General features: G+C 66.3%; 436 protein-coding genes, 8 tRNA genes, 1 other RNA gene, 1 pseudogene and 3 riboswitches (2 of these 449 running past the window's edge). Of the genes and pseudogenes, 179 read left to right on the plus strand and 267 right to left on the minus strand.

The genetic code is table 11. The features are described 5' to 3' along the window. The 5 genes from gap to VIK36_RS10900 form a co-directional block, all read left to right on the plus strand. Positions 1-802, plus strand: partial view of a type I glyceraldehyde-3-phosphate dehydrogenase gene (gene gap, locus VIK36_RS10880; protein WP_159632061.1) — the 3' portion only. 209 nt of this gene lie to the left of the window's left edge; the window shows 802 of its 1,011 coding nt (coding positions 210-1,011); the start codon falls outside the window, past its left edge; its stop codon occupies positions 800-802. A gap of 10 nt (positions 803-812) precedes the next feature. Further along, a complete protein-coding gene (locus VIK36_RS10885; protein ID WP_324641905.1) occupies positions 813-2,039 on the plus strand; it encodes a phosphoglycerate kinase in 1,227 nt (408 codons plus the stop codon). A 134-nt stretch (positions 2,040-2,173) separates the two neighbouring features. Next, on the plus strand, positions 2,174-2,989 hold the full coding sequence (gene tpiA, locus VIK36_RS10890) for a triose-phosphate isomerase (protein ID WP_159632059.1): 816 nt from the start codon (positions 2,174-2,176) through the stop codon (positions 2,987-2,989). 48 nt (positions 2,990-3,037) lie between these two features. Then, positions 3,038-3,295, plus strand: coding sequence for a preprotein translocase subunit SecG (gene secG / locus VIK36_RS10895; protein ID WP_159632058.1), 258 nt, complete (start codon positions 3,038-3,040; stop codon positions 3,293-3,295). A gap of 138 nt (positions 3,296-3,433) precedes the next feature. After that, positions 3,434-3,829 (plus strand): RNA polymerase-binding protein RbpA, encoded by a 396-nt coding sequence (locus VIK36_RS10900; RefSeq protein ID WP_255172167.1) that lies wholly within the window; start codon positions 3,434-3,436, stop codon positions 3,827-3,829. Here the strand turns inward: VIK36_RS10900 and pgl are convergent. From pgl to tkt, 6 genes are read right to left on the minus strand one after another with little or no spacing between them, the layout of a single operon-like run. Continuing rightward, the gene (pgl, locus tag VIK36_RS10905; RefSeq protein ID WP_324641906.1) at positions 3,782-4,600 is read right to left on the minus strand and encodes a 6-phosphogluconolactonase; all 819 of its coding nucleotides are present in this window, start codon (positions 4,598-4,600) and stop codon (positions 3,782-3,784) included. The genes VIK36_RS10900 and pgl overlap by 48 nt on opposite strands. Beyond that, entirely contained in the window at positions 4,590-5,531 is a 942-nt protein-coding gene (locus VIK36_RS10910) for a glucose-6-phosphate dehydrogenase assembly protein OpcA (protein WP_324641907.1), read from the minus strand. Before VIK36_RS10910 ends, pgl begins: the two co-directional genes overlap by 11 nt. After that, on the minus strand, positions 5,528-7,087 hold the full coding sequence (gene zwf / locus VIK36_RS10915; protein ID WP_324641908.1) for a glucose-6-phosphate dehydrogenase: 1,560 nt from the start codon (positions 7,085-7,087) through the stop codon (positions 5,528-5,530). Before zwf ends, VIK36_RS10910 begins: the two co-directional genes overlap by 4 nt. Before the next feature lie 15 nt (positions 7,088-7,102). Continuing rightward, positions 7,103-8,734, minus strand: a complete 1,632-nt coding sequence (locus tag VIK36_RS10920; RefSeq protein ID WP_324641909.1) for a glucose-6-phosphate isomerase — start codon at positions 8,732-8,734, stop codon at positions 7,103-7,105. A gap of 5 nt (positions 8,735-8,739) precedes the next feature. Next, positions 8,740-9,855, minus strand: coding sequence for a transaldolase (tal, locus tag VIK36_RS10925; protein ID WP_255172170.1), 1,116 nt, complete (start codon positions 9,853-9,855; stop codon positions 8,740-8,742). A 26-nt stretch (positions 9,856-9,881) separates the two neighbouring features. Continuing rightward, the gene (gene tkt, locus VIK36_RS10930; RefSeq protein ID WP_324641910.1) at positions 9,882-11,999 is read right to left on the minus strand and encodes a transketolase; all 2,118 of its coding nucleotides are present in this window, start codon (positions 11,997-11,999) and stop codon (positions 9,882-9,884) included. On the opposite strand from tkt, the gene VIK36_RS10935 reads away from it, so the two are divergent. The 3 genes from VIK36_RS10935 (at position 12,000) to VIK36_RS10945 (ending at position 15,920) form a co-directional block, all read left to right on the plus strand. Then, positions 12,000-12,194 carry a hypothetical protein gene (locus VIK36_RS10935; RefSeq protein ID WP_255172171.1) on the plus strand — a complete coding sequence of 65 codons (195 nt, stop codon included), beginning with the start codon at positions 12,000-12,002 and terminating at the stop codon, positions 12,192-12,194. 323 nt (positions 12,195-12,517) lie between these two features. Next, positions 12,518-13,477, plus strand: coding sequence for a heme o synthase (locus VIK36_RS10940; RefSeq protein WP_324641911.1), 960 nt, complete (start codon positions 12,518-12,520; stop codon positions 13,475-13,477). A gap of 172 nt (positions 13,478-13,649) precedes the next feature. Further along, the gene (locus VIK36_RS10945; protein ID WP_324641912.1) at positions 13,650-15,920 is read left to right on the plus strand and encodes a bifunctional SulP family inorganic anion transporter/carbonic anhydrase; all 2,271 of its coding nucleotides are present in this window, start codon (positions 13,650-13,652) and stop codon (positions 15,918-15,920) included. Between the two features lie 71 nt (positions 15,921-15,991). Here VIK36_RS10945 and VIK36_RS10950 read toward each other — a convergent pair whose 3' ends face one another. Genes VIK36_RS10950 through VIK36_RS10960 form a run of 3 tightly spaced genes read right to left on the minus strand, consistent with a single transcriptional unit; the run spans position 15,992 to position 18,676 of the window. Continuing rightward, positions 15,992-16,936, minus strand: coding sequence for a COX15/CtaA family protein (locus VIK36_RS10950; protein WP_324641913.1), 945 nt, complete (start codon positions 16,934-16,936; stop codon positions 15,992-15,994). A gap of 7 nt (positions 16,937-16,943) precedes the next feature. Continuing rightward, positions 16,944-17,711, minus strand: coding sequence for an ABC transporter permease (locus tag VIK36_RS10955; RefSeq protein WP_324641914.1), 768 nt, complete (start codon positions 17,709-17,711; stop codon positions 16,944-16,946). Beyond that, entirely contained in the window at positions 17,708-18,676 is a 969-nt protein-coding gene (locus VIK36_RS10960) for an ABC transporter ATP-binding protein (RefSeq protein WP_324641915.1), read from the minus strand. The genes VIK36_RS10955 and VIK36_RS10960 overlap by 4 nt, the downstream gene beginning before the upstream one ends. Positions 18,677-18,819: 143 nt before the next feature. Here VIK36_RS10960 and VIK36_RS10965 point away from each other — a divergent pair, with 143 nt between their 5' ends. From VIK36_RS10965 to VIK36_RS10990, 6 genes are read left to right on the plus strand one after another with little or no spacing between them, the layout of a single operon-like run. Beyond that, a complete protein-coding gene (locus VIK36_RS10965) occupies positions 18,820-19,626 on the plus strand; it encodes a helix-turn-helix transcriptional regulator (protein WP_324641916.1) in 807 nt (268 codons plus the stop codon). Next, on the plus strand, positions 19,626-21,089 hold the full coding sequence (sufB, locus tag VIK36_RS10970; RefSeq protein ID WP_255172179.1) for a Fe-S cluster assembly protein SufB: 1,464 nt from the start codon (positions 19,626-19,628) through the stop codon (positions 21,087-21,089). Before VIK36_RS10965 ends, sufB begins: the two co-directional genes overlap by 1 nt. Then, on the plus strand, positions 21,089-22,330 hold the full coding sequence (gene sufD, locus VIK36_RS10975; protein ID WP_255172180.1) for a Fe-S cluster assembly protein SufD: 1,242 nt from the start codon (positions 21,089-21,091) through the stop codon (positions 22,328-22,330). The genes sufB and sufD overlap by 1 nt, the downstream gene beginning before the upstream one ends. A gap of 16 nt (positions 22,331-22,346) precedes the next feature. Next, the gene (locus tag VIK36_RS10980; protein WP_307427140.1) at positions 22,347-22,700 is read left to right on the plus strand and encodes a non-heme iron oxygenase ferredoxin subunit; all 354 of its coding nucleotides are present in this window, start codon (positions 22,347-22,349) and stop codon (positions 22,698-22,700) included. A 42-nt stretch (positions 22,701-22,742) separates the two neighbouring features. Further along, positions 22,743-23,537, plus strand: a complete 795-nt coding sequence (sufC, locus tag VIK36_RS10985) for a Fe-S cluster assembly ATPase SufC (protein ID WP_324641918.1) — start codon at positions 22,743-22,745, stop codon at positions 23,535-23,537. Between the two features lie 12 nt (positions 23,538-23,549). Further along, positions 23,550-23,882, plus strand: coding sequence for a metal-sulfur cluster assembly factor (locus tag VIK36_RS10990; RefSeq protein ID WP_110543073.1), 333 nt, complete (start codon positions 23,550-23,552; stop codon positions 23,880-23,882). 141 nt (positions 23,883-24,023) lie between these two features. Here VIK36_RS10990 and VIK36_RS10995 read toward each other — a convergent pair whose 3' ends face one another. After that, on the minus strand, positions 24,024-24,905 hold the full coding sequence (locus VIK36_RS10995) for a neutral zinc metallopeptidase (protein ID WP_324641919.1): 882 nt from the start codon (positions 24,903-24,905) through the stop codon (positions 24,024-24,026). 57 nt (positions 24,906-24,962) lie between these two features. On the opposite strand from VIK36_RS10995, the gene VIK36_RS11000 reads away from it, so the two are divergent. After that, positions 24,963-26,369, plus strand: coding sequence for a class I adenylate-forming enzyme family protein (locus VIK36_RS11000; protein WP_324641920.1), 1,407 nt, complete (start codon positions 24,963-24,965; stop codon positions 26,367-26,369). Continuing rightward, complete coding sequence (locus VIK36_RS11005) at positions 26,332-27,537, plus strand: thiolase family protein (RefSeq protein WP_324641921.1); 1,206 nt, start codon at positions 26,332-26,334, stop codon at positions 27,535-27,537. The genes VIK36_RS11000 and VIK36_RS11005 overlap by 38 nt, the downstream gene beginning before the upstream one ends. Positions 27,538-27,559: 22 nt before the next feature. Here VIK36_RS11005 and VIK36_RS11010 read toward each other — a convergent pair whose 3' ends face one another. From VIK36_RS11010 to VIK36_RS11025, 4 genes are all read right to left on the minus strand, one after another. Further along, positions 27,560-28,183, minus strand: coding sequence for an energy-coupling factor transporter transmembrane protein EcfT (locus VIK36_RS11010; protein WP_324641922.1), 624 nt, complete (start codon positions 28,181-28,183; stop codon positions 27,560-27,562). Next, positions 28,180-28,911, minus strand: a complete 732-nt coding sequence (locus tag VIK36_RS11015) for an ABC transporter ATP-binding protein (protein ID WP_324641923.1) — start codon at positions 28,909-28,911, stop codon at positions 28,180-28,182. The genes VIK36_RS11010 and VIK36_RS11015 overlap by 4 nt, the downstream gene beginning before the upstream one ends. Before the next feature lie 9 nt (positions 28,912-28,920). Continuing rightward, positions 28,921-29,565 (minus strand): biotin transporter BioY, encoded by a 645-nt coding sequence (locus VIK36_RS11020; protein WP_324641925.1) that lies wholly within the window; start codon positions 29,563-29,565, stop codon positions 28,921-28,923. 138 nt (positions 29,566-29,703) lie between these two features. Beyond that, a complete protein-coding gene (locus VIK36_RS11025; RefSeq protein ID WP_324641926.1) occupies positions 29,704-29,871 on the minus strand; it encodes a hypothetical protein in 168 nt (55 codons plus the stop codon). A gap of 274 nt (positions 29,872-30,145) precedes the next feature. Here VIK36_RS11025 and VIK36_RS11030 point away from each other — a divergent pair, with 274 nt between their 5' ends. The 4 genes and pseudogenes from VIK36_RS11030 to VIK36_RS22110 form a co-directional block, all read left to right on the plus strand. After that, positions 30,146-31,144, plus strand: coding sequence for a YncE family protein (locus VIK36_RS11030; RefSeq protein WP_324641927.1), 999 nt, complete (start codon positions 30,146-30,148; stop codon positions 31,142-31,144). 37 nt (positions 31,145-31,181) lie between these two features. Then, a complete protein-coding gene (locus VIK36_RS11035; protein WP_324641928.1) occupies positions 31,182-31,691 on the plus strand; it encodes an AAA family ATPase in 510 nt (169 codons plus the stop codon). Between the two features lie 78 nt (positions 31,692-31,769). Continuing rightward, positions 31,770-32,333 carry a dihydrofolate reductase family protein gene (locus VIK36_RS11040; RefSeq protein WP_324641929.1) on the plus strand — a complete coding sequence of 188 codons (564 nt, stop codon included), beginning with the start codon at positions 31,770-31,772 and terminating at the stop codon, positions 32,331-32,333. Positions 32,334-32,507: 174 nt separating this feature from the next. Then, positions 32,508-32,756 (plus strand): annotated as a pseudogene (locus VIK36_RS22110) (GNAT family N-acetyltransferase); the annotation flags it as partial. A gap of 24 nt (positions 32,757-32,780) precedes the next feature. Here VIK36_RS22110 and VIK36_RS11045 read toward each other — a convergent pair. Next, positions 32,781-33,005, minus strand: coding sequence for a three-helix bundle dimerization domain-containing protein (locus VIK36_RS11045; protein WP_324641930.1), 225 nt, complete (start codon positions 33,003-33,005; stop codon positions 32,781-32,783). A gap of 126 nt (positions 33,006-33,131) precedes the next feature. Here VIK36_RS11045 and VIK36_RS11050 point away from each other — a divergent pair, with 126 nt between their 5' ends. Next, complete coding sequence (locus tag VIK36_RS11050) at positions 33,132-33,569, plus strand: VOC family protein (RefSeq protein WP_324641931.1); 438 nt, start codon at positions 33,132-33,134, stop codon at positions 33,567-33,569. A 96-nt stretch (positions 33,570-33,665) separates the two neighbouring features. After that, positions 33,666-34,679: a DUF808 domain-containing protein gene (locus tag VIK36_RS11055; RefSeq protein ID WP_324641932.1), complete on the plus strand. Its 1,014-nt coding sequence runs from the start codon at positions 33,666-33,668 to the stop codon at positions 34,677-34,679. Positions 34,680-34,703: 24 nt separating this feature from the next. Here the strand turns inward: VIK36_RS11055 and VIK36_RS11060 are convergent, their stop codons facing one another. Further along, positions 34,704-35,768 carry a spore photoproduct lyase family protein gene (locus tag VIK36_RS11060; RefSeq protein ID WP_324641933.1) on the minus strand — a complete coding sequence of 355 codons (1,065 nt, stop codon included), beginning with the start codon at positions 35,766-35,768 and terminating at the stop codon, positions 34,704-34,706. A gap of 211 nt (positions 35,769-35,979) precedes the next feature. On the opposite strand from VIK36_RS11060, the gene VIK36_RS11065 reads away from it, so the two are divergent. Further along, on the plus strand, positions 35,980-37,578 hold the full coding sequence (locus VIK36_RS11065) for an ABC-F family ATP-binding cassette domain-containing protein (protein ID WP_159632029.1): 1,599 nt from the start codon (positions 35,980-35,982) through the stop codon (positions 37,576-37,578). Here the strand turns inward: VIK36_RS11065 and VIK36_RS11070 are convergent. From VIK36_RS11070 to VIK36_RS11085, 4 genes are read right to left on the minus strand one after another with little or no spacing between them, the layout of a single operon-like run. Then, on the minus strand, positions 37,575-38,051 hold the full coding sequence (locus VIK36_RS11070) for a YbaK/EbsC family protein (RefSeq protein WP_324641935.1): 477 nt from the start codon (positions 38,049-38,051) through the stop codon (positions 37,575-37,577). The genes VIK36_RS11065 and VIK36_RS11070 overlap by 4 nt on opposite strands. Before the next feature lie 3 nt (positions 38,052-38,054). Beyond that, the gene (locus VIK36_RS11075) at positions 38,055-38,933 is read right to left on the minus strand and encodes an SURF1 family protein (protein WP_324641936.1); all 879 of its coding nucleotides are present in this window, start codon (positions 38,931-38,933) and stop codon (positions 38,055-38,057) included. Beyond that, complete coding sequence (locus tag VIK36_RS11080; RefSeq protein WP_255172200.1) at positions 38,934-39,197, minus strand: hypothetical protein; 264 nt, start codon at positions 39,195-39,197, stop codon at positions 38,934-38,936. After that, positions 39,194-39,625 carry a DUF3099 domain-containing protein gene (locus VIK36_RS11085; protein WP_324641937.1) on the minus strand — a complete coding sequence of 144 codons (432 nt, stop codon included), beginning with the start codon at positions 39,623-39,625 and terminating at the stop codon, positions 39,194-39,196. Before VIK36_RS11085 ends, VIK36_RS11080 begins: the two co-directional genes overlap by 4 nt. Before the next feature lie 151 nt (positions 39,626-39,776). Here VIK36_RS11085 and VIK36_RS11090 point away from each other — a divergent pair, with 151 nt between their 5' ends. Continuing rightward, a complete protein-coding gene (locus tag VIK36_RS11090) occupies positions 39,777-40,502 on the plus strand; it encodes a beta-ketoacyl-ACP reductase (RefSeq protein WP_324641938.1) in 726 nt (241 codons plus the stop codon). Positions 40,503-40,642: 140 nt separating this feature from the next. After that, positions 40,643-41,407: an SDR family oxidoreductase gene (locus VIK36_RS11095; RefSeq protein ID WP_159632025.1), complete on the plus strand. Its 765-nt coding sequence runs from the start codon at positions 40,643-40,645 to the stop codon at positions 41,405-41,407. A 78-nt stretch (positions 41,408-41,485) separates the two neighbouring features. On the opposite strand, the gene serB is transcribed toward VIK36_RS11095, so the two are convergent. Continuing rightward, positions 41,486-42,379: a phosphoserine phosphatase SerB gene (gene serB, locus VIK36_RS11100; RefSeq protein WP_324641939.1), complete on the minus strand. Its 894-nt coding sequence runs from the start codon at positions 42,377-42,379 to the stop codon at positions 41,486-41,488. A 125-nt stretch (positions 42,380-42,504) separates the two neighbouring features. Here serB and VIK36_RS11105 point away from each other — a divergent pair, with 125 nt between their 5' ends. The 5 genes from VIK36_RS11105 (at position 42,505) to VIK36_RS11125 (ending at position 46,541) form a co-directional block, all read left to right on the plus strand. Then, the gene (locus VIK36_RS11105; protein ID WP_255172204.1) at positions 42,505-43,290 is read left to right on the plus strand and encodes an ABC transporter ATP-binding protein; all 786 of its coding nucleotides are present in this window, start codon (positions 42,505-42,507) and stop codon (positions 43,288-43,290) included. Positions 43,291-43,310: 20 nt separating this feature from the next. Further along, the gene (locus VIK36_RS11110; RefSeq protein WP_255172205.1) at positions 43,311-44,096 is read left to right on the plus strand and encodes a sulfite exporter TauE/SafE family protein; all 786 of its coding nucleotides are present in this window, start codon (positions 43,311-43,313) and stop codon (positions 44,094-44,096) included. A 7-nt stretch (positions 44,097-44,103) separates the two neighbouring features. After that, the gene (locus VIK36_RS11115) at positions 44,104-44,913 is read left to right on the plus strand and encodes a TrmH family RNA methyltransferase (RefSeq protein WP_255172206.1); all 810 of its coding nucleotides are present in this window, start codon (positions 44,104-44,106) and stop codon (positions 44,911-44,913) included. Between the two features lie 175 nt (positions 44,914-45,088). Beyond that, the gene (locus VIK36_RS11120) at positions 45,089-45,346 is read left to right on the plus strand and encodes a type B 50S ribosomal protein L31 (RefSeq protein WP_018761303.1); all 258 of its coding nucleotides are present in this window, start codon (positions 45,089-45,091) and stop codon (positions 45,344-45,346) included. 88 nt (positions 45,347-45,434) lie between these two features. Next, the gene (locus tag VIK36_RS11125) at positions 45,435-46,541 is read left to right on the plus strand and encodes a lipoate--protein ligase family protein (RefSeq protein ID WP_420716208.1); all 1,107 of its coding nucleotides are present in this window, start codon (positions 45,435-45,437) and stop codon (positions 46,539-46,541) included. 129 nt (positions 46,542-46,670) lie between these two features. On the opposite strand, the gene pepN (VIK36_RS11130) is transcribed toward VIK36_RS11125, so the two are convergent. Further along, positions 46,671-49,340, minus strand: a complete 2,670-nt coding sequence (gene pepN, locus VIK36_RS11130) for an aminopeptidase N (RefSeq protein ID WP_324641942.1) — start codon at positions 49,338-49,340, stop codon at positions 46,671-46,673. A gap of 33 nt (positions 49,341-49,373) precedes the next feature. After that, entirely contained in the window at positions 49,374-50,432 is a 1,059-nt protein-coding gene (locus tag VIK36_RS11135) for a YeiH family protein (RefSeq protein WP_324641943.1), read from the minus strand. 113 nt (positions 50,433-50,545) lie between these two features. Here VIK36_RS11135 and VIK36_RS11140 point away from each other — a divergent pair, with 113 nt between their 5' ends. From VIK36_RS11140 to VIK36_RS11150, 3 genes are all read left to right on the plus strand, one after another. Beyond that, positions 50,546-52,102, plus strand: coding sequence for a circularly permuted type 2 ATP-grasp protein (locus tag VIK36_RS11140; protein WP_255172209.1), 1,557 nt, complete (start codon positions 50,546-50,548; stop codon positions 52,100-52,102). A 75-nt stretch (positions 52,103-52,177) separates the two neighbouring features. After that, positions 52,178-53,104: an alpha-E domain-containing protein gene (locus VIK36_RS11145; protein ID WP_141160461.1), complete on the plus strand. Its 927-nt coding sequence runs from the start codon at positions 52,178-52,180 to the stop codon at positions 53,102-53,104. Continuing rightward, the gene (locus VIK36_RS11150) at positions 53,101-53,952 is read left to right on the plus strand and encodes a transglutaminase family protein (protein ID WP_324641945.1); all 852 of its coding nucleotides are present in this window, start codon (positions 53,101-53,103) and stop codon (positions 53,950-53,952) included. The genes VIK36_RS11145 and VIK36_RS11150 overlap by 4 nt, the downstream gene beginning before the upstream one ends. A gap of 46 nt (positions 53,953-53,998) precedes the next feature. On the opposite strand, the gene VIK36_RS11155 is transcribed toward VIK36_RS11150, so the two are convergent. The 3 genes from VIK36_RS11155 to glgC all read right to left on the minus strand — a co-directional run bounded on the left by VIK36_RS11155 (position 53,999) and on the right by glgC (position 57,434). Beyond that, entirely contained in the window at positions 53,999-54,466 is a 468-nt protein-coding gene (locus tag VIK36_RS11155; RefSeq protein WP_255172211.1) for a pyridoxamine 5'-phosphate oxidase family protein, read from the minus strand. Between the two features lie 18 nt (positions 54,467-54,484). Next, positions 54,485-55,936 carry an SDR family NAD(P)-dependent oxidoreductase gene (locus tag VIK36_RS11160; RefSeq protein ID WP_324641946.1) on the minus strand — a complete coding sequence of 484 codons (1,452 nt, stop codon included), beginning with the start codon at positions 55,934-55,936 and terminating at the stop codon, positions 54,485-54,487. An 88-nt stretch (positions 55,937-56,024) separates the two neighbouring features. Further along, entirely contained in the window at positions 56,025-57,434 is a 1,410-nt protein-coding gene (glgC, locus tag VIK36_RS11165; protein WP_324641947.1) for a glucose-1-phosphate adenylyltransferase, read from the minus strand. A gap of 102 nt (positions 57,435-57,536) precedes the next feature. On the opposite strand from glgC, the gene glgA reads away from it, so the two are divergent. After that, positions 57,537-58,742: a glycogen synthase gene (glgA, locus tag VIK36_RS11170; RefSeq protein WP_324641948.1), complete on the plus strand. Its 1,206-nt coding sequence runs from the start codon at positions 57,537-57,539 to the stop codon at positions 58,740-58,742. An 89-nt stretch (positions 58,743-58,831) separates the two neighbouring features. On the opposite strand, the gene VIK36_RS11175 is transcribed toward glgA, so the two are convergent. Continuing rightward, a complete protein-coding gene (locus tag VIK36_RS11175) occupies positions 58,832-60,943 on the minus strand; it encodes an acyl-CoA dehydrogenase (protein ID WP_324641949.1) in 2,112 nt (703 codons plus the stop codon). A 1-nt stretch (position 60,944) separates the two neighbouring features. Next, the gene (locus tag VIK36_RS11180; protein WP_324641950.1) at positions 60,945-61,673 is read right to left on the minus strand and encodes a TetR/AcrR family transcriptional regulator; all 729 of its coding nucleotides are present in this window, start codon (positions 61,671-61,673) and stop codon (positions 60,945-60,947) included. Positions 61,674-61,734: 61 nt separating this feature from the next. Between VIK36_RS11180 and VIK36_RS11185 the strand changes: the two genes are divergently transcribed. The 3 genes from VIK36_RS11185 to VIK36_RS11195 are packed head-to-tail and all read left to right on the plus strand — an operon-like array spanning position 61,735 to position 65,345. Next, on the plus strand, positions 61,735-63,087 hold the full coding sequence (locus tag VIK36_RS11185; protein ID WP_324641952.1) for an acetyl-CoA C-acetyltransferase: 1,353 nt from the start codon (positions 61,735-61,737) through the stop codon (positions 63,085-63,087). A 9-nt stretch (positions 63,088-63,096) separates the two neighbouring features. Next, positions 63,097-64,437, plus strand: a complete 1,341-nt coding sequence (locus VIK36_RS11190; protein WP_255172217.1) for a 3-oxoacyl-ACP reductase — start codon at positions 63,097-63,099, stop codon at positions 64,435-64,437. Continuing rightward, a complete protein-coding gene (locus VIK36_RS11195; protein WP_324641953.1) occupies positions 64,434-65,345 on the plus strand; it encodes a MaoC family dehydratase in 912 nt (303 codons plus the stop codon). Before VIK36_RS11190 ends, VIK36_RS11195 begins: the two co-directional genes overlap by 4 nt. On the opposite strand, the gene VIK36_RS11200 is transcribed toward VIK36_RS11195, so the two are convergent. From VIK36_RS11200 to VIK36_RS11220, 5 genes are all read right to left on the minus strand, one after another. Continuing rightward, on the minus strand, positions 65,346-66,446 hold the full coding sequence (locus tag VIK36_RS11200) for an FUSC family protein (RefSeq protein WP_324641954.1): 1,101 nt from the start codon (positions 66,444-66,446) through the stop codon (positions 65,346-65,348). Between the two features lie 93 nt (positions 66,447-66,539). Then, on the minus strand, positions 66,540-67,649 hold the full coding sequence (locus tag VIK36_RS11205; protein WP_324641955.1) for a serine hydrolase domain-containing protein: 1,110 nt from the start codon (positions 67,647-67,649) through the stop codon (positions 66,540-66,542). 44 nt (positions 67,650-67,693) lie between these two features. Then, complete coding sequence (locus VIK36_RS11210) at positions 67,694-68,782, minus strand: glutathione S-transferase family protein (protein WP_324641956.1); 1,089 nt, start codon at positions 68,780-68,782, stop codon at positions 67,694-67,696. A 38-nt stretch (positions 68,783-68,820) separates the two neighbouring features. Next, positions 68,821-69,552: a M50 family metallopeptidase gene (locus tag VIK36_RS11215; RefSeq protein ID WP_324641958.1), complete on the minus strand. Its 732-nt coding sequence runs from the start codon at positions 69,550-69,552 to the stop codon at positions 68,821-68,823. A gap of 203 nt (positions 69,553-69,755) precedes the next feature. Beyond that, positions 69,756-70,058 (minus strand): DUF4193 domain-containing protein, encoded by a 303-nt coding sequence (locus tag VIK36_RS11220; protein WP_018761323.1) that lies wholly within the window; start codon positions 70,056-70,058, stop codon positions 69,756-69,758. A gap of 205 nt (positions 70,059-70,263) precedes the next feature. Between VIK36_RS11220 and VIK36_RS11225 the strand changes: the two genes are divergently transcribed. The 4 genes from VIK36_RS11225 (at position 70,264) to VIK36_RS11240 (ending at position 73,036) form a co-directional block, all read left to right on the plus strand. Beyond that, on the plus strand, positions 70,264-71,406 hold the full coding sequence (locus VIK36_RS11225; protein ID WP_324641960.1) for a glycosyltransferase family 9 protein: 1,143 nt from the start codon (positions 70,264-70,266) through the stop codon (positions 71,404-71,406). After that, a complete protein-coding gene (locus VIK36_RS11230; RefSeq protein WP_324641962.1) occupies positions 71,403-72,374 on the plus strand; it encodes a glycosyltransferase family 9 protein in 972 nt (323 codons plus the stop codon). The genes VIK36_RS11225 and VIK36_RS11230 overlap by 4 nt, the downstream gene beginning before the upstream one ends. Positions 72,375-72,449: 75 nt before the next feature. Next, positions 72,450-72,680 carry a hypothetical protein gene (locus VIK36_RS11235; RefSeq protein WP_324641963.1) on the plus strand — a complete coding sequence of 77 codons (231 nt, stop codon included), beginning with the start codon at positions 72,450-72,452 and terminating at the stop codon, positions 72,678-72,680. 164 nt (positions 72,681-72,844) lie between these two features. After that, the gene (locus VIK36_RS11240; RefSeq protein ID WP_142133845.1) at positions 72,845-73,036 is read left to right on the plus strand and encodes a three-helix bundle dimerization domain-containing protein; all 192 of its coding nucleotides are present in this window, start codon (positions 72,845-72,847) and stop codon (positions 73,034-73,036) included. Positions 73,037-73,050: 14 nt separating this feature from the next. On the opposite strand, the gene VIK36_RS11245 is transcribed toward VIK36_RS11240, so the two are convergent. From VIK36_RS11245 to VIK36_RS11255, 3 genes are all read right to left on the minus strand, one after another. Continuing rightward, complete coding sequence (locus VIK36_RS11245) at positions 73,051-74,076, minus strand: NADPH:quinone reductase (protein ID WP_324641964.1); 1,026 nt, start codon at positions 74,074-74,076, stop codon at positions 73,051-73,053. 87 nt (positions 74,077-74,163) lie between these two features. Further along, positions 74,164-74,655 (minus strand): DM13 domain-containing protein, encoded by a 492-nt coding sequence (locus VIK36_RS11250; RefSeq protein ID WP_324641965.1) that lies wholly within the window; start codon positions 74,653-74,655, stop codon positions 74,164-74,166. 29 nt (positions 74,656-74,684) lie between these two features. Then, positions 74,685-76,292 (minus strand): phospholipase D family protein, encoded by a 1,608-nt coding sequence (locus tag VIK36_RS11255; RefSeq protein WP_324641966.1) that lies wholly within the window; start codon positions 76,290-76,292, stop codon positions 74,685-74,687. A 182-nt stretch (positions 76,293-76,474) separates the two neighbouring features. Between VIK36_RS11255 and VIK36_RS11260 the strand changes: the two genes are divergently transcribed. Continuing rightward, positions 76,475-76,936 (plus strand): GatB/YqeY domain-containing protein, encoded by a 462-nt coding sequence (locus tag VIK36_RS11260; protein WP_324641967.1) that lies wholly within the window; start codon positions 76,475-76,477, stop codon positions 76,934-76,936. A gap of 207 nt (positions 76,937-77,143) precedes the next feature. Continuing rightward, a complete protein-coding gene (locus tag VIK36_RS11265) occupies positions 77,144-77,488 on the plus strand; it encodes a hypothetical protein (protein ID WP_324641968.1) in 345 nt (114 codons plus the stop codon). Positions 77,489-77,519: 31 nt separating this feature from the next. Here VIK36_RS11265 and VIK36_RS11270 read toward each other — a convergent pair whose 3' ends face one another. The 6 genes from VIK36_RS11270 to VIK36_RS11295 form a co-directional block, all read right to left on the minus strand. Beyond that, positions 77,520-79,862 (minus strand): hypothetical protein, encoded by a 2,343-nt coding sequence (locus tag VIK36_RS11270; protein ID WP_324641969.1) that lies wholly within the window; start codon positions 79,860-79,862, stop codon positions 77,520-77,522. A 313-nt stretch (positions 79,863-80,175) separates the two neighbouring features. Then, positions 80,176-80,373 (minus strand): hypothetical protein, encoded by a 198-nt coding sequence (locus tag VIK36_RS11275; RefSeq protein ID WP_324641970.1) that lies wholly within the window; start codon positions 80,371-80,373, stop codon positions 80,176-80,178. After that, positions 80,373-80,585, minus strand: a complete 213-nt coding sequence (locus VIK36_RS11280; protein WP_324641971.1) for a hypothetical protein — start codon at positions 80,583-80,585, stop codon at positions 80,373-80,375. The genes VIK36_RS11275 and VIK36_RS11280 overlap by 1 nt, the downstream gene beginning before the upstream one ends. Before the next feature lie 10 nt (positions 80,586-80,595). Next, the gene (locus VIK36_RS11285) at positions 80,596-81,066 is read right to left on the minus strand and encodes a hypothetical protein (protein ID WP_324641972.1); all 471 of its coding nucleotides are present in this window, start codon (positions 81,064-81,066) and stop codon (positions 80,596-80,598) included. A gap of 2 nt (positions 81,067-81,068) precedes the next feature. Further along, positions 81,069-81,629: a hypothetical protein gene (locus tag VIK36_RS11290; RefSeq protein ID WP_324641973.1), complete on the minus strand. Its 561-nt coding sequence runs from the start codon at positions 81,627-81,629 to the stop codon at positions 81,069-81,071. Positions 81,630-81,920: 291 nt separating this feature from the next. After that, positions 81,921-82,003: transfer RNA gene (locus tag VIK36_RS11295), tRNA-Leu, on the minus strand. A 170-nt stretch (positions 82,004-82,173) separates the two neighbouring features. On the opposite strand from VIK36_RS11295, the gene VIK36_RS11300 reads away from it, so the two are divergent. Together VIK36_RS11300 and VIK36_RS11305 are read left to right on the plus strand one after the other, a co-directional pair. Next, on the plus strand, positions 82,174-83,478 hold the full coding sequence (locus VIK36_RS11300; RefSeq protein WP_324641974.1) for a M20/M25/M40 family metallo-hydrolase: 1,305 nt from the start codon (positions 82,174-82,176) through the stop codon (positions 83,476-83,478). A gap of 12 nt (positions 83,479-83,490) precedes the next feature. Continuing rightward, positions 83,491-84,651: an acyl-CoA dehydrogenase family protein gene (locus VIK36_RS11305; RefSeq protein WP_324641975.1), complete on the plus strand. Its 1,161-nt coding sequence runs from the start codon at positions 83,491-83,493 to the stop codon at positions 84,649-84,651. A 23-nt stretch (positions 84,652-84,674) separates the two neighbouring features. Here the strand turns inward: VIK36_RS11305 and VIK36_RS11310 are convergent, their stop codons facing one another. After that, positions 84,675-84,908, minus strand: a complete 234-nt coding sequence (locus VIK36_RS11310; RefSeq protein WP_018771130.1) for a DUF5703 family protein — start codon at positions 84,906-84,908, stop codon at positions 84,675-84,677. A gap of 40 nt (positions 84,909-84,948) precedes the next feature. Between VIK36_RS11310 and VIK36_RS11315 the strand changes: the two genes are divergently transcribed. Next, positions 84,949-85,215 (plus strand): hypothetical protein, encoded by a 267-nt coding sequence (locus VIK36_RS11315; protein WP_141160435.1) that lies wholly within the window; start codon positions 84,949-84,951, stop codon positions 85,213-85,215. A 48-nt stretch (positions 85,216-85,263) separates the two neighbouring features. On the opposite strand, the gene VIK36_RS11320 is transcribed toward VIK36_RS11315, so the two are convergent. Further along, on the minus strand, positions 85,264-86,199 hold the full coding sequence (locus VIK36_RS11320) for an aldo/keto reductase (RefSeq protein WP_324641977.1): 936 nt from the start codon (positions 86,197-86,199) through the stop codon (positions 85,264-85,266). A 51-nt stretch (positions 86,200-86,250) separates the two neighbouring features. Here VIK36_RS11320 and VIK36_RS11325 point away from each other — a divergent pair, with 51 nt between their 5' ends. Both VIK36_RS11325 and mshC read left to right on the plus strand, forming a co-directional pair. Then, entirely contained in the window at positions 86,251-87,084 is an 834-nt protein-coding gene (locus VIK36_RS11325) for an undecaprenyl-diphosphate phosphatase (RefSeq protein WP_324641978.1), read from the plus strand. A 15-nt stretch (positions 87,085-87,099) separates the two neighbouring features. Next, positions 87,100-88,377 (plus strand): cysteine--1-D-myo-inosityl 2-amino-2-deoxy-alpha-D-glucopyranoside ligase, encoded by a 1,278-nt coding sequence (mshC, locus tag VIK36_RS11330; protein WP_324641979.1) that lies wholly within the window; start codon positions 87,100-87,102, stop codon positions 88,375-88,377. Between the two features lie 90 nt (positions 88,378-88,467). Here mshC and VIK36_RS11335 read toward each other — a convergent pair whose 3' ends face one another. Next, entirely contained in the window at positions 88,468-89,373 is a 906-nt protein-coding gene (locus VIK36_RS11335; protein WP_159631987.1) for a PAC2 family protein, read from the minus strand. Between the two features lie 151 nt (positions 89,374-89,524). Here VIK36_RS11335 and VIK36_RS11340 point away from each other — a divergent pair, with 151 nt between their 5' ends. The 18 genes from VIK36_RS11340 (at position 89,525) to VIK36_RS11425 (ending at position 110,060) form a co-directional block, all read left to right on the plus strand. Beyond that, positions 89,525-90,253 carry an HAD family hydrolase gene (locus VIK36_RS11340; RefSeq protein ID WP_255172241.1) on the plus strand — a complete coding sequence of 243 codons (729 nt, stop codon included), beginning with the start codon at positions 89,525-89,527 and terminating at the stop codon, positions 90,251-90,253. Then, positions 90,246-91,436 carry a site-2 protease family protein gene (locus VIK36_RS11345; protein ID WP_324641980.1) on the plus strand — a complete coding sequence of 397 codons (1,191 nt, stop codon included), beginning with the start codon at positions 90,246-90,248 and terminating at the stop codon, positions 91,434-91,436. The genes VIK36_RS11340 and VIK36_RS11345 overlap by 8 nt, the downstream gene beginning before the upstream one ends. Positions 91,437-91,532: 96 nt before the next feature. Beyond that, positions 91,533-92,597, plus strand: coding sequence for a tRNA (adenine-N1)-methyltransferase (locus tag VIK36_RS11350; protein WP_159631984.1), 1,065 nt, complete (start codon positions 91,533-91,535; stop codon positions 92,595-92,597). Positions 92,598-92,679: 82 nt separating this feature from the next. Then, positions 92,680-94,431, plus strand: coding sequence for a proteasome ATPase (gene arc, locus VIK36_RS11355; RefSeq protein WP_324641982.1), 1,752 nt, complete (start codon positions 92,680-92,682; stop codon positions 94,429-94,431). 50 nt (positions 94,432-94,481) lie between these two features. Beyond that, a complete protein-coding gene (gene dop, locus VIK36_RS11360; RefSeq protein WP_324645265.1) occupies positions 94,482-96,101 on the plus strand; it encodes a depupylase/deamidase Dop in 1,620 nt (539 codons plus the stop codon). Between the two features lie 84 nt (positions 96,102-96,185). Then, complete coding sequence (locus VIK36_RS11365) at positions 96,186-96,389, plus strand: ubiquitin-like protein Pup (RefSeq protein ID WP_015937113.1); 204 nt, start codon at positions 96,186-96,188, stop codon at positions 96,387-96,389. Between the two features lie 79 nt (positions 96,390-96,468). Further along, entirely contained in the window at positions 96,469-97,290 is an 822-nt protein-coding gene (gene prcB / locus VIK36_RS11370; protein WP_324641983.1) for a proteasome subunit beta, read from the plus strand. Between the two features lies 1 nt (position 97,291). Further along, positions 97,292-98,002, plus strand: coding sequence for a proteasome subunit alpha (gene prcA / locus VIK36_RS11375; protein ID WP_324641985.1), 711 nt, complete (start codon positions 97,292-97,294; stop codon positions 98,000-98,002). Positions 98,003-98,011: 9 nt separating this feature from the next. After that, on the plus strand, positions 98,012-99,376 hold the full coding sequence (gene pafA, locus VIK36_RS11380) for a Pup--protein ligase (protein WP_324641986.1): 1,365 nt from the start codon (positions 98,012-98,014) through the stop codon (positions 99,374-99,376). A 115-nt stretch (positions 99,377-99,491) separates the two neighbouring features. Continuing rightward, entirely contained in the window at positions 99,492-100,460 is a 969-nt protein-coding gene (locus VIK36_RS11385; protein WP_324641987.1) for an FKBP-type peptidyl-prolyl cis-trans isomerase, read from the plus strand. Positions 100,461-100,524: 64 nt separating this feature from the next. Continuing rightward, the gene (locus VIK36_RS11390) at positions 100,525-100,920 is read left to right on the plus strand and encodes an FKBP-type peptidyl-prolyl cis-trans isomerase (protein ID WP_159631980.1); all 396 of its coding nucleotides are present in this window, start codon (positions 100,525-100,527) and stop codon (positions 100,918-100,920) included. Between the two features lie 149 nt (positions 100,921-101,069). Then, positions 101,070-103,055, plus strand: coding sequence for a helix-turn-helix transcriptional regulator (locus VIK36_RS11395; protein ID WP_324641988.1), 1,986 nt, complete (start codon positions 101,070-101,072; stop codon positions 103,053-103,055). A 10-nt stretch (positions 103,056-103,065) separates the two neighbouring features. After that, positions 103,066-103,410, plus strand: coding sequence for a hypothetical protein (locus VIK36_RS11400; RefSeq protein ID WP_255172248.1), 345 nt, complete (start codon positions 103,066-103,068; stop codon positions 103,408-103,410). A 32-nt stretch (positions 103,411-103,442) separates the two neighbouring features. Further along, positions 103,443-103,715 (plus strand): Sec-independent protein translocase subunit TatA, encoded by a 273-nt coding sequence (tatA, locus tag VIK36_RS11405; RefSeq protein WP_255172249.1) that lies wholly within the window; start codon positions 103,443-103,445, stop codon positions 103,713-103,715. Between the two features lie 48 nt (positions 103,716-103,763). After that, the gene (tatC, locus tag VIK36_RS11410) at positions 103,764-104,558 is read left to right on the plus strand and encodes a twin-arginine translocase subunit TatC (RefSeq protein ID WP_224026104.1); all 795 of its coding nucleotides are present in this window, start codon (positions 103,764-103,766) and stop codon (positions 104,556-104,558) included. Between the two features lie 20 nt (positions 104,559-104,578). After that, positions 104,579-107,500: a DEAD/DEAH box helicase gene (locus VIK36_RS11415; protein ID WP_324641989.1), complete on the plus strand. Its 2,922-nt coding sequence runs from the start codon at positions 104,579-104,581 to the stop codon at positions 107,498-107,500. Between the two features lie 59 nt (positions 107,501-107,559). After that, on the plus strand, positions 107,560-109,221 hold the full coding sequence (locus tag VIK36_RS11420; protein WP_324641990.1) for an amidohydrolase: 1,662 nt from the start codon (positions 107,560-107,562) through the stop codon (positions 109,219-109,221). 95 nt (positions 109,222-109,316) lie between these two features. After that, the gene (locus tag VIK36_RS11425) at positions 109,317-110,060 is read left to right on the plus strand and encodes a polyprenol monophosphomannose synthase (protein WP_159631973.1); all 744 of its coding nucleotides are present in this window, start codon (positions 109,317-109,319) and stop codon (positions 110,058-110,060) included. A 98-nt stretch (positions 110,061-110,158) separates the two neighbouring features. On the opposite strand, the gene VIK36_RS11430 is transcribed toward VIK36_RS11425, so the two are convergent. The 5 genes from VIK36_RS11430 to VIK36_RS11450 all read right to left on the minus strand — a co-directional run bounded on the left by VIK36_RS11430 (position 110,159) and on the right by VIK36_RS11450 (position 113,953). Continuing rightward, entirely contained in the window at positions 110,159-110,506 is a 348-nt protein-coding gene (locus tag VIK36_RS11430; RefSeq protein ID WP_026266052.1) for an RNA polymerase-binding protein RbpA, read from the minus strand. A gap of 242 nt (positions 110,507-110,748) precedes the next feature. Then, the gene (locus VIK36_RS11435; protein WP_307490708.1) at positions 110,749-111,696 is read right to left on the minus strand and encodes an SPFH domain-containing protein; all 948 of its coding nucleotides are present in this window, start codon (positions 111,694-111,696) and stop codon (positions 110,749-110,751) included. Positions 111,697-111,718: 22 nt separating this feature from the next. Then, positions 111,719-112,192 carry an NfeD family protein gene (locus VIK36_RS11440; RefSeq protein WP_141160411.1) on the minus strand — a complete coding sequence of 158 codons (474 nt, stop codon included), beginning with the start codon at positions 112,190-112,192 and terminating at the stop codon, positions 111,719-111,721. Positions 112,193-112,321: 129 nt separating this feature from the next. Then, on the minus strand, positions 112,322-113,203 hold the full coding sequence (locus tag VIK36_RS11445) for a putative RNA methyltransferase (RefSeq protein WP_324641992.1): 882 nt from the start codon (positions 113,201-113,203) through the stop codon (positions 112,322-112,324). A gap of 69 nt (positions 113,204-113,272) precedes the next feature. Continuing rightward, positions 113,273-113,953, minus strand: a complete 681-nt coding sequence (locus VIK36_RS11450) for a peptide deformylase (RefSeq protein WP_324641994.1) — start codon at positions 113,951-113,953, stop codon at positions 113,273-113,275. Between the two features lie 53 nt (positions 113,954-114,006). Between VIK36_RS11450 and VIK36_RS11455 the strand changes: the two genes are divergently transcribed. Next, positions 114,007-114,420: a nuclear transport factor 2 family protein gene (locus tag VIK36_RS11455; protein ID WP_324641995.1), complete on the plus strand. Its 414-nt coding sequence runs from the start codon at positions 114,007-114,009 to the stop codon at positions 114,418-114,420. Positions 114,421-114,447: 27 nt separating this feature from the next. Here the strand turns inward: VIK36_RS11455 and VIK36_RS11460 are convergent, their stop codons facing one another. Genes VIK36_RS11460 through VIK36_RS11470 form a run of 3 tightly spaced genes read right to left on the minus strand, consistent with a single transcriptional unit; the run spans position 114,448 to position 117,553 of the window. Then, positions 114,448-115,599 carry an NAD(P)/FAD-dependent oxidoreductase gene (locus VIK36_RS11460; protein ID WP_324641996.1) on the minus strand — a complete coding sequence of 384 codons (1,152 nt, stop codon included), beginning with the start codon at positions 115,597-115,599 and terminating at the stop codon, positions 114,448-114,450. 1 nt (position 115,600) lies between these two features. Continuing rightward, entirely contained in the window at positions 115,601-116,296 is a 696-nt protein-coding gene (locus tag VIK36_RS11465) for a class I SAM-dependent methyltransferase (RefSeq protein WP_324641997.1), read from the minus strand. Positions 116,297-116,311: 15 nt separating this feature from the next. Continuing rightward, positions 116,312-117,553, minus strand: coding sequence for a type III polyketide synthase (locus VIK36_RS11470; RefSeq protein WP_324641998.1), 1,242 nt, complete (start codon positions 117,551-117,553; stop codon positions 116,312-116,314). Positions 117,554-117,967: 414 nt separating this feature from the next. Between VIK36_RS11470 and VIK36_RS11475 the strand changes: the two genes are divergently transcribed. From VIK36_RS11475 to VIK36_RS11495, 5 genes are all read left to right on the plus strand, one after another. Next, the gene (locus VIK36_RS11475) at positions 117,968-119,101 is read left to right on the plus strand and encodes a tyrosine-type recombinase/integrase (protein WP_242703055.1); all 1,134 of its coding nucleotides are present in this window, start codon (positions 117,968-117,970) and stop codon (positions 119,099-119,101) included. Further along, positions 119,098-119,430 carry a helix-turn-helix domain-containing protein gene (locus tag VIK36_RS11480; protein ID WP_071416681.1) on the plus strand — a complete coding sequence of 111 codons (333 nt, stop codon included), beginning with the start codon at positions 119,098-119,100 and terminating at the stop codon, positions 119,428-119,430. Before VIK36_RS11475 ends, VIK36_RS11480 begins: the two co-directional genes overlap by 4 nt. A 178-nt stretch (positions 119,431-119,608) precedes the next feature. Then, on the plus strand, positions 119,609-120,949 hold the full coding sequence (locus VIK36_RS11485; protein WP_242703054.1) for a recombinase XerD: 1,341 nt from the start codon (positions 119,609-119,611) through the stop codon (positions 120,947-120,949). 55 nt (positions 120,950-121,004) lie between these two features. After that, on the plus strand, positions 121,005-121,619 hold the full coding sequence (locus VIK36_RS11490) for a hypothetical protein (RefSeq protein WP_071416679.1): 615 nt from the start codon (positions 121,005-121,007) through the stop codon (positions 121,617-121,619). Further along, positions 121,612-122,100, plus strand: a complete 489-nt coding sequence (locus VIK36_RS11495; RefSeq protein WP_071416678.1) for an NUDIX hydrolase — start codon at positions 121,612-121,614, stop codon at positions 122,098-122,100. Before VIK36_RS11490 ends, VIK36_RS11495 begins: the two co-directional genes overlap by 8 nt. 5 nt (positions 122,101-122,105) lie before the next feature. Here VIK36_RS11495 and VIK36_RS11500 read toward each other — a convergent pair whose 3' ends face one another. Continuing rightward, complete coding sequence (locus VIK36_RS11500) at positions 122,106-122,651, minus strand: GrpB family protein (RefSeq protein ID WP_071416677.1); 546 nt, start codon at positions 122,649-122,651, stop codon at positions 122,106-122,108. A 746-nt stretch (positions 122,652-123,397) separates the two neighbouring features. On the opposite strand from VIK36_RS11500, the gene VIK36_RS11505 reads away from it, so the two are divergent. The 3 genes from VIK36_RS11505 to VIK36_RS11515 all read left to right on the plus strand — a co-directional run bounded on the left by VIK36_RS11505 (position 123,398) and on the right by VIK36_RS11515 (position 124,513). Then, on the plus strand, positions 123,398-123,625 hold the full coding sequence (locus VIK36_RS11505; RefSeq protein ID WP_324642001.1) for a hypothetical protein: 228 nt from the start codon (positions 123,398-123,400) through the stop codon (positions 123,623-123,625). A 74-nt stretch (positions 123,626-123,699) separates the two neighbouring features. Beyond that, positions 123,700-124,110, plus strand: coding sequence for a DUF3054 domain-containing protein (locus VIK36_RS11510; protein WP_324642002.1), 411 nt, complete (start codon positions 123,700-123,702; stop codon positions 124,108-124,110). A gap of 121 nt (positions 124,111-124,231) precedes the next feature. After that, entirely contained in the window at positions 124,232-124,513 is a 282-nt protein-coding gene (locus VIK36_RS11515) for an Lrp/AsnC family transcriptional regulator (protein WP_141160402.1), read from the plus strand. A 16-nt stretch (positions 124,514-124,529) separates the two neighbouring features. Here the strand turns inward: VIK36_RS11515 and trpD are convergent, their stop codons facing one another. Continuing rightward, complete coding sequence (trpD, locus tag VIK36_RS11520) at positions 124,530-125,585, minus strand: anthranilate phosphoribosyltransferase (protein ID WP_324642003.1); 1,056 nt, start codon at positions 125,583-125,585, stop codon at positions 124,530-124,532. A gap of 112 nt (positions 125,586-125,697) precedes the next feature. On the opposite strand from trpD, the gene VIK36_RS11525 reads away from it, so the two are divergent. The 4 genes from VIK36_RS11525 (at position 125,698) to VIK36_RS11540 (ending at position 130,064) form a co-directional block, all read left to right on the plus strand. Beyond that, positions 125,698-126,372 (plus strand): cytochrome c oxidase subunit 3, encoded by a 675-nt coding sequence (locus VIK36_RS11525; RefSeq protein ID WP_217509392.1) that lies wholly within the window; start codon positions 125,698-125,700, stop codon positions 126,370-126,372. Between the two features lie 86 nt (positions 126,373-126,458). After that, complete coding sequence (locus tag VIK36_RS11530; protein ID WP_324642004.1) at positions 126,459-127,247, plus strand: cytochrome c; 789 nt, start codon at positions 126,459-126,461, stop codon at positions 127,245-127,247. Positions 127,248-127,345: 98 nt separating this feature from the next. Continuing rightward, positions 127,346-128,416, plus strand: coding sequence for a ubiquinol-cytochrome c reductase iron-sulfur subunit (locus VIK36_RS11535; RefSeq protein ID WP_255172266.1), 1,071 nt, complete (start codon positions 127,346-127,348; stop codon positions 128,414-128,416). Continuing rightward, positions 128,394-130,064: a ubiquinol-cytochrome c reductase cytochrome b subunit gene (locus VIK36_RS11540; RefSeq protein WP_324642005.1), complete on the plus strand. Its 1,671-nt coding sequence runs from the start codon at positions 128,394-128,396 to the stop codon at positions 130,062-130,064. The genes VIK36_RS11535 and VIK36_RS11540 overlap by 23 nt, the downstream gene beginning before the upstream one ends. A 109-nt stretch (positions 130,065-130,173) precedes the next feature. Here the strand turns inward: VIK36_RS11540 and VIK36_RS11545 are convergent, their stop codons facing one another. Next, positions 130,174-130,944 carry a GntR family transcriptional regulator gene (locus tag VIK36_RS11545; protein ID WP_159631961.1) on the minus strand — a complete coding sequence of 257 codons (771 nt, stop codon included), beginning with the start codon at positions 130,942-130,944 and terminating at the stop codon, positions 130,174-130,176. A gap of 157 nt (positions 130,945-131,101) precedes the next feature. Here VIK36_RS11545 and VIK36_RS11550 point away from each other — a divergent pair, with 157 nt between their 5' ends. Further along, on the plus strand, positions 131,102-131,395 hold the full coding sequence (locus VIK36_RS11550) for an HPr family phosphocarrier protein (RefSeq protein WP_324642007.1): 294 nt from the start codon (positions 131,102-131,104) through the stop codon (positions 131,393-131,395). A gap of 76 nt (positions 131,396-131,471) precedes the next feature. Here VIK36_RS11550 and VIK36_RS11555 read toward each other — a convergent pair whose 3' ends face one another. The 5 genes from VIK36_RS11555 to VIK36_RS11575 form a co-directional block, all read right to left on the minus strand. Beyond that, positions 131,472-131,873, minus strand: coding sequence for a cytochrome c oxidase subunit 4 (locus VIK36_RS11555; RefSeq protein WP_324642008.1), 402 nt, complete (start codon positions 131,871-131,873; stop codon positions 131,472-131,474). Beyond that, positions 131,870-133,597 (minus strand): cytochrome c oxidase subunit I, encoded by a 1,728-nt coding sequence (gene ctaD / locus VIK36_RS11560; RefSeq protein ID WP_255172270.1) that lies wholly within the window; start codon positions 133,595-133,597, stop codon positions 131,870-131,872. The genes VIK36_RS11555 and ctaD overlap by 4 nt, the downstream gene beginning before the upstream one ends. A gap of 10 nt (positions 133,598-133,607) precedes the next feature. Next, the gene (coxB, locus tag VIK36_RS11565; RefSeq protein WP_324642009.1) at positions 133,608-134,480 is read right to left on the minus strand and encodes a cytochrome c oxidase subunit II; all 873 of its coding nucleotides are present in this window, start codon (positions 134,478-134,480) and stop codon (positions 133,608-133,610) included. Positions 134,481-134,666: 186 nt separating this feature from the next. Continuing rightward, positions 134,667-135,053: an iron-sulfur cluster assembly accessory protein gene (locus tag VIK36_RS11570; protein WP_324642010.1), complete on the minus strand. Its 387-nt coding sequence runs from the start codon at positions 135,051-135,053 to the stop codon at positions 134,667-134,669. Positions 135,054-135,236: 183 nt separating this feature from the next. Next, positions 135,237-136,691, minus strand: coding sequence for a dipeptidase (locus tag VIK36_RS11575; protein ID WP_324642011.1), 1,455 nt, complete (start codon positions 136,689-136,691; stop codon positions 135,237-135,239). Between the two features lie 92 nt (positions 136,692-136,783). Between VIK36_RS11575 and VIK36_RS11580 the strand changes: the two genes are divergently transcribed. Then, positions 136,784-137,386 carry a DUF3043 domain-containing protein gene (locus VIK36_RS11580; protein ID WP_159631954.1) on the plus strand — a complete coding sequence of 201 codons (603 nt, stop codon included), beginning with the start codon at positions 136,784-136,786 and terminating at the stop codon, positions 137,384-137,386. Positions 137,387-137,485: 99 nt separating this feature from the next. Here the strand turns inward: VIK36_RS11580 and VIK36_RS11585 are convergent, their stop codons facing one another. Then, entirely contained in the window at positions 137,486-138,556 is a 1,071-nt protein-coding gene (locus VIK36_RS11585) for a quinone-dependent dihydroorotate dehydrogenase (protein WP_324642012.1), read from the minus strand. Positions 138,557-138,650: 94 nt separating this feature from the next. Between VIK36_RS11585 and VIK36_RS11590 the strand changes: the two genes are divergently transcribed. Beyond that, entirely contained in the window at positions 138,651-139,616 is a 966-nt protein-coding gene (locus tag VIK36_RS11590) for an alpha/beta hydrolase (RefSeq protein WP_255172275.1), read from the plus strand. On the opposite strand, the gene VIK36_RS11595 is transcribed toward VIK36_RS11590, so the two are convergent. The 3 genes from VIK36_RS11595 to leuA all read right to left on the minus strand — a co-directional run bounded on the left by VIK36_RS11595 (position 139,613) and on the right by leuA (position 143,032). Continuing rightward, entirely contained in the window at positions 139,613-140,452 is an 840-nt protein-coding gene (locus VIK36_RS11595; protein WP_324642015.1) for an isoprenyl transferase, read from the minus strand. The genes VIK36_RS11590 and VIK36_RS11595 overlap by 4 nt on opposite strands. A 2-nt stretch (positions 140,453-140,454) precedes the next feature. Beyond that, entirely contained in the window at positions 140,455-141,207 is a 753-nt protein-coding gene (gene recO / locus VIK36_RS11600; RefSeq protein WP_324642016.1) for a DNA repair protein RecO, read from the minus strand. An 85-nt stretch (positions 141,208-141,292) separates the two neighbouring features. Beyond that, complete coding sequence (leuA, locus tag VIK36_RS11605) at positions 141,293-143,032, minus strand: 2-isopropylmalate synthase (RefSeq protein WP_324642017.1); 1,740 nt, start codon at positions 143,030-143,032, stop codon at positions 141,293-141,295. Positions 143,033-143,285: 253 nt separating this feature from the next. Here leuA and VIK36_RS11610 point away from each other — a divergent pair, with 253 nt between their 5' ends. Then, a complete protein-coding gene (locus VIK36_RS11610; protein WP_324642019.1) occupies positions 143,286-145,238 on the plus strand; it encodes a M13 family metallopeptidase in 1,953 nt (650 codons plus the stop codon). A gap of 82 nt (positions 145,239-145,320) precedes the next feature. On the opposite strand, the gene VIK36_RS11615 is transcribed toward VIK36_RS11610, so the two are convergent. The 5 genes from VIK36_RS11615 to VIK36_RS11635 all read right to left on the minus strand — a co-directional run bounded on the left by VIK36_RS11615 (position 145,321) and on the right by VIK36_RS11635 (position 150,834). Further along, positions 145,321-146,784, minus strand: a complete 1,464-nt coding sequence (locus tag VIK36_RS11615) for an LCP family protein (RefSeq protein WP_324642020.1) — start codon at positions 146,782-146,784, stop codon at positions 145,321-145,323. A gap of 220 nt (positions 146,785-147,004) precedes the next feature. Further along, on the minus strand, positions 147,005-147,964 hold the full coding sequence (gene era, locus VIK36_RS11620) for a GTPase Era (RefSeq protein ID WP_159631946.1): 960 nt from the start codon (positions 147,962-147,964) through the stop codon (positions 147,005-147,007). Next, positions 147,948-149,279, minus strand: a complete 1,332-nt coding sequence (locus tag VIK36_RS11625) for a hemolysin family protein (protein WP_255172281.1) — start codon at positions 149,277-149,279, stop codon at positions 147,948-147,950. Before VIK36_RS11625 ends, era begins: the two co-directional genes overlap by 17 nt. Further along, complete coding sequence (gene ybeY / locus VIK36_RS11630; RefSeq protein ID WP_159631944.1) at positions 149,276-149,749, minus strand: rRNA maturation RNase YbeY; 474 nt, start codon at positions 149,747-149,749, stop codon at positions 149,276-149,278. The genes VIK36_RS11625 and ybeY overlap by 4 nt, the downstream gene beginning before the upstream one ends. Then, on the minus strand, positions 149,746-150,834 hold the full coding sequence (locus VIK36_RS11635) for a PhoH family protein (RefSeq protein WP_324645266.1): 1,089 nt from the start codon (positions 150,832-150,834) through the stop codon (positions 149,746-149,748). The genes ybeY and VIK36_RS11635 overlap by 4 nt, the downstream gene beginning before the upstream one ends. A gap of 454 nt (positions 150,835-151,288) precedes the next feature. Between VIK36_RS11635 and VIK36_RS11640 the strand changes: the two genes are divergently transcribed. Continuing rightward, the gene (locus VIK36_RS11640; RefSeq protein ID WP_324645267.1) at positions 151,289-152,206 is read left to right on the plus strand and encodes a GerMN domain-containing protein; all 918 of its coding nucleotides are present in this window, start codon (positions 151,289-151,291) and stop codon (positions 152,204-152,206) included. On the opposite strand, the gene VIK36_RS11645 is transcribed toward VIK36_RS11640, so the two are convergent. The 3 genes from VIK36_RS11645 to hrcA form a co-directional block, all read right to left on the minus strand. Then, the gene (locus VIK36_RS11645; RefSeq protein WP_324642021.1) at positions 152,199-152,972 is read right to left on the minus strand and encodes a 16S rRNA (uracil(1498)-N(3))-methyltransferase; all 774 of its coding nucleotides are present in this window, start codon (positions 152,970-152,972) and stop codon (positions 152,199-152,201) included. The genes VIK36_RS11640 and VIK36_RS11645 overlap by 8 nt on opposite strands. 2 nt (positions 152,973-152,974) lie before the next feature. Then, a complete protein-coding gene (dnaJ, locus tag VIK36_RS11650; protein WP_324642023.1) occupies positions 152,975-154,102 on the minus strand; it encodes a molecular chaperone DnaJ in 1,128 nt (375 codons plus the stop codon). A gap of 88 nt (positions 154,103-154,190) precedes the next feature. Then, entirely contained in the window at positions 154,191-155,204 is a 1,014-nt protein-coding gene (hrcA, locus tag VIK36_RS11655; RefSeq protein WP_324642024.1) for a heat-inducible transcriptional repressor HrcA, read from the minus strand. A gap of 171 nt (positions 155,205-155,375) precedes the next feature. On the opposite strand from hrcA, the gene VIK36_RS11660 reads away from it, so the two are divergent. Continuing rightward, on the plus strand, positions 155,376-156,227 hold the full coding sequence (locus VIK36_RS11660) for a DUF3097 domain-containing protein (protein ID WP_324642025.1): 852 nt from the start codon (positions 155,376-155,378) through the stop codon (positions 156,225-156,227). Positions 156,228-156,346: 119 nt separating this feature from the next. Beyond that, complete coding sequence (locus tag VIK36_RS11665; RefSeq protein ID WP_141941485.1) at positions 156,347-156,757, plus strand: DUF4870 domain-containing protein; 411 nt, start codon at positions 156,347-156,349, stop codon at positions 156,755-156,757. A 60-nt stretch (positions 156,758-156,817) separates the two neighbouring features. On the opposite strand, the gene hemW is transcribed toward VIK36_RS11665, so the two are convergent. Both hemW and lepA read right to left on the minus strand, forming a co-directional pair. Continuing rightward, positions 156,818-158,047 carry a radical SAM family heme chaperone HemW gene (hemW, locus tag VIK36_RS11670; RefSeq protein ID WP_324642026.1) on the minus strand — a complete coding sequence of 410 codons (1,230 nt, stop codon included), beginning with the start codon at positions 158,045-158,047 and terminating at the stop codon, positions 156,818-156,820. A gap of 25 nt (positions 158,048-158,072) precedes the next feature. Then, complete coding sequence (gene lepA / locus VIK36_RS11675) at positions 158,073-159,929, minus strand: translation elongation factor 4 (protein WP_043454334.1); 1,857 nt, start codon at positions 159,927-159,929, stop codon at positions 158,073-158,075. 173 nt (positions 159,930-160,102) lie between these two features. Between lepA and VIK36_RS11680 the strand changes: the two genes are divergently transcribed. Both VIK36_RS11680 and rpsT read left to right on the plus strand, forming a co-directional pair. Continuing rightward, positions 160,103-160,651, plus strand: coding sequence for a type II toxin-antitoxin system PemK/MazF family toxin (locus tag VIK36_RS11680; RefSeq protein ID WP_324642027.1), 549 nt, complete (start codon positions 160,103-160,105; stop codon positions 160,649-160,651). A 169-nt stretch (positions 160,652-160,820) separates the two neighbouring features. Beyond that, on the plus strand, positions 160,821-161,081 hold the full coding sequence (gene rpsT, locus VIK36_RS11685) for a 30S ribosomal protein S20 (protein ID WP_018761400.1): 261 nt from the start codon (positions 160,821-160,823) through the stop codon (positions 161,079-161,081). Between the two features lie 165 nt (positions 161,082-161,246). Here the strand turns inward: rpsT and holA are convergent, their stop codons facing one another. The 5 genes from holA to VIK36_RS11710 form a co-directional block, all read right to left on the minus strand. Beyond that, positions 161,247-162,263 (minus strand): DNA polymerase III subunit delta, encoded by a 1,017-nt coding sequence (gene holA / locus VIK36_RS11690; protein ID WP_324642028.1) that lies wholly within the window; start codon positions 162,261-162,263, stop codon positions 161,247-161,249. Further along, entirely contained in the window at positions 162,197-163,438 is a 1,242-nt protein-coding gene (locus VIK36_RS11695; protein WP_324642029.1) for a ComEC/Rec2 family competence protein, read from the minus strand. The genes holA and VIK36_RS11695 overlap by 67 nt, the downstream gene beginning before the upstream one ends. A 963-nt stretch (positions 163,439-164,401) precedes the next feature. Beyond that, a complete protein-coding gene (locus tag VIK36_RS11700) occupies positions 164,402-165,301 on the minus strand; it encodes a helix-hairpin-helix domain-containing protein (RefSeq protein ID WP_324642030.1) in 900 nt (299 codons plus the stop codon). 612 nt (positions 165,302-165,913) lie between these two features. Then, positions 165,914-166,225, minus strand: a complete 312-nt coding sequence (locus tag VIK36_RS11705; RefSeq protein WP_324642032.1) for a hypothetical protein — start codon at positions 166,223-166,225, stop codon at positions 165,914-165,916. A gap of 9 nt (positions 166,226-166,234) precedes the next feature. Next, entirely contained in the window at positions 166,235-166,837 is a 603-nt protein-coding gene (locus tag VIK36_RS11710; protein ID WP_324642034.1) for a hypothetical protein, read from the minus strand. Positions 166,838-167,123: 286 nt separating this feature from the next. Between VIK36_RS11710 and VIK36_RS11715 the strand changes: the two genes are divergently transcribed. Beyond that, entirely contained in the window at positions 167,124-167,258 is a 135-nt protein-coding gene (locus tag VIK36_RS11715; protein ID WP_324642036.1) for a hypothetical protein, read from the plus strand. Positions 167,259-167,478: 220 nt separating this feature from the next. On the opposite strand, the gene VIK36_RS11720 is transcribed toward VIK36_RS11715, so the two are convergent. The 4 genes from VIK36_RS11720 to leuS all read right to left on the minus strand — a co-directional run bounded on the left by VIK36_RS11720 (position 167,479) and on the right by leuS (position 173,179). Further along, positions 167,479-168,096: a hypothetical protein gene (locus VIK36_RS11720; RefSeq protein ID WP_324642037.1), complete on the minus strand. Its 618-nt coding sequence runs from the start codon at positions 168,094-168,096 to the stop codon at positions 167,479-167,481. A gap of 273 nt (positions 168,097-168,369) precedes the next feature. Next, positions 168,370-169,398, minus strand: a complete 1,029-nt coding sequence (locus VIK36_RS11725) for a hypothetical protein (protein ID WP_324642039.1) — start codon at positions 169,396-169,398, stop codon at positions 168,370-168,372. Positions 169,399-169,573: 175 nt separating this feature from the next. Continuing rightward, positions 169,574-170,569: a DegV family protein gene (locus VIK36_RS11730; RefSeq protein WP_255172297.1), complete on the minus strand. Its 996-nt coding sequence runs from the start codon at positions 170,567-170,569 to the stop codon at positions 169,574-169,576. An 87-nt stretch (positions 170,570-170,656) separates the two neighbouring features. After that, positions 170,657-173,179, minus strand: a complete 2,523-nt coding sequence (gene leuS, locus VIK36_RS11735; RefSeq protein WP_255172298.1) for a leucine--tRNA ligase — start codon at positions 173,177-173,179, stop codon at positions 170,657-170,659. Positions 173,180-173,467: 288 nt separating this feature from the next. Here leuS and VIK36_RS11740 point away from each other — a divergent pair, with 288 nt between their 5' ends. Then, positions 173,468-174,985, plus strand: coding sequence for an FAD-dependent oxidoreductase (locus VIK36_RS11740; protein ID WP_324642040.1), 1,518 nt, complete (start codon positions 173,468-173,470; stop codon positions 174,983-174,985). A 117-nt stretch (positions 174,986-175,102) separates the two neighbouring features. Here the strand turns inward: VIK36_RS11740 and glpK are convergent, their stop codons facing one another. The 3 genes from glpK to VIK36_RS11755 form a co-directional block, all read right to left on the minus strand. Further along, the gene (gene glpK, locus VIK36_RS11745) at positions 175,103-176,617 is read right to left on the minus strand and encodes a glycerol kinase GlpK (RefSeq protein WP_255172300.1); all 1,515 of its coding nucleotides are present in this window, start codon (positions 176,615-176,617) and stop codon (positions 175,103-175,105) included. 42 nt (positions 176,618-176,659) lie between these two features. Beyond that, a complete protein-coding gene (locus VIK36_RS11750) occupies positions 176,660-177,409 on the minus strand; it encodes an MIP/aquaporin family protein (RefSeq protein WP_159631930.1) in 750 nt (249 codons plus the stop codon). Positions 177,410-177,500: 91 nt separating this feature from the next. Beyond that, positions 177,501-179,324, minus strand: a complete 1,824-nt coding sequence (locus VIK36_RS11755) for a glycerol-3-phosphate dehydrogenase/oxidase (RefSeq protein ID WP_324642042.1) — start codon at positions 179,322-179,324, stop codon at positions 177,501-177,503. 125 nt (positions 179,325-179,449) lie between these two features. On the opposite strand from VIK36_RS11755, the gene VIK36_RS11760 reads away from it, so the two are divergent. Genes VIK36_RS11760 through VIK36_RS11775 form a run of 4 tightly spaced genes read left to right on the plus strand, consistent with a single transcriptional unit; the run spans position 179,450 to position 183,319 of the window. After that, positions 179,450-180,415, plus strand: a complete 966-nt coding sequence (locus tag VIK36_RS11760; protein ID WP_324645268.1) for a sugar-binding transcriptional regulator — start codon at positions 179,450-179,452, stop codon at positions 180,413-180,415. A 19-nt stretch (positions 180,416-180,434) separates the two neighbouring features. After that, positions 180,435-181,304 carry an aldo/keto reductase gene (locus VIK36_RS11765; RefSeq protein ID WP_224026142.1) on the plus strand — a complete coding sequence of 290 codons (870 nt, stop codon included), beginning with the start codon at positions 180,435-180,437 and terminating at the stop codon, positions 181,302-181,304. Between the two features lie 9 nt (positions 181,305-181,313). Continuing rightward, entirely contained in the window at positions 181,314-182,243 is a 930-nt protein-coding gene (locus VIK36_RS11770) for an alpha/beta hydrolase (RefSeq protein WP_324642043.1), read from the plus strand. After that, on the plus strand, positions 182,240-183,319 hold the full coding sequence (locus VIK36_RS11775) for a glycosyltransferase family 1 protein (protein ID WP_324642044.1): 1,080 nt from the start codon (positions 182,240-182,242) through the stop codon (positions 183,317-183,319). Before VIK36_RS11770 ends, VIK36_RS11775 begins: the two co-directional genes overlap by 4 nt. Here the strand turns inward: VIK36_RS11775 and VIK36_RS11780 are convergent. From VIK36_RS11780 to pyrR, 13 genes are all read right to left on the minus strand, one after another. After that, positions 183,316-185,400, minus strand: a complete 2,085-nt coding sequence (locus VIK36_RS11780; RefSeq protein WP_324642045.1) for a primosomal protein N' — start codon at positions 185,398-185,400, stop codon at positions 183,316-183,318. The two genes, VIK36_RS11775 and VIK36_RS11780, sit on opposite strands and share 4 nt — an antisense overlap. 124 nt (positions 185,401-185,524) lie before the next feature. After that, positions 185,525-186,760 carry a methionine adenosyltransferase gene (gene metK / locus VIK36_RS11785; RefSeq protein ID WP_255172307.1) on the minus strand — a complete coding sequence of 412 codons (1,236 nt, stop codon included), beginning with the start codon at positions 186,758-186,760 and terminating at the stop codon, positions 185,525-185,527. Positions 186,761-186,836: 76 nt separating this feature from the next. Then, positions 186,837-188,075 (minus strand): bifunctional phosphopantothenoylcysteine decarboxylase/phosphopantothenate--cysteine ligase CoaBC, encoded by a 1,239-nt coding sequence (coaBC, locus tag VIK36_RS11790; protein WP_324642046.1) that lies wholly within the window; start codon positions 188,073-188,075, stop codon positions 186,837-186,839. 38 nt (positions 188,076-188,113) lie between these two features. Then, positions 188,114-188,374 (minus strand): DNA-directed RNA polymerase subunit omega, encoded by a 261-nt coding sequence (gene rpoZ / locus VIK36_RS11795; protein ID WP_003800778.1) that lies wholly within the window; start codon positions 188,372-188,374, stop codon positions 188,114-188,116. 15 nt (positions 188,375-188,389) lie between these two features. Further along, positions 188,390-188,983 (minus strand): guanylate kinase, encoded by a 594-nt coding sequence (gene gmk, locus VIK36_RS11800; RefSeq protein ID WP_255172309.1) that lies wholly within the window; start codon positions 188,981-188,983, stop codon positions 188,390-188,392. Between the two features lie 44 nt (positions 188,984-189,027). Further along, positions 189,028-189,345, minus strand: a complete 318-nt coding sequence (gene mihF, locus VIK36_RS11805) for an integration host factor, actinobacterial type (RefSeq protein WP_201302514.1) — start codon at positions 189,343-189,345, stop codon at positions 189,028-189,030. A gap of 110 nt (positions 189,346-189,455) precedes the next feature. Beyond that, positions 189,456-190,316, minus strand: coding sequence for an orotidine-5'-phosphate decarboxylase (gene pyrF, locus VIK36_RS11810; RefSeq protein WP_324642047.1), 861 nt, complete (start codon positions 190,314-190,316; stop codon positions 189,456-189,458). Continuing rightward, positions 190,309-193,623 carry a carbamoyl-phosphate synthase large subunit gene (carB, locus tag VIK36_RS11815; protein WP_324642048.1) on the minus strand — a complete coding sequence of 1,105 codons (3,315 nt, stop codon included), beginning with the start codon at positions 193,621-193,623 and terminating at the stop codon, positions 190,309-190,311. The genes pyrF and carB overlap by 8 nt, the downstream gene beginning before the upstream one ends. Then, complete coding sequence (carA, locus tag VIK36_RS11820; RefSeq protein WP_420716209.1) at positions 193,623-194,924, minus strand: glutamine-hydrolyzing carbamoyl-phosphate synthase small subunit; 1,302 nt, start codon at positions 194,922-194,924, stop codon at positions 193,623-193,625. Before carA ends, carB begins: the two co-directional genes overlap by 1 nt. Then, positions 194,905-195,423, minus strand: a complete 519-nt coding sequence (locus tag VIK36_RS11825; RefSeq protein ID WP_324642052.1) for a hypothetical protein — start codon at positions 195,421-195,423, stop codon at positions 194,905-194,907. Before VIK36_RS11825 ends, carA begins: the two co-directional genes overlap by 20 nt. Continuing rightward, positions 195,423-196,763 (minus strand): dihydroorotase, encoded by a 1,341-nt coding sequence (locus VIK36_RS11830; RefSeq protein WP_324642053.1) that lies wholly within the window; start codon positions 196,761-196,763, stop codon positions 195,423-195,425. The genes VIK36_RS11825 and VIK36_RS11830 overlap by 1 nt, the downstream gene beginning before the upstream one ends. Further along, a complete protein-coding gene (locus tag VIK36_RS11835) occupies positions 196,763-197,788 on the minus strand; it encodes an aspartate carbamoyltransferase catalytic subunit (protein WP_324642054.1) in 1,026 nt (341 codons plus the stop codon). Before VIK36_RS11835 ends, VIK36_RS11830 begins: the two co-directional genes overlap by 1 nt. Further along, complete coding sequence (pyrR, locus tag VIK36_RS11840; RefSeq protein WP_141160350.1) at positions 197,785-198,372, minus strand: bifunctional pyr operon transcriptional regulator/uracil phosphoribosyltransferase PyrR; 588 nt, start codon at positions 198,370-198,372, stop codon at positions 197,785-197,787. The genes VIK36_RS11835 and pyrR overlap by 4 nt, the downstream gene beginning before the upstream one ends. Positions 198,373-198,550: 178 nt before the next feature. Here pyrR and VIK36_RS11845 point away from each other — a divergent pair, with 178 nt between their 5' ends. Beyond that, on the plus strand, positions 198,551-199,828 hold the full coding sequence (locus VIK36_RS11845; protein ID WP_324642056.1) for a PrsW family intramembrane metalloprotease: 1,278 nt from the start codon (positions 198,551-198,553) through the stop codon (positions 199,826-199,828). A gap of 70 nt (positions 199,829-199,898) precedes the next feature. On the opposite strand, the gene nusB is transcribed toward VIK36_RS11845, so the two are convergent. The 14 genes from nusB to VIK36_RS11915 form a co-directional block, all read right to left on the minus strand. Beyond that, entirely contained in the window at positions 199,899-200,309 is a 411-nt protein-coding gene (gene nusB / locus VIK36_RS11850; RefSeq protein WP_141160348.1) for a transcription antitermination factor NusB, read from the minus strand. Then, a complete protein-coding gene (gene efp / locus VIK36_RS11855; protein ID WP_141160347.1) occupies positions 200,309-200,872 on the minus strand; it encodes an elongation factor P in 564 nt (187 codons plus the stop codon). The genes nusB and efp overlap by 1 nt, the downstream gene beginning before the upstream one ends. Before the next feature lie 172 nt (positions 200,873-201,044). Then, positions 201,045-201,563, minus strand: coding sequence for a tetratricopeptide repeat protein (locus VIK36_RS11860; protein ID WP_324642057.1), 519 nt, complete (start codon positions 201,561-201,563; stop codon positions 201,045-201,047). Then, on the minus strand, positions 201,563-202,654 hold the full coding sequence (gene aroB, locus VIK36_RS11865; RefSeq protein WP_324642058.1) for a 3-dehydroquinate synthase: 1,092 nt from the start codon (positions 202,652-202,654) through the stop codon (positions 201,563-201,565). Before aroB ends, VIK36_RS11860 begins: the two co-directional genes overlap by 1 nt. After that, on the minus strand, positions 202,651-203,220 hold the full coding sequence (locus tag VIK36_RS11870; RefSeq protein ID WP_324642060.1) for a shikimate kinase: 570 nt from the start codon (positions 203,218-203,220) through the stop codon (positions 202,651-202,653). The genes aroB and VIK36_RS11870 overlap by 4 nt, the downstream gene beginning before the upstream one ends. Then, positions 203,220-204,419, minus strand: coding sequence for a chorismate synthase (gene aroC / locus VIK36_RS11875; protein ID WP_324645269.1), 1,200 nt, complete (start codon positions 204,417-204,419; stop codon positions 203,220-203,222). The genes VIK36_RS11870 and aroC overlap by 1 nt, the downstream gene beginning before the upstream one ends. Positions 204,420-204,442: 23 nt before the next feature. Continuing rightward, entirely contained in the window at positions 204,443-205,303 is an 861-nt protein-coding gene (locus VIK36_RS11880) for a shikimate dehydrogenase (RefSeq protein WP_324645270.1), read from the minus strand. Then, on the minus strand, positions 205,300-207,036 hold the full coding sequence (mltG, locus tag VIK36_RS11885) for an endolytic transglycosylase MltG (RefSeq protein WP_324642062.1): 1,737 nt from the start codon (positions 207,034-207,036) through the stop codon (positions 205,300-205,302). The genes VIK36_RS11880 and mltG overlap by 4 nt, the downstream gene beginning before the upstream one ends. Continuing rightward, a complete protein-coding gene (gene ruvX, locus VIK36_RS11890; RefSeq protein WP_255172320.1) occupies positions 207,033-207,632 on the minus strand; it encodes a Holliday junction resolvase RuvX in 600 nt (199 codons plus the stop codon). Before ruvX ends, mltG begins: the two co-directional genes overlap by 4 nt. A gap of 7 nt (positions 207,633-207,639) precedes the next feature. Beyond that, positions 207,640-210,318: an alanine--tRNA ligase gene (gene alaS, locus VIK36_RS11895; RefSeq protein WP_324642064.1), complete on the minus strand. Its 2,679-nt coding sequence runs from the start codon at positions 210,316-210,318 to the stop codon at positions 207,640-207,642. A gap of 126 nt (positions 210,319-210,444) precedes the next feature. Then, on the minus strand, positions 210,445-210,675 hold the full coding sequence (locus tag VIK36_RS11900; protein ID WP_224026156.1) for a DUF6167 family protein: 231 nt from the start codon (positions 210,673-210,675) through the stop codon (positions 210,445-210,447). Positions 210,676-210,692: 17 nt separating this feature from the next. Further along, on the minus strand, positions 210,693-211,067 hold the full coding sequence (locus VIK36_RS11905) for a DUF948 domain-containing protein (protein ID WP_141160339.1): 375 nt from the start codon (positions 211,065-211,067) through the stop codon (positions 210,693-210,695). A gap of 145 nt (positions 211,068-211,212) precedes the next feature. Next, positions 211,213-211,839 (minus strand): 30S ribosomal protein S4, encoded by a 627-nt coding sequence (gene rpsD, locus VIK36_RS11910; RefSeq protein WP_009357431.1) that lies wholly within the window; start codon positions 211,837-211,839, stop codon positions 211,213-211,215. A 169-nt stretch (positions 211,840-212,008) separates the two neighbouring features. Then, positions 212,009-213,478 carry a replication-associated recombination protein A gene (locus tag VIK36_RS11915; protein ID WP_324642066.1) on the minus strand — a complete coding sequence of 490 codons (1,470 nt, stop codon included), beginning with the start codon at positions 213,476-213,478 and terminating at the stop codon, positions 212,009-212,011. 63 nt (positions 213,479-213,541) lie between these two features. On the opposite strand from VIK36_RS11915, the gene VIK36_RS11920 reads away from it, so the two are divergent. Next, entirely contained in the window at positions 213,542-214,210 is a 669-nt protein-coding gene (locus tag VIK36_RS11920; protein ID WP_324642067.1) for an acVLRF1 family peptidyl-tRNA hydrolase, read from the plus strand. Positions 214,211-214,227: 17 nt separating this feature from the next. Here the strand turns inward: VIK36_RS11920 and VIK36_RS11925 are convergent, their stop codons facing one another. Together VIK36_RS11925 and aspS are read right to left on the minus strand one after the other, a co-directional pair. Continuing rightward, positions 214,228-214,992 (minus strand): GNAT family N-acetyltransferase, encoded by a 765-nt coding sequence (locus tag VIK36_RS11925; protein ID WP_324645271.1) that lies wholly within the window; start codon positions 214,990-214,992, stop codon positions 214,228-214,230. 138 nt (positions 214,993-215,130) lie between these two features. Continuing rightward, the gene (gene aspS, locus VIK36_RS11930) at positions 215,131-216,927 is read right to left on the minus strand and encodes an aspartate--tRNA ligase (RefSeq protein WP_324642068.1); all 1,797 of its coding nucleotides are present in this window, start codon (positions 216,925-216,927) and stop codon (positions 215,131-215,133) included. Positions 216,928-217,025: 98 nt separating this feature from the next. Between aspS and VIK36_RS11935 the strand changes: the two genes are divergently transcribed. Further along, positions 217,026-218,279, plus strand: coding sequence for an APC family permease (locus VIK36_RS11935; protein ID WP_324642070.1), 1,254 nt, complete (start codon positions 217,026-217,028; stop codon positions 218,277-218,279). Between the two features lie 9 nt (positions 218,280-218,288). Here the strand turns inward: VIK36_RS11935 and hisS are convergent, their stop codons facing one another. Further along, positions 218,289-219,659, minus strand: a complete 1,371-nt coding sequence (gene hisS / locus VIK36_RS11940) for a histidine--tRNA ligase (RefSeq protein WP_324642071.1) — start codon at positions 219,657-219,659, stop codon at positions 218,289-218,291. Positions 219,660-219,887: 228 nt separating this feature from the next. On the opposite strand from hisS, the gene VIK36_RS11945 reads away from it, so the two are divergent. Both VIK36_RS11945 and VIK36_RS11950 read left to right on the plus strand, forming a co-directional pair. Beyond that, positions 219,888-220,706 (plus strand): peptidylprolyl isomerase, encoded by an 819-nt coding sequence (locus VIK36_RS11945; protein ID WP_324642073.1) that lies wholly within the window; start codon positions 219,888-219,890, stop codon positions 220,704-220,706. 66 nt (positions 220,707-220,772) lie between these two features. Next, the gene (locus VIK36_RS11950) at positions 220,773-222,395 is read left to right on the plus strand and encodes a DUF349 domain-containing protein (protein WP_324642074.1); all 1,623 of its coding nucleotides are present in this window, start codon (positions 220,773-220,775) and stop codon (positions 222,393-222,395) included. A 772-nt stretch (positions 222,396-223,167) separates the two neighbouring features. Here the strand turns inward: VIK36_RS11950 and VIK36_RS11955 are convergent. From VIK36_RS11955 to pdxT, 9 genes are all read right to left on the minus strand, one after another. After that, positions 223,168-225,558, minus strand: a complete 2,391-nt coding sequence (locus tag VIK36_RS11955; protein WP_324642075.1) for a bifunctional (p)ppGpp synthetase/guanosine-3',5'-bis(diphosphate) 3'-pyrophosphohydrolase — start codon at positions 225,556-225,558, stop codon at positions 223,168-223,170. Positions 225,559-225,707: 149 nt separating this feature from the next. After that, positions 225,708-226,724 carry a protein translocase subunit SecF gene (gene secF, locus VIK36_RS11960; RefSeq protein ID WP_324642076.1) on the minus strand — a complete coding sequence of 339 codons (1,017 nt, stop codon included), beginning with the start codon at positions 226,722-226,724 and terminating at the stop codon, positions 225,708-225,710. Next, positions 226,724-228,481, minus strand: a complete 1,758-nt coding sequence (gene secD, locus VIK36_RS11965) for a protein translocase subunit SecD (RefSeq protein WP_324642077.1) — start codon at positions 228,479-228,481, stop codon at positions 226,724-226,726. Before secD ends, secF begins: the two co-directional genes overlap by 1 nt. A 100-nt stretch (positions 228,482-228,581) precedes the next feature. After that, on the minus strand, positions 228,582-228,989 hold the full coding sequence (yajC, locus tag VIK36_RS11970; protein WP_324642079.1) for a preprotein translocase subunit YajC: 408 nt from the start codon (positions 228,987-228,989) through the stop codon (positions 228,582-228,584). Between the two features lie 210 nt (positions 228,990-229,199). Further along, positions 229,200-230,285, minus strand: coding sequence for a Holliday junction branch migration DNA helicase RuvB (gene ruvB, locus VIK36_RS11975; protein ID WP_324642080.1), 1,086 nt, complete (start codon positions 230,283-230,285; stop codon positions 229,200-229,202). Next, positions 230,278-230,922, minus strand: a complete 645-nt coding sequence (gene ruvA, locus VIK36_RS11980) for a Holliday junction branch migration protein RuvA (RefSeq protein ID WP_324642081.1) — start codon at positions 230,920-230,922, stop codon at positions 230,278-230,280. Before ruvA ends, ruvB begins: the two co-directional genes overlap by 8 nt. A 90-nt stretch (positions 230,923-231,012) precedes the next feature. Beyond that, positions 231,013-231,591: a crossover junction endodeoxyribonuclease RuvC gene (ruvC, locus tag VIK36_RS11985; protein ID WP_255172336.1), complete on the minus strand. Its 579-nt coding sequence runs from the start codon at positions 231,589-231,591 to the stop codon at positions 231,013-231,015. Between the two features lie 68 nt (positions 231,592-231,659). After that, a complete protein-coding gene (locus VIK36_RS11990; protein WP_324642082.1) occupies positions 231,660-232,415 on the minus strand; it encodes a YebC/PmpR family DNA-binding transcriptional regulator in 756 nt (251 codons plus the stop codon). A gap of 3 nt (positions 232,416-232,418) precedes the next feature. Then, positions 232,419-233,129: a pyridoxal 5'-phosphate synthase glutaminase subunit PdxT gene (pdxT, locus tag VIK36_RS11995; RefSeq protein WP_324642083.1), complete on the minus strand. Its 711-nt coding sequence runs from the start codon at positions 233,127-233,129 to the stop codon at positions 232,419-232,421. Positions 233,130-233,219: 90 nt separating this feature from the next. On the opposite strand from pdxT, the gene VIK36_RS12000 reads away from it, so the two are divergent. Together VIK36_RS12000 and VIK36_RS12005 are read left to right on the plus strand one after the other, a co-directional pair. Next, positions 233,220-234,512, plus strand: coding sequence for a MurT ligase domain-containing protein (locus VIK36_RS12000; RefSeq protein WP_324642084.1), 1,293 nt, complete (start codon positions 233,220-233,222; stop codon positions 234,510-234,512). Beyond that, positions 234,509-235,264, plus strand: coding sequence for a type 1 glutamine amidotransferase (locus VIK36_RS12005; RefSeq protein ID WP_255172339.1), 756 nt, complete (start codon positions 234,509-234,511; stop codon positions 235,262-235,264). The genes VIK36_RS12000 and VIK36_RS12005 overlap by 4 nt, the downstream gene beginning before the upstream one ends. A gap of 16 nt (positions 235,265-235,280) precedes the next feature. On the opposite strand, the gene VIK36_RS12010 is transcribed toward VIK36_RS12005, so the two are convergent. Then, a complete protein-coding gene (locus VIK36_RS12010) occupies positions 235,281-236,654 on the minus strand; it encodes a hypothetical protein (RefSeq protein ID WP_324642085.1) in 1,374 nt (457 codons plus the stop codon). Positions 236,655-236,820: 166 nt separating this feature from the next. Between VIK36_RS12010 and VIK36_RS12015 the strand changes: the two genes are divergently transcribed. Next, on the plus strand, positions 236,821-238,854 hold the full coding sequence (locus tag VIK36_RS12015) for a M3 family metallopeptidase (protein ID WP_324642086.1): 2,034 nt from the start codon (positions 236,821-236,823) through the stop codon (positions 238,852-238,854). 255 nt (positions 238,855-239,109) lie between these two features. Here the strand turns inward: VIK36_RS12015 and pdxS are convergent, their stop codons facing one another. From pdxS to VIK36_RS12045, 6 genes are all read right to left on the minus strand, one after another. Further along, a complete protein-coding gene (pdxS, locus tag VIK36_RS12020) occupies positions 239,110-240,036 on the minus strand; it encodes a pyridoxal 5'-phosphate synthase lyase subunit PdxS (protein ID WP_303693350.1) in 927 nt (308 codons plus the stop codon). Positions 240,037-240,173: 137 nt separating this feature from the next. Next, positions 240,174-240,797, minus strand: a complete 624-nt coding sequence (pgsA, locus tag VIK36_RS12025) for a phosphatidylinositol phosphate synthase (protein ID WP_255172342.1) — start codon at positions 240,795-240,797, stop codon at positions 240,174-240,176. Further along, on the minus strand, positions 240,787-241,374 hold the full coding sequence (locus VIK36_RS12030) for an HIT family protein (RefSeq protein ID WP_159631881.1): 588 nt from the start codon (positions 241,372-241,374) through the stop codon (positions 240,787-240,789). Before VIK36_RS12030 ends, pgsA begins: the two co-directional genes overlap by 11 nt. Before the next feature lie 18 nt (positions 241,375-241,392). Continuing rightward, positions 241,393-243,402 (minus strand): threonine--tRNA ligase, encoded by a 2,010-nt coding sequence (gene thrS / locus VIK36_RS12035; RefSeq protein ID WP_255172343.1) that lies wholly within the window; start codon positions 243,400-243,402, stop codon positions 241,393-241,395. A 128-nt stretch (positions 243,403-243,530) separates the two neighbouring features. Continuing rightward, positions 243,531-247,046, minus strand: coding sequence for a DNA polymerase III subunit alpha (locus VIK36_RS12040; protein ID WP_324642088.1), 3,516 nt, complete (start codon positions 247,044-247,046; stop codon positions 243,531-243,533). Positions 247,047-247,056: 10 nt separating this feature from the next. Continuing rightward, positions 247,057-247,407 (minus strand): DUF6504 family protein, encoded by a 351-nt coding sequence (locus tag VIK36_RS12045; protein ID WP_255175594.1) that lies wholly within the window; start codon positions 247,405-247,407, stop codon positions 247,057-247,059. Positions 247,408-247,538: 131 nt separating this feature from the next. Between VIK36_RS12045 and VIK36_RS12050 the strand changes: the two genes are divergently transcribed. Beyond that, on the plus strand, positions 247,539-247,928 hold the full coding sequence (locus VIK36_RS12050; RefSeq protein ID WP_255172345.1) for a hypothetical protein: 390 nt from the start codon (positions 247,539-247,541) through the stop codon (positions 247,926-247,928). Between the two features lie 6 nt (positions 247,929-247,934). On the opposite strand, the gene VIK36_RS12055 is transcribed toward VIK36_RS12050, so the two are convergent. After that, the gene (locus VIK36_RS12055; protein WP_159631877.1) at positions 247,935-248,258 is read right to left on the minus strand and encodes a chorismate mutase; all 324 of its coding nucleotides are present in this window, start codon (positions 248,256-248,258) and stop codon (positions 247,935-247,937) included. 16 nt (positions 248,259-248,274) lie between these two features. Here VIK36_RS12055 and VIK36_RS12060 point away from each other — a divergent pair, with 16 nt between their 5' ends. Next, a complete protein-coding gene (locus VIK36_RS12060) occupies positions 248,275-248,697 on the plus strand; it encodes a VOC family protein (RefSeq protein ID WP_324642089.1) in 423 nt (140 codons plus the stop codon). A 25-nt stretch (positions 248,698-248,722) separates the two neighbouring features. Here the strand turns inward: VIK36_RS12060 and VIK36_RS12065 are convergent, their stop codons facing one another. After that, positions 248,723-249,484 (minus strand): SOS response-associated peptidase, encoded by a 762-nt coding sequence (locus VIK36_RS12065; protein WP_324642090.1) that lies wholly within the window; start codon positions 249,482-249,484, stop codon positions 248,723-248,725. A 132-nt stretch (positions 249,485-249,616) separates the two neighbouring features. Between VIK36_RS12065 and VIK36_RS12070 the strand changes: the two genes are divergently transcribed. Continuing rightward, the gene (locus VIK36_RS12070) at positions 249,617-249,874 is read left to right on the plus strand and encodes a mycoredoxin (RefSeq protein WP_141941622.1); all 258 of its coding nucleotides are present in this window, start codon (positions 249,617-249,619) and stop codon (positions 249,872-249,874) included. A 28-nt stretch (positions 249,875-249,902) separates the two neighbouring features. Here VIK36_RS12070 and VIK36_RS12075 read toward each other — a convergent pair whose 3' ends face one another. From VIK36_RS12075 to VIK36_RS12090, 4 genes are all read right to left on the minus strand, one after another. Then, a complete protein-coding gene (locus tag VIK36_RS12075) occupies positions 249,903-250,652 on the minus strand; it encodes a lipoate--protein ligase family protein (RefSeq protein WP_324642091.1) in 750 nt (249 codons plus the stop codon). A 122-nt stretch (positions 250,653-250,774) separates the two neighbouring features. Next, positions 250,775-252,484, minus strand: coding sequence for an ABC1 kinase family protein (locus VIK36_RS12080; protein ID WP_324642092.1), 1,710 nt, complete (start codon positions 252,482-252,484; stop codon positions 250,775-250,777). 5 nt (positions 252,485-252,489) lie between these two features. Then, complete coding sequence (locus VIK36_RS12085; protein ID WP_255175595.1) at positions 252,490-253,029, minus strand: PadR family transcriptional regulator; 540 nt, start codon at positions 253,027-253,029, stop codon at positions 252,490-252,492. Positions 253,030-253,148: 119 nt separating this feature from the next. After that, a complete protein-coding gene (locus VIK36_RS12090) occupies positions 253,149-253,952 on the minus strand; it encodes a thioesterase family protein (protein ID WP_324642093.1) in 804 nt (267 codons plus the stop codon). Between the two features lie 161 nt (positions 253,953-254,113). Between VIK36_RS12090 and VIK36_RS12095 the strand changes: the two genes are divergently transcribed. Continuing rightward, complete coding sequence (locus tag VIK36_RS12095; RefSeq protein WP_255172349.1) at positions 254,114-254,791, plus strand: endonuclease/exonuclease/phosphatase family protein; 678 nt, start codon at positions 254,114-254,116, stop codon at positions 254,789-254,791. A gap of 33 nt (positions 254,792-254,824) precedes the next feature. Here the strand turns inward: VIK36_RS12095 and VIK36_RS12100 are convergent, their stop codons facing one another. Both VIK36_RS12100 and VIK36_RS12105 read right to left on the minus strand, forming a co-directional pair. After that, positions 254,825-255,340, minus strand: a complete 516-nt coding sequence (locus tag VIK36_RS12100; RefSeq protein ID WP_159631870.1) for an NUDIX domain-containing protein — start codon at positions 255,338-255,340, stop codon at positions 254,825-254,827. Between the two features lie 48 nt (positions 255,341-255,388). Then, the gene (locus VIK36_RS12105) at positions 255,389-255,580 is read right to left on the minus strand and encodes a DUF1918 domain-containing protein (RefSeq protein ID WP_255172350.1); all 192 of its coding nucleotides are present in this window, start codon (positions 255,578-255,580) and stop codon (positions 255,389-255,391) included. 74 nt (positions 255,581-255,654) lie between these two features. Between VIK36_RS12105 and VIK36_RS12110 the strand changes: the two genes are divergently transcribed. Both VIK36_RS12110 and VIK36_RS12115 read left to right on the plus strand, forming a co-directional pair. Continuing rightward, a complete protein-coding gene (locus VIK36_RS12110) occupies positions 255,655-256,161 on the plus strand; it encodes a metallophosphoesterase family protein (protein WP_255172351.1) in 507 nt (168 codons plus the stop codon). A 154-nt stretch (positions 256,162-256,315) separates the two neighbouring features. After that, on the plus strand, positions 256,316-257,209 hold the full coding sequence (locus VIK36_RS12115) for a glucose 1-dehydrogenase (RefSeq protein ID WP_255172352.1): 894 nt from the start codon (positions 256,316-256,318) through the stop codon (positions 257,207-257,209). 54 nt (positions 257,210-257,263) lie between these two features. Here the strand turns inward: VIK36_RS12115 and VIK36_RS12120 are convergent, their stop codons facing one another. From VIK36_RS12120 to VIK36_RS12135, 4 genes are read right to left on the minus strand one after another with little or no spacing between them, the layout of a single operon-like run. After that, complete coding sequence (locus VIK36_RS12120) at positions 257,264-257,710, minus strand: DUF1810 domain-containing protein (protein WP_324642094.1); 447 nt, start codon at positions 257,708-257,710, stop codon at positions 257,264-257,266. Positions 257,711-257,730: 20 nt separating this feature from the next. Next, positions 257,731-258,261: a DNA alkylation repair protein gene (locus tag VIK36_RS12125; protein ID WP_255175596.1), complete on the minus strand. Its 531-nt coding sequence runs from the start codon at positions 258,259-258,261 to the stop codon at positions 257,731-257,733. Continuing rightward, the gene (locus VIK36_RS12130) at positions 258,258-258,617 is read right to left on the minus strand and encodes a TraR/DksA family transcriptional regulator (RefSeq protein WP_324642095.1); all 360 of its coding nucleotides are present in this window, start codon (positions 258,615-258,617) and stop codon (positions 258,258-258,260) included. The genes VIK36_RS12125 and VIK36_RS12130 overlap by 4 nt, the downstream gene beginning before the upstream one ends. Before the next feature lie 21 nt (positions 258,618-258,638). Beyond that, positions 258,639-259,454 carry a hypothetical protein gene (locus VIK36_RS12135; RefSeq protein ID WP_255172355.1) on the minus strand — a complete coding sequence of 272 codons (816 nt, stop codon included), beginning with the start codon at positions 259,452-259,454 and terminating at the stop codon, positions 258,639-258,641. 252 nt (positions 259,455-259,706) lie between these two features. Further along, positions 259,707-259,877, plus strand: a riboswitch (cyclic di-AMP (ydaO/yuaA leader). Positions 259,878-259,880: 3 nt separating this feature from the next. Here VIK36_RS12135 and VIK36_RS12140 point away from each other — a divergent pair. Next, complete coding sequence (locus tag VIK36_RS12140; RefSeq protein ID WP_255172356.1) at positions 259,881-260,726, plus strand: C40 family peptidase; 846 nt, start codon at positions 259,881-259,883, stop codon at positions 260,724-260,726. 107 nt (positions 260,727-260,833) lie between these two features. Here the strand turns inward: VIK36_RS12140 and VIK36_RS12145 are convergent, their stop codons facing one another. Genes VIK36_RS12145 through VIK36_RS12160 form a run of 4 tightly spaced genes read right to left on the minus strand, consistent with a single transcriptional unit; the run spans position 260,834 to position 264,228 of the window. Beyond that, on the minus strand, positions 260,834-262,297 hold the full coding sequence (locus VIK36_RS12145) for a protein adenylyltransferase SelO (protein ID WP_324642096.1): 1,464 nt from the start codon (positions 262,295-262,297) through the stop codon (positions 260,834-260,836). After that, positions 262,281-263,228, minus strand: coding sequence for a ribonuclease Z (locus VIK36_RS12150; protein ID WP_324642097.1), 948 nt, complete (start codon positions 263,226-263,228; stop codon positions 262,281-262,283). Before VIK36_RS12150 ends, VIK36_RS12145 begins: the two co-directional genes overlap by 17 nt. Next, complete coding sequence (locus VIK36_RS12155; protein WP_255172359.1) at positions 263,221-263,745, minus strand: mycothiol transferase; 525 nt, start codon at positions 263,743-263,745, stop codon at positions 263,221-263,223. The genes VIK36_RS12150 and VIK36_RS12155 overlap by 8 nt, the downstream gene beginning before the upstream one ends. Before the next feature lie 51 nt (positions 263,746-263,796). Next, entirely contained in the window at positions 263,797-264,228 is a 432-nt protein-coding gene (locus tag VIK36_RS12160; RefSeq protein ID WP_255172360.1) for a hypothetical protein, read from the minus strand. A 220-nt stretch (positions 264,229-264,448) separates the two neighbouring features. Here VIK36_RS12160 and VIK36_RS12165 point away from each other — a divergent pair, with 220 nt between their 5' ends. From VIK36_RS12165 to VIK36_RS12205, 9 genes are all read left to right on the plus strand, one after another. Next, complete coding sequence (locus tag VIK36_RS12165) at positions 264,449-265,594, plus strand: AI-2E family transporter (RefSeq protein WP_255172361.1); 1,146 nt, start codon at positions 264,449-264,451, stop codon at positions 265,592-265,594. Between the two features lie 109 nt (positions 265,595-265,703). Next, on the plus strand, positions 265,704-266,570 hold the full coding sequence (locus VIK36_RS12170; protein WP_255172362.1) for a universal stress protein: 867 nt from the start codon (positions 265,704-265,706) through the stop codon (positions 266,568-266,570). 63 nt (positions 266,571-266,633) lie between these two features. Continuing rightward, on the plus strand, positions 266,634-268,259 hold the full coding sequence (locus tag VIK36_RS12175; RefSeq protein WP_324642098.1) for a DUF4389 domain-containing protein: 1,626 nt from the start codon (positions 266,634-266,636) through the stop codon (positions 268,257-268,259). A 75-nt stretch (positions 268,260-268,334) separates the two neighbouring features. Beyond that, positions 268,335-268,802 (plus strand): universal stress protein, encoded by a 468-nt coding sequence (locus tag VIK36_RS12180; RefSeq protein ID WP_324642099.1) that lies wholly within the window; start codon positions 268,335-268,337, stop codon positions 268,800-268,802. Between the two features lie 43 nt (positions 268,803-268,845). Further along, positions 268,846-269,832 carry a polysaccharide deacetylase family protein gene (locus VIK36_RS12185; protein WP_324642100.1) on the plus strand — a complete coding sequence of 329 codons (987 nt, stop codon included), beginning with the start codon at positions 268,846-268,848 and terminating at the stop codon, positions 269,830-269,832. A 50-nt stretch (positions 269,833-269,882) separates the two neighbouring features. Continuing rightward, entirely contained in the window at positions 269,883-272,693 is a 2,811-nt protein-coding gene (locus VIK36_RS12190) for an HAD-IC family P-type ATPase (protein ID WP_324642101.1), read from the plus strand. A 141-nt stretch (positions 272,694-272,834) separates the two neighbouring features. After that, positions 272,835-273,092, plus strand: a complete 258-nt coding sequence (locus VIK36_RS12195; protein WP_255172366.1) for an SHOCT domain-containing protein — start codon at positions 272,835-272,837, stop codon at positions 273,090-273,092. A gap of 40 nt (positions 273,093-273,132) precedes the next feature. Then, positions 273,133-273,450 (plus strand): DUF3040 domain-containing protein, encoded by a 318-nt coding sequence (locus VIK36_RS12200; RefSeq protein WP_255172367.1) that lies wholly within the window; start codon positions 273,133-273,135, stop codon positions 273,448-273,450. Beyond that, positions 273,447-273,977 (plus strand): hemerythrin domain-containing protein, encoded by a 531-nt coding sequence (locus VIK36_RS12205; RefSeq protein WP_255172368.1) that lies wholly within the window; start codon positions 273,447-273,449, stop codon positions 273,975-273,977. The genes VIK36_RS12200 and VIK36_RS12205 overlap by 4 nt, the downstream gene beginning before the upstream one ends. 92 nt (positions 273,978-274,069) lie before the next feature. Here the strand turns inward: VIK36_RS12205 and VIK36_RS12210 are convergent, their stop codons facing one another. Further along, a complete protein-coding gene (locus VIK36_RS12210) occupies positions 274,070-274,570 on the minus strand; it encodes a universal stress protein (RefSeq protein WP_324642103.1) in 501 nt (166 codons plus the stop codon). 248 nt (positions 274,571-274,818) lie between these two features. Here VIK36_RS12210 and VIK36_RS12215 point away from each other — a divergent pair, with 248 nt between their 5' ends. Further along, a complete protein-coding gene (locus tag VIK36_RS12215) occupies positions 274,819-275,493 on the plus strand; it encodes a response regulator (protein WP_307490489.1) in 675 nt (224 codons plus the stop codon). Between the two features lie 18 nt (positions 275,494-275,511). Here VIK36_RS12215 and VIK36_RS12220 read toward each other — a convergent pair whose 3' ends face one another. Next, positions 275,512-277,194 carry a GAF domain-containing sensor histidine kinase gene (locus VIK36_RS12220; RefSeq protein ID WP_324642104.1) on the minus strand — a complete coding sequence of 561 codons (1,683 nt, stop codon included), beginning with the start codon at positions 277,192-277,194 and terminating at the stop codon, positions 275,512-275,514. 240 nt (positions 277,195-277,434) lie between these two features. Here VIK36_RS12220 and VIK36_RS12225 point away from each other — a divergent pair, with 240 nt between their 5' ends. The 4 genes from VIK36_RS12225 (at position 277,435) to VIK36_RS12240 (ending at position 281,786) form a co-directional block, all read left to right on the plus strand. Beyond that, complete coding sequence (locus VIK36_RS12225; RefSeq protein ID WP_324642105.1) at positions 277,435-277,893, plus strand: pyridoxamine 5'-phosphate oxidase family protein; 459 nt, start codon at positions 277,435-277,437, stop codon at positions 277,891-277,893. 52 nt (positions 277,894-277,945) lie between these two features. Further along, a complete protein-coding gene (locus tag VIK36_RS12230; protein WP_255172373.1) occupies positions 277,946-278,806 on the plus strand; it encodes a universal stress protein in 861 nt (286 codons plus the stop codon). A 24-nt stretch (positions 278,807-278,830) separates the two neighbouring features. Beyond that, complete coding sequence (locus VIK36_RS12235; protein WP_324642106.1) at positions 278,831-281,278, plus strand: HAD-IC family P-type ATPase; 2,448 nt, start codon at positions 278,831-278,833, stop codon at positions 281,276-281,278. A gap of 85 nt (positions 281,279-281,363) precedes the next feature. Beyond that, on the plus strand, positions 281,364-281,786 hold the full coding sequence (locus tag VIK36_RS12240) for an Hsp20/alpha crystallin family protein (protein ID WP_255172375.1): 423 nt from the start codon (positions 281,364-281,366) through the stop codon (positions 281,784-281,786). Positions 281,787-281,837: 51 nt separating this feature from the next. Here VIK36_RS12240 and ppsA read toward each other — a convergent pair whose 3' ends face one another. The 4 genes from ppsA to VIK36_RS12260 all read right to left on the minus strand — a co-directional run bounded on the left by ppsA (position 281,838) and on the right by VIK36_RS12260 (position 289,373). Beyond that, the gene (ppsA, locus tag VIK36_RS12245) at positions 281,838-284,255 is read right to left on the minus strand and encodes a phosphoenolpyruvate synthase (RefSeq protein ID WP_255172376.1); all 2,418 of its coding nucleotides are present in this window, start codon (positions 284,253-284,255) and stop codon (positions 281,838-281,840) included. Between the two features lie 47 nt (positions 284,256-284,302). Then, the gene (locus VIK36_RS12250) at positions 284,303-286,858 is read right to left on the minus strand and encodes a cation-transporting P-type ATPase (protein WP_324642108.1); all 2,556 of its coding nucleotides are present in this window, start codon (positions 286,856-286,858) and stop codon (positions 284,303-284,305) included. Next, positions 286,855-287,316 (minus strand): universal stress protein, encoded by a 462-nt coding sequence (locus VIK36_RS12255; protein WP_255172378.1) that lies wholly within the window; start codon positions 287,314-287,316, stop codon positions 286,855-286,857. The genes VIK36_RS12250 and VIK36_RS12255 overlap by 4 nt, the downstream gene beginning before the upstream one ends. A 77-nt stretch (positions 287,317-287,393) precedes the next feature. Next, the gene (locus VIK36_RS12260; RefSeq protein ID WP_324642109.1) at positions 287,394-289,373 is read right to left on the minus strand and encodes a heavy metal translocating P-type ATPase; all 1,980 of its coding nucleotides are present in this window, start codon (positions 289,371-289,373) and stop codon (positions 287,394-287,396) included. Positions 289,374-289,561: 188 nt separating this feature from the next. On the opposite strand from VIK36_RS12260, the gene VIK36_RS12265 reads away from it, so the two are divergent. Both VIK36_RS12265 and VIK36_RS12270 read left to right on the plus strand, forming a co-directional pair. Then, positions 289,562-289,930, plus strand: coding sequence for a DUF5655 domain-containing protein (locus tag VIK36_RS12265; protein WP_255172380.1), 369 nt, complete (start codon positions 289,562-289,564; stop codon positions 289,928-289,930). Between the two features lie 68 nt (positions 289,931-289,998). Beyond that, positions 289,999-290,469 carry a GyrI-like domain-containing protein gene (locus VIK36_RS12270; RefSeq protein ID WP_324642110.1) on the plus strand — a complete coding sequence of 157 codons (471 nt, stop codon included), beginning with the start codon at positions 289,999-290,001 and terminating at the stop codon, positions 290,467-290,469. Between the two features lie 76 nt (positions 290,470-290,545). Here VIK36_RS12270 and VIK36_RS12275 read toward each other — a convergent pair whose 3' ends face one another. Next, a complete protein-coding gene (locus VIK36_RS12275) occupies positions 290,546-290,899 on the minus strand; it encodes a hypothetical protein (RefSeq protein ID WP_255172381.1) in 354 nt (117 codons plus the stop codon). Positions 290,900-291,076: 177 nt separating this feature from the next. Between VIK36_RS12275 and VIK36_RS12280 the strand changes: the two genes are divergently transcribed. Both VIK36_RS12280 and VIK36_RS12285 read left to right on the plus strand, forming a co-directional pair. Further along, the gene (locus VIK36_RS12280) at positions 291,077-291,826 is read left to right on the plus strand and encodes a DUF4386 family protein (protein WP_324642111.1); all 750 of its coding nucleotides are present in this window, start codon (positions 291,077-291,079) and stop codon (positions 291,824-291,826) included. Between the two features lie 329 nt (positions 291,827-292,155). Further along, on the plus strand, positions 292,156-292,293 hold the full coding sequence (locus VIK36_RS12285) for a hypothetical protein (protein ID WP_324645352.1): 138 nt from the start codon (positions 292,156-292,158) through the stop codon (positions 292,291-292,293). A 118-nt stretch (positions 292,294-292,411) separates the two neighbouring features. On the opposite strand, the gene VIK36_RS12290 is transcribed toward VIK36_RS12285, so the two are convergent. Continuing rightward, positions 292,412-292,651 carry a hypothetical protein gene (locus tag VIK36_RS12290; RefSeq protein WP_324642112.1) on the minus strand — a complete coding sequence of 80 codons (240 nt, stop codon included), beginning with the start codon at positions 292,649-292,651 and terminating at the stop codon, positions 292,412-292,414. A 16-nt stretch (positions 292,652-292,667) separates the two neighbouring features. Beyond that, a complete protein-coding gene (locus VIK36_RS12295) occupies positions 292,668-293,891 on the minus strand; it encodes a DUF5129 domain-containing protein (protein ID WP_324642113.1) in 1,224 nt (407 codons plus the stop codon). Positions 293,892-293,994: 103 nt separating this feature from the next. Here VIK36_RS12295 and VIK36_RS12300 point away from each other — a divergent pair, with 103 nt between their 5' ends. From VIK36_RS12300 to VIK36_RS12325, 6 genes are read left to right on the plus strand one after another with little or no spacing between them, the layout of a single operon-like run. Continuing rightward, on the plus strand, positions 293,995-294,843 hold the full coding sequence (locus VIK36_RS12300; protein ID WP_324642114.1) for a universal stress protein: 849 nt from the start codon (positions 293,995-293,997) through the stop codon (positions 294,841-294,843). A gap of 59 nt (positions 294,844-294,902) precedes the next feature. Then, positions 294,903-295,433, plus strand: a complete 531-nt coding sequence (locus tag VIK36_RS12305) for a hypothetical protein (RefSeq protein ID WP_324642115.1) — start codon at positions 294,903-294,905, stop codon at positions 295,431-295,433. Further along, a complete protein-coding gene (locus VIK36_RS12310; RefSeq protein ID WP_159631839.1) occupies positions 295,430-295,624 on the plus strand; it encodes a hypothetical protein in 195 nt (64 codons plus the stop codon). The genes VIK36_RS12305 and VIK36_RS12310 overlap by 4 nt, the downstream gene beginning before the upstream one ends. 51 nt (positions 295,625-295,675) lie before the next feature. After that, positions 295,676-296,545: a restriction endonuclease gene (locus VIK36_RS12315; protein WP_324642116.1), complete on the plus strand. Its 870-nt coding sequence runs from the start codon at positions 295,676-295,678 to the stop codon at positions 296,543-296,545. A 30-nt stretch (positions 296,546-296,575) separates the two neighbouring features. After that, on the plus strand, positions 296,576-297,667 hold the full coding sequence (locus tag VIK36_RS12320; RefSeq protein ID WP_324642117.1) for an alpha/beta hydrolase: 1,092 nt from the start codon (positions 296,576-296,578) through the stop codon (positions 297,665-297,667). 59 nt (positions 297,668-297,726) lie between these two features. Next, the gene (locus VIK36_RS12325; protein WP_324642118.1) at positions 297,727-298,674 is read left to right on the plus strand and encodes an alpha/beta fold hydrolase; all 948 of its coding nucleotides are present in this window, start codon (positions 297,727-297,729) and stop codon (positions 298,672-298,674) included. Positions 298,675-298,691: 17 nt separating this feature from the next. Here VIK36_RS12325 and VIK36_RS12330 read toward each other — a convergent pair whose 3' ends face one another. Beyond that, a complete protein-coding gene (locus VIK36_RS12330; protein WP_324642119.1) occupies positions 298,692-299,432 on the minus strand; it encodes a glycosyltransferase family 2 protein in 741 nt (246 codons plus the stop codon). A gap of 14 nt (positions 299,433-299,446) precedes the next feature. Beyond that, positions 299,447-300,055: a hypothetical protein gene (locus VIK36_RS12335; protein WP_324642120.1), complete on the minus strand. Its 609-nt coding sequence runs from the start codon at positions 300,053-300,055 to the stop codon at positions 299,447-299,449. Positions 300,056-300,244: 189 nt separating this feature from the next. On the opposite strand from VIK36_RS12335, the gene VIK36_RS12340 reads away from it, so the two are divergent. From VIK36_RS12340 to VIK36_RS12350, 3 genes are read left to right on the plus strand one after another with little or no spacing between them, the layout of a single operon-like run. After that, positions 300,245-300,763, plus strand: a complete 519-nt coding sequence (locus VIK36_RS12340) for a DUF2087 domain-containing protein (RefSeq protein WP_324642121.1) — start codon at positions 300,245-300,247, stop codon at positions 300,761-300,763. 42 nt (positions 300,764-300,805) lie between these two features. Beyond that, on the plus strand, positions 300,806-301,291 hold the full coding sequence (locus tag VIK36_RS12345) for a hypothetical protein (protein WP_324642122.1): 486 nt from the start codon (positions 300,806-300,808) through the stop codon (positions 301,289-301,291). 56 nt (positions 301,292-301,347) lie between these two features. Then, the gene (locus VIK36_RS12350) at positions 301,348-301,902 is read left to right on the plus strand and encodes a DUF3090 domain-containing protein (protein ID WP_324642123.1); all 555 of its coding nucleotides are present in this window, start codon (positions 301,348-301,350) and stop codon (positions 301,900-301,902) included. A gap of 24 nt (positions 301,903-301,926) precedes the next feature. On the opposite strand, the gene VIK36_RS12355 is transcribed toward VIK36_RS12350, so the two are convergent. From VIK36_RS12355 to VIK36_RS12365, 3 genes are all read right to left on the minus strand, one after another. Next, positions 301,927-302,472 (minus strand): hypothetical protein, encoded by a 546-nt coding sequence (locus VIK36_RS12355; protein ID WP_324642125.1) that lies wholly within the window; start codon positions 302,470-302,472, stop codon positions 301,927-301,929. A 46-nt stretch (positions 302,473-302,518) separates the two neighbouring features. Then, entirely contained in the window at positions 302,519-303,256 is a 738-nt protein-coding gene (locus VIK36_RS12360) for a PspA/IM30 family protein (RefSeq protein WP_324642126.1), read from the minus strand. Positions 303,257-303,558: 302 nt separating this feature from the next. Then, positions 303,559-303,957 (minus strand): STAS/SEC14 domain-containing protein, encoded by a 399-nt coding sequence (locus VIK36_RS12365; protein ID WP_255172396.1) that lies wholly within the window; start codon positions 303,955-303,957, stop codon positions 303,559-303,561. Positions 303,958-304,175: 218 nt separating this feature from the next. Between VIK36_RS12365 and VIK36_RS12370 the strand changes: the two genes are divergently transcribed. Then, the gene (locus tag VIK36_RS12370) at positions 304,176-305,705 is read left to right on the plus strand and encodes an HNH endonuclease signature motif containing protein (RefSeq protein ID WP_324642127.1); all 1,530 of its coding nucleotides are present in this window, start codon (positions 304,176-304,178) and stop codon (positions 305,703-305,705) included. Positions 305,706-305,837: 132 nt separating this feature from the next. Here VIK36_RS12370 and nrdF read toward each other — a convergent pair whose 3' ends face one another. The 8 genes from nrdF to VIK36_RS12410 all read right to left on the minus strand — a co-directional run bounded on the left by nrdF (position 305,838) and on the right by VIK36_RS12410 (position 314,287). Beyond that, a complete protein-coding gene (gene nrdF / locus VIK36_RS12375) occupies positions 305,838-306,812 on the minus strand; it encodes a class 1b ribonucleoside-diphosphate reductase subunit beta (RefSeq protein ID WP_255172411.1) in 975 nt (324 codons plus the stop codon). An 89-nt stretch (positions 306,813-306,901) separates the two neighbouring features. Next, entirely contained in the window at positions 306,902-309,022 is a 2,121-nt protein-coding gene (gene nrdE / locus VIK36_RS12380) for a class 1b ribonucleoside-diphosphate reductase subunit alpha (RefSeq protein ID WP_255175597.1), read from the minus strand. A 20-nt stretch (positions 309,023-309,042) separates the two neighbouring features. Further along, complete coding sequence (gene nrdI / locus VIK36_RS12385; RefSeq protein ID WP_324645272.1) at positions 309,043-309,513, minus strand: class Ib ribonucleoside-diphosphate reductase assembly flavoprotein NrdI; 471 nt, start codon at positions 309,511-309,513, stop codon at positions 309,043-309,045. Between the two features lie 104 nt (positions 309,514-309,617). Further along, positions 309,618-309,863, minus strand: coding sequence for a glutaredoxin-like protein NrdH (gene nrdH / locus VIK36_RS12390; protein ID WP_013601222.1), 246 nt, complete (start codon positions 309,861-309,863; stop codon positions 309,618-309,620). A 366-nt stretch (positions 309,864-310,229) separates the two neighbouring features. Continuing rightward, positions 310,230-310,751, minus strand: a complete 522-nt coding sequence (locus tag VIK36_RS12395) for a TspO/MBR family protein (protein WP_324642131.1) — start codon at positions 310,749-310,751, stop codon at positions 310,230-310,232. A 37-nt stretch (positions 310,752-310,788) separates the two neighbouring features. Beyond that, positions 310,789-312,165, minus strand: a complete 1,377-nt coding sequence (locus VIK36_RS12400) for a class I SAM-dependent methyltransferase (RefSeq protein ID WP_255172413.1) — start codon at positions 312,163-312,165, stop codon at positions 310,789-310,791. After that, positions 312,162-312,893, minus strand: coding sequence for a DUF1365 domain-containing protein (locus VIK36_RS12405; RefSeq protein WP_255172414.1), 732 nt, complete (start codon positions 312,891-312,893; stop codon positions 312,162-312,164). The genes VIK36_RS12400 and VIK36_RS12405 overlap by 4 nt, the downstream gene beginning before the upstream one ends. After that, a complete protein-coding gene (locus tag VIK36_RS12410) occupies positions 312,890-314,287 on the minus strand; it encodes an NAD(P)/FAD-dependent oxidoreductase (RefSeq protein WP_255172415.1) in 1,398 nt (465 codons plus the stop codon). The genes VIK36_RS12405 and VIK36_RS12410 overlap by 4 nt, the downstream gene beginning before the upstream one ends. A gap of 96 nt (positions 314,288-314,383) precedes the next feature. Here VIK36_RS12410 and VIK36_RS12415 point away from each other — a divergent pair, with 96 nt between their 5' ends. From VIK36_RS12415 to VIK36_RS12425, 3 genes are read left to right on the plus strand one after another with little or no spacing between them, the layout of a single operon-like run. Beyond that, positions 314,384-315,301: a LysR family transcriptional regulator gene (locus VIK36_RS12415; protein ID WP_188573030.1), complete on the plus strand. Its 918-nt coding sequence runs from the start codon at positions 314,384-314,386 to the stop codon at positions 315,299-315,301. Between the two features lie 45 nt (positions 315,302-315,346). After that, positions 315,347-315,853, plus strand: coding sequence for a DUF2004 domain-containing protein (locus VIK36_RS12420; protein ID WP_255172416.1), 507 nt, complete (start codon positions 315,347-315,349; stop codon positions 315,851-315,853). A 45-nt stretch (positions 315,854-315,898) separates the two neighbouring features. Next, positions 315,899-316,615, plus strand: a complete 717-nt coding sequence (locus tag VIK36_RS12425) for a DUF4386 family protein (RefSeq protein ID WP_255172417.1) — start codon at positions 315,899-315,901, stop codon at positions 316,613-316,615. Between the two features lie 22 nt (positions 316,616-316,637). Here the strand turns inward: VIK36_RS12425 and metE are convergent, their stop codons facing one another. The 7 genes from metE to VIK36_RS12460 form a co-directional block, all read right to left on the minus strand. Next, complete coding sequence (gene metE / locus VIK36_RS12430) at positions 316,638-318,968, minus strand: 5-methyltetrahydropteroyltriglutamate--homocysteine S-methyltransferase (RefSeq protein ID WP_324642132.1); 2,331 nt, start codon at positions 318,966-318,968, stop codon at positions 316,638-316,640. 80 nt (positions 318,969-319,048) lie between these two features. Continuing rightward, positions 319,049-320,014: a methylenetetrahydrofolate reductase gene (locus VIK36_RS12435; protein WP_255172419.1), complete on the minus strand. Its 966-nt coding sequence runs from the start codon at positions 320,012-320,014 to the stop codon at positions 319,049-319,051. A gap of 325 nt (positions 320,015-320,339) precedes the next feature. Continuing rightward, positions 320,340-321,056, minus strand: a complete 717-nt coding sequence (locus VIK36_RS12440; RefSeq protein ID WP_324642133.1) for a hypothetical protein — start codon at positions 321,054-321,056, stop codon at positions 320,340-320,342. Next, positions 321,053-323,038 (minus strand): VWA domain-containing protein, encoded by a 1,986-nt coding sequence (locus VIK36_RS12445; RefSeq protein ID WP_324642134.1) that lies wholly within the window; start codon positions 323,036-323,038, stop codon positions 321,053-321,055. Before VIK36_RS12445 ends, VIK36_RS12440 begins: the two co-directional genes overlap by 4 nt. Beyond that, the gene (locus VIK36_RS12450) at positions 323,029-323,505 is read right to left on the minus strand and encodes a hypothetical protein (protein WP_255172423.1); all 477 of its coding nucleotides are present in this window, start codon (positions 323,503-323,505) and stop codon (positions 323,029-323,031) included. The genes VIK36_RS12445 and VIK36_RS12450 overlap by 10 nt, the downstream gene beginning before the upstream one ends. Further along, positions 323,495-324,397, minus strand: a complete 903-nt coding sequence (locus VIK36_RS12455; RefSeq protein ID WP_255172424.1) for a DUF58 domain-containing protein — start codon at positions 324,395-324,397, stop codon at positions 323,495-323,497. Before VIK36_RS12455 ends, VIK36_RS12450 begins: the two co-directional genes overlap by 11 nt. Positions 324,398-324,403: 6 nt before the next feature. Beyond that, complete coding sequence (locus VIK36_RS12460; protein WP_255172425.1) at positions 324,404-325,411, minus strand: AAA family ATPase; 1,008 nt, start codon at positions 325,409-325,411, stop codon at positions 324,404-324,406. A gap of 139 nt (positions 325,412-325,550) precedes the next feature. On the opposite strand from VIK36_RS12460, the gene VIK36_RS12465 reads away from it, so the two are divergent. Further along, positions 325,551-325,748 carry a hypothetical protein gene (locus VIK36_RS12465; RefSeq protein ID WP_251046755.1) on the plus strand — a complete coding sequence of 66 codons (198 nt, stop codon included), beginning with the start codon at positions 325,551-325,553 and terminating at the stop codon, positions 325,746-325,748. Here VIK36_RS12465 and VIK36_RS12470 read toward each other — a convergent pair. From VIK36_RS12470 to VIK36_RS12495, 6 genes are all read right to left on the minus strand, one after another. Next, positions 325,745-326,575, minus strand: coding sequence for a carbohydrate ABC transporter permease (locus VIK36_RS12470; protein WP_255172427.1), 831 nt, complete (start codon positions 326,573-326,575; stop codon positions 325,745-325,747). The two genes, VIK36_RS12465 and VIK36_RS12470, sit on opposite strands and share 4 nt — an antisense overlap. Next, positions 326,572-327,453, minus strand: a complete 882-nt coding sequence (locus VIK36_RS12475) for a carbohydrate ABC transporter permease (RefSeq protein WP_255172428.1) — start codon at positions 327,451-327,453, stop codon at positions 326,572-326,574. The genes VIK36_RS12470 and VIK36_RS12475 overlap by 4 nt, the downstream gene beginning before the upstream one ends. A 2-nt stretch (positions 327,454-327,455) precedes the next feature. Next, positions 327,456-328,808, minus strand: a complete 1,353-nt coding sequence (locus VIK36_RS12480; RefSeq protein WP_324642135.1) for an extracellular solute-binding protein — start codon at positions 328,806-328,808, stop codon at positions 327,456-327,458. Between the two features lie 7 nt (positions 328,809-328,815). Beyond that, positions 328,816-330,015, minus strand: coding sequence for an ROK family transcriptional regulator (locus VIK36_RS12485; RefSeq protein WP_255172430.1), 1,200 nt, complete (start codon positions 330,013-330,015; stop codon positions 328,816-328,818). Between the two features lie 181 nt (positions 330,016-330,196). Continuing rightward, the gene (locus VIK36_RS12490; RefSeq protein WP_255172431.1) at positions 330,197-331,369 is read right to left on the minus strand and encodes a class I SAM-dependent methyltransferase; all 1,173 of its coding nucleotides are present in this window, start codon (positions 331,367-331,369) and stop codon (positions 330,197-330,199) included. 50 nt (positions 331,370-331,419) lie between these two features. Then, complete coding sequence (locus VIK36_RS12495) at positions 331,420-332,502, minus strand: FAD-dependent oxidoreductase (protein ID WP_255172432.1); 1,083 nt, start codon at positions 332,500-332,502, stop codon at positions 331,420-331,422. A 46-nt stretch (positions 332,503-332,548) separates the two neighbouring features. Here VIK36_RS12495 and VIK36_RS12500 point away from each other — a divergent pair, with 46 nt between their 5' ends. Continuing rightward, positions 332,549-333,934: a class I SAM-dependent methyltransferase gene (locus VIK36_RS12500; protein ID WP_324642136.1), complete on the plus strand. Its 1,386-nt coding sequence runs from the start codon at positions 332,549-332,551 to the stop codon at positions 333,932-333,934. 93 nt (positions 333,935-334,027) lie between these two features. Here the strand turns inward: VIK36_RS12500 and mctP are convergent, their stop codons facing one another. The 15 genes from mctP to VIK36_RS12575 form a co-directional block, all read right to left on the minus strand. Continuing rightward, positions 334,028-335,704, minus strand: coding sequence for a monocarboxylate uptake permease MctP (mctP, locus tag VIK36_RS12505; protein WP_324642137.1), 1,677 nt, complete (start codon positions 335,702-335,704; stop codon positions 334,028-334,030). Next, a complete protein-coding gene (locus tag VIK36_RS12510) occupies positions 335,701-336,072 on the minus strand; it encodes a DUF3311 domain-containing protein (protein ID WP_324642138.1) in 372 nt (123 codons plus the stop codon). Before VIK36_RS12510 ends, mctP begins: the two co-directional genes overlap by 4 nt. A gap of 195 nt (positions 336,073-336,267) precedes the next feature. Further along, positions 336,268-336,340: transfer RNA gene (locus VIK36_RS12515), tRNA-Ala, on the minus strand. 240 nt (positions 336,341-336,580) lie between these two features. Beyond that, a tRNA-Ala gene (locus VIK36_RS12520) sits at positions 336,581-336,653 on the minus strand. Positions 336,654-336,767: 114 nt separating this feature from the next. Continuing rightward, complete coding sequence (rsfS, locus tag VIK36_RS12525; RefSeq protein WP_224026297.1) at positions 336,768-337,169, minus strand: ribosome silencing factor; 402 nt, start codon at positions 337,167-337,169, stop codon at positions 336,768-336,770. A gap of 41 nt (positions 337,170-337,210) precedes the next feature. Continuing rightward, a complete protein-coding gene (locus VIK36_RS12530) occupies positions 337,211-338,467 on the minus strand; it encodes a hypothetical protein (RefSeq protein WP_324642139.1) in 1,257 nt (418 codons plus the stop codon). A gap of 7 nt (positions 338,468-338,474) precedes the next feature. Further along, positions 338,475-339,143 (minus strand): nicotinate-nucleotide adenylyltransferase, encoded by a 669-nt coding sequence (gene nadD / locus VIK36_RS12535; protein ID WP_370871783.1) that lies wholly within the window; start codon positions 339,141-339,143, stop codon positions 338,475-338,477. Position 339,144: 1 nt separating this feature from the next. Further along, complete coding sequence (locus VIK36_RS12540; RefSeq protein ID WP_159631808.1) at positions 339,145-339,384, minus strand: hypothetical protein; 240 nt, start codon at positions 339,382-339,384, stop codon at positions 339,145-339,147. A 78-nt stretch (positions 339,385-339,462) separates the two neighbouring features. Beyond that, positions 339,463-340,845: a glutamate-5-semialdehyde dehydrogenase gene (locus VIK36_RS12545; RefSeq protein WP_324642142.1), complete on the minus strand. Its 1,383-nt coding sequence runs from the start codon at positions 340,843-340,845 to the stop codon at positions 339,463-339,465. Between the two features lie 26 nt (positions 340,846-340,871). Continuing rightward, positions 340,872-342,008 (minus strand): glutamate 5-kinase, encoded by a 1,137-nt coding sequence (gene proB / locus VIK36_RS12550; protein WP_275180246.1) that lies wholly within the window; start codon positions 342,006-342,008, stop codon positions 340,872-340,874. Between the two features lie 4 nt (positions 342,009-342,012). After that, positions 342,013-343,602: a GTPase ObgE gene (gene obgE / locus VIK36_RS12555; RefSeq protein WP_324642145.1), complete on the minus strand. Its 1,590-nt coding sequence runs from the start codon at positions 343,600-343,602 to the stop codon at positions 342,013-342,015. Positions 343,603-343,719: 117 nt separating this feature from the next. Further along, entirely contained in the window at positions 343,720-343,983 is a 264-nt protein-coding gene (rpmA, locus tag VIK36_RS12560; protein WP_009372867.1) for a 50S ribosomal protein L27, read from the minus strand. Positions 343,984-344,044: 61 nt separating this feature from the next. Then, on the minus strand, positions 344,045-344,353 hold the full coding sequence (gene rplU / locus VIK36_RS12565; protein ID WP_003803420.1) for a 50S ribosomal protein L21: 309 nt from the start codon (positions 344,351-344,353) through the stop codon (positions 344,045-344,047). Between the two features lie 263 nt (positions 344,354-344,616). Continuing rightward, complete coding sequence (thiD, locus tag VIK36_RS12570; protein ID WP_324645273.1) at positions 344,617-346,137, minus strand: bifunctional hydroxymethylpyrimidine kinase/phosphomethylpyrimidine kinase; 1,521 nt, start codon at positions 346,135-346,137, stop codon at positions 344,617-344,619. A gap of 7 nt (positions 346,138-346,144) precedes the next feature. Further along, a riboswitch (TPP riboswitch) is annotated at positions 346,145-346,242 on the minus strand. Between the two features lie 183 nt (positions 346,243-346,425). Next, complete coding sequence (locus VIK36_RS12575; protein WP_324642154.1) at positions 346,426-349,839, minus strand: Rne/Rng family ribonuclease; 3,414 nt, start codon at positions 349,837-349,839, stop codon at positions 346,426-346,428. A 438-nt stretch (positions 349,840-350,277) separates the two neighbouring features. On the opposite strand from VIK36_RS12575, the gene VIK36_RS12580 reads away from it, so the two are divergent. Next, a complete protein-coding gene (locus VIK36_RS12580; RefSeq protein ID WP_324642157.1) occupies positions 350,278-350,946 on the plus strand; it encodes a vitamin K epoxide reductase family protein in 669 nt (222 codons plus the stop codon). A 98-nt stretch (positions 350,947-351,044) separates the two neighbouring features. Here the strand turns inward: VIK36_RS12580 and ndk are convergent, their stop codons facing one another. The 4 genes from ndk to ileS are packed head-to-tail and all read right to left on the minus strand — an operon-like array spanning position 351,045 to position 356,659. Beyond that, positions 351,045-351,461, minus strand: a complete 417-nt coding sequence (ndk, locus tag VIK36_RS12585; RefSeq protein WP_159631802.1) for a nucleoside-diphosphate kinase — start codon at positions 351,459-351,461, stop codon at positions 351,045-351,047. A 51-nt stretch (positions 351,462-351,512) separates the two neighbouring features. Beyond that, positions 351,513-351,977 (minus strand): DUF4233 domain-containing protein, encoded by a 465-nt coding sequence (locus tag VIK36_RS12590; RefSeq protein WP_255172441.1) that lies wholly within the window; start codon positions 351,975-351,977, stop codon positions 351,513-351,515. A 2-nt stretch (positions 351,978-351,979) separates the two neighbouring features. Then, complete coding sequence (locus tag VIK36_RS12595) at positions 351,980-353,338, minus strand: bifunctional folylpolyglutamate synthase/dihydrofolate synthase (protein ID WP_255172442.1); 1,359 nt, start codon at positions 353,336-353,338, stop codon at positions 351,980-351,982. 3 nt (positions 353,339-353,341) lie between these two features. Beyond that, positions 353,342-356,659, minus strand: a complete 3,318-nt coding sequence (gene ileS / locus VIK36_RS12600; RefSeq protein ID WP_324642160.1) for an isoleucine--tRNA ligase — start codon at positions 356,657-356,659, stop codon at positions 353,342-353,344. 414 nt (positions 356,660-357,073) lie between these two features. Between ileS and VIK36_RS12605 the strand changes: the two genes are divergently transcribed. Continuing rightward, the gene (locus VIK36_RS12605) at positions 357,074-358,081 is read left to right on the plus strand and encodes an endonuclease/exonuclease/phosphatase family protein (RefSeq protein ID WP_324642161.1); all 1,008 of its coding nucleotides are present in this window, start codon (positions 357,074-357,076) and stop codon (positions 358,079-358,081) included. Here the strand turns inward: VIK36_RS12605 and VIK36_RS12610 are convergent. Together VIK36_RS12610 and VIK36_RS12615 are read right to left on the minus strand one after the other, a co-directional pair. Beyond that, entirely contained in the window at positions 358,078-358,836 is a 759-nt protein-coding gene (locus tag VIK36_RS12610) for an SDR family oxidoreductase (protein ID WP_255172445.1), read from the minus strand. The genes VIK36_RS12605 and VIK36_RS12610 overlap by 4 nt on opposite strands. A gap of 18 nt (positions 358,837-358,854) precedes the next feature. After that, positions 358,855-359,226, minus strand: a complete 372-nt coding sequence (locus VIK36_RS12615; RefSeq protein ID WP_324642163.1) for a DUF488 domain-containing protein — start codon at positions 359,224-359,226, stop codon at positions 358,855-358,857. Between the two features lie 81 nt (positions 359,227-359,307). Here VIK36_RS12615 and valS point away from each other — a divergent pair, with 81 nt between their 5' ends. Then, positions 359,308-361,929, plus strand: coding sequence for a valine--tRNA ligase (valS, locus tag VIK36_RS12620; protein ID WP_324642164.1), 2,622 nt, complete (start codon positions 359,308-359,310; stop codon positions 361,927-361,929). A 369-nt stretch (positions 361,930-362,298) separates the two neighbouring features. On the opposite strand, the gene VIK36_RS12625 is transcribed toward valS, so the two are convergent. The 6 genes from VIK36_RS12625 to VIK36_RS12650 form a co-directional block, all read right to left on the minus strand. Further along, entirely contained in the window at positions 362,299-362,913 is a 615-nt protein-coding gene (locus tag VIK36_RS12625) for a DsbA family protein (RefSeq protein WP_324642165.1), read from the minus strand. 14 nt (positions 362,914-362,927) lie between these two features. Further along, positions 362,928-364,208 carry an ATP-dependent Clp protease ATP-binding subunit ClpX gene (gene clpX / locus VIK36_RS12630; RefSeq protein ID WP_255172449.1) on the minus strand — a complete coding sequence of 427 codons (1,281 nt, stop codon included), beginning with the start codon at positions 364,206-364,208 and terminating at the stop codon, positions 362,928-362,930. A gap of 175 nt (positions 364,209-364,383) precedes the next feature. Beyond that, entirely contained in the window at positions 364,384-365,043 is a 660-nt protein-coding gene (locus VIK36_RS12635) for an ATP-dependent Clp protease proteolytic subunit (protein WP_138606612.1), read from the minus strand. Positions 365,044-365,081: 38 nt separating this feature from the next. Then, complete coding sequence (locus VIK36_RS12640) at positions 365,082-365,705, minus strand: ATP-dependent Clp protease proteolytic subunit (protein ID WP_303695379.1); 624 nt, start codon at positions 365,703-365,705, stop codon at positions 365,082-365,084. 234 nt (positions 365,706-365,939) lie between these two features. After that, on the minus strand, positions 365,940-367,334 hold the full coding sequence (gene tig, locus VIK36_RS12645) for a trigger factor (protein ID WP_324642166.1): 1,395 nt from the start codon (positions 367,332-367,334) through the stop codon (positions 365,940-365,942). Between the two features lie 81 nt (positions 367,335-367,415). Then, positions 367,416-367,490 (minus strand) — tRNA-Pro (locus VIK36_RS12650). Positions 367,491-367,622: 132 nt separating this feature from the next. On the opposite strand from VIK36_RS12650, the gene VIK36_RS12655 reads away from it, so the two are divergent. Next, positions 367,623-367,696, plus strand: a tRNA-Gly gene (locus tag VIK36_RS12655). 64 nt (positions 367,697-367,760) lie between these two features. Here VIK36_RS12655 and VIK36_RS12660 read toward each other — a convergent pair. From VIK36_RS12660 to VIK36_RS12670, 3 genes are all read right to left on the minus strand, one after another. Then, positions 367,761-368,720, minus strand: a complete 960-nt coding sequence (locus tag VIK36_RS12660; protein ID WP_324642167.1) for an Fpg/Nei family DNA glycosylase — start codon at positions 368,718-368,720, stop codon at positions 367,761-367,763. Further along, positions 368,720-369,214: a ribose-5-phosphate isomerase gene (locus VIK36_RS12665; protein WP_159631792.1), complete on the minus strand. Its 495-nt coding sequence runs from the start codon at positions 369,212-369,214 to the stop codon at positions 368,720-368,722. Before VIK36_RS12665 ends, VIK36_RS12660 begins: the two co-directional genes overlap by 1 nt. A 70-nt stretch (positions 369,215-369,284) precedes the next feature. Beyond that, entirely contained in the window at positions 369,285-370,319 is a 1,035-nt protein-coding gene (locus tag VIK36_RS12670; protein ID WP_324642168.1) for a hypothetical protein, read from the minus strand. 171 nt (positions 370,320-370,490) lie between these two features. Here VIK36_RS12670 and pepN (VIK36_RS12675) point away from each other — a divergent pair, with 171 nt between their 5' ends. Then, complete coding sequence (gene pepN / locus VIK36_RS12675; RefSeq protein ID WP_324642169.1) at positions 370,491-373,064, plus strand: aminopeptidase N; 2,574 nt, start codon at positions 370,491-370,493, stop codon at positions 373,062-373,064. Further along, positions 373,061-373,534, plus strand: coding sequence for an OsmC family protein (locus VIK36_RS12680; protein WP_255172455.1), 474 nt, complete (start codon positions 373,061-373,063; stop codon positions 373,532-373,534). The genes pepN (VIK36_RS12675) and VIK36_RS12680 overlap by 4 nt, the downstream gene beginning before the upstream one ends. On the opposite strand, the gene VIK36_RS12685 is transcribed toward VIK36_RS12680, so the two are convergent. Continuing rightward, positions 373,531-374,529, minus strand: coding sequence for an NAD-dependent epimerase/dehydratase family protein (locus VIK36_RS12685; RefSeq protein ID WP_324642170.1), 999 nt, complete (start codon positions 374,527-374,529; stop codon positions 373,531-373,533). The genes VIK36_RS12680 and VIK36_RS12685 overlap by 4 nt on opposite strands. A gap of 66 nt (positions 374,530-374,595) precedes the next feature. Here VIK36_RS12685 and VIK36_RS12690 point away from each other — a divergent pair, with 66 nt between their 5' ends. Continuing rightward, on the plus strand, positions 374,596-375,279 hold the full coding sequence (locus VIK36_RS12690; RefSeq protein WP_255172456.1) for a mechanosensitive ion channel family protein: 684 nt from the start codon (positions 374,596-374,598) through the stop codon (positions 375,277-375,279). Position 375,280: 1 nt separating this feature from the next. Further along, positions 375,281-375,739: a globin gene (locus VIK36_RS12695; RefSeq protein WP_324642171.1), complete on the plus strand. Its 459-nt coding sequence runs from the start codon at positions 375,281-375,283 to the stop codon at positions 375,737-375,739. Between the two features lie 32 nt (positions 375,740-375,771). Here the strand turns inward: VIK36_RS12695 and VIK36_RS12700 are convergent, their stop codons facing one another. Continuing rightward, entirely contained in the window at positions 375,772-376,431 is a 660-nt protein-coding gene (locus VIK36_RS12700; protein WP_324642172.1) for a hypothetical protein, read from the minus strand. A 64-nt stretch (positions 376,432-376,495) separates the two neighbouring features. On the opposite strand from VIK36_RS12700, the gene VIK36_RS12705 reads away from it, so the two are divergent. Next, complete coding sequence (locus VIK36_RS12705; protein ID WP_324642173.1) at positions 376,496-377,416, plus strand: acyl-CoA thioesterase II; 921 nt, start codon at positions 376,496-376,498, stop codon at positions 377,414-377,416. Between the two features lie 127 nt (positions 377,417-377,543). Here the strand turns inward: VIK36_RS12705 and ettA are convergent, their stop codons facing one another. From ettA to VIK36_RS12720, 3 genes are all read right to left on the minus strand, one after another. Beyond that, positions 377,544-379,226 carry an energy-dependent translational throttle protein EttA gene (gene ettA, locus VIK36_RS12710; RefSeq protein WP_159631783.1) on the minus strand — a complete coding sequence of 561 codons (1,683 nt, stop codon included), beginning with the start codon at positions 379,224-379,226 and terminating at the stop codon, positions 377,544-377,546. A 61-nt stretch (positions 379,227-379,287) separates the two neighbouring features. After that, positions 379,288-379,866 (minus strand): DUF6993 domain-containing protein, encoded by a 579-nt coding sequence (locus tag VIK36_RS12715; protein ID WP_324642175.1) that lies wholly within the window; start codon positions 379,864-379,866, stop codon positions 379,288-379,290. Between the two features lie 187 nt (positions 379,867-380,053). Continuing rightward, complete coding sequence (locus VIK36_RS12720) at positions 380,054-380,605, minus strand: single-stranded DNA-binding protein (RefSeq protein WP_255172464.1); 552 nt, start codon at positions 380,603-380,605, stop codon at positions 380,054-380,056. Positions 380,606-380,812: 207 nt separating this feature from the next. Between VIK36_RS12720 and VIK36_RS12725 the strand changes: the two genes are divergently transcribed. Continuing rightward, positions 380,813-380,885, plus strand: a tRNA-Arg gene (locus tag VIK36_RS12725). A gap of 51 nt (positions 380,886-380,936) precedes the next feature. Here VIK36_RS12725 and VIK36_RS12730 read toward each other — a convergent pair. Continuing rightward, the gene (locus tag VIK36_RS12730; RefSeq protein ID WP_324642177.1) at positions 380,937-382,163 is read right to left on the minus strand and encodes an ROK family protein; all 1,227 of its coding nucleotides are present in this window, start codon (positions 382,161-382,163) and stop codon (positions 380,937-380,939) included. A 149-nt stretch (positions 382,164-382,312) separates the two neighbouring features. On the opposite strand from VIK36_RS12730, the gene xylA reads away from it, so the two are divergent. Then, complete coding sequence (gene xylA / locus VIK36_RS12735) at positions 382,313-383,500, plus strand: xylose isomerase (protein WP_324642178.1); 1,188 nt, start codon at positions 382,313-382,315, stop codon at positions 383,498-383,500. Positions 383,501-383,503: 3 nt separating this feature from the next. Then, entirely contained in the window at positions 383,504-384,922 is a 1,419-nt protein-coding gene (gene xylB / locus VIK36_RS12740; RefSeq protein WP_324642179.1) for a xylulokinase, read from the plus strand. Between the two features lie 130 nt (positions 384,923-385,052). Here the strand turns inward: xylB and VIK36_RS12745 are convergent, their stop codons facing one another. From VIK36_RS12745 to VIK36_RS12755, 3 genes are read right to left on the minus strand one after another with little or no spacing between them, the layout of a single operon-like run. After that, positions 385,053-385,910, minus strand: a complete 858-nt coding sequence (locus VIK36_RS12745; protein ID WP_324642180.1) for a sugar phosphate isomerase/epimerase family protein — start codon at positions 385,908-385,910, stop codon at positions 385,053-385,055. Next, positions 385,907-387,121 (minus strand): dihydrodipicolinate synthase family protein, encoded by a 1,215-nt coding sequence (locus VIK36_RS12750; protein WP_324642181.1) that lies wholly within the window; start codon positions 387,119-387,121, stop codon positions 385,907-385,909. Before VIK36_RS12750 ends, VIK36_RS12745 begins: the two co-directional genes overlap by 4 nt. Next, positions 387,121-388,290: a Gfo/Idh/MocA family protein gene (locus VIK36_RS12755; protein ID WP_224026370.1), complete on the minus strand. Its 1,170-nt coding sequence runs from the start codon at positions 388,288-388,290 to the stop codon at positions 387,121-387,123. Before VIK36_RS12755 ends, VIK36_RS12750 begins: the two co-directional genes overlap by 1 nt. Before the next feature lie 167 nt (positions 388,291-388,457). Here VIK36_RS12755 and VIK36_RS12760 point away from each other — a divergent pair, with 167 nt between their 5' ends. Both VIK36_RS12760 and VIK36_RS12765 read left to right on the plus strand, forming a co-directional pair. Next, positions 388,458-389,582, plus strand: coding sequence for a LacI family DNA-binding transcriptional regulator (locus VIK36_RS12760; RefSeq protein WP_255172470.1), 1,125 nt, complete (start codon positions 388,458-388,460; stop codon positions 389,580-389,582). Further along, positions 389,582-390,349, plus strand: coding sequence for an alpha/beta hydrolase (locus VIK36_RS12765; RefSeq protein WP_324642182.1), 768 nt, complete (start codon positions 389,582-389,584; stop codon positions 390,347-390,349). The genes VIK36_RS12760 and VIK36_RS12765 overlap by 1 nt, the downstream gene beginning before the upstream one ends. Positions 390,350-390,376: 27 nt before the next feature. Here VIK36_RS12765 and VIK36_RS12770 read toward each other — a convergent pair whose 3' ends face one another. Beyond that, positions 390,377-391,279, minus strand: coding sequence for an aldose 1-epimerase family protein (locus tag VIK36_RS12770; RefSeq protein ID WP_324642183.1), 903 nt, complete (start codon positions 391,277-391,279; stop codon positions 390,377-390,379). Positions 391,280-391,358: 79 nt separating this feature from the next. Between VIK36_RS12770 and VIK36_RS12775 the strand changes: the two genes are divergently transcribed. Then, positions 391,359-392,066 carry a DNA alkylation repair protein gene (locus VIK36_RS12775; protein ID WP_324642184.1) on the plus strand — a complete coding sequence of 236 codons (708 nt, stop codon included), beginning with the start codon at positions 391,359-391,361 and terminating at the stop codon, positions 392,064-392,066. A gap of 6 nt (positions 392,067-392,072) precedes the next feature. On the opposite strand, the gene mptB is transcribed toward VIK36_RS12775, so the two are convergent. Continuing rightward, the gene (gene mptB, locus VIK36_RS12780; RefSeq protein WP_324642185.1) at positions 392,073-393,629 is read right to left on the minus strand and encodes a polyprenol phosphomannose-dependent alpha 1,6 mannosyltransferase MptB; all 1,557 of its coding nucleotides are present in this window, start codon (positions 393,627-393,629) and stop codon (positions 392,073-392,075) included. Between the two features lie 156 nt (positions 393,630-393,785). Between mptB and orn the strand changes: the two genes are divergently transcribed. The 3 genes from orn to def all read left to right on the plus strand — a co-directional run bounded on the left by orn (position 393,786) and on the right by def (position 395,319). Continuing rightward, entirely contained in the window at positions 393,786-394,415 is a 630-nt protein-coding gene (orn, locus tag VIK36_RS12785) for an oligoribonuclease (RefSeq protein WP_324642186.1), read from the plus strand. Between the two features lie 129 nt (positions 394,416-394,544). After that, positions 394,545-394,617, plus strand: a tRNA-His gene (locus VIK36_RS12790). Between the two features lie 129 nt (positions 394,618-394,746). Beyond that, a complete protein-coding gene (gene def, locus VIK36_RS12795) occupies positions 394,747-395,319 on the plus strand; it encodes a peptide deformylase (RefSeq protein WP_324642187.1) in 573 nt (190 codons plus the stop codon). 47 nt (positions 395,320-395,366) lie between these two features. On the opposite strand, the gene VIK36_RS12800 is transcribed toward def, so the two are convergent. From VIK36_RS12800 to rnpB, 5 genes are all read right to left on the minus strand, one after another. Beyond that, complete coding sequence (locus VIK36_RS12800) at positions 395,367-396,164, minus strand: HNH endonuclease family protein (RefSeq protein ID WP_324642189.1); 798 nt, start codon at positions 396,162-396,164, stop codon at positions 395,367-395,369. Between the two features lie 124 nt (positions 396,165-396,288). Next, the gene (locus VIK36_RS12805; RefSeq protein WP_255172476.1) at positions 396,289-396,498 is read right to left on the minus strand and encodes a hypothetical protein; all 210 of its coding nucleotides are present in this window, start codon (positions 396,496-396,498) and stop codon (positions 396,289-396,291) included. A gap of 75 nt (positions 396,499-396,573) precedes the next feature. Then, the gene (locus VIK36_RS12810; RefSeq protein ID WP_324642190.1) at positions 396,574-398,052 is read right to left on the minus strand and encodes a glyceraldehyde-3-phosphate dehydrogenase; all 1,479 of its coding nucleotides are present in this window, start codon (positions 398,050-398,052) and stop codon (positions 396,574-396,576) included. Between the two features lie 271 nt (positions 398,053-398,323). Next, on the minus strand, positions 398,324-398,857 hold the full coding sequence (locus VIK36_RS12815; protein ID WP_255172478.1) for a TspO/MBR family protein: 534 nt from the start codon (positions 398,855-398,857) through the stop codon (positions 398,324-398,326). 44 nt (positions 398,858-398,901) lie between these two features. Next, positions 398,902-399,289, minus strand: an RNA gene (gene rnpB, locus VIK36_RS12820) — RNase P RNA component class A. 58 nt (positions 399,290-399,347) lie between these two features. Between rnpB and VIK36_RS12825 the strand changes: the two genes are divergently transcribed. Then, positions 399,348-400,112 carry a peroxide stress protein YaaA gene (locus tag VIK36_RS12825; RefSeq protein WP_324642191.1) on the plus strand — a complete coding sequence of 255 codons (765 nt, stop codon included), beginning with the start codon at positions 399,348-399,350 and terminating at the stop codon, positions 400,110-400,112. Positions 400,113-400,139: 27 nt separating this feature from the next. Here VIK36_RS12825 and VIK36_RS12830 read toward each other — a convergent pair whose 3' ends face one another. After that, positions 400,140-400,877, minus strand: coding sequence for a zinc ribbon domain-containing protein (locus tag VIK36_RS12830; RefSeq protein ID WP_324642192.1), 738 nt, complete (start codon positions 400,875-400,877; stop codon positions 400,140-400,142). A 61-nt stretch (positions 400,878-400,938) separates the two neighbouring features. Beyond that, a complete protein-coding gene (locus VIK36_RS12835) occupies positions 400,939-401,862 on the minus strand; it encodes a Nif3-like dinuclear metal center hexameric protein (RefSeq protein ID WP_324642193.1) in 924 nt (307 codons plus the stop codon). Between the two features lie 100 nt (positions 401,863-401,962). On the opposite strand from VIK36_RS12835, the gene msrA reads away from it, so the two are divergent. The 3 genes from msrA (at position 401,963) to epsC (ending at position 404,112) form a co-directional block, all read left to right on the plus strand. Beyond that, positions 401,963-402,487 (plus strand): peptide-methionine (S)-S-oxide reductase MsrA, encoded by a 525-nt coding sequence (gene msrA, locus VIK36_RS12840; RefSeq protein WP_255172482.1) that lies wholly within the window; start codon positions 401,963-401,965, stop codon positions 402,485-402,487. 65 nt (positions 402,488-402,552) lie between these two features. Then, the gene (gene cysK, locus VIK36_RS12845; RefSeq protein WP_159631762.1) at positions 402,553-403,488 is read left to right on the plus strand and encodes a cysteine synthase A; all 936 of its coding nucleotides are present in this window, start codon (positions 402,553-402,555) and stop codon (positions 403,486-403,488) included. 39 nt (positions 403,489-403,527) lie between these two features. Continuing rightward, entirely contained in the window at positions 403,528-404,112 is a 585-nt protein-coding gene (epsC, locus tag VIK36_RS12850; RefSeq protein WP_159631761.1) for a serine O-acetyltransferase EpsC, read from the plus strand. A gap of 81 nt (positions 404,113-404,193) precedes the next feature. On the opposite strand, the gene gndA is transcribed toward epsC, so the two are convergent. Further along, positions 404,194-405,630, minus strand: coding sequence for an NADP-dependent phosphogluconate dehydrogenase (gndA, locus tag VIK36_RS12855; RefSeq protein WP_324642194.1), 1,437 nt, complete (start codon positions 405,628-405,630; stop codon positions 404,194-404,196). A 232-nt stretch (positions 405,631-405,862) separates the two neighbouring features. Here gndA and VIK36_RS12860 point away from each other — a divergent pair, with 232 nt between their 5' ends. Then, on the plus strand, positions 405,863-406,588 hold the full coding sequence (locus VIK36_RS12860; RefSeq protein ID WP_324642195.1) for a FadR/GntR family transcriptional regulator: 726 nt from the start codon (positions 405,863-405,865) through the stop codon (positions 406,586-406,588). Between the two features lie 163 nt (positions 406,589-406,751). Here VIK36_RS12860 and VIK36_RS12865 read toward each other — a convergent pair whose 3' ends face one another. The 5 genes from VIK36_RS12865 to VIK36_RS12885 form a co-directional block, all read right to left on the minus strand. Beyond that, positions 406,752-407,042, minus strand: coding sequence for a hypothetical protein (locus VIK36_RS12865; protein ID WP_324642196.1), 291 nt, complete (start codon positions 407,040-407,042; stop codon positions 406,752-406,754). A 100-nt stretch (positions 407,043-407,142) separates the two neighbouring features. Then, positions 407,143-407,218: transfer RNA gene (locus tag VIK36_RS12870), tRNA-Val, on the minus strand. A gap of 97 nt (positions 407,219-407,315) precedes the next feature. Continuing rightward, positions 407,316-408,236, minus strand: coding sequence for an NAD-dependent protein deacetylase (locus VIK36_RS12875; protein ID WP_324642197.1), 921 nt, complete (start codon positions 408,234-408,236; stop codon positions 407,316-407,318). A 6-nt stretch (positions 408,237-408,242) separates the two neighbouring features. Continuing rightward, entirely contained in the window at positions 408,243-408,737 is a 495-nt protein-coding gene (locus VIK36_RS12880; protein WP_324642198.1) for a peroxiredoxin, read from the minus strand. Further along, positions 408,734-409,153 carry a DUF3052 domain-containing protein gene (locus VIK36_RS12885; protein WP_141160169.1) on the minus strand — a complete coding sequence of 140 codons (420 nt, stop codon included), beginning with the start codon at positions 409,151-409,153 and terminating at the stop codon, positions 408,734-408,736. Before VIK36_RS12885 ends, VIK36_RS12880 begins: the two co-directional genes overlap by 4 nt. 426 nt (positions 409,154-409,579) lie before the next feature. Here VIK36_RS12885 and aceE point away from each other — a divergent pair, with 426 nt between their 5' ends. The 6 genes from aceE to fabF all read left to right on the plus strand — a co-directional run bounded on the left by aceE (position 409,580) and on the right by fabF (position 417,562). Continuing rightward, a complete protein-coding gene (gene aceE, locus VIK36_RS12890; RefSeq protein WP_324642199.1) occupies positions 409,580-412,321 on the plus strand; it encodes a pyruvate dehydrogenase (acetyl-transferring), homodimeric type in 2,742 nt (913 codons plus the stop codon). Positions 412,322-412,509: 188 nt separating this feature from the next. Beyond that, positions 412,510-413,754, plus strand: a complete 1,245-nt coding sequence (locus tag VIK36_RS12895) for a PucR family transcriptional regulator (RefSeq protein ID WP_255172488.1) — start codon at positions 412,510-412,512, stop codon at positions 413,752-413,754. An 88-nt stretch (positions 413,755-413,842) separates the two neighbouring features. After that, on the plus strand, positions 413,843-414,772 hold the full coding sequence (locus VIK36_RS12900; RefSeq protein ID WP_324642200.1) for an ACP S-malonyltransferase: 930 nt from the start codon (positions 413,843-413,845) through the stop codon (positions 414,770-414,772). Continuing rightward, the gene (locus VIK36_RS12905; RefSeq protein WP_324642201.1) at positions 414,769-415,830 is read left to right on the plus strand and encodes a beta-ketoacyl-ACP synthase III; all 1,062 of its coding nucleotides are present in this window, start codon (positions 414,769-414,771) and stop codon (positions 415,828-415,830) included. Before VIK36_RS12900 ends, VIK36_RS12905 begins: the two co-directional genes overlap by 4 nt. Positions 415,831-415,907: 77 nt before the next feature. Then, on the plus strand, positions 415,908-416,153 hold the full coding sequence (locus tag VIK36_RS12910) for an acyl carrier protein (RefSeq protein WP_009359314.1): 246 nt from the start codon (positions 415,908-415,910) through the stop codon (positions 416,151-416,153). A gap of 173 nt (positions 416,154-416,326) precedes the next feature. Beyond that, complete coding sequence (gene fabF, locus VIK36_RS12915) at positions 416,327-417,562, plus strand: beta-ketoacyl-ACP synthase II (RefSeq protein ID WP_324642204.1); 1,236 nt, start codon at positions 416,327-416,329, stop codon at positions 417,560-417,562. A 118-nt stretch (positions 417,563-417,680) separates the two neighbouring features. Here the strand turns inward: fabF and VIK36_RS12920 are convergent, their stop codons facing one another. From VIK36_RS12920 to VIK36_RS13000, 17 genes are all read right to left on the minus strand, one after another. Next, a complete protein-coding gene (locus VIK36_RS12920) occupies positions 417,681-418,184 on the minus strand; it encodes a DUF3145 domain-containing protein (protein ID WP_255172492.1) in 504 nt (167 codons plus the stop codon). Positions 418,185-418,424: 240 nt separating this feature from the next. Then, positions 418,425-419,351, minus strand: coding sequence for a tyrosine recombinase XerC (locus VIK36_RS12925; RefSeq protein WP_255172493.1), 927 nt, complete (start codon positions 419,349-419,351; stop codon positions 418,425-418,427). 46 nt (positions 419,352-419,397) lie between these two features. Beyond that, positions 419,398-420,576: a DNA-processing protein DprA gene (gene dprA / locus VIK36_RS12930; protein WP_324645274.1), complete on the minus strand. Its 1,179-nt coding sequence runs from the start codon at positions 420,574-420,576 to the stop codon at positions 419,398-419,400. Positions 420,577-420,650: 74 nt separating this feature from the next. Further along, positions 420,651-422,195: a YifB family Mg chelatase-like AAA ATPase gene (locus tag VIK36_RS12935; RefSeq protein ID WP_324645275.1), complete on the minus strand. Its 1,545-nt coding sequence runs from the start codon at positions 422,193-422,195 to the stop codon at positions 420,651-420,653. Next, complete coding sequence (locus tag VIK36_RS12940; RefSeq protein WP_324642205.1) at positions 422,195-422,551, minus strand: YraN family protein; 357 nt, start codon at positions 422,549-422,551, stop codon at positions 422,195-422,197. The genes VIK36_RS12935 and VIK36_RS12940 overlap by 1 nt, the downstream gene beginning before the upstream one ends. 108 nt (positions 422,552-422,659) lie before the next feature. Beyond that, a complete protein-coding gene (locus tag VIK36_RS12945) occupies positions 422,660-422,986 on the minus strand; it encodes a DUF2469 domain-containing protein (protein ID WP_056335405.1) in 327 nt (108 codons plus the stop codon). A gap of 49 nt (positions 422,987-423,035) precedes the next feature. After that, complete coding sequence (locus tag VIK36_RS12950) at positions 423,036-423,821, minus strand: ribonuclease HII (RefSeq protein WP_255172495.1); 786 nt, start codon at positions 423,819-423,821, stop codon at positions 423,036-423,038. A gap of 2 nt (positions 423,822-423,823) precedes the next feature. Next, positions 423,824-424,651 carry a signal peptidase I gene (gene lepB / locus VIK36_RS12955; protein ID WP_255172496.1) on the minus strand — a complete coding sequence of 276 codons (828 nt, stop codon included), beginning with the start codon at positions 424,649-424,651 and terminating at the stop codon, positions 423,824-423,826. Further along, a complete protein-coding gene (gene lepB / locus VIK36_RS12960) occupies positions 424,652-425,329 on the minus strand; it encodes a signal peptidase I (protein ID WP_255172497.1) in 678 nt (225 codons plus the stop codon). It lies immediately after the preceding gene. 84 nt (positions 425,330-425,413) lie between these two features. After that, positions 425,414-425,773, minus strand: a complete 360-nt coding sequence (gene rplS, locus VIK36_RS12965; RefSeq protein WP_255172498.1) for a 50S ribosomal protein L19 — start codon at positions 425,771-425,773, stop codon at positions 425,414-425,416. 233 nt (positions 425,774-426,006) lie between these two features. After that, a complete protein-coding gene (gene trmD / locus VIK36_RS12970) occupies positions 426,007-426,819 on the minus strand; it encodes a tRNA (guanosine(37)-N1)-methyltransferase TrmD (protein ID WP_324642206.1) in 813 nt (270 codons plus the stop codon). Continuing rightward, a complete protein-coding gene (rimM, locus tag VIK36_RS12975) occupies positions 426,820-427,365 on the minus strand; it encodes a ribosome maturation factor RimM (RefSeq protein ID WP_324642208.1) in 546 nt (181 codons plus the stop codon). A gap of 115 nt (positions 427,366-427,480) precedes the next feature. Further along, entirely contained in the window at positions 427,481-427,723 is a 243-nt protein-coding gene (locus VIK36_RS12980) for an RNA-binding protein (RefSeq protein ID WP_013601399.1), read from the minus strand. 1 nt (position 427,724) lies between these two features. Continuing rightward, the gene (gene rpsP / locus VIK36_RS12985; protein ID WP_255172500.1) at positions 427,725-428,147 is read right to left on the minus strand and encodes a 30S ribosomal protein S16; all 423 of its coding nucleotides are present in this window, start codon (positions 428,145-428,147) and stop codon (positions 427,725-427,727) included. Between the two features lie 246 nt (positions 428,148-428,393). Further along, positions 428,394-428,846, minus strand: coding sequence for a hypothetical protein (locus VIK36_RS12990; RefSeq protein WP_324642210.1), 453 nt, complete (start codon positions 428,844-428,846; stop codon positions 428,394-428,396). 141 nt (positions 428,847-428,987) lie between these two features. Continuing rightward, a complete protein-coding gene (locus VIK36_RS12995) occupies positions 428,988-429,863 on the minus strand; it encodes a VOC family protein (RefSeq protein ID WP_324642211.1) in 876 nt (291 codons plus the stop codon). Positions 429,864-429,961: 98 nt separating this feature from the next. After that, a complete protein-coding gene (locus VIK36_RS13000) occupies positions 429,962-431,044 on the minus strand; it encodes an amidohydrolase family protein (protein ID WP_324642212.1) in 1,083 nt (360 codons plus the stop codon). A gap of 77 nt (positions 431,045-431,121) precedes the next feature. Beyond that, positions 431,122-431,229, plus strand: a riboswitch (TPP riboswitch). Between VIK36_RS13000 and thiC the strand changes: the two genes are divergently transcribed. Next, positions 431,225-433,051 carry a phosphomethylpyrimidine synthase ThiC gene (thiC, locus tag VIK36_RS13005; RefSeq protein WP_420716210.1) on the plus strand — a complete coding sequence of 609 codons (1,827 nt, stop codon included), beginning with the start codon at positions 431,225-431,227 and terminating at the stop codon, positions 433,049-433,051. It overlaps the preceding riboswitch by 5 nt. On the opposite strand, the gene VIK36_RS13010 is transcribed toward thiC, so the two are convergent. Both VIK36_RS13010 and ffh read right to left on the minus strand, forming a co-directional pair. After that, a complete protein-coding gene (locus VIK36_RS13010; protein WP_324642213.1) occupies positions 433,048-433,782 on the minus strand; it encodes an alpha/beta hydrolase in 735 nt (244 codons plus the stop codon). The two genes, thiC and VIK36_RS13010, sit on opposite strands and share 4 nt — an antisense overlap. A gap of 103 nt (positions 433,783-433,885) precedes the next feature. Further along, on the minus strand, positions 433,886-435,469 hold the full coding sequence (gene ffh / locus VIK36_RS13015) for a signal recognition particle protein (RefSeq protein WP_255172502.1): 1,584 nt from the start codon (positions 435,467-435,469) through the stop codon (positions 433,886-433,888). Between the two features lie 84 nt (positions 435,470-435,553). Here ffh and VIK36_RS13020 point away from each other — a divergent pair, with 84 nt between their 5' ends. Beyond that, the gene (locus VIK36_RS13020) at positions 435,554-436,957 is read left to right on the plus strand and encodes a glucose-6-phosphate dehydrogenase (protein ID WP_324642214.1); all 1,404 of its coding nucleotides are present in this window, start codon (positions 435,554-435,556) and stop codon (positions 436,955-436,957) included. Between the two features lie 97 nt (positions 436,958-437,054). On the opposite strand, the gene VIK36_RS13025 is transcribed toward VIK36_RS13020, so the two are convergent. Both VIK36_RS13025 and VIK36_RS13030 read right to left on the minus strand, forming a co-directional pair. Further along, positions 437,055-437,393, minus strand: coding sequence for a P-II family nitrogen regulator (locus VIK36_RS13025; protein WP_159631736.1), 339 nt, complete (start codon positions 437,391-437,393; stop codon positions 437,055-437,057). Next, positions 437,390-438,742: an ammonium transporter gene (locus tag VIK36_RS13030; RefSeq protein ID WP_324642215.1), complete on the minus strand. Its 1,353-nt coding sequence runs from the start codon at positions 438,740-438,742 to the stop codon at positions 437,390-437,392. Before VIK36_RS13030 ends, VIK36_RS13025 begins: the two co-directional genes overlap by 4 nt. A gap of 226 nt (positions 438,743-438,968) precedes the next feature. Here VIK36_RS13030 and VIK36_RS13035 point away from each other — a divergent pair, with 226 nt between their 5' ends. Beyond that, positions 438,969-440,210 carry an MFS transporter gene (locus VIK36_RS13035; protein WP_255172505.1) on the plus strand — a complete coding sequence of 414 codons (1,242 nt, stop codon included), beginning with the start codon at positions 438,969-438,971 and terminating at the stop codon, positions 440,208-440,210. Positions 440,211-440,297: 87 nt separating this feature from the next. Here the strand turns inward: VIK36_RS13035 and ftsY are convergent, their stop codons facing one another. Further along, positions 440,298-441,503, minus strand: coding sequence for a signal recognition particle-docking protein FtsY (ftsY, locus tag VIK36_RS13040; protein ID WP_324642216.1), 1,206 nt, complete (start codon positions 441,501-441,503; stop codon positions 440,298-440,300). 62 nt (positions 441,504-441,565) lie between these two features. Beyond that, entirely contained in the window at positions 441,566-445,153 is a 3,588-nt protein-coding gene (smc, locus tag VIK36_RS13045) for a chromosome segregation protein SMC (RefSeq protein ID WP_324642217.1), read from the minus strand. A gap of 229 nt (positions 445,154-445,382) precedes the next feature. Here smc and VIK36_RS13050 point away from each other — a divergent pair, with 229 nt between their 5' ends. Genes VIK36_RS13050 through VIK36_RS13060 form a run of 3 tightly spaced genes read left to right on the plus strand, consistent with a single transcriptional unit; the run spans position 445,383 to position 450,069 of the window. Continuing rightward, entirely contained in the window at positions 445,383-446,405 is a 1,023-nt protein-coding gene (locus VIK36_RS13050) for a 3-oxoacyl-ACP synthase III (protein ID WP_324642218.1), read from the plus strand. Then, positions 446,399-449,101 carry an alpha/beta fold hydrolase gene (locus VIK36_RS13055; protein ID WP_324642219.1) on the plus strand — a complete coding sequence of 901 codons (2,703 nt, stop codon included), beginning with the start codon at positions 446,399-446,401 and terminating at the stop codon, positions 449,099-449,101. The genes VIK36_RS13050 and VIK36_RS13055 overlap by 7 nt, the downstream gene beginning before the upstream one ends. Beyond that, the gene (locus VIK36_RS13060; protein ID WP_324642220.1) at positions 449,098-450,069 is read left to right on the plus strand and encodes an NAD-dependent epimerase/dehydratase family protein; all 972 of its coding nucleotides are present in this window, start codon (positions 449,098-449,100) and stop codon (positions 450,067-450,069) included. Before VIK36_RS13055 ends, VIK36_RS13060 begins: the two co-directional genes overlap by 4 nt. 48 nt (positions 450,070-450,117) lie before the next feature. On the opposite strand, the gene mutM is transcribed toward VIK36_RS13060, so the two are convergent. The 5 genes from mutM to coaD form a co-directional block, all read right to left on the minus strand. After that, a complete protein-coding gene (mutM, locus tag VIK36_RS13065; RefSeq protein ID WP_324642221.1) occupies positions 450,118-451,083 on the minus strand; it encodes a bifunctional DNA-formamidopyrimidine glycosylase/DNA-(apurinic or apyrimidinic site) lyase in 966 nt (321 codons plus the stop codon). 6 nt (positions 451,084-451,089) lie between these two features. Next, entirely contained in the window at positions 451,090-451,818 is a 729-nt protein-coding gene (gene rnc / locus VIK36_RS13070) for a ribonuclease III (RefSeq protein ID WP_324642222.1), read from the minus strand. A gap of 21 nt (positions 451,819-451,839) precedes the next feature. After that, positions 451,840-452,043: a 50S ribosomal protein L32 gene (gene rpmF, locus VIK36_RS13075; protein WP_009356569.1), complete on the minus strand. Its 204-nt coding sequence runs from the start codon at positions 452,041-452,043 to the stop codon at positions 451,840-451,842. A 36-nt stretch (positions 452,044-452,079) separates the two neighbouring features. Then, positions 452,080-452,604, minus strand: a complete 525-nt coding sequence (locus VIK36_RS13080) for a YceD family protein (protein ID WP_324645277.1) — start codon at positions 452,602-452,604, stop codon at positions 452,080-452,082. A gap of 122 nt (positions 452,605-452,726) precedes the next feature. Beyond that, positions 452,727-453,227: a pantetheine-phosphate adenylyltransferase gene (gene coaD / locus VIK36_RS13085; RefSeq protein WP_255172512.1), complete on the minus strand. Its 501-nt coding sequence runs from the start codon at positions 453,225-453,227 to the stop codon at positions 452,727-452,729. A gap of 43 nt (positions 453,228-453,270) precedes the next feature. Between coaD and VIK36_RS13090 the strand changes: the two genes are divergently transcribed. Then, the gene (locus tag VIK36_RS13090) at positions 453,271-454,500 is read left to right on the plus strand and encodes an aminotransferase class I/II-fold pyridoxal phosphate-dependent enzyme (RefSeq protein ID WP_324642223.1); all 1,230 of its coding nucleotides are present in this window, start codon (positions 453,271-453,273) and stop codon (positions 454,498-454,500) included. Next, positions 454,500-455,288 (plus strand): fused MFS/spermidine synthase, encoded by a 789-nt coding sequence (locus VIK36_RS13095; protein WP_324642224.1) that lies wholly within the window; start codon positions 454,500-454,502, stop codon positions 455,286-455,288. The genes VIK36_RS13090 and VIK36_RS13095 overlap by 1 nt, the downstream gene beginning before the upstream one ends. Here the strand turns inward: VIK36_RS13095 and rsmD are convergent. After that, positions 455,285-455,498: the 3' end of a 16S rRNA (guanine(966)-N(2))-methyltransferase RsmD gene (rsmD, locus tag VIK36_RS13100; RefSeq protein ID WP_324642226.1), read on the minus strand. It continues 431 nt past the right edge of the window; 214 of the gene's 645 nt are visible here — the last part of the coding sequence; the start codon falls outside the window, past its right edge — the gene reads right to left on this strand; its stop codon occupies positions 455,285-455,287. The genes VIK36_RS13095 and rsmD overlap by 4 nt on opposite strands.

Consider the following 455,498-nt stretch of genomic DNA (forward strand, 5'->3'; position numbering starts at 1 on the left):
CAACGTGGTCAAGGTCCTGGCCGAGCGCGATCCCGCCAACCTCCCCTGGGGTGAGCTGGGCGTTGACATCGTGATCGAATCCACCGGGTTCTTCACCAAGGCTGCCGACGCCAGGAAGCACATCGATGCCGGCGCCAAGAAGGTCCTGATCTCCGCTCCGGCTTCGGACGAGGACATCACCATCGTCATGGGTGTAAACCACAACCTCTACGACAACGCCAAGCACAACATCATTTCCAACGCGTCCTGCACCACCAACTGCCTCGGCCCGCTGGCAAAGGTCGTCAACGACGAGTTCGGCATCGAGCGCGGGCTCATGACCACCGTGCACGCCTACACCGCCGACCAGAACCTCCAGGACGGCCCGCACAAGGACCTGCGCCGTGCACGTGCCGCAGCCATCAACATGGTTCCCACCTCCACCGGTGCCGCCAAGGCCATTGGCCTGGTCCTGCCTGAGCTCAAGGGCAAGCTGGACGGCTACGCCATCCGCGTTCCCGTGCCCACCGGCTCCGCCACCGACCTCACCGTGACCGTCTCCCGCGAAACTACCGTCGAGGAAGTCAACGCAGCCCTCAAGCGTGCTTCCGAGTCCGACGAGCTGCAGGGCTTCCTGACCTACACGGAAGAGCCGATCGTGTCCTCCGACATCGTTGGTGACCCCGCGTCGTCGATCTTCGACGCCGGCCTGACCAAGGTCATTGGCAACCAGGTCAAGGTTGTTTCCTGGTATGACAACGAATGGGGCTACTCCAACCGCCTCGTCGACCTCACGGAGCTTGTAGCAGCCAAGCTGGGCTAGGGTTAGACACATGACATCACACACCCTCAACGAACTGATCGCTGAAGGTGTCCGCGGGCGGTACATTCTGGTTCGAAGTGACCTGAATGTGCCGCTCGACGGCTCTACAGTCACTGACGACGGCCGCATCAAGGCCTCACTCCCAGTGCTGGCAAAGCTCACGGACGCCGGTGCCCGCGTGCTGGTAACAGCCCACCTCGGACGCCCCAAGGGCGCCCCGGAGGACAAGTACTCCCTTCGCCCCGCAGTGGACCGCCTCGCCGAGCTGGCGGGCTTCAAGGTAACCCTGGCGGCCGATACTGTCGGCGACGCCGCCAAGGCTGCCGCCGCATCCCTGCAGGACGGTGAAGCACTCGTTCTGGAGAACGTCCGCTTCGACGCCCGGGAGACCAGCAAGGACGACGCCGAACGCGGCTCCTTCGCCGACGAGCTGGTGGCACTCACCGGCAGCAACGGCGCCTACGTGGATGATGCCTTCGGTGCCGTCCACCGCAAGCACGCCAGCGTCTACGACGTCGCCACCCGGCTGCCGTCGTACCAGGGCGACCTGGTGCACACCGAGGTTGAGGTCCTGCGGAAGCTGACCGCCGACACCCAGCGCCCCTACGTGGTGGTTCTGGGCGGATCCAAGGTCTCGGACAAGCTCGCGGTAATCAACAACCTGATCGGCAAGGCTGACACCATCCTGGTGGGCGGCGGCATGCTCTTCACCTTCCTGGCGGCACAGGGCCACAAGGTTGCCTCAAGCCTCCTTGAAGAGGACCAGATCCCGGTGGTCCAGGACTACCTGAAGCGCGCCGCGGACGCCGGCACTGAGTTCGTGGTTCCCACGGACGTAGTGGTGGCAGAGAAGTTCGCTGCCGACGCTGCGCACGAAACGGTTGCAGCCGACGCGATTGAGGGCAGCAGCTTTGGTGCCCAGGGCATCGGCCTGGACATTGGTCCTGATACCGCCGCCGCCTTCGCTGAGCGGATCAAGGGAGCCCGTACGGTCTTCTGGAACGGCCCAATGGGCGTCTTCGAATTCGAAGCCTTCTCTGCAGGCACCCGCGCCATCGCGCAGGCCCTGACCGGCACCGATGGGTTCACAGTGGTGGGCGGCGGAGATTCGGCCGCGGCAGTACGCACCCTGGGATTCAGCGATGACCAGTTCGGCCACATTTCCACCGGCGGCGGCGCCAGCCTGGAGTACCTCGAAGGCAAGGAACTCCCCGGCCTCAGCGTCCTGGACCGCTAGAACCGGACCGGTAAAGAGGGACGGCAGAATCACCGCTGCTGTCCGCCAGTAACGGACTTCGCAGTCCTCCGGCCGGCAGGTTGCCCATGGCAGCCTGCCGGCCGATTACATATCAAGAACTTTTTGGAGATTACGTGACTACGTCAACGAACGGCGCTTTCGACCGCAAGCCCTTCATCGCGGGCAACTGGAAAATGAACATGGACCACGTGCAGGGCATCACCCTCCTGCAGAAACTCGCCTGGACGCTGTCCGACGCAAAGCATGACTACAGCCGCGTCGAGGTTGCCGTCTTCCCGCCGTTCACCGACCTCCGCGGGGTCCAGACCTTGGTGCAGGGCGACGACCTGCAGGTCGCGTATGGTGGCCAGGACCTGTCGCAGTTCGACTCAGGCGCCTACACCGGCGACATCTCCGGGCAGTTCCTGAACAAGCTCGGCTGCAAGTACGTGCTGGTGGGCCACAGCGAACGCCGGACCATCCACAACGAGTCCGACGACGTCCTCAACGCCAAGGTCAAGGCAGCGTTCAAGCACGGCGTCACCCCCGTCCTTTGCGTGGGGGAAGGACTGGAAATCCGCCAGGCCGGGACCCACGTCGAGCACACGCTCCAGCAGCTCCGTGCCGGAGTGGCGGGCCTGACCCACGAGCAGGCAGCCGAACTGGTGGTTGCGTATGAGCCCGTCTGGGCCATCGGCACCGGTGAAGTGGCCGGACCGGAGGACGCACAGGAAATGTGTGCCGCCATCCGTGCAGAACTCGAGAGCCTTTTCGGCGCCGACGTGGCAGCCAAGACCCGGCTGCTGTACGGCGGCTCAGTCAAGGCCAACAACGCTGCCGCCATCCTGCAGGAGCGCGATGTGGATGGCGTCCTGGTGGGTGGCGCCAGCCTTGACCCGGCTGAGTTTGCTAATATTGTCAGGTTCGAGAGCCACCTGGTCACGGACTAGTCCGTAGCCAGCGCATACTCCCGCAATTCCAACTTCCGAAAGGCCGTCGTGGACGTTCTTCATGTCATTCTGCAGATCCTCCTGGGTATCACCAGCCTCCTGCTGACGCTGCTGATCCTCCTGCACAAAGGACGCGGCGGCGGACTGTCAGATATGTTCGGCGGCGGCATGAGCTCAGGCCTCAGCTCCTCGGGCGTGGCAGAACGCAACCTCAACCGCTTCACCATCATCCTGGGCGTCACCTGGGGCGTGGTGATCATCGGGCTTGGTCTGATCATGCGCTTCAGCGGCGCCGGCGACTCCTAAAGGGTCCGCTGGATAGGGTCCTGCGGCACTCCCGCCGCCCGGCCCGGGCATCTAAACTGTGGCTGTCGGTTTACCCGGCAGCCACAGTTTTTGTTTAAGCTGCAGGGCTCCGGTGTCCGCGTCGAGGCAGGAGTTTCCATGGTCCATCCAGCATCAGGCTTTCGAGGCACCCGTGCCGGGGTTGTCGCAGGCTCCGGATCGAGCCTGCAGTCCAACGACTCGTCCTCCCGGCCCCTCCCGCGCATCCGGGTGTCCTACTGGTGCGCGAGGGGCCACGAGACCCAGCCGGTGTTCCTGAAAATGCCTGACGACCAGATTCCGCAGACGTGGGACTGCCGGCGGTGCGGCGCGACCGCTTCCCGGGACGGCCAGGCGGCGGCGCCGGATGACCCATTCGACGACGGCTACAAGAGCCACCTGGAATACGTTAAAGAACGGCGCTCCGGCCAGGACGCCGAAGACGTCCTGGCCGGAGCGCTGGAAAAGCTACGCGCCCGCGGCGTCCTTCCGGACCAGCTGCTCGGGGACGCGTGACGCTGCGTTCTCGTCGATAAGCCACAGGGTCCGGGACGTTCCCCGCGGGCCGGACGCAGGAACCTGCACCGGGTTGGCCCCGGCCAAAGCGAGTCCCACGGCTCCAGCCTTGTCCTCGCCGGCCACAACCATCCAAACCTCCGCCGCCGTGTTGATGGCAGGCAGGGTCAGGGAGATCCGCAGCGGGGGCGGCTTGGGGGAGTTCCGCACACCAACCACTGTGCGCTCTTTCTCGCGGACTCCGGCCTGCTCCGGGAACAGCGAAGCAATGTGGGCGTCAGGACCCACACCCAGCAGCACCACGTCCAGGCGGGGGAGCGCGGACGGTTCATCGGGCCTGTCGTCGGACATGTCCGCCGCGTGCTCGGCCGCCGCGGCATCCCGCAACTGGCGGGCGTAGTCCTCAGCCGCTTCCTCGGGGGTATCGAACTCATCGGAAGAACCCGGCGAGTGGACGCGCTCCGGGTCCACTGAAATGTGGGACAGCAGCGCGTCGAATGCCTGCTTGGTGTTCCGTTCCGGATCTGCGGAAGCGAGGAAGCGTTCGTCACCCCACCAGAAGTTGACCTTGGACCAGTCGACGGCGGGCGCCGCCGGGGAGTCCGCCACAGCCTTCAGCGTGCCGATTCCCACGGTTCCCCCGGTGAGCACCACCGTGGCTTCGCCGTACTTGTCCTGGACATCAACGAGCTTGGTGATCAGGCGTGCCGCTATGGCGGCCATGAGGACGGACGAATCAGGATGGATGCTTACTCGTGGGTCAACGCTCACTGGGTCGGACGCTCCTTAGATTGGTACGTGGCAGTCCAATAGTAATCACTTCGCCAAATACTTCGTCGGGGTCCAGACGGCGCAGTTCTTCGGCGAGGCAGTCACGGAGGCTGCGGCGCGGGAGGGAGATCCGCTGGGAGGGCTGGCCCGGCTGGGTAAGTTCGGCGATGGAAAGTCCCGGCCGGAAGAGCTGGACGTCGCCGCCGGGGCGGGTCAGCCGCACACGTCGGATGCCGGTCCCGGCGGGGTCCGCGACGATGGTGACGGGGGCGTCCAGCGTCAGGGTGAGCCAGGCTGCCAGCAGGATGGTGGAGGGTGAGTCCGAGGCCCCTTCAACCGCTACCGCGGTCACGGGCGAGGAGTCCACCTCGTCCAGGGCGGCTGCAAGCTGGATGCGCCAGTTGGTCAGGCGCGTCCAGGCGAGGTCGGTATCACCGGCTTTGTAGGTCCGGTGGATCCGTTCCAGTGCGGCCTGCGGATCGGGTTCGTTCGCGGAGTCGGTGATCCTGCGGTGGGCGATCGCACCGATGGACGTTTCGCAGGCGTTCTCGGGGGCGCCGTGCGGCCACCAGGCCACGATCGGCGCGTCCGGGAGCAACAGCGCCGCGACCAGGGACTCACTTTCGTGGGCGAGCTGGCCGTAGCCGCGCAGCACGATGACTTCGGAGGCACCGGCGTCCCCGCCGACCCGGATCTGGGCGTCGAGCCGGTCCTCGTTGTCCTTCCCGGCATCGGCGAGCACGATGATCCGGCAGGGGTGTTCCCGGCTGGCGTCGTTGGCGGCCTCGATCGCTTCTTCCTCAAGCCCTGACTTGGTCACGACCACGAGGGTCAGGACGCGGCCCAGAGCGATCACGCCGCCCTGCTCGCGCAGGGACATGAGTTTCTTGGACACCTTTGAGGTGGTGGTGTCGGGCAGGTTTACGATCATGGCCTTCTCCAGGTTCGTCCGTCGCGGGCCAGCAACTCATCAGCAGAGGCCGGGCCCCAGGAGCCGGGTGCGTAGGGTTCGGGCTGCTCATCCAGGGACGCCCAGTAGTCCTCGAACGGGTCAAGGATCTTCCAGGAGAGCTCCACTTCCTCATGACGGGGGAACAGCGGCGGCTCACCCAGCAGCACGTCCAGAATCAGCCGCTCGTAGGCTTCCGGGGAAGACTCGGTGAATGAGTGCCCGTAGCCGAAGTCCATGGTCACATCCCGCACTTCCATCTGCGTGCCGGGGACCTTGGACCCGAACCGGATGGTCACACCCTCGTCCGGCTGGACACGGATGACCACAGCGTTCTGCCCGAAATCGTCCTCACCATGGTCGCGGAACAGCAGGTTCGGGGCGCGTTTGAACACCACCGCGATCTCCGTCACCCGCCGGCCCAGGCGCTTGCCCGCGCGCAGGTAGAACGGCACCCCGGACCAGCGGCGGGTGTGGATGTCCACCCGGACCGCGGCATAGGTTTCCGTGGTGGAATCGGCGGGAATGCCTTCTTCCTCCAGGTAGCCCAGGACCTGCTCGCCGCCCTGCCATCCGCCGGTGAACTGCCCCCGCGCCGAATGCGTCGACAAATCCTCCGGGAGCTTGACCGCTGCCAGGACCTTTTCCTTCTCCGCCCGCAGGTCATCGGCGTTGAACGAGATGGGTTCCTCCATCGCGGTGAGCGCCAGCAGCTGCAGCAGGTGGTTCTGGATCACGTCGCGGGCCGCGCCCACGCCGTCGTAATACCCCGCCCGGCCACCGGTGCCGATGTCCTCGGCCATGGTGATCTGGACATGGTCCACATAGTTGGCGTTCCACAGCGGCTCGAACAACTGGTTCGCGAAGCGCAGCGCCAGGATGTTCTGCACCGTTTCCTTGCCCAGGTAATGGTCAATCCGGAACACCGCGTCCGGCGGGAACACCGACTCCACAATGTCATTGAGCTGCCGCGCCGATTCCAGGTCATGGCCGAACGGCTTCTCGATCACCACCCGCCGCCACTTATCGCCATCGGCCTGCGCCAGGCCATGCTTGGAGAGTTGCCGGCAGACCTGCTCGAACGCCTTCGGCGGGATCGACAGGTAGAACGCGTGGTTGCCCCGGGTGCCCCGGACATCGTCGAGTTCCTTGATCGTCTCGCCCAGACGCTCAAACGCAGCGTCGTCGTCGAACTCGCCCTGCACGAACCTGATGCCCTCGGAGAGCTGGTTCCACACCGCCTCATCAAACGGCGTGCGGGCATGCGCCTGCACCGAGGCCTTCACCTCGGCGGCGAAATCCTCCTTGTCCCACTCCCGGCGGGCGAAGCCCACCAACGCGAAACTCGGCGGCAGCAACCCACGGTTGGCCAGGTCATACACCGCCGGCATCAGCTTCTTCCGGGCAAGATCGCCCGTCACCCCAAAAAGGACCAACGACGACGGACCGGCGATCCGGTTCAAACGGCGGTCACGCGGATCACGCAACGGATTACGCCCGCGGCCCGCGCCCTTCCTGCCGTATTCAGTTTCTGGCATGGTTACTTTTGCGCCTTAGCTTTCGGTTGCGGATGCGCGGGTGGACAGTGCAGCGACGACGTCCTGCAGCTGGGCCACGCCGGCGGCACGGTCGGTGAGGTGGAGGCGCAGCACGGGACGGCCATGCTCACCCAGGACCTGGGCGTCGCCTGCAGCCTGGGCAGCGATGAGCTCACCAAAGGTGAACGGCCGGTCCGGAATGCCCAGGTCCTCCGCCGGGGCGGCAGTGACCTGGAGGAACACGCCGATGGCAGGGCCACCCTTGTGGAACTGTCCGGTGGAGTGCAGGAAGCGCGGGCCCCAGCCGAACGTCACCGGACGGCCGGTGGCAGCAGCCAGTTCATCACGGATACCTTCGAGCCCGGCGAAAGCCAACCGGTCGAAGTACGCCTGGACGCTCAGGTAACTGTCGGAGGACAAGGTGCCCAGCAGGGCCTTGACGGCACCCTCTGCGGTAGCGGCCTCGCCAAGCCAGTCGCCGCCGCGCACCTCGATGGCGCCGTCAACGAATGCGGCCGGCGTAGGCTCCGGCTGGGCGTCCAGCAGTCCGCGTGCCGCTACCTTGGCGGCCTCGACGTCGGGCTGGTCGAAGGGGTTGATCCCCAGCAGGCGGCCGGCAACGGCGGTGGCGAACTCCCACACCATCATTTGGGTGGCAAGGCCGCCGGCGATGGCCACCTGGTTGTCGCCGAGTTCGATGTCGGCATCAGCGGCCACAAGCCGCACCACCAGCACGTCAGCCGCGCCGGAAGTGACTTCCGGGGACTGCGGGCCTGCGACGACCGGCAGGATGCCCGTGCCCAGCTTGCCGGTGGATTCGGCGATGAGCTGTTCAGCCCAGTCAGCAAATCCAACAATGCCGGACCCGTCCTCGGCGATGACAATCTTGTTCCGCAGCGGGTTGGTCCCGCCCAGCGCAGTACCCAGGGCGAGCCCGATGTTTTCCGGTGCATCGTCGTTGAGGATTTCGGCAGCTTCTTCTGCCTCGTCCAGGAACGCCTGGATGTCCACCCCGGCCAGGCCGGAGGGTACAAGGCCGAACGCGGTCAGCGCCGAGTAGCGGCCGCCGACGTTGGGATCGGCATTGAAGACTGCGCGGTAGCCGGCTTCGCGTGAGGCCTTGTCCAGGGGTGAGCCGGGGTCGGTCACGATGATGATCCGGCTCTTGGCGTCCACGCCTGCCTCGGTGAAGGCCTGCTCGAAGATCCGCCGCTGGGAATCCGTTTCCAGGGTGGAACCGGACTTGGACGAGACCACGATGGCGGTGGCGGCCAGCCGGTCTGCGAGGGCAGCACGGACCTGGTCCGGGTCCGTGCTGTCCAGCACTGTCAGCTCGACGCCGGCCGTGCCGGCGATGACCTCGGGGGCCAGCGATGATCCGCCCATGCCGCAGAGGACGATCCTGCTGACGCCTTCGGCGCGCAGGGCGTCACGGAGTTCCAGGATGTCCTTGACCAGGGGCTGTGAGACGGTGGCGGCCTCCACCCAGCCCAGGCGGATTGCGGACTCGGATTCGGCGTCCGGACCCCACAATGTGTGGTCCTTGGCGAAGATCCGGGTGGCGATCCGGTCCTCGACGAGGGCGGGGAGGTGCTGTTCAAGCGCCTCCTGGGCAGCGCCGGTGGCGTCGTAGCTGAGAGTGCTCATAGGTGTTAGGAAGCCTTTCGTGCAGAGGCGAGGGCGCCTTCGACGTCGGCCAGCAGTTCCTTCCAGCTGGCCACGAACTTGTCCAGGCCTTCGGTTTCAAGGAGCGCGACGACCTCGTTGTAGGAGATACCGAGCTTCTCCAGGGCGTCGAGGGTTGCGTTCGCCTCATCATAGGTGCCGGTGACGGTGTCGCCGGTGACCACGCCGTGGTCGAAGGTGGCGTCCAGCGTCTTCTCCGGCATGGTATTCACGACCCCGGGGGCCACGAGTTCGGTGACGTACAGGGTGTCCGGGTACGCCGGGTCCTTCACACCGGTGGAGGCCCACAGGGGGCGCTGGGGGAGTGCACCGGCGTCGGCCAGCAGGGCCCAGCGCTCGGTGGAGAAGAGTTCCTCGTAGACCTGGTAGGCCAGGCGGGCGTTGGCCAGGCCGGCCTTGCCCTTGAGGGCCTTGGCCTCGTCGGTGCCGATCTTGTCGAGGCGCTTGTCGATCTCGGTGTCCACGCGGGAAACGAAGAAGGACGCAACGGAGTGGATCTTCGAAAGGTCGTGGCCGTTTTCCTTGGCCCGCTCCAGGCCGGACTGGAAGGCGTTGATGACGGCGCGGTAGCGCTCCAGGGAGAAGATCAGGGTCACGTTGACGCTGATGCCCTCGGCCAGGGTTGCCGTGATGGCTTCGAGGCCTTCGAGCGTGGCCGGGATCTTGATGTGGACGTTGTCCTTGTTGACGCGCTGGTAGAGGTGCTTGGCCTCGGCGATGGTTCCTGCGGTGTCCCAGGCAAGGCGCGGGTCGACTTCGATGGAGACGCGGCCGTCGACGCCCCTCGTGGCGGCAGCGACCGGGGCGAACAGGTCGCAGGCATCGGCAACGTCGGTGGTGGTGATCTCAAAGATCGTGTCCTCCACGCTGGCGCCCTCCGCTGCCTTGCCGGCGATGATGTGGTCGTAGTCGGTACCGGAGGTGATGGCGGCGTGGAAGATGGACGGGTTGGTGGTCACACCAACCACGTTCTTCTCTTCGATGAGCTTGCGGAGGGTGCCGGTTTCCAGGCGTCCGCGGGAAAGGTCGTCGAGCCAGATGGAGACGCCGGCATCGGAAAGCTGCTGGGTGGGAGTAGTCATTGTTATATCTCCTAAAAGATGAGGTTTCAGGCCTGCAGGCTGGATAGGGAGTCCTTGGCGGCGGCGGCGACAGCTTCTGCCGTGATGCCGAACTCCTGGAAGAGGCGCTTGTAGTCAGCGGAAGCGCCGTAGTGTTCAAGGCTGACGGAGCGGCCGGCGTCGCCGACGAATTCGCGCCAGCCCAGGGCCAGTCCGGCCTCGACCGAGACACGTGCCTTGACGGCTGCGGGCAGCACGGATTCGCGGTAGGCAGCGTCCTGCTTCTTGAACCACTCAACGCAGGGCATGGACACCACGCGGGCGGCGATGCCGTCGGCCTGGAGGGCTTCGCGGGCCTGGACGGCCAGCTGGACCTCGGAGCCGGTGGCGATCAGGATCACGTCAGCCGGAACCGTGGCGCCGTCCTTCGAAGCCTCGGCCAGGACGTAGCCGCCCTTTGCCACGCCTGCCGTGGACGCGAAAGTATCGCCGTCGGCGTCGCCCGTGCCGCGTTCCCAGGTGGGAATGTTCTGGCGGGTCAGGACGATGCCTGCCGGGTTGGCGTGGTTCTCCAGCATCGTCTTCCAGGCTGCTGCCACCTCGTTCGCGTCACCGGGGCGGACGACGTCCAGGCCCACGATGGCGCGCAGCGAAGCGAGCTGTTCCACGGGCTGGTGGGTGGGGCCGTCCTCACCCAGGCCGATGGAGTCGTGCGTCCAGACGTACAGCGACGGGACACCCATGAGGGCGCCGAGGCGGATGGCGGGGCGCTGGTAGTCGCTGAAGATCAGGAAGGTTCCGGAGAAGGCACGGGTGTTGCCCGCAAGGCTGATGCCGTTCACGATCGACGCTGCAGCGTGCTCGCGGATGCCGAAGTGCAGGACCCGGCCGTACGGGTTGCCGGACCAGGCGCCGGTCTGCTTGGAGGCAGGCACGAAGGACGGGGAACCTTCAATGGTGGTGTTGTTGGACTCAGCAAGGTCGGCGGAGCCACCCCACAGTTCGGGGAGGACCGGGCCCAGGGCGTTCAGGACCTTGCCGGATGCCGCGCGGGTGGAGACGTCCTTGCCAGCCGGGAAGACGGGAAGGGCTGCGTCGAGGCCTTCGGGAAGCTCCTGTGCCTCGATGCGCTCGAGGAGTGCGGCGCCTTCCGGGTTGGCTTCGCGCCAGGCATTGAAGGATTCTTCCCAGGCCTTGTGTTCTGCCGCGCCGCGTTCCACCACTGCGCGTGCGTGGTCCAGGACTTCCTGGTCCACCTCGAAGGACTTGGCCGGGTCGAAGCCCAGCACCTCCTTCAGTGCGGCCACCTCTTCGGCGCCGAGGGCCGAGCCGTGGATCTTTCCGGTGTTCTGCTTCTTGGGGGCGGGGTAGCCGATGATGGTGCGCAGCGAGATGATGGAGGGCTTGGACGTTTCGGCCTTGGCGGCGAGCAGGGCGCTGTAGAGCTCCTGGACGTCTTCCTTGTATTCGCCGGTCCGGGTCCAGTCCACGCGCTGGGTGTGCCAGCCGTAGGCCTCGTAACGCTTCAGGACATCCTCGGTGAAGGCAATGTCGGTGTCGTCTTCGATGGAGATGTGGTTCTCGTCGTAGATCACCACGAGGTTGCCCAGTTCCTGGTGTCCGGCCAGCGAGGACGCCTCGGCGGTGACACCTTCCTGGAGGTCGCCGTCTGAGGCGATGACCCAGATGGTGTGGTCAAAGGGCGACTCGCCGGCGGGAGCATCGGCGTCGAACAGGCCACGCTGGCGGCGCTGGGAGTAGGCGAAGCCCACCGAGGACGCCAGGCCCTGGCCCAGCGGGCCGGTGGTGATTTCCACGCCGGCGGTGTGCTTGTACTCGGGGTGCCCCGGGGTCAGTGAACCCCAGGTGCGCAGGGCCTCCAGGTCCTTGAGTTCCAGCCCGTAGCCGGAAAGGAAAAGCTGGATGTAAAGCGTCAGGGACGTGTGGCCCGGGGAAAGAACGAACCGGTCCCGGCCGAGCCACTGCGGATCGCGCGGGTCATGGCGCATCAGCTTCTGGAAGAGAAGGTATGCGGCCGGGGCCAGGCTCATGGCAGTTCCGGGGTGGCCGTTGCCCACCTTCTCCACGGCATCCGCGGCCAGGACGCGGATGGTGTCCACGGCGCGCTGGTCCAAGCTGGTCCATGACAGTTCTTGCTCTTCCAAATGTGGCACGAAAACCGGGCCCCTCTCTGTGCTGATGGCGGCGGTACACCGGATCCGGCCAAGGGCGCGCTGTTCGGCGCCCGCTGCGGTGTGTACCAGCCGTTCACCATCGAAACGTTGATCCTTGCATTCAGTCACGAACAGCAAGCGGGAATGCGTTTTCCACCGCTTTCTTGCTGCGTGCTGATCTGGTGACAGCTTAGCTCTTATCCATACTGCGGGCGGCGCAAATCTCACGTTTTGGACGCAATTTCCCCTTTTGTGAATCACCTTTTCGGAGGGTTGAGTTAATCTGCTCGAATGGGCCCGCGACCAATCAATTGCGCATATTGGAGGGCGGGGGCAGGGCCGGCGGCGCGGTATGATAATCGGAGGCCAACTCCGGGCGCATCCCTAACGCCGCCCGGGGTGTCCCGGCTGTTGCACGCACGTGAAGTGTTTCCTTCCTTAAGTGTCGTGCCCGGGTCCGGGCCGCACGACCGGAGCTGCCTGCCAGCCTCAACTGCCACACAGAACGGGTGACTGCCACCGTGAGCACAACAGATACGCCGCTGAACGCATCCCGGGCCTCCGGCATCGGGTTTGCCCGTAAGGCCAAGGCGTATCTCGCCCTCACCAAGCCGCGCGTGATCGAGCTGCTCCTGGTGAGCACTCTGCCCACCATGATCTACGCCGAGCGGGGCTTTCCGTCCATCGGACTGATCCTTGCCACGCTGGTGGGCGGCGCCTTTGCTGCCGGCAGCGCCGGAGCCTTCAACTGCTACATCGACCGGGACATCGACAAGCTGATGCACCGGACGGAAAACCGGCCGTTGGTCACAGGGGAAGTCACCCCGAGGGAAGCCCTCGTCTTTTCCTGGCTGCTGGGAGCGGCTGCCATCGTGATCCTATGGTTCGGCGCCAATCCGCTCTCTGCCTGGCTGGGCCTGGGCGCCATCTTCTTCTACGTGGTCATCTACACGATGATCCTCAAGCGCCGCACTGCGCAGAACATTGTTTGGGGCGGCGCCGCCGGCTGCTTCCCGGTGTTGATCGCGTGGGCTGCCGTGACCAACTCCGTGGAGTGGCCCGCCATCATCCTGTTCCTGGTGATCTTCCTGTGGACGCCGCCGCACTACTGGCCCCTGTCCATGCGCTACGGCGAGGACTACCGAAATGCCAATGTCCCCATGCTTGGGGCCATTGCCGGGGCCAAGGTCGTCTCTGTCCAGGTGGTGCTGTACGCCTGGGCCATGGTGGCCTCCTCCTTGCTCATGATCCCGGCCGGCGGGGCAGGCTGGGTGTATACAGCGACGGCGGTCGTCGCAGGCGCCTGGTTCCTCTACGAATCGCACGCGCTCTACTCGCGCGCCCACCGCGAGGATATTTCCGACAAGCGCGCCATGAAGGTGTTCCACGGTTCCATCAGCTACCTGACGCTGCTGTTCATCGCCCTCGCGGTGGACCCCTTCGTTGGAAGTGCTGTCATGCCGGGCTAGGCACTTCGATTTGGCCCACGGCGGCTCCTGCTTCAGGCGGGAGCCGCCGTTGTTCTTTAACCCAACGGCAGACGGATATGACAGATTTGTCATATCCGTCACTTTAACTGTCATTGCCACTGACGGGATGCTTACGGTAGAGCGGACCCCTCCCGCGACCAAAGGAATCCCCATGGAAGCCCATCCCTCTGCCGTCCCCGCCCCCAGCCACAGCCCGCCCGGAGGAGGCGGCGGAGGCCGCCGCCGCTTCCTGTCCCGCCCTCCGTTCTTCGCCCACCTTGGCGCCGACGTGCCGGCATCGCTGGTGGTGTTCCTGGTGGCACTCCCGCTCTCGCTCGGGATTGCAGCGGCCTCCGGGGCGCCGATCATGGCGGGACTTATCGCCGCCACCATTGGGGGGATCGTGGCTGGAAGCCTCGGCGGCTCACCCCTCCAGGTGAGTGGACCGGCGGCCGGACTGACCGTCGTCGTGGCCGGCCTCGTCCAGGAATTCGGCTGGCAGGTGACCTGCGCCATCACCGCGGCCGCCGGCGTCGTCCAGCTTTTGTTGGGCTTCAGCCGGGTGGGCAGGGCCGCCCTGGCGGTGTCGCCGGTAGTGGTCAAGGCCATGCTCGCCGGCATCGGCGTCACCATCATCCTGCAGCAACTGCACGTGATTCTCGGCTCCCGGCCCGCCGGATCCGCCCTGGAGAACCTCGCCGGACTACCGGCGGCCATTACCAACCTCGAACTGCACGCGGCACTGCTGGGGCTGGCCGTCGTGGCGATCCTGCTGTGCTGGAAGTTCCTGCCCGCCGCTGTCCGGCGGATTCCCGGGCCCTTGGCCGCCGTCGCGGCAGGAACCGCTCTGGCCGTGGCTTTTGCGCCCGGCGTTGAACGCATCTCCCTGGACGGGTCCATCTTCGACGCCATCGCCCTGCCGGAGCTCCCTGAAGGAAACTGGCGCGCCTTCGCGTTCGCCGTCATGACCATGGCGCTGATCGCCAGTATCGAGTCCCTCCTGTCCGCGGTGGCCGTGGACAAGATGCAAACCGGTCCGCGGACAAACCTCAACCGGGAGCTTATTGGGCAGGGCACGGCCAACATCCTCTCCGGGTCGCTGGGCGGCCTGCCGGTGACGGGTGTGATCGTGCGCAGCGCCACCAACGTGGAAGCGGGCGCGGCCACGCGCACGTCCGCGGTGCTGCATGGGGTGTGGATCCTCGCGTTCTCGGCCCTCTTCGCCGGCCTGATCCAGCTGATTCCGTTGGCTGTCCTGGCCGGCCTGCTGGTGGTGATCGGTGCCCGCCTGATCAAAGTGGCGGACATCCGCACCAGCCTGCGGACCGGGGATCTTCCGATCTATGCGGTAACCCTGGTCTGCGTGGTATTCCTGAACCTGCTCGAGGGCGTCATGATCGGCCTTGCCCTCGCCGCCGCCAACGTCCTCTGGCGTGTCCTGCGGGCACAGATCCAGTCCCACCCGCCGGCCGCCCCGTCGTCGCCCTGGCGCGTGACCATCGCCGGTTCCTGCAGCTTCTTCGCACTGCCAAAGCTCAACCCCGTCCTCCAGGCTGTACCGGCCGGCAAGAACGTGGTGGTGGAGCTGAACGCGGACTACGTCGACCACTCTTTCCGTGAAGCCCTGCTTGCCTGGCAGCTGCAGCACCAGGCCACCGGCGGAGCCGTGCGCCTTGAGGAGCACGGCAACACCGTCTTCCAGGATGCCGGTCACCAGGCACCCAGGCGCGAGGAAGCCACCGAACTGCCGCTCCCGCCGCGGAAGGAACCCCTGCTGGTGGGGGTCAACAAGTACCACCGCCGGTTTGCCCACCAGGTCCGTCCGCTGGTCCATGACCTGACGGAAGGCCAGAACCCTGACAGCCTGTTCGTGGCTTGCGTCGATTCCCGCGTCAACCCGAACCTGATCACCAGCAGCGGCCCCGGCGACCTGCTCACGCTGCGGAACATCGGCAACGTGGTGTGCAGCCACGGGCGGGACGCCTCGATTGATTCGGCCCTGTCCTTTGCCGTCAACAGCCTGCGGGTGCAGTCCCTGGTCATCTGCGGGCACTCCAACTGCGGCGCCATGAAGGCGCTCCTTTCGGAAGCCGACGGCGGAGACAACAGTTCCCTGGGCCCGGCGTTCAACCAGTGGCTGGACCATGCCCGCCCCAGCTATGCGGCACTGCTGGCAGGGCACCCGGTGGGCAGGCAGGCCGCCGCAGCGGGCTACGGGACCGTTGACCAGCTCTCGATGGTCAACGTGGCCGTGCAGCTGGCAAAGCTGCAGGACCATCCAGTGGCAGGCCCCGCACTGGCCGTTGGGACGGTCCAGGCCACGGGACTTTTCTATGACATTGCCACGGCCCGGGTCCTCCAGGTCTCCGCCGACCGCATCAAGAACCTGGACCCTGACTTCGACGCCGACCGCCAGGGCAACGTCGCCGCAGCCGGCCGCTAGCCAGCGGCCTTAAAAGCAGGCGCCCCGGTCCTGAAGCGGACCGGGGCGCCAGGCGCCAGCTGCGCTGGGGGCTATTTCACCTTGCTGGACCGCGCGATGTCCCAGGCATTGGTCGAGGCTGCCATGAGCAGCGCCGCGCCGAGCATGTGCGCTGCCACCAGCAACGCCGGGATGCCGTTGTAGTACTGCGTGAACCCGATGATGGCCTGCAGCACGGTGACGCCCAGGAGCATCAGGACAGCCGTCCGGAAGGGGCCTGTAATGCGGCGGCGGATGACCAGCACCAAGGCCACCACGGTGCCGGCGCTGACCAGGTATGCCGGGACTGCGTGGATGTGGGAGAACAGGTCCCAGTCGAGGTCGTTGCGGGGAGCGTCGGCGTCACCTGCGTGGGGACCTGCACCCGTAACCACCACGCCGAGCATGACGGCAACGGCAGAGAAAAGGGCGACGGCGGCCGTTACCGGGCGCAGCACGGCAGGGAGTTCCGCGGGGCGGCCTGCGGGGAAGCGGCCGGTCCGGCCGAAGGCGCGGTTCACCAGCAGGGTGGAGAACACCACGAGGGCCATCGACACCAGGAAGTGCAGGCCCACCACCCACGGGTTCAGGTTGGTGAGCACGGTGATGCCGCCGATGACGGCCTGTGCGGGGATGCTGGCGAGCAGTCCGAGGGCCAGCAGGAAGAGGTCCTTGCGTTCCTTCCTCAGGTTCCACAAGTAGACCAGCATGAGCGCGGCCACGGCGGCCAGCGCGAAGGTCAGGAGCCGGTTGCCGAACTCGATGAAGCCGTGGATGCCCATTTCCGGGGTATTCACCAGGGAATCCGACGTGCAGCGGGGCCAGGTGGGGCAGCCAAGGCCTGAGGCCGTGAGGCGGACAGCGCCGCCCGTGACCACCAGAAGCGTCTGGCCGATCAGGGATGCGACGGCGAGGCGGCGGATGCGGACGTCCACCGTGCGGGGCAGCCGCGACGCCAGGCGGCCGGCAAGCTGGGGAAGGCGTGAAGCCGTGGTCACGATTATCTCAATTCCACTTGAACCAACGGATGGCTGCGGCACCGGCAATGACTGTCCAGAGCAGCAGGATAAGGGCGGCGCCGCCGTTCACGGCCCCGCCCAGGAAAGCGGCGCGCATCGATTCACCGAGGGCACCGGAAGGCAGGAAATGGACTACGGCCTGCGCCGCGGCGGGCAGCCGTTCGGCCGGGATGACGATCCCGCCCATGGCTCCGAGGAGGATCCACAGCAGGTTGGTGATCGCCAGCGTCGCTTCCGGCCGGACGGTTCCGGCCACCAGCAGCCCCAGCGCGGTGAAAGCCGCTGCGCCCAGTGCCAGCAGTGCCAGCCCGGGGAGCCAGCCGGCCGCCATCGGCTGCCACCCCAGCGCCAGGGCAACAAGGCCCACCACCACCACCTGGAGGCACAGGACGGCCAGGACCGAGAGAACCTTGCCGGCGATCAGGCCGCCGCGCCCCAGGGGGGTCGTGGACAGGAACCGGAGTACACCGTAGCGGCGGTCGAAGCCGGTGGCGATGCCCTGGCCGGTGAAAGCCGTGGACATGGCGCACAGGGCCAGGATCCCCGGAACGGCCACGTTGATGCGGCTGGAGCCCATTCCGTCCAGGAAAGGCGTCACCGTCAGGCCAACCAGTGCCAGCAGCGGCAGCACCACGGCCAGGATCAGCTGTTCGCCGTTCCGCAGCATTGTCAGTGCCTCGTATTTGCCCTGCAGGAGGACGCGGCGCAGCAGGGACGCGGGCTGCTGCGTCTCCCGGATCGCTGCGGTACTCATCGGATGTCCTTTCCCGAGATATCCAAAAAGACGTCTTCAAGGCTACGCGCCTGGAGGCTCATCGACGCCGGCATGATGTCCTTTGTTTCCCACCACTGGGCAAGCGCGGAGAGGTGCCGGGGTGTGAGGGCGCCGGTGACGGCGTAGCTCCCGGCGCGGGTTTCGGAGACGTCGACGCCGTCGGGCAGCACGGCAGCCAGGTCCAGCCCGGCGGGTGCTTCGAACACCAGGGTCCGGACGTGCTCGCCGGCGTGGTCCGCCACCGGGCTGCGCTGCAGCAGCTCATGGACGGTTCCTTCGGCGACGTTGCGGCCGCCGTCAATGATGTACACATAGTCCGCAAGGCGCTGGGCGTCGTCCATGAGGTGCGTGGTCAGGATGATTCCCATGCCGCCGTCGCGCAGTTCGGCAATCAAGTCGAACACCAGCTGGCGGGACTGCGGGTCCAGGCCGGCGCTGGGCTCGTCCAGGAACAGGACTTCGGGCCTGCCGATCAGGGCTGCCGCGAGTGCCAGGCGCTGCTTCTGGCCGCCGGACAGCCGGCGGACGCTGGTGCGGCTGAAAGTATCGATGCCGAGCCGGCCCACCAGGTCCTCCAACGGCCAGGGGCGGGCGTAGAGCCCGCCGATATGCCGCAGCAGCGGCAGTGGCCTGGCCGACGGCGGGAGCCCGCCGTCCTGCAGCATCACACCGACGCGGGAGCGCAGGTCGGCGCCTGCCGTGGCGGGGTCCTGGCCCAGCAGCGAGATGCTGCCGCCGCTGCGCTTCTGGAGGCCCTGGGCGCACTCAAGGGTTGTCGTCTTTCCGGCGCCGTTCGCGCCCAGCAGGGCGGTGACCTGCCCGCGCTCCGCCGTGAGGGAGACGCCGCTGACAACCCTGAGCATCTTTCCGTCCAGGCTGGAAAGGGGGCCTACGTCCTTGATGAGCCCATGGATGGACAGGACGGGAGACTGGGGGGATCGCACCACAGTATTCTACGGGATGTAGTATATGGAGCCTTCCGTCAGGAAGGTCCCCTATCCTTGGAGTTTTGCGCGCAGCGGCCAAGGTCAGCCTGCCCTTACTGGAGCCCGCGACTAAATTACGACATGATTGTGTTGTGTATTCCATGACCAACGCTACCGCTGTGCCTGTGGCCGGGCCGGGTCCCGCCCCGTCCGGTCCTGTGGCGGACGCCGACGAGCGCACCCGGGACCGGGTCCTTGCTGCCGTCCTGGAACACGGGCCCGTCAGTGCGGCCGAGCTGGGGGACATGCTGGGGTTCACCCCGGCCGCTGTCCGGCGCCACCTCGACCACCTCTCCCGGGCCGGCATCATCGAGGTCAAGCGGGTTGCCAAGCCGGGAGCAGGCGCCGGCCGGCCCGCACGCCGCTACGTCCTCAGCTCCCAGGGCCAGTCCAGCCTGGGCAATGACTACCTTGACATTGCAGCCCTTGCGCTCCAGCAGCTGCAGAAGGTGGCCGGCCCTGACGCCGTACGGGCGTTCGCCGAGGAGCGGTTCGCGGACATGGAACGGCGCTACGCGCCCGAAATGGAAAAAGCCGGGCCGGACATCAGGGACCGCGCCACCGCCCTGTCGGCCGCCCTGAGCCGCGACAACTTTGTGGCGTCGGCCGCCTCCATCGAGGCCAAGGCACCCCTGCCCGCGGCGCTTTCCAGCGTGCAGCTCTGCCAGGGCCACTGCCCCATCCAGCAGCTCGCCGCCCGCTTCCCGGTATTCTGCGACGTTGAAACGGAAGTCTTCTCAAGGCTGGTGGGAGTGGACGTACGCCGGCTTTCCACCCTGGCCCGTGGTGGCCACGTCTGCACCACCCACATTCCCACAGGCAGGCTGTCTGCCGGGCCGGCCAAAGTGCCGGCGGCAGCCCCCGCCCGCCTGGACGAAGTAACCAACCATCAGCAAGAAAGGCCGTGATGACGGACCAACTATCAGAGAAAGCAGTAGCCGAAAACACTGTGATCTCGGAGATTCTGGAGAAGAATCCCGAGCTCCACGGCATCGGCAACTACGAGTACGGCTGGGCCGACAAGAATGACGTCGGCGCCAATGCACGGCGTGGTCTCGATGAAGAGGTTGTCCGGGACATCTCGTCCAAGAAGAGCGAGCCGGAATGGATGCTCGACCTCCGCCTCAAGGGCCTGAAGTACTTCGACCGCAAGCCCATGCCCACCTGGGGTGCAGACCTCTCCGGCATCGACTTCGACAACATCAAGTACTTTGTCCGCTCCACCGAGAAGCAGGCTGCCACCTGGGAAGACCTCCCGGAGGACATCCGCAACACGTACGAGAAGCTGGGCATTCCGGAAGCCGAGCGCAGCCGCCTGGTTTCCGGCGTTGCCGCCCAGTACGAGTCCGAGGTGGTGTACCACCAGATCCGTGAGGACCTCGAGGCCCAGGGCGTCATCTTCCTGGACACCGACACCGCTTTGAAGGAACACCCGGAGATCTTCCAGGAGTACTTCGGCACCGTGATCCCGGTGGGCGACAACAAGTTCGCCTCGCTGAACACCGCAGTGTGGTCCGGCGGCTCCTTCGTGTACGTGCCCAAGGGCGTCCACGTGGACATCCCGCTGCAGGCGTACTTCCGCATCAACACCGAGAACATGGGCCAGTTCGAGCGGACGCTGATCATCGCCGACGAGGACTCCTACGTCCACTACATCGAAGGCTGCACCGCGCCGATCTACACCTCGGACTCGCTGCACTCCGCCGTGGTGGAGATCATCGTGAAGAAGGGCGCCCGCGTCCGATACACCACCATCCAGAACTGGTCCAACAACGTGTACAACCTGGTGACCAAGCGCGCGGTCTGCGAAGCCGGCGCCACCATGGAATGGGTGGACGGCAACATCGGTTCCAAGGTGACCATGAAGTATCCGGCCGTGTATCTGGTGGGCGAGCACGCCAAGGGCGAGACCCTGTCCATCGCGTTCGCCGGCGAGGGCCAGCACCAGGACACCGGTTCCAAGATGGTGCATATTGCCCCGAACACCAAGAGCTCCATCATCTCCAAGTCGGTGGCCCGCGGCGGCGGCCGTGCCGCCTACCGCGGCCTGGTGCAGGTCCGCGAAGGCGCCAAGCACTCCGCCAATACCGTGCGCTGCGACGCGCTCCTGGTGGACACCATTTCCCGCTCGGACACCTACCCGTACATCGACATCCGTGAGGACGATGTGCAGCTGGGGCACGAGGCCACCGTTTCCCGCGTCAGCGAGGAACAGCTGTTTTACCTCATGTCCCGCGGCATGCCCGAGGACGAGGCCATGGCCATGATCGTGCGCGGCTTCATTGAGCCGATCGCCCGCGAACTGCCCATGGAATACGCCCTTGAGCTGAACCGCCTCATCGAACTCCAGATGGAAGGATCCGTCGGTTAATGACTGCCGAAGCAACTACCGAAAAGGCGCGCATCGGCGCACCGTCGATCTCCGGTTTCACCGAGGAAGGCGAGCACCTGGTCGCCTCCAAGGTTGACCGCCACCACAGCCACGGCACCCAGGTCATGGCCTCCCGCGCCGAGCGGCTCACCAGCCATGACGTGGCCGACTTCGCACTGCCCAACGGCCGGGAAGAGGAATGGCGCTTCACCCCGGTGCGTGAACTGGCCAACCTCCTGTCCGACTCCCCGTCGGAGGAGGGCGCACTCGGCGTTTCCATCGAGGCGCCCGCCGCCGTGGCGCAGCGGAGCCTCCGCGCCGGTGAGGCCCCCCGTGGTGCCACCCTGGTCCCGGCCGACCGTGCCGCCGTCGTGGCTTCCGCCAACACGGAGGAAGCCCAGCTGATCTCCATCCCAGCCAACGCAGAGCTGGACGCACCCGTGCGCCTTGTCCTCACCGGCAACGGGGCGGGCCGCCGCACCAATTCCCACGTCGTGATCGAAGCCGGGCCCAACAGCCGCGGCGTCGTGATCATCGAGCATGACGGCACCGCCGACCACAACGGCAACGTTGAGGTCCTGGTCCGCGAAGGTGCCCACCTCACGGTGGTTTCCGTGCAGCTGTGGGGAGATGACGCCAAGCACCTGGCACAGCATGACGCCGAGGTCGCCAAGGACGCCGTGTACAAGCACATCGCCGTAACCCTCGGTGGCAAGATTGTCCGCCTGAACTCCAACGTCCGGTTCGCCGGGGAAGGGGCCGAGGCCGAACTCCTGGGCCTCTACTTCGCCGACGCCGGACAGCACCTGGAACACCGCTCCTTCGTGGACCACAACGTGGGCAACTGCAAGTCCAACGTCCTGTACAAGGGCGCACTTCAGGGCAAGGGCGCACACACCGTCTGGGTCGGCGACGTCCTGATCCAGAAGCAGGCCGAAGGCACCGACTCCTACGAGAAGAACCAGAACCTGGTCCTCACTGACGGCTGCCGCGCGGACTCCGTGCCCAACCTCGAAATCGAGACCGGCCTGATCGAGGGTGCCGGCCACGCCAGCGCCACCGGCCGGTTCGATGACGAGCACCTGTTCTACCTGATGGCCCGCGGCATCCCCGAGGATGTTGCCCGCCGGCTGGTGGTCCGCGGCTTCCTGAACGAGATCATCCAGCAGATCAAGGTCCCGGCCCTCGAAGAGCGCCTGACCGAGGCTGTGGAACGCGAACTCGCAGCAACCGAGAACTAAAGGCAGGCAGGAACGTATGAGCGGCACACCCAAGGGCGAGCTGGTTTGCAGCGCCAATGACATCCAGGTCAAGCAGGCGCTGCGGATCCTGATCGACGGCTACCCCGTAGCCGTCGTCCGGGATTCAATGGGGGAGATCCACGCCATCGGAGACACCTGCTCGCACGCGGACATTTCCCTGTCCGAAGGCGACGTGGAAGGCTGCGCCATCGAGTGCTGGGGCCACGGCTCCCAGTTCGACCTTCGGAGCGGCCAACCACTGCAGCTTCCCGCCTACGATCCTGTTCCGGTGTTCGCCGTCGAACTCGACGGCGACGACGTCTACGTGGACGTCACCAACGTTTTGAACGGCGCAGCAGTAAACAACTGAGCGCCTGCAGCACCAGACTTACGAGCAAAGAGAAAGAAGAGCATGTCAACTCTTGAGATCAAGGACCTGCACGTCAGCATTGACACGGAGCAGGGCACCAAGGAGATCCTGAAGGGCGTCAGCCTGACCATCAGGACCGGCGAGACGCACGCCATCATGGGCCCCAACGGCTCCGGCAAGTCCACGCTGGCGTCCACCATCGCCGGACATCCCCGCTACACCGTCACCAGCGGGACCATCACCTTGGACGGCGAAGATGTCCTGGCGATGAGCGTTGACGAGCGCGCCCGGGCCGGCCTCTTCCTGGCCATGCAGTACCCGGTAGAAGTCCCCGGCGTCACCATGACCAACTTCCTGCGCACCGCCAAGACCGCCATCGACGGCGAAGCACCCAAGCTGCGTACCTGGACCAAGGACGTCAAGGACGCCATGGAGAAGCTGCGCATCGACGCCGACTTCGCCCAGCGCAACGTCAACGAAGGCTTCTCCGGCGGCGAGAAGAAGCGCGTGGAGATCCTCCAGCTGGAGCTCTTCAAGCCCAAGTTCGCCGTGCTCGACGAGACCGACTCCGGCCTTGACGTCGACGCGCTGAAGATTGTCTCCGAGGGCGTTAACCGCGCACACTCCGAGGGCAACATGGGCACGCTGCTCATCACCCACTACACGCGTATCCTGCGCTACATCAAGCCTGAATTCGTCCACGTGTTCGTGGATGGCCAGGTTGTCGAGGAGGGCGGCCCCGAGCTGGCCGACCGTCTCGAGGAAGAAGGCTACGACCGTTACGCAAAGGGCGCCGGCGCAGCTACCATCGCGGCCGAGGCCGCAGTACAGGCCTAGTTAGGACTTGTCATGACCGAAATCAAGCCGGGCCGTACGGCCCTGGAGGACGTCGAAGAGGCGCTCAAGGACGTCATCGATCCTGAGCTTGGCGTTAACGTGGTGGACCTCGGGCTGCTGTACGGCCTGAAGTACTCCGATGAGGACGGCGCGCTCCTGATCGACATGACCCTCACCACCGCCGCCTGCCCGCTCACCGACGTGCTCGAGGAGCAGGTGGGCCAGGCCCTGGACGGCGTCGTGGACGACTGGCGCCTGAACTGGGTATGGATGCCGCCATGGGGTCCCGAGCGGATCACTGATGACGGCAAGGACCAGATGCGGGCCCTCGGCTTCAACATCTGACAAACCCGAAGTACGACGACGGCCGGTCACCTTCTCAGCGAAGGTGACCGGCCGTCGTCGTCGGTTCGTCGATTGCTCCGTAACCGCCGTTTTGGGGTGCCAAAAGGGCCGTTACGGAGCAATCGATGGGGGTGAACCGGGTTAGAGGGTTGCGGCGCTGAACGTGTCGCACTGGTTGATGTCGCCGGACTGGTAGCCCCGCGAGAACCAGCGCTGGCGTTCCTCGCTGGAGCCGTGCGTCCAGCCTTCGGGGGAGACACGGCCCGTGGCGGCCTTCTGGATGCGGTCGTCACCCACCGACGCGGCGGCGGACAATGCGTCGTTCACATCCTGCGGGGTGAGGGGCTCCAGGTACGGCTGCCCTGTGGCCGGGTTCGGCGTGGTGGACGCGTACTTGGCCCACAGCCCTGCGTAGCAGTCAGCCTGCAGTTCGGTCCGCACGGAACCGGATTCCGGACCCTGCGGATCCTGCTGCGCCCGCTTCAGGTCACCGAGCAGGTTCTGGACGTGGTGGCCGAACTCGTGTGCCACCACGTACTCCTGCGCCAGGGGGCCGCCGGAGGACCCAAAGCGGTCCACGAGTTCCTGGAAGAACCCGGGATCGAAGTACGCCGTGGTGTCCGTTGGGCAGTAGAACGGGCCCACCTCTGAGGTCGCGGCACCGCATGCGGTGTTGGTGCCGCCGCTGAAGATGACCGCCTCCGGCCGGGGGTACTGCACGTTGTACTGCTTCAGGTAGCCGGGCCAGAAGGCGTTGAGGCTGTTCACGGTGCCCGTGATCCGGCAGTCCAGCCGGGCATCGGCGTCTGCGCCCGTGTTGCAGGCCGGCGCCGTACCCTGCGACTGCCCGGCGTTGCCACCGTCGGTCAAGCCACCAAGCATGTTGGGGTTGATGCCCAGCAAAAGCGCAACGAGCAGGACCAGGCCGCCGCCGATGCCGCCGCCGACTTTCACCCCGGTGCCCATGCCCCGGCGGTCCTGGACCTGGGAGGGATCCAGCTGAACGTTGTCATTGAAACTCATAACGTCACATTACCCGCGGGCCGGGCGCTCAATCCTCCCGGCCGGTAAAGTTGGTCCGTGCCTTTCCTCGACAAGCTCCAGCGCTGGGCCGGGCAGCGGCCGCACGACACCGCCGTCGTGATCGCCGGACGCCGCCTGGACTGGGAGCAGCTGCGGGACGCCGCCGCTGAACTGGTGGCCGGGACCAAGTCCGTCACCGCGCTGTGTGAGGCCAATTCCGTGGATTTTGCGGTGGAATTCGCAGCCGCCGTTGCGGGCGGCCGGCAATGCGCCGTCCTGGATCCCGCGTGGTCCGCCCCGCTGCAGGAAGACATCGTCCGGCGGGTGGAAGCATGCGCCGATCCGGCCCCCGTGTCCCCGGATGACCAGCTGGCCGACGGGCCGCCGGACTCCAGCTTCCTGATCGGCCTCACCTCCGGAACCACGGCTGTACCCAAGGCGTTCACCCGCTCCCGGGCGTCCTGGCAGCAATCCTTCGACGCCTCGATCGAGTTCTTCGGGCTTCGGCAGGATGACGTGACCCTGGCACCCGGTCCGCTGGCAGCCAGCCTGAACCTCTACGCCCTGGCTGAGTGCCTGTACGCCGGTTCGGAGTTCCAGACCCTGGAGACGTTCGACGTCGGCGACGTCCACGCGGCCATCACCCACGACCGTGTCACCCGCCTGGTCCTGGTGCCCACCATGCTGCGGATGCTCAGCGAACGCGGAATGACCGGATGCGTCGATGCCTCCGGCGTGCGGACCATCATCTGCGCCGGTTCCAAACTTGATGCCCGCACCCTCGAGGCGGCCAGGCGCTGGGCCCCCAATGCCACCATCTACGAGTACTACGGCGCCTCCGAACTGAGCTTCGTGTCCGGCCTGGGCCTGGCACCCGGCCAGGCTGCCGCCGCAGGCGGCACCGGAATCGGCCGGCCGTTTCCGGGGGTCGACGTCCGGATCCTGGATGACGACGGCGCACCGGTCCCCGACGGCGGCTACGGCAACATCTGCGTCCGCAGCGGCATGGTGAGCAACGGTTACCTGTGGGGCGATGACGGCGAAGCGCTGCGGTCGTTCGGCGACTGGTACACGGTGGGGGACCAGGGCTACCTGGCGGACGGCGGGCTGCACATCCTTGGCCGGCGTGCCGACATGATCCTCACGGCGGGGAGGAACGTCTACCCGCATGAGGTGGAACTGGCGCTGGCGGCCGTTCCCGGAGTTGCGGCAGCAGTCGCCGCGGGGATGGCCGATGATTTGCGCGGCCAGCGCGTGGTGGCAGGCGTGGTGCCTTCCCACGGCGGAATCAGTGCCACCCAGCTGCGGGCCGGCCTGGAGGACATCCTGTCGCGGCACAAGCGGCCCTTGCAGTACTACCTGCTCCAGGAGCTTCCCACCACGGACCGGGGAAAGGTCAGTCGGAACCTCCTGCTGGAGTGGATCAATGCCCGCGACCCCAGGGTGCGTGCCCTTGGTGCCTGACCTCCTGCCGCCCGAACGCCAGCCGGTCATCATCGACGCGCGGCGGACCCCTGTGTGCCCCGTCAACGGCGCCCTGCGGAGCCTGCGCGCCCACGAACTCCTGGCTCCGGTCCTCCGGAAGCTGGTGACCGCAGTGGCGCTCGACCCCGGGTCCGTCACTGACGTCGTTACCGGCAACGCCGTGGGCGGCGGCGGGAACGTGGCCAGGCTGGCCCTGCTGGCGGCCGGACTTCCGGTCTCGGTGCCGGGTATCACCGTGGACCGGCAGTGCGGGTCAGGACTGGATGCGATCGTGCTCGCGTCGCGGCTGGTCGGGGCCGGCGGCAACCCGGTGTACCTGGCAGGGGGAGTGGAGAGCACCAGTACCGCGCCCCTGCGGGCGCACAGGAAGGACGACGACACCCCGGAGTTTTACCGCCGCGCCCAGTTCGTGCCGGACAGCTTCGGGGACCCGGACATGGGCGTGGCCGCGGAAACGGTGGCCAAAGAGTACGGTGTTGCCCGCGAACGCCAGGATGATTTCGCGCTGGCCAGCCACCGGAAAGCCCTCGCTGCCATCCGGGACGGACGCTTCACCGACGAACTCGTGCCGCTGGAGACCCCGGCCGGGGCCGTCTCTTCGGACGGCGGCCCGCGGGCCGGCCTGACCCCGGCTGTCATGGCACGGTTCCCGGCCGCCTTTGTGCCGGGAGGAACTGTCACCGCCGGGAACTCCTGCTTTGACGCGGACGCCGCCTCCGCCGTCGTCGTAACGTCCCTTGCCCGGGCCCGCCAACTGGGGGTGCGTGATGGCTTGCTGGTGCGCGGCACGGGTACCGCCGGGGTGGCTCCGCAGGTGCTGGGGATGGGCGCTGTTCCGGCTGCCAGTGGTGTGATGGATGCTGCAGGCGTGAAAGCTGACGAGCTGGACCTGGTGGAATTCAACGAGGCGTTCGCTTCGCAGACACTCGCGTGCCTCGACGAGTTGGGCATCGACCCCGGCCGTGCAAACCTCGACGGCGGGGCGCTGGCGCTGGGGCACGCCTACGGTGCGTCGGGTGCCGTGCTGGTCACCCGGCTGCTGGCCCAGGCGCGGCGGGCGGACACCGAGGGTGCCCTGGGGCTGGCGATGATCAGCATGGCCGGTGGCATGGGCACGGCGGCGCTCCTGGAGTACCGGCGGCTGTAACGCCGCCTGGCGTCCCAGCCCGTCAGTCTTCCGCTTCGCCCAGGCCGCGGGCGGCCAGTGCCTCACCTGTTTGGCGGGCGTAGGCCACGGACGTGATGAAGACCGGCAGGACCAGCGCGCGGGGGTTGCGCTCAAGTCCCCGGGCCTTGGCGGAATCGCGCACGTCCGCGAAGGTTCCGGCGATGAAGGGGATGCTGCGGAGCATGATGCCGATGGTCAGCGCGAAGCGTTCGGGATCGGCGCCGAACCTTTTGAAAGGGCGCGCCAGGTGGACCACACCGTCCAGGAGCCGCTGGATCGGCGTGGTGGCGGTGAGCAGGGATGCTGCCACGACGCAGACCAGGATGTTCAGCACGATCCGGCCCGCTGTAGGGCCGCCAAGCTGCCACCACTGGAAAAGTCCAATGACCAGGAGCACGGGGGCCAGCGGGCGGACGGCGTGCCACAGCCGCTTCGCCCCCGCGCCTGTGGCGAGGAACAGGCCGCAGAGGACGGCCAGGATCACCCCGGAAATGCGCCAGTCCACGATGAGGAAGGAAAGCAGGCCACAGCCCATGACCAGGAGGAACTTCAGTGCCAGCGGGGCCCGGTGTACCAGTGAGGTGCCGGGCACGTAGTTGGCCAGGAGGAAGCCGTGGCCCCTCATGTGGAATCCCGCCTTGTGGCCTCGAGCCCCTGCAGGCACCATGAGCGGTAGGCCGCCACGGCGTCCGCCGGGGCGCCGTCGAAGGCCACGCGGCCCTGGTCGATGACCAGGACACGGTCCATGTCCAGTGCCAGGTCAAGGTCGTGGGTGGACATGATGATCTGCTGGTCCAGATCCGCCAGGGTCCTGCGGAGCAGCTCGCGGTTGCGCAGGTCCAGGAGGGTGGAGGGCTCGTCCAGCACCAGCACCCGGGGGTTCACGGCAAGCACAGCGGCGAGCGCCATCAGCTGCCGTTCACCGCCGGACAGCTCGTAGATGCTTTGGTCCGCCAGGTGCAGCAGGCCCAGGCGTTCGAGGGCTTTGTCTGCCAACTGCCGCCGCTCCGAACCGTTTTTTGTTGAACGGCGGAGGGACAGTTCCACGTCTTCCCGGCCGGTGGGCATCACCAGCTGGGACAGGGGATCGGTGAAGACGAAGCCCACGTTGCGCCTGACCTTCCGGACGGCACCCACGGTGTCGTCGCCGTCGACCGTGACGGTGCCGCTGGTGGGCTGGATGAGTCCGTTGATGAGGCGCAGCAGCGTGGATTTGCCGGATCCGTTGGCGCCGATGACGCCCACCCGTGCTTCGTCCAGCCTGAGGCTGACCGCGTCCAGTAGGACCTTGGGCTGGGGGGAGTTTTCGCTGTCGACGGCGACACCCACCTGGTCGAACGTTACTTCCGGCATGCGTTGTCCCTAGGCGCTTTGGGCGGGCTGATTGCGGCGGCGCACGCGGCGGACCAGGACGTCGGGGAAGGCCCGGTGGAGTGCGACGGCGACGGCGGCGGCGAGGAGGTTCTTAATGATGTCTCCGGGGTAGAAGACCAAGTCGCTGAGGAAGGCCTGCTCCAGGGTGGCCTTGGAGTTGAGGGCAATTCCCAGGACGCCCAGCGTGTGCACAAAGACAACGCTCGTGACCGTGGCGGCCAGGAAGAACCACAGGGCGCGGGCCTTCGTGGTCCGCCGGATGACCACAGTGGCCAACCAGCCCACCACGGCGGCGGCGATGGGGAAGGCGATGATGTAGCCGGCCGAGGGCCCGGCAAGAATGGCCAGGCCGCTGCGGCCCTGGCTGAAGATGGGCAGGCCGGCCAGGCCCAGGAGGGTGTAAAGTCCGACGGCGGCGAATCCGCGGGCGGGGCCCAGCACCAGGCCGGTGAGCATCACGGCCAGGGTCTGGAAGGTGATGGGGACGCCGAAGCCGTTCAGGGCCAGCCCGGGCACCAGGGCTGCGCCGGCAACGAGGGCGGCGAAGACGGCGATCAGTCCCAGGTCGGTGCCGTTCCAGCGGCGGCGCTCCGTCCGTTTGCCGGTTTCTGGGGTGGTCTCGGTGTTGCTCATGGTGGTCCTGTCGGGGTTGTACAAGCGGAATCTAATGTACAGCCGACGCTACCGGGGCGGAACGGGGACCATTTTGTAGGGGTCCTACTAAGGGAGGGTGTGGGTGCTTTCGGGTGGGCACAAGCGGGCCACGCAGCGCTATCCGTCCGCTGTCACGGAGCGGAGCACGGCCTCGAAGCCTGGACTGACGTGGACGGTGAGCGTGCCGTCGTCGCGCACGTGGGTAAGTTGCCCGTCACCCGTGCCGTTCCACCAGTAGACGTGCGGGCTTCGCGGTGGCGGCAGACAGGCCGGCACTATGCTCATCTGAGGATTTCAATATCGGTTTGGGGGCAGGTATATGCGGTTTACCGCGGGCGTGGCAGCGGGTGTCGCTGGGATCATCTTGTTGACTGGTGGTGTCCCTGCAGTAGCCTCGGGGGACCTGATTTACGTTGGTCGAGAGCCTCTCAGCGTCGTCATCGACGCCGAGGGGACCGCGTATATCGGCAATTACTCCCCCGGTGGAGGGGTCAGCGTTCTTCCTGCGGGGGCGGGTCAACCAGCCACGACCCTGATACCCGGTTTCAGCCCTGCCGGCATGGCCTTGTCTGGAGACGGGACCTTGTTTGTCGAAGGGTGGGATTACACCCAGCAGCAGGAAAGGCTCGCCGTGATCCCGAAGGGCTCCTCTGAGGTTGCCCGTACCATTCCCCTCAGTCGAGGTGCCCACCTTATAGCCGCGTCCCCGGACGGCACTGTCTTTGTTCCCAACCCTAACCTGGGCACAGTCTCGGTCATCCCTCCCGGAGCAGGCGCACCAGCTTACGCGATCACCGTCGGAGGTAATCCCAGGGAAGTGGCCGTGGCCAAGGACGGCACCGCCTATGTGACCAACCAGAACGACGGAACGGTCTCGGTCATCCCTCAAGGTGCCGGCAGGGTTTCACGCACCATTGATGTCAGCCCGAACCCCGGTCAAACCGGTAACCCGCACGGGATCGCGGTCGGCCCGGACGGCGCCGTCTATGTCACCAACATCACCACTAACGACGTCGCCGTTATCAAGCCCGGAGACTCGGCCGTCGCTTACCGCGTGGCGGTGCCAGGCGGCCCCAAGGAAGTCGCCGTGGGCATCGACAGTACGGTCTATGTCCTTTACGAGGCCAACGGCCTCTCCGTCATCAAACCCGGCGGAACCAACGTTTCACTCGGCCTGCCCACAGGTAAAAATCCCGGACACCTCGCCATCGCTCCCAACGGGTCTGTCATCGTAACCAACACCGCCGATGCATCTGTAACTGTCTTCCCGGCCCAGGACCTACGCGTATCCGGGCCGCCTGTGACCAAAGCACAAGCGGAACAGCCTGAGGTCAAAGAAGCAGGACCCACGGCCCAGGCCACGTCCGGGAATGACGGGACCGATATCGGGTTCGACGTTCCCTTATTCTTCGGCGTATTGGCCGTAGCCATGCTGCTGGGTGCCGCCGCACTGGTCCTTGCAGCCGGACGGCGCCACCGTTCACAAACTGCCGGGGAAGAAGCACCGGTAGAGGATCTCGAGGACATGCATGCGTTCCCGGATCAGAGGCAGCGTTGACAGGTTATGTTCCTGCGCTGACTGGGAGGATCGGGTCATGGATTCAATTTTCGTCAATGGAACCGTCGGTGCAGGAAAGTCCACCCTTGCTGATGCGCTAAGCGCGGCTGAACGGGGACGTCACGCTGTCATCGATCTGGACGCAATTCGAAGGCTGGTCCCCGCGCCCGAAACGGACCGGTTCAACCATGAACTCGCACTGCTCAATCTCCAGAACCTCACGAGCAACTATCGGGCTGCGGGAGCAACGCGGTTCATTCTCGCAAGGGTCATCGAGTCAGAAGCTGAAATACCCCGCTACGTCGCAGCCCTGGGTTCCGTTCGAATGTTCGTCTGCCGTCTCGTGGCTCGTCCAGAGGTGCTGGAGTCGCGCTTGCGCTTCCGCCATCGGGACGATCCGGAAGGCCTCGCCTGGCACCTGGACCGCGTCAACGGATTGTCAAAAATCCTTGAAGCTGCAGAGACCGATGATCTGGTACTGGACTCCTCCGACATTCCTGCCGTAGAGCTGGCGGTGGCTGTTCGGCGGGCTGCCGGCTGGGACTGATCCCGGGAGCGCCGGCCCCACCGAACACGAACTCTGCTGGTCTGTACAGAGGCTGCCGGCGCACGGGAGACTGGCGCCATGCGGAAACTGACCTTCGCCATGAATGTGAGCGTGGACGGCTACATCGCAGCGCCCGGCGACGACCTCGGCTGGAGCGTACCGAGCGATGAGCTGTTCCAATGGTGGTCCGACCGGGTCGCAGCGACGGGCCTGGCGCTGTACGGCCGCAAACTCTGGGAGACCATGAGCTCGCACTGGCCGACCGCCGACCAGCAGCCTGGCGCCACACCGGCGCAGATCGAGTTCGCCCACCGCTGGCGGGACATGCCAAAGGTGGTGTTCTCCTCGACGATCAGCACCGTCGACTGGAATGCACGCCTGGTCACCGGCGATCCGGTCGCCGAAATCATCCGCCTCAAGGCCGGCGAGGGCGGTCCCATGGACATCGTCGGTGCCACACTCGCCGCGGCGGCCATGCGCGCCGGGCTGATCGACGAGTACGTGACCGTCACGCATCCGGTCCTGCTGGGAGGCGGCACACCGTTCTTCACGGCCCTGGAAGGCAGGATGAACCTGGGCCTGGTGGAGACCCGGACATTTCCCGGTGGCGTGGTCCTGACCAGATACCAGGCCAGGCGCTGAGTTCCCCGCGTCTCATCCAGCAAGGGCCGCGACCGGTTGAGCTCCCGGCTAGGCTCGGTGCGTGGAGATACGCGAGGCGACGCTAACTGATCTGCCGGCTGTGAATGCGATTTGTGATGCGAGCGGCCGCATGGCGAGCCTGATGCCGACGTCCCCGCGGGGCACTTCCTCGGCGGGATTGAGGTCGCCCCGGATTTCCGGCGGCGGGGAATTGGCTCCGCTCTCACTCGGGCACGGATGGATTGGATCTGGGCCCGCGCCACCAGCGTTTTCTACTTTGCGAACGAGCACAATACCGCGTCAATCGCGATGCACGAGGCTTTGGGCTTCCGGCCGGTTGGCCGCTTCCCGTCGATTCACGGGGTGACCGCGGACCACGGCCGGTCCGGGTTAATCCTCTTTGCAGCCTCACGCCGGGGATAGAGGCCGGACGTCCCGGAGACACCTTTACAGCAGTCCGCCTTCCAGACGCTTGGTGGCAGCACGTTCCACAAGGATGGGTACCAAGCTCCGCACGGGGCCGGCGTTGAAGACCGAGTATTCCTCGCAGACGGCGTCTTCGACCTCCGTCCGGGAACGTCCGGGAAACTTGCCCGCAAGCGTGTTGATGACGGATACCAGTGCTTGTTGTTCCTCACCCCGCTCCATGCCCACCTCTTCGTCGAAGTCCAACTTGCCTAGACTGTCTAGTATTTAGGGTGTCAAGCAAAAAGTCCAACAGCAAGGCCCGCACCACACCAACTTCCGGTGGGGGGCAGGCCTCGACCCGGACAATGCGGGCTTGGTAGCGTGTGGCCCATGCCCATCAAACTCGAGAATGTAGGCATCGCGGTCCGCGATTTGGAAGAGGCCGTCGCCTTCTTTACCGACCTGGGGCTCACTGTCCTGGGCTGGCAGACTGTGAGCGGGGAATGGGCCGATACAGCCGTCGGGCTCGACGGCAATCACGCCCGGATTGCCATGCTCCAAACGCCGGATGGCAACGGCCGCCTCGAGCTCTTTGAATACATCCACCCCGACGCGATCGAGACTGAGCCCACCCTGCCCAACGAGATCGGCATGCACCGCGTTGCCTTCTCGGTTGACGACATTGGCCAGGCTCTCGAGATCGCCGCACGGCACGGCTGCCATCCCCTGCGTGGCGTCGCAACGTACGAAAACGCCTACAAGCTCAGCTACGTGCGGGGCCCCAGCGGCATCATTGTGATGTTCGCGGAGGACCTGACGAAGGGCTGAGCCTGCAGGCGGCCTGCAATATACTCCGAATATGCCCATCACGCACCCAGCCCCCAATGCTCAACGCCCTGATCACAAGATTCGCGGGGGCCAGCTGTGAGCGGCGGCCTCGTAGCCTTGCTGGATGACGTCGCAGCCCTGGCGCGCATCGCGGCAGCATCAGTGGACGACGTCGCAGCCGGTGCAGCCAAGGCAGGGGCCAAAGCTGCCGGCGTCGTCATCGACGACGCCGCGGTCACACCGCAGTACGTCTCAGGTGCGGACCCGTCACGCGAACTGCCGATGATCAAGAAGATCTTCTGGGGCTCCATCCGGAACAAGCTCCTGATCATCCTGCCCGCCTTGCTGCTCATCAGCGCCTTCATCCCCTGGATCATCCCGTTCATCCTCATGCTCGGCGGCACCTACCTCTGCTACGAGGGCGCCGAGAAGGTCTGGCACAAGCTCCGCGGCGGCCACCACGAGGAGGAAGAAGCGCCGGCGGTGGAACGCGGGCACGACGCCGAGGCCAAGGTCGTCAAAGGCGCCATCACCACCGACTTCATCCTGTCCTGCGAGATCATGGTCATCTCCATGAACGAGGTGGCGACAGAATCCATCTGGGTCCGTGCGTTCATCCTGGTCCTGGTGGCATTCGCCATCACGGTGCTCGTGTACGGCGCCGTCGCGCTCATCGTCAAGATGGACGACATCGGTGTGCACTTGGCTGCCAAGGACTCTCCCCGCTCCAAGCGGTTCGGGAGGTTGCTGGTCAGGGGAATGCCCGCCGTGCTGGCCACCATCACCTTCGTCGGAACGATCGCCATGCTGTGGGTTGGCGGCCACATCATGCTGCAGGGCGCGCATGACCTCGGCTGGCACGCACCCTACGACCTGGTCCACGCGCTTGAGCACCCGGTGGCCGGGGTCGCGGTTGTCGGCGGTCTTTTGGCCTGGCTTGTCAACACCCTGTGCTCAACGGTCGTCGGGCTCGCCTGGGGCCTCATCGTCATGGCGGTGGTGGGCCCGCTTCTGAAAGTGCTGCCGTTCGGCAAAGCCAAGGGCGGCCACAATGAGGCGGCCGCGCCTGCCAGGAACGGCGGACACCGGCCCGCCGAGCACAAAGACTGACAGGTGCCGCATCCGCCGCGCGTTTCAGAACGCGTAGCGGATGCGGCAGTACGGCGCGATGTCCTGAATGAGCGCGGTCAGCTGCCGCACATAGCCTGCCTTGGCCCGTGACCGGTAGCGGACGTTGTTGAAACCGTTGGACGAGGTTTTCGACTCCTGGAGGTCGGGACGCCACAGGACGTTCTCAGCCTGCGGATGCCAGCCCAGGTTGACCTCGTGCAGCTGCTCGTTGTGGGTCAGGAAAATGACCTCCGCCGCGAGCTGGGCCTTGGCTGCCTCCGTCAACGTCGCATCGAGTTGGCGGAGCAGCGCCTCCCAGTCGGCCAGCCAAGTGTCGGTGATGATGACGGGGGAGAAGTTCACATGCACTTCGTAGCCGGCGTCGACAAACTCGTTGATCGCTGCCATCCGTTCCGCCACGGGCGACGTCCGGACGTCAATGGACTTGGCCAGGTCCGCCGGCATCAGGGAGAAGCGGATCCGGGTGTGCCCGCCATGGTCCCACCCCAGCATCTCCGGATTGATGAACTTGGTGGCGAAGGACAGCTTGGCGTTGGGCAGTTCGCGGAAAAGCCCCACAAGCTCCTCGACGTTGGGGCTGATCAGCGCATCCACCGAACAGTCGCTGTTTTCGCCGATGTCGTAGACCCACAGCTCCGGGTCGCACTGGTTGGGCTCCAGCTTGAGCCCCTGGCGGGTGGCGTGCCGCTCCAGCGTCGCAGCGATCTGGTTGATGTTGGCGAACACCGTAACTGGATTGCTGTAGCCCTTGTGCCGGGGAACGTAGCAGTAGGCGCACGCCATGGCGCAGCCGTTCGCCGTGGAAGGTGCAATGAAGTCCGCCGATCGGCCATTGGGTTTGACGGTCAGCGACTTTTTGATCCCCAGGACCAGCGCCTCCGTCTTGATCCGTGACCAGCGCGGCACGTTGGTTTCGTCACCGTGCAGGTCCGGGATGTTCCAATGGCTGTCCACCAGTACGACGTCGGCGTCCGGCCAGCGCGCTACGATCTGCTGGCCCCGGGGCAGCTCCAGGGCGGCTGGCTGTGCGTAAATACGCCGGATCTGGAGCAGCCGATCGAATTCCATGACCCCATTCTGCTTGAACCTCCGGGGCGCAGCCGGCAGTTAAGCCCACGGCACCAAGTACCGGACTGCCGGAAGTCTCTGCTGCTGAAACTGGCGTGGCCCGCCGGACGGTAGACTGGATTGTGCCGTTCTCCGGCCACTCTGCCCCGGAGTCCCTTCGCACACAGTGCGCGGACCGTGGCGTTCCCTGTTGTGAAAGGCCTTACCTGCTGTGATTACTGTCCAGGATCTTGAACTGCGCGCCGGTGCCCGGCTCCTCATGGACCAGGTGAGCTTCCGCATCGACAAAGGGGACAAGATCGGCCTGGTGGGCCGGAACGGCGCTGGCAAGACCACGCTGACCCGTGTCCTCGCGGGCGAAGGCCTGCCCGCCGCCGGCAAGGTGACCCGCAGCGGCGAAATCGGGTACCTGCCCCAGGACCCACGGACCCCCGACATGGAACAGTTGGCGCGGGACCGGATCCTTTCCGCCCGCGGCCTGGACATCGTCGTCGGCAAACTGCGCAAGGCGCACGACGAAATGGCAAGCGAGGACGCCGACGTCCAGCGCAAGGCCATGAACCGGTACGACCGGCTGGAATCCGAGTTCCTCGCCGCCGGCGGTTACGCGGCCGAGGCCGAAGCAGCCTCCATCTGTTCCAACCTTGCCCTCCCTGACCGGCTGCTGAACCAGCCGCTCAAGACGCTTTCCGGCGGACAGCGGCGCCGTGTGGAGCTTGCCCGCATCCTGTACTCGGATGCCGAGACCATGCTCCTGGACGAACCGACGAACCACCTCGACGCCGATTCCATTGCCTGGCTGCGTGACTTCCTGAAGAACCACCAGGGCGGCCTGATCGTGATCAGCCACGACACGGACCTGCTGGAAGCCACCGTGAACAAGGTGTTCCTGCTCGATGCCAACCGTGCCCAGATCGACTTTTACAACATGGACTGGAAGCGCTACCTGCTGCAGCGGGAAACTGACGAGCGGGCCCGGAAGCGTGAACGGGCCAACGCCGAAAAGAAGGCACAAGTCCTCATGGACCAGGCCAACAAGATGCGGGCGAAGGCCACCAAGGCCGTCGCCGCGCAGAACATGGCCAAACGCGCCGAGCGGCTGCTCAGCGGACTGGAAGCTGTCCGCGAACAGGACCGCGTGGCAGCCCTGCGGTTCCCGGACCCGTCACCCTGCGGCAAGACCCCGCTCACCGCGGACGGGCTCAGCAAGTCCTACGGGTCGCTGGAGATCTTCACGGACGTGGACCTGGCCATCGACCGTGGCTCCAAAGTGGTCATCCTTGGCCTCAACGGTGCCGGCAAGACCACCCTGCTGCGCATGCTCGCCGGTGTGGACACCCCCGACACCGGTGAGGTCATCCCGGGGCACGGCCTCAAAGTGGGCTACTACGCCCAGGAACACGAAACCCTGGACCACAACCGCACCGTGCTGGAGAACATGCGCTCGTCCGCACCGGACATGAAGGACGCCGAGGTACGGGGCATCCTGGGCTCATTCCTGTTTTCCGGTGACGACGTCGACAAGCCCGCAGGCGTGCTCTCCGGTGGTGAGAAGACCCGCCTGGCCCTCGCCACCATCGTGGCCTCAAGCGCCAACGTCCTCCTCCTCGACGAGCCCACCAACAACCTGGACCCCGCCAGCCGCGCCGAGATCCTCGGCGCCCTCCGCAACTACACCGGCGCCGTCGTCCTGGTCAGCCACGACGAAGGTGCTGTCGAGGCCCTGAACCCCGAACGGGTTGTCATGCTTCCGGATGGCGTTGAAGACCTCTGGAACGAGGACTACCTGGACCTGATCACCCTCGCCTAGCGCACCGTCAGTTCCAGGGCCCCGGTCATGCGGAGCAGCTCCTGGTAGGTGATGCTGAACATCGAGTTGTGGTCACCTGCTCCAGCCCACAGCAGCCCGTGGGCCTGCAGAGTTTCGTCCAGCAGGGTCCGGATTCTCTGGGGATGGCCTACAGGGGCGACCCCGCCAACTTCCTGCCCGGTATGGTCCAGGACGAAAGCGGGGGAGGCGCGGCGGATTTTGCCGGTGCCAAGCTGGGCCGCCACCAGCGCAGTGTCCACCCTGGCCGCCCCGCTGGCGAGGATCAGCAGGGGTTCGCCGCCGACGTCGAAGATGAGGCTGTTGGTGATGGCCGCAAGATCGCATTCGAGCGCCTGCGCTGCTGCCGCCGCCGTGGGAACTCCGGCCGGAAAGGTCCGCACAGTATCCCCGACACCGGCCTCCACCAGGGCCGAGCGCACCAAGGCGACCGGGCCGCCGTCGTACGTTGCCATGCTTTAGTACCCCTGCGCGTCCAGGAGGGCGTCTTCTTCTTCCTCCGCTGTCGCCTTCCGGCGCTTGCGCGACGGTGCCGGCTGGCGGCGGGCCGCAGGGACAGCGGAGTGGACCGCCCCGTCCAGGACCATCTCTTCCTGGTCCTCGGCGTCGATGGCTGCGTTGCGTGCCTGCTGCCGCGCCGCATAGCCGAAGCCCACGAACATCAGCACCCCGAAAGCGAACCACTGCAGCGAGTAGGACAAGTGCGTCCCCTCATCCGTGGACGGCTTGGGGAAGGCAACCGGCATCTCCGCCGGTGCCGGCGTTTCCGAGGCCAGCTGGCCGTACGCACCCGTCATCAGGGGATAACCCAGCTGCGACGAGTAGGTGGGAAGGTCAATGGATGCCAGCTGCCCCTCGGGCGCCCCGCGCTGCAGTTCCGGCTCGCCATGCTTCAAACGTACGACGGCGGTCACGTCACCGGAGGGCGGGGCCGGCACAGAGTCGGGGCTGCCTGGATTCTTGTTGCCGATGGGCAGCCAGCCGCGGTCAATGACAACGGTTTCACCCGTGGTGAGGCGGAAAGGGACCACCACCTCGTATCCGGGCTGCCCATTGAGCGGCCGGTTGCGGACAATCCGCTGCCCGGCGGCATCGTAGGAGCCTTTCAGCTCGACCTGGGTCCATTCCTTGGCCGGGTCCAGCTGGGTGAACTGGTCCCGTGCCTGGGCGAAGGGAATGGGAGTCGCCGAGTAATTGCTGACGACGCGGTTGATTTCGGCCAGGGTCTCGGCGCGCCGGTCCATCTGCCAGCGGCCCAGGAAAACGCACGCGGTGGCAAAGATGGCGGCCAGCAGGAGATAGCCCAGCCACTTGCTGGAAAAGAGGAAACGGTACATTCAGATGTCCTGCTCCAGCGGGGCGTCCCCGGCGGCTTCCAGCGGGAGGGTTTCCTTCCACAGGCCACGCGTCTGCAGGTAGTCCTCCAGCCATTCCCGGTGGTCGGCGCAGGCCAGCCAGGTTTTGCGCCGCTCAGGAGCATGGATTTTCGGGTTGTTCCAGAGAAGCTGCCAGGACGCCTGGGCCCTGCACGCCTTCCGTGAGCAGACGGCGGCAGCCTCCGATGCCACGTCCGTTCCTGCTGCGAAATCGAAAATGCTCATGATGCCTGCCGCTCCTCCCCGTGCTCCGGGTCCTCGTCCTTCACCAGTTCGCCCTGCAGCACGGCGCTTCCCGGTTCTTCATCCGCCACCGGAGGGGCAGGGCTTTCCAGCTCGGCCAGCGGCGCGCAATCCAGCAGCAGGTCACTGGGCGTTTCTGCCTTGTCGCTGCCGTTGGCAATCACCACGGCGAACCACGGCAGGAAGACTGCGCCCGCCACCGCAATGATCTTGAACCAGCCGTCCACCACGAAAATGAGGATCAGGCAGACCATGCGGATGCCCATGGCCAGGGCGTACTTGATCATCCGCTGGCGCATATCCTCCGAATGGGCGGCGGCGGCATCCGTAATGCTGTGGACCTCGCTGTCGCCGGAGAACCGGCCCGGTTCTTCGGGCGCCGGACGTCCCGCATGGTTTTCAAGGGTCACGGTGAATGATCACGCTCCAAAGGCTTCCCTTAATTCTCGCACCATCGGCAGTGCTGCCCAAACCCGCGGCAGGGCTGCCGCTAAGATCGGTTCCAGCCAAACCACACCCTCTACCGCGGCGCAGCCAGCCGCAGAATCCCGGAGCACCTCCATGACTGAAGCAGTTACCGCACCGCGCAGCGTCCTCATCACCGGCGGCAACCGCGGTATCGGGCTGGCCATCGCGCAGGCGTTCCTCGCCAACGGCGACAAGGTGGCTGTGACCTACCGCAGCCAAACCCAGCTGCCCGAGGGCATCCTCGGCGTCAAGGCCGACGTCACCGACGAGGCTTCCGTGGATGCCGCCTTCAAGGAAGTGGAAGCTGCCCACGGTCCGGTGGAAGTCCTCGTGGCCAACGCCGGCATCACCAAGGACACCCTGCTGCTGCGCATGAGCGAGGATGACTTCACCTCAGTGATCGACACCAACCTGACCGGCGCCTTCCGCGTGATCAAGCGTGCCTCAAAGGGCATGATCCGGCTGCGCAAGGGCCGCGTGGTCCTCATTTCCTCGGTCTCGGGCCTGTACGGTGCGCCGGGACAGATCAACTACTCCGCCTCCAAGGCCGGCCTGGTGGGCATCGCCCGATCCCTCACCCGCGAACTGGGCTCCCGGGGCATCACCGCCAACGTGGTCGCACCCGGATTCATCAACACGGACATGACCGCCGAACTCCCCGAGGCCACCCAAAAGGATTACCTGGCCAGCATCCCCGCCGGCCGTTTCGCTGAAGCTGCCGAGGTAGCCAACGTGGTCCGCTGGATCGCCAGCGACGAGGCCGCGTACATCTCAGGTGCCGTCATCCCCGTGGACGGCGGCCTGGGCATGGGCCACTGATCCTTCAGCCTCCGCCGCTGCAGGAAACTAGCCCCGCGGTCCTTATTTGTCGATGTCAGACAACGGATATTGGCCATGGCCGCTGGCATGATGGACTGCAGGCCACAACGATTTAGATGTTTCGAACAAAGGAAGCTCGTATGGGACTGCTGGACAACAAGACGGCGATCGTCACCGGATCATCGCGGGGCATTGGCGCCGACGTAGCCAAGATCCTCGCCTCGGAGGGCGCCGCCGTCGTGGTCAATTACCGCCAGAAGGCGCCCCGCGCCAACAAAGTGGTACAGGGCATCGAAGCCGATGGCGGGCGGGCCGTCGCGGTCGGCGCGGACCTCACCACGCAGGAGGGTGTGCAGGCCCTGGCCAGCGCCGCCATGGAGAACTTCGGGTCCCTGGACATCCTGGTCCTGAACGCCTCCGGCGGCATGGAGACCGGGATGGGGGAGGACTACGCGCTTAAGCTGAACCGCGACGCGCAGGTGAACATGCTCAACGCGGCGGTGCCCCTGATGAAGGAAGGCTCGCGCGTGGTCTTCGTGACCAGCCACCAGGCCCACTTCATCAACACCGTCCCCACCATGCCGGCATACGAGCCGGTGGCCCGCAGCAAGCGCGCCGGCGAGGACGCACTCCGGGACCTGATCCCCAACCTGGCGGAGAAGGGCATCTCCCTGGTGGTGGTGTCCGGCGACATGATCGAGGGCACGGTCACCGCCACGCTCCTGGACCGCTCCACCCCGGGCGCCATCGAAGCCCGCCGCGCCGAAGCCGGGAAGCTTTACTCGGTGGAGGAGTTCGCGCAGGTTGTAGCCGGAATGGCAACGGCCGACGTCGAGTCCGGCCACACGGAGTACGCCGGCGGTGCCGACTACTTCGGCAAGAGCGCCGGGCAGGCTTCCAGCTAAGCAGCAGCGGGCAGATGGCCCCCGCCGCCGGGTAATCCGGCGGCGGGGGCCGCCTTTGTTATGAGGCGTTGCGGGGGCTTAGACCCCGGCGATGTGGCGGACGGCGTCCAGGTACGGCATGTTCAGGGCGGCGTCGGCCACGGCGCGGACGGCGGGCTTGGCGTTGAAGGCCACCCCGATCCCGGCGGCGCCGAGCATGTCCAGGTCGTTGGCGCCGTCGCCCACGGCAATGGTGTGCTCGAGCGCGATGCCTTCGGCAGCAGCCCACTCCCGCAGGTACTTTTCCTTGGCTGCCCTGTCCACGACCGCGCCGAGCACCTTGCCGGTCAGCGCGCCGTCGACGATTTCCAGTTCGTTGGCCTGCCAGTAGTCCAGGCCCAGGTCCCCGGCAATCGGCTCAAGGATCTGGTTGAAGCCGCCGGATACCACAGCCACCGTGTGGCCGGCGGCTTTGAACGCGGCCACGAGCTGATCGGCACCTTCGCTGAGCTTCACTTCTTTGCGGACGGAATGGACGACGTCGGCGGGCAGCCCCGCGAGTACCGCCACCCGGGCGTGGAGGCTTTGGGCAAAGTCGAGTTCGCCCCGCATGGCAGCTTCCGTTACGGCCGCCACCTCCTCGCGCTTGCCGGCGTACGCGGCCAGGAGTTCGATGACCTCCTGCTGGATGAGGGTGGAGTCCACATCCATGATCAGCAGCTTTCGGGCCGCAGAGCGGAGCCCGGAGGGCACCAGGGCCGTGTCAAAACCATCGGTTGCGGCATCCGCCACAGCCCGGCGGAGGGCGGCCAGGCCGGCCGCGGTGGCGTCGGGAAGGGCCAGGTCAAGAACCTGGACCCCATACCGGCTGTCACCGGCGGAGGATTCGGACAGCAGCTCTGCGCCGTGTGAGGCGAGGACGGAACGCAGCTGCTCCAGCCCGGCGGGGGTCATATTCAGGCCATAGCTGACCGCAGTCACGTTCGAAGTCATGCCTGCAATCTTAGTCAGCGCGGGTTGGGTGTCCTGAATTCGTTGCGGACGGCCGCGGCCGAACCCTTAGGGAGCCTTCACACCGGTTATCAGTCATCTTCTGTTTTGTCCTAGTGTCTACTCCTATGAGTGATGTTCTGGAATTGGACTCCGTCAGCGTTGTCCGTGGTAAGAAGACCCTGCTGGACAAGGTTGACTGGCAGGTCAACGAGGGCGAACGCTGGGTCATCCTGGGACCCAACGGGGCCGGCAAAACCACCCTTCTCCAGATCGCGGCCGCGCGCCTCCACCCCAGCAGCGGCACCGCCGGCATCCTCGATGAAGTCCTGGGCCGTGTTGACGTCTTCGAACTCCGGCCCCGCATCGGCCTTTCCTCGGCAGCCCTTGCCACCCAGATTCCGGAGCACGAGAACGTCCTCAACGTGGTGGTCACGGCCGCCTACGGCGTCACGGGCCGTTGGCGGGAGGGCTACGAGCGCGATGACGAACGGCGCGCCTTCCGGCTCCTGAACGACTGGGGTATGGGCCCGCTGCTGAACAGGACGTTCGCAACTCTTTCCGAGGGCGAGCGCAAGCGTGTCCAGATCGCCCGCGCCCTCATGACGGACCCCGAACTGCTGCTCCTGGATGAGCCGGGTGCGGGCCTGGACCTGGGCGGCCGCGAGGAACTGGTCCACAAGCTGGGCGAGCTGGCCCGGGACGAGTCGGCTCCGGCCATGGTCCTGGTCACGCACCACCTTGAAGAAGTCCCGCCCGGCTTCACCCACGCCATGCTGCTGCGCGACGGCGGCGTGGTGGCCGCCGGCCCCATCACCGACGTCCTGACCGAAGAGCACCTGAGCACCACCTTCGGGCTTCCTTTGGATGTCTCCGAGAACGCGGGACGCTACACCGCCACAGCACGCCGCTAGACGGGGCCTGCGCTACTACCTTGGAACTCTTCAGCAGCATCATTGTGTTCATCGCCGGCCTGTGGGCCGGCACCATCAACGCGGTGGTGGGCTCCGGCACGCTTGTGACCTTTCCGGTGCTCATCGCCCTGGGCGTGGCACCCGTCACCGCCTCCATGAGCAATGCCATGGGCCTGGTCTTCGGAACGGGCGCCGGGGCCTTCGGATACCGCCGCGAGCTGGCCGGCCGGGGACGGCAGGTGCTGCGTCTTCTTCCCGCTTCGGTCCTGGGCGGCGTCACCGGCGCCTGGCTCCTGCTGCACCTGCCGGAGAAGGTCTTCCACTACGTCGCCCCTGTCCTCCTGGTCCTGGCCCTGCTGATGGTGGTGTTCCAGCCCCGGCTCCAGGACTGGGTGCGCAACCGCGAGGCCAACCCCGAACACGCAGTCCGGGACAAACGCCACGGCGTCCTCCTGGTGGTCCTGGTCTACCTGGCCGGCGTGTACGGCGGCTACTTTGTGGCGGCGCAGGGAATCCTGCTGGTCGGCATCCTGGGCATATTCCTCACGGGCACCATCCAGAACGCCAACGCCATGAAGAACATCCTGGTCCTCGGCGTGAACATGGTGGCCGCCATCTCCTACCTGCTGTTCGCCTTCGACCGGATCAACTGGCTGGTGGTGCTGCTGATCGCCATCAGCTCCACCATCGGCGGCCTTATGGGTTCGAAGGTAGGGCGGAAACTCTCGCCGCGCGTCCTGCGCGCCGTGATCTTCAGCCTGGGCATCGTGGCCCTCGGCGTGATGATCGCCAACCTGCTGAAATAATCACCCGGTGACCTTCCACTACCTCGAATCCGCCGATGACCCGCGCGTCAGCGACTACACCACGCTGACCGACGTGCACCTGCGCAAGCTCCGTGAACCCGCCGAGGGGATGTACATCGCCGAGTCCTCGCGGGTCCTGCGCCGGGCCCTTGCAGCAGGGCACCAGCCCCGGTCATTCTTCCTCGCCGAGAAGTGGATGGCGGACCTCGACGACGTCTTCCAGGCGTACCCGGACGTTCCGGCGTTCATCGGTTCGGCTGCCCTGCTGGAGGAAATCACCGGCTTCCACCTGCACCGCGGCGCCATGGCGGCCATGCAGCGCCCGGCTCCGGTGCCGCTGCCCGACCTCCTCGCCGGGGCGCGCCGCGTGGCTGTGCTGGAAGACATCGTGGACCACACCAACGTGGGAGCCATTTTCCGCTCCGCGGCGGCGCTGGACATCGACGCCGTGCTGGTCTCGCCACGCTGTGGCGACCCGCTGTACCGCCGCAGCGTGCGCGTCAGCATGGGCACCGTGTTCCAGGTTCCCTGGGCACGTCTGCAGGACTGGCCCGGGGACCTCCGGGTGCTCAAGGACCACGGCTTCACCGTCGCGGCCCTGGAACTGACACCGGATGCAGAGGATGTCGACGCCGTTGCCTCCCGCAACGTGGACAAACTCGCCCTGGTGCTTGGCACCGAAGGTGCCGGCATGAGTCCGGAGACGCTCGCCGCCGTCGACCTCGCCGTCAAAATCCCCATGCGCAACGGGGTGGATTCACTGAACGTGGCCGCTGCCTCGGCCGTCGCCTTCTGGGAGTTGCGCGCCCGGGACTGACCTGCGGCGCCACCACCTGCCGCCAGCGGTGCTGGTTCGTCAGCCCCGTACGGATCGGCTATGATTGATAGCTGGTTGTCCTGCTTTTTCGGCTTCGGCTGATGCGACAGACCGCAGCCATCCCATTCATACCTGGCAGCTGGCAAAATCCAGTTGCGCGAACAAAGGTCCCATTATGAAGTCTGATACCCACCCGAAGTACGAAGCTGTTGTCTTCAACGACCTGGCCTCCGGCACCAAGTTCCTGACCCGCTCCACCGTGTCTTCCTCGAAGACCATCGAGTGGGAAGACGGCAACACCTACCCGGTCATCGACGTCGAAATCTCTTCCGAGTCCCACCCGTTCTACACGGGCAAGCAGCGCATCATGGACTCTGCAGGCCGCGTCGAGCGCTTCAACGCTCGCTTCAAGGGCTTCGGCGGCAAGAAGTAATTCCTTCGCCAAGCTTGTTTGCAGAAGGCCCGCACCGGAAACGGTGCGGGCCTTCCGCGTTAACCGCGCACCGGTTTTCTGGGGCAGGATGGGAAGCATGAGCGAGTCCGGATTTCCTGCCAGCAATGCCGACAGCAACCAGCGCCTGCACGGGGAGTACAAGGTTCCCGGCGGCAAGCTGGTGGTGGTGGACCTGGCCGTGGTGGACGGCGCACTGGCGGACGTCTCCGTCAGTGGGGACTTCTTCCTGGAGCCGGACGAGGCCCTGGAGGACATCAACCGGGCGCTGACCGGGCTTCCGGAAACCACACCTGCCGCAGACCTCGCCGCCGCCGTCACAGCCGCCCTGCCGCCCGGAGCCGTGCTATTCGGCTTCTCCGCGGACGCCGTTGCCGTGACGGTCCGGCGTGCCCTGGCCAAGGCGACCTCCTGGGGAGACCACCAGTGGAACGTCATCGCGCCCACCGTGCTTCCCACGGAAATCAACGTTGCCCTTGACGAGGTGCTCACCGAGGCCGTGGGTGCGGGGGCGCGCACGCCCACCCTGCGGTTCTGGGACTGGCAGGAACCGTCGGTGGTCATCGGCAGCTTCCAGTCCGTGCAGAATGAGGTGGATCCCGAGGGCGTGGCCAGGCACGGCATCAATGTGGTCCGCCGGATCAGCGGCGGGGGAGCGATGTTCATGGAGGCCGGCAACTGCATCACCTACTCGCTCTACCTGCCCCAGACCCTGGTGGACGGACTGAGCTTCGCGGACTCCTACCCGTTCCTTGACGCCTGGGTCATGGCCGCGCTGGAAAAACTCGGCATCAATGCCTTCTACATCCCGTTGAACGACATCGCCACGGACCAGGGGAAGATCGGCGGCGCCGCGCAGAAGCGCCTTGCCAACGGCGGCATGCTGCACCACGTCACCATGAGCTACGACATCGACGCCGACAAGATGGTCGAGGTCCTCCGGATCGGCAAGGAGAAGCTGTCCGACAAGGGCACCCGCAGCGCCAAGAAGCGGGTGGATCCGCTCCGCCGCCAGACCGGCCTGGCCCGCCCGGCTATCATCGAGGCAATGATCGAGGTCTTCAGCGAGCGTTACGGGGCCACACCATCAACGCTCGCGGGACACGAGCTGGCAGCTGCCGAGGACCGGGTGGCCGCCAAGTTCGGCACCCCGGAATGGCTCCACCGCGTCCCCTAGCGTCATCCACTATCGCCACCCGTCCATTGCTGAGCAGCTGCCGTTTTGGGGCCCCAAAACGGCAGTTACGGAGCAATCGATGGGTGGTGGGCCCACGCCGGCAGGGTACCCTGGCCGAGCGCAGCGAGGTTAGGGGGCCGGTTGGGGAACGACGGCGGCCTGTGCCGTGAGTGCGCGCAGCAGGTGGCTGCGCTGCTCCACGATGATCCGGCGCAGTGCGTGCGGCGCGTCCGCGTTGGCGTCCAGCCAGGCATCCGTCCGCCGGACCACGGGGTGGTCCTTGGGCTCCATGCCGTCCGCGAGGTCCTGGGCTGCAGGATAGAGGCCCCGGACAATCCGGCTGGCGATCTCGATGCTCCGCGAGTCCCACGCAGCGCGCAGGCATGCGAAGTAGGGCTCCACGTAGGGTTCCAGCAGCGCCGGCGGCGCGGTGGTGAAGCCGCTGATGGTCGCGGTCAGAAGCTGGTTGGACAGCCCGGTCCCGTGGACGGCCGCATCCCAGGCGGCAGCCTTGACGTCGCGGTCGGGACGGGACGCCGTGGCTGTTGCGTGCCCTGCCCGGCCGGAGGCGGTGGTGTCGCGGGCCAGCTCGGCGTCGAGCTCGGCCGCGGAGGCCTGGCCATTGGCTGCCAAGGCATGCCAGAGGTGCCAGCGGAGCTCGGCGTCCACCGCCAGCCCCTCGACGGCGGACGTTCCATCCAGCAGGCCACGGAGCCGGGGGAGCAGGGCACCGTCCTGCCTGCTGAGCGTGCCGAGGGTGCGGGCCCAGGCGAGCTGCTGGTCCGAGCACGGGGCGGCCTGGTCCAGTTCGGCGGCGGCTGCCGCCAGGAAGGACGCGCGCACCCTGCCGCGGGTGGCGGCGGGCGTATAGCGTTCGACGGCGGTCGCGGCGTTGTCGAGGACGTTCAGGAGTACGCCGATGCCCGTCTCAGCCGCAGCGAAGGCTGTCACGGCGTCCACGTACATGGGTGCGGGGCTTTCGCCGTCCCGCGCCGAGTTCCACAGCGCCGTCCAGCACAGGGCCCGGGCCATGGGATCGGTGATGTGGTCCAGCGAGGCACGTACTGTGGCTTCTGACACCGGATCCAGCCGCACCTTGGCGTAGGTCAGGTCGTCATCGTTGACCAGCAGGAGCGCGGGCCGCGGCTGGCCGGCAAGCTGGGGGAGTTCAGTCCGGGCACCGGCCACGTCGGTTTCGATGGTTCCGGTCCGCACCAGGGCGCCGTCGGTGTCGAAGTCGTAGGAACCGACGCGGAGGCGGTGCGGACGCAGCTCTTCCCGTCCCGTGACCGGGTCCACCGCTTCCTGGACGATCGCCACCTGTCCCAGCACGCCGTCGTCGCCCGTTGCTGCTCTCTCCGAGGCGGGGTCCTTGGACGAACCGTCCACGGTGGAAATATCCAGGGACAGCATCGAGATGCCGGACGTCTGAAGCCACTGCCGGGCCCAGCCGGACAGGTCGCGGCCCGAGGCGGCATCCAGGGCCGCCAGGAGGTCGGCCAGCGACGTGTTCCCGTAGGCGTGTTTCCGGAAGTACTCCCGGGACCCTGCGATGAACGAATCAAAACCCACGTACGCCACCAGCTGCTTGAGGACCGAGGCGCCCTTGGCGTAGGTGATGCCGTCGAAGTTCTGCTTGGCCGCTTCAAGGTCGGGGATGTCAGCCACGATGGGATGGGTGGTGGGGAGCTGGTCCTGCACGTAGGCCCAGGCCTTGCGTTTGTTGGCGAAGTTGACCCAGGCGGTCTCCCAGTTTGTTGCCCGGTCCACGCCAAGGGTTCCCATGTAATCGGCGAAGGACTCCTTCAGCCAGAGATCGTCCCACCACTGCATGGTCACCAGGTCGCCGAACCACATGTGCGCCATCTCGTGCATCAGGGTGTTGGCGCGCGCCTGGTACTGCGCGTCCGTGGCGCGGGAAGTGAACACATAGCTCTCGGTGAACGTCACCAGCCCCGGGTTCTCCATGGCGCCCAGGTTGTACTCGGGCACGAACGCCTGGTCGTATTTGCCCCACGGGTAGGGGTAGTCGAAAAGGCGGTTGAAGAAGTCCAGGCCCTTCTTCGTGAGGGCAAAGAGCTCTTCCGTGTCGAAGGAATCCGCCATGGACGCCCGGCAGTAGAGGGCCAGCGGGACGTCCAGGCGCGTGCCGTCGCCGAGCGTTGCCTGCCACCGGTCCTCGGCGCTGAAGTAGGGCCCGGCCAGGATGCTGGTGATATAGGTGGACATCGGCAGGGTGGTGGCGAAGTCCCAGCAGGCAGTGGCTGGATCGCTGGTCAGCAGCGTGCGGTTCACCTCTGCGCCGTTCGAGGCCACCTTCCACTCCGCCGGAGCCATCACGTGGAAGGTGTAGGTTGCCTTCAGGTCGGGCTGTTCGAAGTTGGCGAAGACCCGGCGCGCGTCAGCCGGCTCGTACTGGGTGTACAGGTAGCACTGGCCGTCGGCGGGGTCCACGAACCGGTGCATGCCCTCGCCGGAGCGGCTGTACAGCGCCGTGCCGGTCACGGTCACCTGGTTTTCGGCCCGCAGGTTCTCCAGCATGATCCGTGCGCCGTCCACCACGTCCCCAACAGGCAGGCTCTTGCCGTTGAGGATCACACTGTGGACGCTGCCGCCGATGAAGTCCAGGAAGGTGCTGGAGCCGGGTTCTGCGGTGAAGGTGATGACGCTGCGGCTGGTGTAGCCGGGAACCGCCGGATCTGCTGCCTGCCGCACATCGAGCGAGACGTCGTAGCTGGTGGTGCTGATCAGGGCTGAACGTTCGGAGGCTTCGCTGCGCTGCAGATTCTCATGTGACACCCGGCTATCTAATCACGCGGCCGGTGCGTCCGCTCAGCCCGCGATCAGGAAGGCAGCCGCCAGGCCCAGCACGGCAATCAGAAGCCAGGATGCCAGCGCCGCCAGGAGCGCCTGCCCTCCTGTATGGAGCAGCGTTCTGATCCTGACGGCCGAGCCCAGCCCGAACAGGGCCGCCCCCAGGAGGATGTCCTGCAGCGTGGCGCCGGTATCGAGCCAGGCCGGGGCCAGCCAGCCGGTGGAGCGGAGAGCCACCATGGCCACGAAGCCCAGCACGAACAGGGGCACCACCGGCGGCATTTTCGAGGTGGTGCCGTTGGCGGCGCCCAGGGCGCGCGCACCGTTCCTGTGGTGCGCGCCGGCCGCGGCAACAATGGGCGCCAGCAGCAGCACACGGGTGAGCTTGACGACGACGGCGATCGCCAAGGCGGCGGTCCCGGCGGTTTGCGCCGTGGCCACCACCTGGCCCACGTCGTGCACGGACGCGCCGGTCCAGGCACCGAACACCGTGGCCGTCAGGCCCAGGGGGTGTGCGAGGAGGGGCAGGACGCCGATGGCGAGCGTTCCGCAGAGCGTCACCAGGGCCACCGGCAGGACAGTTTCGGCGTGCCGGATGCGGCGGACGGCGGCCATGGCGCCGATGGCCGATGCGCCGCAAATGGAGAACCCGGTGGCCACCAGGAGCGAGGTTACCGGCGGGAGGCGGAACAGCCGCGAGATTGCGTAGGTGCCGCCGAAACTGGCCGCGACGACACCCACGATCAGGACCAGGGCCGGCCACCCGAGGTTGAGGACATCCATGACGCTGACTTTCAGGCCCAGCAGCACGATCCCGCCGCGCATCAGATGCTTGCCCGCGAAGTCGAGCCCTGCACGGGCCCGGCCCCCGGTCCAGCTGCCGGCACCGGGCAGGTTGGCGGCCAGGACACCCAGGACCACAGCCATGGTCATCGCAGGCAATGCCGGCAGGATCCCGTGCACCAGGAAGGCAACTGCCACGGCGGCCGCCGCCGTCAACAGGCCTGGAACCAACCGCGCCACAAGGACCCGGAACCTGCCGTGGCCCGGCACGGGGAGGCTTCTGCTGCTTGGCACTCACCTACTGTGCCTGAAGAGGCCAGTAAAGTACGAACCGGGCTGCCGGCGACAACACGCCAGAATGGATGGCAGTAATGAACTCGAAACAAAAAGATGGTTGGCTATTGGACATGTCAGACCTATTCCAGGATTACTCCGAGGCCGCGGGCCGCACCGGAGCCTACGACGAGATGTTTGCCCCCGGGCAACAGGCCAGGGACTCGTACGGGCAGGTGGCGGAGGCGCTCCGGAAGCTCTCCCTGGCGGATGTGAGCGCACGCGCCGACTCCATGGCCCGCACCTTCCTGGACCGGGGAGTGACGTTCGACTACGCGGGCGAGGAACGGCCCTTCCCCCTCGACATCGTGCCCCGTGTCATCCCCGCGGCTGAGTGGGATGTCCTGGAACGCGGCGTGGCGCAGCGCGTCCGCGCCCTGGAAGCGTTCCTGAACGACGTCTACGACAAAATGACCGTGGTCTCCGACGGCGTGATTCCCCGCCAGCTCGTGACCACCAGCGCCCACTTCCACCGGCAGGTCCACGGCTTTGAACCCGCGGGCGGGGTGCGGGTCCACATCTCCGGCATCGACGTCGTCCGCGACGCCGCCGGCACCTTCCGCGTCCTGGAGGACAACGTCCGCGTCCCTTCCGGTGTCAGCTACGTGCTGGAAAACCGGCGCGCCATGGCCAAGGGCCTGCCCGAGGCATTCGGCCAGCAGCTTATCCGGCCCGTGGAAGAGTACCCCCGGCGGCTGCTCTCGGCCCTGCGCAAAACCGCGCCCGCCGGCGTGGACGATCCCACCGTCGTCGTCCTGACCCCCGGCGTGTTCAACAGCGCCTACTTCGAGCACACCCTCCTGGCCGGCCTCATGGGCGTGGAACTGGTGGAGGGCCGCGACCTCATCTGCCGCGGAAACCGCGTCTACATGCGCACCACGGCCGGCGAACAGCGCGTGGACGTCATCTACAAGCGGATTGACGACGACTTCCTGGACCCGCTGCAGTTCCGGTCCGACTCAATGCTTGGCTGCCCCGGCCTGGTCAACGCCGCCCGTGCCGGCGGCGTTACCATCGCCAACGCGGTAGGCAATGGCGTGGCAGACGACAAACTGGTTTACAGTTACGTGCCTGACCTGATCCGCTACTACCTCAGCGAGGAGCCCATTATCGCCAACGTGGACACCTTCCGCCTCGAGGAAAAGGAGGCCCGGGAGTACACCCTGGACAACCTGGCGGAACTGGTGGTCAAGCCGGTGGATGGCTCCGGCGGCAAGGGCCTGGTCATCGGTCCCGATGCCTCCAAGGATGAACTGGACGCCCTCCGCCAGCGGATCATCTCCGATCCCCGCGGCTGGATCGCCCAGCCGGTGCTGCAGCTCTCCACCGTTCCCACCCTCGGTGGTGACAAGTTCGGGCCCCGCCACGTGGACCTGCGGCCCTTCGCCGTGAACGATGGTGACGACGTCTGGGTGCTCCCGGGCGGCCTGACGCGCGTCGCGCTGAAGGAAGGGTCCCTGATCGTAAACTCCAGCCAGGGCGGTGGGTCCAAGGACACCTGGGTCCTTGCCGACTCACCCCAGATGCCGGTGGAAACCGTTCCACGCCAGTCCGTCACGGTCCGCGAACGCGTCTCTGTGTGGCCGGTGGAAAGCAACTGGCGCGACCGCCAGTCGGAGCAGCAGCAGTGAGCCCGGCACTTGAAGACCTGGCCGCCGTCGCACATTTCTTTGATAACGTTCCGGGCGCGCAGGAGGTAGCCGCGAATGCTTAGCCGTATTGCCGAGTCCCTGTTTTGGATCGGCCGCTATGTGGAGCGGGCGGACGGTACCGCCCGCATTTTGGATGTCCACCTGGAACGCCTGAACCACCTCCCCATGGAGGAGCGGAAGAGCGTGGCACAGGAACTCCTGGCCGTCATGGGCGCCAAGCCGCAGAGCGAGGATTTCGGTCTGCCGGAACTGCTCCACGCCCTGGCCTATGACAAGACCAGCGCCACGTCCATTGCCGGTTCCTTGGGTGCCGCCCGCGAGAACGCCCGCCGTGCACGCGAGACCGTGTCCTCCGGGCTGTGGGAAAGCCTGAACACCACCTACTACGGGCTGAGCCAGCACCGCAAGGACGTGGTGGGCACCTACCGTTTCTGCAACTGGACCCTGGAGCGCACCGCCATGGTCAGCGGCCTTGCCGACACCACCGTGAGCCATGACGAGAGCTGGCTCTTCCTGGTCCTTGGCCGTTCGCTGGAGCGTGCCGACATGACGGCGCGGATGCTCTCCACCCGGGACGTCCTCTCCGCAGGCATGTCCTGGGTGAACATGCTCCGGTGCGCCGGCGCGTACGAATCCTTCCTCCGCACCCGCCGCGCTGCGTTCGGAGACCAGCACGCTGCAGAGTTCCTGCTCCTGGACCGGCTGTTCCCGCGGTCCATCGTCTATGCCCTGCGGGACGCGGACGAGTGCCTGGCCAAACTTGACCCGTCCGCCCAGCGCGTGGGTTTCATCAACGATGCCCGCCGCATCGTGGGCCAGGCCCGGACCTTCCTTGAGTTCCACCGCACGGATGACCTCATGTCCGAACTGCCGGAGCACATGGAGCGGGTGCAGAAGGCGGTGTCCCAGGCCTCGGACGCCATTTCCCGTAAGTACTTCAATCAGGCGGACGAACTTGCCTGGGTGGGAGAAGTGTCATGACCCGGTTGAGCATCGTCCACAGGACGGCCTACAAGTACAACAAGCGGGTGACGCTGTCCTACAACGAGGCACGGATGACGCCGCTGACGGATTCACAGCAGGTGGTCCTGGAGTCCGTGGTGAAGGTCTCCCCGTCGCAGGCTGCCGTGAGCACCTACCGCGACTACTGGGGGACCAGGGTCACGGCCTTTGACATGCAGATGCCGCACGAAAACCTTGAGGTGGTCTCCAACATCACCGTCGAGGTGCACCGGGCTGAGAAGATCCCCGCCGAGGCCGACATCGTGGGCTGGGATGAGCTGGCGTCGCCGGAGACGCTTGACGCGTTCAGCGACTGGCTGCCGCAGTCCCGGCTGAGCGGCCCGGGGGACGAGGTCCTGGGCATCATCCCCGGCGTCGTGGCAGGGAAGAATCCGCACGACGCTGCCATGGCGGTCTTCGCCTGGATGCGCGGGGAGATGACGTACATGTCCGGCTCCACTGCCGTCACCACCAACGCGGAGGAAGCCTGGGGCCAGCGCCAGGGGGTGTGCCAGGACCTGGCGCACCTGGCCATCGGTGCACTGCGCAGCTGTGGCATTCCGGCGCGCTACGTCTCCGGCTACCTGCACCCGCGCTCCAGCGCCGGAATCGGTGAGACCGTGGCCGGGCAGTCGCACGCATGGCTGGAATGGTGGGACGGGGACTGGCGGAGCTGGGACCCCACCAACCACAAACCCGCCGGTGACTTCCATGTCACGGTGGCCAGGGGCCGCGACTATCGGGACGTGTCTCCGCTGAAGGGCATCCTGTCCGGCGGCGGCGGCTCCGCCCTGAAAGTCAGCGTGGAGATCACCCAACTCGCCTGACGGACCGGGTTCCCCGGCCTCCGTGGCCGGGGAACCCGCCGTCGGCCTATTCCGATGCCGACCTGGCGGAACTGCTGATCTGCGTCCACCACGTCATCGGGTCGGTGACCTTGAAGCGGCGGCCCGTGACACTGTCCGGGGAGATGCGCACAAACGCGTCCTTCCGTCCCGCCTGCCAGGGGAAGAGGTACAGGCGGGAAGTCTCCAGCACTTCCTCAGTGCTCTTGACCAGGGCAGCGGTGCCCTTGATGACCACGCTCCATGCCAGCCCCGTGTCAGGGTCCACTCCGTCCGCCTCCACCGCCACCGGGGCATCCCCGGAGGCCGCCGACAGCTTGGTTCCCTGGCTGGTGCGGAACACCAGCGTGCCGCCGTCCACGGTGAAGTTGACCGGGAAGATGTCCGGCCGGCCCTCCACGAGGACCGCCAGCCTGCCCACGGACACCGTCCGCAGCAACGCCCAGCATTCGTGGTGTTCGAGATTCTGCACTTGGGTGGATGACTCGTTGCTCATGCCGTGAGCATACCCGCATCACCAGGGGCTGGGCTTGTAATCCTTCAGGAAGACGCCGTACTGGTCCTCGCCCTTTTCACCCATGACGATCGGATCGTAGACCCGCGCCGCACCGTCCACCAGGTCGAGGGGTGCATGGAAGCCTTCCTCCATGAGCCGGACCTTGGTGAAGTGCGGGCGCTCGTCCGTGATCCAGCCGGTATCCACGGCCGTCATCAGGATGCCGTCCGTGTCCAGCATCTCCTGGGCGCTGGTGCGGGTCATCATGTTCAGCGCCGCCTTGGCCATATTGGTGTGCGGGTGGCCGGGGCCCTTGTAGGCGCGGGAGAACTGTCCCTCCATGGCAGAGACGTTCACGATGTACTTGCGCCGCGCCGTGGACCGCTTCATGGCGTCCCGGAGCCGGCTGACCAGCAGGAAGGGGGCGGTGACGTTGCAGAGCTGGACCTCGAGCATCTCCAGGGGATCCACTTCGTCCAAAACCTGAGTCCAGCTGTTGATCGTGGCAAGGTCCGGGACCAGGCCGCCCGCGTCAATCGCGGTACCGGAGGCGATGCGTTCCAGTGACGCAGACCCGGTGGAGAGCGCCAGCGAGGTGATAGCGTCGCCGGCCAGGACCGGGTGTTCGGTGACGCTGCCGGCAAGGGCCAACGGGTGCTTGTCATGGGCGTGGCCGAACGTCAGGAGCTCAGGGCCGCCGTTGGCCTGCTCCAGGGCCGCCGGAAGCGGCTCGTCCTCTGCGTCCACCAGCGGCTTGTAGGCGTTGCCGGACCGGCGCACGGTCTGGGCCGCGTTGTTGATGATGATGTCCAGCGGTCCGGCCTTATCCAGGGAGTCAGTCAGGGCCATGACCTGGGCAGGATCGCGGAGGTCGATTCCCACAATACGGAGCCGGTGCAGCCAGTCCCCGCTGTCTTCCATCGCCGCGAAGCGCCGGGCCGCGTCCTTGGGGAACCGGGTGGTGATGGTGGTGTGCGCACCATCCCGCAGCAGCCGGAGGGCGATGTACATCCCGATCTTGGCCCGCCCGCCCGTGAGCAGGGCCCTGCGGCCGGTGAGATCGGTCCGGGCATCACGCTTGCTGTGGCTGAAGGCCGCGCACTCCGGGCACAGCTGGTGGTAGAAGGCGTCCACCTGGGTGTAGTGCTGCTTGCAGATGTAGCAGGGACGGGACCGGATGAGGTGGCCGGCGATCTTCCCGGTGGCGGACGGCGCGAGCTTGTTGCCGCGGGTCTCGTCGTCGATCCGGTCAGGGGCGGCCGTGGCTGTCTGGGCAATCACGGCCCGGTCGGCATCGGCGATTGAATCGCGCTTGGTGACCCTGCGGTGGCGCTTGACCGCCTTGAACATTTTTCCGGTCGCACGGCGCACCGCGACGTAGTCCGGGTGCTCCTCGTCGTACGCGTGGATGGTGTTCAGGACCTTGAGGCAGGCCTGGATGTCCTCAGGGGTCAGATCGGGGGAGCTCATTGGGAAAATTTTACAGCGTACGCGGCAGGCCGGGGCACCACTGGTGGTGCCCCGGCCTGCAACTGCCGTTGGGGAATTTACCTGCGGATCAGCGCAGCCTGGCGCCGGGCGCGGCTTCCGCTGCTGCGGCGGCGTGGGCGCTGGCCACCTTGTCCGCGGCCTCGCGCATGTCGGGGTACTGGTCAGCAGCCGCCTTAACGGCAGCGGGCAGCTGGCTCAGGTGCCGTGCGGAGAGCCGGCGCTCCTCGTCTCCGGGTTCCGGGACCTGCTGGCCCTTGGCGAGGACGGTGATGCCGGAGTCCGTGACCTTGAACCCGCGAGACCTGTCCAGGTCCGCGTCGAGGCCGATGGCGGCACCGGCAGGGACCTTGACGTTCTTGTCGAGGATGGCGCGGTTGATGACTGCCCCTTCGCCCACCTGCACTTTGTCCATCAGGACAGAATCGATGACCCGGGCGCTGGTTGCGACGTAGACGTCGTTGGACAGTACTGAGCCCTCCACCACGCCACCGGAAATCACCACGCCGTTGGCCACGATGGAGTCCAGCGCCGTGCCCACGGTGTTGTTCTTGCCCCGGACGAACTTGGCGGGCGGGGAGATGCTCTGGCGGGTGTAGATGGGCCACTCGGAGTTGTAGAGGTTGAACACCGGCAGCGGGGAGATGAGGTCCATGTGGGCGTCGTAGAACGAGTCGATGGTGCCCACGTCGCGCCAATAGGTGCGGTCGCGCTCGGTGGAGCCCGGAATGTCGTTGAGCGTGAAGTCGTAGACGCCGGCCTCGCCCCTGTTGACGAAGTAGGGGATGATGTCCCCGCCCATGTCGTGCTTGGTGTCCAGACGCTCGGCATCCACATGCAGCGCAGCAACCAACGCATCGGCGTCGAAGACATAATTGCCCATGGAGGCCAGGAACTGGGAGGGGTCTGCAGCAAGCCCGGGGGTGCTGGAAGGCTTCTCCACGAATGCTGCGATCTTCTGCGGATCGTTCTGGTCCACCTCGATGACGCCGAACTGGTCCGCCATGTGCAGCGGCTGCCGGACGGCCGCCACGGTGGCTTTGGCCCCGCTGAGCACGTGTTGTTCCACCATCTGGGCGAAGTCCATGCGGTACACGTGGTCTGCGCCAACTACGACGACGATGTCGGGGTTGGCGTCGTGGATCAGGTTCAGGGACTGGTAGATGGCATTTGCGCTGCCCAGGAACCAGCTCTTGCCTACGCGCTGCTGTGCGGGAACGGAGGCGACATAGTTCCCCAGCTGGGTGGACATCCGCCACGCTTCGGATATATGCCGGTCGAGGCTGTGGGATTTATATTGCGTGAGGACCACGATTTGCAGATAGCGGGAATTCACCAGATTGGAGATGGCGAAATCGATAAGGCGGTAACTGCCGGCAAACGGCACGGCAGGCTTGGCCCGGTCTGCCGTCAGTGGCATCAGCCTGTTTCCCTCGCCGCCTGCGAGGACAATGGCCAGGACTTTTTTGGTCAACGGCATAATGGTCGCTCCTGTACGCCTTCGTAACTCCCCAAGACAGTCCGGTAGGCCCGGACTCCTTCACACTAGAACAGTTATCCGTGAACGACTACCTTGGGTCTTGTGCGAATAGACATTGTGACTAAAGAGTTCCCGCCCGAGATCTACGGTGGCGCCGGAGTGCACGTCGCCGAACTGAGCAGGGTGCTTAGTAAGCACGTTGACCTGCAGGTTCGTGCTTTCGGTGCTCCCCGCGACGCCGACTACCACGGTGCCACCGTGACGTCGTACCAGGTTCCCGAGGACCTGGGCGGGGCCAACGCGGCCGTGCAGACCCTCGGCGTGGACCTGCGCATTGTGCCGGATGTGCAGGGCGCGGACCTGGTCCATTCGCACACCTGGTACGCCAACATGGCCGGCCATCTGGCCTCTCTGCTGCACGGAATTCCGCACGTTCTCAGCGCCCACAGCCTTGAGCCGCTGCGGCCCTGGAAGGCCGAGCAGCTGGGCGGCGGCTACGCGCTGTCCTCCTGGGTGGAGAAGACGGCCTATGAAGCGGCGGCGGCGATCATCGCCGTGTCCGAGGGCATGCGCCAGGACATCCTGCGCAGCTACCCCAACGTTGACCCGGAAAAGGTCCGGGTAGTCCACAACGGCATTGACGTGGAGCTTTGGCAGCGTGACGAAAACGACGACGCCGTCCGCGCCCTGGGCATCGACCCCGCCAAGCCGAGCGTCGTCTTTGTGGGAAGAAACACACGCCAGAAAGGCGTTCCCTACCTCCTGCGCTCTGCAGCGAAACTTCCGGCTGACGTCCAGCTGGTCCTGTGCCTGGGCGCGGCGGACACCCCGGAACTGGCGGCCGAAACCGCAGCGCTCATCGACGATCTGAAAAAGCAGCGCACAGGCGTGGTGCTCATTGAGCGGATGCTGCCGCGGCACGAGCTGATCCAGGTCCTCAGCCACGCCACCGCCTTCGCCTGCCCCTCCATCTACGAACCGCTGGGCATCGTCAACCTTGAAGCCATGGCCTGCGGCGCCGCAGTGGTGGCCAGTGCCACCGGCGGCATCCCCGAGGTGGTCCAGCATGGTGAAACCGGCCTGCTGGTGGATCTGGAACAGGTCACCGACGGCACCGGAACGCCCCTGGACCCGGAGAAGTTCGTTACCGAGTTCGCAGCCGCCCTCACCGAAGTGGTGTCCGATCCCGCACGTGCCCGGGCTATGGGGCAGGCAGGCCGCGAGCGCGCCGAAAAGCACTTCTCGTGGGAATCGATCACGGAAACCACCCTCGAGGTGTACCGCTCGGTGCTGCCGTCCGGAGCCTGAGCGTCCCGGCAGTAGAAACAACGACGGCGCTGCTCCCCTTGGCTGGGGGAGCGGCGCCGTCGTTGTTTGCCCGGTTGGTGTCGGCCGGGTTAGGCCGTCCGGCCCGCCGTCCTGGCGATCAGGACTTTCTCGTCCACCGGGGCCTGCCCGCTGGCCCGTTCACTGCGGAAGTGCGCACGCGCCTCGTCCTGGCGGCTCTTTTCGGCGCCTGTGGCGATGACCGCGCGGACGTGTTCCTCGCCGTACCCGAAGGCCTCCACCAGGTCCAGGGCGTGCGGGCGGATCTTCGCCAGCAACCTGTTGATGTAGCCGCCCACCGTGCGGGCCCGCTGCATGGAGAGGCGGCCGTTCATGAGGTACCAGGACAGGTTCTTCTCAATCAGGGACAGGCCGAAGAGGTCACGCAGCCAGGTGAGGACCGTCCTGGTACCCGCATCTTCCACCTCGCGGAGGGCGTCAGTGAACGCCTCCCACTGCAGCAGCTCAGCGTGCGCCTGGGCGGCGTCGATGAGTTCATTCTGGTGTCGGTTGAACAGGGCCGCGCCCTTGTCCTGCGACAGGCGCTTGCTGCCCTTCAAAGCTGCACCGGCCTCAGCCACCATGGTCTGCACCCGGTCAGTGAGCAGGGCGCGCTGGCCTTCCTCGTCACGGAGGGCGATTGCGGCCTTCTGGACCGACCCCGTGTCAGCCATGAACTGGGCCACCTGGCGCAGGCCGGTGCGGTGCACGGCAGCTCCGGCGGCCTGGTTCACCACATAACGGGCCAGCACTCCGAAGTCCACGTTCCGGAACTCCTTGGCGTAGTCGGCCAGCAGGCGCTTGGCTACCAACTGGAGCAGCACCGTGTTGTCTCCCTCGAAGGTGACGTACACGTCGAGGTCGGCGCGCAACGAGGCGAACCGGTTTTCGATCAGGAAGCCGGCACCGCCGCAGGCTTCACGGCATTCCTGCAGGGTGTCCAGGGCGTGCCAGGTACTGAGGGGCTTCAGCGCTGCGGCCAGGGTTTCCAGGTCCTGGCGGTCTGCGTCAGTGTCGTGGGCGCCGGAGAAGACGTCGTCGAACTTCTGCAGCAGCTGCTCGTGCGCAAAGCTGGCCGCGTAGGTGGTGGCCAGACGGGTGAACAGGCGCCGCTGGTGCCGCTGGTAGTCGAGCAGGACTTCTTCCTCGGTGTGCGAGGACGCGTTGAACTGGCGGCGTTCGGTGGCGTACTGGATGGCGGCTTTCAGGGCCACCTTGGAGGCGGCCACGGCCGCGCCGTCCAGTGACACGCGGCCCTGGACCAGGGTGCCCAGCATCGTAAAGAAGCGCCGGCCGGGGCTGGCGATGGGCGACGTGTAGGTTCCGTCCGCGTCGACGTTGCCGTACCGGTTCAGGAGGTTTGTCCGGGGGACCCGGACGTTGTCGAAGTGCAGCCGGCCGTTGTCGATGCCGTTCAGGCCGCCCTTGACGCCGTCGTCCTCCCCGCCGATGCCGGGCAGGAACGCCTTGGTCTCCGGATCCCGGAGGTCCACGTAGAAGGCGTGGACGCCGTGGTTGACGCCGCGGGTGACCAGCTGGGCGAACACGACGGCGCCGAGGCCGTCATTGGCCGCGTTGCCGATGTAGTCCTTCCAGGCGGCGCGGAACGGGGTGTGGATGATGAACTCTTCGGTGGCAGGGTCATAGGTTGCAGTAGTGGCAATGCTGGCCACATCCGAGCCGTGGCCGGTCTCGGTCATGGCGAAGCAGCCGGGGATTTCCAGGCTCATGATTCCGGGCAGCCACTTGGTGTGGTGCTCCGCGGTCCCCAGGTGCATCACGGCGGATCCGAAGAGCCCCCACTGGACCCCTGCCTTGATCTGCAGCGACGGGTCCGCCACCACCAGTTCCTCAAAGCCGGCGATGTTGCCGCCGTGGTCGTCCGAGCCGCCCAGTTCTGACGGAAAGGCCCGGTGCACCGCCTCATTGTCCACGAGGTATTTGAGCTGGCCGAACACGCGGGCACGGTGTTCCGTGTGCGTCAGGCCTTCGATCTTGTGAAGCTCCGACCTGGCGGCCAGATCCCGTGCCTGGAGCCGTACATCGGCCCACTTGCCCAGGAGTTGCCTGCCCAGTGCCTCGACGTCGACGGCGGGCGCGGGGCTTTCGTCCACGGGCTTGGCTGCAGGGGTTGCGGCGGGACGGAGCCCCTTGCGCGCGGGGCGGTCCACTACGTCAGTCATGTCACAGTCCTTCTTTGGCGGATAACTTGGTGGTCGGTGAAGCGGGAGTGAGTTCGGGGACGATGCCCACGCACAGCCACGCCGTGATCTGGCGGGCCATGGTCTCCTGGTCAGGTTTGGCAGCGGAATCCGGGGTGCTCAGCCATTGTTCGCCGGCATTCCGTACCAGGCCGATTGCCGCCTTTGGCCAATAGCCGATGACGGTTTCCCTGACGTCGCCGAGGTGTGACCGCATGGGAGTGGCGATCATGTCCGCGATGGCGTCAAAAAAGGGGCCCAGTGGTCCGCCGGGCGCAGCTGGGTGCGCGGGGCCGGCGGTATCACCTGGCGCGTAGCTGGTGACGAAGGTGTAGACGTTGGGGCTGGTATCGGCCATCTGGAGGTAGGCCGAAACCATGGCGAGCAGGCCCTCCCGCGGCGTGAGGGCACTTTGGGCGGCCTCCTGGATACGGTGCTGCATCTGGCTGAGCACCACCTCACCCACCGCCTGCTGCAGCCCTGCCTTGTCCCCGAAGTAACGGTAGAAGACGGACTTCGACGTTCCGGCTGCTGTGGCGATGTCCTCCATGGAAGCGTCGCTGCCCAGGACGTGCACCGCGCGGCGGGCCTGCTTGATAAGTTCCCTGCGCCGTTCCTCGCGGTGGCTCTGCCAGCGGGAAGAACGCCCGTCGGGGCTGGCCGGCGAGGGCACTTCGATGGTGAGGGGGGAGTGCGTGTCCTGAAGGTTCACGATACCCAGCGTATCAGGTACGCTGGGTATCGGTAACCACTTGTGACCAGAGGAGCCCTCCATGTCCACAGAAGGACAGTCCATCCCCGCAGGCGGATCAGCCATGCCTGCCGTCCCGGCAACCCGCAGGGCGGTGATCGTCGGCGGCAACAGGATCCCGTTCGCCCGGGCCGGGGGAGCCTACGCCAAATCCTCCAACCAGGACATGCTGACGGCAGCCCTCGATGGCCTGATCGCCCGCTTCGGCCTTCAGGACGAACGCATCGGCCAGGTGGCGGCGGGCGCGGTACTCAAGCACTCGCGTGACTTCAACCTCACCCGGGAAGCCGTCCTGGGATCGGCGCTTTCTGCCGAAACCCCCGTGTACGACCTCCAGCAGGCGTGCGCCACAGGCCTTGAAACCGTGGTTGGCCTCGCCAACAAGATCAAGCTGGGACAGATTGATTCCGCCATTGCCGGCGGCGTGGACTCCGCGTCCGATGCACCGGTGGTGGTCAGCGAGGGGCTCCGCGAGGTCGTCCTGGACCTTCACCGGGCCAAAACCCTTCCCCAGCGGCTCCAGATCCTCAGCCGGCTCCGGCCCAAGGACCTGGCCCCTTTGGCCCCAGGCACAGCGGAGCCGCGTACCGGCCTGTCTATGGGCGAGCACCAGGCCCTGACCACCGCGCAGTGGAAGATCTCCCGGGAAGCGCAGGACGAGCTGGCATTGAACAGCCACCACAACCTTGCTGCCGCCTACGACTCCGGGTTCTTCGACGACCTGATGACTCCCTACCGGGGACTGACGCGTGACGGGAACCTGCGGGCTGACACTTCACTGGAGAAACTCGCGTCCCTGAAGCCGGTCTTCGGCCGCAACCTCGGTGCAGACGCCACCATGACAGCGGGTAACTCCACCCCGCTGACCGACGGTGCTTCCACGGTGCTGCTGGCCTCCGACGAATGGGCTGATGCCCGCGACCTGCCCAAGCTGGCAGCCGTGGTGGACGCCGAAGCCGCGGCGGTTGATTTTGTCCACGGCAAGGACGGGCTGCTGATGGCTCCGGTGTTCGCCGTGCCCAGGCTCCTGGCCCGGCAAAACCTGACGCTGGCCGACTTCGATTACTTCGAGATCCATGAAGCCTTTGCCGCCACCGTCCTCAGTACCCTGGCAGCATGGGAGGACGCCGAGTTCGGCCGCACCCGCCTCGGCCTTGAGGGTGCGTTCGGCAGCATCGACCGTTCCCGCCTCAACGTCAACGGGTCCTCGCTCGCCGCAGGCCACCCCTTTGCCGCCACCGGCGGCCGCATCATAGGCACCCTGGCCAAAATGCTCCACGCCAAGGCTGCTTCCACCGGGCGGCCGGCGCGGGGCCTGGTGTCCGTATGCGCCGCCGGCGGCCAGGGCGTCGTCGCGATCCTGGAATCTCTGTAGGAGGCGGCCATGGCGGACACATACTCACAACTGGTCAACAGCGGCCTTGGCCGCAACCTGGCAAAGAAGCTCGGCCTTCCGCAACCCGCGGTCCTTCGCCGCTACCAGCCCGGGCAGCCACTGGTGACCGGACCCGTCGTCGTCCTCGGTGATACTCCGGGGGCGGACAAGCTCGCTGCAGAACTGCTGTCCTGGGACCTCGACGTTCGGCGGCACGCCGTCCCGGCCGAAAAGCTGGGAGCCATCATCCTGGTCCTTGATGAGCTCGGACATCCGGCAGACCTGGAAAAGCCGGTGCTGGCGGCGGCAGGGTCCCTCCGGGACCTGCGGGCCGGCGGCCGGATCATCACCTTGTCCCGCCCGGCGTCGGAAGCGTCCTCGCCCGCAGCCGCGGCAGCACGGCAGGGGGTGGACGGCTTTCTACGGTCCCTGGCCAAGGAACTGCGGGCAGGTGCAACAGGGAACGGGGTCGTCCTTTCTGACGGCACCACCGCCACCAGCCCCAGCGCCCTGGGCGCCGTAAGGTTCCTCCTCTCCGGCCGGTCAGCGTTCGTTGACGGACAGTTCCTCACGGTGTCAACGGAGGACGGCAGTCTTCCCACAGACCCGGAGCAGCCGCTGTCAGGCAAGGTGGCCGTTGTGACCGGCGCGGCCCGCGGCATCGGTGCCCAGATCGCCAGGACGCTGCACCGCGATGGTGCCACCTTGATCCTGGTCGACATTCCTGCGGCAGGCGACCAGCTGGCCACGGTAGCAAACGGGGTGCGCGGCACCGCGCTGCAGCTCGACATCACCGGCGCGGATGCGGGCCAGCGGATCATCGACCATGCCGTGCAGCGGCACGGGCGGCTGGACATCCTGGTGCATAACGCCGGCGTCACGCGGGACAAGCTCCTGGCCAACATGGACCAGGCACGGTGGAACGCGGTGATCAACATCAACATTGCCGCCCAGCTCCGTATCAATGAGGCACTGCTGGCATCCGAACACTTCCGGGTGGCACCGCGTATTGTTTCAGTGGCCTCCACCAGCGGCATCGCCGGAAACCGGGGACAAACCAATTACGCCGCGTCCAAGGCCGGAGTGATGGGAATGGTGCGTGCCACAGCACCCCTGCTCGCGTCCCACGGCGGCACCATCAATGCCGTGGCTCCCGGATTCATTGAAACCGAGATGACGGCGCGCATTCCCTTTGCCGTCCGCGAGGTGGCACGACGGCTGAACTCGCTGCAGCAGGGCGGCCTGCCGTCCGATGTCGCGGAGACCATCGCGTTCCTGGCCAGCGACGCCGCGGGCGGGATCAACGGGGAGGTGCTGCGGGTGTGCGGGCAGAACCTGGTGGGGGCATGACAGTCCAGCAACCGGTGGTCCTGGCCGAGATGCCGTCATTGTCCAAGCTCTACGTGAATGCGGCCGCGCAGGCGGCACGGCGCAGGCTCCTGGGCACGCATGACTCTTCCGTCCTCCCGGCGGAGAGCCATGAAGTCAGGGACGTCACGGTGGGGGTCGAGAACCTTACGGCCTATCAGCACCTGATCGGCGAGACGGCCAGTGACGTCCTCCCTGCAGGCTTCATCCACGCCATCGCATTCCCGTTGGCCATGAGCGTCATGAACAGGGACGATTTCCCGTTGCCCCTGCTGGGGATGATCCACCTGCGCAACAGCGTTGAGCAAAGATCACCGCTGGTGTTCACCGATGTTCTTGACATGACCGCCCGGGTAGAAAACCTCCGCGGCCACCGTGCGGGGACGCAAGTGGACGTCGTGGCGGAAGTGCGGCGTGCCGGCTCCAGTGATGTGCATTGGTGCGGGGTGTCTACTTACCTGGCCAAGGGAGTGTTCCTGCCGGGGATCGACAAGCCCACAGCCACCCCGCCCAAGGCGGATTTCACGGCACCTGACCCAACGGCCCTATGGCACCTGGGCGTGGACACCGGCCGCGCGTACGCAGCAGTCTCGGGGGACTTCAACCCCATTCACCTGAGTGTGCTCTCGGCCAAAGCCCTGGGCATGCGGCGGTCGATAGCCCACGGCATGTACCTGGCGTCCCGGGCGCTCGCGGATGTTGGCCCCGCCCGGGGCGACTCGTTCAGGTGGGACGTGGAGTTCGAGGCGCCGGTCTTCCTGCCCTCCCGGGTCGCACTGGAGATCGCGACGGAACAGGGCGGGTCCGGGGCATGGAAGCGCTCAAGCTTTGTCGCCTGGAGTCCGCGGTCGGGGCGGCGCCATTTCAGCGGGACGGTTTCCGCCCTGTAATCACGGCCGTGGAGCCTCGGCTCCGTCTCCAGGACCCGGGCGGCCGGCCTGGTCCTGGGGACGGACCGCCCGGAGGATCCGGTGGAGGCTGAGGAGGACCGATTCCGACGCAGGGACCGTTCCCTGTTCTGCGGGCCTGCGCGCGGTGGCAGCCATACAGGCTTCCACCGCCGCCTTGGCGGCGTCATAGCGGTCCCTCCGGTCCTGGTCGTCACCATCGGTGTCCGTGGACACCAGTTGTCCGGTTGCGGTGATGGCGTCGGCGAGGGGCTCATTGTCCTGCAACGGGATGGCATACGGCACCTCGTCTTCCCAGATCACGTCAGAGAGCACATCCGTCATGTCCTGGATATGGAACGTGACACGCTCCAGGTCCTGCAGGTCGCGAAAGTCCTGGTCCATGTCACGCGGATGGAGCTTCCGGCGGGGGTTGGCCCTGCGGCTGGCATCGGCTTCCTTGACCAGGTGCCGCACTGATCTTGCGGCCTCGGCCAGTTCGTCCGACCTGCGCGACCAGTCTTCGTGCTCAGGAGGCCACTTTTCCTTCAGGGCGGCGCCCATGTCCAGCAACTGCTTGCCCAGGGCGACCCTTAGGTCGGCAAGGCTGGACGCCGCGGCGTTGAGGTGCAGGGGTGGGAAGATCAGGAAGTTCACCGCGATGCCCACCGCCACTCCGGCTGCCATCTGCACCAGGTATCCGTAGGAGAAATCTTCGGCATTACTGCCGCCGACCAGCAGAACCAGCAGGGCCGCCGTCGGAATCCAATCACTGCCTGAACCGATGCCCGGCAAGCCGCCCAGCAGGACGCCCACCCCCATGAACACGGCGACTGTCAGGGGTGAGGGCGCACCGATGCTCACCAGGACGAAGGCAAGGCCGATTCCCATCGCCAGCCCCGCCAGGGCCTGCGCCCCCTGCTTCACGGACCCGGCGACATTGTGATACATCGCCACCAGGGCGCCGAGCGGCGCGTAGTACGCGTAGTGCGAGGCGGCGCCCGGCATAAGGGGTGCGATGGCGAACGCCAGCCCTGCGGCTATGGCCGCTTTCCCTGCCAGTTGCAGCCGCTGCGCCGCGAAGGCAGCAGAAAGCCCCGCCACTGATTGTCTAAGAAGTTGGGTCCCCCGAGCCCACCGTGCATCCGGCCGTGCCTGAGTATTGCCCATCCGGACAACAGTAGGGCCGGGGATGCGTCAGGACAAACCGGCTGCTGAACGCCGGACCGCAGCGGCCAGGCGGTGGGCCCGGCCCGGAGTACGCCCCTCTTCCGCGCGCCGGGGGATGTAGCCGAAGCCCAGGCCATAGGACGGGTCGGCAAAACCAAGGGCCGCGTTGGCCCCCTCGTGGCCGAAGGCGCGGTGGCTGCCAAAGTTCCGCGAGGGGTGGGGCTTCATGAAGACGACGGCGAAGGCATTGTCCAGGCCCGAGGACCGGTCCAGGCCCCACACCTGCTCCCGGGTCATTGCCGTGATGGTCCCCGCTGTGAGGAACGGCTCACTGCCCTCGACGCCGGTGGTGGCTGCCGCATACAACCGCGCCAGCCCGTCGGCGGAGCCCACCCCGCCGGCCGCGGACATGCCGGCGGCGCGCACCGAGCGGATGTTGGGCAGCTCCATGATGGTGCTGACCGGGGCGTTGCCGTTCATGCCATCGAGGCTGAGCGGGTCGACCCACACCTCCGCCGGGTCTGCCTCATAGAGGACATCCCGGTACCTGACGTCCTGGTCCTCCGGCAGCCCCAGGAAGAAATCCACGTCCTGCGGCTTCCGGATTCTCTGGTCATAGATGTCCTGCAGGGCCTCGCCCGTGGTCCGCCGGCACAGTTCCTCCATGAGGATGCCGATAGTGAGCGTATGGTAGCCGAACTGGCGCCCGGGCTCCCAGGAGGGAGCGGCATCCGCAAGCCGGGCGGCAGCCTTGGACGTGGTGAACTCGTCCAGGCCGAAGCCGCCCTCAACACCCAGCAGCCCCGCCTGGTGCGACAGCGCCTCCCTGACCAGGAGCCTGTCCTTTCCGTGCGCGGCAAACTCGGGCCAGTAATGCGCGACGGTCTTGTCCAGGTCAAGGACACCGTCCTGGACCAGCAGGGCGATGACCAGTGCGGCGACGCCCTTGGAGCAGGAGTAGGCGCCGGTCAACGTATCCGGTGCCATGTCCGGGCCGCCGGTCAGGCGTACCACCGGGACCCCGTTCCGGTAGGCGGCCAACTGCGCGCTGTAGCGGGAGTCCTCCGCGAGGAATGACTCAAACAGTGCCAGGACACCCTCGTACCCCGGCGCCACGAAACCCAGAGAAGTCTGCATGCCATCCAGTGTAGGAGGAAAGCGGTTTCTAGCCCTGTTTTGGCTCAGGCGGCTGCGCCGTGTCCCGGCGCGACTTCCTCGCCCGGCCGGATCGGCCCCGGCGGTGTGCCCTCGCCAAACGGCCGCCCGCCCAGCGACTCCCGCCCGTGGTCAGTCAACCATCCGGACAGATCCGGGCCGGCCGGGACGATCCCCGTGGGGTTGATGTCCTCATGCACGACGTAGTAATGCCGCTTGATCTGCACGAAGTCGATGGTGTCCCCGAAGCCGGGCGTCTGGAACAGGTCCCGTGCATATCCCCACAGGTTGGGCATTTCGCTCAGCTTCTGGCGGTTGCACTTGAAATGACCGTGGTACACGGGATCAAACCGTGCCAGCGTGGTGAACAGCCGCACGTCCGCCTCGGTGATGGTGTCGCCCACCAGGTACCGCTGCTGCGAGAGGCGCTCCTCAAGCCAGTCCAAAGCGGTCCACAGCCGCTGGTACGCCGAATCGTAGGCCTCCTGTGATCCGGCGAAGCCGCAGCGGTAGACGCCGTTGTTGACCTCAGTGAACACCCGCTTGTTCACTTGGTCGATTTCTTCGCGGAGGTGCACGGGGTAGAGCTGCGGAGCACCCGGCCGGTGGAATTCTGTCCACTCGGTCGAGAAATCAAGGGTGATCTGGGGGAAATTGTTGGTCACCACTTCACCGCTGTGTACGTCGACGATGGCGGGCACGGTGATTCCCCTCGGATACCCCGGGAAGCGCTTAAAGTAGGCCTCCTGCAGGCGCTCTATGCCCAGGACCGGGTCCACTCCGCCCGGATCGAGGTCGAAGGTCCAGGAACGCGCGTCGTGGGTGGGGCCGGGCTGGCCCAGCGAAATGGCTTCTTCGAGCCCCAGCAGCCTGCGGACAATGACCGTCCGGTTCGCCCACGGGCAGGCCCTGGCGGCAATCAGGCGGTAGCGCCCCGCTTCCACCGGCCACCCCGGCTCGCCGTTGCTGCCGGGCGAAGCATCCCTGGTGATGCGGTCCTCTATGTAGTTGGTGTCCCGGGTGAATTCGGCTCCGCCTGTCACATAGGCTCCGCGGGTGCTGTGCCCCTTGGTGTGGTCGGTCGCTGCGGTGGTGCTTTCCGTTTCCTGGCTCATGCCACAAGCCTATGCGCCACCCCTGCGCCCTAGGCGCCTTACAGCAGGATTATCGAGATGGGCTGCCAGGCCACCCCCCATGCGCCGGCCACCACGAGCGTAAACAGGGCAATCCAGATTCCGGACGGAACAGACGTGGCACGGTACAGGAGATACGCGTCGGAACTGCTGAGACGGTCCCGACGGCGGAGGTGCACGTGGGTGAGTTTGAGCAGGTCCCGCACTGCGGCGACGAGCAGCGCAAGGCCGAAAATGACGGCCACATGCCCCACGGCGGAAGGCGGCGCAAGGAAGGTGAGCGCGCCTGCACCGCCGATGGCAGCGCCGGTAATCACAAACCCGGCAAGGTTGCGGAGGAACAGGAGCGAAACCGCCAGCACCAGCGCACTGACGGCCATGGCTGCGGGTCCCCATCCGTTCAGCCCGCACCACACAAAGGCGGCGCCCGCCAGGGCAGGCACGGGGTACCCCCAGAAGCAGGACCAGGCGGCGGCCAGCCTGCTTCTGCTGTAGGTGGTGGTGGTTCCGGAGTGGTCAAGCCGGAGGCGGATGCCGGACAGCCGCTGCCCGGAGGTCAGGGCAGCGAAAGCATGGCCGAGCTCGTGGGTCGCCGTGGCCAGGAGGCCGAAGTAGCGCCAACTGCGCCGGGGGATGGACAGCACGACGGCGGCCGCCACCGACAGCAGCATTTCCGCCCATGTGACGGTGGGAACGTTCGCCTGGGTAAATGCCGCGGCGAACGTCTCCCATAAGCTGGCGGGGCTGGCCACCGTTGCCTCCTTGCTGCCGGGTGGGCATGGTAGGTACCGACGTCGTCTGTACTGTCCCCAACGCTACCCAGCTGAGCTGGGTGAAGGCTTAAAAGGCCACGGGGACCGGCGGCCGGTTTAGCGCTTAAACCCGAAAGGCACACCTGATGCGGCGTGCCTTTCGGGCGGGACCGGCCGAACCTGCCCCTCGGAAAGCTTCTTGACTAGCCTTCGCACTCGGTGCAGTAGCTGTGGCCGTCTTTTTGCCGGGCAATCTGGGACCGGTGGCGGACCAGGAAGCAGGAATAGCAGGTGAATTCATCCTCAGCCTGGGGGATGACCTGGACTACGAGCTCCTCAGCGACGAATTCGCCACCAGGGACCCCGGCGCCGTCCAGCCCGTCAGCCTCGTCCAACTCCTGCACAACACTGCGGGCGTCGGGAGCATTTGCTGACTGGAGCTGCTCGAGTGAGTTGTCCTGCGATTCCTTGACGTCGGAACGCAGTTCATCGTAATCGGTTGCCACTTTGGGTGCTTCTCTTTTCTTTGATTGGCTGTCGGGTATGAAACGTACAGCATCAAGCCGGTATTCCCCAACAGGGAGCGTAGATCCACTGCCGATTGGGTAAAGGATCAAAGGAGCGGCCGCGGGTTTTAAACCGCTGTGCGGCTGCATGGGCAGTGGAGGGACAGCCGGGGCTGTTCCCTCCCGGTGACGGAAGGGGCAGTTTGTGGAGCAACTCACTGCAGAGTTTGGCGGTGCCGAACAAATCGGGGTGGGCGTCGGTCCCGTGCTGGAAAAGTTTGATGATGTGTCCAGGATCGTTGTCCTGCGCGGAGGCGGCCTGGGGGACCTGATCTTCGCGATTCCGGCAATGGCTGCGTTGAAGGCGGCCTATCCTGCATCGAGGATCACCTTGTTGGGCACGCCGATTCACAAGGCTCTGCTCGGAGCGGTGGAAAGCCCGGTGGATGAGGTAGTTGTCCTGCCGTTCGCGGAAGGCGTACGGCCCGGGGAGGAAAATGCCGGCGAACTGGACCGCTTCTTTGCTGACATGCGCGGGCGCCACTTTGATGTGGCCGTCCAGCTCCACGGCGGCGGACGATACTCGAACCCCTTCCTGCTGAGGCTGGGGGCGCGCCACACGGTAGGGACCCGGACGGCCGACGCCGCAAGCCTTGAGCGCACCGTCCCTTACCTCTACTACCAGCACGAACCCCTCAGGGCTTTGGAGGTGGCCGGCTTCGCGGGCGCCTTCCCCGTGGACCTGGAGGCGCGGCTTGCACCCTCCCCGCTGGCCGCAACCTCCCAAGCCGGCAGCGGCGACCGCGCCCAGCCGCTCGTAGTGATCCACCCCGGCGCCACCGACCCCCGCCGTCGTTGGCCCGCAGCCAAATTCGCGGAACTTGCTGCTGCCTGCGCGGCTGATGGTTCGCGGGTGGTCATCGTCGGCGATTCCAGTGAACAGGAGCTGGCAGCGGAGATTGCCTCCCGGGCGGCCTCCTCAGCAGTTCATTCCGCGGCAGGCGAACTGGAGATGGCAGGCCTGGTGGCGCTGCTGGCGGAAGCCGACGTTGTGGTGGCAAATGACAGCGGACCAAGGCACCTGGCGCAGGCCCTTGGTGTGCCGACTGTCGGCATCTTCTGGGCAGGCAACGTGATTAATGCCGGGGCGCTGGGGCGGAGCCTTCACCGCGTCCACGCCTCATGGGTCACGGCCTGCGCCACATGCGGCATCGACGTCACCCAGGTTGGCTGGACAGCACCGCGCTGCGTCCACGACGACTCAGTGGTGGCCGGTATAGGTGTCACGGAAGTCTACGAGGACGTCCGCAGCCTCACTGCCACCACGTTCCCGAAGCAGAACGCATGAGCGGCCCGGTTATGGCGGAGGAGGCAGGTACTCCGATACCCGCAGACGGCAAACCCGAGCTTTTGGTCCTGCGCGCCTTGAAGCTGGGCGACCTGCTGGTGGCCGTACCGGCGTTGAAAGGCATCCAACGCGCGTTTCCCGGGCACCGGCTGCGCTACGCCGCGCAGGGGTGGTTGTCAGAGGCCCTGGGACTGGTGGGTGGCTACGAGCTGCTGCCCACGCACGGTCTTGACGAGCCGCTGGCGATGGATCCGGGCGTGGTGGACGTGGCCATCAATCTGCACGGCAGCGGCCCGGAGAGCCAAGGGAGGATCGAGGCGCTTAAGGCCCGCCAGACCCTGGGCCATCGAAGCGCTTACCGGGACGGGCCGCCGTGGCGGCCGGAACTGCACGAGCGCGAGCGCTGGGTCCGGCTCCTCGAATGGCATGGAGTAGAAGCCGATCCGCTGGATGTGCAGTTGAACACACCGCACGTCCCCAGTCCCGTCCCCGGTGCAACAGTCCTGCATGTGGGAGCCGCCTACGGCAGCAGGCTGTGGCCGGCGGAGCGGTTTGCCGCGGTGGCGACTGCACTGACGGAAGCCGGACACCAGGTGGTCTTCACCGGAGGCCCTTCCGAGAGGGACCGCGCGGAGGAAGTGTGCCGCCTTGCAGGACTGCCCGGCACTGCCGTACTGGCCGGGGTATTGGGCCTGGCGGAGTTCGCTGCCACGATCGCCGCCGCCCGCCTGGTGGTCTCGGCCGACACCGGGGCTGCGCACCTGGCATCTGCTTACGGCACCCCATCCGTGGTGCTCTTTGGTCCGGCCCCACCCGAGATCTGGGGTCCACCGCCGGGACCCCATGTTGTCCTGACCCGGGCCGAACTGCGGCGTGGGGACACCTTCGCGGCCCAGCCGGACCCTGCCCTGCTCGCTGTCCAGGTCTCCGATGTTATAGCTGCTGTCAAAGGACTGGGCTTGTTCTGAACCCTGTGGGTTTACGCGTCGATGCTGTGGGTCTGCAGGGGTTGGAACCTGCGCCGCGGGCCTAAAATTGAGTGCATGAGCACTGAGCTGGAGATCGCCTTGGTGTTGGGGACGGCGTTCCTATGGGTCACCGTGACGCTGACCATCCTGTCCGCCATCGACCGGCCGGAAAGGAAGGCGCGGCGGCAGGAGCGGCGCGACATCCGGACGGAGAAGCGGCGGATTGAGTACCGTCCGGTGGCGGCAGGGACGCACGCCCAGGGACGGAACCGGCCCCCGCGGTCCCGGAGGCTCCACCCGCACTGACGACGGCGGGACTATCGCGGGTGCGTCGGTGTGGAGCATCTGCCCAAACCTCCGTGCGCAGCCGGCCGCCCGACGTCGTACGCTGCTGGTGGGCGCGCGCTCCACGTCCCGGCCCCCGTTAGTCAAGTCTTGACGGGGTTGGCCGGATCCCTGACACTTCCCCAATGGGAGTGAGCGAAGAGTTGCGGGCGCTGGGCGATGTGGTGGACAGGCTCGCGGCGAAGTTTCCCGCCCTGTCCAGGGAGCACATTGAGGACGTGGTGCAGCAGGAACACAGCCTCCTGGACACGGGCAGGGTCAGGGCGTTCATACCGGTCCTGGTTGAGCACGCAGCCAGGGACCGCCTGTCCCGGTAATTCGCGGTAAGGCCTCAGGTGGCCGGCGCGACGTCGATAAGCACCTTTCCAATGGTCTCCTGTTCCACCGCATCGTGGGCTGCAGGAGTCTGCTCCAGCGGGAAGCGCGTCAGTGGCAGCCCGTGTTCTTCACCCACCCGGAGCGCGCCGGCGGCGAGCGCTTCGGCCACGGCGGCCACGGCGCGCTGCTTCTGTTCGTCGGTGACTGTGTAGGTGAGGATGAACTGGTACCGGACGTTCTTGGTCATGCTTTCGCGGATGGGGAGCGTGAGTGATTCTCCGGGGTTCGCCGCGTAGATGGAGATGGTTCCGCCCGGTTTGAGGATCTCCAGGTCCGTTTCGATGTTGGCGGGCGCGTTGACGTCCACAATGATGTCGACGCCGTCCGTGGCCACTTGGTGGACGGCGTCGACAACGTCGTCCGTCCGGTAGTTGATAACCGTTCCGGCGCCGGCACGGCGGGCAAGCTCAGCTTTGCGGTCCCCGCTGACGGTCGTTATGACGGCGGCACCGGCCCACCGTGCGAGCTGGATGGCCGCATGGCCTACGGCTCCGGCGCCTCCCGTGACCAGGACGGTTCGCCCCGCCAGGGCACCGGGGGAGAGCCGGGCCGGCCCGTCCTCGTTCGAGGTCAGGGCCCGGTGCGCCGTCAGGGCCGGGATCCCCAACGAGGCGCCGGTGTCGAAGGACTCGGCGTCGGGAAGGGCCACTGCTTTGTGGCTCGGCACCACCACGTATTCCTGGGCGGTACCTTCGTTGCCGCCCCAGGCGACGTCCCACAGCCAGACGCGATCGCCCACGGTGAAGCCGGCCACTCCGGCGCCCAGCTGGTCGATGACTCCGGCTCCGTCCTGGTTTGGAACCTTCGGGGCGTCCAGCTTCCTGCTTCCGCTTCCGGACCGCGACTTCCAGTCGGTGGGATTCACTCCGGACACCACCACCCGGACGCGGACCTCTCCCGCTCCTGGCTCCGCCAATGGCTTGTCCTGGAGCTTCAGCACGGATGCGGGCCCAGTTTCCTCGTACACGATTGCTTTCACGTTGTTTCCCATGTCCGGTTGCGGATGCCCTTACCGCTCCAACCTACCGAAAGCGCCGCTTGCGGGCAGCGCCCGGTCCACCGGCATTCAGTCTTCCTGCAGGTTGGCGGTGCCCAAGGCGGTCTTCCCGGCGTAGTCATAGATCACCACGCTGCGGATAGGTTCCCGCAGGGCGGCCCATCTGGCGGCGTCCATTTCCACCCGCTGGCTGGCCCCCGTGAGCGGCCCCAGCTCGATCAGCCTGGCCGATGACAGTCCGGCGCCGCCGCCCGTCCCTGGGACCAGCGTGCCCGGGCTCAGCATCAGGCGGAGATCGTCGCCGGCGCCGGTTGCAAGGTTCTCCAGCTGCAGGACAGCGCCGGCTTGGGTGATGTGGATCGCCACCGTTCCCGTCGTGACTGCTCCCTGGGACTGGAACTGCCCCCTCAACGTCACAGGCCCCGCAGAAGGGGTAACACCGGGAGCAGTTTCCGCCGTGGGGCTTCCCTGCTCCGGTCCACGCATGGGGCTGGAATCAGTGCAGCCGGTCAGGCCGGCCGCCAGCACTACCGAGAGCACCGCGGACTGTATCAACTTCATTTTTCCCCCAATGATTTGTTTCCGCCTTCCTAGAACCGGGACGTGCCACGCAGCGGGCGCGGCCGGCCATCCGGGTCCACAATGAACCGGTAAACGGGATCGGCCCACAGGCGGTGGAACGGCGGTACGGGCTGGGGTGTGTGGTGACGCACCTGCCCGGCCGGGCGGGGTTCGGAACGGCCGGTGCGGTGCCACTGGTCCAGGCCATCGGCTGCGCTGTTCCACAGCTCCAGTTCGCCCCCGTCCGCAAGGAGCCGCGGGTCGTCCTGGTCAAGGCCCAGATGCTCGGCCCAGAGCTGGAGCCGCAGCATCCTCGCGAGCGGGTGGGTCCCTGGTGCGCCCTTGTTATCGCCGGGCGTCCCACCAGCCGATGTGTCGATTACTGCACAGGTGAGCTCGCTGTCGGTAGTCCAGGACCGGCGGTTGAAGTTGTCCGACCCGCAGGTGAACCAGGTGTCGTCGATAATGCAGATCTTGGCGTGGACATAAATCGGCGTCCCCTCACTGTTCTCCAGGTCGAACACCCCCACCCGGTCCGGTGCGGCCCGGCGAAGCATTCCGACGGCACGCAGTTGCCCCAGGCGCCTGGGCGGTCCGCCAAGGAAGCCGTCAGAGTCCGGGTACCGGGGCACCACGATGATGACGTTGAGCCTGTGGTTGCGTTTTAGGGCCTCTGCAATACCGGCGGCGACCTCTGTTGACCACAGGTACTGGTCCTCGATGTAGATGAGCGAGCGGGCCTGGGCGAAGGCCTTTGCGTACGCCCTGGCTATGCTTCGTTCTCCGTTGGGGGCGAACGGGAATGGCGGGTGCTTCACACCGTAGGTGCGCAGCAGTTGAACGGCGTGTGGGCCGGCCGGTGGAGGGGGAGGAGCGGCCTCCGGCAAGGGTTTAGGGTGCCTCGGCATGCGGGCCAGGCGCTGCAACAGCATTCGGTATGGGGTTCTGCGGTCCAGCGGGTGGGGGTCGTTCCACCGTTCTGCGAACACGGCAAGCACACCGGCAACTATGGGACCGTGCAGTTCAAGGGCGGCATCGTGCCAGGGAGGCCGCTGCCCGTAGCGGGAATCCATCTTCACTGCCTGCGGGTCTCCTGCATGGCCGGCATCATCGCGGCGGCTGTGTGAAAGGTCGATTCCCCCTACGAAGGCTACGTCGCGGGAGGGGTCGTCACGGCGGCGGATGACCACCAGTTTCTGATGGTGGGAACCGAAGAGACGGACGCGCTGATCCAACAGCGCCTCCCCGCCGGAGTCGTTGATCTGGCGGCTGAGGAGCTCGTTTGAGCGTCCACTGATGGGGGCTGACACCCGTTCGCCGTGTGACCTCCAGACAAGGCCGCGTACTTCGACGCCGGACCGGGCCAGTTCAGCGAGCAACCCGCCAATCGTCGTACCACCGGGTTCCAACTGCTCATCACCGTCGCCGCGCCAGTCGGTGAACCATACCCGGTCTCCAGCCTCCAGGGCGGACAGCTCCGCGTGCAGCCTGGAGAAGTAGGCAGCCCCATGCACCAGGGGCCTGACCAGGTTGCCTTCCGACCAGGGTGGTGATTCTGCACCGCCGGCGTGGATCAAGGAAGCCGGGTTTCCGCGCTCGGCCCGATTCAGGAACCACTTGCCAACCGTGCTGTCCACTCGGTGCTCCTTTCGGGGCCCGGGGGACCAGGCCGCTGCGGATTCCAAACTAGCCTATGGCCGCGCGCAAACCGTCTGTCCTCCCGGGGTGGGGGAAACAAGCCGCGATGCGGCAGCGGTCCGGCCAGGTGGGAATAGGCTTGTCCCAGGCCGCTTCCAAACCCGTAAGAATGAGGCAAAACATGTCAATGAAGGAAAAGCTGAAGGGCGACGTCGTCGCCCACATGAAAGCCGGCAACAAGGTCGCACTCACCACGGTGCGCAATGTCCTTGGTGAGATCGAAACGCGGGAGAAATCAGGAAAGACCCCGGTTGAGCTTGATGACCTTCAGGTCACGGCGTTGCTGCAGAAAGAGGCCGCCAAGCGCCGTGACACGGCCGCCACCTATTCCGCCGCCGGGCACGACGACCGGGCACAGGCCGAGATCGCCGAGGCTGAGGTCATCGAGGCCTACCTGCCCAAGGCCCTGACCCGCGCGGAAGCCGAGGCGATTATCGACGGGGTCATCGCGGACATGGGAGCCGGGGGAACCGCGCTGACAATGCGTTCCATGGGTGCGGTCATGAAGTCCGTAACCCCCAAAATCGGCGGACGCTTCGACGGCAAAGCCGCCAGCGAGATCGTGAAGGCACGCCTGGCTTGATGGCAGGGCGACGATGCAGTCCGGAAACGACGTATTTCCCGCGACCCTGCGCATAATTAGGCCATGGGGTTCCGGGCTCACCGAGCCGATACGTCGCGGAAAGGCGTGGCAGTGATGGCTACGGCCGGTGTGCTTGTGTCGTGTCTTTCATCCGCCTGCGGCGGGTCGTGGCAAGGAGAGCCGCCCTGTTTGCCTCCAAGCTATTCCGTGAGCCCGGCTGTCGCGAAACCGGGTGACGCCGTCACAGTGCACGCGGCAGACGCTGACTGCAATCCCCGGTACGGACAGAACGCCCGGATTTACGTCTCGGTCACCGATGCCGCCGGTCATGCCTTCATCAGCACGACTGCCGCGATGAACGATGCCGGCGGGTTTTCTTACCAGTTTGACGTGCCGCTGACGGCAGCGCCGGGGGAGGCCAGCGTTGAGGCCTACCCTTTCGGCGTGGATTGGTGTGACGATACCGGGACGAATAACCGTGTTCGCCATGCGGAAGGTTTCAGCCGGGCGTCGTGCGCTGCAAGGACAAGGCCGCTGACAATTACCCCCTAGGCGCACAAAGATCGCATCCCCGTGACGGGGTTCAGGAGGTGCCGTAGTCGATCCTGGCCGCGCCGTCCTTGGGAACGGTGATCCGTCCGCCCTGGAAATCCTGGACGGTGCTGCCGTCTGCCGTCACGTAGTTATCCGTGGTCGGGTAACCAAGCCTGCCCCACTCGAAACCGGTCCCTGCCCAGGCGTCGCGGGTTTTGCCGACGGAGAGGCGAACTCCGGTGGCCGGGCTGGAGATCAGGGCGCCCTTCTGGAAGTTGATGAAGGAGCCACCGTCTTTCAGCCCGGTCACCCGGTTGGTTCCGGGAAACCCCAAGGTGGCTAAACCGTTTACAGCATCGAATTTGGCGCTGAACTCTGACGGCATGGAGAACGCCCCGAGGGCTGCGGTCCAGTAAATGGATCCACCCTGGTAGGTCTGTTTGACACCACCGCTGACCGGGATTTCATCACTCGTTGGGTAGCCGAGGAACCCGTTCTCGTATCCGGCCTGGGCCCAGGCTCCGCGGGTTGCACCAATGGACACGTGCGCGCCGGTCGCAGGGGACCAGAGGATGGAGCCGTTCTGGAAGTTCTGGTACAGGCCACCGTTCTTGATGGCCACCTGGGGGCTCACGGCAGCGCCGAGTGAGCGGCCCATTGCCTCATGCTTTGTGAAGATGGCACCGGATACCGCGTAGGTTCCGACGTTGGGCACGAAGTAGATGACCCCGCCCTGGTAGTTCTGGGCAACACCGCCTCCTGACGTGCCGTACTCATCCGTGGTGGGGTAGCCGAGGACACCGTGCTCGAAGTTCTGTCCGGCCCAGACGTTGCGGATGGCTCCCACGGAGATGATGGCGCCGTTTGCCGGGGTCCACAGGATGGAGCCTCCCTGGTAGTTCTGGAAGGCACCTCCTTCCTTTAGCCCGGTGATCACATCGCTGACCGGGTAGCCCAGGCTGCCCCACTCGAAACCCGTGGAGGCCCATTTGTCACGGATCGGGCCGGCGCTGACCGCAGCTCCGGACGCTGGGGAAAACATGATTGCCCCGCCCTGGAAGCCCTGCCAGGAGCCGCCATTGCGGAGCCCGCGGAACTCATCGGTTGTTGGGTATCCCAAGGGGCCACCTTCAGCTCCTTGGGAGCGCCACTTGCCGTAGATGCCAGCTGTGACGGCGTGCGTTCCCCCAGCGGGTGAGGAGAAGATCGCTCCATACTGGTACGCCTGGTAGGAGCCGCCGTCCTTGAGGCCGGTGATGACGTCACTGACGGGGTATCCCAAAGCACCGTTTTCAAAGCCGGTTTCTGCCCACTTGTCCCGGATTGGCCCGAAAGACGAAAGGTACGCTCCGCTGGCGGGGGAAAACATGATGACGCCGCCCTGGTACACCTGGTAGACACCCCCGCCACGCAGGCCTCCAACTTCGTCAGTGACCGGGTAGCCGAGGGGGCCGTTTTCATAACCGAGGGAGGCCCACTTGCCGCGGGTGGCTCCCCACGAGAAATGGGCTCCGGAGAGGGGAGACCAGATGATGGCTCCTCCCTGGTAGTTCTGGAAGGCGCCACCGTCCCTCAGTCCGCCCACCTCATTGGAGACCGGGCTGCCAAGCTGGCCGGCCGGCCCTCCGCCCTGGCTGTATTTCTGCGTGATGGCGCCAAAGGGATCCGCTGAATACGGGGTGAAGATGTCATCGACTGCGCCCATAATGATTCGATCGCCGGGGCGGCTGCTGCGCAGGAACCTGTTGACCGTCTCAAGGCTGGTGGACAGGCAGCCGGCGGAAGTGGTGCGACCGGCGTGCAGGAAGATTGCGTAGGAGGCCCCCTGCACGGTATTCATGTCCGGCTGGCGGTTGTAGTTGATGACCGCCGCCTGTTCGTAATACCCCTGGTTCATGTAGGTGTAGAGGTTCTCGTCAGAGGGACCGCCGCTGCCTTCGAAGTACTGGTTGTAGGTAGGGCCGTACTCACCGCCCCAGCGGGAGTTTGCGTTGACCGTGTGGTAGGCCAATGCCGTGCCCGGGTTGGAACGGCCCAATGCCTCGGTGACGCTGTACGAGCCGGTCGGTGACTTGAATGTGTCCTCCCAGGTCAGTCCTGGGGGAGCGAAGCCTTTTAGCCCTGCGTAGCCCCAGTCCTGCCATTCCTGGACGTAGGCATTGCCGGAACGAACGCACCCGGTGATGGTGACGACGTTGGATTCACGGCCCGTGGCGGTAGCGAACGTCACCCGGTTTGCACCGAAGCTGTTGTACTTCACCTGTCCCGCAGACAGCCGCTGGCAGGGGTTGTTCTCCTGGGATCCAGCCTGGGCACTGCCGGTGCCAAGGAAGGCACTGCCCGCGACTGCGCTCACCGCCAAGGCGAGTGATAGTGGCCTGGTCCTCTTCACGGGTCCTTCTTCCTGGAAGGCGCAGCATGGCGCCTTGGTGACAAATAGTCCATGCCAGGACATAAAACCCGCGTTGACGTGGGACGATGCCGGGTCTGGCGCGGCTGCCCCTAGGCTACCGGGCTGATTGCGCATCCCACGGCACCAGGTGTGGATACGCGAATGAGCGAGTCGGCCCGCGCTGTCCACCGTTGTGCTGATGAGGCAGGAAATCAGGCTCGCTTTGGGCCATCTGCCTGGCGCTTGCGGCGCTCGCCGAATTGGCCCCGGCTGTGGACTACGGATGGCGATACGTGCCTGTCGCTACTGGCGCCTAGGGCCAACCGCTGTACGGGTCGGCGTTGTGGTTCGTGGGCGGCGGGTTCTTGTAGACCCGGCCTCGTTGTGATTGCGCCTTGCCCCGGTGCCTGGGCGGCCGGGTACGCCAATGCTTGCGCTGCCAGTGGGCGTTCAGCAGCCGCAGCACCACTATGGCAAGAATGACGGCAAGGAAGCCGTAGAGGTACTCCATCAGTTCCCCTGTCCGTTCGTCTTTTCCCGTTCGCGAAGCCAGCGGCTGCGCTTCACGGCGGTCCTGAACGCGAAGGCGGACATCACTGCCATCGACCATACCTCCGGTACACCGCCCGGACCGTAATGCTCCTCGAACTGGCCGATGTTGAAGCTGCTGGGGTCATAGGGCGTTCCGTCGGGCCTGCGGAACTGCTTGTCCTGGTTGAACACGGGTCGAATCCTATCGGGACGCGCCGGGCTGGTCCCCGCGGTTCCGGCCGAGTTCCAGGAGGTTGATGTCGACGCTGCCGCTGGAGCTCGGCTTCGGGGACCCACGGAGCTTGCGCAGCTGGGTGGCCCGGTACTCGTCACGGGCGAGGAAGAACGTATAGAGCGTCAGGAACCCGGCGAAACCGATCAGCCACAGAGCGCCCCACTCCGGCAAGTCGCCATCCCACAGCGGACGCTGGAAGAGCCACACGCCGGTGGCCAGCATGAGAACCATGACGACCATCAGGATTCCCATGCCCCACCAGGTGCTGACCTGGGCGTGCCCGCGGCCGGGCGTGAACCCGATCTCGTCGGCCGGGTAGCTGTGCAGCCCGCCCGTGCTGGTCTTGCGCAGGACGCGCTTCTCGCCGGCGGCGACCGCTTGCTTGTGTTCGGCGTAGACGGCGTCCTCGCGTGCAAACCGTTCCCGGTCGTAAACCATCGTCAGGCTCGTTTCTCTTGGCTGGGCAGGTACTCGGGTTCATCCGGGAACGGGCGGGTGCTGAGCGGGAAGTTTTCCCGGCTGATCTCCAGGGTTCCTGGGTGCTCCTCGAACCAGCGCCGGGCCTGGTCGTCGGTGACACCGTGCGTTGGCTTGGGCAGGCCCCTGCCCTTGCGGAGCTTTCGGGCCTTGAGCTCTCCCCGGAGGGCGTGGATACTCAGCAGCCAGCCGCCGGTGAACAGGACCGTGCAGACAACGGACATGACGAACCAGATCAGTCCCATGCCCATGTCGCCCAGGTCAGGGATGGAGGTGATGATCGCGTAGATGCTGACCAGGATGAAGAGTGGAGCGAGGATTGCTGGGATGGTTGCAATCAGGGCGACGATGGCCAGGCCGGTGAATGTCCTTGCCTGGTAGTTGCCTCCGCTGGGCAGGGAGCCGCCAAGCCCCCACTCTTCCTGGGTATAGGCGTAGATGACCGTTTCCCTGCCCCACCCACCTGTGGCGTAGAAGTACTTGGGGACCTGACCGTCCCTGGTGTTCCGGGTGCCGGCCATCATTCCCCCTGCTTCCGTCCCGAGGGCCCGCGTTAAGTGCGGGCTGCGAACTCTGACGCGTGCGGCCCACAGGGGCCGTCACCCCTGGCTTCCTGTGAGAAAGCATTTTGCTGCCGCACGCGTAGCTCTCACCCTAACGAAAACCAGGCGAAACCGTGTTGCTGGAGACGTCCGGTCCGATGCTCCGCTCCCGTAGAGGATCAGGAACGGGACCACGGCTGGATACGGGTCACGACGTGGTTGGAGACACAAAAAAGCCCCGGAACATCATTGATGTTCCGGGGCTTCCCATTGTGCGCGGAGGGGGACTTGAACCCCCACCCCCTTTCGAGGACTAGCACCTCAAGCTAGCGCGTCTGCCATTCCGCCACCCGCGCAGGTGGTATTTCGGGAAGCGTCTCCGCCTTTCAGCGTTTCGCGCCTCTCCGAAGCAGCGAGAAAAACTCTAACACGAACTTTCCGGGAACAACGAATCGGGCCAAGTAGGTAGGCTGAGGGCAGCGATTCAGCTCGTGCCACCCAGTCATTCCCTACCAAGGAGCCACCAATGCCTGACGTCCTGCCCGAGGATGAAGTTGTCCGGATCTGCCAGGAACTCATCCGGATCGACACTTCCAACTACGGCGACGGATCGGGGCCGGGGGAGCGGGCGGCGGCAGAGTATGCCGCGGGGCTCATCGAGGAAGTGGGGCTGGACGCCGAGATCTTCGAGTCAGCTCCCGGCCGTGCGAACGTAGTCACCAGGATGGCAGGGGAGGACCCCTCAGCCAGTGCGCTCGTGGTCCACGGCCACCTGGACGTCGTTCCGGCGCTCCGGGACCAGTGGTCCGTTGACCCGTTCGGGGCAGAACTGAAAGATGGCCTCATTTGGGGACGGGGCGCCGTCGACATGAAGGACATGGACGCCATGATCCTTTCGGTGCTGAGGAGTTTTGCCAGGGAGGGCAGGAAGCCCAAGCGGGACATCATCTTCGCTTTCTTCGCGGACGAGGAGGCCGGCGGCGTGTACGGCGCCCGCTACGCCGTCGACAACCGGCCCGAACTTTTCGAGGGCGCCACCGAAGCCATCTCCGAGGTGGGCGGCTTCTCGGCCACCATCGGCGGCCAGCGGACCTACCTGCTGCAGACGGCGGAAAAGGGCATCTCCTGGCTCCGCCTGGTAGCGCACGGAAGGGCCGGCCACGGTTCGCAGATCAATACCGACAATGCCGTGACCCGGCTGGCGGCTGCCGTGACCCGGATTGGCGAATACAAGTGGCCCATCGAGCTCACTCCCACCACCCGGCAGTTCCTTGACGGGGTGACGGAACTCACTGGTGTGGAGTTCGACGCCGACAACGCCGACCTGCTGCTCAACCAGTTGGGTACGGTGGCCCGGTTTGTCGGCGCGACCCTGCAGAACACCACGAATCCCACGCTCCTCAAGGGCGGCTACAAGCACAACGTCATTCCCGAGTCCGCCGAAGCCCTGGTTGACTGCCGGACCCTCCCGGGCCAGGAACAGCAGGTCCTCGAGATCGTGCGCGAACTCGCCGGCAACGGCGTGGACGTCAGCTACGTCCACAACGACGTCTCGCTTGAGGTCCCGTTCGCCGGCAACCTTGTGGACTCGATGATCGACGCTCTCCACAAGGAGGATCCCGGTGCCAAGGTGCTGCCTTACACGCTCTCCGGCGGTACAGACAACAAGTCGCTCAGCCGCCTGGGGATCACCGGCTACGGGTTTGCGCCCCTCATGCTGCCGGACGAGCTGGACTTCACGGGCATGTTCCACGGGGTGGACGAGCGCGTCCCGGCGGATTCCCTGAAGTTCGGTGCCCGGGTGCTGAACACCCTGCTCACCAACTACTGAGAGGAGCCGGCCGTGAGCCCTGAGGAACTGCTCCCGGATGAGCTGCTGCAGCGCATCCGCAGCCGCGCCGCCGGATATGACCGTGACAACGCATTCTTCCATGAGGACCTGGAGGAGTTGGCAGCGGAAGGCTACTTGAAGCTTTTCGTACCGGCGTCCGACGGCGGTGCCGGGCTTGGCCTTGAAGCGGCGGCGCAGTGCCAGCGCAGGCTGGCAACGGCTGCCCCGGCCACCGCTTTGGCGGTCAACATGCACCTCGTCTGGACCGGCGTCGCGCACGTACTGGCCGCGCGGGGCGACAACTCGCTCGATTACGTCCTCAAGGAAGCTGCGCAGGGCGAGGTCTTCGCCTTCGGCAACTCGGAAGCCGGGAACGACTCGGTCCTCTTCGATTCACGGACCACTGCCACACCGGAACAGGATGGTGGCTACTCCTACACCGGTACAAAGATCTTCACCAGCCTCTCGCCCGCCTGGACCCGGCTGGGCATCTTCGGGAAAGACGCTGCAGCCCGGGACGGTGCCGGGGAACTGGTCCACGGATTCATCACCAGGCAAACTCCCGGCTACCGGATCCTGGACGACTGGGACACCCTGGGCATGCGGGCCAGCCAGTCCGCCACAACGGTCCTGGAAGCCGTGAAAGCGCCAGCCGACCGCATCTTCCGGAAGCTGCCGGTCGGCCCCAACGCCGACCCCCTGATCTTCGCGATCTTCGCCTGTTTCGAGAGCCTCCTGGCCGCCGTCTACACGGGCCTCGGAGAACGCGCCCTGGCCGTGGGAGTGGAGAACGTGAAGCGGCGTACCTCCTTCAAAAACGGCGGGCGAAGCTACGCGCAGGACCCCGACATCCGCTGGAAGGTGGCAGAGGCCGCCATGGCCATGGACGTCCTGTACCCACAGCTCAGGGCCGTCACTGCAGACGTCGACGCCCTGGTTGATCACGGAAGCCAGTGGTTTCCCAAACTGGTGGGATTGAAGGTGAACGCCACCGAAACCGCCCGCCGCGTGGTGGACCTGGCCATCCGGGTCAGCGGGGGATCAAGCTATTTCAGGGGCTCGGAACTGGAACGGCTCTACCGGGACGTGCTGGCCGGGATGTTCCACCCCTCCGATGACGAATCAGCCCACAACACCGTAGCCAACGCGTGGCTGGGGCCGTTGGAAGGCTAGACGGTCCGCTGGACCGTTCATTCCTAAACGGTCCGCTGGACCTGCATCACCCGGCGCCGCAGCCAAAAGCGCCTGCCGCCGCCCACATAGAGTTTGCTGCGTTCGAGTTCCCACTTGCCGTATTCCGAGTGTTCAACGAGCCGGCGCCGCGCCTCCGGCAAGGAATCATCAGGGCTGACGGTCAGTACGAGGTACTCGTACTGACGCAAATAATCCCGCTCCCGCTGGACCGAGCTGGTGAGAAATTGTTCCTTCATTTGCTCTCCATTTTCGTCCTTTTCCGGCTAACGTGAAGTCATGAGCATCGATCCGCGTGTCGCGCTTTCGTCCCTGACCACCGCTTTGGAAGAACACCTTATAGCAGCATCGAACCGCCGCGGGGACGGTGATCCCTCCGTTGAGGCAGCGTTTTTCGCAGTTGCCGATGCCTTCGAAGTTTACGAGGACGCCCTCTACGAGGCCTACAACGAAGTAACGCCCCTGCAGGTCTTTGACGACGAGGACGATGAGGACGAAGAAGCCGACGTGGACGAGGACGAAGACCTGGAAATCGTCGAGGAATAGCAACACCGCCCGAACCGTCCAGGGACCCGGGAAGTTCGGCAACAGAACCTAAGACGCCGCGGAAACATCCTCCAGCGCACGTGCAATCTGCGGCGGCAGGGGTGCCAGCTGGGAGTCGAGGATCTCCTTCAACTGCACCGGTGTCCGGGCGCCAACGATGGCCGTGGCAACGCCATGCTGTGACAGCAGCCAGGAGAGCGAAACATCCTGCGGAGTCCGGCCCAACCCGTTTGCAGCCATGCACACAGCATCCACGATCCGCGACGGCTTCTCCTCGAGATACGGCTCCACGCACGCGGCTTCGCTGACCGAGGCTCCCCGTGAACCGGCGGGGATGCTGCCACGGTACTTCCCCGTAAGCACCCCCCGGCCCAGAGGAGCCCACGCCATCAGGCCCAGGCCGGCATCCTCAGCTGCGGGGATCAGTTCCGCCTCCGTGGACCGGTTAAGGAACGAGTATTCTGCCTGGACAGCCACCAGCGGCACACTGCTCGTGGCGGCGGCCTTCGCCGCCTGCCAGCCCCGATAGTTCGAGATGCCCGCGTACCTGGCCCGGCCGGTGCGGACGGCAAACTCCAGCGCCGCCAGGGTTTCGTCGAGGGGAACGTTGCCATCCCACGTTTCGGCGAACCACAGGTCCACGTAGTCAGTGCCCAGACGGGCCAGGCTTGCATCCAGCCCGGTGAGCATCGCATTGCGTGAGGCGTCCACCGCACGCCGGCCATCCGGCGTCGTCATCCCCGCTTTCGTGGAGATGGAAATCTCCGTGCGGGCCACCACATCGCCCAGGAGCGAGCCAAGGATCGCCTCCGAGCCGCCGCCCGCGTAGGACGCCGATGTGTCCACGTGCCGGCCGCCGGCATCAAGGAACGTTCGCAGCAACTCCGACGCGTCCTGTTCGTCAGTGTCGCCACCCCAGGAGCGGGTGCCAAGGGAGAGGGCGGAAACTCGCAATCCACTGTTGCCGACGTAACGCTGCTGCATAGCAGCAAGCTTACGGCCAGGAGCGGCGCTGCCATGCCGTAGGGTCTTAGCGTGAACTGGTTTGAAGCGGCCCTGCTGGGCCTAGTGCAGGGACTGACCGAATTTCTACCGATTTCATCAAGCGCACACCTGCGGATCGTGGGCGAATTCCTCCCCAACGCAGAGGACCCGGGGGCAGCCTTCACGGCCATTACCCAGCTCGGTACGGAGACCGCCGTCCTGATCTTTTTTTGGCATGACATCGTCCGCATCGTCAAGGCCTGGGCGGGCTCCCTCACCGGGCGCGTGCCCCGGCAGGACCCTGACGCCCGGATGGGCTGGCTGGTGATTCTGGGCAGCCTGCCCATCATCGTCCTGGGGCTCCTCTTCCAGGACCAGATCGAGTCCGTACTCCGCAGCATGTGGATCGTGGCCACCATGCTGATCGTCTTCGGCCTCATCCTTGCCGTGGCAGACGCAATTGGCGCCCAAAAGCGGGACCTTGCCCACCTGACCTACAAGCACGGCATGCTGTACGGCCTGGCGCAGGCCCTGGCCCTCATTCCCGGCGTCTCCCGCTCCGGCGGGACGATCACCGCGGGCCTGCTGATGGGCTATACCCGTGAGGCCGCGGCACGGTACTCCTTCCTACTCGCCATCCCCGCAGTGTTCGGCAGCGGGCTGTACCAGCTCTACAAGGTGGTCACCAAGGAAGGGATCTCCGGCCCGTTCGGCCTGCCGGAGACCGCGCTTGCCACCGTGATCGCCCTGCTGGTGGGCTACGTCATCATCGGATGGTTCCTGAAGTTCGTTTCCACGCGCAGCTACCGGCTCTTTGTCTGGTACCGGATCTTCCTCGGACTCGCCCTGTACCTCCTGCTCGGTTTCGGCGTCATCAGCGCCTAGGACTAGGCTTGGCATGTGAAATCCTGGACTTCCCGCCCTGTGCCTGCCCTGCCTGGAAACATCCCCGCCATCCGGCTGTTCGATACCGCGGCGGGCCGCGAAGTGGCCCTGGAACGGGAGGCCAGGCCTTCCATGTACGTCTGCGGCATCACCCCCTACGACGCAACCCACATGGGGCACGCTGCCAGCTATGTCGCCTTTGACCTCCTGAACCGTGCCTGGCGCGACGCCGGCAGCGAGGTCTCCTACGTACAGAACGTCACTGACGTGGATGACCCCCTGCTCGAACGGGCCACCGCCACCGGCGTCGACTGGCGGCAGCTCGCCGCAGAGCAGGTGGAACTCTTCCAGACCGACATGGAGGCGCTGAACGTCCTGGCGCCGGACAACTACGTTGGCGCCGTCGAATCCATTAACCTGATCGTCCCCGAGGTGGAACGCCTGGTCAGCATGGGGCTGGCATACCGCGTGGCCGGCACCAACGGCGAGCCTGACGGGGACGTCTATTACGACGTCGAAGCCGCCGGCAAGCAGTCAACGGCACCCGATGCCTGGGCCCTGGGATCCATTTCCCACCTTGGCGAAAGCGCCATGCTGGAGCTCTTCGCCGAGCGCGGCGGGGATCCGGGCCGCGCCGGAAAGCGGCAGGCCCTCGACCCGTTGCTCTGGCGGGTGGAACGCGAGGGCGAGCCGAGCTGGCCCGGTGGAAGCCTGGGACCGGGACGGCCGGGCTGGCACATTGAGTGCACCGTGATCGCGCAGAAGTACCTGCCCGCGCCCTTCACCGTGCAGGGCGGCGGATCGGACCTGATCTTCCCGCACCACGAAATGGGCGCCGGCCACGCGTACTCCCTCGCCGGCGTGCCCCTGGCCAAGCACTACGCGCACGCGGGCATGGTGGGCCTTGACGGCGAAAAAATGAGCAAGTCCAAAGGCAACCTGGTGCTGGTCTCCAGGCTCCGCGCAGCCGGCGAGGACCCTGCAGCAATACGCCTGGCGATCCTGGCCCACCACTACCGCTCCGATTGGTCTTGGACCGACGAAGGCTTCAATGCCGCCAAGGCCGACCTGGCGGCGTGGCGGAAAGCACTTGACCATACTCCCGAGGGCTCGGGCCAGCAGTTGCTGGCCGAGATGCGGGAGGCGCTGGCAGCAGACCTGAATGCGCCCGCAGCGGTGGCCGCGGTCTCGCGCTGGGCACGGACTGCCAACGACGCCGGTGCTGCCGCCAGCCCCGCTGACGGGGCACTGGTAAAGGACGCGGTGGACGCCCTCCTGGGCATCCGGCTCTAAGGCGTCCACACCTCACGGCAAACACGAAGGGCCCGGCCGGGATTGCTCCCGGCCGGGCCCTTCGTGTTAAGGCATGTCAGTACGTCAACGTCAGGGCCGGTCCTGGCCCCGCCGCTTCAGGTACCGCTCAAATTCACGGGCAATGGACTCGCCACTGGCTTCAGGGAGGTCGGCAGTGTCCTTGGCTTCCTCCAACTGCCGCACGTAGGCAGCGATCTCCGGGTCTTCGGTAGCGAGTTCGTCCACGCCGCGCTCCCACGCATCCGCTTCCTCCGCCAGCTCGTGGGTGTCCAGCGGCACCTGCAGCAGCTCCTCGATGCGGTGCAGGAGGGCAAGCTGCGCTTTGGGGGAGGGCGCCTGGGCCACATAATGCGGCACGGCGGCCCACAAGGACACGGTAGGCAGTCCCGCCAGGAGGGCCACCTCTGACAGGACGCCCACAATCCCAACGGGGCCCTCATACTGGGAGGCCTCCAGGTTCATGCGCTCACGCAGCGGAGCGTCATCCGAGGACGTGCTCACCGGAATCGGGCGGCTGTGCGGAACATCCGCCAGCAGCGCACCCACCAGCACCACATAGTCGACGTTCAGCGCCTCGGCATGGACCAGCAGCTCTGCCGTGTAGGCCCTCCACTTATAGGACGGCTCCGTCCCCTGCACAAAGATGACATCCACATTGGAGTTGGGCGCACTCGCCTTGTAGATCCTGGTGGAAGGCCATTTGATCTTGCGCTCACCGGCAGCATTCCTGCGCACGGTCGGCCGCGTGAACTGGAAGTCGTAGTACTCGTCAGCATCGATGGAAGCGACTTTCTTGCCGCCCCACAGTTTGTTCAGGTAGCGCAGCGAATCGCTGGCCGCTTCTCCGGCATCGTTCCACCCCTCAAAGGCGGCAAGCATCACTGTTACGCGCTGTCCGTCAGCCACTGGCTGCAGGAACCGTTCCCGCTCGGGTCCGGCACCCTGTTCGGCGGTGTCTCCCTCGAAGCTATTCATTTCTTCACCCTACGTCCAAGGTGGTTGCCCGCGCATGGAATGAAGCGCCGCAAATCCCCTGAATCCCGTCCAAAGCGGGCCCGGTCCTTGGCATATTCGCCAAGGGCGTAGCCCACAGCCTCCGCCCAGCCATGCCCCGTAGACTGGCGTTATGCCAATTCCTGCCACCAGTTCCCCGCTCAAAGCCGTCCTGTGGGACATGGACGGGACCATTGTGGACACCGAGCCCTACTGGATTGCCGCGGAGCATGGGCTGGTGGAGGCACACGGCGGAACGTGGAGCCATGACCAGGCAATGCAGCTGGTTGGCCAGTCACTGACATTCTCCGCGGGCCTGCTCCAGCAGGCCGGCGTCGAATTGGAAATCCGCGAAATCATCGACACCCTGACTGCCCAGGTCATCAGCAGCGTCCAGCAGGAAGTGCCGTGGCGCCCTGGCGCCCGCGAACTCCTCGAGGAACTGCACCTCGCCGGCGTGCGCTGCGCCCTGGTCACCATGTCCGAGGGCCCACTGGCCCGCGAGGTGGTAGCGAACCTTCCCCGGCCGTACTTCGACGTAGTGGTCACCGGCGACACCGTGAGCCAGGGCAAGCCGCACCCGGAGGCGTACCTGACCGCCGTCGAGCTCCTGCAGGAGAACGATCCCGACCTCGGAATCCACCACTGCGTAGCCCTCGAAGACTCCGTACCGGGCGTGGCTGCGGCCGTAGCCTCCGGCGTCGCCACGGTTGCCGTGCCGCACATTGTCCCGCTGCCTGAGCACCACAGCTACGAGCTCTGGGACACCCTTTCCGGCCGGACACTGGTGGAGCTGGAAGCACTGCTCCTGCAGGCCGGCGCCACCAATGCGGCCGCCTCCCAAGGTGGTCCACGTGGCTGACCCCGGCGCCGGACAAAGCCCTGCATCGGGCACTCCGGCGCGCCGCGAAGGCATCCCGCTGGGCCGCATCGCCGGCGTCCCCATTGTCCTTGCGTACTCGTGGTTCGTGATCGCGGCCTTCACCGTGATCGTGTACGGGCCGGTTCTGGCGCGGAACAACCCCATGCTGGGCGTAAGCGCCTACCTCGTGGCCTTTGCCTACGCCGTCCTGCTCCTCATCTCGGTCCTCGTCCACGAGCTCGCCCACGCGCTGACGGCGAAAATCTACGGCTGGCCCACCCAGAAGATCGTCCTGAACCTTTGGGGCGGCCATACCCAGTTCGAAAGCTTCACCTCGTCACCGGGACGATCTGTTCTGGTTGCGCTGGCGGGCCCGGCCGCCAACTTCGTCCTGGCCGGCGGAGCCTGGCTGCTGCTCGGCACCAACAGCCTGGGAAGTGTCGCCGAAATCCTCACGAACATCTTCATGTGGGCCAATTTCCTCATCGGTGTCTTCAACGTCCTGCCCGGCCTGCCGCTGGACGGCGGCCGGCTGGTCGAATCCATCGTCTGGAAGGCCACCGGCAGCCAGGCGAAGGGAACCGTGGCGGCCGGCTGGGGCGGCCGGATCATCGTCCTCGCCATTGCCTACTGGTTCCTCCTGCGTCCGTTCCTCGCCGGTGACCAGCCGGACTTCAGCCTGCTGATGATCACCATCCTGGTGGGCGGATTCCTGTGGATGGGCGCGTCGGCGTCCATCCAGCAGGGCACCCTGCGGGGGCGGCTGCCGCTGGTCAGCGCCGCAGCCTTGGCGACCCCGGCGGCCGGCGTTCCCTCCACCGGTACCGTCCGGGACGCCCTCCGCCTGGCAGCAGCGGGGACGAAGTCCGTGGTGGTTTGCGGACCGGACGGACGGCCGCAGGGCGTGGTGGACCCGGGAGCACTTGCCTCGGTGCCCGGTGCTGCGGCGGATACCACGCCCGTCACCGCCATTTCATTCCCCCTGGCTGCCGGAGCCTACATTCCGGAGTGGTCCAAAGGGCAGGAGCTGATCCAGTTCCTTTCCCAGCTTGAGGGACGTCATTACGCTGTTGTGGACCACAACGGATCGGTCACCGGACTGCTGACTCAGGAGGCTGTCCTCGCAGCCATCACCGGAAAGCGCCCGCGCAACGATAGGCACCCGCAAGGCCAGACCCGGTAGAGTTACCTGCCGGTCGTGCATTGCCGCGGAAGCCACAGCGTCCCCAGGGACCAGCAGAGCCGCGGCACAACAGGTTTACAGGAGCGAGGAACAATCATGAGCAGCGAAACTGCCGTCAACGACGCCAAGGGAGCAGCGCAAGCCGGTGCTGCCGCCAGCGGCTCGCAGCCGGTGGGCGCTGCCCGGCGCCGGGGCCCTTTCCGGGAGGGCGAACGCGTCCAGCTCACGGACGAACGTGGCCGCATGAACACCATCACGCTGGAACGCGGCGGCGCCTTCCACACCCACCGCGGTTTCCTGAACCACGACGAAATCATCGGCAAGGTTGACGGCTCGGTCGTGGTGAACAACGTGGGCCAGCAGTACCAGACCCTCCGGCCCCTGCTGTCCGACTTCGTGCTCTCCATGCCGCGCGGTGCCGCCGTCGTCTATCCCAAGGACGCCGGCCAAATTGTCACCATGGCGGACATCTTCCCCGGCGCACGCGTAGTGGAAGCCGGCGTGGGCTCCGGTGCCCTGTCCATTTCCCTGCTCCGCGCGGTGGGGGACAACGGCTACCTGCACTCCTTTGAGCGGCGTGAAGAGTTCGCTGACATCGCCCGCGGCAACGTTGAAACCATCTTCGGCGGCCCGCACCCCGCCTGGCAGATTTCCCTTGGCGACTTCCAGGAGGAAGTGGTCAAGGCCGAGGAACCGGGCTCCGTGGACCGCGTCGTCCTGGACATGCTGGCACCCTGGGAGTGCCTCGACGCCGTCGCCACGGTGCTTGCCCCCGGCGGTGTCTGGATCAACTATGTCGCCACGGTCACCCAGCTCTCCCGTACCGCGGAGGCCATCCGGGCCGACGGCCGGTTCACCGAGCCCGATGCGTGGGAGTCGATGGTCCGCGGCTGGCACCTTGAAGGCCTCGCCGTGCGGCCGGACCACCGCATGGTGGCCCACACAGGATTCCTGCTGGTCACCCGGCGGCTCGCAGACGGCGTCACCGGCATCTCGGTCAAGCGCCGTCCGTCAAAGACCGAGTTCAACGAAGAGGACGTGAACGCCTGGACTCCCGGCGCGGTGGGGGAGCGGGCGGTGTCGGACAAGAAACTCCGGCGCGCCGCCCGGGACGCCATCGCCGGAACCAATGTGGTCGACAACCCCGAGGTCACGAACTAGTCCACATTTCGGGAGTCTCCATCCCTACCTGCCCTCTTGGGACTAATGTCTTAAGAGAAGCGCAGGAAGGGGCTGATACATCATGGAGACACCAAACCAGGACTCCGGACGTACACCGGCAGAGCAGTCTGCCGCCAACGACCTCTCGGTTGCTGACCGCCAGGTCAACATACTTCGGGACAAGCTCAGGCACATCGACCGCCAGTTGGCAGCGGCAACGCAGAACAACTCCAAGCTGGTCAGCATGCTTGAAACCGCGAAGGCTGAGATCCTCCGGCTGAAAAATGCCCTGGACCAGGAAGGGCAGCCGCCCTACAGCTTCGGCACCATCCTCCAGATCAACCCGAAACGGCAGCCGGCGCCGGGCAACAGCGGCCAGGCCGCCACCGAGGAGTCGGTGGACATCTTCAACGCGGGCCGGAAGATGCGCGTGGGCATCAGCCCGCTGGTGAACATCAACCAGCTTGCCGTGGGCCAGGAAGTGCTGCTGAACGAAGCCCTCCTGATCGTCGCGGGCCTGGGCTACGAGCGCGCCGGTGAACTGGCCACCCTGAAGGAAATGCTGGGGCGTGACCGCGCCCTGGTGGTGGGCCGCGCGGACGAAGAACGCGTGGTGCGGCTTTCCGGTGCCCTCCTGTCCGAGAAGCTCCGGGTTGGCGATGCCCTGTCCGTGGATTCGCGGACGGGGTACGCGCTGGAGAAGGTGCCCCGCTCAGAGGTGGAGAACCTGGTCCTTGAGGAAGTTCCGGACATCACCTATGAGGACATCGGTGGCCTCGGCCCCCAGATCGAGCAGATCCGCGACGCCGTGGAACTGCCGTTCCTGCACCCGGACCTTTACCGGGAGCATGGGCTCAAAGCGCCCAAGGGCATCCTCCTGTACGGCCCTCCAGGCTGCGGCAAGACCCTCATTGCCAAGGCGGTTGCCAACTCCCTCGCTGCCCGCGCCGCGGAGCGCTCCGGGAACGTGGACCTGAAGAGCTACTTCCTCAACATCAAGGGACCCGAGCTCCTGGACAAGTACGTCGGTGAAACGGAGCGGCACATCCGCCTGATCTTCTCCCGCGCCCGGGAAAAAGCATCCGATGGCAGCCCTGTTGTGGTGTTCTTCGACGAAATGGACTCACTGTTCCGCACCCGCGGCACCGGCATTTCGTCCGACGTCGAAACCACCATCGTGCCCCAGCTCCTTAGTGAGATTGACGGTGTGGAACGCCTGGACAACGTGATCGTCATCGGCGCTTCCAACCGCGAGGACATGATCGACCCCGCCATCCTCCGTCCGGGACGGCTGGACGTGAAGGTCAAGATCCAGCGGCCCGACGCGGAAGCCGCGGCAGATATTTTCAACAAATACATCACGCCGGACCTGCCGTTCCACGAATCGGATCTCGCCGAACACAACGGTGACGTCCAGGCCACCGTGGACGCCATGGTCCAGCGCACCGTGGAAGCCATGTACTCCACGGATAAGTCCAATGAGTTCCTGGAGGTCACCTACGCCAACGGTGACACCGAGATGCTGTACTTCAAGGACTTCAACTCCGGCGCCGTGGTGCAGAACGTGGTGGACCGGGCCAAGAAGTACGCCATCAAGGACCTGCTGACCTCGCACCAGAAGGGGCTCCGGATCGAGCACCTGCTGCGCGCCGTGGTGGACGAGTTCCGTGAGCACGAAGACATGCCCAACACCACCAACCCTGACGACTGGGCACGCATCTCCGGTAAGAAGGGTGAACGGATCACCTACATCCGGACCATTGTGCAGGGCAAAGCCGGCCAGGAGCCCGGCAAGTCCATCGAAACCATGCCCACCACAGGACAGTATCTGTGACGGGTTCACAGGGAACAGCCGGCGGGGAAGCCCTTCCCGCCGGCGGGGCCATGCGGGTCATGGGCGCCGAAACCGAATACGGTATCCACGCTCCGTCCGCCCCCTCCGCCAACGCCACGATGATGAGCGCCCGCGTGGTCCAGGCGTACGCCCAGGTCACCCGCCAGCGGGCGGCCGGCGGAGCGGAGACCCGGTGGGACTACACGGATGAGGAGCCGCTGCACGATGCCCGGGGCTGGACCGTGGACCGCGGTACCGCCCATCCCAGCCAGCTGACTGACCAGCCGCCGGTGCTCGACGCCGAGGCGGTGGCCCTGGCGTACGGCCGAGAGGAGCTGGAGCTCGACGGGCAGGACGAATCGGGGACCCTCCTCATGAACATGGTCCTCGGCAATGGTGCTCGGCTGTATGTCGACCACGCCCATCCCGAGTACTCGAGCCCGGAGGTCACCAATCCCCGTGACGCCGTGGCCTGGGACGCTGCCGGCGACCTGGTGGGTCTCCACGCCGTGCGCCGGCTGGCCGGGGATCCGGCGCTGCCGCCGGTCAATCTTTACAAGAACAACACGGACAACAAATCCGTGTCGTACGGTTCGCACGAGAACTACCTGATGCCCAGGTCAGTACCGTTCGGAGACATCGTGCGGGGGCTGACACCGTTCTTCGTCAGCCGCCAGGTGGTGTGCGGGGCCGGCCGGTTGGGAATAGGCCAGGACAGTTCCACTCCCGGCTTCCAGATCAGCCAGCGGGCTGACTTCTTTGAGGCCGAAGTGGGCCTGGAAACCACCATCCGCAGGCCCATCATCAACACCAGGGACGAGCCCCACGCCACAGCCGACAAATACCGGCGCCTGCACGTGATCATCGGGGACGCCAACCTCAGCCAGGTGTCCAATTACCTCAAATTCGGCACTACCGCCCTGGTCCTCAGCCTCATCGAGGCTGGACTCGCTCCCAAAATCGAGGTTTACGAGCCCGTCGCAGCGCTCAAGACGGTCAGCCACGACACCTCGCTGTCCGCCAGGCTTCGCCTGCTGGACGGCAGGCGCGTCACGGCCCTGGACCTTCAGTGGATGTACCACGAAGCCGCAGCAAAGCTCGCCCAGGACACCGGAGTGGGTGACGCCGTGGACGGCGACGGACATACCCATGAGGTCCTGGAACGGTGGGCGTCGGTTCTGACCCAGCTCGACAGCGACAGGGCGGCCGCCGCCACCTCGGTGGAGTGGCTGGCCAAACTCTCCCTGTTGGACGGCTACCGCCAGCGCGACGGACTGGAGTGGAGCGACGCCCGGCTGGGCCTGGTTGACCTCCAGTGGGCTGACATCAGGCCCGAAAAGGGCCTCTACTACCGGCTCCTGTCCCGGAACCGGATGCAGCGAGTGGTTGATGATTCGGCCATTGCCGCTGCCGTCGCGGAGCCTCCCGCCGATACCCGGGCGTTCTTCCGGGGAAAGTGCATCAGCAGCTTTGGCAAGGACGTTGTGGGGGCCAGCTGGGACTCGGTCATCTTCGACGTGCCCGGCTACGGGAGGCTTCAGCGCGTGCCCACCAGGGAGCCACTGAGGGGAACCAAAGCACTGACCGGAGCGTTGTTCGAGCGCTACCGGGAAGCGGGACCGTTCCTCGGCGAGCTGTTGGGACACAACAGCACTCCGCCTGCGGCGTAAACCGCGCCGGAACGCCCGTCCCGTGGCAGGATGGGCATATCGGAGGATCCGCCGGATCCACCGACGGAAGAAGGAGGGAAACCAATGGCAGGCCAGGAGCAGCAGCAGCCTCAGTCACGTGACAGCCAGGTCGACGAAGACATCCCCGAGGCACCCCCGGCACCGCCCGAGGCGCAGGCCTCGGCATCGACCGAAGGCGTGGACGACCTTCTCGACGAGATCGACGGTGTCCTGGAATCCAACGCCGAGGAATTCGTCCGGGCATTCGTCCAAAAGGGCGGCCAATAACCCGGACGGCTGGGTGGCGGAAGCCGCGGACGGCCGGGATCTGTACCGACGTTGAAGTACCACGTTCAAGGAGTGATGAGTGCAGGAATCAACCGCCAACCAGGTAGCCGCCAACGCCACCTCGTCCTTTACCGAGCACCTGCAGCGGGACCGGCCTGAGCTACTGCCTTTCAGCCGGTCCCTCCAGGGTGGTGCGTCGGTGGCTGCCCCGGTCCAGGTTCCCCATGCCACCACCATCGTTGCCATGAGCTACGGCGGCGGTGTCCTGATGGCGGGCGACCGGCGGGCAACCATGGGGAACGTCATTGCCAGTAGGCACATCGAGAAGGTCTTCCCGGCTGACCACTTCTCTGTCCTTGGCATTGCCGGAACCGCCGGCATCGCAATTGACCTGACCCGGCTTTTCCAGGTTGAACTTGAGCACTACGAAAAGATAGAAGGAACCCAGCTCAGCCTTGAAGGCAAGGCCAACCGGCTGGGTGCCATGATCAGGGGCAACCTTCCCTTGGCCCTGCAGGGCCTTGCAGTGGTGCCCCTGTTCGCCGGTTTCGACACCAGCGCAGGCGTTGGCCGGCTGTTTTCCTATGACGTCACCGGCGGCAGGTACGAGGAACACGAACACCACACCGTCGGCTCCGGATCCGTCTTCGCACGCGGTGCACTCAAGAAGCTTTGGCGGCCCAACCTCACGGCCGAGCAGGCCCTTTCCGTTGCGGTCGAATCGCTGTACGACGCTGCCGACGACGACTCCGCCACGGGCGGCCCCGACACGGTCCGGCAGTTGTGGCCGGTGGTCTACACGGTGGACAGGACAGGGGCCCGGCGGGTGCCCGAGCCGGAACTCGCGGCTGCGTCGCGCGGCGTAATCGAAGCACGCACCATCGCCGGACGGGAGGCCTGAGATGACCCAGCAGTTTTATGTCTCACCCGAACAACTGATGAAGGACCGCGCGGATTTCGCGCGGAAAGGCATCGCCCGCGGCCGCTCAGTGGTTGTCATCAGCTGCGCCGACGGCATCGCCCTCGTAGCCGAGAACCCTTCGCCGTCCCTGCACAAGATCGGCGAGATCTACGACAAGATCGCGTTCGCCGCCGTCGGCAAGTACAACGAATTCGAGAGCCTCCGCCAGGCCGGCGTCCGCTACGCCGACGTCCGCGGATACTCGTACGACCGCGAGGACGTGACCGCCCGCGGCCTGGCCAGTGTGTACGCCCAAAGCCTGGGGGCCGTCTTCACCGCCGAGCAGAAGCCCTTCGAAGTGGAACTCGCGGTTGCCGAAGTAGGTTCCTCGCAGGCCGAAGACCACCTCTACCGGCTGACGTTCGACGGCTCGATCGCAGACGAGCACAGCTTTGTCGTCATGGGTGGACAGGCTGAGAAAGTGTCATCGGCCATCGACGCAGGATGGCAGGCCTCGCTGGGCTTCGCCGACGCTGTCCGGCTGGCACTCAAGGGACTGACGCCCGTCCAGGAGGGCGAGCAGCCCGCGGCGCCGTTGCCGCCAGGTGCCTTGGAAGTGGCCGTCCTGGACCGGCTTTCCGAAAGCTCCCGCGGCACCCGGCGTGCCTTCCGCAGGCTGAACGACGCGGACATCACAGCACTGCTGGCCTAGGAGGACCACATGGACAAGAGAATCTTCGGCATCGAAACCGAGTTTGGGATCTCCTACTCGAGCCCGGACTCGAGGCCTCTTGCCCCGGAGGAGGTGGCGCGGTACCTGTTCCGGAAGGTGGTCAGCTGGGGGCGTTCCTCCAATGTGTTCCTCACCAACGGTTCCCGGCTGTACCTCGACGTCGGCTCCCACCCCGAGTACGCCACGGCGGAGTGCGACGACCTTGCGCAGCTGATCGCCCACGACCGTGCCGGCGAACTCATCCTTGACGATCTGGTGGACGAGGCCCAGGCGCGCCTTGCCGCTGAAGGCTTCAACGGCACCGTGTACCTGTTCAAGAACAACACCGATTCCGCGGGCAACTCGTACGGCAGCCATGAGAACTACTTGATTCCGCGCCGCGGGGAATTTTCCCGCCTGGCCGAAATCCTGATTCCGTTCCTGGTCACCCGGCAACTCATCGCCGGGGCAGGAAAAATCCTGAAGACGCCCCACGGCGCCACCTATGCCTTTTCCCAGCGGGCCGACCACATCTGGGAAGGCGTCTCTTCCGCCACCACCCGTTCCCGGCCCATCATCAACACCCGGGACGAGCCGCATGCCGACGCCGAGTTCTACCGGCGGCTGCATGTCATCGTGGGGGACTCGAACATGTCCGAGGCCACTGCGCTGATGAAGGTCGGCACCGTGGACCTGGTCCTCCGGATGATCGAGGCCGGGGTGATCATGCGGGACATGCGGATGGAAAACCCCATCCGCAGCATCCGGGAAATCTCCCATGACCTCAGCGGCCGCGCGCTGGTCCGCCTGGCCAACGGACGGCAGCTCACCGCACTTGAAATCCAGCAGGAATACCTGACCAAGGTGACCGCCTTCGTCAAGGAGCATGGCGCCCACAACCCGCACGTTTCCGTGATCCTGGATCTGTGGGAACGTACGCTCCATGCGATCGAATCCGGCGATACCCGGGGGATCGACACTGAAATCGACTGGGCCATTAAGAAGAAACTGATGGACAACTACCGCGAACGCCACGGCCTGGGCCTGGAGGCACCGCGGATCGCCCAGCTTGATCTGACCTACCACGACATTTCGCGCAGCCGGGGGCTTTTCTATCTCCTGCAGTCCCGGGGTGCGGTGCGCCGGATTGTCGACGACACCGTTATCAAGGGTGCGGTGGACGCGCCGCCACAGACCACCCGCGCCAAACTGCGCGGTGACTTTGTCCGGCGGGCGCAGGAACTGGGGCGGGACTACACCGTGGACTGGGTACACCTGAAACTCAACGACCGCGCCCACCAGACAATACTGTGCAAGGACCCCTTCCGCAGCGTCGACGAGCGGGTGGATGCGCTGCTGGACTCTATGGGCTGACGTCCAGCTTCAGGGTCTATTCTGGATAAGGTCCCTTTTAAGGGGGCCTTCCACGGCACTGTCCGCCGCCTGGCGGAAAGCCGTCTCCACCCTGCCCCGACGAAAGTTTTACTACGTGCGCCGACTACTAGCAATCCTCCTTCCCGGCCTGCTGCTCCTGACCGCCTGCGGAGGTACAGCCCCGCAGCCCGAGCCGAGCAGCCAGTCCGCCGGGGAGACTGCAAAGTTCGACTCCCTCAAGCTGACCGACAACGGGGACAAGAAGGCCCCGGGTGTGGATTTTGACAAGCCCCTGGCCGTTTCCCAGCCGACCATCAAAGTGGTCTCCGAAGGCAGCGGCGACGCCGTCAAGGCAAATCAGGTAGCCAAGATCTCCATCCTGGCCCTGAACGGTACGGACGGTTCCCAGCTGGAGGATACCTTCCCCAATGAGCCTGAAAGCCTTGAGCTGAACGATGAGCTCAAAACCGGCAGCGCCGTCATCTACAACGCTTTCGTGGGCGCCAAAGTAGGATCCAGCCTGGCCTTGGCCGTCCCCGGCCAGCAGAGCGGACCTTCGGCAAGCCCCAGCCCCTCCGACGGGGCCAGCCCCAGCCCCAGTGCCGCAGCTGCACCCACGCAGCTGCTGATCATCAAGCTACTTTCCGCCTCGGACCCCACTCCCGTCCTGGACAAGCCGCAGGGCGACGCTGTGACGCCGCCGGCCGGCCTGCCGACCGTGACGGAAAAAGACGGCGTACCTGAAATCAACGTTGCAGGTGCGCCCGCCCCCACGGCACTCGTGTCGCAGGACCTGATCAAGGGCACGGGCGCCACCGTCAAGGAATCCGACACGCTGACTGTGAACTACGTTGGCGTCAACCTCTCCGACGGCACCAAGTTCGATTCCAGCTTCGACCGCGGCCAGCCCGCCACCTTCCCACTCTCGGGCGTCATCAAGGGCTGGACCCAGGGCCTCGCGGGTAAGACCGTGGGCTCCCGCGTCCTGCTGGTCATCCCCAAGGACCTGGCCTACGGAGACGCCGGCCAGGGCCAGGCGAAGGGCGACCTGGTCTTCGTAGTGGACATCCTCGGGGTCAAGTAGCAAGACTTACAGGGACACCGCGTTCTTCGCGGCACCCATCACCACTCACTCATTAGGAGCAAGCATGTCGTTTGGACAGCGGGAATTCGACCGCCAGAAGCCCGAGATCGACTTCCCGGAAGGCGACGTCCCCACGGAACTCGTCATCACGGACCTCATCGAGGGTGACGGCAAGGAAGCCAAGGCAGGGGACACCGTCTCCACCCACTACGTCGGCGTCGCCTGGTCCACAGGCGAAGAATTCGACGCCTCCTGGGGCCGCGGCGCACCGCTGGACTTCCGGGTCGGCGTCGGCCAGGTCATCCAGGGCTGGGACCAGGGCCTCCTGGGCATGAAGGTCGGCGGCCGCCGCCGCCTGGAGATTCCCTCCGAGCTGGCCTACGGCTCGCGCGGTGCCGGCGGAGCCATTGCCCCCAACGAGGCACTGATCTTCGTCGTGGACCTCGTCGCCGTCCGCTGACGACGTCCGGGGACACAATTCAGGTACGCAGTCCCCAAATCAACGCAGTACCCAGGTAGTGCAACTGGAAGCGCGGCAGCACGGAGGATACTTCTCCCGTGCTGCCGCGCTTTCTGCTTTCACCCGGGGAGTTTAGTAACGTAACCAAGGTGTCCGTATCCCGCACTGAACGACTCCTCAACCTGCTCATTGCCTTGCTGAACACCCGCTACGGGTTGCGCCGCAGCGAGCTGCGCGAGAAGGTCTACCACGACACCTCCGGCAATGACGTCGCCTTCGGGCGGATGTTCGAGCGGGACAAGAACGACCTGAGGGCCATGGGGTTCGAGGTGGAAACCCTGACGGACCTGGGCTGGAGCGAGGATGACCCCGCCACCACCAGGTACCGCATCGGCAAGGAGTCCAGCCGCCTCCCGGACGTCCAGCTGGGGCCGGAAGAGTGGACGGTCCTCCTGCTCGCTTCCCAACTTTGGGAGCGCGCCGCATTGGGGACAGCTGCCCAAAGCGCACTCCGCAAACTCCAGGCATCGGGAAGGCTGGCCGAGGTGGGACTCCCGGCAGGCGTCCAGCCACGGATCAAACCGGCCGGCCAGGCCTTCGACGACATCGTTGCAGCCATGCATGCCCGCCATCCCGTGACTTTCACATACCTGGCCGGAAGCACCGGCAAGGAGGAGGAACGGTCTGTAGAGCCTTGGGGGTTGGGCAGCCGGTTCGGCCAGTGGTACCTCATGGGCTACGACCGGGGCCGAAACGCAGCCAGGCACTTCCGCCTGTCGCGCTTCACGAGCGCCGTGACAACCCTCAGCAGGGAGCAGTACGTCCCGCCCGCCAACTTCAGCATCCGCGCTGAATTGGACCGGTTGCCTGAACTGCCGCTGCGCACCGCCGTCGTGGACGTCAGGCAGGGGCGCCTGCTGGCGCTGCGCAGCCGGGCCGTTGAAGGCGGGCACCACCAGGCGCCCGGCCGGCCTGCCGACGGCGACGAGCGGGTGGTCGTGGAATACCGTGATCCGGAGGTCCTCGCCGAAGAGTTGGCCAGCTATGGACCCGATGCCCTGGCAGTGGAGCCCGCGGAGCTGGTGGGAGCAGTGCGGCGCCGGCTGCAGGCCGCTGCCCGCTTCAGCGCTTCGCCCGTCCCCGTCTACTCGTTCCCTGATGCCCGGGCGCGGACGGCCCGGAAGGGAACCTCGGAGGACCAGCTCAAGCGCATGCTGCAGTTGGTCCCGTTCCTGGTCCATAACCAGGGCCTGCACATCCAGGACGTCGCAAGGCACTTTGGCGTCACCCGGGACGAGCTGGAGGCAGACCTCCGGATCCTCATTTGCTCCGGATTGCCCGAGGGGTATCCGGATGACCTGCTCGATATCCAGTGGGAGGATGACCACGTCTTCATCACCCAGGACCTTGACCTGAAGAAGCCGGTCCGGTTTACGGTGGCGGAGGCTTGTGCCCTGCTGACCGGACTTGAGACGCTCAATGGGCTGCCGGACCTTCCGGGCGGCGGCGCCCTGGAATCGGTCACGTTGAAGCTGCTGGCCGCGGCGGGGGAGGAAGGACTCCGTGCTGCCTCCATCGCCGGGCCGCAGGTGGCTCCCGCGGACGCCGCGACCCACGCCACGGTCCGCCAGGCCATCGGGACCGGCGCGCAACTCCGCCTGACCTACCTCTCACCCCAGCGTGACGCGGTCACCGAGCGCGACGTAGACCCGCTCCGGCTGTACTCCCTGGACAACACCTGGTACTTCGAAGCCTGGTGCCATCTGGTGGACGGGCTCCGGAATTTCCGGCTGGACCGGGTCCAGGACGTGCGGCCCAACGGCCGGGCCGCCACGGTGCACGGGCCGCCCGAAGGCGGGGTTCCCGCCAAACTTTTCACTGCGAACGACGACGACACAACAGTCACTGTCCAGCTCACCCGGCAGGGGAGGGGGCTGGCGGATGACTATTACGCGGAGCGCACCGCAGAGTTGCCCGACGGCGGGCTGGTGGCCCAGCTCAGGTTCGGCAACACCGCGTGGCTGCCGATGTTCGTGGCCCAGCACGGCGGTTCGGCCCGGATCCTGGCTCCTGCCGGGCTCGCTGACGCCGCGCGGGACTGGCTTGCGGCATCGCTGGACAGGTACGCCGGATAGACTTCTCAGCATGCCTTGGTGGTCCTGGATTCTCATATGGGTGGCGCTCGTTGCAGTGTCCCTGCTGTTCTATGTCCTGCTGGGCATCCGTCTCTTCCGCCAGTTCATGGCGACCGTCAAGGACCTCAGTGCTGCCGGTGAAAAGCTGGGGCACTTGAATCCCGTCGAAGCGCAGGAATCCGCGGACCAGGAACGGCCGCTTCCGGGTTCCGCCGTTTTTGCCTCACCCGCCGTGATGCGACATGATTACGAGGCATCCAAATCGGCCCGGCGCGAAGACCGCCGCCGCCGGCGAGTGCAGCGCAAAAAGGACCGGGGCCAGCCGCAGGCGCTCGGAGATCTCGACTTCACATAGAAGTAGGATGTATTTAGAGGAAAGGATTTCCCGTGGGAAGACTCTTTGATGGCCCCTGGCCGATCGTAATCATTATCGTCGTTGCTTTGCTTCTCTTCGCCGCCCCCAAGCTTCCGGCCATGGCCCGCAGCCTGGGACAGTCAATGCGGATCATCAAGTCCGAGGTCAAGGAAATGAAGAACGACGGCAAAGCCGAGTCCACCGAGGCCACCGGCCCGGTGGAAGGCACCATCGTGAACCACCCCAAGGCGAAGCCCGGTGAGCCGACAGACGGCACTGACGTTCCGCCGTCGACCCGCGCCTGACCTCCCGTGGCACTGTCGCGGGCCCGTAAAGCCAATCCCGAGGGGCGGATGTCCCTTTGGGAGCACCTCAAGGAGCTGAAGAACCGGCTGATCAAGTCGGCCATCGGCGTCGTCATCGGCGGTATTGGGGGCTGGATACTTTACGATCCGCTGTTGAAGGCACTGGCTGAACCGGTAAACCGGATTTCGAGTGAGACCGGAGGCCTTGCGGCCATCAACTTCGGAACCATCGCGTCGCCTTTTGACTTCAAGCTGCAGATGTCGCTCCTCATCGGGGCGGTCATCTCCAGTCCCATCTGGATCTACCAGCTCTGGGCGTTCATCACGCCCGGGCTGACGTCCAAGGAACGCCGCTACACCCTGGGCTACATGGCCGCTGCCATCCCCCTGTTCCTTGCCGGAATCTGGGTGGGGTGGCTGGTGGTGCCCCAGGTGGTCCACGCCTTGACCCAGTTCACTCCGGAGGGGTCCTCCAGCGTCATCGACGCCCGGACCTACATTGAATTCGTCACCCGCATGGTGCTGATGCTGGGCCTGGCCTTCCTGGTCCCCGTGGTACTGGTCGGCATCAACATGGCGGGCATCGTTTCGGGCCGCACCATCCTGAAGGCCTGGCGCATCACCGTCTTCCTGGTGTTTGTCCTGGCAGCAATCGCAGCGCCGGGTGCTGATGCCATTTCGATGTTCATGCTGGCCGGACCGCTGTTGGCGCTCTTCTTTGCAGCGATTGGCATTTGCATCATGAACGACAAACGCCGCGAACGCCGGCAGGCCCGGCAGGTCGAAGAGACCGAGGCCACAGCCGATATCGCCACCCCCGGCAGTGAACTCAAGAAGCTGTAGCGTGCCGCTAGGCTTGGGGTATGTCCTCCACCACCGGACCCTTCTCCACCGGCCCCGTCGATCCTGAAGAACTTTCTCCAGCCGAGAGATACCGTGCCAGCGCCGAGCGCCGGGCAGAGGCGGCCACGTATCTTGGGTCTTTTATCCGGACCCTCGAGTTCGAACTTGACGACTTTCAACGGCAGGCGTGCCGTTCGCTTCAGGAAGGCAGGGGAGTCCTGGTGGCGGCCCCGACCGGAGCCGGGAAGACCATCGTGGGGGAGTTCGCCATCTACCTCGCCCTGCAGCGGGGCCTGAAGGCCTTTTACACCACCCCCATCAAAGCCCTCAGCAACCAGAAATTCACTGAACTCAGCGAAAAGTACGGTGCAGAGAATGTGGGCCTCCTGACCGGCGACACCAGCATCAACGGCGACGCGCAGGTGGTGGTGATGACCACCGAAGTCCTACGGAACATGCTGTACGCGGATTCTGCCACGTTGGAGGACCTCGGCTACGTCGTCATGGACGAGGTCCACTACCTCGCCGACCGGTTCCGCGGGGCAGTGTGGGAGGAAGTCATCATCCACCTGCCCAGCGAGGTCCAGGTCGCCTCGCTCAGTGCAACCGTCTCCAACGCCGAGGAGTTCGGCGCCTGGCTGGACACCGTCCGCGGGGACACGGACATCATCGTCTCCGAGCACCGGCCGGTGCCGCTGTGGCAGCACGTCATGGTGGGCCGGCAGATCATGGACCTGTTCGCCGGAGAGACCACCTTCGACGAGATCGCCCCGCCCGTCGAGGAAGAGGGCCGGCAGCCTGCCGCGACCGGCAAATCCGTTGACACCGCCAAGGGCCGCGGCTTCGACGTCAACCCGGACCTCCTCACTGTTGCCCGCAGCGAAAGCCAGCAGAGCTTCCGCAGCCGCCCCGGCGCCGGACGCCGCGGCCAGCGTGGCCGCAACGGTTATGACCGCCCGGGCAGGAGCGAACAAACGGGGGTCCGCCCCGCCAGCCGTCCGCAGGTGATCGCCAGCCTGGACCGGATGGACCTGTTGCCTGCCATCACCTTCATCTTCTCCCGTGCCGGCTGTGAAGCGGCCGTGGCGCAGTGCGTTGGTTCGGGCCTGTGGCTCACCACGGAAAAGGAGCAGCGGATCATCGCCCAGCGGGTGGACGAGGCCGGGCAGGACATCCCGCCGGACGACCTCGACGTCCTGGGTTTTTGGACGTGGCGGGACGGCCTGCTCCGGGGTTTCGCAGCCCACCATGCCGGCATGCTGCCCACCTTCAAGGAAGTGGTGGAAAAACTCTTCGCCGACGGCCTGGTCAAGGCGGTTTTCGCCACGGAGACCCTCGCCCTGGGTGTCAACATGCCCGCCCGCTCAGTTGTCCTGGAAAAGCTGGACAAGTTCAACGGAGAAGCCCACGTGGACATCACCGCGGGCGAATACACCCAGCTCACCGGCCGCGCCGGGCGGCGCGGCATCGACGTCGAGGGCCACGCCGTAGTGCTGTGGCAGCCGGGGACTGACCCGACGGCGGTGGCAGGCCTGGCGTCGCGGCGGACCTATCCGCTGAACTCCAGTTTCCGGCCCACCTACAACATGAGCATCAACCTCCTGGCACAGTTTGGGCGTGCCAGGGCCCGGGAAATCCTGGAATCGTCCTTTGCCCAGTTCCAGGCCGACCGCTCGGTGGTTGGCCTGGCCAGGCAGGTGCGTAGACGTGAGGAGTCCCTTGCGGGTTACGCCAAGTCCATGACCTGCCACCTTGGCGACTTCACGGAGTATGCCCGGCTGCGCAGGGAGCTTTCCGATGCCGAGAGTGCCACCTCCCGGACCAAGTCCCGGGTTCAGAAGTCACTCAGTGACGACTCCCTGGCCCGCCTCCTGCCCGGGGACGTGGTCAACGTTCCCGGCGGGCGTGCCCCGGGGCCCGCCGTCGTCCTCAGCTCTGACCACAGCAGCCGCGAACCCCGGCCTGCCGTACTGACCCTGGACAACCAGCTGCGCCGGATAGGAACCGACGACCTGGAAGGACCCATCGCTCCGGTTACCCGCATCCGCATTCCCAAATCCTTCAACGCCAAGGTGCCCAAGTCCCGACGGGACCTTGCCTCCAGCGCACGGAACGCCCTGCGCGAGAACCGGCCGCCTGCTCCCGGGCAGAACCGCAACCACGATTTCGGCCGCGGAGCTGCCTTTCCCAACCAGGAGCGGCGCATCGCCGAACTGCGCCGGGCCCTCAAGGCACACCCCTGCCACGGGTGCAGCGAACGCGAAGACCATGCCCGGTGGTCGGAGCGGTGGTGGAAGCTGCGGCGTGAAACGGATGGCCTGGTCCGCCAGATCCAGGGCCGCACCAACACGATCGCCAAAACCTTCGACCGCGTGTGCGACGTCCTGTCCGCCTACGGATACCTGGAGGACACCGGCGACGGCCGCCTGAACATCAGCCCGGACGGCCAGCGGCTGCGCCGGATTTACGGCGAGAAGGACTTGCTGATCTCACAGTCCCTGCGGCTGGGCGCGTTCGATGACCTGGACGCCGCCGAAGTTGCTGCCCTGGCCAGTGTGCTGGTCTACCAGGCCAAACGCGAAGACCGGGGCCTGCGGCCGCGCATGCCCAGCGTCTCCCTGGAGAGTTCCGTAGACATCGTGGTCAAGGAATGGTCCGTCCTTGAGGACGTGGAGGAGGAGAACAAGCTTCCGCTGACCGGCGAACCTGAACTGGGACTTGTCTGGCCGCTGTACAAGTGGGCCCGCGGACGCCACCTCCAGGACGTCCTGAGCGGCACCGACCTTGCCGCCGGTGACTTTGTCCGCTGGGTCAAGCAGGTGGTGGACCTGCTGGACCAGCTTGCCAAGATCCCTGGCCTTGATCCGCGCCTGGCAAGGCTCTGCGCCGAAGCGATCAACCTCATCCGCCGCGGAGTCGTGGCCTACTCGTCCGTCCTCTAGTCCCACCTCAACCCTTGCCGGCTGCAACCGGCGTGCCCTATCCCAGGAGTCCTGCCTTTATGCCCCGCCCTGATGCCGCACCCCGCAACGCCGACCGTCCCGTCCCGGTGCTGTACCGCAATGGATCCGTCTATACCGCGGCGGACCCGTTCGCCACGGCAATGCTTGTGGATGGGGACACTGTTGCATGGGTTGGATCGGAGCAGGCGGCCTCGTCAATTGCCGACAGTTCCATGGAAGTCATCAACCTCCGCGGCGCCCTGGTTGCGCCGGGCTTCGTTGACTCGCACGTGCACCTGACCGAAACCGGGATCGCCCTGGAGTCGCTCCAGCTTGGGACGCTCAAGTCGGCCCGGGAAGTGCTGTACGCAGTCGCCGGGGCCACCGGGAACGGACCGGTACTCGGCCACGGCTGGGACGAAACCACCTGGGCGGACCCCGCCCTGCCCAGTGCAGAAGAACTCGACCGGGCCGCTGGAGGCAGGCCGGTCTATCTCTCCCGGGTGGACGTGCACTCGGCGCTGGTGTCAACGTCCCTGGCACAGTCCGCGGACCTTCAGAACCGGGACGGGTACGACGGCGGCGCCAGGGTGACGCGGGCCGCCCACGAGGCAGCACGGCTGGCGACCCGACAGTTGCCGCAGGATGAGCTGAAGCGGCTCCAGGCCCGGGCCCTGGCGGAAGCGGCCGCCAACGGCTACGTCGCCCTGGCCGAAATGGGCGCACCGCATATCGGCGGCGCCGATGACCTGCGGCTCGCGGCAGCATGGAACGCCGCCGGAACCGGGGAGCCCCGTTTTCCCGAAGTCATGCCGTACTGGGGCGGGCTGGTGTCGTCCGAGGAGCAGGCCCGCGCGCTGGTGGCAGAGCTGGGGGCGGGAGTCCGCGGCCTTGCAGGAGACCTGAACATCGACGGTTCCCTGGGCTCGCACACCGCCGCCCTGCGCGCCGGTTACAGTGATGCCGGCCAGGAGCGCGGCACCTTGTACTTGAGCGCGGACCAGGCAGCAGCCCACCTTGCCGCCTGCTCCCTTGCCGGGATCCAGGGCGGGTTCCACGTGATTGGTGACGCCGGACTGGATGCTGCGCTGGAAGCGCTGGACCTTGCCGCCAGGGAAGTGGGGGAGCAGCGGGTGCGCGCCGCAGGCCACCGGTTTGAGCATGTGGAGATGGCCGATGCCGAAGCCGTGGCCAGGTTGGCGAACTACTCCGTGACCGTCAGCGCCCAGCCCTCCTTCGACGCTGCCTGGGGCGGCCCCGGTGGCCTCTACGAGCAGCGGCTGGGGAGCCGAAGCCGGTCGATGAATCCGTTCGCCGCGTTCTACTCGGCCGGAGTTCCCGTCTGCTTCGGCAGCGACAGCCCCGTCACGCTCCTGCGTCCCTGGTCGAGCGTGCGCGCCTGCGTGGAACACCACAACCCCGACCAGCGTATTTCCGCGCGGGCAGCCTTCCTGGGCCACACCCGGGCCGGCTGGCGGGCCGCGCGGCACCCGAACCCCATGGCCGGGCAACTGGTGCCCGGGGCTCCCGCGAGTTTTGCCGTGTGGGAGGTTGAGGAGCTGATGGTCCAGGTGGCTGACGGGCGGGTTCAGTCCTGGAGCACCGATCCGCGCGCCAGGACCCCCTTGCTGCCCGCACTGGACACCGGCTCAGACCCGGTATGCCTGCAAACCGTAAAAGACGGTGCCGAACTGTTCGCCAGCCCGGCCCTGCGTTCCTGACCCGGGAATCCTCCGCCCTATAATGGGGAGTTGCGCCTGCGGCCGGCATGCCCGGCACCAGGTGCACCGACCACTTCCACCAGGAAAGGCCCTCTGTGCGCGTCCTTACGATCATTCCCACCTACAACGAACTGGAATCGTTGCCCAAGACGCTCCAGCGCCTGCGGAAGGCCGTTCCGGCGTCGGACGTGCTGGTCGTCGATGACAACAGCCCTGACGGCACCGGCCAACTTGCCGACGGCTTCGCTGCCGAGGACTCCCAGGTCCACGTCCTGCACCGCAAGGGCAAGGAAGGCCTGGGCGCTGCCTACATCGCCGGTTTCAAGTGGGGCCTGGATGCCGGCTACGACGTCCTGGTGGAAATGGATGCAGACGGTTCCCACCAGCCGGAACAGCTTCCCCAACTGCTTGAAGCCGTGGAACAGGGCGCAGACCTGGCCATGGGCTCGCGCTGGGTCCCCGGCGGCAGCGTGGTCAACTGGCCGCTGTACCGCCAGGCGATCTCCCGGGTGGGCAGCACCTACGCCCGGTTGATGCTGGGCCTGCCGATCCGGGACGTGACCGGCGGATACCGCGCGTTCCGCAGGACCACCCTGGAAAAGCTCAATCTGGACCAGGTGGATTCTGTTGGCTACGGCTTCCAGGTGGACCTCGCCTGGCGCGTTGCCAAACTGGGCCTGCGCATCGAGGAACGCCCCATAACTTTCGTCGAACGGGAACTCGGCGCATCCAAGATGAGCGGCAACATCGTGGTCGAAGCCATGATCAACGTCACCAAATGGGGCCTGGCCGCGCGCTGGAACACGCTGGCCGGAAAGCTGAAGAACAAGCAGGCATAGCCTGCGGGTACTGCCGCTGACGATGTCCGGGCGGTACCAAAAAATGGGGGCGGCCCCGCACCAAGGTGCGGGGCCGCCCCCATTTTTTGCGGCTGGCCTTATGCCGAGCGGCGCTCTCCGCGGCGTTCGCGCAGGATGGTCAGGCGGTCCTCGAGGATCTGTTCGAGTTCAGGCAGGGAGCGACGTTCCAGCAGCATGTCCCAGTGGGTGCGGACTGCCTTGTCGTTGCTGGTGTCCGGCTTCTCGCCGTCAACCAGGAGCGCTTCCTTACCGGTCTTGGAGACCCACACCGGAGGAATTTCCGCCTCGGAGGAGAACGTGACGAAGACCTGCTCGCCATCCGCACAACGGTATTCGACCCGCTGGCGCGGAGCCGGCTCAACTCCGGACTCGGTCTCCATGCTCTGCGCACCAAGGCGCATGCCCCGCAGGCTGCGATCGCTCATGTTTTCTCCCTCTGGTCGGTTCGCGGATGAAATCTCCGCGCTAGCCGGTGGCGCCTTGGCACCGCCGGACTACTTTGTGCACTGTGCTGCATCATAGGATTCAACGCATTGCGAAGCTTGGTTGTTCCAGCTGGTAGTCTCCTGCCGGACAAATACCCAATTATACGTTGGTTATCACTGTTGGAACAAAACGGGGAGGGTTTGGCGTCGACCGCCAAGCCCTCCCCGTTTTCCCGTTCAGCTTATGGCTGGGCGCGTTCGGTGGGTGCGTCCTGGAAGAGCGGCCCGCCGGCTGTGCCTTCAGCGTTGGTGCCTCCGAGGGCGTTGCCAATGCCCTTCAGGGCTTCCCCGACTTCGCTCGGGATGATCCACAGCTTGTTGGCGGAGCCTTCGGCGAGCTTGGGCAGCGTCTGCAGGTACTGGTAGGCCAGCAGTTTCTGGTCCGGGTTTCCCTTGTGGATGGCGTCGAACACCTTCTGGATGGCCTGCGACTCGCCGTCCGCGCGAAGGATGGCAGCCTTGGCTTCGCCCTCTGCGGCCAGGATGGACGCCTGGCGCTGGCCCTCGGCGGTGAGGATGGCCGACTGCTTGGTCCCTTCGGCCGTGAGGATTGCTGCGCGCCGGTCGCGTTCGGCACGCATCTGCTTCTCCATGGAATCCTGGATGGAGTGGGGCGGATCGATGGCCTTCAGTTCCACCCGTGAAACGCGGATGCCCCAACGGCCTGTGGCCTCATCCAGGACGCCGCGCAGCTGTCCATTGATCTGGTCCCGCGACGTGAGGGCTTCCTCCAGGTTGAGGCCACCCACCACGTTGCGCAGGGTGGTGGTGGTGAGCTGTTCCACGGCCTGGATGTAGTTGGCGATTTCATACGTGGCCGCCCGCGGGTCCGTCACCTGGAAGTAGACCACTGTATCGATGGACACCACCAGGTTGTCCTCGGTGATAACAGGCTGCGGCGGAAAGGACACCACTTGTTCACGCAGGTCCAGCAGCGGCAGGAGCCGGTCCACAAAAGGAATCAGGATTGTCAGGCCCGGATTGAGCGTCCGCTGGTACTTGCCGAGCCGTTCAACAACGCCGGCGCGGGCCTGCGGAATGATCCGGACGGACCGGACCAAAACTATGATGACAAAGACGATCAGAACCACCAGCACAATGGCCAGTGCGGTTCCGCCTGCGTTTTCCATACAACTCCTTGTTCCCCAATTGTCAGGCTGTATCAGGCCCGGTGGCCGCCGTGGGCGGTACCGAAACCACTGCTGTGGCGCCGTCAATGGCCGCTACGACCACCGTCTGGCCTGCGGGAAGCACTCCCGCAGCGGAGCGCGCACTCCATATATCGCCGCCGATTTTCACCAGGCCGCCGTCGGACGTCACGGCCTCCATCACCACAGCCGGCTCACCGATCAGCCGGTCCACGTTGGTCCGCTGCTCCGAGGGGCCCTTCTTCAGGTGGGACAGTGCCACGGGCCGGACAAAGGCCACCATGAGCAGCGACACGATGCAGAAGATGACTACCTGGAGCCAGGGTTCGGCGCCGGCGAAATCGGCTACCAGTGCGGCGAGCGATCCGCCGCCAAGCATGATGAAAAACAGGTCAAGGGTGATCATCTCGATCACTGCAAACGCCAGGAAAGCCGTGAGCCACAACGCCCACCAGTTTTCCCCAAGCCATTCGAACATTCCTGCTTCCCCCTTCGTCACGGGGGAGCCGCGTCCGCGGACCCGCCAGCAACTGTCTTTTCATCCTAGTCCGCGGACCTGGCCTGTGGGCCGGTTCACAGCGGGTGCCGGGGGATAGTGGCCAAGTCGTTACGGGGCACCGTGGGCAGCAGGCCGAAACACGGAAAGCCTGAATTTTGCGTCGGCTTCCACCGGTTCCGGGGAGTCCTCGAGGCGGGCGGCGATCTGGTCCCGGTCCAGGTGGTGGCCCGCCGGTCCCATGAACGCCAGGTCCGCGGCGGCCGCGCGGCCCAGCTTGAGCGGTATGTCCACGTCAAGGGTCTTTTCGGGCTCGAAGTGCCCGGCCATCGCCTCCGCCAGCCGCTCATCCTTGCCCTCTTCAATGCCAAGCATTCCGGTCACGGCCGCGATGCCCGCCAGGTGTCCGGGCCGCGGCGTCACCACTGCCAGCACGCCCTCCGGGCACAGGACCCGGGCGAACTCGGCGGGGTTCCGCGGTGCGAAGACCACGGTGACCGCGTCCACCGAGTTGTCCGCCACCGGCAGCGGCCGCCAGATGTCCCAGACCAGGTTCACGGCTTCCGGGTTGAGGCGGGCAGCCCGCCGGAGCGCGAATTTCGAGATGTCCAGGCCAATGGCGGACGCCTGCCGCCCCCCGGCAGCTGCAGCATCGAGGATCGCCCGCAGATAGTGTCCGGTCCCCGTTCCCGAGTCCAGCACCACCGCGCCTTCCGGCCGCAGGACGGGTACGACGGCGGAGGCCAGGGCCTGCTGCAGCGGCCCGTAGTGCCCGTTCCCCAGGAAGGCGTACCGTGACGCCACCATCGCGGCGCTGTCCGGTTCAAAGGGTGTGCCTTTGCCTACCAGCAGGTTGAAGTAGCCCTGGCGGGCGGCGTCGAAGCTGTGCCCGGACGGGCACACCAGGTGCGGCTGGCGCGTTGCCTCCGCTTCCAGGTACTCCAGCGGATGTGAGCAGACGGGGCACAGGAGGGGAAGGTCCGCGGAAGGCATGGGAACCAGTTTAGGGCGGGCCGGGCATTCAGCCCCGCCGGCCCTGCATGCGGAGGGAAGCGGTGACCGTCAGCCGAGGGAGATCCCCGCAGGCCCGTCGTCGAAACCCAGCCCTTCCCGCGCCTTGTCAATGCCCGCCTCTGCCCAGTGCGCTGCGTATTCGGCGTTGCTGCTCAAAGATCGAAGCTGGGCGCGGTCTATGTACAGGATGCCGTCGAGGTGGTCCGTCTCATGCTGCACGATACGCGCCTGCCAGCCGGAGAACTCACGCCGCTCCGCCGCGCCGTCGGGCGTAACGTACTCCAGCAGCACGGCCTCCGGACGCGCCACCACCGCCTGCAGCCCGTTGAGGGAAAGACAGCCCTCGTAGAACGACGCGTGTTCCTGCCCAAGCGGCGTGTAGCGGGGGTTGAGGATGGCCAGGAAATCCAGCGGGCTCCGGTTGCGCAGGGCAGCGGCAGCGGGATCGATGTCGAACTGGTCCTCCAGGACAGCGAGCCGCAGGGGGATGCCCAGCTGCGGCGCGGCGAGACCCACGCCGGGCGCTTCATGCATGACCTGCCGCATGATCCCGATCAGGCGGCCCAGCTGGTCCTCTGACAGCTGACCGTCGAAGTCCGCGGCGCGCTGGCGGAGCGCCGGGTGTCCGGCCTGGACGATGGGCGGGAGCGATCCGGCGGACAGGATCCGCTCAACAAGCTCACGGATCTGGCCGGCGCCGGCGGTGGCCGGGGGAACAGTCTGGGTCATGGGGACAGCCTACTGGCGGACGGCGTGCGGGGACGTTGGGTAGGGTCTACTGCATGGCTGAAGATCCCCTCCCTGCAGCGTCGCCGCTGGAACACGTCCTTGAATTCATCCGGGTCCTTGAAGCGGGCGGCGGGGCGGCGGACATCCGGCCGTTCCTCTCTGAACAGTTCGTGCTGACGGAGGCACCGCACCTGTTGGCCCCGGAAGGCTCCACGCGGACGCTGGCGGCGGTGCTTGCCGGCGCTGACCAGAGCCGCGACGTCGTGAAGGACCAGCAGTTCACTGTCCGGCGGACCACTTGTGAAGGCGGCAGGGTGGCGGTGGAGGCGGATTGGTCTGCCACGGTGCTGATGGATCTGCGGTATTGGGACCGCGGCGAAACAATCCGGGCCAGGACCTCGTCCGTCTTTGAGGTCAGCAACGGCGTGATCGTAAGCCAGGACAGCTACGACTGCTACTTCCGGTAACGCGGCAACCGGTCTGTGGTGCGGCGGCTAGTTCATGGTGAAACGCCTGGCGGCCCACTGGTTCACCGCCGGAATAGCGGCAGCCGCGGCAACGCCGGCGGTACGGATCCACAGGAGCGGGCCCGGCAGCGGCCTGCCCAGCATCATGTTGAATTCGGCCTGCCGGCGGGCCAGGACGGCAGCCTGCCGCCTGCTCTGATCGAATTGCCTGAGTTGAGCGCCCGTGGGTTCACCAGCCAGTGCCGCGCACGCCACCGGCACCAGGTCCCGGGCGCCCAGCCAACCGAGGTTCATGCCCTGGCCACCAATGGGGCTGATCTCGTGGGCGGCATCACCGAGCAGCACCGTCCGTCCGTCGACCGTCCTTTGGGCGATCCCGGACTGCACATTGAAGGCGCTGAGCATGGAGTTCGTGGCCAGATCCGGGCGAATCCCGGTCCTCCGGTGCACCAGCTCCGCGAGATGGCCGGACCCTGCCGCCGGTCCGGCCGGCGCGCCCAGCCGGACCACCCAGCGCCGGACGCCACCGGGCAGCGGGAACGACTCAACGATTCCGTCCGGCTCCAGGAACAGGACGGCTTTGTCCCCGAAGTCCGTGCCGTCGTCGAAATCCCCCATGAGGTAGTGGTCGGGGTACGTTTTCCGGACCACCGGGACCCCGAGCGCATCCCGCAGCCGTGACCGGGCACCGTCGGCCAGGACCAGCAAAGCCCCCGTCGCACTGCCGCCGGGACGCGTGGCACCCGCGCCGGCATCCACCGCGACGGTGACCTTGCCGCCGTCGTCCCTGACACCGGTGACTTTCGCACCCCTGACAATTGCCCCGGGGTCCAGAGCGAGGACGCGCTCTTCCAGGAGCTGCTCCGTCCTGAACTGCGGGAGTGCCAGCACGAACGGAAAGTCCCTGGAGACGTCGTCGAACGCCATGGTGCCCACCGTCTTCCCGCGGCTGACCGCCAGGCCGGACCGGATGCGGACACCCTCCTCCACCATGGCAGAGGCCACGTGCACCGCGGCCAGTGCCTCCAGGGCCGGCGGGTGGATGCCGATGGCCCGGGTATGCCGGTTCCGCGACTGCCGTTGCTCAAAGACCCTTACCGAAACGCCTTCCTGCAGCAGGGCGGCCGCCAGGTACAGGCCAACGGGACCACCGCCGGCGATCAGGACATCGGCATCCATCTCAGCCCTTCCGGTAGGCCAGGACCTGGTGGAAGACCGACGAGTGCTCCACGGACCAGCCCGGGGGAGCGGCTGCGGCAAGCTCGGCACGGGTGTAGCTGCGGCGGATGGACGTAAGCCCGTCTTCCCGGATGAAGGACCTCCGGAACGGCAGCGCGGCCACACCGAAGAGGGAGAATGCGATGGTGCTGCGGATGAGATCGTTGTGCAGCGCCTTCTGGCCGGCGAGGATTTCCGAGTCTGCCAGCAGTTGCTTGAGCTCCCCGGACTGGAGATGGTGCAGCACGTGGTTGGAGATCACGACGTCGAACCTGGCACCTTCGCGGACCAGGTCACCGCTGTGCGCCTGGCGGAATTCGACGCCGGGCATGGGGGAGCGCCGGCTGGCGAAGGCGGCAGCGCGGGGATCCGGATCGATGCCGGTCACGTGCATGGACGTGCCGTCCCGGTGTGCCCAGCGGGCCAGCATTATGGCGAGGTCACCACCGCCGGACCCGATGTCCAGCACGGTCACGGGGCTGCGGTCCGGTTTGACGATGGCGCGAAGCTCCCTGCTATACAGGCCCCGCCAGCCGGACAGTGCCCGGTTGATGACCCAAAACTGCCGGTAGGTATTGTCCAGGAGCTTCTCATCGCAGTCCGCGCGGTCCATCTGCTCGATGTCCCCGGCGGCGCGCGTTCGCAGCAGAATCCCCATGCCCTGGCGTCCCAGTCAGGCCACAGGTGCTTCTGCGGGCGTCCGGTCCTGGCGGCCCTCCGGCCCGAATCCGGCAGCGTTGTCCTGCCGCGCGGGGTCCTGGGTTGCGGTGATGGACTGCCGGAGCTTGGTGAACAGCCCCGTTTCCACGGTCAGTCCCGGGCCGAAAGCCATGGAACAAATACGCCCGCCACCATTGGAATCCCCGGGCAGCAGCGGTTGTTCCAGGATGTACTTGAGGACGAAGAGCACGGTGGCACTGCTCATGTTGCCGTAGTTCCGGAGGATGTCCCGGGCCGGAACCAGTTGCGCGTCGCTGAGGCCAAGCCGGGACTGGACCTTGTCCAGGATGCTGCGGCCACCGGGATGGATGGCCCAGTGGGGGATGGCGGTGTAGGGGAGTGCCGCCAATTCCGGGTCCTTTGCCAGCAGGGGCTGCAGGGCACCCACGATGTGGTCATCGATGATGTGGGGTACATAGGTGCCCAGGACCATCTCGAACCCGTGATCGCCGATGTTCCATGCCATGGAGTCTTCACCGACCGGGGTCAGGACTGTTTCGAAGTGGTCCAGCTTCAACAGCGCGGCTTCTTCGGCGCCGGGCCGTGCGGTCACGACGGCGGCAGCGGCGCCATCGGCGAAAAGGGCCGAACCCATGATGGTGTCCGGATCATTGGACGTGCGTACGTGCAGGGAGCAGAGTTCGGCGCAGACCACCAGGACCACCGCCTGCGGGTCGGATTCACAGAACAACTTCGCTGCGCGGAGCGCCGGAAACGCCGCGTAGCAGCCCATGAAGCCCAGGTGATACCGCTGGACGGAAGGACTAAGCCCGAGCTCGCGGACCACCTTGTAGTCCGGGCCCGGATTGAAAAAGCCCGTGCAGGACACCGTCACGAGGTGAGTTATGTCAAGTAAATCCAATTCCGGCGCCGCCTTCAGGGCAGCGCGGGCAGCCTCCACGAACAGCTTGGTGGCTTCCCGGGCAAAGATATCGTTGCGGACCTTGGTGCTGGGATTCAGCAGGAGTCCGGTGTCCGGGTCATAGAACTGCGGGCTTTCCGAGCGTGACGTGTTGGTCAGTTCGCTCACTGCCGTGAATCTGGTCTCAATGGCTGCGCCGTCAAAGCAGGTGGTGACCAGGCGCGAACCGAGCCGGGAAAGACCCGGCTGCGCGGCGAATACATCGCGGGCTTCGGACTGGATCAGTTTTGTCGTCGGAACTGCAGTTTCAAGTGAACGCACGTAGACCGTCATCACGTCATTCTTGACGTGCGCTTTGATAAAGACAATGGGCCCGGTGGTTTGAACAGCGGTTTCGCCACGTAGTTGTCCTGGGATGAAGGCGTAACTGTCCGGAATTGCAGGGCGTAGATGGCATACGTCCTGCCCCGCTCGGGAACTCTTCCCATTGCGCCGATAATCTACATTATGTCAAGTGCTAGTCTGCGTATTGCATCGGATGAATCAATCGCGGGCGGCTGACTCACTGCCCCGCTGGCCGTACTTAACCCAGCTCTGACCAGCGGAAACGCAGCACCGAACGTCGTCGTAACGGCGTCAAACCGTGTGTGGCGGCGGAACGATCAGGCGTTGCGCGGCCACCGCGACACGCCGTTGACCTGCGCAAACACAGATGGCGTCTCATCAGATGCATCATGGAATCACTGGATGAAACCGGATTCTCGGGAGGATTTGATGCAGGTTGATGGCTCCGGACGGGTCCGCCTGGTCGAGTCGGTGCCGGTCCTCCGGCCCGACGAGCAGGTGCTCCAGAAGATGCTCGAGGGCTGGCGGAACCAGCAGCTGTCACGCAACCTGCAGTTCGCGACCATCGACCAACGGCTCCGGATGGTCGAGCGCTTCATCAGCCACGTCAACGAAGACCCGTGGAACTGGACGCCCGCGCTTGTCGAGGAGTTCTCGGCGGACCTACGCACCCAGAAGCACGTTGCCCACTCGACGCTGCGCGGCTACCACTCCGCGTTGCGTGCCTTCACTAGCTACATCAGCAATCCCGACTACGGGTTCGACGTCGTGTGCGAGCGGTTCTTTGGCACCCACCCGGCGCAGGTGTTCTTCGACTGGAACACCGCTCCCCACGTCCAGGAGTACGACGGACGCCCGAAGAAACGTCCGTACACCCGTGATGAGATCAGTCAACTCTTCGACCACGCCGACGACGAGGTTGAACGGATCGGCAAGTCGGGCCGCAAGGGCTGGCAGGCCGCCTACCGGGACGCGGTCATGATGAAGATCGCGTACGGCTACGGGCTCCGGTTCAACGAGTTGAGGCACCTGCAAACGGTCGACTTCGCCCGCAACCCACACGCCCGAGAGTTCGGCGCGTTCGGCGTCTGCAAGGTCCGCTACGGCAAGGCAAAGCGGTCCTCGCCGCACAAGCCGCGCAGCGTTCTCACTGTCTGGCGGTGGACGCCCGGCATCATCGAGGACTGGCTCGCCAACGGCCGCGGTGATCCGGGCACCCTGGATCTCTTCCCCAGCGAACGCGGCGGACTGGTCGTCGAATCGACTCTGATCCGACGGGTCCGGCGCTACTGCGAGGAGTTGGGATTCTCCGATGGGCTCGATCTCCACTCGTTCCGTCGTTCGTACGCCACTCACCTGCTCGAAGCTGGATGGGACCCGCGGTTCGTGCAGGACCAGATGGGCCATGAGCACGGGGCGACAACCGGCATCTATCACTTCGTGTCCGACGAGTTCAGGCGCTCCACGCTCAGGAGCGCCTTGGACCGTACGGTGAAGGAAGCCATGGCCCGCAAGACCGAGGACGGAACATCATGAAGCGCAAGGTCGACTACACGTGGCGCCTGGCCGAGCTGATGGCCGCCCGAGGCCTGCACAACACCACGGATCTCATTCCCCTGCTGGCCGAGCGCGACATCAATCTGTCTCGACCGCAGGTGTACCGGCTGGTGAACCAGCGGCCGGAGCGCGTCTCCCTGATGTTGATCGCGGCGCTGTGCGACATCTTCGAGTGCGAGTCGACGGACCTGTTCACGACGACGGCGACGGATGTACGCGTGCGCAAGACGGGCACCGCTTCCCCGCCGAACGTTGTCTCGCTCGACCGCAGCGTGCGGCCGCGGCGCGCAAACATCCTCGACGAGTAGCGCCAGGAGCATCGATGGATCCGAAGCCGGCGGGCCTCTCCCTCGCTCGACCGTCCAGGGTCGTCCGCGCGCGACGAGCACTCGCGACGATCCGTGTGCTCGCTGCGGCCGGAACATCCCCAGGCTCGCAGCCAACTGGCCAGAAGGCCGACTCTGCAACATCTGCTACTACGACGCCGTGCACACCCGCGGAACCTGCCCAGAGTGCCTCCAGGATCGGCTCCTGCCGGGCCTGCGCGCCACCGATCGCCAGCCGATCTGCTCGACATGCGCTGAGATCCCCGTCGACTTCCACTGCGAGCGCTGCGACGTCGAAGCAGCGCGACATCGCGGACGGCTCTGCGTCCGCTGCGCACTCCGCGACGACCTCCACGCGCTGCTCGGCGGCGCGCCAAGCGATCCCGCACTCCTCGGCCTTGTCGATGCTCTCTGCGCGTCAGACAGGCCCGAGTCCATCCTCGTTTGGAAGCGGTCGGCCAAGGTCCAGGAACTGCTTCGCGGGCTCGGTAACGGCGCCATCGCCGCGTCGCACGAGGGTCTCGACTCCGTGCCCGGCAAGCCCGCCGAGCATCTCCGGGCACTGATGCAGCACCACGGTCTACTCCCCCCTCGCGACCCCTACCTGCCGCGCTTCGAGCAATGGATCGACGCCAAGCTCGACGGACTCCCCGACGAGGTACGGCAGCCAGTTCAGCACTTCGCCACGTGGCACCACCTGCGGCGCATCCGCGCCAAGACCGGGGCTGGCGCACCCACTCGCGGGCCAATTCACTCCGCGAAGCAGGAGATCACCGAAACGGTGAAGTTCCTCGTGTGGCTCCACGAGACGTATCAGCGCACCGCGGCCACCTGCACTCAGCAGGACGTCGACGAGTGGCTCGCGGCCGGACCGACGACGCGCAGTGCGATCAGGACGTTCTTCGTGGTCGCGAAGCAGGCGCGTCTCAACACGGCGGTGACTGTTCAGCACCGATCCGCGAAGAGCAGCCCATCTCTCAGTCAGGACCAACGGCTCGCCTGGATCCACGAGCTCCTCACGGGCACCAGCGAGTCACTCCCCTACCGCGTCGCCGGGATGCTCCTGTTGCTCTACGCCCAGCCGCTGGTCAAGGTCGTCACCTTCCCGACCAGCATCGTCGACGACGCCGACTCTGGGATGAGCATCGTTCTCGGCACGCATCCGACCGATGTTCCCGAGCCGTTCGCCTCGCTCATCAGGGAGCACCTTGCCGCACGGCCGAACCTACGCACCGGCGCCGGATCCGACAGCCCGTGGCTGTTCCCGAGCACGCTTGCCGGCCGCCACCTACACCCCAACACTGTCATGGACCGCCTCCGCGACGTGGGCATCAACCTCCTCGGTGCCCGCAACCGTGCCATCGGTGAGCTCGTCCTTGAATGCCCGCCCTCCCTGGTGGCAGAGGCGCTCGGTTACAGCGCCCAGGTCGCGTTCCTCCACGCCGACAAGGCGGGCGAGCCGTGGGCCCGGTACGCCGGCCGATCCATCAAGGCCACTTGACCGTTGGCACACGCCGCTCTTTGCCGCCGTCACCCGGAATGCGAGGATCCTCGTCGTGTCTAGCGAATCGCCCGACCACTGGGTCTATGTCGTCACGGACATCGAGGTCGACGGACCGTGGCCAGGGCCGAACTCGATGCGATCGTTCGCGTCCGTCGCCATCACCCTCGACGGCACGGAGCACGGGCGCTTCGAAGCCGTTCTCGAAGAACTGCCCGGAGCCGCACCGAACCAGCAGACCCTCGCGTGGTTCCAGTCGATTCCCGACGTGTGGGAGGCCGCCACGACCGATCCGGAACCAGCGCCCGATGTGATGGCCAGATACGCGAGTTGGGTGAAATCACTGCCCGGCCAGAAGTGCTTCGCTGCCTCGCCCTTGGCCTTCGACGGCCTGTGGATCGACTTCTACCTTCGCCGGTTCACTCGCTACGGCATCATCCAGGGCCCATACGAGGACGACCGTGTCTTCGATGGCACTGGCCTCTGCCTTCGGAGCTACGCAGCAGCCGTGACCGGTCGCCCTGCGTCGGAGATCTCGCCAGCGAGCTTGCCGACCGAGTGGTTCGGCGACGTACCGCACACGCACCGCGCGATCGACGATGCTCTCGGATACGCCAACCTCCTCGTCACCCTGGGACGGATGGCGCAGTCGGGAGAGCGCGATGCCTGAAGACACGCGAGTCGCAGTTCGGATCGTCCTCCTGGACCAGTCCAGCCGCGTGCTCCTCTTCGAAGGCCGGGACCTCTCCGACACCGGTGACACGGTCCGATTCTGGTTCACGGCCGGCGGCGGAGTGGACACGGGCGAGTCGCTCGCGGAAGCCGCGGAGCGCGAGTTGCTCGAGGAGACCGGCCAGGCAGGACTGACTCTGATCGGGCCCTTCCATCGCCGGGAATTCGACTTTCTAAACCACGGTCAGCCACAGCATCAGATCGAGCACTTCTTCGCCGCAAGGACGAACAACAGCGCGCTGAGCGCCCACGGATGGACCGAGCTGGAACAGCGAGCCGTGACCACGTGGCGATGGTGGTCGACCGACGACCTCACAAGCGCGGACGTACAGGTCTTCCCCGACAACCTGGTCGATCTCGTCCGACAGGCGTCTGAGCTCGTTCGCACTGAGGCGGCCAGCCCGCCTGGCGAGCTGTAGTCGGGTCAGGCGGCAGGGTCGTTGAGGCGCAAGATCTGAAGGCACTCGTCGGAGGTGAGGTCGGACTCCGCGAGGACCTTCTGGAGAACCGCAGACTTTCGAGCGATGTAGGTATCGATGTCCATGTCGGGCTCCGCTGCAAGCGCCAGCTTCACGGCTCCGTACTCGTCACGCAGATCTTCCCGCACACGAAGGACGTCGCGAACCGCGAGGTGGTTGCGGACGTTCAACGTGCCCGCCCGGCAGACATAGACGTTCCGCCGCGGGTTCGCATCAGGAGCATGGAAGGCCTCCCGATCGACAACTCCCAGATCGCCGCGGTGAACGTACCCGGCCGAACCCAGGGCGGCGACCGCTGCCGACATCTCCGCTCCGTCGACGATGACGTCGATATCGAGGATGGGCTTGGCCGCCAGCCCTGGCACTGAGGTTGAGCCCACATGCTCGACTCGCGCGGTCGCCAGTCCAGCGAGAGCCTGCTTCAGGTCGCCTGCGACCAGCGCAAACTGCGCAGGCCACGATGGCGAGGACGCGACCACTTCGATAGGCACTGGGCGATGCTAGCCGCCGGTCTCACCGGGTCTCATACCCGCCGAATACGCGCGGACTTGATACGCAGCCTGTCCACTAATGTTCCGAAGACCCTGGAAGGGAGCCATTACGACCCGATCCCCCGACCGCCGGATACGATGCGTGCAGCAATGGCCCCGAACCAAACGCTCCTGTTCCTGGCCTTGATTCCTGACGGCAGCGCAGTCATTGCTGCTGGAAAGGAGGCCGCCATGCCTTGGCAGGAGACCTCATGGTGGTCAATGACGCCTTTGCATCGACGCGCCGACGACAGCTCCGACTCCGAGCCCCAGCGCAAAGCCCCAGAACGGTGTGTGGAAAATCGCCAGCCCCAGGCTGATTCCCAAGGCGGCGCCCACCAGGCTGCAAATCCATAAGGCTTTGTTCACGATCTCTCCGTTATGACCGGGGTGGGCTCAACTACTGCAGCGACCTTACTTCATCCCTATCCGCCACGTGACCAAAAACGGGGAGATCCACATCGAAGTTGGGTAGCTCCCACCCATGCGCCAACGGCCTTGCGCGTCTTAACCTTTTGGACATGGCGGCAGGCCCACCCGGTCCGTCGCGGGCGCACGATGGGGCGGTCCCTGGATCCTCCTTTGGTCATGCAGACGGCGGCGGCGCCCGGTACTCCTTTTACTTCCCAGGACACCCCATGCGCGAACTCCCCCGCCCCCACACCTGCCCGCATTCCACGGTCACCTGCCCGGCTTGCCGTTCCGAAATGCGCGACGAAGCCCTGCGGCAGGCTCCCGGCAGACCCATTATTCTGCTGCGCCCCGCACCCGTCACGGTGCGTTCCATGCCGGCAAACGCTTTGGCCTATACCGTGACCGATGTCCTCATTGAGTGGGACGCGCAATCGGATTACCACCTGCGGTGGGAGGCAAGTTGGCTTGTCCACCGGGTGCAGGCGGCACCCGACGACAGCCACCTCCAGGAAGCAGTCTGACCGCCCGCTCCCCCGCCGCGGGCACCCGGACATCCGCACACGCCCGCCCCCCGTCGGCGGCTAAGCTCGAAGCCATGAGTTCGTTGAAAACCAAGCCTGCACAGACATCACCGGCACGGGCAGCAGTGGTGGCGGCAGCGGTGGATATGGTGCTGATCCTCGTTTTCGCCGCGATTGGCCGCGATGCACACCACCGTGAGGAGCCTATCCTTGGTGTGCTGTTGACTGCCTGGCCGTTCCTCGCGGGCGCGGCCGCCGGATGGATGATCGCCCGCGTATGGCGCAGCCCCTTCTCCATCACCCGGGCAGGCGTTCCAGTCTGGCTCGGAAGCCTGGTGGGCGGCATGCTCCTGCGGGCGCTGACCGGGCAGACAGTTGTCCTCCCCTTCATCATCGTTGCAACGCTGGCCCTGGCCGTGTTCCTTGTGGGCTACCGCCTCCTGCTGGCAGGCGCCGCACGCCTCCGCCGCCGGCCGGGCAGATAGCGGGCAGCAGAAGTTGGGCGAACGGGTGGCGGCGGGGGAAACGGCACCCGTGTAATAGGCTGGCTGGAGAGAAATGCCTGCCGTGCCCCAGTGCGGCGGCACCGATTGAAGGGGTTCAAACGTGGTTACCGCATTTGTTCTGATCAAGACCGACGCCGCCCGCATTCCGGAGACGGCGGAAGAAATTTCGGCCATCGAAGGCATCAGCGAAGTGTATTCCGTCACCGGCGAATGGGACCTCATTGCGGTAGCCAGGGTCCGCAGGCATGAAGACCTCGCGGACGTCATCGCGGACAGGCTCTCGAAGGTTCCCGCCGTGGTCCACACCACGACCCACATCGCATTCCGGGCGTACTCACAGCACGACCTCGACGCTGCCTTTTCGCTGGGTTTCGAACAGTAAACCGCGAACCCGGCCGTTAGGCGCGGGAGAGGGACACCCAACGGTCCAGGACGGCAGCGGCAGCACCGGAGTCGATCGAATCCGCAGCACGGGCGAAGGCTTCCTGCATCCTTGTCAGGAACGGGCCCTCTGCTTCAAGGTCGAACGCAACAAGGCCGGCCGCGGCGTTCACCAGGACTGCATCCCGGGCCGGACCTTGGCTGCCGGCAAGGACGTCGCGGACAACTCCAGCGTTGGCCGCCGCATTGCCGCCGCGAAGCTGTTCAACAGTGGCCAGGCTGATGCCAAGGTCCTGCGGCGAGAAGTGCAGTTCATTGACGGCTCCGTGACGGATTTCCCACACGGTTGACGGGCCAGTGGTGGTCAGCTCGTCCAGGCCGTCGTTGCCACGGAAGACCAGGCCCCTGCTCCCCCGGCGGGCCAGGACGCCGGCCACCAGCGGCGCCATCCGCGCGTTCGCAACGCCCACCGCCGAAGCCTGGACATTGGCGGGGTTGGTCAGGGGGCCCAGGAAATTGAACGCGGTCGGCACTGCCAGTTCCCGCCGGGGCACGGCGGTGTGGCGGAATGACGGGTGGAACACCTGCGCGAAGCAGAACGTGATTCCCGCCTCCTCAGCGTTCCTGGCCACCCGCGCGATAGGCAGGTCAAGCCGGACACCTAGCGCTTCAAGAACGTCAGCAGACCCGGACGACGACGACGACGCCCGGTTCCCGTGCTTGACCACCTTCGCGCCGGCCCCGGCAGCGACCAGGGCGGCCATCGTGGAGATATTGATGGTGTTAAGTTGGTCACCACCGGTGCCGACGATGTCCAGTTTTTCCCCGGTGATTGTCACGGGGTTGGCGTGGGCGAGCATCGCCTCAACCAGGCCGGAAAGCTCGTTCACCGTCTCGCCTTTGGCGCTGAGGGCCACAAGGAATCCGGCAATCTGTGCGGGCGTGGCTTCACCGGACATGATGGTGTCCATGGCCCAGGAGGTGTTCTCCGCAGTGAGGTCATTGCCCTTGATCAGGGCCGAGATCAACCGGGGCCAGGTGTTGCCGGACGCTGTAGTTGCCTGAGAAGTCACGTGCTGATGCTATCGACCGACGGCGGCCACTGACCAATGTGAACGGTTGCAGGAACTTTTCAGGGCGATTTCGCGTCTTTGTAGAAAAAGTCCTCCGAAAAGGCGGTTTGCGTTGGGCAGCACGGACTTTTACAGACATAATGTCTATGTGACATCTGCGACCCATGCCCCCAGTACCCCGGCGCACCCCACGCTGAACCGCCCCAATATGGTTTCTGTCGGAACCGTTGTGTGGCTGTCCAGCGAGTTGATGTTCTTCGCCGGTCTCTTCGCCATGTACTTCACTCTGCGCTCCACCAGTGGGCAGATGTGGGCGGAAGAGACAGCCAAGCTCAACTTCCCCTTTGCGCTCGTAAACACGATCGTCCTCGTGGCCAGTTCCTTCACTTGCCAGATGGGCGTCTTCGCCGCAGAGCGGCTGCAGCCGCGGCGCACCGGAGGTGCACTGCAGTTCGCCCGCTGGGGAATGAACGAATGGTTCACCCTGACGTTCCTCATGGGCGCGTTCTTCGTTGCCGGCCAGACCACCGAGTACGCAATGCTGGTTTCCGAGCACGTCTCGCTCTCCTCCAACGCTTATGGCTCGGCTTTCTACATGACCACCGGCTTCCACGGCCTCCACGTCATCGGCGGCCTGATTGCCTTCCTGCTCATCATGGGCCGGTCCTTCGCGGCGAAGAAGTTCGGGCATTTCGAAGCAACGTCCGCGATCGTCACCTCTTACTACTGGCACTTCGTTGACGTCGTGTGGATCGGCCTCTTCCTGGTCATCTACGTACTCAAGTAGCCAGCTTTGATTCTTTTTCTACAAGAGGCAGAATTTCAGGTAGCGGCTCCCGGAGCCGGCGCAGGATCGAATAAAGGAACCACCACGTGAAGGCACTCTCACAAAAGCGGCGTCACCCACTTGCAGCAATAGCGCTGCTTCTGATGGGGCTCCTCATCACGGGTGGGCTGTACGCCGTGGCAACCACCGTCAACCAGGCCAAGGCTTCGACCACCACGTTCAGCGCAAACGACACAGAGGAGGGCGGCAAACTCTTCGCCGCCAACTGCGCCACCTGCCACGGCATGGGTGCCAGTGGTTCCAAGGACGGACCCTCGCTGGTGGGTGTCGGTGCAGCCGCTGTTGATTTCCAGGTGGGCACCGGCCGCATGCCGATGCAGATGAACGGCCCCCAGGCCATGAAGAAGCCCGTCCAGTTCAACGACGAGCAGACCCACCAGCTTGCAGCCTACGTCGCCTCCCTGGGAGCCGGCCCGGCAGTTCCTGCGGAAGACCTGACAAACGGCGGCGGCGATGCAGCTGCCGGCGGTGAGCTCTTCCGGACCAACTGTGCTATGTGCCACAACGCCGCCGCTGCCGGTGGCGCGCTGACCCGCGGCAAGTTCGCACCCGCACTTGCCGATGTATCCGGCAAGCACATCTACGAGGCCATGGCCACGGGTCCGCAGAACATGCCGGTCTTCAATGACGCCAACATCACTCCTGAAGGCAAGAAGGACATCATCACCTTCCTGAAGCAGATCGAGACCACCGGTTCACCGGGCGGTGCCGACCTTGGCTCGCTGGGTCCGGTTGCTGAAGGCCTGTTCGTTTGGGTTGCCGGTCTTGGCGTCATCATCGCCTTCACCATCTGGCTCACCTCCAGGACGTCCTGACGTTCCGCAGGAACACACAACTTCTGCTGCCCAGTCAGCAGCTTGAAATTAGAAACTAACCCGGCAACTGCCGGGACGAGAGAAGGATGAGGCGAATTATGGGCAACCATAGTGACGGCAGTCCGAACCACTCGGGCACCGTAGCTACGGCTGGTCAGAATGAGGTGGAGAAGTTCCAGGATCCTGGAATTCCCCCGCATCGTTTGCGCCTGGCTGACACGGACCCGAAGGCCGCAAAGCGGGCAGAACGGCAGGTCGCCTTACTATTTGGCATTTCTGTTGTTGGAACCCTGATCTTCCTGGTGGCGTACTTCGCCATTGATCTGGGTGATGACTCCAGCATCGCCACCATCCGGCTCCAGAACGCCCTGCTCGGCGTTGGCACTGCCTTCGCAATGCTGGGTATCGGTACCGGTATCGTGCACTGGGCCAAGGCCCTGATGCCTGACCACGAAGTCTCCGAGGAACGCCACGCCATCCGTTACGAAGAGGACCGCCAGGCTGCGGTGCGCATCGTTGACGACATCGTGGAAGAGACCGGCATCAAGCGCCGCCCGCTGATCCGCAACACCCTCCTGGGTGCGGTCGCACTTGCCCCGCTTCCCGCCGTCGCCATCTTCGGTGACCTCGGACCCCGCCCTGACGACAAGCTCGCACACACCATGTGGGCTCCCCAGGACGGAAAGCGCAAACGCCTTACCCGCGACCCCGATGGAACCCCCATCAAGGCCTCGGACGTCACCATCGGTTCTGCCTTCCATGTGATTCCTGAGGGCCTGAACGAACTGCAGGAGGGCAAGCTCAACGAAAAAGCAAAGTCCGTTGTGCTCCTCATGCGTCTCGATCCCGCATCGCTGAACCCCTCCAAGGGCCGCGAAGAGTGGGGTTACAACGGAATCGTTGCCTACTCGAAGATCTGCACCCACGTTGGCTGCCCCGTTGCTCTGTACGAGCAGCAGACGCACCACCTGCTGTGCCCGTGCCACCAGTCCACCTTCGACCTCACGCAAGAGTGCAAGGTGATCTTCGGCCCCGCCAGCCGTCCTCTCCCCCAGCTGCCCATCGCAGTTGATGACGAGGGCTACCTCGTCGCTACAAGCGACTTCCATGAACCCGTTGGACCTAGCTACTGGGAGCGTGCTGAGCATGAGCGCAACATCAACAGCTGAGCCGGCTTTCGTCGCCAAAACCAAGACAGGCCGGATCACCGACTTCGTCGATTCACGTGTTGGCGGCTCCGGGATCCTCCGCGAGTTCGGCCGCAAAGTCTTCCCCGACCACTGGTCATTCATGTTCGGCGAAGTTGCGCTCTACTCGTTCGTCATACTGCTGCTGTCCGGAACGTTCCTGACGTTCTTCTTTGATCCGTCCATGGCGGAGACCCACTACGACGGCGGCTACATTCCCCTCAAGGGAGTGGAAATGTCGGTGGCGTACAGCTCCTCGCTGAACATCTCCTTCGACATCCGCGGCGGACTGTTCATGCGCCAGGTGCACCACTGGGCAGCCCTGCTGTTCGTGGCATCGATCGCAGTCCACATGCTGAGGGTCTTCTTCACCGGCGCATTCCGCCGCCCGCGTGAAATGAACTGGGTGGTGGGCAGCGTCCTGCTGATCCTGGCCATGGCCGCAGGCTTCACCGGGTACTCGCTGCCCGATGACCTCCTGTCCGGCAACGGCCTGCGCATCATCGACGGCGTCATCAAGTCCATCCCGGTCGTCGGAACGTACATCTCGTTCTTCCTGTTCGGCGGGGAATTCCCCGGCACGGCCATCATCAGCCGCCTCTACATGCTGCACATCCTGCTGGTGCCGGCGTTGATCCTGCTGATGATCGTCCTCCACCTGTTCATGGTCGTGGTGCACAAGCACACGCAGTACCCCGGTCCCGGCCGCAACGACAACAATGTTGTCGGTTACCCCCTGGGTCCCGTTTACGCAGCGAAGGCCGGTGGATTCTTCTTCATCGTCTTCGGCGTGATCGCCCTGATGGCGGCATTCTTCACCATCAACCCGATCTGGAACTACGGCCCGTATGACCCCTCCCCTGTCTCGGCCGGTACCCAGCCCGACTGGTACATCGGTTTCGTCGACGGCGCCCTGCGACTCATGCCCGGCACGCTCGGCAACTGGCACGTGGAACAGGTCTTCTTCGGACACGTATTCACGTTCAACGTCCTCCTCCCCGCCCTGGTCCCCGCCGGCATCCTGTTCACCGTGATGTTCACCTACCCGTGGATCGAACGCTGGATCACCAAGGATGACCGCGAGCACCACGTCCTGGACCGCCCGCGCAACGCCCCGACCCGTACGGGCATCGGTGTTGCCGGATTCATCTGGTACTGCGTGATGTGGGCAGCTGCAGGTTCCGACCTCATTGCCACGCACTTCCACGTGTCCCTGAACGACGTTACGTACTGGCTCCGTGCCCTGTTCTTCGTCGGACCGATCATCGGCTTCATCGTTGCCAAGCGTGTTGCCCTTGCACTGCAGCGCAAGGACCGGGAAATCGCCCTTCACGGCCGTGAGACCGGCCGTATCGTCAGGCTCCCGCACGGCGAATTCATCGAGGTGCACGCCCCGCTGGATGAGTACAAGCGGTACAAGCTGGTTGGCTTCGAATCACCCGAGGTCATCCCGGCCCTGCCCAACGAGCACGGTGTGGTGACCCGCAAGGAGAAGCGCCGCGCGTTCCTCTCCCGCTGGTTCTTCGAGGACCGCGTTGCTCCTGCTACGCCTGCAGAGCTTGAAGCAGCCCATGGCCACGGCCACGAGGCAGTTGAAGCAGCAGAGGGTTCCAGGAGCCTGACGCACTAAGCGACGGTTGATAAAGGAAAGGCCCGATCCATAGGATCGGGCCTTTCCTGTCTTGAGAGTTCTCCTGCCTGCGCCGCCGACAACCCACAGCTGCGACGGCCGGGTGCTGTCAGTGGTTGCGGGCGCGCCTGGCTCCCGGTCGCTGCAGTGGTACCCACAGCTTGTACCGGTCGGCCCTGTAGTAGGACACGGAATAGTCAACCATCGCCCTTGCCACAAACGCGTGCCGCTGGATCTTCAGCAAGGGCGCACCCACCTCCACGTTGAGCAGGCGTGCCGTTGACGGGGAGGCGGCGGTCGCCTCGATCATGTCCTCGCCCCACTCCATCACCAGGCCGAACTGTTCGCTCAGGACGTTATAGAGCGACGTGGGCGGCTCGCCGTCGAGCAGGCCCGGGACGCGGTGGGCCGGGATGAAGTTCTCGTCCACGCTCATCGGTTCCCCGTCAGCCAGCAGGAGCCTGCGGAACCGGACCAGGGGTGTGCCCTCGTCCAGCTGGAGTTCGCGGGCCAGGAAGGCGCTGGCGCCGATCTGCTCAAAGCTCAGCACCTTGGCAGCAGGCACCATGCCGCGCCTTTGCATCTCTTCACTGTAGGACGTGAGCTTCACCTGAAGGTCGAGTTTCGGGCGCCGGACAAAGGTTCCCAGGCCCACTACGCGCTCGATGACCTCCTCCCCCACCAAGGCGTCGATGGCCTGCCGGACCGTCATCCTTGCCAGTCCGAACCGTTCGGCAAGGTCGCGTTCTGATGGCAGCGCCGACCCGGGCGGGCATGACTGTGCGATGTAACTGCGCAGGATCTCCCGAAGTTGGACGTAGATGGCTGTTCCGCTGGTGCGGTCTATTTCACCCGTGATTGCCGTGGCGCCAGCTGCCATGATTTTCTCCTGCCGTTGGTTTCCCTCAATTTTAGGACGGTCTAGACCAGTCCCGGGACGCCGGCGCTCTTTCGCCCGGCAGGCATGGCAACCGCTATATTGGGTCTGGAAATTTTGCCAGCAGACGGAGGGGGCCGTCTTCCGAAAAGGAGTCCCTTTGCCAACACAGAAGGCCGTGGTGGCAGCGCCGGTAGGCCTGCATGCACGTTCCGCCGCGGTATTTGTCCGGGCTGTCACCGATACGGGGCTTCCCGTCACCATCAGCAAGGCGGGTACGGCGAAGGTGGACGCCCGGTCCCTGCTCCAGGTGATGGCCGCCGACTTCGCGCAGGGGTGTGAGGTGGAGCTGTCGGTCAATGAAGCCGCTCTGGAGGACGTCCTGGGGCTTGAAACGGTTGAGGCGGCCCTCCGGGACCTTCGCGTACTCCTCGAGTCGCAGGGGGCCGGCTGAAGGCCGTAAATACACAATAACGACGTCGGGCCCCACCAATCTGGTGGGGCCCGACGTCGTTATTCTCTTGGCTTGCTTAGTGTGCGTGGTCTCCCCGGCTGTACTCGTACACCCAGCCCACGAGGGCTACGATGGCGAGGCCGCCGGCGATGAAGATGATCCAGGCACCAACTGCCAGGCCCAGGAAGCCAGTGGCGCAGGCGATGCCCAGGACCAGGGGCCACCAGCTCCAGGGGCTGAAGTGCCCCTGTTCACCGGCGCCCTCGTGGATTTCCGCATCGCTGCGGTCCTCGGGACGGAGGCCTACGCGCTTACCGGTGAAGCCCAGGTAGGCACCGATCATGCCGGCCAGGCCGGCCACGAGCAGGATGCCCAGGATGCCCACCCATTCGCTCCAGTTGGTCAGGAATCCGTAGACCAGCGAGACGGGAACGAAGAAGAAGACTCCGGAGCCAAAGATCCAGGATTCGATTTTCACTGTGCGGTGTCCTTCTGGTCGGCGTTGCCGAGTACTGCCGCTGCGGGAGCCGGCGAATCAGCGGTGTGGACTTGGCGGAGTTCCGGGTGGTGCAGGTCCAGGGCGGGACGCTCGGAACGGATCCGGGGAAGGGACGTGAAGTTGTGGCGCGGCGGCGGGCAGGACGTGGCCCACTCAAGCGAAGCACCAAAGCCCCACGGATCATCGACCTGGACCTTTTCGGCCTTGCGCCAGGTGATGTAGACATTCCAGAAGAACGGAATGAGGGACGCGCCCAGCACGAAGGATGCCACGGTGGAGAACTGGTTCATCCAGGTGAAGTTGTCCTCCACGAGGTAGTCCGCGTACCGGCGCGGCATGCCTTCGACGCCCAGCCAGTGCTGGATCAGGAAGGTGCCGTGGAAGCCCAGGAACAGGAGCCAGAAGTGGATCTTGCCCAGGCGCTCGTTGAGCATCTTGCCGGTCCACTTGGGCCACCAGAAGTAGAAGCCTGCGAACATGGCGAACACCACGGTACCGAACACCACGTAGTGGAAGTGTGCCACCACGAAGTAGGAGTCCGAAACGTGGAAGTCAAGCGGCGGTGAGGCCAGGATGATGCCGGTAAGGCCACCGAAGAGGAAGGTGATCATGAAGCCGAGGCTCCACAGCATCGGTGTCTCGAAGGTCAGCGACCCGCGCCACATGGTGCCGATCCAGTTGAAGAACTTCACGCCGGTGGGCACTGCAATAAGCATGGTCATGAACGAGAAGAACGGCAGCAGGACGGCGCCGGTGACGTACATGTGGTGGGCCCACACCGTTACCGAGAGGGCTGCAATGGCGATGGTGGCGTAGACCAGGCCCTTGTAGCCGAAGATCGGCTTGCGGCTGAACACCGGGAAGATCTCCGAGACGATGCCGAAGAACGGCAGCGCGATGATGTACACCTCGGGGTGTCCGAAGAACCAGAAGAGGTGCTGCCAGAGGACGGCACCGCCATTCTCGGGATCGAAGATGTGTGCACCGAACTTGCGGTCCGCGCCGAGTGCGAACAGGGCAGCGGCCAGCGGCGGGAAGGCCATCAGGACCAGGATCGCGGTGATCAGGGTGTTCCAGGTGAAGATGGGCATCCGCCACATGGTCATGCCCGGAGCGCGCATGCAGATGATGGTGGTGATGAAGTTGACCGCACCGAGGATGGTGCCGAAGCCGGACAAGGCCAGGCCGAAGACCCACAGATCGCCACCGATACCCGGGGTGAACGTGGTGTTGGACAGTGGCGCGTAGGCGAACCAGCCGAAGGATGCAGCACCCTGCGGGGTGATGAAGCCGGACACGGCGATGGTGGAGCCGAAGAGGAAGAACCAGAACGCCAGCGCGTTCAAACGCGGGAACGCGACGTCGGGCGCGCCGATCTGCAGCGGCATGATCACGTTGGCGAAGCCGGCGAACAGCGGAGTGGCGAACATCAGCAGCATGACGGTGCCGTGCATGGTGAACAGCTGGTTGTACTGTTCCTTGGTCTGCAGGATCTGCATTCCGGGCTCGAAGAGCTCCGCACGGATCAGCAGGGCCATGACGCCGCCGAGGCAGAAGAACACGAAGGACGCGATCAGGTACATGTACCCGATGGTCTTGTGGTCAGTGGAGGTGATCCAGTTGACGACGATGCGCCCCTTGGATTTGGGTACCACGGGAGCCGACAGGACCCCCGTGGGTGCGGATTGGGTGTACGTAGCCACGTCGCTCCCCTTACTTGGTTTCGTTCAGGTTCGGGTTGCGGTCGTACTCCACGCCGAGCAGGCCGGTGTTGCCTTCAGCCTTGAGCTGGTCCATGTGGGCCTGGAATTCGGATTCCGACACCACCTTGACGCGGAACAGCATTTCGGAGTGGTACTCGCCGCAGAGTTCGGCACACTTGCCGTCGTAGGTGCCCTCTTTAGTGGGGGTGAACCGGATGTAGTTGGTCTTGCCGGGAATCATGTCGCGCTTCTGCAGGAAGGCGGGAACCCAGAAGGAGTGGATGACATCGCGGGCGTTGAGCTCAAGGTCAACGGACTTGTTAACCGGCAGGTACAGCGTGGGGAGCTGTTCCTTGTCGATGGTGTTGCCGGTGAGGTGCGCCTGGACGCCGGCCTCGTGGAGGTCTTCCCGGATGACATCGCCGGACTTGTAGTTGAAGTCCCAGGCCCACTGCTTGCCGCGGACGTCGACGACGACGTCGGCCGGCTGTGAGCGGTCATCGATGGCCTGCTGGTCACGGTCCGTGAAGTAGAAGAACACCAGGACCATGAAGATCGGGATGGTGAGGTAGAAGACTTCCAGTGGAAGGTTGAAGCTGGTCTGCCGCGGGAAGCCCACGGTTCCCTTGCGACGCCGGTAAGCGACCACGCACCAGATGATCAGGCCCCACGTAATGGCGCCGACCACGAGCGCAGCAATCCATGAGTTGACCCAGAGGTCCATGATGCGGTCGGTGTTGCTGGTGGTGCCACGTTCAGTGGGCATCCACCCTTTCTCTACCTCTGGCGAACATCCGGTCAAAACCAACGCGCCGGCTATAGCCAAGCTTGAGATCGTGGTGATCGTTTTGCGTCGGCTGCCGGTTCGGTTCTGCGAACTCACAGACGGCCCTTCCTACTTGTTGCTGTTGTCCGGGCAGCCATCGGCGCTCCGGGCACAAAAAAAGTTTTACTACTCGGTGTAGAGCTTACCGCTCCCCCGGGCGTTTCGCCCACATGTCGGCGCCGAGCCCCCGTGCCGTTTTATGCGGCAGGAAGCCCGGCGCCGACATCAGGCGAAATAACCGGCCTAGTGGAATGAATCGCCGCAGGCGCACGAGCCGCCGGCGTTCGGATTGTCGATGGTGAAGCCCTGCTTCGAGATGGTGTCCTCGAAGTCGATGCTTGCGCCGCTCAGGTACGGCACGCTCATTTTGTCGACGACGACCTCGACTCCGTCAAAGTCGCGGACGGCGTCTCCGTCAAGGAGCCGCTCGTCGAAGTAGAGCTGGTAGATCAACCCTGAGCATCCACCGGGCTGCACGGCCACGCGCAGGCGAAGGTCCGTGCGGCCTTCCTGCTCGAGGAGGCTGCGGACCTTGCCGGCGGCGACGTCGGTCAGGTTGACCTCGTGAACGGGCAGTTCGTCGCTGGTCACGGTGGTGGCGGTGCTGTTTTCGTTGGTTGAGGTGCTCATTGGCCTACCTTCTTAGGACGGTCTGGCGGCGTCGCCGTAACGGCGCCTGCCCCTACAAATACGGTATGGGCTATAGCTACATGCTACGCGCGGCAGTCCTGTAGCTCTAACTCCTGGCGTAACCGTCAAAGCACGCCGGTTGTTCCCTGGAAGCAGGGCGTCCGCCCGCACGCCAAAAGCTGCTCACTCCCCGGCGTTGAGGCCCCCGCTGTTCAGCCGGGCAAGCATGAGCGCCTCCGCCAGAATGGCATTGCGGAAGTCACCGATGTGCAGGGACTCATTGGCACTGTGGGCCCGCGAGTCCGGGTCCTCCACGCCTGTTACCAGGATCTGCGCGTCGGGATACAGGTCAGTGAGGTCGGCAATGAAGGGGATGGACCCGCCAATGCCGGTTTCCACGGCTGGAACCCCCCAGGCCTCGCCCAGTGCCCACATGGCCACCGTTGCTGCGGCGGACGACGTATCGGTCTGGAAGGGGTTGCCCGCCTCCCCCGGTGTGAAAACCACCTTTGCACCGAAGGGCGCGTTGGCCTCGACGTGCCTGCGCACCGCGTCCATGGCCTCCGCCGGAACCTGGCCCGGTGCCAGCCGTAGGCTGAACTTTGCCCGCGCTCGTGGAAGCAGTGTGTTGGAGGCGACGTCCACGGCGGGGGCATCGAAGCCGATGATTGACAGCGCCGGCTTGGTCCACAGCCGCGAGGCGATGCTTCCCGTCCCGGCAAGGCGGACGCCGTCGAGTACGGACGCGTCGGCCCGGTAGTCCGCCTCCGGCATTTCGACTGCAGCCGTGTCGGTGGCCACCAGCCCTTCGATGGCGACGTTTCCGTCGGCGTCGTGAAGTGTGGCAATCAGGCGGGACAGCAGGGTGGGCGCATCCAGGACCGGCCCGCCGTACATGCCGGAGTGCACCGCGTGGTCAAGCACCTGCACCTCGATGGTGCCGTCCACCAGGCCGCGAAGGCTGGTGGTCAGGGCCGGTATCCCGACTTTCCAGTTGCTGGAGTCGGCCACCACAATGACGTCGGCCCGCAGCAGTTCCCGGTTCGCCTCCAGGAACGTCCGGAATGTGGGCGACCCCGCTTCTTCCTCGCCTTCGATGAAGAACGTCACGCCCAGCCCCAGCGAGCCGGCCAGGACCTCCGCAACGGCGGCATAGGCGGCGACGTGGGTCATGATCCCGGCCTTGTCGTCCGCGGCCCCCCGGCCGTAAAGGCGTCCGTTCTTTTCGACGGCGGTGAACGGCTCCGTTTCCCACAGGGACTCGTCGCCCACCGGCTGGACGTCATGGTGGGCGTACAGCAGGACAGTGGGTTTACCTTCGGCGGCAGGACGGCGGGCGACGACGGCCGGCCCGCCGGGCGTACCGTCGGCTTTGTCCACGGTCAGCACCTGGACCTCACCGATCCCGGCACCCAGGAGGAGTTCCGCGACGGCCTCGGCGCTTCGCTCCAGGGGGGTGCGCTCAAAGCTGGGCCACGCAATCCCGGGGATGGCAACGAGCTCCTTGAGCCGTGCCAGCGTCTGGTCGAAGGAACGGTCTACCGCTGAACGAAGATCTTCCGTCCTGCCGGTAACCTCAGGGCCCGGTCCTGCCGTGGTGGTGGTGCTGTGCGGGGTGGCCGCGGGTGATGGAGTCATGGCCAAAACATTACCCCCGCCACATTCGGCTGCCGGCCCGGGCAGGCGCGGAAGCAAGCAGCGTGCACGCCGCTGCAAGGTATTCTGGTCAGGTGTTCGGACGTAGAAAAGAAGCGCCCTCGGCGCAGGAAACCATAGACCAGCAGGCAGCGGAGGCAGCGGCGCGGCAAAACAGTGTGGCGGGCAAGGGCGCCCCTACCCCCACCCGGAAGGCCCAGGAGGCCGCACGTAAGCGCCCGCTGGTGCCCGAGGACCGCAAGGCCTCCAAGGCCGCCGAACGCCAGGCCGTGCAGGACCAGCGCCTCAAGATGCGCCGGGCCCTGGACACCGGTGACGAGAAGTTCCTGCCCCTGCGCGACAAGGGGCCCCAGAAACGGTTCGCCCGCGACTTCGTGGACGCGCGCTTCAATCTCGGGGAGTACCTGATGTTCGGTGCGCTGGTGTTCGTGCTGGTGTCCCTGGTGGTCCCGGCCTCCAGCGACATGATGATCTACGTCCTTGGCGCTTTCTGGGTCATGTTCCTGGCGGTCTTCGTGGACGTCTTCATTCTGTCCCGCAAGCTCCGCAAGCGCCTGGCGGAAAAGTTCGGCCAGGTGGAGGGAGGCACGGTCTGGTACGGCTCCATGCGGTCTCTGCAGTTCCGGAAGCTGCGGCTGCCCAAGCCCCAGGTCCAGCGCGGACAGTACCCGGCCTGACCCACCCATCAACTTAAACCACGGGCACCCCGGCGGAATCCCGCCGGGGTGTCCGTGGTTTAAGCACCTCGCCCGTCACAGGCGCCTCTGGACGACGTGTCAGGAGCGGCGCTTTTTTGCCAGCCCTTTGTTGATCCGTGCCGCCCAGAACGGGCCCTCGTAGAGGAACGCCGTATAGCCCTGCACCAGGGTCGCGCCGGCGTCGAGTCTTTCCTGGACATCCCGTGCGGACTCCACGCCGCCCACCGACACCAGGGCCAGGGCGTCGCCCGTTGCGTGCTTGAGCCGCTTCAGCACTTCAAGGGAACGCTCCTTCAGGGGAGCGCCGGACAATCCGCCGGCACCGCATTTCTCCACGTCTCCGGCCGGCGAGGACAGTCCTGCGCGGGCGATCGTGGTGTTGGTGGCAATGATGCCGTCCAGTTTCAGGTCCAGGGCAAGGCGTGCCACGTCGTCGATGTCCTCGTCGCTGAGGTCCGGTGCGATCTTTACCAGCAGCGGCACGTGCCGCCCGGCGGCTCTGTCAGCTTCCTGCCCTACGGCGGTCAGCAGCGGACGGAGCGTTTCCACGTCCTGGAGCAGCCGCAGTCCCGGGGTGTTGGGTGAACTGACGTTGACCACCAGGTAGTCAGCGGCAGGCGCCAGGCTGCGGGCGCTCACCAGGTAGTCATCCACGGCGTCGGCAAGTTCCACCACCTTGGTTTTGCCGATGTTGACGCCGATGACCGGACGCACCGCCGGGTAGCGGCGCTGAAGCGCGGCCCGCGCGGCTTTAAGCCTGGGCGCAACGGCCGAGGCGCCGTCGTTATTGAATCCCATCCGGTTGATGACGGCCCGGTCCCGGACAAGGCGGAACAGCCGCGGCTTTTCATTGCCCGGCTGTGCCTGCCCGGTGATGGTACCCACTTCAATGTGCCCGAATCCAAGATCCGTGAGCGCCTCGATGCCGTGCCCTTCCTTGTCAAAGCCGGCAGCAAGACCGAACGGCGACGGAAAAGTGACACCAAAGGCGGTGGTCTGCAGGCACGGATCAGGGGCGGTCAGCTTCTGCAGGACCCGTCCGGCGCCCGACGCATGCGCGAGCCGGATGCCCTTGAATCCGATCTTGTGGGCGCGCTCGGCGTCCATCCATGAAAAGGCCAGCCTGAAGAAAGTGGGATAAACGCGCATGCCTCCAGTTTCCCGTCTCCGGTGCCGCCACACCAAAACGGAGAAGCTGCCCAACGGGCGGCGTGCCCCCGGCGCGCCGGTCTAGCATGAGGTCATGCAGTGGCAGCAGGACATCCTGGGCGGGGATTTCGAGTCCCACACCTTCGCGGCCGCCGGCCCCGACGGGGTGGCACGGACGGCAACCCTGGTCCGGCTCCGGCCAGATCCGGACAGCCGCGTCGCCGGCGGCCGCCGCCGTGCCGTTCTTTTCCTGCACGGCTGGAGCGATTATTTCTTCAACGTGGACCTGGCGCGGTTCTGGGCGTCGGCCGGTTACGACTTCTACGCACTGGACATGCACAACCACGGACGCAGCCTGCGCCCGGAAGCACCGGGCGGTTATGTGGCGGACCTCGCCGCCTACGACGCCGAAATTGAAGAAGCAGCCCGCATCATCCGCCAGGAGGGCGCGCCTGGACCTTTGGCTCTAATGGGCCATTCCACCGGCGGCCTGGTGGCAGCCCTGTGGAGCAGCGGGCATCCGGAAGCAGTTTCACTGCTGATCCTGAACAGCCCCTGGCTGGAGATGCACGGGAGTTCGCTGGTGCGGCGCGCGGCGTCCAGCATGGTGCGTCCCGTCGCCCGGTTCCGCCCGCAGGCGGTTCTCCGCCTCCCGGAGCGGGGCCACTACTGGCGCACCATCAGCAGCGCGGCCGACGGCGAGTGGCCGGTTGATGAGCGGTACCGGCCCCGCATGGCTTTCCCTGTGCGCGCAGGCTGGCTGCGGGCGGTACTCGCCGGGCATGCCCGCGTGGCCCGCGGCCTGGAAATCGAGGCGCCGATTCTGGTCCTGCTCTCCAAGGGAAGCGCAAACGGCCTGCTCTGGTCCGAGGAAATGCGCCGCACCGATGCCGTCCTGGATGTGAATATCATCGGTACCCGGGCACTCACGCTCGGCCGTACGGTGACCATCGAGCGGATTGACGGTGCCCTGCACGACGTCTTCCTCTCGCCGGAACCGATCCGCACCGATGCCTACTCGCGGCTGGCCCGGTGGCTGCGGGCGTACGGGCAGGGCTAACCCGCCTGGGGATCCGCCGGGGCAGCGGTTGCATCAACGGCACCGCCGTACCGGCGGTCCCGCCTGGCATATTCTTCGACGGCGGCCCAGAGGGTCCGCCTGTCAACATCCGGCCACAGCGTGTCCATGAAGACGAACTCCGCATACGCGGACTGCCAGAGCAGGAAGTTGGACAGCCTCTGCTCCCCCGAACTGCGCAGAAAAAGGTCCACGTCGGGAAGGTCGGGTTCATCCAGGTACTTCTGGATGGTCCTCTCGGTGATGGCGCCGGGCTTCAGCCTGCCGGCCGCGACGTCTTCAGCAATCGCGGACACGGCGTCGGTGATCTCGGCCCGGCCGCCGTAATTAACACACATGGTCAAATTACAGGTGGTATTGGCCGCAGTGAACTGCTCGGCGTCCTCCAGCTCCCGGATGACTGAACCCCAGAGGCGCGGCCTGCGTCCCGCCCAGCGCACCCGGACACCCCAGTCGTCCAGCTGGTTCCGCTGCCTTCGAAGCACGTCCTTGTTAAATCCCATCAGGAAGCGCACCTCCTCCGGTGAGCGCCGCCAGTTTTCGGTGGAGAAGGCGTAGACGCTGACATACTCGATGCCCAGTTCGATGGCTCCTGCCATGACGTCGAGCAGCGCGGGCTCCCCCGCCTTGTGTCCCTCGATCCGCGGCAGCCCCCGCTGATTGGCCCAGCGGCCGTTGCCGTCCATGACGATTGCCACATGCCGGGGAATGAACTCAGCCGGGATGGACGGCGCCACCGCACCGGAAGGATGCGGGTAAGGGGCCACCACGGGGTGGGTACGCTTCCGGGGGGCGTTGTTCTTTTTTCCCAGGGCCACTGTCAGCTACGCTCCACATGTTTGAGGGACTTCAATACTCTTTCCAAATGCCACTGCAGGTAAGCGGCCACCAGGCCGGCGGCCTCCTTGCGGTGCTGTGGCAAGGACGCGTCCGCAGTGGTCCAGTCCCCGGTCAGCAGGGCCGCCAGCAGGACCACGGTTTCGGATGCGGGGGCAGGCGACCCGGGCGGCCTGCACTGTGCACAGACCATACCGCCAAGGGGAGCGGAGAACGCCGTGTGCGGGCCGGGCATGCCGCAGCGGGAGCAGTCGGTGAAGCTGGGGGCCCAGCCGCCGGTGGCCAGGGCGCGCAACAGGTAGGAGTCCAGGATGAGGCCCGCAGCATGCTCGTCACGGCTCAGCGCAGCGAGGGCTCCCACCAGCAGGTTGTACTGCGCGGTGCCGGCCTCGCCGTCCACGTCCGTCAGTTTCTCGGCGGTCTCCGTCATGGCGGCGGCAACCGTGTACCTGCCGTAATCCGCGGCGATGCTTCCGCCGTAGGCACCTTTGGCGACGGCCTGCGTGACGATGTCCAGCGTGCGGCCGGATACCAGTTGCAGGTCCGCCACCATGAAAGGTTCAAGCCGGGCACCGAAGCGGCTGCTGGTGCGGCGCACACCTTTGGCGACGGCGCGGACCTGCCCATGGTGCTTCGTCAGGAGGGTGATGATCCTGTCCGCCTCGCCCAGCTTGTGGGTACGGAGCACCACGGCGTCGTCCCGGTAGGCCCGGGAGGCAAAAGACTGTTGGACCACGCTCTATCTTCCCATCCTGCCCGGCGGCGCGCTGCCAGGCTACGGTGGTGCCGCCGGTTGGTCCCGGCGGCACCACCTGCAGGTATCAGGCCCGGGCATCCCGGATGGCGCGGTTGACCGCCGAGATGACGGCCTTGAGGGACGACATGCTGGTGTTCGCGTCGATGCCGACACCCCACAGGACCCGCTCCCCCACGGCGCATTCGACATAAGCAGCCGCCGCGGCGTTGCCGCCTTCGGACAGTGCGTGCTCGCTGTAGTCCAGCACCCGGACGTCCACGCCGTCCTCATGGAGGATGTTCAGCAGTGCGGCAATGGGACCGTTGCCCGTGCCGGTACGGCCGACCTGGGCACCATCGATGGTGAGCGCGGCGTGAAGCGTCATGCCGCCGTCGGCATCCGTTTCCGTCTTGACCCCGCCCAGGGAATAGCGTCCCCACTGCCCTTCGGCCTGGCCGGACGGCAGGTACTCGTCCTGGAAGATCTGCCACAGCTGGGCTCCGCTGACCTCGCCGCCCACGGTGTCGGTGCGGCGCTGGATAACGCCGGAGAACTCGATTTGTGCGCGGCGCGGCAGGTCCAGGCTGTGCTCGTTCTTGAGCAGGTAGGCCACACCGCCCTTGCCGGACTGGGAGTTCACGCGGATGACGGCCTCGTAGCTGCGGCCGAGGTCCTTGGGGTCAACCGGCAGGTACGGAACCTGCCAGGTGAAGTCGTCCACGGCCTTGCCTGCGGCGGCGGCGTCGCGCTCCAGGGCTTCGAAGCCCTTCTTGATCGCATCCTGGTGGGAACCCGAGAAAGCGGTGAATACCAGGTCGCCACCGTACGGCGAACGTTCCGGTACCGGCAGTTGGTTGCAGTACTCAACGGTCCGGCGGACGTCGTCGATGTTGGAGAAGTCGATCATGGGGTCGATGCCCTGGACGAACATGTTCAGGCCCAGGGTGACCAGGTCCACGTTTCCGGTCCGTTCGCCGTTTCCGAACAGGCAGCCTTCAATGCGGTCGGCGCCGGCCATGTAGCCCAGCTCGGCGGCAGCCACCCCGGTTCCGCGGTCATTGTGCGGGTGCAGCGAGAGGATGATGCCTTCGCGCGGGTGCAGGTGCCGGCTCATCCACTCGATTGAATCGGCGTAGACGTTGGGGGTGGCCATTTCCACCGTGGCCGGCAGGTTGATGATCACCTGGCGGTCGGCGGAGGCTTCGAACACATCGGCCACCGCGTTGCATACCCGGACGGCATACTCGAGTTCGGTACCGGTAAAGGACTCCGGCGAGTACTCGTAGGTCACGTGCGTGTCCGCGAGCGTTTCCTCGTACTTTTTGCACAGGCGGGCACCCTGCAGGGCGATGTCCAGGATGCCGTCTTCGTCCTGGTTGAATACGACGCGCCGCTGCAGGACGGACGTGGAGTTGTAGAGGTGGACAATGGCCTGCTTGGCGCCGACCAGGGACTCGTAGGTCCGCTCAATCAGGTGTTCCCGGGCCTGGGTCAGGACCTGGATGGTGACGTCATCCGGGATGTGGTTGCCCTCGATGAGCTGGCGGACAAAGTCGAAGTCCGTCTGCGATGCGGACGGGAATCCGACCTCGATCTCCTTGTAGCCCATGCGGACCAGCAGGTCGAACATCTTCATCTTGCGGGCGGGGCTCATGGGGTCGATCAGCGCCTGGTTGCCGTCACGCAGGTCAACGGCACACCAGCGCGGGGCCTTGGTGATCACCTTGTCCGGCCAGGTGCGGTCCGGCAGCTCAACCTTGATCTGGTCCTGGAACGGCGTGTACCGGTGGGCGGGCATTCCTGAGGGCTTCTGTGCGTTTCGCATGATGTTCGTGGCCTTTTCTATCGATCTTCAGTGAAAGGGTGGCCGGGCAACACAAACTCCGCAGCGAGGGTGGGCCGTGCGCTAGATAGCGTCTGTGGCCTCGCCGCGGCAGCTAAGGAGAAGGAGCTCTGCACGCACACTTTGAGGGTAACACGGGTGCGTAAGATGAAAGGGCACTACCGTCCGTAAAGTCCAGCATGCAGACGTCTTCCGGTGTTCCGCCCGGCAGCAGCGTCCCAGCAAAGGAGTTGCAGTGCCCATTTCGGGGATCGATCTTTCCACCATTGATCACACAGTCCGGCCGCAGGATGACCTCTACCAGCACGTCAACGGCGCGTGGCTGAAGGCCACCGAGATCCCGGACGACCGGCCGCTGGAAGGCACTTTCACCGCCCTGCGCGACGGCTCCGAGATCGCCGTCCGGGACATCATCGAGGAAGCGGCGGCCAAGGGCGACGACGCCACCGGGATCGAGCGGAAGATCGGCGGGCTGTACAACAGCTTCATGGACGAAGCCACCGTCGAGGGCAAAGGCATGGAGCCCATCCGCGGGCGGCTCGCGGAGGTTTTCGCCACGGCCTCGGTCCCGGAGCTCATTGCCCTGGCAGGCCGGTTGTTCCGAGCCGACGTGGGTGGGTTGTTCTACATCTACCCCGCCCCTGATGCGGGCAACCCCGACCGGGTCCTGCTGTACACCGGGCAGGGCGGCCTGGGCCTGCCCGACGAGTCCTATTACCGGGAAGAGAAGTTCGCCCCGATCGTTGCCGCCTACACGGCCCACGTGGAGAAGATGTTTGAACTGGCCGGGCTGGCGGATCCGAAGGGTGCCGCGGAACGCGTCGTCGGGCTGGAGACAAGGCTCGCATCCCACCACTGGGACAACGTCACCCTCCGGGATCCGCAGAAGACCTACAACCTGAAGACGGCTGACGAAGCCACCGCGCTCTTCCCGCTCTTCGCCACCTGGTTCGAGGCTGCGGGAATCGACGCCGACAAGCGCACGGAAATCGTCGTCAGCACCCCTGACTTCTTTGCCGGCGCCGCCGGGCTCCTTGACGAAGTCCCGGTGGCCACCTGGCAGGAGTGGCTGGCCATGCGCGTCCTCAGCGCGGCGGCGCCGTACCTGTCCTCCGGGTTCGTGGATGCCAACTTCGCGTTCTACGGCACCACCATCAGCGGCACGCCCCGCAACAAGGACCGGTGGAAGCGAGGAGTTGCCGTCGTCGAGGCCGGCCTCGGGGAGGCCGTCGGCCAGATCTACGTGGCCCGGCACTTTCCCGAATCCCACAAGGCACGGATGCAGACCCTGGTGGCGAACCTCATCGAGGCATACCGACGCAGCATCAATGACGTCAGCTGGATGGGCCAGGACACCAAAGCCGAGGCCCTGCGCAAGCTGGAGGCGTTCCGCGCGAAGATCGGCTACCCGGACGAGTGGATCGACTACTCGGCCGTGGAGATCGACCCCGACGACCTGCTGGGCAATGTGGAGCGCGCGCACAATGCCGACGTCGACCGTCACCTGGATGAGGTGGGCAAGCCGGTGGACCGGAACAAATGGCTGATGACGCCGCAGACGGTCAACGCCTACTACCACCCCATGATGAATGAAATTGTGTTCCCGGCGGCCATCCTGCAGCCGCCGTTCTTCACCGCCGACGCCGACGACGCCGTGAACTACGGCGGGATTGGGGCCGTGATCGGCCACGAGATCGGGCACGGCTTTGATGACCAGGGTTCACAGTTCGACGGCGGCGGGACACTTCGCAACTGGTGGACGGAGCAGGACCGCCAGGCCTTCGAGGCGCTGACGGCCCGCCTGGTGGCACAGTTCGATGCGCTCTCCCCCACCGCCGCGCCCGGGCACCACGTCAACGGCCGGCTCACGCTCGGCGAGAACATCGGCGACCTGGCAGGGCTGACCATCGCTTACAAGGCATACCGGATCAGCCTGGACGGCAAGGAGCCGGAGGTCCTTGACGGACTGACCGGGGAACAGCGCTTTTTCGTTTCCTGGGCAGCAGGGTGGCGCCAGGTCATCCGGCAGGAGGAGGCCATCCGGCGGCTTGCCACCGATCCCCACTCCCCCAACGAATTCCGGACCAACGCCATCGCGAAAAACCTCGACCCGTTCCACGAGGCATTCGATGTCACCGAGGACGACGGAATGTGGATGCCCGCCGCCGAGCGCGTCAGCATCTGGTAGCTGAACAGCAAAAATGGGCCCCGCCGTTGGCGGGGCCCATTTTGTTGCGGGACAGGTTTGTCCGTGCGGGGAAGGCCGGCTGTTACTGCCGCACGATCAGCTCAGGATTTGCCTGCTGGCACACCTTGTCCCCTGCCGTCTGGTTCACAATGTCCTGGGGCAAAGCCGCGGCGGCTCCGCCTCCTGCCCCAAAGGCAGTGCCCGTAGTGAAGTCGCTGCCGACATACACCTGCACGCCTGCCACGCCCGGAGCAGGAATCATGAGGGTGGCAGGAATTCCCAGCAGCGCCGCCACATCGGCAGCAACGTCGGCAAAGCCATTGCCGTAATACACCGCGGTCTTGGCCACCGGCTGCGCGAGGAACTGGCCGGTCTGGGCGAAGCCGCCTGCAACCAGCGCCTGGACAAGCTCCTGGGCACGGCCGTTGATGCCGCTTCCGTTGGCGACGGTCACGGGCTGGATCGCTTTGTTGTAGGGCGGCACCGGCGGCGCCGTCTCAGTGGGGGCAGGAGGTGCTGCCGTTTCGCTGGGCGACGGTGTGGTGGGTGCAGTGGGATCCGTGAGGTCCACATTCTTGCGCATTGCCGAAAAGAGCTGCGCACCCGCGGGTTCCGCGATGACCAGCCTGTTGGGGTCCACGGGCGCCGGCGTCGTGGGCACCGCGACAAACGCCACCTTGCTGATGTCGATGTCCTTGAGCCGGTTGCCGATGGTCAGCAGCGTGGGAACGGACGCCAGCCCGTTGTCCACTGTCAGGTTCTGGGTCACGACGTCGGCGATCTTCAGCATTTTCGCGGGGTCGGACAGCGTCCCGTCGTCCTTGATCTTGCGGGTCAACGAAGAGAGGAAGCCCTGCTGCGCCTTGATGCGGCCCAGGTCGCCGCCGTCGGCAAAAGCATGACGGGTGCGCAGGTAGGCAAGTGCCATTTCGCCCTGCACGGACGACGTTCCGGCGGGCAGCCGCAGCCGGGAGTCGGGATCGTACACCGCGTCACTGATGCACACATCCACCCCGCCCACGGCGTTGGACAGTTCCTTCACGGCGTTGAAGTCGGCCATCATGAAGTGGTCGACCTGCATGCCGGTGAGCTTGTTGACCGTGTCCACGGCGCAGCCGATGCCGGCCTCGCTCATGGCCTCATTGATCATCACGCCGGTGCGGGCAGGGTAGTCCTTGTTGGTCTTCCTGTCCTTGCAGTCCGGAATGTCCACCAGCAGGTCCCGGGGAAAGCTGATGACGTTGACCCGCTTGTTGTCCTCGGAGATGTCCATCAGCATCATGACGTCCGACTTGCCGTAGCCGGTGGAATCGTCCGCGGTTCCGTACTCTGAGTTCTTCCCGTCGCGGGTGTCCGAGCCGAGGATCAGGATCTGCAGGCGTCCGGTGGCATCGTTCCCCGGGGACTCCGTGCTTTCCCCGCCGGCGTTCAGCGGGGCCTTGGAGATGTTGTTCTGGAGCCGGAAGAACCAGAACCCGGCGAATGCGGCAGCCGCCACGAGGACCAGTGCCACCACGCCAGTGACGGCCTTCAGCCACAGGGGCATGCTGCGCAGGGGACCAAGGTGACGTGCGGCACCCACATCATGGCTGTCCGCATGACGGGACGCCGGTCCCGGTCCGGATGACAAGTCAGCCTCGTTGTCGCGGTTATCGCGGCCTCGACCCACGTGGTGAACCTTCCTCTAAAAACGAAATCCGGTCCATTTTAGTGGTCCAGGCTGGAGAACATGGCGGGAACGCCCGCACGGTGGGCGTTAGTACGGGTCAGAAACCCAGTTTGACCAGCTGTTTCGGGTCGCGCTGCCAGTCTTTTGCCACCTTGACGTGGAGGTCCAGGTAGATGCGCGTGCCCAGGAGGGCCTCGATGCCTTTGCGGGCGTTGGTGCCGACTTCCCGCAGCCGGGCCCCGCCCTTGCCAATGATGATGGCCTTCTGGGAGGGACGCTCGACGTAGAGGTTGACGCGCACGTCCAGGAGGGGGTTGTCGTCCGGCCGGTCCTCCCGGGGGACAATCTCTTCCACCACGACGGCGAGGGAGTGCGGGAGCTCGTCCCGGACCCCTTCCAGGGCTGCTTCGCGGATCAGTTCAGCCACCATCACGGCTTCGGGTTCATCGGTCAGTTCCCCGTCCGGATACAGGGGAGGCGACGGCGGCATGTGGCTGATCAGCACGTCGGCGACCGTTTCCACCTGGAAACCGTCGGCAGCGGAAACGGGAACGATGTCTTTCCAGCCGTCCTCGCCCATCACCTCGCGGCCGAGCGCCGCCACGGCAAGGAGCTGTTCGGTGAGCGCCTGCTTGTCCACCAGGTCAGCCTTGGTGACGATGGCGATCACGGGTTTGCGGCCGACGGCGGCAAGCTGGGCGGCGATGAACTTGTCGCCGGGTCCGATCTTCTCGTTGGCAGGCAGGCAGAACCCGATGGCGTCCACCTCGGCGAGGGTGTCTGCCACGAGGTCGTTCAGGCGCTTGCCGAGCAGGGTACGGGGACGGTGCAGGCCCGGTGTGTCCACCAGGATCAGCTGGGCGTCGTCGCGGTGGACGATGCCGCGGATGGTGTGCCGCGTGGTCTGCGGCTTGGCGGAGGTGATGGCCACCTTCTTGCCCACCAGCGCGTTGGTCAGGGTGGACTTGCCCGCGTTGGGCCTGCCGACCAGGACCGAAAAACCGGCGCGGAAACCGCCAAAATCGTCCGGTTCGGCGGCCTTATTTTTCTTGCTCACGTGGAACTCCCTGCTGGGTTGCTTCGGCCTCTTCCAGGAGGCCTTCAAGGTCAGTCTCTACTCTTGGTACGGGTGCCGCAATGATGTGGCTGACCCGGTTCCGCCGGCCTTCCAGCCGGTCCGCCCGCAGCGATACGCCCTGCACATCCACGCTGCTGCCCACGATGGGAACGCGGCCCAGCGCCTTGGCGAGGAGGCCACCCACGGTGTCCACCTCGTCGTCGTCGATCTCCAGGTCGAACAGCTCGCCGAGGTCGTCGATGCCCATCCGGGCGCTGACCCGGTAGGAGCCGTCTCCCAGGGCCACGGCTTCGGCGCTCTCGGTATCGTATTCGTCCACGATCTCGCCCACGATCTCCTCGATCAGGTCTTCGAGGGTCACCAGCCCTGCAGTGCCGCCGTATTCATCAATCACGATTGCTACGTGCGTGGACTCCTTTTGCAGCTCGCGCAGGAGGTCGCTGACCGGTTTCGACTCCGGCACGTAGCGGACCTCGCGCGCCAGCGACTCCACCAGGGGCGGCGCCTGGTCCGCTCCCAGCTGGTGGACGACAGCTGCAACATCCTTCAGGTAGACGATGCCGAGGATGTGGTCGGTGTTCTCGTTGATGACCGGGATCCGCGAGTATCCCGAGCGCAGGAACAGGGACATGGCCTCGTGGAGGCTTGAGCCGGCGTCGATGCTGACAATGTCCGTCCTGGGAACCATGACGGCGCGGACCAGGGTGTCCCCGAAATCGAAGACCGACTGGATCATCTCGGCTTCGGTGTCCTCGATCATGTCGGACTCACTGGCCCGGTCCACAAGTTCCCGGAACTCCTGTTCGCTGAAGAACGCGTCGTCACCGCCGGGCGCACCGGGAGCCGCGGAGCTCCCGATGGCCACCAGCCACCCTGGGATGGGCCCCAGCACGCTGGTGAGGAACCGGACCATCGGCGCGGTGAAGCGGACCACCGCGGTGGAGTGCAGCCTGCCGAGCTGCCTGGGTGACACACCTACGATCACGAACCCCAGGAGGGCCATAATGCCGGTGGCCACCAGGCCGGCGAGCCAGACGTTGTCCAGCAGGCTTGCGATCAGGACGGCGACGGCAACCGCCGAGGCCATCTCAAACCAGACGCGCCAGAAGCGGAGGGCCCGGGTATGGGCAACGGGTTCCGCAAGGATGCGGCGCATGGCGGTGCCGCGGCTCCTGTGCAGTGCCTCTTCAGCGTCGTGCCGGGGAAGGAAGCTGAAGGCGGCCTCGGCCGCTGTCAGCAGGGCCGCGACGGCAAGGAAGACCAGTGCCACCGCGACCAGGAGCAGTTGCGTCACTGGGTCGTCTCTGCAGGTGCTTCTTTGCCGGTAAAGCCGGACAGGAGTTCCCGCTGGAGCCCGAACATCTCCGCCTTTTCTTCTGGTTCGGCATGGTCGTAGCCCAGCAGGTGAAGGATGCCGTGCGTGGTGAGCAGCAGCATCTCGTCCTGCAGCGAGTGGCCCGCGTTCCGGGCCTGCACTGTGGCCACCTGCGGGCAGATGGCGATGTCGCCCAGCATGCCCTGGGGCGTGGGCCGGTCAGGGGTCCCTGGAGTCAACTCGTCCATGGGAACGGAGAGCACGTCGGTGGCCCCGGGTTCGTCCATCAGCTCGATGTGCAGCTTCTCCATGGCCGGTTCATCCACCAGGAGGATGGACAGTTCGGCCTGCGGATGGATGTAGAGCTGCTCAAAGATGTACCGCGACAGGGCTACGAGCCCGGACTCATCCACCTGGACACCGGACTCGTTGTTCACCTCGATGCTCACGCGTGTTCCCCTCGTTTTTCGCGGCTTGCTGAATGTTTGACGCGGTTCCGCTGGGCTTCGTCCCAGATGCTGTAGGCGTTGACGATGTCGCCAACAAGCCTGTGCCGCACAACGTCGGCGGCGTCCAGGACAGAGAAGCTGACGCCCTCGATGCCCTGCAGGATTTCTTCGACGATCCGCAGCCCCGAACGCGTTCCGAAGGGCAGGTCCACCTGGGTAACGTCTCCGGTGACCACCATCTTGGATCCGAAACCCAGCCGTGTGAGGAACATCTTCATCTGTTCCGGCGTGGTGTTCTGGGCTTCGTCAAGGATGATGAAGGCGTCGTTGAGGGTGCGGCCGCGCATGTAGGCAAGGGGCGCCACCTCGATGGTGCCGGCCGCCATGAGCCGCGGGATGGATTCGGGGTCCATCATGTCGTGCAGGGCGTCGTAGAGCGGCCGCAGGTAGGGATCGATCTTGTCGCTGAGCGTGCCGGGCAGGAACCCGAGCCGCTCCCCCGCCTCCACCGCAGGGCGCGTCAGGATGATCCGGCTGACCTCTTTCTGCTGCAGGGCCTGGACAGCTTTCGCCATGGCCAGATAGGTCTTGCCGGTGCCGGCCGGGCCGATGCCGAAGATGACCGTGTTGGCATCGATGGCGTCAACGTAGTTCTTTTGGTTCAGCGTCTTGGGCCGGATAGTCCTGCCGCGGCTGGAGAGGATGTCGTGGGTGAGCACATCCACGGGATTCTGGAGTGACTGGGTGCGCAGGAGGGCAACCAGCTGCTGCAGCACCGCGGGCGTGATGACTGTGCCCCGGGCCACCAGGCCCCGGACTTCCTGGAGGAGCCGCATGATGCGGGGAACGTCACTGACGGGGCCGCTGATGGACAGTTCATTGCCGCGGGCATGGAAGTTGACGTCCGGGAACTGCTCTTCGATGAACCGCAGCGCCTCGTCATGGCTGCCGAGCGACTGAACCATTTGGTCGGAGTTCTCAAAGAGGACTACTTCGGTCCGGATGCCGGGCAGGGAGTGCGGGAATTCCCCCGGACCGCCGTCGCCCGTGTTGAGCCGGCGCTTACCATTTGCTGATTCAGTCATGGTGCTGGCCCGCAGGCCCGTGGTCCCCTCGAAGATCGACATCATTTGTTTGCTTTGGCTGATGCCGGCGCCCGTTGCACGGTGCTCCTTGCCCAGCGATCCCTTTATCTTACGCCAGCACCCGCCCTGGCCGGGTACTGGACCGGATTCCAGGCCGGTCACCCGGCCGGTCACCTGGCCGGGACCGGCACCGGCCCTTCAGCCAGGGAATTGCAGCCGCAAACGGGTAAGAATGCAGCGTTAGGTATCAACTTCATATCGGCCTCATATCGTTCCCGTTGCAGTTACGGCCAGGGAGGCCAAAGAGCGGCTGGGGGAACCCTCCCCTGTGCAATGCTGGAAATCCAGCGTCTGCTGGAACGCCAGGCCGCCAGGGGGATCGGCCCGCCACGCCAGGAAAGGACTAGGCAGGACAGTGCCGGAAACCTCTGTGCCCGAACGGGCAGGACGATCGGTGGGCCGCATGCGCCCTGCCGTCCTCGCAGGAATCCTGGTGCTCGTTCCCGCCCTCGCAGCCTGCACCGCCGAGAACGGACCATCGCCCTCTCTCACCTCTGCCTCAGTCCCGGCCACCGGCGGCACCATGCCGGACGCGCCCGCCACCAGCGCCCCGCTGGAAACCACCCAGTCCTCCAACAAGGCCCCGGTGTACTGGATTGGGCGCAGCGGCGGGAACATCTTCCTCTACCGTGAGTTCCGGGACGTTCCGGAACAGGAGAACCCGGTGACGCGGGCACTGCGCGCCATGATGTCGGAGAAGCCGCTCGACCCGGACTTCTTTACGCCTTGGCAGAACCCGGACAAACTTGCCACCTCCATCTCGGGCAAGGACGTCATCACGGTCGACGTCTCGGCTGACGCCTTCAACAGCAACCTCGACGCCGACATGGCCGCCCGCGCCATCCAACAGCTGATCTACACGGCAACCGCTGCCGCCGCCAGTTCGGGCCTGATCGACACAGGGCAGCAGGTCCGGGTGCGGATCCTCGTAGACGGCCATACGGACTACGTCGCGTTCGGAAAAGTCCAGCTGGGCGCACTGATGACCCGTGCTGCCGGGCTGGTGGCGCCGGTGTGGATCATTGATCCGCAGGAAAACACGGAGGTGCCTGCCGGCAGCGTAAAGATCACCGGCCGCAGCACGTCGCCGGGAGCAAAGCTCCGCTGGCAGATCCTGCAGTCCGGGGACGGCGGAAGCAAGGCCCCGTTCCTGACCGGTGAAACCACGGCCGGAGCCGGGCAGGGGCAGGCGGGCGTCTTTACGCTGGCACTGACCTTGCCGGCGGGCGACTATGAGCTCCGGGTGGCGCAGGCAGGTTCCGGCGGGGAGCCGGACCGCAACGAGGACACCAGGTCCTTCAAGGTCAGGTAGCTGTCCACCGGCCAAGGATGTCGTTTGCAAGCACGACGGCGGCCGGCCCGGCCGTGGAGGACCGCAGGACGTGGTGCCCCAACAGGGCGGTCACAGCGCCTTTGTCGCAGAGTTTCGTTACTTCCCGCGGGCTGATTCCGCCTTCCGGGCCGACGATCAGCAGGACTTCCCGGATGCCCTCGTGCCCACTCCCCTGCCACGCTTCCAGGACGGTGCGCAGCGGACGCACGGCATCTTCGTGGAGGATGACGGCCAGGTCTGCACCCTCCACGGCGGCGGAAAGCCCGGCAGTATCGACGGCGGCCCGGACCTCGGGGATCCAGGCGCGCCGCGCCTGTTTGGCGGCGGCGGCCACAGTGGACTCCCACTTGGCATGGGCGCGGGCGGCCCTGTCACCTTTCCAGCGGACGATGGACCGTTCCGACTGCCAAGGTATGACGGCATCGATGCCCAGCTCGGTGGCGGTTTCAATGGCCAGTTCGTCGCGGTCGCCCTTGGCCAGGGCCTGAACCAGGACCAAGCGGACGTCCGGCCGGTCTTCCATTGCCAGTGCGCCGCACTCCACTCCAAGTCCCGAGGGCGCGGCGGAGACGATCTTTCCGCTCATGCGGGCGCCGGCGCCGTCGACAATGTCCACCGGCTCGCCCGGAGACAGGCGTTTGACGGTCACTGCATGCCGGGCCTCCGCCCCTTCGAGGACAAAGATCCGGCCGGGCACCATGCCCGCCAGTGAACCGGCGGAGGTGAAGAAGACGGGGTTGCTCACCGCTACAGGTTACCGAGCCGGTCCCGGAGCTTGGCGAACATGCCGCCGCTGGCGGCGAGCTTGCCCTCGGTGAGCTGTTCGCCGCGGAGCTTGGCGAGCTGCCGGAGGAGGTCCTCCTGTGCCGGGTCGAGCTTGGCCGGAGTGTCCACCTGGAGGTGGACCTTCAGGTCCCCGCGGCCGTATCCCCTCAGGTGCGTGACACCCAGGCCACGCAGGGTGATGATCTCGCCGGACTGTGTTCCGGGCTTGACGTCGATGTCCTGCGTACCGTCGAACGTTTCCAGGCTGACGTCCGTGCCCAGTGCGGCCGCCGTCATGGGGATGTGCAGGGTGGCGTGCAGGTCATCGCCTTCCCGTACGTAGGTGGCGTCATTGTTGACGCGGATTTCCACGTAGAGGTCACCGGTCGGTCCACCTGCAGGTCCGGCTTCGCCCTGCCCGGCGAGCTGGATCCGGGTTCCGGTGGCCACACCGGCGGGAACCTTGATGGTCAGCGACCGCCGGCTGCGGATACGGCCCTGGCCGCTGCACTCGTTGCAGGGATCCTTGATGACCGTGCCGAAGCCTTCGCAGGTGCCGCAGGGGGCGGCCGTCATGACCTGGCCCAGGATGGAGCGCACGGCCCGCTGGACCTGGCCGCTGCCGCCGCAGATGTCGCAGCGCTCCGGGTGGGTGCCGGGCCGGCAGCAGGATCCGTCACAGGTGGGGCAGACCACGGCAGTGTCCACTTCGAGCTTCTTGTTCACGCCGAACACGGCGTCGCGAAGGTCGATCCGGACGCTGATGAGGGCGTCCTGGCCGCGGCGGACGCGGGAAGCCGGGCCGGAGGTGCCCCCGGCGCCGAAGAAGGTGTCGAAGATGTCCTGGAATGCGAAGCCCTGGCCTGCGTAACCGGCACCGCCGAAGCCGTTGTCCGTGCCGTTCTCGTTGCCCGTGGTGTCGTAGATCCTCCGCTTTTGGGGGTCGGAAAGGACCTCGTAGGCGTGAGTTACTGCCTTGAAGCGTTCTGAAGCGTCCGCACCGGGGTTTACGTCCGGGTGAAGGGTGCGGGCCAGTTTGCGGTAGGCCTTTTTGATCTCTTCGCCCGTAGCTTCGGGTGAGACTCCAAGGACGTCATAGTGGCTGCTCAAAGTTCGTATCTCTTCCTTGTTGTACTGCGTTCAGTGTGGGCGGCCCCGCTCTGTGGTCCGGTCCCGAAAAGGCTCCGGCGGCGAAGAGTCAGGGCCCCAAAATCCTGGAAAGGTAGCGGGCCACAGCCCTGACGGCGGCCATGGTGGTGGGATAGTCCATCCTGGTTGGGCCGAGGATCCCTACCTTCGCGGCGCTGTCCGGGCCGTAGCCGGTGGCCACCACGGAGGCTTCGGCAAGGCCGTCATAAGGGTTTTCCCTTCCGATACTGACGGCCACTCCCCGGTGGTCCTGGGCCATTTCGCTCAGCAGCCGCAGCATCACCACCTGCTCCTCCAGTGCCTCGAGCACGGGGCCGATACTGAGGGGGAAATCCACGTTGGACCTGGCCAGGTTCGCCGTTCCGGCCATGACCATCCGGTCCTCCCTGGTGTTTTGTGCCAGGCCCTCCAGTCCATGCGCCAGCGCGTGCGCGGCCTGGCGCTGGCCGTGCGCAGTTCCGGCTACGACGGCGGGGAGCGCCTTGGCCAGCTGGCTTAGCGGAGTTCCGGCCAGCGCGGCAAGGAAGCGGGTACGGAGCGCGGCCAGTGCGTCGTCGCCAAGGTCCTGGCCGACGTCGATGACCCGCTGCTCCACCTTGCCGCTGTTGGCAATCAGCACCACCAGCACCTTGCGGGGGGCCAGGAGCACGAACTCGATGTGGCGCACCAGTGCCTTGCTGAGGTGCGGATACTGGACCACAGCCACCTGGTTGGTCAGCTGCGACAGCAGCCGGACGGTGCGGTCCAGGACGTCGTCGAGGTCGTCTGCGCCTTCCAGGAGGGACTGGATGGCCCGGCGCTCCGCTGCCGACAGGGGCTTGACTGCCGAGATCTGGTCGACAAAGAGCCGGTAGCCCTTGTCTGTGGGAATTCGCCCTGCACTGGTGTGCGGGGCAGTGATCAATCCCTCGTCTTCAAGGGCCGCCATGTCATTGCGGATGGTTGCGCTGGAAACGCCCAGATGATGCCGCTCGACCAGGGCCTTTGACCCGACCGGTTCGCGGGAGTGGACGTAGTCCTCCACGATGGCCCGCAGCACTTCCAGTTTGCGTGGCTCGCTCACTCTCCACCTCCATCCATGGTCCGGGGCGCATACCCCGCCAGGTGCCACCAGTGTTAGCACTCGACATGCCTAAGTGCTAACAGTCTATTATGCCTCGGCCCGTTGTTAGCATTGGTACCGCTCCGGGCGAAATTCCGGTGCGGAGGACCTAGCGCTAGGCGGATCGAATCCATGGATTACCAAAACTGGGGGCCCCGCGGCATTTCCGCCCCGGCCAAGGCGGAATTGCCCGAGGTTCCGGTGGAGCGGGGCATGGTGCTCGAGGATGTCCAGTCAGGCTGGGTCGGCGCCGTCACCCGGGTGGAAAAGTCCGGCGGCATGCACGTCGTGGCCCTGGAGGACCGCCGCGGGAAGTCCCGGTCCTTCAAGCTCGGCTTCGGTTTCCTCCTTGAGGGCCGGCCCATCCGGCTGATGCCTCCCGCCGCCCGGCCGGCAGCAGCCGGCCCCGCCGCCGGCAGGACAGCCTCAGGCTCCGTCCGGGTCTCCGGCCAGCGGGCCCAGGTCGCCAAGGCAAGCCGCATCTGGGTGGAGGGCAAGCACGACGCCGAACTGGTGGAAAAGGTCTGGGGAGACGACCTTCGGGTGGAAGGCATCGTCGTCGAACCCCTGCACGGCATTGACGACCTCGCCGCGGCAGTTGCCGCCTTTAAACCCGGTCCGGGCCGTCGCCTCGGCGTGCTCGTGGACCACCTCGTCCCTGACTCCAAGGAGTCCCGCATAGCCGACGCCGTCATGGCATCCCCCGGCGCGGCCGGAAATGTCCTGATCGTCGGCCACCCCTATGTGGACGTCTGGCAGGCGATCCGCCCCGCTGTCCTGGGCATTGACAAATGGCCGGCCGTGCCCCGCGGACAGGACTGGAAGACCGGAATCCTGAAGGCCTTTGGCTGGCCGCACGCCACCAAGGAGGACGTCGGCCTGGGATGGCAAAAACTGCTGGGCGCCGTACGTACGTACGCGGACCTGGAAGCGTCACTGCTGGGGCGGGTTGAGGAAGTCATCGACTTCCTCACCGCCCCCTGAAGGCCGGACACCGGCCCGGGAGCCAGTATTCTTGGTAATGCAGCGCCTTTTCCCAAGGCCGCTGCACACCGCGCCCATATATGAAGTCAGCACCACTTGCACCTCCGAAGGAACAGACTGTGGCAGAAAACGCACGTGATCACAGGGACGGCCAGGGCCGCTCCGAGTACCATGGCGTCCCCGCCAATGCGCTGCCGCTCACGGCCAGCGAAGACCGCCAATGGGCCACGCTCGCGCATTTCGGCGGGATCCTGGGGTGCGTCCCCTCGCTGCTGATCTACCTGATCTTCCGTGACCGCGGGCCATTTACCGCGCAGGAATCCAAAGAAGCGCTGAACTTCAGCCTGCCGCCCACCATCGCCGCTGTGCTGGCCAACATCCTGGTGTTCATCCCCTATGTGGGAAACATCTTCGCGGTCATCGCCACTCTGATCTGGGTGGCGCTCACCTGCTTCTCCGTGGCAGCAGGGATCCACGTCAACAAGGGCCAGCCGCACCGCTACCAGTACAACCTGCGCTGGATTAAGTAGCCGCTCAGAGCTGCGGGGCCACTGGCCCCGCAGCGCGGATCCGACGGGTGTCCCGCCCAGTCAGTCGGGCAGGATACGGCGGACCACCGCGTCCGCCAGGAGCCTGCCCTTGAGCGTGAGGACCAGACGGCCCTGGAAAGCAGCGACGGGCTCCACCAGGCCGTCAGCGATCAGGCCGGCCACTTCGTGCCGGCCGGCAGAGCTAAGAGTGGACACTTCAAGCCCTGACTGCAGGCGCGCCTCCAGCATTACCCGCTCCAGGTTTCTGGTCCCGGCATCCAGGGTCTCCCTGCCCGCCGCAGGCGAATGCCCCTGGGCCAGACGGTTCGCATAGGCGGACGGGTGCTTCACGTTCCACCAGCGCACCCCGCCCACGTGCGAATGTGCGCCGGGGCCGATGCCCCACCAGTCGTCGCCACGCCAGTAGGCCAGGTTGTGGCGGCACGCGTGCTCCGGGCTTCGCGCCCAGTTGCTGACCTCATACCAGCCGAGTCCGGCTTCGGTGATGAGCTGGTCGGCGAGTTCGTACTTGTCGGCGTGGTCGTCGTCGTCAATTCCCGGCACCTCGCCGCGGCGCATCTGGGCGGCCAGCTTGGTCCCGTCCTCGACAATCAGGGCGTAGGCGCTGATGTGGTCCGGCTGGTAGGAGAGGGCAGTTTCCAGGGAGTGGCGCCAGTCGTCCAGCGACTCCCCCGGTGTGCCGTAAATCAGGTCCAGGCTGACGTCCAGTCCGGCCTCCCGCGCCCACTGCACCACCTGCGGAACCCTGCTGGGCGTGTGGGTGCGGTCCAGGACCCTGAGCACGTGCGGGACGGCGGACTGCATGCCGAAGGAGACCCTGGTGAAGCCCGCATCCTTGAGGACGGCGAGGGATTCGGGGGTGACCGAATCGGGGTTGGCTTCGGTGGTGACCTCGGCGCCGTCCACGATGCCCCACTGGTCGATGGCAGCGCGAAGGATCAGGGCGAGGTCATCTGCCGGCAGCAGGGTGGGCGTGCCGCCCCCGAAAAAGACCGTGCTGAGCTTCCGCTGCGGCAGCCCGGAACGTGCCATCACGGTGCCGGCCAGGGACACTTCCGACACGGCGGTTTGGGCGTAGGCATCCTGTGAGGCGCCGCCGCCCAGTTCCGTGGCGGTGTAGGTGTTGAAGTCGCAGTACCCGCAGCGCACGGCGCAGAACGGGATGTGGACGTACAGGCCAAAGGCCCGGGCCGCCGCACCGTCCGCTGCCTGTGGAGGCAGCAGACCGTCCGACGGCGCCGGGTCGCCGAGGGGAAGGACGCTGGGCATCAGCGGGTCCCCGCCTGCGCGGTGGTCACTTCTTCTTGGCCTTGTCCTTTGATTCGTCGGTGGTGAGGGCGGCGATGAACGCTTCCTGCGGAACCTCCACCGTTCCCACCATTTTCATGCGCTTCTTGCCTTCTTTTTGCTTCTCCAGCAGCTTGCGCTTTCGTGAGATGTCACCGCCGTAGCACTTGGCAAGCACGTCCTTGCGGATGGCCCGGATGCTTTCGCGGGCGATGATCCTGGAGCCGATGGCCGCCTGGATGGGCACCTCGAACTGCTGCCGCGGGATGAGTTCGCGGAGCTTTCCGGTCATCATCACGCCGTAGGCGTAGGCCTTGTCCCGGTGGGTGATGGCACTGAAGGCATCCACTTGTTCGCCCTGGAGCATGATGTCGACCTTCACGAGGTCGGCAACCTGCTCGCCGTCGGCCTTCCAGTCCAGGGAGCCGTAGCCACGCGTTTTTGACTTCAGGATGTCGAAGAAGTCGAAGACGATTTCCGCCAGCGGCAGCCGGTAACGGATTTCCACCCGGTCCTCGGAGAGGTAGTCCATGCCGCCCATCACGCCTCGGCGTGACTGGCACAGCTCCATGATGGCGCCGACGAACTCGTTGGGGGCGAGGATGGTCGCGGAGACCATCGGTTCGCGCACCTCGGCGATCTTGCCCGTGGGGTATTCGCTGGGGTTGGTCACGCGGACCACCTTCTTGTCCTCCAGGGTCACCTCGTATTCCACGTTGGGTGCCGTGGAGATCAGGTCAAGGTTGTATTCGCGCTCCAGGCGTTCGCGGGTGATCTCAAGGTGCAGCAGGCCCAGGAAGCCCACACGGAAGCCGAAGCCCAGCGCAGCAGAGGTCTCCGGTTCGTACACCAGCGCGGCGTCGTTGAGCATGAGCTTTTCGAGGGCGTCGCGCAGTACCGGGTAGTCGGCGCCGTCCAGGGGGTACAGGCCGGAGAACACCATGGGTTTGGCATCGGCGTAGCCGGGCAGCGACTCGGCGGCCGGCTTGGCCAGGTTGGTGACGGTATCGCCGACCTTGGACTGGCGGACGTCCTTCACACCGGTGATCAGGTAGCCCACTTCGCCAACGCCCAGGCCCTTGGAGGGTGTGGGTTCCGGGGAGCTGACGCCGATTTCCAGGAGTTCGTGCGAGGCCCTGGTGGACATCATCTGGATGCGTTCACGCGGGTGGAGCATCCCGTCCACCACGCGCACGTAGGTGACCACGCCGCGGTAGGTGTCGTAGACCGAGTCGAAGATCATGGCACGGGCCGGCGCATCGGGGTCGCCCTTCGGCGCCGGCAGGTCGCGGACGATCTTGTCCAGGAGGGCTTCCACGCCAACGCCGGTTTTGCCGGACACCCGCAGGACATCCTCAGGATCGCCGCCGATCAGGCTGGCCAGCTCGGCTGCGTACTTTTCAGGCTGCGCCGCCGGCAGGTCGATCTTGTTCAGGACCGGGATGATGGCTAGGTTGTTTTCCATGGCCAGGTACAGGTTCGCGAGCGTCTGGGCCTCAATGCCCTGGGCTGCGTCCACCAGCAGGATTGCGCCCTCGCAAGCCGCCAGTGACCTGGAGACCTCGTAGGTGAAGTCCACGTGTCCCGGGGTGTCGATCATGTTCAGCGCGTAACTGACACCGTCCACCTCCCACGGCATGCGGACGGCCTGGGACTTGATGGTGATGCCGCGTTCGCGCTCGATGTCCATCCGGTCCAGGTACTGGGCCTTCATGTCGCGCGCCTGGACCACCCCGGTGGATTGCAGCATACGGTCAGCCAGGGTGGACTTGCCGTGGTCGATATGCGCGATGATGCAAAAGTTCCGAATAATTGCCGGATCTGTCGCGGCGGGCACCGGTGCGGTGCGGGCCATGGGAGACACGCAGGGTCCTTACTGTTGGCTTTTCTGCAGCCATCCGCCAGGCACGCGAAAGGCGCCTGCGGTCCAGCCGCACATCTTTAACGTCCAGTGTCCCACGTCCGCGACCCCGCCACCGCATCCTGGCCGACTTGTGCACACTGTTTCAGCGGCAGCCCCGCCGATAGGCTGTCGGGATGGCCATTGATCTCCGCTCCCTGGGAAACGCCGTCCGCCGCGGCCTGCGCATGCTGCAGAAACGGCCCGTGGCCCCACGGCCGGTCCAGGACCAGCGCCCGGGCGGCAATTGGCGCGCCGCCGGCGAAGGTGTCCCGGCCGAAGCGGCGGCCTATCCCGGCGATTACCGCGGCCGCGCCTCCGTCCGTTACGCCCCGCAGCCCGACGGCGACCCCGATCCGGGCGAGGTGGTGTGGGCCTGGGTGCCCTATGAGGAGGATCACGGCAAGGGGAAGGACCGGCCGGTGCTGCTGGTGGGGCACAACGGCCCCTTCCTCCTGGGGCTGATGCTGACCAGCAGGGACAGGGTTCCTGCCGGGACGTCGTCCGCGGACTACGTGGATCTCGGCTCCGGGGGTTGGGACAAGCAGGGCAGGGCAAGTGAGGTGCGGCTGGACCGTATCCTGCAGATCCGCCCGGACAGCATCCGGCGCGAAGGCGCGGTATTGGACAAGGCGCGCTTTGAAAAGGTGGCGTCCGGGCTTCGGCGGCGACACGGATGGGACTGACCCGCTGAAATGGCCAGAGCGGCCGCTGACCTGCTAGTCTTTATTGCTGTGTGTCCGTGCAGGTCGACGGTCACTGATGGTTGGCCGCCATAGGTATCCCCACGCCGCTCAGTCAAGGCCAGCCTGAAAGCCCTCTAGACCATTTCCGCATTACAAAGAGAGTTCACACGTGGCGAATATCAAGTCCCAGAAGAAGCGCATCCTGACCAACGAGAAGGCCCGCCTGCGCAACAACGCAGTCAAGTCTGAGCTGAAGACGGCCATCCGCGCCGTCAACACCGCTGTTGAGTCCGCTGACAAGGAAGCTGCTACTACTGCGCTCGTTTCTGCCAGCCGTAAGCTGGACAAGGCTGTCAGCAAGGGTGTTCTGCACAAGAACAACGCAGCGAACCGTAAGTCGGCGATCTCCAAGAAGGTCAACGCACTCTAAGGTTTCCAGTTCCCACGAACTGATGGTGTGGCCGGTACCCTCGGGTACCGGCCACACGCTTTTAAGCGGCCAGTCCGGCGAGCCGCGGCAGCACGCCGTCGAATGCCACCGGGACGTGCCGAGCCGGACGCGAAGAGCGTCCGGGCCTGTTGGGCGCTGCGGGGGCTATCTGCCCTGGACGGACATGGCAATCACGGTGACGGCGTGCTCCACGGCGTACACCGGATCCCTGGACAAGCCCTTGACCTGCGCGTCGGCTTCCGCCGTGGCCTGGATGGACCGCACCAGGCCTTCAGGGGTCCAGCGCCGTACGTCGCGCTGCGCCTGCTCCACCAGCCAGGGCTGCATGCCCAATTCCGCAGCGATCTGCGCGGACGGACCGGAGGCGCCCGCCACCCGTGCAACCGTCCGCAGCTTCGATGCAAGTGCAGCCACCAGCGGTACCGGGTCAGCGCCGGTGGCGAGGGCGTGGCGCAGCGTCGACAGTGCAAGGGGGGCATTGCCGGCCATGGCCGCGTCGGCCACCTTGAACGCGGTGGCTTCGACCCGTCCGCCGTAATACTTGTCGACGGTGTCAGTGGTGACCGTGCTTCCCGCGTCGGCGATCAGCTGGGCGCAGGCGGCAGCGAGCTCTGACAGGTCTGCTCCCACGGCATTCACCAGGGCCTGCACGGCGTCCTGGTTGATCCGGCGTCCGGGCGCCTTGAACTCCGCGGTGACGAACTGGACCTTGTCCGCGTCCTTCTTCAGCGGCTGGCACTCTACTACCGGCCAGCCCCCTTTCCTGACGGCATCGAGGAGCTTTTTGCCGCGGACCCCGCCTGCGTGGCGCAGCACGACGACGGCGTCCTCCTCCGGGTGCTGCAGGTAGCCGAGGGCATCGGCAAGGAAGGCGTCATTCATCCCTTCCACAGCCTCCACCTCGATCAGCTTGCTCTCGCCGAACAGGGATGGACTCACCTGCATGGTCAGGGTGCCGGCCTCGTAGCCGGCCGCGTTGATGCGGCTCACCTCCACGTCCGGTGCGGCCGCCCTGACCTGGGACCGGATCCTGTCCATCGCCCTGATTCCCAGGTACTCTTCCGGACCGCTCACCAATACGATCCGGGCCGGGGTTACGTCCCGCCAGGAGGCTGTGTTGGACGCTTGGGAGCGGGGTGCCCGCTTTTGCGCAGCGGCCATCGGCAGTTCCTTCCGGAGGTTTTATTGCAGTATCCCAGCCTGCCACGTCTGTGCCCGGGGTCCAAGCTGCGGACACCGCGGAAGCGATGCAGGCGCACCTCCAGCAACTCCAGGAATACGACAGTTCCTGCGTGCGCCGTCCGGACCCAGCGGATGAGGCGGAGCGGCCTGGCCGCCGCCCCGACGACGGCCAGGGACAGGACCGACAGCAGCACCATGGACAGGATCCCCGGCACCCCTTCCGGCCATGGGAGCGCAGACCCCGGCAGCTGGGCTGCGATCCTGGCCGTAGCCGCGACGCCCGCGCTGAAGGTCCCGGCAACGGCTATCAGCGCTGCGGCGCCCCACGGCAAAACGACCACCAGGGGCACCGCTGCTGTTCCCAGCAGGGTCACGGGAGCCACCAGGGGCGAGGCGACGACATTGGCCGCCAGGGAATAGGTTGAAAACTGGGGTTGCAGGAGCACGATGACGGGCCCGCACAGCAGCTGGGCGGACAACGGAACCGCTACCGCGGCAGCGAGCCACCGTGGGACCGCCGCGGGAATCCAGCTGATGATCCGCCGGCCTATAAGAATGATTCCCAGTGTGGCCAGGACAGAAAGCAGGAAGCCAAAACTCGTGCCAAGAGCCGGATCCGCCAACAGCAGCCCCAGGACAGCCAGGCAAAGGAAGCTCAGACCGCGCCCTGAACGTCCACCGGCCAGCGAGGCGACGCCAATGGCTCCCATCAGCGCTGCCCGCAGAACGCTGGCATCAGGCCCCACCAGGACCACGAAAAGGGCCAGGCCGCCAAGGGCAGCAGCTGCGGCAGGGGCACGTGGTAGCCGGAACCACCGGCACAGCAGCAGCAACGCCCCCAGCACCAGGCTGCAGTTTGCCCCGCTGACTGCCGTCAGGTGCGTCATGCCAACCGCTTTCATGGCGTTGTTCAATCCCTCATCCAGCGCACTGGTGTCACCGGTGACCATCCCCGGGAGGAGCCCGCGGGCATCCGGTTCGAGGAAAGCCGAGGCAGAAACGAATCGGCCGCGGAGCTCCCTGGCTGACTCTTCCAGCAGTGAGCCACCCGAGGGCTTGCCTGGAGCCGTCGAAGCGGCCAGGTTTCCCGCCTCCTGCCCTCCGGGGTCTGCCGGCCGCAGCTTGCCGGCAGCCCGGAGCGTCTGCCCCAGCACCACCCGCCCCACCCCTGCCCGCCCATCACCACGAGCCGGGCGCGGGTGCGAACCAGGATGCCACCCGTTGTCACTTCCCGCGTCCACACCGGGACCGACCACCTCCCCGCCGCCCCTCCGGGTCCGGCCAGGGCCCGCGGGTTTCCGGCTACCTCGACAATGACGACGGCCGACTTTCCGTCCACGATGGCCTCAGCGAGCGGCCCCTCGAACCGCTGGCTTGAGGTTGTCGCGGAATGGGCTGCCGCCGCGGCGGCCAGCATCAGGGAGACGCCCAATGCTGCCCGAAAGCTTCGGCCCCGGACACCGAGCCTCCATCCCGGCCCCGAAGCGCGGGCGGCGGCACGCAAGCTTCCCCTCCGTCCTCCCTTCGCGGCGCGGGCCAGGAAAAGGCCGCCAACTGCCGCAAGCGCGCAGCACACGGCGGCCAGCCACGGGGGCGGCAGCCAGAGCCCCGCCACCGAGGCAGCCCACACCGAAACTGCGGGGAGGGCAAGCCGGAGGTCCGTGCGGCGCCGCGGTCCCACATGGCCGGAGTCACTTTCCTCCCGCTCGTGGCCGCTTTCAACCAGCCGCCTGAGAGCGCGGTCCAGGCACTGCGCCCAATAACTTTTCACGTCCGCGGCTTTCAGGGGCCGGCCCTTCAGGGACCCGACCTTCAGGGGCCCACCTTTCAAGGGCCCGCGGCGGCGTACGGGCAGACCTGGCGGTTGCAGGCGTGCCAGTCCCACCGACGGTGGGACTGCTCCGGGACGCGAACAGGATCCGGACGGTTGCGTTGTCAATGGGTGCACCCTCCGTGCGGGACCCCCGTTGTCTGGCCCCCGGCCGGGCCCCTGCACCGCCGAGTCCACGAACCGGTTCCAAGGACTCGTGGCTCCCTCTCCCCCGGCGGGGCCTCCCCGCCTTTCCGGGCCGTCGGGCCTGCCTGTGCTGCTCCTTCCGCTTGCCATCCGGGATGCCTTAGACCGTCACAAGGGGCAGCAGGGCCTCGAGCAGCTTCGGCCCGACGCCATCCACCGCGTCCAGTTCTTCGACGCTTTTGAAAGGTCCATGGTCTTTTCGCCAATCCACGATCCGCTGGGCTAGTACCGGACCGACTTTGGGAAGCGTGTCCAGCATGGCAACGTCAGCGGTGTTGAGGTTGACCTTCTCGCCCGCAGTGCTGCCTCCTGACCCCTGTGTTCCGGTAGTGTCCGCGCCGCTGCCGCCGGAGCCAGGGGCGTACGGCGGCGCGGTAGCCGGCTCGCCCTGCAGCGGGACGACGATCTTCTGGCCGTCCTCCATCACGAGTGCAAGGTTGAGCTGGTTGGCGTCGGCCTCCGGTAGTGCTCCGCCCGCAGCGGCAATGGCGTCCTCAACGCGGCTTCCCTGTTGAAGCCGTACTACTCCTGGTTTGGCCACGGCACCGGCCACATGGACCACCAGCAGGGCCGCAGGGGCGGACTCCGCGTGGTGTGGCCCGGCATCCGGTTGATCTGCTTCGGCCTCATGTGGGGTATTCCCCCTTTCCTGGGTTTCGGCGGTTGTCCCGGAACCAACGCCTGCCAACGGCAGGACTTCCGGTGCGGCAGCGGCTGCCTGCCACCAGAACCAGGCGCAGGCGGCGGCAGCGAGGGCAGCCAGCAGCAGGGCAACGCGCAACCCCACCCGCCAACGCAGCGTAGGCGCAGTACTGGACGTGCATTCCGGACCAACGGCGCCTGGAGCCCCACTTGTTTCTGCAGGCCCCCGGTACTCGAAACCGCCCAGGCCCAGGTCGTCCTCCGAAACCCCTGCCGTTGCCTCCCCCAAGGCGGCCTGCAGCCTTGCCCTCACAGGCCGCGCCTGCTGACCTGTTGCTGCAGCGTCCCGGCGTGACATAGCTCCACCCTAAGAATCCTGCCCGCTGCCCGGCAGGCGCCAAAGCCCCTATGTGGAAACTTGGGGCCCCGACGCCCGATTGCCAGAAGCAATCAAGGACGACCGAAAGCAGCATAATTTCCTGATCTCCGCAGCAAACTGGTATCTGGTTTGTGACATCAAGCTGCAGCCTCATCAACGGTCATGGCCCCCTGCTTCCCGGTCCAGCCCCGCCGCCGATGCCGCCAGGCCCGAATGACCTCGGCGCCGCCACGGGCCAGCAGTTGAGCCTCGAAGGCGTCCACGTGCGGGAGCAGCTAGTAGCGAAGCTACTGCTGGACTACCGAATGCATACGGTGAGTCAACGTTTCTGCGCCCGTGGCTTAGGGCTTCCAGGGAGTGATCCGGACACTGGTGAGGGCACGGTCCCCGGATGGATTCATCCTGGCTGAGGCACAGACGCTGAAGGCGTAGCGCGTCAGGGCGACGTTGATACATCCTGGCATTCGCACCGGCCAGAGCCGGGCAAAGCTGCCAGAACAGCCCGCGGTAATGCTGTGGTACTCCCCCAAGTTGTGACAGAGCGGGAGCCTGCGACGGGTCACTGCGCGCGGTTTAGCAACACGTGGCTGCTCAATACTGCGCGACCGCGGAAAGCATGACCGCGCCGGTCACCACCGCCATTGCGAGGGAGGCCAGGGTGATTGTCCAGCTGAGTACCGAGCGTTCTTTGTGATGGATAACGCTGACCAAGCCGAGCACCGCTGTGGCCGCAGCAGGGGCTATGACTGCCTGACCGAACCCGTACCAGACCCAGTTGAAGAACGGATACTCCATCATCGGCCCGAGCGTGATCCACGCGATAAGGGTCGCTACGACGGTGATGGCAGCGAAGAGCAGGCTCCAGCGCCCGGACTCTGAGCGGGGTGTAATTGTGATGGACATTTCTTCTGCCTAGGGGTGTGGTGTAAACAGGCTGATGAAAAATGCAAGGTAGAAGTACGCCAGCTGCGCCGGCCCGGCGACCAGTGCGACGACCGAAAGCACTGAGCGCTCCCGGTAACTGAACATGGCCGCCAGTGCCAGCGCTGGTCCGGACATCGCTATTGCCGGGCTCAGGGCAGCCCATGGGCTGTACTGAAGAACCTCACCGACTGCAAGAAAGGCCGCGGCCCACCACCCGAGGGGTGTCGTGGGCAGGAACCGTGTCACTGCGCTTTCAGCCCGGAATCCCGCGAGAATACCCAGCACCGCCGCCGCAGTGAGAGCAATGGTCCCGGCGAAGATGAACACGTCGGGGGTCACGGGCATCTGTGTGCCCGGTGAGAAAGCTACCGAGGCGGCAGCCATGATCGCGGCCGAAAGAACAAGGAAAGCAAGCGCGCAGTAGCCGAGCGCCGTGCGGATAAAGCGGTGCTTTCGCGCCTCGGCCGCGATCGCTGAGACGATGCTGAGAACAAAGGCACCGACGGCGACAGTAGCCCAAATGGCCGGCCCGGCGGGCGGAGGCCCCGACGGGAGAAAACAGGCCGTGAGGGCCACAATGAACAGCCCCACAGCCGTCCGGATAAGGGAGATACGCGGCACGGCACGCCCGGCTGCGTACGGGGACTGAAGCGGAACTGCCATCGGAGGCTCCAAATGTGGTGGAAATTCACCCTAAGAGGCGAACCGTGGGATGGGAAAACATTGCAGTGGACAATAAGGCCTTGTGCAGCCACATCACTGGTCGACTTCCTGCGGCCGCCTCTGAGGCTCATCGCGTCCTTAATAGAATGATTGGCTCGGCAACAAGCCCGGGATAGGGCTCAAAGACCTACCTCCCGGCAGGGTACTTCGCCGCATGATCGACGCCGATGCGGTGGGCCCGGACGCCAGTTTCATTGAGGACACCCTGGAACTGAGCCTGCTGGCCCCGGGACCTGTCACCGTTCCCGTGGACCGGCCCTTGAAGGACTACGAAATTGACCGGCTGTAGCCGGCAGAGCACTTGCCCAGGAGGCGCCCTTCAGGGTTGCCACACCACTGCGCTAATGTACTCTTCCGGCGAGAGGGGGCACCTCTGAGCCGCTCATGAAATGGAGCAACCCCCATCCGCCGGAGCAAAGTCCGGAGGTCCAGCAGACTGTCTCCCATGGTTCCGGCCCCAACTCCCTGCAGCGCTGGTGCTGCCAACCCGGCCATCCGAGGTGATCCGGTTACTGGCGTTTCACTGCCGCGTCGATAAACTCCTGCGCAATCTGCGACATCAGGCTGACGGCCTCTTCCTCGCTTATCGCCATCCCGGTGTTGGATCCCATGTCGAGAGACACCGTTCCGGAAAGGACCCTGAGTCCCACAGCCATGTTATTCCCGTTGAAGAATTGCCTGATCACGTAGGCCTTCTCCCCGATGTCCGGGCCGGGAAGAACTTCGATGGTGACCTTCTGGGGTCCAGTAGCTCCGGACAGCGTCTGGTCAAACAAGGCGCAGTGAACCATCAGCTCCTGGCTGTAATCAAAGTCGGCTCTCATGAGAACCTCCCGGGGGCCGCTTCTGACATCGAAGAAGATCATTCCGACTCCATGGTCGCCAAGGTTGAACACCTCCCCCAAGGCAAAGCCCATGGAGGGGTCCAACTGTGCCTCGTGCTGCCACGCCCTGTGGAACACGGTGCATTCTGGTGGTTCGGTGGGACCCAGCAGGGCCGACGGCGACGCAGACGCCGGTGGCTGGGTCATCAACGCGTACGATTTGCGCGCCATGGCCGTGTCCTCGGCTCTTCCGCCGTGTGGCTCAAGGACTTTACTGCTGATGGCCATGAGTTCCTGGTCCATGAAGACCCTGGGCGACGCCGTGGAGGGCTCCGCCGCGGGGGCCGTGCTTGTTACATCTGCACGCGTGGTACTGCTGCCGGTCTGTGAAGGCGTGTCAGCTGGCTGGCCGGACCCGCATCCGGTGAGGATTAACAGTGCAGCGAACAACATTCCGGCTCTTCTGAACCGACCGGCGCACCTGGGCTTTTGCACGGAGCTGGCTTCTCTGGCCATCCGGATCCCCTCCTGCGTGTACAGCTGTGGAGTTTGTTGGCGCAGCGCGCACAGGCTGGCCTAGAAGTCGATGCCCTTGACCAGGGTGACGAACTGTTCCTTGACCTGCTCTTCGCTGGACCCCTCCGGTGAGATCAGGATCTGCGCGGTGAAGATCGCCATGTTCGGCCCACGGGCGACCATGAGGGACAAAATCGTGACCGGAACATCGCTCGGGGGCCTAAGGGACTTCGGTCCGCCCGGTTCCGACCGGATGATGAGAGTTGCCTTGTCGCCAACGCCCTGGATGTTTTGGCCATCCGGCGGCAACGGCCCCGGGAGCGCAGCCGCACCTCCCTGATGCAGTTCGATGGCAAACACGAGCGAGTCCGGACCAGGTGTGCCCAACGCGCCAAAGCGGTACCGGCAGCTGCCCTCCCCCGGGAGAACCTGTGCCTGGGTGGTGGCACCGAAGGCCTGTTTGAGAGCATCAGCGCTGACCAACGCACAAACAGGGCTGTTTGTGGATGTCTGCGGACCGACAGATGGCGCCGGCGGAACACGAAGTTCAGTGCCGTTGCCCCACCCGGCCTCGACAACTGCCTGGGCCAGGGCGCGTGCCGACACGTTGCCGTCCGGTACCGGGGTTCCTGCTGCAATGGGTGGCATGGCCACGATGCGCAGGTCAAGGGACTCGTTGCCCCGGACGGCCTTGAGCACGGTGTTTGCCAATGCGCCTCCGGGCTCGCCGCGGAACCACCCCGTCCACTGCATGCAGGCGAAGTCCCCGATGCCATCCACCACAGAGCAGTCGGGGGCCTTTTTCGCGTCGGTGACGTCGGCGGCCGATGCGGGCGAGATGAGCGAGACGGAGAGCGCAAGGACCTTCTCGTACTTGCTCATGTAGCTGCACAGATAGGCCGGACTTCCCGCCGGCTTCCCGTTTTGCCCCATCTGGACCAGCCCGGGATCGACCTTGGCAGCGATGGCAGGAGTGATCAGGTCGCAGGCCGGGTTCCCTGATCCGGCTGGCTTGGCCTGGGTAGGCGACGAGGGGCTGCCACCCTGTGCGCATCCGGCCAGTCCGAATACCAGTGCGGCCAAGACCACTGGCAATGTCCAGGGAGCGCGGACTCCGGGAGCACGCATGATTTCCTCCGGCCTCTAACTGCCGTCCCGAACGGGAAAGTCGCTGATGGGGCGACGCTACGGACTCCCGCGAATGGCCGCCAGAGGCCAAGGACCCTGCAGTCAGTGCGGCATTAGGCCGCCCACAGTCACCCGCTCAGTTGGGGACCACACCGCCGTGAACCGTGGCCGACCTGCCAACGATCACCGCAAGGACCCCAAGGCCGGCGTGCGCTGCCAGGACCGCGGGAAGGGAGCTGATCTGTGCCGGAGGGCACTGTGGAAGGGCCGCCTCCAGCCGCACCGCCAGGCTCTCCGCTTCCTCAGGATTGCCGAAGTGGTGGACGGCCAGGACCACAGAGTCGCCGGGATGCGCCTCCGCTTCCGCCACCACAATTTCCTCAAGCCGGGCCACAGCCCTGGCACCTGATCGCACTTTTTCCAGCGGAACTATCCTGCCGCCGTCGACCGCCAGGATTGGTTTGATGGCAAGCATGGTCCCCAGGAGCGACGCGGCCGCCCCGATCCGCCCGCCGCGGCGCAACTGCTCAAGGGTGGGCACGTAGAAGAAGACCTTGGTACGTGCTGCCTGGGCCGCTGCCGCAGCGGCCACCGCGGACCGGTCACCGCCGGCTGACGCTGCTTCCAATGCTGCCTGTACAGCCATGCCCTGCGCCATGCCAACGGTTTCCGTGTCCACCACGTCGACGGGAATACCCACCCTGGCCGCAGCCAGGCGCGCAGCGTCCGCGGTGCCGGAAAGTCCGCCCGAGATGTGGACCGAAACGATCCCTTCGTATCCCCGGAGTTCAGCGGCCCGGTAGGCCTGCTCGAACTGCCCCGGCGACGGCCTGGACGTCTTGACCGCCGTCCCCGCGGCCAGGGCCACCGCGATGGTCTCCAGGATGTCGTCTTCGCCCTCACCGTAGATTTCAGCGCCGACCATGACGGGCATCGGAGTCACCGTCAGGATCCCGTCCCGCGGCAGTCCGGCAACGTAGTCCGCCGGCAGGGCAGCAGCCGAGTCCGTGACGACGGCGGTGCGGGCGACAGGGCTGCCACCCGGACGCTGTGTTCCCGGCCGGGCCGCAGGACGGAGGCCCGACAGCCGGGCACGGACCCAAGGCCAGGCGGCGGCGTTACTGTCGGGCAAGGGGCCTCCTGGAGACGCTGTCCGGCTCAACCGGCGCCGGCCGCCGGAAAGTTTCCGGCGGCCGGTGCATCACTGCGGGTGCAGCAACTATGCCGGAACGATGTTGACCAGCTTAGGCGCACGGACGATCACCGTGCGGATGCCCCGGCCGTCCATGGCGCGTTGGACGTTCTCCGACGCCAGTGCCAGTTCGCGCAGCTGGTCTTCGGAGACGTCCGGGGACACCTCCAGCCGGTCGCGGACCTTGCCCTGGACCTGGACGACGGCGGTGACCGTGTCCTGGACCAGCAGGGCGGGGTCGTGGGACGGCCAGCCGGCGTTGGCAACCGATGCAGGGTGGCCCAGCAGGTTCCACATGTCCTCGGCGGTGTACGGCGCGAACAGGCTGAGGATCACGGCAACCGCCTCTGCGGCTTCGCGGACTGCGGGATCCGCTGCGCCCGCACCGGAGTCGATCGCCTTGCGGGTGGCGTTGACCAGCTCCATGAGTTTGGCCACCACCACGTTGAACTTGTTGGCGTCCAGCAGTTCTGCGGCATCGGCGATGGTGCGGTGCGTTACCGAACGCAGCCCGCGGTCTCCGGTTGCGGCGTCCACACCGGCATCACTGGTGACGTCCTGCGCCAGGCGCCAGGCCCTGGCCAGGAACTTGGCGGAACCGGACGGCGACACGTCGGCCCAGTCCACGTCGTCCTCGGGCGGGGACGCGAACACCATGGTCAGGCGGACAGCGTCCACGCCGTACTTGTCCAGCTGCTCGCCGAGGTCAACGCCGTTGCCCAGGGATTTGCTCATGGCCTTGCCGCCGTTGAGCACCTGGCCCTGGTTCAGCAGCGCGCTGAATGGTTCGTCGGCATCGATCATGCCGAGGTCGTGGATGACCTTTGTGAAGAAGCGGGCGTAGAGCAGGTGGAGGATGGCGTGCTCCACGCCGCCCACGTACTGGCCCACCGGCATCCAGTCATTGATCTTCTGCGGATCGAAGGGCCCCTCGGTGTAATGCGGCGACACGAAGCGCAGGAAGTACCAGGATGAGTCCACGAACGTGTCCATGGTGTCGGTGTCCCGTTTCGCGGGCCCGTGGCAGGTGGGGCATTCCACGTTGACCCAGGACTCCGCCGCAGCCAGCGGCGAGGTGCCCTTCGGTGCCAGGTCCTCACCGCGGAGGTCCGCGGGCAGGGTAACCGGCAGCTGCTCATCGGGAACGGGGACTTCACCGCAGGACGGGCAGTGGATGATGGGGATGGGGGTGCCCCAGAAGCGCTGGCGGCTCAGCAGCCAGTCCCGGAGCCGGAAGTTCACGAACTTCTCGCCGGTACCCTGCTGTTCCAGCATGGCAATGGCGGCAGGGATGGCCTCAGCCTTGGGCAGGCCGTCCAGCTCGCCGGAATTGATCAGGGTGCCCTCGCCCGCTGTCGCGGTGCCGGACACAGCCGGATCCTCCTCGCCGGTGTCCAGGACCGCGCGGACCGGCAGGTCGAAGGTCCTGGCGAAGTCGAGGTCGCGCTGGTCGTGGGCCGGGACGGCCATGATGGCGCCTGTGCCGTAGTCCGCCAGCACGTAGTCGGCGGCCCATACGGGCAGCTTCTCCCCGTTCAGCGGGTTGATGGCATAGCGGCCGGTGAAAACGCCGGTCTTCTCGCGTTCCGTGGACTGGCGTTCGATCTCGGAGAGTGCCTTGACCCGTTCGCGGTATTCGTCCAGGGCGGCAGCGTGCTCGTCCGTGACAAGTTCGACGGCGAGTGGCGCGTCGGCGGCGACCACAAAGAAGGTTGCGCCGTAGAGAGTGTCCGGCCGGGTGGTGAACACCGTGACGTCCTTGGCGTCCTTGCCGCCGTCGGCCTCGATCACGAAGTTGACGTGCGCACCCTCGGACCGGCCGATCCAGTTCTTCTGCATGGCCAGGACACGTTCGGGCCAGTGGCCGCGGAGTTCGTCCATGTCGTCCAGCAGCCGGTCCGCGTAGTCGGTGATCTTGAAGTACCACTGGTTCAGGGACTTCTTGGTGACGGTGGTGCCGCAGCGCTCGCAGGCGCCATTGACGACCTGCTCGTTGGCCAGGACGGTCTGGTCCTTGGGGCACCAGTTGACCGGGGAGTTCTTCCGGTAAGCAAGGCCGCGCTCATAGAAGCGCTTGAACAGCCACTGCGTCCAGCGGTAGTACTCGGGATCAGAGGTGTGCAGGCGGCGCGACCAGTCGGCGGAGATGGCGTACCGCTTGAAGGAGGCCGCCTGGGTGTCGATGTTGGCGTACGTCCACTCGCTGGGGTGGGCGTTGCGCTTGATGGCGGCGTTCTCCGCGGGCAGGCCAAAGGAGTCCCAGCCGATGGGATGCAGGACGTCGTAGCCCTTCTGCCGCAGGTAGCGGGCCACCACGTCGCCCATGGCGAACGCCTCGGCGTGGCCCATGTGCAGGTCGCCGGACGGGTACGGGAACATGTCAAGCACGTAGCGGCGCTCCCGCGACCCGTCGTCCACCGGGGTGAAGACCTTGAGGTCATCCCACACCTGGGGCCATTTGGCCTCCATGGCGGCGAAACTGTAGGTGCCCTCTTCAGGCTCCGCCGATACTGTTGTTGTTCCGGTCTCTGTCTCCGGCTGAACGCCCACTGCTGCCCTCTTCTGTTCTGTTACGGCATCTGTGCTGCCATAACGGCCTGATCCTCCTGCTGCCGGCCCGGCGCCATGCCCCGGACACACAAAAGCCCCTCTCCATGGAGGGGCTGCCGCTCAGCTGTCCGATTATCGGAGCCGGCGGCTAACTAAGCAGAAGGATCGCACGCATGGATCTACTTTAGCGCACCGGCACGTCCCCCGCCTCAGCCAGGCCGAACGGCCCGTTGCACTGGCCGGGGCAAGCGCGCATGATCGTCCCACAACGTTGGGAGGCGGCACACCATGTCAGAAGCAACCACCGCCGGCCCTGCTGAAGGACAGCCCCTCTCCCTCTGGCTGGCAACCGCCGGCACCACTGACTTTCCGGGCCTGCGCGGCACCGTGGAAGTGGACGTGGCAGTCATCGGTGGAGGCATCGCCGGGCTGACCGCAGCGCTGGCCCTGAAACGTTCGGGCCGCTCGGTGGCAGTCCTGGAAGCCGGCCGGATCGGCACCGGCGTCACTGGCCACACCACGGGCAAGGTGACGTCCCTGCACCGCCTCGCCTACACGGATCTGCAGCGCAGTCATGGCGTAGCAGCGGCCAGGAGCTACGGATTGGCGAACCAGGCGGCCGTGGAATACATCGGTGCGGTGGTGGACGCTGAGAACATTTCCTGCGGTTTCCGCCGGGTCGCCAACTACACCTTTGCTGCAGGCCATGATGCGCTGCCGCAGGTGCGGGCAGAAGCCGGGCTTGCGGCGGACCTCGGCCTTCCGTCAACGTTCACCGTCGACGTTCCCCTGCCGTTTCCCGTGGCCGGTGCCGTACGGTTTGACGGCCAGGCCCAGATCCATGCCGTCCAGTACCTCCAGGGGCTCGCCGGAAGGGTGGACGGGGACGGCAGCTTCGTCTTCGAACGCACCCGCGCGCTGGAGCTGCGCGAGGGCAGTCCCGTCACGGTGGCCGCCGCCGACGGAACCGTGCTCGCCCGGGATGCGATTGTGGCCACGAACGTTCCCTTCGCCGACCACGGCCGGTTCGAAGCACTCTGCCAGCCGCACCGCTCCTACATCGTCGCCGCGCCGATCGGCACCCCTCCCCTGGACGCCACCTTCATCAGCGCGGATGAGCCCATGCGTTCGCTGCTGACGGTCCGCCTCAACGCGGTGACGTACCTGCTGACGGGCGGCGAGGGCCATCCCGCGGGCGCGCACGTAGACCCGGCACCGCGCCATGCCAGCCTGGCCCGTTATGCGCGCCTCCAGTTCGGGGCCGGCGGCGCGGCTTACCGTTGGTCCACCCAGGACGCGCTGCCTCTCGACGGTCTGCCCTATGCGGGGCCGTTGAACCCGGACAGCCGGCACGCCTTCGTCATCACGGGCCTGCGCAAATGGGGCCTGACGAACGGTACGGCCGCGGCGCTGATGCTGGCGGATCTGCTCAACGGCACGCCCAATGAGTGGGCGGCCCTGTTTGACAGCAACCGTGCGACGTCGCGGACCACCAGGGTGGCAGCGCCACCAGCAGCGCACGGGGACACCGTTCCCGGGAAAGGGACCACACAGCGGACAGCGGACCTTCTTCCCGGCGACGGCACTGTCATTGAAACGGACGGGACCAGCACGGCGTGCTACCGGGATCCTGCGGGACAGATCCACGCGGTGTCCGCGATCTGCACCCATCTTGGCTGCACTGTCGGGTTCAACCGGGAAGACCGCACGTGGGACTGCCCCTGCCATGGCTCCCGGTTCGATGTTGACGGCAAAGTCATCCAGGGGCCGGCAACCGAGGATCTCCCTGTGCGCCCGGCGCCGTGACGTGCCCGCGTGCTGCCGCCCGCACCCTGCCTGGCCCAAATCCAGGGAACGTCCGCCGGACATGGCAGGGGCCGCCCTGCAAGGAAAGGCAGGGCGGCCCCAAAGGTGTGAAGGACGCTACCTGACGTCCTCGTCCACCCACTCCATGGACTTGGTGACCGCCTTCTTCCACAGCCGCATCTGGCGTTCCTGCTCAGCCTTCTCCATCTGCGGCTCCCAGCGCTTGTCCTCGGACCAGTTGGCCGAGCACTCGCCCAGGTCCTTCCAGAAGCCAACCGCCAGGCCTGCCGCGTAGGCAGCCCCCAGCGCCGTGGTCTCAATGACCTTGGGACGGATGACCGGGACGCCAAGGATGTCCGCCTGGAACTGCATCAGGGCGTCATTGGCAACCATGCCGCCGTCGACCTTCAGCTCGCTCAGCGGCACGCCGGAGTCCGCGTTGACCGCGTCCAGCACCTCGCGGGTCTGGAACGCGGTGGCTTCCAGCGCTGCCCGGGCGATGTGGTTCTTGTTGACGAACCGGGTCAGGCCCACAATCGCACCGCGGGCATCGGAGCGCCAGTACGGGGCGAACAGGCCGGAGAACGCCGGGACGATGTACACGCCGCCGTTGTCCTTGACCGACGCGGCAAGGGTTTCCACCTCGGGGGCGCTGCTGATCATGCCCAGGTTGTCACGCAGCCACTGGACCAGTGAACCGGTGACGGCGATGGACCCTTCCAGGGCATAGTGCGGTTTGGCGTCGCCCAGCTTGTAGCCCACCGTGGTGAGGAGCCCGTTCTTCGAGTGGACGATTTCCTCGCCCGTGTTGAAGATCAGGAAGCAGCCGGTGCCGTAGGTGTTCTTCGCTTCGCCGGCGTCAAAAGCGGCCTGGCCGAAGGTTGCGGCCTGCTGGTCGCCCAGAATGCCCGAAACCGGCGTTTCGCGGAGCAGCTGGGAGCTGTGGACGGTGCCGTACACCTCGGAGGAGGACTTGATCTCCGGCATCATGCTGCGCGGCACGCCAAAGATGCCGAGGATCTCGTCGTCCCACTGCAGGGTTTCAAGATCCATGAACAGGGTGCGGGACGCGTTGGTGACGTCGGTGACGTGCACGCCGCCGTCGACGCCGCCGGTCAGGTTCCACAGGACCCAGGCGTCGGTGTTGCCGAAGACCAGGTCCCCGGCCTCTGCCTTTTCCCTGGCGCCGTCAACGTTGTCCAGGATCCACTTGATCTTGGTGCCGGAGAAGTAGGTTGCCAGCGGCAGGCCCACCTTCTGTTTGAAGCGGTCTGCTCCGCCGTCCTTGGCCAGCTGGTCCACGATGTCCTGGGTGCGCGTGTCCTGCCACACGATGGCGTTGTAGACCGGCTTGCCCGTGGTCTTGTCCCACACGACGGCGGTTTCGCGCTGGTTGGTGATGCCGACGGCGGCAATATCGTGCCGCGTCAGGTTCGCCTTTGAGAGGGCCGAGCCGATGACCTCGCGGGTGTTGTTCCAGATCTCCGCAGCATCGTGCTCCACCCAGCCGGCCTGGGGAAAGATCTGTTCGTGTTCCATCTGGCCGGAAGAGACGATGGCGCCGCTGTGGTCGAAGATGATGGCACGGGTGCTGGTGGTGCCCTGGTCAATGGCGATTACGTACTGGTTCATAATGACGTCCTTGTCTTGTTGTTCGAACTGGGTGCCGGGGGTTTAGGAAGCGGCGGTGACGATGATCGGGGCGATCCGGGCAACAACTCCGGCCAGGGCGCCGCCGACAAGCGGACCCACCACCGGAATCCAGGAGTAGCTCCAGTCACTGGAGCCCTTGCCCTTGATGGGGAGCACTGCGTGGGCGATGCGGGGTCCGAGGTCGCGGGCGGGGTTGATGGCGTAGCCGGTGGGCCCGCCAAGGGAGACCCCGATGCCGACCACGAGCAGCGCAACGGCGAGCGGGCCGAGCCCCGAAGGGGTACCACCGAGGGTGAGGATGACGAAGACCAGGACAAAAGTGCCGATGATCTCGGTGATCAGGTTCCATGGTGTGGACCGGATGGCAGGGCCGGTGGAAAAGGTCCCGAGCTTGCCGGCAGGCTCCGGCTCGTCATCGAAGTGCTGTTTGTAGGCCAGCCAGCAGACCACGGCACCGAGGAACGCGCCCAGCAGCTCGCCTCCGAAGTAGGTCAGGGTGGAGGCGAAGTCGACGGCGACTCCCGGAGCGTATTCGGGCTTGCCGTTGAGCAGCAGGCCGAGGGTGACGGCCGGGTTGAGGTGCGCGCCCGACTTGGCGGCGACGAAGACACCCGCGAAGACGGCGATTCCCCACCCCCATGTGACCATCAGGAAACCGCCGTTGTTGCCTTTTGTCCCCCGCAAAGCCACGTTGGCAACGACGCCGCAACCCAACAGGGTCAGCATGCCCGTGCCAAAGACTTCGGAGAGGAAGACTATTCCTAGAGACATCTTTGACTCCTTCTTTGTTTAGTTGTCGGTCCTCCGCGGGTGAAGGACCGTGGGGCCGGGACGCTGGCGCGCCCCGGCCGGCTGCCTGGCCTTAAGAGACCAGGCTGTGCGTTTCCACGCGGTGGAAACGCTGCAGCACGTCCTGGGCGTGCTTGATCTCAGCGGCGCGGGCCGCCGCGTCCCACTTGAGCGGGACGGACAGCACCTCCGCCACTTCGTTGAGGAGTTCACCGGTCACGAGCCCCCGGAAGGCCAGTGAGGTACGCCGGATGAGGACATCCACCAGGTGCCCCACCTGCTCGTTTGCCGCCATGAATTCCAACTCGCGGACGCTGAGCTCCCGGGTGGACCGCAGCGCCTGGTCGGGTTCGGCGTCGAGGTATTCGATCACGGCTTCGGCCCGGGTCCCGTAGCGGGTCAGCAGGCCGGCCGTTCGGTCTGCGTCGCGGCCGTCGGCCATGTGGGCCTTGATCCACTTCTGCACGCCTGCCTCGTCGGCAGGGAAACCGCCGCCGCCGCCGATGGGGAGCTGCGCCGTCGAAAGCTTCCGCTGCACGCCGAGCTCGGTGAGGACCTCGTTGGTCAGGTGCTCTGAGAGGGCGCGGAAGGTGGTCCACTTGCCGCCCACCAGGCTCAGCACGAGTGCCCCGGTTCCGTTTGTTCCGGAGGCGCGGCGTTCGATGCGGTAGTCGCGGGATACGAAGCCCGGCTGGGTGGCGTCATGGCTCGGCAGGGGGCGCACACCCGAGAACGTGTAGACGATGTCGTCAGGCGTGACGTCAATGGACGGGAACACGTGGCCGATGAGGTCGAAGAAGTAATGGATTTCCTCGTCGGTGCAGATGGCGTCTTCCGACATGTCCGCGTCGACGTCCGTGGTGCCCACCAGCACCCGGTCACCCATGGGGTAGATAAGGACAATCCGGCCGTCGGTGTGCTCGAAGAAGATCTCCCGGCCGCGGCAGGCGGCGAGGAGGCCCGGGTGGTCCAGCACGATGTGGGAGCCCTTGGTGCCGCCCATGAAGGCCGACGCCGCGCCCATGGCCTCATTGGTCAGGTCCACCCACGCCCCGGTGGTGTTCACGATGATGTCAGCCGTGAAATCGAACTCTTCCCCGGTGAGTTCATCGCGGAGCCGGACGGTGCTCCCCCGGCCGGTCCCCGGGTTGGGGGTGGAAGACATGGACTGCAGCGAGAGGTAGTTGCTGGCGCGGGCCGTGTCACCCTGCGCGCTGGTGCCCGTCACGTTGCTTGCGCGGCCGGCCTTCTCGCCGTCCTGGAGGACGTCGAGGGTCAGCCGTTCAGGGTTGTGCACCGAGGCGTCGAAGTAGGTTGCGGTGTATTTGACGTCCGGCCGAAGGGCGGGAAGTTCCTGGAGGGCTGCCTTGTGGGTACGGAACTGATGCCGGGGCACCGTGCCGCCGTCCCGGGAAAACGAATCGTAAAGGCTGAGGCCCGCCTTGATGAGGAACGCACCGCGCTCCTTGGGCTTGCCCTGCTGTTTGTGGGTGAGGAAGCGCAGCGGCGCGGAGAGGATACCGGAGAAGGTGCTGAAGATCGGGATGGTCGTCTGCAGCGGCTTGACGTAGTGCGGGGCGATCTTCAGCAGCCGGTTGCGCTCCACCACGGATTCCCGGACCAGGCGGAACTCGCCGTTTTCGAGGTACCGGATGCCACCGTGGATCATGTGCGAAGACGCGCCGCTTGCGCCCTGGCAGTAGTCGCCGCGCTCCACCAGTGCAACGTCGACGCCCTGCAGTGCCAGATCGCGGAACGTGCCCACTCCGTTGATGCCGCCGCCCACCACCAGCACTTTTGCGTGCGGGCGGCGCCGCAGGCTGTGGACCGACGCGCGTTCGGCCCCTGGCCGGGGCGCAGTAACAGACGGTTGAACAGTTGAATCCTTGGGTCCCAAAACGACTCCCTTGGGGCTTTGTGTGATGCGGCCACCGCTGGTTGGCGCCGCCGTTCTGCTCTATTGTTTGGAGAATTGGAAAATGGAGTCAAGGACTATGCACAAACGTGCAGAACGGAAGTGAGATGGCACTTTCCCGGGACCAGGATGCCCTCCGAGCTGCACAAATGTACTATCTGCAGGACCTCACCATGGACGCCATTGCCCGCGAGCTGCGCACCTCCCGGTCCACCGTCTCGCGCCTCTTGTCCTCGGCGCGGGAGTCCGGCCTGGTGCAGATCCAGATCCGCAACCCGCTGGACACCGGGCCCGAACTTGAGGGCATGATCAGGCGCCGGTACAACCTGGATGTCCATGTGGTTCCCATCCTTGGGACGCTGAATGAAGCCGAGACCCTGGACCGGGTGGCCATGCAGGCAGCGCGGACCATCGGGCCCCTGGTGGACTCCAACGCGATCATCGGTGTGGCTTGGGGATCTACGCTCAGCGCGGTGAGCCGGCACCTCACCCGGAAGATCACCCACGACAGCGTGATCGTCCAGCTCAACGGTGCCGGGAACATGCACACCACGGGCATTACCTACGCGAGCGACATCATGCGCCGGTTCGGGAGCGCGTACGGGGCGCGGGTGGAGCAATTCCCCGTCCCGGCGTTCTTCGACCACGCCGACACCAAGACGGCCATGTGGAATGAGCGCAGCGTGCAGCGCGTCCTGGAACTGCAGGCCAAGATGAGCATCGCCATATTCGGCGTCGGATCCGTGCACGCCGACTATCCCAGCCACGTCTACGCGGGCGGGTACCTCGACGAGGACGACCTCAATGCCCTGGCCAACTCAGACGTGGTGGGCGACGTTGCCACCGTGTTCTTCCGGGCCGACGGGTCCTCTGACGGGATCGTCCTGAACGAGCGGTCCACCGGCCCTGCCCTCGCCCAGCTCCGGGAGGTGCGCCGAAGGATCTGCGTGGTGTCGGGAGTCTCGAAGATCAACGGCCTGCGCGGGGCACTGGCAGCACGGCTCGCCACGGACCTGATCCTCGACGAAGCCACCGCACGCCGGCTGGTGGATTACGAGGGCCTCACCAGCTGAAGTGGGTAGAGTCGTTGCCATGAGAACCTCACCACGGCTCAGCCTGAACAACGGCGTGCTGATAGACCAGCTCGGCTTTGGGCTGTACAAGGTGCCGGCAGCAGACGCGGAAGGGCTGGTGGCAACCGCGCTCGCCGCCGGCTACCGGCACTTCGACACCGCCGCCATGTATGGCAACGAAACCGGCGTGGCACGCGGCATCAGTTCCCAGCTGGATGCAGGGACCGGCAGCGGCGGCTCAGGCGAACTCTTTCCGTCCCTGACGCGTGAAGACGTGTTCATCACCACAAAGGTGTGGAATGACCACCACGGCTACGATGCGACGCTGCGCGCCTTCGACGATTCCATGGTCAACCTTGGCCTGGACTATGTGGACATGTACCTCATCCACTGGCCGTGCCCCCGCCGGGGCCTGTTCCCCGAGACCTACCGTGCCCTGGAGACGCTCTACCGCGAGGGCAGGGTCCGTGCCATCGGCGTCAGCAACTTCCAGCCGGCACACCTTGACCGCCTGCTGCAAAGCGCCGAGGTGGTCCCCGCCGTCAACCAGATCGAGCTGCACCCATGGCTGCAGCAGGAGGAGCTGCGCAGCAAGCATGCGGAACTGGGCATTCGAACCGAAGCATGGAGCCCGCTGGGCCGCGGCCAGGTGCTGGCCGATCCCGTCATCCAGGCCTGCGCCGCCGAGCACGGCCGGACCCCCGCGCAGGTGATCCTCCGCTGGCACATGCAGCTGGGACATATCGCCATCCCCAAGGCCAGCTCCGAGGCCCGGATCCGGGAGAACCTCGATGTCTTCGGTTTCGAGCTCTCCGGGCGGGACCTGGTGGCCATTAAGGCACTGGACCGCGGGCAACGCACCGGGTCGCATCCGGACAACGTCAACTAGGCCTCCGCCATGGATACTGTGAACCCGGGGCCTTCCCCTGCGCCTGCGTACCTGAGTGCCGGCCTCGCCGACCGCACCACCGCCTCCACCGTGAGCCTCGACGGCAGCACAGTGGCTTTTTGGACCTATGAGCCCGTCGAGGAGACCCCGGAAACCCGCACCATCCTGGTGGTCCACGGGTTCCGCGGCGACCACCACGGACTCCTGCGCGTAGCCGACCAGCTTCGAGACATGCGCATCATCATGCCGGACCTTCCCGGCTTCGGCAGTTCGGACGCTTTTGCCCGCGGCCCCCACTCCGTGGAGCGCTACGGTCAGTTCATCACCGGTTTCATGGCCAACCAGGGCCTGGGGCCGGACACCGTGCTCCTGGGACACTCGTTCGGGTCCATCGTGGCGTCCCACTTTGTGGCCAACAACCCGCAGGCCGTGCGCCCCCTGATCCTCATCAACCCCATCGCCGCTCCGGCTTTGGAGGGTCCAAAGGGCGTGATGACCCGGCTGGCCGTGTTGTACTACCAGCTCGCGGCACGGCTTCCCCGTGGCCCGGGACTCGCTCTGCTGCGCAATTCGCTGATCGTTCGGGTCATGAGCGAGACCATGGCCAAGACCCGCGACCGGGAGCTGCGGGCCTTCATCCACGGCCAGCACCACGCCTACTTCAGTTCCTTTGCCGACCGGGACAGCCTCCTGGAGTCCTTCACCGCCTCCGTCAGCAACCATGTAGCGGAGGTTGCCGGTCAACTGGACCTGCCCGTGCTGCTGGTCGCCGGTGAAAAGGATGAAATCGCTACGCTCCCCAACCAGCACCGCCTCCTGGAGTTGCTACCGGACGGGGAGCTGAAGGTGATTCCCGGCGTCGGGCACCTGATCCACTACGAGACGCCTGAGCCGGCCGCCCGTTACATCCGCAGCTTCCTGAAGGACCATCCCGCGTGAAGATCGTCATTGATGCACGTTTCACCCGTACCGACCACCACGACGGCATCAGCCGCTACGGAGCCAGCCTGATTGCTGCCACGGCAAAGATCGCGGACGTCTCCATGCTGGTGTCCGACGAGCGGCAGCTTGCCCTGCTGCCGGACGTTCCCTACACGCTCATCAGCAGCCCGCTCTCGCCGCTGGAGCTGTTCGTTGCCCGGAAAGTCAACGCCATAGGGGCGGACGTGGTGGTCTGCCCCATGCAGACCATGGGCACCTGGGGCCGGAAGTACGGGCTGATCCTGACCCTGCACGACCTCATCTATTACGAGCACCCCGCTCCCCCGGGGTTTTTGCCGGCGCCGGTCCGGCTGCTGTGGCGTCTGTACCACAAGGCGTTCTGGCCGCAGCGCGTGCTCCTCAACCGGGCCGATACTGTGGCAACGATCAGCCAGACCACGGCGGCGCTGATGGCCAAATACCGGCTGACGCGCAGGCCCGTGCGCATCATCGCGAACGCACCGCAGCCGGCGCAGGAACCCCGCGACCCCGCCGCCGGCGCGGACAAATCGATCATCTACATGGGGTCGTTCATGCCGTACAAGAACGTGGAAACCATGGTGGCCGGCATGGCCGGGCTGCCCGGCTACACCCTGCACCTGCTCAGCCGGATCACGCCGCAGCGGCGGGCGGAACTCGAAGCCATCGTGCCTGCGGGCGCTTCGGTGCTGTTCCATAATGGCGTGACGGATGCTGAGTATGACGGGCTCCTGCGCCAGGCCACGGCCCTGGTGAGCCTGTCCAAAGCGGAGGGGTACGGTCTTCCGTTGGTGGAGGCGATGGCGGTGGGTACGCCCGTAATCGCCAGCGACATTCCCATCTTCCGCGAAGTCGGTGCAGACGCCGCGCTGTACGTGGATCCGGAGTCCCCCGGGCAGTTCGCGGACGCTGTGGGTCAGCTGCAGGACGATGGGCACTGGCAGGACATGTCCCGCCGTTCGATTGCGCGTGCGGCGGAGTTCAGCTGGGATGAGTCGGCGCGCCAGCTGGTGGATGCTGCTCATGAGGTCGTGGCGAAAAGGCGCCGGGCCTAGAGCACGTCGACACCATCGAGCCGCAGCTGCACGGGGGCCAGGGTCCGCTTCGCAGCCACGGCTGCCCGGGTGACCCGCAGGACGCGGACGACGGCGGCAGCCTGGCCGTACGGGAAGAACAACAGGGTCCGGACGTCCTCGGCCGGGCGCCTGCCGGAGGGCGGTGCGCTGAGCAGCAGCGGCGCAGGGCCCGCCGTACGCACCGTGATACCCGCGCCGGCCAGGTCCGCTTCCACCGCACCCGTGAAGTGTTCAACGGCGGCCCGCGGCCCTGTCACCGATGCGATGCGCACCGCCGGTGGAAGCTGGAGTTCCATCCGCAGGGACAGTTCACGGTGGGCGTAGCCGGCCGGATCCCACCGCAGCAGCGCGCCCGTAGCAGCGGTGTCCGTAGCGGTGACCACCACCAGGCCTTTGTCCGGGGCAGGGCGCACCAGGGCGGCTGCGTTAAACCAGCGGCGAACGGTGTCCTCGCCCGCGCGGAGGGTCTCGCGGCGCAGCAGGGAATCGCCGTCCAGCAGCAGTGCGGCGGCGTACCCGCCGTCTGCGACGGGTTCGGCCCCCACCGTTGCCACCACCAGGGCCTTCCCGGCACCCACGTTGGCCTTCACCTGGTCCCCTGAGGACGTGATGACCGTCGTCCCCGGAAACGCGCGGCCAAGCTCTTCGGCGGTCCGCAGGACGCCGGTGGCCCCTTTTCGAAGCCGCCGGCCACCGCAGTGGGAGCACTTCCAGTCTGGGGCGGGGGTGGAACACCAGCGGCATTGGGGCAAAACGGAGGAGCCGGCCAAAGCCAGGGGCCCTTGGCAGTGTGCGCACCGGGCGGGTTCACGGCACGTCTCACACACAAGGGAGGGTGCATAGCCCGCCCTGGCGACCTGGACCAGGACGTGGCCACGCTCCAGCCCCTCCTTGGCCGCCTGCCACGCGGCATGCGGCAGGCGGGCGATGGTGGCCAGCGGGTCCCGTCCCTGCTCGAAGCTGTCGGCAGTGCTGACGACGCGGGGAACCGACGCGCGGACAGCGGACCGCCCGGCCTCCACGGGTACGGCCCAGCCGGCCTCCACCAGCCGCTGGACCTCGGTGCTGCGTGCGTGCCCGGCAAGGAGGCAGGACGTACCCTCCTGTTCTGCCCGCAGGAGCAGGACCTCCCGGGCATGGGCGTACGGTGCGCGCTGCTCGATGTGGAGGTCGTCGCCGTCGTCCCAGCAGGCAACCAGCCCCAGGTCCTGCACCGGGGCGAAGGCGGCCGAGCGCGTTCCGATGGCGACCCTGGCCCGGCCGGCCAGGAGGCGCAGGAAGTTCCGGTAGCGCGGTGTGGGACCGTCGTCGGCCGTGAGCCTGGCCACGGCCTCCTCCGGCACCAGGCCCTTCAGGGCATCTTCAAGGCGGTCCAGGTCCCGGTAGTCGGGCACCACCAGGAGCGCGCCCCGGCCTGAGGCATAAGCGGCAGCCGCGGCCTGCGCCAGCAGGGCCGGCCATCCGGTGGGACCGTACCCGTGCAGCGGATTGATGACGGCGCGGGGGGCTCCCCCTGCGGCCAGGTGCCTGAGGAAGGCAGCGCCGGTGCGGTACGGCGCCCAGGATGAAACGCCGGGGGAACCGGGCAGGCCGGGGACGCCTTCCGCTTCCCCGGTGTCCAGTGACGCAGGGTATTCCTTCTCCAGCCTGGCAACCCGGGGCGGCACCGCTAGGCGGAGGACGTCGCTGACGGTGCCGGCGTACCGTGCAGCGACGGCCGCGGCGAGAGCCTTGACCGCTGGCGTGAGGACCGGCACCGGGGACACCACTTTTGCCAGCGGCACCAGGGCGTGTCCGGCGTCCGACGCAGCGACCCGCTCAAGGAGGAATCCGTTGAGGTCCTGGCCGTTGAACTTGACCTTGACCCTGACACCTGGCTGGGCTGCCTGGTCCAGCTCAGCCGGGACCGCATAGTCAAAGGGCCGGTCCAGATGGGGCAGCGAAGACTCAACGAGGACCCGGGCCACTGGAAGGTGCTCTGCCACGGCAACGCCACTGGGCAGCGTGCGTGCCGGAAAGCCCTGCAGCAGGGACGGCTGCACGGAACTGTCAGCAACCACTGCGGTTACCTCCGTTCAGCTGCCGGCTTGGACAGGGACAGCAAAGCACGGGGCACTGACATTGGGCTTCCAGCCTGCGCCCATGGGACTCCCGCCTGCGCCTGGGACTCCGGCGGAAGCGCTGCTAGGCGTTGAAGAATGCCTTCAAATCGTCCACCCGGTCAAGGCGTTCCCATGTGAAGTCGGGATCGTCGCGGCCGAAGTGACCGTGGGCAGCGGTCTTGGCGTAGATGGGCCGTTTCAAGTCCAGGGCGTCGATGATGGCCCGCGGACGGAGATCGAAGATTTCCGCGATGGCTTCGCTGATCCGGGCGGGATCCACGGTCTCGGTGCCGAACGTCTCCACGTAGGTTCCCACGGGGCGGGCCTGGCCGATTGCGTAGGCGATCTGGATCTCGGCACGCTTGGCCAGCCCCGCGGCCACCACGTTCTTGGCGACCCAGCGCATGGCGTATGCGGCGGAGCGGTCCACCTTGGAAGGGTCCTTGCCGGAGAAGGCGCCGCCGCCGTGGCGGGCCATGCCGCCGTAGGTGTCGACGATGATCTTGCGGCCGGTGAGGCCGGCGTCTCCCACCGGCCCGCCGATGACGAATTCACCGGCAGGGTTGAGGATGTTCGCGGCGCGGGAGATGTCCAGGTTGGCGGCGGCGAGGACGGGCTCAATGACAATGGCGGCGAGGTCGGCGCGCAGCTGCTCAAGGCTTGCGCCCTCGGCGTGCTGGCTGGAGATCACCACGGTTTCAACGGATACCGGAACGTCTTTGTCGTAGCCCACGGTGACCTGGGTCTTGCCGTCCGGGCGGAGGTAGGCCAGCTGGCCCGTCTTCCGGACGTCGGTCAGGCGTTCGGAGAGCCGGTGGGCCAGCCAGATGGGCGTGGGCATGTAGGAAGGGGTCTCGTCGCTGGCGTACCCGAACATCAGGCCCTGGTCGCCCGCACCCTGGAGGTCATAGTCGTCCTCCTGGCGGCCTTCGCGGGCTTCCAGCGAGTTAAAGACGCCGCCGGCGATGTCATTCGACTGCTGGCCGATGGATACGGACACGCCGCAGCGGGCACCATCAAAACCGTTGGCTGATGAGTCGTAGCCGATGCCGAGGATGGTCTCGCGAACGATCTGCGGGATTTCGACGTAGGCGTCGGTGGTGACTTCGCCTGCCACGTGCACCAGACCGGTGGTCGCCATGGTCTCCACGGCTACACGGGATTCGGGGTCTGCGGCCAGGAGCGCGTCCAGGATGGCGTCGCTGATCTGGTCACAGATCTTGTCCGGGTGGCCTTCGGTAACCGACTCGGACGTGAAGAGCCGGAGCGCGGAGGGCGTGGCCCCATGGGACTGGGGAAGGTGCAGCGGTAAAGTCACTCAACTACCTTACTGGTTGGAGCACGCCGGCCCTGCGGGAGATGTCTTCCCGCGAAGCAAACGTGGTGCGGAACACTCAGGTCCGGGGCGAAACCCGGTTCAGTTCAAAGCTGATGCGGGTAATGATGGCTTCGGCAACCTCAGTCTTGGTTCCCGACGCTTCCTGTGGTTCGGAGCCGGAGCGGGAGAGGATGACCACCGAGTTGGAGTCCTGCCCGAAGACCTTATCCGTCCCCACGTGGTTGACCACCAGCAGGTCGCAGCCCTTCCGCTGGAGTTTTGCCTCCGCATACTCCAGGACGTCGCCCTGGCTGTCCCCGGTCTCCGCGGCGAAACCGACGATGAGTTGCCCGGAAGCCGAATCCCCGGCATTGCGCTGTTCCACGAGCTCCTGCAGGATGTCCGGGTTTCGGACCAGGGTGATGACGGGGTCTGCTGTATCGTCCCGCTTTTTGATTTTGGTGTCAGAGACATCGGCCGGGCGGAAGTCGGCCACGGCGGCGGACATAATGACGACGTCGGACTCCGCTGCGGCGTCCAGTGCAGCTTCCCGGAGTTGCAGGGCGGTCTCCACGCGGACCACCTCCACCCCGGCCGGTGGCGCAACATCCATGTGTGCGGCCAGTAACCGCACGGTGGCGCCGGCGTTCCGGGCAGCGACTGCCAGCGCCACGCCCTGCTTGCCGGAAGACCGGTTGCCCAGGAACCGTACGGGGTCCAGCGGTTCGCGGGTGCCGCCGGCGCTGACGGTTACGGTGCGGCCCGCAAGCGGAAGCTGGTAATCGGACCGTCCCTGGACCAGCGCCATGGCTGCGTCGAAGATCACCTGCGGTTCCGGGAGCCGGCCGGGGCCTGAGTCTGCGCCGGTCAACCTGCCGGAGGCCGGCTCCAGGACGGCGGCGCCGCGGCCGCGGAGCGTTTCGACGTTGGCGCGGGTTGCGGCGTGCTGCCACATTTCGGTGTGCATTGCGGGGGCGAACAGCACGGGGCCGTGCGCCATCAGCAACGTGTTGGTCAGCAGGTCCCCGGCCTGGCCGGTTGCAGCTTTTGCCAGGAGGTCCGCCGTGGCCGGTGCCACGACCACCAGGTCTGCCTCATGGCCCAGGCGGACGTGGTTGACCAGGTGCACGTCATCGAAGACGCTGTTGCTGACCGGGTTTCCGGACAGCGCCTCCCAGGTGGCGGTGCCGATGAAGCGGATGGACGCCTCCGTGGGGATCACCGTGACGTCATGGCCGGCTTCAGTAAAAAGCCGGAGGAGCGATGCCACCTTGTAGGCGGCAATCCCTCCCCCGACTCCGAGGACTATGCGCACGTGATCTCCGTCAACAGCAAGTCAGTTCAGCGGCAGGATTACTCTGCGGCTTCGATCGGCGTGGAAACCAGCTTGCCTTCGTTGATTTCGCGCAGTGCGATGGAGAGCGACTTTTCGTTCAGCTTGGTGTCAACCAGGGGGCCGACGTACTCGAAGAGGCCCTCGTGCAGCTGGGCGTAGTAGGCGTTGATCTGACGAGCGCGCTTGGCACCGAAGATCACCAGGCCGTACTTGGAGTCGGCTGCTTCGAGCAGCGAGTCGATCGGCGGGTTGATGATGCCTTCAAGGTTCGTGGACACGAATTCTCCAAATTCCTAGCGGGCTGACGGTTCCGGCAGGTGTGGATGCGGTGTCAGCCCCATGAGTGAAACAAGCTCGTCCGCTGCCCGGCGGACGTCGTCATTGATGACGGTGTGGTCGAACTCCGGTTCAGCAGCAAGTTCCAGTTTAGCGGTTTCCAGGCGCCGCTGCTGTTCTTCGGGGGTTTCTGTGCCGCGGCCCACCAGCCGGCGCACCATCTCGTCCCACGTTGGCGGGGCGAGGAAGACGAACTGGGCGTCGGGAACGGCCGCTTTCACCTGCCGTGCACCCTGGAGGTCGATCTCCAGGAGCACCGAACGGCCCTCCGCGATGGCCGCGTTGACGGTGCTCTTGAGGGTGCCGTAGGTGTTCTGGCCGTGGACAACGGCCCACTCCAGGAGTTCACCGTCGGCGATGAGCCTCTCGAACTCCTCCTTGGTCTTGAAGAAGTAGTGGACACCGTCCACCTCGCCGGGCCGGGGCGCCCGGGTGGTGGCGGAGACGGAAAGCCAAACCTCCGGGTAGTTGTCCCGGATATAGGTGGACACGGTGCCTTTGCCAACAGCCGTCGGACCTGCGAGGACTGTCAGTCCAGGTTTCTTGCTCACGTATTCCTTTTGCCACGGTTGGGGAAGGGCAGGCGCCGCCTGCCTCAGTGCTCGTCTATAAAATCTACCAGCGCGCGGCGCTGGTGGACGCCCAGGCCCCGGACCCTGCGGGACGCTGCGATGCCCAGCTGCTGCATGATGGCGGCGGCCCGCACCTTTCCGATGCCGGGCAGGGCTTCGAGCAGTTCAGAAACCCGCATGCGGGCCAGGGCGTCGTCCTCCAGCGCGGAGCTGATGATGTCCGCCGCCGATCTGTCGCCGTTCCGGAGGCTCTCCTTGGCGGCGGCACGCGTTGCCCTGGCTGCTGCCGCCTTGCCCAGGGCGTCGGCCCGTTCAGACGCAGATAGAGGTCGCAGGACCATCACGGACACCCCCGAAGTCGGCGGATTCATCCAAGGGCGGCCGCCCTTGGACCTGTCCTGAAACTACCCTCTGGTGCAGCCTGAATCAATGCATCCGGACAATTGCAGGCCTATTCGCCCCGCAGTCCGTCCAGCGTCCGCAGCGCGGCCTCGCGCAGGCCCCGCGTTTCCGGTCCGGCCGACAGGATGTCCCGGCTGGAGGTTCCCAGGACCAGCGGGTAGGCAGCGCCGAAGGTGGCCCGAAGGTCAGCCGGCGTTGCCCCCTGGGCCCCGAGGCCGGGCGCCAGGATGGGGCCACGGACCGCAGCAAGGTCCAGTTCCAGGTCTGCCAGGGCGCTGCCGACGGTGGCGCCGACCACCAGGCCAACAGAACCGAGGCTTCCGGGGTACCGCGAGTTCTCCGCTGCCGCGGACTCCGTGATCCTGCGGGCCACGGAATCCTTTCCGCCCACATGCTGGACCGAGGCTCCCTCGGGGTTGGACGTCAGCGCCAGCACGAACACGCCCCGCCCGGTTTCCGCCGCGAGGTCAAGCGCGGGGCGAAGGGACTCGAAGCCGAGGTAGGGGCTCAGCGTGACGGAGTCCGCCGCGAGCGGAGACTCGTCGCGCAGCCAGGCGTCCGCGTAGGCGGCCATGGTGGATCCGATGTCGCCGCGCTTGGCGTCGGCGATGCTGAGCACGGATTCGTCCCGGGCCGTGGCCAGGACCTCCTCCAGCACCGCCATGCCGGCAGAACCGTGGCGTTCGTAAAGTGCCACCTGGGGCTTCACGGCGGCAGCGAGCGAAGCCACTGCCTCCAGGACCGTCAGCGAGAAGCGCCGAAGCCCCGCGGCGTCGTCGTCCAGTCCCCAGCTCTTCAGCAGTGCCGGGTGCGGATCAATGCCAACGCAGAGGGGACCACGGGCGGCCATGGCCGCGCCGAGCCGGGAGCCAAAGGACTCCCGGCCGGCAGTGGCTGCCTGCTCAGGCATGCTGCAGGGCCGCCTTCTGCGACTCGGCCAGCGCTGCAGCGTGCTCCTGCAGGCTGGTGACAGACCACTCGTAGGTGCGCATGGCCTCGATGGCCTGGACGGCGGCGTTGAACTCGGCCACCGTGGTGATGCACGGAATGCCGATGGACGTTGCCGCGGCACGGAGCTCGTAGCCGTCGCTGCGGGCTTCGCCGCCGGAGGGCGTGTTGAAGACCATGTCGATCTCGCCGGCCACGATGAGGTCGGCAATGGTGCCCTCCCCCTCGGCGCTGCTGCCCTCGGCAACCTTGCGCACCGGGGTGGCCTGGATGCCGTTGCGGCGCAGGACGTCGGCGGTGCCGCCGGTGGAGACGATCTCGAAGCCGAGGTCGGAGAGCCGCTTGACGCCCATGATCACGGAACGCTTGTCGCGGTTGGCCACGGAGACGAACACCTTGCCCTCGGTGGGGAGGGCGTTGTTGGCGCCGGCCTGGCTCTTGGCGAAGGCGGTGTCGAAGTGCTTGTCGATGCCCATGACTTCGCCGGTGGAGCGCATTTCCGGGCCGAGCAGGGAGTCCACTACCTTGCCTTCAAGCGTGCGGAACCGGCTGAACGGCAGCACTGCTTCCTTGACGGCCACGGGGGCGTCCAGCGGCAGGGTTGAGCCGTCACCGGTTTCCGGCAGCATCTTGTAGGCGCTGCGGAGCTGGTTGATGGTCACGCCGGTGCCGATGAGGGCAGCGGCCTTGGCCATCTGGACGCCGGTGGCCTTGGACACGAACGGCACGGTGCGCGAGGCGCGGGGGTTGGCTTCCAGGACGTACAGCACGTCCGAGGCCAGCGCGAACTGGATGTTGATCAGGCCGCGCACGCCCACGCCTTCGGCGATGGCACGGGTTGCCACCCGGACACGTTCGATAACGTTGCTTCCAAGGGTGATGGGCGGCAGGACGCAGGCGGAGTCGCCGGAGTGGATGCCGGCTTCCTCGATGTGCTCCATGATGCCGCCCAGGTACATGTCGGTGCCGTCGAAGAGGGCGTCAACGTCGATTTCGACGGCGTCCTCCAGGAACCGGTCGATCAGTACCGGGTGGTCCGGGGTGATCTCGGTGGCGTTGGCGATGTAGCGGGAGAGGTTGGGCTCGTCGTAGACGATTTCCATGCCGCGGCCGCCCAGGACGTAGGACGGGCGGACCAGGACCGGGTAGCCGATCTCGTCGGCGATCGTCTTGGCGTCCTCGAAGGAAACGGCGGTGCCGTTCTTGGGCGAGACCAGGCCGGCCTTGTCCAGCACGCGGGAGAAGGCGCCGCGGTGCTCGGCCAGGTCGATGGCTTCCGGGGAGGTGCCCAGGATCGGCACGCCGGCGTCGGCCAGCTGCTGGGCCAGCTTCAGCGGAGTCTGGCCACCGAGCTGGACGAACACGCCCATGACGCCGCCGGTGCGTTCCTCGGCCGCGATGACCTCCAGGACGTCCTCGAGCGTGAGCGGCTCGAAGTACAGGCGGGTGGAGACGTCGTAGTCGGTGGAGACGGTTTCCGGGTTGCAGTTGACCATGACGGTCTCGTAGCCGGCCTTGCGCAGCGCCATGGAGGCGTGGACGCAGGAGTAGTCGAACTCGATGCCCTGGCCGATGCGGTTCGGGCCGGATCCGAGGATCAGGATGGACGGCTTGGAGTGCAGCGCAACCTCGTCCTCCTCGTCGTAGGCCGAGTAGTGGTACGGCGTGTACGCGGCGAACTCTGCGGCGCAGGTATCCACGGTCTTGTAGACGGGGCGGATACCCAGGGCCTGGCGCACACCGCGGACCACGGCCTCGGAGTTGTGGGTCAGCGCACCGATCTGCTCGTCGGAGAAGCCGTGGCGCTTGGCGCGCTTGAGCATGTCTGCCGTGAGGGCGCCCGCCTGGCGGATCTCGTGGGAGATCTCGTTGAGCAGCTGGAGCTGGTCCAGGAACCACGGGTCGATCTTGGTGGCTTCGAAGAGCTGTTCCACGGTGGCACCGCCCAGGAGGGCGCGCTGGACCTGGTGCAGGCGTTCGGTGGTGGGGCGCTTGGCCTTCTCGATCAGTTCCTCGACCTGGTACTCCGGCACGGAGCTGAAGTCCAGCTGCGAGCCCTTCTGCTCCAGGGAGCGCAGGGCCTTCTGCAGGGCCTCGGTGAAGTTGCGGCCCATGGCCATGGCTTCGCCCACGGACTTCATGGTGGTGGTGAGGGTGTTGTCCGCCGCCGGGAACTTTTCGAAGGCAAACCGCGGGACCTTGACCACCACGTAGTCCAGGGTGGGTTCGAAGGACGCGGGGGTCTTCTGGGTGATGTCGTTGGGGATCTCGTCCAGGGTGTAGCCGAGCGAGAGCTTGGTGGCGATCTTGGCGATGGCGAAGCCGGTGGCCTTGGATGCCAGTGCCGAGGAGCGGGAGACGCGGGGGTTCATTTCGATGACCACCACGCGGCCGGTGGCGGGGTCGATGGCGAACTGGATGTTGCAGCCGCCGGTGTCAACGCCTACCTCGCGGATGACGGCGATGGCAACGTCGCGCAGCTTCTGGTACTCGCGGTCGGTGAGGGTCAGTGCCGGAGCCACGGTGATGGAGTCACCGGTGTGCACACCCACGGGGTCGAAGTTCTCGATGGAGCAGACGACAACCACGTTGTCGTTCTTGTCCCGCATCATTTCGAGCTCATATTCCTTCCAGCCCAGGATGCTCTCTTCGAGCAGCACCTCGCTGGTGGGGCTGTACTGCAGGCCCTGGCCGACGATGCGGCGCAGGTCATCCTCGTTGTAGGCCAGGCCGGAGCCCAGGCCGCCCATGGTGAAGGACGGGCGCACCACCATGGGGTAGCCAAGGTCCACGGCCGCCGTGAGGGCCTCGTCCATGCTGTGGATGATGTGGCTGCGGGCGGATTCGGCGCCGCAGCGCTCAACGACGCCCTTGAACTTCTCGCGGTCCTCGCCGAGCTCGATCGCCGCGATGTTGGCGCCGATCAGTTCCACGTTGTACTTCTCCAGCACACCGTTCTTGTCCAGGGCGATAGCGGTGTTCAGCGCGGTCTGACCGCCCAGGGTGGGCAGCACGGCGTCGGGACGTTCCTTGGCGATGATCTTCTCCACCACCTCGGGGGTGATGGGCTCAACGTAGGTGGCGTCGGCGAACTCGGGGTCGGTCATGATGGTGGCCGGGTTGGAGTTCACGAGGATGACGCGCAGGCCTTCCTCCTTGAGGACCCGCAGGGCCTGGGTGCCGGAGTAGTCGAACTCGGCGGCCTGGCCGATGACGATCGGGCCGGAACCAATGACGAGGACGCTTTTGAGATCTGTACGTTTCGGCATTACTTCTTGTCCTCAGTCTTGTTGTCGTTTTTGTGGTCGGCACCGGCGGAATGTGCGGAGTCCACCGGGTCCTTGGACAGGTTGGCGTTCCGGCCGTCCCGCGTGCCTTCCATGAGGTCGATGAACCGGTCGAACAGGTAGGCGGCATCGTGCGGGCCGGCCGCAGCCTCGGGGTGGTACTGCACGGAGAATGCCGGGATGTCCAGGCAGGCGAGGCCTTCCACGACGTCGTCGTTCAGGCTGATGTGGCTGACTTCAACCCGGCCGTAGCGTGCCTCCGGAGCCTGGGTGGCGCCGTCGAGCGGGGCGTCCACGGCGAAGCCGTGGTTCTGGGAGGTGATTTCCACCTTGCCGGTGCGGCGGTCCATCACGGGCTGGTTGATGCCGCGGTGGCCGTAGCGGAGCTTGTAGGTGCCAAAGCCGAGGGCCCGGCCCAGGATCTGGTTGCCGAAGCAGATGCCGAAGTAGGGCAGCTTCTCGTCCAGGACGGAGCGCAGCAGCTTCACCTGCGCGTCGGCGGTGGCGGGATCGCCCGGGCCGTTGGACATGAAGAAGCCGTCCGGGTTGACGGCCTTGACGTCCTCCAGGGTGGCGGTGGCCGGGAGCACGTGGACGCGGACGCCGCGCTCGGCGAACCGCACCGGGGTCATGGCCTTGATGCCGAGGTCGATCGCCGCGATGCTGAAGCGGGGCTCGCCCTCCCAGCCATGGTCCTTCGGTTCCACCACGTAGGCTTCGTCGACGCTGACTTCCTCCGCCAGGCGCGAACCCTCCATGGGGGCACTGGCCAGGACGGCGTCGAGCAGTTCCTTGTCCGTGGCCTGCGCTGCCTCGCCGGAGAAGATGCCGGCGCGCATGGTCTTGTGCTCGCGCAGGTGGCGGGTGATGGCACGGGTATCCACACCCTGGATGCCGACGATGCCCTGGGCCACCAGCTCCTCATCCAGCGACCGCTCGGAACGCCAGTTGGAGGGCCGGCGCGCGGCGTCACGGACAATGTAGCCGGCCACCCAGATGCGCCGGGACTCGGCGTCGTCATCGTTCACGCCGGTGTTGCCGATGTGCGGGGCCGTTTGCACCACCAGCTGGCGGGCATACGAGGGATCGGTGATGGTTTCCTGGTAGCCGGTCATGCCGGTCGCGAAGACGGCCTCGCCCAGGGCGGTGCCGGTGGCGCCGTAGCTGGTGCCGCGGAAGATGCGTCCGTCTTCGAGAACCAGCGCAGCCGGGGCCGATACAGGAGCGGAGGTGGTTGCTGTCAATGTATTCGCTTTCACTGTCTTACTTTCCACTGGTGGCACCAGCCGCTGGGGCTGACGAAATCAAATCCTGAAGGGCCTGGTAAAGCACATCCTTGTCCGCGGCGCGGCGCGTTCGGAAGCCGGTATCCAGGTCATGCGTGCCGTGCGTCCATCCGAGCACCAGGAGGCCGTCCTTTTCCACGAACTTCCCGGCCATGCCGCTGTCCTGCCGGACTTCCGTGAGGGATGCCGCGGGGATGTACAGGGCAGGGGCACCGGAGCGCTCATAGAGGACACCGTGCGGGTACACCTCAAGGGTGGCGTTGGTGCGGATGCCCAGCCCGTGCACTGCGATCCGGTCAAGCCAGTCACCGGCCGTTGTGGTGGCCACGTACTGCCCCTCGGCAACGGCGGTGGGCTCGCCCGGCGCTGCAGGCACCTGGGGCAGTTGCCCGACGTCGGACTGGCGCTTCAGGCGGTTGCGCCACCCCACTGCGAGGAGGACAAACACGACGGCGACCACCGCCAGCATGGCAAGGCCGGGAAGGATCTTGTCCATCAGGCAGCGCCTGCAGGGGTTGCGGCGGCATCCGGGTGGGGCGTGTTGAGCGCGCCGTCGAGGACGGTGGCGTGCCCCCTGAAGAAGGTTGCCACCACCTTGCCCGGAAGCTCCCTCCCCTTGAAGGGCGAGTTGCGGCCCATGGTTGCCATCTGGAAGGGGTCCACCGTCCAGCGCGCGGCCGGATCCACCAGGATGAGGTTGGCGGGTTCCCCGGCTTCGATGGGCCTGCCCTGGTCGCTCAACCGGCCGATCTTCGCAGCCGCCGTGGACGTGACCCGTGCGAAGTCCGCCCACGTCATCAGGCCGGTCTCGATCATGGCGTGCTGGACGACGGACAGGGCCGTTTCCAGTCCGGTCATGCCCATGGCGGCCTGCGCCCACTCGCATTCCTTGTGCTCGCTGGGGTGCGGTGCGTGGTCGGTACCCACAACGTCGATCGTGCCGTCTGCCAGGCCTGCGCGCAATGCCTGGACGTCGGCGTCGGTGCGCAACGGCGGGTTGACCTTGAAGACGGGGTCGTAGCTGCGCACCAGGTCGTCGGTCAGCAGCAGGTGGTGCGGGGTGACCTCGGCCGTGACGTCGATGCCGCGTTCCTTGGCCCAGCGGATGATCTCCACCGAGCCTGCCGTGGACACGTGGCACACGTGCAGGCGGGAACCGACGTGCTGGGCCAGGAGGACATCGCGGGCGATGATGCTTTCCTCGGCCACGGCGGGCCAGCCGGTGAGGCCGAGGACGGCGGAGACGTCGCCCTCGTTCATCTGGGCCCCCGCGGTCAGGCGCGGTTCCTGCGCGTGCTGGGCCACCACGCCGTCGAACGCTTTGACGTATTCCAGTGCGCGGCGCATCAGCACGGGGTCGTGGACGCAGATGCCGTCGTCGGAGAACATGCGCACCCGGGCGCGGGAATCGGCCATGGCACCCAGCTCGGCCAGTTGCTCCCCCGCCAGGCCCACGGTGACGGCGCCCACCGGGCGCACGTCCACCCACCCGGCGGCGCGGCCAAGCGTGTAAACCTGTTCCACGACGCCCGCGGTGTCGGCCACGGGCGTGCTGTTGGCCATCGCGTGGACCGCTGTGTAACCGCCCAGCGCTGCGGCACGCGTGCCGGTCTCCACCGTCTCAGCGTCCTCGCGGCCGGGTTCGCGGAGGTGGGTGTGGACGTCCACCATGCCGGGCAGGGCCACCAGTCCGGCGGCGTCGATGACGGTGGCACCATCAGCGGACAGGCCGTGGCCGACCTCGGCGATGATGCCGTCGCGGACCAGCAGGTCAGTGGGGTCGCCGCCCAGGATGGCGGCGCCCTGGATGAGGTACGTTCCGGTGTTGCCTGCCATCAGTTGCTCTCCTTGGTGGACGGGGCGGCGGCGTAGGCCGGTGCCCGGGTTGCGGCTGGTTCCCGGGTGTCCCCGGAGAGCAGCAGGTACAGTGCGGCCATCCGCACGGACACGCCGTTGCGGACCTGGGCCAGGACGGTGGAGCGGGGTGAGTCTGCGGCGGCTGCGCTGATCTCCAGGCCACGGTTCATGGGGCCCGGGTGCATGATGATGGTGTCCGTCATGCCGAGGTCATCGAGGGCCCGGAGCCGGTTGTCGTCGAAGCCCCAGCGGCGGGAGTATTCGCGGGTGCTCGGGAAGAACGATGCGTTCATGCGTTCGCCCTGGACCCGGAGCATCATGACGGCGTCAACGCCGTTTGCGAGGGTTTGGTCCAGGTCGTAGCTGACGCTGCAGGGCCACTTGTCGACGCCGACCGGCAACAGGGTGGGGGGCGCCACCAGCGTGACCTCCGCGCCAAGGGTACGGAGCAGCCATACGTTCGACCGCGCCACGCGGGAGTGCAGGACGTCACCTGCGATGGCTACCCGCATGCCTTTAAGGTCCGTTCCTTCGGAATCCGTGCCGGCAAGGCGGGCCCAGTGCCGGCGCATGGTGAAGGCATCGAGGAGGGCCTGGGTGGGGTGCTCATGCGTGCCGTCGCCGGCGTTGATGACGGCCGCGTCGATCCAGTCGGTGGCAGCCAGCCGGTGCGGTGCGCCGGAGGCCCAGTGCCTGATGACGACGGCGTCCGCCCCCATGGCGGACAGGGTCTGGGCAGTGTCCTTGAGGGACTCACCCTTGGAAACGGAGGACCCCTTGGCGGCAAAGTTGATGACGTCCGCCGACAGCCGCTTGGCCGCGGCTTCGAAGGAGATGCGGGTGCGGGTGGAGTCCTCGAAGAAGAGGTTGACGACGGTGCGGCCACGCAGTGCCGGAAGCTTCTTCACTTCCCGCTCCCCCACTGCCGACATTTCCTCGGCAGTGTCAAGGATGCGGACGGCGTTCGAAAGGCTGAGGTCGCCGGTGGACAGGAGGTGTTTCATGCGCCGCCCTCAATCACGACTTCGTTGACCGGCGCTCCGGCATCGGACGTATCCGTTTCCTCCAGCCGGACCCGGACCTTTTCGGCGGAGGAAGTGGGCAGGTTCTTGCCTACATGGTCCGCGCGGATGGGAAGTTCACGGTGGCCCCGGTCAATCAGGACCGCGAGCCGGACAATACGCGGGCGGCCGAGGTCGACCAGGGCGTCAAGGGCGGCGCGGATGGTGCGGCCCGAGTACAGGACGTCGTCGATCAGCACCACTACCTTGTTGTCGATGCCGGTCCGGGGCAGCCTGGTGGGGTACGGCGGCCGGGTCCCCTGGTGGGAGAGGTCATCACGGAACATGGTGACGTCCAGCTGGCCCACAATGGCAGCGGCGTCAACGGTGTTGTCCGCGGCAGCGATCTTTTCAGCCAGCCGGACAGCCAGCGGGTAACCGCGGCGGGGAATGCCCAAAAGGACCAGGTCCCGGGATCCCTTGTTGGCTTCGAGGATCTCGTGGGCGATACGAGTGAGGGCCCGGTCAATGTCCGCCTGGCTGAGGACAACCCTGGCTGGAACCGGTGCGCTGGTGACAGATGTCAACGCTCGTCTCCCCTTTCCCCGCCTCACAGGACGGAATTAAAAAAGGAATGTTTGCTGTTCAAAATTACCACACGGTCCCTGCCGGGCCCGTGCCCGGACAACGCGGCGCTGATCACATTCCGGCGGCCCTGAGGCCGGGTCCTTTGTGGTGCGGCAGCACCCGCTTAGGCTTTCGGGTATGCCGACGTACCCGCAGCAGCCTCCCTCCGGCCTCCCCGACGACCACTACCGCGGCGGCTACCGTCCCCTGCCCCAGCAGGCCAACCCCAGCTGGATGGGCCATGTGCAGCCGGAACACTACCGGGCTGCCCCGGGCCACCAGGGCCAGCCGCTGGCCGTGATGGTGCCGGCCCAGGCCCAGGGAACGGTGCTGCATGCGACGCGGGCCCGCGGCGGGCTGGTGGGATTGTCGATTGCCGGCGGCGTGCTCGCTTTCCTGAGCCTGTTCCTGGTGGTGCCGTTCCTTTTGTCCAACACGGGCGCCGCGGGATTCCTGATTGGTTTCCTGGCGTCCCTGATCCCGCTGGCGGTGGTCCTGACAGCGGTCCACATCATCGACAGGTGGGAGCCGGAGCCGAAACGCCTGCTGTTCTTCGCCTTTACGTGGGGCGCGGCGGTGTCCGTGGCAGTCACCCTGCTGATCCAGCCGTTCTTCGTCATCGCATTCCAGTTCACCGACCAGCCTGACCTGCAGACCTATATGGCAACAGTGCAGGCCCCCATCGTGGAGGAATTCGCCAAGTCCCTTGGGCTGCTGATCCTCCTGCTCGCGGCGCGGCGGCAGTTCGACGGCCCCGTGGACGGCGTGGTGTTTGCGTTCACCATCGCCGGCGGGTTCGCGTTCACCGAGAACATCCTCTATTTAGGCCGGGCCATCTCGGAGTCCGCGTCACCGGCCAGTGACTTCGCGCAGATCTTCTTCCTCCGCGGCGTCATGTCCCCGTTCGCGCATGCCATCTTCACCGGCACCACCGGCCTTGTCATGGGCTTCGCCGCACGGCGCTGGCACACCGGCGCGTCCATTGGCGCCTTCTTCGTGGGCCTGCTGCCGGCCATGTTCCTGCACAACAGGTGGAACAGCATGGGCCAGGGCTTCCTGCTGGACTACATCGTGGTCCAGGTGCCGATCTTCGTCCTGGCCGTGGGAGGCATCATCTTCCTGCGGGTGGCCGAGAAGCGGCTGACGGGGCAGCGGCTGATGGAGTACTCGGCGGCGGGCTGGTTCACCCCGGCCGAGGTCCAGTTGCTGGCCACTTTGGGCGGCCGGCGCACCGCCCTGGCCTGGGCTGCGAACTCCGGCCGGAAGCGGCAAATGAAGCAGTTCATGAAAGCCGCCACGCAGCTTGCCAACACCCGGCAGCGCATCCTCAGCGGACGGGACGTGCCGCTCCACCAGGCCGAGGAAAGGCAGCAGTTGCAGCGCATCCTCTCACTGCGGGCGGCCGTGGCCGGCTGAACCTGCACCCGTGGGAACGCGATAGGGCCCCGCCTGCGGCGGGGCCCTATCGCGTTGTCCTGCGGGGAGGCTAGGCGAGCAGCGAAGGCTTCAGCTGCTGCAGCCGGCCCAAAAGGCCATTGATGAACTGCGGAGACTCGTCCGTCGACAGCGTCTTGGCCAGCGCAACAGCCTCGCTGACCGCTACGCCATCGGGGACGTCGTCGTTGTACAGAAGCTCCCAGGTGCCGATGCGCAGGATGATGCGGTCCACGGACGGCATGCGCTCCAGGGTCCAGCCCTGCGAGTAGGTCTCCAGGAACTCATCGATGGCGGCCTGCTGGGACACTACGCCTTCGACAATCTCCAAGGTGTAGGGGTTGACCACCTGGTCGGTCTTTTCCCGGCGTGCGCGAAGCACGTCGAACGCCGAAACAGAGCGCTGCTCCGCTTCGAAAAGAACATCCAGTGCCCTGCTGCGGGCTTTACCGCGGGCGCTCACTACTCAGAAACCCGGCCCAGGTAGCTGCCGTCGCGGGTGTCCACCTTGACCTTGGTGTTGTTCTCGATGAACAGCGGGACCTGGATTTCGTAGCCGGTTTCCAGGGTGGCGGGCTTGGTGCCTGCGGAGGAGCGGTCGCCCTGCAGGCCCGGCTCCGTGTAGGTGATTTCCAGGACAACGCTCGGCGGCAGTTCGATGTAGAGGGGGTTGCCGTCGTGGATGGCGATGTTGACCATCTGGTTCTCGAGCATGAAGTTGGTGGCGTCACCAACCGTGGCGCCGGACACGGTGATCTGGTCGTAGTCCGAGGTGTCCATGAAGACGAAGTCTGCGCCGTCCTGGTACAGATACTGGTAATCGCGGCGGTCAACGGTTGCCGTTTCGATCTTGAGCCCGGCGTTGAACGTCTTGTCAACAACCTTGCCGGACATCACGTTGCGCATCTTGGTCCGGACAAAGGCGCCGCCCTTGCCGGGCTTGACGTGCTGGAATTCGATGACGTTCCAGAGCTGGCCCTCGAGCTTCAGGACCGTTCCGTTCTTAATGTCGTTAGTGGTTGCCACTGGTTTCCTCTGGTTTCTTTGTCTGGCCGCGTGGTCAGATGCTGTATGCCGGGCGGGCACGCCACAACGGCCCGCCTGCACGTGTTTGTCAAAAATCGCGTGGATGCAAAAATTCCACAACCATTCTACCGGTAATTCCGGGGCAGCCTTTCCGCGGCCACCGGGCTCCGGGTCAGCAGGCCAGGTCCAGGACGTCCCGGGCGCGCTGCAGGGCCACCGTGGAGGAGTAGATCTGGGCGGCATCCGCGGACTGCGCCACCCGCAGGTCCAGTGCCTTGGAGAAGGATTCAACGGCAGCGGAGGTGTGCCCGGCTGCATACTGTGTCCGCCCCAGGTATTGCAGGGCCAGCGCTTCGCGGGAGGTGCCATGCACCTCCGCCACAAGCTGGCGGAACAGTTCGATGGCACGGTCCATCCGGTGGGAGACGCTCAGCACCTCGGCCTCGAACACGCGCAGCCGGAACGATTCCGGGTCCTTGAAGCGGGCTTCGGCCAGCAGTTCGGCGGCGTCGGACGCGTGGCCCTCAACCAGCAGCACGAAGATCTGGTCGGCGGGATCGGTGGAGGCGGCCAGGGCGTCGCGGACGGCGTCCTCGTTCACGATCTGCGGCCGCAGGGTGTCCGGGTTGATCCGGATACCGGGGAACCCTGCCTCGGGCCAGTCGGCGGTGCCGCTCATGTCGCCCTTCATCAGGACGCAATTTCCTGGTAGGCCGCAAACAGCAGCGACGTGTCCGGGACGTCGAGGATTCCCGGTTTGGCGATGCCGTCCAGGACAACGAAGCGCAGGAGGTCCCCGCGGGACTTCTTGTCGCGGCGCATCCCGTCCAGCAGGCCCTGCCACCGGTCCCGCCGGTAGGTGACCGGAAGCCCAAGCCCGTCCAGGATGCTCCGGTGCCGGTCGGCGTCGGCATCGCTGAGCCGCCCGACGCTGCGGGCAAGTTCCGCGGCGAACATCATGCCCACGGACACCGCGGCCCCGTGCCGCCAGGAGTAGCGTTCCACCAGTTCGATGGCGTGGCCCAGAGTGTGGCCGTAGTTGAGGATTTCCCGCAGCCCGGACTCCTTGAGGTCCTCGGAGACCACCTTGGCCTTGACGGCGATGGCCCGCTCGATCAGCTCGCGGAGCGCGTCGGAACGGGGATCCACCACTGCGGCGGGGTCCTTTTCCACCAGGTCCAGGATGGCGGGATCGGCGATGAAACCGCACTTGATCACCTCGGCCAGCCCGGAAATGATCTCGTTCTTCGGCAGCGTGTCCAGGGTGTCCAGGTCTGCCAGGACGGCGGCGGGCGGGTGGAAGGAGCCTACGAGGTTCTTTCCTTCGGCGGTGTTGATGCCTGTCTTGCCGCCCACGGAGGCGTCCACCATGCCCAGCAGGCTGGTGGGCATGTGGATGACCTTGACTCCGCGCAGCCAGGTGGCGGCGACGAAGCCTGCAAGGTCGGTTACTGCTCCCCCACCCACGGCGACAATGGCATCCGAACGGGTGAAATCGTTCTGGCCCAGGACCTGCCAGCAGAAGGCGGCCACCTGGATGTGCTTGCCTTCTTCAGCGTCCGGGATTTCGGCGGTAAGCGACGTGAAGCCGGCCGCTGCGAGTTCGTCGCGGACGGTGTCACCGGTGAGGCGCAGGGCGCGGGGGTGGATCACCAGGACGCGGCGGACCCGCTCTCCGAGCAGCCCGGGAAGGTCACCAAGCAGGCCGCGCCCGACGACGACGCCGTAGTTGTTGCCGGCACCTTCGCCGGTGACGCTGATGACTGTTGATTGCGTGTTCACTTTTCAACTTCCTGTTTGGCAGCTGCGTGGTTCCGCAGTGCTGCTTCCAGCCGGCCGCCGAGCTCGGGTACCGAGCCGTGGCGGACGTCCAGGGTAATGTCGGCCAGCCTCTCGTAGACCGGCCTGCGGGTGGCGAACATTGCTGTCCAGCGGCCCATGGCGTCGCCTGCGAGGAGCGGGCGGCCCGAGTTCCGGGCGATCCTGTCCGCCACGGTATCGGCGTCGCACTCCAGGTACACAACCGTGCAGCGGCTGATGAGCTGCTGCGTGCCCGAGTCGAGCACAGCACCGCCGCCCAGCGAGATAACGGTCAGGGTCCCTTCAGCTTCCTCCACGGCATCGGCCACGGTGCGGGCTTCGATCTCCCGGAACGCGTGCTCGCCGCGCCCCGCGAAGATATCGGCGATGGAGCCGTGGCCGGCGACGATGACCGCGTCGGTGTCAATGAACCGGGCCCCCAGCTGCTGGGCGAGCTGCTGCCCGATGGCCGATTTGCCCACCGCCATGGGGCCGATGAGTACTATCGGCCGGCCGCCGAGGGGTCCGGGACTGCTGCGGTGGAGCACTACTGGCCGATCGAGTCCAGGGATGCCGGGATGTTGTCCAGGTAACCCTTGATGTTGCGCGCGGTTTCCGCCACTGAGTCACCGCCGAACTTCTCGATGACGGCCTCGGCGAGGACCAGGGCCACCATGGCCTCGGCCACTACGCCGGCGGCCGGTACTGCACAGACGTCCGAACGCTGGTGGTGTGCCTTGGCGGGTTCACCGGTGCTGACGTCGATGGTCCGCAGGGCGCGCGGAACCGTGGCGATGGGCTTCATGGCTGCGCGGACGCGGAGGACATCACCGATGCTCATGCCGCCTTCGATGCCACCGGCACGGTTGCTGGTGCGGACAATGCGTCCTTCACCGTCCCGGACGATTTCGTCGTGGGCGGCGGAGCCGCGGCGGGCAGCGGTCAGGAAGCCGTCACCGACCTCCACCCCCTTGATGGCCTGGATCCCCATGAGTGCCGCGGCCAGCCTGGCGTCGAGCCGGCGGTCCCAGTGCACGTAGCTGCCCAATCCTGGCGGGAGTCCGTATGCCAGGACCTCCACTACGCCGCCCAGGGTTTCGCCTTCCTTGTGTGCAGCGTCCACCTCGGCCACCATGGCGTCGGAGGTTTCGCGGTCGAAGCAGCGCAAGGGGTCTGTGTCCAGGGCAATGACGTCGCCGGGCACGGGCAGCGGGCGGCCTTCCGGCACCGTCACGCTGGCAATGGACACGGTGTGGCTGACAAGTTCAATGCCGAGGTGCTTGAGGAACTGCGCGGCCACCGTGCCCAGCGCCACGCGGGTGGCGGTTTCGCGGGCGCTTGCACGCTCCAGTACGGGACGGGCCTCATCGAAGCCGTATTTCTGCATCCCGGTGAAGTCGGCGTGCCCCGGGCGGGGGCGCGTCAGGGGCGCGTTGCGTGCCTGGTCGGCGAGGAGCCCGGGGTCCACGGGGTCGGCGGACATGATCTGCTCCCACTTGGGCCATTCGGTGTTCGCCACCTGAATGGCGACGGGACCGCCCTGGGTCAGGCCGTGGCGGACGCCGCCCAGGATGGTGACCACGTCCTGTTCGAACTTCATCCGGGCGCCGCGTCCGTAGCCAAGCCGGCGGCGGGCCAGGGAGTCTGCGATGTGGCCGCTGGTGATTTCAACACCGGCGGGGACGCCTTCAATAATTCCCATCAGAGCCGGGCCATGGGATTCACCGGCAGTCAACCAACGCATAATTTCCATCCTGCCACGTAGGGCGGTCACAACGCCCGTCGGGCAAGGCCGACTGCGTCACACATCACATCTATGACAGGTGCGTTAACGTCTTCCCCGCGGCGGGTGAAGAGCCGCACCTGTTCCACGGCCTGGTACAGCAGCATCTCCAGGCCGGGCACTACGGCGCCGCCGCCGGCCTGCCATACCGAGGCGATGAGGCTGGGCCACGGATCGTAGGCAACGTCGAGCAGGACGCCGGGCGTCCTGGTCTTGAAGGCCGCAATTTCCGCGGCGAGTCCATCTGCGGCGCGGGGCGGCAGGGTGGAAATGACGACGTCGGCCTCCGCCGTGGGGCGGGCCGCACCCGCCAGCGGACGGACCTCGAGGGCCACGCCAAGGCTGTCCGCGGCGGAGCGGACGTCTGCTGTCCGCGAGGCATCGCGGACAAAGACCTGCACGCTGCTGGTGCCCAGTTCCTTCAGGGCCGCGACCGCCGATGCCGCTGTTCCGCCGCCACCGAGGATGACGGCGGACGGTGCTGCCCGGGTACCGGCGTGGCGCAGGGCGTTGACGATGCCGGTCACGTCCGTGTTCGAGCCCACAGTCTTCACCCTGCCGGCGGATTCCTCGAAGGTGACAGTGTTCACCACTCCGAGGGTCCGTGCCACGCCCCGCACCTCGTCCACCTCGCCGAGCATGGCCGTCTTCAGCGGCATGGTCACCGAGAGCCCGCGCCAGCCCGGCTGGTTCCGGATCTGGCGCATGAAGGACGGCAGCAAGGCCTCCGTGACGTCGATGGCCGTGTAACTGATGCCCGCACCCAGCCGCTCATAGGCGGACAGGTGCAGGGCCGGGGACTTCGAGTGGCTGATCGGGTGGCCCAGGACGGCAGCCCGCAGGCTCATGTGCAGCGGCCCGCGTTGGCCTGGCACCACGCGTTGTACTGCTCGACGTAGGCGTTGTGTTCGGCCAGCGTCTTGGCGAACTTCGTCTCCTTGGTGTCCAGGTTGATGGTCACCCAGTACAGGTAGTCATTCGTCTTTGGCCGGGCGGCCGCGTCAATGGCGGTCTTGCCGGGTGAGCCGATGGGTCCCGGCGGCAAGCCCGGATTCGCGTAGGTGTTGTACGGGTTGGATTTGTCCTGCCGCTGCTCATCCGTGAAGTTGAAGCTTCGGGTGCCAAGGCCATACGTGACGGCAGAGTCAACCTGCAGGAAGCCGCCGGTCTGGTCGTTCGGCTTGAGGCGGTTGTAGATGGCGCCGGCCACGTCGCCGTAGTCGGCCTGGCCGCCCTCGGCCTGGACGATGCTTGCCACAATGACGGCCTGGTACTGCTTGGCGGGGTCCGTGATGCCCTGCGATACCAGTTCGTCGGTGGTGGCCTTAACCAGCGCCTGCAGGATGTCCTTGGCTTGCGTGCCCAGCGGGAAGCGGTACTCGCCGGGGGCCAGGTAGCCTTCAAGGTTTTTCGCGTTGGCCGGCAGGCCGAACTGGGCAGGTTGGTTGCTGAGCGCCTGCAGGGTCTGCATGGACACTCCGGAGCCCTCCGAGATTGCCTGCAGGGACTCGTTGATCCGCAGGCCCGCGCTCAGGGCGAAGTAAATGACCTTGGTCTTGTCCTTGCCGAGCAGCACATTCACGGCGTCAGCGTTCTTCATCTCCGTCTTGAAGGTGTAGTCCCCCGGTGACAGCGTTCCGCCGGACGCGTGGAAGGCCTGCATGAAGGTATCTGCGTTGGCAACGACGCGCTGGTCTTCAAGCTGGGCGGCGACAGAGCGCGTTCCTTCACCGCTGGCTACGGTCACCTGGACCTCGCCCGATCCGGGGCCGGGGAAATCCGAGGGCTTGCCACTGCCCAGGAGTGGCTTGAGGAACTGGGCGCCCACGGCGACTGCCGTCACGAACACAGCGAGGGTCAGGAACAGTGCCAGCAGCCTGCGGCGGCGCCGGACCTTTTTGGACGGCCGCACTACCTGGGCGGCTGATGAGCCTGGCAGCAGTTCGTGGCCTGCGTCCTGGTGCGGGACGTCCGCGTGGGGGTCCTCGTGGTATCCGCCGGAGTGGTACGCATGGTCGTCGTGCACGCCTTCCTGGTGGCCGTGCACGTCGGCCTCGTGGTGCAGGTCCGCCTCGTGGTGCGCGTCGAAGTGGTGGTTGTCCAGTGGGTGCGAATCGGCGTCGTGATGTGCGGGGTCATGGTAGTCCGCCCCGGCATGGTGGACATCGTCCGGATGGTGCCCGACGGCGTCCGGGGTGGCACCGGGGTGCGCAGCGTCCTCGTGCCCGGGGACGGCGTCGTGGTGCTGGAGAGGGGCCGGCACGTCGGTGCCGGCATCATTGCCGGGGGAACCGGGCGCAGGCTGGTCTTCCTGGATGGACGGCGGGGTCTCCGGAAGAGCCGGAACGTCTCCGGCGGCGGGAAGCGGAGCGAAGGTGGATTCGGCCGCGGGAGATGCGGCAGCCGGAGGAGCTGCCGGCGGCGGCGGGACGTCACCGGTTTCGTAGGCCTGCTCGGGCACGGCGTCGTGGCCGCCGGTGTTGAGGCTCTTCTCCCGGGCCCGCATTTCCTTGCGGGTCAGCGGCCTGGCGGCCCCGGGGTCCAGCGGACCGGAGGTGTCGTCAATGTTGGCAGGGCTCACTGTTGCCTTCCATTATGTGAAGATTGGGCCGTGTCTGCGGGGATGGCGCGGACGGGCTGGTCCACCCCACCGGCCCCCAGGTCCACGGACGGGGATGGCGCTGTCACGCGTGAGCCGACATCCGCTCCCCTGGCTTTCTGCATGTCGATGGCGTGCTGAAGAATACCCGCCGCCGCGACCTGATCAACTACTTTACGATGGTCCCTGCTGCTCATGCCAGCTTCGTGCAGGTTCCGGTGGGCCGAGACACTGCTGAGGCGTTCGTCTACAAGGTTGACCGGGACCGCCAGGCCACGGGCGGCAAGCTCGGCCGCCAGGAGCAGGGCGTAGTCGGTGGCCATCCTGGCCGAGGAGTGTTCCTCGCCCTTCATGGTCCGGGGCAGGCCAACAATGACCTGCACGGCTCCCAGCTCCTGCGCCAGTTTGGCGATGACGCGCACGTCGGAGTTTTTCCTGGCGTTCCGGTCAAGGGTTTTGTAGGGCGTGGCCAGGATCGAATCCCGGTCACAGATGGCCACCCCTACGCGGACGGTGCCGACGTCTACCCCCAGTTTGACGCCCTGGGGGTAGCCGCCGGCAGCAACAGCATCGGTCATGGCTGTGTTATCGCCTGGAGATAGCGTCGACGACGGCGGCCAGGGCAGCGCCGACCTTTCCGGCGTCGGTTCCGCCGCCCTGGGCGACGTCGTCCTTGCCGCCTCCGCCACCGCCGAGCACGCCGGCAGCGACCCGGACCAGGGCACCGGCCTTGACGCCTGCTTCGCGGGCGGCCTCGTTGGTGGCCACCAGGATCAGCGGGCGGTCATTGGCAACGCCTGCCACGGCCACGGCGGCCGCCGCGGAACCGAGGCGGTTGCGCAGGTCCAGGGCCAGTCCGCGCAGGTCGTCGGCACCGCTGACGGTTCCTGCATCGTGGGCCAGCACCCGGACACCGGCGGCATCCTTGGCGCTGTCCACCAGCTGGGCGGCAACAGCGGCCAGCTGTTCCTTGCGGAGCCGGTCCAGTTCCTTCTCGGTGGCCTTCAGCTTGGCAAGGGTGGCGGAGATCCTGTCGGCGAGCTGGCCGGACGGCACCTTCAGCAGGTCAGTCAGCTCGGTCACCAGGGCGCGCTCTGCCGCGAGGTGGCGGAACGCTTCCATTCCAACAAACGCTTCCACACGCCGGTTGCCTGAACCTACGGACTGTTCGCCCAGGAGGGACAGGCTGCCGATCAGCGAGGTGTTCGCAACGTGGGTGCCACCGCACAGCTCGCGGGACCATGCGCCGTCGATCTCGACGACGCGCACTTCGCTGCCGTAGTTCTCGCCGAAGAGTGCCATGGCGCCCATGGCCTTGGCTTCGGCCAGTCCCATGATCTTCGTTTCCACCGCGTAGTTGTTGCGGATGGCAAGGTTGGAGACCTCTTCGATCTCGGACCGCGTGGCCGTGCTCAGACCCTCGCCCCAGGCGAAGTCGAAGCGCAGGTAGCCTGCCTTGTTGAAGGAACCACGCTGGGTGGCTTCCGGGCCCAGGATCTGGTGCAGGGCGGCATGGACGATGTGCGTGCCGGTGTGGGCCTGCTCGGCGGCGTGGCGGCGTTCACGGTCGACGGCGGCGCGCACCAGCGAGTCAGCACCGATTTCACCTTCGCGGACAATCGCCTTGTGCACGCTCAGGCCCTTCACCGGGCGCTGGACGTCGAGGACCTCGACGACGAACCCGTCACCAGTGACGAGGCCGGTATCGGCAGCCTGGCCACCGGCTTCGGCGTAGAACGGGGTTTCGCCGAGCACAAGTTCGATCTCGTCGCCGGTGGCTGCCTGCTGGACGCGGCGGCCCGCGCTGAGCAGGCCGCGGACGCGCGATTCGCCCTCAAGCTCGGTGTAGCCGGTGAAGACCGTCTCACCTTCGCCGAGGATCTCCTGGAAGACGCTGACATCGGCGTGGCCGCCCTTCTTGCCCTTGGCATCTGCCTGGGCACGCTGGCGCTGTTCCTGCATCAGGCTGCGGAAGGCCGTTTCATCAACCTTCAGCCCGGCCTCCTCGGCCATCTCGAGCGTGAGGTCGATGGGGAACCCGTAGGTGTCATGCAGGGTGAAGGCATCCTCGCCGGAAAGGGGCTTGTTGGCTGCCTTGGACTCCTTGACCGCGTCCTCAAGCCGGGCAGTGCCGGACGCAATGGTGCGCAGGAACGCCTTCTCTTCGGCGTAGGCGATGCGGCTGATCCGGTCGAAGTCGGTTGCCACCACGGGGTACACGCCCTTCATGGCGTCGCGCGAAGCCGGCAGCAGTTCAGGCAGGCAGGCCTGTTCCACGCCCAGGAGGCGCATTGACCGGACGGCGCGGCGGATCAGGCGGCGCAGGACGTAGCCGCGGCCCTCGTTGGAAGGCGTCACGCCGTCGGAGATCAGCATCAGGGCAGAGCGGATGTGGTCCGCGACGACACGCATGCGGACGTCGTCCGTGTGGTGGGGGTCCTCCGGTGTCTCGGCGGAGGTGTACTCCTTGCCGGACAGTTCCGCGGCTTTGTCGATCACCGGACGAACCTGGTCGGTCTCGTACATGTTCTCGACGCCCTGCAGGATCATGGCGAGGCGTTCCATGCCCAGGCCGGTGTCGATGTTCTTCTTGGGCAGCTCACCGACAATGTCGAAGTCAACCTTGGAGCGCACGTTTTCGATCTGGTACTGCATGAACACGAGGTTCCAGATCTCGATGTAGCGGGTCTCGTCCGCCAGCGGTCCGCCTTCGATGCCGTAGGCCGGTCCACGGTCGTAATAGATCTCTGAGCAGGGACCGGCCGGGCCGGGCTGGCCCGTCGACCAATAGTTGTCCGACTTGCCCATGCGCTGGATGCGCTCAGCGGGGACGCCCGTGTTCTTCAGCCACAGTTCCTCGGCTTCGTCGTCCTCCTCATAGACCGTCACCCACAGCCGCTCGGGCGGAAGTCCGTAGCCGCCGTCGTCAACGCTCTTGGTGAGCAGCTCCCAGGCGAACTTGATGGCGTCTTCCTTGAAGTAGTCGCCGAAGGAGAAGTTGCCGCACATCTGGAAGAACGTGCCGTGGCGGGCAGTCTTGCCCACTTCCTCGATGTCGCCGGTGCGGATGCACTTCTGGACGCTGGTGGCGCGGGAGTAGGGCGCTTCCTCACGGGCGGTGAGGTAGGGAATGAACGGGACCATGCCGGCCACCGTGAACAGCAGCGAGGGGTCGCTGGAGACCAGCGATGCGGAGGGAACCGCGGTGTGGCCCTTGCTGACAAAAAAGTCCACCCAGCGCTTTGTGATCTCCTGCGACTTCATGAGCTGTTTTCTTACCCTTCTTGGTCCGCGCCGCCGGGCGGCACGGGAATTTCGTTCAGGTGGCGGGATCCCGAATGGGAGTCCTGCCGGTAGTTGGCTGGCTGCCGGTGAAATGCCCTGCCGGGCTTAGCGGCGGACCACTTCAGCGGATTCGATGCCCAGGGCCGTCCTCAGGTCGGTTTCCCGTTCATGCATCCCTGCGCGGACGGCGTCGGCGAAGTCGTAAACTCCGTCGGCCAGCCGTCCCACGGTGCGGTTGAGGCCCTCCGGCCCGAGGCTGGACTGGGCCTGGCTCACTTTTCGGAAGGCAATGACGCCAATGGCCACGCCGATTCCCATCCAGACAATTCTTTTCATGTTTGTTCTTTTCGAATCTAGCGGCTGCGGCGCCCGGCGGCGGGCTTCCGGCGGTTGGCGAAGGCGCTGCGGACGCCATAGCTGAAGGCGGCAACCTTGATGAGCGGGGAACCAACCGTTGCGGCGACCAGCGAGGACAGTGCTGAGATGTTGGCGGACGCATCCGAGACGTTCGACGAGATGCCGTCGACCTTCTTCAACTGCTGGTTGGTGGTGGAAACGGTGGCCGTGACCTCGTCCATCAGGGGGGTGGCGCCGTCGCTTAGGGACCTGATGGTGGTCCGCACCTCATCGAAGACTTTTCCCAGCTTCAGGATGGGTACCGCAAGCAGCAGGACCAGGAGCGCGAACACCCCGGCAGCGATCAGGCCGGCAATATCGCCACCAGACATAGACGTTCATCTCCTCGAAATTCCGTGGGTGGGTCCCATCCTGCAGGCGCCCGGAGGGGGCGCCGCGCAGATGTCCCCCAAGTACCTTACATACAAAGAAGCCCGCGGCGCTTGCCACGGGCTTCTTTGGGTACGCTGCTGGGATTTAGCGTGCGTAGAATTCGACGACGAGCTGCTCTTCGCAGGTCACCGGGATTTCGGAACGCTTGGGGCGGCGCACCAGGCGGGCCTGCAGCGCTTCCAGCTTGACGTCCAGGTAGGCCGGAACGGCAGGCAGGACGTCGCGGTGGGCACCGGCTGCGGCAACCTGGAGCGGAACCATGGTTTCGCTGCGGCTGTGGACGTGGACCAGCTGGCCCTCGCCGACGCGGAACGACGGGCGGTCAACACGGACGCCGTCAACCATGATGTGGCGGTGCACAACCAGCTGGCGGGCCTGGGCGATGGTGCGGGCGAAGCCGGCACGCAGGACCAGGGCGTCAAGGCGCATTTCGAGCAGTTCGATGAGGTTCTCACCGGTCAGGCCCTTGGTGCGGCGGGCCTCTTCGAAGGCACGGGTCATCTGTGCTTCGCGGATGCCGTACTGGGCGCGCAGGCGCTGCTTTTCGCGCAGACGTACGGCGTAGTCGGAGTCCTGCTTCTTGCGGGCACGGCCATGCTCACCGGGGCCGTACGGGCGGCGCTCCATGTACTTGGCGGCCTTGGGGGTCAGAGCAATGCCGAGGGACCGCGAGAGGCGGGCCTGACGGCGAGCACGAGTGTTGTTAGCCACTTGTGTCCTTCCAATATCTGCGGTGTGTCAGTGTTACTGGCCTCCACGATGGAGAGCATCGGCCAACCGCTGCCTTTTGCTACTGGGCGCAGGGCATAACCTTGCCAACCTGAATTGGGGAGATTGTGCGTCCGCGCCTTGCCAGACAAAGATTCAGCTTACCACGCCATTACTTGCCCCGGACAATCCTCCGCAGGCGTTCCAGCCGTTGGGCGATATCCCGTTCGGCACCGTTGCCGGTGGGCTGGTAGTAGTCGCGGCCCACCAGGTCATCCGGCGGGTACTGCTGGGTGGCCACTGCGTGCGGCGCGTCGTGGGCGTACTTGTAGCCCACGCCGTGGCCCAGCTGCTTGGAGCCTGGATAGTGGGCATCGCGCAGGTGCGCGGGAATTCCGACGCCGAGGCCCGCCCGCACATCCGCGATCGCTTTGTTGATGCCCATGTAGGCGGCGTTCGACTTTGGTGCGGTGGCGAGGTGGACGACGGCCTCGGCAAGGATGATCCGGCCTTCGGGCATACCGATGAGCTGGACCGCCTGTGCTGCTGCCACGGCGGTCTGCAGCGCGGTGGGGTCCGCCATGCCCACGTCCTCCGCCGCGGAGATGACGATCCGGCGGGCCACGAACCGGGGGTCCTCCCCCGCCTCGAGCATCCGGGCGAGGTAGTGCAGGGCCGCGTCCACATCGGATCCCCTGATGGATTTGATGAACGCGCTGGTTACGTCGTAGTGCTGGTCGCCCGCGCGGTCATAGCGGACGGCGGCGGCATCCAGGGCGCGCTCGGTGTGGCGCAGCTCCACGGTGACCGGCTCTTCGGTGCCCGGCGCGGAAGGTGCGCCTTCCTCCCCCACGGAACGTTCGACGTCGTCCGCGTCACCGAACGCGACGCCGGCCGCGGCCTCCAGGGCGGTAAGGGCGCGGCGGGCGTCGCCGCCGGACAGCCGGACCAGGTGTTCCAGCGCTTCATCGCTGAGCCGGACCTTGCCGCCCAGCCCCCGCGGATCCTCCACGGCCCTTACCAGGAGGCCCTCGATGTCCGCATCGGTCAGGGGCTTGAGGGTGAGGAGCAGGGAGCGGGACAGCAGGGGCGAGACCACCGAGAAGGAGGGGTTTTCCGTGGTGGCAGCCACCAGGACCACCCAGCGGTTTTCGACGCCGGGCAGCAGGGCATCCTGCTGGGCTTTGTTGAAGCGGTGGATTTCGTCGAGGAACAGCACCGTGGTGGTCTTGTACAGGTCGCGGGCCGTCAGGGCGTCGTCCATGACACGGCGGACGTCCTTGACGCCGGCGGTGATGGCGGACAGCTCGACGAACTTCCGGCCGGGTCCGCGCGCAATCACGTGCGCCAGGGTGGTCTTGCCGGTACCGGGAGGGCCCCAGAGGATCAGGGAGCTGGGTCCGGCCGGACCGGCGGCGTCCGCGCCTGCCCCGGCTGCCAGCTGGCGCAGCGGCGACCCCTGGCCAAGCAGGTGCTGCTGGCCCACCACTTCGTCCAGCGTGCGGGGCCGCATGCGCACAGCCAGCGGGCTGCGCGGCGAACCCTTGCCCCGCGAACCCTGTCCCCGGGAACCTGCGCTTTCCCCCGCGACGGGACGATCGTCGTCGTCGTTTTCTGGGCCGTTCCCGAAGAGATCATCCACATAGATAGGCTACTTCCAGTCCACCACCTGCTTTTCCCCCTCCCCCGATACGAAGGGACTGCCATGTCCGCCCCAGGTCCCCCCGGTGCCCCGCCGTCAGTCCGGACGGCGTTCGTGTCCGGTGCCCGGCTGCCCGGCTGGGTGGAGCGCTTCGGCAGCTCCCACGGCGGCTTCCGGCTGGAGGATGGCGACGACGGCCTCAGCCTCGTGGCGTCCGACGGCACCGAGGCGCTCCTGCAGGCGCCGTGGCCGGCCGACGGACGCCCCGGACGCGGAACCGGACCGCTGGAGCGGCTGGCTGCGCTTGCGTCGCAGCCGCGCCGGCTGGGACTGCTGCTGGTGCGGCGGGGCGGATACGGCATCGGGGTGGCAAGCGAAGGCACCCTGCTCGCGTCCAAGGCCGGCACCCGGTACGTCCAGTCCCGCACGGCGGCCGGCGGCCAGTCCCAGCAGCGGTTTGCCCGCCGCCGCTCCAACCAGGCGGACGCCCTGGTGGGAGCCGTGGCACAGCAGGCGGCGGAAGTGTTCCGCGCTGCCGCCTTCGAGTACGTGGTGCCGGGCGGCGACAGGGCCCTGGCCGACCTCGTCCTCCAGGACCCCGCCCTGCATGATTACGTGCGCCTGCCGCGCCTGCCCCACCTGGACGTAGCCGAACCCCGTGCCGCCGTGCTGAAGAAGGCCGCGGCAGATGCCTGCTCCGTGCGGGTCACGGTGACCGATCCGGCAGGTTAGCTCGCCGTCCTTGGTTGTCAGCAGCCGGTGGGGGCGCGCCGCGGGCGTTCCTGCCGGTACAGGTAGCGGCCGGCCTCACGGAAGCCGGCTTTCGCGTAAAGCTCCTGCGCGCCATGATTCGCCGCTGTGACCAGCAGCCAGAAGCCGTCCACGCCCCGCTCGTTGCCTGCCCGCAGCAGCGATTGCAGGATGGCGGCCGCGAAGCCCTGGCGGCGGGCGGCGGGCAGGGTAGCCATGCAATACAGGCCGCCCTGCCCGCTGCCGCCCGGGAGGGCAAGGCGGCCGACGGCGGAAGCCCTGCCATCGCGGTCCCGCACCAGGGCATAGACGGAGGGACAGCCCTTAAGGATGGTTTCGGCGACGGCCAGGGAGTCCTCCCCGCCGCGGCCGTCCACCTCCCACCAGACCCGCAGCCACTCCCCTGACGGCTCCGTGGAGAGTTCCACCGCCGGCGTGGCGCCTGCGGGAATCGGGGCGTCCATGGCGCTGCGGGTCATGACCAGGGTCTCGGACTGGCGGGTGAAGCCCTCCGCGTCCAGCAGCTCATGGAGTCCGGACGCTGCCGGGGTGTCGAAGACCTGGAAGATGACCGGGAGGCGGCGGCTGCGGTACCAGGCCTTGGCCTCCCTGAGCAGGCCCGGGAGGTCGTCGCTGCGCTGGTCGCCACCGTACTGTTCACTGCGTGGCCAGATGGAGTTGGCCCGTTGGGTGACGCCTTCGGCCGCACGAAACGTCCAGCCGCCGGCATCATGGCGGTCCGGTGCGGGCCATGCTGCGTCCATGGCGGCTTCAAGGCCCAGGGGTGCGGGGTGGACCCGGCTCGGTGTGGTCACGGGGCTGTTCCTTCCTTAACGGCAGGAGGTCCCCCGGGCAGACCGGGGAACCTCCAATGATTGCGGCCTTGGGCCACTAACCGTGCACTACTGCTTGTCTTCGGGCTTCTTCACTTCCGGCTTCCTGGCCTCCGGCTTGAAGTCCACGCCGGCCTCCTTGCGCTGCTGGGGCGTGATGGGGGCCGGTGCTTCCGTGAGGGGGTCGTGGCCGCCACCGGACTTCGGGAAGGCGATGACGTCGCGGATGGACTCCACCCCTGCCAACAGCGACACCACGCGGTCCCAGCCGAACGCGATACCGCCGTGCGGGGGTGCGCCGTACTTGAAGCCCTCCAGCAGGAATCCGAACTTGGTCTGGGCGTCTTCCTTGTCCAGGCCCATCAGTTCAAAGACGCGCTCCTGCACGTCACGCTGGTGGATACGGATGGAACCGCCGCCGATTTCGTTGCCGTTGCAGACAATGTCGTAGGCGTAGGAGAGCGCAGATTCGGGATCTTTGTCGAACGTGTCAAGGAATTCCGGTTTGGGTGAGGTGAAGGCGTGGTGCACGGCAGTCCACTGGCCTCCGCCGACAGCAACGTCGCCGGAAGCAACGGCAGCGGCGGCGGGCTCGAACATGGGTGCGTCCACAACCCAGCAGAAAGCCCAGTCTGTGGGATCGATCAAGCCGGTGCGGTGGCCGATTTCCACGCGGGCGGCACCCAGCAGGGCGCGCGAGGGGGTCTTTTCACCCGCGGCGAAGAAGATGCAGTCGCCGGGCTTCGCGCCCACGGCGTCGGCCAGGCCGGCACGCTCGAACTCGGTGAGGTTCTTCGCCACGGGGCCGGCGAGTTCGCCGTCCTCCTTGTACAGGACGTAGGCAAGGCCCTTGGCGCCGCGCTGCTTGGCCCATTCCTGCCACGCGTCCAGGGCACGGCGTGCCTGGGAAGCGCCGCCGGGCATGACCACGGCACCCACGTAGGGAGCCTTGAAGACGCCGAAGTTGGTGTCCTTGAAGAAATCGGTGAGCTCGGTCAGCTCCAGCCCGAAGCGAAGGTCCGGCTTGTCGGAGCCGTACCGGGCCATGGCGTCGGCGTAGGTGATGCGCTGGATGGGCGTCGGAATGTCCGCTCCGATGAGCTGCCACACTGCCTTAACGATGTTTTCGCCCAGCCGGATGATGTCGTCCTGGTCGACGAAGCTGGCCTCGATGTCCAGCTGGGTGAATTCCGGCTGCCTGTCCGCACGGAAGTCCTCGTCGCGGTAGCAGCGTGCAATCTGGTAGTACTTCTCGAACCCGCCCACCTGCAGCAGCTGCTTGAAAAGCTGCGGGGACTGCGGGAGGGCGTACCAGGAACCCGGGGCCAGGCGCGCCGGAACCAGGAAGTCACGGGCGCCTTCCGGCGTCGAACGCGTCAGCGTGGGCGTCTCAATCTCCACGAAGCCCTCCTGGTGGAGCAGGTCGCGCGCCACCCGGTTGGCCTCGGAGCGGAGGCGCAGGTTGCGGCTGGGGCCGGGGCGTCGCAGGTCAAGGTAGCGGTGCTTGAGGCGGGCTTCCTCGCCGACTTCCACGTGTTCGTCAATCTGGAACGGCAGGGGGTCGGAGGTGTTGAGGATGGTGACGTCCTCAGCAATGACCTCGATCTCGCCGGTCGCGAGGGCGGGATTCTCGTTACCCTCCGGACGCTTGGATACGGTGCCCGTGACCTGAAGGACGTACTCGTTGCGCAGTCCGTGGAACACTTCTTCCTCGCGGACCACCACCTGGGCCACGCCGGAAGCGTCGCGAAGGTCAACGAATGCCACACCACCGTGATCACGACGGCGGCCCACCCAGCCGGCCAGGGTTACGGTTTGTCCAATGTGCTCGGAACGAAGGGATCCGAGGTCATGTGTGCGCAGCACAGCACGCCTTTCTGCGGGAAAACAGTGGGAAGTTTCAATATGATCGTTGCGGGAACGATCCCGTTCGAGTTTACCCGCTGGAAAGGGAATGCCGCCGCATGAGCGAACCGCAGCAGCTGCAGCGCAGGCTCGGGACCTTTGATGCCACCGCGATCGGACTCGGTTCCATGCTGGGCGCCGGCGTGTTTGTGGTGTTCGCTCCGGCCGCGGCGCTGGCAGGGAATCTTCTGGTCCTGTCAGTACTGATCGCAGGAGCGGTGGCGTACTGCAACGCCGTGGCCTCTGCCGCCCTCGCCGCCAAGTACCCCACCAGCGGCGGTACTTATGTGTACGGCCGGAACCAGCTCGGCGAGTGGCCGGGCTTCCTGGCAGGCTGGGGTTTCGTGACAGGCAAGACGGCGTCCTGCGCAGCCATGGCGTTGACGTTCGGCAGCTACGTGGCGCGGGATTATGCGGTCCCGGTTGCTGTGGCCGCCGTCGTGGCGCTCACCGGAGTCAACCTGCTCGGCATCACCCGGACCGCCCTGCTGACACGCATTCTGCTGTGCATGGTCCTGGCAACGCTGGTCTTCGTCGCCGTGGCCGCGTGGCTGGGCCCGCACGCCGCGGCGGAACTGACCGGGCCGCCGTCCGGCAACCCGGCGGGAGTCCTGCCGGCAGCCGGGCTCATGTTCTTCGCTTTTGCCGGCTACGCCCGGATCGCCACCCTGGGTGAAGAGGTCAAAGACCCCACACGGGCCATCCCGCGGGCCATCCTGGCGGCCCTGGCAGCCGCTTTCGCCATCTACCTGCTGCTGGCACTGCTCCTGCTGAACCATCTCGGAGAGCGGCTTGCCGCGTCCGGAACTCCCCTGCTGGACGCAGTATTGGATTCCCGTCTTGCCCCTGCCGCGCCGCTGGTGCAGGCGGGCGCAGCCGCCGCGTGCCTGGGCGCCCTCCTAGCCCTCATCACCGGCGTGGGGCGGACCACCCTGGCCATGGCACGGGAACGCGATCTTCCGGGTCCGCTGGCAAAGGTAGGCGGCACCCACACCGTCCCGTTCGTGGCGGAACTTGCCGTGGCCGCCGTCGTCATCCTGCTCCTGCTGACCACCAACGTGATGACGGTGGTGGGCTTCTCAAGCTTCGGCGTACTGGTGTATTACGCCGTGGCGAACGCGTCCGCCTTCGCCCTCACGACCCATCCCGGCTATGCTCCCCGCTGGCTGAACGCCGTGGGGTTCCTGGGCTGCGTCGTCCTTGCCTTCACCCTGCCGCCGGCGCCCGTCCTGACCATGGCCGCGGTACTCGCTGCGGGGGTGGCCGGGCGCTGGCTGGTGCTGCGCCTCCGGCAGCGCCAGCCCAAGCCCTGAGTTCCCGGGCTACACGGATGCTGCTGCGGGGGCGGTTGTTTCCACCTGCACCGTCAGGTCCTCCAGTGGCGGCATCCAGGTTTCGGGTGCCGCCAGCACCTGTTCGCCGGTACGGATGTCCTTGACCTGGTGCGTGCCGTCGTCGTCGGTGAACCAGACGAACGGGATGCCCCGCCGGTCCGCGAATTTGATCTGCTTGCCGAACTTTTCTGCCTTGGCGGCAACTTCAGTGGGAATGCCCCTGCTGCGCAGGAGCGCGGCGACGTCCTGGGCGCCGCCCCAGCTGTCGTCGTGGTTCAGGGCCACCAGCACCGCCGTGGGAACCGAACGGGAGGCCTTGGCCAGGTCCTGGCTCAGGATCCGCGAAACCAGACGGGTGACGCCGATGGACAGCCCGACGCCCGGGAACTTCCGGTTGCCCTTGGACGCCAGGGCATCGTACCGGCCGCCGGAGCAGATGGACCCGAGCTGCTCGTGGCCCACCAGCACGGTTTCCACCACGGTGCCGGTGTAATAGTCCAGGCCGCGGGCGATGCTGAGGTCGGCCAGCACCTTGCCGGGCGCCCGCTGCACGGCGGCATCGATGACTTGTTCCAGTTCGTCCAGGCCTTCATCCAGGAGCTCGTTGGTGACGTCGAGGGCCCGGACCTGTGCCACGAAGGATGTGTCTTCCGTGCGGATGGCTGCCAGCTGCAGCGCCTTGGCGGCCTGGTCATCGGAAGCGCCCAGTTCGCTCTTCAGCAGTTCAGCCACCTTGGCGGGGCCGATCTTTTCAAGCTTGTCGATGCTGCGCAGCACGCCTGCGGTGTCATCGAGGCCGATGCCGCGGTAGAAGCCTTCGGCGAGCTTGCGGTTGTTGATCCGGAGGCGGAAGTCGGGGATGGGCAGGGCGCTGAGGGCCTCGGCGATGACCAGCGCAATCTCGACGTCGTAACGGAAGGGAAGCTCGCCGTCGCCCACCACATCGATGTCCGCCTGGGTGAACTCGCGGGCCCGGCCTTCCTGGGGCCGCTCGCCGCGCCACACCTTCTGGATCTGGTAGCGGCGGAACGGGAAGGCGAGATAGCCGGCGTTTTCGACGACGTAGCGGGCAAACGGCACCGTCAGGTCAAAATGCAGGGCCAGCGCGTGGGGATCCGCTTTGCCGCCCTTCACCGGATTGTCGCTCTCATCCTCCTGGAGCCGGCTGAGTCCGTACACTTCCTTGTCGATCTCGCCCTTGCGGAGCAGCTGGCCCACCGTCTCCACAGCCCGGGTTTCGATCGAGGCAAAACCATGGAGTTCAAAGACCCTGCGCAGGGTATCGAGCACATGCAGCTCCACCAGCCGCTCCTCGGGAAGCCACTCGGGGAATCCGGACAGGGAGGCGGTGCGTGCCATGGGGAAGGTTCTCCTTAGGGATGGAAGGCGTGGCGCACTGCCGGCCACACCGTTCAGAGACGGCGTACGGCGGCAGCACAGCAGGCCATGCATAAACTATGTGCGGCAGCCAGTTTATGCGTTCCTCCGTGTGCATCTCTAATACGGCGGACGGCACGGACTGGCCGCTGATTCCTGCGCGCCGCGGCCAACCGCGGCACACCCGCAGCCCGACGATGAGGAGGACCCTTGCCGGCCAGTTCACGCAGTGCCCGCGAAACGAAACGGCGCATCCTGCAAATGGAAGCCAAGCGTGACTTCCGGCGCGACCAGGAGAAGCGGCGCAAACGCGACAACCTCGTGGCCGCCGGCGCGGGAACCGCCGCCGTAGTGCTCGCCGTCGTCCTCCAACTCACGGCGTTCGCCGGGAACCCGACCGAGGACGAGTATGCCGCCGCCCAGGCCGGCCTGACGGAGCCGTCCGCCTCGGCCAGCGCCTCCCCCACTCCATCCGCTGCGGCAACCAACGGGCCGAACATCCCGGCCGCAGACACCGCTGCGGGCAAGACGTTCACGGGCCAGCTGCTGCTGAACGGCAGCCCGCTCGGCGTGGAGGTGGATGGAACCAAGGCTCCGCAGGCCGCCGCGGTCTTCAAGTCGCTCAGCGACCAAGGCTATTTCAACGGCAAGACGTGCCACCGGCTCACCACCGCCGACCGGTTCGGCGTGCTGCAGTGCGGCTCACCCAATGGCGACGGCCAGGGCGACCCCAACTACACGTGGGGCCCCCTGGAGAACACCCCGGCGGACAACATGTACCCTGCCGGCACCATCGCCGTGGCCCGTACCGGCAACAACGCCTACGGCAACGGGACACAGTTCTTCATTGTCTACAAGGACACGGCAATTCCGGCAGACGCGGCAGGGGGCTATACCGTGGTGGGAAAGGTGACCTCGGGGCTTGATGTGGTGGCCAACATTGCTGCCGCCGGCGTCACGCCAGGCGCCAGCGACACGGACGGCGCACCAAAACAACCAGTCACGATAGACTCGTTTTCTCTGAAGTAGGAGCCGGGCCGGCAAGGCCGCGGTGCAGTACGTGAGTATTTCCCTCCAAGCGAAAGACTTTTAGCGGTGACAGACAGTCAGAAATCCGACGAAACAGCAACAGGCGTAACCGAACCAACGGCTCCGGCCGAGGACGCTGCCGATACTGCTGCACAGGCCGGGCAGGCACCTGCGGCCCCCGAAGCAACTGCTTCAGAGGAGGGCACTGCTGAAGAGAGCCCTGTTGACGAGGGCACTGTTGACGTGGGCTCTGTTGAGGAGGCCACTGCGGAGGACCAGTCCGCGGCAGCCCCTGCTGCGGAACCGTCCGTGCCTGCTGCCGCAGCCGCTCCCGGGCCCCGGCCGTCAGCACCGTCGCCTGCTGCCTTTGCATCGCGTCCCAAGCCCGCTGCCGCCGCTCCCGCCGCCGCACCGGTGCCCGCTGCGCCCAGCACATCTGTCGCCGAGGCCTCCAAGTGGGGCCGGGTGGAAGGGGACGGCCACGTCTACCTGAATATCGACGGCGGCGAGCACCCCGTGGGACAGTACCCCGGCGTGAGCGGCGATGAGGCGCTGATCTACTTCGCGCGGAAGTACGACGACGTCGTGGCGCAGATCGTCCTCCTCGAACAGCGCGTCACCTCCAAGGCTCCCAGCACCGACATGCAGAAGACGGTAACGCACCTGCGTGAACAGCTCGCCGAACGGAACATGGTCGGGGACCTGCGGGCAGCCGAGGCACGCCTGGACAAGCTCGCCGCCGAGATCACCGAGCTGGAGAAGGCAGAGAAGGCCGAGCACGATGCCGTGCGCGCATCCGAGCTTGCAGCGCGTGAGGCCATCGTCACCGAGGCAGAGCAGATTTCCGGCCAGGATCCCGCCCAGACGCAGTGGAAGACCTCCAGCGCCCGGATGAACGAGCTTTTCGAGAACTGGAAGGCAGCCCAGAAGAGCGGCGTGCGGCTGGGCCGCAGCAACGAGGACGCCCTCTGGAAGCGCTTCCGGGCCGCCCGCACCGTCTTCGACCGTCACCGCCGGGCTTATTTCTCCCAGCTGGACAGCAACAATTCCGCGGCCAAGGCTGCCAAGGAAAAGCTGATCGCTGAGGCCGAGGCGCTTTCCACGTCCACGGACTGGGGCTACGCCGCCGGCGAATACCGCCGCCTGATGGACCAGTGGAAGGCATCGCCGCGGGCAAGCCGCAAGGACGACGACGCGCTGTGGGCCCGGTTCCGCGCCGCGCAGGACGTCTTCTTCACCTCGCGCCAGGCTGCCAATGACGAAATTGACCAGGAATACGCCGCCAACCTTACGGTGAAGGAGGCGCTGCTGGCCGAGGCCAACGGCATCCTTCCGGTGAAGGACCTGGCAGCCGCCAAGAAGGCGCTCCAGTCCGTCCGTGACCGCTGGGAAGAGGCCGGCAAGGTACCCCGGGCGGACATGGGCCGGATCGAAGCCGGGCTCCGGAAGGTGGAAGACGCTGTCCGCCACGCCGAGGAAGAGCAGTGGCAGCGGTCCAACCCCGAACGCAAGGCACGCACCAACAGCGCACTCTCGCAGCTGGAGTCCGCCATTGCCGGGCTCCAGGAAGACCTTGCGAAGGCCGAAAAGAGCGGTGACCAGCGCAAGATCAATGCTGCCCGCGAGGCCCTCGAGGCGCGCCAGGCCTGGCTCGACCAGCTCCAGCGTTCCGCCAGCGAGCTGTCCTAAGCTCTTCTTCCGCTGAGCTTCTTTGGCTTGGGCTGAAGGACACAGGCCCGGTCCCGGTTATCCACATAACCCGGACCGGGCCTGTGCCCGTTAACCACGGTCCGGGCAGGATGGGGGTATGGCCACACCACCAGCATCCCCAGCCGCCGGACCGGCAAGGGAACCCTCCGCTTCCGCACCGGGGCCGGGCTGCCCGGCGAGCGGAGCAGAGGCGGCCGCGGCGCCACGTTTTCCCGAGCTGTACGCACCCGGGGTCCCCTTCGCCGGTCCGGAACTCCAATCCCTGGCCGCCGACGGGCTGCTGGCCCGGTTCCACCAACACGGTTACACGCTTCCAGGGTTGCCGGCGTCCCCGCAGCTGCGGGCAAGGGCAGCCGCGGGCGCTGTGCCGGCGGCCATCCGGCAACGGGTCGTAGCGGGGCGGATGACTGCGGCGTGGATCTATGGTTGCGCGGCGGAACCAGACAGACTGGCGCTCCTGGTAGATGCCAAGCGGCGGGTATCCAGCCTGCGGAATACCCGCGGCTGCACGCTCCACGAAGTGAAGTTGGGGCCGTTCGATGTGATCAGCCTGGGTGGCCTGATGGTTTCCAGCCCCTTGCGGACCGCCCTTGACATCGCCCTGCATGTGGAACCGGAGCGTGCCGTGCCGGCCCTCGCCGGCTTGCTGGCGCGCCCGCAACTGGACGTGCAGTTGCGGCTGCTGGTGCGGGCCATCGAAGCAACACCCAGAGTGCCCCACAAACGGGCTGCCCTGGAAAAGCTCGCCCTGTTAGCTCCTGCGTTTGTTGCCGGTGGTGCGGTAGACGTCGAAGACCCCGTCGATCCTGCGCACGGCACTCAGGACGTGGCTGAGGTACTTGGGATCGCCCATCTCGAAAGCGAACTTAGAGATGGCCACCCGGTCCGTGGAGGTGTGGACGCTGGCAGCGAGGATATTGACGTGGTTGTCGGAAAGGACCCGCGTCACGTCAGACAGCAGTGATTTGCGGTCCAGGGCCTCCACCTGGATTTCCACCAGGAAGACGCTCGACTGGGTTGGCGCCCAGTCCACGTCCACGATCCGGTCCGGCTGGTCCTTCAGGTCCGAGATATTGGTGCAGTCGGTGCGGTGCACGGAGACGCCGGATCCCCTGGTCACAAAGCCCAGGATCGGGTCCGGTGGAACGGGCGTACAGCAGCGGGCCAGCTTCACCCAGACGTCGCCCACGCCGCGGACCACGACACCGGAGTCGGAGAAGCGGACCTTGCTGACCTGGGTGGGGATGCTGACCTCTTCGACGTCATCATCGGCACTCTCGTTGCCGCCCAGGCTTTCGATCAGCTTTTCCATGACCGACTGGGCAGATGTGTGCCCGTCGCCCACGCCGGCGTAGAGGCCGGAGATGTCCGCGTATTTGAAATCCTCGGCCACGGCGGCCAGGGCCTCGTGCGTCATCAGCCGCTGCAGTGGCAGGTTCTGTTTGCGCATGGCACGCGTCAACAGCTCCTTGCCGCGGTCAATGGCTTCTTCGCGGCGTTCCTTGCTGAACCACTGGCGGATCTTGTTGCGTGCCCTGGCACTCTTGACGAAATGCTGCCAGTCCTGGCTCGGTCCGGCCCCCTCGGCTTTGGAGGTGAAGATTTCCACCCAGTCGCCGTGGTTCAGCTCGCTGTTGAGCGGGACCAGCTTGCCGTTGACCCGGGCGCCAATGGTGCGGTGGCCTACCTCCGTGTGCACGGCGTAGGCAAAGTCCACGGGCGTTGACCCTGCCGGCAGAGCCATGACTTCACCCTTGGGCGTGAAGACGAACACTTCGCGGGCGTTGATCTCGAAGCGCAACGAGTCCAGGAACTCGCCGGGATCAGAGGTTTCCTGCTGCCAGTCCACCAGGGAGCGCAGCCATCCCATGTCGCCGTCGCGGGGGCTTCCGGGGCCCACCGCGGTGCGGTTGGGCTGATCCTTGTACTTCCAGTGGGCCGCCACGCCATACTCGGCCCGGCGGTGCATCTCGTGCGTGCGGATCTGGATCTCTACCGGTTTGCCGCCGGGGCCGATCACCGTGGTGTGCAGGGACTGGTACATGTTGAACTTGGGCATCGCGATGTAGTCCTTGAACCTGCCGGGCAGGGGGTTCCAGCGCGAATGCATGGTGCCCAGGGCGGCGTAGCAGTCCCGGACGGAGTCCACCAGGACACGGACACCCATGAGGTCGTTGATGTCGTCGAAGTCCTTGTCGCGGACAATCATCTTTTGGTAGATGGAGTAGTAGTGCTTGGGCCGGCCGGTAATCGTGGCTTTGATCTTGGCCGCGCGCAGGTCCTCGGTGATCTGGTCGCGGATGACGCCCAGGCTCTTTTCCCGCTCGGGAGTCCGGTCCCCCACCATCCTGACGATTTCCTCGTACACCTTGGGGTAGAGGGCCGCGAAGGACAGGTCTTCGAGCTCCCACTTGATGGTGTTCATGCCCAGCCGGTGCGCCAGCGGGGCGAAGATTTCCAGGGTTTCACGGGCTTTGCGGGCAGACGATTCGGCTGATACGAAGCGCCAGGTACGGGCATTGTGGAGCCGGTCGGCCAGCTTGATCATGAGGACGCGGATGTCCTTGGCCATGGCCACGACCATCTTGCGGACCGTTTCCGACTGGGCGGCCTCGCCGAAGCTGACCTTGTCCAGTTTCGTCACGCCGTCCACCAGCATGGCCACTTCCGGCCCGAAGTCCCGCTTCAGGTCCGCCAGGGTGTACGGGGTGTCCTCGACGGTGTCGTGCAGCAGGGCCGCCGCCAGGGTGGTGCCGCTGAGGCCAAGCTCGGCGAGGATGGTGGCCACAGCCACCGGATGGGTAATGTACGGGTCGCCACTCTTGCGCTTCTGTCCGCGGTGGCTCCGCTCAGCTACGTCGAAGGCGCGCTGGATGAGGTCGAAGTCCTCTTTGGGATTGTTGGCCCGGACAGTGCGAAGCAGCGGCTCAAGGATGGGCGAATAGGTGGCTGCTCCACGACCGGTCAGCCGGGCAAGGCGGGACCGGGTGCGCTCCCTCCGGCCGGGAAACGTTGCGCGTGATCCCGAATTGTCAACAGGAACCAGGGACCCCGGGCGCGCGGAGGATGCCGCACCGGCTTGTACACCGGCAGGACTTTTTTCTTCCTCTGCCGTTGGCGCCGACGCCGAACGTTCTTCCAATGAAGCACCCCTCACCACCGTTTAATTACTCCAGTCTATTCCCCCGGGCAGCCACTTTTATAACCGGGCGCGGACAGCCGAAGGCCGGGCAACGCACAGTGTGCGTTGCCCGGCCTTTGATGAAGTGACGAGGGCCTGTGGCTGGCCGGTCAGGCTTTAGCCGGCGATGCCGGAACTGCCCGTTCGGTTGAACCGGCACGCCGCTGCTGGACGCGCCGCGCCTGCTTGACCAGGTCCGGTTCGCCCTGGCGGAGCCAGGCGTACATCGGAGCTGCGACGAAGATGGTCGCGGCGGTGCCGATGAGGATCCCGACGAACAGGGCCAGGGACAGGTCGCGCAGCGTTCCGGCACCCAGGAGCCCTGCACCGATGAACAGGATGGCGCCCACGGGGAGGATTGCCACCATCATGGTGTTGATGGAACGCACCAGGGTCTGGTTGACGGCAAGGTTGACTTCCTCACCGAACGTCCGGCGAGTAGACGCGTCGATTCCGGTGGTGTTTTCCCGGATCTTGTCGAAGACCACCACGGTGTCATACAGGGAGTAGCTCAGGACGGTCAGGAACCCGATGATGGCCGACGGTGTGACCTCAAAATCACTCAGCGCATATACACCGGCCGTGATGAACATGGTCACGGCCATGCCGGCAAGCGCGGAGAGGGACATCTTCCAGGTCCGGAAGTACAGGGCCATCAGCAGGGCCGCGAGCAGCACGAACACCACCAGGCCGATCAGCGCCTGCTTGGTCACGTCAGCACCCCAGGTGGGGCCAACGAACGTGGAGGTCACCTCGTTGTCGGTGACACCGTAGGCGCCGGTGAGGCCCTGCTTGATCCGAAGGGTCTCATCGTCGGTCAGCTTGTCCGTCTGGATGCGCATGGTGTTGCCGGCCACGTTCGCAACGCGCGGAACACTGCCGGCGACCACGTCAGTTACCGCCTTTTCACCGATGGTGGCATCCGTGGTCTTGACGTTTGAAACCGTGAATTCGGAGCCGCCGCGGAATTCGATGCCGAGGTTGAAGCCACCCTTGGCCACCGGGATGATGATGGACAGCGCCACTCCCACCGCGGCGATGATGAACCAGATCTTCTTTGCCCCTACAAAGTCGTAGGAACGCTTTCCGGTGTAGAGCTCGTTGCCGAACGTAGCGAAGCCTGACATTACTTGTTCTCCTTCGCGAAGGTCTTGGACGAGCCGGCCAGCTGTTCCTGCTTCTCTGCCAGGCGCCGTTCAGCGATGGTCATGCGGCGCTCGGCCTCGGCCGCTGCGCCGGTGTTCTTGGTACGGACCACCACGGGCTTGTCCTCGGGAGTGCGGACCCGGCCCGCGCCGCGGTACAGAGGGACGGCGCCCAGCCGTTCAGGATCCAGGCCGGAGAACTTGTGGCCTTCACCGAAGAACCGGGTGCGTGCCAGCAGCTGCAGCGTGGGGTGGGTGAACATGAACACCACGATGAGGTCGGCGATGGCCGTCAGGCCCAGCGTAAACGCAAAGCCACGGACGTTGCCCACGGCCACGAAGTACAGGACCAGGGCGGCCAGGAGGTTGACAGCTTTGGAGGCAAGGACCGTGCGCTTGGCGCGCTTCCAGCCGTTTTCGACGGCGGACACCAGGCCGCGGCCTTCGCGCAGTTCGTCGCGGATGCGCTCGAAGTAGACGATGAAGGAGTCGGCGGTCTGGCCGATGGCCACGATAATGCCTGCAACACCTGCCAGGGACAGCCGGTAGTTCTCCGTCCAGCCCAGGATCGCGATGGCCAGGTACGTCAGGGCACCGGCCACCACCAGCGAGGCAATGGTAACGAAGCCCAGGGCGCGGTACTGGAACAGCGAGTAGACCACCACGAGCAGGAGCCCGATCAGGCCGGCCAGCAGGCCCATGCGCAGCTGTTCACCACCAAGCGTTGCGGAGATCTGCTGCTCGCTCTGGATGTCGAAGCTGATGGGAAGGGCACCGAACTTCAACTGGTCGGACAGCGCCTTGGCGGTCTGCTCGGTGAAGCCGCCGGTGATCTGCGGACGTCCGTCGGTGATGACAGCCAGTGACCTCGGGGCGGAAATGACCTGGTCGTCCAGCACAATCGCGAACTGGGACTTGGGGTCGGTGCCGGACTCGCCGCCGGCTGCCACGTAGAACTGGTTGAGGCGCTCGGTGACGGATTTGAACTTGGCCGTGCCTTCGGCGTCGAACTGGATGTTGACGGCCCAGTCATTGGTCACGGCGCCCTGCGCACCCTGCTGAAGCTGGAAGGACGAGGTGACGATGTTGCTGCCCTTCACCTCCACGGGACCCAGGATGTACTTGATGGCAGGCGACTTGTCGGTGGCAGGTTCGCAGGTCACCAGAGGCTTGGTGGGATCTGACCGCTTGGATTTCTCGGCCGCGGGGCTGTTGCAGTCCAGCGCCTCGAACTGCTTGTAGATCTCCGGAGTGATCCAGTTCGTATCACTGCTGTTGGCCGGCTCAGCTGTCGGTTTGGGCAGCTGGTCCTCCGGCGTTTGCGACTCCGGCGGCACCGGAGCGCCGTCGCCGTTGAGGAGGACGGGGCGGAAGTTCATGTCCGCGGAAGCCTGGATCAGGTTCCGGGTCTCGGCGGAGGGCGTGCCGGGAAGGCTGACCACCACGTTGCGCCCGGACTGGGTGCTGATTTCCGCTTCGGAGACGCCGGAGCCGTCAACGCGCTGCCGGATGATCGCTACGGCCTGGTTGAGCTGCTGTTCGTTGATGTCCGAACCGCCCTCCACCTTCGGCGCCAGGATCATCTGGGTGCCGCCCTCAAGGTCCAGGGCCAGTTTGGGTGCCCAGCTGGCGTGCCCTGCGACGGTGCCGCCGGCCAGGACGGCTGTCAGCGCTGCCAGGAGTACGCCAAGCCAGACCAGGACGCGGAGCCCTGGTTTCTTGCGGCCAGTTCGTGCCATTGTCGATCTTTCTCTTATTCGCGGAAGAACCGCCGGCGCGGGTTGTTACCTGCGCCGGCGGTCGTCCGCAGCGGTAGAGGGAGGAAAGGGGCCAGCGGGCCTAGCTGTCCTTCTTGCCCTCGTCGTTGAGGCGCTTCAAGGTTTCTTCCGGGGTTTCGGCGCCCGTAGCGGTGCTTCCGGCTTCCGGCGTGGTGAGTGAGGATGCGTCATCCGGCACCACCGGTGAAGCAGCGGCGGGCTCGGCAATGGCTTCCGCGGCAGGCTCGACGACCTTGGTGACTGCCTGGCGGTGCACGGTGGCCAGGTTGCCGGGGGAAAGTTCAAGGGTGACCTTGTTCTCGGCGTCGTCGATGTCCACGATCCGGCCGAAAAGGCCAAAGCTGGTCATGACCTCCACGCCCGGTGCAAACTTCGACTGGAGCTCTGCCTGCTGCTGCTGCGTCTTCTTGTTGCGGCGGAACATCATGAAGATGAACACGCCGAGCATGACGAACAGGAGAATTGACATTGGATCCAAGGGGGAATTCCGTTCTTTTGCGTGGTGCTGCTGGTTTTCCAGCGACGTCGGCTTCGCTTCAGCCGGGGCGGTTGGTGGCACAGGCAGAACGCCTGACATTCCCTTCCCCAAGCGACGGGGGCGTCAGGGCCACCCGCGAAACAAAGACCCGAACGTGCCGGGCGTCATACCAGTCTAAAGGGAAAAGCTGAACGGAGCCTGCTATTGGCTCTCCGGGGCCCAGTCCCCCGCCGCCGCGGCGTCCCCGCCGGGCTCGAAAAGGTCCAGTTGCTCCTGGGCGAAGACACCGGACGGAATGGCGTAGCCCAGATGCGTCCACGCCGGCGCCATGGCAATCCTTCCGCGGGGTGTGCGGCCCAGCAACCCTTCCCGGACCAGGAAGGGTTCGGCCACGGTTTCCACCGTTTCGGTTTCCTCGCCAACGGCAATGGCCAGAGTGGACAGGCCGACGGGGCCTCCGCCGAATTTGGTGATGAGGGCATCGAGGACAGCACGGTCCAGCCGGTCAAGGCCTTTCTTGTCCACTTCGTACATGTCAAGGGCGGCGGACGCAGCCCTGGCATCGATTTGTTCGACACCGTGCACCAGCGCCCAGTCCCGGACCCGGCGCAGCAGGCGGTTGGCGATACGGGGGGTCCCGCGTGAACGGCCGGCAATTTCAGCGAAGCCGGCGGAGTTGACCTTCAGGTCCAGCAACCCGGCTGAACGGCGCAGGACCAGTTCCAGTTCCGGAACGGAGTAGAACTCGAGGTGCCCGGTGAAGCCGAACCGGTCGCGCAGTGGGCCCGGAAGCAGGCCGGCGCGGGTGGTGGCACCCACCAGGGTGAACGGCGGCAGCTCCAGTGGAATGGCGGTGGCACCGGCACCCTTGCCCACCACGATGTCGACGCGGAAGTCCTCCATGGCCATGTACAGCATTTCCTCGGCGGGCCGGGACATGCGGTGGATCTCGTCGAGGAACAGGACCTCGCCCTCGGACAGCGAGGACAGGATGGCCGCAAGGTCGCCCGCGTGTTGGATGGCGGGCCCGCTGCTGAGGCGCAGCGGAGCGTTCATTTCCGCCGCCACGATCATGGCGAGGGTGGTTTTGCCGAGGCCAGGCGGCCCGGAGAACAGCACGTGGTCCGCCGTGCGGCCGCGCATCCGGGAGGCCTGGAGCACGAGCGAAAGCTGCTTGCGCACCCGGTGCTGGCCCACGAAATCGTCGAGGTTTTTCGGCCGGAGCGCCGCCTCGATGGCCCGCTCCTCCGGCTCCTCCCCCGCGGCAACCAATGAAGGTTCAGCCACGGCTGCCTACGCGGTTGCCGGCGCGCGCGCCGTCCTGCCCCAGCCACCGGAGGGTGGTGCGGAGGATTTCGGCCACATTGCCGCGGAAGGACACTTCCGGCTCGTCGGCCAGGGCTTTGTCGATGCTGGCGGAGGCATCTTTCTCGGACCAGCCCAAACTGGTCATGGCGGCCACCACCTGGGGCTTCCATGCGGCCTCGGCAGGGGTGGCGGCGCCGGCAGGTGCGGCAGTTCCGTGCGGTACCAGCTTTCCGGCCAGCTCCAGCACGATCCGCCCGGCGACCTTGGGCCCGATGCCGGGAACCTTGGTGAAGGTCTTGCTGTCCTCCGTATGCGCCGCAACCCTGATTGCTTCGGGGTCGTGGACGGCCAGGACTGCGAGGGCAAGACGGGGGCCGACCCCGCTGACACTCAGCAGGACGTCGAAAACCTCACGTTCATCGTCGGATGCAAAACCAAAAAGGGTGAGCGAATCCTCCCGGACAATCAGGGACGTAAACAGCTTGCCCTCGTCCCCCACGCGCAGCCGGCTCAGGGTCTGCGGGGTGGCGTTGACGCTCATCCCGGCACCGTTGAGGTCAATCACGGCCGTTGACAGGCCAACGTGCGCTACGGTTCCGCGGAGGAAACTGATCAAGGCCGGGCTCCCGTTGTACTGCGGGCCTCCACAGTGGGAGCCCGGCTATCCGAACATATCTACGAATACCCTAGCAAGCGGCAGGGACAATCAGCGTGCACGGCGCGCTTTCGCCTCTGCGTCCGCCCATGCCCGCTGGGCCGGCGTCAGGGAAGAGCTGCCGGGACCGGTGGTGGCCACGGCCGCGCCGCTGCCCGCCCGCCACGCATGGGTGATGGCCAGCGCCAGCGCATCGGCTGCGTCGGCGGGACGCGGCGGAGCGTCAAGGCGGAGGATCTTGGTCACCAGTTTGGTCACGGCGTCCTTGTTCGAGGACCCGCTACCGGTCACCGCGGCCTTAACTTCCGACGGCGTATGCAACGCCACCGGGATTCCCCGGCGGGCCGCCGCCGCGATCACCACGCCGGACGCCTGGGCGACGCCCATCACCGTGCTGACGTTGAGCTGCGAGAAGACGCGCTCGACGGCGAGGACCTCTGGCTCGTAACGGTCCAGCCACTCATCGATGGACGTGGCGATCACCAGCAGGCGGCGGTCAAGGGTCTCGTCCGGCGATGTGCCCACCACGCCAACCGCCACCATGCTGGCCCGGCGGTTGCGTTCCACATCCACCACGCCGATGCCGCAGCGGGTCAGGCCTGGGTCAACACCAAGGACGCGTAGCGTCATTTCTGCCCCGCCGCGGGCGGCAGGCCCGGCTGGCGCTCCCGCTTCGGTCTAGCTGGCAAGGCCGGACGTCACTCTGATTCCAGGGCGGCCTGGACTTCGTCGCTGAGGTCGGCGTTGCTGTACACGTTCTGGACGTCGTCGAGGTCCTCAAGCGCGTCCGCCAGCTTCAGGAACTTGCGGGCGCCGTCGACGTCGAGTTCCACCTGCATGGAGGGAACGAATTCAACTTCGTCCGTGTCGTACTCAATGCCGGCTTCCGCCAGGGCCTCCCGGATGGCCTGGAGATCGCCGGGTTCCGAGTGGATCTCGAAGGTCTCGCCGTTGTCCTTGACTTCCTCCGCGCCCGCCTCCAGGACGGCCATCAGGACGTCGTCCTCGCTCAGGCCGTTCTTGGGCAGGTTGACCACGCCCTTGCGGGTGAAGAGGTAGCTCACGGAGCCGGGGTCGGCGATGGTGCCGCCATTGCGGGAGATGGCCAGGCGGACTTCGGATGCTGCGCGGTTCTTGTTGTCCGTGAGGCACTCGATCAGCAGGGCCGAGCCCTGCGGGCCGCGGGCCTCGTACATGATCTCGGTGTAGTCCACCACTTCGCCGGTGAGGCCGGCGCCGCGCTTGATCGCGCGGTCGATGTTGTCGTTGGGAACCGAGGTCTTCTTGGCCTTGGTCACGGCAAGTTCCAGGCCGGGGTTGCCGGCGAGGTCCGGTCCGCCCATCCGGGCGGCAACTTCGATGTTCTTGATCAGCTTGGCGAACGACTTTGCGCGGCGGCTGTCAATGATCGCCTTTTTGTGCTTGGTCGTTGCCCATTTGGAGTGGCCTGACATGCTTTACGCTTCTCCTCTGATCATTCGGATAAAAAGTTCGTGTACGCGTTTCTCGCCGGTCACTTCCGGATGGAAGGAGGTGGCCAGCAGCTGGCCGGAACGCACTGCGACAATTCTAGCCGCCCCGGGCAGCGGTACGGCGTGCGACGCCTGTCCGGGATCTGCCGGTTCCACCTGGGCCAGGACCTCCACGTCCGGTCCCACACGTTCCACCCAGGGCCCGCGGATGAAGACGGCGTGCACAGGTTCCACGCCCGATTCGGTGGCACTGAAGTCCAGCCCCTTAAAGTCCAGGTCGGTTTCGAAGGATTCGCGCTGGCGGCCGAAGGCGTTCCGGCGGACGGTGATGTCCAGGCCGCCGAACGTTTGCTGGGGGGCGCCGGACAAGTCGGTAGCCGGATCGGCGATGTCCGCCGCGAGCAGGATCATTCCCGCGCAGGAGCCATACACGGGCAGGCCCTCGGCGATGTACTTGCGCAGCGGGTCGGCAAGGTCGAAGGCCCGCGCCAGTTTGTCGATGGCCGTGGATTCGCCGCCGGGAATGATGAGGCCGTCCAGGCCATCAAGCTCCTCCGGGCGGCGGACGGCAACGCCCTGCGCGCCGGTGGCCTCCGCGGCACGCAGGTGCTCACGAAAGTCTCCCTGGAGGGCCAGGACGCCGATCCGCAGGCCTGAGCCCACGCGCGCAGGATCAGCAGAAGGGGGGTTTGTCATCCCTCCAGCATACGGCCCCGACCCTTCGCCCGGTGCGGCGGGGCGGGGGCGGGCAAAGGTTGCATGCCCCTGCTGGGATATATTCGAAACATGGTCTTCTTTAGTGTTCCGCTCGGCAAGCTGGTCCGCAGGGTATCCCGGCTGCGGGGCGGCGGGTCCGCACTTCCGGGGCTGGTGGTCGAGAAAATCGATCCCGGCTTCATGCGGCGGACGCTCACCACCCTGCCCCACGGCGTGGCTGTGGTCAGCGGCACCAACGGAAAGACCACCACCACCAAAATGGTGGTCGAACTCCTGGAAAGCCAGGGCCTGAAGGTCTTCACCAACCGGACCGGCAGCAACTTCACGCGGGGCGTGGCAGCCGCCCTCCTGGGCGAGGTGGACTGGCGCGGCAGGCTGGACGCAGACGTTGCCGTCCTGGAACTCGATGAGGCCCACGCCGTCCACTTCGTGAACAGCGTTCCGCCCCGGTACTGCCTGCTGCTGAATGTGCTTCGCGACCAGCTGGACCGCTTCGGCGAAATCGACAAGACCGCACAGCTCCTGCAGCACATCGCCGCCAAAACCACGGGGACGGTGGTCCTGAACCGCGAGGACCCGCGGGTTGCCCGGATCGCGGACACGCTGACGGGACAGAACGTCAGGTACTTCGGCCTGGACGATTCCCTGCTGGGCACCTTCCCGAACGATGACGACATGCGTGCCGCTCCCGGCAGCCCCGCCCCGGCGGGCCTGCCCGCAAAGCCGCAGGCCGACGTCGTCCTCCGCAAGGTGGGCGCAGACAGCGCCGAATTTGAGTACGACGGCGGCACGGTCACCACGGCGATGAAGCTGCGCGGCGTCTACAACATCTTCAATGCAGCCGCTGCGCTCACCCTCGCCCGCAGCATATGCGGCGGCGGCGCCGCCACCGCGAACCACGAGACCCTGCTGCAGGCGCTGTCCCAGGTGGCCCCTGCCTTCGGCCGCGGCGAAAGCCTCACGGTGGACGGCCAACCCCTGGACCTGGTGCTGGTCAAAAACCCCAGCGGCTTCCGGCTGGGACTGAAATCCTTCCCCGCTGCCGGCTACGCCACCATGATCGCCATCAACGACAACTACGCCGACGGCCGGGACATGTCCTGGCTGTGGGATGTGGAATTCGATTCGCTTCGCGAGGACGGGGTGGAGGTGCTGACCGGGTCGCGCGCCTACGACATGGCGCTGCGGCTGCAGTACGACGAAGTACCCGTTGGCGCCGTGGACACCGATATTCCGGCCGCCCTTGCCGCCTTCATCCGGGAAGGGCAGGGCAAACCCAAGCGGATCTTCTGCACCTACACCGCCATGCTTGCCATCCGCCGCGAGCTGTCCAAAATCACCACCGTGGAGGTTGTCTCGTGAGTCCGGCAGAAGCAGCGGAAGCTGGCGACCAGTCCAAGGGCACCCTCCGGGTGGTCCAGCTGTACCCGCGGGACATGAACATCTATGGCGACTGGGGCAATGCCCTGGTCCTGCAGCGCCGCATTCAATGGCACGGGTACACCCCCGAACTGCTGGAGTACAACGTGGGCGATCCCTTTCCCGAAGACGTGGACATCATTGTGGGCGGAGGCGGCCAGGACAGTGGCCAGCTGGTCATTCAGGACGACCTGCAGGCCCGGGCCGGCCAGCTTAAGGAGTTGGCCGAGGACGGCGCACCCATGCTGGTCATCTGCGGCCTCTACCAGCTTTTTGGCCGGTTCTTCAAGACGCGGACGGGTACTGTCATCCCGGGAATCGGCGTCCTGGACGTGGAAACCCATGGCACCGATGAACGCCTGATCGGCAACGTGAAGGTCTCAACCACCGAGTTCGGCGAAGTCCTCGGTTACGAGAACCACAGCGGCCAGACCACTCTGGGCAACGGTGTGCGGCCGCTCGGGACGGTGGCCAAGGGAACGGGCAACAACAGCAACGACGGCCATGAGGGGGCGCGGTACCGAAACATCGTTGCCAGCTACCTGCACGGCTCGCTGCTTCCCAAGAACCCGGCCATTGCCGATTACCTCATCCGCACGGCCGCAGAGCGCAAGTTCGGCAGCTTCTCCCCCGGTACCCCCGACGACGCCTACGCGGTCCTGGCACGGGAGCACGCCGCCCGCCGGCCCCGCTGAACTGCGATCGCCTGAATCACCGCCACTGGAAGTACTCCCGGTGGATGTTGAGCCTGCGGACACCCGCTGCCCGGAAGGCTTTACGGAACTGCCGGAGCATGGCGTCGGGCCCACCCATGAAAACTGACAGCAGGCGCGGCTCGGTGCCCACTGCGGCCATGACCGCGGCCGGGGTCAGCCGCCCGTCCCTTTCGGTGTCCAGCACATGGACCTTGAGCCGCGGGTGGTTCCTGGCGATGGCGGTGATTTCATCGGCAAAAGGCGAAGGGCCAGCTGAGGTAACGAAGAAATCGACATCTTCCTGCAGCCCGCTGCCCGGGTCTGCGTCCAGCGACCGCAGCCAGCTGAGGAAGGGTGTGATTCCCACACCGCCGGCGATCCAGACCTGGTGGGCAGTGCCCTTGTGCCGGTCAAAGCGGCCGTAGGGGCCGCCCACCACGGCCGGCATGCCTGGCTGGACCACGTCGGGAAGCCTTGTGGTGTGGTCACCCAGCGCCTTGACCGTAATGCTGATGCCGCCCTCCTGTGCGGGCCCGGAAATGGAAAAGGGGTGCCGCTGCCAGCCATCCACCGTTTCGAGGTAAACCATGGCGAACTGGCCGGGTTTGAAATCCAGGGGGCGGCCCAGGGGACGGAGTGCCACCTCCACCAGGTCCGCCGCAACCGGGCGGACCCCTGCAACCTGGTAGTCGTGATGGGGCAGGAAACGGCGCGCCAGCAGCTCCCGGTAAACGTAGAACGCCAGGCCCGTTCCGCCGATGGCCACATAGCTCCACCGCAGGACGGGCGCCGCTTCAAACGCACTGGCATCGAGCAGTCCGTGCAGGAAGCCGGCAGCCACGAACAAGCCTGTGAGTCGGTGGAAGCCGCGCCAGCGCTCATAGCCACCCAGCAGACGCACCACCAGGCGGACCCCCTTTGTCTGCAGGGCGGCGTGCACCACGCGGCGGACGGGCGCCGGCAGCATTGTCCGCCAACGCGGCAGCACCGCCCACACCACCAGTGCGGCAAGTCCCGAAATGGCCACCACTGCCAGTGTTTTTCCCACGCTGGTTGCCTCCGGGTTGGACGCAAGTTCTATGTGCGGCAGCAACAGGACGGTTGCGGTCACGGCGGCCCTGCGGTGCCAGATCGCCGCGTGGTCAATGCCGCCGAACACCGGCTCAACGTGCGGGAGTGTGCTGACCAGGACAAGTGCGATGGAATACAGCAGCACGGACTCCCCGCCGAACAGCTGGCCGACGTGCCTGAGGACCGGTTCGCCCTGCGGCCGCGCCAGATACCAAAAAATGCCATATGCCGCCGCCAGGACCGTGACAGCGCCGGGCCCCACCCACCGGAACGGGACGCCCAGGAAGGCGGCTGCCGGCGTCGTGCGTCGTTTGCTCATGGACCAGGGCCCCTTCGTCACTGCCGAACCCGTACGCGTGCCCAGCGGGACGCGCAGAATAGGGCCCGGACCGGACCCCTTAGCGGCAATTCTAGGGATGCCGTCTGGGAGCCGGCACCATTTCCTTTCAATTGAGAACCGCGCCCTGCTGTGAAAGGTTTACCCCATGACCAACCCCCTCCTTGCCGCCAGTCCCCTGCCCTACGGCCTTCCGCCTTTCGAGGCCCTTACAGCGGGCCAGTACGGCGCCGCCATCGAAGCAGGCCTGGCCGCGCACTTGGACGAGATCCAGGCCATCAGCAGCAACGCCGCACCGGCCACGTTCGAAAACACGGCACTGGCCATGGAACGCTCGGGGCAGCTCCTCAACAGGGCCGCCGCGGCATTTTTTACCTTGGTATCGGCGGATGCGTCCGCCGAAATCCGGGAACTTGAAACGGAGCTTTCGCCGCGCTTCCAGGCCCACCAGGACGAGGTGTTCCTCAACGGGGCGCTGTATGGGCGCTTTGCCGCCATAGATGCGGACAGCCTGGATCCCGAGTCAGCGCGCCTGGTGGAGGAGTACCTCAAGGAGTTCCGCCAGTCCGGGATCCAGCTCGAGGCACCCGGCCAGGAGCGGCTGCGTGCCATCAACGCTGAGCTGGCCCGGTTGGGCACGGAGTTCGGCCAGCGGGTCAAGGAGGGGATGAAGTCCGCTGCGCTGCTGCTGGAAGACGCCGGCGACCTGGCGGGCCTGCCGGCGGACGACGTCGCCAGTGCAGCCGAAGCGGCACGCGCCGCCGGGCACGACGGAAAATTCCTGCTGACCCTGATCCAGCCCGGCAACCAGCCGGCACTGGCCTCGCTCGAGAACCGGGACGTCCGCCGTCGTCTGTTCGAGGCATCCGTGGCCAGGGGCAGTGGCGGCGGGAGCCTGGATGTCCTGGACCTGGCCCGGGAGATGGCCAGGCTGCGGGCGGAAAAGGCCCAACTGCTGGGTTTCGCCAACTACGCCGAACTTGTGGCCGACCGGCAGACGGCGCCGGACTTCGAGGCCGTCCGGACGATGCTGAGCCGCATGGCGCCGGCGGCCGTCCGCAATGCCGACGCCGAGGCGGCAGCCCTGGCCGACGTCGCCGGACATCCGCTGGAAGCCTGGGACTGGGCCTACTACTCGGCAAAAGTGCGGCGGGAGAAGTACGACGTTGATGAACAGGCCCTGCGTCCGTACTTTGAGCTGGACCGGGTGATCACGGAAGGAGTGTTCTTTGCAGCCACTGCGCTGTACGGGATTACGTTCCACGAGCGGCCCGACCTCGGCGCCTATCATCCGGACGTTCGCATCTGGGAAGTCCGGAACGGGGACGGAACCGGCCTGGGGCTGTTCCTGGGCGACTACTACGCGCGTGAATCCAAGCGCGGCGGTGCGTGGATGAACTCGCTCGTGGACCAGTCGGGACTGCTGGGAACCCGGCCCGTGGTGATCAATACGCTCAACATCTCCAAGCCGCCCGCGGGTGAGCCGACGCTCCTCACCCTGGACGAGCTGCGCACGCTTTTCCACGAGTTCGGCCACGCGCTGCACGGCCTGTTCTCCAACGTCACCTATCCCCGCTTTTCCGGCACTGCGGTGCCCCGGGACTTTGTGGAGTATCCGTCGCAGGTGAACGAGATGTGGATCATGTGGCCGGAGGTGCTGTCCAATTATGCGCGCCACCACGTCACCGGCGAACCGCTTCCGCAGGACGTAGTGGACCGGCTGGAGGAATCCCGGCTCTGGGGCGAGGGCTTTGCCACCACCGAGTACCTGGGCGCAGCCCTCTTGGACCTGGCATGGCACACGCTGGAGCCGGGCGACGTTCCGGATGATGCCGTGGAGTTTGAGGCAAAGGCCCTGGCTGCGGCAGGGATTGCGCACCCGCTGATCCCGCCCCGGTACCGCACAGGCTACTTCCAGCACATCTTTGCCGGTGCCGGCTACGCGGCTGGCTACTACTCGTACATCTGGAGCGAGGTCCTGGACGCGGAGACCGTCGACTGGTTCAAGGAAAACGGCGGCCTGTCCCGCGCCAACGGCGAACGTTTCCGGGAGGAGCTCCTCAGCCGGGGCAACAGCCGGGACCCCCTGGAGTCCTTCCGGATCCTGAGGGGCCGCGAGGCGAACCTGGACCCCCTGCTAAAGCGCCGCGGCCTCGAGTACCCCCCATCGATTGCTCCGTAACGGCCCTTTTGGAGGCTCAAAACGGCGTTTACGGAGCAATCGATTTAAAAGTACGACGCCGGTCCCCCACCAAAGAAGGTGAGGGGCCGGCGTCGTGGTCAAGTCAGTGAAGCCCAAACCCAAGCACGGACGGTGCGGTCCGGCAGCGTGCGTAAAAGGGGCCCCGCCCCCAACCACCGCGGGTATGGCGGCAGCGGGAGGCGGGGAATAGCACGCAGAGGATCGCGCCGTTCGGCGCGATCATCTAATTGACGACTACCAGCCGCGCTCAGCGAGACGGTGCGGCTGGGGGATCTCGTCAACGTTGATGCCCACCATGGCTTCGCCGAGCCCGCGGGAGGCCTTGGCGATGACATCGGGGTCGTCGAAGAAGGTGGTGGCCTTGACGACGGCGGCGGCGCGCTGGGCGGGGTTGCCGGACTTGAAGATGCCGGAGCCGACGAAGACGCCGTCGGCGCCGAGCTGCATCATCATGGCAGCGTCAGCGGGGGTGGCGATGCCGCCTGCGGTGAAGAGGACCACAGGAAGCTTGCCGGCAGCGGCAACTTCCTTGACGAGTTCGTACGGGGCCTGCAGTTCCTTGGCGGCAACGTACAGCTCGTCCTCGGGCAGGGAGGAAAGCTTGGCGATCTCCGAGCGGATCTTGCGCATGTGCCCGGTGGCGTTGGAGACGTCGCCGGTGCCGGCCTCGCCCTTGGAGCGGATCATGGCCGCGCCCTCGTTGATGCGGCGCAGGGCCTCACCGAGGTTGGTCGCACCGCAGACGAAGGGAACCTTGAAGTTCCACTTGTCGATGTGGTTGACGTAGTCGGCCGGGGTCAGGACCTCGGACTCGTCGATGTAGTCGACACCGAGGGACTGCAGGACCTGGGCTTCCACGAAGTGGCCGATCCGGGCCTTGGCCATCACAGGGATGGACACGGCGTCAATGATCTGGTCGATCATGTCGGGATCGGACATGCGGGACACGCCGCCCTGGGCGCGGATATCGGCCGGAACACGCTCCAGCGCCATGACTGCCACGGCACCGGCGTCTTCGGCGATGCGGGCCTGCTCGACGTTGACGACGTCCATGATGACGCCGCCCTTGAGCATCTCGGCCATGCCACGCTTCACGCGGTTGCTGCCCGTGACGCTGTTCGCGGACGAACCGGCCTCGTTGCTTACATCAGGTGTAGACACAAAAACCCCTATGGGTAGACAGATGATCTTCGCCGGGCATGCGGCGGCAGCTGCCGGAGGTGCACGCACGGGTTGCCGGGTCGCTTGACCGGGCACTTATATACTAGTCCCCCGCCGCGCGGCCGGCTTAATCATGCTTAATCAGCGGGCGTGGGTTCCGCCAGTGCCTGCCGGCGCACGGAAACCACGCGTTGCACGACGGTGACGAGGCTCGCCGCGGCCAGGAGGACCAGGGTGACCAGGAGCACCACGGTTGGCAGTCCCAAACCGGTCAGACCGGTGACCACCAGCACGGAGACCAGGCGTTCGGCCCGTTCTGCGATCCCGACATTGGCGGTGAACCCGAGCGACTCGGCCTTGGCCCTGGCGTAGGAGACAACCATGCCCAGGACCAGGCACAGCAGCGCGCTGACGGCGATGGCGGTGTTGTTTCCGCCGGTGAAGAACCATACGGACACGCCGGCGAAGAGTGCGCCGTCGGCGACCCGGTCCAGCGTGGAGTCGAGGAAGTTTCCCCATCGGCTCTTGATGTCCTGCATCCGCGCCATGATGCCGTCCAGGACGTCGGAGAAGATGAACGCGGTGATGAAGACGGTCCCCCAAAAGAGTTGACCCAGGGGGTAGAAGATGAGGGCTCCTGCGGCAACACCCGCGGTTCCGAGGATGGTGACCGCGTCCGGGGAGACGCCAATTTTCAGGAGCCAGCGGGCCAGTGGGGTAAACAGCGCGGTGAAGAAGCCGCGGGCATGCCTATTCAGCATCCGACTCCCCGGGCCAGGCCTCAGCCACCTGTTGCCGGACCTCATCAAGGGTCTGGGTGATGGCTTTGGTCTGGGCGATGATGGGGAAGAAATTACCGTCGCCACCCCAGCGCGGAACAATGTGCTGGTGCAGGTGCGCGGAGATACCTGCACCGCCCACCACGCCCTGGTTCATGCCCAGGTTGAAGCCGCCGGGATTGGATACTTTCCGCAGGACCCGCATGGCCGTCTGGGTCAGCTCGGCGAACTCCGCTGTTTCTTCAACCGTGAGGTCCGTGTAGTCCGGAATGTGCCGGTAGGGGCAGACCAGCAGGTGGCCCGGATTGTAGGGGAACAGGTTCAGCACCACATAGCAGGTCCGACCGCGGTAGACGATGAGCGCCTCTTCGTCAGTGCGGCCGGGGCCTACGCAGAACGGGCAGTCGTTCTCGTTCTTGAACTGGTGCTGGCCGCCTTTGATGTAGGCCATACGGTGCGGAGTCCACAGGCGCTGGAAGGCGTCCGGGACACCGGCGAGGGCAAAGTCGTCGGTAACGCCGGCATCGCCTGGATATCCTGCGCCTGTGTTCTCCTGCACTGTGCTGTTTCCGTTCGGCTAGCTGGTCCGGTTGCGGACGGCTTCGGTGATTCGCTTGACCGCTTCCGCGACGGGCACACCGTTGTCCTGGCTACCGTCCCGGAAGCGGAACGAAACAGCGCCCGCCTCTGCGTCGTCGCCGCCCGCGATCAGCACGAACGGGATCTTGTCCTTGCTGGCGGTGCGGATCTTCTTGGGGAAGCGGTCCGAGGACGTATCCACCTCGGCGCGGATGCCCGCCGCCTTGAGCTGGCCGACGACGTCGAACATGTAATCGTTGAACGCCTCCGCCACGGGGATGCCTACCACCTGGACCGGAGCCAGCCACGCGGGGAACGCCCCGGCGTAGTGCTCGGTGAGGACGCCCATGAAGCGCTCCACCGATCCGAAGAGCGCGCGGTGGATCATGACGGGACGCTGGCGGCTGCCGTCGGCTGCCTGGAATTCCAGCTCGAAGCGTTCGGGCAGGTTGAAGTCCAGCTGGATGGTGGACATCTGCCAGGTACGCCCCAGGGCGTCCTTGGCCTGCACGGAAATCTTGGGACCGTAGAAGGCTGCTCCGCCTGGATCGGGCACCAGCTCCAGTCCGGACTCCTGGGCTACCTCGGCGAGGGTCCTGGTGGCTTCCTCCCAGGTGGCGTCGTCGCCGACGTACTTCTCGGGGTCCTTGGTGGACAGCTCGAGGTAGAAGTCGTTCAGCCCGTAGTCCTTGAGCAGGTCCAGGACGAAGGTGAGGGTCTTGGTGAGTTCGTCCTTCATCTGCTCGCGGGTGCAGTAGATGTGGGCGTCGTCCTGTGTCATGCCCCGGACACGGGTGAGGCCGTGGACCACACCGGACTTCTCGTACCGGTACACGGAGCCGAATTCGAACAGCCGCAGCGGCAGCTCGCGGTAGGACCGGCCGCGGGAGCGGAAGATGAGGTTGTGCATGGGGCAGTTCATCGGCTTCAGGTAGTAATCCTGCGCCGGCTTTCGAATGCTGCCGTCGGCGTTGAGTTCCTCATCCACCCGCATGGCGGGGAACATGCCGTCCTTGTACCAGTCCAGGTGCCCGGAGACCTCGTACAGGTGGCCCTTGGTGATGTGCGGGGTGTAGACGAACTCGTAGCCGGCTTCGACGTGCCGCTGGCGCGAGTAGTCCTCCATCTCCTTGCGGATGATGCCGCCCTTGGGGTGGAAGACCGGCAGGCCGGAGCCCAGCTCGTCCGGGAAGGAGAAGAGGTCCAGCTCCGAACCGAGCTTGCGGTGGTCGCGGCGCTCGGCCTCGGCAATGCGCTCCTGGTAGGCCTTCAGGGCGTCCTTGGTGGGCCAGGCGGTGCCGTAGATACGCTGCAGCTGCTGGTTCTTCTGGTTGCCCAGCCAGTAGGCCGACGACGAACGGGTCAGCGCGAAGGCGTTGGAGATCATCTTGGTGTTGGGCAGGTGGGGGCCGCGGCAGAGGTCGCACCAGACGGTGGTGCCTTCCTTGCGTTCCACGTTGTCGTAGATGGTGATGTCCCCGGCGCCGACTTCAACGTTCACGCCTTCCCCGGCTTCGGCGGCTTCGTTCTTTTTGCCCAGGAGCTCGAGCTTGTAGGGCTCGTTCTTCATGGCTTCGCGGGCCTCGTCCTCATTGACCACGCGACGGACAAACTTCTGGTTCTGGTTGATGATCTTCTGCATCATCTTTTCGAGGGTCTTGAGGTCCTCGGGAGTGAACGGCTCGGCAACATCGAAGTCGAAGTAGAAGCCGTCGGTGATGTAGGGGCCGATGCCGAGCTTGGCATCGGGACGCAGCTGCTGCACGGCCTGGGCCATGACGTGGGCAGTGGAGTGCCGCAGGACGTTCAGGCCGTCGGGGGAATCAATGGTGACGCCTTCCACCTCGGCGCCTTCCGGAAGTTCCTGGTCCAGGTCCTTCAGCTCGCCGTTGACGCGGGCAACAACAACGTCACGGCGCTCAAAGAAGAGTTCCGCACCGGTTGTCCCGGTAGTCACCTTGGTCTCTTCGCCATCGACGAGAAGGGTGATCTGCTGGGCATCTGACACGGGTGTCTCCTATTCAAAGTTGAGGCTTCATAGCTTGTGGCATACGGGGACCACAGCCAGCCACCGTCAATGCTATCGGTTCCGGTATGGGCCGACCAACGCGGCACACGGGGGGTGCGGAACCGCGGTCACCCATTGAACCCGGTGATCGCCAACGTCCTGCTGATGCCATCGAGGGGATGCGGCCCATCGGCGAAGGCCTCCGGGCTGGACACCCCGGCGTACCCGCCGATCGACTCCGGCAAGGGCAAACTGTCCGTCTTGCCCAGGTCCCAGGCCATGCTCGCACTGATGCTGATGCCCCGCGGACCGGTCCTTCGGGTGGTCCCGCGGATCAGCAGCAGGCGGGTTCCAAACAGAAGCGGGCCAGCGTTTTCCTGGGCCTCGTGGAAGAAGACCGAATCCACGCAGCCGGTGCCGTCGTCGATGCTGATGAACACCACCCGCCTGCCGCCGCGCATGGGAGGAGTCTGGGTGGCCACCCGCACCCCTGCCACCAGCACTTCGGTCCCGTTGCGCAGGCTGAGGAGTTTATCGGCAGTGGTGACACCCAGCCTTTCCAGCAGGGGCCTGTGGCTGTCCATCAGATGGGAACTGACATCGACGGCCATCAGATCCAGTTCCGCCCTGACGTTGTCCACCACCGTGGGGGCTGGAAGTCCAGGTTTGATGTTGCGCAGTTCGACGTCGCCCAGGGGAAGGGACAACTGTCCCTCCAGCACCTCCACGCCTTTCCGCGCGCCATTGGCTGATTGAAGCTGCTGCAAATGGTGCACCAGGTCCGCTCGGTTGGCGGTGCCTCCGGCTTCACGGTGGAGGGAATCAAAGGCCCCAAGCTGCGCAAGGCGCCGGATGCTTGGCTTGCTGAGCCGCGAGCGCGCCCGGAGATCCGCCAGTGAGTCATAGGGCTGGCCGGCGACAACCCGCTTCAGTTCAGCAGCAGACAGACCGTAAATCCCGTTCAGGCTGAGCCTGATTCCCAGCCTGCCGGCGTCCCTGCCTGTCCCGATCCGCTCCACCCGGTACTCGGCTTTGCTGCGGTTTATGTCCAGGGGAAGGATGGGAATGCCCAGCCGGCGGGCTTCTGCCACCAGCAGCCGTTTGGGGTACATGCCGGGGTCGTGCTCCCATAAGCCTGCAAGGAAGGCTTCGGGGTGGTGTGTCTTGAGCCAGGCGGACTGGTAGGTGGGGACGGCGAAAGCAGCCCCGTGGGCTTTGCAGAATCCGAAGCTGGCAAAGGACTTCAACGTCCCCCACACCTTGTCCACCACCTCGGGGGTGTACCTCTTGGCTTTGGCGTGGCGCCGGAAGTACTCCTCCACCTGCGCTTCTCCGGCCTCGCTGCTGAGTGCCCGGCGGAATTCGTCGGCTTTTGCCAGGCCGCAGCCGGTCATGACGTGGAGAGTTTTCAGGATCTGCTCGTGGAAGACGGTGACCCCGTGGGTTTCCTGCAGCACCGGCTTGAGGTCAGGGTGCGGGTAGACCTCAGGGGCGAACCCGTGCCGGTGTTCCAGGAACGGCCGCACCATGTCCGATTTCATCGGTCCAGGGCGGAACAATGAAATATCGATGATGAGGTCGTTGAACTCCCGCGGCGCCATTTTGCCGATCAGTTCCCGCTGCCCGGGTGATTCGATCTGGAAGCAGCCAAGGGTATGCGTGCTCCTGATCAGCTCATAGGTGGCTTCGTCGTCGAGGGGGACGGCGTTGAGGTCTATCCGGCCGTTGGCGGCAATGTAGTCGGGGCCGGAACCTTCCGGCCCGGCAGGGTGGTTCCCTGCCTTGATCACTTCCTCCTTGGAGGGATGGATCCTGATGATCTCCCGGACCGCGAACGCCATGGCGCTTTGCATGCGGACACCGAGGACATCGAGTTTGAGCATGCCCATGGGGTCCATGTCATGTTTATCGAACTGGCTCATGGGCAGGCCAAGACCGCTTGGCTGTACCGGGGTGCGGTCCAGGAGGGTTGCATCACCCAGGATGACGCCGCACGGGTGCATGGAGATGTGGCGGGGCAGCCGGTCGAGCCGTTCGGTCAGGTCCACCAGCAGGTCCAGTTGCTGGTTTCCATGGGCGTCGCGTTGTTCCACCCGGCCGGCAAACTCACGCAGTTCCGGTTTTTCCTGCAGTGCTTCCCGGAATTTTCGTGCAGAGAACCGCCACAGCTGCTTGGCGATCTCCCCCACCTCGTCGTCGTCCATGCCCAGCGCCAGACCGGCGTCGCGCACGGCACCGCGGGCGCGGTATCCGTTCTGCATGCTCATCAGGGTTACCCGTTCAGAGCCGAAGCGTTCGAAGATCCGGTGGTAGACGTTGTGGCGTTCAGCGCTTTCGACGTCGATGTCGATGTCCGGAAGGGTGGCGCGGTCGTTGGAGAGGAAACGTTCAAATATCAGGTCGTGCTGGAGGGGATTCACATGGCTGACGTCGATCAGGTAATTGACCAGGCTGGATGCTCCCGACCCTCTTGCTGCCGCCCTGACCCCCATGTCCTGGATCATCCGGGACACCTCGGCAACAGTCAGGAAGTATGAGGAGAAGCCCAGGTTGTGGATGATCCCCAGCTCATGGTCCAGGCGGGCCAGGATCTCCTTCTCCGCGTTGCCAGTGGCTCCCGGGAACCGCCGGCCGATTCCTGCATGGCAGCGCTGGATGAGCTCAGCGTGCGGATCCTGGCTGATGCCAATAACGGATGCTTCGGGCACCACGGGCTGTTTCCATCCCATGTCTGAGGTGGGGTCGATCCGGCAGAGATCGGCGAGCGCCTCCGTTTGGGTCATCAGCTGCTTGAGGTCGGCGGCACCATAACCGGCTGCTGAAATGATCTCCTTGCCTATCCCCAGCATCTGCGCCGGGGTTTTCAGCCACCCCTGGCCAGTGGGTTGCAGGAGGGGTTCCCCTGCCAGTTCGGGCAGGGACTTCAATGTCCGGGCAGAATCCAGGACGTCAGCGGTTGGTGCTCCGTCCGCAGCGCAGTACCTCACCGCATTGGCGAGTACTGCCGGCACCTGGTGTTCCTCGGCGAGCCTGAGCATGCGCACAGCGTGCGCCGTGCTCAACGGGGTACCAGGTGCGCTGAGTTGGGAGACTATTTCAGCCACCACGGTTCCGGCGGGCATTGCGTCAAGCCACTGCTTGAAAAGGGTCCGGGGCCGCAGGTAGCGCCGTCCGCCCATGGCACGGCCCACATCCGAATCAGGGCCGAGCAATACGGTGAGCACCGGCTTAAGGGTTTGGGGGTCAAGGGTGCGGGAAGCCAGTTCGGCACGGGTGACAGCAGCGGGCACCGCTCCCCCGGCTTTCCCCGAGGTCCTTGCGTGGGCGTCGGAGACCAGCCGGCACAGCGCACGGTATCCGGCACCGTTGTTTTGGCCGCGGGCCAGCACCACCACCCTGCCTGCCACCTGCGTTCGGTGATCACCGTCGTCGTCAAACACTGCAAGGTCCACCCCCACAATGGGGTCGATGCCCGCGGCCATGCAGGCCTTGAGGTGCTTGATGGTTCCGTAGAGGCCGTCCCGGTCTGTACAGGCAAGGGCTGTGGCGCCGTCGGCTGCGGCAGCCATGGCCAGTTCCTCCGGCCAGGAAACACCGTAATGGGCGCTGAACGCCGTGGAAACGTGAAGGTGGGTGAAGCTCATGCTGGACTGGTCAGGCTGTTCTGTGGCGGAGGGCGTCATGGATCCGCAGCAGCCGCCAGCGGTTGCTGCGGATATGGCGGGTCAGGTCAAGAGTGAGGGGTTCTGCGCCGGCCGCATCTTCCGGCGCTGAGGGACTGGAGGCCACCCGGGCAGGCAGCACCTGCACGCGCCAGATTTCGTGATCCACCACGCCCGGTCCGCTTCCCAGCGGGGCCCTGCTGTCTTCCGCCCACCATTGCCGGCGTTCGTACCACCGGAGGGGTTCGGCGCAGACGGTGTAGGAAGCACCGGCCCAGGTCAACGTTTCCGGTTGTCCGGCTTCGGTGCACACCACGTCAACAGACTCGCTGAACATGCCCATGTGCACCTCCCCGACGATTTTCCCCAAACAGGTATTCGAATATGTATTCGAATAAAACCAGTCTACGCCGGGATGGCATCAAAACATAGGCGGGGGTGGACGGGGCGTGCGGCAGGGAGCAGGATGTTGGCATGAGTACCGATGACGCACTCCTGAAGCAGGCCAGCATCAAGACCGAGGACTCCACCCTGGTCGCCACATTCGATATCGACGGCACCATTCCGGTATCCGGTGCCTACGTGGTGGGGTTGATGGGGGCCTCGCCGGATTATTCGGCACAGCGCCGGCTGTGCATTGAGTTCATGAACGGGGAGGCCATCGCCTGCTACGCGTTCAACCGGGACCAGGGGATCGAGGAGGATTACGACCTGTCCGGAGTCACCCACTCACAGAGCAGCATCACCGGCAGCTTTCCCCTGACGGCGTTGAACGGGCTCGGGCAGGGGCATGTCCTGTCCGCCTTCAGCGAGGCGGACGGACGGGAGTTCCAGCACGGGGTGCCGGTGGAGGAAGCGCCCTAAGATTCCTCAGCTGTTTTCTTTATGGATCCGCAGTTCAAGTTCAATGAACGCGGAGATCATGGCCCGGTAGGTTGACTCCACGATGTCCGGGTCAATGTCTTTTTTCTCGGCAGCAGCCCGCACGTGTTCAATGATCCGCTCCACCCGGCCCGGGGCGCGAACCTCGGCGTCATCACCCTTCAGCGTGCCGGCGATCCTGATCAGCCGTTCGCGGCGGGCGATGAGGGTGACAATCTGCTCATCCACCTCGTCAACAGCAACCCGGACGGCAGCGAGCTGTTCCCTGTCGGCCCGGGCATCCCTATCGTTTCCTTGAATTGTCGCCATCATCTGACAGTATCGAAGCATGGAGCCCAGAGTCGACTTTATCTCCCTCGGTGTCCGCAGCGTCGAGGCCTCGCGCGCCTTCTACGTTGACGGCCTTAGCTGGCCCGTTCACCGCGAGGTTGCCGGGGAAGTCCTGTTCATCCAGGTGAACCATGGGCTGGTGCTCTCCCTCTGGGACAGCACCCAGATGCAGGCCGAAGCCGGCACCAGTCCTCCCGCCGGCGTCCCCGGCATCACGCTCAGCCACAACCTGGCAAGCCCGCAGGAAGTGGACAGCGTCATGGAACAGGCTGCGGCTGCCGGTGCTGCCATCGTTGCCGAGCCCGTCACCAAGGCATGGGGAGGCTACGCAGGATATTTTGCCGACCCTGACGGGTTCCGCTGGGAAGTGGCGTACAACCCCACCTGGGCAGTGGACGACGCCGGCACGGTCACCGTCTGACGGGTACCGGCCCAGGCGGAGGCTGCTAGAACAGGGCTTCCACCGGGCGGATCAGTTCCGGGCCGTTGTTGCGGACATTGCCCACTTCCTTGCCCACGGATTCCACGTGCCAGTCGGCTGCCGCGTCCTTGACCCCCGACCGCACCAGGTCAACCAATGCGGCGGCATCATCAGCCTGCGGGTCCAGCCAGGCCTCCATCGTGGCCTTGTCCATGGGCAGCGGCACTCTGTCATGCAGCTCGGTCAGTTTCCCGAAGATGGTGGATTCAGTCCCCGGCGGCGGGGTGTCAGCCGTGAGGATCGACGTGGACAGCAGCCAGCGTCCGGGCTCCCCCTCCGGCACTGACGGGTCCTTCCACCACTCATAGAGACCGGCGAAAACCAGCCCGCGTTCCCCGCCCGGGTGCACGTAGTAGGGCTGCTTCGAGTTTCCCGGGCCCTGCTTCCATTCGTAGTAGCCGTCGGCGGGCACGGCACAGCGGCGGGACTGCACAGCCTTCCGGAAGGCCGGCTTCTCCAGCACGGATTCGCTCCGTGCATTGATCATGCGGGAGCCGATCCCGGGATCCTTTGCCCAGGACGGGACCAGGCCCCACCGCGCAACGTGCAGCTGGCGGACCTGCCGGGGCGCAGCGCTGTCTTCCACCAGCCGCTCCAGCACAATGGGGACGGCATCCGTGGGTGCCACGTTCCAGGACGGCGGGATGGTGACCTCGTCCTCCAGCTCGGCGTCGAACTCGGCCAGGAGATCCCCCACGGCCCGTGCCATTACGTAGCGTCCACACATGGCACCAGCTTGCCACCGCCCGCCACAAACTGTCATCCAGGCACCGCAGCAGCGCCCGGGACCGGGGAATACCGGCGGCCACGCTACGGTTGACAGTAAGGAAACCTTTCAAGCGACGTATAGGAGATCCCTGTGGACTTCACTCCCGAATCGGGCACCATCACCATGTTTTCCACCACCTGGTGCGGCTACTGCAACCGGCTCAAGAAGCAGCTGGATGCACAGGGCATCGGCTACACCGAAATCAACATCGAAGAGGTGGACGGCACGGCTGAACTCGTGGAGCAGCTGAACGGTGGCAACCGCACCGTCCCAACGGTCCTCTTCCCGGACGGCACCGCCGCCACCAACCCGTCCGCCGCCGAGGTCAAGAGCCGCCTGGCCGCCTGACCGGCCGCCGCGCCACAACTGATGCGGGTCATGCCCCCAGGCTGCTGAAGGAAGCAGTTTCCAGGGTGGCATGGCCCGCATACGTCTTAAGGATGGCCTGCTCGACGGCGGCGACGTCCAGGCCGGGCACCAGATCGTTGGCGGCGCCGGCGGTGGCAGGATCCCAGTCCAGGCCGAGCGCGGCATAGCTGTCGGTAAGGACCTTCCGGATCGGGGCGGAGTCCTCCACCACGATCACCGAGCTGAAGAGCCAGCCGCCGGAAACAACCCGCTGGGCAGTGCCCACCAGTTTCACTCTCCGGGAGCTGTCTGCCGGGTCGGTGCCGTGGACACTGAATTCGCCCGGACAGTATTCGCCGGGAATCTCACCCACGGCAGCCTGTACGCCCACGCTTCGCAGCGCCTCCGCAAACAGCTCCCCGAAGTAGCCGAACCGGGCCTTGGATCCGGCGACGGCGTCCGTATCCGGTTCAACGTGGTCCACCACCAGGGTGCCACGGTGGTAGGCCGCAGCGCGTCCGCCCGCCCGCCTGACCAGGGGTTCGAAGCCGTTGTCCCGGCAGGCCTGGGCGGCGGCGTCGAATCCCGGCAGCCGGGTATCCCGCTGCCCGAACGCCACGGTGGGCGCGGGCCGGTACAGCCGCAGGGTGGGACCAATGGCGCCGCTCCGTGCCCTTGCCAGCAGCTCCAGGCCGAATTCGAGGTCCCGGCCCGCGCCGAGTGACACGTCCTGCCGCACCACGGTGAGCGTGCTGGATCCGGTACCGGTGTGGTGCATTGTTGCGAAGCTCCCATGGTGTGGCGGCGACAGATTCAACGTCGACGGGTTTTAGCGGCGGCGGTTCACAGCCCGCGGACGGGCAGGCCACCCCTAGGTTACGCCCGACGGCGGCGGCCGCCTTAACGTCCCCGGCGCCCCACCCACAGCGCGTGCAGCAGCGGAAGGGCCGACGCCGTCATCAGCACATTGCCCAGCGCAACGTCGTCAGGGCGGACAATGGCTCCCGCGAGCAGCAGGGCCCCGAAGACCAGGGCGGAGGCTGAGCGGCGCACAGCCCGGTCCAGCCGCGCAGCCTGGCGCTCCAGGCGGGGGACGGCAACCTGCAGCGATCCTTCCTCCAGCCTCCCGGCCAGGGCGTCCAGGCGGCCCGGGAGCCGGAAGGCAACACCGGCAGCGTCGAGGGCCTGCCGGGCCACATCCTGCACCACGTTGCCCCGTTCGTTCCGCAGCAGCTGGGCGGCGTAGGGCTCCACCGAATCCCAGAGGTTGAAACGCTCATCCAGGGCACTGCATACCCCGGAGGTCAGGGACATGGCCCGGATGATCAGCAGGAAGTTCTCCGGCAGCTGGAACGGCAGCGACCGGACCACGTCACCGAACTCCACGGCAAAGTCACGGAACTCCCTCGGGTCAACCTCGCGCAGTTCGGCGAAGCCCATGCCGCCGAAGCGGGCGAAGAGCTGCGTCATGGCGCGTTCCAGGGCCACGCTGTCGGCTGACGGCATCAGGACGCCCACATCATTGATGGCCGCCACGAGTCCCTTGCCGTCCCGGGCGGCGGCTGCGATCAGCAGCTTCCGCAGTCCGCTGCGCGTGGAAGCCGTGACTTCGCCCATCATCCCGAAGTCGATGAACGTCAGTTTCCAGGGAAGCCCTGCACCTGGAGGGACTGGGGTGACGAAGATGTTCCCCGGATGAGGGTCGGCGTGGAAGAAGCCGTTGGTGAACAGTTGGTCGAACATGATGGACGCGAACACCGGCGCGACCGCGGCGGGATCGATGCCGGCGGCACGGAGCGCCCCGACGTCCGTGATCTTGATGGCAGTGACGTCCTCCAGGGTGAGCACACGGCGGGTGGTCCGCTCCCACACCACGCCCGGGACTTCCACGCGGTCGTCCCCGGCGAAATCCGCGGCGAACCGCTCCGCGTTGACGGCCTCGTGCAGGTAGTCGATCTCCAGCAGGCTGGTCTGGGCGAATTCCTCCACCAGCGCCGGCATGTCGGCGCGGCGGGAAACGAGCCGGATGTGGCTGAGCCAGCCGGCAACCTTGCGCAGGGCGGCAAGGTCGACGTCGACAATGGCGCCGATGCCCGGGCGCTGCACTTTCAGCACCACGGCATCGAGTCCGGTGTCCCCGGCGTCGGCAGGATTCAAGCGGCCGCGGTGGGCCTGGCCCAGGGAGGCAGCGGCTATGGGCGTTGGGTCCACGGAGGCATAAACCCTGTCCAGCGGCGTCCCCAGTTCCCGGGCGGCCAGGGCGGAGATGGCAGGGAAGGCGACCGGCGGCACCTCGTCCTGCAACCCCTCCAGTTCTTTGGTGATCTCCGGCGGAAGGACGTCGAGCCGGGAGGACAGGAACTGGCCCACCTTGATCATGAGGCCACCGAGGTCCACGGCCAGGTCATGGAACCGCTGGGCAAAGCGCCGCATCCGCCGTGACCGCGTCCTGGCGGCCACCCGGCTAAGTCCAATCCGCGGCAGGAACAGCTCGAACCACCACGTGGCGGCGAGGTTCCATGCAGCGAAGCGCAGAATCCGCCGGTAGCGGCCGCGGTGCTCCCGCAGGGGCAACTGGGCGTCGGCCCTCTCCTGGACGGTGGACGCCACCCGCGTCAGTCCTGGGCGAGGATGGCGTACAGACGGCGGCGGGCCTCGTCCAGCACCGCCACCGCCTGGTGCACCTGCTCCTGGGTGCCGGTACGGCCAACCTGGGCTGCGGCCTGGGCCAGTTCGATCCCGGCCTTGGGCAGGGAAGCAACGCCGCCGGCCATCGGGCCGGCCGGATCCCATGGCGCAGCCCCGTGGTGGGTTGCCACTTCCTCGCGGCCGGCTTCGGTCAACGAGTAGATTTTTCGGCCGTTCGTTTCCTCGGCTGTAATTGATCCTTCATCCGCCAGCAGCTGCAGGGTGGGATAGACGGAGCCTGCGCTCGGTTTCCAGCTGCCCCCGCTGCGTTCCTCGATCTCGCGGATGATCTGGTAGCCGTGCATGGGCCGCTCGGCCAGCAGGGCCAGCACCGCCGTCCGCACCTCACCTTTCCCGGCGCGGGTTCCGGCCCGCTTTTCAAACCGGGAGCGCAGTTCCTCGACGGCCTGCCACATACCGTCCAGATTGTTCCCGCCGAATCCGCCAGCAGGGTTTGAAGCACGCATCATGAACTCCTTTGTCAATCGTGAACGATATACAACGATACTCAGCGATACATGCCCGCACCATAGGTCAGGACCCAGGCGCGGCAAGGACCAGTCGCAGGGTCAGGACGAACCCTTTATCAGGATTTGCGCAGGGTGAGGATCTGTTCAGCGCGGCCGAACGGCCCCTGCCGGTCGTGCAGCACGGTGGAGGTCAGCCCGATCCCGTCGCTGCCGAACGACACCGCATTGTCCAGTCCCAGCCATTCCCCCCGGGGCCGGCGGTACATGTGGATCTGCAGGTCCAGGTTGGGGAACGCGTAGCTGCCCTTCCCCGGCGGAACCCTGGCCGCGATGCCGTTGGCCGTGTCCACCAAGCCCATGAGCCGGGCCAGGTCGCCGCTGTCGGCGCGGTCGGTCAGGGGGTGGTCGGTGCGGAGCCACACCTTGCCGGCTCCGGGACGGTGGCCCTCGGCCACCCTCATTTCGAGGGAGCGGATGTAGCCGCCGGGCCAGACGGCGGCGCCGTCGTACGGCTTGCATTCGTCGGGGCCGGGGATCGCTGCGTCCTCGACGGCGGCGACTTCAGCGGTGTCACTGGTCAGCATGCGCCACCCGGCGGCGCGGATGGCGGTGCGGCCGCCGGCCACGAGTTCCGCCTGCACCAGTTCGATGGTCCTGCCGGGACGCAGCGTGGTGGTCTCGATCCGGAACTCGCCGCCCGGGATCAATCCAAGGATCTCGTAGCTGAGGCGGGCCATCCGCATGTCTTCCCGCGGCTGGTGCCGTTCAAGGACATCGGCCATGAGGCCCGATGCCGGGGCCATGTGCTGTTCGTGGACGTTCCAGGCACCCTGCGCGTGGATGGTGGAGCGGAACCGCCCGCCGCCCAGGTCCTGGTAGTAGAAATTGCCTTCGGCGAGTTCAGGCAGGTCTGCAGTCAAGGCTGGCCCCTTACGGAAATTCAGTGAATTGCCACTAACTCTATCCCCCGCGGACAGCGCACGGCGCGCCAACGCGGGCAACGAAATGTTGGAGGGTGCGGGTGGCAATCGGACTAGAGTAAGGAACTGGTCCTGTCAGCAACCCTCAAAAGAGGTGTTTCATGCGCGTCATCAGCTACAACCTCCGCAAGCACAAGGCCAGCGGCGAACTTCTCGCCCTGGCCCGCAACCATGACATCGATGCGCTGTGCCTTCAGGAAGTGGATGCCAGCGACCTCCCGGAGACCCTGGGCCCGCTGCACCTGGCGGATGCCACCAAGGGCAACCGGCTGGGTCTGGCCATCTACTACCGCACCAGCCGCTTCACCGCACTGGATACGCAGTCCTTCGCGTTGAAGAAATCAATGCATGACAGGGTGCTGGCTCCGGCCCATGAACGGCTCATCGGCACCAGGGTGATGGACACCGAAACGCAGCATGAGCTGGTGATCGGATCCTTCCATGCAGCCCCGCTGACGGCGTCGAACTCTTTGCGGCGCAAGCAGATCCACGCAGCCCACGCTGAACTGCTGAGCATGGGCAAAGGCCTGATGACCCTGATGGTGGGTGACTTCAACTACCCGTTCTTCACCAAGAACCTGGACATGCACATGAAGAACTCCGGGTATGCCCTCTCCCTGAGCAACCGGCGAACGTACACCCGGTACAAGGTGTTCAAGGGCCACTTCGACTTCGCCACCTCGCTGGGCCTGGACATTGCCAGCGTGGAGACGCTCCCGCGCGGAAATTCAGACCACCTGCCCATCCTGGTGACCGCCGACTACGGCGAAGGCTACTAGCCGGAGGCTCCCCGGGAGGAGTCCGGGGCCGGCCTACCAGGGTTCGCCGGTGTCCAGCTGCGCCAGCAGCTCCGGCCACGCGGCCGCGAAACCGGGGTGCAGGTCCAGGGCCTCCACCTCTGCCACCGGGATCCAGAGCAGGGCAATGCTCTCGGGGTCGCTGATCACCGGCTCGAAGGATTCCCGCACCCTCACCACCACCGTGGTGTAGGACCAGTAGCCATGGTCCAGCACGGACGTGAACAGCACTTCCACGCTCTCCGACGGGACCGCGGCTTCCTCATACGCCTCGCGGAGGGCGCCGTCAACGGGTTCTTCGCCCTGGTGCAGGGCGCCGCCGGGCAGCCCCCAGGTTCCACCGTTATGACTCCAGACCGCACGGTGCTGCAGGAGCACGCCTTTGGCGGGGTCCCAGGCAAGGACGCCCGCCGCGCCGAAACGGCCCCAGTACCTGCCGCGGTCCCCTTCCACCCAGGCGTCGCCCGGGTCGCGGGGACCTGTGCGCTGCGGTGGGGTGGAGGACATGCCTGCGGACGGAAAATGATCCATTGCTCCAGTCTGACAGGTGAAGCGGCCGGGTGCAGTCCCGCAGGAGCGTCAGGCGTTGTGTCCGTGCTCGACGGCGAAATCGCCACCGGGATACATGACGGTTTCGTGCCCGTCGTCGAAGCGGACGACATACGGCGGGCTTCCACCCTCGCCACGGACCTCCAGAATCACCCCGTGCCGGTCCGAGGACCCCACCGTCCTCCCGTGCACAACGATGCGGTCGCCTTGGGCTGCCTCCATGGCAATCACCTCCAAGCCCCCAGATTACGACTCCACGCGGCATGGGAACAGGGCCCTATGGCAGGATGCCGGGTATGCCGTTGAACCTTGTCCTGCTTGCCGATACCCATGTGCCCAAGCGCGCCAGGCACCTGCCGGAGCAGGTGTGGTCCGCAGTGGAACTCGCCGACGCGGTTTTCCACGCCGGTGATTGGGTGGAGGCGGAACTGCTGGACGAATTCGAACGCCGGAGCAAGCGCCTGCTGGGCGTTTTCGGGAACAATGACGGCCCCCAACTTCGCCGCCGGCTGCCAGAAACGGCCACTGCCACCATTGGCGGGGTTCGCTTTGCGGTGGTCCACGAAACCGGCCAGGCGAAGGGCCGTGAACAGCGGTGCGAGGCGCTGTACCCCGATGCCGACGTCCTGGTGTTCGGGCATAGCCACATCCCCTGGGACACGGTGTCGCCGAACGGGCTGCGGCTGTTGAATCCGGGCTCGCCAACCGACCGACGCCGCCAGCCGGCATGCACCTTCATGGAGGCCGTGGTGGACAGCGGGCGGCTGGCGGAGGTCAGGCTGGTGGAGGTCCGCCGCGACTGAGCCCGCGGAGCGGCTTGGCAGGGCAGGGGGCTTCTGCCTAGGGTAGGAAACGTAAGCATGCTTAGTTTCCAGTGGTTGCCCTCGGCAGCCCCAGGCTGCTTCACCATCCCGGGCGATGAACCAGCCCGCGTCCCGCACGAACAGGAGTACCACCATGACTGACCAGTACACCTTCCGTAATCCCGTGACTGCCTACGAAAAGATCTCCCCGCCCAAGCAACACCAGCCTGAGCCCGGGCTTGATGCGGAACTGGCGCCCAAGGCCGACCTCGGGGAAGAGACCTATCGGGGCACCGGGCGGCTGGAAGGCCGCCGGGCGATCGTGACCGGCGCGGACTCAGGCATCGGGGCAGCGACGGCGATCGCCTTTGCACGGGAGGGCGCCGACGTCGTGCTTTCCTACCTGCCGCAGGAAGAGGAGGACGCCTCCCGCATTGCCGGAATCATTGAGGCCGCCGGCCGCAAGGCCGTCAAGGTCCCCGGCGACCTGAAGGACTCCGCCGTGTGCCGGGACCTGGTGGACACGGCGGTGGCCGTCCTGGGCGGGGTTGACATCCTGGTCAACAATGCCGGGAAACAGGTTGCGCAGGAGGACCTGCAGGACATCAGCGACGAGCAGTTCGACCACACCCTGAAGACCAACGTCTATGCCATGTTCTGGGTGACCAAGGCCGCCGTGCCGCACATGCCGGCGGGCTCAACCATCATCAACACCACGTCGATCCAGGCCTACAACCCGTCCCCCACGCTGGTGGACTACGCCACCACCAAGGCCAGCATCAACAACTTCACCAAGGGCCTGGCCCAGCAGCTGGCGCCCAAGGGGATCCGGGTGAATGCGGTGGCCCCGGGGCCCATCTGGACGCCCCTGCAGGTCAGCAGCGGACAGCCCAAGGAGGAACTGCCGGAGTTTGGCCAGTCCACTCCCCTGGGCCGCGCGGGCCAGCCCGCCGAGCTCGCCCCCGCCTATGTCTTCCTGGCCTCGCCCGAGTCCAGCTACGTGGTGGGCGAGACGCTCAATGTCAACGGCGGCAGCCCCACGCCTTAGCGCGCCCTGGGCTCCCCGTACCCCCCCGCGCAGCAGCGGGACAGAAGCCGGGTTTCAGCCGGCCGCGTCCTGGCCGGCCAGGAGCTCGTCCGTGGCCGGGTCCGGTTCCCCGTTGAAGAACTGGGCCAGGACGGTCTTGAACACTGTTTCTCCGGGCGCCGCCCGGAGGAACAGTGTCATGCTGGAGCGGAGCTTCCTGGCGTCGATACCGCCGAAAATGTCTTCGGCGGACTGGTCGGCGTGGTTTGCCAGGACCAGCGCGCACTCCAGGAGCCGCGGGCCCAGCACCTCGTGGTCCAGGTAGGCGCGGGCCTCCGCCAGCGAGGAAATGGCGTACTTGCGGGAGGTGGCGCTCTGTCCCAGCCCGGCAATCTGCGGGAAGACAAACCACATCCAGTGCCCGGACTTCCGGCCGACCTGCAGTTCGCCCAGCGCCTGCTCATAGGTTCCGCCGGTGTTTTGCGCGGCAACAAAACGCTCAAGGTCAAACGGCTCATTCATGGGGATCTCCTCGGTACGTTTCAAATGGTCAAGTCTTTTTCAAGGGCGTCGGCCGCCGCCCGCAGCTGGGGGTCCGGGTCTTCCCGCCACCGCGCCACGACAACGCCTGCCCGCTGCCGTTCGCGCTCCCCCAGCCCCGCCAGCAACGGGACCAGGACGTCGGCGAGAAGGGGCCCGGTCAGGTCCGCTGCCTGCGCGGAGCGAAGGAAACCCTCCAGCCGGGTCAGGTCAGAGTGACGGAGCAGCCGCACCCGTGACTGCAGCAGGACCACCGCTGCCAGGCGGCGCTCGAACACCGGCCGGGAACCGGGCCGCGGCTGGCCCCACAGGGCGGAGGCCAGCATGACCGTGCCGTCATGGTCCAGGTCCTTGAACTTCCGCAGCGCATCGCGCACGGTCCCGCGAACGGCCCCCACAGAGGAACCATAAGAGGCAAGCACCCCGCCCAGCCGTGCCCCGACGTCGTCCGCCCGGTACCAGGCGCCCTCGTTCTGCAGGGTCCGGTCCACGAAATCCGCCGCCGCGGACACAACGTCCGCCGTACCGGTCATCGCCCGCGCCCGGACGCCGCGTGGTGGATGCAGTACGGGGTCCACGGGCGGGCTTCCAGCCTGCCCTCGGCGATGGGCTCCCCGCATACGGCGCAGGTTCCATAGGTCCCCGCCGCCAGCCGGGCAAGCGCCGCTTCAATCTGGTCCAGGCCCGCCGAACTCTGTTTCAGGAGCGCAGAGGCCTGTGAGAGTTCGAAGGCGATGGTGGCACCCTCGGGATCGTGCTCGTCGTCGACATTGGAACCCTGGCGCGCCGAGTTTGCTGCCTCGATGTCCGCCCGCAGCGCCGGCAACAGTGCCAGGCGCCGCGCCCGCTCCTCTTCGAGCAGCGCACGGAACCGTTCGAAATCTGGCATGGAGACAGCCTAACGCGTCAGTCAGTACCAGTTCAGGGTTACGGAGTGGTTCCAGGCCGCGCACGGTGAACCGTAGCGGTCACGGATGTAGCCCAGGCCCCATTCGATCTGGGTGCGATAGCTGGTGAGCCAGTCGCCGCCGGCGCTGGCGTACTTCCCCGGGGGCAGGGCCTGGGGAATTCCATAGGCTCCGGAGTAGGCGTTGGTGGCGGTGGTCAACCAGTTGGACTCCTTGGTCCACAGCTGGGCCAGGCACAGGAACTGGCCCTGGCCCCACCCGTAGGCGGGCAGGCGTCCGGACGCGTAGCTTTTCGCCCCGGCGGGATCATTGACCGCGCCGGGGGCCGGACCGGGTTGGGCCGGATTGGCCTGGGCAGGGTCGGCACGGGGTGCGGGCTCCTGGGGCTGCCGGGCTGCCGCTGCGGCACCCTTGGCTGCGGCCTCCGCCTGTCCGCGGGCCTGCTCCTCAGCGGCGGCGCGCTTGGCCGCCTGGGCCGCCTCATAGGCAGCCAGTGCAGCCCAGCCCTGCCGGTACCCACCCTCCATGGCCGCCGTCGTACCTTTCAGCGTGGCGAGCTGGGCGGTCAGCTCAGTGCCGTGCCGCTGCTCCTCCGCGACCTGCCCGGCCAGCGAAGCCTGGGCAGAACGTGCGGCGTCCAGTTTTGCTTTCGCTTCCCCGGACAGGCGTTCCCGCTCGCCCTTGGCGGCCTTTTCCTGTGCGGTGAGCGCGGTGGCCGTCTTTTCGGCGGCCGCAGCATTGCTGACCAGGGTGGCCAGGGCAACCGCCATGAGGCCCCCGTCAAGGGGGAGCCTCCCCAAGGTCACGAACGGGCGCATGGTCCCGAAGCTTACCGTCGGGATTGGGCGCAGGGCAGGGGCCTGTTTCCACATTGTTACCGTGCTTCACGGGCAAAGTATCACCTGAGGTCAGGCCCTGGCTCGCGGTGTATGTCCAGACGTTTGCCCAATGCGAGAGAACAACCTCGTATGTTATCCAAATGTGACAATCACGCCGCACGTGGGTTATGGTCTTTTGGTGTCCCTCTCAGACGGGACATTCCCGTCAGCATGCCGAGCCCTGCCGCTGATCATGGGATTCAACCGCTCCAGTTGGCAGGGACGGGGGAACCAAGTTTCCGCGGCCACTTGTGGCCTTGGGGTTAAGTCGATAGCGCCTCCGCACATCGCGGGGTTGCTTCCGGCCGGGTATCTCCAGCCCGAACCCGACAGCTCACCCCGCAGGCATGGGAGAGGCGATCAACCGTGTCAAAAATTTCAACCACTGCCCGTCACCGCGCGACCCCGGCCCGCTCCATTGTGCTCGAGGGCCTCGCAGTAACAGCCAAGTCCCAGGCCCGCTCCCTGGGCCGTCCCGCGCTCGCCGTTGCTGCGGCATCCGGCATTGCCTTCGGAGTCGGCGCCCCGGCCCATGCAGGTGTATCCGCCCCGGACACCACTGAGCAGACCAGCGTCCAGGCCACCTCGGCTCCTGCCGCCCCGGCCGCAGCCCCCGCCGCAGCAGCAGGGAACGTCCACACGGTCGTTTCCGGCGACACCCTCGGCGCCATTGCAGCAGCCTACGGCGTCAGCCTCAACGGCGTGCTGTCCGCCAACGGCCTGGGACTGTCCTCGGTCATCTACCCGGGCGACCAGATCCAGATTCCCGGCGCAGGCTACACCGCCGCCCCGGCGCCCGCCCCTGCAGCAGCACCCGTGCAGGCCGCAGCCGCCACCGCACCGGCGAACACCGGCATGAACATGTCCTACGCCTCGGCCACCCCGGTGGCATCCACCACCGGCACGGGCACCGGCGCTGCGATCCTCGCCTCGGCCTACAGCCAGCTGGGCTTCAAGCAGGATTGCACCGCCATGGTCGAGAAGGCTCTGCGCTCCGTCGGCAAGTCCGTGGGCGATCTGGCCCCCACCCAGTTCTTCCAGTACGGCACCGTCGTAGGCGCTCCCGCCCCCGGTGACCTGATCATCACCTCCGGCCACGTGGGCGTTTACGCAGGCAACGGCCAGGTTGTCAGCGGCGGCGTCAACGGCTTCGACACGCAGGTGCACTCCATCAGCTGGCTCGGCGGCTACTCCGCTGTGCGCGTAGCCTAGTCTTCGCACTGTCCGGCGCCGTTGGCGGCGCCGGACGAAGCAGGAGGGTGGCAGCCGGGAATACCGGCTGCCACCCTCCTGTCGTTTTACCCCGCGGGCCGCCTCGGTCAGGTCCCGCAGAAGGTCATGTAGCTGCCGAAGTCGTCGGGCGCCCCCTGCAGGTAACGTTCCAGCCCGGGCCGCTCGGTGAAGGGTTCACTGACCGCCTCCAGCAGCTGCTGCAGCGGAGCGAGGTTTCCGCCGGTGGCAGCGGACAGCGCCTCCTCCACAAGGTGGTTCCGCGGAATGTAGGCCGGGTTCACGCTGTCCATCAGCTCCGCGTCAGGCTGCAGCGCCTGCCACCGCTCCAGCCAGGCATCGAGGGCGGCCAGGTCAAGGACCATGCCGCGCACGGGACGGAGGTCCCCGCGGGCCGCTTTGCCCAGGTTGCGGAAGAACAAGGTGTAGTCCACGGGTCCGTCCTTCAGGATGTCGAGGACATCATCCACCAGGGCCCCGGCGGCGCCGCTTTCATCGACGCCGCCCAGGCCCAACTTGCCCGTCATCCCGCGGGTCCATGCCTCGCTGTAATGACCGCGGAAGCCGCCCAGTACCTCCACCGCCGGGGCCACGGCTTTTTCCTGGTCCTGGTCAATCAGCGGCAGCATGGCCTCGGCGAGCCGGGCCAGGTTCCATTCGGCAAGGACCGGCTGGTTGGCGTAGGCATAGCGTCCGCCGACGTCGATGGAACTGTAGACGGCGGCCGGGTTGAAGGCGTCCATGAACGCGCACGGGCCGTAGTCGATGGTTTCCCCGGAGATGGTCATGTTGTCCGTGTTCATGACCCCGTGCACGAAGCCCACCAGCATCCACCGGGCCACCAGCTCCGCCTGGGCAGAGACGACCGCCTCGAACAGAGCGAGGTAGGGGTTGGCGGCATCAGCGGCGTGCTGGTAGTGCCTGCTGATGGCGTGGTCCGCCAGCCGTTTCAGGAGGTCCATATTTTCGGTTGCGCGCGCGTACTGGAAGCTGCCTACGCGCAGGTGGCTGCTTGCCACCCGCGCCAAAACGGCGCCGGGCAGCATGTCATCGCGCCGGACCTGCCGCCCGGTGGCCACGACGGCGAGCGACCGGGTGGTGGGAATGTGCAGTGCCTGCATGGCCTCGCTGACAATGTATTCACGCAGCATGGGCCCGACGACGGCACGGCCGTCCCCGGCGCGGGCGAAGGGCGTTCGCCCCGAACCTTTGAGATGAACGTCCAGGAGGCGGCCGGCCCGGTCAGTGACCTCGCCCAGCAGCAGGGCCCGTCCGTCGCCGAGCAGGGGCGAGTATCCGCCAAACTGGTGTCCGGCGTACGCCTGCGCCACGGGTGTGGCACCGGCCGGCACGTGGTTTCCCACCAGGAGCCGCACACCCTCGGGGCTGCGCAGGTATTGCGGGTCGAGGCCCAGGTCCGCTGCCAGCTTCTCGTTCAGGACGAGGAGCTCAGGGCTGGGCGCTTCCTCGGCCTGCCAGGGCACGGCGAGTTCCGCCAGTTCCCGGGCGAAACGGCCATCGAGAGTGACCGTGGATTCAGCTGCTGCCGTCATGGTTAAACCCTATCGCCGTTGTTGGGCCCGCTGCTTCTCCCGCTGGTTGCCGCCGCCGCGGAACAGGGATGCGGTCAAGGTCGTTGGCGGCGATCACGGTAACCCCTGGGGCCCGTGCCTGCGCCTGTTGTTCCAGCACGGAGACGTCGTCACCGTACCGTGCGGAGAAATGGGTGAGCACCAGGGTGCGGACCCCGCCGGACGCCGCCAACTCCCCGGCCTGCCCGGCAGTAAGGTGCAGGTACTGCCGTGCCAGGACGCCGTCGTCGTCGCTGAACGTTGACTCGGTGACCAGCAGGTCAGCGCCGTCCGCCAGGTCGTCGGCGCCGGGGCACGGCGCGGTGTCCATGATGAAGGCGAAGCGCTGGCCCGGCCTGGGTACGCTCACGTCCTCCAGCCTGACTGCCCCAAGGACGCCGTCGCGTTGCAGCCGGCCCACGTCCGGGCCTCCGATTCCTGCCGCCTGGAGCCGCTCCGGCAGGAAGGTGCGTCCGTCAGGCTCCGTCATCAGGTAGCCGTATGTCTCGATGCGGTGCCTCAGTGGCCGCACCTCCAGGCAGTCCGCCACGGGCCCGGCCCCCGAATGCGGATGGAGCCGCAGGTCGATGCCGGGCGAACCCACGGCCACCAAGGCCTGGACCACCGGGTCACCCGACGCCGGATAGTGCAGGTGGACCGGGTGTGCCACACCGTCGAGGGCCATCCGGGACAGGACTCCCGGCAGCCCGTAGCAGTGGTCTCCGTGCACATGCGTGAGGCAGATCCTGTTGATGTGGCTGGCCGCGACGCCGGCGTGGATCATCTGGCGCTGGGTTCCCTCGCCGGGGTCGAAAAGCAGCCCTTCGCCGTCCCAGCGCAGAAAGTAGCCGTTGTGGTTCCGGGTCCTGGTGGGGACCTGTGAGGCGGTGCCCAATACCACCAGTTCACGCACCGCCGGCGCCTGCCGTCCCGGCGTGCAGCCCCTTGGCGTAGGCGGCCTGGCCGAGGTGCTGAAGGCAGTCCCCCAGGATGCTGACCAGCCGCACTCCGAGGGTCACAGGCGGATTCCAGTGCCTGTCAACCACGCGGTCCAGGTCCGGATCAGCAATGTCTTCCAGGACCTTGGCGGTCTGCCGGTGGACGGCATCGTAGTACTCCAGCAACAGCTCCCGCGGCGCCCTGACGGCGTCCACCTGTTTACTGGAGTGGCCGTAGCCCGTGTCGCGTTCCCCCAGGGGAAGGCCGAAGCGCTTCACGAAACCTTCCGCCGTCCACACCTGTTCCAGGCCCGCAGACGAGGCTACCTGCGCATCCTCCACCCGGCCCGAGTGCCAGATCAACCACGCGATGGAATTGCCGTTGCCACCCGGACGGCGCTGCAGCTGCGCCGCGTCAAGCCCGTCGAGGGCTTCCCGGACCAGGACCGGGAGGCGATCGAAGGCCTCCAGCAGCAGTTCTTTGGATTGCATGGGACTCCCTCCACTGCGGGCCGGGCCACGCCGGCCCGGCCCGCGGGGTTGCTAGCGTTCCAGGTCGTCGGGCTCAAACTCACTGAGCGGCGAGCCGCCAAAATTCTCCTCGTCGTCGCTGCCGTCAGCTTCGAGGCCGGTGGGGGCTTCCCCAAAATCAACATCCGCTGCGGCCTCCCCCAGGGTGGGGGTGTCAGGCGATACCTGCTCATCGCCTGAACGGTAACGCGCCCTGGCGCTTTCATCCCGCAGCGTCTGGTCGCTCAGGAAGTCCTCCTCTTCACCGGAGACGGCCTCGTCCTGCAGCAAGGGGTCCTCCTGCCAGCGGTCGGGGTTGTTTTCGGCAGCACCGGGGTAGTTGTCCGGCTCCCCCGATACTGGGTCCAGTTCCAGGGACGACGCCGCGCCGGGAGTTTCGTCGAGAAGCACATCGTCCTGCTCCACGACTTCCAGCTCATCGTCCGGGACGTTCTGTTCAGTCATGATGGTGCCTTTCTCGTTGCGTTGGGCCGTCAATAGTAAGCATACTGACCACCGCGTGCGGATGGGAACCGTCGATGCCATGCCACCCGTCCCGGCTCCCCGGCAGTCGCGGAATCCACCAGTAAAAACCCGGAAGGTCAGCACCGAACATAAGGGGTAACAGCAACAGTAACGACGTACTGTTTGGAGCCGGACAACAACGGCAGCAAGGAGAAAGCCAATGCAAGGCAATGAGCCCCTGGACGGGGACGCGGCAGATCCGTCCCATCCCCGGTCTTTTACCGGCAGGATGTCTGTACTGTGGACCGACGGCCTGGGCCGGGCAAGCATACGGGCAATCCAGACGCTCTCCGTGCTGGCGCTCGCCTGGGCAGTGGTGACGGCCGCAACCCGTGTTCCACTGGTCACCATCCCGGTTATGGTGGCCTTGATCCTGGCCTCGGCCATGGCTCCCGCGGTCCGCTGGCTTGCCGCCCGCGGATGGCCCCGCGCCCTGGCCGTCCTGTCGTCCTTCCTGGTGATCCTGGCAGTGGCAGCCGGCGTGGTGGGAGGCATCACCACACTGGTCAGGCAGCAGGCCTCCGTCCTGGCAGCCCGGGCAGAAGCAGGAATAGGCCAGCTTCAGCAGTTCATTACCACCGGCCCCGTGGCGCTGACGAACGACCAGATCAACGCCGCCCGCGGGGAGTTCCAGAAGTTCCTTGCCGGCGGCAGCCTGGGGGCCGACGCGTTGACGGGGCTGAGGACTGCCGGTGAGATCGCGGCCGGTACGGTCCTGACGGCAGTCATCCTGTTCTTCTTCCTCAAGGACGGCGAGAAGATCCGCTCGTTCCTGATCGGTTTTCTCCCGGCAACCCGCCAGGGCAAGGCACATCTGGCGGCCGGGCGAAGCATCGTGGTGCTGGGCGGCTACGTCCGCGGGACACTCATCATCGCTGCGATTGACGCCGTGATGGTCCTGATCGGGCTCCTGGTCCTGCGGGTTCCCCTGGCAGTGCCGCTGGCCGCGGTGGTCTTCCTGGGCGGTTTCATTCCGATCATCGGAGCAACCGCCGCCGGCAGCCTCGCGGTGCTGGTGGCCCTGGTGGAAAACGGGCCGGTTACCGCTCTCATTGTCCTGGTGATCCTGGTGGCCGCCAACCAGTTCGAGCACCATATCCTCCAGCCCCTTTTCATGGGCCGGGTACTGCGGATCCACGGGCTGGTAATCATCCTCGCCCTGGCCGCCGGGGCCACCCTGGCCGGCGTCATCGGGGCGCTGCTGGCAGTGCCGCTCACCGCCGTCGCCTGGACCATTTTCAAGACCCTCGCAGAAACGGACACTCCGGGCCCGGAGCCGGTCGCTCCGGCAGAACCCGGAGCGTAGAAGCGCCTGAGCAGCGCTTCCGTGACTTTTGGCCCTACAGCGCCGCCAAGGCCGGGGCCAGTCTTGAAAAGCAGGAAACCCCAGTTCACGACGAGCAGGAAGTGCGGCCATGACATCGCAAAAACCCATAGCTGCGGGCACCAACGACTCAGCCCAAAGCCAGGCCGCGGTCCTGTGGGCAGCCCGCCGGGCGCACCGGGCAGGCCTGCCGCTGGTGGTCCTCCACGTGGTGGACGACCGCTGGGTTGCCGAACCCTATCCGTGGTTCGGAACCCTCCAGCAGGCTGGCGAGGAACTCCTCAAGACCGCCGCCGGCCGCCTGGAAGGAGCGGTTCCCATCACCCCCGCCACGGAACTGCTCACCGGAAGCGTGGGCGGCTCCCTGGCCAAGTACTCCAAGAAAACTTCGATGATGGTCATTGGGTCCGGCAGCGGCCACCTCGGCGGCGCCCTTGCCGACCGCGCCCTCCAGGTCGCCACCGCTGCCAAGGTCCCCGTTGCCGTCGTCGGAACCCAGGACCTCGAGGGCAGGTCGGGAGTGGTGGTAGGCGTTGACGGCTCACCAGAGGCCACCCAGGCCGTTGCCTTCGCAGCCGCTGAAGCAGACCGCGAAGGAGACGAACTCACAGTCGTGTACGCCGTCAGCGTGCCGGATCCCATCATCGATGCCGGCCTGACGCCGGGTGCCCTCGCGGACCTCATCGTGGACGAGGACCGGGTTGTCCTCTCCGAAACCGTCGCCGGACTGAAGGAAGACTACCCCGACCTCACCGTGCACCAGCGGCTGGAAACCGACAAAGGCCCCGTGGACGCCCTCGTCGACGCCGCAGCAGGAGCCCGGCTCCTGGTGGTGGGCAGCCGCGGCCGGGGCGCCTTCAAACGCCTCCTGCTCGGTTCCACCGCCCATGGGGTCCTGAAGCACCTGCCCTGCCCCACCATCATCACCCGGACCCAGGCAGCAACGAACGCCATCTAGGCAGCACCGCCCGCTGATCCTCCCACCGCCCTGCCCGCATACCCAACGCGGAAGGTTCACCCCATGAAGAAGCCCGCAGCCATCATCATGCTGATCCTCGGGATCCTGATAACGCTTCCGGGCCTGGCCGCGCTGGCGGGCGGGGCCGTGGCGTCAGCAGTGGGAACGATCCAGGGTGACGGATACCTGACATCCGGCACATCACGGTTCTCCGTGAGTTCATTCGCCCTGACCTCGCCGCGGGCGGACGCCATTGGAGACGATGTTCCCGGCAGGCTGCCCTTCGACGTCGGCACCCTGCGGCTGCGCGTTGAATCAGTGACCCCGGATAAACCGGTGTTCGTTGGCATCGCCCCGCAGGCCGACGTCGAACAATACCTGTCAGGGGTGCACCACTCGGAGCTGCTCAACATCCGCCAGCGGCCGTTCCGCGCCGAATACCGCGATGTACCGGGCGGCAACCCGGCATCACCGCCCGCGGACCAGCGCATCTGGACCGCCTCCGCGTCGGGAACGGGACAGCAGGAGCTGACCTGGAACATCACGCCGGGCGCGTGGGAAGTCGTGGTGATGAACGCCGATGCCTCCCCCGTGGTTGATGTCCAGGCGCAGGCCGGCTTCCGGTCCGACCTGATCCGGCCGGCAGCCACGGGCCTGCTGGTGGGCGGGATCATCGCCCTGCTGATTGGCGTTCCCCTCATCATCTTTGGAGCCGCGGGTCTGGGCCGGCATGCCGCACGCCCTGACGGCGGGCGCCCCATGGGTGGTCCGGACACGGGTGGGCCGGGCATGGGTGGGCCGGTTTACCGGGAACCGTCAATGAATGGTCCGGCCGCGGCCGGGCCGCCCTACCCTTCTACAACCCCGGCATCATGGAACCAGCCGGGAGCGCCGGGGACGGCCGGAACGCCGGGGGCCGTCCCGCCACCACCGCCCCAGCAGTACAGCCCGGTAGCTGCCGCCCCCACCCCCTACCCCTCCAGCCTCTTTGGTGAACTCGATCCCGGCCTTTCACGCTGGATGTGGCTGGTCAAATGGTTCCTGGCCATACCGCATTTCATCCTCCTCTTCTTCCTCTGGTTCGCGTTCGCCATCACCACCATCGTGGCCGGGTTCGCCATCCTCTTCACCGGCCGCTATCCGCGGGCACTGTTCGACTTCAACGTGGGCGTCCTGCGGTGGAACTGGCGTGTGGCCTTCTACGCCTACGCCGCCGTGGGCACCGATCTTTACCCGCCGTTTACGCTCAAGCGCGCCAATTACCCGGCCGATTTCGACGTGGAGTACCCGCAGCGGCTCTCGCGCGGACTGGTCCTGGTGAAATGGTGGCTCCTGTCCATTCCGCACCTGCTCCTGGTGGCCGCCTTCGCAGGCACCACGGGAACCATCTGGCGGTCGCAGGCAGAAGACAACGTCCTCGGCGCCACCTATGAACGGGCATCCGGACCGTCCCTGCTGGGGCTGCTGGTCCTGATTGCTGCAGTGATCCTGCTGTTCACCGGCCGCTACCAGCGCCCGCTGTTCGATTTCATCCTGGGCATCAACCGCTGGATCTACCGCGTTCTGGTGTACACCGCGCTGATGCGCGACGAATATCCCCCCTTCCGGCTGGACCAGGGCGCCGCCGAACCGGAGGGGCCCGGAGAGGTGGTTCCCACAGGGGGCGTGCCGCCTGCCGGTGCGCCATGACCTTCGGCCCTAGCCCCGCCCCACGTACGCAGGCATGATGGGCCCTGACAACGCGGGTCCGACGAGGGAGCAGAGATGAGCATTGCCGGGGCACCAATAGCCAGGATCGTGGTGGGCGTCGACGGGTCGGAGGCGTCCGTGGAGGCACTTCGGCAGGCCCAGCGGATGGCCACCCCCCTTGGCGCCAAGGTCCAGGCGGTTGCCTGCTGGGAGTACCCGCAAATGTACAGCGGCTACGTGATGATGGGCGTCGAGGGCTTCGAGGAGGGTGCCCGCAAGGTCCTGGACGATGCTGTGGCGCAGGCCTTCGGAGCCGAAATACCGGCCAACGTCAGCTCGACCCTTGTGCGCAGCCATCCCCGGGAAGCCCTGATAGATGCCAGCCGGGACGCGGACATGATCGTGGTGGGGCGCCGGGGACACGGCGGGTTCGGCGGCCTGCTCCTGGGCTCGGTCAGCTCCGCCGTCGTGGCGCACGCCCATTGCCCCGTCCTTGTGGTCCACACACCGGAGACCGAATCCGACGGTTCCAGGGGCTCCTGAACGGAATATCGGCGGCAGGGACGGCTGACTTTCAAAGCAGGTGATGGTGGTGCCAGCCAGTGAGGCACGACGACGGGCGCCCGCCATAGCGCTCGCCGCCGCCCTGGCGGTCCTCGCCATCATCCTGGCCCTGTTGCTTCCGGCACCCACGGCCGGGCCGCCGTCGGCCGCCTCTCCGTCCCCAACACCGGCGCTCCCATCGCCGCTGCCGGGATCAACCAGTACGTCAGCCCCGGGCAGTTCCGCGCCGGCGCAGGAGCCGCAGGAAACCGACACCCCCGAGGCAGGCCAGGCTCCGGTCGAGCCACCGGTGACCGTGCCGCCGGTTCCCGAACCAGAGCCGCCCGAAGCGCCGGCCCAGCCTCCGGAACCGCCCCAGCCGGCGCCGTTTCCGGTGTCCCTTCGCGGCCAGGACCTGACCGTTATTCCGGGGGCCGGCCGCGTCGTGGCCCTGACCTTCGATGCTGGAGCCAACGCTGCAGGGCTGCCGAAAATCCTCTCCGCCCTTGCCGCCCGGGGCGTTGCCGGGACTTTTTTCCTGACCGGCAACTGGGCCGCGAACAACCCACCGGCCGTGGCGCAAATTGTGGCCGCCGGGCACCGTGTGGCAAACCATTCGATGACCCATCCGGGGTTCACGGGCCTAAGCGACGACCTTATAACGCAGCAGGTGCGCGGTGCCGAGCAGACCATCCTCGCTGCCGGGGCCGATCCCAGGCCGCTGTTCCGGTTCCCCTACGGTGAACGCGACACCCGCACCATCGCGGCCGTCAACGCCCTGGGGTACGTGGCCGTGAGATGGACCGTGGACACCCTCGGCTGGAAAGGCACCAGCGGGGGCGCCAGCATCCAATCGGTGGCCGACCGCGTCCTGGCCGGGCTGCAGCCCGGCGAAATCGTGCTCATGCATATCGGGTCCAACCCCGACGACGGGACGACGCTGGACGCCGACGCCCTCCCACAGGTCATGGACCGCATCACGGCAGCGGGGTACGGTTTCGCCACCCTCGACGCCCTGCTGGGACACTGATCCGGGCAGCCGCACCCATGGCGAAGAGCAAGCACTCCCGGAACAGTCACATGAAGACGAGGCAGCCGGGCCCGTCCGGCATTGGCACCGGGCGCGCATACACCGGGGATCCGGCCCATCACGGACTGCCCGTCCACGAGGTGGTGCTGCTGCTTGAGACGGATGCCGCCAGGGGCCTTGGCCAGGAAGAAGTGGTGCGCCGGCGTGCCCAGTTCGGCGTCAACGAGCTGCCACGGTCACAGCGCGCCGGTATCGTGCGCAAACTCGGACGCCAATTCAACAACCCGCTGGTCTATGTCCTGTTGGCCGCCGCCATGGTCACCGTCTTCCTGGGTGAATTCCTTGACTCCGCCGTGATCCTCGCAGTGGTCCTGGTCAACACGCTGATCGGATTCATCCAGGAGGTACGGGCAGAGGCGGCCCTGGATGCCCTCCATTCATTGGTCCGCACGCATGCCGCCGTGATGCGCGGCGGCGAACGGAAGCACGTCCCGTCCGAGGACCTGGTCCCCGGCGACCTGGTCCTGCTGGAAGCCGGCGACAAGGTACCGGCCGACCTTCGCCTGGTACGCTTGTCCGCCCTGCGGGTGGACGAATCCGCACTGACCGGCGAATCAGACCCCGTCGCCAAGGACGAGGTGGTGCTGCCCCAGGTCACACCCGTGGCGGACCGGAGGAACATGCTGTACAGCGGCACCCTGGTGACCGCCGGCACCGGCGCGGGAATCGTCGTGGCCACCGGCGGCGAAACGGAACTCGGCGAAATCCACCGGCTCATGGGTGCCGTCAGGCCCGTGGCCACGCCGCTGACCCTGAAACTGGCACGGTTCAGCACCACCCTCACCGTCGCCATCCTGGCCCTCGCCGCCGTGGCGTTCCTCGCCGGACTGGCACACGGCGAACGGCCGGGGCAAATGTTCACGGCCGCCGTCGCCCTGGCCGTGGGGGCCATCCCTGAGGGACTTCCCGCCGCCGTGACGGTCACGCTTGCCATCGGCGTCCGGCGCATGGCCCGGCGCCGTGCCGTGGTGCGCCGGCTCCCCGTGGTGGAAACGCTGGGCAGCACCACGGTGATTTGCTCGGACAAGACGGGAACCTTCACCGAGAACCAAATGACAATCCGTGCGCTGTGGACACCCTCCGGGTGGTACGACGTGACAGGCTCCGGGTACGGTCCGGAAGGACACATCACCCCGTCCGGCGGACAGCAGCCGGACGGCCGGAACGTGCCCGCCGGTGCGACACGTCCCGGAGGTGCTGCACTGCCTGGGGACGCCCTGCTGCCCGGGGATGCTGCCCTGCAGTGGTCCCTGTTGGGCGGAGCAGCCTGCAATGACGCCAGCATCCGCAGGGAGGGGTCCGGCTGGCAGGTGCGCGGTGATCCCACGGAGGCCGCGATGCTCGTGGCGGCAGGGAAGGGCGGCATCAAAGTGCAGGACTTCCTGGCTGCCAATCCGCGGCAGTCAGAGCTGCCCTTCACGTCCGAGCGGCAGTTCATGGCCACGCTCCACGCCTCCACGCTCCCGCAGGACGGCGGCACCGTGTTCGTAAAAGGCGCCGTGGAGCGTGTCCTGGAACTCTGCGCCCACGAAATGGACGGCCAGGGCGCCGGCAGCCTCGTGCGCAGGCACGCCGTGCTCGGTGCGGCCCACGCGCTCGCGGACAAGGGGCTCCGGGTCCTTGCCACGGCCATGATGAGCCTTCCGGCCGGCTCGGGTCCCCTCTCGGCCACGGCGTTGCGCGGCCGGATGACCCTGACCGGCCTTCACGCCATGCACGACCCACCGCGGGAAGCAGCCGCAGCATCGGTGAAGGCCTGCCAGCGCGCCGGCGTGGGCGTGAAGATGATCACCGGGGACCACGTGCGCACCGCCGTGACGGTGGCGGCGGCCGTGGGGTTGGCGGCGGACAGCGCCGCAGGGACGGCCCTGACCGGGGCGGACCTGGATGCCATCCCGGCGGACCGGCTGCCGGAGGCCGTCGAACGGGCCACGGTGTTCGCCCGGGTTTCACCGGAACAGAAGCTTCGGCTCATCGATGCCCTGCAGTCCCGCGGGCACGTGGCCGCCATGACCGGGGACGGCGTCAACGATGCACCTGCCCTTCGCCAGGCAAACGTGGGCATCTCCATGGGACGCAGCGGAACGGAAGTGGCCAAGGAAGCATCGGACATCGTCCTGACCGACGATGACTTTGCCACCATCGAGGCAGCTGTTGAAGAAGGCCGGAACGTCTTTGACAACCTGACCAAATTCATTGTCTGGACCCTCCCCACCAACATGGCCGAGGGCCTGGTGATCCTCGTGGCCATCCTGCTGGGGGCGACGCTGCCCATCCTGCCCACCCAGATCCTCTGGATCAACATGACCACCGCCGTCGCCCTCGGCCTGATGCTCGCCTTCGAGCCGAAGGAACCGGGACTGATGTCCCGTCCGCCTCGCCCACCGGACCGTCCCCTGCTGACGTGGGCGCTCACCGTGCGGGTCCTGCTCGTGTCAGCCCTCCTGGTGGCCGGCACGTGGTGGCTCTTTGAACACGAGGTGGCCACCGGCGCCTCTGTTGCCCAGGCCCGCACTTCGGCCGTAAACCTGTTCGTGGCGGTGGAAGTCTTCTACCTATTCAGTTGCCGGTCCCTGACCCGGCCGGCCTGGCGGATTCATCCTTTCGGCAACCGGTGGCTCCTCCTCGGCGTCCTGGTCCAGGCAGGCGGCCAACTGGCCCTCACCTACACACCGCTGATGAACGGGCTTTTCCACACCGCCCCCATCGGCGCCGACGCCTGGCTGCGGATCCTCGGGCTGGCCCTGCTCGCATCCCTGGCCGTCGCCGTGGACAAGCGGCTCCGGCGCCGCGGCTTCTAGCACGTGGTCCCACCGGAAGGCCCCGCAGCCACGGGCCGAAACAGGACCAATGGCTCTCCCCCGGACCCCTGCGGGAACCCAATACTGGAACGGAAAGCAGACGGCTGGCGTCCGCCTTTCAGTGGACCGGAGGTCGCGGAAGTGTACGGCTGGAACGACGGCATGGGCCTGTGGGGCTATGTCCTGATGAGCATCAGCATGGTGGTGGTCTGGGGAGCAATCATCACCGGCATTGTCCTGCTGGCCCGTTCCCTGCGGGCGCCCTCCCCGTACGACGCCCACCCTCAACCCCCTCGGATGGCAGAAGACGTCCTGGCTGAGCGCTTCGCCCGCGGGGAGATCGACGCTGCCGAGTACCAGAACAGGCTGGCTGTCCTGCGCGGCCAGCCTGGTACCTGAGTCCGTGGCTCCCGCAGGCAATGGACAGTGGGGTGCTGCTATGCCACTCTCTGAATTCGAAAAACGCGAACTCGACCTGATCAGCCACGGCCTGGAAGCGGAAGACCCCAAGCTGGCAGCACTGCTCAACAAGGATGCCTTTGCGCTGTCACTCCGTACCCGCTTCCGGCGGGGGCTCGTCCTTGTCGCAGCGGGCGCCTGCGTCCTGCTTCTTGGGTTGGTGGTCCGGGTCCCCTTGCTGGGCATCGCAGGTTTTGCGGTGATGAACGGGGCGGCCTACTGGGCAATCAAAGACCTTCGGTGGTCCCTGCGCACCACGAACCGGCATGTCACCCAACTGGAAGGCAACAGCGAATGAACGCCGTAAACGAAACAGGCAAGGATGCTTCCGCCGAGGCCCACGCGCTGCAGGCAGTCGAGGCGCACCACGCCGACATGCTGCGCCACCTGAACGGACTGGTGGGCCTGCTCACGGAGGCCGTGGAGGCGGGCGATCCAGGCGCCGGGCAGGAAACGCAGGCCGCCCTGCTGGACTGGTGTGACAAGGAGCTGGTGCCGCACGCACTGGCAGAAGAAGGACCCCTTTACAGCGGACCGCACGGCATCCCGGAGGCCCGGCTGCTGGTGGACGGCATGCTGGCCGAGCATCAGGTCATCGTGGGCCTGGTCGATGAGCTCAGGACGGCCGATGGTGTTGCTGCCGCGGTGGCCGCCGGCGCCATTCAGCGGATCTTCGCCCTCCACCTGGACAAGGAGAACCGGCTCCTGATGCCCTTCGTCGTCGAATCCCCCGGCCTGTCACTCGCCCAGGCGGTCGAAGGACTTCACGAACTGGTGGGAGAAGGCGCGGCCCACCGCCATGGGCAGGGCCACCACGGGCACTAGGACCACCAGGCACACGGACGACGCCGGCGGGCCGGGTCCCGGAACCAGGGCCGCAGGCATGAGGCAACCGCGGGCGTCAGGTCACCGCAGCGTCAGGGCACCACAGCAGGCTGGGGCTGGGCAGCATCGTCCCCGGCTCCGGTGTCCGGGGCGTGCACCACCAGCACGGGGCAGTGTGCGTGGCTCACACACGCGGAACTGACAGACCCTGGCACAAAGTTCCCATGGCCCCTCCGGCCGACAACCAGCAGCGACGCGTTGCGGCTCGCGTCGATCAGCGCGGGTCCGGGCCTGCCGCGCACCAAGCGTGGGTGCACAAAGGCCGGCACTTCCTCGAAAGCATCCGCCAGCGCCTGCTCCAGCACCTGGTGGGCGGCATACTTGAAGCCCTCAATCCCCACGGCCAGGTACACGCCGTAACCGGCTGGAACGTCCCAGCAGGCCCAGACCTCCACCGGTGCGGACAGCGGCTCCGCCAAGGCCCTGGCAACCCGCAGCGCCGCGATGGAAGGCTCGGAGCCGTCCACCCCCACAATGATCCTGGAGCGCCGATCGGAAGGAGGCACCGCTGCCCCGTTCCCTGCTGTTGCCACATTGCCTCCTGTTGCCGTCCCACCCCAGCGTGGACCCGAACCTCTGCCCGGAACAGGGCCAAAGGTCATCACGGGTGCACCAGTGCCATCGTGCGATGCGCAACACCGGCAGCGACTTGCGCTGCCCGGCGGACTTTGGTCCCTTCCGGCACAGCGCCCGGCAGGGAACAATGGGACCAGGCCCTTCCCGGGGCCTGGCCCGCGCAGGCGGGACTGGGTCGTGAAGATTTTGGGAGCGTTCGGTGCAGATGCATGAAACTGGGGCTGATGAAGCGGCAGGATCTTCCGGGCAGGTCCGCGTGTTCATCCTTGATGACCACGAACTTGTCCGGCAGGGGCTGAAAGACCTGCTGGAAGGCGAAGGGTTCCTGGTGGTCGGCGAAAGCGGATCCGCGGCCGAAGCCACGCGGCGCATCCCCGCCCTGCACCCGGACATCGCCATACTGGACGGCCGGCTTCCGGACGGCACCGGGATCGAAGTCTGCCGGGACGTGCGTTCACTCGATCCCCGCCTGCGCTGCCTGATCCTCACCAGCTACGACGATGAACAGGCCCTCCGTGGGGCGGTCCTGGCCGGCGCCTCGGGGTACATCCTGAAGCAAATCAGGAGTGATGACCTCCTGGCGGGTATCCGCCGGGCCGCGGCGGGCGAGTCCCTGTTTGATCCGGGAGTCGAGCAGCAGATCATTGCAGGACTGTCCACGGCACCCACCGACCCCCGGCTGGACGGCCTGAGCGCGCAGGAGAAAAAGGTGCTGGCCCTGATCGGCCAGGGGTTGACCAACCGCCAGATCGGCGATGACCTGTTCCTGGCCGAGAAAACCGTCAAGAATTACGTGTCGTCCATCCTGGCCAAACTGGGCTTCGAGCGCCGGACGCAGGCCGCCGTGTACGTCACCAAGAGCTCCACGGACTCTGCCTGACCCGCACCCTGGCCGGGCTTATGCCAGCGGGACGGACCATTTCACGCAGGTGCCCCCGCCCGGGACGCTGTCGATAACGCAACTGCCCTCCAGTTGCCCGGCGCGGTTGCGCATGTTGGCCAGGCCGCTCACCTGGACAGGTTCGGCGAAGCCCTGGCCGTTGTCACTGATAAGGAGCTCCACCTGCTCCCGGCCAACGGCGACCGAGACCTGGATTTCGTCTCCGCCGGAATGCCGCAAAGCGTTGCTGAGGCCCTCCGACGCCACCGACAACAAATGGACAGCCACGTCTTCCCCGATCGAATCGACCGGCCCGTCCAGGGACACCTTGGGAGTGACGGCGTAACTGCGTGAGCTCTCCCGGACTACGCGCAGGATGCGGCCCGTCAGGGGTTCGCGTTCCTCATCCGCGGTCCTGAGCGAGTAGATGGTGTCCCTGAGCTTGCGGATGGTGTCATCGAGTTCGGTGGTCACGGCGGCAATCCGCTCGTGCGCCACAGGGTCCAGGGTGTAGCGGCGCAGGGTCTGGATGCTGAGCCCGGCGGCAAACAAGCGCTGGATCACCAAGTCGTGGAGGTCCCGGGCGATCCGCTCCCGGTCTGTGAACAGGAGGTTTTGTTCACGCAGGGCATTCACCCGCGCCAGGTCCAGCGCCAGCCCAATCCGACTCCCAAAAATGGCACCGGATTCTGCCTCAGCCTGGTTGAACGCGGGCGCTCCGTGCGCGCGGGCCAGCAGGAGGACTCCGTTGTCGCCGGCGCTGTGGCCCAACGAAAACACAAGGACGGAGCCGAGCTTCTCTGCCATCCTGTCTTCGAAAACCTGCCGCGAGTCCCGTGCCACGAACGACCCGCCGTTCTGGATTACGCCGGAGACCGCACTCGAGGCCATCAGTTCCTGGCCTGTCTGGAGGCCCTGCACGCCAAGGCATGCCCTGCACCGCAGCGCTCCATCGCCCGCCGGCACGGCTATCACCGCAAGCGCCGAATCGGACACCTTCAAGGCGGTCTCGGCAACGACGTCAAGGTTGTCCGCATCCCCCGGTTGCGAGGTCATGATCAAGCGGCTGCTCAGCTCCATGCCCGCCTCCAGCCATTTCTGCCGCCGGCTGCTGTTTTCGAAGAGGCGGGCGTTCTGGATTGCCACACCTGCCGCTGCAGCCAGGGCAACGGCAAGGTCTTCGTCCTCCGGAGTGAAGTCCTCCCCGCCCTGTTTCTCGGTCAGGTAGAGGTTTCCGAACACTTCATCCCGGACGCGGACGGGGACTCCGAGGAAGGTCCGCATGGGCGGGTGGTTTGGGGGAAATCCGGACGTAATGGGATGCTGGCCCAGGTCATGGAGACGCAACGGCTTTGGGTCGCGGATGAGCAGGCCCAGGACGCCGTTGCCGGTGGGCAACTCGCCAATGGAACGGATGCCTTGTTCGTCGATGCCGACAGTGATGAAGTGGCTCAGCCGGCGGTCCTCGCCGATGACACCCAGGGCTCCGTACCTGGCGCCCACCAGGGCGCAGGCGGAGCGCACCAGGCGGTCCAGGACGGCTTCCAGGCTGAGGTCCTCAGCGAGGGCCACCACCGCAGCCAAAAGGCCATTGATGCGTTCCTGGGTGTCCGGCAGGTCATCTCCCCGGACGGTGAAGTCCCGCTGGTGGCCTTCCACGGTGTCCCTTATCGGGGAGTGCCGAGGCCGCTCAGTGCTCACGTCCCACCTCCTGCGGCAGGAACCTGCGGCGCTGCGGGTCCATGGCGCGGTCCAAGTGCATGAAACGGAAGTGCCGGCCTCCGCCCCCAATTCCGCCTTCACCTGAGCATGAAGGCGCTTCGCCTCCCATTCTAGGAGAGGTGGGGAGAAAAAACCCTCAGTGAGCTTGTTAATTCGGGGCAGGCGCGCGCGGGACCTTCTTCCCTATCCGTGGCGGGTAAGCGGCCCTAGGCTACGGCCATGAACAGCGCAGCGACAGAACCGGAAATCAAGGAACTCGGCGTCCACGATTGCTGGCGATACCTCAGGTCAACTTCCCTTTGCAGGATTGCCTTCACCGATGGCGTCACCGTGGAGAACTACCCGGTGAATTTTGTCCCCACCAACGGCACATTGCTCATCCGCACCGGCGAAGGAACAAAGCTCGCTTCCCTGACCGACCGGAAGGCTTTAACCGTCGAGGCGGACGGAATGAACCAGTACGGCACCATCGCCTGGAGCGTCGTCCTGAAGGGCCATGCCATGGTGGTGTCCGATGAGGAGGAGATCCGGGATGCCATGGAGGCAGGCCTCTCCCCCTGGCAGCCGGGTCAAAAAAACATCCTGATCCGGATCACGCCGGAGGAGATGACCGGCCGGAGGTTCGTGATCGCAGCTCCGACCCATTGGTGGCCGCCGCGCGAGCCCGCCGCAGACTAGCCCACCAGCCCGACCTGACACCCCTCACCAGAACCCCAAAGGATGGTTTCCCATGGCACCTGCCAAGCCAATCGCCGTCGGCATCTCTGACACTGCGGCGTCCAATGCCGCCCTGTTGTGGGCAGCAGCCCGGGCCAACCGGCTCAAGTGCCCCCTCGCCGTCGTGAACGTTGTCGACGACCGCTGGATGGCGGCAGAAGTGCTTCCCTACCTTGAAGTCCTGCGCGAATCAGGCCTGGGCCTGCTGAAGGAGGCCGGCGAAAAAGCCGTCGCCGCCGAACCCGGCCTGCAGATTTCGCTCCAGCTCCTCGAAGGAGGGGTGGGGGCGGCACTGGGCGACTATTCCAGGAACGCCTCCATGCTTGTCCTGGGCACCAGCGGGCACAACCGCGGTGCACTGACGGACCGCGCGCTGCAGGCGGCTGCCACGGCTGAGTGCCCCGTTGCTGTCATCAGTGAGGGCCAGGCGGAGGGCCGCGGCATCCTGGTTGGCGTGGATGGGTCGCGTGAGTCAACCCAGGCAGTGGCATTCGCGGCGGCCGAAGCTGACGCGCTCGGCGAGGAACTGACGATCCTCTACGCTTTCACCGGCCCCAACCGGTGGATCGCGGCCGGGCTCCCGCAGAGCAGCTTTGCCACCCATGTGGTCGAGGAAGAGCAGATCGTGCTCTCCGAAACAGAGGCGGGACTCCGGCAGGACTACCCGGACCTTGTGGTGCACACCGTGATGGAAACCGTGCTGGAGCCGGCGGACGCCCTGCTCCGGACTGCCGCAGGCGCCCGGCTGCTGGTCCTGGGCAGCCGCGGAAAGGGCGGCTTCGAGAGACTCGTGCTGGGTTCCACGGCGCACGCGGTGCTGACCCAGCCACCGTGCCCCACCGTGATCACCCGCATGCACAAGCACAACGGCTGACCGGGCCTGCTGCCTGGCCGCACCATGTCACCAGCTGGGGAAAGCGGGACGCCGGTCCCGGGGGTGGACCTGCGCCATGCCCGGGACGGGCTTTCCACGGCCGAAGTACGCGAACGGACCGCTGCCGGCCGCATCAACAGCGTGCCCACGGCAACCAGCAGGAGCGTCGGTGAAATCGTCCAGGCCAACGTGTTCACCCTCTTCAACGGCGTGGTGGGAGGGTGCTTCATCCTGCTCCTGGTCCTTGGCCAGTGGCGTGATGCGCTCTTCGGCCTGTCAGCCGTCAGCAATTCGCTGATCGGCATCATCCAGGAGTACCGGGCCAAGCGGTCGCTCGACCAGCTGGCCATTTTGCAGGCTGCCCGGAGCACTGTGGTCAGGAACGGGGCCAGGGAAAGTATTTCTTCGGACGAACTGGTGCCGGACGACCTCGTTGTCCTCAACGCCGGAGACCAGGTCACGGCGGACCTGTTGCTGCTGGGCGAAAGCCCGCTTGAGGTGGACGAATCCCTGCTGACCGGCGAATCCGAGCCCGTCCCCAAGCAGGACGGGGCCGTACTGCTGTCCGGTTCACTGATCCTGGCGGGAAACGGGCAAGCCAGCGTGCTCCGGGTTGGACCTGAAACCTCCGCTTACCGGCTGGCCGCCGAGGCACGGCGGTTCTCCCTGGTCACGTCGGAGATCCGCAGGAGCCTGGAAAAAGTCTTCACCGTCATCACCTGGCTGCTCCTGCCCGTCGCCTTGCTGCTCACGAATGCGCAGATGCAGGACCAGGGCGGTTGGGCCGGAGCGATGGGATCGGGACGGTGGGTACCTGCGGTCGTGGGAGCTGTCGCCGGCATCATGGCCATGATTCCGCTTGGCCTGCTGCTGATGACCAGTGTGGCATTTGCCGTCGGCGGCCTCCGCCTTGCCCGCCAGAAAGTCCTGATCCAGGAACTCGCCGCCGTGGAAGTACTGGCACGGGTGGACGTCCTCTGCCTGGATAAAACGGGCACACTGTCCTCCGGCTCCATGGTCTTCGATGCCGTCCACGACACCGGGGACGGCCGCGCAGGCGGGTGGCGGAGGGCGGTGGAGTGGTTTGGCGCCAGTCCGGACGCCAGCAGTACCGCTGCCGCGATCGGGGCAGCGTTTCCTGCCCAAATTCCGCTCACGGAGCAGGATTCAATCCCGTTTTCCTCCGCCCGGAAGTGGAGTTCGGTGACGTTCGCGCCGGAATCCGCCGCTCCGGGCACGTGGGTCCTCGGAGCCCCCGACGCGGTGCTCGGCTCCCCTGGCTGCGGGAAAGCACACGGCAGGGCGGTGGCCCTGGCATCCACCGGGCTGAGGACGCTGGTACTGGCACATTTTCCGGGACCGCTGGCGCCGGACGCCGCAAAGGTGGACCTGCCGCCGGAGCTGGTGCCGGTCCTGCTGCTCACCTTCCGGGAAAGCATTCGCGCCGACGCAGCGAAAACGCTGGACTACTTCCGCCGGCAGGGGGTTACCGTCAAGATCATCTCCGGTGACGATCCCCGGACGGTGGCAGCACTGGCCCGCGGGGTGGGCTTTGGAACCGGGGCTGCCTATGACGCCCGCACACTGCCCCGGGACCCACTCCAACTGGAGGAGACCGTGGAAGCCTGCAACCTCTTCGGAAGCGTGACGCCATCCCAGAAGCGTGACTTGGTCCAGGCCCTGAAGCGGCGGGGGCATACCGTGGCAATGACCGGGGACGGGGTGAACGACGTCCTGGCCCTCAAGGAGGCGGACCTGGGCATCGCCATGGACTCGGCGTCGCCTGCGACCAAGGCCGTGGCCCGCATGGTCCTCCTGGACGGCCGCTTCGAAAGGCTGCCGGCGGTGGTGGACGAGGGGCGCCGCGCCATCAGCAACATTGAGCGCGTCTCCCTGGTCTTCCTGAGCAAGACCGTCTATGCAACGGTCATCTCCGTGGTCACCGGCATCCTGTTGCTGGCCTTTCCGTTCCTGCCGCGGCAGCTGTCCGCCCTGGACGGACTGACCATCGGCCTGCCGGCGTTCTTCCTGGCCCTGCAGCCAGGCGGCCAGCGTTACGCCGCCGGGTTCCTGCGGCGTTCCCTCGCCTTCGCGGTCCCGGCAGGAATCTGCACGGCCCTGTGCGTCCTGGCGGTCAGCGCGTATGGGCAGTTATGGGGCGGACACAGCCTTGCGTCCGCGCAGTCGGCGGCCACTGTGACCCTGGGCCTGGTGGCGGCGTGGATCCTGGTGATGGCATCGCGTCCCCTCAACTGGACCAAGGTGCTGATCCTCGCCGGAATGTACGCGGGCCTGGTCCTGCTGTTCACCGTGCCGTTGACGCAGGAATTCTTCCGCGTGGACTGGCCCCCGGCCGGCCTGCTGGTCCCCGCGGTTGCAGTGGCCGCGGCAGGATGCGCGGCCATCGAAATCATTGGCCGTCTGACACGCCGCCGGCCCGCGGCCGCCGATGGACCGGGCTGGGACCTTTGACTCTGGAACCGGCATCACGGGAAGGGGATGGTGGAAATGCCGGGCACCGCGATGGTCCGGTATCCAGATGAGCAGGAGGCAAAGAATGACTGACCTGATGAAATGGTTCGAAAGCCGCCGTTCCCCGATGGATGTCATCGAGAGGCTTTTCGAAGGCGACGTGGGTTCCTCGGCCATTCGGGTTGAGGAGATGGTGGACGGCAACACGCTCGTGGTGCGCGCCGAACTGCCCGGCATCGATCCGGAGAAGGACGTCGACGTGACGGTTACGGACGGCGTGCTGTCCATCAAGGCGGAGCGGCAGGAGAAGACGGAGCAAAAGGACAAGGACAGCTACCGGTCCGAGTTCCGGTACGGATCCTTTGTCCGGCGGATTCCCCTTCCCAGCGGCGTCCAGCAGGGTGACGTCACCGCCTCCTACAAGGACGGCCTCCTTGAAGTCCGGGCACCCATGCCGGACCAGGGACAGGCGGCCGCGGCGTCGAAGATCCCCATCAGCAGGGGTTGAGGACAGTCAGGGTACGACGCCGGTGCCTGGCCCTGTGACGGGCCAGGCACTTTATTGCCCCTTGGCCAAGGCGGCCTCCGCCGCCGCAATGACGGGCAGCGTTTTTACGTACGTATCAGGGTTCAGGGACACCGAATCGATTCCCTGGCTGACCAGGAACTCCGCCAGGTCCGGATGGTTGCTGGGCCCCTGACCGCAGATGCCGATTTTGATGCCGGCGGCGTGGGCCTTGCTGATCGCCTGGGCAATCATGGACATCACCGCCGGGTCCCGCTCATCGAACAGTCCGGCAAGCTCCTCCGAGTCCCGGTCCACGCCAAGCACCAGCTGTGTGAGGTCGTTGGACCCGATGGAAAAGCCGTCAAAGCGCTTGGCGAATTCCTCCGCCAGAACCACGTTGGCAGGGATCTCGCACATCATGTACAGCTGCAGCCCGTCCACGCCGCGCACCAGGCCGTGCTCTTCCATGGCCTGGATGACCTTGTCCGCTTCACGCACCGTGCGGCAGAAGGGAACCATGACGATGACGTTGGCGAACCCGGCCTGTTCCCGTACCCGTTTGAGGGCCTTGCACTCCAGGGCGAACCCCTCCCGGTAGTGGCTGCTGTAGTAGCGGGACGCCCCGCGGAACCCCAGCATGGGGTTCTCCTCCGGGCGCTCAAACGCGCTGCCGCCGATCAGGTGGCTGTATTCGTTGCTCTTGAAGTCGCTGAGCCGGACGATCACCGGCTTGGGGTGGAACGGAGCGGCGATCTTGGCGATTCCGGTAGCCAGCACGTCAATGAAGTACTCCTGCGGGTCCTGGTAGCCGCGGGTGAGCTGCCGGATCAGCGCCGCCTCATCCGGGTCAACCACCCTTTCAGGGTGGACCAGGGCCATGGGGTGGATGCGGACCAGGTTGTTGATGATGAACTCCATCCGGGCCAGGCCCACGCCTGCCGCGGGCAAACGCCACCATTTGAAGGCTGCCGCCGGGCTGGCGATGTTGATCATCACGTCCGTGCGGGTGGCCGGGAGGGCCTGCATGTCCACGTCTTCCACGGAGAACTCCAACAGCCCCTCATAGACGCGTCCCTCCTCGCCTTCCGCGCACGATAATGTGACCTGGACGCCGTCGGCAACCACCTCGGTGGCGTTACGGGTCCCCACGACGGCGGGCACACCCAGTTCGCGGCTGACGATGGCGGCGTGGCTGGTTGGGCCGCCATGGTCGGTGATGATGCCCGCGGCCCGCTTCATGATGGGCACCCAGTCCGGGTCAGTCATCCGGGTGACCAGCACGGAGCCATCAACAAATGATTCGATGTCCTTCGCATCCTGGACCACACATGCCCGGCCCCTGGCGATGGAGTCGCCGATCGCGGCGCCGGTGACCAGGACCGGGCCCGGTTGCACAAGATGATAGGTGCGGAAGGTGGACGTGCTCCGGCGGGCCTGCACCGTCTCCGGCCTTGCCTGGACCATGAAAAGCTCTCCGGTCACCCCGTCCTTGGCCCACTCCATGTCCATCGGCCGCCCGTAATGGTCCTCCACCGCAACGGCCCAGCGGGCCAGCAGGACCACTTCCCGGTCATCCAGCACCAGCGAGCGCTGCTCCCGCTCGGTGGTTTCGACGGTCCTGGTCCGTGCATCCCCGCCCTGGCTGTAGACCATTTTTCGTTCCTTGGCCCCCAACTCCCGCTCGATGACGGGGCTGAAGCGCCGGTCTGCCAGGAGTGGCTTGAACACCTGGAATTTGTCGGGATTGATAGTCCCCTGGACCACCGTCTCCCCCAGTCCCCAGGCGGCGCTGATGACCACCACGCCGGGAAAACCGGACTCGGTGTCGATCGAGAACATCACCCCTGATGCGCCAAGGTCCGAGCGGACCATCCGCTGCACGCCCACCGAGAGGGCAACGTCCAAGTGCCCGTAACCCTTCATTTCCCGGTAGCTGATGGCCCGGTCCGTGAACAGGGAAGCGTAGCAGCGCCGGCACGCGTCGAGGACCCCGCGCTCCCCGGCCACATTGAGGAAAGTTTCCTGCTGCCCGGCGAAGCTGGCATCCGGCAGGTCCTCGGCCGTGGCGCTGCTGCGGACCGCAACGGAAGCCTGGGCCTGCCCGGCGCGGCGGCAGAGGGTCCGGTAGTGCTCCTGGATGTCAGCCGCGATGCTTTGGGGGAAGGTTGCCTGCAGGAACAGTTCACGGATCGCTGCCCCCGCCTGGCGCAGCGTAATGGTCCCCGCGCGCTGTTCCTCCATGTACTGCTTGATCCGGGGCTCCAGGTTATTGGCAGCAAGGAAGGCGCGGTAGGCGGCGGCCGTGGTGGCGAAGCCTTCGGGAACCCTGACGCCGGCGGATTTCAGTGCCCGGCTCAGCTCCCCAAGGGACGCATTCTTGCCTCCCACGGAGGGGATGTCCGCGATTCCTGTATCTTCGATCCACTTGACGCTGATGTCGGCCAGGAAGGTTTCTGCGGCGGCAGTCATGGCTCGATTGTGGCCTCCGGCCAACGGGCCAGGCAGAGTCTTTGGTCCTAGCTCCGCCGCAGCCGCCTCCGGGCCGCTTTGTGGATCCAGTCAGCGACGAGAACGGCCGGGACCGCGAGGAGTGCGATCTGGAATCCTATCGGGGCAGGTGGTGCCTGGCCCAGCAATTCGGCGAGGTAGGGCACGAACAGGCACACCGCCAGGATGGCCAGTTCAGCCAGCACGGCCCACACCAGGAGCTTGTTGGTGCCCCACCCCAGTGTCCAGGGCGGCAGGCTGGCACTGCGGCAGGCAAAAGCGTTGGCGAGCTGCCCCAGGACGACGGCGGTGAAGGCGGCACCGGAGGCAGCCATCAGGAGCCCTGTGTCCGGGACCTGTCCCCGGCTCCAGCCACCCGCAAAAAGGACGGCCGAAAATGCTGACATCTCCATAAACGCCTCCACGGGACCGAGGACGGCGAATACCCGGATCATCAGTTGCCGGTCCATCAGGTGGCGGCGCTCGGGGGCCCTGGCCAGGATGCGTTGCCCTGGCCGTTCGGCTCCGAGGGCCAGCGCCGGCAGCAGGTCCGTCCCGATGTCCAGGGCCAGGATCTGCAGGACGCCCAGGGCAAGGGGGAACTGGCCGGCGGAAAGCGCCCAAATCACAAAGGGAGTAAGTTCCGCCACATTGTCGGTGAGGTGGTAAGTGAGGAACCGGTGGATATTCGCATAGGTTGCCCTGCCTTGTTCGATGGCCGCCACGATGGTGGCGAAATGGTCGTCCAGCAGGACCAGGTCGGATGCCTCCCGCGCGACGTCGGTTCCGCTCAGGCCCATGGCCACGCCGATATCGGCCTCACGAAGGGCGGGGCCGTCATTGACGCCGTCGCCGGTCATAGCCACGACATGGCCCCGGGCCTGCAGCGCCTTCGCCACCCGAAGCTTCTGTTCCGGCGATACCCTGCTGACCACGATGCCGTCGCGGTCCAGGAGCGCTCCAAGCATCTGCCCGTCATCCGGAAGGTCCGCGCCCTCCACCACGCATTCGGGAACTCCGATCAGACCGATCTGCCGGGCAATTGCGGCCGCCGTGGCGGGATGGTCGCCGGTGATCATGGCGATTTTCAGGCCCGCCCGGCGGGCCGTTCGGATGACTTCGCTGACGTCCGGCCGCGGCGGGTCATGGAGTCCGATCAAGCCCAACAGCTCCATGCCCGATTCAAGGTCAGCGGCGGGAGCGGTCTGCCATGGACGGGGTGGACCGTCGAGCCCCCGCCGCGCCACCGCGATCACCCGTAGTCCCCGGGAAGCCATCTCCTCCACCTGGTCCTTGACCGCCGGGGGCACAAACTCGCAGAGGGGAAGCACGGTTTCCGGGGCGCCTTTGCAGAACAGGTGCGGCCCGGCGATCACGGATTCGCGCCGGCGCACGGGGTCGAACGGCAACCGGCGCGTAAGGGCCGGTTCGGTCCCGGTGCCAGTCAGCCTCCGCGCGAGGACGTCCAGTGCGGCTTCCATCGGGTCGCCGCGGGCACGCCATTGTCCGCCGTGCAGTTCAGCCCGGCCCTGCGACGCGGCACGCGCCGCCAGCGCCGCGTCAGCAGCCCTTAGCAGCCCCTGCCCCTTGATTTCCGCTTCCGGGGCATAGCCCTCACCTGTCACCAGGACGGACCCTTCGGTGGTATAGACCTCGACGGCGTTCATCCGGTTCTGCGTCAGGGTCCCGGTCTTGTCCGTGCAAATGAAGGTCGTGGAGCCCAGGGTTTCCACGGCCTCCAGGTTGCGGATCAGGGCATTGCGGGAGGCCATCCGCTGCGCCCCCATGGCCAAGGACAACGTAACGGTGGGCAGGAGGCCTTCCGGGACCAGGGCAACCGCAACTCCAATGGCGAACAGGAACGAATCGCGCCACTGAAACCCCACCAACAGCGATACCAGGAAAAAGAGAGCGGCAATGCCAAGGGCCACCACGGCGGTGACCCGCACTATCCTGCGCAGCTCCAGCGACAGCGGAGTGGGTGGAGGAATAGCACCGCTGGTCAGGGCCGCTATCCCGGCCAGGCGGGTGTCACCGCCGGTTGCGGCGACCGCTGCCTCGGCGTCGCCATTGACCAGGAAGGTTCCGCCCCACGCGGAGTCGCCGCCGGCTTTCGGGACCGGCTCGCTCTCCCCGGTCAACATGGACTCATCCACGGCGCAGGCGGATGCTGAGAGAAGAATGACGTCGGCGGGAACCCGGTCACCGGCGTTGAGCAGCACCACGTCGCCGGCCACCAGCTCGCTCGCGTGGACTTTGCGCGCCCTGCCATCGCGCCGGACCATCACGTCGGCGGGCAGCAATCCGCGCAGCTTGGCCGCCGCATGCTGGGCACGTTCCTGCTGGATGTGGGCGAACACTCCGTTGACTATCACGACGACGACGATCGCCACCGCGAGCTGCGGCATGTCCGCGATGAAGGCCAGGCCGGCAGCGCACCACAGCATGAGGGCGAAGAAGTGCGTCATCTCCCCCCACAGCTTCCGCCATTGCGGGACCGGTTTTTCCCCGGGCAGCTGGTTGGGGCCAGTCTGCTCCAGGAGCTGCGCGGCCCGTTCAGAGCTCAGGCCCTCAGCGGTCCTCACACAGCGTCCGCCTCCTGCCCCACCAACAGCACCGGGCACTTGGAGTGGGCCGCGCAAGCCCTGCTGACCGAGCCCATCGACGACTTAAGCAGCCCGCCCTCGCCATGCCGTCCAACCACCAGCATCTGTGCCCGCCCGCTCTCCTCCACCAGCACCTTCGCCGGCGGCCCGAACTTGACGGTCACATCGATGTTTTCCGGCCGCTCCCCCGAAAAGGCCCGGCCCAGGGCATCCTCGACCAGCCGCCCTGCAGCATCCTCGAGCCTGGCGGTGAACTGCCGGTCCGCCCCTTCAAGGCGGGACATGACCAGGTAGTCCGGCATCCCGACGCATGAGATGACTTCGAGCCGGGTGCCCAGGCGGGCTGCCAGCGTGCCCGCGTAACGGAGGGCTGCGGAGGAGTATTCAGAACCGTCCACACCCACGATGACGGGCTTCGCCCCTGTTTCTGCGTTCATGGACACCACGATCCCGGCCCCGGGTTGCGGAGGGAAGGGCCGAAAGTCATGCCGGCCGGCCCCCGTCCCTGGCTGGCTCAGCCGGAAGCAACTGCTCTTGGCTGCGCTGCCGGTTTTCGGTCAGCCCCGCTTTTCCGGTCAGCCCCATGCAATGCCCTCAGCCCGTTCAGGATGGTGGCCAGGTCCACGAGCTCCTGCAGGAGGGCGCCGGCGACGGCGGGAATGTATCCCGTCATGGCTATGGCCATCAGGACCAGGCTGAGTCCTATCCCGGTCCAGATACTCACCAAAGCCACCGCCACCGTCCGTTTTCCGATGGCCACGGCCTGGGCCACCTTGGACACGTCGTCGAGCATGATCACAACGTCCGCCGATTCACTGGCCGCGGTGGCACCCTTGGCGCCCATTGCGATTCCCACGTCTGCCGCTGCAAGGACGGGGGCATCATTGACGCCGTCGCCCACCATCAGGACGGGCCGTTCCTGGATGCCGGCCACCGTGTTGACCTTGTCCTCGGGAAGGCATTCGGCCTGGACCCGGCCGATTCCCGCTTCCTCGGCGATGTGTGCAGCCGTAGCGTGGGCATCACCGGTCAGGAGCATGGTGTTCCGGACACCCAGGCTGTTCAGGCGGGCCAGGGTGTCCACGGCATTGCGTCGCAACGGGTCCTTCATGATCAGTGCACCGGCGTACTCGCCGTCCACCGCCACGTGGACAGCCAGCTGGCCGCTGCGCACGGCTGCCTCCCGGAATCCGGTTGATGAACTCCGCACCAGGCCTGCTTTCCCCACCACCACCCGCTGCCCGTCGCAGACGGCGTCCACGCCGTGGGTGGCGCTCTCCGTCGCCTGTTGCACCGTCAGCAGTCCAAGGCCGGCGGCCTTGGCGGCTTCAATCACGGAGCCTGCGAGCACGTGCGAGGAGTACTGCTCAGCGGAGGCAGCCAACTGCAGGATCCTTCGGCTCCCCAGGGCTTCGCCGTAGCCCGGCGCCAGCTGGATCTCGTCCAGGACGGGGCGCCCTGACGTGAGCGTGCCGGTCTTGTCGAAGACCGCTGTTTGTGCCTTTGCAAGTTGCTCGAGGGTCCGGGTGTTCTTGATGATGATGCCTTTGTGGGCGGCCTGGCTCGTGCCGGCAAGAAAGGCCACCGGAGCGGCGATGAGGAGCGGGCAGGGCGTTGCCACCACCAGGACCTGGGCGAAACGGAGCGGCTCGCCGGACAGGAACCAGGCTGTTCCGGCCATCGCCAGCGCCAGGACGGTGAAGGGAACGGCGTAGCGGTCCGCCAGGCGGACCACCGGCGCGCGGCTGTTGGACGCCTCCTCCACCAAGGCGATGATCCGGCTGTATTGGGAATCGGCCGCGCTGGCCGTTGCACGCATGCGGATGGCGGCTACCCCATTCACCGCGCCACTGAGCAGCGTTTGCCCCCTGGTGTGTTCCACCGGCAGGCTTTCGCCGGTGAGCGATGATTCGTCGAGGCTGGCGGAATCGGACAGCAGTTCGCCGTCAACGGGTACCAGCTCCGAAGGCCGGACCACCAGAACGTCTCCCGGGGCCACATCACCGATTGGCGTCTCCTCGAGTACGGCACCAGCCCCCTCCCGGTGGGCAAAACGCGGAGCCCGGTCCAGCAGGGACCGCAGCTCACGCGCCGCACGTCCCTGCGCAAAGTTCTCCAGCGCTTCACCGCCCGTGAGCATCAGGATCACCACCAGCGCGGCGAGATACTCGCCCACCACCACCGTGCTGGCGATCGCCATCAGGGCCAGGAGGTCGATCCCCCAGCGCCCCTCCCGCAACGACCGGACCATTCCGGCCGCCCGTACCACCACAATGACGGCCGCGTAGGCGGACGCGAGCACGCGGACCTGAAGTCCCAGATTAAACTGCAGCAGCACCAAAGTGGCCACGAGCACCAGGAAGGTCAGGGCGACGACGGGATACCGCCTGACGAAGCCCCGGGCCTTTTCGACGGGCGAGCCGGCAGGTTCCTCGTCGTCAAAGCTGCCGGCACTCCCACCGGTTCCCGCAGACGGGGCGGCCTGCTTCCTCATCCGTGACACTTCGACACGGGATGGAAACGGTCATCGCACATAGAGCCGAACCTACCCTGATCCTGTCAGCCGGGGTAGGGCATTTGGCCCCGCCCACCCCTACGGCATGACTTTTGGCACTCCCCCGGTGCCGGGTCCCGGGAGAGAGTTGAAGGCGCCCTGATCCTTACGCACACCCGGAGCCCACCATGAATGCTGCGCCTTGGACGGTGGAGCGGTTTTTCGACGGCGACCCGGCGGCCCTGGGGCTTTACCAGGCTGCGGAACGGATGGCATCGGAACTGGGTCCCCATGAGGTCCGGGTCAGCAAGAGCCAGGTCTCTTTTCGCCGGCGCCGCGGGTACGCCTACCTCTGGCGGCCGGGGGTCTACGTCAAATCCGCGGTTCCACTGGTGCTGTCCCTTGCCTTGCCCCGCACCTTGGACTCACCGCGCTTCAAGCAGGTCGTCCAACCGGCACCCGGAACCTGGATGCACCACCTGGAGCTCACAGACGGCAGGCAGCTCGATCCCGAGGTCCGCGGCTGGATGCTTGAAGCGTACGAGGCGGCCGGCTGATCAGGGGTGGTGGCCCCCAGGGTCCTATGGCCCTGTCACTTCCCAGCGCGGATGGCAAGGCTGATGGCATGACTGAAAATGGCCAGCAGCCGCAAAAGATCCACATCACCGAACAGCCCGTCGCCGTTGTCCGCGAACGTGTTCCCATGGACGCATTGACCGGTTTCTTCGGCCGGGCCTTTGGTGCCGTCATGGCCGCGGTCCAGATGCAGGGCGCCAGCCCGGCCGGCCCGCCGTTTGCGCTGTACCACGGCATGCCGGGCGAAACGGTGGACGTTGAAGCCGGGTTCCCCGTCGCCGGAAGTTTCCACGGCACCGGTGAGGTGGCCAGCAGCACGCTTCCCGACACGGATGCCTTCGAAGCCATCCACACCGGCCCCTACGACACCCTGGGCACCACGTACGATGCGATCAGGAAGAGCATTGAAGCCGACGGCGCTTCCCCTGCAGACTCCATGTGGGAGTACTACCTGACCGATCCGGAACAGCAACCGGACCCTGCCACCTGGCAAACAAGGGTGGTCTGGCCGGTCGCCTGAGGCCGGGATCAGGCGACCCAGAACCGGCCGGAACCGTGGCCGGCCATGGAAACCCGCCGGCCGCCAAGCACAGCGGTCAGGACCCCCGGCGACGGCTGTAGGTCACATCCCAAGGCTGCGTGCCGCGGCTGGTTTCCAACCATCCGTCCCGGACGATCTCCTGCCGCAGCCGGGTAAGGCTCGCCTCCAGGCCAGGTGCCCACGCCTCCTCGGGAGGCGTTCGGTTCAGGGGCGGCCCGGGGAACGTATCGCCTGTATAGAGCCGCCGGCCGTCCTCCGCCTTTCCCACGAACCGCAGCTGTGTCCGCCCGTACTGTGAGCCAAGTGTGTACAGGATCCGCGCCCACCATTTCACGGATGCAGCATCCTCCAGCTCTATTCGCAGCCGCTCCTCCGTGCCGTGGCCTGAATGGGGGCCATTTGTCGCCATCTCTGCCTCCTGGTGCGGGACCATGGTTCAATTCAGCAAGCTTCCCAGACCCCGCTGCAGGGCCAAGGGTCCTTGGTCACGGAACACGGAAGAACCTGAAGCCCGGTCGGGCCCAAAGGCACTATCCGGCCCGCGGGTCGGGTAGCAGAGTCGGGGCATGACCAGGAACCGTTCCTCATGACTGGCAGTCCGGGCGTCCGGCGCACGCCAGGGGCCGCCGGTGCTGCCGTCCAGGCCGGCGACCACCACGGCTGGAAGCTCCTCTACCTTGTGGCGGGCGCGTCGTCCATCCTGTTTGTGCTTCTGCTGATAACGGCCCTGGTGCTCGACTTCATGGCTCCCCCTCCCGTTCACGGCGGAGCCGCCACCCTTGACTTCATTGCGTCGCACAAGGCGGGCTATGTGGCCGAGCAAATCCTGTGGATCCTCCCGAACATCTTCCCGGTCCTTGTTTTTACTGCCCTCTTCGTTGCCCTCTCGGCCTTCCGGAAGAGCTTGCCCCTGATGGCGCTGGTCGTCGGCGCCCTCCCTTGGGCGCTGCTGCTTGCCGTTCCGGTCAGCAGCCGCGGCTCCCTCAACCTGGTCTATCTCAGCGACCGCTTCGTGGCCGCCGGGACCGAGGAGGAACGCAGGACCTATGCCACCGCCGCCGAAGCCATCATCGCCGAAAACAACACCCCGGCCATCGTCGGCGTCCTCTCCGCCCTTGGGATCCTGCTGATGGGACTGGCCATGCTCACGTCCGGCAAGGCAACCTTCCCGCGGTACCTGGCGTGGCTGGGCATTGCCACTGGCGCACTGGGGGTGGTCAGCGAGCTCCTTCGCCACGCAGCTCCCGGCTTCTATTGGGGGTACGGCATTTTGCTGTGGGTGTGGTTCATTACCACCGGAGTTGCGTTGATCCGTTTGTCGCGCGTAGCGGCCTGATTCCCCCCGGCACCTGCGATCAGGGACCTTGGTCCCTAAAAGTGGGGAGGTGGCCTCTGAGATGGTGGTTTAGGTCGAAAGGCGCACCACGATGGGGTAGTGCGCCCTGAGTTTTGCCGTGCCGTTTCCGGCATGGCATGCAGCCTCACCACTGGAGGCAGGACGATTGAGGAGAACAAGGCTTATGGCAGGTACGTTCGAACTGTTTGTCGATGATGATTCACAGATTCGGTTCCGGCTTGTGATGCCCGATGGACATGTGCTGGCGGTTTCCGGACAGTTCACGGACAAGCATGCGGCGGCCGCCGCCATCGAGGAGGTACGGGAATGTGCAAGGCACCGGCCTGATCCAGGACGTAGCGCCGCCGCCGCCGAACGTTCTCCTCGCTCCCCCGCAGCACCCGCAGCACCCGCACTACACCGTCCGCCGCGGGACCCGCAGACTCAACTCCCTCGGCGCCGCCTAGGTCCGGGCTGTAAAGGCCGACGGCGGAACCCGCCGTCCAGGCCATGCATTCAGCCAGTGGGGCACATCCAACGACGGGCCCCACTGCTGTGTCCGCAGCGCCGTGTGTGCCCGCTGCGCTAGAAGCCTGATGAGCTGCCGGAGCCGGAAAAGCTGCCGCCGCTGCTGCCGTATCCGGTGGTGCTGCCGCCGCCCCTGGCGGAATTGACGCTGCTGACCCCGGTATTGAAGCCGGAGTTGAACGTGGCCACGGAGAAGAACGTGTAGGACGGGTACACCGTGCCAAGGATGCTCGGTTCGTAAGTCCGCTGCCTGCGGTGGTCCGTGCCCTCATGGGCCGTCTCCATTTGTTCGCGCATCAGGCGTGCCTCGCGGTCATTCCTGGCAAATCCCTGGATGACCGTTTCGGCATGGTTCTCCAACAGCTCCGAGAGCCGGGAACAACAGCTCCGAGAGCCGGGAACGCGCCGCATAGAGACGGTCCAGGGCCTCTTCCGGGCTAATCCGCCGGTCGGCCAGTTCAGCGGTCCACCGCTCAATCTCCCGCAGGCTTTCGTCGCGGAAGGACCGCAGTGCAGCAGCCGTTGCCGAGTCCCCCTGCCCGTGGCGTTTGGCCAGGAGCTGCTCCAGTCCGGCCAGGTCCTTGCGGAACGGGGCCAACTGCCGGTCCCAGGCAGTGGGCCACGTGTCGGCGCGGTTCAGGAAGGCGTTGCTGTCCGCGATGACGTCATCCAGGGCATCCAGCTCGGCGGCACTGTCCGCGAACTGCCGGGCAAGCTTGAGGTTCTTCCGGCTGCTCAAGGCCCGCCTGCCCAGTGCGTGCACCTGGTTGGAAAGCTGCGTAACGGCGGCATAGCGGCTAAGGAACGTGCGGTGTTTCTCCAGGACCTGGCTGCCGTAGCGGGATGATTCGGGAATGGTGCCGGCATTCAGTTCCGTGACGTCCAGGTCCATGCTGACGTTGGAGTAGCTGCGATCCCCGCGTTCCATCTGCTTTCGGCATCCGGTCCTGGTCACGGCACGGACAATCAGCCATGCGGCCGCGCCCAGGGCCGCGGTTCCCGCGGTGACCCAGGCGGTAACCAGGAAGGCCGCGGAGCGGTACCAGGGCTGGTTGATGAGCTCTGCGCCGCGGCGGATGCCGGCCACGGTGCCGTCCGTCCACTGGGCGTCGCGGAAAAGTTCCTTGGACGCGTCCTGGATGTCGCTGCGCTGCTCGAGCGACACCTTCCGGTCCTCGCCCATGTACGTCCCCACATGCCGGCCCACGGGGTCGAGCGCGAAGATGAACAGTCCGTCGGCCCATTTTTGGCCGTCCGGGCTGATCCACTCCGGATGCCTGGACCGCGCGAATTTCAGGACCTCTTCATTGAGGTTGTCCTCCGCCTTGCCGTTGTACGTGAAGACGGCAACGCGGGTGGGCTCGTAGAACTGGATCCGTTCGACGGCGGGCACCAGGGTGTTCTGGTCGAGCACCCCTGCCGTGTCCTCCACAATGACGGCTGCCGGCACCACAGCGGTGCCCGGCGCCGCCGCCCCCACCAGCAGGGCAGCCAGGGCGAGCACCATCAACACGATCCGGCGCACCATGCTGCCCATGTCCCTCCCCACTGCCTAGAATCAGGATGAAACCAAGGAGCAGGCCGGCCAAAGGGCCGAAGGTCCCGCCGGTGAAGATCATGGCGGTCAGGAGCGCTGAGACGTGACGCAGGAGTCAGGGTCCATTGTGGCCGGCTATGACGGGTCGGATGAGGCTGCCGCCGCCGTCCGCTGGGCGGCGCGCTGCGCACACGCCACCAACGGCTCCCTCCGTGTGGTGCACTGTTCGCTGTGGCCGCTGCTGACCCGGCACCTCGGTCCGGTCCCTGGCGTGTCGGGCAGCGGCCTGGAACAGTCGGCCAGGTCCATCCTCGAGGACGGCGTCGCGGTGGCCACCGCGGAGGTACCCGGGCTTCAGGTCAGGAGCACCCTGCTGCACGGATTGCCGGCGCAGCATCTGGCCGAAATTTCCGCAGGTGAACGGATGCTCGTGGTGGGCAGCCGCGGCCTGGGCGGCTTCCTGGGCCTCCTGGTGGGCTCCGTGAGCCTGGAACTGGCAGCCACCGCCACCTGCCCTGTTGCGGTGATCCGGCCGGAGCTCCACCCGGACGGTCCCGTCGTCGTTGCCGTCGATGCGTCGGGTTTCCCCGCAGCACTGGATGATGCATGCGCCCTGGCGTCGGCATGGCAGGCACCCCTCAAGGTGGTCCACGTCCGGCACGAGCCCGCAGGCTATCAACTGCCTGACCGACAGGGCGCCGCCGGAGCCCAGGAAATCCTGGCGTCGGCAGTGAACCGCGCAACTGCCAAAGCGCCCCTTGTGCGGGTGGACGGTGAAGTGCTTGCGGACACCTCGGTCCCCCACGCCATCCTCAAAGCCGCAGGGGAAGCCCGGATGGTTGTGGTGGGTTCCCAGGGCCGCGGCATCCTCAGGGAGACCATCGGCTCAACTGCACACGCCGTTTTGCACCACGCCCGCGGACCTGTCCTCATTTCACGGCACGGCGGCTGATGCAGCGGACTGCGGGTGTCGGCCCGGCTGCCGGCCGCGCTGCGGCCTAAGCTGGTCGGGTGACCCCTGTTCCCTCCCCCGGCCCGTTGGATGTCGTGGTCCATTCCGGCCCGGCGGACTGGTGGGTCATCCTGGCCGGCCTCGGACCCCTGGCGGTCCTCATCGCCGCGTTGCTGGCCTTTTACATCAACTGGCGCACGCTCAAGCAGCGCACGGCCGCCGACAAAACAGCGCTGGAGCAGAAGCGCGAGGCCGACGCCAACGCCCTTCAGCAAAAGACCGAGTCGGACAGCCGGGCCGAGTGGTGGCGACGGACCCAGTGGGCGCTGGACCGGGCACTCGATCCCTACGAAGGGACCAAGGCGCTGGGGCTGGCGACGCTGGAAGTCCTGGCCCGGAGCGAACTGGCCCGCAACGAGGAGCTCGAGCTGTTCGACATCGCCTGGAAGAGCGTGTCCGGAGACGAGAACGGCGATGAGCCTGAGCCTGACGCCGGCTCCGGGCAGGAATCGGCCTTCGTGGACGACCGCGGCAACTTAGGCGAGAATGGAACGACGGATGAAGACAGTACCAAGGAGGTTGGACCATGAGCGCAACGTCGCCTGAACACCGGTTTGTCCACGCTCCCCGGAACAGCGCTGCCAAGCCCGCCACGAAAAAGGCCTCACCTGCCGAGCACCGTGTCCAGGTTGCCGCCGCACGGCTGCGCGTCACCCTGGATGAACGCCTGGGGCGCGAGACGCCCGCAAAGACCAAGGCACTGGCCAAGGAACCGATCTAACCCGCCTTCAGGGCTTGGGGGTCGACGACGCGTGGCGGGGTTTGGTGGACAGTGGCTGCAGTAATTCTCCGCTGCGACGCCGAAACGCTGCGTCGCTGGAACTACCGTGCCGCCGTCGCGCAGGTATCCGGGTCCGGAACCTTCCTGGACCGCTGGCACACCGGCTTCCGTCCTGACGTCAGTCCGGGAACCGAGGCCTGGCTCCTCCTGGAGGGAAGCAATGACGCCGCGAGCGGCCTGATCGGCCACGGGTTCGTGACGTCCGAGCCGTACCAGGCTGCCGCCGGTGTGGAGGCCGTCTCCCTTGGCTGGTTCTTCGCGCTGGCTTTGGATTCACTCCTGCCGCTCGGCGAGCAGATCCGTCCCGGCATCCTGGGCGGCGCCCTCCCCAACGGCCTGCGCACCAGCCTGAAGGACCCGTCCTTGGTGACCCTGCCGCCGTCGTCCGTGCCTGTACTGCGCCGGCTGTGGCGGGACCACGGGCCGTCGACGGCGGACCCTGCGCAGGTGGCGGGCGGAACCTTCCCGCCGGACGCCGTCAGCACCATCCAGGTGAACCGCTACGAGCGGGATGCCGATGCGCGACGGGCCTGCCTGGCCTTCCATGGCACGTCGTGCGCCTCCTGCAGCTTCTCATTCGAGTCCGTCTACGGCGGGGCGGGGACGGGGGTGATGGGCGTCCACCATCTGGCTCCCCCAGCGATGCTTGACGGCCCTTATCAGCTTGACCCCATTGCCGACCTCGTTCCGCTCTGCCACAACTGCCATGCCGTGGCGCACAGCGCAAGCCCGCCGCTGACCGTGACCGAACTCCGAAGCATCATCTCCGCCGCCGGCCATGTGAAGGGTGAGGTGGTCACGGAGGTGGCACTCCGGGCGCAGGAGGATGCACGGCGGATCCTCGATGGCGGCCAGGCGTAGGTTCCATGAGCTGGCGGTAAAATTGCAGGGATGACGTTGGCCGCCAGTTCCGCCGGGGCGTTGCCCTTTGCGCGGAAAGCCCGCAGTGTAATGCGCCGCGTACCCGTGTGGGCGTGGCGCCTCTTGATGCGCTCGGTCAGCGCCCGCGAGCAGGCGCGGTTCAATACGGACCCAATCACTGCGGTGGCTTACACGCACGACATTGACTACGTGGGCGATGGCCTCCGTTCCCACCGCCTCGACATACTGGCGCCGCTAAACCCGGCACCCCGCTCTGCCGGCGGAGGGGACGTGGCCGGCCGAGGGGACGTGACCGGCCGACTGCTTCCCGTTTACGTGTACTTCCATGGCGGAGGCTGGACGTCCGGTGACAAGGCAGCGCTGACCAAGTACTGCGCCAACCAGGTGCTGGGCGGGATGGTGGTGGTCAACGTCAACTACCGGCACGCACCCAGGTTCCACATGGGACACGTGCTTGAGGATGCCAACGCGGCCGTGGCGTGGGTCGCCGCCAACATCGAGGGATACGGCGGGGATCCCGGGCGCCTGGTGCTGGGAGGGGACTCAGCCGGCGGCCAGATCGCTGCTTTGCTGACCGCTGCCAGCCTGCGCCCCGAGTTGGCGGCGCACTACTCCCTGCGGCCCGCTGTTCCCGCCGCGCATCTGAAAGGGCTTGTTCAACACTGCAGTGCAGTGGATTTCTCGGTTTTCTTTGAGGCCGGGTTTGTCCTCAGCCTCAATTTCGTCCGTATGCTCCTTCCTGCCGCGGCGGCGGCAGCGGATCCGGAGGCAACAGCTCCGTCCGGAGGCGGCAGCCACGGGCCGTCGCCGACCCGCACGACCAGTGCGCGGCTAAGGGTTGCCGCCGGCTTCCTGTCCCCGATCGAATGGCTGGACGGGAGCCATCCCCCCGTGCTCGTCACCACCTCCGAGCGGGATTACTTCTACCAGGCGAACTTGAACTTCATCGACCGGCTTCAGCAGCACGGCATTCCCGTGGATACCCTGATCTACCCCTGGAACAGCGCTAACACTGAGCACACCTGGCAACAGGATTACCGCTACCCGGAATCCCAGGAGGTGTACCGGCGCCTGCACGCATTCGTCCGTGATGTTGCCTGACTGACCGCCGCTTCCTCCCGGTCCTGACGAAGGTCAACGGGCTGGACTATGTTTGGACCATGCCGGAGCCGGACCAAGAAGACTGCGGGGTCAACCTTGACGAGTTTGGTTCCGCCCGCGTGGATGCCGCCGCGAGGCTGGATGCGGAGCTCGGTGACGTGGACTGGTTCGTGCCGCCTCCCGGCGCGGTCCACTGCAGCATCGACGTTCCCAGTGGCCAACTGGCCGCCATGGCGCTGGGCGACCCCGGTGATCCCGGCGTTGTTCTGGTTCCCGGCGCCACGGGGTCCAAAGAGGATTTTTCACTCATGATGCCCGACCTCGCCAACGCCGGCTACTTCACCCTGAGCTATGACCTGGCGGGCCAGTACCAGTCCGCAGCAGCGGGCCCGGAGAGGCTGGTGCCGCCCAGAAAGCACTATGACTACCGGCTCTTCGTGGACGACTTCCTGGCGGTCCTTGAAACGGCCACTGCCCCTGTCCATGTTGTGGCTTACTCCTTCGCGGGCATCATAGCCCAGCTGGCCTATGTGGAGCGGCCCGAGCTCTTCAGGTCCCTTACCCTGCTCAGCTGCCCGCCGGAGCCGGGCCACAGCTTCAGGGGCGTCAGCCGCATTGGCCGGTTCAGCACGTGGGTAAATGGCCGGGCCGGCGCTGCCCTGCTGATCTGGGGCATCCGCAGCGGCAGGGTGGCCCACGTACCAGCGGGAAGGCAACGGTTCGTGGACTACCGTTTCCGCTTCACGCGCCGCGAGTCCGTGCGCGACATCTACACACTGATGCAGAACGTTCCGGACCTTCGGCAACGACTCGCCGAGGCGCCCTTGACCAAGTTCGTGGCGGTCGGCGAACACGACCTGTGGCCGCTCCAGCTTCACCGCCTGTTCGCGCAGTCTATCCGGGCCCGGATTGGGGTCTACAGGGGTGGGCACAGTCCATGCGAAACGTCGCCGCATGAGCTCAGCCGGGACCTCCTGGCCCTTTATGCCAAGGCAGAGGAAGGGTGAAAGCTTACCCGTGGATGCTACCGCTGCCGGCGGGAATGTTCGCGTCGGCGGCGCAGGGGTGGCTGGTACCGGAATTCAACGCGAAACGTGACCAGCGACATTATGAGCCGGCGTTTGAACGCGGACCAACTGGTGAAGGGGCGCGCGGATACGCCCACTCGAAGCGTGGGATCGTAAATGACATCCATTTCCGGCCGGAGCCGGTAGGAGATGTCCAGGTCGTCGTGGACCAGCGCGTTGTCCCGGACAACTGCTGTCCGGATGCCGGCCCACAGTTCCCGGTGAAGCGCGAAATTGGATCCATACACGGGAGGATGGCCCAACAGAAAGCCAATCAGTCCGAAGTAACCGCCCAGGAGCAGGCACCGGCCGGCCAGGCGGGCCAAGAAGTTTCCACCATGGAAGTCGCCGGGCCCGGTAACGGCGGTGAGGGGTCCGGAAGCGAGGAGGATCTGTTCGATGCGCTCGAGCCAATCCGACGGCGGCCGCGAGTCACTGTCCAGTCTGGCGATGATTGCGCCTGCCGCCGCATCAAAACCCGCCGCAGCCGTGGCCGGAATGCCCGGCAGATCCACAGGTAACCGCCGCACACCGGCGGCTGCACAAATGTTGGCAGTGTCATCGCTGCTGGCGTTGTCCACCACAATGATCTCGTCCGCAGGCCTGGTCTGCACGGCCAGCAGGGCCAGGCAGGCCCTCAACTCACTGGCGTCATTGCGCGTCGGAATGACCACGGAGATGGGAATGACGGCGTCCATGCCCGGCAGCCTATCTAGGTTTGCGCCGTTCCGGCACGCTCGCGGATGTTTAGCAGCATCTTGCGCATCATCCAAATGTCACCGAACTCCACAAGCGCGGAGAAGGCCAGTGTCGGGGAGAGCCACCGGTATCGGGAGCGGATACGGCTAACAAGCCGGGTTGAGCCTTCCGTGAGGGGGTCAAGCTGCCACGTCCAGCTGGTGTCCCCGGGAGTGCCCCAGACCATGAACCGCGGAGGCTGCATCGCGCGGACCGGGATGCCGTGTTTGCCGTCGGGACTCATGGGCACGATGTCGCCCACCGCCAGGTTCTGCAGTTCCGGGATGATGCGCCGTGCGCTCGGCCGCCCGAGGTTATCGAGGAGGTCGTAGCTGTACCAGCCGCCGCGGGTAACTCCGGCCTGCACCAGCCACGGCCAGACCCTCTCCGGTGGTGCGGCGATGGTGATGGCACGGGTGGCGTTGAAGGTCGGCTTGGGCACGAGGTCATCGCCCGGCAGTGGCCTGGAAACCTCTTCCGGCGTGGCACCCCAGGTGAGCTGCCATGGGCGAACCCAGCGGACATAGACGACAGCCGCGGCCGCAGCCACCAGGACAGGGACCAATCGCGTGCCGGATCGCATTCCCCAAGTCTGGCAACAACGGCCTGCCGGGTCCCAGTGCCGAATGTCCCTTCGGATCGAGCCGCTGCGGACAGGGCACCGGTACAGATCCACTGAACCGGGGCTTCCCGGAACCACGGCATCAGGGCTAGGATCTTTCGGCACACTCCAACACCTGGGCGTGAGTCAGCGGCAGAGGGGAAAACCGACGTGGCCGGAGGCACCGGAATAAACGGCCCGCACTGGCGGCGGGTGCTGGCAACACTGGGCAATGCTGATGCGAGGATTGCATACGCCCAGATAGTGCTGGGTGCGGCGGCCAAGGACGTCCTGCCTGAGCTGAAGGAACAGCGGCGGGTACGGGCCCTCGCAGCACTGACTGAGTCGGGGCTCGTTCAACAGCACGCATCGGGTGGGCTGGTGGCAGTGGACTCGATTTTCCGCGACCTGCTGGCCCAGCAGCCACGCCGGCAGCCGCGGACTGGGCTGGACAGATTCATGCGGCTGGGGCGGATCGAGCGATACCCCGCGAACGTTGCCGAGCGGCGGGCCCTGTTGGCAAAGATCGCCAACGAGATCATCGAACCTGGCGAAACGCTGACGGAGCGGCAAATCAACGAGCGGCTGCTCAGCTATACCGACGACGTCGTCCTGCTCCGCCGCTACTTGGTCGACTTCGGCCTTTTGCAGCGCACGCCCACGGGCTCTTCATACTCCTTGGTGGAGTAGCCGGCCCCGTGCCCTTTGCTGGAGTGCAGTAGCTTGGAGCGCATGAGCGACTCGTCATGTGTGAAGCCGGGAGGCGCTATGAAGGGGGCCGTGGCTTTCGGCGCGGTCGCGCTGTTGTGCGTTGTGGCAGGCGGGTTGGTTGCGGCAGTCACCGGTCCGCTCCATCTTGAGCATGGGTCGTGGGCAGCTGCGTACCTGGTGCTCGTCGGAGGAGTGGCACAGGGGGCTTTGGGCATTGCCCAGTACTTCCTGGCACCGAAACGCCTTACCGGCTGGAAAAGCGTTGCGGGGCTGGTGGCATGGAACGGCGCCTCCGCTGCAGTCATCGGGGGGACATTAATCGGCAACCCATGGGTTGTCGATGCCGGCGGGGCGCTGCTGGTTGTTGCGCTGGCATTGATGTTCCGGACCGTGCAAGGTCGGGGCGCAACGTCCGGTTGGCCTCTTTGGGGATACCGGGCCCTGCTGGTAGTGATCGCCGTCAGCATACCTATCGGGCTGGTGCTGGCTCATTTGCGTGCTCCGTGAACTCCCCTGCGGCAGGGCAGACCCACCGCGGACCTTGTCTCCCCTAAAATACTCACATGCCTACACTTGTTCACGAGTTTGCCTGGCCGGATCGGGTCGTCATCGGCACCATCGGAGCTCCGGGTGCGCGCACGTTCTACCTGCAGGTACGCGCCGGGGCGCAGCTCGTGAGCATCGCCATGGAGAAGCAGCAATCGGCCCTGCTCGCCGAGAAGGTCGACGAAATACTCGACCAACTCATCACCCTCGAGGGGAACCCCTTCAGCGTTCCCACCGGCACGCCCATCGAGCTGGTTGACAACGATCCGCTTGAAACTGTTGAGGAGCAGTTCCGCACCGGCGCCATGGGCCTGGGCTGGGACCCAGCGACGGCGCAGGTAGTGATTGAGGCCTACCCCCTCACCGACGCCGATGCTGATGCGGACGACGAATCCCTGAACCAGGACGGGGCCGAGGCACCCGAAATGCTGTTGGTGCGGATGCCGGTGGGAACGGCCCGCGCCTTCACCAAGCGCACGCGTGAGGTAGTGGGCGCCGGGAGACCCCTCTGCCCGCTCTGCGGATACCCGATCGACGCCGAGGGGCACGTCTGCACTCCTCCGGAGATGTGATTCCGGCGATCTGCGAGCCAAAGGCTACGGGGACGGAGACTGGGCGGCGTGCTGGATTTTCTGGAGGGTAGCCGGGCCGGCTGCAATTTCAATGACGCCGCCGTCTGAGTCCAGGGTGAGGATCCGGAAGTCCAACGGCACGTCCTGTTGATTGTCGTGGCGGTTAGCTTTCCGCACCGGGACGCCTGTTGTTCCAAGCCCGGTGAAAGCCTTGCTGCGGCCAGTGGGGATCAGCGTGTCGTCGACGATCGGCTGGAAATCGATCCGCTTATCGCCCGGCCTGGCAATCCCCATCTGCCAAATGCTGCTCAACGAGCCCGCCGATGAATCGGGGAATCGCAGGAAGACGACCAGGTTGCCGCGTTCATCAAGCTTCTCCGCCGTCGTCGGGAACCGTTTCGTCAGGAAGAACACCCCGCCACCGATCATCAGCGCGTAGAAAACGGCGTTGGAGATGGCGTCGTCGAGGCTTTCCCCGGCGATAAGTCCTGCCGCCAGAATGACGGCGCAGGCGACTGCACCAACCAGAGCGGCACGGAGCGCGGGATGCATCTCGCCCCACTTCCTCATGGCGCCATCCTAGGGGCAGAATCTTCCCGCAGCTACGGCTCTGTCCTCACTCTTCCCGTGAGCCGAGGGCCTTACGGTCGCCCGCTTTGAGGGCCGCCAGCCGGGCTTCCACTTCGGTCTGCTCTCCGAGGTTTTCCAGGGAGGCGAACTGGGCTTCAAGGGAGGAGGCAGCAAGTTCCTGCTGGCCGTGGACGGTGGCTTCCTGGCGGCGGACACTGTCCTCGTAACGGCCGATCGCCGATGTCGGGTCTCCACCGCCCAGGGCTTTGAGGGCGTCGTTGACTTGGGACTGGGTGGCGGCGACCCGGGCACGGTTGACCAGCTCGTTGCGCTTTACGGTCAGTTCCCCGAGCTTGGCCCGCATCATGTCCAGGCCGTTCTTCAGTTGGTCGACAGCCTGGTTCTGCGCGGCCAAGGTGGGCGCCTGGGACTTGGCCTTTGATTCGGCGGTCATTTGCCGGCTGAGGGCGAGCCTGGCCAGGGCGTCGAACTTGTCGGCGTCCGCGTTGTTGCCGGCGGCACGGAACTCATCGGCCTTGCGTGAGGCGGCTACGGCCTTGCTGCCCCAGGTGTTCGCGTCGTTCACTGCCCGGGTGTAGTCGTCTTCGGCCATCCGGAGGTTGCCGATTGTCTGCGCCGCAGCGGCCTCGGCTTCGCGGATGTTCTCCGAGTAATCCCGGATCATCTGGTCCAACATCTTCTGCGGGTTTTCGGCTGAGTCCAGGAGGGTGTTCAGGTTGGCCTTGGCGAGCTGGGCAACGCGGGCGAAAATACTCTGCTTCACGGGGTCTTTCTATCGTCGGTGGAATTCGCATCCTATCTGACCACCGTCATGCGGAAACCAGCGGTGTTGCCAGAGCCACTCTTGAGCGAACCTTGTGCCCATCGTGGGTTGCCGTTCAGTGACGGGCCCTATCGTTGAGGTCAAGATCCTGCCGCTGGGGCAGGGTCTGCACAGCGACCCAGGGCCGGCGGCCGGAGCATCCCGAGACCGGATGCAGCCCCCCAATCCGCCGCCGGCCCCGTGCCCCGCGGCTGCGGGCCTGCAGGCGTTCCTCGCGGGAGTTGCCTGGATGGGAACGGCGATCAGTCGGTGTCGCCCGGTCCCGTGGCTTCCTCCTCTGAGTCCTCAAGCAGCCACGCCATTGCCTTGTCCCGGGACGAGAAATACCTGACCGGGAATCCGGTCGGCGCCAGGGGAAGGCGGAACATGGCGATGACGCGATCAACGGGAGAGGAACCCAGCAATGCCATACGCGAAATGCTGGATGCGTCGGGAAAGACTTTTCGAGCGGCCGCGGAGTGGGTCACACCCTGGATCTCGACCAGCATCGGCAACCTGGTGCCCTGGGCCAAGGAGGTGATGGCCGCGAGGGCGGCGTTGGCCACGTCGATGCCTATGTAGGTCCCCAGCTTCCAGCTCAGGCGAAGGACTCCACCGGACAACTCCAGTGTCCCTTTGCCTTTGATGTCCACCTTGCTCATGTGTCCCCTGTCCTGGAAGTCGAGCCCCGCTCTTGACGGTAGCCGAACGGCACCGCCTTCGCAGCAGACCCGGACCGCCCGACGAGGGCCACTGGGCGACACCCCTTTCATCTGCTCACTTAGCCTAGGGGGCAAACTATGCAGGGGTAGTAGCCAAAACTTTCCGTTGCGGTCCACTACTCGCTCACATTGTCGGACCCTCCCTTCACCATTGGTACATGGGACGGGACGCGGTGGCAAAGGCATTTGAGGCGATCGACGCCGCCCTTGCCGTGGTCCGTGGCGAGGTAGCCAAAGGCGCATGCGGATCGCCCGCAGCCAACGATCCATTGGCCGCCTTGGCCGACAAATGGATCGACATCCTGGCCGGAGTGGCTAGGACCGAGGCCCGTGTCGCCGCACTGAAGGCCGAGGCTGTGGCCACGTTCGCGGAGACAGCGCGGTCTATCGCTCCCCCGGACATCCCGGTGCAGGCGCAGGAGATGGCCATCGCCGCGGAGGTGGGCTGCCTCCTGGCCATCGGCGACCGCGCCGCCGGTGCACTTCTGGCCCAGTCCTACGCGGTCACGACCTCGCTGCCCCGGACTTTGGAAGCACTCAAGGCTGGAACTATGTCGTGGCAGCACGCCCGCGTCATGGTGGAGGAGGCAGCCAGCCTCAACCCTGACGCCGCGACCGCGTTGGAGGCCCACTTCCTCGACCCGGACGCGCCGGACGCTGCCCGCGGTTGCGCCGCAGGGGAGATGCCCGCATACCGCTTCCGGCGCAAGGCCCGGGTCTGGCGCGAACGCAACCACCCGGACAGCATCGAAAAACGGCACGCAAAGAGCGTGGAGGAGAGGTGCCTCGAGTTCGCTCCGGAGCAGGACGGCATGGCACGCTTGTCCGCATACCTGCCGGCGGACAAGGCCACGGCCATCTGGAACCGCTTCACCGCCATCGCCCGGGGCCTCCAGGGACCCAACGAGGAGCGCACCCTCACCCAACTTCGCGCGGATCTTTTCGCCGCAACAGCCCTCCGCGAGGGCAGCGGCTGCACCGGTTGCTGCGGTGGGTCCGCCGGAACTGACGACGCCGGTACCGCGTCGAAGGGGCTTGCTGACATCCCCGTTCCCCGCGCCGAAGTCCTGGTCACCGTCCCGGTATTTTCCCTCCTCGGTGCCACCAACGAACCGGCTATGCTGGACAGTTTTGGCCCCATCCCGGCTACCATGGCACGGGATCTCGTAGCCAACGGAGCCGATTCGTTTTACCGCGTGCTCGTGGATCCCCGTGACGGCGCCCCGCTGGAAATAGGCCGCACTAGCTACCGGCTCACCAAGGCCATGCGGAGGTGGATGCGGTTGCGGGACGGCAAGTGTCCCTTCCCTGGCTGCAACAACAATTCTTTGGACAACGAAGCAGATCATCTGCTCGCCTGGCACCTGGGCGGGACCACTGGAATCAGCAACTTGGGACAGCCATGTCCCAGGCACCATCGGTTGCGACACACCAGCCGGTGGCGGCCGACGGCGGCGTCAAAGAATGAGCCGCCCGGATGGGTTTCGCCCTCCGGGCGCAAATACAAGAGTGAGCACCAGGACTGGGAGCCACCGAAGTTGCCTTCGCCGCCGCAGGCGCGCGCTGACATCCTGGCTCAACCAGGCAGCAACTCAATGATGCCAGCGGGCAAAGGCACAGTGGACTACTTCCGCCTGCCACGGTCCCTCGGAGAGGACTGCCTGGCTGAGTACCTCGCCGCGCGGTGAGCTCAACGTGTGCTATCGGTTCGTGCCGCCCGGGAAGCGCAATGGACCCCGCACAAAGCGTGCGGGGTCCATTGAAACCGGCTGTCACAGTACAGAATGTGCCGCCGGCCTGCGTATCGAAGAAAAAACCTGTTAGAAGTCCCAGTCCTCGTCTTCGGTGTTAACGGCCTTGCCGATCACGTAGGAGGAACCGGACCCGGAGAAGAAGTCGTGGTTCTCGTCCGCGTTCGGGGACAGGGCCGAAAGGATGGCCGGGTTCACGTCCGTGACGGAGGCCGGGAACATCGCTTCGTAGCCCAGGTTCATCAGCGCCTTGTTGGCGTTGTAGTGCAGGAACTTCTTGACGTCCTCGGCCAGGCCCACGCCGTCGTACAGGTCGTGCGTGTACTGGACCTCGTTCTCGTACAGCTCGAAGAGCAGCTCGAACGTGTAGTCCTTGATTTCCTGCCGGCGCTCCTCGGACACGGTCTCCAGCGCGCGCTGGAACTTGTAGCCGATGTAGTAGCCGTGCACGGCCTCGTCGCGGATGATCAGGCGGATCAGGTCAGCCGTGTTTGTCAGCTTGGCGCGTGAGGACCAGTACATGGGCAGGTAGAAGCCCGAGTAGAAGAGGAAGCTTTCCAGCAGCGTGGAGGCAACCTTGCGCTTCAGGGGGTCGTCGCCCTGGTAGTAGTCCATGACGATCTGCGCCTTCTTCTGAAGGTTCGCGTTCTCCGTGGACCAGCGGAACGCCTCATCGATCTCCTTGGTGGAGGCCAGGGTGGAGAAGATGGAGGAGTAGCTCTTGGCGTGCACCGACTCCATGAAGGCGATGTTGGTGTACACGGCTTCCTCGTGCGGGGTCAGCGCATCCGGAATCAGTGAGACCGCACCGACGGTGCCCTGGATGGTGTCCAGCAGGGTCAGGCCGGTGAACACGCGCATGGTGAGCTGCTGCTCGGCGGTGGTCAGCGTGTTCCAGGACTGGACGTCGTTGGACAGCGGCACCTTCTCCGGCAGCCAGAAGTTGTTCACCAGGCGGTTCCAGACCTCCACGTCCTTGTCATCCTGGATCCGGTTCCAGTTGATGGCCTCGACGTGGCTCAGCAGCTTGACCTTCTCGGTCATGTCATCCCCTCAATGTTGGGTAATTCTCTAAGTTAAAGCGTACGACGGCGGGCGGGCGCCCGCCGTCGTACGTCAAGGTTCAGTTGGAGCTACAGCATGCAGCTGACGCAGCCCTCAACCTCGGTCCCTTCCAGCGCGAGCTGGCGGAGACGGATGTAGTAGATGGTCTTGATGCCCTTTTTCCAGGCGTAGATCTGGGCCTTGTTGATGTCGCGGGTGGTGGCCGTGTCCTTGAAGAACAGCGTCAGGGACAGGCCCTGGTCCACGTGCTGGGTGGCCGCGGCGTAGGTGTCGATGACCTTCTCGTAGCCGATCTCGTACGCGTCCTGGTAGTACTCCAGGTTGTCATTCGTCAGATACGGCGCCGGGTAGTAGACGCGGCCGATCTTGCCTTCCTTGCGGATCTCGATCTTGGACGCCACCGGGTGGATCGAGGAGGTGGAGTTGTTGATGTAGGAGATCGAACCGGTGGGCGGAACAGCCTGCAGGTTCTGGTTGTAGATGCCGTGCTCCATCACGGAGGCCTTCAGCGCCAGCCAGTCAGCCTGCGTGGGGATGTGCACGTTCTTGAACAGCTCGCGGACCTTCTCGGTCTGCGGCACCCACTCCTGCTCCGTGTACTTGTCGAAGAACTCACCGGAGGCGTACTTGGACTTCTCGAAGCCGCCGAACGTCTGGCCGGTTTCGATGGCCAGCAGATTGGAGGCGCGGACGGCGTGGTACACCACCGAGTAGAAGTAGATGTTGGTGAAGTCCAGGCCCTCTTCGGAGCCGTAGTGGACCCGCTCACGGGCCAGGTAGCCGTGCAGGTTCATCTGGCCCAGGCCAATGGCGTGGCTCTGGTCGTTGCCCTTGGCGATGGACGGCACCGAGGTGATGTTGGACATGTCGGACACTGCGGACAGGGACCGGATGGCCGTCTCGATGGTCAGGCCGAAGTCCGGCGAGTCCATGGTCTTGGCGATGTTCAGCGAGCCCAGGTTGCAGGAGATGTCCTTGCCGGTCTCGTCGTAGGACAGGTCATCGTTGTACGTGGTGGGCTGGGAAACCTGGAGGATTTCCGAGCACAGGTTGGACATGATGATCTTGCCGTCGATCGGGTTGGCCCGGTTCACCGTGTCCTCGAACATGATGTACGGGTAGCCGGATTCGAACTGGATCTCGGCGAGGGTCTGGAAGAACTCGCGCGCCTTGATCTTGGTCTTCTTGATCCGGGAATCGTCCACCATCTCGTAGTACTTCTCGGTGACCGAGACGTCGGAGAAGGGCATGCCGTAGACGCGCTCCACGTCGTAGGGCGAGAACAGGTACATGTCCTCATCCTTCTTGGCCAGCTCGAACGTGATGTCCGGGATGACGACGCCCAGCGAGAGGGTCTTGATGCGGATCTTCTCATCCGCGTTCTCGCGCTTGGTGTCCAGGAAGCGGTAGATGTCCGGGTGGTGCGCGTGCAGGTACACGGCGCCGGCACCCTGGCGGGCACCGAGCTGGTTGGCGTAGGAGAAGCTGTCTTCGAGGAGCTTCATCACGGGGATAACGCCGGAGGACTGGTTCTCGATCTGCTTGATGGGCGCACCCACCTCGCGGATGTTGGTCAGTGCGAAAGCCACGCCGCCGCCGCGCTTGGACAGCTGCAGTGCGGAGTTGATGGAGCGGCCGATCGACTCCATGTTGTCTTCGATGCGGAGCAGGAAGCAGGAGACCAGCTCGCCGCGCTGCTTCTTCCCGGCGTTGAGGAAGGTGGGGGTGGCCGGCTGGAAGCGGCCGTCAATGATCTCATCCACCATCTGCAGGGCCAGCTGCTCGTTGCCGCGCGCCAGGTGCAGGGCCACCATGCAGACGCGGTCCTCGTAGCGCTCCAGGAAGCGCTTGCCGTCGAACGTCTTCAGCGTGTATGAGGTGTAGAACTTGAAGGCGCCCAGGAAGGTCTCGAAGCGGAACTTCTTCTTGTAGGCGCGGTTGAACAGGTCACGGATGAAGTTCATCGTGTACTGGTCCAGCGTCTCGCGCTCGTAGTACTGGTTCTTCACCAGGTAGTCGAGCTTCTCCTCCAGGTCATGGAAGAACACGGTGTTGTTGTTCACGTGCTGCAGGAAGTACTGGTGGGCGGCCTCGCGGTCGGCGTCGAACTGGATTTCGCCGTTCGGGCCGTAGAGGTTCAGCATGGCGTTCAGCTCGTGATAACCCAAGCCCTTGTAGGCGGCGGGCATCTCAGGCTTCTGGGCCCTGGTTACTTCTGTGTCTGCGACAGTCGTGTCCAAAACGTGTCCAATCCTTGGTTGACCCGGGTGACGTCTTCCGGCGTTCCCATAAGTTCAAATCGATAAAGGTGGGGTACCCGGCATTTGGCGGCGATGATGTCCGCGGCCATGCAGTAGTTTTCCCCGAAGTTTGTGTTGCCGGCGCCGATGACGCCGCGGAGCAGTTGCCTGTTCTGCGGGTTGTTCAGGAACCGGATGACCTGCTTGGGAACGGACCCCTCTCCCCCGGTGCCGCCGTAGGTTGGCACCACCAGCACGAACGGCCGGGTGGCGAGGAGGGGTGCGTCCTTTGCATACAACGGGATCCGGGCCACCTCACGGCCAAGCTTCGCGACGAAGCGGCTGGTGTTCTCGGATGCCGAGGAAAAGTAGATGAGCGGGCTGTCCGTGACAACCTGCTCCGGTTGGTGGTGCGAAGTGGCCGGCGGGGACACCTCCACGCGCTGAGCCGCGTGGTGTTGCGAAGCGCTTCGCTGTGCTGTTGGTGCTGCCATGGGAGTCACCTCAGCTGGTTGATGGTTGCCGGCAGGAAAAGCTGTGGCTCCTAGGCCACGGAGGAAACGGCCGAGAGCGCGAGTTCCTCGATCTTGTCGGGGCGGAAGCCGGACCAGTGGTCCTGGTCGGTGACCACAACGGGAGCCTGCATGTAGCCCAGTGCCTTCAGGCGCTCGAGTGCCTCGGCGTCCTGGGAGATGTCAACGCTCTGGTAGGTGATGCCCTTCTTGTCGAGCGCGCGGTAAGTGGCGTTGCACTGAACACAAGCAGGCTTCGTGTAAACCGTTACGGTCATTGTCCCTGTCCCCTTAGTTGAACTCTTCTGCTGGGTCGGTGTCCCCGTCCAGCTGTATGTAGATACTACATGTAGTGCAGACGCCTCTTTGGAACCCCAAGATGATGTATTACAAGTATGTCATTTAATGCACCGTTAATCCACAGGCAGGGATCGGAAAAATGCCCGCGATCACGGGATTTTTGCGGGCTGGGTCCACACCCTGTGGATGGAGTTGAACACATTTGCACACTCCGCGTGTCGTAATTTCCGGCGTGTCGCCGCGCTCCTGCCGCCAACAGGAAGGGTCCGCAACCACTACATGTAGTGGTTGCGGACCCTTTGGTTGCGTGCTTGCTGCCGGCCTCCCCCGGTCAGCCCGGCCGCCTACGGCCTGGCTGGATTGAGCCTGGCTATTGCGGTGGACAGTGCAGTCGCGAAGCCGCACCATGCCGCGTACGGAGCCAACGATGCTCCGGCAACCCGGTTCAGCCGGTACGTCCTGCGCACCAGGTCCGCGCTGCTGGCCGCCAGCACCGCCGCCTCGGCAGCAGCCAGCCACGGCCGGCGGGAGCGCCAGAAGAACCAGCTCCAGGAAGCGTTGAGGATTAGGTTGGCGGCCAGCGCACCCCGGTAGGCGCGCAGTTCCCGGCTGTGGTCCTTCCTGACCGGACCCGGGCTGTCGGCAGCCCTGTCCTGCTCCGCCGCGCTGTCGAGTGCGGCGGCGGAGGCCACGGCAAGGTCCGCATACAGGGCCGTCCACACCACGGGAAAGGCAATCGCGGGCGGCTGCCAGTCCGGTTTGCGGAGCTTCAGGTACCAGCCGCTCCGGGGGTCCGTCGCAACACCGCCCGCCGCGGCGGTGGCGACCGTCGCCGCGGTGGTCCATGCCAGAGTCTTCAGTTTCATGCGTCCTCCTTGTTCCCCGCTGGGTACACGGTGAAACCTACAGCTGCGCCTCCCGGCGGTCCAGCACAATCTGCTGGACGTCCAGGTACCCGGACTGGAACCCGGCGCGCGAGTAGCAGAGGTAGAACAGCCACATCCGCTGGAACACGGCGTCGAAGCCCATGTCCCCTACCTCGCGGGAGCGGGCAAGGAACCGCTCCTCCCACAGCCGCAGGGTGGCGGCGTAGTGGTCTCCCATGCCCATCCTCTCCCGCACCCGCAGGGTGGTGTGCTGCTGGGTCACGCCCTCGATGGCCCGGACGGACGGCAGGAAGCCGCCGGGAAAGATGTACTTGTGCACCCAGGTGTAGGCGTTGCGGGTGGCCAGCATGCGTCCGTGCGGCATGGTGATCGCCTGGATGGCAACCTTTCCGCCGGGGGCCAGGACGCGGTCGATTGTCTGGAAATAGATGGGCCAGTACTCATACCCCACGGCCTCGATCATCTCGACCGACACCACGGCGTCGTACTCCCCTTCCACGGCGCGGTAGTCCTGCAGGGCCACCGTCACGCGGTCCGCGAAGCCGGCTTCCGCAATGCGTTCCTGCGCCAGCACCTGCTGCTCACTGGACAGCGTGACGCTGTAGACGGTGGCGCCACGGGCAGCGGCACGCAGGGCAAGCTCGCCCCAGCCGGTGCCGATTTCCAGCAGCCGGGTACCCTCGCCCACGCCGGCTTTGTCCAGCAGCCGGTCGATCTTGGCCTGCTGGGCCTCCGCCAGGGAATCCCACGCCACTGAGGACAGCGGCCCGGCCCCGCCGGGAAACAGCGCCGACGAGTAGCTCATGGTGGAGTCCAGGAAGTTGGAAAACAGTTCGTTGGACAGGTCGTAGTGCCGCGAAATGTTGCTGCGGGTGTTCTGTTCGGCGTTGCGTTCCTGGCGCGGCGTTCGCGGCAGGTACAGCGAGCGCAGCTTCTGCAGCGGCATGGGGATCAGCGTGTCCACCGAGGCGGCGAAGACTTCCAGCACCGCGGCAAGGTCGGATGCCTCCCAGTCGCCGGCCATGAAGGATTCACCCAGTCCGATCAGCCCGTTGTCGCCGATCCGGGCCTCGAACGCTGCCGGCCTCAGCATGGTCATCACGGGAGCGTCCGGTCCGCCCATCCCCAGGACCGAACCGTCAGGGTAGTCAACGCGCAGCGGAAGCCGCTTGACTGCACCCCTGAACATCAGGCCTGCTGCCTTCCCGGCAACATCGGCCTTGAGGCCCGACGGCGGCTGGGCAACACCGGGCCACAGGGCAGGATCGATGGTGGCGGGCGCAGTGGGGACACCGCCGGTGGTCCAGGCCGCGGGAGTGTGGGTGGCTGCCGGCCCGCGGGTCTTGTTGTCGACGGAAGCTGAAGCAGTTCCGTTGTCGTCAGTCATTGTCATTGAACTGCCTCCTGTGAGGGGTGATGTGGTCTGGCAACGACGGGCAGGCGTCTTGCCCAGAGTTTAATGCCCTGGACCCGGATCAGGGCGGATACCAGCAGTGGCGCGGCAGGCACCGTCAAAGCCGCCGCGAGGACGTTGGAAATGGTGGCCGGCCTGCGGCGGCCATCCATGGTGGCCACGAAGGGGCGCTGCCCTTCACGCTCCAGCACAATGGACACCGCAAGCCTGTCCCCGGGCGCGGGGAGCTTCATCCGGTACTGCCCGTCGACGTCGTTGAAAGGTGAAACGTAGAAGGCTTTCGGCACCGAAGCGCGGCCGCCGGGATCGGTGTGCAGCAGGTAGCAGTGCCGCTCGCCATAGGTGTTGTGGACCTCGGCCACCACGCATTGCAGTTCCCCGGTGGAGCGGTAGCACCAGAACAGGGTGAGCGGATTGAAGACATAGCCAAAAACCCTGGCGCTGGTCAGCATGTGGATGGCGCCGCCGTCGGGCTCTATGCCTTGGGTCCGGAGGTACCGCTCCACGTTGGACCGGATACCGGCCTCCGGATCGCCCAGATGGTCCCCGGCACGGAACACCGCCAGGGGCCGGAGCAGGAAGGGCAGCCGGGGAAGATCATCGACGTCCACGAACCAGCTGTAGCTCCGGTAGGTGAACGCGTTCTTCAACGGGGTACGCCGCACGTGCGAAATGGATGTGCGGTAGATCGAGGCCTCCATGGTCACACGGGTTCTGCCGACAGCAGTTCCCGCTCCCCCTCGCCGGTGGAGTCCACGGGATCGGCGGCCCGGACAACCGGCCAGGTGCGGCCCAGCTTCTCCGCAGCGCGTACCCCGGAGAGGGCGCCGTCCTCGTGGAAGCCCCAGCCAAGGAACGCCCCGGCGTACGCGATCCGGCTGTCGCTTAGCACCGCGATGGCCTGCTGGGCCTTCAGGGAGTCAGGCGTGTACTGCGGGTGCTCGTACACCATCCGTTCCAGTACCGCACTGTCGGAAATCAGCTCCGACTCGCCCAGGCTCACGAGGTAGGGCCGGCCGTCTGCCGGCGCGAGCCGCTGCAGCCGGGTGAGGTCATAGCTCACCAGCACCTTGTCCGGGCGGGCGTCGCAGGCCGGGAGCCGGTAGTTCCAGGACGCCCTGGCGTTCTCCGCCGCGGGCAGGACCGCCGGATCCTGGTGGAATACGGTGTGGTTCACGGAATAGGGCATGCCGGCGAGCGCCTCCTTCTCCTCCGGCGTGGCGTCGGCGAGGAACCCGAGCGCCTGCGCCGGATGGGTGGCGACCACGACGGCGTCAAAGCTTTCCAGGCCGCCGGCCGTTGCGAGCTCCACGCCCTCGGGCAGGCGCCGGATGGCGGTCACGGGAGTGTTGAGGCGCACGTCGGGGAGCGTGGCGGCAAGCTTTTCGACGTACCGTGCCGAACCGCCGGTCACGGTGCGCCACTGCGGTGAGCTCTTGATGCCCAGCATGCCGTGGTGGCCAAGGAACGTGAAGAGGTACCGCGCCGGATAGGCCAGGGCGGTGGTGGGATCGCAGGACCAGACGGCGCTGACCACCGGGGTCATGAAGTGGGAAATGAAGTAGCTGCTGAACTTTTCCCGCGCCAGGAACTCCCCCAGCGTCAGTTCGGGCACGTCAACTTCGTCGCTGACGGCCGACGGCGGCGCCGTCCTGAGCAGTTCCCTCGCCTTCCGGTAAAAGCGGGTGACCTCCAGCAGCATCAGCAGGTAGCGGCCGCGCAGCAGGCTGGAGGGCTTGGCAATGATTCCGCGCGCGCCGTCGCGGGCGCCGGCGTATTCCAGTCCGCAGCCGTCGCAGCGGATGGACATGCTCATCTCGGAGTCCTGGGTTTCGACGCCCAGCTCCGCGAACAACCGCAGCAGGGTGGGATAGGTCCGTTCGTTGTGCACGATGAACCCTGTGTCCACGCCGATGACGCTTCCGTCGGCCTGTGGCATGTCGTGGGTGTGGGCATGGCCGCCCAGCCGTGAATCGGCTTCAAACAGGGTGACGTCGTCCTGCCTGTTCAGTACGTAGGCAGCGGTCAATCCGGCCACCCCGCTGCCGATCACGGCCACGCGCCGCCGGCCGCCTTCACTTACTGCTGGGTCAAGTGACACTTCATGCTCCTCTGCTGAACATTTGCCGCTGTGCTGGTTATACAGAGGGCTATTCGGCGCGGTCGCGGCGGCGGATGGGTGAAGTACTGTGAACTGGTGGTAAATCCCGTGCACCTGAAGACCCTCCTGGAGGTCACGCGGCTGGGCTCCTTCGCTGCGGCAGCCGCAACGCTTGGCTATACGGCCTCCGCCGTCTCGCAGCAGATGTCCGCATTGGAGCGGGAAACGGGCGTCACTCTCTTCCAGCGGTCGGCGCGCGCCGTGATCCCTACGGAAGCCGCCGTCGTCATGACCCGGCACGCCGCCAAGGTGCTCACGGACATCGAAGCGCTGATGGCCGCCGCCTCACGGACGCAGGATACCGAAAGCCAGGAACTGCGGCTGGGGATCTTTCCCAGCCTGGCCACGTACGTCCTGCCGCGGATCCTCAAGAATCCCGCGTGGAAGAAGCTGGGGATCGACCTGCGGGTATCCGTCGCAGAACCGGGCCAGACCATCCAGGGGCTGCGCACCGGAGGCGACCTGGACCTGGCCGTGGTGTTCCAAGTGGGCCAGACCGGCTTCGCGTGGCCCAACACGATCAACCGGCAATGGATCGGCGACGATGACTTCCGTGTGGTGCTTCCCGCCGGCTGGGGCTTCCGGGCCGACGCGAAGGTCGCGGCCGACCACTTGTCGGAGATGCCCTGGATCATGCACCATCCCGGCACCAGCGACGCCATGGTCATCGAGCGCCTCTTCGCCGGCTGCAACCTCCACCCGCGGGTGGTGGCGCACAGCGATGACTTCCATGCCAGCCTGGAGATGGCGGCTGCCGGCCTGGGCGCTGCCCTGGTTCCGGAACTGGCGCTGCGGAACAAGCCGGCAGGCGTTGTGGTGCTGGACGTCCCGGAAATCCGGCTGGCACGGAACGTCTTTGCGCTGCTGATCAATGACCGGAAAACGGCCCGGGTGCAGCTTTTCGTTGACCTGTTGGCCGAAACACTGGCGGGGATGCGTACCGCGGTCAATTAGCCCGGAACGCTGGAATGGTCTGCCCTTCGGGTCTATGTTGAGACTATGAACAAGGTAGCGAGCCAGCACTTTGGGGAGATTGAGCTCAACCACGGCATGGATCACCTCTTCGCCGCCAAACATGAGCTGCGCGGCCATCCGCTGGAACTCGACCTGAACATCGACGCCCACGACCACTTCGATGAAGCCGCGCTGCGCAAAGTCGAGTACCGGCTGCGGTTCCTGCCCGAGCTGGTGGACGAGGTCCGGGAAATGATTGCCGAGGAGCTGGAACAGGAGGGCACCAGCCCGCAGGAGTACCTCCATTTCCACTGCAACGCGCTCAAGGAAGAACAGCTGCACAAGGTCTTCGGCGTCCAGGACCGGAGCCAGCTCACCAACGAGGTATTCCTCAAGGCCCTGAAATTGGGGCATGTGGCCATCTATCCCGGCCAGCCGGAGCGCTACTTCGTCCTGGATTTCACCCTCGGGGAGCACTTCACCGATGAGGTCCTGGTGGCGTCCGCCGACCAGGACGGCGTGGTGGACGACGAAATCGTCTGGGAGTCCTGAAGCAGGGCTCCACGAAACGCCCCGCGCAGAGGATGGTGGGCGGCCATGGATGGGATCCAGGGCAGGCGCAGGACCTGGCGGCTGGCTGCGTCCCTCCTTCTTGCCGGTGTTGTGGCCTCGATTCTTGCCGGTCTGTTTCACGCCGAATCCCACGACGCAAACGACCACGTTGCCTCTTTCACCGCGTACGCCAACAGCGGTACCTGGACCGCTGTCCATCTGGGCCAGTTCGTAGGTATGGCCCTGGTGTGCGCCGGGCTGGTGGCCCTTTGGGCCGCCGTCGATGTCCAGCGTCACGGCTTGTCCTGGACAGCCCGCTTCGGTGTTCTCTCCGCAGCTGCCGCTCTGGCGCTTTATGCAGCCTTGCAGGCGGTGGACGGCGTGGCCCTGAAGCAGGCGGTGGACGCCTGGACCGCTGCGCCTGAGCCGGAGAAGGCCGCACGGTTCGCCACTGCGGAGGGTATCCGCTGGCTGGAATGGGGAATGCGCAGCTACCAGAACTTCCTGCTGGGCGCCGCCCTGGTGCTTTGGGGTGTTGTTGTCGCAGCGGCGCGCGAAGTTTCCCGCATGATCGGCTACCTCATGGCACTGTCCGGGCTGGCCTACCTGGTCCAGGGCTGGATCATTGGGATATCAGGATTTTCGGCGGCAAACTCGTTGCCCACCCTGCTGGGCATTGTGGCGATCGTCGCCTGGACTGTGTGGCTGTTCATCACCGCCGTGAGGATGAAAGAGACGACGACGGCGGGTCGCCCAGAGTGACCCGCCATCGTCGCGCGTTGTCTTACTTCGCCGTTTCCAGCAGGCCTGCGCGGACCGCCTGGGTTGCCTTGACCAGGTTCCGCAGGGACTCTTCAGTCTCGGCGTAGCCACGGGTCTTCAGGCCACAGTCCGGGTTGACCCAGAGCTGCCGGGTCGGGACGTGTTTGACGGCGGTGCGGAGCAGATCGGTGACTTCCTGCTCGCCGGGCACGCGCGGCGAGTGGATGTCGTAGACGCCCGGGCCCACCCCGCGGCCGAAGCCATGGGCCTCGAGGTCGTGGACAACCTCCATGCGGGACCGGGCGGCCTCGATGGAAGTCACGTCAGCGTCCAGGCCGTCGATTGCATCGATGATCACACCGAACTCCGAGTAGCAGAGGTGGGTGTGGATCTGGGTGGAATCGGCGGCGCCGGCGGTGGCCAGGCGGAAGGAGTCAACGGACCACTTCAGGTAATCGGCCTGGTCGGCCTTGCGCAGCGGCAGCAGTTCGCGCAGGGCGGGCTCGTCCACCTGGATGACCTTGATGCCGGCGGCTTCGAGGTCGGCGATCTCGTCGCGCAGCGCCAGGCCCACCTGGTTGGCGGTCTCGCCCAGCGGCTGGTCATCGCGGACGAAGGACCACGCCAGGATGGTGACCGGACCGGTGAGCATGCCCTTCATCGGCTTGCTGGTCAGGGACTGCGCGTACTCCGCCCACTTGACCGTGATGGGGGCGCTGCGGGTGACGTCACCCCAGAGGATGGACGGGCGGGTGCAGCGTGAACCGTAGGACTGGACCCAGCCGTGGACCGTGACGTCGAAGCCCTCGAGGTATTCCGCGAAGTACTGGACCATGTCGTTGCGCTCGGGCTCACCGTGCACCAGGACGTCGTAGCCCAGCTCTTCCTGCAGGTCCACCACGCGCTTGATTTCGTCCTTCATGAGCTGCCCGTACTGCTCATCACTGAGCTCACCCTTGGTGTTGCGCGCACGGGCCGAGCGGATCTCTGACGTCTGCGGGAAGGACCCGATGGTGGTGGTGGGCAGCGGCGGCAGGTGCAGCGCCTCCTCCTGGGCCGCTTCTCGGACGGCGTAGTCGGACCGGGTGAAGTCGGCTGCGGTCAGGGCTTCGGTGCGGGCCCGGACGTCAGCGCGGTGGACGCCTTCTGCGGTGGCGCGGGAGGCGATCACGGCCGTTGCGTCGTCGATGGCGGCTTTGGCGGAGGCAGGGTTTGCCAGGTAGGAGGCCAGGGTGGCAACCTCGACGGCTTTCTGGTCCGAGAACGCCAGCCAGCTGCGGAGCTGTGCGGGCAGTTGGGTTTCCTCGGCGACGTCGTGCGGGACGTGCTGGGTTGAGGTGGACGTGGAGACGGCCACCTTTCCGGACGCGGCCCTCAGCTCATCGAGCTTCGCGGCGGACGCGGCGAGGTCGTTGCGCCAGATGTTGTGGCCGTCCACCACGCCGGCAACCAGGGTCTTGGTGCCCAGGCCGGCCAGTGCTGCCGCGGAGGGAACGGCGCCCTTGAAGACGTCGATGTGCAGGGCGTCGATGTTGGTGGCGGCAAGGGTTCCCAACTGGGCGCCGAGCGAACCGTACGGGGTGGACACAAGGATCTGCGGGCGGCTGGCCGCAGCCGCCAGGACGTCGTAGGCCCGGGCAACGGCTGCTTCGACCTCTGCGGCCGGGGTCTCCTGGTCGACCACCAGGGCGGGCTCGTCGAGCTGGACCCAGCCGGCGCCGGCGGCGGCCAGCTTCTCAAGCAGCTGGACGTACACGGGCAGGATGTCCTCGAGGCGGGACAGCGGAGCGAATCCGGCCGGGGCGTCGTCGGAAGCCTTGGACAGCAGCAGGTAGGTGACCGGGCCAACGATATACGGGCGGGTCTCGATGCCGTTGGCCAGTGCGAAGGCGAACTCGTCGACCTTGGCGGTGGAGGCCAGGGTGAATTCGGTTTCGGGGCCGATCTCAGGGACCAGGTAGTGGTAATTGGTGTCGAACCACTTGGTCATTTCCAGCGGCTGCTGGTCCTTGGTGCCGCGGGCCAGGGTGAAGTAGCCGTCGATGTCCAGCTGCCCGTCGGCGTTGAGGAGCGTGCCGAAGCGTGCGGGCACCGCCCCGAGGTGGGCGGTGGCATCCAGGACCTGGTCGTAGTAGGAGAACGTCCCGGGAACAGCTGCTGCTTCGGTCAGGCCGAGTTCCTGCAGGCGCCTGGCGGTGGTCAGCTGGATGTCCTTGGCTGCCGCGTCAAGGGCTGCGGCGTCGATCCGGCCGGCCCAGTAGGCTTCGACGGCCTTTTTGAGTTCGCGGCGGCGGCCGATGCGGGGGTAGCCGAGGAGGGAGGCGGAGGGGAAGGGCGTGTTGTTTTCAGGCATGGCAAAGGTCCTCAGTTCGGAGGTAGGTCAAAAGGGCGTGGGTTAGTGCTGTGAAGCGTGGAGCGGTGCCGGGTCGGCGTTCAGCTGGCCAGCTGTGGCCTGGCTGCGGCACCCCGGGCGTGGCTGCTGCGGTTATGGCGCGGCAGGGCCAGCTTGTCCAGCACTTCCAGTGCACTCTGGTGCTCGTTGAAGGTGTAGAGGTGGATTCCGGGGGCTCCGGCATCCAGGGCAGCGTTGGCCAGGTCAACAGTGGCATCGACGCCAATGTGGAGCCGTTCAATGTCATTGTCGGCGGCCGCGAGGCGTTCCATCAGCTTGGGAGCCGGTTCCACTCCAGCCAGTTCCCCCAGCCGGTTAAGCCGGCGAAGGCTGGTAAACGGCATGACGCCGGGAATGATGGGAATGGTCACGCCCGCACGGCGGGCACGGGTGAGCAGGTCCTCATACTGTGCAGCTTCGAAGAACACCTGGGTGATGGCGAAGTCGGCGCCGGAACGTTGCTTGGCGAGCAGCACTTCGACGTCGTGGTCCTCGCTGGGTGACTCCGGATGGCGGGTGGGGTACGCCGCCACGCCAACCGCGATCTTTCCGGCGCACAGCAGCGCGGAACGGCGCTGCTCCACCCGGCGGATGAGGTCGATCAGGTCCTGGGCGTACCGCAGGGACCCGGCTGACGGCTGGCCGCCGTCCTTGGGGAGATCGCCGCGCAGGGCGAGGATGCCCCGGACCCCGATGTCCAGCAGCTCGCCGATGATCGCAGCGAGTTCCTGCGGAGTATTCCCCACGCAGGTCAGGTGGGCCAGCGGCCGCAGCGTGGTTTCGACCAGGAGCCGGTTGATGAGCTCGAGGGCGGTGTCCCGGTTTGATCCACTGGCGCCGTACGTCACGGAGACGTAGTCGGGCTCAGTGGTCTCCAGCTCGCGGATAGTGGTCCAGAGGGTCTCCGCTGCCGCCGGCGAACGCGGGGGGAACAACTCGTAGGAGAGCGCTACCGGAGCGGTGTCGGAAAGATGGGGATGTGTGTCAATAAGGCTTGGAGGTGACATTTGCGTCCTTGGCTTTGGGCCATTGGGGGTGCCTGCCTGGAGGCGGACAACCGGCAATGAATTTGAGTTTGGGGAACACGGAGGGACTCCACGAGGACGCAGCCGCGACTGTTACGCCTGGAATGAAGTAGTCCGTGAGCAAATGTCAGGCCCACATGGGGGCACCCACACCCTCCGGAACGGAGGATCGCTGACACGTTACCGCGGTAACTTGTTTAAGACTCTATGGCTGCCGGCGGCGCAGGTACAAGTCGACGCCGAATTAAGACGCAGTTTTACAGGTGGTTTCTTCCGGCAACAGAATTTCCTTCGCCTGCAGCCGTTCCTACCAGGGCCGCTCCGGGACGGTCCCGCCGTTGCTGTCCAGGTACTCCCCGCGTTCGCGCCCGCTGTTCCGCTCACGTTCGGCCTGCCGGGCACTGTCCTGCAATTGGTCCAGCTGGTTCTGCCGGCTGTCACCGGATGGGCCCGGAGAAGGTTCCTCCGCCGGTGCCGGCGCCTGGTCCGGAGCTGGTCCCATGGCCTGGAGTTTGTTCTCCAGCCGCTTCCCGGCATCCGCCAGCCGGCCAGCCGCACCACCCTCCGCGTCCGCCGACAGGCAGCCTTCGGGCGCCTCCCGGGCAACGTCCAGCGCCTGCTTGAAAAGGGAACCGGCCGACGCCGGGTCGCCGGCCTGGAAACGCTGGTCACCCATGAGTTCAATCACCAGGACCAGGTTCACCCGAACCAGGCATTCGTCGCCGGAGCCGGCCGGGACCATCTGAAGTGACTGTTCAAACAGGGCCTTGGCAGTTCCGTCATCACCGGCCAGCACGGCAGCGTCCCCCGCGGCGAACGGCGCCTTGTGCGGCTCCACCAAGTTGGCGATCCCCAGTCCGCCGGCCGCAGTGCCCACCGTGGACGCGTTTCCGGCTTCGAAACCGGCGGCGGCCTGACGGGCGAGGACGCCCACGCTGAGCAGCTTGGCGGCGAGGCACAGGATGAGGAGCACCGGCAGGGCGGACCACAGCAGCAGGCGGCGCCTGCGGACCTTGGCGTTCACTGCAGCCCCCTGCCGCCGGGAGGAGTCCGAAGCCCGCGAAGCTGCCGCAGGATGCCCACCGCTTCCGGCAAGGCCAGCAGGAAAACTCCGGCGGCGAAGATCCAATACAGTTCAGTGGCGGCGGCCAGCGAACCGTCCTGGTCTGAACGTTCGGCCCTGCCGGGGTGTGCCTGCTGCAGCATGGCTGCCACCGGGTCGCCGGCGGCACGGTGGACGTAGGGCACGCCCAGCTGGGAGGCGATGGTCCGCAGCCGGCCTTCGTCGATGATCGATAGTGCGTCCCCTGCGCTGCCGGCCCGGGTGTCCTGCACGTACTCCGCCGGCGCCGGCGGAACGTTCCCTCCGCCGGTGCCCCCGCTTTGTGAAGCCTGGCCGGTGTTCTCCTTCATCCGGCCGCCGCCGGACGTCCCGTAACCCAGCACCGCTCCCCCGGCGACCAGTCCGCCGTCGACCTTCATGGCCTCCGGCTCTTTGCCGCTGGTTTGCTCGCCGTCCCCCAGGTAGTACACCAGCCTGGGCCGGCCGGGCTGGCTGTCGCGCGCGGCGGCCAAACGCTCGGAGAGCACCTGCGTGGCGGCGGTGATAGTGCTGCCCTTGGCATAGGCGGTCACTTGGGGTTCCATGACGTCCGTGATGGTTTCCAGGGCCAGGGTGTCGGTGCTGAGCGGCATCCGGACGTGCGCGGTGGTGTCGAAGGTGATGACGGAAAAACGGGCGCCGGGCAGCCGTTCTGCGATGGCCTTGATGTCTTTGCGGACGCCCTCCAGCCGCGGAGCCCCATCGCCGTAGTCCTCGGCCACCATGCTGGTGGTGGTGTCCACCACGAAGAACACGTTGAGGTCGGCAGTGGCCGCCTGCACGGAGCCGCCGGGCAGGCTGGGCCGCACCGCTGCTGCCAGGAGCAACAGGACAATGGGCCCCCGCCGCAGCCACGCCCTGCTGCGCAGGGGTCTCCGCTCCAGGCGCCACAGGATTGTGCACAGGACCAGCCCGGACAACAACGCAACACCCAACGGCAGGACCGGAACTTCCGAGAACACGGCCCGTGGCGCGCCCTGGATCCCCGCCGTTTCGGTTTGCTCCACGGCGGCGACAATTCCCGGCACAGCATCGGGACTGTCCAGGGCGTGGTACGAGCCGCCGGTTGACTCCGCTGCAGCACGCAGCTGGGCACCGGGCTGGTCGGAGCCGCTGCCGTAGTCCAGGTCGCCTGGATTCAAGGCGTAGACGCGCACGGACCGTTCCTTGGCCAGCTGCGCAGCCTGCTCCAGGGTCATGATCGGCTTGCCGGAAAGGAAGTTGTCCGTAGCCAGCACCACCGACCGCGAACGCGTGGGCGCACTGCCCCTGCCTGCGGCGTCCCCGGCAGCAGCCGAGGATCCGCCGGTGGCACCAGGGAAGCTGTTGAGGCAGGATGCCAGGCCGTCCCCGATCAGTGACGATCCCCTGCCGCTCCACGTGCCGTCCAGGAATCCTGAACTGCCGGGTTCGCCGTCGAAGGCGTCTTTGGCGCCCTTGAGCTGCTCCTGGGCGTAGGCGTAGTCGTCGGTCAGCGGAAAAACCTGGATGGCGCTGCTGTCGAAGATGGTCAGGCCGATCCGCTCGCCGTCGAAGTCTTTCGCCAGGCCGGCGAAGACGTCCACGACCGCGGCGTCAGCACTGCTCATGGAGCCGGACGCGTCCAAACAAAGCATGATGTCCCGGTTGTGCTGCTCCGGGCGGATGGTGGTCACGTCAGCGGGCCGTGCTGCCGCAACAGCCGCCGAGGCCAGCAGCACCGCGCAGGCGGTTCCGGCCGCTGCCAGCAAGCGGCGGTGCCGCCTGAGGGCTGCCTGGTATTCCGGGAGCCCCGTAAGCCTGTCGGCGTGCGCCACGGGCCGTCGTCGTTCATGCGGCCACCGGTTCCTGCGCAACGCAATCCATGCCGCCGCCCCGGCAGCAACAGCGGCGGGCGGCAGCAGCCACCAGAAGATCAGTTCCACGCCCGCACCGCCTCGGAAGCCCTTGCCGCGGACGCAGTTACGGATGGCAGCGGGCCGGGCCCGAATTCGGCAGGGTAAAGGGCTTCGATGACGTCGGCCGCCGCGGGCAGCGGGTGCCGGGCCAGGTCCTGGTGCGTCATCCGGGTGGCATCGACACCTGTTGCGTCCCGGACAAACCCGCGCAGCAGGAGGCTGATCTCCTGGTGCGCGGCACGTTCCGCAAGGTTTCCCGCCGCCACCTCCCGGTCCACATCATGGATGCGCTGCAGGTACGCCGCCTTGAGTGCAGGCAGGTCCGTCAGGGCGGACCGGGAGCCGGCGCTGCCGGGTTTGGAGCGGGCAGCCGGGCCGGTGGTGGCAAGCACGAAGACGTACCACCCAACCACCAGGGCCAGAAGTGCCGCGCCGCACCACATCCAGGCGGGGCTGTATTGCAGCGGGCCGTAGAAACCGGGATCAGCCTGCACGCCGGTGCCTCTCGAGAAGGGCGAACAGGCCGGTGATGACGTCCCCGCTCCCGGCCACTTCGCCCTCCGTGATCCCGGCCGCGCGCAACATGGCCTTGCGGCCTGCGTCGCGTTCCGCGGCGGCTGTGGCGTAGGCGGCCGCCACCGCGGCGGACGTAGCCGGCTGCCAGGCCAGGAAGGAGGAATCGGCCACGCTGTAGGAGTCACTGCCTGTGTTTGGACTTGCCCCGGCCACGGGTGATGGCACCAGTTCCGCGTCCCTGACCGTCAGCCAGAGGATCTCGTGCTGGGCGCGCAGCCGGCGCAGGAGCCGACCGGTGGAATCGTCCGCGGCCAGTTCGTCAGCGACGACGAAGAGCAGATGTCGGCCCTTGATGTTGCGCGCCACGTAGTCGAGCTGGTCCTCGATGCTGCTGGCTGCCGCTTCCAGGCCGGTGTGGGAGTCCACGTGCCGCAGCAGCCGTTCCAGGTGGGCCTCTCCACTCTTTGCCGGGAAGGAACGGGTGGCCGATGAGTCACCGCACACCAGCCCCACCACGTCGCCGTGCCGGTGGGCCAGGTAGCCCAGGACGCCGAGGGACAGCACGGCGATGTCCTTTTTCACTTCCCCGGACAGCGCCTCCGCGGCCATGTTGCGCCCCGTGTCGGTGACGAGGAGGACAGTCTGGCGGCGGACAGCGACGTAGCGCCGGATCAGGGGTGAGCCGTGGCGCGCCGACGCTTTCCAGTCGATATCGCGGACCTCGTCGCCGGGCACGTAGGCGCGCAGGTCATCGAAGTCCAGGCTGCGGCCCCTGAACACCGAACCGTATTCGCCGTCGAGCACGCCGCGGGCCTTGCGGTGCGCGAAGATGGCCATCTTCGATTTCACGCGCTGGAGGAGGCTGGCCATGCGGGGTCAGGGAGTCTGGACGGCGGCCACGACGGCGTCGATCACCGATTCCACGGGAACCTGCTCGGCCACCGCATCGAAGTTCAGGATAAGCCGGTGCCGCAGCACCCTGTGGGCCAACGACCTGACGTCCTCTGGGATGACATGGTCCCTGCCGTTCAGCAGCGCCACCGCACGGGCTGCCCGGCTGAAGGCGATGCTGGCACGGGGACTGGCGCCGAACTCGATGAACCCGGCAAGTCTGGCATCGATGTACTGGGACGCGTTCCGGGTCACGTACACCAGCCCCACGATGTAGTTGATGACGGCCGGATCGATGTAGATGCGGGTGGCCAGTTCCTGGATCTCGGTGACGGCATCCAGGGAGGCGGCCGCAGCGGGTTTCTGTTCGGGCGCATAGACGCCGGCGTCGATCCTGCGGATGATCTCGGCCTCTTCCGCGGGACTGGGGTAATCCAGGACGTCCTTGAGCATGAAACGGTCCATCTGGGCCTCAGGCAGCTGGTACGTGCCCTCCTGCTCAATGGGGTTCTGGGTGGCCAGTACCAGGAACGGGGAGGGCAGCCGGTAGTCCTGTCCGCCAATGGACGTCTGGCGTTCCTGCATCGCCTCGAGCATGGCGCTCTGGGTCTTGGCGCTCGAGCGGTTGATCTCATCCAGCAACACGATGTTGGCGTGGACCGGGCCGAGCTGGGTGTGGAAGCTGCCCTTGGCGGCGTCATAGATCTGGGTTCCCACGATGTCGCTGGGCAGCAGGTCCGGGGTGCACTGGATGCGGCGGAATTCACCGCTGACGGCGTCGGCCAGGGTCTGCGCGGCGGTGGTCTTGGCCAGTCCCGGGACGCTCTCCAGCAGTATGTGGCCGCCGGTCAGCAGCCCCACCAGAAGCGATTCCCGCAGCCGGGACTGCCCCACCACCTTCGCGTCGAAACTTCGTGAAATGTTGGCGGCCACTTGCTGCGCCCTGGCCAGCTCCGCAGGCTGGATTCGTGCGGGCACGCTGGTCGAAAGCACTGGTTTCCCCCTGGTGACGGTGTTGGGCGCGCGGTCCGGGCCGGCCGTGTCCCGCCCGCCATCCTATCCAAGCCCGGCAGCCCAAGACCGGCAATGGGCACCCCTCCCCATGAGGGGTCCGCGGGTCTATCCTTTTGCCATGATTGAGCTTCCAGCCAGTTACAAGGAATATCTCGCCGACAAGAGCCAGATGGTCATCGACACGGTCAGGCCCGTCCTGATGCAGTCCGCGGCCGAAAAGCTGCACGGCGTCCGCGTGGTCAACAACCCCACCGGCCACCAGGCCCACCTGGACGACACCCTGCCGTTCGGCGTGGTGCTTGAGGACATCGATTAGCCCCTGACAGCTCCCGACAGGGCCAGCGAGTTGCCGGACGCGCGCGCCACGATGGCGTACAGGGCCAGGACCGGAACCGAATAGAGGATTGAGAATGCGGCCAGCTGGCCGTACGCCACTGCCCCGTGCTGGCCGAAGAAGCTGAAGATCGATACTGCTGCCGGCTGCCTGCCCTCGGAGAGCAGCAGCACGAACGGGACGAAGAAGTTCCCCCAGGCCTGGATGAACACGAAGATGAACACCACGCCCAGGCCCGGGCCCATGAGGGGAAGCACGATTGAACGCAGGCCGGCGAGCCTGGAGGCGCCGTCCACCCAGGCTGCTTCCTCCAGCGCCAGCGGTACAGCGTCCATGAAGTTCCTGGTCATCCAGATCGCCATGGGCAAGCTGGTGGCGGCCAGGAACAGCACCGTGGCCGGCAGGGAATCCAGCAGCCGGAGCTGCACGAACAGACCGTAGACCGGCACCATGATGGCCGTGATGGGCAGGCAGGTGCCGAACAGGATGCCGTACATGAAGGGCGCAGTGAAGCGTGACCGGTAGCGGGACAGGGGGTAGGCGGCAAGCACGGCCGCTGCCAGCGTCACCAGCCCGGTACCCGCGGACAACAGGAGGCTGTTCCATAGCGGGCGGAAGAGCAGTTCAGGAGTGAGGACGGCGGCGAAATTATCCAGTCCGGGCTGTTGCGGGACCTTGACCGCGTGTCCGGCGGCGGGGTCCACTGAACCGAGGACCAGCCAGAGCAGGGGCAGCAGGAAGCAGGCGCCGGTCAGCAGCAGGGCCACGTCCGCCCAGGTGCTGCGGGCACGTTCGTTCCGGGCGGTCACGGTCTCTGCTCCCTAAGGAGGCGGAGGTAGGCCGCCCCGAACACGGCGCCGATGAGGATCAGGACCGAGGCGACGGCGGTGCCGTAACCGATGTCTCCGAACTTGAAGGCTTGCTGGTAGGCCAGGACGGGCAGCGTAGTGCTGCCGTTGGCAGGGCCCCCGGCGGTCATGACCCAAATCAGGGTGAAGACGGCGAGTGTCTGCAGCGTGACCAGCATCAGGTTGGTGGCAATGCTGTTCCGGATCACCGGCAGCGTGATGAACGCCAGCCGCTGCCAGGCGCCCGCCCCGTCCATCTGCGCGGCCTCGGTCAGCTCGCCGGGGACCCCACTGAGTGCGGACCGGTACACCAGCATGGAAAAGGCGGTCCCGCGCCACACGTTGGCCAGGATCACGGCCGCCATGGGAACCGTATAGAGCCAGTCGGTTTCCGGCACCCCCAGGCGGCCGAGGAGTTGGTTGAGTGTCCCGTCGCGGCTGAAGAAGGCGTAGGCCGCGAACGCCGCCACGATCTCCGGCAGGACCCAGGCGGCCACGACGGCGGTCCCAACGGTTGCGGAGACCACAGGCCGTGCACGCCGCATCAGGACCGCAAGGGCGAGCCCCAGTACGTTCTGGCCCAGGATCGCCGACCCGGCGACGAACAGGACGGTCAGGGCCAGTGAAAGCGGAAGGACGGGGTCCTGCAGCAGCCGCTGGTAGTTGTCCAGCCCCACCCATTCGGGGTTCCGGGCATGCCGGCCGGTGAGCCCGGCGTTGGTGAGTGAGGCGTGGAAAGCCCACAGCACGGGGCCGGCGAGGAACACGAGCAGGAGCACGACGGCAGGCAGTACCGGCAGGTAGCGGAGCACGTGCCGTGTGCGGTGGCTGGCGGGCACCGCTACTTCCGGATGGTTTTGTCGCCGCCTACAATGCCGGCCACAGCCGTGTCATAGTCCGCCGCCGCCTGCTCCGGCGTCCTGCTGCCGGTGATCACGGCCTCGGTGGCCTCCTGGACGGCAGCGGAGATGCGTGGATAGTCGGACGTCGCGGGCCGGTATTTGGTGACGGCGACCAGGCTGGACACGTCCTTCACGAACGGGTTGGCCGACTGGTAGCCGGGGTCGGATGCGACGTCGGTACGGACGGCGATCTGCGAGCTGTCCACCGTATACGCCAGGGAGTTCTTTGCGTTCAGGGCGGTAGTCAGGAAATTGAACGCGAGGTCGGGCTGCTTGGTTTCCGCGCCAAGGGCCAACGTCCACCCTCCGGACATGCTCACTGCACCGGGCGCGGCCCCGGTCTGGGTTGGGAACGGGGCCACTGCCATGTCCTGCCCGTAGCCCGGCCAGGCATAGCTTCCGCCGTCCTGCCAGAACGACGGCGCGTAGGAGCCTTCCACGGTTGCGCCAAGTTTTGCCTTGGGGAACCATTCGCCGAACACCTTTTTCCAGATGTTCGGGTCCAGCGCCTCGGCCGGGGGCACTGCGAGCTTTTCCCCGTAGAGGGTGTCGAGGAAGGTCAGCGAATCCTTGAAGCCGGCCGAGCCAACGACCCACTTTTTCGAATCCTGGTCATAAAGGGCCGCCCCGGTGCCGTACAGGAGCTCGTAGAACCCCTGCATCACGCTTCCTTCACCGGTGCCCTTGCCGGCATACATGTTGAAGGGGATCACATCCGGCTGGGAGGCTTTGATCTTCCTGGCGGTGTCCAGGATGTCCTGCCAGCTGGACGGGCGCCACGGCAGGCCGATGCCGGCAGCCTCAAAAACCTTCTTGTTGTACCAGATGGCGCGCGTGTCGGTGCCCAGCGGCACCGCGTACGTGCCGCCGTCGTCCGCTTTGCCCGCTTCCTTGGCGCCCGCGTCAAACTTGTTCCAGTCCCCCCACCCGGACAGGCGGCTGTCGAGGTTCAGGAGGTAGCCGGCGTCCACATCGGAGCGGACCTTGAACGTGTCCTCGTAGAAGACGTCCGGGGCGGTGGAGGGCGACCGCAGCGCCAGGGCCAGCTTGGTGCCGTAGTCGTCGTCATTGGCCTGGATGGGCTGCAGTTCGATCGTGACGCCCTGGTTTGCGGCTTCGAACTCCTTTTTCGCGTTCTGGAACATGGTGTCCAGTGCGGTGAACGAGTCTGTCTTCTGGTATGCCACCTTGATGGTCCTGTTTCCGCCCGAAGGATCGGCAGGCGTGCAGGCTGCGAGGACCATGACCGCGGCGGCCACCACGGATAATGTCTTGGATGCCCGGCGAAACATGTCGCGGTCAGCTTTCCAGCAGCAGCCGTTGGGCGCGGGGCGCGAGCGTATGTTCAAGGACCAGCGAGGCTGCGCCGATGGCGCCCACGTCCTCCCCCACCCCTGTGCCCACAACGTCGATGGGGTGGATCAGGCGGGTGGCGCTGTTGGCGTCCAGCAGCGGCGGGACCAGTTCGAGGTAGCGCTGCGACAGGCAGGTCCAGAACGGGCCGCCGAAGACCACCCGTTCAACATCGAGGGTGTTGGTGACCACTGAGACCGCCCGGGCCACCAGGGCGGCAGACTTGTCCAGGATGGCCGCGGCACCTTCGTCCCCTGCGTACGCACGGGCGCAGAGCTCGGAAAAGCTCTGCTGGATTTCTGCGGCGCTCCCGGCCTGCGCGCCCTCCAGGATTCCCGCGGCCACTGCTTCCGCCACCAGGACCTGGGGAATGGCGGAGGATTTGACGCAGCCGCGCTGTCCGCAGTCGCAAAGGGGTCCGCCCGGGTCCACGATGATGTGGCCGATTTCGCCGGCGTTGCCGGACGTCCCCCGGACCACTTCATCGTTGAGGACGATCCCGCAGCCGATGCCGGTCCCCATGTACATGAACACGAAACTGCCGGCACCGCTGGGGCCGCCCGCCCACGTTTCCGCTACGGCGGCGCTGGTCACATCCTTGTCCACCAGCACGGAGTAGCCGGTGGCCTTCGCCAGTGCGTCCCGCAGTTCCACCCGGTCCCACCCGGGAAGCAGCGGCGGGTCCACCACGGTGCCGTGGTCCAGGTCGATGGGGCCGGGAGCGGCCACTCCGAGTCCTGCGATGCGGCCCTGGTCCACGCCGGAATCCTCCACGAGCTGGGCCAGCTCCGCAGCGATGGTGGCAATGACGGCGGCCGGATCGTTTCCGCCGGGGGTCTTGATCCGTGAGTGGCGTACCACCGCTCCGACGAGGTCCAGCACCACGAACGTTGTCACGGCCGGGTCCAGGTGGACCCCAAGGGCATACATGCCACCGGGGTTAAGGCGCAGGATGGTGCGCGGCTTGCCGGGGCCGCTGCCCTCCTTGCCTGCCTCAACGATCAGGTGCTGGTCCAGCAGCCGGCGGGAAATGTTCGAAATGGTCTGGGGCGACAGGCCAACGATTTGGGCGAGTTCCACCCGGCTAAGTCCCCCGGACGTCCTGCGGATTGCGTCGAGGATGACGGTGAGGTTGAAGTCCCCCATCCTCGGCAAGTTGGTTCCGCGCCTCGGAGAGGATTGGCGGATCTCAGACACTGTGTCCCCTAAACGTCTTCGGCTACCTGGCGGTGGTGATGCTTTGAATCGTACGTTAAGCGTGCGCCCGCGCCCACCTGCACAGGAAGCGGCGCGGCGGATGTTTTGGCCGGTGAAGCCGAGGATTGGGTCAGCGGGAGCTGCGCGTGCTGCGGGTGACCGTGAACTTCGGGTTCCGGCCCTCCACCACCGTGGGTCCTACGTGCCGCTCCAGGGCCGCGAGGTAGGCCAGGTGGCGGTTGTAGACCGTCCACAGCTCGCCACCGGGAGCCAGGACACGTCCCGCCGCTTCGATCATCTTGAGCCCTGCGCCGGCGTGCACACCGGCACCAACGTGGAACGGCGGGTTCAGGAGTACGGCATCCAACGAGCCGTCAGGGAAAGTGCTGAGCGCATCGTCCTGCAGCACCGTGATCCGGTCCGCAAGACCATTCAAGCGGGCGGTGGCCAGCGCGGACTGCACGGCGGCCGCCGATTGGTCCGTTGCCGTGACGGCGGCGGAAGGGAACTGCCTGGCATACATCGCGGCGAGGATTCCGGTGCCGCAACCGAGATCGACGGCGTGCTGCGCCGGCTTCATGGCAGGCAGGAACGTCAGCAGGAAGCGTGTGCCGATGTCCAGCCGGGCGCCGGCAAAAACAGCGCCATGCGCAGCCACATCCAGGTCCAGCCCGTCAAGGTGCTCCACCACGGGAAAGCGCGGGGAGGCCGTGGCGGTCTTAGGGCCGGCAGCAAGGAGAACCCGCGATTTTTGCCGTGCGAGCTGTGGCTGCACGGAAACGAAGTAGCGTTCAAGGACCGCGTTCATGCCCAGTGACATGTGCTTCACCCGGCCACCCGCCAGCAGGCGGACGTCCGGTGCGGCGTGCCTGGCCACGGCGGACGCGATCTCCTCGAGCTCCGCCAGGGTCTTGGGGAGCTGCAGCAGGACGGTGTCCGCTCCGGCCAGCAGTTCGGGGCCCAGGGGCAGCTGCACGAAACCGGACCCGGCGTTGTCCGCCGGAAGCCCGGCAGCCTCACGCCTGGCTGACAGTTCGGCCGCATTAAGCCGCAGCGCCCGTTCCCCGGTGACCAGGTCCTGGTGTACGCGCAGCGAGTCCGGGGCAAGCAGTTCGGAGGCGCCGAGCGTCAGCGCCCCGTAACGGTCCCCGATGACGGCCACGGCAGTGCCTGCCCGCCCAAGCTGCACCGCAGTCTCCAGCAGCAGCCTGTCAGTGGCGTCCCACGCCTGCAGGTTGGGTGCCTCGACATCGGGCCGGCGGCGCAGCACGTCGAAGATGTCCGCCAGGGTGTTTACTGCCACCGGTGTCCTGCCGCCTTTTGTCGCTTTTGCCGGCCCCGGGCCCCGGGGCATCACCCCAACGTTACCGTTTCCGCTGCCACCGCAATGCCCGGCAGCTTCAGGATCGCAGCCACTGCTGCGCGCCCCGCCCGGTTGGCGCCAATGGTGGACGACGACGGGCCGTAACCCACCAGGTGGACGCGCGGCTCGGCTGCCACCTGTGTTCCGTCCATGGCGATCCCGCCGCCCGGCCCCCGCAGGTGAAGCGGCGCCAGGTGTTCCAGTTCGGCCCTGAAGCCGGTGGCCCAGAGGATGACGTCGGCCCTCAGCAGGCTGCCATCGGCCCGGCGGACGCCCTCGGGTTCGATGGAGGTGAACATCGGCTGCCGGTTCAGGGCGCCCCGCTCCCTGGCTGCTCGCAGCGCGGGCGTCCAGATAAGGCCCGTCACCGAGACAACGCTTTGCGGCGGAAGCCCCTGGCGGACCCGCTCCTCCACAAGCGCCACGGCGTCGTGGCCTGCCCTGGCATCAAACTCAGCGTCGCGCCAGACCGGTTCCCTGCGCGTGAACCAACTGGTGGTGGTGGCGCGCGATATTTCCTCCAACAGCCCCACGGCGGAGATGCCCCCGCCCACCACAATCACGTGCCGGCCGCGGAACTCCTCCGCTGAGACGTAGTCGGCCACGTGCAGCTGGCTGCCGCGGAACGTTGACTGACCCGGATAAATGGGCCAGAACGGACGGGTCCACGTGCCCGTGGCATTAATGAGTGCCTTGGCGCTCCAGACGCCGTCGGACGTTTCGATCCGCAGCCGCCCCGCCGGATCGCCGTCTTCGCGCCTGACGGCCCGGACCTTGACGGGCCTGTGGACGGTAAGGCCCAACTCAGCCTCATAGGCCCCGAAATAGCGGGTCAGGAAGTCGGAGCTGGGTTCCGCAGGGTCCACGTCGGGTTTGGCGATGCCGGGCAGGTCACTGATCCCATTGACTGTGCCCATGCGCAGGCTCTTCCAGCGGTGCCGCCACGCACCCCCGGGACCTTCCTCGGCGTCGAGCACGGCATAGTCCAGCCCCCGGCGCTGCAGGTGGTACGCGGCCGACAGGCCTGCCTGGCCCGCCCCGATGACCACAACATCGGTTGGGTCAGGAATCACTCCCCCATGATAGTCGTGGAGGGCAGCCCGGCCGTAGGGTGGGCGCATGGACACTGAAGCAGCATCAGCGGGAACCGGAACCACTGGGCACGCCGCCCGGCTGGAAAAGGCCCTGGGAGTGGTTTTGGGGACCGGACAGATACCCCTTCGGTTGCGGGCGTGGGACGGCTCGGAAGCCGGCCCGCCGGACGCGCCGATGCTGGAGTTCAAATCCCGAAAGGCACTGCGGCGCATGCTCTGGTCACCGGGGCAGCTGGGACTGAGCCGGGCGTACGTGGCAGGCGACATCGAGGCCCCCGGTGACATCTTCGCGGCCTTCACGGCGTTGAGTTCGGCGGGCAAGTTCGCGGAGCCCGGTCCGTTCCGGCCGCTGTCCGCCGGTGAGCTCTGGCTGCTGCTGCGCACCGCAGTCCGGCTTGGCGCCATTGGACCCAACCCTGCTCCGCCGCCCGAGGAGGCGCGCGTCGCGAAGAAGGGCAGGATGCACTCCCGGCGGCGGGATTCGGCCGCCATCTCGCATCATTACGACGTCGGCAACGACTTCTATGCCCTGGTGCTGGGACCGTCCATGGTCTATTCCTGCGCCGTGTGGCCGGACGGGCCTGCCACCGGGGGCCCGACTGCCGGGTCGGGGCTGAAACCGGAGGCTGGGCCGGATGATGGCCTGGATGATGGCGCGGGTGATGTCCTCGACGCAGCGCAGGAGGCCAAGCTGGACCTTGTCTGCCGCAAGCTGGGCCTCCAGCCCGGAATGCGGGTCCTCGACGTGGGATGCGGATGGGGCAGCTTCGCTCTCCACGCGGCAGCCAGGTACGGCGCCACGGTGGTGGGCGTGACGCTGTCAACGGAGCAGGCCACCCTGGCGCGTAAGCGTGCAGCAGACGCCGGCCTCACGGACAGTGTCGAAATCCGGGTCCAGGATTACCGCGACGTGCAGGACGGGCCGTACGACGCCATCAGTTCCATTGGCATGTCAGAGCACGTGGGACGGGCCCAGACCCCTGAGTACGCCGCCGCGCTCTTCGGGCTGCTGCGCCCCGGCGGACGGCTGCTGAACCACGCCATCTCCTGGAACGCCGGCCCCACCGCCCCCGATCCCGACTCGTTCATCCCCCGGTATGTCTTCCCGGACGGCGAAATGATCAGCCTCGGCGAGATGGTGTCCGCCCTGGAAACAGCCCGGTTCGAAGTCCTCGACGTTGAGGCGCTGCGGCCCCACTACGCACTGACCCTCCGGGCCTGGGTCAGGCGGCTGGAGCGGAACTGGGCGGAAGCTGTACGCCTGGCCGGGGAGGGCCGCGCGCGGGTGTGGCGGCTGTACATGGCAGCCAGCGCCATTGGCTTCGAAAACGGACTCACCGGAGTCAACCAGGTCCTGGTACGCCGGCCGGGCGGGGAGGAACCGCCGTTGCGCCGCACTTCCTGGCTGTGACGAGAGCGGTTGCTGTGACGAAAGCGCCCTCCTGCCGGGACGTAACCCGGCAGGAGGGCGGCTTGGTGACCCCAGGGTCAGGCCTCGTTTCGGCTAGGCCACCGGGGAAGGCCCGCCAGGCTGGGTGAAATGCTGGGTCTTTTCGATCTGCACCACTTTCGGATCCGTTTCGTCTGCGTCGTAGTCCGTGGGCCGGGTGAGGTCTTCGCCGGTGCGGACCTTGAGGGCCCGCATCACCAGGGTCAGCACGGCGGCGACCACCAGGTTCAGCGCGAACGCCGACACAGCAATGTAGACGCTGAAGTCGGTGCCGGGGATGGGCGCCACCGACCCGCCGAAGTGCGCCTTGGTCACCGGGTTGACAACGTTGTAGGCGGAGACGGTACCGAAGATGATGCCCACGGCCCAGCCGACCAGGAGGGCCCAGCGGTCAAACCACCGGGTGTAGAGCCCGGCCACCACGGCGGGGAAGGTCTGCAGGATCCAGATGCCGCCCAGCAGCTGCATGTTGATGGCCGCCGACTGGTCCATGGCGATCACGAAAACCAGGGCGCCCACCTTCACCACCAGGGAGACGATCTTGGACACCTTCGCCTCGGTCTTTGGATCGACGTCCGGGCGGATGAAGTCGCGGTAGATGTTCCGGGTGAACATGTTCGCGGCGGCAATGGACATGATCGCCGCCGGTACCAGGGCCCCGATGGCGATCGCAGCCAGTGCGACGCCGGCAAACCAGGCCGGGAAGTGGTCGAGGAACAGCTGCGGAACCACCAGCTGCGGATTGACCGATCCGTCCAGGTCGATCGGCTTGGTACCCGCCTTGATGGCCACGAATCCCAGCAGTGCCAGGAAGCCCAGCATCAGCGAGTACAGCGGCAGGATGGCAGCGTTGCGGCGGATGGTGTTGCGGGCCTTTGAGGCCAGCACCGCGGTCACCGAGTGCGGGTACATGAACAGCGCCATGGCCGAGCCCAGTGCCAGGGACCAGTAGGCGGAGTAGTTTGCCGCGCCGGGGACAAAGACACCTGCCGGCTTACCCGTGGCCTGGTTCACCGTTCCCAGTTTGGTCTGGGCTGCGCCAAAAATGCCGTCCCAGCCGCCGAACTTGATGGGCAGGTAGATGACGGCCACAATGACGGCAAGGTAGATCAGCAGGTCCTTGACGACGGCGATCATCGCCGGGGCGCGCAGGCCCGAGGTGTAGGTGTAGGCGGCCAGGACCACGAAGGCGAGGATCAGCGGCAGGTCGGTCAGCAGGACATTGCCGGAGCTTCCCAAACCAAGCACGGTGAGCACCGCCTTGATGCCCACCAGTTGCAGCGCGATATAGGGCATGGTGGCCACGATCCCGGTGACGGCGACGGCCAGGGAGAGCCAGCGGCTGCCGTAGCGGCCGCCCACGAAGTCCGCCGAGGTGACGTAGCCATGGCGGTGCGAGACGGACCACAACCGGCTCATGATGATGAAGATGATCGGATACAGGACGATCGTGTAGGGCACGGCGAAGAAGCCGCTCACTGCGCCGGTGGCCCACATTGCCGCCGGCACTGCCACGAAGGTGTAGGCGGTGTAGAGGTCCCCGCCCAAAAGGAACCAGGTGATCCAGGTCCCGAAGCCACGGCCGCCCAGGCCCCACTCGTCCAGGCTGTGAAGCCCCTCCACTTCGGTGCTGCGGCGCCACTTGGCGGCCAGGAAGCCCATCACGGCCACGATGACGAAGAGCAGCACCACAATGATCAGGGCTGTCCAGTTGATCTCCCGGGTGTTCATGGCCGGTCCCCTCCCAACCCGGCCCCGGCGGAGGCAGTGCCTGCCTGGGGCGGGCCACCTGCACGGGCCTCGGCCCGCCGTCGTCGGTCCTCCCTGGTGACCAGCCAGTACGCGCTCCCGGTCAGGATCGCAGAGACCGGCACCCACAGCAGCTGGTACCAGTAGAAGAACGGCATCCCGCCCAGCCGCGGCGCGTCAAAAGCGTAAAGCTGCGGCATCAGGGGAAAGAGAATGGCGGCGGCCAGCAGGATGCCGGCGCCTATGTAGGGAGCGGGTCTGGCCGGCCCCCGGATGGCGGTGTCCCGCGTCAGGCGGGATTCTTCGGGAAAGGCTTCGCCGTCCGGCCTGTAGCCGTCTGCGTGGGACATCTGCGACCTCCTCGTCAGCCCGTCCCGCGGCCGCCGCCTTGGATGAAAGCAGTCCGGAGGCGGGACGATGTGCCCTCAATCACAGTTGTACCGCGCTTTGACCTGCGCCGGAAGGGTTAGGGCCACTATCGGTTGCCAGTGGCAACAAAAAAGGGAACCATCACGTGGTGATGGTTCCCTTTTTCGGTGTATCGGTGGAGCTGAGGGGACTCGAACCCCTGACCCCCTGCATGCCATGCAGGTGCGCTACCAGCTGCGCCACAGCCCCGTACTCTTGTCTTTTCCGGTCGAATTCCCCGGAGCAACCTGACCAGAGTAATGCACTTTTCCGCTGGACGCCAATCGGCCGTCAACTGCCGCTGCCCAGGCCCTGAACGCACCCGTTCCTGGACAAACCACCGGGGAACGCGCGGGTGCCAAGTCCGGATGCCGGTGCAATCCGGAGCATCCGGGATGCGGGCACAAAAAAAGTCCGCCGGAACCAAAGTGGTTCCGGCGGACTTACCGGTGGAGCTGAGGGGACTCGAACCCCTGACCCCCTGCATGCCATGCAGGTGCGCTACCAGCTGCGCCACAGCCCCGGAGTGTTGCTGCTCTGTGCTGCATTCCCCGGGGTCTCCCCCGAAGCAACTCAAATATCTTAGAACAGCAATTCCGAAAATTCCAAATCGGGAATATTCACTGCCGGGCGGAGGCTACTCGCTGTCGGAAACCGCAGCGGCCTTGGCGGACGAGTCATCGCCGAGCTGCAGGTCCACCACGGGGCAGTCCTTCCAGAGGCGTTCCAGGGCGTAGAAGACCCGGTCTTCCTCGTGCTGGACATGGATCACGACGTCGGCGTAATCCAGCAGGACCCAGCGGCCGCCGGACCTGCCCTCGCGGCGGACCGGGCGAAGGTCCTGCTTGGCGAGTTCTTCCTCGATGCCGTCCACGATGGCGTTGACCTGGCGTTCGCTGGGCGCCGACGCGATGAGGAAGACATCAGCGAGGGCCAGGCGTTCGCTCACATCCATGGCGACGATGTCCTGGGCGATCTTGTCCGCGGCAGCTTTGGCAGCCGTGCGGGCTATGGCGATGGACGATTCTGTTGCAGTCACGGGACTCCTTGTTTGGGTTAAGTGTTGATGCCGCCGGCGGGTCAGCGGGACATGCCGCTGACGATCAGGATGATGCCGGCGACGAGGGCCAGGATCCCGAACGCGAGGATGCAGAACTGGAGGATCCGGTTTCGGCGGGCCCGGCTCAGGCCCGCGGTGGCGGCATCCAGGGGATCCAGTCCGTAAGCGGACCGGGCAGGAACCCGGGGAAGGTCCTCGAAGAGGTCCTCCGACTGGACTTCCGGAGACGATACCGGTTGGGGACGGCCGGCGGCTTTGGCGGCTGCCTCGGCGCGCGCGATGACCTGGGAGCGGCCGGTCGCGGAGTCCGGGGCGGGTGCCTTGGGCCGGGCAGCAGGCCGCCGTTTTCCTGCGCCGGGGACCTTGGTTCCGGGCCGGGTGGTGACCGGGACATGGGAGGTGGCCGGCGGCTTCATGACCGGCCGCTCGACGCCGGGCACCTGGACGAACTCCAGCGGCGTCACCATGGCCAGGTTGTTGGCGGTGGACGGACCGGGCTTGTCCTTGGGTGCGGAATCCCTGCCCGGGGCAGCGGGGCTGCCGGGGGCGGTGGGGCTGCCCGGGGCGGTGGGGGTGCCGGCCTGTTCGGCAAGCTTTTGCCGCGCCATGGCGCGGCGGTTCATAACCGCGGCCCGTTCGGCAAGCGCAATCTGTTCCGCCAGGATTTCGGGATCCACGACTTCCGGATCCAGGGAGGCAATGTGCTCCATCTTGGCGATCTGGTTCCTGGCCTGTGCGGCGATGAGTGCGCGCGCCTCCAGGGCCTGTTCCACCGTCATGCCCTCCGGGGCGGTTCCGGGCGCAGTCTTTACCTCGTCCGTCTTCTTCCCCACCACGCCACCTTCACGTGGAGGCGCGGCTTTCGGGGCCGGAGCAGCGGCGGGCGCAACGATGGGATTGGCTGCAGTCAGCGCCTGCTCTTTGAGTTGCTGCAACCGCAGCTGGCGCCGGGTAGGCGGCCCGCCCGCAGCAAGCTGCCCTTCCTTTTCCTCAAGCTCCTTGATGGTGCGCAGCGCGGCGCGGTCGCGGGCCCGGATCTGGGAGGACCGCTGCGTGGCCGTGGGGTCCGGGGCTGCCTGCGGGCGCGCTGCAGGGGCGGCTCCCCCGGCGGGACCGGGACGGGCGGCCGGATCCTGGCCGTCCCGTGAGGGCGCGCTGTCAGCCGGCCGGTTCGCGGCAGGCGGGCGCTGCTCCGTGGCCGGCAGGGCAGCCTGTTGGGCGTCCCTGGCCTTCCGGAGTTCCCGGCGGCTGCGGATTGGGGGCTGTTCCTGACTCATTGAGAACTCATTCAGTACTGGCTGGTTCGCGTGCTTCGGAAGTTGGGTCATCCGCGCCTGCGGGTGCGTCGGAATACAGGCCGTACTTGGCGATGTACTGGACTACCCCGTCCGGGACCAGGTACCAGACCGGGTTATTCGCGGCCACGCGGGCACGGCAGTCCGTCGACGAAATGGCCATGGCGGGCACTTCGAGCAGGCTGACATCGTCACGGCCCATGCCGTCAAGGACATGGCCGGGCCGGGTGACGCCCACGAAGTGCGCCAGCGACCACAGTTCGTCGATGTCCTTCCAGGACAGGATCTGCGCCAGGGCGTCCGCGCCGGTGATGAAGAACAGGTCGGCGTCGGGGCGCTGGGCCCTCAGGTCGCGGAGGGTGTCGATGGTGTAGGTGGGACCCGGGCGGTCAACATCGACACGGCTGACGGTGAAGCGCGGATTGGACGCCGTGGCGATGACGGTCATCAGATACCGGTGCTCGGGCTCGCTGACCTGTTTATGGGACTTTTGCCATGGTTGCCCGGTGGGGACGAAGACCACCTCGTCGAGGTCGAACTCCGCCGCGACTTCGCTGGCAGCCACAAGGTGGCCGTGGTGGATGGGATCGAAGGTTCCGCCCATCACGCCCAGCCGCAGCCTCCCCCGGGCCCCATTGCGTTGCAGGTTGTGGGAAATCTTAGTGGCCCTGCCCGCGATCGTGCTTGTTGGGGTGCTGGCGGTGCGGATCCGCGTGCTCGTCCGTGGCGGCGTGCCGGTTGCCGAGGTTGTTGTAGGACCAGGCGATGAGCATCAGCACGACCAGGATGGCGAACATGGATACGCCAAAGACCCACGGCTCGGCCCACAGCGGCGCAAGCTCCTCATGGCCTGATTCACCGGCGGCGGCGACGGACGTGGCAATCTGCTGGAGCAGCATTTTCTCCCTTTGTTCAAGGATCTAGAGGCAGCGGAACTTTCCACTGCCTTCCGGGTTCTGGTCTATGTTACCGCGTTGCTACCCGCGGACCTGGCCTTCGCCCTGGACGATCCACTTCGTGGTGGTGAGCTCGGTCAGGCCCATGGGGCCGCGGGCGTGCAGCTTCTGCGTGGAGATGCCCACCTCGGCACCCAGGCCCAGCTCCCCGCCGTCGGTAAACCGGGTGGAGGCGTTGACGATCACGGCAGCGGAGTCAACCTCAGCGATGAAGCGCTCGGCGTTGGCAAGGCTGTTGGTGAGGATCGCTTCCGTGTGTCCGGTGGACCAGGTCCGGATGTGCTGGACGGCTTCGTCCAGGCTGTCCACCATGGCCACAGCCAGGTCCAGGTCCATATACTCGGTTCCCCAGTCCACATCCGTCGCCGGCTGGGTTTCGATGGCGGGAGGCAGCGCGGAGCTGATGCGCCCGTCCACGTGGAGCCGGACACCGGCGCTGCGCAGGGCTGCAGCGACGGCGGGCAAGACGGTTGAGCCCGAGTGGACCAACAGTGTCTCCACGGTATTGCAGACACTGGGCCGCTGCGTCTTGGCGTTGAGCAGGATCTCCACGGCCATGTTCTCGTCGGCGGACTCATCAATGAAGATGTGGACGTTCCCCTCCCCCGTTTCGATGACCGGCACGGCGGAGTTGGTGACCACGGTCTGGATCAGGTCCCGGCCGCCGCGGGGAATCAGGACATCCACCCTGCCCCGGGCCTTCATCAGGACGGCGGCGCCCGCACGGCCGTACTGGTCCACCGTCTGGACTGCGTCAGCGGGCAGGCCAACGGATTCCAGGGCTTCGCGCAGAATCCGGACCAGCACCTGGTTGGTGGCTTCTGCTGCGCTGCCGCCGCGGAGGATCACGGCGTTTCCGCTCTTGAGGGCCAGCCCCGCGATGTCAACGGTGACGTTGGGCCGTGCCTCGTAGATGGCTGCCACCACGCCCATGGGAACGTTGACCTGGCGGAGGCGCAGCCCGTTGGGGAGCGTCTGCCCGCGCACCACGTTGCCCACGGGGTCCGGGAGGTTGGCCAGGTTCTCGAGGGCGGCCACGAGCCCGGCTACACGCGTTTCGGTAAGGGTAAGCCGGTCCAGGAGGGCGGCGGAGGTGCCGTTGGCCTTGCCCCGCTGCACGTCCATCGCGTTGGCGGCGAGAATGGCCGGGACGTTCTCCTGCAGGGCGGCGCCCACGGCCCGGAGGGCGCGGTCTTTCCAGGCCCGGTTGGCGGTGGCCATCCTGCGGGCGGCCTGGCGGGACCGGTCCGTGATGGCGTGGACAGCCGCCTCCACTTCTGCGGCGGACACGTCCGCACCCGAAACGGGCACCTCAGCCGATGCCGGTTCTGCTGAGGGACCCGGCTGCGCCTGCGCAGCAGTGGTTCCGGAATTTTCAGCAGTATGGATCAGGGCTTCAGTCATGATCCAAGTTTAGGCGAGGCGGCAGCTCAGACCAGCACCAGGTCGTCAACATGAACAACTTCACGGTCATAGCCGCTGCCCAGTGCCTCGCCCAGCTCGTGCGTGGACCGCCCCAGCATCCGCGGCAGTTCCTCCGACGAGTAATTCACCAGCCCGCGCGCAACGACGGTGCCGTCGGCTCCGGCCAGCTCGACGGCGTCGCCCGCTTCAAAGTCGCCGTGCACCGCGGAGATGCCCGCCGGCAGGAGGGACGTGCGGTGGTGCCGCACGGCGCGGACCGCACCGTCGTCCAGAACCAGCCGGCCCTGCACCGAGGCAACGTGTGCCAGCCAAAGGAGGCGGACCGGTTTGCGGGAGCCGTTGACGGAGAACCACGTGCCCACGTCCTCGCCGTTCAAGGCTGCGGCAGCATTGGGCGTGGAGGTCACCAGGGCGTGGATCCCCGATCCTGCCGCCATGCTGGCAGCTTCCACTTTGGTCATCATGCCCCCGGTGCCCACGCCGGCCTTGCCCGCTTTGCCGATGGACACGCCCTCGAGGTCGTGCGCGCCGGTGACCAGCGGGATGCGCTTGGCACCCTGGGCGGGCGGACCGTCGTAGAGGGAGTCGACGTCGGACAGCAGCACGAGCGCATCGGCGCGCACCAGGTGCGCCACCAGGGCTGCGAGCCGGTCGTTGTCGCCAAAGCGGATCTCGTGGGTGGCCACGGTGTCGTTTTCGTTGACCACGGGGACTACTCCGAGGTTCAGCAGCCGGTCCATGGCGCGGAGGGCATTGGTGTGCTGGCTGCGCCGCATCAGGTCTTCTGCCGTGAGCAGGACCTGGCTCACGGTGACGCCGTGTGCACCGAATGCCTGGGTGTACCGGGCCATCAGGAGCCCCTGGCCCACGCTGGCCGCGGCCTGCTGGGTAGCCAGGTCACGGGGACGCTTGGCCAGCCCGAGGGGAGCCAGCCCCGCAGCGATCGCACCGGAGGACACCAGGATGATTTCGGCGCCTGCGTTGCGCTTGGCTGCCAGCGCGTCAGCCAGGGCAGTCAGCGATTCCTCCGAGATACCGCCCTTGATGCTGGTCAGGGAAGAGGAGCCCACCTTGACCACGATCCGGCGGGCGCCGGCCAGCGCGCTTCTGTCCGCGGCACGGCCGGCCGGTACTGCAGTCATGCCCCTAGAGGTCATCGTCCGCTTCCAGTCCGCTTTCCTTAACGGGTTGGGCGGCACGGCGGCCACTGACGGACTCGGTCCAGATGCCGGCCTTGCGCTCCGCCTCAAGCTCGGCGCGGGCGGCAGCCTTGGCATCGCGGCGCTCCTGCTGCTCTTCGCGCTTCTGGCTGCGGGTGGGGCGGTCGCCGATATCGGCGAACCGGACGTCGGTGCCGCGCGGCGAGGCCAGCAGCTCAGCCCCCGCCATCATGGTGGGTTCCCAGTCGAAGACGACGCCGTCATCGTCACCGATAACCACCGTGTCACCCGGCTTGGCGCCCTGCTTGAACAGTTCGGTTTCCACGCCGAGCCGGGCGAGCCGGTCCGCCAGGTAGCCGATGGCCTCTTCATTGGTGAAGTCGGTCTGCTTGACCCAGCGCTCGGGCTTTTCGCCCAGGACGCGGAACAGCGGCTCCAGGTTCTTTTCCTCGCGTCGGATCTTGAACCCGGCTTCATTGACGGCGCGCGGGCGCAGCACGGCAGGCTGCACCTTGGGCGGGGCAGCCGCTACGGCGTCGCGGGCGGCCTTGACGATTTCCGCCATGGCGAAGCCGAGCTGGCGCAGGCCCTCGTGGCTGGTGGCGGACACTTCGAAGACGCGGTAGCCGCGCGACTCGAGCTCAGGGCGCACGAATTCCGCCATGTCCTTGCCGTCGGGCAGGTCCACCTTGTTTAGCGCGACCAGCCGCGGGCGGTGGTTCAGGGGAACCACTTCGCCGTCCTGGCCCGCATAGCTCATGTCGACGGCGTACTTCTCCAGCTCACCTTCGATGATGGCGAGGTCCGTGAGCGGGTCACGGTCAGACTCCAGGGTGCCGCAGTCAAGGACGTGGACCAGGGCGGCGCAGCGCTCAACGTGACGCAGGAAGTTGTGGCCCAGGCCACGTCCTTCGCTGGCGCCTTCGATGAGGCCGGGAACATCGGCAATGGTGAACCGCACATCGCCGGCCTGCACCACGCCCAGGTTGGGAACCAGGGTGGTGAACGGGTAGTCGGCGATCTTGGGCCGGGCAGCGGACATGGCCGCGATGAGGCTGGACTTGCCGGCGGACGGGAAGCCCACCAGCGCGATATCGGCAATGGACTTCAGTTCAAGGACAACGTCCCGGGAGTCGCCCTCGATGCCCAGCAACGCGAAACCGGGAGCGCGGCGCTTCTGTGAGGACAGGGCCGCGTTGCCAAGTCCGCCCAGGCCGCCGGCGGCTGCCACGAATTCGGTACCTTCACCAACGAGGTCTGCCAGGACTTCGCCGTCCTTGGTCTTGACCACGGTGCCGTCCGGCACGGGCAGGACCAGCGTCTCGCCGTTCTTGCCGCCGCGCCAGTCGCCCATGCCGGGACCGCCGTTGCTGGCGTGCCGGTGCGGTGCGTGGTGGTAATCGAGGAGGGTGGTGGTCTGGTGGTCCACGCGAAGGATCACGTCACCGCCATTGCCGCCGTTGCCGCCGTCGGGCCCGCCGAGCGGCTTGAACTTCTCGCGGTGGACGGAGACGCAACCATGGCCGCCGGTTCCGCCGGATACATGCAGTACTACCCGGTCTACAAAGCTGGCCACGTGGATCTCCTCAGGTGCTGTTTATATGGCGCCCGGGGACGCCACAACGATTGTAATGCTGTTAAAAGAACAGTGGAGCGGACCCTCAGGCCCGCTCCACCGCTTCAGAACTGGTTGTTACTCTGCAGCTGCAGCAGCAACGATGTTGACCACGCGACGACCGCGGCGGGTGCCGAATTCAACGGCGCCCGGGGTCAGTGCGAACAGGGTGTCATCCCCGCCACGGCCAACGCCGGCGCCCGGGTGGAAGTGGGTGCCACGCTGGCGGACGATGATCTCGCCTGCGGAAACAACCTGGCCGCCGAAGCGCTTGACGCCGAGGTACTGAGCGTTGGAATCGCGACCGTTGCGAGTGGAGCTCGCGCCCTTTTTATGTGCCATCTGAAATGCCTGCCTCTAAATTCTGGGGAATCTGTTGAAATACCTGAACAGTAACCGGTGGTTACTTGATGCCGGTGATCTTGACCTTGGTCAGTTCCTGGCGGTGACCCTGGCGCTTCTTGTAGCCGGTCTTGTTCTTGAACTTCTGGATGACAATCTTAGGACCACGCAGGTCCTGGAGGATTTCAGCCGTAACAGTTACCTTGGCCAGGTCAGCGGCGGCGGAGGTGACCTTGTCACCATCAACCAGGAGCAGTGCGGGCAGCTCGATGGTGCTGCCGGCTCCACCGGCGACGCGGTTCAGGGTAACGAAGTCTCCAACGGAAACCTTCTCTTGGCGGCCGCCTGCGCGGACAATCGCGTACACCACTTGGGAACTCACTTCTCTCGACGTTTATTACAAAATTTGCGTGCGGAACCGACTCGGAAAAGCCAGGATTCTCGCTGTGCCTCAACGCCGTGGGGTCATAACCCAAGTGTTGGCGTAAGCACCGAAGATCCAGAATACGCTAAATCCATCTACGGCCGCAAATGAGGCTGGTTCCGGCGGCCCGGCTGTGGTAGTAACCACACCCCGACAAGCTGCACCGCAACCATGCCCCTCCATGATAGCGGCGGTGCTGCCCGAAGGGGTCAGGAATGCAGCCTCGGCGCGTCGAAGAATTCCACTTCCAGGCGGCAGGACTGCTTGAACGCGGTCACCATCGCCGCCCGTTCGTGGTCGGAGGCCTTCCGCCCTGCCGCGTCCACGATGGCGATGGCCCGCCGGGTGGCTTCGGCGAAGCCCTCGTCGGCGTAGGTCCGGAGCCAGGCCGCGTAGGCGTGGCCGTCGGGCTCTCCCGTGGCAAGGAACTGGGCGTGCAGCTTTTCCCCGACCTCGGCGTAGAGCCAGAAACAGGGCAGGACTGCGGCGACCAGGACGGCGTAACTGCCCGACGCCGACGCTGCGGTGAGGTGGTCAACATACGCCTTGGTGACGGGGCCAAGTCCGCCCTGGGCAGGGCGGGTGCTGAGCCATGAGCGGTGCAGCTCCGACTCCACTTCCAGGCACTGCTGCGAGGATCCCGCCCAGAACAGCTGCTCCGCTTCGGACGGGGCCAGGGCACTCGCCCGGGCGAGGACCCGGGAGTAGCCGTTCAGGTACAGGGCGTCCTGCGCCAGGTAGTAGGCAAAGTCCTTCTCGGCAAGGTCTCCGGAGGCCAGGCCGCGGATGAAGTCCAGGGCGTAGATGTCCGTCAGGTCCTGCTGCGCTTCCGTCCACAGCCGGGCAGCGAAGGCGCCTTCCGCGAGGGCCGGCCGCACATGGTGGAAATGGTGCACGGGGCCGTTTCCCTGGCCCACCTCGAGCTGCTCCGAGTTCTCAAGGGCGCCGGCCAGCCATGGCTTGACCGTCAGGAGCGATGCCTCCCAGTCGCCAAGGCGTGCCTGGACGGTGGCCATCGCGGAGGACAGGGAGCAGCCGGTGCCGTGGCTGTTGCGGGTGGAAATTCGTTTGCCGTGCACTTCCACCACTTCCTGCGACAGGAGGCCGGCCGTGTTGACCAGCGCGTCCGGGCAGTCTGCACCTGCGAGGTGTCCACCCTTGACCAGCACGGTGGCCCCGGTGGCATCGGCAAGGCGCCTCCCCTGGTCCAGCGCCGCCGTCCAGGTCCCGGCAGGCTCCCCGCCCACCAGCATGGCAAGCTCCGGGAGGTTGGGAGTGATGAGGTGCGCCAGCGGCAGCAGTTCGCGGAGGGCAGCCTCCGCGGATTCCTTCAGCAGCCGGTCACCACTGGTGGCCACCATCACCGGGTCGAGGACCACGACGGCGGGGCGGACCTTCTCCAGCCATTGCCGGACAGTGCGGATGACGCTCTCGTCGCCCAGCATGCCGATCTTGACCGCGTCGATGGAGATATCGTCGCTGACCGCGTCCAGTTGTTCGGCCAGGAAAGCGGCCGGAGGAACGTGGACAGCCTGCACGCCACGGGTGTTCTGTGCCGTCAGGGCGGTGATGGCAGCCATGCCATATCCGCCGTGGGCAGCAATGCTTTTGAGGTCGGCCTGGATGCCGGCGCCACCGGACGGGTCGGAGCCCGCGATCGAGAGGACCCGCGGGACGTCCCGGCCCAGGGGCAGCGCGGTCGGAACGCCGGAGGCAGCAGGCAGGGGCACGGAAAGGGTCGAAGACAAGAGACATCCCTTCGCCGGTACTAGCCGGACAGGTTCAACGGGTCTGGATCTCAGCCGGCCTTCTGCGCGGCACCCCGTGTCGGTTTCCACCCTAGCCCGTAGGCCGCATCAGGAAAAAGGATGACAGCGCCCGGTCCAAGGGAAAAACAACCTCCCGGCAGCAGAAATCCCCGCCACACGGACGATTCCCCCGGTACTTCCCGGGGGAATGGTCCGCAGGGCGGGGATTCCTTACTGCGCGGCCGTCCGTTTGACCGGAAACTCCTGTACCTAGAGCTCCGAGGCAGGCACACCCACGCCGAGGATGATGGGCTCCTCAGGCGCCTTGCCCGGTTCCGCCGGCGCCAGCTGGGGCTTCACGTGTTCAGGAGCCTTGGCTGCGTGCGAATGGCCCGCGCCTGCCGCCTGGACGTTTTCGTGCTGCTGGACGGCGGTCTCGTTGGCGGCACCCTGCGCACGGCTGGCGGCACGGTGGCGCCGCGGCCTGCGTTGCCGCGACTGCTCCAGCGTGTGGTCGGAGTAGTCCTTCCCGGCTGCAGCTTCCGTTGCGGCGGAGCGGGCTTCCGCTCCCCCGTCGTCGTGCTGCCGTTCCGGCGCCACAGTTTCCGGCACCTTCACGGCTTCGGCGGTCTTGGCAGGCGCGTTCTCCACAGGGGACGCCGGCTGGCCGAGGTGGGCGAACGCTTCCGCGAGCCGGTCCAGGGTGAGGGCAGGTTGGGGATGCTGTTCCTCAGCGTGCTCCACGAACGGAAGCGGGACTTCCTCGCCGCCGAACGTCAGGACAGCTGCAGGACGTGCCGGGGCGTCGGCGTCGTGCTTCTCCTCGACGGGCGCCGGCGCAGGCTCCACGGAAGGCACCTGCCGGGCTGCCGCCACCTCGTCGTCATGCAGGTGGGCAGCATGGGCCGCAGCGGCAATGTTCGCCAGGGCAAGCCTGGTTGCCTCCGCCTTGGCGTGCCGCTCGGCGTCCGACGGGTCCGGCTGGACCGTGTGCACATGGACGGCAGGTGCCGGGGCCGCTTCGGGCTGCTGCCCGCCGCGTCCGCGCCGCCGCTTGCGTTCGGGACGCACGCCGGGCTGGGCATTGTCGCTCCGCTGCCCTTCCGTGCGGGTCTCGGGCCGGTTGTCGGTGCGCTGGACGTGGTGCTCGGCCGCAACGATGGTGGCGCGGCGGTGCTCCACGGGGTCGTCGTGGGTCACAACACCACGGCCGGCGCAGGCCTCGCACTGCTCGCCAAATACTTCCAGCAGTCCGGTACCCATGCGCTTCCGGGTCATCTGGACCAGGCCGAGTGAGGTGACCTCGGCCACCTGGTGCTTGGTCCGGTCACGGCCCAAGCACTCCACCAGGCGGCGCAGGACCAGGTCGCGGTTGGATTCGAGCACCATGTCGATGAAGTCGATGACGATGATGCCGCCGATGTCGCGGAGCCTCAGCTGGCGCACCACTTCCTCGGCTGCCTCGAGGTTGTTCTTGGTGACGGTTTCCTCGAGGTTGCCGCCGCTGCCGGTGAACTTGCCCGTGTTGACGTCCACCACGGTCATCGCCTCGGTACGGTCGATCACCAGGGAGCCGCCGGAGGGCAGGAAGACCTTCCGTTCAAGTGCCTTGTGGATCTGCTCGTCGATGCGCCAGGCGGCGAAGATGTCCTGGTCCTTGGTCCACTTCTCGAGGCGGCCCACAAGGTCCGGCGCCACATAGGTGACGTAGGCCTCGATGGTGTCCCAGGCTTCCTCACCGGAAACGATGAGCTTGGAGAAGTCCTCGTTGAAGACGTCGCGGACCACCTTGATGGTGAGATCGGGTTCGCCGTAGAGCAGCTCGGGAGCCAGGATCTTGGTGGACGCGGATTGGCTTTCAATGCCCTCCCACTGGGCGCGCAGCCTGTTGATGTCGTGCGTCAGCTCTTCCTCGGAAGCGCCCTCGGCCGCGGTGCGGACAATGACGCCGGCGTGTTCGGGCAGGCGGTCCTTGAGGATGCGCTTGAGCCGGTTGCGTTCGACGTCGGGCAGCTTGCGGGAGATGCCGGTCATGGATCCGCCGGGTACGTACACCAGGTAACGGCCGGGCAGGGAGATCTGGCTGGTGAGGCGGGCGCCCTTGTGTCCCACCGGGTCCTTGGTCACCTGGACCAGGACGGTATCACCGGATTTCAGCGCGTTTTCGATGCGGCGCTGCTTGCCCTCGAGGTTCACGGCTTCCCAGTTGACCTCACCGGCGTACAGGACGGCGTTGCGGCCGCGCCCGATGTCCACGAATGCGGCCTCCATGGACGGCAGCACATTCTGGACCTTGCCCAGGTACACGTTGCCGATCAGCGAGTCCTGCTGGGTCTTGGACACGAAGTGTTCGGCCAGGACACCGTCTTCGAGGACGGCGATCTGGATTCTGTCGTCGCGCTGGCGGACGATCATCTGCCGGTCCACGGACTCCCGGCGCGCCAGGAACTCGGCCTCGGTGATGACCGTACGGCGCCGGCCGGTGTCGCGGGATTCGCGGCGGCGCTGCTTCTTGGCCTCCAGGCGGGTGGAGCCCTTCACGCTGGTCACGCGGTTGCTCACGGGTGCTTCACTGACGGCACGCGGGGCACGGACCCTGGTCACCGTGTTGGGCGGGTCGTCATCCCCGCCGCCCGTGAGCTCAAGGTCCTGGTCCCCGCGGCGGCGGCGCCGCCGGCGGCGGGAGGTTACACCGTCCTCGAGCTGGCCGGCGGTATCCTCGTCAGCCCCGTCCTCGGCGTCAGCCTCATCGCTGCCGTCCTCGTTGTCCTCTTCCGTCATGTCGCCAATGCGGCTGCGGCCCCTGCGGCCACGGCTGCGGCGCCGGCGGCGGCTGGAGGAATCGTCGGTGTCTTCGGTTTCTTCCTCGTCAGGCTCCTCCGCGGCGGGAGCGGCGGGACGGACCACGGTGCTGAGGTCCGGTGCCTGGAAGAGCACCGACGTCGGGGACGCCGGTTCCAGGAAGAGGGAGCCAAACGGGCTGGCGGCGGCCCCGCCGTCCTTCGTTCCAGCGGCGTCGGGCGCCTGCTCCTGCCGGGCGGCCTCCGGTGCGGCGGCAGCGGCGGGTGCGGCGGCGGGCTCCTGGGCTTCCGGTTTCTGGGCAGCGGGTTCCTTGGCTTCGGGCTCCTGCGCCTGCTCCACATTCTGCGCTGCGGCCTGGTCCGCGACTTCGGGCACCACGGCTTCGGGCCCGGGCGCTTCCGGCGCCACTTCGGCGGCGGCTGCCGAGTCCGTTTCCGGTGCGGAAACCGGCGAGGCAGCCTTACGGGTAGCTACCCGACGGCGGCGGACCGGCTTGGTTTCGGCATCTGCCATTGTGTCCGGAGCAGGAACGGCAGCGGCGCTTTCGTCAGCTGCATCCGAGGCGGTGGCGGAGGCGCCAATGGGAGCCGCGTCAGCAGGCTCCGCTTCGGCGGCAAAGGCGGGCAGCGGTTCTGCGGCGTCCGCCTTCTTCCGGGACCGGGTGCGCCGGGCGGGAGCCTTGGGCGCTGCGGTGGCCCCTTCAGTGCCGGCTTCTTCAGCGGCGGGCGCTTCGGCAACTTCCGGTGCCGTGCTCACGGCATCCGCAGGGGCGTCCCCGGCCCTGGGAGCCGTCTTGCGACGGGTCCGCGGAGCCCGCTTGGGTGCAGCAGCCCCGGCAGCCGCTGCTTCGTCGTTAACGGCCAGTTCCTGATCATTGTCCATATGTGGCAACACTCCTGCCCCTGACGTACCGCCACATCCGGCACCCATTGGGGCACATATTGTCAACACCCGCAGGCATTGACAGAAGTCAAGTGGATACTCCCAGGTTCGCACCGTCATTGGGGTGCGGCAGCCCGTGGGAGCCGGTGGATGTTCTGAAAACCCGTTGTTCTGCGTGCCACAACCAGGTGCCGCCCAATGGAGTCGCGGGTGTGCCGGAAGAATCCGAAGCCTGCCCTGATCATCATTGGCGGTCTTGGGAACAAACCACCGGACCGGAGTCCGAATGTGGATCGGCTTCCAGCCACGTTCATTCTCTCATACCCGGGCTGGATCGCCGCGGAAGCGGGCGTTGTTGTTCCCGTTGCTGTGGGGTGGGTCCAGCCACCGGCGTTACAATCAGGCACAGGAGCACCGGACGAAAAGGACGCAACACCCATGCCCAGCATCTCCCCCGTCAGCGCCCATCAAGAGGAACGCGCCGCCGATCCGCGGACCAGCGCCGCCGGCAGCATTCCGCGCATGGCCCGGAACCGGCCCTTCGGCTGGCTGCTGGTCATCACCGGAATCGTCGGCTGGCTTGCCTCCGGAACCCTGGTCCTGGAAAAACTCGAAGTGCTCAAGGACCCCAATCACACCACCGTGTGCGATGTGAATCCCTGGATCTCCTGCGGCCAGGTCATGCAGACCTGGCAAAGTTCGCTGTTCGGTTTCCCCAACATGTTCATCGGAATCGTGGCCTTCGCCATCACCATCACGGTGGGTATGGCCCTGTTGTCCGGGGCGACGTTCGCGCGCTGGTACTGGCTGGGACTGCAGGTGGGCGTCACGCTCGGCTTCGCGTTCGTCGTGTGGCTGTGGTCCCAGGCCTTGTACGCCATCCACATCCTCTGCCCGTTCTGCATGATCGTCTGGGCGGCCATGATTCCGCTTTTCGTGTGGACCACCATCCGGAACATCACCGCCGGCGTCATTCCCATGCCTGCAGGTGCAGCCCGCGTCCTGGGTGACTCCGGCTGGATCATCACCGCGCTGCTGTACGTGGCCGTCATCGCCACCATCTTCTTCGCGTTCATCCAGGTCTTCGCAGGAACCTCGGGGTTCTAGAACGCACTCGCCCAAAATCCCGGCGCTCCCCTGCGGCATATGACAGATAAGGCCAATGTTCACGAAGAACATTGGCCTTATCTGTCATTTCACTTGGCTTACTGGAACCAGATCTTGATCTCGCGGTCCGCGGAATCCGTGGAGTCGGAGCCGTGCACCAGGTTCTGCTGCACCTTCAGGCCCCAGTCCCGGCCAAAGTCACCGCGGATGGTGCCCGGGGCCGCCGTCGTGGGATCCGTGGTGCCCGCCAGGGAGCGGAAGCCTTCGATGACGCGGTGGCCTTCGAAGATTGCGGCTACCACGGGACCGCTGAGCATGAATTCCACCAGGGGCTCGTAGAACGGCTTGCCCACGTGCTCCTCGTAGTGCTGCTCCAGCAGCTCGCGGGTGGCGTCGACCTTCTTCAGCTCAACAAGGCTGTAGCCCTTGGCTTCGATCCGGGCAAGGATGGCGCCGGTCAGGTTACGGGCGACGCCGTCGGGCTTGATCAGGACGAGGGTGCGCTCAGTAGTCACAACTGCTCCAATGCGTTGGTGGGGTTTCGGGATAAGTCTACGGGGATGGGCTTACGGGGATTGCGGCTGGGCGGGACCGGCAGCCTGGTCCGGGTGGGCGGCTTCCCATTCCGCCTGTTCGCGTTCGCGCTGCACCGCTTCCCGGTCCAGCCGGATGCCGGTGCGGATGCCGTACCACCAGGCCAGGGCGAAGAGCGCCCCCACCAGGAACATGGCGGGCTCAAAGATGCCGGTAAGGATCAGGACGAGCTGGAGGATCCAGCCCAGGCCGATGCCCCAGGGTTTGTTCAGGACCGCGCAGGCGAAGATCATGACCACGCTGAGACCGATGCCCACACCGAGGATCAGGGCCGGCGGGAACTCCCCGCGGCGCAGGCCGAACACCACCAGGGTGGCGAAGAACATGACGAACGCTTCCAGGAGCAGCACCGTGGAGGCAAACATCACCTTGGTGGAGCGGCGCTTCTTCGGCATGCCGGGACGCCATTCCCGCTGCGCTTTTGTCAGTCTGGCCATGCTCACGCCTCCGTTTTTCCGAGCAGGATCCGTGCCTCGGCCACCAGGGTGATCGATCCGGTGACCAGGACGGCCCCGGAGAGGTCATCATTGGCTTCGGCCCGCTCCACGGCCCATTCCAGGGCGTCATCCAGTTTCTCGGCGATGTGGACGTTGTCCTCGCCGAAGCCCAGGTCGATGGCAAGCTCTGCCAGCTCCGCTGCGGGTACGGCGCGCGGTGAGTTGGACTGGGTGAAGCAGTATTCCACGGCCACGTCCCCCAGGGATTCCCTCAGCTCCCGCAGGATTTCTTCGGCGTCCTTTTCCTTGAGCACGCCCACCACGGGCACCAGGCGCGTGAAGGTAAACGCTTCCTGCAGGGCTGCAGCGGAGGCCTTGATGCCGTCGGGGTTGTGCGCGGCGTCCACAATGATGGTGGGTGCCGTGCGTACCACTTCGAGGCGGCCCGGTGACGTCACTGCGGCGAAGCCTTCCTGCAGGACCTCGAAGTCGAGCTCCTTTTCGCCGCCGAAGAACGCTTCGAGGGCGGCCACGGCTACGGCGGCATTCTGCGCCTGGTGGGCGCCGTACAGCGGTACCAGCAGGTCCGGGTAACGTCCGGCAATGCCCTGGATGGTGACCATCTGGCCGCCAACAGCCACTGTCCGCGACTCGACGCCGAACTCCACGCCTTCGAAGCGGAACGGCACGCCCACTTCCTTGGCCTTTTCCAGCAGCACCTGGGCCGCATCGAGGGGCTGCGCTGCGCTGATGAGGTAGCCGCCGGGCTTGATGATGCCGGCCTTTTCGTAGGCGATGTCCTCGGTGGTGTCGCCCAGCAGGTCCGTGTGGTCCAACGAAATCGGCGTCACCACCGACACCTGGCCGTCACCGACGTTGGTGGCGTCCGTGATGCCGCCAAGGCCCACCTCGATGATGGCCACGTTGACGGGCTGGTCGGCGAAGATGGCGAAGCCCAGGATGGTGAGGCACTCGAAGTAGGTCAGCCGCGGCTGCCCTTCGGCTTCCAGCTCGGAGTCCACGATCTGCAGGTAGGGCCGGATTTCGTCCCAGATCCTGACGAACGTCTCATCGGAGACGGGGTGGCCGTCGATGCTGATCCGTTCGGTGACCTTGGACAGGTGCGGGCTTGTGTAGCGTCCCGTGCTCAGGCCATGGGCGCGGAGCACGGATTCGATCATCCGGGACGTGGAGGTCTTGCCGTTGGTTCCGGTGACATGGATGATCGGAAAGGCCTTGTTGGGTTCACCGAGCACGTCCATGGCGCGGAACAGCGGCGCCAGGCGGGGCTCCATCTTGTTTTCCGGCGCCCGGCCCAGCAGTTCGGCGTACACGCTCTCCACGGAAAATTCGTCGGTCATGTCCTAGGCCTCCACTTTTTCAACGGCGACGGCGGGTTCAGCCGTGCTGCCTGCCTGGGCGTCCAGGGCAACAGTCAACGTCTCGCCCTTGACGAGTTCGGCGTTGGCCAGCAGGGCATCCACCATGTTCTGCGGTGCGGTGACGGTGGTCCGGATCCGGTCGCTCACGTTGAGGCCGGCGTCCTTGCGCGCCTGCTGGATGGCGCGGACCATGTCGCGCGCCAACCCTTCGGCTTCAAGCTCCGGCGTGACTTCGGTGTTCAGGACCACGAACCCGCCTCCGGGCAGCACGGCGACAGCGGCGGAACCGCCCTCGGACTCTGCCACCACGGTCTCCAGCATGTACTCCTGGGGCTCGAGCTGCAGCCCGCCCGCTGTGACCACGCCGTCGTCGTCCACCGACCAGTCGCCGGACTTGGAGCCCTTGATGGCCAGCTGGACATTCTTGCCAAGGCGCGGACCGGCGGCCCGGGCGTTCACCACCAGCTTCTGCTGGATGCCGAACTCCTCGGGGGAAGCGGTGGCGGCGTCCAGGAGGCGGACGGAACGGAGGTTGAGTTCATCGGCGACGACGGCGGCAAAGCCTTCCAGCGCATCAGCCCCAGGTGCCACCACGGTGAGTTCCTGCAAGGGCAGGCGGACACGCAGGTTGGCTGCCTTGCGGAGCGAGGAGCCGGTTGAGCAGATCTGCTGGACCCGGTCCATGGCTTCAACCAGGGCCGGGTTGGCGGGGAAGAGGTCCGCGTCGGGCCAGTCGGCAAGGTGCACGGACCGGCCGCCGGTCAGGCCGCGCCAGATCTCTTCCGAGACCAGCGGAAGCAGCGGCGCAGCAGCACGGGTGACGGTCTCCAGTGCGGTGAACAGGGCGTCGAAGGCGTCCTGGTCCTCGTCGAAGAACCGCTGCCGGCTGCGGCGGACGTACCAGTTGGTGAGCATGTCCAGGTAGCTGCGCAGCGAGTCGCAGGCGCCGGAGATGTCGTAGGTGTCCAGCTGCGCGGTCATGTTCCGGACCAGGTCGCCGGTGTTGGCCAGCAGGTACTGGTCCAGGGTGTCCGCGTAACCGTCGTAGCGCAGCTTCGCGTCGTAACCCTGGCCTGCAGCAGCCGCGTTTGTGTAGAGCGTGAAGAAGCTGTACACGTTCCACAGCGGCAGGATCACCTGGCGGACGCCGTCGCGGATGCCCTGCTCGGTGACGATCAGGTTGCCGCCGCGCAGGATGGGACTGGACATGAGGAACCAGCGCATGGCGTCGGAGCCGTCGCGGTCCAGGACCTCGGACACGTCGGGGTAGTTGCGCAGGCTCTTGGACATCTTCTGGCCGTCGGAGCCCAGCACGATGCCGTGGCTGATGACGTTCCTGAACGCGGGCCGGTCGAAGAGCGCCGTGGAGAGGATGTGCAGCATGTAGAACCATCCACGGGTCTGGCCGATGTACTCCACGATGAAGTCGGCCGGGTTGTGGGTGTTGAACCAGGCTTCGTTCTCGAACGGGTAGTGCACCTGGCCGTACGGCATGGAGCCGGAGTCGAACCAGACGTCCAGCACGTCTTCCACGCGGCGCATCACGGACTGGCCCTCTTCGGGGGTGCGGGGGTCGTCCGGGTTCGGCCGGGTGAGCTCGTCGATGAAGGGACGGTGGAGGTCCACCTCGCCGTCTTTGTTCAGCGGCAGCCGGCCAAAGTCCGCTTCGATCTCCGCGAGCGAGCCGTAGACGTCGGTGCGCGGGTATTCCGGGTCCGTTGACTGCCATACGGGGATGGGGCTGCCCCAGAAGCGGTTGCGGCTGATGGACCAGTCGCGGGCGTTTTCCAGCCACTTGCCGAACTGGCCGTCCTTGACGTTGCCGGGGATCCAGTTGATCTCCTGGTTCAGTTCGGACATGCGGTCCTTGAACTTGGTGACCTCAACGTACCAGGAGGACACCGCGCGGTAGATCAGCGGGTTGCGGCAGCGCCAGCAGTGCGGGTAGCTGTGCTCGTAGCTGGCCTGGCGCACCAGCCGGCCCTGGGCCCGGAGCACCTGGGTGATGGGCTTGTTGGCCTCGAAGACCTGCAGTCCCACAATGTCGTGGAGGTCGCCGTGCTTGAACAGCGGCAGGAACTTGGCACCCTCGTCCACGGACAGCACCACGGGGATGCCTGCTTCTTCGCAGACCTTCTGGTCGTCTTCACCGTAGGCCGGGGCCTGGTGCACGATGCCGGTTCCGTCCGTGGTGGTGACGTAGTCGGCCACCACGAAGCGCCAGGCGTTCTCCATGCCGTACTTCTCGTTGTCCGCGAAGTCGTCCCAGAGCCGCTGGTACTCGAGGCCTTCGAGTTCAGCACCGGTGTAGGTGGCCACCACGCCGGCTTCCGCAGCTTCGAAGCTGTCGTAGCCCAGGTCCTTGGCGTAGCTGCCCAGCAGGTCGGCTGCGAGCAGGAAGCTGTCGCCGACCGGCGCATCGGCCGAAGCGGCTTTGATGCCGTTGGGTCCGGCGGGCAGCACGGCGTAGGTGATGGAAGGCCCGACGGCGAGCGCGGCGTTCGTGGGCAGCGTCCAGGGCGTGGTGGTCCAGGCCAAGGCCTGGACGCCGGCCAGCTTCTGCGACAGCTCCGACTCCCCCGCGAGGATGGGGAACGTGACGGTGACGGTCTGGTCCTGGCGGTTCTTGTAGACGTCGTCGTCCATGCGCAGCTCATGGTTGGACAGCGGCGTTTCGTCCTTCCAGCAGTACGGGAGGACCCGGTAGCCGTTGTACGTCAGGCCCTTGTCGTGGAGCTGCTTGAACGCCCAGAGGACCGACTCCATGTACTCGACGTTGAGGGTCTTGTAGTCGTTGTCGAAGTCCACCCACCGGGCCTGCCGGGTGACGTAGCTGCGCCATTCGTCGGCGTACTTCATCACGGAGGCGCGGCAGGCGTCGTTGAACTTGTCGATGCCCATGGCTTCGATCTGGGTCTTGTCCGTCATACCCAGCTGCTTCATGGCTTCAAGTTCGGCGGGGAGGCCGTGGGTGTCCCAGCCGAAGCGACGCTCAACGCGCTTGCCGCGCTGGGTCTGGTAACGGCCCACCAGGTCCTTGGCATAGCCGGTGAGGAGGTGGCCGTAGTGCGGCAGGCCGTTGGCGAAGGGCGGGCCGTCGTAGAACACGAATTCGTTGCTGCCGGGCTCACCGCCGGGGACGTCGGCGCTGCGCTGGTCGATGCTGGCCTGGAAGGTGCCGTCCTGGTCCCAGTACTTCAGGATGCGCTCTTCGATCTCCGGGAACTTCACGGAGGCGGAAACGCCGGCACTGCCGTTGGACGAGGTGCTGGAGGCTGAGGCCTTGGGGTAAAACGTCATGTTCGACATCCTGGGTTGAGCGTGGTGAACCCCGGCAGGGCCGGAGGTTCCGTTCAGGATGCGAGGACGGCTGCCGCGCCGTCCCTAAAAGACTGCACGCCCACCGCGGTACCACCTCACTTACCGGCGCCGCGTGTCTTCCGTGAGGAACACCCGCTGCCCCGGCCTCTCATTACTGCTGTGACGGGCTTACCCGTCCGGTTCTACTGGCACAGCCACCCTGCACGGGCACACTGCGCGTTCTTCCGGAAGCTCACCGGTGATTGCCGGGTCATAGCCATAAAGAGTCTACTATCGCCGCAGCGTCCTGTGCCATTCAGCGCGTCCTGTGCCATTCAGCGCAGCCCATGCCAATCAGAGCATCCAGGGGCGTTGGGGCTGACGTCGACACCGCGTGTTCCCTAGACTCGGCTCATGACAGCTTCCGGGCGCCCTGCCGGGCGGAGGCGCGCAGCCGCCGCATGCCGGTGGCTGTTCATTCCCCTTGCGCTTCCCGTCGCAGCGGTGTCCATGATGCGGGCTGTCCCCGTCGAGTGGCCCGTCCTGGGGGTCCAGCTGGTGGCGTTCACGCCCTGGCTCACAGTGCCTGCCGCCGCAGCGCTGGTCCTGGCCTTCCTTGGCCGCAGCCGGTGGCAGCAGGTCCTGGCGGGATCCCTGGTGGCGTGCCAGGCGTTCTGGCTCTTCCCGGTGGACGTCCGCGGGCCTTCCGCCGAGGCCGCCGGCAGGCCGGTTTCCCTCGTGGTGATGAGCATCAACGCCGAACTGGGGGATGCGGACGCTGCCGGAATCGTGGACCTGGTCCGTGAACAGCACGTGGACCTGCTGGCGGTGGAGGAGTACACGCCCCAGCTGTCACGGCGGCTCACTGCGGCAGGCCTGGACGGACTGCTCCCGCACCGGGTTGCCCATCCCAGGGACGGCGCCGGCGGTACGGCCATCTATTCCTCGCTAAGCCTGAAGGACGGCGGGGTGCTTCCGGACACCCAATTCACCATGCCGGTGGCCCGCCTTGACCTGGCGGAAGCTAGCGGGGCCGCCCTTCGGGTGGTGGCTGTGCACACCCTGGCGCCGGTGGGTGACGCCGTTGGCCAGTGGCGCAAGGACCTGGCCACGGTGGCCAGGGCGGACAACGGATCCGGTCCCCTGCTGCTGGCCGGGGACTTCAACGCAACCTACGACCACCGGGAATTCCGGGCGCTGCTGGCGGGCCAAGGAGGCGGCCGGACGCTGGTGGACGTGGCCGCCTCCGTGGGCGGCAGGCTGGTGCCCACTTGGCCGATGCGTGGCTACCGCCTGCCAGGGATCACGCTGGACCATCTGGTGACCAGCCGCGACATTACCGCCTCCGGCTATTCAGCCCACCGGATCGAGGGAACGGATCATGCCGCAGTGGTGGCCACCCTGCGCATCCATGTGCCCTAGCCCTTCCGGATGAGTTTGTGCGTGGCCGCCTGGGCCACCGGCCGGATGACGATCTGGTCAAGGTTGACGTGGTGTGGGGCGCTGACGGCGTAGCGGACCACGTCGGCCACATCCTCGGCGGTGAGCGGCTTCTCCACGCCCTGGTAGACCTTTTCTGCGGACTGCGCATCCCCGAGGCGGTTGAGGGCGAACTCCTCGGTCTGCACCAGGCCCGGCGCCACCTCGATGACCCGCACGTTGTGCTCAGCCTCTTCGAGCCGGAGGGCGTTGGTCATGGCGTGCTGCCCGAACTTGGCAGCGTTGTAGCCGCCCCCGCCCTCGTAGGCGTCCAGCCCTGCGGTGGAGGTGAGGTTCAGGACCGTGCCTTCGCCGGTGGCCCGCAGCATCGGAAGGAACGCGCGGGTGAGCTTGAGGGTTCCAAGGACGTTGACGCGGTACATCCACTCCCAGTCGGCGATGTTGGCATCGCCTACCTTGTCCGCACCCCGGGCACCACCGGCGATGTTGATCAGCGTGTCGATGCCGCCTGCGTCGGTGACCTGGGCGAGGAGCCGGGACACGTCGTCGTCCTCTGCGATGTCTGCGGGAATCGCGACGGCGCCTGTCCCGCCTTCCAGCGCCGCGAGCCTGTCAGCCCGGCGGGCCACGGCAAAGACCGTCCACCCGTCGGCGCGCAGCGCACGCACTGTTGCTTCTCCGATTCCGCTGCTCGCGCCGGTCACCAATGCTGCTTTTTTCTGCAAGTCCTCAGTCATGGCACCACCCTAGCGGGATCAGCCGGCGGCCCGTCCCCGGAGGTAGTCAAGCAGGACGTGCGCATTGTTCGCTTCGGTGTTCCGGGCGGCGTAGAGAAGGGTGATCCGGGGGTGTGCGCGGGCCAGTTCCAGCAGCGTCTCCACGGCCGTATTGGTGTCCAGTTCAAGCCGGTAGCGTTCGCTGAAACCGGCGAACTGTTCGGGGCGGTGGTTGAACTCCTTGCGCAGCTCCGTGGAGGGTGCCACGTCCTTGAGCCAGAGGTCCACGGCGGCGTTTTCCCTGGCCATGCCCCGCGGCCAAAGCCGGTCCACCAGCACCCGGAAGCCGTCGCCGTCCGCCGGCGGCTCGTAGATGCGCTTCACGCCGAAGGTTGCCCGGAACTCTCCCATGGCCCGCATGCTACCCGTGTTCGCGTCCGCGCGGGCGGGACGGGTTGGGTGGGATGGAAGCGGGCATGAAAGAATTGCCCAATGGCTGAAGACACGCAGGGTACAGACACGCCCACCACCGCCCCCATCAATGTTCCGGACAAGCCGGCCCTCGAAGGCCTCGAAGCCGCGCTCACCCAGCGCTGGCTGGCCGAAGGAACCTACAAGTTCAACCCCGACACTACCCGGGAGCAGGTCTACTCGATCGACACTCCCCCGCCCACCGCGTCGGGATCCCTGCACGTGGGGCACATGTTCTCCTTCACCCAGACGGACGTCCAGGCACGCTACATGCGCATGACCGGCAGGAACGTCTTCTACCCCATGGGCTGGGATGACAACGGCCTGCCCACCGAACGCCGGGTCCAGAACTACTACGGTGTCCGATGCGATCCGGCCATCCCGTACAACGCCGACTACCGGCCGCCCGCCCAGCCGGCCAAGAACCAGCGCGATTTCGACGTCGTATCCCGGCAGAACTTCATCGAACTGTGCGAGGAACTGGCCGTTGAGGACGAGAAGGTCTTCGAAAACCTGTTCCAGACCCTGGGCCTGTCCGTCGACTGGGACCTGACCTACCGCACCATCGATGACACTTCCCGCGCGGTGTCCCAGCGCGCCTTCCTGGCCAATCTCGCCGCCGGGGACGCCTACATGGCCGAGGCTCCCACGCTGTGGGACGTCACGTTCCGTACCGCGGTGGCCCAGGCCGAGCTTGAGGACCGCGAGGTCCCGGGCGCCTACTACCGCTACCCCTTCTTCACCGAAGACGGCAGGAAGATCTTCATCGAGACCACCCGCCCGGAGCTCCTTGCAGCATGTGCCGCGCTGGTGGCGAACCCCGACGACGAGCGGTACCAGCCGCTGTTCGGCAAGACCGTGAAGTCACCGCTGTTCGATGTTGAACTCGAGGTCAAGGCCCATCCGCTGGCAAAGGCGGACAAGGGTTCCGGCATCGCCATGGTCTGCACCTTCGGCGACCTGACCGACGTCACGTGGTGGCGCGAACTGCAGCTGCCCACCCGCGCCATCATGGGCCGCGACGGCCGCATCATCGCCGAAACGCCCGAGTGGATCACCAGCGAGGCCGGCAAGGAGGCGTACGCCGCCATCGCCGGGAAGACTGCCTTCTCCGCCAAGGAAGCCGTGGTGGAGCTGCTCAAGGAAGCCGGCCTGCTCGATGGTGAACCCAAGAAGATCACGCACCCGGTGAACTTCTTCGAAAAGGGCGACAAGCCCCTGGAAGTGGTTACGTCCCGCCAGTGGTACATCCGCAACGGTGGCCGCGACGAGGACCGCCGCGAACGCCTCATTGGCCGCGGCAAGGACATCGACTTCCACCCGTCCTTCATGCGCTCCCGCTACGAGAACTGGATCGCCGGCCTGAACGGTGACTGGCTGGTCTCACGCCAGCGGTTCTTTGGCGTGCCGATCCCCGTGTGGTACCCGCTCGACGCACAGGGCAACCCGGAGTATGACAACCCCATCCTGCCCTCCGACGCGATGCTGCCCGTTGATCCGGCAGCGGACGCTGCCCCCGGCTTCGAGGAGGCACAGCGCGACCAGCCCAACGGCTTCACGGGCGACGCCGACGTCCTGGACACGTGGGCCACTTCCTCGCTGACCCCGCAGATCGTGGGCGGCTGGAGCCGTGACGAGGACCTGTTCGCCAAGGTCTACCCGTTCGACCTGCGCCCCCAGGGCCACGACATCATCCGGACTTGGCTCTTCTCCTCGGTGGTCCGCGCGGACGCCCTCCAGGACTGTGCCCCTTGGAAGCACGCGGCCATCTCCGGCTGGATCCTGGACCCGGACCGCAAGAAGATGTCCAAGTCCAAGGGCAACGTGGTCGTGCCCACGGACGTCCTGAACGAGTATGGTTCGGACGCCGTCCGCTACTGGGCTGCCTCTGCACGGCTCGGCGCCGACACCGCCTACGAGATCGCGCAGATGAAGATCGGCCGCCGCCTGGCCATCAAGCTCCTGAACGCCTCCAAGTTCGTGCTTAACCTGGGCGCCACCGAAAACTCGGTGTTGTCGGGCGGTCTTTCCGTCCTGGCGAACCCCCTGGACCGGGCGCTGCTGGCCCAGCTGGCCGAGGTCGTGGCACAGTCCACCAAGGCATTCGACAACTACGACTACGCCCGCGCCCTGCAGCTCACGGAGTCGTTCTTCTGGCAGTTCACCGACGACTACGTGGAACTGATCAAGGACCGGGCCTACGGTGCCGCCGGCGAATCGGAGCAGGCTTCGGTGCTGGCCGCGCTGGCCACCACGCTGGACACCCTGCTGCGGCTCTTCGCCCCGTTCCTGCCCTTCGCCACCGAGGAAGTATGGAGCTGGTGGCGTACCGGGTCGGTGCACCGGGCCCAGTGGCCTGCCGCCCTGGAGATCCCCGGCGGGGACACCACCATGCTCGCGACCGTGGGCGTGGCACTCAGCGGTGTCCGCAAGGCCAAGTCCGAGGCCAAGGTCAAGCAGCGCACCGAAGTGCTGTCAGCAACCATCACTGCCCCGGAAGCGCTGACCGCGCAGCTGCAGGCCGGGCTGGCTGATTTGAAGGCTGCGTCCAACGCCCGGGAGATCACGCTGGCCGTGGGCGACGGCGACCTCACGGTCACTGATGTAGCCCTGGCTCCAAGCGACGAGCCGGCCAAGGCTTAGCGCCGGACCTGGAGCCGGGGTCAACCCGGTTCCGGGCAAAGGGGAAGCCCCATCAGCGTTTTGCCGTTGGTGGGGCTTCGACTTTTTCGGCCATCCGGTGACGTGCTCTGATGGTCTGGCAGGATCCGCTGAACTTCAGGTCTTACTACCCCGTCACTGGTAGCTTGCATTCAACTTTGCCGATGGCTGCGTCAACTTACATATCACTGAATCTTTGGTTCCTGCGTCCACTTCTTTCGAAGTGGTAGGAACAATTGTTCTCCTGTGCCGGTCCACGTGCAAGGGCCCCGGGGAAACTACATTCCGGTAGTTTTCCCGGGGCCTTTGCAGGATGTTCGGTGCCCTCGCAAACGGTGCAGCCTGGCGTTTCTAGTCGAACTCCGGGCTTTCCGTGCGGCTGCGCTTCAACTCGAAGAAGTGCGGATAAGCGGCGATGGCCGTGGTGGCATCCCAGATCCTGCCGGCTTCCTCACCGCGGGGAATACGCGTCAGGACCGGCCCGAAGAACGCTGTTCCATTGAAGGCGACCACCGGGGTTCCAACATCCTGGCCCACCAGCGAAATGCCTTCCTCATGGCTGGCCCGGAGCTGGTGGTCGTAGGCGTCCGTGGTGGCGGCGTCAGCCAGGGAGGCGGGGAGGCCGCACTCGGCAAGGGCTTTAGTAATGACCTCGGCCCGGTCTTTTTCCCCCTGGTTGTGGATCAGCGTCCCCATGGCGTCATACAGCGGCTTGATGACCTGCGGCCCATGCTCTTCCCGGGCGGCGATGATCACGCGGACCATGCCCCACGCGTTGTCCATGGATTCACGGTAGCCGGGCTCCAGGTCACGCCCCTCATTCAGGACAGCGAGGCTCATGACGTGCCACTCCGTCTCGATGTCCCGGACGGCTTCCACTTCCCCGATCCAGCGGGATGTGACCCAGGCGAACGGGCAGAGGGGGTCGAACCAGAAGTCGGCTTTGTTCTTTGCAGGTGAAGTCACGAAGGTCCTCTCGGTCAGGCAGACTTACGGCGCTTGGCCACGTGCGGAATCATGGTGGGCTCGGCGCCCCGCAGGACGACGTCCTCGGTGATCACCACGCTGGCCACGTCCTCGCGGCTGGGAAGATCGAACATCACGGGAAGCAGGACCTCCTCCAGGATGGCGCGGAGGCCACGGGCACCGGTGCCCCGCTCCAATGCCTGGTCGGCAATGGCGTCCAGGGCAGTGTCGTCGAACACCAGCTCGACGCCGTCGATCTGGAACATCTTCTGGTACTGCTTCACCAGGGCGTTCTTGGGGGTGGAAAGGATTTGGATCAGGGCGTCCCGGTCCAGGTTGGACACGGTGGTGATCACGGGGAGCCGCCCAATGAATTCGGGGATAAGGCCGAACTTCAGCAGGTCCTCCGGCATGACCTCACCGTAGGAGTCCACCTTCTTGCTGGCCTCGTTGAGCGGGGCGCCGAACCCGATGCCCTTGCGGCCGGAGCGGGAACCGATGATCTCTTCCAGGCCGGCGAAGGCGCCGGCGACGATGAACAGCACGTTGGTGGTGTCGATCTGGATGAACTCCTGGTGCGGGTGCTTCCGTCCACCCTGCGGCGGCACCGAGGCCACGGTCCCTTCCAGGATCTTCAGGAGGGCCTGCTGCACGCCCTCGCCGGACACGTCGCGGGTGATGGAGGGGTTCTCGCTCTTGCGGGAGATCTTGTCGATCTCGTCAATGTAGATGATGCCCTGTTCGGCCTTCTTGACGTCATAGTCAGCGGCCTGGATGAGCTTGAGGAGGATGTTCTCCACGTCCTCGCCCACGTATCCGGCCTCGGTCAGGGCGGTGGCGTCCGCCACGGCGAACGGAACGTTCAGCCGGCGGGCGAGGGTCTGGGCCAGATAGGTCTTGCCGCAGCCGGTAGGTCCGATGAGGAGGATATTCGACTTGGCGATCTCGACGTCGTCGTGATGGCCGCCGTCCCCCAGGTTTCCGGACTTTGGGGCATGGCCCGCCTGGATGCGCTTGTAGTGGTTGTAGACCGCGACAGCGAGGGACCGCTTGGCGGGCTCCTGGCCGATGACGTATTCCTGCAGGAAGTCGAAGATTTCACGCGGCTTGGGCAGTTCGAAGCTGCCGAGATCAGCGACCTCCGCAAGCTCCTCCTCGATGATTTCGTTGCACAACTCGATGCATTCATCGCAGATGTAGACACCGGGGCCGGCAATAAGCTTGCGCACCTGCTTCTGGCTCTTTCCGCAGAAAGAGCACTTCAGCAGATCCGTGCTCTCGCCAATCCGAGCCATATATGAACCCCTTAGTATCCTGCTGCCAGGCAGCCCTGCACCATTGCTGAAATCTTTCCCGGCCTGCACGGCCCGGGTTGTGACAACATCCACTCTAGGTCACATTCGGCCCCAAGGGTGGAATGAAAAGGCCGGTGCGGCCAAATGAACTGGACCGCACCGGCTTTCGGTACTGCTACCTCGTGATCGCCTGGGGCTTGATCTTGCGTGAATCAAGAACCTGGTCGATGAGGCCGTATGCCTGGGCCTCGTCGGCGGTGAGGATCTTGTCGCGCTCGATGTCGTTGTTGACCTGCTCCGACGTGCGGCCGGAGTGCTGGGCCAGGGTGTCCTCCAGCCAGGAACGCATGCGCATGACCTCTGCGGCCTGGATCTCCAGGTCGGAGGCCTGGCCGCCCTGGCCGCCGGAGAGGGCCGGCTGGTGGATCAGGACGCGGGCGTTGGGCAGCGCCAGCCGCTTGCCGGGTGTACCCGCCGCCAGCAGGACAGCAGCCGCACTGGCGGCCTGGCCCAGGCAGACGGTCTGGATCTCGGGGCGGATGTACTGCATGGTGTCGTAGATCGCCGTCATGGCGGTGAAGGAACCACCGGGCGAGTTGATGTAGAGCGTAATGTCGCGGTCCGGATCCGTGGACTCCAGGACCAGCAGCTGGGCCATGATGTCATCAGCGGAAGCGTCGTCCACCTGCACACCGAGGAAGATGATGCGGTCCTCGAAGAGCTTGGTGTACGGGTCCTGGCGCTTGAAGCCGTAGGGGGTGCGCTCCTCGAACTGCGGCAGGACGTAGCGGCTGGACGGAAGATTCCCGGCTGACCACCCGAAGTTGTAGTTCATTGTGTTTGCTCCTGATCGAAAGGGGTTCTGGATGCCGGTTAGTTCTGGGAGGCTGATTCGCCGGAGGAATCGTTGGACGTTCCGCCGCCGCCTGCCACGGAGCCGGCGTGGGCGGCGATCTTGTCGAAGAAGCCGTATTCGAGGGCCTCGGTGGCGGTGAACCACTTGTCGCGGTCGTTGTCCTTGAGGATGGTTTCAACGGTCTGCCCGGTCTGGTCAGCCGTCAGTTCCGCCATGACCTTCTTCATGTGCAGGATGAGTTCTGCCTGAATCTTGATGTCGGACGCGGTGCCGCCGATGCCGCCGGAGGGCTGGTGCATCAGGACGCGGGCGTTCGGGGTTGCGTACCGCTTGCCCTTGGTACCCGAGGACAGGAGGAACTGTCCCATGGACGCGGCCAGCCCGGTGGCGACGGTTACGACGTCGTTAGGGATGAACTGCATGGTGTCGTAGATGGCCATGCCCGCCGTGACGGAGCCGCCGGGCGAGTTGATGTAGAGGTAGATGTCCTTTTCCGGGTTCTCGGCCGAGAGCAGGAGCAGCTGCGAGCAGATCGCGTTGGCGTTGTCGTCACGCACCTCCGAGCCCAGCCAGATGATCCGCTCCTTGAGAAGGCGGTTGTAAATGTAGTTGTCCTGGGCTGCAGGATCGACGGTCGCCATCCGGGGGGCCTCTGAGTGCTGTGACATGTTTACTTACCTCTCACTGGTGACGGTGACATCACTGAAAATCACTACTTGGACACTAACCGGTTTCACGGGTGTTTTGTTCGCGCACCGACGGCTGTTCGCTGACGGCGCACGATCAGCGAATCAGCAGCGGGCCGCTTCCGGTCCAACGCGAACGGCCCCCGGATCGGAAGGATCCAGGGGCCGTTCGCTGCGGTTCAAAAAGGACTATGCCTTGGCGTCTGCCGTGGTGTCCTCGGCTTCGACAACCTCTGCCTCGGCACCTTCGGTTGCGTCGGCGTCGGCCGCTTCGGCGGCAGGTGCCTCTTCGCCGGCGGGGCGGACGAAGTCGCTCAGGTCAACAGCCTTGCCCTCGGTGTCGGTTACCGTGGCCTGGCCCAGGACGACGGCCAGTGCCTTACGGCGGCGGACCTCGGAAACCATCATGGGAACCTGGCCGCTCTGATCGATGATCTGGGCGAACTGGTTGGGGTCCATGCCGTACTGGCTGGCGGTGGTGACGATGTAGTCGATCAGCTCGTTCTGGCTGACGTTGACTTCTTCCTTCTCCGCGATGGCGTCGAGGATGATTTCGTTCTGGAAGGCGCGGGCCGTGTTGGCGCGGACCTCTTCGCGGTGCTCTTCGGTGTCGTGCTCGCCGTCACCGTGGCCGTTGCCCTCCTGGAAGTGGGCTTCGAGCTGCTCTTCGACAACGGAGTCCGGAACCGGAACCTCAACGAGTTCCACCAGCTTGTCCAGGACCTTGTCGCGGGCTTCAACACCCTGCTCCACGATTTTCGACTCTGCGGCCTGCTTGGCCAGGTCTTCGCGGAGTTCGGCGAGGGTGTCGAACTCGGAGGCCAGCTGGGCGAAGTCGTCGTTCGCTTCGGGCAGTTCGCGTTCCTTGACGGCCTTGACAACAACCTTGACCTGGGCGGCTTCGCCGGCGTGGTCGCCGCCCACCAGGGTGGTGTTAAAGATGGCGTCCTCGTCGGCACTGAGGCCGGTCACGGCTTCGTCCATGCCCTCAAGCATGGTGCCGGCGCCAACCTGGTAGGACAGACCGGCAGCGGAGTCAACCTCTTCGCCGTCGATCGTGGCGGTGATGTCGATGGTGAGGAAGTCACCGTCGGCAGCGGGACGGTCAACGGACTTCAGGGTGCCGAAGCGTCCGCGCAGTTCGTCCAGGGCCTTGTCCACGTCGGCGTCGGAGGATTCCGCAGCCGCAACCTGGACCTCGATGCCGGCGTAGTCCGGGAGTTCGATCTCGGGGCGGACGTCAACCTCGGCGGCGAACTTCAGGCCACCGTCGGTGGCGGAGGGGTCGGGAACCTCGGTGATTTCCACCTCGGGACGGCTCAGGGGGCGGATGCCGGATTCCTGCACGGCAGCCTGGTACCAGCCGTTGAGGCCGTCGTTGATGGCGGTCTCCAGGACGTAGCCACGGCCAACCCGCTGGTCGATGAGCTTGGCGGGAACCTTGCCCTTGCGGAACCCGGGGACCTGGATCTGCGACGCAACAGTCTTGTAGGCCGAGTCGATGCTGGGCTTCAGTTCCTCAAAGGGGACCTCAACATTGAGCTTGACCCGCGTGGGGGTGAGGTTCTCGACAGCGCTCTTCACGGTCTAAGTACTCCTGGGTTGTGGGATGGGGTTTTCTGCAAACGCAATGTGTGTCCAGGCCGGCTGGTCCTGGCCGCAGAGTCGGGGTGACAGGATTTGAACCTGCGACTTCCTGCTCCCAAAGCAGGCGCTCTAGCCAAGCTGAGCTACACCCCGTAAGTGCACAGGCAAGTCTACGGTGATACGCGTCGCGATTGCACATTTGACACGTAGGCCATGGATTAGGTTTAGTTGTATCCGGCTTGAACAGCCAGCCCGGAGTTTCCGCTGAGAATCGGATCTTCCTTCGGGGACGTAGCTTAATGGTAAAGCCTCAGTCTTCCAAACTGATTACGCGGGTTCGATTCCCGTCGTCCCCTCCAGGACAACAAAAAGCAGGACAACAAAAGGCCCCTCGATCGAGGGGCCCTTTTTGCGTTTGTTCCCCTATGCCTGCGGCTGCTGGCAGTAGGGGCACCAGTAGAGGTTCCGGCCGGCAAGGTCGGCCATGAGCACGATGGTTTGGCACACCCTGCAGGGCAGCCCGTGCCTTTTGTAGACAAAGTGGACGTCGTCGCGGTGCGGGAATTGTGCGCTCCTGGGCGGCACCGGTTCCCCTGCCGCGGCCGCCTTGGCGGCCGTGGTGCCATCGAGCGTCCAGTACTTGGGCGGGGTGGTGATGATCCGCCCATCGGCCACGCCGTCGTTCATGACGGCGACGATGTCGCGCCACAGCCTGCGGGCGTCGTTGTCCGGCAGCGCGGTTCCGGGCAGCAACGGATCGAGGCGGCGGCGGAACAGCACTTCGGCACGGTAGACGTTCCCGACGCCGGCAATCACCTTCTGGTCCATGAGCAGGGCCGCCAGCGGGGTCTTCCGGGTCCGGACATTGGCGGCGAACCGCCCGGCGTCCCCGCGAAGGTTCCGCAACGGATCCGGCCCCAGCCGCGCCAGGACGGCGTCGGCCTCTGCTGCGGTGATGGTTTCGCAGGTGGTGGCCCCGCGAAGGTCCGCCCAGCCGTGGCTGCCCGCGAGCCGGACCCGGACGGCCCCGACGGGCGCCGGCGGACCTGCGTAGGGCGCGCCGCCGTCGTCGTCCCCGTCAGCGAACGCCTCCTGCTCCCCTACCCGCCGGGGCGCACCGATGCTTGACGCGCCGGCGAAGGTGCTGTCACCACCGAAGCTCCAGGCCCCGTACAGGCCAAGGTGGACGTGCAGCACCAGCGAGTTGTCGAAGTGCAGGAACAAGTGCTTGCCATGAGCCTCGGCAGCGACCATGGTGCGGCCGTCCAGCAGCGCCGCTCCCCCGCTGAACCTGCCCTGGGGACTGGACACAGCCAGTGCCTCGCCGAGGAATACATCGCCGAACTGGCGGGCGAGCCGGCGGACGGAATGGCCCTCGGGCACTACTCGATGACCTCGCCGGTGGCCTCAAAAACAGCGATCTTTTCGATCCTGCGGATGTGGCGTTCATCGTTGCTGAAGGGCTCCGCCAGGAACGCCTCGACCAGCTCGGTGGCTTCCTCCACCGTATGCTGGCGGCCGCCCAGGGCAACCACGTTGGCGTCATTGTGCTCGCGGGCAAGGGTGGCCGTGGAAAGGTTCCAGGCGAGGGCGGCGCGGATGCCCCTCACCTTGTTGGCGGCAATCTGTTCACCGTTGCCGGAGCCGCCCAGCACGATGCCCAGGGCATGGACGCCGGCCTCCCGGTCAGCCACCACGGCGAGTGCCGCGTTGATGCAGAACGACGGGTAGTCGTCCTGGGCGTCGTAGACCTTGGGGCCATGGTCAACCACCTCGTATCCCTTCCCGGTCAGGTGGGACACCAGGTGGGCGCTGAGCTCCATGCCTGCGTGGTCGGTGGCGATGTGGACCCGCGGGTAGGCAGGGGTAGTGGTCACGTGCTAAGTCCGTTCGGTTGTGGGAGCTGGCGGCCACCGGGTGGGGGCCGGAACGACACGGATAAGGATACTAGGGCAGCCCGGGGTCGGGGCTCTGGCCTTCCGTCGGTGGCGGCGTTCCGCCCCCGCGACGGGCCCTGGCGGCCACCCGCGTAAGGACTTCGGCAAGCCGCGCGGCTGAGGCCTGGCTGCCGCCGCTGACGGCAAGGCGCTGGCCGTCGGTCTTGCTGACGACGACGGCGGGGCCGCTGCTGACCAGCATGGCTGCGGTTCCGTGGTGGTGCCGGTAGCCCCAACCGCCGTAGTCCGCGGCCCTCACTTCTGCGGCACTGGCGTCGGAAATGGCACCGGCAGGCACGTCCATGACCGGCACCACCCCGGCCAGCAGGACCTTGAGTCCGCGCCGGTCCGCCCTGATGCGGGCGAACAGGAACGCGGTCCCCACCAGGGCCAGGACCACGAGCAGGATGCCCAGCCAGGGCACCACGACGGCGATGAGGGCCGCCGGGAACAGGGAGGCGATGGCGATCATGACGAAGACGGAACTGCGGGCGTGGACCCAGAGCCTGATGCTGTCCCGGGCAAGGTCGGGGTCCAGTTCCTTGGCGATGGCGACCTGGAGCGCCCTGTCATCATCCGGCGACCATTGCCGGTCAGCTTTGTAGACCATGGCCATGGTCACGCCGAGCGATACCGCGGCACCGCTGCCAAGGGCGAGCACCGTCATGTCCACATGCGACTGCCGGGCGTCGGCCAGCCCGGTTTGGCCGATCAGGCCCGCGGCAAGGGCGGAGGTGATGAACAGGCTGAGGAAGAGTCCGGCGCCCATCATGATCCGCCGCATCATGACCGGCCGTCCAAGGGGCACCGCCTGGAGCAGGACCAGCCAGCCGGCAACGACAATTCCGGCGGCACCAACCCCCACGTAGGCGCCGAAGGGCGCGAAGTCGGCCCCGCCGTCGTCCGTCCAGCGGATGGCGACCGGCTCCGGAAGGTCCGGGCGCAGCAGCGACGCGCAGTAGGCAAAGGCGGCGGCCAGGACGACGGGGAACCCGACGGCGAAGCGAAGGGCCTTGGTGTCCACCGAATCCAGCAGCTTTCCCATGCATTTAACGCTACCCCTGCGGCTGCCCGCCCAACCGTCCGGGCACCTGCAGCCGGCTGTGAGCTGCGCAACTTGCCAAGGACCCCAAGGATGAAAGAATGCATCACAGTGCCGGAACCGGGACCACCGGCCGGCAGCCCTAAATTCTCTGGAGGCCCTCTTTTGCCAGGCATGAACCTGACGCGCGCCGAAGCCCGTGAGCGCGCCGAACTGATCACCGTCGAGTCCTACGATGTCAGCCTGGACCTGACCCGCGGCGGAGAGGTCTTCGGCAGTACCACCACCGTGAAGTTCGCGGCGTCGCCGGGGTCGGCCAGCTTCATCGATGCCGTCACCCGCACGGTGCACAGCGTGACCCTCAACGGCCGCGCCCTTGATCCGGCCGCCGTGGCCGACGGCGTGCGGATTCAGCTGCCGGACCTGGCGGAGCACAACGAGCTGACAGTCGTAGCCGACATGCCCTACATGAACACTGGGGAAGGGCTGCACCGGTTCGTGGACCCGGTGGACAACGAGGTCTACCTGTACACGCAGTTTGAGGTTCCCGATTCCCGCCGGATGTTCACCGTCTTCGAGCAGCCGGACCTGAAGGCAACGTTCGCCTTCACCGTCACCGCGCCGTCCCACTGGGATGTCATTTCCAACTCCCCCACCCCTGAGCCGGCGCCGGCGGCGCCCGCCGAAGACGGTGCCGGCCGGTCCGTGTGGACCTTCGCACCCACGCCCCGGCTGTCCTCCTACGTCACCGCCCTGATCGCGGGTCCGTACGAGTCTGTCCGCAGCGAGGTCACCAGCTCAGACGGCCGGGTTATCCCGCTCGGAGTCTTCGCGCGCAAGTCCCTGATGCAGTACCTCGATGCGGACAACATCTTCGAGCTCACGCGGCAGGGCTTCGGGTTCTTCGAAGCACAGTTCGGCTGCCCCTACCCGTTTGAGAAGTACGACCAGCTGTTCGTTCCCGAGTTCAACGCCGGGGCCATGGAGAACGCCGGGGCGGTGACCATCCTGGAAGGCTACGTGTTCCGCAGCAAGGTCACTGGCGCCCAGATCGAGCGGCGCGCCATCACGGTGCTCCATGAACTGGCGCACATGTGGTTCGGGGACCTGGTGACCATGCGGTGGTGGAACGATCTGTGGCTCAATGAGTCCTTCGCCGAATACATGTCCCACCTGGCGGCGGTGGAGGCCACGTCCTTCACCAGCGCCTGGACCACCTTCGCCTCCGTGGAAAAGTCCTGGGCGTACCGGCAGGACCAGCTGCCCACCACGCACCCCATCTTCGCAGAGATCAACGACCTGCAGGACGTGGAGGTCAACTTCGACGGCATTACCTACGCCAAGGGCGCCTCGGTGCTGCGGCAGCTGGTGGCCTGGGTTGGACCGGACCAGTTCATGGCGGGTGTCCGTGAATACTTCGCCAAGCACTCCTGGCACAACACGGAGCTGCAGGACCTGCTGGTGGAGCTGGAGAAGGCCAGCGGCCGCGACCTGGACCGCTGGGGCCGGCAGTGGCTGGAGACCGCGGGCGTGAACACGCTGGCTCCCGAGCTGGCGGTGGATTCCGACGGGAAGCTGCGGTCCTTTGCCATCCTGCAGTCCGCGGTACCGGAGTGGCCCACCATCCGGCCGCACCGCCTTGCCGTGGGGTTCTACAACCTGGACGACGCCGGCAAGCTCACCCGGGTGCACCGGGAGGAACTGGACGTCGACGGCGAACGCACGGAGGTGCCGGCGCTGGCCGGCCTGGCCCGGCCGGACCTGATCCTCATCAACGACGACGACCTTGCCTACGCCAAGGTGCGGCTGGACCCGGCCTCTCTGGCCACCGCCACCGAGCACCTGAAGGACTTCGCTGCAAGCCTGCCGCGGACCCTCGTCTGGAACTCCGCGTGGGACGCTGCCCGTGACGGTGAGACCCCGGCACGGAAGTACGTGGAATTGATCCTGGCCAACGTCGCTGCGGAGACGGATTCTTCCGTGATCCTGGTCCAGCTCCGGCAGCTGGCCACCACCCTGAACTTTTATGTGGCCGAGGAACACCGCGAAGCCAGCACTGTCGCGGCCGTGGACCGGTTGTGGGATTTGGCGTCGTCTGTTCCCGGCGGCTCCGACGGCCAGCTGCAGTTCATCAAGTCCTTCGCGCTGCTGGCCCGCAGCGCGTCCCAGCTGGACCGGGTGTCCGGCCTCCTGGACGGGTCCGTGGTCCTGGACGGCCTGGGCGTTGACCAGGACCTCCGCTGGGAGCTGGTGGCTTCGCTGGTTTCCGGCGGCCGGATGGGGCAGGACGGCATCGACGCCGAGCTGGAGCGGGACAACACCTCCAGCGGCCAGAACGCGGCTGCCCTGGCCAAGGCTGCCATCCCCACCCCGGAGGCGAAGGCCGCGGCCTGGGAATCCATTGTGGTCAAGGGGGAACTGTCCAACGCGCTGCAGGGATCGGCGGTGACCGGCTTTATGCGGGTGCTGGACCGTTCGCTGTTGGAGCCGTACTCGGAGCTGTACTTCGCGGCTGTGCCGGGCATCGTGGCAACCCGCACGCACGCACTCGCCCAGCAGATCGTCGTCGGCCTCTACCCGGCGCTGTTGACCACGCAGGCCACGATCGACCGGACGGACGCCTTCCTGGCGTCGCTGCCGGCGGAAAGCGCTGCGCTGCGGCGGATGATGCTGGAGAACCGCGACGGTGTTGCCCGCGCCCTGCGTGCGCGCGGCGCCGATGTCCTGCAGGAGGGCAGCCCGGCGTGAGCCTCAACGAACACCGGTACTCGCTGACGGTGCAGTGGACAGGCAACCGGGGCGGCGGCACCTCGTCCTACCGGAGCTACTCCCGGGACCATGACGTGCTGGTTCCGGGCCTGCCGGTCCTCAAGGGCTCCGCGGATCCGACATTCCATGGAGACCGGGAACGGTACAACCCGGAGCAGCTTCTCCTGGCTGCGCTGGCGCAGTGCCACATGCTGTCCTACCTGCACGTGGCGGTGAAGCACGGCGTGGTGGTCACGGATTACCGGGATGAGGCCACCGGACTGATGCGGCTGAACCGGGACGGCAGCGGCCAGTTCGAGCGGGTCACCCTGCACCCGCACGTGACGGTGGCCGACGCCGCGCAGGCGGAACTGGCGGCCTCGCTGCACCACGAGGCCAACCAGGTCTGTTTCATTGCCCGGAGCGTGAACTTCCCGGTGGAGCACCAGCCGGTGACGGTGGCTGCCTAGGCTTCCCCGCCCTGCAGCAGCTTGACGAGCCGTTGCTCCGTGGCGGGGTGCAGGCCGGCCTTGCGGGACCGGTCCAGCCCGCGGACGCGTTCATCCTCCAGGGTGTCGGCCAGGGTTTCCTGCCAGGGCCGCAGCACCATCCCCGCGGCCTTGGCTGCCTGGTTGCTGCGGGCCATGAAGCCCTCATGGCGGGGCGGCAGCCAGAGCGGAAGGGAATCAGGCCCGGACCAATAGTTGACGCCCTGCTCCACCAGCCATTCTTCACCGGCAGTAATGGTGGCGGGCATGTTGGCGGTGGAGAGCTGGCCACAGGCGCTGATGAGCTCTGCAAAGGCCACTTGGTCCCCGTTGGCGTTCAGTGGGCCGGAGGTCCCCTGCTCCGCTGCAAGCAGGATCCACGCCGCCAGGTCCCGGACGTCGATGACCTGGGTGGGCTGGTGCCCGATGTCCGGGACCAGCACCGGCCCGGGGGTGCCGGCGAAGCGGGCCGGCCAGTAGCCGTAGCGGTCGGTGGGGTCGCCAGGGCCACTGACCAGGCCGGCGCGGCAGAGGTGGGCCCTGCCGCCTGTGGCGTTCAGGGTGGCCTGTTCGATGGCCACTTTGGACTCGCCGTAGTTCCCGGGGGTGGAGGGAGTTCCGGGGGCAAGCGCCGGCAGGAGCCCGGCGTCCTCTGCCGCTCCGGGGACGGAATGGTCCGCATAGGCTGAGCAGCTGGAAACGAAGGTCCAGTGGCCGGCCTTCGGAGCGAGGGCGGCAAGGGCGTCCCGTGCAGGTGCAGGGTCCCGGGCAACCTCGATGACGGCGTCCCACGTGCCGGCCACGCAGGAGTACGCTGCCGGGCCCGCCGACCGGTCCGCCCTTGCCCACTCGGCGCCGGGCGGCGGCTCACCGGACTCTCCCCGGGCCAGGCACGTGGCGTGATGCCCCGCGGCCACCGCCTGCCTGGCGATTTCCCGGGAGAGGAAGGCTGTTCCGCCGAGGATGAGGATGCGCATTGCTCCACGCTACGGCGCTAGGGTTGAAAGAGAACAGCGCAATATCCCGAGGAGCTATTTCCACCCATGGTCAGCATGTTGTCCATCCTTCCCGACGCCGCGAGCCAGCCGTCCGGCGTAAGCGTCCCAGGCATCGTGATCAGCCTCGGCGTCGGCGTTGCCGTCTGGCTCGTGGCCACGTTCATCATTTCCCGCATCACCAGGCGGGTGGCGTCGGGGAGCAATTTCTTCAAGAAGCCCACGTTCAAGTGGGCTGCTCCGGCCTTTCGCGCCCTTGACCACGAACGCCGCGTCCAGCGCGCCGAAACCATCGGTTCACTGCTCAACAGCGTGGTGGGCGTGCTGGTGGTCATCATCACCGGCATGTACGTGCTGCAGAACCTCGACATCAACATTGCCCCACTGCTGACCAGCGTGGGTATCCTCGGTGTGGCCATCGGCTTCGGCGCCCAGCAGCTGATCCGCGACTTCCTGGCCGGGATCTTCATTACCATTGAAGACCAGTACGGGATCGGTGATGTGATCGAAACCAGCGAAGTGGTGGGCGTGGTGGAGTCCATGGGACTGCGGATCACCCGCGTCCGCTCCGACGACGGCGCCATCTGGTACCTGCGCAACGGCGAGATCCTGCGCGTGGGCAACCGGTCGCAGGGGCGTTACGTTCCACTGCATGAGTCCGACGACGGCACCACCGACCAGGGCTCGGCGCACGTTGAGACCAAGAAGACTGACCAGAAAGCCGGGGACTAGCATGTCGCTTCCCATTGAGCCGCGCCCCGGGCAGCGGCCCCAGTTGATGCAGAACGATCCCTTCAGCAAGCCGGATTACACCGACAGCTTCTACGACGCGGTGGGCGGCCACGAGACCTTCGTAAAGCTCATTGACGTGTTCTACGACGGCGTGGCCACCGATCCCCTGCTGCGGCTGATGTATCCGGAAGAGGACCTGGCGCCCGCGAAGCGCCGCTTCCTGATGTTCCTTGAGCAGTACTGGGGCGGGCCCACAACGTATGGCGAGGAGCGCGGCCACCCGCGCCTGCGCATGCGGCACATGCCCTTCAAGGTCACGCCGGAGGCAAAGGACCGGTGGCTGTTCCACATGCGCACCGCCGTGGACGCCCTGGAGTTGCCGCCGCTTTACGAGGGAACGCTGTGGGACTACATGGAACGGGCCGCGCTGTCCATGGTGAACAGCCCGTCCGGTTCCTGAGCCTCTTTTCGGCCGGCGCCCTGCGGTCTGGCCTAGAGCAGGCCGCTGCCGGTCCGTGCCAGGACGTGACCGCGCGGTCCGGTAAGCCGGAACCAGCGGCCCGCCCGGTAAAGCTTCTGGTCGCCGTCACCAAGGAACCCCAGCGCGAAGGCCGCGAAGGCCGCGCCGGCGGGCAGGCCGGCGTCGTCCATTTCCCGTCCCCACACCGAGGCCCGCGCGTTGTTCACGATGAGTGCGCCCGGCTTGTCCGGCACGATGCCCGCCACCTCGGCGATGCCTGCCTCGGCTGCCGCCCGCAGGCGGGAATCGCTGACGGACCCCAGCAGTTCCCAACCGCCCCGTGGGGCGCCTACCCCGGTCCAGGACTCGGTAACGGTGGTGGGCGGAACCGGCAACTCGACGTCGCCCTCCCCTGCACGTGCCAGCCGGTCCAGGACGGATGACAACGCAACGGTGACGTCCGTTCCGGACGGTTCCGCCAGTGCCATGGTGCGCAGGCCCAGGATCGTCGGGGTGGATTTGCCCAGGAGCCTGGGCCGCAGGACGCACACGTAGGCGGCCAGGACGGAGCCGGCGGCCTGCAGCCGGATGGCGCCGTCATCAATGGCTTTGGCCCGGGTGGCGAAAGTCTTCAGGTCGGCGAGGTCCCGCGGGTCTGCGAAACGGAAGGACGAGGTGAGAAGTTCAGACACATCTAGAACACTACCGGCTGCACTCCGGTTGAGTGGTTTGCGGGCCGCCGTCTAGAGTCGGACCATGACTGAAGCCGAAGCCGGACTGCTGGCGCCGCCCAGTGGCGACCCCACTGCATCGCTGATCGAACTGCTGGACCTTGGTGAGCTTGAGGGCGCCCGGACGGATGAGGACATTTTCCTTGGCCCCTCGCAGCAGCAGCCGCACCACAGGGTGTTCGGCGGGCAGGTGCTGGCGCAGTCCCTCGTGGCATCGATCCGGACAGTTGACCCCGAGCGGTTCGTCCACTCCATGCACGGCTATTTCCTGCGCCCCGGCGACGCCAACAAGCCCATTACTTTCGGGGTGCAGCGGCTGCGCGACGGCAGGTCTTTTTCGGCCAGGCGGGTCCACGCATACCAGGACGGAGTGCCCATCCTGTCCATGATTGCCTCGTTCCAGGGCGAGGACGAAGGGATCGAGCACTCTTCTGTGATGCCGGAAGGAATCCCGGACCCCGAATCATTGCCCAGCACGGCGGACCTGCTGGGCAAGTTCGATCATCCGGTTGCCCGGCACTGGGCGTATGAGCGGCCCTTCGACATCCGGCACGTAGACCCTGCGTTGTACGTTTCAGCGGCCGGTCCGCGGGAAGCCCGCAACGCCGTCTGGATGAAGACCTTTGGGCCGATGCCGGACGACTCCAACCTGCACCGCGCCGCCCTGGCCTACGCCAGCGACTACACCCTCCTCGAATCGGTCCTTCGGCGGCATGGCCTGAGCTGGATCACCCCCGGAATGAATGTAGCCAGCCTGGACCACGCGATGTGGTGGCACCGGCCCGCGCGGGTTGATGAGTGGCTGCTCTACGTCCAGGAATCCCCCAGCGCCCACGGCGCGCGCGGCCTGGCAACCGGCAAGATCTTCAACCGCGAGGGCCAGCATGTCGCCTCCGTTGCGCAGGAGGGGATGGTGCGCATTCCCACCGACCGCGCGGTCGCCTGACTTCGAAGGCACCGCACCCTCGCAGGCACGCTGACCCCGCAGGCACGCAGAAGGCCGGTACCCCGAAAATTTGTCGGGGTGCCGGCCTTCTTTTGAGCTGTCAGGCTTTTGGCCAGGTTCCGCGCTGTTAGTCGCGGGTCAGGCGCCGGTGGGTGACGCGGTGCGGCTTGGCAGCGTCCGGGCCCAGACGCTCCACCTTGTTCTCCTCGTAGGATTCGAAGTTACCCTCGAACCAGTACCACTTGGAGGGGTTCTCGTCGTCACCTTCGTAGGCCAGGATGTGCGTGGCCACCCGGTCAAGGAACCACCGGTCGTGCGAGACCACCACGGCGCAGCCGGGGAACTCGAGCAGCGCGTTCTCCAGGCTGCTGAGGGTTTCGACGTCGAGGTCGTTGGTGGGTTCGTCGAGGAGCAGCAGGTTCCCGCCCTGCTTGAGGGTCAGGGCCAGGTTCAGGCGGTTGCGCTCACCGCCGGAGAGCACGCCTGCCTTCTTCTGCTGGTCCGGACCCTTGAACCCGAAGGCTGCCACGTAGGCGCGGGACGGCATCTCGACGTTGCCCACCTGGATGAAGTCGAGTCCGTCGGAGACGACCTCCCACAGGGTCTTGTTGGGGTCGATGCCGCCGCGGCTCTGGTCGGCGTAGGAGATCTTGACCGAGTCACCGATCTTCAGCTCGCCGCCGTCGAGCGGCTCCAGGCCCACGATAGTCTTGAAGAGCGTGGACTTGCCCACACCGTTGGGACCGATGACACCCACGATGCCGTTGCGCGGCAGGCTGAAGGAGAGCCCGTCGATCAGGACACGGTCGTCGAAGCCCTTCTGCAGGTTCTTGGCCTCCAGGACCAGGCCACCCAGGCGCGGTCCCGGCGGGATCTGGATTTCCTCGAAGTCGAGCTTGCGGGTGCGGTCCGCTTCTGCGGCCATTTCCTCGTACCGGGCCAGGCGGGCCTTCGATTTGGTCTGGCGGCCCTTGGCGTTGGAGCGGACCCACTCGAGTTCCTCGGCGAGGCGCTTGGCCTGCTTGGCATCCTTCTTGCCCTGGATCTCGAGGCGGGCGCGCTTCTTCTCCAGGTAGGTGGAGTAGTTGCCTTCGTACGGGTACAGGTGGCCGCGGTCCACTTCGGCAATCCATTCCGCCACGTGGTCCAGGAAGTAACGGTCGTGGGTGACGGCGAGGACGGCGCCGGGGTAGCTCGAAAGGTGCTGCTCAAGCCACAGGACACTTTCCGCGTCCAGGTGGTTGGTGGGCTCGTCAAGGAGCAGCAGGTCCGGCTTCTGCAGGAGGAGCTTGCACAGGGCCACGCGGCGGCGCTCACCACCGGAGAGATTGGTGACATCGGCATCGGCCGGCGGGCAGCGGAGGGCGTCCATGGCCTGCTCCAGCTGGGAGTCGAGGTCCCAGGCATCGGCGGCGTCGATGGCTTCCTGCAGCTTGCCCATTTCCTCGAGGAGGGTGTCATAGTCAGCATCGGGGCTGGCCATTTCCTCGGAGATCTCGTTGAAGCGCTGGATCTTGCCGTAGATCTCGCCCACGCCTTCCTGGACGTTGCCCAGGACTGTCTTTTCCTCGTTGAGGGGCGGTTCCTGGAGCAGGATGCCCACGCTGTAGCCGGGGCTGAGCCGGGCTTCACCGTTGGAGGGCGTGTCCAGCCCTGCCATGATCTTGAGGATGGTGGACTTACCGGCACCGTTTGGGCCCACAACACCAATCTTGGCGCCCGGGAAGAAGGACATGCTTACGTCATCAAGAATGAGTTTTTCGCCAACGGCCTTACGGGCCTTGGTCATTGTGTAGATAAATTCCGCCATGGTCTCAAATCTAGTGGGTTGGCGGGCAGATCTCACATTTACAGCCGGAAAGTCAGCAGGATCAGGAACCCACGAAGCACTTGCCGCTGGCCAGGACCGGCAGGACGGTGACGGTCACTGCGCCTTCGCGCACCTGGCCAATGACGCAGTCCTTGCCCTGCAGCACGGCAGCCTCGATGGCGTCCGCCTCCAACCCGGTGGGCGTCCGGCTCTGCGAGACCTGGAGCACTGCGGGCGCGATGCCGGCCCCCGTCAGTGCGTCGCTGACCTGGGCCGTGGCCGGTTTGGGTGTGCCTGTTGCCAGTTTGGCCAAGGTGTCGGTTACGGTCCGCTTCACGGTTTCGGTGGCTGCGGCATCTGCTGCCGCGGCGGCCGAGGTGCTGGCACCGGCTGATGTATTGGCCAACGCTTCCCTGCCCGCGGCGCTGCTTGTCGCAGCTGGATTGGCGGCCTGGGCTGCCGCTTCCTGTGTGGCCGGCGCTGCCGCCGTTGCCTTCAACAATCCGTCATCGCTGCCCTCAACCCGCGGATTGTTCGCTGCGGGACCGGCGGCACACCCCGTCACGAGGGCGGCCAGGACAGCACATGTCAGCGCTGCACCGGCCCGGTTTGTCTGCCGGCGGTAAGGGGTGGGACGCATGGTGTCATTGTGCCATGCGCCGGACGCCCGGCCGGGATTACCGGCCGCAGGCGTCCGGCCGCGCTGGAGGGCTGACGCATGGTGGCGGGCGCTCGGATGTGGGCGGGCGGACGGACCTCGGCCGGGGGTGCCACCGGTCCGTCCGCCCGGGACTGAACGGGGAACGTTGACAGCTGATGCCTGTTTCCTAGACTTCGGCGAGTTCCCCGGTTTCCAGGTCAAGGGAAGCGAGTCCGCCGTCGTTGTCCTCAATGACGACGGCCCCATGGTCGTGTTCCCCGGGATGGTCGTCCTCACGGTCCTCCGGTTCGTCAAGGGCCGGGTCCATCGCAGGGGCTTCCTCCGCGGACTGCGGCTGCTCCACAAGGGAAAGCGCAGGCCTGGAAGCGGTCCGGATGAAGTTTGCCGAACCAAAGGTAAGGTCATGCCCCACGGCCTCGGCGTCGATGATGGTGGAGTGGTAGACCCGGCCTTCCTTTTCCCAGGTGCGGATCTTCAGCTTGCCCACGACGATGACCGGTTGGCCTTTCCGGATGCTGCAGCCCAGGGTCCCGGCGAGGTTGCGGTAGCCCTGCACGGTGAACCAGTTGGTGTGCCCGTCGCCCCAGGTTTTGGATTCCCGGTCAAAGCGGCGTGTGGTGGAACCGAGCCGGAAGGAGGCTGTCGCCACTCCCCCCGGCGTGGTGGAACTCGTGATCTCAGTGGCAACGAAGCCCCGGATGGTAATCGTTTCGCTCATGTCTACGTCCTGTCTGGATGGTGGCGCCTGGAGCAGGCATGACCAGCATCGCCCCGGACGCCGGCGCGCAGGAGGCGCGGGTTCCCGTATGTGGACAACAGGGCCCAACCCGCCACGTGGGGAGGAACAGTGCAGGCCGGATGACGCCGCCGGCATGCCGGGCAATGTAAACTTTTTGAGGCGCCGGCCTGCAGGCCGGAAGCTGATGCCTCAGTAGCTCAGGGGATAGAGCAGCGGCCTTCTAATCCGCCGGTCGGGGGTTCGATTCCCTCCTGGGGCACGTTGGTGGCTGATGCCCCGGTCTTCGGACCGGGGCATTGTGCACCCGCCGCTATGCGTGCAGCCGATGCGGGGCTTCCACCAGGGACCGGATCACGCTGCCGGCGGCCCCCAGCAGGGCACCAAACTCCCCCACCGTGGACACCGTTACCTGCTCCGACTCGTACTTTCCGGGCGCATATTTCTGCAGGCTGTCCAGCAACGGGGCGCGCAGCCAGGGCTCAAGGACTGCGAAATGGCCGCCCAGTACCACCGAATCGATATCCACCACGCGCGCCGTTGAGGCAAGCGCTATACCCAGACAGCGGCCTGCACGTTCGACGGCGGATACCGCCTTGGGTGCCCCGCCCTCAAGTGCCCGCAGGAGTGCGGACATGGCGGCAGACCGTGTAACCCCCTCCGGCGCCAGGCCGGCAGCAATGAATATGGCGTCCTGGCCGGCTACCGTTTCCAGGCAGCCAGTCCCCCCGCATGAACAATGGCCGCCGTCTGGATCCACCACGATGTGTCCCACTTCGCCGGCATGGCCCCCGGGGCCGGTGAACAGCTCGGAACCGATGACAATCCCGCCGCCCACGCCCACCTCACCGGAGACGAAAAGGAAGTTGGATGCGCGATCCGGCCGGTGCCGCAGTTCGGCCAGGGCGGCCGCATTGGCCTCATTGAACAGTGCAACCCCCAGCGCTGTTTCGGGCAGCAGGGCGTCAAGGTCAAGGTCCACATTGACCCAGCCCAGGTTGGGAGCGGTCAGCACGCGCGCCCTGGCAGGGTCCACCAGTCCGGGCACCGCCAGCCCGCCGCCCACGACGTCGACGCCCTGTTCCCCGGCCGCGCTCCGCACCCTGGCTGCCAGGCCTGCGAGCGCAGCCAGCACCGGCTTGTCCGCACTGTTCCGGTTATCGCGCTCCCGTACCTCCCGCAGCAGCACCTTCCCGGACAGGTCAACCACGGCGGCGGAAATGTAGTCGACGTTGACCTCCATTCCCATCACCGCACGGCTGGGGCTGAGCTCCAGTCCCACGCCTGGCCGGCCGCGGCCCTGGGGGTTAAGCCCGATTTCGCGGATGACCCCGGCGTCCAGGAGGTCCAGCACCAGGCTGGACACCGACGCCTTGGTCAATCCGGTGGCGCCGGCAACCTGGGCACGGCTGGGATGCGTGCCGGGCGGGAACTCGGCAATCGCGCCGAGGACCAGCGCAAGATTGCTGCGCCTCACGTCCCCCACGTTTCCGGGGGCCGGGGATCCGGACCCCGCCGCTGCAGGCGCCGGCATCACCATCACAAAGCTCCTTGGTTAGACGCTTCCGCCAAGTTTTTCGGCGGTCTCCACGCTGGACTATTGACCCCACCCTACGTCCGCTCATATAGTTCAGGCAATGAACTAAAGCTTCGCAATTCCGCGGCGCAACCCGATCGCAAGGACGCATCATGACTCTCTCCCCCACGCCCGCTGACAAGTTCACCTTCGGCCTCTGGACAGTCGGCTGGACCGGCGCCGATCCCTTCGGAGTGGCCACCCGCGCCGCCTTGGATCCGGTGGAGGCAGTCCACCGCCTGGCTGAACTTGGCGCCTACGGCATCACGTTCCACGACAATGACCTTGTTCCCTTTGACGCCTCCGCGTCAGAGCGGGACCTGATCCTGAAAAACTTCCGGTCAGCCCTGGCCGAGACGGGACTGAAGGTCCCCATGGTGACCACCAACCTGTTCAGCCACCCGGTGTTCAAGGACGGCGGCTTCACCTCCAACGACCGCTCCATCCGCCGCTTTGCCCTCTCCAAGGTCCTGCGCAACATCGACCTCGCCGCAGAGCTCGGCGCCGAAACGTTCGTCATGTGGGGCGGCCGCGAAGGCAGCGAATACGACGGCTCCAAGGACCTGGCCGCCGCCCTGGACCGCATGAAGGAAGGCGTGGACACCGCGGCCGGCTACATCAAGGAAAAGGGCTACAACCTGCGGATCGCGCTTGAACCCAAGCCCAACGAACCCCGCGGCGATATCTTCCTGCCCACTGTCGGCCACGGCCTGGCCTTCATTGCCCAGCTCGAGCACGGTGACATCGTGGGCCTGAACCCCGAAACCGGCCACGAGCAAATGGCAGGACTGAACTTCACCCACGGGATTGCGCAGGCACTCTGGGCCGGCAAGCTCTTCCACATCGACCTCAACGGCCAGCGCGGCATCAAGTACGACCAGGACCTGGTGTTCGGCCACGGCGACCTCACCAGCGCCTTCTTCACGGTCGACCTGCTGGAGAACGGCTTCCCGGGCGGTGGCCCGAAGTACGACGGCCCGCGCCACTTCGACTACAAGCCTTCACGCACCGACGGCTACGACGGCGTGTGGGAGTCCGCCAAGGCCAACATGGCCATGTACCTGCTGCTGAAGGAACGGGCGCTGGCGTTCCGCGCAGACCCGCAGGTGCAGGAAGCACTCAAGATCTCCGGCGTGTTCGAACTCGGCGAGCCCACCCTCAGTGCCGGCGAAAGCACCGCAGACCTGCTGGCCGACGCCTCAGCGTTCGAGGACTTCGACGCCGACAAGGCTGCTGAGCGCTCCTTCGCGTTCGTCCGGCTCAACCAGCTCGCCATCGAGCACCTGCTGGGCGCCCACTAGGCCATGGTGCTCGTCGCAGGCATCGACAGCTCCACCCAGTCGTGCAAGGTGATCATCCGCGATGCGGATACCGGGGCATTGGTCCGCCAGGGCCGGGCCCCACACCCTGAGGGCACCGAGGTCCACCCCGACCATTGGTGGACGGCACTGCAGAAGGCAGTTGCAGATGCCGGCGGACTGGATGACGTCAGTGCCGTGTCCGTCGGAGGCCAGCAGCACGGCATGGTCTGCCTGGACAGCGACGGTGCGGTGATCCGGCCGGCGCTGCTGTGGAACGACACCCGCAGCGCCGGCGCTGCCCAGGATCTCATCGAATCCGCCGGGGGCGGCGATCCAGCCGCCGGCGCGCAGTACTGGGCACGCGCGACCGGTACCGTGCCGGTCGCGTCCCTGACGCTGACCAAGCTGCGCTGGCTGGCGGAGAACGAACCGGAAAACGCCGCAAGGGTGGCCGCCGTCTGCCTGCCGCACGACTGGCTCACCTGGCGGCTCGCAGGCTACGGGCCAGGCAGCGGAAAAGAGGGGCTGGCCGCCCTGGCCACGGACCGCTCGGACGCATCCGGCACGGGCTACTACTCGACGGCGGAAGGCAAGTACCTGCCCGACGTCCTGTCCGCGGCACTCGGCCACGTGCCGGTCCTCCCCCGGGTCCTCGGGCCCCTGGAAGCAGCGGGAAAGACGCCGGCGGGCGCCCTCCTGGCCGCAGGCGCCGGAGACAACGCGGCGGCCGCGCTGGGTGCAGGGGCCCGGCTGGGCGATGTGGTGATGTCGCTGGGCACATCCGGGACCGTATTCGCGGTCTCGGATTCGCCTGCGGCAGACGCATCGGGACTGGTGGCCGGATTCGCCGACGCCGCCGGACATTTCCTGCCGCTGGTGTGCACCCTGAATGCCACCCGCATTTTCGATGCCACCGCCGCCCTGCTGGACGTGGACCTGTCCGGGTTCAACCGGCTGGCGATGTCCGCCGGTCCCGGTGCCGGCGGCCTCACCCTGGTCCCCTACTTCGATGGGGAAAGAACTCCCAACCTGCCGGACGCCACCGGCTCCCTGCACGGCATCACGCGGGCCAACTACACCCCCGCCAACCTGGCGCGCGCCGCCGTCGAGGGTGTTGTCTGCTCACTGGCGGACGGCATGGCGGCACTGCAAAACCAGGGCGTGTCCGCCCAAAGGATCCTCCTGGTAGGGGGCGGAGCCCAGTCAGCAGCAGTGCAGGACGTGGCTGCCAGCCTGCTGGGAACCGCCGTCACGGTCCCGCAACCGGGCGAGTACGTGGCCGACGGCGCCGCGCGCCAGGCTGCGGCGGCACTCAGCGGACGCTTCCCTGCGTGGGCGGCAGACGCCGTCGACCTTCCGCTGGGAAACGACGACGCCGGAGTGCTGGCAAGGTACCGCCGGGTCGCCTCGCTCTACACGTAAGGCTGCAGCGGGCAGCGGGCAGGGAAAGAACCCGGACCACGGTGGGAAATACCACCGCGGTCCGGGTCCTTTTTATGTGGGGCGCAGGCTCCTGCCGTGACGTAGCAGGAGCCCGCGGTCTTGAATCAGGTCAGGTGTACGGCAGGACAAGCTGCGCGTACCGCTCCTTGACCGTGGCCAGGACGGTGTTGCCGTCCGTGTCCCAGATCTCCTGATTGAAAATCTCCACCTCGATGTCGCCCGTGTACCCGGCGTCGCGCACCCAGGTGCCGATCGTGGCGAAGTCCACCACGCCGTCGCCCATGAATCCGCGCGAGAGCAGCGGATCGGCGGCGATGGGCATGTTGAAGTCGCACACCTGGTAGGAGGCAATACGGTTCTCCCGGCCGGCGCGTTCGATTTGCGCCTTCAGTTCCGGGTCCCACCAGACGTGGAACGTGTCGACGGCGACCCCCACCGTGGAGGCGTCGAAGGACGCCGCGAGGTCCAGGGCCTGCCCCAGGGTGGAGATCAGTGCGCGGTCGGCGGCGTACATCGGGTGCAGCGGTTCCAGCACCAGGCGGACGCCGTTTTCCTGTGCGAACGGGACCAGGTCCGCGAGCCGGTCGGCCACACGCTGCCGGGCGCCCACGATGTCCTTCTCCCCCGGGGCGAGTCCGCCAACCACCAGGAACAGTTCGGTGGTGTCCAGCGCCACGGCTTCGAGGATGGCTGCACGGTTGTCGGCGAGCGCGCTTGCCTGGCCTTCCGCGTCCGCCGCGGTGAGGAACCCGCCGCGGCACAGCGAGGACACGCGCAGGCCCGCGTCCTTGATCAGGCGGGCTGCCTTGTCCAGGCCGGCCTCCGCTACACGGTCGCGCCAGGGGCCGATGGCGGGGATGCCGGCGTTGACGCAGCCTTCGACCACCTGGGCAAGCGTCCACTTCTTGGTGGTGGCGCTGTTGATGGACAGGCGGGAGAAAGCGGACGTTGCTGATCCGATTGTCATGCTCCAACCCCGTTGATCCGCAGGTAATCGGACATGCGGAAGGCGGCCAGCGCCGGGTCCTTCAGCAAGCCGGCCTGGTCGGCCAGCTCAAAGGTCCGGGCGAGGTGGCAGACGGACCGGCCGGAGTGCAGGCCGCCGACCATTTGGAACCCGGACTGTTTGCCGTTGAGCCAGGACATGAAGGCGATGCCGGTCTTGTAGTAGAACGTGGGGGCGCTGAAGATGTGCTTGCCCAGTTCGCGGGTGGAGTCCAAAATTTCCCGTGCCCTGGCCGGGTTTCCGGCATCGTAGTTCTGCAGGGCCAGGGAAGCGGCCGGGTAGATGGCCGCGAAGATGCCCAGCAGCGCGTCGGAGTGGTGGGTGCCGTCGCCGTCGATGAGCTCGGGGTAGTTGAAGTCGTCCCCGGTGTAGAGGCGGACGCCCTCAGGGAGCGCTGCCCGCAGGGCCACCTCGTGGCTGGCATCGAGCAGGGAGACCTTGACGCCGTCCACCTTGCCCGCGTTGTCCCTGATCAGGCCCAGGAAGGTTTCGGTGGCGGCCGCAACGTCCCCGGACCCCCAGTAGCCGGCGAGGGCGGGATCGAACATGGTTCCGAGCCAGTGCAGGATGACCGGCTGGTCCACCTCCTGCAGCAGCGTGGAGTAGACGTTCAGGTAGTCCTCCGGCCCGCGCGCTGCCTTGGCGAGTGCCCGCGAGGCCATGAGAATCACCTTGGGGCCGGCCTCGGTGATCACGGAGATCTGTTCGCGGTATGCCTCGAGGACGGCCTTGATGCCCGCGTCACCGGAGGGAAGGGTGTCCAGGTCCAGCTGGTCGGTGCCGGCCCCGCAGGACACGAGGTCACGGACCGATTTGCCGGCGGTGGCCGGGGTGTTGGCCGAGACCACCGAGGCTGCTTCGACGCCGGTGCGCTTGATGAGTTGCTGCGTGGCGGCCCAGTCAAGGCCCATGCCGCGCTGGGCGGTGTCCATGGCGTCGGCCACGCCAAGGCCGTAGGACCAGAGCTCGTGGCGGTACGCCATGGTGGCGTCCCAGTCCAGGCGGGCAGGCGCCCCGGGGGTGTTGTCAGCGAGGACCTCGGGGATGACGTGGGCCGCGGCGTAGGCGCGCCGGGCAGTGAGCGGGGCGGTGGGGCGGGCCCAGGGCGTGGCGCCCTGGAGGCGGTACTCCCTGGTGCCGCCGTCCTCGGAGGGAAGGATAAGGGAAGTCATCAGAGCGTGATCTCCGGGATGTCGATGGTGCGGCGTTCGTCATTGGACCGAAGGCCAAGTTCGGCGAGCTGGACGCCGCGGGCGGCGGACAACAGGCCGAAGCGGTGTTCCCTGCCGGCCACAACGTCTCGGAGGAACTCTTCCCACTGCAGCTTGAAGCCGTTGTCCAGCTCGGCATTGGCGGGAACTTCCTGCCACTGGTCGCGGAAGGATTCGGTGACGGGCAGGTCCGGGTTCCACACGGGCTTGGGGGTGTGGGCCCGCTGCTGGGCGACGCACTTGTTCAGGCCGGCCACGGCGGAACCGTGGGTGCCGTCCACCTGGAATTCCACCAGTTCGTCGCGGTAGACGCGCACTGCCCAGGAGGAGTTGATCTGGCCGACCACCTGGTCGCCGCCCGGGGTTTCGAGTTCGAAGATGCCGTAGGAGGCGTCATCAGCGGTGGCCTTGTACTCGTTGCCTGCCTCGTCCCAGCGGGCGGGGATGTGGGTGGCTGTCTTGGCGTTGACGCTCTTGACCTGGCCGATGATGCCCTCCAGGACGTAGTTCCAGTGGCAGAACATGTCCGTGGTCATTCCGCCGCCGTCTTCCTTGCGGTAGTTCCAGGACGGGCGCTGCGCGGCCTGGATGTCGCCTTCGAAGACCCAGTAGCCGAACTCGCCGCGGATGGAGAGGATGCGGCCGAAGAAGCCCTCGTCCACCAAACGGCGGAGCTTGACCAGGCCAGGGAGGTAGAGCTTGTCGTGGACGACGCCGGCAGTGACGCCCGCCTCCTTGCCGATGCGGGCCAGCTCGATGGCTTCTTCGAGGGTCTCGGCCGTGGGCTTTTCGGTAAAGATGTGCTTGCCGGCCAGCATCGCCTTCTTCAGGGTGGCGGCGCGCAGGCTGGTCATGGAGGCGTCAAAGATGACGTCCACCGTGGGGTCGTTGATCACGGCGTCCAGGTCCGTGGTCCACTCGGACACCTTGTGCTTTTCCGCCAGTTCCCGGATTTTGGCCTCGTTGCGGCCCACCAGGATGGGTTCAACCTGGACCCGGGTGCCGTCCGGGAGGGTGAAGCCGCCTGCATCGCGAATCGGCAGGATGGAGCGCAGCAGGTGCTGGCGGTAGCCCATCCGGCCGGTGATGCCGTTCATGGCGATGCGGATTGTCTTTGTTTCGAAGCCCATGTGTCCTCCACGGTGAGTGAGCAAGGTAGTCAAACTGATTGGGAAAGCGCATTCCCACTGCTTCCATGATGCACGGCGCGCTTCCCCTTGGCAAGCGCTTTCCGGAAGTAGTTTGAACTGCCATAATGTGCTTTAGCCTTCGAGCCCGTACAAGACCAGGAGATGCAGTGGCTGCAAGTACCCTTACCGAGGTGGCCCGCCTTGCCGGCGTTTCCCCCGCCACGGCCTCCCGCGTGCTGAACGGATCCGCCCGCAAACCGGGGAAGGACATTGCCGACCGGGTCCGGCAGGCGGCTGAGTCGCTTGGCTACATCCCCAACGCCCAGGCGCAGGGCCTGGCGAAATCCAGTTCCGGCCTGATCGGCCTGATCGTCCATGACATTGCCGATCCCTACTTCGCGGCCATTGCCAGGGGCGTGCAGGAAGCCGCCCGGGAACAGCGGAAGATGGTGCTCCTTGCCACCACCGGCGGCGGCCCCGCGGAGGAAAAGGAAGCGGTGGCTGCGTTCGCGGCCCGCCGCGCAGATTCGATCGTGATCGCCGGTTCCCGCTCGTGCCGCGACGAGGACAAGGACGGCAACAGCGAGCTGGCAGCCGAACTGGACCGGTATTGCCGCAACGGCGGGCAGGTGGCCGTGGTGGGCCATCCCGTCGTGGGTGCAACTGCTCCGGAGGGGTACCACGTGGTGAAAGTGCCCAACCAGGAGCTGGCCGGCCGGCTGGCCACCGAACTTGCGGGCAGCTGGGACGGGGACTTCGTCATTGTCGGCGGTCCCGAAGGGCTCCTGACCTCCGATGACCGGGTCCGCGGTTTCCAGGAGGGACTGGAACGGGCCGGGCGCCGGCCGGCGGAAGTGCTCCGCAGCGCGTTCAACCGGTCCGGAGGATATGACGCCGGGCTTGAACTGGCTGCCCGGATCAAGGCAGCCCGGACCAACGCGCGCCCGTCCGGGGAAGGGGGCCCGACCGGTGACGGGGGCGGCGCAGCCAAACTGTGCATTTTCGCCGTCAACGATGTGATGGCCATCGGGGCCGCGGCGGCATTGCGGTCCGAAGGGCTCCGCATCCCCCGCGACGCCGCCATCGCCGGGTTCGACGATATTGAGACCCTCCGCGACTTCCGGCCGGCTCTTTCCACGGTACGCCTGCCGCTGGAGGACATTGGGCGCCTGGCCACCCGGGCCACCCAGCGGAGGCTTGCCGGCGACGACGGGGACGGGGCCGAAGACGCTTCACCCGGTGACATCACAGGCGAGGTCACGCTGCGGCGCAGCACCGAGGCTGCCGCCTGATGGCGCCGGGTGCGCTTACGGCAGTTCCGGCCCATTCCGGGGCTGCCGGCGCCCGGCCGGCCATCATGGTCCTGCCGGGAGGAGGATACGCCCGCCAGGCTGATCACGAAGCGGAGCCCGTTGCAGAGTGGCTGGCGTCCCTGGGCATCCACGCCTTCGTCCTCCGCTACAGGGTGGCCCCTGACCGGCACCCTGCTCCCCTGGAGGACGCAAAGGAAGCCATGCTCCACATCAGGAAGGGACAGCACGGGTTTGCCGTTGACCCGGAGCGCATCGGCGTCCTGGGCTTCTCCGCCGGCGGCCACCTGGCGGCCACCCTCAGCACGGCAGCCGCCACCGGGAACCCGGACCTGGACGTGCCCGCAGCCATCCCCGCCCTCTCGGTGCTCTGCTACCCCGTTGCATCACTGACCCACGAGGCGCACCAGGGATCGGTGGAGAACCTCCTTGGCGGCGCGCCGCCGTCGGACCTCCTCAGGGCCCTCTCGCCGGAGCTGAACGTCACCCCCCGGACACCGCCGGCGTTCCTCTGGCATACAGCCGACGACGACGCCGTTCCGGTGAGCAACAGCCTGAACTACGCCAGGGCACTCTTTGCCGCCGGCGTTCCGGCGGAACTGCATGTCTTCCCGCAGGGACGGCATGGGCTGGGGCTTGCCACAGACCAAGCCGGACCCCGGCAGTGGACCGCACTGTGCGCAGCCTGGCTGCAGCGTGCCGGGTGGACGGACCCCCTCAGGCAAGCCGCCACGGCCGGCCCCGCCTAGCTCATCGTCCGCCTAGCCCACGCCCGCCTAGCCCAGCGCCCGGATGGTCCAGCCCGCCGAATGGGCCTGGCCGGGCTGCAGATGCACCAGGTCCGTCCCTGAATGGAGGGCATCAGGCGGACACGTCATGGGTTCAACGGCCAGGCCCAGCCGGTCCGGGCCGGCGGGTTTGTCGCCGGTGTGCACCTGGACCCAGGGCCACTCGGCGCCCCATTCGAGTTCCACACCTGTACCTGACGGGTCCAGTACCCGTACCCGGGCCAGGCCCGTACCCTCCCGGGCGATGTCCGTGAAGGCATGGTCGATCTTCACCGGCCCCAGACGCCGGGGCGAACGGAAGTCGAAGGCATCCCCGTCCACCTCCCGCATGCCCACGGGCAGCAGCCGGTCGGGGGTCACCTCCAGGTAGGCAGCGGCCGGCAGATCCAGCGACCAGTCGTCCAGCGGGGACGTACCGGCCACCAGGTAGGGATGGGGGCACACCCCGTACGGGGCGGCAGCGGCACCGGTGTTGACCGCCCGCACCGTGCCATGGAGCCCGTCGCCCGAGAGTGCGTAGGTAACCGACAACTCCAGGTCCCCCGGGTAATCCGGGCCGGCCGGTATGCGGCAACCCAGGACGGCGCGGTCCGCGGCCGCTTCCAGCACCTCCCATGGCCGGTGGATGGCAAGACCATGCAGGGCAGCGCCGCGGTCCGGCTCGTTGACGGCAGCGGCATAGGCCTTGCCTGCATAGGAGTAGGTGCCGTCCGCCAGGCGGTTGGGCCACGGCACGCAGATGACGCCGCGGTAGTCGGGCACGGGTCCGTCGGGGCCAAAGCCCACCACCAGGTCCCTGTCCCCGTGCCGCAGTTCCCTGAGCGCCCCGCCGCGGAGGGTGACGACGGCGGAGTAGGGTCCGTGGGCGAGGTGGACTTCAGTTCCGGGCATGGTTCCCTCTGCGTCGAAGTGTGTTAGCGCTCACCAGCCTACCGCACCGCCTGTACTGCCCACTGGCTAAAGTTGCCCCATGGACACGGCCGCCGACCAGGACCTCATCGCCTCCGTCAGGGGTGCGCTCCGCGGATTGGCCGACCCCGCCAGGGCTGTGGGGGCGCAGGCCTACATGAAGTCCGAGCTGCCCTCGCTCGGCGTACGGGTTCCGGAGGTGCGGCGGATCGCGGAGCGGGCTGCGCGGGAGCATGCGCCGGTTTCCGCCGGGCAGCTGCGGGCCACCGTGCTGGGCCTGTGGCGCACCTCCACGTTCCGGGAGGAGAAGTACGCGGCCATCGACCTGACAGCACACCGGCTGGTGGCCTCCGACCTGGACATGATTCCTGTGTACGAGGAAATTATCCGGACAGGTGCATGGTGGGACTTTGCCGACGGCGTGTCCGGCCGGATCTGCACGCTGCTGCAGGCGCACCCCACGGAGATGGACAGGCTCCTGCTGCAGTGGAGCAAGGACCCGGACCTTTGGATCCGCAGGGCCGCCATTACGTCGCAGCTGCGCGCCGGGAAGGCCACCGACACACAACTGCTCGCCGCCATCATCGAGCCGAACCTGGCGGACCGGGAGTTCTTCATCCGCAAAGCCATCGGCTGGGCGCTGCGCGAGTACGCCAAGACCGCACCGGAGTGGGTGGAGGCGTTCGTTTCCCGCAACCGGGACGCCATGAGTCCGCTGTCGCGCAGGGAGGCCCTGCGCAGGATAAGCGCCTGGGCCGCACAGCGATAGCGGCCGCTAAATCACCGGACGTTCGACGACGGGCTGGTGCGATTTGCGGAACAGCCTGCGGGTGCCGGGGTCCCAGAAGATCAGGTACAGGGCAAAGAGCAGGGCGGTCAGCGCCGCGGCAATCCGGGCCAGGGCGAGGGCGAAGCCGAGGTCCTGGGTCTGGAGGTACGGGAAAACGTCCAACTGGTCCGAAATGGCGTAGATCATGAAGAAGGACACCACGAAGTACAGGGCCTTGACCTGCCAGTCGTTCCTGATGCCGGTCACGGCAAAGAGCGGTATGAGCCAGACGACGTACCAGGCCTGGATGATGGGGGCCAGCAGGACCACGGCCGCCAGGGCAAGAGTGAGGCGGCGCATGAGGCGGTCGTAGTCACCCTTGAAGATCTGCCAGGCGACGATGCCGACGGCAAGCAGCTTCCCGGCGTCGAACACCCAACCGGCGGGGACCGAACCGTCAAAGCCGAAAGCATTGGCCAGGGATCCCACCACCATGCCAATCAAGCCCACCGGGGCGTACCAGATCGAAATGCTGCCTGGTGCGGAAAGGCCATTGATCCAGCCGAAACCGAACCCGTTGACCATGCTCATGGCGGTCAACAGCGCCAGGCTCAGGCCGGCCGTCAGGGCCCAAAACGCCACTTTCCGGAGCCAGCCCGCATTCCGGCCCGCCCACAGGAGCCCGATGAACGGCAGGAAGACAATGGTGATGGGCTTCACCGCGATGGAGAGGGTCACCAGGGCGATGCCGCGGACCGGGCGCCGGGTCGCGGAGTAGTACAGGCCCGCCAGGGCAAGCCCGATCATCAGGGAGTCATTGTGGACACTGGCGATGAAATTGGTCAGGAAGAGCGGGTTGGCCACGGTCAGCCAGAGGGCCCGGTGCGGGTTCACGCCGTGCAGTTCAGCGAGCCGGGGCACGTAGACGACGCAGAGCACCACACCGGCCAGCGCCACCAGCCGGAAGAGCATGACACACGCCTCCGGCTGGACGTTGGTTACCCAGACGACGAACTGCTCGATCCACAGGAACAGCTGGCCGTAGGGAACCGGCGCCTCGGTCCACATTTTGTCGGCGCCGAGCTGGAAGTAGTTGGACAGGGCGGAAATGCCGTTTTCGTACGGATTGAAGCCCTCCACCATCAGGCGCCCCTGCCCGATGTACGCATAGACGTCGCGGCTGAACAGCGGCACGCTGAACATCATGGGAAGTCCCCATGCCACCACCGCGGACAGGGTTGCCCGCCGTGCCTGTTCACCCCACACCCGGACCTTTTGGCCCAGCCGCAGCCAGGCACGCACCAGCAGCATGCCGCCGACGGCCACCAGGACGATGGACAGCGCCACGCCGGGAGCCTCCGTCCGCATCCAGATGAACACGGGCATCCGGCGCAGCTCCGAGACCGGGGCCAGCCAGCCGACGCCAGTGGAGCCAATCATCATGAACATGGAGCCCAGGAAGCCGGCAAGCAGGGGTGAGCGCGGATTGTCCACCTCGGCACTGCCCGTTCCGGCAATACCGGCCGCCGCCATCTCCCCCGTTGCGGGCACAGGCGCCGTCATCTCAGGATCGTCCAATCTTCTTGCGTTTTCCGCGGTTGATCCGGCGGGCCGCGCGGGCCGGCCGGGACACGATTAAGGGGCGGAAGGGCGACCCGCCGCGTACCCGAAATCCTAGCATCGGCAGGGTGCCCGGAAGTGTAACGGTAGGCTGGTCCGGTGCCTATATCTAACGAACGAATCGTCTGGATCGACTGCGAAATGACCGGCCTGGACATCAAGAACGACGCCCTGATCGAGGTGGCAGCACTGGTCACCGATTCGGAGCTCAACATCCTTGGCGACGGCGTCGACGTCGTCATCAAACCCGACGATGCCGCCGTGGCCCAGATGTCCGACTTCGTCCGGGACATGCACACCAAGTCCGGGCTGCTGGCGGAGCTGCCGCACGGCAAGACGATGGCAGAAGCAGAGGCCGCGGTCATGGAGTACATCTCCACCTGGGTCCCGGATCCGCGCAAAGCACCTCTGGGCGGCAACTCCGTGGGAACCGACCGGGTGTTCCTGTCCCGCGACATGCCTGCCGTGGTGGAGCACCTGCACTACCGGGTCATTGACGTCAGCACCATCAAAGAGCTGTCGCGCCGGTGGTACGCCCGGGCGTACTTCCAGTCGCCGGCGAAAAAGGGCGGCCACCGCGCGCTGGGAGACATCAAGGATTCCATCGACGAGCTCCGCTACTACCGGGAGGCAGTGTTCGTCCCCGCCCCCGGACCGGACAGCGCCACCGCCCAGAAGATTGCCAAGGGCATCACCAACGGGGACGCCGGGGACCGGTCCGGGGAGTAATCTGCGCCACGTTTTGATGAAATTTCGCTCAAATCGCAGAAAGTGGACAAAGCACCCCTTTCGAGCAGGTAAGCTATTTGAGTTGCGTTTCCAGGGAGCCGCTCCGGTGGAATTCCCTTGAGGCACATGGTGGGCGTAGCTCAGTTGGCAGAGCGCCTGGTTGTGGTCCAGGAGGTCGCGGGTTCAACCCCCGTCGCTCACCCTCACGGGGCGGCACATGCAGCCGTCAACAAAGGAGGCCGCACCGGATATCCGGTGCGGCCTCCTTTGTCGTGCCCCACCGGTACACGCATTGCAGCCGGGGATACCGCGAAGCCGAAGGACTACTGATATGACCGTTCTGCCGATCACCATCTGGGGCGAGCCTGTCCTGCACCGCCGCGCCGCCGAGGTGGAGGTCTTCGACGACGAACTGCGCACCCTGATCGCCGACATGTTCGAAACCAATGACGCCGCCAACGGGGTGGGCCTGGCCGCCCCCCAGATCGGCGTCGGCAAGCGGATCTTCGTTTACAAGTACGCCAATGACGACGGCGCTCCCCCAAGCGGCGTCCTGGTGAATCCCGTCCTGACCCTGTCCAAGGTCTCAGGTGCTGCTCCCGATCCTGACGAGGAGGAAGAGGGCTGCCTGTCCTTCCCGGGCGAACAGTATCCCCTCAAGCGGGCCGAATGGGCCCGGGTGGAGGGCTTTGACGGGTTCGGGGAACCGGTCCGCTTCGAAGCCACCGGCTGGTTTGCCAGGGTCATCCAGCACGAGTATGACCATCTCGACGGCAAGCTGTACGTCAACCGGCTGATGGACCGGTATTCCCGCAAGGCCATGAAGCAGGCCAAGAAGAACGGCTGGGGCGTGCCGGGGCTGACCTGGTTGCCCGGCGTTGACCCGGACCCCTTCGGACACTGACCGGTTCAGCCACTGAGCCGTTACCGACCCGTGCCTGCGGATGCCGGTCAGCCTGCCGTGATGGTCTGCTGCTGGGGGCAGGAAGCCAGGACCCGCTTCATGGCATCCTTTTCTGCTGCCGTTACCCACAGCCCGTACGCGGCCTTCACGGAAATCTGCCGGGCCACATAGTGGCAGCGGATTGCCGTATTTTTCGGCAGCCAGGTAGCGGCGTCCCCCGCGCTTTTTTGCTGATTGGCGGCGCCGTCCGCCGCGATGAGGTTCAGCGGATCGTTTGCCAGACTCTGGCGTTCCTTCGGCCCCAAACGCTGGGCGCCCTTTTGCCAGGCATCACCCAGGGCGACGACATGATCGATCTGGACCGCGCGGCTGCTGTCGGAACCACGCCGGAAATCGACGTCCTGCCCTGTGTAGGGTTCGCGGAAGTGCCCGGCCGTCACCTTGCAGGAGGAACCCTCCGAGAACACAACATCGGCGAGGTCGCGGCGAAGAATGTCATTGCGGGTATCGCAGCCGTTCCGGTCGACGTCGAGCCAGGCCTGGCCAAAGGCCTCCCGGCTGTAATCGGTGCTGGGTGCCCGCCCCTTGACGGCCAGGCCGTCCAGGGCTGCGAGGGCGCTGCCGGCGGGCACCGGGTTGGGTTCCTGGACCGGCTTCATCCAGGCAGGGTCGAAGACCGGGGCCTCGGTGGGCCCCTCCGTGGCGGGCCCCGCTGCCGCGAACTGTCCGGCGGTGAAGAACCAGAACAGCGCGGCAATGATGGAGACCGCGGCCGTCACAAGAAGCGCCCAGGCCTGCCGGGAACGGCGGCGTGCGCGGCGGTAGGCGGACCAGCTGACGGTCATGGGGTTGACGCCGGGAAGGGGAAGTCGGGCACCCCAAGAGCCTAGGACAAAGGCCGCGGCCGGCCGCTGATATCCACACTGTTGGGGACGAGTGATGGGTCACAGCGGCGTGCGCGGCGCCTGGTTATTGTTCCCTGGTGACCCGTCGCAGGTCTTCTTCCGCGATTGACAGCAGGTTCTCGAGCTGGCGCACCCGCTCGTCAGTGACGTCCCCGGTCCTCTGGGCTGCACGGGCGCGTTCCAGGAGCCGCACGGCTTCCTTATGGTTGGCTTTGGCCACGTCCAGTGCGTGCTCGAGGGTGGTTTCGTGCTGAAGTGTCGATTCGTTGTCCATGCCACCAGTGTGGTCCGGTTTCCCGGCTGATTCCAGAGAATCAGCCGGGAATTCGCAGGACGCGGCCGGATTTGGCTAGACGGCGATCGCGGCCAGGGCGGCAGCGCTTTCCTTGGCGGGGAAGGACGGCGGGTTCACGCCTGCCATCTCTTCCATGACGCGGACCACCTGGCAGCTGTAGCCGAACTCGTTGTCGTACCAGACGTAGAGGACCAGGTTCTTGTCCGTGGACACGGTGGCCAGGCCGTCCACGATCCCGGCGCGGCGGGATCCGACGAAGTCGGTGGAGACAACCTCGGGCGAGTCGATGTAGTCGATCTGCTTGCGCAGGTCCGAGTGCAGCGACATTTCACGCAGGTAGTTGTTGACTTCGTCCTTGGTGGTGCCGTTTTCAAGGGTGAGGTTCAGGATGGCCAGCGAAACGTCCGGCGTGGGGACGCGGATGGAGCTGCCGGTGAGCTTGCCCAGGAGTTCGGGCAGGGCCTTTGCCACTGCCTTGGCGGCACCGGTTTCGGTGATGACCATGTTCAGTGCAGCGGAACGGCCGCGGCGGTCGCCCTTGTGGAAGTTGTCGATGAGGTTCTGGTCGTTGGTGAAGGAGTGGACGGTTTCCACGTGGCCGTGGACCACGCCGAACTTGTCGTTGATGGCCTTCAGGACCGGGGTGATGGCGTTGGTGGTGCAGGACGCCGCGGAAACGATCTTGTCCGAGTCGGTGATGTCCCGGTGGTTGATGCCGTGGACGATGTTCTTCAGTTCGCCCTTGCCCGGCGCGGTCAGCAGGACCCGCGCAACGCCCTTGCTCTGCAGGTGCTGGGAGAGGCCTTCGGCGTCGCGCCAGCGGCCGGTGTTGTCCACCACGAGGGCGTTGTTGATGCCGTAGGCGGTGTAGTCGATGGTGGCGGGGTCGTTGGAGTAGATGACCTGGATCTGGACACCGTTGGCCGTGATGGTGTTGGCGGCCTCGTCGATCCGGATGGTGCCCTCGAAGGAGCCGTGGACGGAGTCGCGGCGCAGCAGGCTGGCGCGCTTGGAGAGGTCGTTGTCGGATCCGCGGCGCACCACGATGGCGCGCAGGCGCAGGCCGTGGCCACCGCCGGCCTTTTCGATGAGGAGGCGTGCCAGGAGGCGGCCGATGCGGCCAAAGCCGTAGAGCACGACGTCGGTGCTGGTGCGGTCGTCGCCGCCCCGCTTGCCCACGATCTCGGCGAGCTCGTCGCGGAGGAATTCCTCCAGCGTGGCGCCGTTGCCTTCTTCCTTGAACTTCTGGTTCAGGCGGGCGATGTCGATCGCGGCGGCACCCAGTTCGAGTCCGGCCAGCGTGTTCAGCAGGGGCGCTGTGTCCTCCAGGAGCAGTTCGTCCTTGCTCATCCGGCGCGCGAAGCGGTGCGCCTTGAGGATGTTCATGGTGGACTTGTTGATCAGGCTCCGGCCGTGGATGCTGGTCACCACGTTGTTTTCGCGGTACAGCCTGCCGATAACCGGGATCATGGCCTCGGCGAGGGCCTCCCGGCCCATCCACGTATCAAGACAAGAATCAGACGTCTGGCTCACAGAAATACCTTCCTCGGTTCAGCCGTGTACGTCGTCGTACACAGATGTAGGCCACCTGATGATGTCCAGGGGCACCGGCGCCCGCAGGGGATGGTCCCCAGGCGCCTGGATCGCGTGCAAAGAAAAACCGCCGGTTGCGGACGCAACTTTCGGCGGTAGAACTCCTGCGTCCGGGATCCATTCTAATTTGGCCCGCCGCAGGGAGCACGCTTGCGCTGCGTGAAATCACTCACACGGCCGGGGCGGCCCGCCCAACTGAAACTGCTGGCCTTCAGTTGTGGATGGCCGAGTAGAGGTTCAGGCTGGCGGAGAACACGAGCCAGGAAAAGTATGGCAGCACCAGGTATCCGGCGGCGGCGTCCACCGGTCCGAAGCGCAGGATCAGGAACGCCAGGGTTGCGGTCAGCGCGCAGATGACAGCGAAGGCAGCCCACAGGGCCACCACTCCAAGCATGGGATACATGGCGAAGAACGTCACCGGCCACGCAGTGTTGAGCAGCAGTTGCATCACATAGCCGGCAAGGGTGGCCCCGGACAGGCGCCCTTTGCGCCAGACCAGCCACGCGGCTGCCGCCACGCCGGCATAGAGCACCATCCAGGTGGTGCGGAACATCCACGACGGCGGCATCCACGGAGCTTTCAGCGAGCCCGCGTACCAGCCGTTGGAGTTAAGGATGATGGGAACCGAGGCGAGGACCCAGGCCAGGGCTGAAAGGGCCAGGAAACCGGCGAGGGCAACGCCCTGTGAACGGATGCCGGGAATGCCCGCTGCGGGTGCGGGACGGGTTTCAGGAATTACGGGCACGGTTCAGGATCCCCGACGCATAGCCCGTGGTCAAACGCGGTTTAAGGATGGGACAGCCGATACGCCGGGTTCTGTTCTCCCCTGCCGTTACCGGGAAGGGAGCGACGGCCATCCATCTACGAGTACCGTTGCCGGCACCCTCCAGCGGCCTACCCGGACACTCGGGCGGGCAGCCCTCGAACGTGTCCTGTCTGGCCTTGCTCCGGGTGGGGTTTACCTAGCCTTCCCGGTCACCCGGGAAGCTGGTGGTCTCTTACACCACCGTTTCACCCTTACCTGCCCTCCCCGGCCGGAGCCGGAAATGCAGGCGGTCTGTTTTCTGTGGCACTGGCCTGCGGGTTACCCCGAGTGGGCGTTACCCACCACCCTGCCCTGCGGAGCCCGGACGTTCCTCGAGCCACTTGCGTGGCGCGCGGCCGTCTGGCTGTCCCATCCGGGTCCCAGTCTACCGGCGCCGCCGGCCGCCTTTTGCCGCCGGTAGGATCGGACGGTGCTGATTCTGCTTCCCCCTTCCGAAGGCAAGACGCCCGCGCTCCGCGGACCCGCCGTCGACTGGACCGACCTGGGCTTCCCTGAGCTCAACCCGTACCGCGCCAAGGTCCTTGAGGCGCTGGGAACGGTCAGCGCCCACCAGGATGCCCTCGCCCTGCTGGGCGTCGGAGCGTCCCTGCGGGACGACGTCGAACGCAATACGCGCCTGCACGCCGAACCGGCGGCGCCGGCGCACAGCATCTATTCGGGCGTCCTGTATGACGCCCTGGGCTACCGGACGCTGACGCCGGCACAGCGCCGCAAGGCCGATGAATCCGTCCTGGTGATCTCGGCGCTGTGGGGAGCCCTGCGTTTTGGCGACAGCGTTCCCGCCTACCGGTTGTCCATGGGCACGTCCTTGCCCGACGTCGGCCGGCTGGCTCCGTTCTGGAAGGCGCAGCTTGGCGGCACCCTGGGCGCAGCAGCCCAGGGACACCTTGTGGTCGACTGCCGGTCCAGCACGTACGCAGCGGCGTGGGCGCCCCCGCCGGAACAGACCGTCTCCGTGAATGTCTTCACCGAGAGCGCCGGTGTCCGCAAGGTAGTGAGCCACTTCGCCAAGCACACGCGCGGCGAACTGGCGCGGCACCTGCTGGTGCGCCGCGGCAAAGCCCCGGCCACGCCGTCGGACCTCCTGAAAGCTGCCCGCGAACAGTGGGAGGCCGAACTGGTGCCGGGCACCGCACGCAAGCCGCACGCCCTGAACATCATCCTGCCGGGCTGACCGCCCGGCAGGATGCCTGTTGGCTGCCTAGGACCACTCGTCCGAACGGACCAGGATGGCACCGGAGTCCGGGCAGAAAACAATGTCGTCGGCAGCAGCTGCCTTGATCTCGGCGAGGTCGCCGGGGCTGAGCTTCATGCCCGAGGCTTCCGACGTGCCGTGGAAGAGCCGGGCCGCGCCGACTCCCCGCTTGGCCAGCGTCTTTTCGTAAACCGCCACCAGGCCCGCGTCCAGGCCCTGGGCAAATTCGCCGCGCTGGGCACGCAGGCCTGCCGCTTCCGTTTCCACTGCGGCCAGGGCCGCATCAAGCTCGGCCCTGATGGTTCCAAAGGACCCCTGGATGTCATCGACGATCTGCTGCTGGGCCGCCTGCCGCTCCCGCAGCGAGTCGAGCCGCTCCATGACTTCCAGTTCCACGTCTTCAAGGTCCGAGCGCCGCTTGTTCAGCGACGCGATGTCTTTTTGAAGTGCCACCAGGTCCTTGGACAGGCCGGTTCCGCTGTTAAGCCGTGCTTCGTCGCGTTCGATGCGCGAGGCAACCTGTTCGACGTCGGCCTCTGCCCGCTTCAGCGCGGCCTCGGCGTCGTGCACGGCCACCTTGGCTGCGCCCAGTTCACCGTTGGCGACGGACAGGGCAGCCTCGAGGTCCCTGATGCGGGGATCGTTTTCCAGCGTGCGGCGGCGGTTGGTGAGGCCCTTCAACTTGGCGTCCAAGCCCTGCAGTTCGAGCAACTTCAACTGTTCCGCCGGTGCTGCCTTGGCCACTTTTACCTCCGCTAAATCCCTTCCGGCCGGGGCCGGGCACCGAACCGGCGCTTCCTAGACTCTAGCCCGGAGTGAGGATGAAGTCCCACGGGTCGCTGTTGGTGGTGCTGACCAGGATTTCAACGTCATGGCCCTGGTCGGACAGGACGTTGCCCAGTGCCGCGGCGGCGGCAGGCAGCCACAGCCATTCGCTGGCAAAGTGCGAAACGTCCACCAGGTACGGCCGTCCGTTGAGGGCGGCCTCGCGCGCCTCCGACGCCGGGTGGTGGCGAAGGTCAGCGGTCACATAGACGTCCGCATTGCTGGCCCGCACTTCGTTAAACAGCGAATCGCCGGCACCGCCGCAAACCGCGATGCGCCTGACCAGCCCGTCCTTGTCGCCGGACACACGCACTCCTCCGGCCACGGAGGGAAGGATTCCGAATACCCGGGCGGCGAAGTCGCCCAGGCTCATGGCCTCCGCGAGGTCGCCCACCCGCCCAATGCCTTCCTCCGGCAGCCCGTTGGCCGCCACGGTCAGGGGGGCGACGTCCTGGAGTCCCAGGGCGTCAGCCAGGACATCGGAGACACCTCCGACGGCGGAGTCGCCGTTGGTGTGCACGGTCAACAGTGCCGTCCCCGACTCGATCAGCCGGTGCACCGCCCGCCCCTTTGCCGACGTGGCCGCCACGGACGTAACGCCCTTCAACAGCAGGGGGTGGTGGGTGATGAGCAGCTCCGCTCCCCACTCAACCGCTTCCTCAATGACTTCCAGGGTGGGATCGACCGCGAACATCACCTTTGTGACGGGGGCGGACGGGTGGCCTGCCACGAGCCCTACCTCATCCCAGGTCTCCGCCAGGGATTCCGGCCACAGCTCCTCAACCGCAAGCAGCAGCTCGGCCAATGTCGGGGCCTCCGCGGAACCCGCCGCGGGCGGCGTGTCGGAGGAGGCCTCGCCGTCGTGATCTGCCTGGCCGGTAACGTCGGTGTCCACAGGTTCCATAGTCTTAGTTTTACCCCATGGGCTTCCCGCCGCCGCAGTTTGCGGCGCTGCGCCGGGGTGCCCGGGGAATCTTCCGGCGCTGTCAACCATTGAAGAGGTCATGAAAACTTTTGTTCTTGGCGGAGGCTGCTTCTGGTGCCTTGACGCCGTCTACCAGAAGACCAGGGGCGTCACCTCGGTGGTATCCGGCTACACCGGCGGGCACGACCCCCACCCGGACTACTACTCGGTCTGCAGCGGGACCACCGGGCACGCCGAAGTTGTGGCGGTGACCTTCGATGAGGACATCATCCCGGCGGAGGTGATCCTGGACATGTTCTTCGCCCTGCACGACCCCACCACACTGAACCGGCAGGGATACGACGTGGGCACCCAGTACCGCTCCTCGATGTTCTATGAAACGGATGAGGAAAAGATCCTGTTCGAGGAAGCAATCGACCGCAACCAGGCCCTGTGGTCCCACCCCATCGTTACCGAGGTCAGCCGGCTGCCGCGGTTCCACGTGGCAGAGGAATTCCACCAGGATTACTACGCAAAGCACCCGGAACAGGGGTACTGCCAGGTGATCATCAACCCCAAACTGGCCAAGGCCAGGAAATATTACTCTGCATGGCTTAACGCTTAGCCCGGCATTACGCGGCCTCGTTAGGCTGACCTCAGTATCCACCCCTTAGAGATAGGCGTATGTACATGGCACGGATCTATGACGATGTAACGCAGCTGGTCGGCGGGACCCCCCTGGTCCGGCTGAACCGGCTCAGCGAAGGGCTGGACGCCACCGTTGCCGTGAAGCTGGAGTTCTACAACCCGGCCAACAGCGTCAAGGACCGGATCGGTGTCGCCATCATCGACGCAGCGGAAAAGTCGGGCGCCCTGAAGCCCGGTGGCACCATCGTTGAAGGCACCTCCGGCAACACGGGCATTGCCCTGGCCATGGTGGGTGCCGCACGCGGGTACAAGGTCATCCTCACCATGCCCGAGACCATGTCCACCGAGCGCCGGGTCATGCTGCGTGCCTTCGGCGCGGAGATTGTGCTGACCCCGGGCTCCGAGGGTATGCGCGGTGCAGTGGAAAAGGCCCAGGAAATCGTGGCCAACACCGAGAACTCCATCTGGGCACAGCAGTTTGCCAACGAAGCCAACCCGGAGATCCACCGCAAGACCACCGCAGAAGAGGTCTGGGCCGACACCGACGGCGCCGTGGACATCTTCGTGGCCGGCATCGGCACCGGCGGAACCATCACCGGCGTTGGACAGGTCCTGAAGGAGCGCAAGCCCGGTGTGCAGATCGTGGCCGTGGAACCCAAGGACTCCCCCATCCTGAACGGCGGCGCCCCCGGCCCGCACAAAATCCAGGGCCTCGGCGCCAACTTCATCCCGGAACTGCTGGACACCAATGTCTACGATGAGGTCATCGACGCTACCCTCGAAGATTCGGTCCGCGTAGCACGCGATCTGGGCATCAAGGAGGGCATCCTTGGCGGCATCTCCTCCGGCGCCATCGTCTGGGCTGCCCTGGAACTGGCCAAGCGGCCGGAAAACGCCGGCAAGCTGATCGTGGCCGTGGTGTGCGACTTTGGTGAGCGTTACATCTCCACCGTGCTCTATGACGACATCCGCGGCTGATCAGTCCGTGCTCCGCCCGTTTCCTGTAGAAAGAACTTTGTGGGCTTTTTCGCAAGACTAAAGGAAGACCTCGACGCCGCCCGGTCCCACGACCCGGCGGCTCGAGGTTCTTTTGAGAACTTTTTCGCCTATTCCGGGCTGCATGCCATCTGGATCCACCGGCTGACCCACCGCATGTGGCAGAAGCCGGAGCTGCGTTTCCCGGCCAGGCTCCTGTCGCAGCTGGGCAGGTCCTGGACCGGGATCGAGATCCATCCGGGCGCCACCATTGGCCGCCGCTTCTTCATCGACCACGGCATGGGCGTGGTGATCGGCGAGACGGCCGAGATCGGCGAGGACGTGATGATCTATCACGGTGTGACGCTGGGCGGCCGTTCGCTGGCCAGGATCAAGCGGCACCCCACTATCGGCGACCGCGTGACCATCGGTGCCGGCGCCAAGATCCTTGGTCCCATCACCATTGGCCGGGACAGTGCCGTGGGAGCCAACGCCGTGGTGGTCAAGGATGCACCTCCGGAGTCCATCATCACCGGAGTTCCCGCCAAATGGCGGCACCGGGATGCACAGCGGGAAACCAAGCCCGCGGTGGATCCGGCCGAATACGACATCGAGTACCGGATCTGATGGTTTAGCAGGACAGCAAAAGGCGGGCAGGTCCCCGGGTCACCGGGAACCTGCCCGCCGTTGTTTAAGCGGCAGCAGGTGCTAGTGCGTGTCCACCGCTTCAACCTCGGACTTGTCCTCGCCCCAGAGGGTGTGGAAAGTCCCTTCGGTGTCGACTCGGCCGTAGGTGTGGGCGCCGAACAGGTCGCGCTGGCCCTGGATCAGGGCGGCGGCCACGCGCTTGCGCCGCAGGCCGTCGTAGTACGCCAGGGACGACGAGAACACCGGCACCGGAATGCCGAGCTGGACGGCGGTGGCAACAACGCGGCGCCAGGCCGGCAGGGCGTCCGCGATGGCTTTGGTGAAGGCCGGCGCGAAGAGCAGGTTGGCCGGCTTCTCGTCGGCGGCGTACGCCTTGGTGATGTCCTTGAGGAGCTCGGCGCGGATGATGCAGCCTGCGCGCCACAGGGAAGCGATTTCGTCCAGCTTCAGGTCCCAGCCGTATTCCTTGGCCGCGGAGGTGAGCATGTCCAGGCCCTGGGCGTAGGAGACCAGCTTGGAGGCGTAGAGCGCCTGGCGGACGTCCTCGACAAACGTCTCGGGGATTTCCACGGTGGCCTCGTTGCCGGCCAGCAGTTCCTGGCCCAGCTTGCGCTGTGCGGCCTGGGAGGACAGTGCACGGGCAAAGACCGACTCGGCGATCCCTGACACCGGCGAGCCCAGTTCCAGGGCGGAGATGACTGTCCAGCGGCCGGTGCCCTTTTGGCCTGCAGCGTCGACGACGACGTCCACGAACGGCTTGCCGGTCTTGGCGTCAACGTGGCCAAGCACCTCGGCGGAGATCTCGATCAGGAAGGAGGACAGCTCGCCCTTGTTCCATTCGGAGAAGATCTTTGCCTGTTCTGCCGGCTCGATGCCCGCGCCGGAGCGGAGCAGGTCGAAGGCCTCGCCGATGACCTGCATGTCGGCGTATTCGATGCCGTTGTGGACCATTTTGACGAAGTGGCCCGCGCCGTCGGTGCCGATCCAGGCGCAGCAGGGCTCGCCGTCGACCTTTGCGGAGATCTTTTCCAGCAGCGGGCCAAGTGCCTTGTAGGACTCCTTGGAACCGCCGGGCATGATGGAGGGGCCGTTAAGCGCACCTTCCTCGCCGCCGGACACGCCGACGCCCACGAAGTGCAGGTCCTTCTTGGCCAGGGCCGCTTCCCGGCGGCGGGTGTCCTCGTAGTGGGAGTTGCCGGCGTCGATGATGATGTCGCCCGGCTCCAGCAGCGGCTCCAGCTGTTCAATGACCGAATCGACGGGCTTGCCGGCCTTGACCATGATGAGGACGCGGCGGGGCTTCTCCAGGGAGTCCACCAGTTCCTGCAGGGTTTCGGTGCGGATGAAGTCACCCTCCGAGCCGTGCTTTTCCAGCAGCGCATCCGTCTTCTCCACGGACCTGTTGTGCAGCGCCACGGTGAAGCCGTTGCGGGCCAGGTTCCGGGCGAGGTTGGCGCCCATGACGGCGAGGCCGGTGACACCGATGTGTGCAGACATCCATAACTCCAATTCATTGTTGGCCTCGGCTGCCGGCTTCCGCAGGCGGGAAGTCACCGGGCCAGATCAGGGGGTCGGAATAAAGCATATATATTCTGGCGGCGACGCGAAAGTAACGTCCGCGTCATGGATTCCATTGTGTCGGTGCCAGTCCAGGGCTGCTGCCTTTCAGTGTCCTGGGCCGCTGGCTTGCCTAAACTCCGGACGCCTGCCAACAACTAGGCTTAGCTTCATGACCAGCAGCCTCCACCACCGTGCCATCGACAACCTCGGTACGCGGATCATTTCGGGGGATCTTCCTGCCGGCCACGTCATGCTCGCTGAGCAGCTTGAGGTTGAACTCAAAGTATCCCGTTCGGTCATCCGGGAAGCGGTGCGTGTCCTGCAGTCCCTGGGCCTGGTGGAGACCACCAAGCGGGTGGGTATCCGGGTGCTGCCGGCCAGCCGCTGGAATCCTTTTGATCCGCAGGTCATCCGGTGGCGTCTGGCCAGCGATGCACGCGGCGCCCAGCTGCGCTCCCTTGCCGAACTGCGGGCAGCAGTGGAGCCTGCGGCTGCCGAGCTGGCTGCGCAGAACGCTCCGGCAGCGCTGCGGATGGAACTCGTGGACGTGGCCCGTGCCATGCGTGAGGCCGGCAACAACGGCGAGGTGGCCCGGTTCCTGGAGCTGGACATCCGCTTCCATTCGCTCCTGCTCTCAGGCTCCGGAAACGAGATGTTTGCCAACCTCATGGGCCAGGTGGCGGAAACCCTGACAGGCCGCACTGTCCACGGACTGATGCCCGACCACCCCCACCAGGCCGCCCTGCAGTGGCATGAGGATGTGGCGGACGCGATCGCCCGTGGTGACGCTGTGTCCGCGCGGGAGGCCTCGGACCGGATCATGCGGCGCACGATGTCCCAAATGGCCGATACCTGGACGGAACAACCGCGGGTATTTATCCCCGTTCGGCAGTAAGCATCGGCCCGAACCGGGGAATGACGTGAAACGCCGGCGACACGTGACTTTTTGTTTCCGGGAGTTCACGGTATATTCATCCCAGGCCCTCCACCGCGGCATCCCCCAATAGTCGCGGTGGAGGGTTTTCCAATGCCCGGACAAGGGCGCGGAGCTTAACCTCCTAGGCTGCGCCCGCCACCGGTTCCCTCAGCCGCCAGCCGCCGCCCAGCCCGTCCCGCTGGAGATACATGGTGGTCAGGGCCGACCTGGAGTTGTTTCCCAGCCTGACCTGCACCTGCAGGACTTCGACGTCCACCCCGCTGCTGCCCTTGGGCATCCGGCGGCTGGTTTCCCACCAGTTGACGCGCTCGAACCATCTCACCGGCTCGGCACCCACGGCCCATTCCCTGCCCCGGCTCAGCACCGCCGTCGGCATTCCGTCGCTGTCTGTCTGCACTATGACGTGTTCCATTCCTGCAAGCTATGGCAAGGCACTGACATTGCCGCCAGGAGGCCGGCACAGCAAAAAACCCCGCTGCCCCCACCATCAGGCGGGGACAACGGGGTTTTACTGGTGGGTCCTACCGGGATCGAACCGATGACATCCACGGTGTAAACGTGGCGCTCTACCAGCTGAGCTAAAGACCCAAATTGCGTGGTTTCCGGCCGTTCCGCCGTAACCAACGAACATAGACTCTACCCGACTGTGGGCCGGAAACGCGAATCCATGGAAGAAGCGTCCCGCCTACAGGGAAGGAAGTTCCGCGGCGAGGTAATCCAGTGCCTGGCTGACACCGGTTTCCAGCTTGATGGTTGCCTTGTCGTCGCCACGGGTGGCACCCCGGTTGATAATGACCACAGGTTTGGACTCCTTGGCGGCGTGCCTGACGAACCGCAGGCCGCTCATGACGGTCAGCGAGGAACCGGCGACCACCAAGGCGGCAGCCTGGTCCACCATTGCGTACGAGCGCTCCACCCGGTCCTTGGGCACATTCTCGCCGAAGTAGACGAAATCCGGCTTCAAGGTGCCCCCGCATGCGGGACACACTGCCACCACAAAGCTGCTGATGAGGGTCTGGTCCTCCACAGTGGCGTCAGCGTCGGGGGCCATTTCCACGAGCCCGCCGGCCGCTGCCCGGTCCAGGAAGCCGGGGTTGAGTTCCTCAAAAACACCGGCCAGCAGGCGCCGGGAGTACGTGCGCCGGCAGTCCAGGCAAACCACCTGGTCATACCTTCCGTGAAGGTCCACCACGTTGGAACTGCCCGCGTCCTGGTGCAGCCGGTCAACGTTCTGGGTTATCAGGCCGGTGAGGTAGCCGCGCCGCTCCAGCGCCGCGGCGGAATAGTGGCCCTGGTTCGGGTCTGCATGCCGCATGTGGGACCAGCCGATGTGGTTCCTGGCCCAGTACCGCTGCCGGTTGGCCGCGTCCCGGACGAATTCCTGGTATGTCATGGGCGAACGGGGCGGCGAATCCGGACCGCGGTAATCCGGAATGCCGGAGTCGGTACTGAGGCCGGCGCCCGTCAGCAGGGCAAAGGGGGCGCCGGCGAGAAGGTCCCGGATCCGTGCCAGAACCTCAAGGTCATTACCGGAAGGCGGTGCCGGGGCTACCGGCGGCATGCTGGCGAAGCCGGTGAGACCCGTCCCCCGCCGTTCACCAGCCATGCTTCCTCAGGCCTGCTTCAGATCCGCCAGCGCGGCGCGGTATTCGCTGAAGTCGCGGGCCTGGCCGCGGGGGTTCACCACGCTGTAGCGGATCCTGCCGTCACCATCGATGATGAAGGTGGCCCGCTTCGCCATGCCGCTGCCGGCGTCGAACACGCCGTAGGCATTCGCTACGGCGCCGTGGGGCCAAAAATCGGCCAGAAGGTCGAAGGTGTAGCCCTCCTGCGCCGCGTAGGCCCGGAGGCTGAACTTGCTGTCCACGGACACGGCCAGGACAACCGCATTCGAATCCTCGAACATCCGCAGGTTGTCCCGGATTTCGCAAAGTTCACCTGTACAGATACCCGAGAACGCAAAGGGGTAAAAGACCAGCGCCACATTTTGCCCCCGGAAAGAGGACAGCTTCACCGGTTCGCCGAATTGGTTGGCCAGCTCAAAATCGGGAGCTGCAGCGCCCAGCGAAGGAACAGCCGCAGAAGCGGCCTCAACCGCTGCCGTCACTTGTTCTTCCTGCTGACCAGGCGGACGGCGCTCCAGTCCTTTGAGACTCCGGCTGAAGTGGTGACATGCAGGCCGGCCGTGGGAGCGGCCTCCTGGATTTCCGCCGGCGAAACGTAGCCGTCCCGGCCTGACTTGGGGGTGAGCACCCAGACAACGCCGTTTTCGCTCAGGGTGGTGAGCGAATCCATCAGGCTGTCCACCAGGTCCCCGTCGCCGTCGCGCCACCAGAGGATGACGGCGTCCGCGACCTCGTGGTCGTCCTCGTCGAGCATTTCGGACCCGGTGAGGTCCTCAATATCGTCACGCAAGTCGAAATCGACATCGTCGTCGTAACCGAACTCCTGAATCAGATCCCCATTTTTGAAACCCAATTTTTCCGCCACATTTACCGAAGTGGCGGCGTCGGCCTCGCTCACGTGTTCCTCCAATACCTCATATATGCGGTGTGCATAGTGATTTCCATTACTCCCAAGCCAACACCCTTTGTGCTTGCGCTTCAAGCTGCCGCCCCCTGGACTGCGCATATTCTGCGTCACATCGGGCCACAGCGCCCCCGGGACAGGGGCTTTTCGTCACACAACCAGTATGACGAACGAAATACAACTGGAGCACCCGCACCGCAGCTACGCATCGTGTTGCCGTGAAGGCTAGAGTGGCTGATGACAACTATGCCTGCGGACGACGACCTTGTGACTCCGTGCAGACATAGGAGCGCTAGGAAGCTGCCCGGCACACATGACCGGGCTGTTGTAACCGATACGTCGCACACGGCGTATATACGCCGGGCAGTCACCCTGCCTGGCCTGAGTGCGCCGATTCATGCGCGCAAAGAGAGGTTGGACGTGGCTGCAGGAGAAGATACCTCCCATATCCTCAGCGGGTTGACTAACCAGCTGCCTGATCGTGATCCGGAAGAGACTGCCGAGTGGGTTGAGTCCCTGGACGCGTTGATCAGGGAACAGGGCACCGAGCGTGCCCAATACATCATGCGGAGCCTGCTGCAGCGCGCCGGCGCGCAGAGCGTGGGGGTGCCGATGGTGACCACCACCGATTACGTGAACACGATCCCGGTGGACCAGGAAGCTGCGTTCCCGGGCAACGAGGAGTTCGAGCGCCGGTACCGGGCGTACATGCGGTGGAACGCCGCGGTCATGGTGCACCGGGCGCAGCGGCCCGATATCGGGGTCGGCGGGCACATCTCCACCTACGCCGGGGCCGCGACCCTGTACGAGGTCGGCTTCAACCACTTCTTCCGCGGCAAGGACCACCCCGGCGGCGGAGACCAGGTCTTCTTCCAGGGCCACGCCTCCCCCGGCATGTACGCCCGGGCCTTCATGGAAGGACGCCTGTCCGAGGAAGACCTGGACGGGTTCCGGCAGGAAAAGTCCCGCGAAGGCCACGCCCTGTCCTCCTACCCGCACCCGCGCCTGATGCCGCACTTCTGGGAATTCCCCACGGTGTCCATGGGCATCGGGCCGATGAACGCGATCTACCAGGCCCAGAACAACCGCTACCTGCACAACCGGGGCCTGAAAGACACCTCGGACCAGCAGGTCTGGGCGTTCCTGGGCGACGGTGAAATGGACGAGCCCGAGTCCCGGGGCCTGCTGCAGCTGGCAGCGAACGAGAACCTGGACAACCTGAACTTCGTGATCAACTGCAACCTCCAGCGCCTGGACGGGCCGGTGCGCGGCAACGGCAAGATCATGCAGGAACTCGAAGCGTTCTTCCGCGGCGCGGGCTGGAACGTGATCAAGGTCGTCTGGGGCCGGGAGTGGGATGACCTGCTCACCCGCGACACCGACGGGTCCCTGGTGAAGATCATGAACGAAACCGTCGACGGCGACTACCAGACCTACAAGGCCGAGTCCGGCGGGTTCGTCCGCGAACACTTCTTCGGCAAGACCCCGCAGACCAAGGACCTCGTCGCGGACCTCACCGATGACCAGATCTGGAACCTCAAACGCGGCGGCCACGACTACCGCAAGGTCTACGCCGCCTACAAGGCCGCCACCGAATTCAAAGGCAAACCCACCGTCATCCTCGCCCACACCGTCAAGGGCTACGGCCTGGGCCCGCACTTCGAGGGCCGCAACGCGACCCACCAGATGAAGAAGCTCACCCTCGATGACCTGAAGAAGTTCCGCGACCACCTGCGGATCCCGGTCACCGACGAGCAGCTGGAGAAGGACTCCTACCGGCCGCCGTACTACCACCCCGGTAACGACGCCCCGGAAATCAAGTACATGATGGAGCGCCGGGCCGCCCTGGGCGGATCCGTCCCGGAGCGCCGCGACACCCACGCCGAGATCGTGCTGCCGGAGGACAAGTCCTACGAAGTGGCCAAGCGCGGTTCAGGCAAGCAGATGGCCGCAACCACCATGGCGTTCGTCAGGCTCCTGAAGGACCTGATGCGGGATAAGAACTTCGGCAAGCACATCGCCCCGATCATCCCGGACGAAGCCCGCACCTTCGGCATGGACGCCTTCTTCCCCACCGCCAAGATCTACAACCCCAAGGGGCAGAACTATCTGTCGGTGGACCGGGACCTCGTCCTGGCCTACAAGGAATCCCCCGCCGGGCAACTGATCCACCCCGGCATCAACGAAGCCGGCGCCGTGGCAGCCTTCACCGCCGCCGGAACCTCCTACGCCACCCACGGCGTACCCCTGGTCCCGGTCTACGTGTTCTACTCCATGTTCGGCTTCCAGCGCACCGGCGACGCCTTCTGGGCCGCCGGCGACCAGATGACCCGCGGCTTCATCATCGGCGCCACCGCAGGACGAACCACCCTCACCGGCGAAGGCCTCCAGCACGCCGACGGACACTCCCCCCTGCTCGCCTCCACCAACCCCGCCGTCCTCACCTACGACCCCGCCTACGGCTACGAAATCGGACACATCGTCCGCTCCGGCCTGGAACGGATGTACGGCGCGGATTCGACGGACAAGAACGTCATGTACTACCTCACCGTCTACAACGAACCCATCATCCAGCCCGCAGAACCGGAGAACCTCGACGTCGAAGGCGTCATCAAGGGCATCTACCTGCTCGCCCCGGCCAAGATCGACGGTCCCCGCACCCAGATCCTTGCCTCCGGCGTCTCCGTGCCCTGGGCCATCGAGGCCCAGCGCGTGCTGGCCGATGACTGGAACGTCTCCGCCGACGTCTGGTCCGTGACCTCCTGGAACGAACTGCGCCGCGACGGCCTCGCCGCCGAAGAGGAAGCCTTCCTCAACCCCGGCCAGCCCGCCCGCGTCCCGTTCGTCACCCAGCAACTCGAAGGCGCCACCGGCCCCATCGTCGCCGTCTCCGACTACATGAAAGCCGTCCCGGACCAGATCCGGCAATTCGTCCCCAACGAATACGCCACCCTCGGCGCCGACGGCTTCGGCTTCTCCGACACCCGCGCAGCAGCCCGCCGCTACTTCAAAAACGACACCCACTCCATCGTGGTCCGTGCCCTTGAAATGCTGGCGCGCCGCGGCGAGGTGGATGTTGACGCTCCGATGAAGGCGATTGAGAAGTACAAGCTGCTCAACGTCAACGCCGGCACCACCGGCAACGCCGGAGGCGAAGCCTAGCCTTCCGGCTGGACAGCGGAACCAGCAGCGATACACGACGGCGGCCCTCACCCCACAAGGTGAGGGCCGCCGTCGTTCTGTCCCGGGTGGCGCCCGCCGGCAGGTGACGGACGCTGTGACGCAGCGCAAGGCGGGTTGTAGCCTTCGCACAAATGGAGCTTGCCCGGCGGTGGCCGTATGCTCAAAGAATGCCAGCATCAGCCAGCCAGTCCCCGAAGCGGAAACCATCCCCGCCGAAGGTCACGCCGGAGAAATCCGAGACCCTCAAGCAGCTCCGCGCCAACGTGGGCCAGCTCTCCACGACCACCATGCGCAAGCTTGAGCAGTCGCTGCCGTGGTACAGCCGGCTCAGCGCTGATGAGCGTTCCGCACTCGGCATGGTGGCGCAGAACGGAATCGCGGCGTTTGTCACCTGGTACGAGCGGCCAAGCTCTCCCTCATGGATCCTCACCGACGTTTTTGGGACGGCCCCTACGGAACTGACGCGTTCCATCAGCCTGCAAAAGGCGCTGCAGCTGATCAGGATCGTGGTGGAAGTGGTTGAGGACCAGGTTCCCGTCATTGCGCCCGAGGCCGACCAGCCGTCCCTGCGGGAGGCTGTGCTGCGCTATTCGCGGGAAGTCGCATTCGCTGCCGCGGACGTCTACGCCCGCGCCGCCGAGTCCCGCGGCTCCTGGGACACCCGCCTGGAAGCTTTGATTGTGGACGCTATCCTGCGCGGCGAAAACACCGATGCCCTGCGCTCCCGTATCGCCGCGCTGGGCTGGAAGGCGCAGGAGCGCTTCACGGTCATGGTGGGCAATTCCCCGTCTGAACCCAGCGCCAGCTATGTCAGTGAACTGCGTCGGATGGCCGGCCGTTATGCCGAGGACGCGCTGGTGGGCATCCAGGGCGACCGGCTGATCCTCATCCTCGGCGGGGTGCAGGACCGCGAAACCGCCTATGTGAAGCTGAGCGACATGTTCGCCCCCGGGCCCGTGGTCTATGGACCCGAGGCCAGTTCGCTGCTGGAGGCCAGCGGATCCGCCCAATCCGCCTTCGCCGGATTGACGGCAGCCCGGGCGTGGCCGTCTGCGCCGCGTCCGGTGGCCGCGGACGACCTGCTGCCGGAGCGGGTGATCTCCGGAGATGACGCGGCCCGGCGCTCACTCGTTAAGAACATCTACCGGCCGCTCCTGGCCGCCTCCAACGGGCTGGTGGAGACACTGGGAACCTACTTGGAGCTGGGCCACTCGCTGGAGGCCACCGCCCGGGAACTCTTCGTCCATGCCAACACGGTGCGCTACCGGTTGAAGCGGGTCTGCGATGTCACGGGATGGGACCCGCTGCTCCCGCGGGAGGCATTCGTGCTGCAGGCCGCACTGGTGGTCGGCCGTCTTTCGGCGCCGCCGAAGGCCGCCACGGAGCGCCAGACGTCCCGTAACCAGGCCTGAGGCATTGTAGACTTCCTACAACCTGACCCCGTGAGCTTGGTGCGGAGAAACACCGCTGGATCACACAGTAATTTGGAAAGCTGGTTACGTGCTTGCAATAGTCTGCCCTGGACAGGGCTCACAGACCCCGGGTTTTCTTGCCCCCTGGCTGGAACTTCCCTCGGTGGCAGGCCAGCTGGCCTCCCTGAGCGACATCGCAGGCATCGACCTGATAGCCCACGGAACCACCTCCGATGAGGAAACCATCAAGGACACTGCCGTGGCGCAGCCCCTGATCGTTGCTGCCGGGCTTGTCGCCGCGGCCTCCCTCTTCGACGTGGAACTCAACTCCCTTCCGGTGATCCTCGCCGGGCATTCCGTAGGTGAGATCACCGCAGCAGCCCTGGCCGGGGTGCTGACCGAAAAGGAAGCCATGACGTTCGTCCGTGAGCGGGCCAACAGCATGGCCGCCGCGGCAGCCGTCACCCCCACCGGCATGAGCGCCGTCGTCGGCGGTGACCCCGCCGAGGTGCTGGCCGCCATTGAAGCCGCCGGCGCTGCCCCCGCAAACGTCAACGGTGCCGGCCAGACAGTGGCGGCAGGAACCTTTGAGCAGCTGAAGGCCCTTGCCGACAACCCGCCGGCCAAGGCCCGCGTCATCCCGCTCAAGGTGGCCGGTGCGTTCCACACCAGCCACATGTCGCCCGCCGTCGATGCGCTCAAGGCGCTGGAACCCACTTTGAACCCGGTTGCCCCCAAGGTGCCCCTCCTGTCGAATTACGACGGCGGCGAAGTCACCGACGGTGGTGCCGCCGTCGCAAGCCTGATCGCCCAGGTTTCCCGCCCCGTCCGCTGGGACCTGTGCATGGAAACCATGGTGAAGCGGGGCGTTACCGGCGTGATCGAACTCGCTCCTGCGGGCACGCTGGCGGGCCTGGCCAAGCGCGGCATGCCCGGCGTCAAGACCGTTGCCGTCAAAACCCCCGATGACCTGTCCGCCGCACTGGCGCTCTTCGCAGAACTGGAGGGCAACGCATGAGCGTTCCCACGCTGAAACAGGCTCCCATCCAGGAGCACACCCGCATCCTCGGCCTCGGCGCCTACCGGCCGGACGTCATCGTCACCAACGAAGACGTTTGCCAGTGGATCGACTCCTCCGACGAATGGATCCGCCAGCGCACCGGCATCGTGACCCGCCACCGCGCCGCAGCCGACGTCAGCGTGATCGATATGGCCGAAGGCGCTGCCCGTGAAGCCATGGCGAAGGCAGGCATTGAAGCCTCGGAACTCGGTGCAGTGATCGTGTCCACCGTGACCCACCCGTACGCCACTCCCTCCGCCGCGGCCAGCCTGGCCGACCGCATCGGAGCCACTCCGGCGCCTGCGTTCGATATCTCCGCTGCGTGCGCGGGTTACTGCTACGGCATTGCCCAGGCCGACGCGCTGGTCCGGTCCGGCACCGCGAAGTACGTCCTCGTGGTCGGCGCGGAGAAGCTGTCCGACGTCATCGACAACCGGGAACGCACCATCTCCTTCCTCCTCGGTGATGGCGCGGGCGCCGTCATCATAGGCCCCTCCGACACGCCGGGCATTGCCCCGTCCGTATGGGGCTCGGACGGCAGCAGGTGGGACGCCATCGGCATGACCCGCTCCATGCTTGACGTCCGCGACCTCGGCCTGGCTGCCCGCCAGTCGGACTCCACGGGCGATCTCGCACTGCTGGAAGAAGCCCAGGAGCTGTACCCCACCCTTCGCCAGGACGGCCAGACAGTGTTCCGCTGGGCCGTATGGGAGATGGCCAAGGTGGCCCAGCAGGCACTCGATGCCGCCGGGATCCAGGCGGAAGACCTGGTGGCCTTCATCCCCCACCAGGCCAACATGCGCATCATCGACGAGATGGTGAAGAAGCTGAAGCTGCCCGAGACGGTTACAGTGGCACGGGACATTGCCGAGGCCGGCAACACGTCCGCTGCCTCCATCCCGCTCGCAACCCACCGGCTCCTGCAGGAGAACCCCGGACTGAGCGGCGGGCTGGCCCTGCAGATCGGTTTCGGTGCCGGACTGGTCTTCGGCGCACAGGTAGTTGTCCTTCCCTAGATACGCCCAAGGGTCGCAACCGCGGCCCGGACCGTTTCCGGCAGCCCCTGCCGGCAATACAAGAAAAGGAGCCACCAATGGCTAGCAACGAAGAGATCCTGGCCGGCTTGGCTGAAATCGTCAACGAAGAAACCGGTCTGGCCCCGGAGGCCGTCGAGCTGGACAAGTCCTTCACCGAGGACCTGGACATCGACTCCATCTCCATGATGACCATCGTGGTCAACGCTGAAGAGAAGTTCGGCGTGCGCATCCCCGACGAAGAGGTCAAGAACCTCAAGACCGTTGGCGACGCCGTCAGCTTCATCGCCGGAGCACAGGCCTAATAACAGGCTTCCGCCGTCTCACGGCTTGGCAGGGCTGCCGGTCCGGACTGACCGGACCGGCAGCCCGCCGCATTTATCCGGGCAGAACCCCGACCGGGACTGGCCGATCATCAACATGTGCGGGACCCTGCGACAGGCGCAGACGGACTCCCCACCGACGAAAGAGTGATCCCATGACACGCAAAGTAGTCATTACCGGTCTGGGTGCCACCACGCCCATCGGCGGCGATGTATCCACGATGTGGAACAACGCCCTTAAAGGGGTCTCCGGTGCCCGCACCCTCGAGGACGACTGGGTAGCCAAGTACGAGCTCCCCGTCCACTTCGCTGCCCGCTGCAGCACCCCGGCGCTGGACGTGCTCAGCCGCGTTGAGGCCAAGAGGATGGACCCCTCCACCCAGTTCGGCGTTATCGCTGCCCGGGAAGCCTGGGCCGATTCCGGCATCACGGAATTCGACCAGGACCGGCTGGCAGTGGCCTTTGCCACTGGTATTGGTGGCGTGTGGACCCTGCTGGACGCCTGGGACACCCTGAAGGAAAAGGGCCCCCGCCGGGTCCTGCCCATGACGGTCCCCATGCTGATGCCCAACGGCGTTGCCGCAGCCGTCAGCCTGGACCTCGGCGCCCGCGCCGGTGCCCACACCCCCGTCTCCGCCTGCGCCTCCGGTACGGAAGCCATGCACCTGGGCCTGGAACTCATCCGCTCCGGCAAGGCGGACGTGGTGATGTGCGGTGGGGCCGAGGCCGCCATCCACCCCATGCCGCTGGCGGCATTCGCCTCCATGCAGGCACTGTCCCGCCGGAACGACGATCCCCAGCGCGCCTCCCGCCCGTACGACACCGCTCGTGACGGCTTCGTCATGGGCGAAGGTGCCGGCGCCCTTGTCCTCGAAGCCGAGGAACACGCCCTGGCGCGCGGCGCCCGCATCTACGGCGAACTTGCCGGCACGTCCGTCACCGCCGACGCTTACCACATCACGGCCCCGGACCCGGAGGGTCTCGGCGCCACCCGCGCGCTGAAGGCTGCCATGTTTGATGGCCGGATCCAGCCTGAAGACGTGGTTCACGTCAACGCCCATGCAACCTCCACTCCTGTTGGCGACAAGCCGGAGTACACGGCCCTGCGTGCTGCCTTGGGCAACCACGTGGACAACGTGGCCGTATCGGCCACCAAGTCGCAGATGGGCCACCTCCTGGGCGCGTCGGGCGCGGTGGAGGCTGTCCTCACCGTGCTGGCCGTCCATGAGCGCAAGGCACCGGTCACCATCAACCTTGAGAACCAGGATCCGGAGATCCCGCTCGACGTTGTCACCTCCGCCCGCGACCTGCCTGCCGGCAACATCGTGGCGCTGAGCAACTCGTTTGGGTTCGGCGGCCACAACGCCGTCGTGGCGATCCGCAGCGTCTAGGCCTTGCCGGGGAAGCGCCCCCGGAAGCGCAAGGGAGGCCCCGCCAACTGGCGGGGCCTCCCTTTTTGCTATGGAAGTGTTGCAGTACCCAGGTCACCGAGGGGACGGACGACGGCGGTCAGCCCACCTGGTGGAGCCAGCGCACCGGGGCGCCTTCGGCAGCGTGGCGGAACGGTTCGAGTTCCTCGTCCCAGGCTTCCCCGAGGGCGAGCGAGAGTTCGTGGTACACGGCGGCCGGGTCACCGGCGCCGGACTCGTAGGCGTAACGGATCCGGTCCTCGGACACCATGATGTTGCCGTGGACGTCCGTCACGGCATGGAAAATTCCCAGTTCGGGGGTGTGCGACCAGCGGCCGCCGTCCACGCCCTGGCTGGGCTCCTCCGTCACCTCGTAACGAAGATGCGCCCAGCCACGGAGGCAGGACGCCAGTTTGGCTCCCGTGCCGGGGGTACCGGCCCAGGACAACTCGGCCCGGAACATGCCGGGCGCGGCAGGCTGCGGGGTCCACTCGAGGTCCGTCCGCTTGTCCACCACAGCGCCGACCGCCCACTCAACGTGGGGGCACAGCGCCGTAGGGGCCGAGTGAACGAACAGCACACCGCGGGTCATTGCAACAGACATTCCATCCTCCATAGCTCTAGGTACGTCTTCCCCAACGACCTCTGCCTGGATGGAACTGCCGTGCCCTGCTGTGCGGCGGTGGTTCCCTGCGCGTATTCAGATGTATCACGTAAAGCTGAGTCCGGACTTGCCGCACCGCACAAAGCTCAGGGAGCTTCAAGCGACACTTGAAAGTTGCCGGACGTGACTCTTATTGTGCCGTACCCCGCAGAATTACGCCAGTGCGATTAGCCACACCGGTCAGGCCCTGGGATGGGCTTGTTGATAGCTCTTCCGAAGGCGGTCAACCGAGACGTGGGTGTAGATCTGGGTGGTCGCCAGGCTGCTGTGGCCCAGGATCTCCTGCACCGCACGCAGGTCAGCGCCGCCGTCAAGCAGATGCGTGGCGGCCGAGTGCCGCAGCGCGTGGGGCCCGGACGCCGAGGTATCGCCCAGTGCCGCGAACAGCGTGTTGACCAGGGCACGGACCTGCCGTTGATCGATGCGCCCGCCGCGGGCTCCAAGAAAAAGGGCAGGCCCGCTGTTGTCCTTCGCCAGTGCCGGACGCCCCCGCCGAAGCCAGTCGTCGACCGCCACGGCCGCGGGAACGCCGAAGGGAACTGTGCGTTCCTTGTTGCCCTTGCCGATCACGCGCAGCGTGCGCCGGTCAGGGTCGAGATCGTCGACGTCGAGCCCGGCCAGTTCGCCCACCCGGATGCCCGTGGCGTACAGGAGTTCCACCAAGGCGCGGTTTCGGACGGCGAGTGGCTCACCGTCCGTGGCGGAGGCCTCCAAACCCTCCAGCAGGCGCGTGAGCTGCGGCGCCTGAAGCACCCCCGGCAGGGATCCTTCGCGTTTGGGTGCCTTCAGGCGAAGGGCGGGATCTGTGTCGATGAGCTCCTCCCGGAGCGCCCAGGCTGTAAAGACCCGCGCGGTGGCGGACCGGCGGGCTATGGTTGCCCGCGAGGCGCCGGCGGAGCTTTGGCTTCCGAGCCACCGGCGGAAGGTTCCCAGTTCAAGGTCCTTCAGTTCTGCCACGCCTTCCGATGCCGCATGGACCAGGAGGCTGTGCAGGTCGCCCAGGTAGGCGCGCCTGGTGTGGTCTGACACCGCACGCTCCCCCGACAGGTAACCGGCGAACGCATCCAGTGCCTTGCCGAGTGCCCCGGGCAGTTCTTCATGTTCCACTCCTCTACTTTCCCAGTTGCGTGCCCAACACCATGTGCGGACACGGCTAGCCTTTGCCGCGTTTCCAGCCTCCCCGCTCCGACACGGCCAGCCCGAGCAGCCCCAGCCTGCCAAGTCCGGCCCGCACCGAGTCCTGTCCCAGGCCGGCCACGGCGGAGAGCTTTTCCACGGATGTGGTGGAGCGAAGCGGCAGTGCGTCCAGCAGGATCAGGTCCTCCAGGGTCAGGCCGTCCTGGACTGCCGCTTCCGTGGTCCGTTGCCCGGGCAGTGCAGTTCCGCTGGGCGAGGCAAGTTCGGCAACCTCCGCCGCATCGGTGACGCAGACCGCCCCTCCGTCCCGCAGTAGACGGTGGCAGCCGGCGGAGTTGGCGCTGTGGACCGATCCGGGAACGGCGCCAACGGCACGGCCCAGGGTCTCAGCGTGGTGGGCCGTGTTGAGGGCGCCCGAGCGCCAGCGCGCTTCCACCACGACTGTCACCGCCGACAGGGCAGCTATCAGCCGGTTCCGTTGCAGGAAGCGGTAGCGGGTCGGGGCGGAACCCGGCGGTACCTCTGCCAGGACTGCGCCCTGGTTGGCGACGGCACGCAGCAGGTCCTCATTGCCGGACGGATAGAACCGGTCCACTCCCCCGGCCATGACGGCGATGGTAGGCACGGCTGCGGATCCGCCGGCAAGGGCAGCCCGGTGCGCATGGGCGTCAATTCCGTAGGCGCCGCCCGAAACAATCGTATAGCCGCGTTGCGCCAAGGAGTACGCGAGGTCTCCGGTGACCGCCGCCCCATAGCTGGTGCTGTCCCGGGACCCCACGAGGGCGATGGACTTCACCAGTGCAGGCAGCGGCTGCTCCTGTCCGCGCCACCAGAGGCAGATGGGTTCCTGGATTCCCAAGTCCGCAAGCTGGGCAGGCCACAGCTCGTCGCCGGGGATGATGACGCGTCCGCCCAGCCTGGCCATGGTGGCCAGGTCGCGTTCGGGGGCGAGGTCGGGGAGCCGTGGCTGCCAACGCTTCAACGCTGCTGCCAGTCCCGCCCAGCTGCCGCCCGCTCCGCTGTCTGCCAGGAGTGCGGTGATGTCGCCCTCCAGGCCGGGGCCGGCCGCCATCTGGCCGGTCGCGATCCGCAGTGCGTCCGTCGCCCCTGCGAGCTGCACCAGGGCAAGGCCCGCCGCATCCTGCGGTTCCATCAGCCGTGAGAGGGCGGCCCGTGCCAGCCGTTCCGTTTCCATGCCCCGCGTCTTTTCCACTGCCCGTTCCTTTTCCACCCGCAGTTCCATTAGTCCGTTCCGTTCCTGGCCGGCTGTCATGCTGCGGCCGCCGCAGCCTGCCGGAGGCCCAGTGCCTGCCCGATGTCGTTGGTGTCAGGCGCGTGGCGGCGCCCCAGGTCCGCCAGGGTCCAGGCGAGCCGAAGGACACGGTCATACCCGCGGGCAGTCAGGACTCCGCGCTCCAGCGACTGGTCCAGGATCCGGGTTGCTGCGGGAGCGAGCCGCAGGTCCCCGCGCAGGATCCGTCCGGGCACCTGCGAGTTCGTCTCGAGGCCAAAGCGCTGAAGGCGTTCGGCCTGCCGGCCCCGGGCCTCCCGTACCCGGCCCGCCACGGACGCGGTGTCCTCTTCGGCCCCTGCCTGGCCGAAGTCAACCAGGGAAACCCGCTCCACCTGGAGCTGGATGTCCACCCGGTCCAGCAGGGGCCCGGACATCCTGGCAAGGTAGCGGCGGCGCATCACGGGAGTGCAGGTGCAGTCCAGTCCTTTGCCGGAGGCCTTGCCGCATGGGCAGGGATTGGCCGCGAGCACCAGCTGAAACCGCGCCGGGTACGCCGCTGTCCCGGCGGATCGGTGAATCACCAGTTCCCCGCTCTCCAGGGGTTGCCGCAGCGCGTCCAGGACGCGCCGTTCGTATTCCGGCGCCTCGTCCAGGAAGAGCACGCCCCGGTGTGCCCGGGATGCCGCTCCGGGCCTGGGCAGGCCCGATCCGCCGCCGATGATGGCTGCGGCGGTAGCGGAGTGGTGCGGGTTCTCGAAGGGCGGCCGGCGCAGGAGCTGTACGGTGGACGACGGGAGGCCGCACAGCGAATGGATAGCCGTGACCTCCATGGACTCATGGTCGCCAAGGTCGGGCAAAAGACCGGGCAGCCGCTCCGCCAGCATCGTCTTGCCGGCGCCCGGCGGCCCGGTGAGCAGCAGATGGTGGGCACCCGCGGCGGCCACCTCCAGGGCCTTGCGGGCGTCACTTTGGCCGGAGACATCTGCCATGTCGGGACACGCGGCGGGTAGAGAGGGCCCGTCGCCGGCCTCATCCGCGTCATCGGGTTCGAAATCCAGGGCGAGTTCCTGCGGATCTGCCCCGAAGTCGAGGGCAAGCCGGGCAAGCGTGCGGTATCCGTGCACCACGGCGCCCGGGACGAGGGAGGCCTCGGCGAGATTGGCCTGGGCCACCACGACCTCGGGATAGCCGGCCTGCACCGACGCCATGACGGCCGGCAGGATTCCGCGCACGGGCCGGAGCCTGCCGTCAAGCCCCAGCTCCGCGATGAAGACCGTGCGCCCCGTGGGCTTGATGTCGTTCGCCGCCCGGAGTACGGCCATGGTGACGGCGAGGTCGAAGCCGGAACCGCGCTTGGGAAGCGACGCGGGAATGAGGTTGGCGGTGATCTTCCGGCGGCTGAGCGGGATCCCGGAGTTCTTTGCGGCTGAGCGGATCCGCTCCTTGGCCTCGTTGAGGGAGGCATCCGGCAATCCCAGGAGGACGAAAGCCGGCAGCGTCTGGCCGATGTCCGCCTCGACCTCAACCATGTAGCCATTGAGCCCCACGAGGGCGACGGAATAAGTCCGGCCCAGCGCCATCACCCAACCCCCTTGAGGTGTTCCACCAGGGGTTCCCCGCCGCCGTCGTCCAAGACTGCGATAACGTCCACACGCCGCAGCGGCATCCGCAGCTCGCGGTCGCGGCACCAGACAGCGCCAAGCCGGTGCAGCCGGGCCAGTTTTTCCGGGCCCACCGCCTCAAACGGGTGGCCGTAATCCAGGGAGCGGCGGGTTTTGACTTCAGCGATGACCAGTGCATCACCGTCCAGGGCAACGATGTCGATCTCGCCCTCGGCGCACCTCCAGTTGCGCTCCACCACCAGCATGCCCAGCGATTCAAGGTAGCCCACGGCGAGGTCTTCGCCGTGCCTGCCCAACAGGTCTTTCGATTTCATTTCTACCTCCGCAACCAGCCTGGCGGCGGATACGCGCGGAGAATAGAAGGCCCCTGTCCTATGTGGACAGGGGCCGGTGTGGAGGGAAAGTGGTGAATTCCGGGGTTTCTAGTTCCCCAGGTCCACGTCCTTGGGCAACGCCAGCTCCTCGTTGCGGGGCAGCTCCTCGACGTTGACGTCCTTGAAGGTCAGGACCCTGACGCTCTTGACGAACCGGGCGGAACGGTAGACGTCCCAGACCCAGGCATCCTGAAGCGTCAGGTCGAAGTAGACCTCGCCGTCAGCGCTGCGGGCCTGGAGGTCCACGTGGTTGGCCAGGTAGAAGCGCCGCTCGGTCTCGACAACGTAGCTGAACAGGCCGACGACGTCGCGGTATTCACGATAGAGCTGAAGCTCCATGTCGGTTTCATAGTTCTCAAGATCCTCAGCACTCATGCTTCCATCTTGCACCATGTCCGGCACGGCTGGCGCCGGGCGGCAGGAGTCAGTCTTCGTACGGCCCATCCCCGTCGGGGACCTCCGCCCCCTGCAGTTCCCCACCGAGCAGCCGCCAGCTGACCCGGTGGTAGGGGGTGGGTCCCGCTGCGCGAAGCACGTTCCGATGGGCTGCCGTGGCATAACCCTTGTTGATGTCCCAGCCGTAGTCGGGATACTCGGTGTGCAGTTCGCGCATCATCCGGTCCCGCTCCACCTTGGCGATGACGCTTGCGGCGGCCACGCTCAGGCACTGCATGTCGGCCTTTACCTTGGTGTGGACCGGGGCCTCGCACGTGGTCTCCAGCACGGGCTGGTCGAACAGGGACAGCTGCTCCGCCGGGGAAAGCCAGTTGTGGCTTCCATCCAGCAGGACCGCTTCCGGGACAATGCCTGCGCCGAGGATGCTCCCCCAGGCCCGGGTTCCGGCCAGCCGCAGGGCCGCGATGATGCCGAGCGCATCGATCTCGCCGGCGGTGGCGTGCCCCACCGCGGATGCGACGCTCCAGCGCCGCACCAGCGGATCCAGCCGTTCCCGTTCAGCCGGGCTCAGGAGTTTGCTGTCCCGCACGCCTGCAAGCGGTTTTTGGCGCTCCAGGTCCACGACGGCGATTCCCACGCTGACAGGGCCCGCGAGGGCACCGCGGCCAACCTCGTCAACTCCCGCCAGGAACCGTATCCCCTGGGCCTTGAAGGTTCGCTCGTGCCGCAACGTTGGCGCCTTGGCTCCGCGGGGCGTGGGCTTGGTGGCGGGACGGGCCGCGGGGGCCGGGGAGGCCTGTACTGCGGAAGACATGGTCAGCGGGCCGCCGGGACGTTCTTGAAGACGTCCGGGTAGTTGTCCAGCGTCTTGATCCTGTTCAGTGGCCAGGCGATGATTGCAGCCTTGCCCTCGAGATCCTTGAGGTCGACGAACCCACCGTCGGTCTCCATGTGCGCGCGGGAATCCGCGGAGTGGTTCCGGTTATCACCCATCACCCACACCTTGCCCTCCGGGACGGTGACGTCAAAGTTGCGGACCTGCGGGACTTCGGCGGGATTGATGTAGGTCTCGTCGACGGCGGTCCCGTTAATGGTCAGTTTACCGCCCGCGTCACAGCAGACCACGTGGTCGCCCGGCAGTCCGATGACCCGCTTGACCAGGTGCTGCTCTGAATTGTCCGGCAGGAGGCCTACGAACGTCAGGCCGTCCTGGACCCAGGTGAAGGGGCCCTGTGCCTTGGCCGGGGCGGGACCGAGCCAGCCCTTGGTGTCACGGAACACCACAACGTCCCCCCGGCTCAGGGCAAAGGGCTCGGGGACCAGGAGGTTGACGAAGATCCGGTCATCCACGTCCAGGGTGTTCACCATGGACTCGGAGGGGATGAAGAAGGCCCGGAACAGGAAGGTCTTAATGAGGAAGGACAACACCACCGCGATGACCACCACGGTGGCAATTTCCTTCAGCCATCCCAGCAAGGGATTGCCGGCGGACTTCCCGGCAGCTTTGGACCCCTGCCGGTTCCGCCTGTGGACGGGTTCTGACGCCTCCGGACCCTCAGCGGGCGTGGAGGAAACTGGAACGGCCGGTACCTCTGAAGCGCCGTCATGGCGGGGCTCAGGTTTCCGCGCGTGGTTCTCGGGCATTTACCGTCCGTTCTGTGTTGTCGGCCCCGGTACGGGCGGCCGTGCTACTGGGGCAAATCTATCAAGCGGCCAGAGGATCTGGACCGGCCGTCCGATGACCCGGTCCAGGGGGACGAGTCCGCCGCCGGGGGCGCCGAGCAGGCTCCGTGAATCGGCGGACACCGAACGATGGTCCCCCATCAGCCACAGCCTGCCCTCGGGAACCACCGTGTTGAACTTCTGCGTACTCGGCGCATCCCCCGGGAAGATGTAGGGCTCATCCAGCGCAGCCCCGTTGACAGTGACCTTCCCGCCGGCGTCGCAGCAGACCACGGTGTCACCGGGGAGGCCGATCACCCGCTTGACGTAGGTGGTGTCGCTGCCGGTCAGCCCGAGCCATTGCATCGCCGAGGCTGCGGCGTCCACCAGTGGGCCCTTGCCACTGTTCAGGGGTGCAAAGCTGCCACGACCGTCGAAGACCACAACGTCCCCATGCCGGATGGGCTCGGACTGGAAGCCGGTGCGTGAGACCAGGATCCGGTCCCCGCCTTCCAGGAGCGGCTCCATGGACTCGGACGGTATGAAGTACACATCGAGCCACAGGGACCTCACCAACCCGCTGATGGCAACGGCAAGGAGCAGCGCCAGAAAAACAAAACGCCAGCCCGTTTTGCGGGGCTGGCGTTTTGTCTGGTGCATGGTCCGTATCCTGGCGCTGGTGCATTGCTCCGGCGCTTGCCGGGTACGGCCGCGCTCCTGCCTGGCGGTAAGTCCGGTAAGGACTTACTTGGCGGAGCTGAAGTCGCGCTTTTCCTTGATCTTGGCGGCCTTGCCACGCAGTGCACGCATGTAGTACAGCTTGGCGCGGCGGACGTCACCCTTGGTGACAACTTCGATCTTTTCGATGATCGGGGAGTGCACCGGGAAGGTACGCTCCACGCCGACACCGAAGGAAACCTTGCGGACGGTGAAGGTTTCGCGCACGCCGTCGCCCTGGCGGCCCAGGACGAAGCCCTGGAAGACCTGGACACGGGTGTTCTTGCCTTCGATGATGTTCACGTGCACCTTGAGGGTGTCACCCGCGCGGAAGTCGGGAACATCGTTGCGCAGCGAGGCTGCATCGACGGAATCGAGAATATGCATGATTGCACTCCTGGTGAACGCCACAGGTCATTCACTTTGGGTCACGGCAGGCAAGTCGGGCTGCTGGAATGCAGGCCGGGTCTCTCCGCCGAAGTAAAGTCCCGGCCGCTTCAAGGGTTGATGGGGCCGGTTGTCCGGCTGTTGGCCGCGCAACCCCCTGTGGCAGGTGCGGACCCAGCAGACACAAGGGTTAATTTTGCCACAACGGCAGGGTTACGCCAATTCCGGCGGCGCTAGTCCTGCTGTTCAGCTGCCGTCCCGGGGCGGCGGGCAAGCCTGCCGTCCACGACGTCGTAGCCCAGGTTGTGCAGTTCGGTGCGGTCGGCACGCGGGAGGCTGCCGGCGTCGAACCCTTCCAGCAGGTCCGGACGGCGCTCCGCAGTCCGGCGGTACTGTTCGTGGCGGCGCCACTGGGCGATCCGGCCGTGGTTGCCGCTGAGGAGGACCGGGGGCACTTCGCGGTCCCGCCAGACGGAGGGCTTGGTGTAGACCGGGTACTCCAGCAGCCCGTCAGAGTGGGATTCCTCCACCAGCGACTCGGGATTTCCCACCACCCCGGGCAGCAGCCGGCCGATGGCCTCCACCATGGCCAGGACGGCCACTTCCCCGCCGTTGAGGACGTAGTCGCCCAGGCTCACCGGACGGACAGTGAAGTGCTCCTGCGCCCATTCGATGACCCGCTCGTCGATGCCCTCGTACCGTCCGCACGCAAACGCGAGGTGCTGCTCCTCGGCCAGTTCGTAGGCGAGGGCCTGGGTGAACCGCTCGCCGGCCGGCGAAGGGACGATCAGCACGGGCTTGCGGTCCGGGTCCGGACGTTCCCCGGCAACTGCCGAGAGGGCCTGCGCCCAGGGCTCGGGCTTCATGACCATGCCGGCGCCGCCGCCGTACGGGGTGTCATCGACGGAACGGTGCTTGTCCGTGGTGAAGTTGCGCAGGTCGTGGACATGCAGGTCCAGAATGCCGTCCTGGCGGGCCTTGCCGATCAGTGAAAGTTCGAGCGGCGCGAGGTATTCGGGGAAGATACTGACGACGTCGATCCGCATCTAGGCGTTGCCTTCGGCTTCCCGGGCGGCGGCTTCGTCCGAGTTGATGTCGAAGAGGCCGTCCGGCGGGGTGAGGAGGATGAATCCTTCCTCGATGTTCACCTCGGGGACGATCTGCTCCACGAACGGGATGAGGATCTCGTCGCCGCCCGGGGTGGTGACCACCAGCAGGTCCTGGACCGGCATCGTGTTCAGGGCTGTCACCTTGCCCACCACCTGCGACCCGACCCGGGCTTCCAGGCCGACCAGTTCATGCTCGTACCAGCCCTCGTCGTCGTCCTCGTCCAGCTCTTCGGTTTCAATGAAGAGCTTGGCTCCGCGGAGGGTCTCGGCCTGGTTCCGGTCCGCCACTTCCTCGAAACCGAGCAGCAGGATGTCCTTGTTCCACCGGGCACTGCTGACGGTCAGGGGCCCTGCCGTGGCAGGCTCAAGCACGAACTCCGTGCCGGGGACAAACCGGTCCTCCGGGGCGTCGGTCAGCACCTGGACGGTGACTTCCCCGCGAATGCCGTGCGGCTTGCCAATCCGTGCCACCTGAAGCTGCATCTGTTCCTCTGTTCCGCGTTGGGGTGTTTCTACTGAAAGCACTTTGTTGTGAAAGAACTCCGGCCCCTCCACCTGTGGTGGAGGGGCCGGAGCAAAAACTGGTATTGCCGAGCGCTCAGCGGCGACGGTCGGTGTCGACGACGTCGACCCGTACCGGTTCGCCGCCGGCCAGTGCAGCCACCACGGTGCGCAGAGCGCGCGCGGTGCGGCCCTGGCGGCCGATCACCCGTCCGAGGTCGTCCTGGTGAACGCGCACCTCGAGGGTGTCCCCGCGGCGGTTGCTCTTGGAACTGACCTTGACGTCGTCCGGGGAATCAACGATTCCGCGGACCAGGTGCTCCAGCGCTTCTGCCAGCAATCTACTCAGCCTCGGTGGTCTCAGCTTCGGCGTCGGCCGGGGCCTCGGCAGCGTCAGACTTGGAAGCCTTCTTGGTGATGGCTTCCGGGATGATGACCGAGCCCTTTTCCGGGGCAACGAAGGCTTCCTTCGAGACCTTGGTCTTGAGGGTGCCTTCCTGGCCCGGCAGGCCCTTGAACTTCTGCCAGTCACCGGTGATCTTCAGGATCGCGGCAACCTGCTCGGACGGCTGTGCGCCGACGGAGAGCCAGTACTGTGCACGCTCGGAGTTGACCTCGATGTACGAGGGCTCTTCGGTGGGGTGGTACTTGCCGATCTCCTCGATGGCGCGGCCGTCACGCTTGGTGCGTGAGTCCGCGACGACGATGCGGTAGTACGGGGCGCGCATCTTGCCGAAGCGCTTAAGGCGAATCTTTACGGCCACTTTTGTGGTCACTCCTGTTTCAGAAAAGGGGTGAACCCGGCTTTCTGCACCCGTGGGGCGGGCCATACTTGCGGGCTCGAAGGACAGGATCCGGACGCGGAGAGAGGGGCCACGCAGATCGAGTACCTGTTTATTGTGCCAGATGAGCGCTGTTATTTCGACTTGGCGCTGCCGTCCGTGGCGCAGCAGGCAGCCCGAAGACTGCCGGCGGGCCGCCGGAAGGTTCCACGAACGGGCCGGGACGGGTCAGGCGGACCAGACGTACAGTCCGGTCCGTTCTGAATCGTCGATTCCGGCAGCAAGTTCCGCCAGCTGCTGCACGTACGTCCGCGCCTGGGCGGCACCAAACGGCATGTCCTCCTGGGCGGCCCATTGCTCCGCCACGTCATCAAGGACGTTGCCTTCACCCTCGGTTTCATAGGTGAGCAAGTCGGCCAGGGCCCGGACCATGGCCGGCGGAACGGCAAGGAGGGAGTCGCTGGCGACATCGACCATGGTCAGCTCATAATCGGCCCCGCCGGCATGGACGGCCGTCCCGGCGAGATCACCGAGTTGCTCCACCTCGAAGTCGCTGATGCCCTGGATCCGCACCGCCTGGCCGGCAGCAGCACCGTCCCCGGAGCTGCGTCCTTCATCAAGGAGGCCGGCGCGTTTCAGCGCGGCGTCATGGGTGGCGACAAAGATCTCGGTGAAGCCCATGGCTGGTGCCCTTCTTCCGTTGGCGGAGCTGCGCGCCGGGCGCTGCCTGCCGCCCGGCCGTACGGAATCAGCCTAGTAGCTGCGGGGCGGCCGGCGCACACCCGCGGGCCTCCCGCTCAGTGCCGCCCGGAGCGGGATCAATCAGCGGACGGCGACGCGGATCCGGTTCCGCCACGGGTCCTCGAACCGGAGCTCCGCACCGGTGTGGTGGGCGGGCACCCCGGCAACCTTCAGGCGGTCGGTCAGCGCCCCGACGTCGTCGCCGGAAGGTACCTCGATGAGCACCTCGCCCAGCCCAAGGGTGTCCTTGCGCGGGCCGGCGCCGCGGCTGTTCCAGACGTTCATGGCCATGTGGTGGTGGTAGCGGCCTGCGGAGACGAAAAGCGCCTGCCCGTGCCAACCTGCGGTCTTTTCGAAACCGAGCGTCCCCACATAGAAGTCGCGGGCGGTCTGCACATCGCCAACCTGGAGGTGGACGTGGCCTACGCCGGCCGCCGTCTGCCGCTGGCCCTCCAGGGACTCCTCGGTGAGGTACTGCTCAAGGTAGCGCTGCGGCGGGAGCGCCAGGCTGTCCATGACCACGTCGGTCCCATTCCAGGACCAGTTGCTGCGGGGGCGGTCCCAGTACAGCTCGATGCCGTTGCCCTCGGGGTCGGTGAAGTAGAACGCTTCACTGACCAGGTGGTCGGCACTGCCCGTGAAGGCCCGCGGCTCGTACTGGGCAGCAGTAGCGACGGTGGCGGCGAGGGAAGCCTGGTCCTCGAAAAGCAGCGCAGTGTGGAACAGGCCTGCTTCTCCCCTGCCGGGAAGGTGCAGTCCGGGAGCCGGCGCGAGGTGGACCAACGGCCTGCCCAGGCGGCCAAGGTAGAGCCCGCCGTCCTGCTCGGCCACCACCTCAAGGCCCAGCGCACGCTGGTAGTAGTCGGTCATGACCTTCATGTCGCCCACCTTGAGCATCACGGTGCCCATGGCGAGGTCGGCAGGAAGAAGATCCTGGCTGCTGGCTGATGCGGTCATTGAAGGCTCCTAGCATTGGCGGCCGTCCCATTGGCGGCCTGTCATTTATTAAAATTACTTGAAGCTTCAATTTATTCCAAGTCCCTGCGAGCCGTTTGTCAGCGAATGATCCGCCCGCCCAGCACCACGTGCTCCAGCGCATGAATGGTCTCCGGTACCGCCCGCGGGTCTTCCCGGCATACGACGACGTCGGCGCGGGCCCCTTCCTCCACTCCGTCCGCTCCCAGCCACGTTCGTGCTGCCCAGCAGGCGGAGTCGAGGGCCACGTCCATGGGCAGGCCGGCGCCGTGCAGGGCCAGGATTTCGTCCGTGATCCTGCCGTGCCGGATCACGCTGCCGGCGTCGGTACCGGCAAAGATGCGCACGCCCGCGGCATGGGCTTCCGCCACCCGCTCGAGCCTGCGTTCCCACAGGGCGCGCATGTGCGCGGCATAGCGTGGGAACTTGGGATCCGCCTGCGCAGCAATGTCGGGGAAGGTGGCGATATTGATGAGCGTGGGCACGATCGGTACGCCCTGCTCCACGAACCGGGGCAGGTGGCGGGGCAGGAGCCCGGTGGCGTGCTCGACGCAGTCAATGCCGGCGTCCAGCACCTGGTCCAGGGTGTCTTCGGCGAAGCAGTGCGCCGTCACCCGGGCGCCTTCGTCGTGCGCCGCCTGGACGGCATCGCGTACGACGGCGGCGGGAAACGACGGCGCCAGGTCGCCGGCGCTGCGGTCAATCCAGTCGCCCACCAGCTTGACCCAGCCGTCGCCGTCGCGCGCCTGCTTGCGGACGGCCTCCACGAGGCCGTCCGGTTCAACTTCCTCAGCGAAGCCCCGCAGGTAGCGGCGCGTCCGGGCGATATGGCGCCCGGCACGGATCAACACCGGGAAGTCCCTGCCACCCTGCATCCAGCGGGTATCCGCCGGCGAGCCGGCGTCCCGGACCAGGAGGGTTCCGGCGTTGAGGTCCGCCTGCGCCTGGTCCCTGGCGGCTGCGGGCTCCACAGGGCCTGCGGGGCCCAGGCCGATGTGGCAGTGGGCGTCCACGAAGCCCGGCAGGACCCAGCCGTCGAGTATCCGGCCGGGAGGAGTGTCCGGCTTGTTGAACGTGAGCCTTCCGTCCACCGACCAAAGTCCATGCCGCACCCGGTCCGGTGCGGTCAGGACGGGTCCACGGAAGTGGATGATGTCTGCCATGGCGCTCCTTTCGATGCCCGGTCAGGCTAGCACCGCAATTATGACAAGCCCGGTTCAGGGGCCTGTGGTAGCTTCGTTCCTGACCACACGGGTGCCCTTGCAGGGGCTGAGATCGGGCTGACGCAGCCTGCGACCGTTGAACCTGTCCGGGTAATGCCGGCGAAGGAAGTGAGTATTCCCTTGAGTACGCAAAACACCCAGTTGAACCCTGCCCTGCTGCCGTCCGCCGGGGAGCCCGGCGACGCATCGGAACAGCCCGTGACCCAGTCCCTGAAGTCCCATTCCCTCGCCTACCTTGCGGATGAGGCGTCCGGGATCCGGGTACCTGTGACGGAAATTGCCCTTGAACCGTCACCCAACGGCCAGCCGAACGCACCCTTCCGGACTTACCGGACTGCGGGGCCCGGCAGCGACCCCGTCCGCGGGCTGCAGCCCTTCCGCTCAGGGTGGATCGCGGCGCGCGGGGACACCGAGCCCTACGGCGGCCGGGAGCGCAACCTGCTCGATGACGGCCGGTCGGCCGTACGCCGCGGCGCCGCCTCCGCGGAGTGGAAGGGCGCACAGCCGGTGCCCCGCCGCGCCGTCGACGGCCGGACGGTGACGCAGATGCACTATGCCCGGCAGGGAATCGTCACTCAGGAAATGCGGTTCGTGGCGCTGCGCGAAAACTGCGACGTTGAGCTGGTCCGCAGCGAGGTTGCTGCCGGCAGGGCCATCATCCCGAACAACATCAACCATCCGGAATCCGAGCCGATGATCATTGGCAAGGCTTTCCTGGTGAAGATCAACGCGAACATTGGCAACTCTGCGGTGACGAGCTCCATCGCGGAGGAGGTGGACAAGCTGCAGTGGGCCACCCAGTGGGGTGCCGACACCGTCATGGACCTCTCCACCGGCGACGACATCCACACCACGCGGGAGTGGATCATCCGCAACTCCCCCGTGCCGATCGGGACGGTGCCGATCTACCAGGCGCTGGAAAAGGTCAACGGCGAGGCCAACGCCCTCACCTGGGAGATCTTCCGGGACACGGTGATCGAACAGTGCGAACAGGGTGTGGACTACATGACCATCCACGCTGGCGTGCTGCTCCGCTATGTTCCGCTGACCGCCAACCGCGTCACCGGCATTGTCTCGCGCGGTGGCTCCATCATGGCGGGCTGGTGCCTGGCCCACCACCAGGAGAACTTCCTGTACACGCACTTCGATGAGCTGTGCGAAATCTTCGCCAAATACGACGTCGCCTTCTCGCTGGGTGACGGCCTCCGCCCCGGTTCCACGGCGGACGCCAACGACGCCGCGCAGTTCGCGGAGCTGGACACGCTCGCCGAGCTGACGCAGCGGGCCTGGGAGTATGACGTCCAGGTGATGGTGGAGGGGCCGGGCCACGTTCCCTTCCACCTGGTCCGTGAGAACGTGGAACGGCAGCAGGAGCTGTGCAAGGGTGCGCCCTTCTATACCCTGGGCCCGCTGGTCACCGACATCGCTCCCGGCTACGACCACATCACGTCGGCAATCGGCGCCACCGAGATTGCCCGGTACGGGACAGCCATGCTCTGCTACGTCACACCAAAGGAACATCTGGGGCTGCCCAACAAGGACGACGTCAAGACGGGTGTCATCACCTACAAGATCGCGGCGCACGCGGCGGACCTGGCCAAGGGCCACCCGGGGGCGCACGAACGGGACGATGCCCTGTCCAAGGCACGGTTCGAATTCCGCTGGCGCGACCAGTTCGCCCTGTCCCTGGATCCTGTGACCGCGGAGGCGTTCCACGACGAGACGCTTCCCGCTGAACCAGCCAAGACGGCGCACTTCTGTTCCATGTGCGGGCCCAAGTTCTGCTCCATGCGGATCAGCCAGGATATCCGTGACGAATACGGGTCGGCAGACTCGCAGGCGGCACTGGCGGACATGGCCTCCGGCATGCGGGAGAAGAGCCAGGAGTTCCTGGCCAAGGGCGGCAAGGTGTACCTGCCGGAGCCGACGGTCGCTGCCGGCAGCTAGGACGCCCGGGCGGGCTGGCTCCGGCTGACCCCGCTGATGAACTGGCGGATGACCCGGTCCCCGTCCAGGGAGTCCTGGGGCCGGTGCCCTCCCGCGGCAACGCGGTGCAGGGCACCGGTCTCCCTGAGGTACCCGGCAATTTCCTCGTAAAGCGGCTCCCAGCCACCAGTCAGGACCAGCGTGGGGACACCGGGAACAATATGCAGCGGCGCCTCCCAGGATGGCGCCTGGAGCCTGAGCCTGCGGGCGGAGCGTTTTTCCTCGATGGTGGCCGGCTGCTGGAGGTCGGTGGCGTAGACGCGGCGGACGAATTCGCGCTGGAAGTCGTCGTCACTGAGCTGGTGGCGGACGTCGAAAAGCGGCTGCATCAGGCTGATGTGCGCGGCCGTGGCCGGCAGCTCCGCCGTCAGCGACAGGCAGGCCGGCTCCACCAGGGTCAGCGAAAAGACCAGGTCCGGACGTTCCACCGCGGCCATCATGGCGGGGATCGCCCCCTGGGAGTGTGCCACCACATGTCCGCCGGCGGCCCCGCGGCCATCGTCGGCAAGCGACCCCAGGATGATCGCGGTGTCTTCCGTGAAGGAGGATTCCAGCGGCTCCGCGGCGGAATCGTAGCCGTGCCTGCGGAGGAACAGGGCATCATAGGCCAGTGCCATGCCGTGCTGGCGGGGCCATGCGGCGGCGCCAAAGGTACCGGCGCCGTGCACGAACACTACCCTCTGCTTGAACATGTCCCAACCCTATTCCACGGTGCCGACATCCCAACGAAAAAGCGCCAGGTGTCGTCTTGAGAGGTCAAAACGTCACCTGGCGCTTCCCGATGTTGGGGAACTGCTACTTGCCCATGAACTTGTCGAAGCCCTTGGGAAGGTTCAGCTGGGACGGGTCGAAGTCGCCGCCCTGCTGGCCGAAGGCCGCTCCTGTGGGCAGCGCCTTGGCAGCGTTGGCACGGCGGGCTTCGGCTTCCTTACGCTCCTGCGCAGCCTTCGCCGGGTTTCCGGACTTTGGCTTTTTCTTCGGCGCGTTCTTGGCGTTCTTGCGCGCACCGCCGCCGGCTCCGGGCAGGCCGGGCATCCCGGGCATTCCCGGCATGCCGCCCTGGGCCATCTTCTTCATCATCTTCTGGGCCTGGGCGAAGCGCTCCAGCAGGCCGTTGACCTCGGAGACGTGGACACCGGAACCACGGGCGATGCGGGCGCGGCGTGAGCCGTTGATGATCTTGGGGGCCAGCCGCTCGTGGGGGGTCATGGACCGGACGATCGCCTCGACGCGGTCGATCTCCCGCTCGTCGAACTGTTCCAGCTGCTGCCGGATGTTCTGCGCGCCCGGCATCATCATGAGCATCTTCTTCATGGAGCCCATGTTGCGGATCTGCTGCATCTGAGCCAGGAAGTCTTCGAGGGTGAAGTCTTCCTGGTCGGCGAACTTCTTCGCCATGCGGGCAGCTTCGTCTTTGTCCCAGGCCTTTTCGGCCTGCTCGATGAGCGTGAGGATGTCACCCATGTCCAGGATGCGCGAGGCCATCCGGTCCGGGTGGAACAGCTCGAAGTCGTCCAGGCCTTCACCGGTGGAAGCGAACATGACGGGCTTGCCGGTGACCGACGCGACGGAGAGCGCGGCACCACCCCGGGCGTCGCCGTCGAGCTTGGACAGCACGATGCCAGTGAAGTTGACGCCTTCATCGAAGGCAAGCGCCGTGTTGACGGCGTCCTGGCCGATCATGGAGTCGATCACGAACAGGACTTCGTTGGGCACGATGGCGCGGCGGATCTGGCGGGCCTGCTCCATCATGCCGGCGTCCACGCCGAGGCGTCCGGCGGTGTCGACGATGACGACGTCGTGCAGCTTCTGGCGGGCTTCCTCGACGCCGGCACGGGCGACGGCGACCGGGTCACCGGCGGGCTGGTCCAGCTCGGTGGAGGTGGCTCCGGGGTGCGGGGCGAAGACCGGCACATTGGCGCGCTGGCCCACCACCTGGAGCTGGGTGACAGCATTGGGGCGCTGGAGGTCGCAGGCCACCAGTATGGGGCTGTGGCCCTGGGCCTTCAGCCACTTCGACAGCTTGCCGGCGAGGGTGGTCTTGCCCGCGCCCTGGAGGCCGGCGAGCATGATGACCGTGGGGCCGTTCTTTGCCAGCCGGATCCTGCGGGTCTCTCCGCCGAGGATCTCCTGGAGTTCCTCGTTGACGATCTTGACGATCTGCTGGCTCGGGTTCAGCGCAGCCGATACCTCGGCGCCCAGCGCCCGTTCGCGGACCCGCCCGGTGAACTCCCGGACCACCGGAACGGCGACGTCGGCGTCCAAAAGGGCACGGCGGATCTCGCGGACAGTGGCATCAACATCGGCCTCCGTCAGGCGGCCCTTGCCGCGGAGATTCTTGAAGGTTGCTGTCAACCGGTCAGAGAGTGAATTGAACACGCGCCGTGAACTTCTTTCAGGAGATGATCGGGACTCGACTATCTAGGGTATCAAGTCAGGCACGGTAGATGGCATGCTGGCAAAATGACGAGCCAAACAACTGTCAAGACCCTGCTCATCCTCGGCGCCTCGGGCGACCTCACCGGCCGGCTCCTCCTGCCGGGCCTCGCCCGCCTTGTTGCGGCAGGCCGGGCGGAGGGCCTCAGCCTGGTGGGCGCGGGTTCGGATCCGTGGACACCGGAACAGTGGCGGGAGCGGGTGGAGTCGTCCTTTGCCGCGGCGGCCGGCACAGCAGACCAGCCGGGGAAAGACGCCCTGGAGGCCATGCAGAAGGAGACGGCCTACCACCAGGTGGACGTCACGGCCAAGGGTGCCCTTGCTGCCCTGCTCGCCGGGCTGCAGGGCCCGGTGGCCGTCTACTTCGCCCTTCCGCCCCGGATCAGCCAACTGGCCTGCGAGACGCTCCAGCCTGCGGAGGTGCCGGAAGGCACCCGCCTGGTGATGGAGAAGCCGTTCGGCTCCAGTGAGGAGTCGGCCCGTTCCCTGAACCGGACCCTGAGCCGCCTCGTCCCGGAGGACCACATCCACCGGGTGGACCACTTTTTGGGCAAGGCCACGGTCCTGAACATCCTGGGACTGCGGTTCGCCAACAACTTCCTTGAACCCGTCTGGAACCGGCAGCACGTGGAAAAGGTGGAGATCTTCTTCGACGAGGACCTGGCGCTGGAAGGCCGTGCCCGCTACTACGACGGCGCCGGCGCGCTCCGTGACATGATCCAGAGCCACCTCCTGCAGGTCATGGCCATCATGGCGATTGAACCGCCTGCCACCATCGGCGAGCGCGACCTCCGGGACGCGGTCTCCGCCGTCCTCCGCGCCAGCAGCGTCAGGGCCCCCTTCACCGACTCAACGCGGCGGGCGCGCTACACGGCGGGTTCGGTGGCAGGCAAGGAGGTGCCGGACTATGCGAAGGAGGACGGGGTGGACCCTGCGCGGGGCACGGAAACCCTCGCCGAGATCCAGGTGGACATCGACAACTGGCGCTGGCGGGGCGTCCCCTTCATCCTCCGCTCGGGCAAGGCCCTGGGCGACAAGCGGAAGGAAGCGGTGGTCACCTTCCTTCCGGTGCCCCACCTCCCGCAGGGCTTTACCGGGGTGGACTCCCCCAACCAGCTGCGGATCGGCTTTGGTCCGGACACGCTGGAGTTCGACGTCGACGTCAACGGTCCCGGAAACATCTTCAGCCTGGGCCGGGTCACCCTGGAAGCGGAACTGAGCGCCTCCGAGCTCCTGCCCTACGGTGAAGTGCTGGAAGGTGTCCTGACCGGCGACCCGCTGCTGTCCGTCCGAAGCGACACTGCCGAGGACTGCTGGCGGATTGTCGAGCCCGTGCTCAAGGCCTGGGAACAGGGCAAAGTTCCCTTGGAGGAGTACGACGCCGGATCGGCCGGCCCGGCGTCGTGGCCCACCAACCGGCACAAGGACTGAGCTTTCACGGCAGACAGGACGGGCGGGAACCTTTCGGTTCCCGCCCGTCCTGCATCAGTCTTCAGTTGTTGCCCTGCTGGGGACCGTGCCGCCCCGCCTAGATGGCGGCCACTCCGCGTTCCCCGGTCCGGACGCGCACTGCCTCATGGACGTCCATGGTCCAGACCTTGCCGTCCCCGGCCCGGCCGGTGTTGGAACTGGCAATGATCACGTCCAGGATGTCGTCGGCCTGTTCGTCCGTGGCCAGGACTTCCACCCGGATCTTGGGCAGGAGGTCCACGTTGTATTCCGCTCCGCGGTAGACCTCGGTGTAGCCGCGCTGCCGGCCGTACCCGCTTGCCGCGCTGACGGTCAGGCCCTGCACGCCGTAGGCTTCCAGGCCCTCCCTGATGGCTTCGAGCTTTTCCGGCCTGACGATTGCAGTGATCAGTTTCATGCCCCCACGCTTTCCTTACCTGTTGCCGGCTGTGCCTTTTGCGCACCGGATGCTGCCTGGACCGTCTCGCCCTGGCCCTTGCCGGTGATCATGTCGTGCAGCGGCTGGAAGCTTCCACCGTGGCCGCTGAGACCGAACTCGTAGGCAGTCTCGGCGTGCAGGCTGAGGTCCACACCCACCGTTTCCTGTTCCTGCGAGACCCGGAAGCCCATGGTCTTGTGGATGGCCAGCGCAATGATGGACGTCAGGACCGCTGAGTAGGCAATGGCGATTCCGGCTGCCGCGAGCTGTGCCCACAGCTGGGTGAGTCCGCCGCCGTAGAAGAGGCCGCCGCCAACACCGGCGGTGGGCAGTGCGATGAAGCCCAGGGCCACGGTGCCGATGATGCCGGAGACGAGGTGGACGCCGACGACGTCCAGGGAGTCATCGAAGCCCCAGCGGAACTTCAGGCCAACGGCGAGGGCTGAGGCGACACCGGCGACCACGCCGAGGCCAAGGGCACCGACCGGGCTGACGTTGGCGCAGGCGGGGGTGATGGCCACGAGGCCGGCCACGACGCCGGACGCGGCACCGAGCGAGGTGGGGTGTCCGTCGCGGATGCGTTCGGTGACGAGCCAGCCGAGCATGGCCGCTGCCGGGGCTGCGAGGGTGTTGATCCAGATGAGGCCGCCCTGTTCGGCAGTGGTGGCCGCGCCGCCGTTGAAGCCGAACCAGCCGAACCAGAGGATGGCTGCGCCGAGCATGACGAACGGGATGTTGTGCGGGCGGTGGTTGGGGTCCTTGCCGAAGCCCTTGCGGTTGCCGATGATCAGGACCAGGATCAGCGCGGCAACACCCGCATTGATGTGGACCACGGTGCCGCCGGCGAAGTCGATGGCCGGGCCGAGGGCCTTGCCGATGGCGCCTTCGGGGCCGAAGAGGCCGCCGCCCCACACCATGTAGGCCAGCGGGCAGTACACCAGCGTGACCCAGACGGGAACGAACACGGACCAGGCGCCGAACTTGGCGCGGTCGGCGATGGCCCCGCTGATCAGTGCCACGGTGATGATGGCGAAGGTGGCTGCGTAGCCCACCTTGATCAGGCCGTCGGGGGTATTGATCCCCTCAAGGCCGAATGTGGCGAACGGGTTGCCCACAATTTCCATGAACCCTTCCCCGGAGCTCATGGAGGCGCCCCACAGGACCCAGACGACGCCCACCATGCCGATGGAGATGAAGCTCATCATCATCATGTTCAGGGCTGCCTTGGCGCGGGTCATGCCGCCGTAGAAAAATGCCAGACCGGGTGTCATGAACAGCACGAGAGCTGCCGCTACCATGACCCAAACGTGACCTGCGGTAAGTTCCATGGTGCACGTCCTCTCTCATCGAATCTTGCGGAATACTCCGCCTGCCAACGCCTTTTTGCGTCCTGTAATGAGTGTGTGGGCGGCGTGTTTCGCCCGCGGAGGATTTAGATTGCCGGCCTGTTACAACAACCTCTAGGAAGTAAATGGTGCATATCCGCCTTGTTACGGTTATGTTTCCGCACCCGCGCAGCCACCCGGCTCCCTTTCCAGCAAGGACTCCTGCACCATGACGGCACCACCCCGCGCAAGCGGCGCCACTTCGAGGTTTTTGGCCCGGCTAAGGCCGCAGCGGGAGAAACTCCCCCGCGACATCAAGGTGATGCTGGCTGCCGCGTTCCTGATCGCGCTTGGCTTCGGGCTTGTTGCGCCGGTATTGCCGCAGTTCGCAACAACCTTCGGGGTGGGGAACACTGAGGCCGCCGTTATCGTGGCCATCTTCGCCTTCATGCGCCTGGCGTTCGCCCCTGCCGGGGGCGCCCTGATCGGCAGGCGTGGGGAACGTCCCATCTATGTCGCCGGGCTGCTGATTGTGGCGCTGTCCACTGCGGCGTGCGCATTTGCCCAGGACTACTGGCAGCTGCTGCTTTTCCGCGGGCTGGGCGGGGCCGGGTCTGTGATGTTCACGGTGGCATCAATGGCCCTGGTGGTCCGGCTGGCGCCGCCCAAAAGCAGGGGCAGGGTTTCCGGAGCCTACGCATCGGCCTTCCTGATCGGAAATGTGTGCGGGCCGATTGTGGGCGGCCTGCTGGCGGGACTGGGCCTGCGGGTCCCGTTCCTTGCCTACGCCGCTGCGCTGCTTGTGGCCGCGTTCGTCGTCCAGACCCAGCTGAGCCACCAGCGCCGGGGAGGCGCCGAAGTACAGGACCGCGCCCCGGACATGCGCTTTGGCGAAGCGCTGGCTGTGGGAACCTACAGGTCCGCCCTGGTCTCCAGCTTTGCCAACGGGTGGGCTACCTTTGGCGTCCGGATGGCAACGGTGCCGCTGTTCGCTGCGGCGGCCTTCGGAGCAGGCCCGCAGGCCGCGGGCCTGGCATTGGCAGTGTTCGCTGCCGGCAATGCCGCTGCCTTGACCTTCTCGGGACGGCTGGCGGACTCGGTGGGGCGAAAGCCCATGATGATCTCCGGCCTCCTGGTGGCGGCCCTGTCCACTGCAGCCATCGGCATCACCTCAGACCTGCCCTGGTTCCTGGCAGCGTCCACGCTCGCCGGCGTCGGGTCCGGTCTTTTCGGTCCCGCCCAGCAGGCCGCCGTCGCCGATGTCATCGGCAACGCGCGGTCCGGAGGCAAGGTGCTGGCGGTGTACCAGATGACGTCCGACGTCGGAGCGATCGTTGGGCCGCTCGTGGCGGGAATGCTGGCCGACGGGCTGGGGTTCGGCTGGGCTTTCGGCGTGACCGGCGGGGTCATGCTCCTTGCAGCCGCCGGCTGGCTGCCCACCCGCGAGACACTGCGCACCGCAGGCAGCTAGCCTGCGGTGCGGGCAACGGCAAACTCGTGCAGCAGGCCGGTTCAGCTGCCTATTCAACAGCTCACCGCAGAAGCTGAGTTTTGCAGGTCAGTTCAGCAGGGCGTCAACAAAGCCTTCGGTGTCGAAGGGGGCCAGGTCGTCGGCGCCTTCGCCCAGTCCAATGAGCTTGACGGGCACGCCCAGGGTTTTCTGGATGGCGACGACGATGCCGCCCTTGGCGGTTCCGTCCAGCTTGGTCAGGACGATGCCGGTGATGTTGACTACCTCCGAGAAGACCCGCGCCTGGTTCAGGCCGTTCTGGCCGGTGGTGGCATCGAGCACCAGCAGGACTTCGTCCACCTCGGCCAGCTTCTCCACGACGCGCTTGACCTTGCCCAGTTCGTCCATCAGGCCCACCTTGTTCTGCAGGCGCCCGGCGGTGTCGATCATGACCACGTCGACTTCCTGCTCGATACCGGCTTTCACTGCCTCGTAGGCAACCGAGGCGGGGTCGGCGCCGTCGATGTCGGACTTCACGGTGGGAACGCCCACGCGCTGGCCCCACGTGGCCAGCTGCTCAGCGGCAGCGGCGCGGAAGGTGTCCGCGGCGCCCAGCAGGACGTCCTTGTCCTCGGCCACCAGCACACGTGCCAGCTTGCCCACGGTGGTGGTCTTGCCCACGCCGTTCACGCCCACCACCATCATCACGGCGGGCTTATCGGCGTGCCGCTGCACGTTGAGGCTGCGGTCCATGGTGGGGTCCACAAGCTTGATGAGTTCTTCCCGGAGCATGGTCTTGACGTGTTCCGGGGTGCGGGTGCCCAGTACCTTGACGCGCTCCCGGAGGGCGTCCACCAGCTGCATGGTGGGTTCAGTGCCCAGGTCCGCGAGGAGGAGGGTTTCCTCCACTTCATCCCAGACGCTCTCGTCGATCCGGTCGCTGGACAGCAGCGCCAGCAGGCCCTTGCCCATGACGTTGTTGGAGCGGGCCAGCCGTTCCCGAAGTCGGGCCAGGCGGCCGGCGACGGGCAGCGGGGTTTCGACGGGAATGGTTTCCAGCCCGGCCGCATTGTCCGGAACGGTGGTGGTGTCCAACCCGTCGAGGTCCACCCTCTGCGGAACCGTGCCCTCGATGGTTCCCTCGCGGTCCGCCACCGCCGTGCTTCCGCCGGAGCGGATTTCGGGGTCGTTGGCATCCCTGGTGCCCGGGTAGCGGGTGATGTTCCTCCGCGTCTTGAGCAGGACCGGAATCAGCCCGCCGATGACCACCAGCGCAGCAAGAATGGACAGGACAATGGGAAGGATGTCATTCACTCCCCTAGCTTCTCACAAACGGCCCGCCCGCTTCCGGCAGCCATCAGGCAGCTGACCTGCCGCTATACCTCGGCCCCCAACCGCTGGCTGATGACAGTGGAGACGCCGTCGCCCCTCATGGTGACCCCGTACAGCGCGTCCGCCACTTCCATGGTCCGCTTCTGGTGCGTGATGACGATCAGCTGGCTGGATTCCCGGAGTTCTTCGAAAATGGTGATGAGCCGGCCAAGGTTGGTGTCATCCAATGCCGCCTCCACCTCGTCCATGACGTAGAAGGGCGAGGGCCGCGCCTTGAAAATGGCCACCAGGAGCGCCACTGCGGTCAGGGAGCGTTCGCCGCCGGAGAGCAGGGACAGCCGCTTGATCTTCTTGCCCGCAGGGCGGGCCTCCACTTCGATGCCGGTGGTGAGCATGTCCGCCGGGTCGGTCAGGACCAGGCGTCCCTCGCCGCCGGGAAAGAGCCGCCCGAAAACCCGGACGAACTGGGCCTGGGTGTCCTCGAACGCTTCGGCAAAGACCCGCTGGACCCTGTCATCCACTTCCTTGATGATGTCCAGCAGATCCCGCCGGCTGGCCTTCAGGTCCTCGAGCTGGGTGCTGAGGAACTGGTGCCGCTCCTCCAGCGCCGCGAATTCCTCCAGCGCCAGGGGGTTGACCTTGCCCAGGCTTGCGAGGTCCCGCTCCGCCTTCCGCAGCCGTTTCTCCTGCTCCTGCCGGACATAGGGCTTGCCATCCCTGATTTCTTCCCCGTCCGCGTCAACCGGGGCCCGCAGGGCCGCCCATTTGTCACCGGATTCCTCCGCCGGAACGGGCACCGGCACGTGCGGCCCGAATTCGGTGACCAGCGCTTCGGGGGTGATGCCCAGCTCATCCACGGAGCGGGTTTCCACCGCCTCGATCCTGGCGCGCTGCTGGGCCCGGGCGAGTTCGTCGCGGTGCACGTTGTCGGTGAGTTGGGCCAGCTCCCTGGCCAGGGCATCGTTCGCTTCCCGGATCTCCCGCAGGCCGCGGTCGCGCAGCTCGCGGTTCTCCTCGGCCAGGTCCCGTTCGTGCCGGGCACGGTCCACGGAGACGTCCACATAGCCAAGAGCCAGTTCCGCCCCCGAGGAAACGGCGGCCGCGCGCCGGGCCTGGATGCGGCGGCGGCGGGCGCGCTCTGCCGCCTCCTCACGGGCGCGGCGTTCCGTGGCGGCGGCGCGTTCCAGGGACGCCACCCTGTTGCGGGTGGCCACCAGCTGCTCTTCGGCACTGCGGAGGGACAACCGCGCCTCCACCTCGGCGGCGCGGGCGGCGGAGGCTGCACGCGCCAGGGCGTCGCGCTGCTCCGTGGACGGTTCCTCTTCCACCGGCGCTTCCTGCGCCGCGGCCAACCGGGCAGCGACGGTGGCGAGCGCTTCCTCCTCCGCCGCGACGTTGCCTTCGGCCCGTGCCAGGGACGCTGCCAGCCGTTCGCTCTCGCCAACGGCGCTGCGCAGGACAGAGTTCAGGTGGCCCAAACGTTCGGCTACGGCAGCGAGCCGGGCATCGGATTCGTGCAGCTTGTCGAGCGCAGCGTCCGCCTCCTCCTGCGCTCCCGTGCGCCGTGCCTCCGCGGCTGCCAGGGCGAACCTGTTCCGCTCCAGGTCCGCCGTGACCGCCGAAAGCCCGCGCTCGGCGTCGTCCACCGCCGCCTGCACCTCAAGGAGGGACGGCGCTTTGGCAGAGCCACCCGTGGCGGAGACGGCGGTGAAGACGTCCCCTTCGCGGGTGACCGCTGTCATGTCCGGCAGTGCAGCAACCAGGGCAGCCGCGGCGTCGATGCCGGTCACGACGGCGGTCCGGGACAGCAGGTGCCGGACCAGGGAGCCGTGCCCCGAAGGCCCATCGACCAGGCCGGCGGCCCACTGCGCTCCCTCAGGCAGCGTCACGTGCGGGCCATCTCCCTGGTGGAGTGCCGCCGCCGATGCGAGGAGCAGCGACGCCCGCCCGGCGTCGTCGTCCTTGAGCCGTCCCAGCACAGCGGCCGCTGCCTCCCCGTCCTGGACGAGCACTGCCTCGGACACTTCCCCCAGGGCGGCGGCGATGGCCGGCTCGAACCCGGCCTGCACGGTGATCCCGGCAGCAAGGCTTTCCTGCACGCCGGGGAGCCCGGACGCCAGCACGTGCCTGGCACCGTCCTTGCGGTCAAGGCCGAGCTTCAGGGCATCGAGGCGCGCGGCGAGGGCGTCCCGCTTGCGGACCCCCTCGTTGACGGCGGCTTTGAGGTCCGCGATCTCCCCCAGCACGGCGTCCAGGACATCGCTGGCCGCCTCATAGTCGGCGTCAAGGGATTCCTCTCCCTCCTCCACGCCGGCCACCTGGTTTTCCAGCGCCGTAAACTCGGCCTGGGCGCGGGCCCGGCGTTCGGTTCCGGCGGCAAGGGATTCGCGCAGCCTTCCAAGTTCCGCCTGCGCGGACTCCACCCGGGACCGGGCCGCCGCGACCTGGCCGGCCAGCCGCGCCAGGCCCTCGCGCCGGTCCGCTGCGGCACGGAGCTGGGCGGTGAGCCGCTGGTCCTCGGCCTGCGCAGCCCGCTCCGCTTCCACTTTCGCTGCGCTGGCCGCGTCCAGGGTGCCCCGCCTGGACTGGATGTCCTGTTCGAGTTCGGCCAGTTCCCGCCTCACCCGGGCTGCCTGGCGCTCCAGCTGTTCGGGGTCCCGGCCGGAAGACGGCGCGGCATCGTCGGAACCCAGCAGGCGGCTCCGTTCCGTGGCAAGCGAGCCGAGCGACCGCAGCCGTTCACGGGCCGTGGACAGCCGGTACCAGGTGTCCCTGGCGGCATTGAGCCGCGGTGTGGCCTCGGCCGCGAGCTGCTCCAATGTTGCCTGCTGCCTGCGCCCGGCCTCGAGTTCCTGCTCGACGGCGGTCCGGCGCGCCTTGAGTGCCGCTTCGTCCGCCACGTCCTGCTCCAGGGCCTGCTGCAGCTGCACCAGGTCGTCGGCGAGCAGGCGCGCCCGCGCGTCCCGGACGTCGAACTGGACCCGCTGCGCTCGGCGGGCCACCTCGGCCTGCTTCCCAAGGGGCGTGAGCTGCCGCCGGATCTCGCCGGTGAGGTCGGTCAGGCGCTGGAGGTTGGCCTGCATGGCCTCGAGCTTCCGTACCGTCCGTTCCTTGCGGCGCCGGTGCTTGAGGATCCCGGCCGCCTCCTCGATGAAGCCGCGGCGGTCCTCGGGAGTGGCGTGCAGGACGCGGTCCAGCTGGCCTTGGCCCACAATGACATGCATTTCACGGCCCAGGCCGGAATCGGAGAGCAGTTCCTGGATGTCCAGCAGGCGGCAGCCTGCGCCGTTGATGGCATATTCGGATCCGCCCGTCCTGAACAGCGTCCGGGAAATCGTGACTTCGCTGTACTCGATGGGGAGTGCGCCATCGGTGTTGTCGATGGTGAGCGAAACGTGGGCGCGGCCCAGCGGCGGACGCCCGGACGTACCGGCAAAAATGACGTCCTCCATCTTGCCGCCGCGCAGGGTTTTGGCCCCTTGCTCGCCCATGACCCACGCCAGGGCGTCCACCACGTTGGACTTGCCGGATCCGTTGGGACCCACGACGGCGGTGACGCCGGGTTCGAAGTCGAAGGTGGTGGCGGACGCAAAGGACTTGAACCCCCGGACGGTGAGGCTTTTGAGGTGCAAGGCTTTTCTGGTCTCCTGGAGCGGGTAGGGCATTTTGCTGGAACCGGGTCACTACAATCTACTGCGCAGGACCGACATTTCCCGGCAGCAGCACCCGGGAACCGGCACGGGCACCGGGGGTGGATATGCGTGTTCCGGCACGGCAAAGGCATAGTTAAGCTCTTGAGCCTGCGCAGATGTGGGTACGGTCACCGCAGGAACGCGGGACGAAAACGAAGAGGGGCTTGAATTGGCAGGTAATGCAACCTTCCGCCACAGCAACACCGCGCTGCTCTCGGTGAGCAGCGTCGAGGCTCCCAGGATCGTGAGCTCCACGGAATTTGACCGGCGGCTGGCATCGACCCTGCAGCGCCTCAAGTTTCCGCCGCGGCTGCTTGAGCGCGTGGCAGGCATCACGCACCGCCGGTGGTGGGCTGCTGGAACGTCGTTCGACGACGCCGCGGTGGAGGCGGGCGCCAAGGCCCTCGCCGAGGCCGGCATCGAAGCCTCGGAGGTCGGACTGCTGATCAACACCTCGGTGACCCGGCGCAACCTTGAACCCTCAGTGGCGGTGAAGATCCACCACGGCCTGAGCCTGCCGTCGTCGGCCATGAACTTCGACCTTGCCAACGCCTGCCTGGGCTTCGTGAATGCCCTGACCCTGGCAGCCAACATGATCGATTCGGGCCAGATAAGGTACGCCGTGATTGTCAACGGCGAGGACGCCCAGCTGACGCAGGAGGCCACCCTGGCCCGGCTGCAGCGGCCCGAGACAACGCGCGATGACTTTAACCGGGAGTTCGCCACGCTGACGCTGGGGTCCGGGGCTGCGGCGGCCGTCCTGGGGCCCGCCGACGAGCACCCGGGAGCACACCGGGTGGTGGGCGGCGTGATGCGCGCCGGCACCGAGCACCACGAGTTGTGCGTGGGCGGCATCGACGGCATGAACACCGACACGAAGGGACTGCTCGACGGCGGCCTCCAGCTCGTGGTCGATGCATGGCAGGAAGCCCAGCCCGAATGGGACTGGGCCGCGATGGACCGCTACGTCACGCACCAGGTCAGCAACGCCTACACCCAGGCCATTATCGATGCGATCGATCTGGACCCGGACAAGGTGCCCATCACGTTCCCGCACTGGGGCAACGTGGGACCGGCATCGCTCCCCATGACACTCGCGGCCGAGGCACAGTCATTGGGAAGCGGTGACAGGGTGTTGTGCATGGGCGTCGGATCCGGCCTGAACACCGCAATGCTGGAAATCGTTTGGTGATCGCGGACTGGCCGGGCGTCAACGCCGAGTGGTCGCGCCACATCGATGTCCCCTCCACCTCGGGGGCTGATTCGCCCGGCACGGTGCGCCGCTGGCACCTGCTGGACAATGGCGGGGAACTGGCACGCCGCGGCCTGGCTCCCATGGGAACCCTGTTGTGCGTACACGGCAATCCCACCTGGTCCTACCTGTGGCGGAGCCTGCTGGCCGCCGGATCGAACCACGCGCACCCGTGGCGCGTGGTGGCCGTGGACCAGCTGGACATGGGTTTCTCGGAGCGGACCGGGACCTTCCGGCGGCTGGCGGACAGGATCAACGACCTGGGCGACTTGACCGACGCCCTGGACCTGGCAGGGCCGGTGGTTTCGGTGGGTCACGACTGGGGCGGGGTCATCAGCCTCGGCTGGGCGCTGGCCCACGCCGACCAGCTGGCCGGCGTGGTCCTGACCAACACCGCCGTCCACCAGCCCGCCGGTTCCCCCATCCCGCCGGCGCTGCGCCTTGCCCTCCACCCTGCCGTGCACCGGTGGGGCACCACCACTACCGATGCTTTCCTGCGGGTGACGCATTCGTTGGCACACCCGCCGCTGCCCGCGGACGTGCGGAACGCCTTCATGGCTCCGTACCGCAGCGCCTCGCGGCGCGCGGGGGTGGGCAACTTCGTAGCGGACATTCCCGTTGACGCGTCGCACCCCAGCTTCGCTGCCCTCAACGGCGTGGCGGAGGGCGTGCGGGACCTTAAGGTGCCGGTCCTGATGCTGTGGGGCCCAAGGGACCCCATCTTCTCCGACCGCTACCTGAAGGACCTGCTCACCCGCCTCCCCCACGCGGACGTGCACCGCTACGAGGGTGCTGGACACCTGGTGGCAGAGGACCGGAACATCGAGCCGGCGGTCTTCGACTGGCTTGCCGGCCGCGTCACGCACGGCGGGGACAGTGTTGCTGAAGCCGGCGCAGTTGCTGAAGCCGACGTGGTCACTGGAACCGCCGCCCCGGCTAACGGCAATGGCTCCACGCCCTTGTGGACGCTTCTTGGGGAGCTCGCCGCCGGCCCGTCCGCAGACGGGAGGGCCGTCGTCGAAATGGCACCGGACGGCACGGTGGCCCGCTCGCTCACCTGGCGGCAGCTGGAAGAAAGCGTCGGGCACCTCTCCGCAGGCCTGCAGGGGGCGGGAGTAGGACCGGGCAGCCGGGTGAGCCTGATGGTCCCGCCCGGGGTGGACCTGACCGTGGCCCTGTATGCCTGCCTGCGGCTGGGAGCGGTGGTGGTTGTTGCCGACGCCGGCCTGGGGACCAGGGGGCTGGGCCGGGCGGTCAAGGGAGCGACGCCTGATGTCCTGATCGGGATTGACAAGGCCCTTGCCGCTGCCCGGGCACTGGGCTGGGCGTCCAGGCGCATCAGTGTGCAGGACCTGCCGGCAGGTCCGCGCCGGCTCCTCGGGGTGGAGACCTCCCTCGCCGCCCTGGCCAGGGCAGGCGCAGGGCGTGCCGCTGCCGGCGTCGCTCCCGCCTCCAGCCCGGACGGGGACTCCCCCGCCGCCGTACTTTTCACTTCCGGCTCCACCGGTCCCGCCAAGGGCGTGCTGTACACGCACCGGCAGCTTGCCGCCATGCGGGACACCGTGGCGGGAACCTTCGGCATCAAGCCGGGCCAGAAGCTGGTTGCAGGCTTTGCGCCGTTCGCCTTGCTGGGGCCGGCGCTGGGAACCGTGTCCGTGACGCCGGCCATGGACGTCACCGCGCCCCGCACCCTGACCGCGCGCGCCCTGGCCGATGCTGCAGCGGCCATCGATGCCACGGTGGTCTTTGCGTCCCCTGCCGCCCTGCGCAACGTCGTCGCCACCCGGGACGGCCTCACCCCGGAGGGCACCGCTGCACTCTGCCGCGTCCAAGTGCTGCTCTCTGCCGGCGCACCGGTTCCGGAACCTCTCCTTGCGGAGGTGCAGCGGCTGCTGCCCGCCGCCTCGCTGCATACCCCCTACGGCATGACCGAGGCCCTCCCCGTCACCGACATCAGCCTTGAACAGATCCAGGCCGCGGCGGCCGACGCCGAAGCCGGAACAACGCCAGGGGCCGGCAACGGCGTCTGCGTGGGGCATCCCGTCCAGGGCGCCCGCATAGCCGTGATCCCGTTGGCGGCCGACGGTACTGCCCCAGGGGCTGAGCCGGTGACCGAACCGGGGGTGACGGGGGAAATCCTGGTCAGCGCGCCGCACGTCAAGGACGGCTACGACAGGCTTTGGCTGACCGGGCAGGCGAGCGCCGGGCCGGCCGGCTGGCACCGCACCGGCGATGTGGGCCATTTCGACGCCGACGGCCGCCTGTGGGTGGAAGGGCGCCTGGCGCACATCATCACGGCGCCCCATGGAGTGGTCACTCCGGTCGGCGCCGAACAGGCCATCGAACAGCTGGACGGTATCCGGATGGCAGCCGTCGTGGGCGTGGGGCCCGCGGGCACGCAGGCCATCGCCGCCGTCGTCGAAACCGTCCCGCCCGCCCGTAAGGCCGGCCCTGCGGGCACGGAACTGGCCGGGAAGGTACGGAGCGCCGCCCAGGCGGCAGGCGTGTCCGTAGCGGCAGTCCTGGTTGTCCCCGCGCAGCCCACCGACATCCGCCACAACGCAAAGATCGACAGGTCGCGGCTGGCCCAATGGGCCTCGTCAGTGCTGGCCGGCGGCCGGCGGGTGGCGCCATGAAAATCCTGGTCACCGGGGCGAGCGGCCTGCTGGGGCGTGAAGTGGCAGGGCTGCTGGTGCGCAGGGGCCACGCCGTCACCACCTTCCAGCGGCGTCCCTCAGGGGTCGACGGCGCGGCGGACCATTGCGGTTCGCTCACCGACGACGCCGCCGTCAGGGCTGCCGTCAGGGACGCCGAGGCAGTCATCCACCTCGCGGCCAAAGTATCCTTCACCGGCCGCGCCGACGAGTTTGACCGGGTGAACGTGGAGGGAACGCGGCGCCTCCTCCTGGCGGCGCGCGAAGCCGGCGTCGGCGACCTTGTGTTTGTCTCCTCACCGTCGGTGGCCAATTCAGGCGCCGCCATCGCAGGACTCGGCGCAGAACCGGCCGATCCGGCACGCGCCCACGGCGACTACGCCCGCACCAAAGCGCAGGCGGAGCTTTTGGCCCTCGACGCGGATGCCCCGGGCTTCCGCGTCGCTGCCGTCCGGCCGCACGTGGTCTGGGGACCCGGTGACACCCAGCTGGTGGAACGCGTGCTGGCGCGGGCGGCCCGGAACCGCCTGCCGCTGCTGGACGCGGGCGCCGCGCTTATCGACACCACGTACGTGGACAATGCGGCGGCGGCGATCGTTGCGGCCCTGGACCGCATCAGTGACATCCACGGGAGGGCACTGGTTGTCACCAATGGCGAACCGCGGCCGGTAGGCGAACTGATTGCCGGCATCTGCGCCGCAGGGGGCGTTCCCGCGCCGTCGTGGTCTGTACCGGGAAAGCTTGCGAGGATTGCGGGATCGGTGGTGGAAAAAGCGTGGCCCAGGCTCGGCAAAAAGGACGAACCGCCCATGACCAGGTTTCTTGCCGAACAGTTGTCCACGGCCCATTGGTTTGATCAGCGTGAGACCCAAGAACTCCTTGCCTGGACTCCAGCCGTCTCCATCGATGAAGGCCTTGAACGGCTGGCGGACTACTACCGCTCCCGCTGAGCCGTTTTACCGGCGCCGGGACAAGTCCCGCCGTTGCGGCAGGCGCTGTTACCAGCGCCCGTTGCGTGGCCGTGGCTGGCAGACCGGGCAGGTGTGGGACGACCGGTTCATGAACTGGTCCCGACGAACGATCGCGTTGATCCCCGCTTCGGCGCACCGCTTGCAGGGCTCGCCCTGGCGGCCATAGGCGTTGAGGGACCGGTCAAAGTAGCCTGAGGCGCCGTTGACGTTGACGTACAGCGAGTCGAAGCTGGTTCCTCCTGCGGCGAGGGCATCGAGCATGACCTCCCGGGCGCTGTCCAGGACGCGCCGCGCCTCGCTGCGGCGAAGGGTGTCGGTGGGCCGGGCGAAATGCAGGCGGGCGCGCCACAGAGCTTCGTCGGCGTAGATGTTTCCAATGCCGGACACCAGCCCCTGGTCCAGCAGTGCCCGCTTCAGCCCGGTCTTGCGCTTGCGGAGGCGCTGGTAGAAGAGGTCGAAGGAAAAGGACGGGTCCAGGGGGTCGCGCGCGATGTGGGCCGCTTCCGCGGCGATCAGCGGAAGGGGGGACTCTGCCAGGCCGCCGGGGCCGCCGTCGTCCGTGGGTACTAAAGCGGTGACGAACAGGCCGCCGAAGATCCGCTGGTCCACGAACCGCAACTGGTCAGGCATGCCCTCCCGTGGACTGAGGCGGAGGCGGACCTTGAGATGCTTTTCATCGGGGACGTCCGGATCCTGCATCAAAAGTTGCCCGCTCATGCCCAGGTGTGCCATGAGTGCCACTTCCGGCACCGGCGCGGTTTCAGGATTTTCCGGTGCAGCGAGGCAGTCCGTCAGCGGCATCCAGAGGAATTTGCCGCGGCGCACGACGTCGGACACCGTGGCACCCTGGAGGTTGCCGACAAAGTCCCCGGGCCCAAGGGCATGGCGCCGGACGGAGCGCGGATCGAGGACGTCGACAGCACTGATGGTCCGGCCGCGGACCCAGCTCACCAGGCCGCGGCGCACCACTTCGACCTCGGGCAGTTCAGGCACGGAACACTACTTGGCGGTGACTGAGCCCGCGGACGTGCCGGCTGCAGTCCGTGTCTCGGCGCCCGAAAGTACACGCCAGGCGTCGGCCGCGGCTTCCTGCTCCGCTTCCTTCTTGGAATGCCCGGAGCCCTTGCCGTAGGCCGTTCCACCGATGTTCAGCACAGCGGTGAAGGTGCGGGCATGGTCCGGGCCGGAGCCATCCACTGCGTAGTGGATGCTGCCCAGCTGCCGGCTGGCCGCGAGTTCCTGGATGCTGGTCTTCCAGTCGGTGCCGGCGCCCAGGACGGCGGCATCCTTCAGCAGCGGCCCAACCAGCCGCATGACCAACTGCCGCGCGGTCTCGATGTCGTTGGAGACGTAGGTTGCCCCGATGAGGGCCTCCATGGTGTCCGCGAGGATGGACGCCTTGTTTTTGCCGTGGGTGAGTTTCTCGCCCTGGCCCAGGTAGATGTACTCACCAATGCCCAGGCTGCGTCCGATGCCCGCAAGGGCGCGGGTGCTGACGACGGCGGACCGGCGCTTGGCGAGTTCGCCTTCGGGCAGGTCCGGGTTGTCCCGGTACAGGGCATCAGTGACGGAAAAGCCCAGGATGGAGTCGCCCAGGAACTCGAGGCGCTCGTTGGTGGGGATACCGCCGTTCTCGTACGCGTACGAGCGGTGGGTAAGCGCAAGACGAAGCGTCCCGGCGTCAATAGTGACACCGAGACGCTTCAGAAGCTCTTCAGTTGAAGACATCAGTCAGCCTGTTGGGGCCGATTAGACGTCAGCGACCTTGCGGCCCTTGTACTCAAGGAACAGCGCGGTGCCAGCAGAGTCGGTAACGACCTTTGCCTGGTGCGGCAGGCTGTAGGTGACCTGGCCGTTCTCAACGGTCTTCACCAGGTGGGGGGCGGTCGCCTTCCACTGCGAGCGGCGGGCGCGGGTATTCGAGCGAGACATTTTCCGCTTGGGAACAGCCACGGCTAACTCATTTCTCTCTAGACAAACACGTACAAATCAATTTTGCCGGTCAGGCTTAGCCATATCAGCTAGGGCAGCCCAGCGAGGATCCAGGACCTCGTGGTGGTGCCCCGGCTCGTCTTCCAGGCGAGCTCCACATTCGGAGCAAAGGCCCTGGCAGTCTTCCCGGCACACCGGCTGGAACGGCAGATTGGTGACAACTGCGTCCCGCAACACCGGTTCAAGATCGATTACATCGTGCTCGACTCGACGTTGCTCTTCATCTTCTTCTCCGTCCGAGAGCGCAGTGCCCTCGTAGAAGAAAAGTTCTTGCACATTGACCTCAAGGTCATACGCAAGGGGATCCAGGCATCGGCCGCACTCGCCGGTTACTTCGGCGAGTGCGGTTCCTGATACCAGAATTCCTTCGTGTACGGCCTCCAGTCTCAGGTCGAGCTCGACATCCGAGCCTTCCTGAACACCAATGAGCGCCACACCAAGATCACCCGGTGCGGGTACATGTTCCTTCAGTGTCCGCATGCTTCCCGGGCTGCGCCCGAGGTCCTTGACGTCGAACGCCAGGGGCGAACCAGCATCTCTGTTAATGAGAACTCCTGTTGAACATATGACCGACGTACCATCTTAGCCTGAAGAACCATGGTGACTCAAACCGGCAGCGGGCAGCGCCGAAGTACCGATCCAGCCTACCGCTTCGGCTGCTGATCCGGCGAAGGCTCGCCGGAAACCATGCGCCGGTGCACCGACCGGGGCACATAGTCCGAGACGCTGCCGCCCAGGACAGCCACTTCCTTGATCAGGGTGGAGGACAGATGGACGTAGCTGGCCTCTGCCGGGAGGAAAACTGTCTCCACCCCGCTCAACTGCCGGTTCATGGTGGCCATGGGAAGCTCGTAGTCAAAGTCCGACGACGACCGGAGCCCTTTGACGATGGCGGAGACGCCCCGCTGGCGGCAGTACTCCGCCAGGAGCCCCTCGCCCACGGGTTCCACCACGATGCCCTTGAGCAGCGCCAGGGTCTCCCGTGCCATTTCCAGCCGTTCCTCCAGGGTGAACATGTACTTCTTCGCGTAGTTCGTGGAGATGGCCACGATAACCTCGTCGAACAGCCCGGCAGCCCGCGCAATGACTTCGAGATGGCCGTTGTGGATGGGGTCGAAGGATCCGGGGCACACAGCGCGTCTCATGCTCCGAACCTACCGCATGGAAAGGCCGGGATACCATGGCTGGATGCATCCACCCCGGGATCTTTCCACCCCCCTGGCACCTGCTCCCTGGCAGCGCACCGCGCTCGGAGCAAACCTCCTGGCGCCGGACGGCGGACTCGGAGTCACCATCTTCGAAGAGATGACTACCCTGGCCGTCCAGACGGGCGCCATCAACCTGGGACAGGGCTTCCCCGATGAGGACGGGCCGGCGGAAATCAGGGATGCGGCGCGGGCCGCCATTGCTGCCGGGGCCAACCAGTATGCGCCGGGCAAGGGCCTTCCGGAACTCCGGGAGGCAGTGGCCGCGCACCAGGAGCGCTTTTACGGGCTGGCGCCGGACCCGGCAACGGAAGTCATCATCACTACCGGGGCTACCGAGGGCATCGCCGCCTCCTTGCTGGCGTTCGCCGGGCCGGGCGACGAGGTCCTCACGTTTGAACCGTTCTACGACTCCTACGGCGCGGTGATTCGACTTTCCGGAGCCACCCACACCACCGTCCCCCTGGCGGCCCCGGATTTCATGCCGGACCTGGCCGCGGTGGAGGCAGCCTTCAGCGAACGGACGCGCGTGGTGCTGCTGAACAACCCGCACAATCCCACCGGCGCCGTCTTTCCGCCCGCTGTCCTGCAGCGGGTGGTGGACCTTGCAGCCAAGCACGGCAGTATCATCATCACCGACGAAGTGTACGAGCACCTCACCTTCGGCGTGAGCCATATCCCGGCAGCCACCCTTCCGGGCGCCGCTGCCCGGACCATCACCATTTCCTCCGCCGGCAAGACGTTTTCCCTCACCGGCTGGAAGATCGGCTGGCTGAGCGGTCCCGAGGAGCTGGTCGCGGCGGTCCGAACGGTAAAGCAGTTCCTCACCTACAGTTCGGGCACCCCCTTCCAGGCAGCGATCGCCCAGGGACTGGCCCTGCCGGATGGGTTCTACACCGGCATCGCCTCTGCTCTGGAGCAGAAGCGGGACATTCTCAGCGCAGGGCTCCGGGCTGCGGGCTTTGACGTCTTTACTCCGCAGGGAACCTACTTCGTCAATGTAAATACAGCTCCGCTGGGCATCACGGATGCGCTGGACCTGGCCCGGCGACTGCCGGCACTGGTGGGGGTCGCCGCCATCCCAGTTCCGGTCTTCTGCCACCCGGAAGGCGCCGAACGGACACGAAGCCTGCTCCGCTTTGCCTTCTGCAAGAAGACGGAAGTCCTGGAGGAGGCCGCCGAGCGGCTGGCAACCCTGCGCGGCAGGCTCTGATGTCCGGCCGCGGCGGCGGTGCCGCCAGCCGCTTCCTGCGGACCACCGGCCAGCACGCCACGATCGAACCCGACGCCTTTACCGATGGCGGCTACGTCCTCAGCATCGGCGGCGCTGAACAGTCACACGTCAACCTTGACCGGCCGGAAGACATCTTCTACGAGTACCTTCGCCGGATCGGGCACCTGGTGGATCTGGCGGCACCGGCAGGGGAACAGATCAGGGCGCTCCACCTTGGAGCAGGGGCTCTGACACTGGCGCGGTACATCCAGGCCACCCGTCCGGGCTCAACCCAGTACGCGGTGGAGCTGGAACGTGAACTGCTGGACTTTGTCCTGCGGCACCTTCCGATGCCCGAAGGGACGAACCTGACCACCGTCATCGGCGATGCCCGCGAAGCGCTCGGTGCGCTTGACCCGGGCCTCACCTTCGACGTCGTGATCCTGGACATCTTCTCCGGCCCTGAGGCACCGGGGCACATAGCCAACAGCGGTTTCTACCGCGAGGCCAGGGAGCGCCTGGGCCCGGAAGGGCTCCTGATCGTGAATGTGGGCGACGAACCGGCGCTCACCCTCGTCAGGAGCCAGGTGGCGGCGATGCGCGGGGCCATGGCGGATGTGGGTGCCGTTGCCGAGGCCGGCATGTTCCAGGGCAGGTATCCGGGAAACATCATCCTTGCGGGAACCCAGGGCCCGTGGCCGGAATCGTGGACAGCTGAGCTGACAGCGCGGGGCCCCCACCCCGCAAGGGTCCTGGCCGGAGTGGACCTGGACCCTTTCTCGGCCTAGGCGCCCGGGGACTCAGCCCCGTCAGCGTCAGCAAGGTCACCGTCGGCCAGGTCACCGGGGGCGATGGCGTCGGGAACGAACGGCTCCGCGAACCACAGCCTGGTCTCCCCGTATTTCTTTTCGGCGAACCTGGTCATCCCCACCGGCCAGCCCGGTTCCGGTGACCGCGAGGAGCGTTCCACCACCACCACGGCTCCGGGGCCAAGGTGG

The organism is Pseudarthrobacter sp. LT1, assembly GCF_035621795.1.
In the GTDB taxonomy this organism is placed as follows: domain Bacteria; phylum Actinomycetota; class Actinomycetes; order Actinomycetales; family Micrococcaceae; genus Arthrobacter.

Excerpts from the sequence above, each read along its gene's own strand:
- VIK36_RS10885 (WP_324641905.1), top strand. The coding sequence starts at position 813 with ATGACATCACACACCCTCAACGAACTGATCGCTGAAGGTGTCCGCGGG.
- VIK36_RS10900 (WP_255172167.1), top strand. The coding sequence starts at position 3,434 with ATGGTCCATCCAGCATCAGGCTTTCGAGGCACCCGTGCCGGGGTTGTC.
- VIK36_RS10910 (WP_324641907.1), bottom strand. The coding sequence starts at position 5,531 with ATGATCGTAAACCTGCCCGACACCACCACCTCAAAGGTGTCCAAGAAA.
- zwf (WP_324641908.1), bottom strand. The coding sequence starts at position 7,087 with ATGCCAGAAACTGAATACGGCAGGAAGGGCGCGGGCCGCGGGCGTAAT.
- VIK36_RS10920 (WP_324641909.1), bottom strand. The coding sequence starts at position 8,734 with ATGAGCACTCTCAGCTACGACGCCACCGGCGCTGCCCAGGAGGCGCTT.
- tal (WP_255172170.1), bottom strand. The coding sequence starts at position 9,855 with ATGACTACTCCCACCCAGCAGCTTTCCGATGCCGGCGTCTCCATCTGG.
- VIK36_RS10935 (WP_255172171.1), top strand. The coding sequence starts at position 12,000 with ATGTGGCACGAAAACCGGGCCCCTCTCTGTGCTGATGGCGGCGGTACA.
- VIK36_RS10945 (WP_324641912.1), top strand. The coding sequence starts at position 13,650 with ATGGAAGCCCATCCCTCTGCCGTCCCCGCCCCCAGCCACAGCCCGCCC.
- VIK36_RS10955 (WP_324641914.1), bottom strand. The coding sequence starts at position 17,711 with ATGAGTACCGCAGCGATCCGGGAGACGCAGCAGCCCGCGTCCCTGCTG.
- VIK36_RS10965 (WP_324641916.1), top strand. The coding sequence starts at position 18,820 with ATGACCAACGCTACCGCTGTGCCTGTGGCCGGGCCGGGTCCCGCCCCG.
- sufB (WP_255172179.1), top strand. The coding sequence starts at position 19,626 with ATGACGGACCAACTATCAGAGAAAGCAGTAGCCGAAAACACTGTGATC.
- sufD (WP_255172180.1), top strand. The coding sequence starts at position 21,089 with ATGACTGCCGAAGCAACTACCGAAAAGGCGCGCATCGGCGCACCGTCG.
- VIK36_RS10980 (WP_307427140.1), top strand. The coding sequence starts at position 22,347 with ATGAGCGGCACACCCAAGGGCGAGCTGGTTTGCAGCGCCAATGACATC.
- sufC (WP_324641918.1), top strand. The coding sequence starts at position 22,743 with ATGTCAACTCTTGAGATCAAGGACCTGCACGTCAGCATTGACACGGAG.
- VIK36_RS10990 (WP_110543073.1), top strand. The coding sequence starts at position 23,550 with ATGACCGAAATCAAGCCGGGCCGTACGGCCCTGGAGGACGTCGAAGAG.
- VIK36_RS10995 (WP_324641919.1), bottom strand. The coding sequence starts at position 24,905 with ATGAGTTTCAATGACAACGTTCAGCTGGATCCCTCCCAGGTCCAGGAC.
- VIK36_RS11005 (WP_324641921.1), top strand. The coding sequence starts at position 26,332 with ATGCCCGCGACCCCAGGGTGCGTGCCCTTGGTGCCTGACCTCCTGCCG.
- VIK36_RS11010 (WP_324641922.1), bottom strand. The coding sequence starts at position 28,183 with ATGAGGGGCCACGGCTTCCTCCTGGCCAACTACGTGCCCGGCACCTCA.
- VIK36_RS11015 (WP_324641923.1), bottom strand. The coding sequence starts at position 28,911 with ATGCCGGAAGTAACGTTCGACCAGGTGGGTGTCGCCGTCGACAGCGAA.
- VIK36_RS11020 (WP_324641925.1), bottom strand. The coding sequence starts at position 29,565 with ATGAGCAACACCGAGACCACCCCAGAAACCGGCAAACGGACGGAGCGC.
- VIK36_RS11025 (WP_324641926.1), bottom strand. The coding sequence starts at position 29,871 with ATGAGCATAGTGCCGGCCTGTCTGCCGCCACCGCGAAGCCCGCACGTC.
- VIK36_RS11030 (WP_324641927.1), top strand. The coding sequence starts at position 30,146 with ATGGCCTTGTCTGGAGACGGGACCTTGTTTGTCGAAGGGTGGGATTAC.
- VIK36_RS11035 (WP_324641928.1), top strand. The coding sequence starts at position 31,182 with ATGGATTCAATTTTCGTCAATGGAACCGTCGGTGCAGGAAAGTCCACC.
- VIK36_RS11040 (WP_324641929.1), top strand. The coding sequence starts at position 31,770 with ATGCGGAAACTGACCTTCGCCATGAATGTGAGCGTGGACGGCTACATC.
- VIK36_RS11050 (WP_324641931.1), top strand. The coding sequence starts at position 33,132 with ATGCCCATCAAACTCGAGAATGTAGGCATCGCGGTCCGCGATTTGGAA.
- VIK36_RS11060 (WP_324641933.1), bottom strand. The coding sequence starts at position 35,768 with ATGGAATTCGATCGGCTGCTCCAGATCCGGCGTATTTACGCACAGCCA.
- VIK36_RS11070 (WP_324641935.1), bottom strand. The coding sequence starts at position 38,051 with ATGGCAACGTACGACGGCGGCCCGGTCGCCTTGGTGCGCTCGGCCCTG.
- VIK36_RS11075 (WP_324641936.1), bottom strand. The coding sequence starts at position 38,933 with ATGTACCGTTTCCTCTTTTCCAGCAAGTGGCTGGGCTATCTCCTGCTG.
- VIK36_RS11080 (WP_255172200.1), bottom strand. The coding sequence starts at position 39,197 with ATGAGCATTTTCGATTTCGCAGCAGGAACGGACGTGGCATCGGAGGCT.
- VIK36_RS11090 (WP_324641938.1), top strand. The coding sequence starts at position 39,777 with ATGACTGAAGCAGTTACCGCACCGCGCAGCGTCCTCATCACCGGCGGC.
- VIK36_RS11095 (WP_159632025.1), top strand. The coding sequence starts at position 40,643 with ATGGGACTGCTGGACAACAAGACGGCGATCGTCACCGGATCATCGCGG.
- serB (WP_324641939.1), bottom strand. The coding sequence starts at position 42,379 with ATGACTTCGAACGTGACTGCGGTCAGCTATGGCCTGAATATGACCCCC.
- VIK36_RS11105 (WP_255172204.1), top strand. The coding sequence starts at position 42,505 with ATGAGTGATGTTCTGGAATTGGACTCCGTCAGCGTTGTCCGTGGTAAG.
- VIK36_RS11120 (WP_018761303.1), top strand. The coding sequence starts at position 45,089 with ATGAAGTCTGATACCCACCCGAAGTACGAAGCTGTTGTCTTCAACGAC.
- VIK36_RS11125 (WP_420716208.1), top strand. The coding sequence starts at position 45,435 with ATGGGAAGCATGAGCGAGTCCGGATTTCCTGCCAGCAATGCCGACAGC.
- VIK36_RS11140 (WP_255172209.1), top strand. The coding sequence starts at position 50,546 with ATGTCAGACCTATTCCAGGATTACTCCGAGGCCGCGGGCCGCACCGGA.
- VIK36_RS11145 (WP_141160461.1), top strand. The coding sequence starts at position 52,178 with ATGCTTAGCCGTATTGCCGAGTCCCTGTTTTGGATCGGCCGCTATGTG.
- VIK36_RS11150 (WP_324641945.1), top strand. The coding sequence starts at position 53,101 with ATGACCCGGTTGAGCATCGTCCACAGGACGGCCTACAAGTACAACAAG.
- VIK36_RS11155 (WP_255172211.1), bottom strand. The coding sequence starts at position 54,466 with ATGAGCAACGAGTCATCCACCCAAGTGCAGAATCTCGAACACCACGAA.
- VIK36_RS11160 (WP_324641946.1), bottom strand. The coding sequence starts at position 55,936 with ATGAGCTCCCCCGATCTGACCCCTGAGGACATCCAGGCCTGCCTCAAG.
- glgC (WP_324641947.1), bottom strand. The coding sequence starts at position 57,434 with ATGCCGTTGACCAAAAAAGTCCTGGCCATTGTCCTCGCAGGCGGCGAG.
- VIK36_RS11175 (WP_324641949.1), bottom strand. The coding sequence starts at position 60,943 with ATGACTGACGTAGTGGACCGCCCCGCGCGCAAGGGGCTCCGTCCCGCC.
- VIK36_RS11185 (WP_324641952.1), top strand. The coding sequence starts at position 61,735 with ATGTCCACAGAAGGACAGTCCATCCCCGCAGGCGGATCAGCCATGCCT.
- VIK36_RS11190 (WP_255172217.1), top strand. The coding sequence starts at position 63,097 with ATGGCGGACACATACTCACAACTGGTCAACAGCGGCCTTGGCCGCAAC.
- VIK36_RS11195 (WP_324641953.1), top strand. The coding sequence starts at position 64,434 with ATGACAGTCCAGCAACCGGTGGTCCTGGCCGAGATGCCGTCATTGTCC.
- VIK36_RS11205 (WP_324641955.1), bottom strand. The coding sequence starts at position 67,649 with ATGCAGACTTCTCTGGGTTTCGTGGCGCCGGGGTACGAGGGTGTCCTG.
- VIK36_RS11210 (WP_324641956.1), bottom strand. The coding sequence starts at position 68,782 with ATGAGCCAGGAAACGGAAAGCACCACCGCAGCGACCGACCACACCAAG.
- VIK36_RS11230 (WP_324641962.1), top strand. The coding sequence starts at position 71,403 with ATGAGCGGCCCGGTTATGGCGGAGGAGGCAGGTACTCCGATACCCGCA.
- VIK36_RS11235 (WP_324641963.1), top strand. The coding sequence starts at position 72,450 with ATGAGCACTGAGCTGGAGATCGCCTTGGTGTTGGGGACGGCGTTCCTA.
- VIK36_RS11240 (WP_142133845.1), top strand. The coding sequence starts at position 72,845 with ATGGGAGTGAGCGAAGAGTTGCGGGCGCTGGGCGATGTGGTGGACAGG.
- VIK36_RS11250 (WP_324641965.1), bottom strand. The coding sequence starts at position 74,655 with ATGAAGTTGATACAGTCCGCGGTGCTCTCGGTAGTGCTGGCGGCCGGC.
- VIK36_RS11260 (WP_324641967.1), top strand. The coding sequence starts at position 76,475 with ATGTCAATGAAGGAAAAGCTGAAGGGCGACGTCGTCGCCCACATGAAA.
- VIK36_RS11275 (WP_324641970.1), bottom strand. The coding sequence starts at position 80,373 with ATGGAGTACCTCTACGGCTTCCTTGCCGTCATTCTTGCCATAGTGGTG.
- VIK36_RS11285 (WP_324641972.1), bottom strand. The coding sequence starts at position 81,066 with ATGGTTTACGACCGGGAACGGTTTGCACGCGAGGACGCCGTCTACGCC.
- VIK36_RS11290 (WP_324641973.1), bottom strand. The coding sequence starts at position 81,629 with ATGATGGCCGGCACCCGGAACACCAGGGACGGTCAGGTCCCCAAGTAC.
- VIK36_RS11300 (WP_324641974.1), top strand. The coding sequence starts at position 82,174 with ATGCCTGACGTCCTGCCCGAGGATGAAGTTGTCCGGATCTGCCAGGAA.
- VIK36_RS11310 (WP_018771130.1), bottom strand. The coding sequence starts at position 84,908 with ATGAAGGAACAATTTCTCACCAGCTCGGTCCAGCGGGAGCGGGATTAT.
- VIK36_RS11315 (WP_141160435.1), top strand. The coding sequence starts at position 84,949 with ATGAGCATCGATCCGCGTGTCGCGCTTTCGTCCCTGACCACCGCTTTG.
- VIK36_RS11320 (WP_324641977.1), bottom strand. The coding sequence starts at position 86,199 with ATGCAGCAGCGTTACGTCGGCAACAGTGGATTGCGAGTTTCCGCCCTC.
- VIK36_RS11335 (WP_159631987.1), bottom strand. The coding sequence starts at position 89,373 with ATGAATAGCTTCGAGGGAGACACCGCCGAACAGGGTGCCGGACCCGAG.
- VIK36_RS11340 (WP_255172241.1), top strand. The coding sequence starts at position 89,525 with ATGCCAATTCCTGCCACCAGTTCCCCGCTCAAAGCCGTCCTGTGGGAC.
- VIK36_RS11350 (WP_159631984.1), top strand. The coding sequence starts at position 91,533 with ATGAGCAGCGAAACTGCCGTCAACGACGCCAAGGGAGCAGCGCAAGCC.
- arc (WP_324641982.1), top strand. The coding sequence starts at position 92,680 with ATGGAGACACCAAACCAGGACTCCGGACGTACACCGGCAGAGCAGTCT.
- dop (WP_324645265.1), top strand. The coding sequence starts at position 94,482 with ATGCGGGTCATGGGCGCCGAAACCGAATACGGTATCCACGCTCCGTCC.
- VIK36_RS11365 (WP_015937113.1), top strand. The coding sequence starts at position 96,186 with ATGGCAGGCCAGGAGCAGCAGCAGCCTCAGTCACGTGACAGCCAGGTC.
- prcA (WP_324641985.1), top strand. The coding sequence starts at position 97,292 with ATGACCCAGCAGTTTTATGTCTCACCCGAACAACTGATGAAGGACCGC.
- pafA (WP_324641986.1), top strand. The coding sequence starts at position 98,012 with ATGGACAAGAGAATCTTCGGCATCGAAACCGAGTTTGGGATCTCCTAC.
- VIK36_RS11390 (WP_159631980.1), top strand. The coding sequence starts at position 100,525 with ATGTCGTTTGGACAGCGGGAATTCGACCGCCAGAAGCCCGAGATCGAC.
- VIK36_RS11400 (WP_255172248.1), top strand. The coding sequence starts at position 103,066 with ATGCCTTGGTGGTCCTGGATTCTCATATGGGTGGCGCTCGTTGCAGTG.
- tatC (WP_224026104.1), top strand. The coding sequence starts at position 103,764 with ATGTCCCTTTGGGAGCACCTCAAGGAGCTGAAGAACCGGCTGATCAAG.
- VIK36_RS11415 (WP_324641989.1), top strand. The coding sequence starts at position 104,579 with ATGTCCTCCACCACCGGACCCTTCTCCACCGGCCCCGTCGATCCTGAA.
- VIK36_RS11420 (WP_324641990.1), top strand. The coding sequence starts at position 107,560 with ATGCCCCGCCCTGATGCCGCACCCCGCAACGCCGACCGTCCCGTCCCG.
- VIK36_RS11430 (WP_026266052.1), bottom strand. The coding sequence starts at position 110,506 with ATGAGCGATCGCAGCCTGCGGGGCATGCGCCTTGGTGCGCAGAGCATG.
- VIK36_RS11435 (WP_307490708.1), bottom strand. The coding sequence starts at position 111,696 with ATGGAAAACGCAGGCGGAACCGCACTGGCCATTGTGCTGGTGGTTCTG.
- VIK36_RS11440 (WP_141160411.1), bottom strand. The coding sequence starts at position 112,192 with ATGTTCGAATGGCTTGGGGAAAACTGGTGGGCGTTGTGGCTCACGGCT.
- VIK36_RS11445 (WP_324641992.1), bottom strand. The coding sequence starts at position 113,203 with ATGCCTTCCGCGGACCTTCCCCTCCTGTGCCCCGTCTGCTCACATCCG.
- VIK36_RS11450 (WP_324641994.1), bottom strand. The coding sequence starts at position 113,953 with ATGACCCAGACTGTTCCCCCGGCCACCGCCGGCGCCGGCCAGATCCGT.
- VIK36_RS11455 (WP_324641995.1), top strand. The coding sequence starts at position 114,007 with ATGGCTGAAGATCCCCTCCCTGCAGCGTCGCCGCTGGAACACGTCCTT.
- VIK36_RS11460 (WP_324641996.1), bottom strand. The coding sequence starts at position 115,599 with ATGGATGCCGATGTCCTGATCGCCGGCGGTGGTCCCGTTGGCCTGTAC.
- VIK36_RS11465 (WP_324641997.1), bottom strand. The coding sequence starts at position 116,296 with ATGGGGATTCTGCTGCGAACGCGCGCCGCCGGGGACATCGAGCAGATG.
- VIK36_RS11470 (WP_324641998.1), bottom strand. The coding sequence starts at position 117,553 with ATGACGGTCTACGTGCGTTCACTTGAAACTGCAGTTCCGACGACAAAA.
- VIK36_RS11475 (WP_242703055.1), top strand. The coding sequence starts at position 117,968 with ATGAAACCGGATTCTCGGGAGGATTTGATGCAGGTTGATGGCTCCGGA.
- VIK36_RS11480 (WP_071416681.1), top strand. The coding sequence starts at position 119,098 with ATGAAGCGCAAGGTCGACTACACGTGGCGCCTGGCCGAGCTGATGGCC.
- VIK36_RS11495 (WP_071416678.1), top strand. The coding sequence starts at position 121,612 with ATGCCTGAAGACACGCGAGTCGCAGTTCGGATCGTCCTCCTGGACCAG.
- VIK36_RS11505 (WP_324642001.1), top strand. The coding sequence starts at position 123,398 with ATGCGCGACGAAGCCCTGCGGCAGGCTCCCGGCAGACCCATTATTCTG.
- VIK36_RS11510 (WP_324642002.1), top strand. The coding sequence starts at position 123,700 with ATGAGTTCGTTGAAAACCAAGCCTGCACAGACATCACCGGCACGGGCA.
- VIK36_RS11535 (WP_255172266.1), top strand. The coding sequence starts at position 127,346 with ATGGGCAACCATAGTGACGGCAGTCCGAACCACTCGGGCACCGTAGCT.
- VIK36_RS11540 (WP_324642005.1), top strand. The coding sequence starts at position 128,394 with ATGAGCGCAACATCAACAGCTGAGCCGGCTTTCGTCGCCAAAACCAAG.
- VIK36_RS11545 (WP_159631961.1), bottom strand. The coding sequence starts at position 130,944 with ATGGCAGCTGGCGCCACGGCAATCACGGGTGAAATAGACCGCACCAGC.
- VIK36_RS11570 (WP_324642010.1), bottom strand. The coding sequence starts at position 135,053 with ATGAGCACCTCAACCAACGAAAACAGCACCGCCACCACCGTGACCAGC.
- VIK36_RS11575 (WP_324642011.1), bottom strand. The coding sequence starts at position 136,691 with ATGACTCCATCACCCGCGGCCACCCCGCACAGCACCACCACCACGGCA.
- VIK36_RS11585 (WP_324642012.1), bottom strand. The coding sequence starts at position 138,556 with ATGCGCGTTTATCCCACTTTCTTCAGGCTGGCCTTTTCATGGATGGAC.
- VIK36_RS11590 (WP_255172275.1), top strand. The coding sequence starts at position 138,651 with ATGCAGTGGCAGCAGGACATCCTGGGCGGGGATTTCGAGTCCCACACC.
- leuA (WP_324642017.1), bottom strand. The coding sequence starts at position 143,032 with ATGCGAAACGCACAGAAGCCCTCAGGAATGCCCGCCCACCGGTACACG.
- VIK36_RS11615 (WP_324642020.1), bottom strand. The coding sequence starts at position 146,784 with ATGCCCCTGTGGCTGAAGGCCGTCACTGGCGTGGTGGCACTGGTCCTC.
- VIK36_RS11635 (WP_324645266.1), bottom strand. The coding sequence starts at position 150,834 with ATGACTGAATCAGCAAATGGTAAGCGCCGGCTCAACACGGGCGACGGC.
- VIK36_RS11660 (WP_324642025.1), top strand. The coding sequence starts at position 155,376 with ATGGATTACCAAAACTGGGGGCCCCGCGGCATTTCCGCCCCGGCCAAG.
- hemW (WP_324642026.1), bottom strand. The coding sequence starts at position 158,047 with ATGCCCAGCGTCCTTCCCCTCGGCGACCCGGCGCCGTCGGACGGTCTG.
- VIK36_RS11680 (WP_324642027.1), top strand. The coding sequence starts at position 160,103 with ATGGCCATTGATCTCCGCTCCCTGGGAAACGCCGTCCGCCGCGGCCTG.
- holA (WP_324642028.1), bottom strand. The coding sequence starts at position 162,263 with ATGGCCGCTGCGCAAAAGCGGGCACCCCGCTCCCAAGCGTCCAACACA.
- VIK36_RS11700 (WP_324642030.1), bottom strand. The coding sequence starts at position 165,301 with ATGTCACGCCGGGACGCTGCAGCAACAGGTCAGCAGGCGCGGCCTGTG.
- VIK36_RS11705 (WP_324642032.1), bottom strand. The coding sequence starts at position 166,225 with ATGTCCATCACAATTACACCCCGCTCAGAGTCCGGGCGCTGGAGCCTG.
- VIK36_RS11715 (WP_324642036.1), top strand. The coding sequence starts at position 167,124 with ATGATCGACGCCGATGCGGTGGGCCCGGACGCCAGTTTCATTGAGGAC.
- VIK36_RS11720 (WP_324642037.1), bottom strand. The coding sequence starts at position 168,096 with ATGGACCAGGAACTCATGGCCATCAGCAGTAAAGTCCTTGAGCCACAC.
- VIK36_RS11740 (WP_324642040.1), top strand. The coding sequence starts at position 173,468 with ATGTCAGAAGCAACCACCGCCGGCCCTGCTGAAGGACAGCCCCTCTCC.
- glpK (WP_255172300.1), bottom strand. The coding sequence starts at position 176,617 with ATGAACCAGTACGTAATCGCCATTGACCAGGGCACCACCAGCACCCGT.
- VIK36_RS11750 (WP_159631930.1), bottom strand. The coding sequence starts at position 177,409 with ATGTCTCTAGGAATAGTCTTCCTCTCCGAAGTCTTTGGCACGGGCATG.
- VIK36_RS11760 (WP_324645268.1), top strand. The coding sequence starts at position 179,450 with ATGGCACTTTCCCGGGACCAGGATGCCCTCCGAGCTGCACAAATGTAC.
- VIK36_RS11765 (WP_224026142.1), top strand. The coding sequence starts at position 180,435 with ATGAGAACCTCACCACGGCTCAGCCTGAACAACGGCGTGCTGATAGAC.
- VIK36_RS11770 (WP_324642043.1), top strand. The coding sequence starts at position 181,314 with ATGGATACTGTGAACCCGGGGCCTTCCCCTGCGCCTGCGTACCTGAGT.
- mihF (WP_201302514.1), bottom strand. The coding sequence starts at position 189,345 with ATGGTCCTGCGACCTCTATCTGCGTCTGAACGGGCCGACGCCCTGGGC.
- pyrF (WP_324642047.1), bottom strand. The coding sequence starts at position 190,316 with ATGCCTGAGCAGGCAGCCACTGCCGGCCGGGAGTCCTTTGGCTCCCGG.
- carB (WP_324642048.1), bottom strand. The coding sequence starts at position 193,623 with ATGCCGAAACGTACAGATCTCAAAAGCGTCCTCGTCATTGGTTCCGGC.
- VIK36_RS11825 (WP_324642052.1), bottom strand. The coding sequence starts at position 195,423 with ATGGACAAGATCCTTCCCGGCCTTGCCATGCTGGCGGTGGTCGCCGTC.
- VIK36_RS11830 (WP_324642053.1), bottom strand. The coding sequence starts at position 196,763 with ATGGCAGGCAACACCGGAACGTACCTCATCCAGGGCGCCGCCATCCTG.
- VIK36_RS11835 (WP_324642054.1), bottom strand. The coding sequence starts at position 197,788 with ATGAAACACCTCCTGTCCACCGGCGACCTCAGCCTTTCGAACGCCGTC.
- VIK36_RS11845 (WP_324642056.1), top strand. The coding sequence starts at position 198,551 with ATGCCGACGTACCCGCAGCAGCCTCCCTCCGGCCTCCCCGACGACCAC.
- VIK36_RS11860 (WP_324642057.1), bottom strand. The coding sequence starts at position 201,563 with ATGAAGGGCGACATGAGCGGCACCGCCGACTGGCCCGAGGCAGGGTTC.
- VIK36_RS11880 (WP_324645270.1), bottom strand. The coding sequence starts at position 205,303 with ATGAGCCTGCGGGCTGCCGTCCTGGGCCACCCGATCAGCCACTCGAAG.
- ruvX (WP_255172320.1), bottom strand. The coding sequence starts at position 207,632 with ATGACCGATGCTGTTGCTGCCGGCGGCTACCCCCAGGGCGTCAAACTG.
- alaS (WP_324642064.1), bottom strand. The coding sequence starts at position 210,318 with ATGAAGTCGCAGGAGATCACAAAGCGCTGGGTGGACTTTTTTGTCAGC.
- VIK36_RS11900 (WP_224026156.1), bottom strand. The coding sequence starts at position 210,675 with ATGAAAAGAATTGTCTGGATGGGAATCGGCGTGGCCATTGGCGTCATT.
- VIK36_RS11905 (WP_141160339.1), bottom strand. The coding sequence starts at position 211,067 with ATGTCTGGTGGCGATATTGCCGGCCTGATCGCTGCCGGGGTGTTCGCG.
- VIK36_RS11920 (WP_324642067.1), top strand. The coding sequence starts at position 213,542 with ATGTCCGCCCCAGGTCCCCCCGGTGCCCCGCCGTCAGTCCGGACGGCG.
- VIK36_RS11925 (WP_324645271.1), bottom strand. The coding sequence starts at position 214,992 with ATGGACGCAGCATGGCCCGCACCGGACCGCCATGATGCCGGCGGCTGG.
- VIK36_RS11935 (WP_324642070.1), top strand. The coding sequence starts at position 217,026 with ATGAGCGAACCGCAGCAGCTGCAGCGCAGGCTCGGGACCTTTGATGCC.
- hisS (WP_324642071.1), bottom strand. The coding sequence starts at position 219,659 with ATGGCACGCACCGCCTCCCTGTCCGGATTCCCCGAGTGGCTTCCCGAG.
- secF (WP_324642076.1), bottom strand. The coding sequence starts at position 226,724 with ATGTCAGGCTTCGCTACGTTCGGCAACGAGCTCTACACCGGAAAGCGT.
- secD (WP_324642077.1), bottom strand. The coding sequence starts at position 228,481 with ATGGCACGAACTGGCCGCAAGAAACCAGGGCTCCGCGTCCTGGTCTGG.
- yajC (WP_324642079.1), bottom strand. The coding sequence starts at position 228,989 with ATGTCAATTCTCCTGTTCGTCATGCTCGGCGTGTTCATCTTCATGATG.
- ruvC (WP_255172336.1), bottom strand. The coding sequence starts at position 231,591 with ATGACGCTACGCGTCCTTGGTGTTGACCCAGGCCTGACCCGCTGCGGC.
- VIK36_RS11990 (WP_324642082.1), bottom strand. The coding sequence starts at position 232,415 with ATGTCAGGCCACTCCAAATGGGCAACGACCAAGCACAAAAAGGCGATC.
- pdxT (WP_324642083.1), bottom strand. The coding sequence starts at position 233,129 with ATGACAAACCCCCCTTCTGCTGATCCTGCGCGCGTGGGCTCAGGCCTG.
- VIK36_RS12000 (WP_324642084.1), top strand. The coding sequence starts at position 233,220 with ATGGTCTTCTTTAGTGTTCCGCTCGGCAAGCTGGTCCGCAGGGTATCC.
- VIK36_RS12010 (WP_324642085.1), bottom strand. The coding sequence starts at position 236,654 with ATGAGCAAACGACGCACGACGCCGGCAGCCGCCTTCCTGGGCGTCCCG.
- VIK36_RS12015 (WP_324642086.1), top strand. The coding sequence starts at position 236,821 with ATGACCAACCCCCTCCTTGCCGCCAGTCCCCTGCCCTACGGCCTTCCG.
- pgsA (WP_255172342.1), bottom strand. The coding sequence starts at position 240,797 with ATGCTGAATAGGCATGCCCGCGGCTTCTTCACCGCGCTGTTTACCCCA.
- VIK36_RS12040 (WP_324642088.1), bottom strand. The coding sequence starts at position 247,046 with ATGAGCTTCACCCACCTTCACGTTTCCACGGCGTTCAGCGCCCATTAC.
- VIK36_RS12045 (WP_255175594.1), bottom strand. The coding sequence starts at position 247,407 with ATGGGCATGTTCAGCGAGTCTGTTGACGTGGTGTGCACCGAAGCCGGA.
- VIK36_RS12050 (WP_255172345.1), top strand. The coding sequence starts at position 247,539 with ATGAGTACCGATGACGCACTCCTGAAGCAGGCCAGCATCAAGACCGAG.
- VIK36_RS12055 (WP_159631877.1), bottom strand. The coding sequence starts at position 248,258 with ATGATGGCGACAATTCAAGGAAACGATAGGGATGCCCGGGCCGACAGG.
- VIK36_RS12060 (WP_324642089.1), top strand. The coding sequence starts at position 248,275 with ATGGAGCCCAGAGTCGACTTTATCTCCCTCGGTGTCCGCAGCGTCGAG.
- VIK36_RS12065 (WP_324642090.1), bottom strand. The coding sequence starts at position 249,484 with ATGTGTGGACGCTACGTAATGGCACGGGCCGTGGGGGATCTCCTGGCC.
- VIK36_RS12075 (WP_324642091.1), bottom strand. The coding sequence starts at position 250,652 with ATGCACCACACCGGTACCGGATCCAGCACGCTCACCGTGGTGCGGCAG.
- VIK36_RS12085 (WP_255175595.1), bottom strand. The coding sequence starts at position 253,029 with ATGCGTGCTTCAAACCCTGCTGGCGGATTCGGCGGGAACAATCTGGAC.
- VIK36_RS12095 (WP_255172349.1), top strand. The coding sequence starts at position 254,114 with ATGCGCGTCATCAGCTACAACCTCCGCAAGCACAAGGCCAGCGGCGAA.
- VIK36_RS12100 (WP_159631870.1), bottom strand. The coding sequence starts at position 255,340 with ATGGATCATTTTCCGTCCGCAGGCATGTCCTCCACCCCACCGCAGCGC.
- VIK36_RS12105 (WP_255172350.1), bottom strand. The coding sequence starts at position 255,580 with ATGGAGGCAGCCCAAGGCGACCGCATCGTTGTGCACGGGAGGACGGTG.
- VIK36_RS12110 (WP_255172351.1), top strand. The coding sequence starts at position 255,655 with ATGCCGTTGAACCTTGTCCTGCTTGCCGATACCCATGTGCCCAAGCGC.
- VIK36_RS12115 (WP_255172352.1), top strand. The coding sequence starts at position 256,316 with ATGACTGACCAGTACACCTTCCGTAATCCCGTGACTGCCTACGAAAAG.
- VIK36_RS12120 (WP_324642094.1), bottom strand. The coding sequence starts at position 257,710 with ATGAATGAGCCGTTTGACCTTGAGCGTTTTGTTGCCGCGCAAAACACC.
- VIK36_RS12125 (WP_255175596.1), bottom strand. The coding sequence starts at position 258,261 with ATGACCGGTACGGCGGACGTTGTGTCCGCGGCGGCGGATTTCGTGGAC.
- VIK36_RS12130 (WP_324642095.1), bottom strand. The coding sequence starts at position 258,617 with ATGCCAGATTTCGAACGGTTCCGTGCGCTGCTCGAAGAGGAGCGGGCG.
- VIK36_RS12135 (WP_255172355.1), bottom strand. The coding sequence starts at position 259,454 with ATGCGCCCGTTCGTGACCTTGGGGAGGCTCCCCCTTGACGGGGGCCTC.
- VIK36_RS12145 (WP_324642096.1), bottom strand. The coding sequence starts at position 262,297 with ATGACGGCAGCAGCTGAATCCACGGTCACTCTCGATGGCCGTTTCGCC.
- VIK36_RS12155 (WP_255172359.1), bottom strand. The coding sequence starts at position 263,745 with ATGCAATCCAAAGAACTGCTGCTGGAGGCCTTCGATCGCCTCCCGGTC.
- VIK36_RS12160 (WP_255172360.1), bottom strand. The coding sequence starts at position 264,228 with ATGACTGAACAGAACGTCCCGGACGATGAGCTGGAAGTCGTGGAGCAG.
- VIK36_RS12165 (WP_255172361.1), top strand. The coding sequence starts at position 264,449 with ATGCAAGGCAATGAGCCCCTGGACGGGGACGCGGCAGATCCGTCCCAT.
- VIK36_RS12170 (WP_255172362.1), top strand. The coding sequence starts at position 265,704 with ATGACATCGCAAAAACCCATAGCTGCGGGCACCAACGACTCAGCCCAA.
- VIK36_RS12175 (WP_324642098.1), top strand. The coding sequence starts at position 266,634 with ATGAAGAAGCCCGCAGCCATCATCATGCTGATCCTCGGGATCCTGATA.
- VIK36_RS12180 (WP_324642099.1), top strand. The coding sequence starts at position 268,335 with ATGAGCATTGCCGGGGCACCAATAGCCAGGATCGTGGTGGGCGTCGAC.
- VIK36_RS12185 (WP_324642100.1), top strand. The coding sequence starts at position 268,846 with ATGGTGGTGCCAGCCAGTGAGGCACGACGACGGGCGCCCGCCATAGCG.
- VIK36_RS12190 (WP_324642101.1), top strand. The coding sequence starts at position 269,883 with ATGAAGACGAGGCAGCCGGGCCCGTCCGGCATTGGCACCGGGCGCGCA.
- VIK36_RS12200 (WP_255172367.1), top strand. The coding sequence starts at position 273,133 with ATGCCACTCTCTGAATTCGAAAAACGCGAACTCGACCTGATCAGCCAC.
- VIK36_RS12205 (WP_255172368.1), top strand. The coding sequence starts at position 273,447 with ATGAACGCCGTAAACGAAACAGGCAAGGATGCTTCCGCCGAGGCCCAC.
- VIK36_RS12215 (WP_307490489.1), top strand. The coding sequence starts at position 274,819 with ATGCATGAAACTGGGGCTGATGAAGCGGCAGGATCTTCCGGGCAGGTC.
- VIK36_RS12225 (WP_324642105.1), top strand. The coding sequence starts at position 277,435 with ATGAACAGCGCAGCGACAGAACCGGAAATCAAGGAACTCGGCGTCCAC.
- VIK36_RS12230 (WP_255172373.1), top strand. The coding sequence starts at position 277,946 with ATGGCACCTGCCAAGCCAATCGCCGTCGGCATCTCTGACACTGCGGCG.
- VIK36_RS12235 (WP_324642106.1), top strand. The coding sequence starts at position 278,831 with ATGTCACCAGCTGGGGAAAGCGGGACGCCGGTCCCGGGGGTGGACCTG.
- VIK36_RS12240 (WP_255172375.1), top strand. The coding sequence starts at position 281,364 with ATGACTGACCTGATGAAATGGTTCGAAAGCCGCCGTTCCCCGATGGAT.
- ppsA (WP_255172376.1), bottom strand. The coding sequence starts at position 284,255 with ATGACTGCCGCCGCAGAAACCTTCCTGGCCGACATCAGCGTCAAGTGG.
- VIK36_RS12255 (WP_255172378.1), bottom strand. The coding sequence starts at position 287,316 with ATGAACGCAGAAACAGGGGCGAAGCCCGTCATCGTGGGTGTGGACGGT.
- VIK36_RS12260 (WP_324642109.1), bottom strand. The coding sequence starts at position 289,373 with ATGAGGAAGCAGGCCGCCCCGTCTGCGGGAACCGGTGGGAGTGCCGGC.
- VIK36_RS12265 (WP_255172380.1), top strand. The coding sequence starts at position 289,562 with ATGAATGCTGCGCCTTGGACGGTGGAGCGGTTTTTCGACGGCGACCCG.
- VIK36_RS12270 (WP_324642110.1), top strand. The coding sequence starts at position 289,999 with ATGACTGAAAATGGCCAGCAGCCGCAAAAGATCCACATCACCGAACAG.
- VIK36_RS12275 (WP_255172381.1), bottom strand. The coding sequence starts at position 290,899 with ATGGCGACAAATGGCCCCCATTCAGGCCACGGCACGGAGGAGCGGCTG.
- VIK36_RS12280 (WP_324642111.1), top strand. The coding sequence starts at position 291,077 with ATGACTGGCAGTCCGGGCGTCCGGCGCACGCCAGGGGCCGCCGGTGCT.
- VIK36_RS12290 (WP_324642112.1), bottom strand. The coding sequence starts at position 292,651 with ATGCGCGAACAAATGGAGACGGCCCATGAGGGCACGGACCACCGCAGG.
- VIK36_RS12295 (WP_324642113.1), bottom strand. The coding sequence starts at position 293,891 with ATGGGCAGCATGGTGCGCCGGATCGTGTTGATGGTGCTCGCCCTGGCT.
- VIK36_RS12310 (WP_159631839.1), top strand. The coding sequence starts at position 295,430 with ATGAGCGCAACGTCGCCTGAACACCGGTTTGTCCACGCTCCCCGGAAC.
- VIK36_RS12320 (WP_324642117.1), top strand. The coding sequence starts at position 296,576 with ATGACGTTGGCCGCCAGTTCCGCCGGGGCGTTGCCCTTTGCGCGGAAA.
- VIK36_RS12325 (WP_324642118.1), top strand. The coding sequence starts at position 297,727 with ATGCCGGAGCCGGACCAAGAAGACTGCGGGGTCAACCTTGACGAGTTT.
- VIK36_RS12330 (WP_324642119.1), bottom strand. The coding sequence starts at position 299,432 with ATGGACGCCGTCATTCCCATCTCCGTGGTCATTCCGACGCGCAATGAC.
- VIK36_RS12335 (WP_324642120.1), bottom strand. The coding sequence starts at position 300,055 with ATGCGATCCGGCACGCGATTGGTCCCTGTCCTGGTGGCTGCGGCCGCG.
- VIK36_RS12345 (WP_324642122.1), top strand. The coding sequence starts at position 300,806 with ATGAGCGACTCGTCATGTGTGAAGCCGGGAGGCGCTATGAAGGGGGCC.
- VIK36_RS12350 (WP_324642123.1), top strand. The coding sequence starts at position 301,348 with ATGCCTACACTTGTTCACGAGTTTGCCTGGCCGGATCGGGTCGTCATC.
- VIK36_RS12355 (WP_324642125.1), bottom strand. The coding sequence starts at position 302,472 with ATGAGGAAGTGGGGCGAGATGCATCCCGCGCTCCGTGCCGCTCTGGTT.
- VIK36_RS12365 (WP_255172396.1), bottom strand. The coding sequence starts at position 303,957 with ATGAGCAAGGTGGACATCAAAGGCAAAGGGACACTGGAGTTGTCCGGT.
- VIK36_RS12370 (WP_324642127.1), top strand. The coding sequence starts at position 304,176 with ATGGGACGGGACGCGGTGGCAAAGGCATTTGAGGCGATCGACGCCGCC.
- nrdF (WP_255172411.1), bottom strand. The coding sequence starts at position 306,812 with ATGACCGAGAAGGTCAAGCTGCTGAGCCACGTCGAGGCCATCAACTGG.
- nrdE (WP_255175597.1), bottom strand. The coding sequence starts at position 309,022 with ATGCCCGCCGCCTACAAGGGCTTGGGTTATCACGAGCTGAACGCCATG.
- nrdH (WP_013601222.1), bottom strand. The coding sequence starts at position 309,863 with ATGACCGTAACGGTTTACACGAAGCCTGCTTGTGTTCAGTGCAACGCC.
- VIK36_RS12395 (WP_324642131.1), bottom strand. The coding sequence starts at position 310,751 with ATGAAACTGAAGACTCTGGCATGGACCACCGCGGCGACGGTCGCCACC.
- VIK36_RS12400 (WP_255172413.1), bottom strand. The coding sequence starts at position 312,165 with ATGACAATGACTGACGACAACGGAACTGCTTCAGCTTCCGTCGACAAC.
- VIK36_RS12420 (WP_255172416.1), top strand. The coding sequence starts at position 315,347 with ATGAACAAGGTAGCGAGCCAGCACTTTGGGGAGATTGAGCTCAACCAC.
- VIK36_RS12425 (WP_255172417.1), top strand. The coding sequence starts at position 315,899 with ATGGATGGGATCCAGGGCAGGCGCAGGACCTGGCGGCTGGCTGCGTCC.
- metE (WP_324642132.1), bottom strand. The coding sequence starts at position 318,968 with ATGCCTGAAAACAACACGCCCTTCCCCTCCGCCTCCCTCCTCGGCTAC.
- VIK36_RS12435 (WP_255172419.1), bottom strand. The coding sequence starts at position 320,014 with ATGTCACCTCCAAGCCTTATTGACACACATCCCCATCTTTCCGACACC.
- VIK36_RS12455 (WP_255172424.1), bottom strand. The coding sequence starts at position 324,397 with ATGGCCAGCCTCCTCCAGCGCGTGAAATCGAAGATGGCCATCTTCGCG.
- VIK36_RS12465 (WP_251046755.1), top strand. The coding sequence starts at position 325,551 with ATGATTGAGCTTCCAGCCAGTTACAAGGAATATCTCGCCGACAAGAGC.
- VIK36_RS12480 (WP_324642135.1), bottom strand. The coding sequence starts at position 328,808 with ATGTTTCGCCGGGCATCCAAGACATTATCCGTGGTGGCCGCCGCGGTC.
- VIK36_RS12485 (WP_255172430.1), bottom strand. The coding sequence starts at position 330,015 with ATGGGGGACTTCAACCTCACCGTCATCCTCGACGCAATCCGCAGGACG.
- VIK36_RS12500 (WP_324642136.1), top strand. The coding sequence starts at position 332,549 with ATGGACACTGAAGCAGCATCAGCGGGAACCGGAACCACTGGGCACGCC.
- mctP (WP_324642137.1), bottom strand. The coding sequence starts at position 335,704 with ATGAACACCCGGGAGATCAACTGGACAGCCCTGATCATTGTGGTGCTG.
- VIK36_RS12510 (WP_324642138.1), bottom strand. The coding sequence starts at position 336,072 with ATGTCCCACGCAGACGGCTACAGGCCGGACGGCGAAGCCTTTCCCGAA.
- VIK36_RS12530 (WP_324642139.1), bottom strand. The coding sequence starts at position 338,467 with ATGAGTCAGGAACAGCCCCCAATCCGCAGCCGCCGGGAACTCCGGAAG.
- VIK36_RS12540 (WP_159631808.1), bottom strand. The coding sequence starts at position 339,384 with ATGCTGCTCCAGCAGATTGCCACGTCCGTCGCCGCCGCCGGTGAATCA.
- VIK36_RS12545 (WP_324642142.1), bottom strand. The coding sequence starts at position 340,845 with ATGACTGAAGCCCTGATCCATACTGCTGAAAATTCCGGAACCACTGCT.
- proB (WP_275180246.1), bottom strand. The coding sequence starts at position 342,008 with ATGACTGCAGTACCGGCCGGCCGTGCCGCGGACAGAAGCGCGCTGGCC.
- rpmA (WP_009372867.1), bottom strand. The coding sequence starts at position 343,983 with ATGGCACATAAAAAGGGCGCGAGCTCCACTCGCAACGGTCGCGATTCC.
- VIK36_RS12575 (WP_324642154.1), bottom strand. The coding sequence starts at position 349,839 with ATGGACAATGATCAGGAACTGGCCGTTAACGACGAAGCAGCGGCTGCC.
- VIK36_RS12580 (WP_324642157.1), top strand. The coding sequence starts at position 350,278 with ATGCCCAGCATCTCCCCCGTCAGCGCCCATCAAGAGGAACGCGCCGCC.
- VIK36_RS12590 (WP_255172441.1), bottom strand. The coding sequence starts at position 351,977 with ATGGCCAGACTGACAAAAGCGCAGCGGGAATGGCGTCCCGGCATGCCG.
- VIK36_RS12595 (WP_255172442.1), bottom strand. The coding sequence starts at position 353,338 with ATGACCGACGAATTTTCCGTGGAGAGCGTGTACGCCGAACTGCTGGGC.
- ileS (WP_324642160.1), bottom strand. The coding sequence starts at position 356,659 with ATGACGTTTTACCCCAAGGCCTCAGCCTCCAGCACCTCGTCCAACGGC.
- VIK36_RS12605 (WP_324642161.1), top strand. The coding sequence starts at position 357,074 with ATGACAGCTTCCGGGCGCCCTGCCGGGCGGAGGCGCGCAGCCGCCGCA.
- VIK36_RS12610 (WP_255172445.1), bottom strand. The coding sequence starts at position 358,836 with ATGACTGAGGACTTGCAGAAAAAAGCAGCATTGGTGACCGGCGCGAGC.
- VIK36_RS12615 (WP_324642163.1), bottom strand. The coding sequence starts at position 359,226 with ATGGGAGAGTTCCGGGCAACCTTCGGCGTGAAGCGCATCTACGAGCCG.
- valS (WP_324642164.1), top strand. The coding sequence starts at position 359,308 with ATGGCTGAAGACACGCAGGGTACAGACACGCCCACCACCGCCCCCATC.
- clpX (WP_255172449.1), bottom strand. The coding sequence starts at position 364,208 with ATGGCTCGGATTGGCGAGAGCACGGATCTGCTGAAGTGCTCTTTCTGC.
- VIK36_RS12635 (WP_138606612.1), bottom strand. The coding sequence starts at position 365,043 with ATGAACTACAACTTCGGGTGGTCAGCCGGGAATCTTCCGTCCAGCCGC.
- VIK36_RS12640 (WP_303695379.1), bottom strand. The coding sequence starts at position 365,705 with ATGGCGACCGTCGATCCTGCAGCCCAGGACAACTACATTTACAACCGC.
- VIK36_RS12670 (WP_324642168.1), bottom strand. The coding sequence starts at position 370,319 with ATGGGAAAGCTGCTGGATTCGGTGGACACCAAGGCCCTTCGCTTCGCC.
- pepN (WP_324642169.1), top strand. The coding sequence starts at position 370,491 with ATGAACCTGACGCGCGCCGAAGCCCGTGAGCGCGCCGAACTGATCACC.
- VIK36_RS12685 (WP_324642170.1), bottom strand. The coding sequence starts at position 374,529 with ATGCGCATCCTCATCCTCGGCGGAACAGCCTTCCTCTCCCGGGAAATC.
- VIK36_RS12690 (WP_255172456.1), top strand. The coding sequence starts at position 374,596 with ATGGTCAGCATGTTGTCCATCCTTCCCGACGCCGCGAGCCAGCCGTCC.
- VIK36_RS12695 (WP_324642171.1), top strand. The coding sequence starts at position 375,281 with ATGTCGCTTCCCATTGAGCCGCGCCCCGGGCAGCGGCCCCAGTTGATG.
- VIK36_RS12705 (WP_324642173.1), top strand. The coding sequence starts at position 376,496 with ATGACTGAAGCCGAAGCCGGACTGCTGGCGCCGCCCAGTGGCGACCCC.
- ettA (WP_159631783.1), bottom strand. The coding sequence starts at position 379,226 with ATGGCGGAATTTATCTACACAATGACCAAGGCCCGTAAGGCCGTTGGC.
- VIK36_RS12715 (WP_324642175.1), bottom strand. The coding sequence starts at position 379,866 with ATGCGTCCCACCCCTTACCGCCGGCAGACAAACCGGGCCGGTGCAGCG.
- VIK36_RS12720 (WP_255172464.1), bottom strand. The coding sequence starts at position 380,605 with ATGAGCGAAACGATTACCATCCGGGGCTTCGTTGCCACTGAGATCACG.
- VIK36_RS12730 (WP_324642177.1), bottom strand. The coding sequence starts at position 382,163 with ATGGTGATGCCGGCGCCTGCAGCGGCGGGGTCCGGATCCCCGGCCCCC.
- xylA (WP_324642178.1), top strand. The coding sequence starts at position 382,313 with ATGACTCTCTCCCCCACGCCCGCTGACAAGTTCACCTTCGGCCTCTGG.
- xylB (WP_324642179.1), top strand. The coding sequence starts at position 383,504 with ATGGTGCTCGTCGCAGGCATCGACAGCTCCACCCAGTCGTGCAAGGTG.
- VIK36_RS12745 (WP_324642180.1), bottom strand. The coding sequence starts at position 385,910 with ATGACAATCGGATCAGCAACGTCCGCTTTCTCCCGCCTGTCCATCAAC.
- VIK36_RS12750 (WP_324642181.1), bottom strand. The coding sequence starts at position 387,121 with ATGACTTCCCTTATCCTTCCCTCCGAGGACGGCGGCACCAGGGAGTAC.
- VIK36_RS12755 (WP_224026370.1), bottom strand. The coding sequence starts at position 388,290 with ATGGGCTTCGAAACAAAGACAATCCGCATCGCCATGAACGGCATCACC.
- VIK36_RS12765 (WP_324642182.1), top strand. The coding sequence starts at position 389,582 with ATGGCGCCGGGTGCGCTTACGGCAGTTCCGGCCCATTCCGGGGCTGCC.
- VIK36_RS12770 (WP_324642183.1), bottom strand. The coding sequence starts at position 391,279 with ATGCCCGGAACTGAAGTCCACCTCGCCCACGGACCCTACTCCGCCGTC.
- VIK36_RS12775 (WP_324642184.1), top strand. The coding sequence starts at position 391,359 with ATGGACACGGCCGCCGACCAGGACCTCATCGCCTCCGTCAGGGGTGCG.
- mptB (WP_324642185.1), bottom strand. The coding sequence starts at position 393,629 with ATGACGGCGCCTGTGCCCGCAACGGGGGAGATGGCGGCGGCCGGTATT.
- def (WP_324642187.1), top strand. The coding sequence starts at position 394,747 with ATGACCGTTCTGCCGATCACCATCTGGGGCGAGCCTGTCCTGCACCGC.
- VIK36_RS12800 (WP_324642189.1), bottom strand. The coding sequence starts at position 396,164 with ATGACCGTCAGCTGGTCCGCCTACCGCCGCGCACGCCGCCGTTCCCGG.
- VIK36_RS12805 (WP_255172476.1), bottom strand. The coding sequence starts at position 396,498 with ATGGACAACGAATCGACACTTCAGCACGAAACCACCCTCGAGCACGCA.
- VIK36_RS12835 (WP_324642193.1), bottom strand. The coding sequence starts at position 401,862 with ATGGAACCTGTGGACACCGACGTTACCGGCCAGGCAGATCACGACGGC.
- msrA (WP_255172482.1), top strand. The coding sequence starts at position 401,963 with ATGAAAACTTTTGTTCTTGGCGGAGGCTGCTTCTGGTGCCTTGACGCC.
- cysK (WP_159631762.1), top strand. The coding sequence starts at position 402,553 with ATGGCACGGATCTATGACGATGTAACGCAGCTGGTCGGCGGGACCCCC.
- gndA (WP_324642194.1), bottom strand. The coding sequence starts at position 405,630 with ATGTCTGCACACATCGGTGTCACCGGCCTCGCCGTCATGGGCGCCAAC.
- VIK36_RS12860 (WP_324642195.1), top strand. The coding sequence starts at position 405,863 with ATGACCAGCAGCCTCCACCACCGTGCCATCGACAACCTCGGTACGCGG.
- VIK36_RS12865 (WP_324642196.1), bottom strand. The coding sequence starts at position 407,042 with ATGGAACACGTCATAGTGCAGACAGACAGCGACGGAATGCCGACGGCG.
- VIK36_RS12875 (WP_324642197.1), bottom strand. The coding sequence starts at position 408,236 with ATGGCTGGTGAACGGCGGGGGACGGGTCTCACCGGCTTCGCCAGCATG.
- VIK36_RS12895 (WP_255172488.1), top strand. The coding sequence starts at position 412,510 with ATGCCAGCATCAGCCAGCCAGTCCCCGAAGCGGAAACCATCCCCGCCG.
- VIK36_RS12905 (WP_324642201.1), top strand. The coding sequence starts at position 414,769 with ATGAGCGTTCCCACGCTGAAACAGGCTCCCATCCAGGAGCACACCCGC.
- VIK36_RS12910 (WP_009359314.1), top strand. The coding sequence starts at position 415,908 with ATGGCTAGCAACGAAGAGATCCTGGCCGGCTTGGCTGAAATCGTCAAC.
- fabF (WP_324642204.1), top strand. The coding sequence starts at position 416,327 with ATGACACGCAAAGTAGTCATTACCGGTCTGGGTGCCACCACGCCCATC.
- VIK36_RS12920 (WP_255172492.1), bottom strand. The coding sequence starts at position 418,184 with ATGTCTGTTGCAATGACCCGCGGTGTGCTGTTCGTTCACTCGGCCCCT.
- dprA (WP_324645274.1), bottom strand. The coding sequence starts at position 420,576 with ATGGAAACGGAACGGCTGGCACGGGCCGCCCTCTCACGGCTGATGGAA.
- VIK36_RS12935 (WP_324645275.1), bottom strand. The coding sequence starts at position 422,195 with ATGGCGCTGGGCCGGACTTATTCCGTCGCCCTCGTGGGGCTCAATGGC.
- VIK36_RS12940 (WP_324642205.1), bottom strand. The coding sequence starts at position 422,551 with ATGAAATCGAAAGACCTGTTGGGCAGGCACGGCGAAGACCTCGCCGTG.
- VIK36_RS12945 (WP_056335405.1), bottom strand. The coding sequence starts at position 422,986 with ATGAGTGCTGAGGATCTTGAGAACTATGAAACCGACATGGAGCTTCAG.
- VIK36_RS12950 (WP_255172495.1), bottom strand. The coding sequence starts at position 423,821 with ATGTCTTCCGCAGTACAGGCCTCCCCGGCCCCCGCGGCCCGTCCCGCC.
- lepB (WP_255172496.1), bottom strand. The coding sequence starts at position 424,651 with ATGCCCGAGAACCACGCGCGGAAACCTGAGCCCCGCCATGACGGCGCT.
- lepB (WP_255172497.1), bottom strand. The coding sequence starts at position 425,329 with ATGCACCAGACAAAACGCCAGCCCCGCAAAACGGGCTGGCGTTTTGTT.
- rplS (WP_255172498.1), bottom strand. The coding sequence starts at position 425,773 with ATGCATATTCTCGATTCCGTCGATGCAGCCTCGCTGCGCAACGATGTT.
- trmD (WP_324642206.1), bottom strand. The coding sequence starts at position 426,819 with ATGCGGATCGACGTCGTCAGTATCTTCCCCGAATACCTCGCGCCGCTC.
- rimM (WP_324642208.1), bottom strand. The coding sequence starts at position 427,365 with ATGCAGCTTCAGGTGGCACGGATTGGCAAGCCGCACGGCATTCGCGGG.
- VIK36_RS12990 (WP_324642210.1), bottom strand. The coding sequence starts at position 428,846 with ATGGGCTTCACCGAGATCTTTGTCGCCACCCATGACGCCGCGCTGAAA.
- VIK36_RS12995 (WP_324642211.1), bottom strand. The coding sequence starts at position 429,863 with ATGACCGCATCAGCCAGCAGCCAGGATCTTCTTCCTGCCGACCTCGCC.
- VIK36_RS13000 (WP_324642212.1), bottom strand. The coding sequence starts at position 431,044 with ATGGCAGACATCATCCACTTCCGTGGACCCGTCCTGACCGCACCGGAC.
- VIK36_RS13010 (WP_324642213.1), bottom strand. The coding sequence starts at position 433,782 with ATGTTCAAGCAGAGGGTAGTGTTCGTGCACGGCGCCGGTACCTTTGGC.
- VIK36_RS13020 (WP_324642214.1), top strand. The coding sequence starts at position 435,554 with ATGACGAGCCAAACAACTGTCAAGACCCTGCTCATCCTCGGCGCCTCG.
- VIK36_RS13025 (WP_159631736.1), bottom strand. The coding sequence starts at position 437,393 with ATGAAACTGATCACTGCAATCGTCAGGCCGGAAAAGCTCGAAGCCATC.
- VIK36_RS13030 (WP_324642215.1), bottom strand. The coding sequence starts at position 438,742 with ATGGAACTTACCGCAGGTCACGTTTGGGTCATGGTAGCGGCAGCTCTC.
- VIK36_RS13035 (WP_255172505.1), top strand. The coding sequence starts at position 438,969 with ATGACGGCACCACCCCGCGCAAGCGGCGCCACTTCGAGGTTTTTGGCC.
- VIK36_RS13060 (WP_324642220.1), top strand. The coding sequence starts at position 449,098 with ATGAAAATCCTGGTCACCGGGGCGAGCGGCCTGCTGGGGCGTGAAGTG.
- rnc (WP_324642222.1), bottom strand. The coding sequence starts at position 451,818 with ATGTCTTCAACTGAAGAGCTTCTGAAGCGTCTCGGTGTCACTATTGAC.
- coaD (WP_255172512.1), bottom strand. The coding sequence starts at position 453,227 with ATGAGACGCGCTGTGTGCCCCGGATCCTTCGACCCCATCCACAACGGC.
- VIK36_RS13090 (WP_324642223.1), top strand. The coding sequence starts at position 453,271 with ATGCATCCACCCCGGGATCTTTCCACCCCCCTGGCACCTGCTCCCTGG.
- VIK36_RS13095 (WP_324642224.1), top strand. The coding sequence starts at position 454,500 with ATGTCCGGCCGCGGCGGCGGTGCCGCCAGCCGCTTCCTGCGGACCACC.